General features: G+C 50.9%; 437 protein-coding genes, 8 tRNA genes, 7 rRNA genes, 1 other RNA gene, 70 pseudogenes, 1 CRISPR repeat array and 2 other annotated features (1 of these 526 running past the window's edge). Of the genes and pseudogenes, 171 read left to right on the top strand and 352 right to left on the bottom strand.

Annotated features, from left to right (window positions below):
• Together KWG61_RS04910 and KWG61_RS04905 are read left to right on the top strand one after the other, a co-directional pair.
• A protein-coding gene (locus KWG61_RS04910) for a hypothetical protein (RefSeq protein WP_242743428.1) crosses the window boundary here: on the top strand, positions 1-397 show its 3' portion. Its footprint begins 47 nt before the window's first position; 397 of the gene's 444 nt are visible here — the last part of the coding sequence; its start codon lies beyond the left edge, outside the window; it ends in the stop codon at positions 395-397.
• Between the two features lie 37 nt (positions 398-434).
• Positions 435-1,793: a transposase gene (locus tag KWG61_RS04905; RefSeq protein ID WP_242745110.1), complete on the top strand. Its 1,359-nt coding sequence runs from the start codon at positions 435-437 to the stop codon at positions 1,791-1,793.
• A 298-nt stretch (positions 1,794-2,091) separates the two neighbouring features.
• On the opposite strand, the pseudogene fba reads toward KWG61_RS04905, so the two are convergent.
• From fba to radC, 14 genes and pseudogenes are all read right to left on the bottom strand, one after another.
• Positions 2,092-2,957 (bottom strand): annotated as a pseudogene (gene fba / locus KWG61_RS04900) (class II fructose-1,6-bisphosphate aldolase).
• A gap of 261 nt (positions 2,958-3,218) precedes the next feature.
• Positions 3,219-4,151, bottom strand: a complete 933-nt coding sequence (locus KWG61_RS04895; protein WP_230267234.1) for an ATP-binding protein — start codon at positions 4,149-4,151, stop codon at positions 3,219-3,221.
• Positions 4,132-4,461: a DnaD domain protein gene (locus KWG61_RS04890; protein WP_242745109.1), complete on the bottom strand. Its 330-nt coding sequence runs from the start codon at positions 4,459-4,461 to the stop codon at positions 4,132-4,134. Before KWG61_RS04890 ends, KWG61_RS04895 begins: the two co-directional genes overlap by 20 nt.
• Positions 4,446-4,619: a hypothetical protein gene (locus tag KWG61_RS04885; RefSeq protein WP_242745108.1), complete on the bottom strand. Its 174-nt coding sequence runs from the start codon at positions 4,617-4,619 to the stop codon at positions 4,446-4,448. The genes KWG61_RS04890 and KWG61_RS04885 overlap by 16 nt, the downstream gene beginning before the upstream one ends.
• Positions 4,616-5,131, bottom strand: a complete 516-nt coding sequence (locus KWG61_RS04880) for a hypothetical protein (protein ID WP_242745106.1) — start codon at positions 5,129-5,131, stop codon at positions 4,616-4,618. The genes KWG61_RS04885 and KWG61_RS04880 overlap by 4 nt, the downstream gene beginning before the upstream one ends.
• A 187-nt stretch (positions 5,132-5,318) precedes the next feature.
• Positions 5,319-6,002: a dephospho-CoA kinase gene (coaE, locus tag KWG61_RS04875; RefSeq protein ID WP_230267236.1), complete on the bottom strand. Its 684-nt coding sequence runs from the start codon at positions 6,000-6,002 to the stop codon at positions 5,319-5,321.
• Entirely contained in the window at positions 5,984-6,502 is a 519-nt protein-coding gene (locus KWG61_RS04870; RefSeq protein WP_242745104.1) for an Fpg/Nei family DNA glycosylase, read from the bottom strand. Before KWG61_RS04870 ends, coaE begins: the two co-directional genes overlap by 19 nt.
• Positions 6,418-6,735 (bottom strand): DNA-formamidopyrimidine glycosylase family protein, encoded by a 318-nt coding sequence (locus KWG61_RS17110; protein WP_367614331.1) that lies wholly within the window; start codon positions 6,733-6,735, stop codon positions 6,418-6,420. The genes KWG61_RS04870 and KWG61_RS17110 overlap by 85 nt, the downstream gene beginning before the upstream one ends.
• 94 nt (positions 6,736-6,829) lie before the next feature.
• The gene (locus tag KWG61_RS04860; RefSeq protein WP_256460790.1) at positions 6,830-7,762 is read right to left on the bottom strand and encodes a DNA polymerase; all 933 of its coding nucleotides are present in this window, start codon (positions 7,760-7,762) and stop codon (positions 6,830-6,832) included.
• Positions 7,678-8,472, bottom strand: coding sequence for a DNA polymerase (locus KWG61_RS15995; protein ID WP_256460789.1), 795 nt, complete (start codon positions 8,470-8,472; stop codon positions 7,678-7,680). Before KWG61_RS15995 ends, KWG61_RS04860 begins: the two co-directional genes overlap by 85 nt.
• Positions 8,472-9,404: a 5'-3' exonuclease H3TH domain-containing protein gene (locus tag KWG61_RS04855; RefSeq protein ID WP_242745101.1), complete on the bottom strand. Its 933-nt coding sequence runs from the start codon at positions 9,402-9,404 to the stop codon at positions 8,472-8,474. The genes KWG61_RS15995 and KWG61_RS04855 overlap by 1 nt, the downstream gene beginning before the upstream one ends.
• Before the next feature lie 269 nt (positions 9,405-9,673).
• A complete protein-coding gene (locus tag KWG61_RS04850) occupies positions 9,674-10,264 on the bottom strand; it encodes a hypothetical protein (RefSeq protein WP_242745100.1) in 591 nt (196 codons plus the stop codon).
• Entirely contained in the window at positions 10,261-11,100 is an 840-nt protein-coding gene (gene mreC / locus KWG61_RS04845; protein ID WP_230267240.1) for a rod shape-determining protein MreC, read from the bottom strand. Before mreC ends, KWG61_RS04850 begins: the two co-directional genes overlap by 4 nt.
• Before the next feature lie 54 nt (positions 11,101-11,154).
• Positions 11,155-11,853, bottom strand: coding sequence for a DNA repair protein RadC (gene radC, locus KWG61_RS04840; RefSeq protein ID WP_230267241.1), 699 nt, complete (start codon positions 11,851-11,853; stop codon positions 11,155-11,157).
• A 399-nt stretch (positions 11,854-12,252) separates the two neighbouring features.
• On the opposite strand from radC, the gene KWG61_RS04835 reads away from it, so the two are divergent.
• The 5 genes from KWG61_RS04835 (at position 12,253) to KWG61_RS04815 (ending at position 12,676) form a co-directional block, all read left to right on the top strand.
• Positions 12,253-12,343 (top strand) — tRNA-Ser (locus tag KWG61_RS04835).
• Between the two features lie 6 nt (positions 12,344-12,349).
• Positions 12,350-12,425, top strand: a tRNA-Asp gene (locus KWG61_RS04830).
• Between the two features lie 5 nt (positions 12,426-12,430).
• A tRNA-Gly gene (locus KWG61_RS04825) sits at positions 12,431-12,504 on the top strand.
• A gap of 18 nt (positions 12,505-12,522) precedes the next feature.
• Positions 12,523-12,598, top strand: a tRNA-Asp gene (locus KWG61_RS04820).
• Between the two features lie 5 nt (positions 12,599-12,603).
• A tRNA-Gly gene (locus KWG61_RS04815) sits at positions 12,604-12,676 on the top strand.
• Positions 12,677-12,917: 241 nt separating this feature from the next.
• On the opposite strand, the gene KWG61_RS04810 is transcribed toward KWG61_RS04815, so the two are convergent.
• The 5 genes and pseudogenes from KWG61_RS04810 to KWG61_RS17105 form a co-directional block, all read right to left on the bottom strand.
• Complete coding sequence (locus tag KWG61_RS04810; protein WP_242745099.1) at positions 12,918-13,415, bottom strand: transporter accessory protein; 498 nt, start codon at positions 13,413-13,415, stop codon at positions 12,918-12,920.
• A gap of 154 nt (positions 13,416-13,569) precedes the next feature.
• Positions 13,570-14,740 (bottom strand): annotated as a pseudogene (locus KWG61_RS04805) (peptidoglycan bridge formation glycyltransferase FemA/FemB family protein).
• A gap of 306 nt (positions 14,741-15,046) precedes the next feature.
• Positions 15,047-15,484, bottom strand: a complete 438-nt coding sequence (locus KWG61_RS04800) for an AAA family ATPase (RefSeq protein WP_367614330.1) — start codon at positions 15,482-15,484, stop codon at positions 15,047-15,049.
• 5 nt (positions 15,485-15,489) lie between these two features.
• Positions 15,490-15,714 (bottom strand): cytidylate kinase-like family protein, encoded by a 225-nt coding sequence (locus KWG61_RS04795; protein ID WP_242745097.1) that lies wholly within the window; start codon positions 15,712-15,714, stop codon positions 15,490-15,492.
• A gap of 2 nt (positions 15,715-15,716) precedes the next feature.
• Positions 15,717-16,806, bottom strand: a pseudogene (locus KWG61_RS17105) (SLC13 family permease).
• A gap of 724 nt (positions 16,807-17,530) precedes the next feature.
• Here KWG61_RS17105 and KWG61_RS04780 point away from each other — a divergent pair.
• The 3 genes and pseudogenes from KWG61_RS04780 to KWG61_RS04765 all read left to right on the top strand — a co-directional run bounded on the left by KWG61_RS04780 (position 17,531) and on the right by KWG61_RS04765 (position 21,548).
• A pseudogene (locus tag KWG61_RS04780) lies at positions 17,531-18,822 on the top strand (class II D-tagatose-bisphosphate aldolase, non-catalytic subunit).
• Positions 18,823-19,138: 316 nt separating this feature from the next.
• Positions 19,139-20,479, top strand: coding sequence for a phosphatase PAP2 family protein (locus tag KWG61_RS04775; RefSeq protein ID WP_242745095.1), 1,341 nt, complete (start codon positions 19,139-19,141; stop codon positions 20,477-20,479).
• A 422-nt stretch (positions 20,480-20,901) separates the two neighbouring features.
• Positions 20,902-21,548 (top strand): annotated as a pseudogene (locus tag KWG61_RS04765) (glycerol-3-phosphate acyltransferase).
• Positions 21,549-21,818: 270 nt separating this feature from the next.
• Here KWG61_RS04765 and KWG61_RS04760 read toward each other — a convergent pair.
• From KWG61_RS04760 to KWG61_RS04745, 4 genes are all read right to left on the bottom strand, one after another.
• Positions 21,819-22,439, bottom strand: coding sequence for a hypothetical protein (locus KWG61_RS04760; protein ID WP_242745093.1), 621 nt, complete (start codon positions 22,437-22,439; stop codon positions 21,819-21,821).
• 740 nt (positions 22,440-23,179) lie between these two features.
• Positions 23,180-24,529, bottom strand: coding sequence for a phosphopyruvate hydratase (eno, locus tag KWG61_RS04755; RefSeq protein ID WP_230267250.1), 1,350 nt, complete (start codon positions 24,527-24,529; stop codon positions 23,180-23,182).
• 359 nt (positions 24,530-24,888) lie between these two features.
• The gene (locus KWG61_RS04750) at positions 24,889-27,081 is read right to left on the bottom strand and encodes a U32 family peptidase (RefSeq protein WP_230267251.1); all 2,193 of its coding nucleotides are present in this window, start codon (positions 27,079-27,081) and stop codon (positions 24,889-24,891) included.
• 299 nt (positions 27,082-27,380) lie between these two features.
• The gene (locus KWG61_RS04745) at positions 27,381-27,773 is read right to left on the bottom strand and encodes a metal-dependent transcriptional regulator (protein WP_242745559.1); all 393 of its coding nucleotides are present in this window, start codon (positions 27,771-27,773) and stop codon (positions 27,381-27,383) included.
• A gap of 181 nt (positions 27,774-27,954) precedes the next feature.
• On the opposite strand from KWG61_RS04745, the gene KWG61_RS04740 reads away from it, so the two are divergent.
• On the top strand, positions 27,955-28,515 hold the full coding sequence (locus KWG61_RS04740; RefSeq protein WP_242745092.1) for an NUDIX domain-containing protein: 561 nt from the start codon (positions 27,955-27,957) through the stop codon (positions 28,513-28,515).
• 79 nt (positions 28,516-28,594) lie between these two features.
• On the opposite strand, the gene KWG61_RS04735 is transcribed toward KWG61_RS04740, so the two are convergent.
• From KWG61_RS04735 to KWG61_RS04720, 4 genes and pseudogenes are all read right to left on the bottom strand, one after another.
• Positions 28,595-28,870 carry a hypothetical protein gene (locus KWG61_RS04735; protein WP_242745091.1) on the bottom strand — a complete coding sequence of 92 codons (276 nt, stop codon included), beginning with the start codon at positions 28,868-28,870 and terminating at the stop codon, positions 28,595-28,597.
• Between the two features lie 156 nt (positions 28,871-29,026).
• On the bottom strand, positions 29,027-29,173 hold the full coding sequence (locus tag KWG61_RS04730; RefSeq protein WP_242745090.1) for a hypothetical protein: 147 nt from the start codon (positions 29,171-29,173) through the stop codon (positions 29,027-29,029).
• 235 nt (positions 29,174-29,408) lie between these two features.
• A pseudogene (gene metK, locus KWG61_RS04725) lies at positions 29,409-30,519 on the bottom strand (methionine adenosyltransferase).
• Positions 30,520-30,855: 336 nt separating this feature from the next.
• Positions 30,856-31,911: an asparaginase gene (locus KWG61_RS04720; RefSeq protein ID WP_242745089.1), complete on the bottom strand. Its 1,056-nt coding sequence runs from the start codon at positions 31,909-31,911 to the stop codon at positions 30,856-30,858.
• Between the two features lie 398 nt (positions 31,912-32,309).
• Here KWG61_RS04720 and KWG61_RS04715 point away from each other — a divergent pair, with 398 nt between their 5' ends.
• The 3 genes from KWG61_RS04715 (at position 32,310) to KWG61_RS04705 (ending at position 34,500) form a co-directional block, all read left to right on the top strand.
• A complete protein-coding gene (locus KWG61_RS04715; protein WP_242745088.1) occupies positions 32,310-32,900 on the top strand; it encodes an ECF transporter S component in 591 nt (196 codons plus the stop codon).
• Between the two features lie 112 nt (positions 32,901-33,012).
• Positions 33,013-33,531: a uridine kinase gene (locus KWG61_RS04710; protein ID WP_242745087.1), complete on the top strand. Its 519-nt coding sequence runs from the start codon at positions 33,013-33,015 to the stop codon at positions 33,529-33,531.
• 66 nt (positions 33,532-33,597) lie between these two features.
• Positions 33,598-34,500 carry a DUF362 domain-containing protein gene (locus KWG61_RS04705; protein ID WP_230267259.1) on the top strand — a complete coding sequence of 301 codons (903 nt, stop codon included), beginning with the start codon at positions 33,598-33,600 and terminating at the stop codon, positions 34,498-34,500.
• Between the two features lie 307 nt (positions 34,501-34,807).
• Here the strand turns inward: KWG61_RS04705 and KWG61_RS04700 are convergent, their stop codons facing one another.
• The 23 genes and pseudogenes from KWG61_RS04700 to KWG61_RS04595 form a co-directional block, all read right to left on the bottom strand.
• Positions 34,808-35,182, bottom strand: a complete 375-nt coding sequence (locus tag KWG61_RS04700) for an InlB B-repeat-containing protein (RefSeq protein WP_230267260.1) — start codon at positions 35,180-35,182, stop codon at positions 34,808-34,810.
• 9 nt (positions 35,183-35,191) lie between these two features.
• On the bottom strand, positions 35,192-36,151 hold the full coding sequence (locus KWG61_RS04695; RefSeq protein WP_242745086.1) for a beta-methylgalactoside transporter: 960 nt from the start codon (positions 36,149-36,151) through the stop codon (positions 35,192-35,194).
• 133 nt (positions 36,152-36,284) lie between these two features.
• Positions 36,285-37,823: a sugar ABC transporter ATP-binding protein gene (locus KWG61_RS04690; protein WP_230267262.1), complete on the bottom strand. Its 1,539-nt coding sequence runs from the start codon at positions 37,821-37,823 to the stop codon at positions 36,285-36,287.
• A 119-nt stretch (positions 37,824-37,942) separates the two neighbouring features.
• Positions 37,943-39,061: a galactose ABC transporter substrate-binding protein gene (locus KWG61_RS04685; RefSeq protein ID WP_230267263.1), complete on the bottom strand. Its 1,119-nt coding sequence runs from the start codon at positions 39,059-39,061 to the stop codon at positions 37,943-37,945.
• Positions 39,062-39,505: 444 nt separating this feature from the next.
• Entirely contained in the window at positions 39,506-39,883 is a 378-nt protein-coding gene (locus KWG61_RS04680) for a hypothetical protein (protein WP_230267264.1), read from the bottom strand.
• Entirely contained in the window at positions 39,883-40,206 is a 324-nt protein-coding gene (locus KWG61_RS04675) for a hypothetical protein (RefSeq protein ID WP_242745557.1), read from the bottom strand. The genes KWG61_RS04680 and KWG61_RS04675 overlap by 1 nt, the downstream gene beginning before the upstream one ends.
• Positions 40,193-40,759, bottom strand: a complete 567-nt coding sequence (locus KWG61_RS04670) for a class I tRNA ligase family protein (RefSeq protein WP_242745555.1) — start codon at positions 40,757-40,759, stop codon at positions 40,193-40,195. The genes KWG61_RS04675 and KWG61_RS04670 overlap by 14 nt, the downstream gene beginning before the upstream one ends.
• A gap of 66 nt (positions 40,760-40,825) precedes the next feature.
• Positions 40,826-41,895, bottom strand: a pseudogene (metG, locus tag KWG61_RS04665) (methionine--tRNA ligase); the annotation flags it as partial.
• 220 nt (positions 41,896-42,115) lie between these two features.
• Positions 42,116-42,484 (bottom strand): hypothetical protein, encoded by a 369-nt coding sequence (locus tag KWG61_RS04660; RefSeq protein ID WP_242745085.1) that lies wholly within the window; start codon positions 42,482-42,484, stop codon positions 42,116-42,118.
• On the bottom strand, positions 42,484-42,804 hold the full coding sequence (locus KWG61_RS04655; RefSeq protein WP_242745084.1) for a hypothetical protein: 321 nt from the start codon (positions 42,802-42,804) through the stop codon (positions 42,484-42,486). Before KWG61_RS04655 ends, KWG61_RS04660 begins: the two co-directional genes overlap by 1 nt.
• Positions 42,801-43,412 (bottom strand): PHP domain-containing protein, encoded by a 612-nt coding sequence (locus tag KWG61_RS04650; protein WP_242745083.1) that lies wholly within the window; start codon positions 43,410-43,412, stop codon positions 42,801-42,803. The genes KWG61_RS04655 and KWG61_RS04650 overlap by 4 nt, the downstream gene beginning before the upstream one ends.
• Complete coding sequence (locus tag KWG61_RS04645) at positions 43,409-43,552, bottom strand: hypothetical protein (protein WP_242745082.1); 144 nt, start codon at positions 43,550-43,552, stop codon at positions 43,409-43,411. The genes KWG61_RS04650 and KWG61_RS04645 overlap by 4 nt, the downstream gene beginning before the upstream one ends.
• Positions 43,552-43,887 (bottom strand): hypothetical protein, encoded by a 336-nt coding sequence (locus KWG61_RS04640; RefSeq protein WP_242745081.1) that lies wholly within the window; start codon positions 43,885-43,887, stop codon positions 43,552-43,554. Before KWG61_RS04640 ends, KWG61_RS04645 begins: the two co-directional genes overlap by 1 nt.
• Before the next feature lie 181 nt (positions 43,888-44,068).
• On the bottom strand, positions 44,069-45,106 hold the full coding sequence (locus KWG61_RS04635; RefSeq protein ID WP_242745080.1) for a hypothetical protein: 1,038 nt from the start codon (positions 45,104-45,106) through the stop codon (positions 44,069-44,071).
• A gap of 140 nt (positions 45,107-45,246) precedes the next feature.
• Positions 45,247-45,951: a hypothetical protein gene (locus KWG61_RS04630; protein WP_242745079.1), complete on the bottom strand. Its 705-nt coding sequence runs from the start codon at positions 45,949-45,951 to the stop codon at positions 45,247-45,249.
• A 118-nt stretch (positions 45,952-46,069) separates the two neighbouring features.
• Positions 46,070-47,029, bottom strand: coding sequence for a 1-deoxy-D-xylulose-5-phosphate reductoisomerase (gene dxr / locus KWG61_RS04625; protein ID WP_256460786.1), 960 nt, complete (start codon positions 47,027-47,029; stop codon positions 46,070-46,072).
• A gap of 53 nt (positions 47,030-47,082) precedes the next feature.
• Complete coding sequence (locus tag KWG61_RS15980; RefSeq protein WP_256460785.1) at positions 47,083-47,181, bottom strand: hypothetical protein; 99 nt, start codon at positions 47,179-47,181, stop codon at positions 47,083-47,085.
• 301 nt (positions 47,182-47,482) lie between these two features.
• Positions 47,483-49,946 (bottom strand): annotated as a pseudogene (locus tag KWG61_RS04620) (glycogen/starch/alpha-glucan phosphorylase).
• Between the two features lie 368 nt (positions 49,947-50,314).
• Positions 50,315-50,581, bottom strand: a complete 267-nt coding sequence (locus KWG61_RS04610) for a helix-turn-helix domain-containing protein (RefSeq protein WP_242745077.1) — start codon at positions 50,579-50,581, stop codon at positions 50,315-50,317.
• 67 nt (positions 50,582-50,648) lie between these two features.
• The gene (locus KWG61_RS15975; protein WP_256460784.1) at positions 50,649-50,780 is read right to left on the bottom strand and encodes a hypothetical protein; all 132 of its coding nucleotides are present in this window, start codon (positions 50,778-50,780) and stop codon (positions 50,649-50,651) included.
• 951 nt (positions 50,781-51,731) lie between these two features.
• Positions 51,732-52,166, bottom strand: coding sequence for a septum formation initiator family protein (locus KWG61_RS04605; RefSeq protein WP_242745076.1), 435 nt, complete (start codon positions 52,164-52,166; stop codon positions 51,732-51,734).
• A 274-nt stretch (positions 52,167-52,440) separates the two neighbouring features.
• Positions 52,441-54,315: pseudogene (gene mnmG / locus KWG61_RS04600) on the bottom strand (tRNA uridine-5-carboxymethylaminomethyl(34) synthesis enzyme MnmG).
• Between the two features lie 2 nt (positions 54,316-54,317).
• On the bottom strand, positions 54,318-55,826 hold the full coding sequence (locus KWG61_RS04595) for a polysaccharide biosynthesis C-terminal domain-containing protein (protein WP_242745553.1): 1,509 nt from the start codon (positions 55,824-55,826) through the stop codon (positions 54,318-54,320).
• Between the two features lie 210 nt (positions 55,827-56,036).
• On the opposite strand from KWG61_RS04595, the gene KWG61_RS04590 reads away from it, so the two are divergent.
• Both KWG61_RS04590 and KWG61_RS04585 read left to right on the top strand, forming a co-directional pair.
• Positions 56,037-57,050 carry an NAD(P)H-hydrate epimerase gene (locus tag KWG61_RS04590; RefSeq protein WP_242745075.1) on the top strand — a complete coding sequence of 338 codons (1,014 nt, stop codon included), beginning with the start codon at positions 56,037-56,039 and terminating at the stop codon, positions 57,048-57,050.
• Complete coding sequence (locus KWG61_RS04585; protein WP_367614329.1) at positions 56,954-57,817, top strand: NAD(P)H-hydrate dehydratase; 864 nt, start codon at positions 56,954-56,956, stop codon at positions 57,815-57,817. The genes KWG61_RS04590 and KWG61_RS04585 overlap by 97 nt, the downstream gene beginning before the upstream one ends.
• Before the next feature lie 96 nt (positions 57,818-57,913).
• Here KWG61_RS04585 and KWG61_RS04580 read toward each other — a convergent pair whose 3' ends face one another.
• From KWG61_RS04580 to KWG61_RS04570, 3 genes and pseudogenes are all read right to left on the bottom strand, one after another.
• Positions 57,914-58,258: a hypothetical protein gene (locus KWG61_RS04580; RefSeq protein WP_230267275.1), complete on the bottom strand. Its 345-nt coding sequence runs from the start codon at positions 58,256-58,258 to the stop codon at positions 57,914-57,916.
• Positions 58,236-58,520 carry a hypothetical protein gene (locus KWG61_RS04575; RefSeq protein ID WP_230267276.1) on the bottom strand — a complete coding sequence of 95 codons (285 nt, stop codon included), beginning with the start codon at positions 58,518-58,520 and terminating at the stop codon, positions 58,236-58,238. Before KWG61_RS04575 ends, KWG61_RS04580 begins: the two co-directional genes overlap by 23 nt.
• Before the next feature lie 223 nt (positions 58,521-58,743).
• Positions 58,744-60,202: pseudogene (locus KWG61_RS04570) on the bottom strand (DUF1846 domain-containing protein).
• 256 nt (positions 60,203-60,458) lie between these two features.
• Here KWG61_RS04570 and KWG61_RS04565 point away from each other — a divergent pair.
• Positions 60,459-61,784, top strand: a pseudogene (locus KWG61_RS04565) (ATP-dependent DNA helicase RecQ); the annotation flags it as partial.
• A gap of 142 nt (positions 61,785-61,926) precedes the next feature.
• Positions 61,927-62,325 carry an HRDC domain-containing protein gene (locus tag KWG61_RS04560; protein WP_242745074.1) on the top strand — a complete coding sequence of 133 codons (399 nt, stop codon included), beginning with the start codon at positions 61,927-61,929 and terminating at the stop codon, positions 62,323-62,325.
• A 262-nt stretch (positions 62,326-62,587) separates the two neighbouring features.
• On the opposite strand, the pseudogene dapD reads toward KWG61_RS04560, so the two are convergent.
• The 8 genes and pseudogenes from dapD to KWG61_RS04520 form a co-directional block, all read right to left on the bottom strand.
• Positions 62,588-63,270: pseudogene (gene dapD, locus KWG61_RS04555) on the bottom strand (2,3,4,5-tetrahydropyridine-2,6-dicarboxylate N-acetyltransferase).
• A complete protein-coding gene (gene dapB / locus KWG61_RS04550) occupies positions 63,267-63,980 on the bottom strand; it encodes a 4-hydroxy-tetrahydrodipicolinate reductase (RefSeq protein ID WP_230267280.1) in 714 nt (237 codons plus the stop codon). The pseudogene dapD and the gene dapB overlap by 4 nt, the downstream one beginning before the upstream one ends.
• Positions 63,977-64,824: pseudogene (gene dapA, locus KWG61_RS04545) on the bottom strand (4-hydroxy-tetrahydrodipicolinate synthase). The gene dapB and the pseudogene dapA overlap by 4 nt, the downstream one beginning before the upstream one ends.
• Before the next feature lie 511 nt (positions 64,825-65,335).
• Positions 65,336-65,791, bottom strand: a complete 456-nt coding sequence (locus KWG61_RS04540; RefSeq protein ID WP_242745073.1) for a hypothetical protein — start codon at positions 65,789-65,791, stop codon at positions 65,336-65,338.
• Between the two features lie 74 nt (positions 65,792-65,865).
• A 23S ribosomal RNA gene (locus KWG61_RS04535) occupies positions 65,866-68,736 on the bottom strand.
• Positions 68,737-69,262: 526 nt separating this feature from the next.
• Complete coding sequence (locus tag KWG61_RS04530) at positions 69,263-71,152, bottom strand: alpha-N-acetylglucosaminidase C-terminal domain-containing protein (RefSeq protein WP_242745072.1); 1,890 nt, start codon at positions 71,150-71,152, stop codon at positions 69,263-69,265.
• Positions 71,153-71,190: 38 nt separating this feature from the next.
• Positions 71,191-72,421 (bottom strand): annotated as a pseudogene (locus KWG61_RS04525) (alpha-N-acetylglucosaminidase TIM-barrel domain-containing protein); the annotation flags it as partial.
• A gap of 24 nt (positions 72,422-72,445) precedes the next feature.
• A complete protein-coding gene (locus tag KWG61_RS04520) occupies positions 72,446-73,108 on the bottom strand; it encodes a discoidin domain-containing protein (protein WP_230268411.1) in 663 nt (220 codons plus the stop codon).
• Here KWG61_RS04520 and KWG61_RS04515 point away from each other — a divergent pair.
• Entirely contained in the window at positions 73,032-73,259 is a 228-nt protein-coding gene (locus KWG61_RS04515; protein ID WP_242745071.1) for a hypothetical protein, read from the top strand. The two genes, KWG61_RS04520 and KWG61_RS04515, sit on opposite strands and share 77 nt — an antisense overlap.
• A gap of 124 nt (positions 73,260-73,383) precedes the next feature.
• On the opposite strand, the gene KWG61_RS04510 is transcribed toward KWG61_RS04515, so the two are convergent.
• From KWG61_RS04510 to KWG61_RS04475, 8 genes are all read right to left on the bottom strand, one after another.
• Positions 73,384-73,761, bottom strand: a complete 378-nt coding sequence (locus KWG61_RS04510; RefSeq protein ID WP_242745070.1) for a discoidin domain-containing protein — start codon at positions 73,759-73,761, stop codon at positions 73,384-73,386.
• 430 nt (positions 73,762-74,191) lie between these two features.
• Positions 74,192-74,773, bottom strand: a complete 582-nt coding sequence (locus tag KWG61_RS04505; RefSeq protein WP_242745069.1) for a hypothetical protein — start codon at positions 74,771-74,773, stop codon at positions 74,192-74,194.
• Positions 74,752-75,441 (bottom strand): DEAD/DEAH box helicase, encoded by a 690-nt coding sequence (locus KWG61_RS04500; protein ID WP_242745068.1) that lies wholly within the window; start codon positions 75,439-75,441, stop codon positions 74,752-74,754. Before KWG61_RS04500 ends, KWG61_RS04505 begins: the two co-directional genes overlap by 22 nt.
• Positions 75,442-75,485: 44 nt before the next feature.
• A complete protein-coding gene (locus tag KWG61_RS04495; RefSeq protein WP_242745067.1) occupies positions 75,486-76,067 on the bottom strand; it encodes a DEAD/DEAH box helicase family protein in 582 nt (193 codons plus the stop codon).
• A 427-nt stretch (positions 76,068-76,494) separates the two neighbouring features.
• Positions 76,495-76,875: a hypothetical protein gene (locus KWG61_RS04490; protein ID WP_242745066.1), complete on the bottom strand. Its 381-nt coding sequence runs from the start codon at positions 76,873-76,875 to the stop codon at positions 76,495-76,497.
• A gap of 28 nt (positions 76,876-76,903) precedes the next feature.
• A complete protein-coding gene (locus KWG61_RS04485; protein ID WP_242745065.1) occupies positions 76,904-77,266 on the bottom strand; it encodes a class I SAM-dependent methyltransferase in 363 nt (120 codons plus the stop codon).
• Positions 77,267-77,754: 488 nt separating this feature from the next.
• Positions 77,755-80,626 (bottom strand): 23S ribosomal RNA (locus KWG61_RS04480).
• 268 nt (positions 80,627-80,894) lie between these two features.
• Positions 80,895-82,420 (bottom strand): 16S ribosomal RNA (locus tag KWG61_RS04475).
• Together the 16S and 23S rRNA genes form the textbook arrangement of a ribosomal RNA operon.
• 923 nt (positions 82,421-83,343) lie before the next feature.
• Here KWG61_RS04475 and KWG61_RS04470 point away from each other — a divergent pair.
• The 4 genes from KWG61_RS04470 (at position 83,344) to KWG61_RS04455 (ending at position 85,303) form a co-directional block, all read left to right on the top strand.
• Positions 83,344-83,514 carry a hypothetical protein gene (locus KWG61_RS04470; RefSeq protein WP_242745021.1) on the top strand — a complete coding sequence of 57 codons (171 nt, stop codon included), beginning with the start codon at positions 83,344-83,346 and terminating at the stop codon, positions 83,512-83,514.
• Positions 83,441-83,728, top strand: a complete 288-nt coding sequence (gene tnpB / locus KWG61_RS04465; protein WP_242745020.1) for a transposase — start codon at positions 83,441-83,443, stop codon at positions 83,726-83,728. Before KWG61_RS04470 ends, tnpB (KWG61_RS04465) begins: the two co-directional genes overlap by 74 nt.
• A 92-nt stretch (positions 83,729-83,820) precedes the next feature.
• Positions 83,821-84,264: a hypothetical protein gene (locus tag KWG61_RS04460; protein WP_242743428.1), complete on the top strand. Its 444-nt coding sequence runs from the start codon at positions 83,821-83,823 to the stop codon at positions 84,262-84,264.
• Between the two features lie 37 nt (positions 84,265-84,301).
• A complete protein-coding gene (locus KWG61_RS04455) occupies positions 84,302-85,303 on the top strand; it encodes a transposase (protein ID WP_242745064.1) in 1,002 nt (333 codons plus the stop codon).
• Between the two features lie 138 nt (positions 85,304-85,441).
• Here the strand turns inward: KWG61_RS04455 and KWG61_RS04450 are convergent, their stop codons facing one another.
• On the bottom strand, positions 85,442-86,731 hold the full coding sequence (locus KWG61_RS04450; protein ID WP_242744598.1) for an IS256 family transposase: 1,290 nt from the start codon (positions 86,729-86,731) through the stop codon (positions 85,442-85,444).
• 65 nt (positions 86,732-86,796) lie between these two features.
• Here KWG61_RS04450 and KWG61_RS04445 point away from each other — a divergent pair, with 65 nt between their 5' ends.
• On the top strand, positions 86,797-87,276 hold the full coding sequence (locus tag KWG61_RS04445) for a transposase (RefSeq protein WP_256460833.1): 480 nt from the start codon (positions 86,797-86,799) through the stop codon (positions 87,274-87,276).
• A gap of 377 nt (positions 87,277-87,653) precedes the next feature.
• On the opposite strand, the gene KWG61_RS15970 is transcribed toward KWG61_RS04445, so the two are convergent.
• The 15 genes and pseudogenes from KWG61_RS15970 to rpiB form a co-directional block, all read right to left on the bottom strand.
• Positions 87,654-90,671: a beta-N-acetylglucosaminidase domain-containing protein gene (locus KWG61_RS15970; RefSeq protein ID WP_256460832.1), complete on the bottom strand. Its 3,018-nt coding sequence runs from the start codon at positions 90,669-90,671 to the stop codon at positions 87,654-87,656.
• Positions 90,668-91,003 carry a glycoside hydrolase family 20 zincin-like fold domain-containing protein gene (locus KWG61_RS15965; protein WP_256460783.1) on the bottom strand — a complete coding sequence of 112 codons (336 nt, stop codon included), beginning with the start codon at positions 91,001-91,003 and terminating at the stop codon, positions 90,668-90,670. The genes KWG61_RS15970 and KWG61_RS15965 overlap by 4 nt, the downstream gene beginning before the upstream one ends.
• Positions 91,004-91,888: 885 nt before the next feature.
• Entirely contained in the window at positions 91,889-92,191 is a 303-nt protein-coding gene (locus KWG61_RS04430; protein ID WP_242745062.1) for a hypothetical protein, read from the bottom strand.
• A 464-nt stretch (positions 92,192-92,655) separates the two neighbouring features.
• Positions 92,656-93,834, bottom strand: a pseudogene (locus KWG61_RS04425) (trehalase family glycosidase); the annotation flags it as partial.
• Between the two features lie 98 nt (positions 93,835-93,932).
• Positions 93,933-94,955, bottom strand: a complete 1,023-nt coding sequence (locus KWG61_RS04420) for a hypothetical protein (RefSeq protein WP_242745060.1) — start codon at positions 94,953-94,955, stop codon at positions 93,933-93,935.
• 574 nt (positions 94,956-95,529) lie between these two features.
• Positions 95,530-95,706: a hypothetical protein gene (locus tag KWG61_RS04415; RefSeq protein WP_242745059.1), complete on the bottom strand. Its 177-nt coding sequence runs from the start codon at positions 95,704-95,706 to the stop codon at positions 95,530-95,532.
• 181 nt (positions 95,707-95,887) lie between these two features.
• Complete coding sequence (locus KWG61_RS04410; RefSeq protein WP_242745058.1) at positions 95,888-96,241, bottom strand: hypothetical protein; 354 nt, start codon at positions 96,239-96,241, stop codon at positions 95,888-95,890.
• Positions 96,242-96,252: 11 nt separating this feature from the next.
• Positions 96,253-96,624, bottom strand: a complete 372-nt coding sequence (locus KWG61_RS04405) for an iron-containing alcohol dehydrogenase (RefSeq protein ID WP_242745057.1) — start codon at positions 96,622-96,624, stop codon at positions 96,253-96,255.
• A gap of 1,123 nt (positions 96,625-97,747) precedes the next feature.
• Positions 97,748-101,026 (bottom strand): glycoside hydrolase family 95-like protein, encoded by a 3,279-nt coding sequence (locus tag KWG61_RS04400; protein ID WP_367614262.1) that lies wholly within the window; start codon positions 101,024-101,026, stop codon positions 97,748-97,750.
• Positions 101,027-101,040: 14 nt separating this feature from the next.
• Entirely contained in the window at positions 101,041-101,403 is a 363-nt protein-coding gene (locus KWG61_RS04395) for a glycoside hydrolase N-terminal domain-containing protein (protein WP_242745056.1), read from the bottom strand.
• A gap of 32 nt (positions 101,404-101,435) precedes the next feature.
• A pseudogene (locus KWG61_RS04390) lies at positions 101,436-102,524 on the bottom strand (glycoside hydrolase N-terminal domain-containing protein); the annotation flags it as partial.
• Positions 102,525-103,135: 611 nt separating this feature from the next.
• Positions 103,136-104,314, bottom strand: coding sequence for an iron-containing alcohol dehydrogenase (locus tag KWG61_RS04385; RefSeq protein ID WP_230268231.1), 1,179 nt, complete (start codon positions 104,312-104,314; stop codon positions 103,136-103,138).
• Positions 104,315-104,849: 535 nt separating this feature from the next.
• Positions 104,850-107,721 (bottom strand): 23S ribosomal RNA (locus tag KWG61_RS04380).
• 269 nt (positions 107,722-107,990) lie between these two features.
• A 16S ribosomal RNA gene (locus KWG61_RS04375) occupies positions 107,991-109,517 on the bottom strand.
• Positions 109,518-110,141: 624 nt separating this feature from the next.
• The gene (rpiB, locus tag KWG61_RS04370; protein ID WP_230268297.1) at positions 110,142-110,594 is read right to left on the bottom strand and encodes a ribose 5-phosphate isomerase B; all 453 of its coding nucleotides are present in this window, start codon (positions 110,592-110,594) and stop codon (positions 110,142-110,144) included.
• A gap of 515 nt (positions 110,595-111,109) precedes the next feature.
• Between rpiB and KWG61_RS04365 the strand changes: the two are divergent.
• The 3 genes and pseudogenes from KWG61_RS04365 (at position 111,110) to KWG61_RS04355 (ending at position 113,895) form a co-directional block, all read left to right on the top strand.
• Positions 111,110-111,869: pseudogene (locus tag KWG61_RS04365) on the top strand (ABC transporter ATP-binding protein).
• Complete coding sequence (locus tag KWG61_RS04360) at positions 111,869-112,297, top strand: FtsX-like permease family protein (protein WP_242745054.1); 429 nt, start codon at positions 111,869-111,871, stop codon at positions 112,295-112,297. Before KWG61_RS04365 ends, KWG61_RS04360 begins: the two are co-directional and overlap by 1 nt.
• Before the next feature lie 62 nt (positions 112,298-112,359).
• Positions 112,360-113,895, top strand: a complete 1,536-nt coding sequence (locus KWG61_RS04355) for an ABC transporter permease (RefSeq protein WP_242745053.1) — start codon at positions 112,360-112,362, stop codon at positions 113,893-113,895.
• A gap of 303 nt (positions 113,896-114,198) precedes the next feature.
• Here KWG61_RS04355 and KWG61_RS04350 read toward each other — a convergent pair whose 3' ends face one another.
• A complete protein-coding gene (locus KWG61_RS04350; protein WP_242745052.1) occupies positions 114,199-114,552 on the bottom strand; it encodes a hypothetical protein in 354 nt (117 codons plus the stop codon).
• A gap of 80 nt (positions 114,553-114,632) precedes the next feature.
• Here KWG61_RS04350 and gdhA point away from each other — a divergent pair.
• Positions 114,633-115,962, top strand: a pseudogene (gene gdhA, locus KWG61_RS04345) (NADP-specific glutamate dehydrogenase).
• 310 nt (positions 115,963-116,272) lie between these two features.
• Here gdhA and KWG61_RS04340 read toward each other — a convergent pair.
• The 4 genes from KWG61_RS04340 to KWG61_RS04325 form a co-directional block, all read right to left on the bottom strand.
• Positions 116,273-116,614 (bottom strand): hypothetical protein, encoded by a 342-nt coding sequence (locus KWG61_RS04340; RefSeq protein WP_230268302.1) that lies wholly within the window; start codon positions 116,612-116,614, stop codon positions 116,273-116,275.
• Between the two features lie 323 nt (positions 116,615-116,937).
• Positions 116,938-117,606 (bottom strand): HAD family phosphatase, encoded by a 669-nt coding sequence (locus tag KWG61_RS04335; RefSeq protein WP_242745051.1) that lies wholly within the window; start codon positions 117,604-117,606, stop codon positions 116,938-116,940.
• Between the two features lie 257 nt (positions 117,607-117,863).
• Positions 117,864-118,925, bottom strand: coding sequence for a radical SAM protein (locus KWG61_RS04330; protein WP_242745545.1), 1,062 nt, complete (start codon positions 118,923-118,925; stop codon positions 117,864-117,866).
• Between the two features lie 146 nt (positions 118,926-119,071).
• The gene (locus KWG61_RS04325) at positions 119,072-119,329 is read right to left on the bottom strand and encodes a hypothetical protein (protein WP_242745050.1); all 258 of its coding nucleotides are present in this window, start codon (positions 119,327-119,329) and stop codon (positions 119,072-119,074) included.
• A gap of 408 nt (positions 119,330-119,737) precedes the next feature.
• On the opposite strand from KWG61_RS04325, the gene KWG61_RS04320 reads away from it, so the two are divergent.
• Complete coding sequence (locus KWG61_RS04320) at positions 119,738-119,914, top strand: DUF362 domain-containing protein (protein ID WP_230268306.1); 177 nt, start codon at positions 119,738-119,740, stop codon at positions 119,912-119,914.
• A 194-nt stretch (positions 119,915-120,108) separates the two neighbouring features.
• Here KWG61_RS04320 and KWG61_RS04315 read toward each other — a convergent pair whose 3' ends face one another.
• The 4 genes from KWG61_RS04315 to KWG61_RS17100 all read right to left on the bottom strand — a co-directional run bounded on the left by KWG61_RS04315 (position 120,109) and on the right by KWG61_RS17100 (position 123,041).
• Positions 120,109-120,426 (bottom strand): hypothetical protein, encoded by a 318-nt coding sequence (locus tag KWG61_RS04315; protein WP_242745049.1) that lies wholly within the window; start codon positions 120,424-120,426, stop codon positions 120,109-120,111.
• Positions 120,345-121,028 (bottom strand): PHP domain-containing protein, encoded by a 684-nt coding sequence (locus tag KWG61_RS04310; RefSeq protein WP_242745048.1) that lies wholly within the window; start codon positions 121,026-121,028, stop codon positions 120,345-120,347. The genes KWG61_RS04315 and KWG61_RS04310 overlap by 82 nt, the downstream gene beginning before the upstream one ends.
• A 199-nt stretch (positions 121,029-121,227) precedes the next feature.
• Complete coding sequence (locus KWG61_RS04305; RefSeq protein WP_242745047.1) at positions 121,228-121,431, bottom strand: hypothetical protein; 204 nt, start codon at positions 121,429-121,431, stop codon at positions 121,228-121,230.
• Between the two features lie 5 nt (positions 121,432-121,436).
• Complete coding sequence (locus KWG61_RS17100; RefSeq protein ID WP_353887484.1) at positions 121,437-123,041, bottom strand: transglutaminase domain-containing protein; 1,605 nt, start codon at positions 123,039-123,041, stop codon at positions 121,437-121,439.
• 297 nt (positions 123,042-123,338) lie between these two features.
• Here KWG61_RS17100 and KWG61_RS04290 point away from each other — a divergent pair, with 297 nt between their 5' ends.
• Both KWG61_RS04290 and KWG61_RS04285 read left to right on the top strand, forming a co-directional pair.
• Positions 123,339-123,584 (top strand): helix-turn-helix transcriptional regulator, encoded by a 246-nt coding sequence (locus KWG61_RS04290; RefSeq protein ID WP_242745046.1) that lies wholly within the window; start codon positions 123,339-123,341, stop codon positions 123,582-123,584.
• Positions 123,485-123,805, top strand: coding sequence for a hypothetical protein (locus KWG61_RS04285; protein WP_242745045.1), 321 nt, complete (start codon positions 123,485-123,487; stop codon positions 123,803-123,805). Before KWG61_RS04290 ends, KWG61_RS04285 begins: the two co-directional genes overlap by 100 nt.
• A 314-nt stretch (positions 123,806-124,119) precedes the next feature.
• Here the strand turns inward: KWG61_RS04285 and KWG61_RS04280 are convergent.
• Positions 124,120-126,986: ribosomal RNA gene (locus tag KWG61_RS04280) — 23S ribosomal RNA — on the bottom strand.
• A 310-nt stretch (positions 126,987-127,296) separates the two neighbouring features.
• Positions 127,297-128,822, bottom strand: a 16S ribosomal RNA gene (locus KWG61_RS04275).
• 773 nt (positions 128,823-129,595) lie between these two features.
• Between KWG61_RS04275 and KWG61_RS04265 the strand changes: the two are divergent.
• Positions 129,596-130,347 (top strand): annotated as a pseudogene (locus tag KWG61_RS04265) (copper homeostasis protein CutC).
• Between the two features lie 113 nt (positions 130,348-130,460).
• Here KWG61_RS04265 and KWG61_RS04260 read toward each other — a convergent pair.
• From KWG61_RS04260 to KWG61_RS04235, 7 genes are all read right to left on the bottom strand, one after another.
• The gene (locus KWG61_RS04260; protein WP_230267777.1) at positions 130,461-130,652 is read right to left on the bottom strand and encodes a hypothetical protein; all 192 of its coding nucleotides are present in this window, start codon (positions 130,650-130,652) and stop codon (positions 130,461-130,463) included.
• 558 nt (positions 130,653-131,210) lie between these two features.
• Entirely contained in the window at positions 131,211-131,525 is a 315-nt protein-coding gene (locus KWG61_RS04255; protein ID WP_230267776.1) for a PTS sugar transporter subunit IIB, read from the bottom strand.
• A 93-nt stretch (positions 131,526-131,618) separates the two neighbouring features.
• Positions 131,619-131,801 (bottom strand): PTS lactose/cellobiose transporter subunit IIA, encoded by a 183-nt coding sequence (locus tag KWG61_RS15960; RefSeq protein ID WP_256460782.1) that lies wholly within the window; start codon positions 131,799-131,801, stop codon positions 131,619-131,621.
• Positions 131,798-131,989, bottom strand: coding sequence for a PTS lactose/cellobiose transporter subunit IIA (locus KWG61_RS15955; RefSeq protein ID WP_256460781.1), 192 nt, complete (start codon positions 131,987-131,989; stop codon positions 131,798-131,800). The genes KWG61_RS15960 and KWG61_RS15955 overlap by 4 nt, the downstream gene beginning before the upstream one ends.
• Positions 131,990-131,991: 2 nt before the next feature.
• The gene (locus KWG61_RS04245; protein ID WP_230267774.1) at positions 131,992-132,789 is read right to left on the bottom strand and encodes an alpha/beta hydrolase; all 798 of its coding nucleotides are present in this window, start codon (positions 132,787-132,789) and stop codon (positions 131,992-131,994) included.
• Positions 132,790-133,310: 521 nt separating this feature from the next.
• Positions 133,311-133,387, bottom strand: a tRNA-Arg gene (locus KWG61_RS04240).
• Positions 133,388-133,450: 63 nt separating this feature from the next.
• Positions 133,451-133,526 (bottom strand) — tRNA-Arg (locus tag KWG61_RS04235).
• A gap of 376 nt (positions 133,527-133,902) precedes the next feature.
• Between KWG61_RS04235 and KWG61_RS04230 the strand changes: the two genes are divergently transcribed.
• Positions 133,903-134,751 carry a patatin family protein gene (locus tag KWG61_RS04230; RefSeq protein ID WP_230267773.1) on the top strand — a complete coding sequence of 283 codons (849 nt, stop codon included), beginning with the start codon at positions 133,903-133,905 and terminating at the stop codon, positions 134,749-134,751.
• A 164-nt stretch (positions 134,752-134,915) separates the two neighbouring features.
• Here the strand turns inward: KWG61_RS04230 and KWG61_RS04225 are convergent, their stop codons facing one another.
• Genes KWG61_RS04225 through KWG61_RS04210 form a run of 5 tightly spaced genes read right to left on the bottom strand, consistent with a single transcriptional unit; the run spans position 134,916 to position 136,808 of the window.
• A complete protein-coding gene (locus tag KWG61_RS04225) occupies positions 134,916-135,500 on the bottom strand; it encodes a hypothetical protein (RefSeq protein ID WP_242745043.1) in 585 nt (194 codons plus the stop codon).
• Entirely contained in the window at positions 135,497-135,832 is a 336-nt protein-coding gene (locus tag KWG61_RS04220; RefSeq protein WP_242745042.1) for a hypothetical protein, read from the bottom strand. Before KWG61_RS04220 ends, KWG61_RS04225 begins: the two co-directional genes overlap by 4 nt.
• Complete coding sequence (locus KWG61_RS04215; protein WP_242745041.1) at positions 135,814-136,275, bottom strand: hypothetical protein; 462 nt, start codon at positions 136,273-136,275, stop codon at positions 135,814-135,816. The genes KWG61_RS04220 and KWG61_RS04215 overlap by 19 nt, the downstream gene beginning before the upstream one ends.
• Before the next feature lie 9 nt (positions 136,276-136,284).
• Entirely contained in the window at positions 136,285-136,539 is a 255-nt protein-coding gene (locus KWG61_RS17095) for a DJ-1/PfpI family protein (RefSeq protein ID WP_367614328.1), read from the bottom strand.
• Positions 136,452-136,808: a DJ-1/PfpI family protein gene (locus KWG61_RS04210; RefSeq protein WP_367614261.1), complete on the bottom strand. Its 357-nt coding sequence runs from the start codon at positions 136,806-136,808 to the stop codon at positions 136,452-136,454. Before KWG61_RS04210 ends, KWG61_RS17095 begins: the two co-directional genes overlap by 88 nt.
• Positions 136,809-137,197: 389 nt before the next feature.
• Here KWG61_RS04210 and KWG61_RS04205 point away from each other — a divergent pair.
• Both KWG61_RS04205 and KWG61_RS17090 read left to right on the top strand, forming a co-directional pair.
• Positions 137,198-137,530: pseudogene (locus tag KWG61_RS04205) on the top strand (DUF308 domain-containing protein); the annotation flags it as partial.
• A 31-nt stretch (positions 137,531-137,561) separates the two neighbouring features.
• Positions 137,562-137,729 (top strand): DUF308 domain-containing protein, encoded by a 168-nt coding sequence (locus KWG61_RS17090; protein WP_367614327.1) that lies wholly within the window; start codon positions 137,562-137,564, stop codon positions 137,727-137,729.
• 114 nt (positions 137,730-137,843) lie between these two features.
• On the opposite strand, the gene KWG61_RS04200 is transcribed toward KWG61_RS17090, so the two are convergent.
• From KWG61_RS04200 to secA, 5 genes and pseudogenes are all read right to left on the bottom strand, one after another.
• Complete coding sequence (locus KWG61_RS04200; protein ID WP_230267770.1) at positions 137,844-138,785, bottom strand: hypothetical protein; 942 nt, start codon at positions 138,783-138,785, stop codon at positions 137,844-137,846.
• A gap of 286 nt (positions 138,786-139,071) precedes the next feature.
• A pseudogene (gene fucO / locus KWG61_RS04195) lies at positions 139,072-140,211 on the bottom strand (lactaldehyde reductase).
• A 226-nt stretch (positions 140,212-140,437) separates the two neighbouring features.
• Positions 140,438-141,364 (bottom strand): annotated as a pseudogene (gene cysK, locus KWG61_RS04190) (cysteine synthase A).
• A 323-nt stretch (positions 141,365-141,687) separates the two neighbouring features.
• Positions 141,688-142,763 (bottom strand): annotated as a pseudogene (gene prfB, locus KWG61_RS04185) (peptide chain release factor 2).
• 22 nt (positions 142,764-142,785) lie between these two features.
• Positions 142,786-145,181: pseudogene (gene secA, locus KWG61_RS16690) on the bottom strand (preprotein translocase subunit SecA).
• Positions 145,182-146,103: 922 nt separating this feature from the next.
• Between secA and KWG61_RS04170 the strand changes: the two are divergent.
• Positions 146,104-147,423 (top strand): CAP domain-containing protein, encoded by a 1,320-nt coding sequence (locus KWG61_RS04170; RefSeq protein WP_242745038.1) that lies wholly within the window; start codon positions 146,104-146,106, stop codon positions 147,421-147,423.
• 221 nt (positions 147,424-147,644) lie between these two features.
• Here the strand turns inward: KWG61_RS04170 and KWG61_RS04165 are convergent.
• The 7 genes and pseudogenes from KWG61_RS04165 to KWG61_RS04140 all read right to left on the bottom strand — a co-directional run bounded on the left by KWG61_RS04165 (position 147,645) and on the right by KWG61_RS04140 (position 151,181).
• Positions 147,645-148,123: pseudogene (locus KWG61_RS04165) on the bottom strand (S-ribosylhomocysteine lyase).
• 121 nt (positions 148,124-148,244) lie between these two features.
• The gene (locus KWG61_RS04160) at positions 148,245-148,973 is read right to left on the bottom strand and encodes an HAD hydrolase family protein (RefSeq protein ID WP_242745037.1); all 729 of its coding nucleotides are present in this window, start codon (positions 148,971-148,973) and stop codon (positions 148,245-148,247) included.
• Complete coding sequence (locus KWG61_RS15940; RefSeq protein WP_256460780.1) at positions 148,970-149,095, bottom strand: hypothetical protein; 126 nt, start codon at positions 149,093-149,095, stop codon at positions 148,970-148,972. Before KWG61_RS15940 ends, KWG61_RS04160 begins: the two co-directional genes overlap by 4 nt.
• Positions 149,079-149,624, bottom strand: coding sequence for an NUDIX domain-containing protein (locus tag KWG61_RS04155; RefSeq protein ID WP_242745036.1), 546 nt, complete (start codon positions 149,622-149,624; stop codon positions 149,079-149,081). The genes KWG61_RS15940 and KWG61_RS04155 overlap by 17 nt, the downstream gene beginning before the upstream one ends.
• A 197-nt stretch (positions 149,625-149,821) precedes the next feature.
• A complete protein-coding gene (locus tag KWG61_RS04150) occupies positions 149,822-150,148 on the bottom strand; it encodes a hypothetical protein (protein ID WP_242745035.1) in 327 nt (108 codons plus the stop codon).
• A gap of 188 nt (positions 150,149-150,336) precedes the next feature.
• Positions 150,337-150,837 (bottom strand): hypothetical protein, encoded by a 501-nt coding sequence (locus KWG61_RS04145; RefSeq protein ID WP_242745034.1) that lies wholly within the window; start codon positions 150,835-150,837, stop codon positions 150,337-150,339.
• A complete protein-coding gene (locus KWG61_RS04140; protein WP_242745033.1) occupies positions 150,834-151,181 on the bottom strand; it encodes a hypothetical protein in 348 nt (115 codons plus the stop codon). The genes KWG61_RS04145 and KWG61_RS04140 overlap by 4 nt, the downstream gene beginning before the upstream one ends.
• Positions 151,182-151,764: 583 nt before the next feature.
• Between KWG61_RS04140 and KWG61_RS04135 the strand changes: the two genes are divergently transcribed.
• From KWG61_RS04135 to KWG61_RS17080, 7 genes and pseudogenes are all read left to right on the top strand, one after another.
• Positions 151,765-152,433: an HAD hydrolase family protein gene (locus KWG61_RS04135; RefSeq protein WP_242745032.1), complete on the top strand. Its 669-nt coding sequence runs from the start codon at positions 151,765-151,767 to the stop codon at positions 152,431-152,433.
• A gap of 133 nt (positions 152,434-152,566) precedes the next feature.
• Positions 152,567-153,052, top strand: a complete 486-nt coding sequence (locus tag KWG61_RS04130) for a nitrilase-related carbon-nitrogen hydrolase (protein ID WP_367614326.1) — start codon at positions 152,567-152,569, stop codon at positions 153,050-153,052.
• A pseudogene (locus KWG61_RS04125) lies at positions 152,997-153,344 on the top strand (carbon-nitrogen hydrolase family protein); the annotation flags it as partial. The gene KWG61_RS04130 and the pseudogene KWG61_RS04125, both read left to right, overlap by 56 nt.
• 165 nt (positions 153,345-153,509) lie before the next feature.
• The gene (gene yaaA / locus KWG61_RS04120; protein WP_230267759.1) at positions 153,510-154,259 is read left to right on the top strand and encodes a peroxide stress protein YaaA; all 750 of its coding nucleotides are present in this window, start codon (positions 153,510-153,512) and stop codon (positions 154,257-154,259) included.
• A 42-nt stretch (positions 154,260-154,301) separates the two neighbouring features.
• Entirely contained in the window at positions 154,302-154,985 is a 684-nt protein-coding gene (locus KWG61_RS04115; protein WP_242745029.1) for a GTP pyrophosphokinase family protein, read from the top strand.
• Positions 154,986-155,152: 167 nt separating this feature from the next.
• Positions 155,153-155,503 (top strand): LOG family protein, encoded by a 351-nt coding sequence (locus tag KWG61_RS17085; RefSeq protein WP_367614260.1) that lies wholly within the window; start codon positions 155,153-155,155, stop codon positions 155,501-155,503.
• Positions 155,416-155,705, top strand: a pseudogene (locus KWG61_RS17080) (LOG family protein). Before KWG61_RS17085 ends, KWG61_RS17080 begins: the two are co-directional and overlap by 88 nt.
• A 310-nt stretch (positions 155,706-156,015) precedes the next feature.
• Here the strand turns inward: KWG61_RS17080 and KWG61_RS04105 are convergent.
• Entirely contained in the window at positions 156,016-156,762 is a 747-nt protein-coding gene (locus KWG61_RS04105) for a hypothetical protein (RefSeq protein ID WP_242745027.1), read from the bottom strand.
• Between the two features lie 503 nt (positions 156,763-157,265).
• On the opposite strand from KWG61_RS04105, the gene KWG61_RS04100 reads away from it, so the two are divergent.
• Entirely contained in the window at positions 157,266-157,463 is a 198-nt protein-coding gene (locus KWG61_RS04100; RefSeq protein WP_242745026.1) for a hypothetical protein, read from the top strand.
• A gap of 685 nt (positions 157,464-158,148) precedes the next feature.
• Here KWG61_RS04100 and KWG61_RS04095 read toward each other — a convergent pair.
• The 7 genes and pseudogenes from KWG61_RS04095 to KWG61_RS17070 form a co-directional block, all read right to left on the bottom strand.
• Positions 158,149-159,153 (bottom strand): SPFH domain-containing protein, encoded by a 1,005-nt coding sequence (locus tag KWG61_RS04095; protein ID WP_242745025.1) that lies wholly within the window; start codon positions 159,151-159,153, stop codon positions 158,149-158,151.
• Between the two features lie 114 nt (positions 159,154-159,267).
• The gene (locus KWG61_RS04090) at positions 159,268-159,723 is read right to left on the bottom strand and encodes an NfeD family protein (RefSeq protein ID WP_230267753.1); all 456 of its coding nucleotides are present in this window, start codon (positions 159,721-159,723) and stop codon (positions 159,268-159,270) included.
• Positions 159,724-160,113: 390 nt separating this feature from the next.
• Positions 160,114-161,126: pseudogene (gene leuB, locus KWG61_RS04085) on the bottom strand (3-isopropylmalate dehydrogenase).
• 283 nt (positions 161,127-161,409) lie between these two features.
• Positions 161,410-161,906: pseudogene (gene leuD, locus KWG61_RS04080) on the bottom strand (3-isopropylmalate dehydratase small subunit).
• Positions 161,899-163,200 (bottom strand): 3-isopropylmalate dehydratase large subunit, encoded by a 1,302-nt coding sequence (gene leuC, locus KWG61_RS04075; RefSeq protein WP_230267750.1) that lies wholly within the window; start codon positions 163,198-163,200, stop codon positions 161,899-161,901. The pseudogene leuD and the gene leuC overlap by 8 nt, the downstream one beginning before the upstream one ends.
• 5 nt (positions 163,201-163,205) lie before the next feature.
• Positions 163,206-164,108: an alpha-isopropylmalate synthase regulatory domain-containing protein gene (locus KWG61_RS17075; RefSeq protein ID WP_367614259.1), complete on the bottom strand. Its 903-nt coding sequence runs from the start codon at positions 164,106-164,108 to the stop codon at positions 163,206-163,208.
• Positions 164,048-164,764, bottom strand: a complete 717-nt coding sequence (locus KWG61_RS17070) for a hypothetical protein (protein ID WP_367614258.1) — start codon at positions 164,762-164,764, stop codon at positions 164,048-164,050. Before KWG61_RS17070 ends, KWG61_RS17075 begins: the two co-directional genes overlap by 61 nt.
• Positions 164,765-165,021: 257 nt before the next feature.
• Positions 165,022-165,245, bottom strand: a binding site (T-box leader).
• 120 nt (positions 165,246-165,365) lie between these two features.
• On the opposite strand from KWG61_RS17070, the gene KWG61_RS17065 reads away from it, so the two are divergent.
• The gene (locus tag KWG61_RS17065) at positions 165,366-165,644 is read left to right on the top strand and encodes a YigZ family protein (RefSeq protein ID WP_367614257.1); all 279 of its coding nucleotides are present in this window, start codon (positions 165,366-165,368) and stop codon (positions 165,642-165,644) included.
• Between the two features lie 616 nt (positions 165,645-166,260).
• Here the strand turns inward: KWG61_RS17065 and KWG61_RS04060 are convergent.
• Positions 166,261-166,470 carry a hypothetical protein gene (locus tag KWG61_RS04060; protein ID WP_242745023.1) on the bottom strand — a complete coding sequence of 70 codons (210 nt, stop codon included), beginning with the start codon at positions 166,468-166,470 and terminating at the stop codon, positions 166,261-166,263.
• A 138-nt stretch (positions 166,471-166,608) separates the two neighbouring features.
• Between KWG61_RS04060 and KWG61_RS04055 the strand changes: the two genes are divergently transcribed.
• From KWG61_RS04055 to KWG61_RS04030, 6 genes are all read left to right on the top strand, one after another.
• On the top strand, positions 166,609-167,103 hold the full coding sequence (locus KWG61_RS04055; RefSeq protein WP_242745022.1) for an HAD family hydrolase: 495 nt from the start codon (positions 166,609-166,611) through the stop codon (positions 167,101-167,103).
• 337 nt (positions 167,104-167,440) lie between these two features.
• Positions 167,441-167,611, top strand: a complete 171-nt coding sequence (locus KWG61_RS04050; RefSeq protein ID WP_242745021.1) for a hypothetical protein — start codon at positions 167,441-167,443, stop codon at positions 167,609-167,611.
• Complete coding sequence (gene tnpB, locus KWG61_RS04045; RefSeq protein ID WP_242745020.1) at positions 167,538-167,825, top strand: transposase; 288 nt, start codon at positions 167,538-167,540, stop codon at positions 167,823-167,825. Before KWG61_RS04050 ends, tnpB (KWG61_RS04045) begins: the two co-directional genes overlap by 74 nt.
• Positions 167,826-167,917: 92 nt before the next feature.
• The gene (locus KWG61_RS04040; RefSeq protein WP_242743428.1) at positions 167,918-168,361 is read left to right on the top strand and encodes a hypothetical protein; all 444 of its coding nucleotides are present in this window, start codon (positions 167,918-167,920) and stop codon (positions 168,359-168,361) included.
• Between the two features lie 38 nt (positions 168,362-168,399).
• Positions 168,400-169,551, top strand: a complete 1,152-nt coding sequence (locus KWG61_RS04035) for a transposase (protein WP_242745019.1) — start codon at positions 168,400-168,402, stop codon at positions 169,549-169,551.
• A complete protein-coding gene (locus KWG61_RS04030; protein ID WP_242744064.1) occupies positions 169,548-169,757 on the top strand; it encodes a transposase domain-containing protein in 210 nt (69 codons plus the stop codon). The genes KWG61_RS04035 and KWG61_RS04030 overlap by 4 nt, the downstream gene beginning before the upstream one ends.
• Positions 169,758-170,003: 246 nt before the next feature.
• On the opposite strand, the gene KWG61_RS04025 is transcribed toward KWG61_RS04030, so the two are convergent.
• From KWG61_RS04025 to KWG61_RS03975, 13 genes and pseudogenes are all read right to left on the bottom strand, one after another.
• Positions 170,004-170,933: a serpin family protein gene (locus KWG61_RS04025; RefSeq protein WP_256460779.1), complete on the bottom strand. Its 930-nt coding sequence runs from the start codon at positions 170,931-170,933 to the stop codon at positions 170,004-170,006.
• Between the two features lie 5 nt (positions 170,934-170,938).
• Positions 170,939-171,256: a serpin family protein gene (locus KWG61_RS15935; RefSeq protein ID WP_256460778.1), complete on the bottom strand. Its 318-nt coding sequence runs from the start codon at positions 171,254-171,256 to the stop codon at positions 170,939-170,941.
• A 270-nt stretch (positions 171,257-171,526) separates the two neighbouring features.
• Complete coding sequence (locus KWG61_RS04020; protein WP_242745018.1) at positions 171,527-171,955, bottom strand: hypothetical protein; 429 nt, start codon at positions 171,953-171,955, stop codon at positions 171,527-171,529.
• 413 nt (positions 171,956-172,368) lie between these two features.
• A CRISPR array of direct repeats spans positions 172,369-175,175; the repeat unit is 36 nt; unit sequence GGCGATCAGCCTTCTGAAATTACAAAGCTCTCAGAC.
• A gap of 150 nt (positions 175,176-175,325) precedes the next feature.
• Entirely contained in the window at positions 175,326-175,922 is a 597-nt protein-coding gene (gene csn2, locus KWG61_RS04015; protein ID WP_242745544.1) for a type II-A CRISPR-associated protein Csn2, read from the bottom strand.
• 130 nt (positions 175,923-176,052) lie between these two features.
• The gene (gene cas2, locus KWG61_RS04010; protein ID WP_242745017.1) at positions 176,053-176,247 is read right to left on the bottom strand and encodes a CRISPR-associated endonuclease Cas2; all 195 of its coding nucleotides are present in this window, start codon (positions 176,245-176,247) and stop codon (positions 176,053-176,055) included.
• Entirely contained in the window at positions 176,240-177,133 is an 894-nt protein-coding gene (gene cas1 / locus KWG61_RS04005; protein ID WP_230266612.1) for a type II CRISPR-associated endonuclease Cas1, read from the bottom strand. Before cas1 ends, cas2 begins: the two co-directional genes overlap by 8 nt.
• The gene (locus KWG61_RS04000) at positions 177,130-177,807 is read right to left on the bottom strand and encodes a Cas9 endonuclease PAM-interacting domain-containing protein (protein ID WP_242745015.1); all 678 of its coding nucleotides are present in this window, start codon (positions 177,805-177,807) and stop codon (positions 177,130-177,132) included. Before KWG61_RS04000 ends, cas1 begins: the two co-directional genes overlap by 4 nt.
• Positions 177,804-178,718, bottom strand: a complete 915-nt coding sequence (gene cas9, locus KWG61_RS03995) for a type II CRISPR RNA-guided endonuclease Cas9 (protein WP_242745543.1) — start codon at positions 178,716-178,718, stop codon at positions 177,804-177,806. Before cas9 (KWG61_RS03995) ends, KWG61_RS04000 begins: the two co-directional genes overlap by 4 nt.
• Positions 178,675-179,337: a CRISPR-associated endonuclease Cas9 REC1/REC2 domain-containing protein gene (locus KWG61_RS03990; protein ID WP_242745014.1), complete on the bottom strand. Its 663-nt coding sequence runs from the start codon at positions 179,335-179,337 to the stop codon at positions 178,675-178,677. The genes cas9 (KWG61_RS03995) and KWG61_RS03990 overlap by 44 nt, the downstream gene beginning before the upstream one ends.
• A gap of 111 nt (positions 179,338-179,448) precedes the next feature.
• Positions 179,449-180,078, bottom strand: a complete 630-nt coding sequence (cas9, locus tag KWG61_RS03985; RefSeq protein WP_367614325.1) for a type II CRISPR RNA-guided endonuclease Cas9 — start codon at positions 180,076-180,078, stop codon at positions 179,449-179,451.
• Between the two features lie 82 nt (positions 180,079-180,160).
• Positions 180,161-180,532 carry a CRISPR-associated endonuclease Cas9 REC1/REC2 domain-containing protein gene (locus KWG61_RS03980; RefSeq protein WP_242745012.1) on the bottom strand — a complete coding sequence of 124 codons (372 nt, stop codon included), beginning with the start codon at positions 180,530-180,532 and terminating at the stop codon, positions 180,161-180,163.
• Positions 180,533-180,615: 83 nt separating this feature from the next.
• Positions 180,616-181,305: pseudogene (cas9, locus tag KWG61_RS17060) on the bottom strand (type II CRISPR RNA-guided endonuclease Cas9); the annotation flags it as partial.
• A gap of 508 nt (positions 181,306-181,813) precedes the next feature.
• Positions 181,814-182,104, bottom strand: a complete 291-nt coding sequence (locus KWG61_RS03975; protein WP_242745011.1) for a hypothetical protein — start codon at positions 182,102-182,104, stop codon at positions 181,814-181,816.
• 580 nt (positions 182,105-182,684) lie between these two features.
• Between KWG61_RS03975 and mraZ the strand changes: the two genes are divergently transcribed.
• The 3 genes and pseudogenes from mraZ to KWG61_RS03960 all read left to right on the top strand — a co-directional run bounded on the left by mraZ (position 182,685) and on the right by KWG61_RS03960 (position 187,201).
• On the top strand, positions 182,685-183,116 hold the full coding sequence (mraZ, locus tag KWG61_RS03970) for a division/cell wall cluster transcriptional repressor MraZ (RefSeq protein WP_230266608.1): 432 nt from the start codon (positions 182,685-182,687) through the stop codon (positions 183,114-183,116).
• Positions 183,117-183,131: 15 nt separating this feature from the next.
• Positions 183,132-184,053, top strand: a pseudogene (rsmH, locus tag KWG61_RS03965) (16S rRNA (cytosine(1402)-N(4))-methyltransferase RsmH); the annotation flags it as partial.
• An 823-nt stretch (positions 184,054-184,876) separates the two neighbouring features.
• A complete protein-coding gene (locus KWG61_RS03960) occupies positions 184,877-187,201 on the top strand; it encodes a penicillin-binding protein (RefSeq protein ID WP_242745010.1) in 2,325 nt (774 codons plus the stop codon).
• 143 nt (positions 187,202-187,344) lie between these two features.
• Here the strand turns inward: KWG61_RS03960 and proC are convergent, their stop codons facing one another.
• From proC to KWG61_RS03945, 3 genes are all read right to left on the bottom strand, one after another.
• A complete protein-coding gene (proC, locus tag KWG61_RS03955) occupies positions 187,345-188,127 on the bottom strand; it encodes a pyrroline-5-carboxylate reductase (protein WP_230266604.1) in 783 nt (260 codons plus the stop codon).
• Between the two features lie 54 nt (positions 188,128-188,181).
• Positions 188,182-189,081 (bottom strand): alpha/beta fold hydrolase, encoded by a 900-nt coding sequence (locus KWG61_RS03950; protein WP_242745009.1) that lies wholly within the window; start codon positions 189,079-189,081, stop codon positions 188,182-188,184.
• A 303-nt stretch (positions 189,082-189,384) separates the two neighbouring features.
• Positions 189,385-189,735 carry a hypothetical protein gene (locus tag KWG61_RS03945; RefSeq protein WP_230266602.1) on the bottom strand — a complete coding sequence of 117 codons (351 nt, stop codon included), beginning with the start codon at positions 189,733-189,735 and terminating at the stop codon, positions 189,385-189,387.
• A 359-nt stretch (positions 189,736-190,094) separates the two neighbouring features.
• On the opposite strand from KWG61_RS03945, the pseudogene rsmD reads away from it, so the two are divergent.
• The 7 genes and pseudogenes from rsmD to KWG61_RS03905 all read left to right on the top strand — a co-directional run bounded on the left by rsmD (position 190,095) and on the right by KWG61_RS03905 (position 195,952).
• Positions 190,095-190,678: pseudogene (rsmD, locus tag KWG61_RS17055) on the top strand (16S rRNA (guanine(966)-N(2))-methyltransferase RsmD).
• Between the two features lie 128 nt (positions 190,679-190,806).
• Positions 190,807-191,244 (top strand): hypothetical protein, encoded by a 438-nt coding sequence (locus tag KWG61_RS03930; RefSeq protein WP_230266600.1) that lies wholly within the window; start codon positions 190,807-190,809, stop codon positions 191,242-191,244.
• A gap of 419 nt (positions 191,245-191,663) precedes the next feature.
• Positions 191,664-193,703 carry an ATP-binding protein gene (locus tag KWG61_RS03925; protein WP_242745007.1) on the top strand — a complete coding sequence of 680 codons (2,040 nt, stop codon included), beginning with the start codon at positions 191,664-191,666 and terminating at the stop codon, positions 193,701-193,703.
• Between the two features lie 278 nt (positions 193,704-193,981).
• Positions 193,982-194,671, top strand: coding sequence for a response regulator (locus tag KWG61_RS03920; RefSeq protein WP_367614256.1), 690 nt, complete (start codon positions 193,982-193,984; stop codon positions 194,669-194,671).
• Between the two features lie 161 nt (positions 194,672-194,832).
• On the top strand, positions 194,833-195,063 hold the full coding sequence (locus KWG61_RS03915; RefSeq protein ID WP_242745006.1) for a hypothetical protein: 231 nt from the start codon (positions 194,833-194,835) through the stop codon (positions 195,061-195,063).
• A gap of 398 nt (positions 195,064-195,461) precedes the next feature.
• Positions 195,462-195,764, top strand: a complete 303-nt coding sequence (locus KWG61_RS03910; RefSeq protein ID WP_242745005.1) for a hypothetical protein — start codon at positions 195,462-195,464, stop codon at positions 195,762-195,764.
• The gene (locus tag KWG61_RS03905) at positions 195,752-195,952 is read left to right on the top strand and encodes a hypothetical protein (RefSeq protein ID WP_242745004.1); all 201 of its coding nucleotides are present in this window, start codon (positions 195,752-195,754) and stop codon (positions 195,950-195,952) included. The genes KWG61_RS03910 and KWG61_RS03905 overlap by 13 nt, the downstream gene beginning before the upstream one ends.
• A 791-nt stretch (positions 195,953-196,743) precedes the next feature.
• On the opposite strand, the gene KWG61_RS03900 is transcribed toward KWG61_RS03905, so the two are convergent.
• Together KWG61_RS03900 and KWG61_RS03895 are read right to left on the bottom strand one after the other, a co-directional pair.
• Entirely contained in the window at positions 196,744-197,244 is a 501-nt protein-coding gene (locus tag KWG61_RS03900; protein ID WP_230266596.1) for a hypothetical protein, read from the bottom strand.
• 483 nt (positions 197,245-197,727) lie between these two features.
• Positions 197,728-197,898 (bottom strand): hypothetical protein, encoded by a 171-nt coding sequence (locus KWG61_RS03895; protein ID WP_242745003.1) that lies wholly within the window; start codon positions 197,896-197,898, stop codon positions 197,728-197,730.
• 33 nt (positions 197,899-197,931) lie between these two features.
• On the opposite strand from KWG61_RS03895, the gene KWG61_RS03890 reads away from it, so the two are divergent.
• The 3 genes from KWG61_RS03890 to KWG61_RS03880 all read left to right on the top strand — a co-directional run bounded on the left by KWG61_RS03890 (position 197,932) and on the right by KWG61_RS03880 (position 200,346).
• The gene (locus tag KWG61_RS03890; protein ID WP_242745002.1) at positions 197,932-198,561 is read left to right on the top strand and encodes a hypothetical protein; all 630 of its coding nucleotides are present in this window, start codon (positions 197,932-197,934) and stop codon (positions 198,559-198,561) included.
• An 85-nt stretch (positions 198,562-198,646) separates the two neighbouring features.
• Positions 198,647-199,729 carry a BMP family ABC transporter substrate-binding protein gene (locus KWG61_RS03885; RefSeq protein WP_242745001.1) on the top strand — a complete coding sequence of 361 codons (1,083 nt, stop codon included), beginning with the start codon at positions 198,647-198,649 and terminating at the stop codon, positions 199,727-199,729.
• Positions 199,726-200,346, top strand: coding sequence for a metallophosphoesterase (locus tag KWG61_RS03880; RefSeq protein WP_230266594.1), 621 nt, complete (start codon positions 199,726-199,728; stop codon positions 200,344-200,346). The genes KWG61_RS03885 and KWG61_RS03880 overlap by 4 nt, the downstream gene beginning before the upstream one ends.
• A 228-nt stretch (positions 200,347-200,574) precedes the next feature.
• Here KWG61_RS03880 and KWG61_RS03875 read toward each other — a convergent pair whose 3' ends face one another.
• Positions 200,575-200,799 (bottom strand): hypothetical protein, encoded by a 225-nt coding sequence (locus KWG61_RS03875; protein WP_242745000.1) that lies wholly within the window; start codon positions 200,797-200,799, stop codon positions 200,575-200,577.
• Positions 200,796-202,247, bottom strand: a complete 1,452-nt coding sequence (locus KWG61_RS03870; RefSeq protein ID WP_242744999.1) for an MFS transporter — start codon at positions 202,245-202,247, stop codon at positions 200,796-200,798. The genes KWG61_RS03875 and KWG61_RS03870 overlap by 4 nt, the downstream gene beginning before the upstream one ends.
• A gap of 255 nt (positions 202,248-202,502) precedes the next feature.
• Here KWG61_RS03870 and KWG61_RS03865 point away from each other — a divergent pair, with 255 nt between their 5' ends.
• Together KWG61_RS03865 and KWG61_RS03860 are read left to right on the top strand one after the other, a co-directional pair.
• Entirely contained in the window at positions 202,503-203,285 is a 783-nt protein-coding gene (locus tag KWG61_RS03865; protein WP_242744998.1) for a hypothetical protein, read from the top strand.
• Positions 203,236-203,646, top strand: a complete 411-nt coding sequence (locus KWG61_RS03860) for an FUSC family protein (RefSeq protein WP_242744997.1) — start codon at positions 203,236-203,238, stop codon at positions 203,644-203,646. Before KWG61_RS03865 ends, KWG61_RS03860 begins: the two co-directional genes overlap by 50 nt.
• A 198-nt stretch (positions 203,647-203,844) precedes the next feature.
• Here the strand turns inward: KWG61_RS03860 and KWG61_RS03855 are convergent, their stop codons facing one another.
• The 5 genes and pseudogenes from KWG61_RS03855 to KWG61_RS03835 all read right to left on the bottom strand — a co-directional run bounded on the left by KWG61_RS03855 (position 203,845) and on the right by KWG61_RS03835 (position 205,617).
• The gene (locus KWG61_RS03855) at positions 203,845-204,159 is read right to left on the bottom strand and encodes an AzlD domain-containing protein (protein ID WP_230266591.1); all 315 of its coding nucleotides are present in this window, start codon (positions 204,157-204,159) and stop codon (positions 203,845-203,847) included.
• Positions 204,156-204,317 (bottom strand): hypothetical protein, encoded by a 162-nt coding sequence (locus tag KWG61_RS03850; RefSeq protein ID WP_242744996.1) that lies wholly within the window; start codon positions 204,315-204,317, stop codon positions 204,156-204,158. The genes KWG61_RS03855 and KWG61_RS03850 overlap by 4 nt, the downstream gene beginning before the upstream one ends.
• A gap of 244 nt (positions 204,318-204,561) precedes the next feature.
• Positions 204,562-204,776, bottom strand: a pseudogene (locus tag KWG61_RS17050) (AzlC family ABC transporter permease); the annotation flags it as partial.
• A 311-nt stretch (positions 204,777-205,087) separates the two neighbouring features.
• The gene (locus KWG61_RS03840; RefSeq protein WP_242744994.1) at positions 205,088-205,435 is read right to left on the bottom strand and encodes a hypothetical protein; all 348 of its coding nucleotides are present in this window, start codon (positions 205,433-205,435) and stop codon (positions 205,088-205,090) included.
• Positions 205,432-205,617, bottom strand: coding sequence for a hypothetical protein (locus tag KWG61_RS03835; protein ID WP_242744993.1), 186 nt, complete (start codon positions 205,615-205,617; stop codon positions 205,432-205,434). Before KWG61_RS03835 ends, KWG61_RS03840 begins: the two co-directional genes overlap by 4 nt.
• A gap of 221 nt (positions 205,618-205,838) precedes the next feature.
• On the opposite strand from KWG61_RS03835, the gene KWG61_RS03830 reads away from it, so the two are divergent.
• The gene (locus KWG61_RS03830) at positions 205,839-206,417 is read left to right on the top strand and encodes a hypothetical protein (protein ID WP_242744992.1); all 579 of its coding nucleotides are present in this window, start codon (positions 205,839-205,841) and stop codon (positions 206,415-206,417) included.
• Positions 206,418-206,566: 149 nt separating this feature from the next.
• On the opposite strand, the gene KWG61_RS03825 is transcribed toward KWG61_RS03830, so the two are convergent.
• The 5 genes from KWG61_RS03825 to KWG61_RS03805 form a co-directional block, all read right to left on the bottom strand.
• Positions 206,567-207,436 (bottom strand): UPF0158 family protein, encoded by an 870-nt coding sequence (locus KWG61_RS03825; RefSeq protein WP_230266587.1) that lies wholly within the window; start codon positions 207,434-207,436, stop codon positions 206,567-206,569.
• A 228-nt stretch (positions 207,437-207,664) separates the two neighbouring features.
• Positions 207,665-207,832 carry a hypothetical protein gene (locus KWG61_RS03820; protein WP_242744991.1) on the bottom strand — a complete coding sequence of 56 codons (168 nt, stop codon included), beginning with the start codon at positions 207,830-207,832 and terminating at the stop codon, positions 207,665-207,667.
• Between the two features lie 2 nt (positions 207,833-207,834).
• The gene (locus tag KWG61_RS03815; RefSeq protein ID WP_242744990.1) at positions 207,835-208,011 is read right to left on the bottom strand and encodes a hypothetical protein; all 177 of its coding nucleotides are present in this window, start codon (positions 208,009-208,011) and stop codon (positions 207,835-207,837) included.
• A complete protein-coding gene (locus tag KWG61_RS03810; RefSeq protein ID WP_242744989.1) occupies positions 207,975-210,965 on the bottom strand; it encodes a DEAD/DEAH box helicase in 2,991 nt (996 codons plus the stop codon). Before KWG61_RS03810 ends, KWG61_RS03815 begins: the two co-directional genes overlap by 37 nt.
• A 95-nt stretch (positions 210,966-211,060) precedes the next feature.
• Positions 211,061-211,939: a DUF1848 domain-containing protein gene (locus KWG61_RS03805; RefSeq protein WP_230266585.1), complete on the bottom strand. Its 879-nt coding sequence runs from the start codon at positions 211,937-211,939 to the stop codon at positions 211,061-211,063.
• Between the two features lie 268 nt (positions 211,940-212,207).
• Between KWG61_RS03805 and KWG61_RS03800 the strand changes: the two genes are divergently transcribed.
• From KWG61_RS03800 to KWG61_RS03765, 9 genes are all read left to right on the top strand, one after another.
• Entirely contained in the window at positions 212,208-212,981 is a 774-nt protein-coding gene (locus KWG61_RS03800) for an MATE family efflux transporter (RefSeq protein WP_242744988.1), read from the top strand.
• A gap of 20 nt (positions 212,982-213,001) precedes the next feature.
• Complete coding sequence (locus tag KWG61_RS03795; RefSeq protein ID WP_242744987.1) at positions 213,002-213,568, top strand: MATE family efflux transporter; 567 nt, start codon at positions 213,002-213,004, stop codon at positions 213,566-213,568.
• Between the two features lie 314 nt (positions 213,569-213,882).
• A complete protein-coding gene (locus KWG61_RS03790) occupies positions 213,883-214,581 on the top strand; it encodes a hypothetical protein (RefSeq protein WP_242744986.1) in 699 nt (232 codons plus the stop codon).
• Positions 214,582-214,591: 10 nt separating this feature from the next.
• Positions 214,592-215,272 (top strand): tetratricopeptide repeat protein, encoded by a 681-nt coding sequence (locus KWG61_RS17045; RefSeq protein ID WP_367614324.1) that lies wholly within the window; start codon positions 214,592-214,594, stop codon positions 215,270-215,272.
• A gap of 141 nt (positions 215,273-215,413) precedes the next feature.
• Entirely contained in the window at positions 215,414-216,295 is an 882-nt protein-coding gene (locus KWG61_RS03785; protein WP_242744985.1) for a hypothetical protein, read from the top strand.
• A 103-nt stretch (positions 216,296-216,398) separates the two neighbouring features.
• Complete coding sequence (locus KWG61_RS03780) at positions 216,399-216,554, top strand: hypothetical protein (RefSeq protein ID WP_242744984.1); 156 nt, start codon at positions 216,399-216,401, stop codon at positions 216,552-216,554.
• Entirely contained in the window at positions 216,539-216,829 is a 291-nt protein-coding gene (locus KWG61_RS03775; RefSeq protein ID WP_242744983.1) for a hypothetical protein, read from the top strand. Before KWG61_RS03780 ends, KWG61_RS03775 begins: the two co-directional genes overlap by 16 nt.
• Positions 216,830-216,882: 53 nt before the next feature.
• On the top strand, positions 216,883-217,659 hold the full coding sequence (locus KWG61_RS03770) for a hypothetical protein (RefSeq protein ID WP_242744982.1): 777 nt from the start codon (positions 216,883-216,885) through the stop codon (positions 217,657-217,659).
• A complete protein-coding gene (locus KWG61_RS03765) occupies positions 217,656-218,021 on the top strand; it encodes a hypothetical protein (protein WP_242744981.1) in 366 nt (121 codons plus the stop codon). Before KWG61_RS03770 ends, KWG61_RS03765 begins: the two co-directional genes overlap by 4 nt.
• 135 nt (positions 218,022-218,156) lie before the next feature.
• Here KWG61_RS03765 and KWG61_RS03760 read toward each other — a convergent pair whose 3' ends face one another.
• From KWG61_RS03760 to KWG61_RS03725, 8 genes and pseudogenes are all read right to left on the bottom strand, one after another.
• Positions 218,157-219,161: a LacI family DNA-binding transcriptional regulator gene (locus KWG61_RS03760; protein ID WP_230266581.1), complete on the bottom strand. Its 1,005-nt coding sequence runs from the start codon at positions 219,159-219,161 to the stop codon at positions 218,157-218,159.
• A 214-nt stretch (positions 219,162-219,375) separates the two neighbouring features.
• Positions 219,376-220,304, bottom strand: a pseudogene (locus KWG61_RS03755) (carbohydrate kinase).
• A 165-nt stretch (positions 220,305-220,469) separates the two neighbouring features.
• Positions 220,470-221,072 (bottom strand): GH32 C-terminal domain-containing protein, encoded by a 603-nt coding sequence (locus KWG61_RS03750; RefSeq protein ID WP_256460831.1) that lies wholly within the window; start codon positions 221,070-221,072, stop codon positions 220,470-220,472.
• Complete coding sequence (locus KWG61_RS03745) at positions 221,006-221,908, bottom strand: glycoside hydrolase family 32 protein (protein ID WP_256460777.1); 903 nt, start codon at positions 221,906-221,908, stop codon at positions 221,006-221,008. Before KWG61_RS03745 ends, KWG61_RS03750 begins: the two co-directional genes overlap by 67 nt.
• Positions 221,905-222,354 carry a PTS glucose transporter subunit IIA gene (locus KWG61_RS03740; RefSeq protein ID WP_242745538.1) on the bottom strand — a complete coding sequence of 150 codons (450 nt, stop codon included), beginning with the start codon at positions 222,352-222,354 and terminating at the stop codon, positions 221,905-221,907. Before KWG61_RS03740 ends, KWG61_RS03745 begins: the two co-directional genes overlap by 4 nt.
• Positions 222,264-223,922: a sucrose-specific PTS transporter subunit IIBC gene (locus tag KWG61_RS03735; RefSeq protein WP_242744980.1), complete on the bottom strand. Its 1,659-nt coding sequence runs from the start codon at positions 223,920-223,922 to the stop codon at positions 222,264-222,266. The genes KWG61_RS03740 and KWG61_RS03735 overlap by 91 nt, the downstream gene beginning before the upstream one ends.
• Positions 223,923-224,266: 344 nt before the next feature.
• The gene (locus KWG61_RS03730) at positions 224,267-224,524 is read right to left on the bottom strand and encodes a SemiSWEET family transporter (RefSeq protein ID WP_230266577.1); all 258 of its coding nucleotides are present in this window, start codon (positions 224,522-224,524) and stop codon (positions 224,267-224,269) included.
• A gap of 308 nt (positions 224,525-224,832) precedes the next feature.
• On the bottom strand, positions 224,833-225,507 hold the full coding sequence (locus KWG61_RS03725) for an InlB B-repeat-containing protein (RefSeq protein ID WP_242744979.1): 675 nt from the start codon (positions 225,505-225,507) through the stop codon (positions 224,833-224,835).
• A 135-nt stretch (positions 225,508-225,642) separates the two neighbouring features.
• Between KWG61_RS03725 and KWG61_RS03720 the strand changes: the two genes are divergently transcribed.
• Together KWG61_RS03720 and KWG61_RS03715 are read left to right on the top strand one after the other, a co-directional pair.
• A complete protein-coding gene (locus tag KWG61_RS03720) occupies positions 225,643-225,930 on the top strand; it encodes a hypothetical protein (protein ID WP_242744978.1) in 288 nt (95 codons plus the stop codon).
• Positions 225,931-226,061: 131 nt separating this feature from the next.
• Positions 226,062-226,688, top strand: a complete 627-nt coding sequence (locus tag KWG61_RS03715) for a YdcF family protein (protein ID WP_242744977.1) — start codon at positions 226,062-226,064, stop codon at positions 226,686-226,688.
• 217 nt (positions 226,689-226,905) lie between these two features.
• Here the strand turns inward: KWG61_RS03715 and KWG61_RS15930 are convergent.
• From KWG61_RS15930 to KWG61_RS03705, 3 genes and pseudogenes are all read right to left on the bottom strand, one after another.
• A pseudogene (locus tag KWG61_RS15930) lies at positions 226,906-227,439 on the bottom strand (P1 family peptidase); the annotation flags it as partial.
• The gene (locus KWG61_RS15925) at positions 227,406-227,885 is read right to left on the bottom strand and encodes a P1 family peptidase (RefSeq protein WP_256460830.1); all 480 of its coding nucleotides are present in this window, start codon (positions 227,883-227,885) and stop codon (positions 227,406-227,408) included. The pseudogene KWG61_RS15930 and the gene KWG61_RS15925, both read right to left, overlap by 34 nt.
• Positions 227,886-228,158: 273 nt before the next feature.
• Entirely contained in the window at positions 228,159-228,584 is a 426-nt protein-coding gene (locus KWG61_RS03705) for a serine acetyltransferase (protein WP_230266574.1), read from the bottom strand.
• A 938-nt stretch (positions 228,585-229,522) separates the two neighbouring features.
• Between KWG61_RS03705 and KWG61_RS03700 the strand changes: the two genes are divergently transcribed.
• From KWG61_RS03700 to KWG61_RS03685, 4 genes are all read left to right on the top strand, one after another.
• A complete protein-coding gene (locus tag KWG61_RS03700) occupies positions 229,523-229,930 on the top strand; it encodes a hypothetical protein (RefSeq protein WP_242744976.1) in 408 nt (135 codons plus the stop codon).
• A 65-nt stretch (positions 229,931-229,995) separates the two neighbouring features.
• Positions 229,996-231,567, top strand: a complete 1,572-nt coding sequence (locus tag KWG61_RS03695; RefSeq protein ID WP_242744975.1) for a hypothetical protein — start codon at positions 229,996-229,998, stop codon at positions 231,565-231,567.
• Between the two features lie 290 nt (positions 231,568-231,857).
• A complete protein-coding gene (locus KWG61_RS03690; RefSeq protein ID WP_242744974.1) occupies positions 231,858-232,991 on the top strand; it encodes a hypothetical protein in 1,134 nt (377 codons plus the stop codon).
• A gap of 17 nt (positions 232,992-233,008) precedes the next feature.
• The gene (locus tag KWG61_RS03685) at positions 233,009-235,165 is read left to right on the top strand and encodes a GDSL-type esterase/lipase family protein (protein WP_242744973.1); all 2,157 of its coding nucleotides are present in this window, start codon (positions 233,009-233,011) and stop codon (positions 235,163-235,165) included.
• A 1,103-nt stretch (positions 235,166-236,268) separates the two neighbouring features.
• On the opposite strand, the pseudogene KWG61_RS16685 reads toward KWG61_RS03685, so the two are convergent.
• Together KWG61_RS16685 and KWG61_RS16680 are read right to left on the bottom strand one after the other, a co-directional pair.
• A pseudogene (locus KWG61_RS16685) lies at positions 236,269-236,738 on the bottom strand (aldo/keto reductase).
• Positions 236,739-236,745: 7 nt separating this feature from the next.
• Positions 236,746-237,291 (bottom strand): aldo/keto reductase, encoded by a 546-nt coding sequence (locus tag KWG61_RS16680; protein ID WP_242744971.1) that lies wholly within the window; start codon positions 237,289-237,291, stop codon positions 236,746-236,748.
• Positions 237,292-237,315: 24 nt separating this feature from the next.
• On the opposite strand from KWG61_RS16680, the gene KWG61_RS03670 reads away from it, so the two are divergent.
• The 16 genes and pseudogenes from KWG61_RS03670 (at position 237,316) to KWG61_RS03595 (ending at position 247,882) form a co-directional block, all read left to right on the top strand.
• The gene (locus KWG61_RS03670) at positions 237,316-237,822 is read left to right on the top strand and encodes a hypothetical protein (RefSeq protein WP_242744970.1); all 507 of its coding nucleotides are present in this window, start codon (positions 237,316-237,318) and stop codon (positions 237,820-237,822) included.
• A gap of 28 nt (positions 237,823-237,850) precedes the next feature.
• Positions 237,851-239,530 carry a peptide ABC transporter substrate-binding protein gene (locus KWG61_RS03665; RefSeq protein WP_230266570.1) on the top strand — a complete coding sequence of 560 codons (1,680 nt, stop codon included), beginning with the start codon at positions 237,851-237,853 and terminating at the stop codon, positions 239,528-239,530.
• A gap of 69 nt (positions 239,531-239,599) precedes the next feature.
• Positions 239,600-240,547 (top strand): ABC transporter permease, encoded by a 948-nt coding sequence (locus tag KWG61_RS03660; RefSeq protein WP_230266569.1) that lies wholly within the window; start codon positions 239,600-239,602, stop codon positions 240,545-240,547.
• A 1-nt stretch (position 240,548) separates the two neighbouring features.
• Positions 240,549-241,049: a hypothetical protein gene (locus tag KWG61_RS03655; RefSeq protein WP_242744969.1), complete on the top strand. Its 501-nt coding sequence runs from the start codon at positions 240,549-240,551 to the stop codon at positions 241,047-241,049.
• A pseudogene (locus KWG61_RS03650) lies at positions 241,046-241,590 on the top strand (ABC transporter permease). The gene KWG61_RS03655 and the pseudogene KWG61_RS03650 overlap by 4 nt, the downstream one beginning before the upstream one ends.
• Positions 241,591-241,592: 2 nt before the next feature.
• Positions 241,593-241,997 carry an ATP-binding cassette domain-containing protein gene (locus KWG61_RS17040; protein WP_367614255.1) on the top strand — a complete coding sequence of 135 codons (405 nt, stop codon included), beginning with the start codon at positions 241,593-241,595 and terminating at the stop codon, positions 241,995-241,997.
• Positions 241,976-242,827: an ABC transporter ATP-binding protein gene (locus KWG61_RS17035; RefSeq protein WP_367614254.1), complete on the top strand. Its 852-nt coding sequence runs from the start codon at positions 241,976-241,978 to the stop codon at positions 242,825-242,827. The genes KWG61_RS17040 and KWG61_RS17035 overlap by 22 nt, the downstream gene beginning before the upstream one ends.
• Positions 242,827-243,786 (top strand): ABC transporter ATP-binding protein, encoded by a 960-nt coding sequence (locus KWG61_RS03635; RefSeq protein WP_230266567.1) that lies wholly within the window; start codon positions 242,827-242,829, stop codon positions 243,784-243,786. Before KWG61_RS17035 ends, KWG61_RS03635 begins: the two co-directional genes overlap by 1 nt.
• Positions 243,787-244,055: 269 nt before the next feature.
• The gene (locus KWG61_RS03630; RefSeq protein ID WP_242744966.1) at positions 244,056-244,598 is read left to right on the top strand and encodes an AzlC family ABC transporter permease; all 543 of its coding nucleotides are present in this window, start codon (positions 244,056-244,058) and stop codon (positions 244,596-244,598) included.
• 20 nt (positions 244,599-244,618) lie between these two features.
• Positions 244,619-244,810 (top strand): hypothetical protein, encoded by a 192-nt coding sequence (locus KWG61_RS03625; protein WP_242744965.1) that lies wholly within the window; start codon positions 244,619-244,621, stop codon positions 244,808-244,810.
• A complete protein-coding gene (locus KWG61_RS03620) occupies positions 244,807-244,953 on the top strand; it encodes a hypothetical protein (protein ID WP_242744964.1) in 147 nt (48 codons plus the stop codon). Before KWG61_RS03625 ends, KWG61_RS03620 begins: the two co-directional genes overlap by 4 nt.
• Complete coding sequence (locus KWG61_RS03615; RefSeq protein WP_242744963.1) at positions 244,941-245,111, top strand: AzlD domain-containing protein; 171 nt, start codon at positions 244,941-244,943, stop codon at positions 245,109-245,111. The genes KWG61_RS03620 and KWG61_RS03615 overlap by 13 nt, the downstream gene beginning before the upstream one ends.
• 175 nt (positions 245,112-245,286) lie before the next feature.
• The gene (locus tag KWG61_RS03610; protein ID WP_242744962.1) at positions 245,287-245,811 is read left to right on the top strand and encodes a TetR/AcrR family transcriptional regulator; all 525 of its coding nucleotides are present in this window, start codon (positions 245,287-245,289) and stop codon (positions 245,809-245,811) included.
• Positions 245,812-245,976: 165 nt separating this feature from the next.
• Positions 245,977-246,651, top strand: a complete 675-nt coding sequence (locus KWG61_RS03605; RefSeq protein ID WP_230266563.1) for a hypothetical protein — start codon at positions 245,977-245,979, stop codon at positions 246,649-246,651.
• 31 nt (positions 246,652-246,682) lie between these two features.
• The gene (locus KWG61_RS03600) at positions 246,683-247,114 is read left to right on the top strand and encodes a DUF2871 domain-containing protein (protein ID WP_230266562.1); all 432 of its coding nucleotides are present in this window, start codon (positions 246,683-246,685) and stop codon (positions 247,112-247,114) included.
• Between the two features lie 444 nt (positions 247,115-247,558).
• Entirely contained in the window at positions 247,559-247,882 is a 324-nt protein-coding gene (locus tag KWG61_RS03595; protein ID WP_242744961.1) for a helix-turn-helix domain-containing protein, read from the top strand.
• 153 nt (positions 247,883-248,035) lie between these two features.
• Here KWG61_RS03595 and KWG61_RS15915 read toward each other — a convergent pair whose 3' ends face one another.
• The 9 genes and pseudogenes from KWG61_RS15915 to KWG61_RS03560 form a co-directional block, all read right to left on the bottom strand.
• On the bottom strand, positions 248,036-248,512 hold the full coding sequence (locus KWG61_RS15915) for an HAD hydrolase family protein (protein ID WP_256460776.1): 477 nt from the start codon (positions 248,510-248,512) through the stop codon (positions 248,036-248,038).
• Positions 248,485-248,865: an HAD family hydrolase gene (locus KWG61_RS15910; RefSeq protein WP_256460775.1), complete on the bottom strand. Its 381-nt coding sequence runs from the start codon at positions 248,863-248,865 to the stop codon at positions 248,485-248,487. Before KWG61_RS15910 ends, KWG61_RS15915 begins: the two co-directional genes overlap by 28 nt.
• 501 nt (positions 248,866-249,366) lie before the next feature.
• Positions 249,367-250,215, bottom strand: coding sequence for an ornithine carbamoyltransferase (gene argF, locus KWG61_RS03585; protein ID WP_242744960.1), 849 nt, complete (start codon positions 250,213-250,215; stop codon positions 249,367-249,369).
• Positions 250,212-251,399 (bottom strand): aspartate aminotransferase family protein, encoded by a 1,188-nt coding sequence (locus KWG61_RS03580; RefSeq protein WP_230266558.1) that lies wholly within the window; start codon positions 251,397-251,399, stop codon positions 250,212-250,214. Before KWG61_RS03580 ends, argF begins: the two co-directional genes overlap by 4 nt.
• Before the next feature lie 58 nt (positions 251,400-251,457).
• A pseudogene (gene argB / locus KWG61_RS03575) lies at positions 251,458-252,155 on the bottom strand (acetylglutamate kinase).
• A 98-nt stretch (positions 252,156-252,253) separates the two neighbouring features.
• Positions 252,254-253,063, bottom strand: coding sequence for a bifunctional glutamate N-acetyltransferase/amino-acid acetyltransferase ArgJ (gene argJ / locus KWG61_RS03570; protein WP_367614253.1), 810 nt, complete (start codon positions 253,061-253,063; stop codon positions 252,254-252,256).
• Positions 253,021-253,458, bottom strand: coding sequence for a bifunctional ornithine acetyltransferase/N-acetylglutamate synthase (locus KWG61_RS17030; protein ID WP_367614252.1), 438 nt, complete (start codon positions 253,456-253,458; stop codon positions 253,021-253,023). The genes argJ and KWG61_RS17030 overlap by 43 nt, the downstream gene beginning before the upstream one ends.
• A 120-nt stretch (positions 253,459-253,578) precedes the next feature.
• Positions 253,579-254,319 carry an N-acetyl-gamma-glutamyl-phosphate reductase gene (gene argC, locus KWG61_RS03565; RefSeq protein ID WP_242744959.1) on the bottom strand — a complete coding sequence of 247 codons (741 nt, stop codon included), beginning with the start codon at positions 254,317-254,319 and terminating at the stop codon, positions 253,579-253,581.
• Entirely contained in the window at positions 254,319-254,462 is a 144-nt protein-coding gene (locus KWG61_RS03560; RefSeq protein WP_242744958.1) for a hypothetical protein, read from the bottom strand. The genes argC and KWG61_RS03560 overlap by 1 nt, the downstream gene beginning before the upstream one ends.
• 54 nt (positions 254,463-254,516) lie before the next feature.
• Here KWG61_RS03560 and KWG61_RS03555 point away from each other — a divergent pair, with 54 nt between their 5' ends.
• Positions 254,517-254,954, top strand: coding sequence for a hypothetical protein (locus KWG61_RS03555; protein WP_242744957.1), 438 nt, complete (start codon positions 254,517-254,519; stop codon positions 254,952-254,954).
• On the opposite strand, the gene KWG61_RS03550 is transcribed toward KWG61_RS03555, so the two are convergent.
• The 4 genes and pseudogenes from KWG61_RS03550 to KWG61_RS03535 form a co-directional block, all read right to left on the bottom strand.
• Entirely contained in the window at positions 254,938-255,210 is a 273-nt protein-coding gene (locus KWG61_RS03550; protein WP_242744956.1) for a hypothetical protein, read from the bottom strand. The two genes, KWG61_RS03555 and KWG61_RS03550, sit on opposite strands and share 17 nt — an antisense overlap.
• Entirely contained in the window at positions 255,183-256,343 is a 1,161-nt protein-coding gene (gene argH / locus KWG61_RS03545; RefSeq protein WP_242744955.1) for an argininosuccinate lyase, read from the bottom strand. The genes KWG61_RS03550 and argH overlap by 28 nt, the downstream gene beginning before the upstream one ends.
• Positions 256,344-257,614: pseudogene (locus KWG61_RS03540) on the bottom strand (argininosuccinate synthase).
• A 240-nt stretch (positions 257,615-257,854) separates the two neighbouring features.
• Positions 257,855-258,062, bottom strand: a binding site (T-box leader).
• Positions 258,063-258,263: 201 nt separating this feature from the next.
• On the bottom strand, positions 258,264-259,091 hold the full coding sequence (locus KWG61_RS03535; RefSeq protein ID WP_230266551.1) for a YoaK family protein: 828 nt from the start codon (positions 259,089-259,091) through the stop codon (positions 258,264-258,266).
• A gap of 419 nt (positions 259,092-259,510) precedes the next feature.
• Here KWG61_RS03535 and KWG61_RS03530 point away from each other — a divergent pair, with 419 nt between their 5' ends.
• Entirely contained in the window at positions 259,511-260,545 is a 1,035-nt protein-coding gene (locus tag KWG61_RS03530; RefSeq protein WP_230266550.1) for a LacI family DNA-binding transcriptional regulator, read from the top strand.
• Between the two features lie 332 nt (positions 260,546-260,877).
• Here the strand turns inward: KWG61_RS03530 and KWG61_RS03525 are convergent, their stop codons facing one another.
• The 3 genes from KWG61_RS03525 to KWG61_RS03515 form a co-directional block, all read right to left on the bottom strand.
• Positions 260,878-261,534: an endonuclease/exonuclease/phosphatase family protein gene (locus KWG61_RS03525; protein ID WP_242744954.1), complete on the bottom strand. Its 657-nt coding sequence runs from the start codon at positions 261,532-261,534 to the stop codon at positions 260,878-260,880.
• 360 nt (positions 261,535-261,894) lie between these two features.
• Positions 261,895-262,503: a glucose PTS transporter subunit EIIB gene (locus KWG61_RS03520; RefSeq protein WP_242744953.1), complete on the bottom strand. Its 609-nt coding sequence runs from the start codon at positions 262,501-262,503 to the stop codon at positions 261,895-261,897.
• Positions 262,470-264,155, bottom strand: coding sequence for a glucose PTS transporter subunit IIA (locus KWG61_RS03515; protein WP_242744952.1), 1,686 nt, complete (start codon positions 264,153-264,155; stop codon positions 262,470-262,472). The genes KWG61_RS03520 and KWG61_RS03515 overlap by 34 nt, the downstream gene beginning before the upstream one ends.
• Before the next feature lie 620 nt (positions 264,156-264,775).
• Between KWG61_RS03515 and KWG61_RS03510 the strand changes: the two genes are divergently transcribed.
• From KWG61_RS03510 to KWG61_RS03475, 7 genes and pseudogenes are all read left to right on the top strand, one after another.
• Positions 264,776-264,919: a hypothetical protein gene (locus KWG61_RS03510; protein ID WP_242744951.1), complete on the top strand. Its 144-nt coding sequence runs from the start codon at positions 264,776-264,778 to the stop codon at positions 264,917-264,919.
• Positions 264,916-265,776 (top strand): hypothetical protein, encoded by an 861-nt coding sequence (locus KWG61_RS03505; RefSeq protein WP_242744950.1) that lies wholly within the window; start codon positions 264,916-264,918, stop codon positions 265,774-265,776. Before KWG61_RS03510 ends, KWG61_RS03505 begins: the two co-directional genes overlap by 4 nt.
• Positions 265,752-265,994, top strand: coding sequence for a hypothetical protein (locus tag KWG61_RS03500; RefSeq protein WP_242744949.1), 243 nt, complete (start codon positions 265,752-265,754; stop codon positions 265,992-265,994). Before KWG61_RS03505 ends, KWG61_RS03500 begins: the two co-directional genes overlap by 25 nt.
• Positions 265,995-266,186: 192 nt before the next feature.
• A complete protein-coding gene (locus KWG61_RS03495; protein ID WP_242744948.1) occupies positions 266,187-267,101 on the top strand; it encodes a glycosyltransferase family 2 protein in 915 nt (304 codons plus the stop codon).
• A gap of 152 nt (positions 267,102-267,253) precedes the next feature.
• Complete coding sequence (locus KWG61_RS03490) at positions 267,254-268,009, top strand: glycosyltransferase (RefSeq protein WP_242744947.1); 756 nt, start codon at positions 267,254-267,256, stop codon at positions 268,007-268,009.
• An 11-nt stretch (positions 268,010-268,020) separates the two neighbouring features.
• Positions 268,021-268,230 carry a hypothetical protein gene (locus KWG61_RS03485; protein ID WP_242744946.1) on the top strand — a complete coding sequence of 70 codons (210 nt, stop codon included), beginning with the start codon at positions 268,021-268,023 and terminating at the stop codon, positions 268,228-268,230.
• Positions 268,227-269,071, top strand: a pseudogene (locus tag KWG61_RS03475) (DUF4422 domain-containing protein). Before KWG61_RS03485 ends, KWG61_RS03475 begins: the two are co-directional and overlap by 4 nt.
• Positions 269,072-269,113: 42 nt before the next feature.
• On the opposite strand, the gene KWG61_RS03470 reads toward KWG61_RS03475, so the two are convergent.
• The 4 genes and pseudogenes from KWG61_RS03470 to KWG61_RS03455 all read right to left on the bottom strand — a co-directional run bounded on the left by KWG61_RS03470 (position 269,114) and on the right by KWG61_RS03455 (position 271,734).
• On the bottom strand, positions 269,114-269,575 hold the full coding sequence (locus KWG61_RS03470; protein ID WP_230266543.1) for a GNAT family N-acetyltransferase: 462 nt from the start codon (positions 269,573-269,575) through the stop codon (positions 269,114-269,116).
• 96 nt (positions 269,576-269,671) lie between these two features.
• Positions 269,672-270,529: a diaminopimelate epimerase gene (gene dapF / locus KWG61_RS03465; protein ID WP_230266542.1), complete on the bottom strand. Its 858-nt coding sequence runs from the start codon at positions 270,527-270,529 to the stop codon at positions 269,672-269,674.
• A gap of 37 nt (positions 270,530-270,566) precedes the next feature.
• The gene (locus KWG61_RS03460) at positions 270,567-271,016 is read right to left on the bottom strand and encodes a hypothetical protein (protein WP_242744943.1); all 450 of its coding nucleotides are present in this window, start codon (positions 271,014-271,016) and stop codon (positions 270,567-270,569) included.
• Between the two features lie 38 nt (positions 271,017-271,054).
• Positions 271,055-271,734, bottom strand: a pseudogene (locus tag KWG61_RS03455) (hypothetical protein).
• 353 nt (positions 271,735-272,087) lie between these two features.
• Between KWG61_RS03455 and KWG61_RS03450 the strand changes: the two are divergent.
• Positions 272,088-273,239, top strand: coding sequence for a M20 family metallopeptidase (locus KWG61_RS03450; protein WP_230266540.1), 1,152 nt, complete (start codon positions 272,088-272,090; stop codon positions 273,237-273,239).
• Between the two features lie 256 nt (positions 273,240-273,495).
• Here KWG61_RS03450 and KWG61_RS03445 read toward each other — a convergent pair whose 3' ends face one another.
• Positions 273,496-273,750, bottom strand: coding sequence for a hypothetical protein (locus KWG61_RS03445; RefSeq protein WP_242744942.1), 255 nt, complete (start codon positions 273,748-273,750; stop codon positions 273,496-273,498).
• Positions 273,714-274,214 carry a hypothetical protein gene (locus KWG61_RS03440; protein ID WP_242744941.1) on the bottom strand — a complete coding sequence of 167 codons (501 nt, stop codon included), beginning with the start codon at positions 274,212-274,214 and terminating at the stop codon, positions 273,714-273,716. The genes KWG61_RS03445 and KWG61_RS03440 overlap by 37 nt, the downstream gene beginning before the upstream one ends.
• A gap of 217 nt (positions 274,215-274,431) precedes the next feature.
• Here KWG61_RS03440 and KWG61_RS15905 point away from each other — a divergent pair, with 217 nt between their 5' ends.
• The 3 genes from KWG61_RS15905 to KWG61_RS15895 are packed head-to-tail and all read left to right on the top strand — an operon-like array spanning position 274,432 to position 275,521.
• The gene (locus KWG61_RS15905) at positions 274,432-274,875 is read left to right on the top strand and encodes a branched-chain amino acid transport system II carrier protein (protein WP_256460774.1); all 444 of its coding nucleotides are present in this window, start codon (positions 274,432-274,434) and stop codon (positions 274,873-274,875) included.
• Positions 274,812-275,051, top strand: coding sequence for a branched-chain amino acid transport system II carrier protein (locus tag KWG61_RS15900; protein ID WP_256460773.1), 240 nt, complete (start codon positions 274,812-274,814; stop codon positions 275,049-275,051). Before KWG61_RS15905 ends, KWG61_RS15900 begins: the two co-directional genes overlap by 64 nt.
• Complete coding sequence (locus KWG61_RS15895; protein ID WP_256460772.1) at positions 275,048-275,521, top strand: branched-chain amino acid transport system II carrier protein; 474 nt, start codon at positions 275,048-275,050, stop codon at positions 275,519-275,521. Before KWG61_RS15900 ends, KWG61_RS15895 begins: the two co-directional genes overlap by 4 nt.
• A gap of 155 nt (positions 275,522-275,676) precedes the next feature.
• Here the strand turns inward: KWG61_RS15895 and KWG61_RS03430 are convergent, their stop codons facing one another.
• From KWG61_RS03430 to KWG61_RS03350, 19 genes and pseudogenes are all read right to left on the bottom strand, one after another.
• Positions 275,677-276,405: a hypothetical protein gene (locus KWG61_RS03430; RefSeq protein WP_242744940.1), complete on the bottom strand. Its 729-nt coding sequence runs from the start codon at positions 276,403-276,405 to the stop codon at positions 275,677-275,679.
• A gap of 859 nt (positions 276,406-277,264) precedes the next feature.
• On the bottom strand, positions 277,265-277,471 hold the full coding sequence (locus KWG61_RS03425) for a hypothetical protein (protein ID WP_242744939.1): 207 nt from the start codon (positions 277,469-277,471) through the stop codon (positions 277,265-277,267).
• Positions 277,422-277,703 (bottom strand): hypothetical protein, encoded by a 282-nt coding sequence (locus KWG61_RS17025; protein ID WP_367614251.1) that lies wholly within the window; start codon positions 277,701-277,703, stop codon positions 277,422-277,424. The genes KWG61_RS03425 and KWG61_RS17025 overlap by 50 nt, the downstream gene beginning before the upstream one ends.
• Positions 277,682-278,890: a flippase gene (locus KWG61_RS03420; protein WP_256460771.1), complete on the bottom strand. Its 1,209-nt coding sequence runs from the start codon at positions 278,888-278,890 to the stop codon at positions 277,682-277,684. The genes KWG61_RS17025 and KWG61_RS03420 overlap by 22 nt, the downstream gene beginning before the upstream one ends.
• Positions 278,859-279,611, bottom strand: a pseudogene (locus KWG61_RS03415) (glycoside hydrolase family 99-like domain-containing protein). Before KWG61_RS03415 ends, KWG61_RS03420 begins: the two are co-directional and overlap by 32 nt.
• A pseudogene (locus tag KWG61_RS15890) lies at positions 279,499-279,947 on the bottom strand (glycoside hydrolase family 99-like domain-containing protein). Before KWG61_RS15890 ends, KWG61_RS03415 begins: the two co-directional pseudogenes overlap by 113 nt.
• A 188-nt stretch (positions 279,948-280,135) precedes the next feature.
• A pseudogene (locus tag KWG61_RS03410) lies at positions 280,136-281,100 on the bottom strand (glycosyltransferase family 2 protein).
• A gap of 33 nt (positions 281,101-281,133) precedes the next feature.
• Positions 281,134-281,286, bottom strand: coding sequence for a hypothetical protein (locus KWG61_RS03405; RefSeq protein ID WP_242744937.1), 153 nt, complete (start codon positions 281,284-281,286; stop codon positions 281,134-281,136).
• The gene (locus KWG61_RS03400) at positions 281,283-281,531 is read right to left on the bottom strand and encodes a hypothetical protein (RefSeq protein WP_242744936.1); all 249 of its coding nucleotides are present in this window, start codon (positions 281,529-281,531) and stop codon (positions 281,283-281,285) included. Before KWG61_RS03400 ends, KWG61_RS03405 begins: the two co-directional genes overlap by 4 nt.
• 253 nt (positions 281,532-281,784) lie before the next feature.
• Positions 281,785-282,149, bottom strand: a pseudogene (locus KWG61_RS03395) (glycosyltransferase family 2 protein).
• A 556-nt stretch (positions 282,150-282,705) separates the two neighbouring features.
• Positions 282,706-283,080 carry a glycosyltransferase gene (locus KWG61_RS03390; RefSeq protein WP_242744934.1) on the bottom strand — a complete coding sequence of 125 codons (375 nt, stop codon included), beginning with the start codon at positions 283,078-283,080 and terminating at the stop codon, positions 282,706-282,708.
• Positions 283,067-284,068, bottom strand: a complete 1,002-nt coding sequence (locus KWG61_RS03385) for a glycosyltransferase family 2 protein (RefSeq protein ID WP_230266531.1) — start codon at positions 284,066-284,068, stop codon at positions 283,067-283,069. The genes KWG61_RS03390 and KWG61_RS03385 overlap by 14 nt, the downstream gene beginning before the upstream one ends.
• Before the next feature lie 2 nt (positions 284,069-284,070).
• Positions 284,071-284,421 carry a YegP family protein gene (locus KWG61_RS03380; RefSeq protein ID WP_242744933.1) on the bottom strand — a complete coding sequence of 117 codons (351 nt, stop codon included), beginning with the start codon at positions 284,419-284,421 and terminating at the stop codon, positions 284,071-284,073.
• Positions 284,384-285,445: a hypothetical protein gene (locus tag KWG61_RS03375; RefSeq protein WP_242744932.1), complete on the bottom strand. Its 1,062-nt coding sequence runs from the start codon at positions 285,443-285,445 to the stop codon at positions 284,384-284,386. Before KWG61_RS03375 ends, KWG61_RS03380 begins: the two co-directional genes overlap by 38 nt.
• Positions 285,446-285,560: 115 nt before the next feature.
• The gene (locus tag KWG61_RS03370; RefSeq protein WP_242744931.1) at positions 285,561-285,698 is read right to left on the bottom strand and encodes a hypothetical protein; all 138 of its coding nucleotides are present in this window, start codon (positions 285,696-285,698) and stop codon (positions 285,561-285,563) included.
• A 488-nt stretch (positions 285,699-286,186) separates the two neighbouring features.
• A pseudogene (locus KWG61_RS03365) lies at positions 286,187-287,419 on the bottom strand (nucleotide sugar dehydrogenase).
• Between the two features lie 831 nt (positions 287,420-288,250).
• A pseudogene (gene galE, locus KWG61_RS03360) lies at positions 288,251-289,275 on the bottom strand (UDP-glucose 4-epimerase GalE).
• A gap of 206 nt (positions 289,276-289,481) precedes the next feature.
• Positions 289,482-289,766, bottom strand: coding sequence for a hypothetical protein (locus KWG61_RS03355; RefSeq protein WP_242744930.1), 285 nt, complete (start codon positions 289,764-289,766; stop codon positions 289,482-289,484).
• 8 nt (positions 289,767-289,774) lie between these two features.
• The gene (locus KWG61_RS03350) at positions 289,775-290,977 is read right to left on the bottom strand and encodes a UDP-glucose--hexose-1-phosphate uridylyltransferase (RefSeq protein ID WP_242744929.1); all 1,203 of its coding nucleotides are present in this window, start codon (positions 290,975-290,977) and stop codon (positions 289,775-289,777) included.
• Positions 290,978-291,336: 359 nt separating this feature from the next.
• Between KWG61_RS03350 and KWG61_RS03345 the strand changes: the two genes are divergently transcribed.
• Positions 291,337-292,497, top strand: coding sequence for an ABC transporter ATP-binding protein (locus KWG61_RS03345; protein ID WP_230266527.1), 1,161 nt, complete (start codon positions 291,337-291,339; stop codon positions 292,495-292,497).
• Between the two features lie 503 nt (positions 292,498-293,000).
• Here KWG61_RS03345 and KWG61_RS03340 read toward each other — a convergent pair.
• From KWG61_RS03340 to KWG61_RS03320, 6 genes are all read right to left on the bottom strand, one after another.
• Complete coding sequence (locus KWG61_RS03340) at positions 293,001-293,399, bottom strand: hypothetical protein (RefSeq protein ID WP_242744928.1); 399 nt, start codon at positions 293,397-293,399, stop codon at positions 293,001-293,003.
• Positions 293,378-293,788 carry a hypothetical protein gene (locus KWG61_RS03335; protein WP_242744927.1) on the bottom strand — a complete coding sequence of 137 codons (411 nt, stop codon included), beginning with the start codon at positions 293,786-293,788 and terminating at the stop codon, positions 293,378-293,380. The genes KWG61_RS03340 and KWG61_RS03335 overlap by 22 nt, the downstream gene beginning before the upstream one ends.
• Positions 293,789-294,128: 340 nt before the next feature.
• A complete protein-coding gene (locus KWG61_RS03330; RefSeq protein ID WP_242744926.1) occupies positions 294,129-297,302 on the bottom strand; it encodes a hypothetical protein in 3,174 nt (1,057 codons plus the stop codon).
• Positions 297,303-297,709: 407 nt separating this feature from the next.
• The gene (locus KWG61_RS15885; protein ID WP_256460770.1) at positions 297,710-298,009 is read right to left on the bottom strand and encodes a glycogen/starch/alpha-glucan phosphorylase; all 300 of its coding nucleotides are present in this window, start codon (positions 298,007-298,009) and stop codon (positions 297,710-297,712) included.
• A complete protein-coding gene (gene glgP / locus KWG61_RS03325) occupies positions 297,973-299,397 on the bottom strand; it encodes a glycogen/starch/alpha-glucan family phosphorylase (RefSeq protein ID WP_256460769.1) in 1,425 nt (474 codons plus the stop codon). The genes KWG61_RS15885 and glgP overlap by 37 nt, the downstream gene beginning before the upstream one ends.
• Positions 299,387-299,980: a glycogen/starch/alpha-glucan phosphorylase gene (locus tag KWG61_RS03320; RefSeq protein WP_242744925.1), complete on the bottom strand. Its 594-nt coding sequence runs from the start codon at positions 299,978-299,980 to the stop codon at positions 299,387-299,389. Before KWG61_RS03320 ends, glgP begins: the two co-directional genes overlap by 11 nt.
• A gap of 501 nt (positions 299,981-300,481) precedes the next feature.
• Between KWG61_RS03320 and KWG61_RS03315 the strand changes: the two genes are divergently transcribed.
• Positions 300,482-300,772: a hypothetical protein gene (locus KWG61_RS03315; RefSeq protein WP_242744924.1), complete on the top strand. Its 291-nt coding sequence runs from the start codon at positions 300,482-300,484 to the stop codon at positions 300,770-300,772.
• 33 nt (positions 300,773-300,805) lie between these two features.
• Here KWG61_RS03315 and KWG61_RS03310 read toward each other — a convergent pair whose 3' ends face one another.
• The 13 genes and pseudogenes from KWG61_RS03310 to KWG61_RS03250 all read right to left on the bottom strand — a co-directional run bounded on the left by KWG61_RS03310 (position 300,806) and on the right by KWG61_RS03250 (position 312,251).
• Positions 300,806-300,955, bottom strand: a complete 150-nt coding sequence (locus KWG61_RS03310; RefSeq protein ID WP_242744923.1) for a hypothetical protein — start codon at positions 300,953-300,955, stop codon at positions 300,806-300,808.
• A gap of 183 nt (positions 300,956-301,138) precedes the next feature.
• Positions 301,139-301,339, bottom strand: coding sequence for a hypothetical protein (locus tag KWG61_RS03305; protein ID WP_242744922.1), 201 nt, complete (start codon positions 301,337-301,339; stop codon positions 301,139-301,141).
• 17 nt (positions 301,340-301,356) lie between these two features.
• Positions 301,357-302,430 carry a Na/Pi cotransporter family protein gene (locus tag KWG61_RS15880; RefSeq protein ID WP_256460768.1) on the bottom strand — a complete coding sequence of 358 codons (1,074 nt, stop codon included), beginning with the start codon at positions 302,428-302,430 and terminating at the stop codon, positions 301,357-301,359.
• Entirely contained in the window at positions 302,427-302,717 is a 291-nt protein-coding gene (locus KWG61_RS15875) for a hypothetical protein (RefSeq protein ID WP_256460767.1), read from the bottom strand. Before KWG61_RS15875 ends, KWG61_RS15880 begins: the two co-directional genes overlap by 4 nt.
• A gap of 351 nt (positions 302,718-303,068) precedes the next feature.
• A pseudogene (gene malQ, locus KWG61_RS03290) lies at positions 303,069-304,843 on the bottom strand (4-alpha-glucanotransferase).
• A 30-nt stretch (positions 304,844-304,873) separates the two neighbouring features.
• Positions 304,874-305,359 carry a substrate-binding domain-containing protein gene (locus KWG61_RS03285; RefSeq protein WP_242744921.1) on the bottom strand — a complete coding sequence of 162 codons (486 nt, stop codon included), beginning with the start codon at positions 305,357-305,359 and terminating at the stop codon, positions 304,874-304,876.
• A 17-nt stretch (positions 305,360-305,376) separates the two neighbouring features.
• Positions 305,377-306,096: a LacI family DNA-binding transcriptional regulator gene (locus tag KWG61_RS03280; RefSeq protein ID WP_242744920.1), complete on the bottom strand. Its 720-nt coding sequence runs from the start codon at positions 306,094-306,096 to the stop codon at positions 305,377-305,379.
• On the bottom strand, positions 306,080-306,877 hold the full coding sequence (locus tag KWG61_RS03275; RefSeq protein ID WP_242744919.1) for a carbohydrate ABC transporter permease: 798 nt from the start codon (positions 306,875-306,877) through the stop codon (positions 306,080-306,082). Before KWG61_RS03275 ends, KWG61_RS03280 begins: the two co-directional genes overlap by 17 nt.
• Before the next feature lie 49 nt (positions 306,878-306,926).
• A complete protein-coding gene (locus KWG61_RS03270; RefSeq protein WP_230266518.1) occupies positions 306,927-307,778 on the bottom strand; it encodes a carbohydrate ABC transporter permease in 852 nt (283 codons plus the stop codon).
• Between the two features lie 461 nt (positions 307,779-308,239).
• Positions 308,240-309,562, bottom strand: coding sequence for an ABC transporter substrate-binding protein (locus KWG61_RS03265; RefSeq protein WP_230266517.1), 1,323 nt, complete (start codon positions 309,560-309,562; stop codon positions 308,240-308,242).
• A 444-nt stretch (positions 309,563-310,006) separates the two neighbouring features.
• Complete coding sequence (locus KWG61_RS03260; protein WP_256460766.1) at positions 310,007-310,780, bottom strand: glycine betaine ABC transporter substrate-binding protein; 774 nt, start codon at positions 310,778-310,780, stop codon at positions 310,007-310,009.
• A gap of 614 nt (positions 310,781-311,394) precedes the next feature.
• Positions 311,395-311,943, bottom strand: coding sequence for a DMT family transporter (locus KWG61_RS03255; RefSeq protein WP_242744917.1), 549 nt, complete (start codon positions 311,941-311,943; stop codon positions 311,395-311,397).
• Entirely contained in the window at positions 311,916-312,251 is a 336-nt protein-coding gene (locus KWG61_RS03250) for a hypothetical protein (protein WP_242744916.1), read from the bottom strand. The genes KWG61_RS03255 and KWG61_RS03250 overlap by 28 nt, the downstream gene beginning before the upstream one ends.
• A gap of 218 nt (positions 312,252-312,469) precedes the next feature.
• On the opposite strand from KWG61_RS03250, the gene KWG61_RS03245 reads away from it, so the two are divergent.
• On the top strand, positions 312,470-313,399 hold the full coding sequence (locus tag KWG61_RS03245; RefSeq protein WP_242744915.1) for a hypothetical protein: 930 nt from the start codon (positions 312,470-312,472) through the stop codon (positions 313,397-313,399).
• Between the two features lie 46 nt (positions 313,400-313,445).
• Here the strand turns inward: KWG61_RS03245 and KWG61_RS03240 are convergent, their stop codons facing one another.
• The 6 genes and pseudogenes from KWG61_RS03240 to hrcA form a co-directional block, all read right to left on the bottom strand.
• A complete protein-coding gene (locus KWG61_RS03240; RefSeq protein WP_242744914.1) occupies positions 313,446-314,156 on the bottom strand; it encodes a hypothetical protein in 711 nt (236 codons plus the stop codon).
• 65 nt (positions 314,157-314,221) lie between these two features.
• Entirely contained in the window at positions 314,222-314,800 is a 579-nt protein-coding gene (gene idi / locus KWG61_RS03235) for an isopentenyl-diphosphate Delta-isomerase (protein WP_230266512.1), read from the bottom strand.
• 298 nt (positions 314,801-315,098) lie between these two features.
• Positions 315,099-316,004, bottom strand: coding sequence for a DnaJ C-terminal domain-containing protein (locus KWG61_RS03230; protein WP_242744913.1), 906 nt, complete (start codon positions 316,002-316,004; stop codon positions 315,099-315,101).
• Positions 316,005-316,361: 357 nt separating this feature from the next.
• The gene (gene dnaJ, locus KWG61_RS03225; RefSeq protein WP_242745535.1) at positions 316,362-317,477 is read right to left on the bottom strand and encodes a molecular chaperone DnaJ; all 1,116 of its coding nucleotides are present in this window, start codon (positions 317,475-317,477) and stop codon (positions 316,362-316,364) included.
• 305 nt (positions 317,478-317,782) lie between these two features.
• Positions 317,783-319,600, bottom strand: a pseudogene (dnaK, locus tag KWG61_RS03220) (molecular chaperone DnaK).
• A 14-nt stretch (positions 319,601-319,614) separates the two neighbouring features.
• A pseudogene (gene hrcA, locus KWG61_RS17020) lies at positions 319,615-321,233 on the bottom strand (heat-inducible transcriptional repressor HrcA).
• Positions 321,234-321,439: 206 nt separating this feature from the next.
• Here hrcA and KWG61_RS15870 point away from each other — a divergent pair.
• Complete coding sequence (locus KWG61_RS15870; RefSeq protein ID WP_256460765.1) at positions 321,440-321,904, top strand: laccase domain-containing protein; 465 nt, start codon at positions 321,440-321,442, stop codon at positions 321,902-321,904.
• On the top strand, positions 321,904-322,215 hold the full coding sequence (locus tag KWG61_RS15865; protein WP_256460764.1) for a laccase domain-containing protein: 312 nt from the start codon (positions 321,904-321,906) through the stop codon (positions 322,213-322,215). Before KWG61_RS15870 ends, KWG61_RS15865 begins: the two co-directional genes overlap by 1 nt.
• Positions 322,216-322,358: 143 nt before the next feature.
• Here KWG61_RS15865 and KWG61_RS03200 read toward each other — a convergent pair whose 3' ends face one another.
• From KWG61_RS03200 to KWG61_RS03190, 3 genes are all read right to left on the bottom strand, one after another.
• The gene (locus KWG61_RS03200; RefSeq protein ID WP_242744912.1) at positions 322,359-323,222 is read right to left on the bottom strand and encodes a GyrI-like domain-containing protein; all 864 of its coding nucleotides are present in this window, start codon (positions 323,220-323,222) and stop codon (positions 322,359-322,361) included.
• A gap of 215 nt (positions 323,223-323,437) precedes the next feature.
• The gene (locus tag KWG61_RS03195; RefSeq protein WP_242744911.1) at positions 323,438-323,674 is read right to left on the bottom strand and encodes a TetR-like C-terminal domain-containing protein; all 237 of its coding nucleotides are present in this window, start codon (positions 323,672-323,674) and stop codon (positions 323,438-323,440) included.
• A gap of 8 nt (positions 323,675-323,682) precedes the next feature.
• Complete coding sequence (locus KWG61_RS03190) at positions 323,683-324,006, bottom strand: TetR/AcrR family transcriptional regulator (RefSeq protein WP_242744910.1); 324 nt, start codon at positions 324,004-324,006, stop codon at positions 323,683-323,685.
• Positions 324,007-324,257: 251 nt separating this feature from the next.
• Between KWG61_RS03190 and KWG61_RS03185 the strand changes: the two genes are divergently transcribed.
• Positions 324,258-324,809: an EamA family transporter gene (locus tag KWG61_RS03185; RefSeq protein ID WP_242745534.1), complete on the top strand. Its 552-nt coding sequence runs from the start codon at positions 324,258-324,260 to the stop codon at positions 324,807-324,809.
• On the top strand, positions 324,806-325,420 hold the full coding sequence (locus tag KWG61_RS03180; protein ID WP_242744909.1) for an EamA family transporter: 615 nt from the start codon (positions 324,806-324,808) through the stop codon (positions 325,418-325,420). The genes KWG61_RS03185 and KWG61_RS03180 overlap by 4 nt, the downstream gene beginning before the upstream one ends.
• Here KWG61_RS03180 and KWG61_RS03175 read toward each other — a convergent pair.
• The 3 genes from KWG61_RS03175 to KWG61_RS03165 form a co-directional block, all read right to left on the bottom strand.
• Positions 325,363-325,791 carry a C39 family peptidase gene (locus KWG61_RS03175; protein WP_242744908.1) on the bottom strand — a complete coding sequence of 143 codons (429 nt, stop codon included), beginning with the start codon at positions 325,789-325,791 and terminating at the stop codon, positions 325,363-325,365. The genes KWG61_RS03180 and KWG61_RS03175 overlap by 58 nt on opposite strands.
• Positions 325,788-326,204, bottom strand: a complete 417-nt coding sequence (locus tag KWG61_RS03170; protein ID WP_242744907.1) for a hypothetical protein — start codon at positions 326,202-326,204, stop codon at positions 325,788-325,790. The genes KWG61_RS03175 and KWG61_RS03170 overlap by 4 nt, the downstream gene beginning before the upstream one ends.
• A gap of 251 nt (positions 326,205-326,455) precedes the next feature.
• Entirely contained in the window at positions 326,456-327,409 is a 954-nt protein-coding gene (locus KWG61_RS03165) for a CapA family protein (RefSeq protein WP_367614323.1), read from the bottom strand.
• 442 nt (positions 327,410-327,851) lie between these two features.
• Here KWG61_RS03165 and KWG61_RS03160 point away from each other — a divergent pair, with 442 nt between their 5' ends.
• Positions 327,852-328,085 (top strand): hypothetical protein, encoded by a 234-nt coding sequence (locus tag KWG61_RS03160; protein ID WP_242744906.1) that lies wholly within the window; start codon positions 327,852-327,854, stop codon positions 328,083-328,085.
• 9 nt (positions 328,086-328,094) lie between these two features.
• On the opposite strand, the gene KWG61_RS03155 is transcribed toward KWG61_RS03160, so the two are convergent.
• The 3 genes from KWG61_RS03155 to KWG61_RS03145 all read right to left on the bottom strand — a co-directional run bounded on the left by KWG61_RS03155 (position 328,095) and on the right by KWG61_RS03145 (position 330,581).
• Positions 328,095-328,637, bottom strand: a complete 543-nt coding sequence (locus tag KWG61_RS03155; protein WP_230266501.1) for a DUF1643 domain-containing protein — start codon at positions 328,635-328,637, stop codon at positions 328,095-328,097.
• A 303-nt stretch (positions 328,638-328,940) separates the two neighbouring features.
• Complete coding sequence (locus KWG61_RS03150; RefSeq protein WP_230266500.1) at positions 328,941-329,465, bottom strand: HdeD family acid-resistance protein; 525 nt, start codon at positions 329,463-329,465, stop codon at positions 328,941-328,943.
• Between the two features lie 756 nt (positions 329,466-330,221).
• On the bottom strand, positions 330,222-330,581 hold the full coding sequence (locus tag KWG61_RS03145) for a helix-turn-helix domain-containing protein (protein ID WP_230266499.1): 360 nt from the start codon (positions 330,579-330,581) through the stop codon (positions 330,222-330,224).
• Positions 330,582-330,777: 196 nt separating this feature from the next.
• Here KWG61_RS03145 and KWG61_RS17015 point away from each other — a divergent pair.
• The 3 genes and pseudogenes from KWG61_RS17015 to KWG61_RS03135 all read left to right on the top strand — a co-directional run.
• A pseudogene (locus KWG61_RS17015) lies at positions 330,778-331,233 on the top strand (LON peptidase substrate-binding domain-containing protein); the annotation flags it as partial.
• A gap of 227 nt (positions 331,234-331,460) precedes the next feature.
• Positions 331,461-333,065 (top strand): endopeptidase La, encoded by a 1,605-nt coding sequence (lon, locus tag KWG61_RS03140; protein ID WP_367614322.1) that lies wholly within the window; start codon positions 331,461-331,463, stop codon positions 333,063-333,065.
• Positions 333,066-333,645: 580 nt separating this feature from the next.
• Positions 333,646-333,879 carry a helix-turn-helix transcriptional regulator gene (locus tag KWG61_RS03135; protein ID WP_230266497.1) on the top strand — a complete coding sequence of 78 codons (234 nt, stop codon included), beginning with the start codon at positions 333,646-333,648 and terminating at the stop codon, positions 333,877-333,879.
• Positions 333,880-334,409: 530 nt separating this feature from the next.
• Here the strand turns inward: KWG61_RS03135 and KWG61_RS15860 are convergent.
• From KWG61_RS15860 to KWG61_RS03095, 10 genes and pseudogenes are all read right to left on the bottom strand, one after another.
• Positions 334,410-334,814 (bottom strand): annotated as a pseudogene (locus KWG61_RS15860) (hypothetical protein); the annotation flags it as partial.
• Positions 334,706-335,341: pseudogene (locus KWG61_RS15855) on the bottom strand (4-alpha-glucanotransferase); the annotation flags it as partial. The pseudogenes KWG61_RS15860 and KWG61_RS15855, both read right to left, overlap by 109 nt.
• A 10-nt stretch (positions 335,342-335,351) precedes the next feature.
• Positions 335,352-335,747 carry a 4-alpha-glucanotransferase gene (locus KWG61_RS03125; RefSeq protein WP_256460763.1) on the bottom strand — a complete coding sequence of 132 codons (396 nt, stop codon included), beginning with the start codon at positions 335,745-335,747 and terminating at the stop codon, positions 335,352-335,354.
• A gap of 514 nt (positions 335,748-336,261) precedes the next feature.
• A complete protein-coding gene (locus tag KWG61_RS03120; RefSeq protein WP_367614250.1) occupies positions 336,262-337,323 on the bottom strand; it encodes a pyridoxal phosphate-dependent aminotransferase in 1,062 nt (353 codons plus the stop codon).
• A 163-nt stretch (positions 337,324-337,486) separates the two neighbouring features.
• Positions 337,487-337,741 carry an ACT domain-containing protein gene (locus KWG61_RS03115; protein WP_242745531.1) on the bottom strand — a complete coding sequence of 85 codons (255 nt, stop codon included), beginning with the start codon at positions 337,739-337,741 and terminating at the stop codon, positions 337,487-337,489.
• Positions 337,742-337,834: 93 nt separating this feature from the next.
• Positions 337,835-338,316 (bottom strand): annotated as a pseudogene (locus KWG61_RS03110) (prephenate dehydratase domain-containing protein); the annotation flags it as partial.
• Positions 338,317-338,377: 61 nt separating this feature from the next.
• Positions 338,378-338,572: a chorismate mutase gene (locus KWG61_RS03105; protein ID WP_242744903.1), complete on the bottom strand. Its 195-nt coding sequence runs from the start codon at positions 338,570-338,572 to the stop codon at positions 338,378-338,380.
• A 336-nt stretch (positions 338,573-338,908) separates the two neighbouring features.
• Positions 338,909-339,040: a hypothetical protein gene (locus KWG61_RS15850; RefSeq protein WP_255658098.1), complete on the bottom strand. Its 132-nt coding sequence runs from the start codon at positions 339,038-339,040 to the stop codon at positions 338,909-338,911.
• Positions 339,041-339,127: 87 nt separating this feature from the next.
• Complete coding sequence (locus tag KWG61_RS03100; RefSeq protein WP_230266491.1) at positions 339,128-339,424, bottom strand: flavodoxin family protein; 297 nt, start codon at positions 339,422-339,424, stop codon at positions 339,128-339,130.
• Positions 339,425-339,435: 11 nt separating this feature from the next.
• Positions 339,436-339,969 (bottom strand): flavin reductase family protein, encoded by a 534-nt coding sequence (locus KWG61_RS03095; RefSeq protein WP_242744902.1) that lies wholly within the window; start codon positions 339,967-339,969, stop codon positions 339,436-339,438.
• A gap of 307 nt (positions 339,970-340,276) precedes the next feature.
• Between KWG61_RS03095 and KWG61_RS03090 the strand changes: the two genes are divergently transcribed.
• The 8 genes and pseudogenes from KWG61_RS03090 (at position 340,277) to KWG61_RS03055 (ending at position 345,958) form a co-directional block, all read left to right on the top strand.
• Positions 340,277-341,299 (top strand): glycosyltransferase family 2 protein, encoded by a 1,023-nt coding sequence (locus KWG61_RS03090; protein ID WP_230266489.1) that lies wholly within the window; start codon positions 340,277-340,279, stop codon positions 341,297-341,299.
• A gap of 506 nt (positions 341,300-341,805) precedes the next feature.
• Positions 341,806-342,654 carry a 3-dehydroquinate synthase family protein gene (locus KWG61_RS03085; RefSeq protein WP_242744901.1) on the top strand — a complete coding sequence of 283 codons (849 nt, stop codon included), beginning with the start codon at positions 341,806-341,808 and terminating at the stop codon, positions 342,652-342,654.
• Positions 342,655-342,669: 15 nt separating this feature from the next.
• Positions 342,670-343,839 (top strand): annotated as a pseudogene (gene aroC / locus KWG61_RS03080) (chorismate synthase).
• Positions 343,839-344,153, top strand: a complete 315-nt coding sequence (locus KWG61_RS03075; protein WP_242744900.1) for a hypothetical protein — start codon at positions 343,839-343,841, stop codon at positions 344,151-344,153. The pseudogene aroC and the gene KWG61_RS03075 overlap by 1 nt, the downstream one beginning before the upstream one ends.
• Complete coding sequence (locus tag KWG61_RS03070) at positions 344,111-344,368, top strand: hypothetical protein (RefSeq protein ID WP_242744899.1); 258 nt, start codon at positions 344,111-344,113, stop codon at positions 344,366-344,368. The genes KWG61_RS03075 and KWG61_RS03070 overlap by 43 nt, the downstream gene beginning before the upstream one ends.
• On the top strand, positions 344,365-345,129 hold the full coding sequence (locus tag KWG61_RS03065) for a 3-phosphoshikimate 1-carboxyvinyltransferase (protein WP_367614249.1): 765 nt from the start codon (positions 344,365-344,367) through the stop codon (positions 345,127-345,129). Before KWG61_RS03070 ends, KWG61_RS03065 begins: the two co-directional genes overlap by 4 nt.
• Positions 345,126-345,602 carry a prephenate dehydrogenase/arogenate dehydrogenase family protein gene (locus KWG61_RS03060; protein ID WP_242744898.1) on the top strand — a complete coding sequence of 159 codons (477 nt, stop codon included), beginning with the start codon at positions 345,126-345,128 and terminating at the stop codon, positions 345,600-345,602. The genes KWG61_RS03065 and KWG61_RS03060 overlap by 4 nt, the downstream gene beginning before the upstream one ends.
• 56 nt (positions 345,603-345,658) lie before the next feature.
• On the top strand, positions 345,659-345,958 hold the full coding sequence (locus KWG61_RS03055) for a prephenate dehydrogenase dimerization domain-containing protein (RefSeq protein ID WP_367614248.1): 300 nt from the start codon (positions 345,659-345,661) through the stop codon (positions 345,956-345,958).
• 159 nt (positions 345,959-346,117) lie between these two features.
• On the opposite strand, the gene KWG61_RS17010 is transcribed toward KWG61_RS03055, so the two are convergent.
• From KWG61_RS17010 to KWG61_RS03045, 3 genes and pseudogenes are all read right to left on the bottom strand, one after another.
• Positions 346,118-346,387, bottom strand: coding sequence for a hypothetical protein (locus tag KWG61_RS17010; protein WP_367614321.1), 270 nt, complete (start codon positions 346,385-346,387; stop codon positions 346,118-346,120).
• Between the two features lie 50 nt (positions 346,388-346,437).
• Positions 346,438-346,521, bottom strand: a pseudogene (locus KWG61_RS17005) (hypothetical protein); the annotation flags it as partial.
• A gap of 2,483 nt (positions 346,522-349,004) precedes the next feature.
• Positions 349,005-349,289: a hypothetical protein gene (locus KWG61_RS03045; protein WP_242744896.1), complete on the bottom strand. Its 285-nt coding sequence runs from the start codon at positions 349,287-349,289 to the stop codon at positions 349,005-349,007.
• A 774-nt stretch (positions 349,290-350,063) separates the two neighbouring features.
• On the opposite strand from KWG61_RS03045, the gene ftsH reads away from it, so the two are divergent.
• Positions 350,064-352,013 carry an ATP-dependent zinc metalloprotease FtsH gene (gene ftsH / locus KWG61_RS03040; RefSeq protein ID WP_230266480.1) on the top strand — a complete coding sequence of 650 codons (1,950 nt, stop codon included), beginning with the start codon at positions 350,064-350,066 and terminating at the stop codon, positions 352,011-352,013.
• Positions 352,014-352,335: 322 nt separating this feature from the next.
• Entirely contained in the window at positions 352,336-353,190 is an 855-nt protein-coding gene (locus tag KWG61_RS03035; protein ID WP_242744895.1) for a C39 family peptidase, read from the top strand.
• On the opposite strand, the gene KWG61_RS17000 is transcribed toward KWG61_RS03035, so the two are convergent.
• The 19 genes and pseudogenes from KWG61_RS17000 to KWG61_RS02945 form a co-directional block, all read right to left on the bottom strand.
• Positions 353,147-353,791: a ComEC/Rec2 family competence protein gene (locus tag KWG61_RS17000; RefSeq protein ID WP_367614320.1), complete on the bottom strand. Its 645-nt coding sequence runs from the start codon at positions 353,789-353,791 to the stop codon at positions 353,147-353,149. The two genes, KWG61_RS03035 and KWG61_RS17000, sit on opposite strands and share 44 nt — an antisense overlap.
• Before the next feature lie 106 nt (positions 353,792-353,897).
• The gene (locus tag KWG61_RS03025) at positions 353,898-354,542 is read right to left on the bottom strand and encodes a hypothetical protein (protein WP_242744893.1); all 645 of its coding nucleotides are present in this window, start codon (positions 354,540-354,542) and stop codon (positions 353,898-353,900) included.
• Positions 354,512-355,369, bottom strand: a complete 858-nt coding sequence (locus KWG61_RS03020) for a hypothetical protein (RefSeq protein WP_242744892.1) — start codon at positions 355,367-355,369, stop codon at positions 354,512-354,514. Before KWG61_RS03020 ends, KWG61_RS03025 begins: the two co-directional genes overlap by 31 nt.
• The gene (locus KWG61_RS03015; RefSeq protein WP_242744891.1) at positions 355,366-355,515 is read right to left on the bottom strand and encodes a helix-hairpin-helix domain-containing protein; all 150 of its coding nucleotides are present in this window, start codon (positions 355,513-355,515) and stop codon (positions 355,366-355,368) included. The genes KWG61_RS03020 and KWG61_RS03015 overlap by 4 nt, the downstream gene beginning before the upstream one ends.
• Positions 355,515-355,859 carry an SLBB domain-containing protein gene (locus tag KWG61_RS03010; protein WP_242744890.1) on the bottom strand — a complete coding sequence of 115 codons (345 nt, stop codon included), beginning with the start codon at positions 355,857-355,859 and terminating at the stop codon, positions 355,515-355,517. The genes KWG61_RS03015 and KWG61_RS03010 overlap by 1 nt, the downstream gene beginning before the upstream one ends.
• 184 nt (positions 355,860-356,043) lie before the next feature.
• Positions 356,044-356,811, bottom strand: coding sequence for a hypothetical protein (locus tag KWG61_RS03005; RefSeq protein ID WP_230266475.1), 768 nt, complete (start codon positions 356,809-356,811; stop codon positions 356,044-356,046).
• Between the two features lie 233 nt (positions 356,812-357,044).
• Positions 357,045-357,188: a hypothetical protein gene (locus KWG61_RS03000; protein ID WP_242744889.1), complete on the bottom strand. Its 144-nt coding sequence runs from the start codon at positions 357,186-357,188 to the stop codon at positions 357,045-357,047.
• Positions 357,189-357,541: 353 nt separating this feature from the next.
• The gene (locus KWG61_RS02995; RefSeq protein WP_242744888.1) at positions 357,542-357,826 is read right to left on the bottom strand and encodes a hypothetical protein; all 285 of its coding nucleotides are present in this window, start codon (positions 357,824-357,826) and stop codon (positions 357,542-357,544) included.
• A 25-nt stretch (positions 357,827-357,851) separates the two neighbouring features.
• Positions 357,852-358,001, bottom strand: coding sequence for an AAA family ATPase (locus KWG61_RS16995; protein ID WP_367614247.1), 150 nt, complete (start codon positions 357,999-358,001; stop codon positions 357,852-357,854).
• Complete coding sequence (locus tag KWG61_RS02990) at positions 357,947-359,041, bottom strand: AAA family ATPase (protein ID WP_242744887.1); 1,095 nt, start codon at positions 359,039-359,041, stop codon at positions 357,947-357,949. Before KWG61_RS02990 ends, KWG61_RS16995 begins: the two co-directional genes overlap by 55 nt.
• A gap of 80 nt (positions 359,042-359,121) precedes the next feature.
• Entirely contained in the window at positions 359,122-359,535 is a 414-nt protein-coding gene (locus KWG61_RS02985; RefSeq protein ID WP_242744886.1) for a hypothetical protein, read from the bottom strand.
• Between the two features lie 2 nt (positions 359,536-359,537).
• Positions 359,538-360,029 carry a zinc ribbon domain-containing protein gene (locus tag KWG61_RS02980; protein WP_230266470.1) on the bottom strand — a complete coding sequence of 164 codons (492 nt, stop codon included), beginning with the start codon at positions 360,027-360,029 and terminating at the stop codon, positions 359,538-359,540.
• A 17-nt stretch (positions 360,030-360,046) separates the two neighbouring features.
• Positions 360,047-360,457, bottom strand: a complete 411-nt coding sequence (locus KWG61_RS02975; RefSeq protein WP_242744885.1) for a hypothetical protein — start codon at positions 360,455-360,457, stop codon at positions 360,047-360,049.
• Positions 360,420-361,217, bottom strand: a complete 798-nt coding sequence (locus KWG61_RS02970) for a hypothetical protein (RefSeq protein ID WP_242744884.1) — start codon at positions 361,215-361,217, stop codon at positions 360,420-360,422. Before KWG61_RS02970 ends, KWG61_RS02975 begins: the two co-directional genes overlap by 38 nt.
• Before the next feature lie 191 nt (positions 361,218-361,408).
• Positions 361,409-361,789 (bottom strand): hypothetical protein, encoded by a 381-nt coding sequence (locus KWG61_RS02965; RefSeq protein ID WP_242744883.1) that lies wholly within the window; start codon positions 361,787-361,789, stop codon positions 361,409-361,411.
• 373 nt (positions 361,790-362,162) lie between these two features.
• On the bottom strand, positions 362,163-362,321 hold the full coding sequence (locus KWG61_RS02960; RefSeq protein ID WP_230266467.1) for an SLBB domain-containing protein: 159 nt from the start codon (positions 362,319-362,321) through the stop codon (positions 362,163-362,165).
• Positions 362,322-362,741: 420 nt separating this feature from the next.
• A pseudogene (locus KWG61_RS02955) lies at positions 362,742-363,277 on the bottom strand (recombinase family protein).
• Between the two features lie 804 nt (positions 363,278-364,081).
• Positions 364,082-364,569 (bottom strand): annotated as a pseudogene (locus KWG61_RS16990) (hypothetical protein); the annotation flags it as partial.
• A 643-nt stretch (positions 364,570-365,212) separates the two neighbouring features.
• Positions 365,213-365,653 carry a helix-hairpin-helix domain-containing protein gene (locus KWG61_RS02945; protein ID WP_242744881.1) on the bottom strand — a complete coding sequence of 147 codons (441 nt, stop codon included), beginning with the start codon at positions 365,651-365,653 and terminating at the stop codon, positions 365,213-365,215.
• Between the two features lie 662 nt (positions 365,654-366,315).
• Here KWG61_RS02945 and KWG61_RS02940 point away from each other — a divergent pair.
• From KWG61_RS02940 to KWG61_RS02925, 4 genes and pseudogenes are all read left to right on the top strand, one after another.
• A pseudogene (locus KWG61_RS02940) lies at positions 366,316-367,782 on the top strand (IS1182 family transposase); the annotation flags it as partial.
• Positions 367,783-367,947: 165 nt separating this feature from the next.
• Positions 367,948-368,169, top strand: coding sequence for a hypothetical protein (locus tag KWG61_RS02935; protein ID WP_230268117.1), 222 nt, complete (start codon positions 367,948-367,950; stop codon positions 368,167-368,169).
• 1 nt (position 368,170) lies between these two features.
• Positions 368,171-368,452 (top strand): IS66 family insertion sequence element accessory protein TnpB, encoded by a 282-nt coding sequence (gene tnpB, locus KWG61_RS02930; protein WP_242744880.1) that lies wholly within the window; start codon positions 368,171-368,173, stop codon positions 368,450-368,452.
• A 415-nt stretch (positions 368,453-368,867) separates the two neighbouring features.
• Positions 368,868-370,208: an IS66 family transposase gene (locus KWG61_RS02925; protein WP_367614319.1), complete on the top strand. Its 1,341-nt coding sequence runs from the start codon at positions 368,868-368,870 to the stop codon at positions 370,206-370,208.
• Between the two features lie 298 nt (positions 370,209-370,506).
• On the opposite strand, the gene KWG61_RS02920 is transcribed toward KWG61_RS02925, so the two are convergent.
• The 3 genes from KWG61_RS02920 to KWG61_RS02910 form a co-directional block, all read right to left on the bottom strand.
• Entirely contained in the window at positions 370,507-370,914 is a 408-nt protein-coding gene (locus KWG61_RS02920; protein ID WP_242744879.1) for a co-chaperone YbbN, read from the bottom strand.
• A gap of 113 nt (positions 370,915-371,027) precedes the next feature.
• On the bottom strand, positions 371,028-372,491 hold the full coding sequence (locus KWG61_RS02915; protein WP_256460762.1) for an aldehyde dehydrogenase family protein: 1,464 nt from the start codon (positions 372,489-372,491) through the stop codon (positions 371,028-371,030).
• 196 nt (positions 372,492-372,687) lie between these two features.
• Positions 372,688-373,029 carry a co-chaperone YbbN gene (locus tag KWG61_RS02910; RefSeq protein WP_230268519.1) on the bottom strand — a complete coding sequence of 114 codons (342 nt, stop codon included), beginning with the start codon at positions 373,027-373,029 and terminating at the stop codon, positions 372,688-372,690.
• A 419-nt stretch (positions 373,030-373,448) separates the two neighbouring features.
• Between KWG61_RS02910 and KWG61_RS02905 the strand changes: the two genes are divergently transcribed.
• A complete protein-coding gene (locus tag KWG61_RS02905; RefSeq protein ID WP_242744878.1) occupies positions 373,449-373,661 on the top strand; it encodes a hypothetical protein in 213 nt (70 codons plus the stop codon).
• A complete protein-coding gene (locus tag KWG61_RS02900; protein WP_242743677.1) occupies positions 373,658-374,527 on the top strand; it encodes a transposase in 870 nt (289 codons plus the stop codon). Before KWG61_RS02905 ends, KWG61_RS02900 begins: the two co-directional genes overlap by 4 nt.
• Before the next feature lie 573 nt (positions 374,528-375,100).
• Here the strand turns inward: KWG61_RS02900 and KWG61_RS02895 are convergent.
• A complete protein-coding gene (locus tag KWG61_RS02895) occupies positions 375,101-375,340 on the bottom strand; it encodes a hypothetical protein (protein ID WP_242744877.1) in 240 nt (79 codons plus the stop codon).
• Positions 375,341-375,488: 148 nt separating this feature from the next.
• Positions 375,489-376,538, bottom strand: coding sequence for an AI-2E family transporter (locus tag KWG61_RS02890; RefSeq protein ID WP_242744876.1), 1,050 nt, complete (start codon positions 376,536-376,538; stop codon positions 375,489-375,491).
• 657 nt (positions 376,539-377,195) lie between these two features.
• On the opposite strand from KWG61_RS02890, the gene KWG61_RS02885 reads away from it, so the two are divergent.
• A complete protein-coding gene (locus tag KWG61_RS02885; RefSeq protein WP_367614318.1) occupies positions 377,196-377,768 on the top strand; it encodes a lysozyme family protein in 573 nt (190 codons plus the stop codon).
• A 365-nt stretch (positions 377,769-378,133) separates the two neighbouring features.
• Here the strand turns inward: KWG61_RS02885 and trxA are convergent, their stop codons facing one another.
• The 6 genes from trxA to KWG61_RS15845 form a co-directional block, all read right to left on the bottom strand.
• A complete protein-coding gene (trxA, locus tag KWG61_RS02880; protein ID WP_230268440.1) occupies positions 378,134-378,460 on the bottom strand; it encodes a thioredoxin in 327 nt (108 codons plus the stop codon).
• 246 nt (positions 378,461-378,706) lie between these two features.
• On the bottom strand, positions 378,707-380,191 hold the full coding sequence (locus tag KWG61_RS02875) for an LCP family protein (RefSeq protein WP_242744875.1): 1,485 nt from the start codon (positions 380,189-380,191) through the stop codon (positions 378,707-378,709).
• Positions 380,182-380,568, bottom strand: coding sequence for a hypothetical protein (locus KWG61_RS02870; protein WP_242744874.1), 387 nt, complete (start codon positions 380,566-380,568; stop codon positions 380,182-380,184). The genes KWG61_RS02875 and KWG61_RS02870 overlap by 10 nt, the downstream gene beginning before the upstream one ends.
• A gap of 222 nt (positions 380,569-380,790) precedes the next feature.
• Positions 380,791-381,324, bottom strand: a complete 534-nt coding sequence (locus tag KWG61_RS16985; protein ID WP_367614246.1) for an FGGY-family carbohydrate kinase — start codon at positions 381,322-381,324, stop codon at positions 380,791-380,793.
• Positions 381,240-381,776, bottom strand: a complete 537-nt coding sequence (locus tag KWG61_RS16980; RefSeq protein ID WP_367614245.1) for an FGGY family carbohydrate kinase — start codon at positions 381,774-381,776, stop codon at positions 381,240-381,242. The genes KWG61_RS16985 and KWG61_RS16980 overlap by 85 nt, the downstream gene beginning before the upstream one ends.
• Complete coding sequence (locus KWG61_RS15845; protein WP_256460761.1) at positions 381,749-382,270, bottom strand: FGGY family carbohydrate kinase; 522 nt, start codon at positions 382,268-382,270, stop codon at positions 381,749-381,751. Before KWG61_RS15845 ends, KWG61_RS16980 begins: the two co-directional genes overlap by 28 nt.
• A 930-nt stretch (positions 382,271-383,200) precedes the next feature.
• On the opposite strand from KWG61_RS15845, the gene KWG61_RS02860 reads away from it, so the two are divergent.
• Genes KWG61_RS02860 through KWG61_RS02850 form a run of 3 tightly spaced genes read left to right on the top strand, consistent with a single transcriptional unit; the run spans position 383,201 to position 384,322 of the window.
• Complete coding sequence (locus KWG61_RS02860; RefSeq protein WP_242743373.1) at positions 383,201-383,416, top strand: hypothetical protein; 216 nt, start codon at positions 383,201-383,203, stop codon at positions 383,414-383,416.
• Entirely contained in the window at positions 383,400-383,633 is a 234-nt protein-coding gene (locus KWG61_RS02855) for a hypothetical protein (protein ID WP_242744873.1), read from the top strand. Before KWG61_RS02860 ends, KWG61_RS02855 begins: the two co-directional genes overlap by 17 nt.
• On the top strand, positions 383,621-384,322 hold the full coding sequence (locus KWG61_RS02850) for a transposase (protein WP_242744872.1): 702 nt from the start codon (positions 383,621-383,623) through the stop codon (positions 384,320-384,322). Before KWG61_RS02855 ends, KWG61_RS02850 begins: the two co-directional genes overlap by 13 nt.
• Before the next feature lie 306 nt (positions 384,323-384,628).
• On the opposite strand, the gene KWG61_RS02845 is transcribed toward KWG61_RS02850, so the two are convergent.
• Both KWG61_RS02845 and KWG61_RS16975 read right to left on the bottom strand, forming a co-directional pair.
• The gene (locus KWG61_RS02845) at positions 384,629-385,417 is read right to left on the bottom strand and encodes a DegV family protein (protein WP_242744871.1); all 789 of its coding nucleotides are present in this window, start codon (positions 385,415-385,417) and stop codon (positions 384,629-384,631) included.
• Positions 385,302-385,901, bottom strand: a complete 600-nt coding sequence (locus tag KWG61_RS16975) for a MarR family transcriptional regulator (protein ID WP_367614317.1) — start codon at positions 385,899-385,901, stop codon at positions 385,302-385,304. The genes KWG61_RS02845 and KWG61_RS16975 overlap by 116 nt, the downstream gene beginning before the upstream one ends.
• A gap of 337 nt (positions 385,902-386,238) precedes the next feature.
• Between KWG61_RS16975 and KWG61_RS02835 the strand changes: the two genes are divergently transcribed.
• Positions 386,239-386,712: a hypothetical protein gene (locus tag KWG61_RS02835; RefSeq protein WP_242744869.1), complete on the top strand. Its 474-nt coding sequence runs from the start codon at positions 386,239-386,241 to the stop codon at positions 386,710-386,712.
• Positions 386,713-387,202: 490 nt separating this feature from the next.
• On the top strand, positions 387,203-387,937 hold the full coding sequence (locus tag KWG61_RS02830) for an Ig-like domain-containing protein (protein WP_242744868.1): 735 nt from the start codon (positions 387,203-387,205) through the stop codon (positions 387,935-387,937).
• Between the two features lie 247 nt (positions 387,938-388,184).
• Here KWG61_RS02830 and KWG61_RS02825 read toward each other — a convergent pair whose 3' ends face one another.
• A complete protein-coding gene (locus KWG61_RS02825) occupies positions 388,185-388,676 on the bottom strand; it encodes a hypothetical protein (protein ID WP_242744867.1) in 492 nt (163 codons plus the stop codon).
• Here KWG61_RS02825 and KWG61_RS02820 point away from each other — a divergent pair.
• From KWG61_RS02820 to KWG61_RS02790, 8 genes and pseudogenes are all read left to right on the top strand, one after another.
• Positions 388,557-389,621 (top strand): DUF4091 domain-containing protein, encoded by a 1,065-nt coding sequence (locus tag KWG61_RS02820; RefSeq protein ID WP_367614316.1) that lies wholly within the window; start codon positions 388,557-388,559, stop codon positions 389,619-389,621. The genes KWG61_RS02825 and KWG61_RS02820 overlap by 120 nt on opposite strands.
• Positions 389,564-389,764: a hypothetical protein gene (locus KWG61_RS02815; protein WP_242744865.1), complete on the top strand. Its 201-nt coding sequence runs from the start codon at positions 389,564-389,566 to the stop codon at positions 389,762-389,764. The genes KWG61_RS02820 and KWG61_RS02815 overlap by 58 nt, the downstream gene beginning before the upstream one ends.
• Entirely contained in the window at positions 389,761-392,043 is a 2,283-nt protein-coding gene (locus tag KWG61_RS02810) for an Ig-like domain-containing protein (RefSeq protein ID WP_242744864.1), read from the top strand. Before KWG61_RS02815 ends, KWG61_RS02810 begins: the two co-directional genes overlap by 4 nt.
• A pseudogene (locus KWG61_RS16970) lies at positions 391,992-392,228 on the top strand (hypothetical protein); the annotation flags it as partial. The gene KWG61_RS02810 and the pseudogene KWG61_RS16970, both read left to right, overlap by 52 nt.
• 48 nt (positions 392,229-392,276) lie before the next feature.
• Positions 392,277-392,495, top strand: a complete 219-nt coding sequence (locus KWG61_RS02805) for a hypothetical protein (RefSeq protein WP_242744863.1) — start codon at positions 392,277-392,279, stop codon at positions 392,493-392,495.
• A 292-nt stretch (positions 392,496-392,787) separates the two neighbouring features.
• Positions 392,788-393,318, top strand: a complete 531-nt coding sequence (locus KWG61_RS02800) for a dihydrofolate reductase family protein (RefSeq protein ID WP_230268093.1) — start codon at positions 392,788-392,790, stop codon at positions 393,316-393,318.
• Positions 393,319-393,427: 109 nt separating this feature from the next.
• Complete coding sequence (locus KWG61_RS02795) at positions 393,428-393,646, top strand: hypothetical protein (RefSeq protein WP_242744862.1); 219 nt, start codon at positions 393,428-393,430, stop codon at positions 393,644-393,646.
• A 181-nt stretch (positions 393,647-393,827) separates the two neighbouring features.
• Positions 393,828-394,211 carry a VTT domain-containing protein gene (locus KWG61_RS02790; protein WP_242744861.1) on the top strand — a complete coding sequence of 128 codons (384 nt, stop codon included), beginning with the start codon at positions 393,828-393,830 and terminating at the stop codon, positions 394,209-394,211.
• A 226-nt stretch (positions 394,212-394,437) separates the two neighbouring features.
• Here the strand turns inward: KWG61_RS02790 and KWG61_RS02785 are convergent, their stop codons facing one another.
• Positions 394,438-395,745: an NAD(P)-dependent oxidoreductase gene (locus tag KWG61_RS02785; RefSeq protein WP_255658325.1), complete on the bottom strand. Its 1,308-nt coding sequence runs from the start codon at positions 395,743-395,745 to the stop codon at positions 394,438-394,440.
• Between the two features lie 505 nt (positions 395,746-396,250).
• Between KWG61_RS02785 and KWG61_RS16965 the strand changes: the two genes are divergently transcribed.
• Both KWG61_RS16965 and KWG61_RS02780 read left to right on the top strand, forming a co-directional pair.
• Complete coding sequence (locus tag KWG61_RS16965) at positions 396,251-396,571, top strand: NAD(P)-dependent oxidoreductase (RefSeq protein WP_367614244.1); 321 nt, start codon at positions 396,251-396,253, stop codon at positions 396,569-396,571.
• A complete protein-coding gene (locus KWG61_RS02780) occupies positions 396,529-397,092 on the top strand; it encodes an NAD(P)-dependent oxidoreductase (protein WP_256460759.1) in 564 nt (187 codons plus the stop codon). Before KWG61_RS16965 ends, KWG61_RS02780 begins: the two co-directional genes overlap by 43 nt.
• 124 nt (positions 397,093-397,216) lie before the next feature.
• On the opposite strand, the gene KWG61_RS02775 is transcribed toward KWG61_RS02780, so the two are convergent.
• The 7 genes from KWG61_RS02775 to KWG61_RS15830 form a co-directional block, all read right to left on the bottom strand.
• The gene (locus tag KWG61_RS02775; RefSeq protein WP_242744860.1) at positions 397,217-397,960 is read right to left on the bottom strand and encodes a hypothetical protein; all 744 of its coding nucleotides are present in this window, start codon (positions 397,958-397,960) and stop codon (positions 397,217-397,219) included.
• A 333-nt stretch (positions 397,961-398,293) separates the two neighbouring features.
• Positions 398,294-399,901: an ABC transporter substrate-binding protein gene (locus KWG61_RS02770; protein WP_230268088.1), complete on the bottom strand. Its 1,608-nt coding sequence runs from the start codon at positions 399,899-399,901 to the stop codon at positions 398,294-398,296.
• A complete protein-coding gene (locus tag KWG61_RS02765; RefSeq protein WP_242745520.1) occupies positions 399,898-400,233 on the bottom strand; it encodes an ABC transporter permease subunit in 336 nt (111 codons plus the stop codon). The genes KWG61_RS02770 and KWG61_RS02765 overlap by 4 nt, the downstream gene beginning before the upstream one ends.
• Before the next feature lie 244 nt (positions 400,234-400,477).
• Positions 400,478-401,599, bottom strand: a complete 1,122-nt coding sequence (locus KWG61_RS02760; protein ID WP_242744859.1) for a carbohydrate ABC transporter permease — start codon at positions 401,597-401,599, stop codon at positions 400,478-400,480.
• 173 nt (positions 401,600-401,772) lie between these two features.
• A complete protein-coding gene (locus tag KWG61_RS02755) occupies positions 401,773-402,216 on the bottom strand; it encodes a hypothetical protein (protein ID WP_242744858.1) in 444 nt (147 codons plus the stop codon).
• Entirely contained in the window at positions 402,213-402,584 is a 372-nt protein-coding gene (locus KWG61_RS15835) for an ATP-binding cassette domain-containing protein (protein WP_256460758.1), read from the bottom strand. The genes KWG61_RS02755 and KWG61_RS15835 overlap by 4 nt, the downstream gene beginning before the upstream one ends.
• A gap of 22 nt (positions 402,585-402,606) precedes the next feature.
• Positions 402,607-402,966 (bottom strand): ATP-binding cassette domain-containing protein, encoded by a 360-nt coding sequence (locus tag KWG61_RS15830; RefSeq protein ID WP_256460757.1) that lies wholly within the window; start codon positions 402,964-402,966, stop codon positions 402,607-402,609.
• Between the two features lie 312 nt (positions 402,967-403,278).
• Between KWG61_RS15830 and KWG61_RS02745 the strand changes: the two genes are divergently transcribed.
• The 3 genes from KWG61_RS02745 (at position 403,279) to KWG61_RS02735 (ending at position 405,541) form a co-directional block, all read left to right on the top strand.
• Positions 403,279-404,220, top strand: coding sequence for a helix-turn-helix domain-containing protein (locus KWG61_RS02745; RefSeq protein ID WP_242744857.1), 942 nt, complete (start codon positions 403,279-403,281; stop codon positions 404,218-404,220).
• Positions 404,221-404,543: 323 nt separating this feature from the next.
• Positions 404,544-404,855: a PadR family transcriptional regulator gene (locus KWG61_RS02740; protein WP_230268083.1), complete on the top strand. Its 312-nt coding sequence runs from the start codon at positions 404,544-404,546 to the stop codon at positions 404,853-404,855.
• Positions 404,852-405,541: a DUF2812 domain-containing protein gene (locus KWG61_RS02735; RefSeq protein ID WP_230268082.1), complete on the top strand. Its 690-nt coding sequence runs from the start codon at positions 404,852-404,854 to the stop codon at positions 405,539-405,541. Before KWG61_RS02740 ends, KWG61_RS02735 begins: the two co-directional genes overlap by 4 nt.
• A gap of 192 nt (positions 405,542-405,733) precedes the next feature.
• Here KWG61_RS02735 and KWG61_RS02730 read toward each other — a convergent pair whose 3' ends face one another.
• The 5 genes and pseudogenes from KWG61_RS02730 to KWG61_RS02710 all read right to left on the bottom strand — a co-directional run bounded on the left by KWG61_RS02730 (position 405,734) and on the right by KWG61_RS02710 (position 409,193).
• Positions 405,734-406,282: an MATE family efflux transporter gene (locus tag KWG61_RS02730; protein WP_242744856.1), complete on the bottom strand. Its 549-nt coding sequence runs from the start codon at positions 406,280-406,282 to the stop codon at positions 405,734-405,736.
• Positions 406,240-406,982, bottom strand: a pseudogene (locus KWG61_RS02725) (MATE family efflux transporter). The gene KWG61_RS02730 and the pseudogene KWG61_RS02725 overlap by 43 nt, the downstream one beginning before the upstream one ends.
• 335 nt (positions 406,983-407,317) lie before the next feature.
• Positions 407,318-407,716 (bottom strand): MarR family winged helix-turn-helix transcriptional regulator, encoded by a 399-nt coding sequence (locus KWG61_RS02720; protein ID WP_242744855.1) that lies wholly within the window; start codon positions 407,714-407,716, stop codon positions 407,318-407,320.
• Between the two features lie 377 nt (positions 407,717-408,093).
• Complete coding sequence (locus KWG61_RS02715) at positions 408,094-408,972, bottom strand: transposase (RefSeq protein ID WP_242744854.1); 879 nt, start codon at positions 408,970-408,972, stop codon at positions 408,094-408,096.
• Positions 408,973-408,977: 5 nt separating this feature from the next.
• Complete coding sequence (locus tag KWG61_RS02710) at positions 408,978-409,193, bottom strand: hypothetical protein (RefSeq protein ID WP_242744853.1); 216 nt, start codon at positions 409,191-409,193, stop codon at positions 408,978-408,980.
• Between the two features lie 546 nt (positions 409,194-409,739).
• On the opposite strand from KWG61_RS02710, the gene KWG61_RS02705 reads away from it, so the two are divergent.
• Positions 409,740-410,084, top strand: coding sequence for a hypothetical protein (locus tag KWG61_RS02705; RefSeq protein WP_230266931.1), 345 nt, complete (start codon positions 409,740-409,742; stop codon positions 410,082-410,084).
• 97 nt (positions 410,085-410,181) lie between these two features.
• Here the strand turns inward: KWG61_RS02705 and KWG61_RS02700 are convergent.
• Positions 410,182-410,265, bottom strand: a tRNA-Leu gene (locus KWG61_RS02700).
• Positions 410,266-410,577: 312 nt separating this feature from the next.
• The gene (locus KWG61_RS02695) at positions 410,578-411,813 is read right to left on the bottom strand and encodes a phosphoribosylglycinamide synthetase C domain-containing protein (protein WP_230266932.1); all 1,236 of its coding nucleotides are present in this window, start codon (positions 411,811-411,813) and stop codon (positions 410,578-410,580) included.
• A gap of 620 nt (positions 411,814-412,433) precedes the next feature.
• On the opposite strand from KWG61_RS02695, the gene KWG61_RS02690 reads away from it, so the two are divergent.
• A complete protein-coding gene (locus KWG61_RS02690) occupies positions 412,434-412,574 on the top strand; it encodes a hypothetical protein (RefSeq protein ID WP_242744852.1) in 141 nt (46 codons plus the stop codon).
• 83 nt (positions 412,575-412,657) lie between these two features.
• On the top strand, positions 412,658-413,926 hold the full coding sequence (locus KWG61_RS02685; RefSeq protein WP_242744851.1) for a polysaccharide deacetylase family protein: 1,269 nt from the start codon (positions 412,658-412,660) through the stop codon (positions 413,924-413,926).
• 153 nt (positions 413,927-414,079) lie between these two features.
• Here the strand turns inward: KWG61_RS02685 and trxB are convergent, their stop codons facing one another.
• From trxB to tmk, 12 genes and pseudogenes are all read right to left on the bottom strand, one after another.
• A complete protein-coding gene (gene trxB / locus KWG61_RS02680) occupies positions 414,080-414,994 on the bottom strand; it encodes a thioredoxin-disulfide reductase (protein ID WP_230266934.1) in 915 nt (304 codons plus the stop codon).
• Complete coding sequence (locus KWG61_RS02675; RefSeq protein WP_230266935.1) at positions 414,970-415,704, bottom strand: HAD family hydrolase; 735 nt, start codon at positions 415,702-415,704, stop codon at positions 414,970-414,972. The genes trxB and KWG61_RS02675 overlap by 25 nt, the downstream gene beginning before the upstream one ends.
• Positions 415,705-415,933: 229 nt before the next feature.
• On the bottom strand, positions 415,934-416,614 hold the full coding sequence (locus tag KWG61_RS02670; RefSeq protein ID WP_256460828.1) for a hypothetical protein: 681 nt from the start codon (positions 416,612-416,614) through the stop codon (positions 415,934-415,936).
• Positions 416,615-416,678: 64 nt separating this feature from the next.
• Entirely contained in the window at positions 416,679-416,918 is a 240-nt protein-coding gene (locus tag KWG61_RS15825) for a hypothetical protein (protein WP_256460756.1), read from the bottom strand.
• A 410-nt stretch (positions 416,919-417,328) separates the two neighbouring features.
• The gene (locus tag KWG61_RS02665) at positions 417,329-417,793 is read right to left on the bottom strand and encodes a zinc ribbon domain-containing protein (protein ID WP_230266937.1); all 465 of its coding nucleotides are present in this window, start codon (positions 417,791-417,793) and stop codon (positions 417,329-417,331) included.
• Between the two features lie 224 nt (positions 417,794-418,017).
• Positions 418,018-420,905, bottom strand: a pseudogene (uvrA, locus tag KWG61_RS02660) (excinuclease ABC subunit UvrA).
• A gap of 602 nt (positions 420,906-421,507) precedes the next feature.
• Positions 421,508-421,840 carry a hypothetical protein gene (locus KWG61_RS16960; RefSeq protein WP_367614243.1) on the bottom strand — a complete coding sequence of 111 codons (333 nt, stop codon included), beginning with the start codon at positions 421,838-421,840 and terminating at the stop codon, positions 421,508-421,510.
• Positions 421,825-422,373, bottom strand: coding sequence for a 16S rRNA (cytidine(1402)-2'-O)-methyltransferase (rsmI, locus tag KWG61_RS16955; protein ID WP_367614242.1), 549 nt, complete (start codon positions 422,371-422,373; stop codon positions 421,825-421,827). Before rsmI ends, KWG61_RS16960 begins: the two co-directional genes overlap by 16 nt.
• The gene (gene ricT, locus KWG61_RS02650; protein ID WP_242745518.1) at positions 422,345-422,965 is read right to left on the bottom strand and encodes a regulatory iron-sulfur-containing complex subunit RicT; all 621 of its coding nucleotides are present in this window, start codon (positions 422,963-422,965) and stop codon (positions 422,345-422,347) included. Before ricT ends, rsmI begins: the two co-directional genes overlap by 29 nt.
• Positions 422,872-423,222: a hypothetical protein gene (locus KWG61_RS02645; protein WP_242744850.1), complete on the bottom strand. Its 351-nt coding sequence runs from the start codon at positions 423,220-423,222 to the stop codon at positions 422,872-422,874. The genes ricT and KWG61_RS02645 overlap by 94 nt, the downstream gene beginning before the upstream one ends.
• 141 nt (positions 423,223-423,363) lie before the next feature.
• The gene (locus KWG61_RS02640) at positions 423,364-424,422 is read right to left on the bottom strand and encodes a DNA polymerase III subunit (protein WP_230266942.1); all 1,059 of its coding nucleotides are present in this window, start codon (positions 424,420-424,422) and stop codon (positions 423,364-423,366) included.
• Positions 424,412-424,986: pseudogene (gene tmk, locus KWG61_RS02635) on the bottom strand (dTMP kinase). Before tmk ends, KWG61_RS02640 begins: the two are co-directional and overlap by 11 nt.
• 43 nt (positions 424,987-425,029) lie before the next feature.
• On the opposite strand from tmk, the pseudogene KWG61_RS16950 reads away from it, so the two are divergent.
• Both KWG61_RS16950 and KWG61_RS16945 read left to right on the top strand, forming a co-directional pair.
• Positions 425,030-425,686: pseudogene (locus KWG61_RS16950) on the top strand (SOS response-associated peptidase family protein); the annotation flags it as partial.
• Between the two features lie 98 nt (positions 425,687-425,784).
• Positions 425,785-425,937, top strand: coding sequence for a hypothetical protein (locus KWG61_RS16945; RefSeq protein WP_367614241.1), 153 nt, complete (start codon positions 425,785-425,787; stop codon positions 425,935-425,937).
• 280 nt (positions 425,938-426,217) lie between these two features.
• Here KWG61_RS16945 and KWG61_RS02625 read toward each other — a convergent pair whose 3' ends face one another.
• Positions 426,218-426,538, bottom strand: coding sequence for a TIGR04076 family protein (locus tag KWG61_RS02625; RefSeq protein WP_242744848.1), 321 nt, complete (start codon positions 426,536-426,538; stop codon positions 426,218-426,220).
• A gap of 316 nt (positions 426,539-426,854) precedes the next feature.
• Between KWG61_RS02625 and KWG61_RS02620 the strand changes: the two genes are divergently transcribed.
• The 5 genes from KWG61_RS02620 to gpmA all read left to right on the top strand — a co-directional run bounded on the left by KWG61_RS02620 (position 426,855) and on the right by gpmA (position 430,686).
• Positions 426,855-427,526, top strand: a complete 672-nt coding sequence (locus KWG61_RS02620) for a YggS family pyridoxal phosphate-dependent enzyme (protein ID WP_242744847.1) — start codon at positions 426,855-426,857, stop codon at positions 427,524-427,526.
• A gap of 184 nt (positions 427,527-427,710) precedes the next feature.
• Positions 427,711-428,385: an N-acetylmuramoyl-L-alanine amidase gene (locus tag KWG61_RS02615; protein ID WP_242744846.1), complete on the top strand. Its 675-nt coding sequence runs from the start codon at positions 427,711-427,713 to the stop codon at positions 428,383-428,385.
• Positions 428,339-428,737: an N-acetylmuramoyl-L-alanine amidase gene (locus KWG61_RS02610; protein ID WP_242744845.1), complete on the top strand. Its 399-nt coding sequence runs from the start codon at positions 428,339-428,341 to the stop codon at positions 428,735-428,737. The genes KWG61_RS02615 and KWG61_RS02610 overlap by 47 nt, the downstream gene beginning before the upstream one ends.
• A gap of 119 nt (positions 428,738-428,856) precedes the next feature.
• Positions 428,857-429,795: an N-acetylmuramoyl-L-alanine amidase gene (locus KWG61_RS02605; RefSeq protein ID WP_242744844.1), complete on the top strand. Its 939-nt coding sequence runs from the start codon at positions 428,857-428,859 to the stop codon at positions 429,793-429,795.
• A 156-nt stretch (positions 429,796-429,951) separates the two neighbouring features.
• The gene (gpmA, locus tag KWG61_RS02600; protein WP_242744843.1) at positions 429,952-430,686 is read left to right on the top strand and encodes a 2,3-diphosphoglycerate-dependent phosphoglycerate mutase; all 735 of its coding nucleotides are present in this window, start codon (positions 429,952-429,954) and stop codon (positions 430,684-430,686) included.
• 98 nt (positions 430,687-430,784) lie between these two features.
• Here the strand turns inward: gpmA and KWG61_RS02595 are convergent, their stop codons facing one another.
• The 10 genes and pseudogenes from KWG61_RS02595 to KWG61_RS02555 form a co-directional block, all read right to left on the bottom strand.
• Positions 430,785-432,041 (bottom strand): hemolysin family protein, encoded by a 1,257-nt coding sequence (locus KWG61_RS02595; protein ID WP_242745516.1) that lies wholly within the window; start codon positions 432,039-432,041, stop codon positions 430,785-430,787.
• Positions 432,042-432,327: 286 nt separating this feature from the next.
• On the bottom strand, positions 432,328-432,624 hold the full coding sequence (locus KWG61_RS02590; protein WP_242744842.1) for a hypothetical protein: 297 nt from the start codon (positions 432,622-432,624) through the stop codon (positions 432,328-432,330).
• 46 nt (positions 432,625-432,670) lie between these two features.
• Positions 432,671-433,066, bottom strand: a complete 396-nt coding sequence (locus tag KWG61_RS02585) for a ThiF family adenylyltransferase (RefSeq protein ID WP_242744841.1) — start codon at positions 433,064-433,066, stop codon at positions 432,671-432,673.
• Positions 433,044-433,211 carry a hypothetical protein gene (locus KWG61_RS15820; RefSeq protein WP_256460755.1) on the bottom strand — a complete coding sequence of 56 codons (168 nt, stop codon included), beginning with the start codon at positions 433,209-433,211 and terminating at the stop codon, positions 433,044-433,046. Before KWG61_RS15820 ends, KWG61_RS02585 begins: the two co-directional genes overlap by 23 nt.
• Positions 433,212-433,231: 20 nt before the next feature.
• A pseudogene (miaA, locus tag KWG61_RS02580) lies at positions 433,232-434,006 on the bottom strand (tRNA (adenosine(37)-N6)-dimethylallyltransferase MiaA).
• A 96-nt stretch (positions 434,007-434,102) separates the two neighbouring features.
• A complete protein-coding gene (locus tag KWG61_RS02575) occupies positions 434,103-434,669 on the bottom strand; it encodes a hypothetical protein (RefSeq protein WP_242744840.1) in 567 nt (188 codons plus the stop codon).
• A 71-nt stretch (positions 434,670-434,740) separates the two neighbouring features.
• Positions 434,741-436,204 carry a DNA mismatch repair endonuclease MutL gene (gene mutL / locus KWG61_RS02570; RefSeq protein ID WP_242744839.1) on the bottom strand — a complete coding sequence of 488 codons (1,464 nt, stop codon included), beginning with the start codon at positions 436,202-436,204 and terminating at the stop codon, positions 434,741-434,743.
• A 182-nt stretch (positions 436,205-436,386) separates the two neighbouring features.
• Positions 436,387-438,075 carry a DNA mismatch repair protein MutS gene (mutS, locus tag KWG61_RS02565; protein ID WP_242744838.1) on the bottom strand — a complete coding sequence of 563 codons (1,689 nt, stop codon included), beginning with the start codon at positions 438,073-438,075 and terminating at the stop codon, positions 436,387-436,389.
• A 73-nt stretch (positions 438,076-438,148) separates the two neighbouring features.
• Positions 438,149-438,481 carry a hypothetical protein gene (locus tag KWG61_RS02560; RefSeq protein ID WP_242745759.1) on the bottom strand — a complete coding sequence of 111 codons (333 nt, stop codon included), beginning with the start codon at positions 438,479-438,481 and terminating at the stop codon, positions 438,149-438,151.
• A 128-nt stretch (positions 438,482-438,609) separates the two neighbouring features.
• A pseudogene (locus tag KWG61_RS02555) lies at positions 438,610-438,826 on the bottom strand (hypothetical protein); the annotation flags it as partial.
• Positions 438,827-439,448: 622 nt separating this feature from the next.
• Here KWG61_RS02555 and KWG61_RS02550 point away from each other — a divergent pair.
• Positions 439,449-440,591, top strand: a complete 1,143-nt coding sequence (locus KWG61_RS02550; RefSeq protein WP_242744837.1) for an FtsW/RodA/SpoVE family cell cycle protein — start codon at positions 439,449-439,451, stop codon at positions 440,589-440,591.
• 127 nt (positions 440,592-440,718) lie between these two features.
• Here the strand turns inward: KWG61_RS02550 and KWG61_RS02545 are convergent, their stop codons facing one another.
• Positions 440,719-441,054 carry a hypothetical protein gene (locus KWG61_RS02545; RefSeq protein ID WP_242745514.1) on the bottom strand — a complete coding sequence of 112 codons (336 nt, stop codon included), beginning with the start codon at positions 441,052-441,054 and terminating at the stop codon, positions 440,719-440,721.
• Positions 441,055-441,116: 62 nt separating this feature from the next.
• The gene (locus KWG61_RS02540) at positions 441,117-441,503 is read right to left on the bottom strand and encodes an NAD(+)/NADH kinase (protein ID WP_242744836.1); all 387 of its coding nucleotides are present in this window, start codon (positions 441,501-441,503) and stop codon (positions 441,117-441,119) included.
• Between the two features lie 52 nt (positions 441,504-441,555).
• Here KWG61_RS02540 and KWG61_RS02535 point away from each other — a divergent pair, with 52 nt between their 5' ends.
• Both KWG61_RS02535 and KWG61_RS16940 read left to right on the top strand, forming a co-directional pair.
• Positions 441,556-441,888: a CYTH domain-containing protein gene (locus KWG61_RS02535; RefSeq protein WP_242744835.1), complete on the top strand. Its 333-nt coding sequence runs from the start codon at positions 441,556-441,558 to the stop codon at positions 441,886-441,888.
• The gene (locus KWG61_RS16940) at positions 441,837-442,106 is read left to right on the top strand and encodes a CYTH domain-containing protein (RefSeq protein ID WP_367614315.1); all 270 of its coding nucleotides are present in this window, start codon (positions 441,837-441,839) and stop codon (positions 442,104-442,106) included. Before KWG61_RS02535 ends, KWG61_RS16940 begins: the two co-directional genes overlap by 52 nt.
• Positions 442,107-442,120: 14 nt before the next feature.
• Here the strand turns inward: KWG61_RS16940 and KWG61_RS02530 are convergent, their stop codons facing one another.
• The 9 genes from KWG61_RS02530 to ffs all read right to left on the bottom strand — a co-directional run bounded on the left by KWG61_RS02530 (position 442,121) and on the right by ffs (position 447,713).
• A complete protein-coding gene (locus KWG61_RS02530) occupies positions 442,121-442,516 on the bottom strand; it encodes a hypothetical protein (protein WP_242744834.1) in 396 nt (131 codons plus the stop codon).
• A 65-nt stretch (positions 442,517-442,581) separates the two neighbouring features.
• A complete protein-coding gene (locus KWG61_RS02525) occupies positions 442,582-442,770 on the bottom strand; it encodes a hypothetical protein (protein WP_242744833.1) in 189 nt (62 codons plus the stop codon).
• Positions 442,771-443,783: 1,013 nt separating this feature from the next.
• Positions 443,784-444,563, bottom strand: a complete 780-nt coding sequence (recR, locus tag KWG61_RS02520; RefSeq protein ID WP_242744832.1) for a recombination mediator RecR — start codon at positions 444,561-444,563, stop codon at positions 443,784-443,786.
• A 466-nt stretch (positions 444,564-445,029) separates the two neighbouring features.
• Entirely contained in the window at positions 445,030-445,185 is a 156-nt protein-coding gene (locus KWG61_RS02515; RefSeq protein WP_242744831.1) for a hypothetical protein, read from the bottom strand.
• Positions 445,182-445,415 carry a hypothetical protein gene (locus KWG61_RS02510; RefSeq protein WP_242744830.1) on the bottom strand — a complete coding sequence of 78 codons (234 nt, stop codon included), beginning with the start codon at positions 445,413-445,415 and terminating at the stop codon, positions 445,182-445,184. The genes KWG61_RS02515 and KWG61_RS02510 overlap by 4 nt, the downstream gene beginning before the upstream one ends.
• 79 nt (positions 445,416-445,494) lie before the next feature.
• Complete coding sequence (locus KWG61_RS02505) at positions 445,495-445,803, bottom strand: hypothetical protein (RefSeq protein ID WP_242744829.1); 309 nt, start codon at positions 445,801-445,803, stop codon at positions 445,495-445,497.
• 40 nt (positions 445,804-445,843) lie between these two features.
• On the bottom strand, positions 445,844-446,773 hold the full coding sequence (gene dnaX / locus KWG61_RS02500) for a DNA polymerase III subunit gamma/tau (RefSeq protein WP_242744828.1): 930 nt from the start codon (positions 446,771-446,773) through the stop codon (positions 445,844-445,846).
• Positions 446,774-447,007: 234 nt separating this feature from the next.
• Positions 447,008-447,490: a nucleoside deaminase gene (locus tag KWG61_RS02495; protein ID WP_367614240.1), complete on the bottom strand. Its 483-nt coding sequence runs from the start codon at positions 447,488-447,490 to the stop codon at positions 447,008-447,010.
• Between the two features lie 125 nt (positions 447,491-447,615).
• An RNA gene (gene ffs / locus KWG61_RS02490) (signal recognition particle sRNA small type) lies at positions 447,616-447,713 on the bottom strand.
• Positions 447,714-448,301: 588 nt separating this feature from the next.
• On the opposite strand from ffs, the gene KWG61_RS02485 reads away from it, so the two are divergent.
• Complete coding sequence (locus tag KWG61_RS02485; RefSeq protein ID WP_230266960.1) at positions 448,302-449,057, top strand: hypothetical protein; 756 nt, start codon at positions 448,302-448,304, stop codon at positions 449,055-449,057.
• Between the two features lie 129 nt (positions 449,058-449,186).
• Here KWG61_RS02485 and serS read toward each other — a convergent pair.
• The 10 genes and pseudogenes from serS to KWG61_RS15810 all read right to left on the bottom strand — a co-directional run.
• Positions 449,187-450,463 (bottom strand): annotated as a pseudogene (gene serS, locus KWG61_RS02480) (serine--tRNA ligase); the annotation flags it as partial.
• Between the two features lie 1,263 nt (positions 450,464-451,726).
• A pseudogene (gene gyrA / locus KWG61_RS02475) lies at positions 451,727-454,260 on the bottom strand (DNA gyrase subunit A).
• Positions 454,261-454,400: 140 nt separating this feature from the next.
• A pseudogene (gyrB, locus tag KWG61_RS02470) lies at positions 454,401-456,376 on the bottom strand (DNA topoisomerase (ATP-hydrolyzing) subunit B).
• The gene (locus tag KWG61_RS02465; protein ID WP_242744827.1) at positions 456,369-457,067 is read right to left on the bottom strand and encodes a DNA replication/repair protein RecF; all 699 of its coding nucleotides are present in this window, start codon (positions 457,065-457,067) and stop codon (positions 456,369-456,371) included. The pseudogene gyrB and the gene KWG61_RS02465 overlap by 8 nt, the downstream one beginning before the upstream one ends.
• A 392-nt stretch (positions 457,068-457,459) precedes the next feature.
• Entirely contained in the window at positions 457,460-457,663 is a 204-nt protein-coding gene (gene yaaA, locus KWG61_RS02460) for a S4 domain-containing protein YaaA (RefSeq protein WP_230266964.1), read from the bottom strand.
• Positions 457,664-457,906: 243 nt separating this feature from the next.
• Positions 457,907-459,223 carry a DNA polymerase III subunit beta gene (gene dnaN, locus KWG61_RS02455; RefSeq protein WP_242744826.1) on the bottom strand — a complete coding sequence of 439 codons (1,317 nt, stop codon included), beginning with the start codon at positions 459,221-459,223 and terminating at the stop codon, positions 457,907-457,909.
• 170 nt (positions 459,224-459,393) lie between these two features.
• Positions 459,394-459,558, bottom strand: a complete 165-nt coding sequence (locus tag KWG61_RS02450; protein ID WP_242745513.1) for a helix-turn-helix domain-containing protein — start codon at positions 459,556-459,558, stop codon at positions 459,394-459,396.
• Entirely contained in the window at positions 459,558-459,734 is a 177-nt protein-coding gene (locus tag KWG61_RS02445) for a hypothetical protein (protein ID WP_242745757.1), read from the bottom strand. Before KWG61_RS02445 ends, KWG61_RS02450 begins: the two co-directional genes overlap by 1 nt.
• A gap of 86 nt (positions 459,735-459,820) precedes the next feature.
• Positions 459,821-460,233: pseudogene (locus KWG61_RS15815) on the bottom strand (DnaA/Hda family protein); the annotation flags it as partial.
• Positions 460,125-460,733 carry a DnaA/Hda family protein gene (locus KWG61_RS15810; protein WP_256460754.1) on the bottom strand — a complete coding sequence of 203 codons (609 nt, stop codon included), beginning with the start codon at positions 460,731-460,733 and terminating at the stop codon, positions 460,125-460,127. The gene KWG61_RS15810 and the pseudogene KWG61_RS15815, both read right to left, overlap by 109 nt.
• Positions 460,734-461,373 lie beyond the last annotated feature (640 nt).

Raw genomic sequence — 461,373 nt, 5'->3', positions numbered from 1 at the left:
AGATCTTCATCATCAGATCAGCACCATGACGGAAGAAGAGAAAGACAAATTTATTGAGGATATGTACCTGGATCTCTATTTCGCTAAAGAAATCAATAAAGCCGTGAAAAGCGGCCGCTTTGGTCCTTCTACGGAAAAGATGGTTCCCTTGAAACTGGATTACTCTGAAAACGAGGACGGCGGCCCAGATATCAATATTCTGAATAAACAGCTGGCTCAGCTTGATCTGAAAGCCGATGTTTGTTTTAACCGGGCTGCGAAATATCAGGAAGAGGGAGACCGCTATCGTAAAGAAGCTGAAGATTTAAAGCTCAGTTCTGTTGAAGGAAGCAAGAAAAACCTTCCACCAAGTGCAGAAAGCAGGAAGCGGTCAAAGAAACCACTACCTTCAGTGTAGAAGGGAAAAGCGCATTTGCCCAGTTTGCGGCTGTGAGATGAAAACTGTTGGAATGAAACGTCACTATAGGATTCATCGGATTCCCGCTCGCTATAGGCTGGAAGAAGTGCTGCGTGAGACAGTCGCGTGCCCAAACAAGTGTACGGATGAAAACGGGAAAGCCATCATCCGCACCGCCGAACCTGACGAGCCTGCACTGATCGACAAGAGTGTCGCAACTTCCTCTATGGTCGCGGGAATTGCCTACGATAAGTTCGTAATGGGAACCCCGGCCTATCGTCAGGAAAAGCACCTGAGTCTCACGGGACTGCCGATCAGCCGTCAGACCATGGGCAACATCCTGGAAAAAACTTACGATCTTTATCTGAAGCCCCTCGTAAAACAAATGATTGAGGATCTCCCAAACTGTAACGTCGTCCATATGGATGAGACGGTTTTAAAGTGCACGGAGGTTAAAGATCGAAAACAGTCTTCTATGGTTGTCGCCGTCAGCGGAATCTATGAAGAGAACCAGATGGCTGTCTATAAGTTTTTCCCTTACAAGAAACAGGAGTTCGTAATCGCCCTCCTTGGCGGTTCTTTTCGTCATGCCCTTATGACAGACGGGCTTTATGCATATGCCAGCTACTATGGCCCCTGCAGAAAGCTCAACTGTATGGCCCATGCGAGAAGAAAGATCTTCGAAGCCATCAAAGTCCGGTCAGACTTCGCGCAGTATCAGGCAGACGTCCTGAAGTGGGAAAAGACCACACTGGAGAACGACGAAGAGGCCGCAGAAGCGGCAGCCCAGCTGGACGAAACAGAGAGACCCGAACCAAGTCCGGGTCTCCAGATTCTGCTCACAGCCCTGTCTCTGTTCGGGAAGCTCTACCACATCGAATCCCACGTTGCTTCTTACTCGCACGAGGCGAGAACCGAAGTTCGGCAGGAACTTTCAAAGCCCTGCTTTGAAAGACTCACAAGAGTCATGATGGAAATTCAGAGTGGATTCGAGGAAAGAAGCACCGCCTACAGAGCAGCCAAGTACTTCATGGATCGAGCGAACTCGTTGGGAAGGTACCTGGAAGACGGTGATTATCCGATCGACAATAATGTGGCAGAAAGAGCCGTAAAGCCATTCGTGATCAATCGCAAAAACTTCCAGACTACGAAGAGTATCAAAGGTGCGGAAGTCGTCGCAGCGTTTATGACTTTGTTTCGATCGGCTGAAATGAACGACTTAAATCCAGAGCGCTACATGGAGTACGTTCTGGATGAACTCAAATGGTTCAAAGACGATGAAATCGCGGTAGATGTATTGAAGTCACTTCTGCCGTATTCAAAGGATTTACCTGAATATCTTCGAATTGGATACCGTGGACCGGATCCGAAGTATGAAGAAAACGATGAAGAATAAAAAATACGCCAAGCGGGATCTCGAAAGGGATCCCGTTTAGCGTATCTAATATTCAGTCTCGCGTATACCCGTCGATTGTTTGACACTTACGAAACGAACCGCTCGCAAATCGTATCGAAATTCGTCGCAGGCCATCGAACCAGTCTGGATTCCATCGCCTGATGGCAGGATGGTCTCCAGGAATTCATAGCGGATCAGGACCATCAGAAAAGATGACTGCGAAAAACGGTGCCCGTCCGTGAGGAAGAGCACCGTTTTGTTCTGGGATTGTGCGGCCCGAAGGCCTTAGAGTGTTGATTTACGCTTTGTATGCGGAACCAAGGAAGTCAGTTACGTAGTCTTCAACCAGTTTCTGGATTGCTTCAGCACCTGGTTTGAGCAGTTTTCTCGGATCCCATCCTTTGTTGGTGAGGTCTTTGCCTTCTTCGATGTATTTACGTGTAGCGTCCGCAAATACGAGCTGGCATTCAGTGTTGATGTTTACTTTGGAAACGCCGAGGACGATGGCTTCTTTAACCATTTCCTGTGGGATTCCGCTTCCGCCGTGGAGTACGAGAGGTTTGCCCTCAGTTACTTTCTGGATTTCAGCCAGAACGTCGAAGTTCAGGCCAGCCCAGTTTGCAGGATATTTACCGTGGATGTTACCGATGCCGGCAGCCAGGAAATCTACACCCAGATCAGCTACCGCTTTGCATTCTGCAGGATCAGCTACTTCGCCGGAAGAGATAACGCCGTCTTCTTCGCCGCCGATACCGCCGACTTCGCACTCAATGGAGATTCCTTTGGAGTGAGCCAGTTCGATGAGTTCCTTGGATTTTTCGATGTTCTCTTCGATTGGATAGTGGCTTCCGTCGAACATTACAGAAGTGAATCCAGCTTCGATGGCTTTTTAGCGCCTTCGTAGGATCCGTGGTCGAGATGAATAGCTACAGGTACAGTGATGTTGTAGAATTCCATGATGTTTTTAACCATGTCTACAGCATTTTTGTATCCGCACATGTATTTAGCAGCACCTTCGGAAACGCCGAGGATGACAGGAGACTGTTTTGCTTCACAGCCAAGCAGAATGGCTTTGATCCATTCCATATTGTTGATGTTGAAGGCACCAATAGCGTAATGGCCTTCATGAGCTTTGTTGATCATTTCAGTAGCAGAAACTAACATAACTCAAATCCTCCTTGTGATTAACGTCTTTAGTTTACCGCACTCCAAAATATAATTAAAGACAATTCCCTTTTGGCGAATCGGGCAGAAGGACGAAAATGGCCGAAAACTCATATCGTCCAATTCTTTTCCATCTGTACAGAAGCCAGGCGATCTGTACGGATCACCTGGCTTGATTTGTCCTTAAAAGTATGGGCAGAGAAAGCACATTCCGTATTGCGACACCTGGCTTTTCTTCTGTTCAGCAGCGTTGCAGAACGCTTATAGCGTACCGCCGGTCGGACGGCGCGAACTGCCCATCAGCTGGACGGGTCTGGCCAGCGTATTGACGCGTTCCATCAGGCGTTTGGCCGCAACGAGGGTATACTCGCCGGCGTTGGAAACGGCGTAGCGCTCTTCGAGTTCCTGCGGGGAAATGTTGCTGGCGAAGTACGTTTTTCGCTTCGCGTTCATGCGCTCATCGAGCACCGGGAAGAGAATTTCGTCCCGGGTCCACTGGGTCACGGATTCACTGCCAAAATCATCGAGAAACAGAACGTCCGCAAAGCGCATGCGGCCAAGGATCGTCCGCCGCCACTCTTCGTCGCTGAGGTTGTCCTTGAGTTCGCTCATGAGCAGCGGCACGCGCACAAACACGACTTTCTTTCCGTTCTGCGCATACTGATTGGCCAGCGCCATCATCATCGTGCTCTTGCCCGTTCCCGGCTGCCCGAAAAACAGGCAGCCCATGGGGGCGTTAAAGGAACGCAGCGCCGACGTGTACGCGTTGATATAGTGCTGCGGCTCCCGGTCCATCGTCTCTTCCAGTTTTTCCAGCGTGACCAGATAGTCGTCATCCTGCAGGTGCGAAACCGTAAAGTTCGAACGATGCGCCAGTTTTGCCGTCTTCTGGTTCTGATAGCGGCAGGGACCGTAGTATTCCACAAGCATCCCCTGATCATCCACTTCCATCAGCGCCGACTGTCCAGGCACTTTCATGCGGCAAAACTGCAGGCCCTTGCAGGAGCGGCAAATCTGCGTATTGCGCGCGTAGCGGTCCAGACGGCTCGACTGCGTTTCGAGAATGGAGGGGTCGAGATGATAGCGGCTCAGAAAATTCTGAACATCGCCATTTTGTAAAAGCAAACGGATGCGTTCAGCCCGGGCGGCCTTCTGCTTTTCGTTCAGCTCCACTTCAAGTTTCATTTTCTTCATGGCTTCCTCCTTCGAGCAGCTGGCGGCGCAGATCCTTGGCGGCCTGTACGCTTTCCGCCGTGCTCTTTTCGGTTGGAATCGTATCGTACCAGTCCGGCAGAGCTTTCTTCGGGGCGCCCCGACGGCCTTTGCCTTTGGCCAAACTGGTTCGGCTGTCAAAGTTTTCGAGATACGCTAAAGCGTCTTTTCGCGTATTGATTTTCGCACGCAGCAGGTTATTGGCCATGGTGCGCACGTAGCCAGTCGAAAACGCGCCGGATTTCTGGTTCATGCAGTATTCGGTGAGCGTGTTGATCACTTCAAACGGCATGTGCTTGTCTTCGGCCAGCGAAGTGAGCAGCTTCTTTCCGAAGGCAGAATATCCACGTTTTCGGGCTGTCTGGCTTTCAGGAAGGATACCGGCGACTGCATAAAGTCATCCGGATCCGTTTCCATAATCTTGCGGCTCTTATTGAGTTCTTCGATCACCGCATCAAAATCGATCCACGTTTTCCGATCCTTGAGATGCCGGCTGATAAAGGGCGGATATCGAGTTCGCCCATTCCGTACAAAGTCGCCAGATGCGCGATCCGGGCCATATTTTCCCGGCTGCGCAGGCGCTGGGGAAAGACGTTTTGCATACCCTGGAAAAAGACGCCCCAGTCAAAAGGATAAGCATTGATGTCGTGGTAGTCGCTGACTGCCGATTTCAGTTCTTCTTCCTTTTTCTGATTCCAGCTCGTTTCCAGATTTTGTACGGAAACGTTGCCTTCGAGCGGCTTGAACGTGCCTTTGACCTGTCTTGGCGGACGCAGGCGCTCGAGCCGTTCAATGGCTTCCTTTCCCGCCTGTTCAAAAAACACGCGGCTGAAATACGGATCTTCCAGAAACGCGGCCTGATCCTTCGGCGCTTCCACGAGCAGACCGCAAAGCGCATCGTTTTCGACATACTGACGAACGAGCGCACTTTCTTCCAGCTTTTTCAGACTGCTTTCCAGCATCGACGAACTGCATCCGCTTAACGCTTCCAGATCGTCCAGATCGAGCGTGGAAGACAGCTGGCCGGCAATGATCAGAAACTCATAGACCAGCGACGCCTGCGCGCCGAGAATCGGGCGATAGAGCAGCTGCAGATCCGCGAGCCAGTGCTGCGAAAGCGTATAGGGATGGAAATTTCAATGCTGCGGCTCATTTTATCTCGCCCGCTTTCGCATTCGTTTTCCCCGGATTCGCCGGCTTTGCCAAATTCGGCGCCGAAGCTGGCTGATCCTGCGTAAAGCTGCAAGCCAGGCGAACGCTGTCCGGCAGCAGCGCCTCAATTTGCGCGGCAAGTTCTTCCTTTGTTCCGTCGTTTGGAAGCACATGCGTACTCTGCGCCATTTTCTTTTCGGCTGGAAACTGAAGAGCCAGACGGCGCCGGGCTTCTTCAGCCGGAATATGACGGTATTTTTCCACACGATCGAGAGCCGTCTGGTCGCTGCACGTAATCGTCCAGACTTCGTCGAACAGATTTTGCAGGGAACATTCGAAAAGCAGAGGCACTTCCGCTGCGCAAAGCGAAGTCTGTGCATCAATCCACTGTTTCAGCTCTTCGATAATGAGCGGATGCAAAATGGCTTCCATTTTCTTTCGCTGCCCGGGATGGTCAAACATCTGATCGGCCATTGCCTTGCGATCGACATTTCCCTCTTCATCCGTGCAAAGAAGCCCTGCATCGTTCAGGGCGGCATAGCCGGCCTGATCTTTCTCAAGCAGTCTGGCGTTGATCTGATCGCAGTCAGTTACAGGAATCCAGGCAGAGAGAATTTCCTTGGCCATGCTTTTTCCGGATCCCATCGTTCCGGTAATTCCGATTACTTTTCTTTCTGACATGTTGGACAGTACCAGGTGCTGCGCTGGCCGACGCGCGTATGCACAATCGGCGTATCGCAAAGGGCGCAGTCACCTTCCTTTCCGTGAACCATCAGACTATCCTGATAGCTTCCTGCATGGTTTTTCCCATAGGAAAAGCTTCGAATGGTCGTTCCGCCCGCTTCGATGGACGAGCTTAAAATGCGGCGCGTCGCATCGATAATCGCCTGCCAGTCTTCTTTGGACAGGTGACTTGTGACGCTGAACGGCGAAATCCGGCTTTCAAACAGGATTTCATCCGCGTAAATGTTGCCGATGCCCGCGATGACGGACTGATCCAGCAAAACGGATTTGATGGGCGCTTTCCGTTTGCGGGTCATTTCCAGCAGCTCTTCGGCATTCAGATCGGGATCGAGCGCGTCTTTGCCCACCCCGACTAAAACCGGCAGATCCTTCCAGTTTTCCGGCCGGTCATACACGTACATACGGCCAAACTTGCGGGTATCCCGATAGCACAGCACCCGCCCGTCCTGCAAAAGGAACTGCGCGTGAATGTGCTTAGCCTCCTTTCGTCGAGGTCATCGACGTCTTTTGGCGACGGATAAATCTGAAACTTGCCTTCCATGCGCAGATGGCTGACCAGATCCAGATTGTCGAGTTCAAAGACGAGATACTTGCCCAGCCTGTGAAAGCCGCGAAAGCGCTGACCGGCCAGCCGGCTTTCAAACTGTTCGACCGGCAGATTGGCGGCCAGTTTCGGATGCGTGACTTTGACGCGCTCGATCTGGCTGCCTTTAATTCTTCTTCGAGGTACTGCAGAACGTTCTGCACTTCTGGTGCTTCCGGCATTATTTGGCCTCGTACCAGCTGCGGCCGGTGCTGACGCTCGCTTCGAGCGGAACGCGCAGTTCCATCGCGTGATCCATGACTTCCGGAATCAGATGTTCCATCAGCTCTTTTTCCTCATCAGGAACGAGGAAAATGAGTTCGTCATGAATCTGAAGAAGCATCTGCGACTTCAGATTTCGTTTCTGGATTTCTTCATTCATGTGCAGCATGGCGATCTTGATCAGATCGGCAGCCGATCCCTGAATCGGCGCGTTCATGGCGGCGCGCTTTCCAAATTCACGGGTCATGAAGTTCTTATCGAGAATTTCCGGAATTTCGCGGCGGCGATGCAGGAGCGTTTCCACATAGCCGTGCTCTTCGCAAAACGCAATCAGGCCGTCCATGAACCGGTGGATATTCGGGTAGTTGGCAAAGTAGGCCTTAATGAAGTTTTTCGCCTGAAGACGCGAAATTTTCAGCTCCTGCGAAAGGCCGAATTCCGTCTGGCCGTAAATGATGGCGAAGTTGACGGTCTTGGCGATGCGGCGCTGGTCTTCCGTAACGTCTTCCGGCTTTTCATCGAAAATGACGGAAGCGGTCCGCTTATGAATATCGATGCCTTCTTCAAACGCCTGAATCATGTATTCTTCGTTGGCCATATGCGCCAGCATCCGCAGTTCAACCTGCGAATAGTCTGCGGAAATGAGCCAGTGGCCAGATGGCGCGACGAACGCCTTGCGGATTTCCTTGCCTTCCTCATTGCGAATGGAAATGTTCTGCAGGTTCGGGCTGGAGGAAGACAGACGGCCGGTCTGCGTCATTGTCTGGTTGAACGTCGTAAAGATCTTGCCGTCGATAATGTTTTTGGTCAGACCGTCCACGTACGTGCTGACGATTTTGGCGTATTTGCGGTATTCGAGCACTTCATCCACGATCGGATGGAGCGGACGCATTTTTCAAGAACTTCAGCTGCGGTGGACCGCTTGGTTCCGCCGCCTTTTAATTTCAGCTCATCAAAGAGAACGGTACCGAGCTGCTTGGGCGATGTGATCTTGAATTCATGGCCGGCGTATTTATAAATGCGCGCAGCGATTTCGTCCATGCGCTTTTCGTATTCTTCGCCGATCTGCGCCAGAATCGAAGCGTCGCAGTCAATGCCGCGGCATTCCATTTCAAACAGAACGCGTGCCAGCGGAAACTCGATGTCCTGATACAGCTTCATCTGGTTTTCTTCTTCAAGTTCCCTGAAAATGCCGTCGTGCTGCTGCTTCATGCCAAGCAGCCACGCGCCAAAGACGGGCACCGCCCGTTCGGCGGTAAAGCCGCCTTTGGTTTTCTTTTCCAGATCTTTCAGAGGCATAGGCAGAATGATGCCGCTTGCCTGAATGAGGCTTTCGGTATTGATCGCCTGCGAGTGCAGCAGGAACGACGCCAGATGCACATCCTGCGCAAAGTCAGGAAGCGAGAAACCATACCGGTCGAGCAGATGCCAGAATTCCTTGACGTCCCACGTAATGAGGGTGGAATCGTGTTCGAGCAGCGAGCGGAACGCGGCGTCTTCTTTTGCCTTTTCCAAAGGAAGGTAATGAATGGTATTGTCCACGAGATAGACGAAGCCAAAAAGCGTCTGTGTCTTAAACGGGGCAAAATCGGCGACCGGCATCAAATAGAGCGATGCATTTTCCTGCCCGGCAAACTGTTCGTCGGTAATAATTTCGAGTTTTTCTGGACGCCCGAAGCAGCTTTCATGCGCGAGAGCAGCGACTGCATTTCGTATTTCTGATAGAAATCTTCCGCGCTGTCGGCATCGCCGTTCCAGGCGAGCGACGCCAGATCAAACGGCAGTTTCATCTCCGTAAAGATGGTTGCCATTTCCTTGGAAAGAAACGCCGAATCGCGGCCTTCTTCCAGATATTCGTGACGCTTGCCTTTAATCTCATCGAGATGGTCATACACGCCTTCTACGCTGGCATACTTATGGAGCAGGGTCAGCGCGGTCTTTTCGCCGATGTGGAACACGCCGGGAATGTTATCGGACGGGTCGCCCATCAGCCCTTTCAGATCGATGATCTGTTTCGGTGCGAGTCCATAGCGCTCCCAGACTTTGGCCTTGTCGTAAACGTCAAAGTCATTGAGTCCCTTTTTCATCATGTAGACCGTCGTGGAATCGTCGACGAGCTGCAGAAGGTCCTTATCGCTTGTCAGAATGACGGTATCCATGCCGGCGTTGCCTTTGGCGGCACTGCCGATGATGTCGTCGGCTTCATAGCCTTCTTCTTCATAGCGGGGAATGCCGGCGGCATCGAGATATTCGCGCACGATCGGCATCTGCACTTTCAGTTCTTCATCAAGCTCTTTACGGGTGCCTTTGTAGTCCGGCATCTTTTCATGCCGGAACGTCGGCTTGCCCGCGTCCCAGGCGACCAGAACGGCGTCCGGCTGAACGAGCGAAATGGCTTTGTGAAAAAGCGAAATGAATCCGAAGACCGCATTGGTCGGCACGCCGCCCGACGTGCTCATCGGATTCGAATTAATTGTGGAATAGTAGGTACGAAAGAGAACGGAATTTCCGTCCACCAGAAGCAGTTTTTTCATAGAAACACCTCATATTCGATTTTATCATGATCCGCCCATGACCTTGTTCTCATCCTGTCCGTACAGAACGTATCCGAACAGGATACCTTTCCTCAGGTTTTCTCCGTTTCCAAAGATCGGACCATTATCCGATCTCTTTTCCGATCTCTTTTCCAGTCTCTCCCTGAAAAAGCAAACCGCCCCCTGAAAAAACAAACAGAAAAGCCATCCGGCAAAGGAGAAATTTCCTTAGCCCGATGGCTTTTGCATTTTCTAATTACAGCTTTTTCCTAATTACAGCTTTCTGGGATGGTTGCGGTTTGGCGTTCTGACTTTCGAGGCCAGCGAAGGCACTTTGTTGCGGGGACAAAGCGGGACTGAAACAGGGCCCAGCGTACGATAACCAGATCGATGTAAAACACCAGAATGACGGACAGAGACGAAAAAATCAGCGTCAGCAGTTCGAAATGGTAAAACCAGGAAAGCAGGGACACTGAAAGACGTCCGGTGCTTTCCATCAGGAAATACGTAAACAGATCCCCCATAAACAGCAGGAAAATGAGCCAGACTGTTCTTCGTTCGCTCGATTTGAGCCAGACCGGAAAAAGACCGCCAAGCCAGGCCATGATCGGAAAGGAAAACGTGCAGGCCGGAAACGTACCGGTAACGAGTCCGTCGTAACAAAGTCCTGCTAACATCCCGACCAGAATACGGGTCAGCCACGGCTTGTCATGGGTGTACACCATCACGCCGATCAGATAGAAATGCCAGATGACGGAGAGCGACTGAAAGGTAAAGTCGAGGGGCAGCGTATAGGCGAGCATGGAATCGAGCATCCCCAGAATAAAGAAGCCGCCGACAATTGCGTAGGGCTTCTTCATTGTTCCGGCGTTCCTTCCGTAAAGATGCTGACGTAGGTGAAGCCGTTCATGTTGTCGACCGGTTCGACATAAATCGTGGAAACGATCGCGTCGTCATTCACGACCGAAGACGTAACGGTCCCGATCATCAGACCCGCCGCGTATTGGCCGCCTTTCTGGGAGGTAGCCACTTTCTGTCCGGGCAGAACGATGGCTTCGTGATCAAAGAGAAGCACTTCGTAGCGGTTCTGGCTGGCGTCATAGCCGCGCAGAACGCCTTCGACCGTCGTTCCGTCGTCCATCGAAATCTGCACCGTAATGTCGTTGGGCAGTTCGTTTCCGGTCAGCAGGGCCACAACCGATGTCGTATCCTGTACGCTTTCGACCAGGCCGACGACGCCCTGGCTCGATACAACGAGCATGCCCTTTTCGACGCCGCTTGCGCTGCCGGCGGAAACGGTCACGCTCTGATTCCAGGCCTGAACGGGACGGCTGATCACTTCGCAGCTGATCTGCTTCGCGTCTGGCATCGCGTTTTTCAGCTCCAGCAGGCCCTGCAGTTCCAGATTGCGGTTGCGTTCCTGGGCATACAGCGTCTGGTAGGAGCGCTGGTTGGCCAGTTCGTCATTAAGATACGTATTGTCCTGGTACACATGCCAGAGATTGGAAAAATCGCTGACCGCGTTCGCCGCGGAAGTCAGCGGCTTATCAAACAGGCCATAGCGCAAATACGTCCACGCGCTGTAGCCGATATTGGAAATGGAATTCTGACGTACGGAAAGCATCAGGCATCCGAACAGAAAGAAAACAGAAATAAAAAGAATGAGAATTCTCTGCAGTTTGGTAAATCGTCGCATACGTTCGCCCTCCGGATTTGTCTCATTATACCGGATTTTGAAAGCGTACGGCGGCTAAGCCAGATCTGTGTACTCACTTTCCGGCTCGTCGAGCAGACCGTGCGATCGAAAGCTGAAACAGCCGTTTCGCGTGGCGATGACGTGATCGAGCAGACTGATTTTGTGAAGTCTTGCGGCTTCGAGAAGCATCTGTGTACTTTCCAGATCCGCCAGCGAAGGAATCGGATCGCCGGACGGATGATTGTGGACGAGGACGATGGAACTCGCGGACGTCATGAGCGCGTCCCGAAAAATTTCCCGCGGGTGGATCAGCGACTGATCGAGCGTGCCCACAAACAGATCCTTGTGCCGGATGATCCGCCGTTTGACATCGAGATAGAGCACCGCGAAGTGTTCCTGACTTTTGGTTCCGTATTCCGCCTGCAGCCACGTTTCAATATCGTCCAGGCTTCGAATGGAAACGCTCATCGTCCGTGCCTGCAGGGAGCGGGCGTACAGTTCTCTGGCCGCGCAGATCTGGAGCGCCTTGGCCTGACCGATCCCTTCAATTTCCATCAGTTCTTCGGGCGCAATGGAATAGAGACGGCGCAGATTGTCTGTCTTCTGCAAAATGGACTGCGCCAGAGATTCCACCGCGTGCGTTTTCGTCCCGGATCCGAGGACCAGACAAAGCAGATCCTGATTTTCCAGACGCTCAATTCCCTGCAGCATCGCTTTTTCCCGGGGCCGGTCCATCTGTGTTCGTTCTTTCATTTTCATATCCTTTTATACGGACAGAACCGGCTTCGGTACGAACCGGAGCGGATCCGTTGAAAAGCAGCAGGCGGGTCTATTTCCTTCGTTCCGCTTATCCCTTGTCCGGCTTATCCCGCTCTTGTCTTCCGCTCTGCTCTTCCTCTCGGGTCTGGATCGGGTCTGGGGTTTCTTTTTCCCTTTGGCCAAAGATGGTGTATCCTCATTCATGCGGCCGGATTTTCCGGTCCGACGAAGGTTTTGCCGGTTCTCGTAAACCGCTTCTTCTTCAGGCGCTTCTCGCGGCGTTGCTGGACGGAATCAAAAAATTCATTTTTTGAGATTACAGGGTTGCTCCTTTCCGGGGACCATGCTAATATAGTCAAGCAATCGCACGAAGCAAATAAATAAAACATCCTTGGAGAAGTACTCAAGTGGTTGAAGAGGCGCCCCTGCTAAGGGTGTAGGTCGGGAAACTGGCGCGAGAGTTCAAATCTCTCCTTCTCCGCCATCTTTTGGTCCAATGGCGCAATTGGTTAGCGTACCTCCCTGTCACGGAGGGGTTGCGGGTTCGAGTCCCGTTTGGACCGCCATTTATGCAGATGTAGTTCAATGGTAGAACACGACCTTGCCATGGTCGATACGGGGGTTCGATTCCCCTCATCTGCTCCATTTCTTTTATTTATTTCAGGTCCAATGGCGCAATTGGTTAGCGTACCTCCCTGTCACGGAGGGGTTGCGGGTTCGAGTCCCGTTTGGACCGCCACTTATGCAGATGTAGTTCAATGGTAGAACACGACCTTGCCATGGTCGATACGGGGTTCGATTCCCCTCATCTGCTCCACTTGAATACGCACTCGCGAGAAATCGCGAGTTTTTATAGCTTCTCTTTCCCCTTCACACAAAAAAAGCGGTCCTCGTCTGGATGATTTCCTTTCGGAATGATCCGGATCCAGAGGACCGCCTTTATTTTCAATTGGGATCTGGCGAAGAAATGCGGCAGATCTATTTCTGTAAAACGGATTTCTGCCAAGCTAAGTTTCCATTTCTGCGATTTTATGCGGGTTCAGGTGCTGCGTTCGGTTTTACGATTGGGACGCGTTATGACTTTCGATCAGTTTTTGCAGGGCGTCTTTCAGCTCCGCCTTTTCCTCGTCGGTCATTTCCCGCTCCTTGGCATCGTGATCTTCCGTCGTTCCCTGATGGCCGTCTGCGACTTTGCCATTGACGACCGATACGACTAACGGCACGTAAAGCGTCGGTTCGCCTTTGAGGTTGTTTCGAATGTAGTCGGGAAGATACGGTTCAATCCGATCGCGCTGTTCATCGGTGTACAGCCGCTCTTTCTGATCGTCGCGCGTCTGTACGTAGAGCACTTCGATATCGTTCTTTTCGGCTTCTTCTTTCAGAATCGGTACGAGCTCATCGCACCAGGGACAGGCGGGAAAACCGAAGTAGAGAACGCCGGATTTTCCCTCTTCAAAAAACGCGATGGCATCTTCAAAGGAAATCGGCGTAAAATCCGCCACGTCTTTCTTATACGCTTCCGCTTTGGCATCGCTCTGCTCTTCTTTTGTGTCCACTGGGCAGCCGAAGCCTTCCCTTCACAGGCGGATAGAGCCGAAGACGATGTCGTCGAAGAAGAACTCGATGAAGCGCTCGCATTAGGGGCAGACGTGCATCCGGCTAAAAGCAGGGTTCCGGCCAGCAGGGTGATAAATGTCTTGAAGGGTTTCATTACGCCTCCTTGAGCGAGTGCCGCTTTTTCTCGTAGGCAATTTTGCTGGGCTTATACAGCAGGCGGTTGACCGGCAGATCGAACTCGCCGATGTATTCGTGAATTTCCGGAGCGAAGTTGTCCTTGAAATGGGTCAGTCCATCATCCAGGGAGCCTTCTACGCCGCCCATCGAAAATTCGGTACAGCCTTTATCGAACGCCCACTGGAAGTTTTCCACGTACGTTTTGTACTGCGGCATGAAGCGGCGGAAGCGCTCATCCATGCCCGCATATAACATTTCCGCGCTCTTTCCGTATTTCACGCTCAGAACGCCGGCGATCGGCCGTGCCTTGTCGTCGCCGACCGTTTCGATCAGTTCTTCAATGATCCGGATATCCTTCGCGGCGGATTCTTTCTGCTCTTCCAGGGTAAAACGCTTTTTCTTCTGGTTTTCCGGAAGGGCCGCGATCTGTTCTTCGAGCGCGTCGTAGCGTGCCTGGCATTCCTGACGGATTTTTGCCGGATCGCAAACCGCTAACATGATAATCGCGTCATCGCCGTAATTATCGAGAAGCTTTTGAAGTACTCCTTATTGCGCAGCGAAACGTGCTTGCGCTCTTCCGTCATTTCGACCATCGCCGCAAAGTCGTCGAGAAGCTCATGTCGACCGCTGACGATCTGCAGGTGACGCTTTTCGGCTTCCTTGATCAGCTTGCGGGTCTTTTTCGGCATCGCCGCCAGCACATCTTCGGGCTTGTCGAGAATGGAGTGAAAACGCGCCTGAATGGCTTCTTCAATTTTCATGGAGTAGCCCTGGAAAATCGCGCCGGCGTTTTCGAGCGGCTGCACGTATTTTTCGTTGCCGTTTCTTGGTCGGGACGTATCGGAAGACGGATACTTTCCGATTTCAATGCCCGGATCCATTTTGATAAACAGCGTTTTATGGCTGCGTCCGATTTTTTCAAACCATCGAAAAACTGTTTAATCACTTCGGGATCGTCGTAGTCGAGAATCGGTCCGCGCGGAATGTACATCATGGTAAAGCCAAACGGCAGCGCCTTGATCAGCACCAGGGCGGTAGCACAAAGCGTGTCGTTTTTATACAGACCGCAGTGCAGATGATCCCAGTTGGATTTCACCGCGGCCCAGTTATAGCTCTGAAGCAGATTGCATAGCGGCGAACTCTGCACGAAGGCATCGTATTCGCTTTTGCAAGATTCGTTGCAAAACGATAAGTCGTCATAAAGCCTGTGTCCTTTCCTTCCCCATCCTCCGGCTAGAATTCGGATTTCTGCATCTTTAAGACGGGTCTGAACATCTACGGAAAATTACCGGATACAGATCCGGCAGTTTCGGGTTTAAAATGCCTGTCTATTATACAGGCTGAACGTTTCTTCTGGCCCAATTTGGGCCATTCGTCCAGATTGAGCCTGCCCAAAGAAACCGCCACCCCGATCCGGGATGGCGGTTTTCGATCATAAAGCTGGGTGTCTGTTCTACTTCTTTTCGGGAAGCGGAACCAGTTCTTCGGCCCGTTCGCGGTTCTTGATTTCCGGAATACGGGCTTCCAGATAATCCACGAGAAATTTCGCGGTTTCAAACGGACCCATCTTGTCAGAGCGAATGGTCATGTCGTAGTTTCTGGCATCGCCCCATTTGTGTTCGCAATAGCTGTTGTGATACGTTTTGCGCTTGCGGTTATGGCGTTTCATTTTCGCGTACGCTTCTTCGCGGTCCACGTGATGTTCCTTCATGATGCGAGGAATCTTGAACGCTTCATCCGCGGAAATGAACAGCGTGACAAGCGACGGATATTCCGCAAGAACTTCTTCGGCGCAATGGCCGAGGACAATGAAGGATTTTCCTTCCGACGCGATTTTGCGCAGGAAGTCAAACTCCATGGCCGCCAGCGCGTATTCATTGGAGTTGGTCAGTCCTTTTACCGTGCGGCTTGCGAATTTCCAGCGCGGCGATTCATCCCGGTAATACAGGTCTTCGACGTCTTTCTGATGCCGGATGCCAAGATTTTGCAGGATGTTTTTTCATAGACCGGCAGTCCAAAATAATGGCCAAGCAGATCGGCGATTTCACGGCCGCCGCTTCCAAACTCACGGTCAATGGCCAGGATAATCTGGCCCTCCGTCTGTTTCTGGTCAGTAGTCATAATCAGCCTCCCAAAACGACGTACCGCAGGATAATGACGACTGTAGAAATGGTCAGGACGATAATCGTCGCCGGCACATTATACTTGCAGTATTTCTTCCATCCGATCGGGTAGCCGTTTTTCATTGCCACCGCGGTTCCGACAACGTTGGCGCTCGCGCCGATCGGCGTGGCACTGCCGCCGATATCCGTACCGATGCTCAGTGCCCAGGCCAGGGTGTTGATTGGAATGCCCTGCGCGCTGGCCAGCGTCGTGATGACTGGAATCATCGTAGCCGAGAACGGAATATTGTCGACGAAGGCACTCGCAAATGCCGAAATCCACAAAATAATGACAATGACTAAAATAATATTACCACCCGAGATATCGCTGATGAAGTACGCGATGCGTTCGAGTACGCCCGTCTGTTCCAGACCGCCGACGACCACAAACAGACCGATGAAAAACAGAAGTGTCTTGTAGTCGACCTTTTGAGAATCTTGCCGGCGTATTTCGCGTTGGCGATCAGCGTAATCAGCGCGATGAACGTACCGATAAACGCGACCGTCAGACCCGTCGAGGAATGCGAAACGAGCAGAACGATGGCAATCAGGAAAATGCCGATCGAAAGAATAAAGGCCGTCTGATTTTTGATGGCTTCCTTTGGCTGCGGCAGCGTTTTCGGATCAATCGTCTGCTTGTCAGCTTCCTTGAATTCTTTACGGAAGCAGAGCCAGAAGAAGAAAATCGTCGCGATCAGCGAAACCCCGGCGATCAGACCGGTATTCGTCAGAAAGTCGCCAAACGTCAGGCCTAAGGACGTACCAATAATAATGTTTGGGGATCCCCGCACATGGTCGCCGATCCGCCCAGATTGGAGCAGAACACTTCGGCAAGAATCATCGGTACCGGATTGAACTTCAGTACTTTGGCGAGTTCAACCGTTACGGCCGCCAGAAAGAGGATAACCGTAATCGAGTCAATGAACATCGACAGGAACGCCGACATTAACATGAACACCACAAAGATCTTGCTGGCCTTGTAGTGAACCAGTTTTGCCAGCCGCAGGCAGAGCCACTGAAAGAAACCGGCTTCCGCCATGCCTTCGACCATAACCATCATGCCGGCGATAAAAATAATCGTCGACCAGTTGATGCCGCCTGTTCCGCCGCCTTCCCCTGTGGTATGCCAGAATCCCGGAGTGAAAATCGCCCCGAGATTCAGCGTCTGCCAGATGGCATCCCAGGAATGCAGGCAGAGTGCGAACACAAGAACGAGCGTCGCGAGACCGCATCCGAGGGTGATGTAATGGTGAGGCCACTTATCCAGGATTACCAGAAGGAACATGACAAGAAAAATTCCAACCGCAATCCAGGGTGCTAGAACCTCCATAAAAACCTCCCTGTATCAAAAATTTGAAAAACGTTCGAACCGAATCTGTTCAAACATCATGAACGTTTTGCCGCGCGTTCCCGCGGATCCGGACAGGAAAATCTACAGAACGCCTATAAATCTTCTATCTAGGTAAAGGAATTGTAATCTTTCCGCAAATTAAGGACAGGCGGTTGACCGAGGGAATTTCCGGCAAGCCCTTTCACTTTGAACGTGCTCTTATCACTTGCTGAAATGTACACAGAACTGGTTATTTTCGGCACGAAACAGACCGTTCTTCCCCTCTTCAAACCGAGCGAAGAAAACCTTCAATTTGCACTTTTTATTCAAGTTGTGGCTTCTTGTCAACAAAAATCCAAACGCCATTTTTGGTGATTTCATCCGCTTTTGAATCGTCTACAATAGAGCCAAGGAGGTCTTTTATGGCTGAAAACACTTTAAAAATATTGTGAAAAAGCAGAAGAGCGGCCAGTCGGTCGGCATCTATTCTGCCTGCTCGTCCAACCCCTTCGTTATCGAAGCGGTTCTCGAGAAAGCCCGCGATGACAACGCGGTCTGCCTGATCGAATCCACCGCCAACCAGGTGGACCAGAACGGCGGCTACTCCGGCATGACACCGAAGGATTTCAAGGAATTCGTTCTTGCCAAAGCTGCTGAAATTGGAACCGATCCGAAACTGATCTATCTTGGCGGCGACCATCTCGGCCCGCTGACCGTGCAGAACCTGCCGGAAAAAGAAGCAATGGCTTACGCGCGTCAGCTCGTTCACGACTACGTAAAAGCCGGCTTCACCAAAATCCACATTGATACCAGCATGAAAGTCGCTGACGACGATCCAAACGTTCGTCTGAGCGACGAAACGATCGCACGCCGCGGCGCCGAACTCGCGCAGGTTTGCGAAGAAGCCTACCAGGAACTGAAAAAGGAAAACCCGGATGCGGTTCGTCCGGTTTACATTGTCGGCAGTGAAGTACCGATTCCTGGCGGCGCTACCGGCGACAACTCCGGCATGCAGGTAACGAAAGTCGAAGACTTCAAAAACACCGTCGCTACTTTTGAAAAAGCGTTCAAGGACAAAGGTCTCGATAACACCTGGGCCGATGTTATCGGTGTCGTTGTACAGCCTGGCGTAGAAGAAAAGATGCCGGCTGCACCGAATACGACCGTGCGAAAGCCAAAGAGCTCATGGCCAGCATCAAGGACTTCGACAACCTCGTATTCGAAGGCCATTCCACTGACTACCAGACCAAGTACAAACTGAGAGAACTCGTTGAAGACGGCGTCGGCATCCTGAAAGTCGGACCGGCTCTGACTTACGCCGCCCGCGAAGCGCTGTTCGCACTGGCCTATATGGAAGAAATGATGTTCCACGGGCGCGAAGACGAAGCCAGCCACTTCATTGACACCCTTGAAAAAGCCATGCTCAAAAACCCGAAAAACTGGGCGAAGCATTATCACGGAAACGAAGACGAACTCTGGTTCAAACGGAAATTCTCCTTCTCCGATCGTTCCCGCTACTACATGCCGGATCCAGACGTTCAGGCAGCCATGAAGAAACTGTTCGCCAACCTCGAAAAGGAAGGCGTAAACCTGGCCGTTCTCTCCCAGTTCATGCCGATCCAGTACACCAAGGTACGCGAAGGCAAACTCGAAGCGAAACCAGAAGAACTGATCAAGGACCGCGTAAAGAACACGATCGACGAATACCTCTACGCCTCCCATCAGGACGAACTCTAAGTTTTATCCATTCAAAGACTGGCCCATTGAAATCCCAGATCGCCAGTCTGAACACACTCACTTGCCGGAGATGTCGCACGATGTCTCCGGCTTTTTGCGCTTTGGAGCGCGTGTCTTTTCTATTTCGTTTTACCGACAAAGATTCAGTTCGGTTTGTCCTTTTCAGGCAGCTGTACGCAGAGTCATTTTCAATCGTAGACTCGCCTCCTTCGTTAAAAGCGCCGGGATTGCTTACAGCGCTCTTTCGACATCCAGACAGTCGTCGCAGGTTTGGAAAAATGCGAACATTCCGGGTCGTTTTTGATACCATTTATTCATGACTACCTATAAACACAAACGAATATCCAACGGCTGGCTGGTTTTTGGCCTGCTGCTTGGTGCGGCAGGTCTCGCCATTGGTACTTTTGGCGATCTGCCTCTGGATCAGATGATTTACGATCCTTTCAACGTCTGGGCCAGAATTCTGGCCGCCTGCGGTCCCGCTCCTGCATTCTGGGGCATCGGTGCCGCCGGTCTGCTGACTCTGGACATCTGGAAAGGAAAGAAGACCATGACTCTGGGCTGGCTGTTCGCGTTTGCGACCAACGTTATCGGCCCGGTTTACATGGCTCAGTCCATTAACGAAGAACTCGGACTGACCTGGTGGATGTGCTGGCTTAGCGGCCTGCTCATTTCCCTTCTTCCCGCGCTTCTCTTCTGGTATCTGATGCGCAAGGCCGATCGCAAGGACAAAATCAGGGCGATCTGGATTCTGCTCATCGTCTGCGGCGGTTCGACAGCCGTGATTCAGGTTGTGAAACGCATCTGGTTCCGTCCACGCTATTTCGCGCTTCTGGAAAATCCGGAACTGACGTTCCGTACTTGGTACGACTTTGGTAAATCCGGCGTTTCCCAGTTCATGGCTCTGTATGAAACGAACCACGATCTGTTCCGCTCCTTTCCTTCCGCCCACGCAGCTTCGGCTGCCTGCCTGTTTGTCTGGGCCATTATTCCCTGCTTCACCAAACGCGGCAGCGTTTCTCTGGCGATGATCGTCGCCTACCTCGGTTCGCTCGCTGTCATGGGCAGCCGCATGGTACGGGGCGCGCATTTTCTTTCGGATATCAGCGTCGGCTTCCTGATTACCTTTGTTCTCTTCTGCATCTGCGCCTGGGCCTTCGGTCTCACGCGCTATGACGACAGTCAGTACGAATATGAAGACGAAGACGATTTTGAAGAAAGAACGTCCCGTCCATCCAAATCGTCCCGCTCCAGAAAAGCGGCACGTCACGACGACTTCGATGAAGAGGAAGCAGAAGACGAGGATGTCGATTTCGAAGAAGACTTTGAACCGCGTCCCCGCAAAAAGCGAACGCAGAAAAAGTGCCCGCTGAAAATGAAGAAAGCGAAGCAAGTGAAGAAACACCTGCAGCCTCTGCTTCGGATCCAGCTAAAGCACCTGCTTCTTCGAAAGACGATCGCAAAGCCAAAGCGGAAGAGCCGGATGCCCCAGGAGAGCATCGCCGTCTTTCCCGCCGTGAACGTTCTGCACACCGCCGCAAAACGGTCGAAGAACTCTTTGACGATTCCATTTTTGAAGATTAATTGTACGGATTTTTCGGGAACGAAGCGCAAAGCTTCGTTCCTTTTTCATGACCCTTGTTTTCATAGCCGCTAACATACGGACAATGGCGAACGCCATTTTCCAGCGACTGCTGGGAAAATCCAAGTCCATCTCTTTGTCTGGGCTGGATTTCTCCGATGCACCGGCATGGCGCTAGCGGTTTTCCCTTCGTGCCATACAGGTATAATAAAATCGGTTCAGGAAAGACACGTTCCTGATTCTTCCGTATCCTGCAGAGCGCCGATCGATCGACGCCACGCGATTCGATTTGGTCTGTCTGTGTGCCTGGAAGAAAGCCCACTGGAAAGAAGGCTGTTTTATGTTGGCAATTGATTCCGCACTGGATTCTCTGATTACGCTTGGAGGATCCATTCTCGCTTTGTTAATTATCCTCGGGGTGTTTTATCTGATCGTAAAATCTTCCGGCAAGTAAAAGCTCCCCAGACAGAGCACTTATTCACAGAAACGAGGACGATATGGAACTGGATTTATTGTGGTGTGTCCTGATCGGATACGCCTTTGGCAACATTCTCACGGCTTCACTGGTCGGCCGCCTCTTTGAAAAAGACCTGTTTAAAAGCGGCTCCGGGAATCCGGGCATGACCAACACGATCAAGGTTCTCGGCAAAAAGCCGGAATCTTCGTTCTGCTTGGCGACATTCTCAAAACCTGCGCCGCGGTTTATATATGTGTACTGCTCTTTCCCGCGTATACGAAGCTGATCCCGCTGTATACCGGATGCGGCACGCTGCTCGGCCACTGCTTTCCTATATGGCATCATTTTCAGGGCGGCAAGGGCGTAGCCGTTACCGCCGCATCGTTTGTCCTGTACTGGCCGCTGGCCGGTTTCAGTGCGCTGGCCGCGGGAGCGCTTGGTGTCCTGATGAAATTTGGCGTAAAAATCGCCGCGCTTCTGATCGACGTCGTCTTCATGATTTTCATGGCGTTTCGCTTTTCGTGGATCACGTTTCTTCCCGCCCTGTTCATGGCCGTGCTGATGGCGTGGCTTAACCTTCGCCCAAACCGCCTCAAGGATGGAAAACCGCTCGCAGAATCTTCTAGCGCTGCCCAGAGCTCTGCATCGACTTTGAAAAGCAAAAAGAGCGAAAAGAAGAGCGTATAGAAAAAGAAGAGGAAGAACTTCTTGAAGCGCTCGATGCCGACATAGAGCCCGCAATTCAGGAAGCAGAATCCAGGACGGCACAGTCGATTACCGAAGGCGCGAACAGCACAGAAAAGTAATCTGCGCTCAAGCTCCTTTGAACAAAATAAAAATCGCACATCCATCGTCCGACGCGTTTTTCGAAACTGCGTTTGGCGGGAATGTGCGATTTTTGTTTTCTGCATTGGTTTATGGCTTGGAATCCGGGAGACTGGCTTCGCGAAAGGCAGATTACCAGTTGACCGCGATATCGAGCTGCGTGTGATTGTTGAGCGCAAAGGTTCCGGTGTCGCAGACGATGCCCATGCCAAGGGACGTCTGGATCAGAGAGCCACGAGGACGGGTGGGCAGATGGGCGGCGACCATGACATAATCGCCTAACATTTTTACGCCGTCTTCTCGCACCCAGTATTTGTCATTGTTGCCGATCGAACGCATGATGCGAACGACGCCGTCCATCGGAAGATTGTAGTACGTCTCTTTTCCGGAAGGACCCATAATGGTTCCGGCACTGCGGTTAAGAACCGCTCCATTCCACTGGGGCGTATCGAGCTTGATTTCCAGATCTTCTTCTTCGAGATCGGCCATCGTTCCGGCGGGCTGTGACGCGTTTTTAGCCTGGCTGACTTTCATCTCCGCATCCAGACGCCGCTTTTCGCGATCCGCTTCCTTTTTCTGGTAGTCTTTCAGCGCGTCTTTTTCTTCCTGACTGACTGCTACGCAAGTGGGATGAACGTGATACGTCTGTCCATCGATTTCCATGAGCAGGGTGTCATCGAGCGAATAGCCGATCAGCGTACCCTGCGAATACGGTTTGGGGCTCTGAAACAGACTGATCTGGCGCGTTTTCATATTTTCTTTTTGCACTGCTCAAGGCACGGTGCGGTCACAGCGGGAATCTGCATCGTTCCCAGTGCCGCGCTTTTTCAAAGCCGTTTGCCGGCTTTTCGCCCTCTTTCGCGTAAAGCGAGAGCGCAGGTATCATCAGGCCGGATAAGACGACGGCCAGTAAAGAGGCAATCCATTTTTCATAATTTCTTTCACTCCTGTGCGCGTTCTCTAAATCATCCTTTCCTCCATAATCCAGAAAAGGACATCCTGAAAAGCCGATCCTCTCTTCAAAAGACATCCCTTACCCGCTCCTGAAAAGCGGGCGGCAAGAGGGCAAAGAAGGATGACTTTGCGTAAGGCGTGCGCATGAAAACTCCGTTCTGGAATTTTTCTGCGTTTCAGTCTAACAAATCCGCAACGATCGGCTCAACCCGAAATCCATGCCGGCCAGAAACCGTGCATTTTTAACCAACACACTGTTACAGAGTTATTACTATCCGTATTCCATTTTGTTTTAGATCTTTCCTGTTTTCGATCTCTTCCGATTTCATCCAGCGAAATCCTACAATTTCCGTTATTTATTCCGTATCTCTCCCCTATTTCTAACGCTTTTTGACACATTCATCTACCGCAAAAAGTCTGAAAAAGACGATTTTATCAACCTGTACAAAGCCTTTACAAAAAGCGCATCCGCCGTATTCGCGCCGTTTTCCCACAAAAAAGCCGGGTGTTCACCCGGCTCTGGTTCAGAGGAAATGCAATTAGTTGGACTGTTTATCCATGTCGGCTTCTACAGCTGCCATGTCGAGCTGATAGAAAGCGTCAACGCCTGGATACTGAGCTACGGATACGGTTCCGCGTTTGTTCAGTTCGTCTTCAATGCGCATCAGGCGGTTGTACTTCGCGATACGGTCAGTTCTGGAGAGAGATCCAGTCTTGATCTGGCCAGCGTTTGTACCAACAGCGATGTCAGCGATTGTGGAGTCTTCGGTTTCGCCGGAACGGTGGGAAACAACTGTGGTGTAGTTGTGTTTCTGAGCGAGTTCGATGGCGTCGAATGTTTCAGTCAGAGTACCGATCTGGTTAACCTTGATCAGGATTGCGTTGGCGATGCCTTTAGCGATACCTTCTGCAAGGATTTTCGGGTTTGTAACGAACAGGTCGTCACCAACCAGCTGGATGCGTTTGCCGAGTGTATCGGTCAGTTTCTTCCAGCCGTCCCAGTCGCGTTCGCCAAGACCGTCTTCGATGGAGATGATCGGATATTTTTCTACCCATTCCTGGTACATAGCGATCATTTCTTCGGAAGTCTTGTTTCCGCCGCCGGATTTCTTCAGTTCGTACAGACCAGTTTCGTGGTTGTGGAACTCAGAAGCAGCAACGTCCATGGCGATCATGATGTCTTTGCCAGGAACATAGCCGGCTTTCTTAGTAGCTTCAACGAGCAGTTTCAGAGGTTCTTCGTTTCCGTCTTTGCAGGAAGGAGCGAAACCGCCTTCGTCACCAACGTTGGTGTTGTAGCCTTTTGCTTTCAGAACGGACTTCAGGTTGTGGAAGACTTCAGCAGCCATGCGAACAGCTTCTTTTTCAGAAGTTGCACCAACAGGCATGATCATGTATTCCTGGAAGTCTACGGTGGAGTCAGCGTGGCTTCCGCCGTTGATAACATTGCACATTGGTACAGGCATAACGTGTGCGTTGCAGCCGCCTACATAGTTGTAGAAAGGAATTCCGTAGTAGTCAGCAGCAGCCCATGCAGCAGCCATGGATACAGCCAGTGTAGCGTTGGCACCGAGATTGGATTTGAAATCTGTGCCGTCGAGTTCAAGCATGGTCTTGTCGATCAGGATCTGATCTGTAACATCCATACCGATGATAGCAGGAGCGATTTTTGTGTTTACATTGGCAACAGCCTGTGTTGTTCCTTTTCCGAGGTAACGAGATTTGTCGCCATCACGCAGTTCGAGGGCTTCACGTTCACCAGTAGAAGCACCGCTTGGTACCATTGCGCGACCATATGCGCCGGATTCAGTTGTGATTTCGCACTCTACAGTCGGGTTTCCACGGGAATCCAGGACTTCGCGTGCATAGACATCCGTAATAATAGGCATATTGAAATATTTCCTCCTTTGCCTTGATACAGGCAAATTATAGCACAGCGGCCGCTTGATTCGATAAAGACCTTAGCCGGATGCACCGTTTTCTGCCTTTTCAAAAAGGGGTTCAGTCCGCCCGTTCAAAGCCCGCTTTCAAAAAGTTCATTTTTGGACAAATTCAAGGATTTCCCTAATCTTAAGCCGATTGGATACACATATCACTCAGGAAAATTCCACTGTACCGATTTGATCATCTGCAGACAACCCGGATGATTTTTCGGACTGAAATCGGCTTGCAAAGCCTGAATCCCGCAAAAAGCCAGACGCTGCAAGCGCCTGGCTCTGCTCTTTATTTTCTGGATGAAATCCTCTAATTATTTGTTTCCGCTGATGGCTTCGAGGTTTTCTAACATCTGCTTTTCAAGCTGTTCTGTCTCATCATGGCTTTCGTCGCTCATGACCATACGGAATGCGTGCACACCTTCGCGAGCGTAGCCCGGGATCTGGTCGATGGTGTCGATGGCCTTTTCATCAAACACCTGCATGCGGCAGTCCGGGTTTCCATACAGGAATGCACGGCGTCCGTCTTTGCCCAGCAGCGTATAGCGGTTGGTCCGGCAAAGCGAGCAGTTCTGACGCTTGCCGTCTTTTAAAGCCGTATTGACCGGGCAGTGTTTCATGACCATCAGTCTTGGCTTTTCGTAAACCGTCAGAATGACTGGAGCTTCAAAGCCATAGCGGTCTTTAAACGCCTTTAAAAGCGCCTGCCGATCTTCATCGCTCAGTTCGCCGGCCAGAACGCCGCCCTGATAGCCCATTTCAAGCAACGCCGCAGCCGCGTAGGAGTTGGTAATGTTCAGGTTTTCCACGATTTCGCCTTTGCCCAGCGAATCGGTAATATAGCCTTCATCCTTATAAATCGGAGATTTGCGCTCCGTTCCCGGAATCGGGAATTCGCTGACCTGCAGCAGAGGCAGATCCGTCTTCTGGTTTTTGTTCTGTATCTGCACAAAGGAAGGCAGCGGCTTGGGCGCTTTGGGCTGGTACGTAGACTCGACTTCGACGAGCGGTCCGCGCTGCAGACGCAGCGCGCCGAGCTGATCAATTGCCTCACGGCGCATCGTATTCAGAATCGATACCGGAATAAAGGCGTTGTCCGGCAGATCCACATCAATCGTTGCCGGATTGGCCCAGGTATCTTTCGTCTTCTTCAGAGAACGGACAATCTGTTCCGTTTTGCTTGGGGCTTTCTGTGCCGCTTCGAGAAGACCGCCTTCAATAGCCACGGTATGGGTTCCATCCGTCGCTTCGAGAATCAACGGATCCCCGATTTTGGCCGCCTTAAGCGTAAAGGCGATATCCGCCTGCGGATGCGAAGTTCGAATGGCTTCTTCCACATCTTTCTGCAGAAGATAGCTTGTCGTCTTGCGGACTTCCATGCCGTTAAACACGCCGCCGGGAACGCGTACTTCAACCGTTTCCCCTTTGGCGGCTTTGGCGATCAGCTTGCCGCGGGTATCGAAAATGAAGTTGGCATTGCATCCGGTGGAACGATTCCTCTGCACAAAGCGAAGACCGTCATTTTGATGCAGATCTTCATCAAGAACAATGCGGGCGCGGTCATGGCTGACTTTAATGACCTTGCCAAGATGGATGCCCTGATGGTTGGACGTTTCCGTATTCATCAGCACAGTGCCTTTCGCCTTCCAGCCATGACCGGTCGTATAGCCGCGGTTAAACGCGGTTTCCATGCCGACTTTCAGTTCTTTGCCTACGCGAAGACCGTCTGCTGCAGCACGGGCGGCTGCGGCGCTTTCGTAGACGTATTCTGGCGATTTCATACGGCCTTCAATTTTCAGCGAGAATACCCCGGCTTTGGCGAGCTGGCTGATCTGATCGATCGCGGAAAGATCTTTAGGAGAAAGCAGATACTTGCCGGGAAGCGGAATCGGCATTCCGTTTTCTTCAAGCGTGTATTCCATGCGGCATGCCTGCGCGCATTTTCCTTTATTGGCTGAACGATCGTAGCGCACCTGAGAAAACCGGCACTGTCCCGAATACGAAATGCACAGAGCGCCATGGATAAAGACTTCCAGTTCCATTCCCGTCGCCGCGCACGCTTTGATTTCGTCAAGCGTAGCTTCTCTGGCCAGCACGCAGCGCTTTACGCCGAGCTTGCGCAGCTGTTCGATCTGATACGGTGTGGAAACAGAAAGCTGTGTAGAAGCGTGCAGTTCGAGATTGGGCAGGCGATGATGCAGAAGATGGATCAGACCGAGGTCCTGAATGATGAGCGCGTCGACGCCCAGTTCATGAAGGGCTTTGGCCTGCTGATACGCCTCTTCCATATGGTCTTCTTCAATGAGCGTATTCATCGTGACGTAAATGCGCTTGCCCGCGAGATGCGCGTCTTCAATGGCTTTGGCGACCTGATCGAGTGTGAAATTGGCCGCGTACGCCCGCGCGCCAAACTGCGGCAACGCCAGATAAACCGCATCGGCGCCGCCCGCAAAGGCGGCTTTGAGCGCCTGCTCATTTCCGGCTGGGGAAAGGACTTCAAGATTCATAGCTATCGCTCCCGTTCTATATCGATCTGAATCCGGCAGAAGAGAAAGCAGTCGCTCTTGTCGATTCAGAATTTCTGGTTTTATGAAAAACTTTTTCACAGGGTTTGGACGGCCGCTCTGGCGAATCCCAAAAGTCGCCGTCCGTTTCATCGTTTTCATTATGGCCAGCCCCGCGGAAACGTTCAAACGAAACGGCCGCTCTTCTCCGGTCTGCCCGTCCTGGCTTTGCGAAACGGATCCAAAGAAAAAGGACTGGATTTCTCATTTGAAAAATCTCAGTCCGAAAATTCAATTATCGTTTACGCAGCTTCTTCTTCCGCGGTTTCTGGGGCAGACGAATTATAGTACGTCTTGATGGCGTCGAACGTTTCCTGCGAAATCACGTGTTCAATCCGGCAGGCATCGTCTTCGGCGATCTGCGGATCGACGCCGATGTTCGTAAGCATCTGCGTGAAAAATTCATGGCGCTGGTACGTATGCTGCGCCGCTTCTCTTCCCTTGTCCGAAAGGATCAGATGTTTATTGGGATCTGCGAGAAGATAGCCCTGTTCGGTAAGCATTTTGACGGCATGAGAGACCGAAGGCTTGGAAAAGCCGAGATGGCTGGCTACATCCACACTCCGTACATACGGCAGTTTGGTGGACAGTACAAGAATGGATTCGAGATAGTCTTCAACCGATTCCGTCAGGATCGGGTCTTTTTATCGATCATCATGCCATTAGTTTAAACAAACTCACATAGGGAGTCAACGAAGCCGGCCTTTTGGCAAAACGCGCAGACGAAACGGCTTCAATCGGAGCACGCCGGCTTTCTGTCAGACACCGGCTGTTCTCAATGCGGGTAAAATAGAAACAAATTTAAACGTGCAGAAATTGGCTATAGAAACAGATCAGACGAAAAGGAGACACCATGTTAGTGACAACGCTTGGCTACATTCAAAGCAAAGACAAAGTACTCATGCTTCATCGCACAAAAAGGAAAACGACATCAACAAGGAAAAATGGATTGGGATCGGCGGAAAGCTTGAAGACGGCGAAACGGTCCTGGGCTGCATGCAGCGCGAATGCCGGGAAGAAACCGGCCTACACTGGAATGATCCCAGACTCTGCGGCATCATCACCTTTAACTTTCGAAAACACGAAGAAGATCCGCTCTTTTCAGAACTTATGTTTCTGTACACGGGAGAACTCGATCCGCAGGAAGAAAAGCGCCTGCAGGAGTGCAGCGAAGGCGATCTGGTCTGGATGGACTGGAGCGCTATCGCCTCGCTCAATCTCTGGAAAGGCGATCGAATCTTTCTAAAGCTGCTCAAGGAACATGTCCCATTATTTTATATGGAACTGAACTATCTGGGCGACACGCTCACGCACGCGACACTGAATGAAAAAGAGCTGGATCTGAAGGATTCGTCCATCTATCTGGGGACAGACTGATCGGCTGCTCCTTCCCGTCGCCAGCTTCAAATGAGAAGGATGGAACGCGACGGAATCCATGTCGAGATGCCTCCAGACTTCATTCGTTTACGGTGCGCTTTTCTTCCTTCTGGAAATCCAGAAAGCGGACCTGTTCGTAGGAGAAAACCAGATTCTGGCTGGAATCAAACGCACAGATGTATTTTTGATCCGGTGAAACTTTATACCGGTATTTGAAGGGATAGGTTTTCAGTGCAGTCAGCGGATCCATGCCAATATACCAGTCGCCGAATTCATCCAGTTCATCATTTCGCATGGCCACATACTCTTCCCAGTCATCAAAGCCCTTATCGCCCGGTTCGTACAGTTTTTCCATTTTCACGAAATCGTAACGGTGGTCAAGGCGGTAATTGTCGTCGTCAAAAAGACAGTCAGGCTTTCGCAATCCTCACAAAGCCAGCAGTCCGGTTCTCTGGACGGTGCCCAGTCATAGCAGTCGTAAATATACTCAAAATGTCAGGAGCTTTGTAGTCTATTCCCGGGTAGTCCGTCCCCACGAGGAATACTCCTGGATGCGCCTCCATAAATTCTTCAAAAACGAAATGGAAAACGCGTTGATTTCCGGTTTTCCATCGCCATTCCACATATCGTATCCATTTATACAAAGGCAGTGTGCCATGTTCTTTCCCTCCTTTTCCTGTCCTTAATCTGATTCCTGTCCTTAGTCTGATTCCTGTCCTTAGTCTGATTCCTGTCCTTAGTCTGATTCCTGTCCTTAGTCTGATTCCTGTCCTTAGTCTGATTTTAACGGATCCGATTCTGGAAAAACGACCTGTTTTCCTGCCTGCAGAAAAAGTCTCCAGAACCTGCTGATGCGTTCTGGAGACTTTGAATTTTGAAAACAGAATTTCTATTTAGCGCTTGAGCTCAATTACTTTTTCCCACGGAAGTTTGGGGTCGCCGAAATGACCGTAGTTGGTTGTACGGGTATAAATTGGTTTGCGCAGATCGAGTTCTTCAAGAATATTGCCGACTTCGAAATTGAAGTTCTTCTTGACGATATCCATGATTTCTTCGTCGCTGACTTTGCCGGTGCCGAAGGTGTCCACGAGAATCGAAACAGGTTCCTTGCGTCCGATGGCGTAAGCCACTTCGACTTCGCACTTGTCTGCCAGTCCATTGGCAACGATGTTCTTGGCTACCCAGCGGGCATAGTAAGCTGCCGAACGGTCTACTTTGGTCGGGTCTTTTGAAGAGAAGCATCCGCCGCCGATATGGCCCATTCCGCCATAGGTATCGCAGACAATCTTACGGCCTGTGGTGCCGGAGTCGCCGAAGGATCCGCCGACTACGAACGATCCGCTTGGGTTGATGAAGTATTTTGTATTTTCATCGAGAAGTTCAGACGGGATGACCGCATCGATGACTTCCTTGCGGATGAGCTTGCTGAGGTCTTCCTGGCTGATTTCTGGAGAATGCTGGGTGGAAACGACAATCGTATCAATGCGTACGGGCTTGTCATCCTTATATTCTACGGAAACCTGTGTCTTTCCGTCCGGACGCAGCAGATCCGGATGCTCGCGGCGAACTTTGGTCAGCTGACGGGACAGCTTGTGCGCATAGTAAATTGGGGCCGGCATGAATTCATCCGTTCTCGTTGGATGCGTAGCCGAACATGATGCCCTGGTCGCCGGCCGCAACCTCGAGCTTGCCGTCCTTGTTCTTGTTGACCGCGTTATGGATTTCCGGGGACTGCTTATTTACAACGGTGTGTACGTGATATTCTTCCGGATAGCCGATTTTCTTCAGAACGTCTTTGGCGATCTGTTCGAAATCGATGACGGCTTTCGTGTTGGCTTCGCCGTAAACCAGAATGAAATCATCCTTGATGGTGGCTTCTACCGCCATGTTGGAATTAGGATCCTGGCGAAGAGCTTCATCAACGATCGAGTCCGCAATCAGGTCACAGACTTTGTCTGGATGTCCTTCTGTTACCGACTCACTGGTAAAAATATAGTTTTTCATCAAATTTCCTCCTTATACATTCAGTTACGGGATACTTCATGAGAATGTGAAATACTTCCTGGAGATATTCGAAGTCCTTAACCAGAAAAAAGCATACCGAAGCATGCTTATGTTATTCATCAGCGCCTTCGTTATCGATGTCAGCTGGGCCACCAGTTACGAGGTTGGCGCGGGATCATAGAGCTGACTCTCTCCCCGACTCTTGATAAGAGTATTTCAGTGCTTTTCATTATAGTGCAGGTATGAATTCTGGACCCGGTCAATGCCTTTGTTTTGCCCAAAAACCCGTTAGTTCAGTATAGCGAATTTTGTGTCCACGTGCTGTCGTTTTGATTTTTATCCCTGGTTTCGATGATCCGGTTCGTTAATAAGGACAAATTTCTTTTCCTGAAACGATGAAAAAGCGCCGCAAAGACGTTGCCGGCGCTTTTGTACGTTTTCTCTTATGATCTTCAGGGCGCGGTTTCGATCAGTATTCTCGGAAGAGCGCGAGCATTTCTTCGCGCGGCACGCCGTAACTGAGCGCGAGCTGGGTAAGAATTCTCGCTTTATGCGGAGAGAGGCGATGGGCCGGAATGGTTTTCTTGAGCGGATCAAAACCGGAGATTCAAAGGCTGCGCCTTCGAGCAGCCGGCTGGTGCGGACGATGAGCGCGGGTCCGGTGTAGTTTTCGATGACTTCCCGGATTTCCTGCGAATAGTTGCCCGAGCCGGATCCGGCGATAATGACGCCGTCATACGTTTCCAGCATGTACGCAAGCAGATCCGGATCGCTCTGCGCATGGACATAATAAATTTCCACGCGTGCAAGCCGCGGAATCTGCTCAATCGCAAAGCGCGAATAAATGGTATGGCGGCGATACGGGGCGTGAATGAGATACGCCTTGTCATCCTGCATGTAGCCGATCGGACCTGGATCGCCGACTTCAAACGCGTCGGTCTTGATCGAATTGACTTTCGTCAGATCGCGGCCGGAATAAATCGTATCCGACAGAACGGCGAGCACGCCCATTTTTTCCGCTTTGGGATTGGCGGCCAGAGCGACCGCCTGATACAGGTTCATCGGGCCGTCCGCACTCGTCGCGGTTGCCGGGCGCATGGCGCCGGTCATGACAATCGGCTTGGAGACATTCAGAACCAGGTTGAGGAAAAAGGCGGTTTCTTCGAGCGTGTCCGTTCCATGGGTAATGACAATGCCATCGAACCGGTCGTCCTGTTCGAGTTCTTCCGCTTTGACCTTAATGCGAAACAGATCTTCTTCCGTAATGTCATTAGAATCCTTGGAGCAGACGGAAAAGACTTCCAGATCGGCGAGTTCCTGAATGGAGCTGACGCTGGAAAGAATCGACTCAACCGACAGGGTTCCCGCGCGATACGTCGCCGCTTCGCCCATCCGGCCGGATCCGGCAATCGTTCCGCCAGTCGAAATAATGGCGATGCGCTTTTGGGTTTTGTTTCCATAGCTTCACTTTGAACAGGGCTGCAATTTGGGCTCCTGTTTGTCTCCTTTCTCTGTATCTCTGTACGGCTTCGAGTGTATCACGAATTGAAGCCGTACACGGTTTGCACACAGGCGGATCGGGCGGGCGGCGATCCGGACAAAGAAAGCCTCTTTTCCTTTTTCTGCTTTACCTGCATGATTTTCAGGTACGGCCGTAAGGAAAATTTATTCATAATTCAAATAAGAACCTTTCTATTATTTTCTAAGAGAATAAGAATATTGTGCTCTTCACGCTTTGTATCGCTCTTTTATGGAATATATACTGAAAGAGATCAAGAGAAAGAAAGGAGATGCTGTATTTGAAACCTGTACAGAAACTGACCCTGTCGGCACTGTTTCTGGCCGCCGGTCTGGTTCTGCCCTTCCTTACCGGTCAGATTCAGTTCATTGGAAACATGCTCTGTCCCATGCATGTGCCGGTTCTGCTTTGCGGACTGATCTGCGGCTGGAAATACGGTCTGGTCGTCGGCGCAATTATGCCGCTGCTTCGAAGCGCTATGTTCTCGATGCCGCCGATGATGCCACAGGCTGTGGCCATGGCTTTTGAACTGGCCGCATACGGTGCCATTTCCGGATGGCTGTATCAGATCCAGAAAAAGCAGTCGATTGTAAGTGTCTATACGTCCCTGCTTGGCGCCATGATTGGCGGACGCATCATCTGGGGTGTCGTAATGGCTGTGCTGATGGGGCTCTCTGGTTCCGCCTTTACACTCAGCGCCTTCATTGCCGGCGCCTTCTCAAATGCCATCCCGGGAATTATCCTGCAGCTGACCGCAATCCCGCTTCTGATGGTAGTTCTCGACAAAACCGGCGTGCTTCGCTTTGAACGTCCCGCCGCATCCCAGAAAGCCGCCGTCTCGGCAGCCAAGGCGGAGGCATGAGTTCTTCAAACGAAAACCCAATACAGAACGGATCTGTTCCGTCCTCTCGGGCTGACCGATTGGATGCGATCGTAAAAACGCTCGAAGAAAAAGGAGCCAGAGCGACAAGCCAATGTTCGTCGTCGCGATTGACGGTCGATGCGGATCAGGAAAGACGACTCTGGCCTCTCTGTTAGTGGACCGGCTGGACGACTGCTCCATCCTGCATATGGATGACTTTTTCCTTCGGCCAGAAGATCGAACGCCCGAACGTCTCAAGACTCCAGGTGCCAACGTCGATTACGAACGCATTCTCGATGAAGTCCTGCTTCCTTTGCAGAAAAAGGAAGAAACGATCTATTGTCCCTTTTCCTGCAGAACCATGACTTTACAGTCGGCCCGCGCTTTGAAGCGTCCGCGCATTCTGCTTCTCGAAGGCACATACAGTGCCAGCGCTCACCTGCTCCCTTTTGTTGATTTTCTGCTCTTCCTGACGTGTTCTAAGGAAGAGCAGAAAGAACGGCTTTTGAAACGGGAAGGTGCAGAGAAGTACGCAAACTTCGAAGCGAAATGGATTCCGCTCGAAGAAAACTATTTCGAAAACGGACTCGACACGAACGCGATCGATCAGATTGTGGACACCAGCTTCTGAGGCCACCCGGTTTTAGACGTCTCTGTTTGAATGAACGATTTTTGGATCAATGAAAGGAATATTATCGTGGAAAAATCCAAAGTGTATTTTACCCGCAACACTGGACGCGACTCCTTAGTCCGTCTGTACAAAGCTTTAGGCAAGGAACTGAAAGGCAATGTAGCCGTTAAGCTGCATACCGGTGAAGCCGGCAACCAGAACTTCCTGCGTCCGGAATTCGTAAAACCGATCGTAGACGAAGTCAACGGTACGGTCGTTGAATGCAACACCGCTTACGGTCACGACATGGGCGGCCATCGTTTCAACACCCTCGAACACGAAAAAGTACTTCGCGATCATGGCTGGACCGAAAACTTCGATGTAGAAATCCTCGATGCGGCTGGACCAGATAAAGTCCTCGAAATTCCAAACGGAAAAATCATCAAGAAAAACTTCGTCGGCAAGGACATTGAGAAATACAACTCCATGCTCGTGCTTTCGCACTTTAAAGGCCATCCGATGGGCGGCTTTGGCGGTGCCCTCAAACAGCTCTCCATCGGCTGCGCATCCACAGCCGGCAAGTGCTGGATCCACTCCACCGGTCAGTCCGATTCGATGAAAGACTGCTGGGAAAAAGAAGTGAATCACGATGAATTCCTCGAAGCTATGGCCGATGCCGCGGAAAGCGTAAACACCTTCTTCAAGGACAGCATTGTGTACATCAACTGCCTGGTCAACCTGTCCGTTGACTGCGACTGCTGCCATGTCGCTGAAGATCCGTGCATGAAAGATATCGGCATCATGATCTCCACCGACCCGGTTGCGATCGATCAGGCCTGCCTTGATATGGTCTACAGCTCCGATGACCCAGGACGTGATCACTTCCTTGAACGTGTAGAGAGCCGTCATGGCGTTCACACGGTTGAAGCTGCCGCAGCTCTTGGCTTTGGAAATCGTGAATACGAACTGATCGACATCGACGAGAAGTAAGTCCGATTCAATCTCTATACCATCCAGTACTGAACTCCAGTACTGAGCACTGAACAGCAGAAGTCCTCTGCCCTTCCCAGAATTCTGGGTGGCAGAGGACTTTTACGTTTTGGCGTCTGAAGTATCCGGCCGTTTGAAAACCTGGGCCGGGCCCCGTTGCGGGTCGTTCTGGCCGCAGCCGGATCAACAGGACACCTGCCCGTTTCTTCGCGCCTTTTTCCAAACAAAAACCCCGTGTTCGATCGAGAGAACACGGGGTGTATTGCCTGAAGCTTAAGGGGGAAAATGAATGATCAAATGAACTGAGTCAATCGGTTTCCGGTTCCCAGCCGGCAAAGAGCTGCATATCGCCTTCGACTAGAAGAGAGCTATCCGCAGGCATTGTGCAGTTTTCGTCCGTATACCAGCCTGTAAAGCGGTAGCCTTCACGGACAGGGGCATCAGCTAAACTCAGAGCGTCCTGGAACTGGTAGACCTGAGAGGGTACATCGCTTCCGCCCTTGGAATTATAGGAAACTGCGTAACCATCTTTTCGCGTACCGAGGTACATCAACAAACACAAGAGAATGCATCCCGCAATGATTACAATTCCCAGAGTGCGCGTGGAGACGTTCAGATTCTTATACAGTCCGCCATCGGGTTGGAGATCCGTTGGGGTCTCAGAATGATTTTTCTCATTCATAATGGGGTTTTATTTCTTCGTCAGGTACTTACGCATGTCGATCGCGCAGGCAACGAGGATGATAATACCCTTAATAATGTACAGGTAGTTCTGGTCAACGGACATATAGTTCAGACCAGTAAAGATAATCTGCAGCAGGAGTACGCCGATTACGATACCGGAGATACGTCCAGTACCACCGACGAAGGAAACGCCGCCAATTACGCAAGCCGCGATGGCGTCACACTCGTAGTTGAAACCAGTGTTGGCGTTTACGGAAGCGATACGGGCACCGTCAATGAAACCTGTCAGAGAGTACATGATTGCCGCGAGAACGAAAACCATGATGATTGTGCGGGAAACGTTAACACCAGAAACGGTAGCTGCTTCTTCGTTGGAACCAACTGCAAACATGTTTTTACCGAAGGTTGTCTTGTTCCAGATGATCCACATAACGACAACCATGAGGATGGCGTACAGTACGTACATTGGGATCTTAGAAGCGCCGATGGAGAAGATCGTACCCGTAACGATGTCACGGTAAGTCTGGTCGAATCCGGAAAGAGTCTGGCCGTTGTTCGTACCGAGCTTGAGGTAGATCAGGATGATACCGTAAGTGATCAGCTGTGTAGCCAGGGTTACGATAAATGGATGGAGCTTAAATTTCGCAACGGAGAAGCCGTTTACGAAACCGATCAGTCCGCAGACTGCCATAGCAGCCAGAAGCGGAACAATGATTGGAAGAGGTTCGAGACCCGGGAAAATACGGTTATTGGTGATGGACATCGACGCGATGATTACAGCGGCGAGACCAACCATACGGCCGGCCGAAATATCGGTACCGGTCAGTACGATACATCCGCCGATACCCAGAGCGATCGGCAGTTTAGCAGCGGTCAGTGTGATGATGTTGACAATCGAAGATACAGAGAAGTATTTCGGTTCGCGGATACCGATGAAGATGACCGCAATGAGGATGATGATGTACATTGCGTTGTTGAGAAGGAGGTTCGTGATGGCACGTTTTTGTCCTTCGCATCCATCTGCTTGTAATCATCCATCCACACCTGCATGCGATTCCGCTTTTTGCTTTTGTGTTTTCAGACATTTTAATATTTCCTCTTTATACGTATTTCGCAGCCAGAGTCATAATTTCTTCCTGGCTTGTGTTATCCGCATCTACCTCGCCGGCAAGACGACCGCCGGACATAACCAGAATACGGTTGCAGACGCCGAGCAGTTCCGGCATCTCAGATGAAACCATCATGACTGTCTTGCCCTGTTTCGCCAGGTTCGAGATCAGTTCGTAGATTTCATATTTGGCACCTACGTCAATACCGCGCGTCGGTTCATCCAGCAGCAGAATTTCCGGTTCGGTCAGCAGCCAGCGTCCAAGAATTACTTTCTGCTGGTTACCGCCGGACAGAGACGAGATTTTCGTCGCCTGACTCGGTGTCTTAATGCGCATGGCGCCAATGGACCAGTCCGTATCTTTCTTCATTGCCGCATCGGAAAGAAGACCGGCTTTGAGATAGCTTTTAAGGTTGGAAATAGTTGTGTTGGCACGGATGTCCAGAATACCGAAGATACCGGTGGCGCGGCGTTCTTCAGTCAGAAGAGCAAAACCGTTGGCAAGAGCCTTTTTCGGGTTTTTGTTATGGATTTCCTGACCATGCAGGAAGATCTGTCCATCCTTGCGAGTGGCGTAGCCGAAGATTGTTTCGAGCAGTTCTGTACGACCTGCACCATCCAGACCGGCAACACCAAGGATTTCACCTTTGTGTGCCTTGAAGGATACATCGTTCAGCTGGTTGTAAAGAGCGGTGAGGTTCTTTACTTCAAGAGATACTTCATCGGATACAACATTGTCCTTGGGCGGGAAGCGGTTCGTAAGTTCACGGCCGACCATCAGTTTGATGATCTTGTTCATATCCATGTTTTCCGTTACTTCCGTAGCAACCCAGGTACCATCACGCATGACGGTGATTTCGTCGGAGATGCGCAGAATTTCGTCCATCTTGTGGGAGATGTAAATAATGGCAACACCGCGATCACGCAGCATGTTGATAATCTTGAAAAGGTGTTCTACTTCTTCTTCCGTAAGGGAGGAAGTCGGTTCGTCAAATACGATTACCTTCGAATGGAAGGATACGGCTTTGGCGATTTCAACCATCTGTCGCTGAGCGACTGGCATCGTTGACATTACGGTTCGTGGATCGACATCGATTTCGAGTTCATCGAATACCGCTTTCGTATCCTTGAGCATTGTTGCTTCAGAAACGAAACCGTTTTTTGTCGGATAGCGACCCAGCCAGAGGTTGTCCATAACGTTGCGCTTAAGCGCCTGGTTCAGTTCCTGGTGAACCATGGCAACACCGTTTTCGAGCGCTTCTTTGGAGTTTTTGAAGTTAACCTCTTTGTCTTCGAGGATGATGGTTCCACTGTCTTTGTTGTAAACGCCGAAGAGGCATTTCATCAGAGTGGATTTACCGGCACCATTTTCACCCATCAGTGCGTGTACGCTTCCGGCGCGGACGTTCAGAGAAACGCCGTCGAGCGCTTTAACACCAGGGAACTGCTTGGTGATTTCCTTCATCTGGAGGACAACGGGATGTGCTTCTTTCCAAGCTGCGTCATGAACAGTTGGATTTACCTGAGACATTTCGTTTTTCCTTTCGTATTTCTATGTGATCGCCTGATTCGAAATCAGCCACGGGGAACCCGTGGCTGATTTTGGAATCATTGCGGTTTTAAACTGATTCTGTTTCCTGCAGCGGGAAATTAGTCAGCTTTGTATTCGGAATAAGGAATGTTAATACGCCATGTTCCGACTACGTTTGCAGAATCGAGGCCTTCGAATTTGTCTTTTCCAGCCATCATGTTCTGAACCATCTGGCAGATCGCAGCGGCCATACCTTCGCCATCCTGTTTGATGGTACCAGTCATTTTGCCTTCGTCGATTGCTGTCTTCGCATCGTCAAGAGCGTCTACGCCGAAGATAGGAATGGTCTTGCCTTCGCCGTCGTTGTAGCCAGCGTTCTGCAGAGCGGACAGAGCACCAAGAGCCATACCGTCATTGTTTGCGATAACGAGCTCGATCATGTCGCCGTTTTCTTCGTTGTACTGGGACAGAGCGTTCTGAACGATATCAGTACCCTGAGCAGCAGACCATGCACCGTCTTTGTCCAGTTCGTATTTTGTAGGAGCGTCAGCTTTGTAGTAAGCGAGAGCTTCGTGGCCTTCTTCAGCCAGTTTAGCGTCAGCGTTTTCTACACCGTATTGTGTACGAGCGTCAGCTTCAGCGTTGCCTTCCTGGCCTTTCAGCATGATGTAGGAGATTACACCGTCGCCGTTCAGGTCAGTAGCATCGTAGTTTGCGTTCAGGTATTCACCGATCATGTCACCCTGCATTTTGCCAGCCATTTCGTAGTCAGTACCTACGAAAGCAGCTTTGTCGTAAGCAGAGATAACTTCTTCGTCAACGGAACGGTTGAAGAAGATTACTGGGATACCAGCAGTTTCAGCCTGGGTGATGATTTCTTTCGCAGCATCCTGGGAAGCTGTGTCAACCAGGTTTACAACGAGGCACTTGGATCCTTTGGAGATCGCTGTCTGTACCTGTTCAGTCTGAGTAGTCTGGCTGTTGCCGCCATCGTAGTCAGCGTAGGTGATTCCTGCATCTTCGAGGTCTTTGTCGAGAGCTGCACGAACTGTGGAGATATAGTCGTCGCCGTATGTGTAGTAGAATACGGAAACTTCGCCTTCTCCTCCAGCAGAACCGGAGTCAGCTGTGGAGGAAGCTGTGCTGCTTGTGGAGCCGCCGTCGCTGCTGCCGCAAGCTGCCAGGGACAGGGCCATAGCACCTGCCATCATGGTTTTAAAGAGTTTGTTGAGTTCCATAGTACTTAAGTGTACCCTTTCTATTTCTCGTCTCTTACGAGAGTTCCGCGGAATTGCGGAAGAATTTACATGTGAACTATAACATAGGCATTTGTTTTAAACAACAGATTCTGAAAGGGTTTTCGCTGGTTTTCGGTAAATTTTTATTCAATATGTTCGGTTAAAGGTTTCTTCGTTTAACTAAATATCAAAGTTAATTTTACTTAACTTTTCTTTTTGAGCGTAAGAATTGCTTAACCTGTAGCTATTTTCCCTTTATGCGCCCTTTGTCCTGCAGCTTCTTCCGGTGTTTTTTATGAGATTCCTCCATAGGCACCCGTCCTTTTCCGTATTTACGCAGAAAAAGCAGGAGCACTCTATTCTCTCCTGCTTTATGTGATTTTATGGGTCGGAAATTCAGCGTCCAGACACAGGGGCGACAAGTCGGATCGAATAAGCAGACAATCATTCCGTTTTGTCTGTTTCGGCTCTCATACGGTCGCACTTTTCTTTTTGCGATGTCAGCTCTGCCGGATCGGCTGGATCCTCTGGCTTGAGATCCCCATCCTTTTGTGCTTCTTCGGCTTTGCTGCCTTTTTCGGTTTCTTTAGCCTTTTCGTCTTCTTTGGCTCTGGCGATGATCTCGTCCAGACTTTCGTCGGGCGTGACGTCTTCTTCAATCATCCTGGGAAGAATCCGTGCGCGGATGGCGCCATAGGCGCAGACGACGGCACCAAGAACAATCAGTTCCGTCCGATCCCAGACAAAGCCGAAAACCATAATCAGCACGCCGGCAAGCGCCAGCTGGATCTGGGTAAACAGCAGTTTCTGTCTTGGGGTCATCAGCGAATGGTCGTTCCGGGTTCAACGGCGTCATCCAGGAAGACAACGGCAGGCTTGCCGTCCTTGCCCACGCTGCACAGCAGCATGCCCTGACTTTCCACGCCGCGCAGTTTAGCCGGCTTCAGGTTGGCGACAACGACAACCATTTTTCCCTGAATGTCTTCCGGCGCATACGCCTGTGCAATGCCGGAAACGATCTGGCGGACATCGCCGTTTCCAAGATCGACGGTTTCCACAAGCAGGCGGTTTGCGTCTGGATGAACTTTGGCTTCAAGAACGCGGCCGGCTTTCAGAGACACTTTCGCAAAGTCATCGATCTCGATCGGCTCTGCGGGCTTCTCTTCTTTTTGGAGGCCTTCTTCTCTTTTTCTTTTCTTTCTTCGCGGCTTTTTCGGGTTCTTCCTGCGTCAGGCCGTTTTCTTTCGCAAACTTGGCGGCATCAATACGCGCAAAGAGCGGTTCGATCTTTTCGGCGACATGAATGCCCTGTTCGAGCGCACCGAAATGACGGGCGGAATCGAGCGTGCGTTCCTTTGTGTTGAGCGCATCGAGAATTTTTGCCGAAGTTTCGGGCATGAAGCTTTCGAGCAGAATGCCGGCAATGCGGATGCTTTCGAGCAGGTTGTACAGAACCGTTTTCAGACGCGGCAGATCCTCTTCGGATTTGGCCAGCTTCCACGGTTCGGTTTCATCAATGTATTTATTGGAACGGCGCAGAAGGGTGAAGATTTCGTCGAGCGCAGCGCTGACCTGGAAGTCTTCCATCTTCTCTTCGGTTTTCACCACCGCATTTTCGGCAGCTGCTTTGAGTTCGTCATCGACCGGTGCAGTCACGCCTGGATTTTCGACAAGACCGTCAAAGTACTTGTTTTCCATGGCAATCGTCCGGCTGACGAGGTTTCCAAGGACGTTGGCCAGATCGGAGTTGATGCGTTCGATCATCAGATCCCACGTAATCGTTCCGTCCTGTGCAAACGGCATTTCGTGCAGGCAGTAGTAGCGAACGGCGTCGACGCCGAAATGTTCAACGAGTTCTTCGGCGTAAATGACGTTGCCTTTGGATTTGGACATTTTGCCCTCTCCAATTAACATCCACGGATGACCGAAGACTTTTTGGGCATCGGCAGATCGAGCGCCATCAGGAAGATCGGCCAGTAAATGGTATGGAAGCGAAGAATGTCCTTGCCGATAATGTGAGTCGCCGGCCAGAACTTCTTAAAGGCTTCCGGCTGTTCTTCGCAGGGCAGATCGGCATCGTAGCCAAGCGACGTAATATAGTTTGTCAGCGCATCGAGCCATACATAGACAACGTGCTTGCTGTCGAAATCGACCGGGATGCCCCAGGAGAAGGACGTGCGGGATACGCACAGATCCTGCAGACCGGGTTTGAGGAAGTTGTTGACCATTTCGTTTTTGCGGCTTTCGGGCTGAATGAAATCCGGATGATCCTCAATATACTTCATCAGACGATCCGCGTATTTGCGCATGTTGAAGAAGTAGGCTTCTTCTCTCGCTTTGTGAACGGGTCTTCCGCAGTCCGGGCAGTTGCCGTCCACGAGCTGCGACTCGGTCCAGAACGATTCGCAGGGTGTACAGTACCAGCCTTCGTATTCGCCTTTGTAAATGTCGCCCTGTTCATACAGACGACGGAAAATTTTCTGTACCGCTTTGACGTGCTTTTCGTCGGTGGTGCGGATGAAGCAGTCGTAGGACGTATTCATCAGATCCCAGTTGGAGCGGATTTTTCCGGCAACGTCATCGACGAAGGCCTGCGGCGTAATGCCTGCCGCGGCGGCTTTTTCTTCAATTTTCTGACCGTGTTCGTCGGTTCCGGTCTGAAAGAAGACATCGTAGCCCTGCGCCCGTTTAAAGCGGGCGAGCGCATCGGAGAGAATGATCTCGTAGGTGTTTCCAATATGTGGTCTTCCTGACGTATACGCGATCGCGGTCGTCAGAAAGTAAGGCGTTTTCTCTGTCATGTACCTGTTGCTTCCTTTCTTGAGCGGCTTTCCTGAAAGCCAAAAATCGCTTTTGCAGGTTCAGCGTGGCGGCTCCGGAATCTGTCTGGCGTTCGGTCTGTCTGTGCGTAAAGTGCAGCAGACAAAGCGCCCGTTCCGGCATGCCGATTCATTGAAAAATTTTACCACAAACCGGACCAATTCCATCTTTGCCCGCGAAATCCCTGCGCTCATGGCGAAAGTATGAAAAGCTTCTCGTGTTTATTTGTCGTTTTCATGCTTTGCGCAATCTTGCGGCACCAATCGAAGCGAGCAAAAGTAAAAACAGATCCCGCCCTGAACAAACAGGGCGGGATCCTTGTGCCTTTGAACATTCTAAAGCAGTAAAGCGATCAGCCGGCACGTCTGGAAGAAGACGGTCTGGGCGGTTCGAGGGCAGCCTGCGTAAAAGCTCGACTACCGAACGGGCTTTGCCGGTCATCGTCGTTACGCCCATCTTTCGATCGGGACGTCTTGTGCCATGGTAATCCGAACCGGCGGTAATGAGCGATTTTTCCTCGCCGGCCAGTTTGAGCAGGAAGCGCTTTTCGGCTTCCGTATTGTTGGGAGCGAACACTTCAAAGCCGTCGAGTCCGCCATCCATCAGCCGAAGGAGAACTTCACTGGAAATGCGGGAAATGTGCCAGCCGGAAAGTACGGCCAGTCCCCGGCCTGATGAATGCCTTCAATGACTTTCAGGGCGTTTGGATATTTATACGTAATGTGACACGGGCCGCCTGGACCGAAATAGTCCCGCAGGAACGCCTCACGGGCTTCTTTTTCCGAACGGGCGCTGATCAGATAGCTCGATACAGCCGGCAGCTTGCGGGCTTCGGGCGTATCGAATACCAGATCGGTCAGCTCCTGCGGACGCAGCAGCTTGAAGCGCGAGTTGGAAAGCAGGGATTCCGTATCGACTTTCATGCCGGTTGCGGCTTCAAAGGCGCGGATCCGGTCGATCGACGCGTCTTTTCCCGTTTCAGGGAAAGGCGTTCAATCTGGTCGAAAAACGACGCCGTCCAGTCGATGTAGTAGCCCAGAATCCGGACGCGTTCTCCATCGAGTTCACAGTCGATTTCGACGCCCGGAATGTAGCGGATGCCATACATTTTCGCAAAGCGCACCGCCTGGGCGTTGGCTCTGGCGTTGTTATGGTCGGTAATGGAAATGACTTCCATGTTCTGTTCTTTCGCCTGACAGAAAATATCTTCCACTTCCCCGTCCGCGTCGTCGCTGAAGCTTGAGCGAATGTGCAGATCGATCGGCCAGATCTGTTTTTCTTCCTCGCTCAGTGCCGGTTTAACCTGCCCTTTGGGCTGCGGTTTTGCCGCCTGAGCCGCGGGCTTTTCCGACGGAGAAGCGGCGGAAGAATTTTCGTTTTCTTCCGTATTGGACGGAGCCGGTTTCTGGCCCTTGGCTTTCGAGCCGACGACGCGCATGGAATAGCGCGGCGTATACACCAGAGCCAGATTGAGCAGCCAGTCAAAAATGGTCTGCTGGTGAGGGGATGCGAGAACGCAAAGTCCGTTCACGCCCCACCATAAGAAGATGCCCCAGATGGAGAAGAAATATCCAAAAGCATCATCGGCGCGCCGATGCCGAGCAGTTCGCGCACGACAAGCCGCATGACGGTTGCCGGTTTTTTATCCGCCCGTACTAGACGCAGTCCCATCAGCCGTCCGCCCCACGAGTACCCGCCCTTGGAGGCGGTGTACAGGGAAGAAGGATGCAGCTCGTCAAAAAGAGCAGGGCATACATTATATAAAAAAGCAGATCGAAATAAGCCGGGGAGATGACTCCCGATAAAATCAGGATAAACTCAACGCCCCAGACGTAGACGGGGAGCAGACAGATGCTCAGATCAATCAGATACGCATACAGGTGATTCTGATAGTCCGCAAACGTCCGGTTTAAAAAGACGGCTTTCTTATAGCCTTCTTTTACATAGAGTTCCTGTTCCTTGACAAATTTCGCCCGCTCGAGATCTTTCTTGCTGTAAGTGGCCATTCGTACCTCGATTCTCGTTCGATATCTAGTATTTTCATCATACGGCAATCCCGCATAAATTCAAAAAGTCCGCCAGGACAGTCCCGGCGAACTTTGATCATACAAAGGATTGTTGAAAAAGCAAAGGATTAACCTGTCCCTTTCGCAAGGGAAAGGCGAAATGAACGGACGCTTCCTCTTTTTAAAGCGAGGCGTCGTCTTCGTCCTTGTTCGTTTTGCCAAAGGCAGCCTGGCTGAACGTTACCAGCGCGCTGGCCGCACCCGCAAAGGAAGCGAGATACATCGGCAGTTCCGCTACGGAAGCGGTATTGACCGATCCGGCTGAGGAAGGCAGATTTTCCTTTTGCAGCGGCATGCCCAGACGGTATTCATTCGCCTGACGATACAGCTGCTGGAAGCGGGAGCTTCCGTTGGCAATCAGATAGTCGTTGACGGACCGGCGCTGACTCGTGCTCAGCGCGTTCCAGGCTTTCATGCCGTTAAGGACCTGCTGGTAGTTGGACGCGTTAATCGCCTTGATCACAGCTCCGTTTTGCATGGCGTAGCGCTGAACGAAATCATTGGCCTGATTATCGAGGCTCATCAGCGTCGGCGCATTGATCAGAGCGGCACGCTGTTTTGCGATCGTCTCATCCGCGATTTCCGGGAAGACGCTCAGCTGGGCGACTTTGCCGGCTTCTTCTGAATTTTCCGAAGACGCAGCCTTGTCCACGGTCCAGACGGACTCGGTTTTGATTCCGGTGGCTTCCGCAGTATTTGCTGGCGCTGCTGCCGGATCAACTGGCTGAATTTCGTTCTGAATGCCGTCGGTTTCCGCGATCGGGTTGAGCACGGCGTAGCCGATGCGCGGCAGCTGCAGCGTGCTGGAATCCATATTGTAGGAACAGCTGCTGGCGTTATAGAGCGTTACCGCGATATGACCGTCCAGACCGATGCCGTAATCAAACAGCATTTGCAGATCTCCGGCTGCCACACGGTATAAAACCGCAGTCTGTACGGTTACCTCTTTATTCGTGTACTGGTAAATGACCGGTTCGACCGTCCAGGCGGGCCAGCCGGCATTTTCTGCCAGCGACTTGGCAATGGTACCCGTCAGATCGTCGGTTTCCGGATTCACGGGAAAGCTCAGGGTCTGTACGCTCATGCCGCCTGGCATGTGTGAAGAAGACAGATTGAGCGTTCCTTCTGTGTACTGGTAGGAAACCGGTTTGGTTTCCACAACTTCAGCGGGAGCTTCGGGAGCAGCGTCTTCCGGTTTTGCCGGATCTGTGTCATCGGCAGGTTTGTCAGACGTTTCTTCATCAGAAACGTTCGAATTTTCCTGTGCATCCGAAGTCTGCGCATTTCCGTTTTCGCCATTTACCGGCTGCTCCGTTTTGGAATCCGGCGTCTGAGAAGGTGTCTGCTCATTGGAAGTTCCTGTATCTTCACTGGATTTAACATCCTCTCCATTGGCGGGTGCTTCCTGTGAAGGATCAGCCTTTGTCGGTGCGGAAGAATCCGAAGCGGATGTTTCGTTAGTACCGTAAGGCTGTTCATCCTTTTTTCCGAAGAAGCCGAACTGTCCGCTGCGCTCTGAGCCGGATCGCTTTTCGTCTGCGAAGAAGCGTCCAAATCCGCGGAAGGCGCGGCCGGTGCAGGCGTTTGCGGTGTCTGCGCTGCGTTTTCTAAAGCAGCACAATAGTCCACTGCGCTCTGCGCAAGGGCAGGATAGTCGATGCCAAACGCAGCGGCCGCCTGAATGACGATCTGCTGGCGCTGGGCGTCCATCTGATCAAAGATGCCTTTGCCCTGCGCGAGAAGCGGTGCGTTTTCCGGGGTAAGCGTCGTATACCATACGGAATCTTTTACGCTGCTGCCGTCAGGCAGAAGACGAATGGTTTCAAATTTACAAAATCGATTCACGAACTCATCAGGAGTGATGCATGCGGGATCGACCGTTTCCCCTTCGATAACGGCGGGGAGCGTGGAATTGGAAGCCAGAACCGGCCGGATCATCGATCCTGCAGGCAGGCAGACCGCCGCCATCAGGGCGGCAAGAGAATACAAAGATGTCTTTTTCACATGACCCTCCTTCTATCTATTCACCGTTTTCAAAGCGGCAGAAAAGCCCGCTTTGAAAACAAACGTTCAAATCAGATTCAACACTTCATTGAAAACCGGCAGGCGGTTTTCAGCTTTCTCAGTCTAGGGGTCCAGACGCGTTTTGTCCACACCAGCGGGCTTTGACGTGCGCGCGGGTCCGGGCATCCGTGTCGAAGAGATCGTTCAGATCCGGGTTTTCGATAAAGGGAATCTGTTCGAGCGCGTCGGCGATCGCCTCTTCGATTTCGAGAAAGGAAATTTTCTTTTTCAAAAACAGGTCTACCGCCTGTTCATCCGCCGCATTGAAAATGCAGCCGGCGTTGCCGCCGCGCTTTCCCGCCTGAACGGCCAGTAAAAGCATCGGATAGCGATCGTAATCCATTTCCTTAAAGTTTAAAGTCAGAGTCCGGGTAAGATCAAGCGGATGATCTTCTTTTAAATACGGGCGATCCGGGCCGTACAGCGCGTACTGAATCGGCAGGCGCATATCCGCGCTGCCCAGCTGGGCAATGCTCGCGCCGTCCTGATATTCGACTATCGAATGAACGATCGACTGCGGATGGAGTACCGTGGCGATCTGTTCATACGGCATATCAAAGAGATAGTGCGCCTCAATGACTTCAAAGCCTTTGTTGACCATCGTCGCCGAATCGATTGTAATACGCGGCCCCATCGACCACGACGGATGCTTCAGCGCCCGCTCCGGTATAATGTCGGCCAGTTCCTCCCGGCCAAGATCGCGCAGCGATCCGCCCGAGGCGGTAATGATCAGTCGGGAAACGTCTTCGTGACGGTTTCCCTGCAGGCATTGCCAGATGGCGGAATGTTCGGAATCGATCGGGCGCAAAACGGCGTCATGCTTTTTCAGGGCGTCCTGAACGAGTTCGCCGCCGCAGACCAGCGATTCCTTATTGGCTAACGCGACATCCTTGTCGCGTTCAATTGCAGCCAGCGTCGGAGCGAGACCGCGAAAGCCGACAACCGCGTTGACAAGCAGATCGTAGTCGAGTTCTTCGACCATATGCACCATCTGTTTTTCGCCGCCATACCAGACCACGCCGTTTGCATCTTCCCTTATGGTCTCGTCCTGCGCGCTGAGTCCCGCCGCTTTTACAGATGGAAACTGCGCGAGAATGCTTTCAAGTGCGGCTTTATTTTTCCGGCACTGATGCCGACCAGTTCAAAATCATCCGGATGGGCTTGCAGCACATCCAGTGTCTGCGTACCGATCGAGCCGGTCGCGCCAAGAAGCAGAAGTTTTACAGGTTTTTGTTCATAGAAAAATGTCCATTCTTATCCCCTGCGGGATAAAGGCTGTCCTCGTTTTCTTCTTTCTTAATTTTTCCCTGTTCCCCGTTCCAAAACGGCAGGCCAGAGCGAAAACTCCCGCATATAAGGGAGGCTGGGCATCGTTTCTTTTGCGCCCATGAAAAAAGAGGACCGCAGTCCTCTTTATTATAAGCAAATCGTGATTTTTAAGACGAATTGAACCGAATGGGAACCGTCGCGCTTACGCGGCGTCTTCTTCGTCATCCACGGTGCAGCCGGCTTCCAGCCGTTCCTGGCGCGTGAACTTAATTTCATCCAGACCCCAGATTTCCTTCGCGTATTCGCGGATGGTGCGGTCGGAAGAGAAGTAGCCGGATTTGGCGATATTTACCAGCATGGCACGAGCCCAGGCCGGTTTGTCGGCATACCAGGCCGATACGTCCGCATGGGCCATCAGGTAGGCATCAAAGTCGGCCAGAACGAAGAATTCGTCCTTGTGCAGCATCAGGTCGTTGAAGATCAGCTGGAACTCGTTCGGATTTTCCGACCATGTGCAGTTGCGCAGAGAATCAATGACCATGCGCAGTTTCGGGTTGGAATGATAAATCCGCCAGACGTCGTAGCTGTTCTCACGGCGAATGCATTCGATGTCTTCGACTTTCAGACCGAAAATCTTCGCGTTTTCAAAGCCGACACAGTCGACGATTTCCACGTTGGCGCCATCGAGTGTACCGAGCGTCAGCGCACCGTTCATCATGTACTTCATGTTTCCGGTACCGGACGCTTCCTTGCCTGCGGTAGAAATCTGTTCCGAAACGTCTGCCGCGTTGATCAGCAGTTCGGCGATCGATACGGAGTAGTTCGGGATGAAGACGACTTTCATGTACTGGCTGACCTGCGGATCGCCGTTGATGCGGTTGGCGACCTTGACGATCAGCTTGATGATCTCCTTGGCCAGTGCGTAGCCAGGAGCAGCCTTGGCGGAGAAGAAGTACGTCGTCGGCGTAATGCGGTAATTCGGATCCTGCTTCATGCGCAGGTACAGATACATAATATGGAAGATATTCATCAGCTGACGCTTGTAGGCGTGCAGACGTTTGGACTGGCAGTCGAAAATCGTGTTGACATCGACCTCAATGCCCAGATGTTCCTTCACGTACGCAGCCAGAATTTTCTTGCGTTCGAGCTTCACTTCGAAGAACTCTTCCTGCAGTTTCGGATCGTCGACATAGGCCATCAGCTTTTCGAGATCTTCCGGATGCTTGATGAAGCTGTCGCCGATGTATTTTTCAGCAGTTCGGTCAGCTGCGGGTTGGAATATACGAGCCAGCGACGGTGGGTGACACCGTTGGTCTTGTTATTGAAGCGGCCCGGGTAGAACGACGCGAACGAAGCCATGACATCGTTGATGAGAATTTCGGAATGAATCTTGGCAACGCCGTTTACCGAATGGCTTCCGACAACCGCAAGGTTGGCCATGTTGACCTGATTGTTGGAAAGAATCGACATCGCCGGGAACATGTGTTCCTTGCCGGCATGCTGCACTTCGTAATGGAAGCGGCGTTCGATTTCTTCAATAATCATGTAGACGCGCGGCAGAAGCGAACGCATCATTTCCTGCGGCCAGCGCTCCAGCGCTTCCGCCATGATCGTGTGGTTGGTATAGGCCACAGTACGGGTAACGATATCCCACGCCTGATCCCAGTCGTAATCGTAGTCATCCATGAGTACGCGCATCAGTTCCGGAATGACGAGAACCGGATGGGTGTCGTTGAGCTGGATCGCGGTTTTCTCGGCCAGATTGTCGAGCGAGCCGTATACGCGCAGATGATTATGGATCAGCTGATCCACGCCGGCGCAGACAAAGAAGTATTCCTGTTTCAGGCGCAGTTCCTTGCCTTCGTACGTCGAATCATCCGGATACACGTTAGCGGTCAGCGCCTGTACGTCATTGAGGTACTTGTTCAGAACGCCCGCCTGTACGGATTCTTCATCCACTTCCGCGTCCCAGAGACGCAGGGTGTTGGTGGTCGGGGTGTTGTAGCCGACAATCGGTACGTCATACGGTACCGCGCGGACCACAAACGCCGGGTTGTGATGCGAATGGAAATGGCCAAACTGGTCCATGTAGGCATCGAGGGTGCCGCCGAATTTGACCTGTACGGCGTGCTGGGGTTTCCAGACTTCCCAGACGTTGCCCAGACGGAGCCAGCAGTCGGGTTTTTCCACCTGTTCATCGTTGACGATTTCCTGCTTGAACAGACCGTAGTGATAGCGGATGCAGTTTCCGTTTCCGGCCAGGTTCAGACTTGCCAGAGAATCGAGGAAGCATGCGGCCAGACGGCCAAGACCGCCGTTGCCCAGGCCGGCATCGCATTCAAGTTCCTCCAGGTTGTGAATATCCAGTCCCAGATCGGCCAGTCCATCGCGGACAACATCGTAGATTCCCATGTTCATCAGGTTGTTGACCATCAGACGGCCCATCAGAAATTCCATTGAGAAGTAGTAAAGCTGTTTCGTACCGTTTGCGCGAACGCTCTTTTTGTGAGCTTCCAGGAGTTTCCTGCATGATCGCGGATCAGAGCACCAAGGGCTAAATAACGTTCTTCATCGTAAGCATCTTCGAGATCGCGTCCGAAACGGGCGGACACTTCAGCGCGAAGGGCTTCCTTAAACGTTTCCTTACTGCTGAAAATGTTATTCATCGTTAAACCTCCACGAACTGAATTATAGATTCGGGTCTTCGAAAAGCAAGAAAGCCCCAGCCGTGCAGGCAAGTATTCTGCCCAATTTTGTGATCATTTGTGATTTTTCTGGAAGTACCCTTCTTTCTTTAAAAATTCCGGATCCCCGTAATGGATATATTCATCATCTTTCAGGCATTGCTTTTCCTACGATTTCTACACGTTTTGACACACCCGGTTCGAATCGGTCCAATTGTTGACATTCCCGGTATCTTCCTCGTTTTCAAAGCGTGAAAGGCCTTTCAAACCGCCATTTCCTGACTCGAATATCGCTAGATGCCAGGCCGTTTTGCGCTGTTCGGGCTGGGTCCGGTGCAGGCTGTCTGGTTTCAGACGAGCGTTTCCCGGGTAATAAAGCGTCGGGTTACGGGAAAGTTCCATTTATACCCTTTGGAATTCTGCGTCAGGATATAGGGCGCGATTTCATCGTCTCCGAGTTTCTTGCGCACCCGGCAGATGTGCTTGGACAGCGTGTTGTCCGAGATGCAGTGGCGCAGGCGGCTCGAGATGACATTGATCAGAACTTCTCTGGCGCAGAAGCAAGTCTGGTGTTCGACCAGATGCAGGATCAGTTCAAATTCGGTCGGAGTCGCCATTAACATTTCCCTCCCTTGAAAATAATCTGTGCGCCGCGATCGATCAGAAGATCACCCGTCTGATAAATCACGCTTTCCCGGATCGTCTGCGGATCCCACTGGCGCGGCGGCTGGTCATAAACCATCCGCTGTACGTTATCGAGCGTGACAACTCTCCCCGGCTGCCTTCTGCCGGTTTCTGTAAATTTACATAGGACATAATCCGTCTCCTTTTCCTTCCAACTCTTTTCTTCCTGTTTCGTTAAACTTCTGTTTTCCTGCTTCGCGTTCGGCCCTGAACTCCCGCTGCTTTGTTTGTGCTGTACCCGAAATTTTCTCCTGCCCGGATTGGGCCTGGCACTTCGTTTTACGCAGCGTTCCTCGAAGAAAAAGGAAGATTCCTTTCTGTCTGTGCAGGATTTCTGCTCCGTCTGGATCTCGCTTCCCGGCGCGGCAGCCGCCTTTGTTCCCTGACATGAATGCATGCCGTTTCCGTTTTGAAAAGCCGTACCGTTGCATATTTAGATTTTATTTTGATTTCGTTAAGCTTTCCGACCGTCGCTTTTGCGACCTTACCGGCTTATGCCTTCGATTGCATTATTTCTTTATTTGTTTATTTTTATGGTTTATTGTGCATATTTTCCGCCTATTTATACGACTTATTTCATTCTTTACGACCGATTACCACTTCGTTTTGCATGCGCTTTTCTTTCAAAAACAAAAAGGCAGACTGCCTTACAGTCTGCCGGTCTGTCCTTGTTTTTCGAATGAAATTTCCTGAAAAGCGAAACTTTTGTTCAGATTTCGTTCATATTTTCAAGAACGAAAATCCGTCTTCTCTTCCTGAGAGGACCCAGATCCGAAGGCCTGTGATGCGCTCTTTACAGCGGGGAAACGATTTTGGATCCGTCGATCGAAAGGAGCGGGCGGGCAGGACATGCACTCTGACTCCTGGCTTAGGGCTTAAGTTTTTCAGTTTTTCTCTGCGATCTTCTGCCCGTTTCTGCGAGAAACTGATGCATGCTTCAGGCCTGCCCCGTTCCGGTTCTCCCCGCGGACCAACCCAGACATGTTTAAGTGCATGCCGGACCATACAAAAGGAGAGGCCCGGTTAAGGACATCTCCTGTCATTTTTCTATATGCATTTAAAAACCGAGCCGGATTTTTCCGATCAGTTTCCCTCCGAATTCGAACCGGCGTCCGCAAGCCCTTCGGTTACTTTGGGCTTTACGGTTTTGTTCGAAGACTGCGAACTGGACGAATCACTCTGGTCTTCTTCCTCTTCGCCAAGCTGCGGGAAAACGAACACCTGTTCGCCGTTTTTGGAAACATGATATTTGCCCCGGGCAATCATTTCGAGGTAGTCCGGGTTCGTCAGATTTTTGCGGGTGGTTTCGAGTTCGCTCTGCTGGCTGGTGAGCTCATCAAGCAGTTTCTCATTGGCATGAACCTCCTGATTGATATGCAGCCAGGTTCCGATATCATTGGCCATCAGGACGGAACAGAAGACGCTGAAAGCGATCAGACCGATATATATAAATCCGCGCCAGCGTGCTGCGAATCTTCTCTTTTGCTTTTTCGACGCGAATCTGCCATGTTCGGACACCTCCTTCCCGCGGTCTTAGTCTATCAGATCAAATGTTTAATCTAAAGCAAACTCGAGACTTTTCTCTATCTGTGACAAAGAAGAAAGAACAAAGGCTTTAAAAGCCGAAATTATCTTTCATTTCGATGAATGTTTATAACTCTCATTCAATTTTAGACCGTGTGTACTTACACGGATTCATTGTGCCCGTACACGTGCGTTATTTTTAAAAACGTCAGATTCGAACGGTTTTCATGTACAAAGAAAGCGGTCCATGCAGACCGCTGTACTGTTTTTATTCTGTCGGTTCCGACTCGGCCTTGCGGCTTTTGAGGAAAGCCGAGAGAACCGCGATATCCGACGGGTTGATACCGGAAATGCGGCTGGCCTGTCCAAGGGTTCTTGGGCGGATCTGGCTCAGCTTGCTTCGCGCTTCGAGCGCGAGATTTTCGAGCTGATCGTAATCGATCGTTTCGGGGATGCGGACGTCTTCAAGTTTCTGCAGGCGTTCGGTATCCCGTCTGGCCTTGGCTATGTAGCCCGCGTAGCGCGTTTCGATTTCAATGCGCTTGGCAATTTTGGGCGATACCGAATAGCCAAGCCACGGTTCCAGCATATGTACGGTAACGTTTGGACGCTTGAGCAGATCGAGCGCACTGCAGCCCTGTTCAAGAGAACCGGCATCAGCCGCTTCCAGAACGGCGTTGATTTTTTCATCCGGCTTAATGCGGGTTGCGGCCAGATCTTCGAGAACCTTTTTCTCTTCGTCCTGACTCTTGAGGAACGCTTCGTAGCGTTCGTCGCTGAGGCGCCGCAGGCATGGGCGATTTCACACAGACGCCGCGGAGCGTTGTCATGGCGCAGCAGCAGACGGTATTCCGCACGCGAGGTGAGCAGACGGTACGGCTCCTTCGTGCCTTTGGTCGTCAGGTCGTCAATCATGACGCCGATGTACGCCTGATCCCGGCCGAGCACGATTGGTTCCTTCCCTGGTTTTTGAGGGCGGCGTTAATGCCGGCCATCAGACCCTGACCGGCCGCTTCTTCGTAGCCGGACGTTCCGTTGACCTGGCCGGCGGTAAACAGATTTTCAATTTTCTTGTTTTCCAGCGAAGGCTTCATCTGTAGCGGATCGACGGCATCGTATTCAATCGCGTAGGCGTATTTGAGGATTTCGACGTCTTTCATGCCAGGCAGCGAGCGAACCATCTGTCCCTGCACGTCTTCGGGCATGGATGTGGAAAATCCCTGGATGTAAAACGTATCATACGCAGCGCGCTCCGGTTCGAGAAAGAGCTGATGGCGGGGACGGTCCGCAAAGCGTACGAGCTTGTCTTCAATGCTCGGGCAGTAGCGGGGACCTGTACCGGTGACCAGACCGGAATACATGGCAGAATCCTGCAGATGGTCCCGAATGATTTCGTGCGTTTCTGGCGTGGTGTAAATCAGGTAGCAGGGCAGCTGCTGATCAAAGGGCAGCACTTCATCTGGCGTAGTCGTATCGGAGAACGTGATGAATTCATCCGTTCCCTGCTGAATGGCCGCCTGCGAGAGATCCACGCTCGAATAGACAACGCGCGGAGGGGTTCCGGTTTTCAGACGGATCAGATCGAGACCGGCGTCGGCCAGAGACTGCGAAAGCGTCGAGTTGGTCGGCATGCCATCCGCGCCGCTGACGGTCGCGGTATGGCCGCGCAAAATGGTCGAGCGCATGCCGGTACCGGCGGTCAGAATGACGGTACGCGAAAGAATCTGCGTGTCGTCTTCGCATTCGATGCCGATGACGCGATGGCCTTCGAGCAAAATGCGCGCCGCGCGCTGTTCGAGAATTTCCAGGTTATCCTGGGCTATCAGCGCTTCGCGCATCCAGCGGCGGTATTCGTCGCGGTCGGACTGTACGCGCAGGCACTGCACGCCCGGTCCTTTTTCGTGTTCAGCATTTTAAACTGCAGAGCCGTCTGGTCGGCTGCTCTTGGCATCAGACCGCCAAAGGCGTCGATTTCGCGAACGACGATGCCCTTGGCCGGACCGCCGACCGAGGGATTGCAGGGCATCGAGCCGATCATGGAAATATCGTTTGTGACCAGGATGGTTTTCTGTCCCATGCGGGCTGCCGCCGCCGCGGCTTCAATGCCGGCATGACCGCCGCCGACCACTAAAACGTCATACATGATTACACCCTCCTTGCCGGCCGTTTAAACCGGATATGAAAGAGATGCTGGGGAATGCGGAAATACAGAGACATACCGAAGAAGACGATGCAGGCGACAATGCCGCTGACACACATCGTCAGAAAGCACATCAGTTTCGAGCCGGTCGTTGCACCGCAGCCCATCAGGCTGAGAAGCCAGATCACCAGACTCGTCGCAAGCAGACAGATGGACGTCTGCACGAGCAGCTTCAGGGTGGAGCGGAAGCGAACGCCGTACGCCTTTGTCATCTGATTGAGCGAATAGAAAATAATGTAGGAAAAGCAGATCACGGACGAAATCACCGCGCCCGCGATTCCCATCAGCATGACCATCGGTACCATGATAATGCCTTTGATCACTGCGGAAATAAGCATCTGCTTCAGCAGTTTCCTGCGCATGCGGCAGGCCATCATCATCGAGGAAATGACCGGCGTGATCGTGCCGAAAAAGCCTTCGATCGCAATCCAGCGCACGCTTTGCGTCGCTAAAGGCAAGTCGCTTGTGAAATAGAGCGAGTAGAAGAGCGGGCCGGCGTAGGCGAAAATGCAGAAGCTGAGAAAGAGCGCGATATACAGAACGATATTGATGCAGTCGAGGATATCCTTGCGCACCGTCCTGTAGTCCTTCATTTCCAGAGCGGACGTGATGTGCGGAATGATCGCCGCCACGAAGCCTGGAGAAAGAATCATCGGAATCGCAGTCAGCTTGATGCCGACGTAGTTGGCCGCCGACGTCATCGTCTGAATCTGGGCAGCCGTATAGCTCGACATGCGCAGGCCCGTCGGAAGCAGAACTGCGTCGTAAATGTCGTTGGCGTAACCGATGACCGCAAAGAGCAGATACGGAATGCAGATCAGAATGAATTCCTTAAAGAGCGGGCGAAGGGGTACGGCTCTCGTATTTTCGGTTTTCGCCGAACGGCGAAGCTGGCCCTGAAGCCCTTTGGAAAAGTGCATGATCTGAATCAGACCCGCAACGGCCGCTACGGACGTCGATAAAACAGCCGCGTACAGCGCATATACGGTAGAAAAATGGAAGACGTAAACGAGCAGACAGCCGACACCAAGCAGGAAGCCGACGCGGAAGATCTGTTCAAACGCCTGGGAAAAGGCGTATTCCTCCATCTCCTTGCATCCCTGCACAAAGCCGCGATAGGCGCTGAGCAGCGGAACAAAAAATATGGCGATGGACAATATGGCCAGAACCTGAGTCATCACCTGGGCGCCGTCCTGCGTACCGTCGGCCATCAGCGGACCGAGCACGCTTGAGAGCGCAAACATGATGACCATGCCTAAAAAGCCAAGCAGAGCCATGAACAGAACGGACATGCGCTGAACCGCCAGAACGGTGCGGCTGTTCTTGCGCGTAATATATTTGGCGACCATAGTGGCAATCGCCATCGGTGCTCCTGCGGTAAAGACGTTGAGCAGGTAGCTGTAGATTCGGTAAGCCGAACCGTAGTACGACATTAAGGCGTCGCTGCCGAGGATAGTCGAAAAAGGAACGGAATAGAGCAGGCCAATCGCTTTCGCAATAAAAAGCCGCCGGTGCCGATCAGGCCGCCAGCGATGATCGATTTTTCGCCACGGAAGCGGTTGAATGTTTATTCTCTTTGGACATAGGATGTGTCTCCTTTCAGCTTGCCATTATAACATAGAGATACCGGTAGAATTTATGGAAGCTAAAGGAGGATGAGCCCTTTGATTACCCAGTATGTCGCCACGGCCAGGCAGGCCCGCGAGGCCGATCATCAGGCGATCGACGGCCTGAAAATTCCATCCCTCATTTTGATGGAAAACGCCGCCCAGAGCGTCTGTCGATCCATACAGAAGCACGATTTTTCCAAGGACGCAAAACGCATTCTGATTGTATGCGGTCCGGGAAACAACGGCGCCGACGGTCTGGCCTGCGCCCGGATTCTGCTGCTTCAAAATCGCGCGGTTCGCGTCTTCGTTAACCTCGATACACTCTCGGGCGATGGAAAAATCCAGCTGCAGGCACTCGCCGAGCTGGCCATAAGCAACGCCTGCAGTCTGACGTGTCTCTTTGTAAACAAGGCGCTCGAAAGAAAAGGCCAGCTCTGGCGCTTTGACGCCGGAGCAAAGACGGACGCAGAAAAACCAGACGACGCAGACAATTCAGACAAGGAAACTCTGGAGAATCTGAAGACTCTGGACAGGAATTCAGGCGAAAATTCAGAGGGTGCCTTTGCGGCTTATGGACTCGATCGTCTTCCCTCTCAGATCGTCCCGCTTCTCAACACGTTAAAAGAGGAAGCAGAGCATGCGGATCTTCTGGTCGATGCCCTGTTTGGAAACGGACTCAACCGGACGCTGCAGGCACCGTTTTGCGACTACGTGAATCTGCTGAACAAAGCGAAAACGCCGATCGTTTCCATCGATGTCCCCTCGGGCATCGACGGCACGACAGGCAAAGTTCTCGGCAGTGCCATTCGGGCGGATTTAACCGTTGCGCTGGACTGCCTCAAGTGGGGTCTGCTTTTAAACAACGGACCGGCCCATGCCGGATCGATCGAAATCGCCGACATCGGCATTCCCGCCTTTCTGCACGAAAAAGCCGCCGAGCCAAAGCTGTTCACCCGCAAGGACGCGCTTGAATATCTCCCCGTCGTTCCAATTTTTCCCACAAGGGTACGTTTGGCAAGCTGCTGCTCTGCGGCGGCAGTGCGCGCATGCAGGGGGCGATTTGCATGAGCGCCAAAGCCGCGTTTTCAAGCGGATGCGGTACGCTCACCCTGTTTACCCCCAAAGACGCCGCGAAAGCCATTGCCGCCAAAATGGATCTGGCCATGATTTTACGGGCCGATCAGGATGCGGAAGGCTGGTTTGCGCCCGGCTCCGCCAAGCTGCTTTCAACGGCAATCGATCGCTGCGATGTGATCGGCGCCGGCAATGGCATGGGCACCGGTCTGGGTGCGCAGGAAGTCGTCCAGGAAGTTCTCAAAGCCGACAGGCCGTGTGTTCTCGACGCGGACGCGATCAATATCCTTTCTCTGGATAACCACATTCAATGGCTGGACGCGCATGACGAACCGATTATTCTCACGCCCCATCTGATGGAATTTGCGCGTCTCGTTCACGCCCCGCTTGAACAGGTAGAAAGCGATCCGCTGACGCTCGCGCAGGACTTCTGCGCGAAGCATCCGCAAGTGACGCTCGTGCTCAAATCGGATTTCACGCTCGTCTGCTCCCAGAATTCGCACTTTGTGATTCATCGTCCCGACTCCGCACTGGCCAAGGGCGGAAGCGGCGATGCGCTCTGCGGCATCATCAGCGGTCTGCTTTCCGCCGGACTCAAGCCCGACCAGGCAGCCGTTCTTGGGGCCTGGATTCATAACGAAAGCGCCAGAGCCGCCAGATCGCCCTGGAGCTTCTCTCCGGAAAAGCTGATCGACGCGCTGGAAGATACGTTTCACTCACTCGAGTGCGAACAGCACGAAGCCGATCGATCCGTCCTTTAACAAAGACGGTTTCTCAGGCCTATCTAAAAATCAAAAACTGGATGGTTCTGCAGCGTATGCAGAGGCCATCCAGTTTTTGGTTAAAGAGATATTGCTTTATTTGTGAAGCGGGCGAAGCTCCAGTTCGAGATAGTAAAGAAGCGGATCGAACATTTTCGTATTGAAGGCGTACGCCCAGTAATTTTCGGTACCGTTTCGCTCTTCTTCGCTGTCCCAGTCGTTATCCCAGCGCGCAAGAATGCGCTCTTTCTGTTCTGATGTGACTTCGGCACTGCCCATGAACTCCAGACAGTTTTCAAGCGACGTTTCTTCACGAAACGGCGAGCAGCTAAGCTGCGGAACGTCTTCCCTGAGACAAGCGATGACACTCTGCGCCAGCTCTTCATCGCGTGTGGAGACGACGGCGCGCAGCGTGAGATTAAAGCGCGGTGTCGAGGACATAGGCGGCCAGCTTTTCAATATTGGTGTCGTTGACTTTGGAGAAAATCTTGCCCATGGAGAAGTTCAGAACCGCTACCGGAATTTCATCATTTTCTCTGGCGATGGTAAACGTACCGATCGCGTCTCCATAAAAGACGTCGAAGACGTAGACGGTTCTTTCGCCGTCTTTTTCTTCAGAGCGAAGCTCCGCCTTGAAATCTTCCTTATTTTTCAGAATATTGCGAACCGCATTGGCTGCGGTCAGAGATACTTTCTTAGCCATTTTCTTTCTCTCTTTCTTTTTCTCGTGGACGAAACGCATCAGCCGATCATACAGGTGCTCAAATTCGCTGAAAACGTCCAGATTCTGTTTTCATTTTAACTAAGCCTTTTACCCGATTCAACCAGAGGCCAAAGACAAAGCCGGTCCGGCGCAGGGACGGATCGGCTTGAGTGTGTAAAATCGGAGAACCGATCGAAATCGATTCAGAAATATCGGGATGGTTCTAGCGCTTCTGCGGTTCGTAGGTAACCTGAATGCCCAGCGAATTGTAGGTGTTCAGATCCGTATCGGCCAGATCGCCGCAGATGTGCGCCTGGGTTCCGCGCAGCTTGGGCAGCTGTTCGAGCGCCATGGCGGCTTCCGGATTGTTCTGAGCCGAGAGCGACAGGGCGATCAGCGTTTCAAACGTGTGAAGGCGCGGGTTGATGGAACCCATGTATTCGGTTTTGAGATTCTGGATTGGGCGGAAGGCTTCCGGTTCAATGAGCAGGTGGGAATCTTCAATACCGGCCAGTTTCTTAATGGCGTTCATCACCAGACCGGCGGACGGACCCATGAAATCGTTATTGGCTGAGCCGATCATTGTGCCGTCATCCAGCTCCAGAGCGCCGCAGGGCACTTTACGAACGGCAGCACGGTCACGGGCGGCTTTGACGCATTTGCGGTCTTCCGGCGTGATCTGGCATTTCTGCAGAAGCATTTCCTGACGCTGCAGTTCATCCTGACCGCATTCGTCGAGCAGGAAGCGGGTGCGGCTTGCAAAATAGCGGCGGACAATTTCCTGAATAGCGGCTTCGCGCACGGCCTGGTCATCGTAAATGCAGAAACCGACCATGTTGACGCCCATATCCGTCGGGGAATTGTAAGGAGACGAGCCGTAAATTTCTTCAAACATCTTTTTGAGAACCGGGAAAATTTCAATGTCGCGGTTGTAGTTGATGGCGACTTTGCCGTACGCCTCGAAATGGAACGGGTCGATCATGTTCTTGTCATCGAGATCGGCAGTCGCCGCTTCATACGCTTCATTGACCGGATGATTCAGCGGCAGCGACCATACCGGGAACGTTTCAAACTTGGCGTAGCCCGCTTTGATGCCGCGCTGGTTTTCATGGTAAAGCTGGGAAAGACATGTTGCCATTTTTCCCGAACCGGGACCTGGCGCCGTAACGACAACGAGCTGACGCTCGGTTTCGATGTAGTCGTTCTTGCCAAAACCGTCCTTGGAAATAATGTGGCGGGTATCCGTTGGATAGCCTTCAATTACATAGTGGTAGTACACCTTGATGTTTTTCTTGTGCAGCTGGCGTTTCAGTTTCTGGGCACTCTTCTGTCCGGAATACTGGGTAATTACGACCGAGCTGACAAAAGGCCGGCTTTCTGGAACTCTTCAATCAGACGAAGAACGTCCTGATCGTAGGAAATCTGCAGGTCCTCACGGATTTTCGCCGCTTCAATATCCTTGGCGGAAATGGCGATGACCACTTCGGCTTCATCCTTTAATTCCAGCAGCATCTGCAGCTTGGAATCCGGCTGGAATCCCGGCAGAACGCGGCTCGCGTGAAAATCATCAAAAGCTTTCCTCCGAATTCGAGGTACAGCTTGCCTCCAAAAGAATCAATCCGCTTTCGAATCTGATCGGACTGAATTTTCAAATATTCATTATTATCAAAACCCTGTTTCATGTTTTCGCCTCCCGTTTTCAGCTTGATTGTAGCACAAGAAAAGAGTGCTGATTTTCTGGAAAGTCTGTGTGCCCTTTCCTGCGTCCATCCGCTTGAATCTGCCCTTTTTTCGCCTCGTGTAAAGCCGAAGCCGTCTGTCGACGGCAGGCTTCCGGGGCCGGACTTGAAAGGTTCATCTTTCGTTGTCACAATATCGGAAGACCATGAACAACCGTACCTATCCGCCGATTCATAAGGCGCTGAAAAATATTATGGCTATGACGAATTCCGTCCGGGACAGATCGATCTGATCTGCGCGCTCTTAGACGGCCGCGATGTGCTGGGCATTATGCCGACCGGCGCAGGCAAGTCGGTGTGCTACCAGATCCCGGCGGTTTTTCTTCCGGGAATCACGCTGGTCATTTCGCCGCTGATCTCGCTGATGAAAGACCAGGTTGCCGCGCTGAACCAGGCCGGCATTCCCGCCGCGTTTCTGAACAGCTCGCTCAATTCCGGCCAGTATCGCAAAGCCCTCTATTTCGCTTCGCAGGGCCGCTACAAAATCATTTATGTGGCACCGGAACGTCTGTTAACGCCCGCCTTTTTAAACTTTGCGCAGTCGATGAACATTTCCATGATCGCGGTCGATGAAGCGCACTGCGTGTCGCAGTGGGGCCAGAACTTCCGTCCCAGCTATCTCGACATTGCCGAATTCGCGCAGAAGCTGCCGAAACGCCCGATTCTCGCGGCGTTTACCGCCACAGCCACCGGACCGGTCAAGGACGATATCCTTCACATGTTAAATCTGAAGGATCCAAAACTTCTCGTCACCGGTTTTGACCGGCCAAACCTGTATTTTGAAGTGCAGCAGCCCCGCGACAAGATGAAAGCCATCCAGTATTATCTTGAGGAGCATCCCGGCCAGAGCGGCATCATCTACTGCCAGACACGCAAGGAAACCGAAGAAGTCGCGCAGGCGCTCTGCGAAGCCGGCTTCCCATGCACCCGCTATCATGCCGGACTCGATGATACGGAACGCTCCCGCAACCAGGACGATTTCCAGTTTGACAGGGTTCCGCTCATTGCGGCGACCTCCGCGTTTGGCATGGGCATCAACAAGTCGAACGTGCGCTTTGTCATTCACTATTCCCTGCCCCAGTCGCTTGAAAACTACTATCAGGAAGCGGGCCGTGCCGGACGCGACGGCGCTCCGGCGGAATGCATTTTACTGTTCGCGCCGGCCGACATCATGGTCAGCAAGTTTCTGATTGAATGCTCCAACGAAGACAATCCCGATCAGGAGCGGCGCGATCTGCACCGTCTGAACCAGATGGTCGACTACTGCAAGACGACCGCCTGCCTGCGCGCGACCATTCTTTCCTATTTTGGCGAAACGTCTGCGGGCACCTGCGACAACTGTTCCAACTGCAAAGGCGAATGGGAAGACGAAGACATTTCCCAGGAAGCGGCGAAAATTTCCAAGGCGATCGACGCGATGCCCCGCGCCTACGGTCTCAATACCGTGCGCGATTTTCTTGCCGGCGCCAGTACGAAAAAATCCGGGAAGCGTATCTCGATCACGTCGAAGGCTACGGCAGTCTGAAAAATCTGTCGAAAGAGCAGATTGCCTCGCTTCTCGAAAGTCTGATCATGAAAGGCTATCTGCAGCGCTCATCCGATCGCTGGCAGGTCATTTACGGCAGCCGTAAACTCCGCGAAGATTTAAAAAGGGCACACTGATTACGATGCGCCGTCCCAAACGGCACTCCCTGCCGGAAGGCTCGCGGACGGGCACAAACCGTTCCGCCAGCCGGTCCGCACTTTCGAATACTTCGCGTTCAATTGCCTCTTCCCTCTCTTCCCCTGGCGATTCTGCCGACGCGTTCGATACCGCTCTCTTTGACCGGCTCCGACAGAAGCGACTGGATCTAGCCAAAGCCCGCGGTCTTCCGCCGTATATCATTTTCTCGGATGCCACGCTCATGGCGATGGCACGGGAAATGCCGCTTTCCGAAGACGAATTCATGGCCATCAACGGGGTCGGCCAGATCAAGTTCGAACGGTATGGAAAAGCCTTCCTCGGCGTCATTCAGGACTTCCTTTCCAAAGACGCGGGCGAAACCGGCACGGACACCGACAACTGATCCCAAAAAGCAGGAAGCGAATAAACAAAGAACAGAAAAACGAAGCGCTCTCGAAAGCCGGGGACAGACATCCAAGTCGTTCGCTCTTTTGAAGCCGCTTCGTTTTCTTTTGTTTTCGTAATCTTATTTCGTAATCTTACTGGTTTTTATTTGAAGATCTGGGATTTTTCCAATTCACGCAGCCAGGTCACATGACGGAAGATTTGCCTGCGACAAAACGCTCTCTATTCCGCAAACGTCCTCTAAATCTAAAGCGCTATCGCTATAAAGTGCGCAGGGCGTCGACCAGAGCCGTTTTTGCGGCGGCCTTTTCATCTTTCTGCTTGATGATTCGAGCCGGGCAGCCGGCAACGACCGCATAGGGCGGGACATCTTCAATGACGATCGCCCCGGCGGCAACAACCGCATCGTGTCCGATGCGTACGCCTTCGATCACGACCGCGTTGGCCCCGATCAAAACGTTGTCTTCCACGACAACCGGAACGGCGCTTGCCGGTTCAATTACACCGGCAAGAACGGCGCCGGCACCGATATGACAGTGCGCGCCGACGGTTGCACGCCCGCCCAGAATGGCGCCCATGTCGATCATCGTTCCTTCACCGACGATTGCGCCAATGTTCAGGATGGCACCCATCATAATGACAGCGTTTTTTCGATCGTTACCCCTTCGCGGATCAGCGCGCCCGGTTCAATGCGCGCGTCGATTTCCTTGAAGTCCAGCAGCGGGATCGCCGAATTGCGCCGGTCAAATTCCACGACGCAGTCTTCCAGCTCTTCGGCATGGGCCTCCAAAATCGGCGCGATCGTTTTCCATTCGCCAAAAACGATGTTTCCAAACGTACGGCAGCCGGGAAAATCGATTTCTCTGGCGGCTTTGTAGTAGACGCGGACCGGGGATTTCTTTTCCGAGGTCGCGATGCGTTCAATGATTTCCTGCGCGTTCACGAACGGTCTCCGATCAGCTCTTTCATCGAATACAGACCGGTCGGTTTGTTTTCCATGAATTCGGCAGCATCGAGTGCGCCATTGACAAAGATCTGACGATTTTGCGCGCTGTGGGAAATTCGAATCGTTTCCTGATCGCCCAGAAACAGAATTTCATGATCGCCGGCGGCGCTTCCGCCACGCAGCGCGTGAATGCCGATTTCCTTCTTGCGCGGACCCGGTTTTCCATGCCGGCCAAAGACATGTTCGTATTCGTTTTGCGGATCGATGGCTTCCAGTAAAGACAGCGCCGTTCCGCTGGGCGCGTCGGCTTTCTGGCTGTGATGGAGTTCAACGATTTCCTTATCCCACGAGTCCAGAATAGCGGCTGCACGCGCAGCCAGATCCTTGAGGACGGCTACACCCAGCGAATAGTTGGACGAAAAGAAGACCGGACGTGTTTTCGCTTCGTCTTCAATGCGCTCAAGCTGTTCGTCTGTATAGCCGGTCGTTCCCAGAACCAGAGCGGTACTGGGATTTGCGGCCTGTTCCAGAATGAAATCCAGATTGTTCGGATGGGAAAAATCGATGATCAGATCGAGATCCTCCCTGGCCGCCAGTACGCGATCCGGATCCAGGCAATCGCCCATGACGACGTCATGACCGCGGCGCTTGGCTTCTTCTTTTAGCAGGGAGCCCATGCGTCCCTGTCCGATAACGGCGATTTTCATAACAGACCCGCCTCTTTCATGCTTGCGGCGAGCGCTTCGCGGTTCTTTTCGTCCATCGGGCAAAGCGGCAGACGGTATCCGCCGACACCCATGCCCATCAGGTTCATAGCTTCCTTTACCGGAATCGGATTGACTTCAATAAAGAGCTTGTGGATCAGATCAAGATAGCGCAGCTGCAGATCCAGGGATTTTTCACATCGCCATCCAGGAACGCCCGGACCAGATCGTGCGTTTCTTCCGGCAAAATATCCGCGAGAACGCTGATGACGCCCGAGGCGCCCAGCGACAGCATTGGCACGATGATGTCGTCGTTTCCCGAATACATCTTGAAATCTTCACCGACGAATTTCGCGATGTTCATCGCGTAGGACAGGCTGCCGCTGGCTTCCTTAATGCCCTGAATCATCGGATGGTGCGAGAGCTCTTCCACGACATCGACCGGAATGTTCACGCCGGTACGGCCGGGAATGTTATAGAGGATGATCGGAATGTTGACGTTGTCCGCACTCAGCTTGAAGTGGTCGATCAGCCCCTGACGGTTGGCCTTATTGTAGTAGGGCGAAATGAGCAGAAGCGCATCCGCACCCATGCGTTCGTATTTCAGCGATTTTTCCAGCTGCGTATGGGAGTCGTTGCTTCCGGCGCCGACAATAATCGGAATGCGGCCGTCCGCCTGTTCGATGGCGACGCGAACGACATCATCGTCTTCCCAGTGTGTCATCGTACTGGATTCGCCTGTGGTGCCCAGAATGAGAATGCCATCGGTTTTATGCGCGATATGCCATTCAATCAGTTCTCTGAGCTTGTCAAAATTTACACTTCCGTTTTCCGAAAACGGTGTGATGAGAGCAACAATGGATCCTTCCGGCAGTTTTTAACATAACGTTCTCCTTGTGTCGGGGCCGACTCCAGTCATGCATCGAACAGAATTCTTACACTGTGCCGTCTTTCCTCCATGAAAAAACGGCGAAGAGTTCTCCGCCGGTACATGCCTATGACCGCCCGATAGCTCTCCTGCATAAGTATGCAGACAGTCTGTCCGATCTTCTCGAAACAGCCCACCTTAAGGCGTGCCCGCCTTTCAGTTCGGCAGATGTGCTCTTTTCTGTTCTCAGACGCCCGCCGGCTCGAACAGAAACGGTCAGATCTGCGACCTCTATCTATGGTCCTTACAATAGACCTTTTTTGAAACCGTTTTGTAAATGCGAAAGAGATTTCTGAAAATAGGATGAAAAATGTCTTTTTCCTCTTACGCTCCTCCAGAACCGGCCTTCAGTCTCTTCGATGCAGCTGCTCCAGAAGGGCATTTTTTCGCTCTTCGCTCACTTCCGGACTGGCGTACACAAAAGCCCAGATCAGTCGAATCGTATTCCAGTCGACCGGAAGCGCGAAAAGTCCATTTTCTCGATCCGTTTTGTGAGCTGTTCGACCGCCTCATTGGTCGGATGGGCCAGAATCCCATTGCCTGCACGCACCCCATCTGCGCGAAGCATTCTGCACTTTTTCCACTTTGTAAAACCTGTCAGCGCCGCGCAAATAATGATGGCGCCCAGACATAGTTCAAAAACAGTCTCTCCCGCACCGTTATAAACGGACAGCGAATACGGGTAGATAAAATACGGGTAGATAAAATACGGGTAGATAAAATACGGGTAGATAAAAAAGACGCCAGAATGTAAAAAGCAAATACCGCCTCTGAATTTTTCTTCTGAACTGCAGAGAAAGCCCCGAAAGATACTGAATTTTCCTTTATCTTTCGGGGGCTTGATATTTCTTAGCTTGCAGAAAATGGGTCTTTCAAAAACAAACATCAGTCTTCCAACATAACGATCTAACGCGATCGTTGGTTTCGTAGTGGCTTCTTGCGTATAGCTTTCTCGAATCTTAGATTAAGCTTTCGACCGATTAGTACTGGCCAACTCCACGAATCGCTTCGCTTCCATCTCCAGCCTATCGCCTTGTCGTCTTCAAGGGGTCTTATATACCGCAGATCTTATCTTGGGCTCGGCTTCGCGCTTAGATGCTTTCAGCGCTTATCCGATCCCTGCTTGGCTGCCCGGCTATGCTACTGGCGTAACAACCGGTGCACCATTGGCAGGTCCATCCCGGTCCTCTCGTACTAAGGACAGCTTCCCTCAGATCTCCTGCGCCCACAACAGATAGGGACCGAACTGTCTCACGACGTTCTGAACCCAGCTCGCGTACCGCTTTAATGGGCGGACAGCCCAACCCTTGGAACCGAATCCAGCTCCAGGATGCGATGAGCCGACATCGAGGTGCCAAACCCCGCCGTCGATGTGAACTCTTGGGCGGGATCAGCCTGTTATCCCCAGGGTAGCTTTTATCCGTTGAGCGACGGCCCTTCCATTCGGCACCGCCGGATCACTAATCCCGACTTTCGTCCCTGCTCGGCTTGTTGGCCTCGCAGTCAGGCGCGCTTATGCATTTACACTCTATATCTGGTTTCCATCCAGACTGAACGCACCTTTGGGCGCCTCCGTTACTCTTTGGGAGGCGACCGCCCCAGTCAAACTGCCCGCCTGGCACTGTCTATGAGTCATCTCTATGTTAGGGCTTCAAATCATCAGGGGCGGTATCCCAACGTCGGCTCCAAGAATACTGGCGTACTCTTTTCTTCGCCTCCCGCCTATCCTGTACATGATCATCCAAAACCCAATACCAGGCTGCAGTAAAGCTCCATGGGGTCTTTCCGTCTAGTTGCGGGTAACCTGCATTTTCACAGGTACTAAGATTTCACCGAGTCTGCTGCCGAGACAGCGCCCAAATCGTTTCACCTTTCGTGCGGGTCAGAACTTACCTGACAAGGAATTTCGCTACCTTAGGACCGTTATAGTTACGGCCGCCGTTCACTGGGGCTTCGGACCACTGCTTCCTCCTTGCGGACTCACAGATCCCCTTAACCTTCCAGCACCGGGCAGGTGTCACCCCATATACTTCGCCTTACGGCTTTGCATAGAGCTGTGTTTTAGTTAAACAGTCGCTTGGGCCTTTTCACTGCGGCTCTCTCGAGCGCCCCTTCTTGCGAACGTACGGGGCCATTTTGCCGAGTTCCTTGGCAACAGTTCTCTCGCTCACCTTACAATTCTCTTGCCGCCCACCTGTGTCGGTTTTGGTACGGGCCAAGATAAAGTATCGCTAGAAGCTTTTCTTGAAAGCCGCTCCATGTGCTTCGCTACTTTCCAAGGATTTCGCTTACCTCTAACGCTCTGTACCTCTCGGTCCGGATTTGCCTGGACCGGTACTGCCGCGCTTCGCCCTCAATCCATTAAGAGGGTCACACTTCCCGTCTTTGTCACTCCATCGCCTTTATCTCAGGTGCAGGAATCTTCGCCTGCTTTCCATCTGCTTCGCCTGTCGGCTGCGCATTAGGTCCCGACTGACCCGGGGCGGACGAACCTTCCCCGGAATCCTTGGGCTTTCGGTGTGCAGGATTCTCACCTGCATCTCGCTACTCACACCGGCATTCTCACTTCCATGTCCTCCACATCCCCTTACGGTAATGCTTCCACGAACATGCAACGCTCCCCTACCACTAAATACTTCAGTACTTAATCCGCGCTTTCGGCAGACAGCTTAGCCCCGGTACATTTTCGGCGCAGGGCCACTCGACTAGTGAGCTGTTACGCACTCTTTCAAGGATGGCTGCTTCTGAGCCAACCTCCTAGTTGTCCGTGCGTCCCCACATCCTTTTCCACTGAGCTGTCATTTTGGGGCCTTAAACGGCGGTCTGGGCTGTTTCCCTCTTGAGCACGGACCTTATCACCCGCACTCTGACTGCCAACGACTTCCCGCTGCGGCATTCGTAAGTTTGATTCCATTCAGTACCCCGGGATGGGGCCATCATGAATTCAGCGCTCTACCTCCGCAGCCATAACATTGACGCTAGCCCTAAAGCTATTTCGGGGAGAACCAGCTATCTCCGGGTTCGATTGGAATTTCTCCGCCAGCCACAGGTCATCCGCCAGCTTTTCAACGATGGTCGGTTCGGTCCTCCACAAAGTTTCACCTCTGCTTCAACCTGCCCATGGCTAGATCACCCGGTTTCGGGTCTGCTCCTGACTACTTGCCGCCCTCTTAAGACTCGCTTTCGCTTCGGCTTCGCGTTTTCCCGCTTAACCTTGCATTCAAAAGCAACTCGCCGGTTCATTCTACAAAGGCACGCCATCACCCTTGGTCGGGCTCTGACTTCTTGCAGGCATACGGTTTCAGGTTCTCTTTCACTCCGCTTGCGCGGTTCTTTTCACCTTTCCCTCACGGTACTCTTCTCTATCGCTCACTCTTACTTATTTAGCCTTGGCGGATGGTCCCGCCTGCTTCCAACAGGATTTCACGTGTCCCGTTGTACTCAGGATTCCGCTCCTTACTCGACTCGCTTGCCGGTACAGGGATTTCACCTTCTCTGTCCGCGCTTTCCATCGCGTTCCCGTTCGCTCGTCTTTCATTTCCAGCGGTCCTACAACCCCATATCGCTATGGTTTGGGCTCTTTCCTTTCGCTCGCCGCTACTCGGAAAATCACTTTTGTTTTCTTTTCCTCCGGCTACTTAGATGTTTCAGTTCACCGGGTTTCTCTCCATTTGCATGGATGGCTGGCTATAAAACCAGCCGGGTTCCCCCATTCGGATATCCGTGTGTCGTCGCTTCCCTGACAGCTCGGCACGGCTTTTCGCAGCCTGGCGCGTCCTTCATCATTCAAGAGTGGCAAGGCATCCTCCGTACGCCCTTCCTTGCTTGATCTAGTTCTCTAACTTTGGTTCTAGTTATGCTTGTTTCGAGATTTTTCTATTTCGTAAGAACTGTTCCACTAACTGTTTCCAACTTTCGGTTAAATCTTTATTACTCTTCAACTTTTCGTTAGACCTTCTGTTATGTCTTCTTACTGATGCTCGTTTTTCAAAGATCCATTTTTCCCTGTCCTCGATGGACAGGATTTGTCTTGTGAATATTTATTGTTCCCTCACAAGGCTCATTTAGTTTATCATGGCTTTTGATCGCGTCAACTCTTTTTGTGAATATTTTTAATATTTTCACTTTATGAATTTTATGCGATAGATAAAGTCCTTTTTCGACTTTTCAAAAGTTCTCTTTCGAAAAGCGCTCCGTTAGAATAGCATGCCCTCTCTCCGGACGCAAGTTTTATTTGTGATTTTTTCGTTCAGCTTCACATAGGATTTTTGGGACAAAACGCAGGAAAGGCGCCCGTCCTGATGTGCTCAGGATGGGCGCCTTTATTCGAAAAGATATTGTTTTTCGATTGGAAAAATCAGTCCGGATTCAGACTTGCCAGCGCTTCTTTGTCGGGGAGAAGACGCAGATCGAGAAGGCTTGAATGGAGTGCTTTGGCCGCATCGTCGATTTGCTTCTGTGAAGACGCGTGACGAATAAGAGCCTTGCCCGCGTTCAGGATAGACGTGAATTCTTCCTGACCGGCTGAAGCATAGTCTGTAAGATCAAGTGCTTCGGCTTTATCGCAGAGAGTCTCCAGGAGTGAATAGTCAAAGACAAGGGACGGATCGTCTTTTCTCTGCAGTCCATCGAGAGCGGGCTGCAGGGCTCTGGCCATCGCATCGACATCCTTCTGTCTGGAGCGTGGGAGATTTCTTACGATGGCATCCAGAGCGTTCTGAACGTCTTCAAAATTCGCGTAGTCATCCGGATCGAGAGCGTCCGCTTCCTGAACCAGAGCGTCGAGCGCGGTGTAGTCGGCAAAGATGGCTTCCAGCTGATCCAGAGCGTCTTCCAGTCGGGTGCAGGCTGCATCCACTTCTTCCTGGGACGCTTCGGGGTTGACGTAAACGACGTTGACATCGGTCAGAGCAGTGTTGAACGCAGCCCAGGCTTCGGCGTCGTAATCGGAGGCAATCAGCGACTGGGCCTGTTTCATCAGCGTATCGAGGCGGGAGAAATCTGTAGGAACAACGAGTTCGCCAATCGTGTACGTCAGCTTCGTTCCATTGGAAAGGGTGAGCAGAATCTGATCGTCCTTTTCCAGAAGATCCTCGTCGTCAAGGGTCTTCGAACCGCGGGTGATGGCAATTGTGGAACCCTCAGGCATGATCACGTTGGAAAGGAAGACTGCTTTCGTAGTCTGTACGGGAACTTTAGAAATCTTATGCGTTCCGGTATCGATCGTGTACATGTAGCTGACGAGAGAATCGACCGGCTTATTGAGCGAGCAGCTGGTAACGAAACGATTGTAGAGAGCTTTGACATCGCCGCTCGGTTCATTGGAGTAGACGGTATCGCTGCGGCAGAAATTCCAGGCGAAGCGATAGGATTCCTTGCTGCTCATATTTTCTACACTGCACGTCTGGTCGCCATGAATATCCTTGCTCAGACGGTCAATCCACGTGGTCCACCGTGCACCGTAATAGTCTTTGAGCAGACCGCCGTATTCGCGGTTGGCGTAATCGTAAACGCCCCAGGTGTAGTACGGTGCCCAGGTCGTGATCAGACCGCGCGCATTCATTTCATAAATACGCTTCGTGAAATCATCTTCGCTTTCGCCGGCTTTTCTGGACGGCTCGAGCCAGTTTCCAAGCATCGAGTTTTTGTTCGAGTTGAGCACCTGTTCCTGCAAATCCAGAAGGTCGAGGAACTCAGCAGACGCCTGATCAAACTCGGATACGTTCCTGTTTCGGTAGGCCGATGTGAATTCCTGATAAACCGGGTAGGCGCTGTTGGCGACGCACTGGCGAAGCAGCGTATTCACATCGAACTGATAGCCTTCGCTCGTTTTGAAGCGGTCATAGTCCTTCATCAGCAACGTAAGGGCGTTTTCAAACTGCGCAATATTGTAGTGACGGTCAAACGAACCGTTTGGCGCTGCCTTGGACGCATCAAAGTGCGGCATGGCGCAGAAGATGGATTCTGGCGGTGTCTTGAAGTATTCAAGATCGGAGTAGGCGGTATTCAGAAGAATTTTCCATGCCGCTTTGGCGTCCGTCGTTACCGCACCGTAGCGGCGCTCGATGTAGCTGTCGAGCCACTTTTCCACATCGATGTCTTCGCTTTCCCACATCATTTCGCCCCAGAGATCGTATTTCGCCGGATCGTTGCCCGTACCTTCCGGAGCGATGCCCATGCCGACCATGTGGCTGGTGCCCTTGCGGACACGGCCTGGAATCTGGGCGATTTTTTCAGGTTGCCGCAAAGGCCGACGCGGCCGCCATAGTTTTCCAGCATGCAATAGGTCCAGCTACTTCCGGTGAATTCGTTCGTATCGTCAAATTTGGCATTGCGGGTTCCATCCAGATCGAGCAGCAGGATATTGTTCTGTTTTTCTTCGCTGGAAATCCAGGAAAGCAGATCGGATTCAAAAGACCAGGACTGGATAACCCAGACACAGTTCGAATCGTATTTCTTCATTGCGTCGAGAACTTCCCATCCGACGGTGTCCCGGCCAATGTCGCCGGTGTTGCCGCCTTCATGGAAGGGGTCGGTCGCATAATAGTGGGCCCAGTCGCCGTACCCTTCTTTTTGCGCCTGATAAAATCTGGTTGCGTAGTCGTCATACGTGGCGGTATTGGTTTTGAGCATAGCCGGACGCTGGATGCCGTTCCACCATCCCTGATCAATGATTTCTACCGAGGAATCCTTGGACGTGATGTTCGTAGGCACCATGCCGGAATATCCCTGCAAAACCGGCGTCATGCCTAAAGCGCGCATGGAACGCTGGTTATGCCGGGCAAGTTCTGTGCTTTTTCAAACCAGTCGTGCGGAATCGGGCCGCTGATGTTTTCCACGTTGGCCATGTACATCCAGCCAAGATAGCCTGGTCCGACCAGCCAGTCGCGAACTTCCTGTTCGCTGTAGCCGAGTCCGCCTAAAAGCGTCTCCAGACTTCTTCCTGACCGGTAATATCCAGAACGGTGTTGTAGCCGTTGAGGGTCAGCCAGTCGAGTTCGTTCTGCCACTCGTCTTCGCCCCAGAAGGCCATGTTGTAGGAATGCGTGCAGTAGTTGTACGCGTAGCGGACTTCATAGGGACTTTCCTTGCGGATCGTACTGGGAACTTCCACAATTTCCGCCGGCATTTTCACCTGACGGGTCTGTCGGGCAATCTGCACGCTGCAGAAATACTTGAAGTAATAGTTCAGACCTGTCGTCAGAGACAGACCTTTATTGCCTCGAATACGCACTTTTCCGTTGTGCATGTCGATTTCATACCAGTCGAGTCCACTCGACTTTGCATCATCGAGTACAAACTCAAACCAGTCGTTATAGCTTTCGCCGACTGTTCGTCCAACAATATTGCGAACTTCACGCAGCGTTTCTTCCTGCGTTAAGGGTGCGGCATAATCGGTATCCTTAAAATCCGGAATGGAAATGGTATCCGGCGACTGCAGTTCGCTATCCGTTTCTTCGCCATAGGCACGGACTTCGCTGATCGGCAGTGTATCCTGCGTGGAGCAGTATTCCACAAGGACGCGGATGTCTCGCGCTTCTTAGGAATCGATCGCAAAGCGTTCGCCGGCAGTCGGACTCGGTTTGGTATCGTTTTTCTGACCGACCAGATCGTACGTCTCGCCATCAAGAGAGGCGTAAACCGAATACTGCGCGTATTCTTCCGATCCCATCGTTACCGGCGGAATCACCTGAATCGCCGAAAGCTTAACGTTGCGTTCCAGATCAATCTGGGCGTATGCCGGGCAGAATTTTGGAGCCCAGGCGGTGTAATTGTCGCCGTCAGTCAGATTTTCCTTATTCATGCCGTCCTGCTGACTGGACACATAAACCGGGCGGTTTAAAGCCAGGTTGTTTTCGTCTTCATCGACCGGCGGCGTTACCGACGTACTCTGTTTTCCGACAATGTGAATTTCATTGATATGAACGGAAGGGTTCTTCGTATTTGTCAGCATGGAGATCATCACATAGCGAACGCCTTCCGCATCTTTGGTAAACATTTCGCCATCCCGGGTCTGGGGTGTCTGGTCTTTCTTTTCGCCATACAGAGTGTAGTCGCGGCCATCCAGACTCGTGTACACCTCATACGTGTAAGAGCGGTCATCCGCGAAATACGGAATAACCTGAATGGAACTCAGATCGAAGACACAGTTTAAATCGACGCACAGACCCGATGCGCCTTCGGCGCCCCAATACGTATCCAGATCGCCGTCTCCGGCATTTTCGGCCGGATACCATTCTTCCGAACTGCTCGCACTGATCGAAGAATACGGAACCAGATCGTGCAGTTCATCCAGACAGATCGATCCAAAGACCTGCAGTTCCTTCAGATGGGCGTTATGGTTGTTGGGCTGAGTATCGGCATGAGTAGCCGTATATTCAATGCGAATGTAACGGGCTTTGACATCCGTAAACGAATCGCTTTCTCCTTCCGGCGTGTTCCAGGTTCGATTGGCCGTTCCTGTATGATCCGCAAGAACTATAAAGGATCCTTCTTCACCGGTCGTACTGCCAAGAATTTATATTCGTAGTAGCGGTTCGCATGACCTTCATCCGGGTTAAACCAGGCCATGAGATTGATCCGATCGATCTTGCAGATCGATTCCAGGTCAACCTGAATCCAGGCAGGCCCAACCGTCGTCCACCAGGAATTGGAATCGCCGTCGACGGCTTTCTGGGCTTCACTGCCGCTTTCACTGTCGGAAGCGGTGATCGGCCTGTTCAAAGCCAGATTCTGCGATTCAGTATCTTCCTCCGCGGCCAGCATCTGCATGGGGGACTGCAGAGGGCTCTGGGGAAGAATTCCAAGAGCAAGCACGGCGCAGGACAGCGCCGAAATGCTTTTTCTCAGTTTCATTGTTTCTCCTTCCTTTGCTCAAATTAAGCGCTTACACTAAAGAGTATACGAGTAAACTTTTACTGAAATACATGCTTCTTTTAGTCATTTGAAGGATTTTCTCCAATAGTGCGAAAACAGACGTGAAAATCCATCCGTCGCAAAGGAATAAGCCAAAGCTCTCATCCCCGGCAAAGCACAACCCGCTACGGCATAGAATGCCGGCTCTGGAATAGGGATGAACTTCCATGCCAAAAGCGCCGGCCAGCTCAAACTCGAGCAGCCGACGCTTTCTATTCTTTATTTTGAATTCTTTTTCTTTGTGGATTTGCGAACTGTATCTTCAAACCGGGATGCATAATACTCGTCGCTTCGACTGTCGAGAATATCCAGAATCTGTTTTTGAAACCAGGGGAATCCAGGTATTCATTCAGAGAGCTGTCCAGCGTGATCATATCTTCCCCGGACTTTTGATCAGCCCATCAAAAGAGAGCAGCAAATGCTTAACTGGCATTTCGCGGATCTTTTTCAAATGCGCCGCATCCGTAATCTGATCAAACGCATTGCGTGAAGCGACATCCAGATCGGACCAGCGTGTTCCCCTTGAAAAGAAGGTTTTCCATGCCTGAAGCACGTCTTCTGGCGAATAGCTGGACGCAATAGTTCCGCTTTTGAGCAGACTTTGTCGAAGAACTTCCAGTACGGCCAGCTTATATACTCGGGACATTTTGGTAGTTTCCATCAAATGTAGAAATTTCCCAGCCGGCGAACGCATAAACGCCTGCTGCTTTTCGTCTAAAAGGTGCATGGAATCGAGAAAAGGCAGGTAATTGTGGAACGGACTGATTTTGGCATCCTTCATACAGTATTCCAGATCTTCATCGCTGAGCGCCTGACGCAGTTCCATTCGAGACGGAATATGGCCAAGACTTTCCTTCGCGTCATAAAACAGCCCTTGTACAATCTGGAGGCGGGACTGTTTGCGCTTCGCCAGATTTTTCAGAAGATCAATCAGCTCCAGATCAAAATCCACGACGCAGTTTCGAGGAACTGAACTGGCTGAACCTTTATCTTTTCCCCAGTCGTTCCCGGATTCACGCCGATAAGCGATGGACCAAAGGACGCAGTTTTGTAATTTCCGATAAAGTCCAGAACCGTCAGATAGTCTTTCCCCGAAGCTTTGCGCAGGCCGCGGCCCAGCTGCTGCAGGTATACGACCGCCGACTCGGTCGGGCGAAGGAACATGACAAGATCCAGGTTTGGAATATCGGTTCCTTCGTTGAACAGATCGACGCTGAACAAAATCTTCAGATCGCCGTCTACCAGTTTTTTCAACGCGCTTTCCCGATCCATATCCGTAGATGTTTCCGAAAGGTCCGGATCAGATACGACGGAAGCGCAGGGAATGCCTTTGGACTGGAAATACTTCGCCATAAAACGGGCATGTTTTCGGGTAATGCAAAAGCCAAGTCCGCGTGAGGAAGGATGCTTTTGATAATGGCGATAAATGAGAGAAGCGCGTTCCAGATTCTGATCGTACGTATGCTCCAGAGCCGCCGCGTCAAAATGCATGCCTCGGATTTTGACATTTTCGTAATCCGTCGGATCGTAAATGCCATAGTAGCGAAACGGACTCAGATATCCCTGTGCGATCGCGTCAAACAAATTCATCTGATAGGGGACGTTATAGTCGCAAAGCATATACAGATCACGGCCGTCCAGACGATAGGGCGTAGCCGTCAGTCCTAAAAGAAATTTTGGATGGAAATAGGAAAGGATCTTTTATACTGCCTCGCTGCCGCATGATGAAACTCATCAACCACGATGTAGTCAAAAGAATCGGACGGAAGCGTTTCTTCATTCAGAAGCCAGGGTTTGGCAAGTGTCTGAACCGAAGCAAACACCAGATCCCGATCCAGTTCTTTCCGATCCCCTTCAATAAAGCCGATAGAGGCGTCAGGACGAACGGTATGGAAGGCTTTGGCGGCCTGCGCAAGAATTTCGCGGCGATGCGCGACAAAAAGTACGCGTTCAAAGGTTCGAGAATCAAAAGCAGCAAGAAAAGTTTTCCCCGTTCCCGTTGCTGCCTGAACTAAAGCGCGCTGCTGTCCTTTCTGCCGCGTTTCTTCCAGCCTGTATAAAGCTTCGGTCTGTACAGCATTCGGTTCCACCCGAATTTCGTTTCCTTCTTCCGGATTCTGATCTTCTGCTGCGAACAGATCCATCCACTGCCCGCTTTGAAACGGTTCCCGGTCCAGCTGATATTCCTCAATGGAATCTTCCGTAAGCAAAATGCTGGAAGACCAGAGATCTTCAAAACTTTTCACAATTTTCTCTGTACTTTTTCGTTTCCCTGGGAAGAGAACGCGTAGTTCCATTCGATTCCGGAAGTGAGCGCAGAACGGGAAAGGTTTGAGCTTCCAATCAGGATTTCCATATGGTCCAAACAATGAAAAATCCAGCATTTGGGGTGGAAAGAAACAATCGGATTATTGAACAGCCGCAGCTGGGCGGTATCCCCAGTTCATGCAGGAGGACGTGCAAAGCCGCGGGTTCTGTAATACCCATATACGTTCCGCATAACAGTCGGATCTTCGTCTTCTTTTCGCGCAGTTTACGAAAAAGCGGAAGCAGAAGGCGAACACCGGAAAGCCGGACAAAGGAGACAGCCAGTTCAATTTCATCTGCCTGTTCGCTTATCTGATTCAAAAGGGCAGGATCTGGTTTTTGATTACTGGACCGCCGCTGAAAAATTCAGAATTCATTTTCTCCTCCTCCTTTCCTCGTAAATCGTCTGCCTCTTCTATTTATGCCAGACTCTCTCAATATACGGTACCCAGAATGGTAAGAATCCGGCTGGCATTCCAAAGATTTCGCTGGATTCTGTTTTGCAGATAAGCCAAACGGAAAAGCAGAGGACTCTGCTTTGACGATCGTCCTCTGCTTCATGAAATCGTACTCTGTATCCGTCCGGCGAAGATTTTCTGTTGAACTCTTCCGTTCAGAAACAGGATCAGGAAGAATCAAACCGTCTTTCATTCCTCTTTCGGTATTTTCTACAGAGGTTTCTTCTGACTTAATGCGTTCAGCCAGATCTGCTCGGATCGGCCGGGTCGAACATCCCTGCTCTGCCACATTTCGGTGTCTCCAAATCCGGCGGATTTCAGAAGGGGCAAAAGTGAAGATTCTGTCTGATCACAGAAAAACGCCCGTTTCGTTCGCCTTCAAACTCTCCATATTTAAAGGAACAGTAAAACCATCCTGCGGGCTTTAACGCCTGGAAAACCTTCGGAATCACTCTGGAAAGTTCGTCCCGGGAACAGTGCAAAAGCGACGAGCAGGCCCATACGCCGTCGTACGTGTCCCGCGCCTTCAGATCTTCAAAAAGCAGCAGACGTGCATCCATTCCGGATGCGCGGCACTGATTGACCATAGCCGGGGAGCCATCCGCAGCATCCACCTCATATCCCGCCTTCGAAAACGCGAGGGAATCCCGACCGGAGCCGCATCCAAAATCCAGAATCAATCCTTTTTGGGGAGTTTTTCCAGAAAACGGCTTTGAACCTTTCCAAAGGAGACATTTTTGGTGTCCCGCACAAATTCATTCGCATGATCCTGGTAGTAAGCTAAAGTTTTTTATCCGCCATACATTCAACCCCTTATTCTCTAAACGAGTTCGATCCCGTCTGCTGAAGGCAGCTGTAAGGATCCCTCTCTATGGGATAGTTTATCCCCGGAGCGAAAAATCCCCGAACGATATCGGATTTCTCCTTTATCTTTCGGGGATTTCATTTTGTCTGGCAGCTTCCTATCTTTGCCTTGCGGCTATTGTCGGCGTTCTGCAGCTTAACTGGCCAGGTTCGATATGTTTCTGGGTGTATCCTGCAGGCTATCGTCACCATACTTAGATTTTCTGAATGGATCTTCCAAAAACAAACATCAGTCTTCTAACATAACGATCTAACGCGATCGTTGGTTTCGTAGTGGCTTCTTGCGTATAGCTTTCTCGAATCTTAGATTAAGCTTTCGACCGATTAGTACTGGCCAACTCCGCGAATCGCTTCGCTTCCATCTCCAGCCTATCGCCTTGTCGTCTTCAAGGGGTCTTATATACCGCAGATCTTATCTTGGGCTCGGCTTCGCGCTTAGATGCTTTCAGCGCTTATCCGATCCCTGCTTGGCTGCCCGGCTATGCTACTGGCGTAACAACCGGTGCACCATTGGCAGGTCCATCCCGGTCCTCTCGTACTAAGGACAGCTTCCCTCAGATCTCCTGCGCCCACAACAGATAGGGACCGAACTGTCTCACGACGTTCTGAACCCAGCTCGCGTACCGCTTTAATGGGCGGACAGCCCAACCCTTGGAACCGAATCCAGCTCCAGGATGCGATGAGCCGACATCGAGGTGCCAAACCCCGCCGTCGATGTGAACTCTTGGGCGGGATCAGCCTGTTATCCCCAGGGTAGCTTTTATCCGTTGAGCGACGGCCCTTCCATTCGGCACCGCCGGATCACTAATCCCGACTTTCGTCCCTGCTCGGCTTGTTGGCCTCGCAGTCAGGCGCGCTTATGCATTTACACTCTATATCTGGTTTCCATCCAGACTGAACGCACCTTTGGGCGCCTCCGTTACTCTTTGGGAGGCGACCGCCCCAGTCAAACTGCCCGCCTGGCACTGTCTATGAGTTTCTCTCTATGTTAGGGCTTCAAATCATCAGGGCGGTATCCCAACGTCGGCTCCAAGAATACTGGCGTACTCTTTTCTTCGCCTCCCGCCTATCCTGTACATGATCATCCAAAACCCAATACCAGGCTGCAGTAAAGCTCCATGGGGTCTTTCCGTCTAGTTGCGGGTAACCTGCATTTTCACAGGTACTAAGATTTCACCGAGTCTGCTGCCGAGACAGCGCCCAAATCGTTTCACCTTTCGTGCGGGTCAGAACTTACCTGACAAGGAATTTCGCTACCTTAGGACCGTTATAGTTACGGCCGCCGTTCACTGGGGCTTCGGACCACTGCTTCCTCCTTGCGGACTCACAGATCCCCTTAACCTTCCAGCACCGGGCAGGTGTCACCCCATATACTTCGCCTTACGGCTTTGCATAGAGCTGTGTTTTAGTTAAACAGTCGCTTGGGCCTTTTCACTGCGGCTCTCTCGAGCGCCCCTTCTTGCGAACGTACGGGGCCATTTTGCCGAGTTCCTTGGCAACAGTTCTCTCGCTCACCTTACAATTCTCTTGCCGCCCACCTGTGTCGGTTTTGGTACGGGCCAAGATAAAGTATCGCTAGAAGCTTTTCTTGAAAGCCGCTCCATGTGCTTCGCTACTTTCCAAGGATTTCGCTTACCTCTAACGCTCTGTACCTCTCGGTCCGGATTTGCCTGGACCGGTACTGCCGCGCTTCGCCCTCAATCCATTAAGAGGGTCACACTTCCCGTCTTTGTCACTCCATCGCCTTTATCTCAGGTGCAGGAATCTTCGCCTGCTTTCCATCTGCTTCGCCTGTCGGCTGCGCATTAGGTCCCGACTGACCCGGGGCGGACGAACCTTCCCCGGAATCCTTGGGCTTTCGGTGTGCAGGATTCTCACCTGCATCTCGCTACTCACACCGGCATTCTCACTTCCATGTCCTCCACATCCCCTTACGGTAATGCTTCCACGAACATGCAACGCTCCCCTACCACTAAATACTTCAGTACTTAATCCGCGCTTTCGGCAGACAGCTTAGCCCCGGTACATTTTCGGCGCAGGGCCACTCGACTAGTGAGCTGTTACGCACTCTTTCAAGGATGGCTGCTTCTGAGCCAACCTCCTAGTTGTCCGTGCGTCCCCACATCCTTTTCCACTGAGCTGTCATTTTGGGGCCTTAAACGGCGGTCTGGGCTGTTTCCCTCTTGAGCACGGACCTTATCACCCGCACTCTGACTGCCAACGACTTCCCGCTGCGGCATTCGTAAGTTTGATTCCATTCAGTACCCCGGGATGGGGCCATCATGAATTCAGCGCTCTACCTCCGCAGCCATAACATTGACGCTAGCCCTAAAGCTATTTCGGGGAGAACCAGCTATCTCCGGGTTCGATTGGAATTTCTCCGCCAGCCACAGGTCATCCGCCAGCTTTTCAACGATGGTCGGTTCGGTCCTCCACAAAGTTTCACCTCTGCTTCAACCTGCCCATGGCTAGATCACCCGGTTTCGGGTCTGCTCCTGACTACTTGCCGCCCTCTTAAGACTCGCTTTCGCTTCGGCTTCGCGTTTTCCCGCTTAACCTTGCATTCAAAAGCAACTCGCCGGTTCATTCTACAAAGGCACGCCATCACCCTTGGTCGGGCTCTGACTTCTTGCAGGCATACGGTTTCAGGTTCTCTTTCACTCCGCTTGCGCGGTTCTTTTCACCTTTCCCTCACGGTACTCTTCTCTATCGCTCACTCTTACTTATTTAGCCTTGGCGGATGGTCCCGCCTGCTTCCAACAGGATTTCACGTGTCCCGTTGTACTCAGGATTCCGCTCCTTACTTGACTCGCTTGCCGGTACAGGGATTTCACCTTCTCTGTCCGCGCTTTCCATCGCGTTCCCGTTCGCTCGTCTTTCATTTCCAGCGGTCCTACAACCCCATATCGCTATGGTTTGGGCTCTTTCCCTTTCGCTCGCCGCTACTCGGAAAATCACTTTTGTTTTCTTTTCCTCCGGCTACTTAGATGTTTCAGTTCACCGGGTTTCTCTCCATTTGCATGGATGACTGGCTATAAAACCAGCCGGGTTCCCCCATTCGGATATCCGTGTGTCGTCGCTTCCCTGACAGCTCGGCACGGCTTTTCGCAGTCTGACGCGTCCTTCATCATTCAAGAGTGGCAAGGCATCCTCCGTACGCCCTTCCTTGCTTGATCTAGTTCTCTAACTTTGGTTCTAGTTATGCTTGTTTCGAGATTTTTCTATTTCGTAAGAACTGTTCCACTAACTGTTTCCAACTTTCGGTTAAATCTTTATTACTCTTCAACTTTTCGTTAGACCTTCTGTTATGTCTTCTTACTGATGCTCGTTTTCAAAGATCCATTCTCTGGAAGATCGCTCTTCCAAAACCTCACAGACAAATCCTCACTCATTACTCTTTGCCATCGGCTTTCACCAATGGACTTCCTTGTACTTTCTCCTTAGAAAGGAGGTGATCCATCCCCACGTTCCCGTAGGGATACCTTGTTACGACTTAACCCCAGTCGTCGGCCCCGCCTTAGACGACTCACTCCCTTTAAGGGTTATGCCGTCGGCTTCGGGCGTTGCCGGCTTCCATGGTTTGACGGGCGGTGTGTACAAGGCCCGGGAACGTATTCACCGCGGCATGCTGATCCGCGATTACTAGCGATTCCAACTTCATGAAGTCGGGTTGCAGACTTCAATCCGAACTGGGACGTCTTTTATGGGGTTCGCTTCCCTTCACAGGTTCGCTTCCCTTTGTAGACGCCATTGTAGTACGTGTGTAGCCCAGGCCATAAGGGGCATGATGATTTGACGTCATCCCCGCCTTCCTCCGGTTTGTCACCGGCAGTCTGATATGAGTTCTCAACTCAATGGTAGCAACATATCACGAGGGTTGCGCTCGTTGCCAGACTTAACTGAACATCTCACGACACGAGCTGACGACAACCATGCACCACCTGTATGGACGGTAACCTCCAACTTATCTCTAAGTCTTCGCGTCCTATGTCAAGGCCTGGTAAGGTTCTTCGCGTTGCTTCGAATTAAACCACATACTCCACCGCTTGTGCGGGCCCCGTCAATTCCTTTGAGTTTCACACTTGCGTGCATACTCCCCAGGCGGAGGAGTCACTGCGTTAGCTTCGGCACCGGGGTCCTCCCTCCGACACCTGCTCCTCATCGTTTAGGGCGTGGACTACTAGGGTATCTAATCCTATTTGCTCCCCACGCTTTCGTGCCTGAGCGTCAGCAACAGTCCAGGCGGTCGCCTTCGCAACTGGTGTTCTTCCATATATCTACGCATTTTACCGCTACACATGGAGTTCCACCGCCCTCTCCTGTCCTCTAGCGTGCCAGTTTCCAAAGCCTGTACCGGTTAAGCCCGTACCTTTCACTTCAGACTTGACGCGCAGCCTGCGCACCCTTTACGCCCAATCATTCCGGATAACGCTTGCCACCTACGTATTACCGCGGCTGCTGGCACGTAGTTAGCCGTGACTTTCTGGCGGGGTACCATCAAAAGAAAAGCATTTCCTCTTCCCTTCCTTTTTCCCCCGCAACAGAGTTTTACGATCCGAAGACCTTCTTCGCTCACGCGGCATTGCTCGTTCAGGCTTGCGCCCATTGACGAAAATTCCCTACTGCTGCCTCCCGCAGGAGTCTGGGCCGTGTCTCAGTCCCAGTGTGGCCGATCGCCCTCTCAGGCCGGCTATGCATCATCGTCTTGGTGAGCTGTTACCTCGCCAACTAACTAATGCACCGCAGATCCATCCGTCCCCCAGGCAAGCGCCTGTTTCAAAAGAAGAAGATGCCTTCTTCTTTCCTATGGGGTTTTAGACTTCGTTTCCAAAGCGTATCCCCGGGTATGGGCAGGTTATCTACGTGTTACTCACCCGTTCGCCACTGATATCCGAAGATATCCGTTCGACTTGCATGTATTAGGCATGCCGCCAGCGTTCATCCTGAGCCAGGATCAAACTCTCCATTTGATATTGACTCAAACGCTTATGCGTTTAATGTTTCGTGAATAAATGATTGCTCGAGTACTTTTTGTGATTTTAAGAATCGACGTTGTGTATTTCAGAATTTCTTGATCTGTCTGTAAAGTTTTCAAAGAGCCATCTGTTTGCGAGAAACTCGATGTCTCTCACAAGGCTTGCTTATCATATCATTTGCAGAAATCTCTGTCAACAACTATTTGTGAATTTCTTTAATAATTTCACTTAAGCTGTTTTCTTCGATATCTAAAGGCGATTTGACGACTGAGAGAAGCAATTCCCTCAGCGCTCAACTATAATAACACGGGCATCGAAGCGATGCAAGCATTATTTGTGAATTTTTAAAATATTTTCACATTAGCTGAACGATCTGTTTTTCTCTCTCGCGTTTTTTGCTGGAGAAGAAAAACAGCCTTCTATTTATACCGCAGCTCCCGCTATCGTGCAAGCAATAAGGTGCGTTTGATCCCACTTTTTTCATGCTTTTTCCGCGCAGTTTTTCGCTCCGTTTTCGGGCTTTGAAAACGGCTGGAATCGGATGTTGAGAAGCTGGAATTTTTGAGGAGTGAAGCGGGTGCAGACAAGATAAACAGGAAAGAGAATCCGGACGAGCATCTGGTACAGTCTGCGAATAGCCTGTCAATGGAGACAGCGGACTGAAAATTGCGGCTGCGGATCAGGAGGCTTACGGAATCTTTGAGCCGTTCAGGCCGAAGGCAGAAGAAAAGGCAGATGAAAAAGGACAAAGAAGAAAGAGGAAGGAAAACTTTTTCTGATTCAGGCTGTCTCAGGCTGGATTTTTCTTCTGCCTCCATAGCCTTTTGGCCTGTCGTTTTTCGTAAGCGTCAAATAAAAGACGGGTATTTTCTCGACCGCCTCCTTGGGATAATTCCTTTATTCAAGGAGGCTTTTTCATGGAATCAATCATCCCTGCAATCGATCTCGGTATCGATTTCTCCAAAGTTAAAAACATCTATCTGGCTCAGATGCCTGCTGACCTTCGCAAAGGAATTGACGGTTACGTCCCCTGGTTCAAGGACCTCTCGCTCTGGATCCGCTGGATGGATCCCTCTTTTCTTCGTTAATCGACAGAAGAACAAGATCAAAGGTATCCTTCGTGACGGAAATGGATTCTGGCTTGTTTATAAGCGACTCTCCAGATCTTCCCTTCAGTGGCCTGTCAGCACTGACCAGTCCGACTTCATGCGAATTGACTGTTCGCAGCTGGCCTCTCTGCTTTCCGGTCTGTCGATTGTTCCCCAGCCGGCATTTCTGCCACGAACTTATAAGTACGTTTAAACCAATTTAAAAGGATGATTTTCTTGAAGGAATATCAAGATAAATCATCCCATTTACTTTATCTATCGCTCTAAATATGTTAAATTTAATACATGAATGTGCCGAACCCTTACCAGACAATCCGCAACGAGCTCCTCGAAGATCTTCATCATCAGATCAGCACCATGACGGAAGAAGAGAAAGACAAATTTATTGAGGATATGTACCTGGATCTCTATTTCGCTAAAGAAATCAATAAAGCCGTGAAAAGCGGCCGCTTTGGTCCTTCTACGGAAAAGATGGTTCCCTTGAAACTGGATTACTCTGAAAACGAGGACGGCGGCCCAGATATCAATATTCTGAATAAACAGCTGGCTCAGCTTGATCTGAAAGCCGATGTTTGTTTTAACCGGGCTGCGAAATATCAGGAAGAGGGAGACCGCTATCGTAAAGAAGCTGAAGATTTAAAGCTCAGTTCTGTTGAAGGAAGCAAGAAAAACCTTCCACCAAGTGCAGAAAGCAGGAAGCGGTCAAAGAAACCACTACCTTCAGTGTAGAAGGGAAAAGCGCATTTGCCCAGTTTGCGGCTGTGAGATGAAAACTGTTGGAATGAAACGTCACTATAGGATTCATCGGATTCCCGCTCGCTATAGGCTGGAAGAAGTGCTGCGTGAGACAGTCGCGTGCCCAAACAAGTGTACGGATGAAAACGGGAAAGCCATCATCCGCACCGCCGAACCTGACGAGCCTGCACTGATCGACAAGAGTGTCGCAACTTCCTCTATGGTCGCGGGAATTGCCTACGATAAGTTCGTAATGGGAACCCCGGCCTATCGTCAGGAAAAGCACCTGAGTCTCACGGGACTGCCGATCAGCCGTCAGACCATGGGCAACATCCTGGAAAAAACTTACGATCTTTATCTGAAGCCACTCGTAAAACAAATGATTGAGGATCTCCCAAACTGTAACGTCGTCCATATGGATGAGACGGTTTTAAAGTGCACGGAGGTTAAAGATCGAAAACAGTCTTCTATGGTTGTCGCCGTCAGCGGAATCTATGAAGAGAACCAGATGGCTGTCTATAAGTTTTTCCCTTACAAGAAACAGGAGTTCGTAATCGCCCTCCTTGGCGGTTCTTTTCGTCATGCCCTTATGACAGACGGGCTTTATGCATATGCCAGCTACTATGTCCCCTGCAGAAAGCTCAACTGTATGGCCCATGCGAGAAGAAAGATCTTCGAAGCCATCAAAGTCCGGTCAGACTTCGCGCAGTATCAGGCAGACGTCCTGAAGTGGGAAAAGACCACACTGGAGAACGACGAAGAGGCCGCAGAAGCGGCAGCCCAGCTGGACGAAACAGAGAGACCCGAACCAAGTCCGGGTCTCCAGATTCTGCTCACAGCCCTGTCTCTGTTCGGGAAGCTCTACCACATCGAATCCCACGTTGCTTCTTACTCGCACGAGGCGAGAACCGAAGTTCGGCAGGAACTTTCAAAGCCCTGCTTTGGGACATGTCAAAAATTTTGTGTAAATTCGTTTTTGGTGGTAAAAACATTTGGCCGTTTCGAAGGCCCGAAACACGTCGCTGGACGATGAGCGATTGAAAATTTCTGGAGCGGCCCTTTATAGCGGGCGCCCCCTGCTAGACTTGTGACGTCCCTGCCAGGGTGGCATTTTTCGACGGCGGGGACGTCTTCAGGGGGTGCAGGGGAGCGGGGACCCGCTGTAAAGGGTTTAAGCGGAAGAAAATTTCATGAGCGGATTTCGGATCTGCCGCTTATCTGGCTGAGTACTTCTCCAGCCTGGCGCCCAGTTCTTCCTCGCACAGGAGCTGATTGCGTACCATTGCCCAGTTTTGAACCGTTCGTCCCTGCCATTTCTTCTCAAGCTCCACAATGCGTAGATACAAAGCCTTATAAACTGAATCCTCATTTGGAAACGAGCCCTTTTTGTTACTTTTCGCAGGCTGGAGTTAACCGACTCAATCGCATTGGTTGTATATATTATCTTTCGGACAGCGCTGCCGTGGTTAAACAGCTGGAGTACGTGATGAAAGTTACGTTCCCAGACGCTCACGGCACCAGGATATTGGCTCCATTTCTCCTCAAATTCATCGAAAGCACCCTCTGCTTCTTTAGCGTTCAAAGCACCGTAGACTCTCTTGATATCCTTGCGGAAACCAGCTCTTTCTTTGTTTGGAATATATTTAAGCGAGTTACGAAGAATATGAACAATGCAGCGCTGCACAGTAACGTTCGGAAATACAGCCTGAGCGCCGCTTTCAAGCCCGCTTACACCGTCCATGGACAGGAAAAAGATGTCTTCTATGCCTCGTGCCTTCAGTTCGTCAAAGATCTCCATCCAAAAGTGCCTGGACTCGCTCTCGCCGATCCAGATGCCAAGGATATCTTTGCAGCCTTCCGTGTCATAGCCAAGAACCACATATACAGCCTGTTCTTTTGCACCACGATCGGTTTTGACCGATACATAAAGGCAATCGACGAATACGAAAGGATAGCACTTCTTCAGGGGACGATGACGCCACTCATCAACAACCGGATAGACACGATCAATGATGTTTGAAATCGTATCCGCAGAGACCGGGAAGCCATAGATATCCTGGATGATGTCGGAGATGTCGCGCTGCGACATGCCCTGGCCATACATACGGAGTATTTTGTCCTCGATATCTGAAATATCCCGACTGCCTTTAGGAACAGCCTGCGGTTCGAATGTACCAAGGCGATCACGAGGAATACGCAGATCCAGCTCGCCCTGAGAAGACCTTACCGTCTTCTCAGAATAGCCGTTGCGGCGGTTATCCGTCGATTTAGGGGCATGCGATCCGCTGGTATAGCCGAGATGCGAATCAAGCTCTCCCTGGAGCATCTGCTCAAGGACAGGGCAAAAGATTTCCCTGATGAGGTCTGAGGCTTCTTTAAACGTCTTAGGTTTGTATTTCTTAACGATGGTTGAAGCAATCTGTTTCTGAAGGGCTGGTGCAGCTTTAGCTTTACGTGGCATAAGTGGTCTCCTTGTATAAATTTGTCAGGCTCAAGCTGATTGTATCAGTCTGATGCCTTGATGGAATTTACACAAAAGACCTTACACTCTCCTGCTTTGAAAGACTCACAAGAGTCATGATGGAGATTCAGAGTGGATTCGAGGAAAGAAGCACCGCCTACAGAGCAGCCAAGTACTTCATGGATCGAGCGAACTCGTTGGGAAGGTACCTGGAAGACGGTGATTATCCGATCGACAATAATGTGGCAGAAAGAGCCGTAAAGCCATTCGTGATCAATCGCAAAAACTTCCAGACTACGAAGAGTATCAAAGGTGCGGAAGTCGTCGCAGCGTTTATGACTTTGTTTCGATCGGCTGAAATGAACGACTTAAATCCAGAGCGCTACATGGAGTACGTTCTGGATGAACTCAAATGGTTCAAAGACGATGAAATCGCGGTAGATGTATTGAAGTCACTTCTGCCGTATTCAAAGGATTTACCTGAATATCTTCGAATTGGATACCGTGGACCGGATCCGAAGTATGAAGAAAACGATGAAGAATAAAAAATACGCCAAGCGGGATCTCGAAAGGGATCCCGTTTAGCGTATCTAATATTCAGTCTCGCGTATACCCGTCGATTGTTTGACACTTACGTTTTTCTCCCGCTGTCCGTGGTTCCGAAAGTTTCCACAAAGAAAAGGACCGGCATCTGCTCATGGATGAGCGGATTGCCGGTCCTTATGCATTTGCAAAATCACTCTGAATCTGCACAGGGCCTGATTTCTGTGCAGTACGTCCTGAAGATTCAATTCTTTGATTCATCTGTCCGGATTGCCTGCACGGTCTGTACAAACCGAAATTGGTTTTGTGTTTCTTTTTCGGGATTTTCCTGTGTCCTTACGTGCTCTTCAGCACTCTACAGGATCAGGAGCAGCTCCGATTATTTTGGAAGCTCGCCGAGATGCAGGCGCAGATTGAGAAGCGCCTGGTTGAGCGCTTTTGCGGCTTCGTCGATTTCTTCCTGGCTGTCGTGCTGAGCAAGAACGTCTTCGCCGGCATCGACTGCTTTGGCTAAGGCATCCCAGCCTTTGGCAAAGTCGTCTTCTGTAAGTGTATCGGCTTTAGCGAGTGCGGTTTTCAGCAGGGTGGTATCGAAGAGTTCCGGTACGACTGGAGGCATGATCGTATTTTTGATCAGTTCGTCGGTCGGACGTACAACAACTTCCTGAATGGCAGCAGCTTCGCCGGCACTGAGGTCGAGACGTACGGCTTTGATTCGTTCGTTGATATCGAAGCTCTTGTTTTCTGCATCGAGCGTTCCAGCTTCTTTCCAGTTTCCGTCATACGTCTGCACGCTGACTTTGGCATTGGACACGCCGCTCTGCAGGATCTGCAGGGTTTTCACGCTGGTGATTGCGGAGAGGTTGTAAATCACATAGTCGCCCTCTGCCGGGGTTTCTACGGTAAACGCGGTATTGAGGTTGACGTCGCACAGCGATCCGATATTTCCGGCGGTGTTGGTCGAACCAATGTTCAGAGCTGTATTGCCGCCGGTCGATCCGCTCTGCTGAACGTCGATTTCATAAACCTGAATCCAGTTGGAATCGTGAGCCTGCGCCGCAACGAAGCGGACATAGCGAGCCTTTTTGCCGCCGACTTCAAAGCTGGCCTTAGCCTGAGTGTTTGATCCGCTGGTAACGGATTCGTAGCTGGCTACCGGGAGATCTTCACCGACCGTTTCCCAGACAGCGCCGTCTTCTGAAATCTGCAGGCGTGTAGAAGAGAAGCCGTCAATTCCGTTTGCGGCGCCTTTCGGGTTGCCTCCAAACAGGATGGACGCGGTTCCGACTGGAACTACAGTTCCTAAGTCAACCTGGAAATAGTCGCCGTTTGAAGCCGGAGCGTCGGACCAGTATTTTGTGGACGTATTGCCATCCACCGCATTGGCTGGTCTGTAGTTTTCATAGTACGAACCGTTGCAGACGTTGGTGGAAGCTGTCATCTGTTCGATCGGTTTGAACATGCCTTCGGCACTGATCACGAAGTTTTCGAGAACGAGCGGTGTCGTTGATTCGTTCACAATGCGGACATAGGTAACGTCCATGTTATCCATGTCTTCAGTAAAGGTTGTCCAGTCGCATCCGTTTGGCGAATATTCCAGACGGGTATTTTCCGGAAGTTCTGCAGTGAAGCTGCTGATCTTGGTCAGTTCGCCAAAGGAGAATCCGGCATAGCCGCCGTAGCCAAGGGTCGCACTGAAGGTGGCCGATGGCGAACCGGCATCATCAGAAATGGTTCCGGTAATTTCCGGATCCGAAGAAATCAGATGCGGTTCTACAGATACATTGAGCGCAGAGCGGAATGCGGCCTGCATTTTGGTGCTTACGCTTCTCAGGAACGGCTTAATGAACTTTTCGCAGATTTCTGCGGTTGTCTTTGTCATGTTTCCGTTGCGATCCATGGAATTCACTTTTAAAGCGTCGACCTCCGTAAGCAGACTGGAAACGGTTGTCTGGGCTGTGGTCATACCTTCAGCGTTCAGATCGAGAGCAGCCAGGAATCCATCCATGGCAGCCTGTCCAGCCTGTCCAAGCTTTTCGTAGCCGTCCAGATGTACAGAAATATCTCCCAGAAGGAGTTCGTCGTCCATGCCTTTCAGCTCGACGGCATCGTCTTCCATCTGTTTAAATTCGGCTTTCAGATCCATAACCGCTTCGCGGATTCCTTTGCCTGAAGCAATAGCTGTGTCAAGAGCCGTTAATTTTGGCTGAAGTTCCTTAGATTCGCCGACTTTAATGTCTTCAAAAGTATGTCCGCTGGTGTTGTCTGCGAAACGGGCAAATGCAGCGGCATGTTCTTCGCCGGCCACTTCCTTGATGGCGCGCAGCCAGGATTCATGCGACTGGAAACCCGGGGTATTCCAGGAGTAATCCGCGCCCTGATACAGGGCAACTTTGGAAGCCTGCGCCTGGTTCATCGGGTTCATATAAAAGCCGGCCAGTCCTGTGACATTCGGATCCACGAGGGAGGCATCGAGTTCGCCCATGAGCAGGCGTCCATAGCCCATATCGTTTACTGGATAGTTGAACCAGAAGGCTAACGGCTTATCGTAGCCGACATTGTTTTTTGGGCCGTTGAAGGAATTGGCTCCGCAAACACCGCCGGTATTCAGACCGGTCCACATCAGGGTAACGTCGTCATCGAGCGTATCCAGGAACGGTTTCAGGTAGGTCTGCCAGCTCGAGCCCCAGCCGTCGGTATAGCGCTTGGCTACCGTCAGCATGTTTCTTACGTCTGGATGTTTTTCCTTCATGTAGGCATTGACGCGGTTGATGATCGTCGCCTGTTCGGTACCTTCATTGTTTCCGCCCAGGTCGTCGTAGGAAATACCAAACTGTCTTACGCCAAGGGAATACAGCTGTTCCAGTTTGGCAATCAGCTTGTTGTAATCCTCGTCACCGCTGTAGTTGAATCCATTGCCTGGATGGACGCACCAGATAAAGTGCAGGTTGTTTTTCTGAGCTTCTTCTACGAGCTCATGAATCTGCTGCGCCTGATCTTCTGGATACAGATCTCTCCATCTGTCCTTGTGATACGGGTCATCTTTTGGCGCGTAGATATACGTGTTCATCTTGAACTTGGCGGTATCCTGGATGATTTTCTTTCGGTTTGCGAATGTCCATGGGATACCGTAGAAGCCTTCAATGGCTCCGCGCAGCAGCATATCCGGATAGTCGGAAATGGAGACTTCCGCGAAGCGGCCGTCTTCTGTGGTCTGCTCAAGGAGCTGACCGAGGGTCAGGACACCGTTATACACACCGTCCTGATCGTGACCGGTAATGACGATCGTGCCTTTGGAATTCACATCATTATCGGATACCAGAGCATAGCCCTGTTCTTTTGTGGTGCCTTCGAGCGTGCTGTCGCACTCGTCGCAATGGTCTGCGTCATCGCTCAGAAGAATTGTTGCATGGTCCGGGAAACCTGGTCCGTCACCTGATAGGAAACGCCAAGATCGTCAAGAATGGTTTTCAGACGGTTAAGCGTAACTTCATTCTTTGTGCCGTGGACAACGATATCGACCGTTCCCTGCAGCTTCATGCCTTCCGTTCCGTCATATTCCAGAGACTGGGGTCTTGGATAGACCGAAACTTCAGCGGGTTCCTGATCCTGCTTCTCTGCAGCTGTATTCGCCAGCACAGAGACTGGACCGCACACCGTACCGGCCGTAACGCTCAGCGCCGCAAAGGTCGTATACAGTCTGCTCCAGGATTTTTTATTCTTTTTCATTCCAATCCTTTCTTATCCGCGTCCAGATGTTCTTCCGCCTGCCCTTATTCATGGCGGAAACGCTCTGTCGGCGGATCGCCTTAGACTTGCGTCTTTTCGTACAGAAAAATGATATTCATCTCGCATTTTCTTTTTGCCCGTTGCTTCGATCGAACCGAAAATGCAAAAGGCCATAAACGATAGGAAAAGGCCATAAACAATAGAAAGAACAGTCCCCAGGACGGCACAACGATCTGCCCGATCGGCCTGCCTGCTTTCTGTTCCTGTTTTTCTCTGTATTCGCATTGAGGGAGGGGATGCGAAAATCGCATTCACGCCGGACGCCCGATGTCCGGTCTGCCCTTTTGCTTTGCTGTTTCCAGAATTTCCCTTGGGAAAATCTGTCGCTTATCGCTCCCAGAAAATTGGCCCGTCTTTGATACGGCCCCTTTTCTGGACTAGAACAGAAGAAATAGATGTTCAGCTTCCCTCAGAGTCCATCTCCAGTCTAACGATTTTCGTTTGCCTTTCCAATACGATCGGGCAAAAATGTTACCCCTTTCAGTCATATATCCAAATCCAAGCATAATAATTATAAACTCGTTGCAATTTTCGATTTACATATTCACAATTCATTCCGCAGCTTTCTTATTTATCCGGTGTATAGAAACAAACAGGACAGACCACAATTGCTGAAATGAAACTCAGCGTGTTGCAGTCTGTCCTGTTCAGCAAAACGATTCTTCGAAAATCGCGGAGAGAATTTCCGTATAATTAAGCCCTGGCTGCTGGCTTTGCGGACTAGGCTGCCAGTTTTGCGTACGCGTTTTCTATTGAAAAAGCCCGTCCAGCTTTCTGACTGAACGGGTCAGAGTTACAGAGTTTCATCCGATTTGGAAATTGGGATTATTCGGTCAGACCGTAGAACAGATCCTGATCAAGGTGTTCCCAGTTCCATCCGGCCTGAATCAGGTAATCGCGTTCTTTATCCGTGCTGGTGTAATGGTGTGCCCCTGCCTGGGTCTTCGCGGATAAGCCTGCGCTCGGGTTGTAAAGGCGGTGGATGACTACGCTGTGTTCATCATCTGCTTTAGCGGACATGAACTTGACGCCTTCATTTTTCCAGCCCAGTTTTTCGAGTGCTTCGATTTCCTTCTTGTTGGCGGTGTAGTGGTGTTCACCGGAGTTGCTGTTGTAAAGTCTTACCATTTCAGTGCCTTCTACTGGGGCAATCCAGGCAATGCCTTCTTTATTCCATCCGATGGAGCCGAGTACATCGTATTCGCGCTTGTCGGCGGTAAAGGGTGTTCCCCGTTGTTCGGGTTATAAATGCGGTAGATGTTCTGACGCAGAGAATTCATGGCTTCCTGGAGCGCATCCCTGGCGTTCAGAAGCTCTTCTTCGGTTGTCTTCTTATTGGCAACGGCATCTTTGGCTGCCTTGAGGGCATCGGAGAGTGCCTGATAGGACTTCTCGGTGTAATTGCTGCTGTTTAAAGCACCGGCTTCTTCAATCAGCTTCTGCAGATCGGTTCTGCCGTCGTATTCCGGAATTTCGAACTTTTCCTGAGACGTCGTGTTGTTTCCGGTTACCACGTTCTGATACAGCTGGTAGTAAGCGGAAGCGGACCAGGAGAAGTTTTTCGTATGGAGGCCTTCACCGGTTTCCGGGTTGTAGTTTTCGCGGATGGCGCCATCGGAAAGCAGACCTTCTACGTTTTCAAACAGCTTGCGGGTCATCTGACTGGCTTCACTTTCGTAGCCGTAGTTCTGCAGAGCTTCGACGCCGAATAATGCCTGGTCCATCCAGACCGGTCCTCTCCAGTATCTGGACGGTGCATATTTGTCGTTGTCCTTGGAAGCCGTCGGGAACGGAACATTCGTATTGAATTTTCCTGGATCCATCATATTTTCGACAACGTGCGCGGCTTTGTCGGCCGGTGCCAGTTTGGCCCAGAGAGGAATCCAGCCTTCGGTTCCTTTGCCGCGGTTTACAAGCAGCTTCTTAACGGAGCCGTCTTCGTTAGTCTGCAGATCGTAATAGAATCCGGTTTCTGCATCATACATTTTGGTATTGATGTAATCGCCAAGTTCTCTGGCTTCTTTTTCGTAAACTTCCGCATCCTGCGTATAGCCGATTTCATCAGCGATTTCCGCAAGGAAGCCTTTTTCTGCGTACAGGTAAGCGTTCAGGTCAACGGATTCCTGGTTGATCGTGTAGCCGATCTGATCGCCTTCATCGTTGCGAACGGTGTAAACCTGAATACCGATATCGTCCTTGCCGTTTCCTTCAATATCAAAACGGGTTGCGTTGTCCATTCCGCTTTCCCATGCAGCCGCTTCAAGAACCGCTTCGGGGCAGACGACTCTTTCGCCGTTCTTGTCGAGAACCTGTCCGTCTTCGCCGACAGTTCCAACGCCTTCAATAACGGTTCCTACCGGGTAGCCGTAGCCGGCCCAGTCGTAGCAGACTTCATGAACCATGCCGCCGTATTCGGCAACACCGTTCTTATCAATGTCACGGTTGGTGTACCACCAGTTGTGATAGGCTTTCAGCTTCGGATACATTTCCTTGAGGAATTCCTTGTCGCCTGTCTGACGGTAGACGTTTGCAACGGCCCATGCAGCCAGAGGCAGCTTGGAGTTGCGTTCGTTCCAGTTGCCGCCGTCTCCTCCGCGGTCTTCGTTCTGGTTATAGAAAATGCAGTCGATGATGGCGCCGGCATCCTGCGGACGGACTTTATCATCGTCCTGGATCTGGTAGTCAAAGAGGGCTCTGACGTTGTTTTCCGCAAGGTCCTTATCAAAGACAGCGGTCGATACAACCTGTTTCCAGGAATCCCACGCCCACATGCCAACGAACCATTTATAGGACATGGACGGTACAACGCCGTCATGCTTCAGAGCACCGGCAGCGGAGAATCAGTTGGTAGTCAGCGTTTCAATGCATTTTACAGCTGCGCGCTTGTAGGGGTTGTTGCATTGTTTCCGTTTTTGAAGATGGTATCGACATAGCCCTGCCAGCGATCCGTGTTGGCTTCGAAGGCAGCGTCCGGATTGGAAAGGAACGTATGACTCTGCGCTTTCTGTTCGGTTCTTTCTTCATCGGTAAATGTCCAGGACTGTGTCTGGTTAACTGTGTAGGACTGGCCGGCAGGAATAGTAACCGGTTCTTCCTTTGTAATGGTGTAGGAAAGCTGATCGTCAGAAACGGTAACATCGAGATCCTTCTGGTCGAGAACAATGTCGAAGGAGTTTTCGCTGGTCGTCATGTAGTTCCAGGTGCTTCGAATATCCTGGAAGTTCACTTTGACGCCGTCTTTCTCAGCAGAGAGGGTTGCACCTGTCTTGCAGTTGGGGTTATTCGCATACTGCCACCAGGAGAAAATGTGACCATCCCAGGACAGTTTCAGTTTCAGATCGTTTTCCGAATGGTTCTGGATTTCCGCTTTGATCAGTGCGGTTCGGTTGTTCGCAAAAATCAGATTCCGAACGAGGGAAAGATCTTCACTGATTTTGTAAACCTGTTCCAGACGCCCTGGATAATAGGCGGTTTCTGGCTGAATCTTGCTCAGATCAATATTCGTCACGGTATTGTTCTGATCGACAAGAGCAAGATCGATCTTGTTGATCGAGTCGGACAGATTGACCGGATACTCTTCGGCAACAATGACCGGTCCGGCAAATCCTCCGTGGGTCTGGGTGGCTTCTTTGTTGGGGAGATAGTAGCCGTTCCATGCCCCCTGGTCCGAAAAGTTGTTAAACCAGTTGGTGCTGTAAGAGCCATAAATCACTTCGGTCGGATTGGCATGGATGTCCAGCACGTCTTTGAAATCAGTCAGGGGCTGACTGTAGTCAGAACTGTTCTCCTGAGCAAAAACAGTCTGGAGCCGTGCGACCTGTACGCCGAAGCAGGCCATAGCGCCTGCCAGCACAGCGGACAGGCAGCGTTTCACAGTGTGTCTGTAGTTCATGTGTTTTTCCTTTCTTTCACTCTCTTTGAAAAGGCATTCCTAATCAAATATATTTTCGGCAGATATGTAATCCCTTTCCATTCGAATCTATACTTCCGTCCGTAGACATTTTCGTCAACCTGTGTTTGATGAATGTTATCTTTGTCAATTTAATGCGGTAACGAATTTTAAAGCTAGTCGAATCTGGTCAGAAAAGTTTGCTTTTTCCGGGATTGTTTACTTTGAAAGGTGCAAGATCCCCACAGCATCCGCATTCTCCCGCAAGCAATTCTCCGGCCAGAAAGAGCCGAATTTCTTTTCCTGAAACGATTCGTTTGAAAAAAGTCCAGCCGCACGCCAGAGTTCTGAATGGCGCAATTGTTCCATTAAAACAGATTGCGGTCCGATGCGAAAACGCATTCTTTTTCTGGACTGCGGCAGTCGATCTGGGTTCCAATGGTCGGAAGCCCAATCCGTTTTGCTTCCTGATTTTTCCAGACGAAAAGACGCAGTGCAAGGACTGTAAATCCTTAACACTGCGTCTTTTCGCTATTTCTTTCAAACTGGACTCAAATCAGCCGTCGACTCTTGCCGACTATCTGGCATCCAGTTCGATCGCCTGTTTCAGAATGGCTTTCTGTTCCTTGTTTTCCGCCAGAGCGAGCAGTTTCTTCCTGTGTACTTTCAGGCCGCTCTCTTTTAACGTCAGCGGAATTTTGGTCGGCTCCAGGCCGGCTTTCAGAGAAGCGAGTGCGTCTTCAAATGTCGTCACCTGCGTATCACTGCCCGTATGCTGGGCGAGCGTGTTTGCGATATGAATGACTTCGTTCTTGTCGGCATCCTCAAGCGTATTCAGCCATGCGAAGAAGAGAACGGACTGTCCGGTGCCGTTTGGAAGAGAGTCATTAAAAGCGATTTTTCGCCAATCGGCTCCACGGGGTTTTCCGGAAGCTTCAGATCTTTATGGGCATGGCAGCCGATACTGAACAGCTGGGTTCTTGCCTCAATATCGCCAATATTGCGCGAAAGCGCAGCTGCGGTATCGACCAGTTTTTCAGCAGTTCCAGAGCCTGCGTTTTCTGTTCATCTTTTAACACCAGACTGGCGAAAAAGAGGCGGGCGTACAGGATAAAAATCTGGTTCATCGTCGGATAAAACGGATACTGCGACTCACAAGGATCCAGAATCGCAAAAGTACTCTTGAAAAATGGAGAAACCATCGTATGCCGCTTTCCGCCGCGAACGAGCGTGCACTTCTGGCCTAATTCACTGCCGGAAGCTGGATCGGTCAGAACCGCACCGATCACCGCTGCTTTCTTCAGTTTCTTTTTCCATTCCAGAGGTCCTTGAGATCGCCTTTGACGCCCAGCCCGCCGGCGATGCCTTTTGCACACTGCAAAGTCGATCCGCCGCCAAGCGAAAGAATAATGTCGCACTTTTCCTTACGGGCAATTTCAACACCGCGTACTACGGAATCGTACTTAGGATTCGGCAGGATCTGTCCCATATTGGCATGAGGGAATCCCGCTTCATTCAAAAGGAGACGTACGGTCTGCAGCAGGCCGTCTTCCACAGGCCGATGGCCGTGAACCAGAAGGACTTTCGTTCCGTATTTTCTGAGTATTTCTGGCAGTTCATTTAAAGTCGACGCGCCGCTTCGAACATCGGTAGTAATTGGAGTTTTTGACATAACTGTATTCCAGCCGGCTGCTGTCCATTGGGATCCAGTTCCCCGTAGAAGAATAATAAAGACCGTTTTTCAAAAGGCAGCGAAAAACGTATACAGACACAAAAGATCGGAAAGAACCGATTCATTCGTACAGCCGACTGACCTTTCTTTATATCAATTCTGACAAATGCGTGCAGAAAAGCCCGGTTCATACCCGACTTTTCCTGACTCCATCTTTGTAAAAGAACCCGAGGAGGATTCTATTTCTGTCCTTTTCGATAAATCGAACAGGATTTGAAGCGATACAGTTTTCAGATTTTTATCGCCAGAATAAAAGCCAGAGTGAGAAAAAGCCAGAGTGAGAAAAGGAGAAGGACAAAAATTCATTTATAGGCAGGCTATAAAAAGAGCCACAGAGTGACTCCTCCAGTGCAGTCCGGAAACATGCACCTTTCTCGCTCACAATAATCCTTAGTCTCAGCTTCCGATTCCACCTTTTTGAAGTGTTCTCTCCAAAAAGAGTAAAAGATCACGAAAAACAGTTTTCTTTTCGCGCGCTTTTACCTGCATGCCATCAATTCAGACAGCCACTAAGCGGCAGAACGTTTAAAGCGGTGTACATTCTTCGTTGATCCCTTCATCCAAAAATCCCTGGTTCATGCATGAATAGAAAAATTTTGCTATTCGCTCATCCGATTTCGTTATTTTCATTCGTGAAAAGCACTCCAAACGTTTTCGCTAATCAAAACCGAGCATTTTGATTAGCGAAAACCATTCAGGCAGTCCGCAAAAATGAATTTAGCCAGAGAAGGCTGTGCACGGCTTTCCAGAACCGCTGTGACTTCCTGTGATTACGCAAAGGGACTGTCGTCCTGCTGATACGAATCATCAGCGGGATCGACAGTCCCTTCGTTTTTCTTTTAAAGCCTTATTGAAATCGAGCAGTTTTGGAGAGAGGGATTGGCATGAGCGAACGAAGCGGAAGGAAGGAACGGAAAAGAGGCGTATTTTAGATAACTCTCTTTTCCTCTTCCATTTATCCTTTATTCCTTCGAATACCCTTTATTCCTTCAAACGATCCCTACGATCGTTCCCGACTCTCCTTTCCTTTTGCTTATTCCGGCTGCTTGCTTATTCCGGCTGCCTATTCACCTTTCAAAGCGCCAAGCGCGGACGCTTTCGGTGTTTTGCGCAGAGCGAGAATCGCATCGTTTACCGCTTTGGCTTTCGCATTGACTGCTTCCTGCGTGGTCGGCGTCGTGATGAGAGCCTGTGCTTCGCCAAGCAGAGCGTTGAACGCGGTCTTTTCGGCTTCGGTCATGTGGAAATCAGCCAGATTCAGCTGGGCGCCTTTATCTTTGGCGGTCTTCAGCTGGGTGGTATCCACGGTAGCTGCGGCAGCTGGTACCAGTGCGTCTTTTGCGGCTTTCAGTTCCGCTTTGGCATCCATCAGGTTTTTCGCTGTCGCATAAATGCTGTTCATGGAAGCGGCTTTTTCTTTGGCATCCGCAAAGGCTTCCCAGCTTGCCGGGGTGTAATCCGTTTCGACGAGCTTATTGGCTTCGGTCAGATCCGCATTGAGAGCGGTGCGCGCTTCATCGGCTGGTCCTGCAAAGTCGAGCCAGAGCAGTACGTTTTCTTCTTCAAGCGTACTTGTACCATCGGCAGCAGCCTGGATTTCTGCTGGCGTCAGGGCTTTGTTCACGATCTTGATGTTGGAGAACTTCAGATCGTTCTTACGATCCGGTTTATCGGACATATGGCCAATTTCAACAGCTTTGTCTGAACTGGACAGAGTGCCGGGTGCGTCAACCTGAGCGATCTGTCTGCCGTCGATCACGGTCGTGATGGTGTGATCTTCGCTGTTATAGACAGCACTTACTTCATGCCAGGCATTGAAGAAGTCCGTTGGAAGCTGGTCTTCACTTCCCGCAGTCTTCCAGCCGGAATCCGTTTTCACGTAAGCCTGGAAGAAGGTGGTGTCATTGTTCAGATACGTATAGAAACGCATCGCGAACGCGTCATCGCCAATCGATACGATGGAGTTGTATTTTCCATCATCCGATACGCCTGCGGATTTATCGTATACATCATCTGGAACATACAGACGGGCGCTGACGGTGTAGCTGCCGCCGCTGGTCAAGGCGTTTGTCACTTTGCGTTCTGGATCGTTCAGGTCCATAGAGCCTGTGAGAACCTGTTCGCCATCCTGTGTTTCCAGTTCGCCTGTGGACGGGAGTGTTGTGACAAATTTGTGTTTGCCCAGTTCGATGATCGTCTTGGCATCGGCTGCCAGAACGGTAATGGTCTTGCTGGCAGTAAGGGATGCATTTCCATTTACATTCGCTGCTTTAACGGTGATGACGGTGCCGTTGGCTACCGATGCATCTACGCTTACGGATGCGGATGCGCCGTTGGCTGCCGGTGTAACGGTTACGCCTGCAACGGCTGCATTCTGTGCATCGACAGCACTCCAGGTCGCACTCTTAATGGCGGCGCCTTCTGGTGTCGCATTCAGAGTGAACGTAACTGGCGTGCCGGCCGTTATGGTTTCAGCAGTTGCGCTCATCGAAACGCTGGAGGCTTCCACTTCTTTTACGGTCAGGGTGTAGGTTTCATTGGCTTCGGTATCGAACTGAATGGCGTGATCTTTGCCTTCAACCGCTGTAACCTCCACATTGTTTCCTTCAGAGTCGACTACGGCTACGGTTTCCGGTCTGATCGCCGGGTTGTTGAGCTTGCAGACATTTCCGCTCTTGGAAAGAACTTCAACATCGGTAAGTTCACCGTCTTCCCAGTCGAGATCGAGTTCGAAATTGCCGCGGGCGACAATTCCGTCTACCGAGCCGTCTGCCCATTCGTCAGGAATGGCAGGGAGCAGTTCGATCGTGCTCGCATTGGACTGCATTAACATTTCAACGATACCAGAGGTATAGCCGAAGTTTCCGTCAATCTGGAACGGCGCGTGAGCATCCCAGAAGTTCACATACATGCCGTTTTTGAACAGACTCTTGATCAGAGTCATTGCATGGTTGCCGTCTTTAACACGAGCCCATGCGTTCAGGCGCTGACCCATGCCCCAGCCGGTCGCGTTATCGCCGCGGTCACGCAGAGATACTTTTGCGGCCTCGAGATAGGTCGGATTATCGCTGTTGATCAGATCGCCTGGGAACAATCCAAGCAGATGGGACATATGCCGGTGTCCGCGTTCTCCCAGAGAACCGAGCGTCGTTTCGTTATACCATTCTTTAATCTGTCCGCTGGCTCCGACTTCGATCGGATCCAGTTTTTCCATAATATCCTGCCACTTGGCAATGCGCTCTGCGCTTACTGTGTTGGGATATTTGGCGTTAATCGCTTCAGCGGCTTCGCAGCAGTCGTTAAACAGCTGCCAGTACAGTGTATTTTCGTAAACGTTGCCTGCTGTGTACGGTCCGTGTTCAGCAGAATAGGATGGCGCAGTGGCCAGGCGGGTCTTGCCGTTATCATAAGTGATTTCGGTAAGAATCTGTTCGTACAGTTTCGCCTGTTCATCCATCATTGGGAAAATCTTTTCCTTCAGATAGTCAACGTCCTGTCCGTATTCATAGTATTCATATACGTTCTGAAGCATCCAGGGTACAGCTGCCGGCGACCAGCCCCAGCTGAAGGCCCAGCCTGGGCAAGTCCAGCCAAACGGCGTGTTCTGTGTATGGGCGGTGTAGCCGTTCTGCTTGCCGTCCGAGTTATCGATACCAAAATAAGTCGATGCGGTAACGCGTCCTGGTTCACGCAGACCGTCTTCATAATCGATCATCGGAATCGCGCACTCTGCCATGTTTGCAGAATAGGTCGGCCAGTAGTTCATCTGCATGTTAACGTTCATATGGTAGTCAGCGCCCCATGGAACATTGCCCACTGCTCCGTCATAAATGCTCCATACACCCTGCAGGTTTGCCGGCAGGTCCTGATCGTCTCGTCCTTCGGCGTTTTCACGGGAAGAAGAAATCTGCAAATAGCGGCCGTACTGGAACAGCAGCTGTTCGCAGTACCGTTTTTCGCTTTCGGTCAGAGTGGAGTTGCTGGCGTTATACGCTGCGAGCAGGTCGTCGTTGGCAAGATCCGGTTTGGTCTGACCAAGATTCAGTTTTACGCGATCGTAAATGTTCTTATAGTCGGCTTCGTGATCCGCTTTGACTTTGTCATAGCCTTTGGCCGTTGCTCCATCGACATCGCGCTGGGCACGGGCCAGAACCTGCTCATCCGTTTCACGGGTTCGATAGGTTGGATAATTATCTTCGTAGTCGGTTGCCGCACTGACATAAATCACTGCTTCCGTTGCGCCGCGAATTTCCAGCCGCTCATGATCTTCGTTATAGGTTACCGTTCCGGCGTTCACGATCACGCGGGAAGAAGCGGCCAGTTTCATCTGGTTATCGCACATTTCACCCGTGGTAATCAGGTTGCCTGTCTTGCCGTCTGCCGAGATTGTTCCCGTAACGGTTTCTGTTTTTCCGTAATTGTTATCCTCGGTAGCCGAGAAAGGCAGAGAATAGTCGAAATCGAGTTTTTCGCGCCTGAGGCAGTCATCTTGATTGCGATCACGTTGTCCGGATGAGAAGCAAGGTATTCACGCGTGTAATGTGTTTCGTCACGATCGTATTCCACACCGGCGATCGAATCATCGATATTCAGCCAGCGCCGATAGTTCGTCGCTTCCGTATGGGTTTCCGGTTCTGTGGAAGGTTTCTGCGGTCCAGTGTCTTCGCCTGTTGCCACACTTGTGACAACCAGACGGTCCAAAGACAGTTTTCCGGACACGCCGGTAATCGTTACGGTATGCTCGCCATTCGTCAGATTCTGGTCAGAGAAGAGTTCAACAATTTCAATATTTCCAGAGTCTTTTTCGTGTTCACCGTATTCGCTTCGCCGTCATCAATTTTCCACGTAAAAGAACCCATATTGTCTGCACTGTGTTTACCGCCGTACAGGGCAATACCAGTTCCAGTAAAGGTGTATTCAATGGATGCGCCAGAACTGTTTTCGATGAACATCTCATCTTTGTTCAGCCAGCCAACACCGTTTCCCGTATCCTTTGTACGATCCCAGGTACCCCAGCCGCCAGTATATTGAATACCGGTTTCGGAAGCGTTGCCTGGATTGAGATCGAGTTCCTGTGTCTGTGTTGAAGAGGCGCTCGAAGATTTCACTTCAAAATAGTCGTAGGAAATCTTCTTTGCGGTGCCGGAAAGAGGTTCTTTATTGACGATCTTAATCGTGTGTTCGCCTTCTTCAAGATCCGCAATCGAGAAGAGAGTCTGCCCGTCTCCGCCGCCAATGGCTTTCAGGTCGACATTTTCAGCAACTGTTTTACCGTCAATGGAAACATCCATGTAGCCCATGGTGTTGTTAGAGCAGCCGATCATTCGAATGGCAACACCGGTAAACTTCATTTCCAGCGTGGCCCCTACCGTTTCCGTATATTTTTCCGTGCCCTCATACCAGGATTCGCCTTTGGCCCAGTCATTCCATCCTGTATAGGTAATGGATGTGTTGCGGTCGTCAATTTTCTCTGTACCGGTCGCCCAGTACTGTCTCCAGTACTCTTCCCATTCTTCGCTGAGGTAATCGCGGTCCATATTAATATAAATATCGCCAAGGCGCTGATAGGAACCATATCCATTGGAAGAACCAACCAGCTTGTTAGCCCAGGCGTCGCGATCACTTGCATTGGTTTTAAACTTTTCTACCGCTTCCTTATAAATCTCTGACATCGAGGTTCCGTCTACGGAAGCGATATTGCCGCCGTTGTAGTCTGGACGTGTGCTGGAAGGTCCGCCGTTCCATACAGTTTTCTGGTTGAGCACAATGCGCTCGCAATCGTATTCGCCATAGACGCTGCCGCCCATCAGGGAGTTGCCGATTGGCAGAATCCGCTGCTGCCAGCGGTTCGCACCCTCATAGCTTCCTGCCCATGCACCTGCTCCCCAGGAAGATTGCCCTGGCTTGCCGGTTCATCAAAAAGATCTCATTTTTCGGAAGGCTTGCTGCTTCAGAGTTTCCCTGTGAAGGTTCTTCCGGAGTCTGAGGATCTGCCGCAAGGGCAGGAGTAATCAAGCCCGCAGACATAGCAGCCGCAAGAAGGGATGCTGAGCAGCGTTTAAAAACTTTTTACTCATAGAATTTCCTTTCCGTTTGTCATTTTTCTCATAAAAACGTATGGCTACCTCCGTCTTCCGAAATTTCGCCCGAATGAGAAGACAGATTTGCCTTGATAACAGTATAGGGGATGTAAGCGTTTGAATTAAGCCTGTTTTTGAAACTCTCCGCCTTCCAAATCAGTTTTTCTGAGCTATGGTTTGTTTTCTTTACCTTCCGTCTGCTCTCCGTCAGAAAAAGAAACAGTGTCAATGAAATTTTGCCCGCACAATAAAAGCTCCCCATCGCCAATTCTTACAGAACTGATGGATAGTTTTAACACGTCTTATACAGTGATTTTTATTTACGGGATAGCGTTAATCCCGGTTTGAATGATCCGATGGTTTACGCAGCTTCAGGCATGCGGTTCCATGCAGGCCTGATAAATGGCCTTGATGTCTTCTTTGCCCAGATCGAAAAATCCATGGATAATCCCCTTCTTGCAGGCTTTCTCTGCCATGGCATCAAAGCGGTCTTCACTGACGCCAAACCCCTTCAGATTGTCGGTCAGCTTCAGCTGATCAAACAGGAAGTTTTCTGTTTTCGCGATCGCCTGATCCACAATTTCGTCATCGCTCAGCGCTGGATCAATGCCCCATACCCGAACGCCAAACTCCACCAGACGCGGCATGGTCTTTTCATTTCGAACGTACTGCAGATAGCGCGGGGTGACGATGGCCAGACCATGACCGTGGGTAATGCCGTAGTTGGCTGTCAGCTGATGTTCAATGGGATGCATCGACCAGACTTTCGGATTGGCACCGCGGTTGAAGCCGTTAATGGCCCACGAAGACGCCCACATCAGATTGGCTCTGGCTTCGTAGTTTTCGGGATCTTCCATAGCGATCGGTGCGTAGCGGATCACCGTCTGCATCAGTCCTTCCATGAACCGGTCCAGCATGAAGAGATTCGGACGCGGTGCGAAATAGTCTTCCATAATATGGTTCAGAATATCTGCACTGCCCGCTGCCGTCTGATAGGCCGGAACAGAGAAGGTAACGGCTGGATCCATGAAGGAAACCTTCGGGATCAGAGCCGGAGACGCCGCACCCATTTTATCCACCGTTTCAGGGTTGGAAATCACGGCGCAGTCATCCATTTCCGTTCCGGTGGCTGCCAGAGTGAGCACATCAATTACCGGAAGTGCTTTTTCAATTGGAGTTTTCTTCGAGAAAAATTCCCAGGGATCAAAATCCACACAGGCGGCAGCCGCGATAATTTTGGCGCAGTCAATGACTGATCCGCCCCCGACCGCAACGACGCAGTCGATGTGGTTTTCCTTGCATAATTCAGCCCCTTTGTACACGGACTCAATTTTCGGGTTTGGCTCAATCCCGCTGAGTTCGGTTACGTGAAGACCCGCTTCGTTCAGGGAAGCCATGGCTTTGTCATACAGACCGTTCTTCTTGATCGAACCGCCTCCATAACAGAACAGTACGTTCTTGCCGTACTTTGCAGCCTCCTCGCCAAGATGCTGGAGCTGATCGGGACCAAAATATACTTTGGTCGGCAGATTATAAATAAAATTATCCATTTCGTATTTTCCTTTTTGGGGATGGAGAGAATCCATAGATTCCTCCGTTTTTCATATCCCCTGAAATTCAGAATAGCAGTTCCCTTTCCGGGACACAACGAACCGCTTTGCCTCAAACGCGCATCCATCCCCGCTTCCGGGCCTTCTGGATTTCTTCCACAAAGAAGACGTTCTTGCCTTTTGATCCGCTTCCCGTCAATTCTCGCTGCTCCTTTTTCAAACCGTCGATTTCAATTTGAAACGCATACGGCCCCGAAAACAGAAAAATCCCCGAACGATATCGGATTTCTCCTTTATCTTTCGGGGATTTCATTTTGTCTGGCAGCTTCCTATCTTTGCCTTGCGGCTATTGTCGGCGTTCTGCAGCTTAACTGGCCAGGTTCGATATGTTTCTGGGTGTATCCTGCAGGCTATCGTCACCATACTTAGATTTTCTGAATGGATCTTCCAAAAACAAACATCAGTCTTCTAACATAACGATCTAACGCGATCGTTGGTTTCGTAGTGGCTTCTTGCGTATAGCTTTCTCGAATCTTAGATTAAGCTTTCGACCGATTAGTACTGGCCAACTCCGCGAATCGCTTCGCTTCCATCTCCAGCCTATCGCCTTGTCGTCTTCAAGGGGTCTTATATACCGCAGATCTTATCTTGGGCTCGGCTTCGCGCTTAGATGCTTTCAGCGCTTATCCGATCCCTGCTTGGCTGCCCGGCTATGCTACTGGCGTAACAACCGGTGCACCATTGGCAGGTCCATCCCGGTCCTCTCGTACTAAGGACAGCTTCCCTCAGATCTCCTGCGCCCACAACAGATAGGGACCGAACTGTCTCACGACGTTCTGAACCCAGCTCGCGTACCGCTTTAATGGGCGGACAGCCCAACCCTTGGAACCGAATCCAGCTCCAGGATGCGATGAGCCGACATCGAGGTGCCAAACCCCGCCGTCGATGTGAACTCTTGGGCGGGATCAGCCTGTTATCCCCAGGGTAGCTTTTATCCGTTGAGCGACGGCCCTTCCATTCGGCACCGCCGGATCACTAATCCCGACTTTCGTCCCTGCTCGGCTTGTTGGCCTCGCAGTCAGGCGCGCTTATGCATTTACACTCTATATCTGGTTTCCATCCAGACTGAACGCACCTTTGGGCGCCTCCGTTACTCTTTGGGAGGCGACCGCCCCAGTCAAACTGCCCGCCTGGCACTGTCTATGAGTTTCTCTCTATGTTAGGGCTTCAAATCATCAGGGCGGTATCCCAACGTCGGCTCCAAGAATACTGGCGTACTCTTTTCTTCGCCTCCCGCCTATCCTGTACATGATCATCCAAAACCCAATACCAGGCTGCAGTAAAGCTCCATGGGGTCTTTCCGTCTAGTTGCGGGTAACCTGCATTTTCACAGGTACTAAGATTTCACCGAGTCTGCTGCCGAGACAGCGCCCAAATCGTTTCACCTTTCGTGCGGGTCAGAACTTACCTGACAAGGAATTTCGCTACCTTAGGACCGTTATAGTTACGGCCGCCGTTCACTGGGGCTTCGGACCACTGCTTCCTCCTTGCGGACTCACAGATCCCCTTAACCTTCCAGCACCGGGCAGGTGTCACCCCATATACTTCGCCTTACGGCTTTGCATAGAGCTGTGTTTTAGTTAAACAGTCGCTTGGGCCTTTTCACTGCGGCTCTCTCGAGCGCCCCTTCTTGCGAACGTACGGGGCCATTTTGCCGAGTTCCTTGGCAACAGTTCTCTCGCTCACCTTACAATTCTCTTGCCGCCCACCTGTGTCGGTTTTGGTACGGGCCAAGATAAAGTATCGCTAGAAGCTTTTCTTGAAAGCCGCTCCATGTGCTTCGCTACTTTCCAAGGATTTCGCTTACCTCTAACGCTCTGTACCTCTCGGTCCGGATTTGCCTGGACCGGTACTGCCGCGCTTCGCCCTCAATCCATTAAGAGGGTCACACTTCCCGTCTTTGTCACTCCATCGCCTTTATCTCAGGTGCAGGAATCTTCGCCTGCTTTCCATCTGCTTCGCCTGTCGGCTGCGCATTAGGTCCCGACTGACCCGGGGCGGACGAACCTTCCCCGGAATCCTTGGGCTTTCGGTGTGCAGGATTCTCACCTGCATCTCGCTACTCACACCGGCATTCTCACTTCCATGTCCTCCACATCCCCTTACGGTAATGCTTCCACGAACATGCAACGCTCCCCTACCACTAAATACTTCAGTACTTAATCCGCGCTTTCGGCAGACAGCTTAGCCCCGGTACATTTTCGGCGCAGGGCCACTCGACTAGTGAGCTGTTACGCACTCTTTCAAGGATGGCTGCTTCTGAGCCAACCTCCTAGTTGTCCGTGCGTCCCCACATCCTTTTCCACTGAGCTGTCATTTTGGGGCCTTAAACGGCGGTCTGGGCTGTTTCCCTCTTGAGCACGGACCTTATCACCCGCACTCTGACTGCCAACGACTTCCCGCTGCGGCATTCGTAAGTTTGATTCCATTCAGTACCCCGGGATGGGGCCATCATGAATTCAGCGCTCTACCTCCGCAGCCATAACATTGACGCTAGCCCTAAAGCTATTTCGGGGAGAACCAGCTATCTCCGGGTTCGATTGGAATTTCTCCGCCAGCCACAGGTCATCCGCCAGCTTTTCAACGATGGTCGGTTCGGTCCTCCACAAAGTTTCACCTCTGCTTCAACCTGCCCATGGCTAGATCACCCGGTTTCGGGTCTGCTCCTGACTACTTGCCGCCCTCTTAAGACTCGCTTTCGCTTCGGCTTCGCGTTTTCCCGCTTAACCTTGCATTCAAAAGCAACTCGCCGGTTCATTCTACAAAGGCACGCCATCACCCTTGGTCGGGCTCTGACTTCTTGCAGGCATACGGTTTCAGGTTCTCTTTCACTCCGCTTGCGCGGTTCTTTTCACCTTTCCCTCACGGTACTCTTCTCTATCGCTCACTCTTACTTATTTAGCCTTGGCGGATGGTCCCGCCTGCTTCCAACAGGATTTCACGTGTCCCGTTGTACTCAGGATTCCGCTCCTTACTTGACTCGCTTGCCGGTACAGGGATTTCACCTTCTCTGTCCGCGCTTTCCATCGCGTTCCCGTTCGCTCGTCTTTCATTTCCAGCGGTCCTACAACCCCATATCGCTATGGTTTGGGCTCTTTCCCTTTCGCTCGCCGCTACTCGGAAAATCACTTTTGTTTTCTTTTCCTCCGGCTACTTAGATGTTTCAGTTCACCGGGTTTCTCTCCATTTGCATGGATGACTGGCTATAAAACCAGCCGGGTTCCCCCATTCGGATATCCGTGTGTCGTCGCTTCCCTGACAGCTCGGCACGGCTTTTCGCAGTCTGACGCGTCCTTCATCATTCAAGAGTGGCAAGGCATCCTCCGTACGCCCTTCCTTGCTTGATCTAGTTCTCTAACTTTGGTTCTAGTTATGCTTGTTTCGAGATTTTTCTATTTCGTAAGAACTGTTCCACTAACTGTTTCCAACTTTCGGTTAAATCTTTATTACTCTTCAACTTTTCGTTAGACCTTCTGTTATGTCTTCTTACTGATGCTCGTTTTTCAAAGATCCATTCTCTGGAAGATCGCTCTTCCAAAACCTCACAGACAAATCCTCACTCATTACTCTTTGCCATCGGCTTTCACCAATGGACTTCCTTGTACTTTCTCCTTAGAAAGGAGGTGATCCATCCCCACGTTCCCGTAGGGATACCTTGTTACGACTTAACCCCAGTCGTCGGCCCCGCCTTAGACGACTCACTCCCTTTAAGGGTTATGCCGTCGGCTTCGGGCGTTGCCGGCTTCCATGGTTTGACGGGCGGTGTGTACAAGGCCCGGGAACGTATTCACCGCGGCATGCTGATCCGCGATTACTAGCGATTCCAACTTCATGAAGTCGGGTTGCAGACTTCAATCCGAACTGGGACGTCTTTTATGGGGTTCGCTTCCCTTCACAGGTTCGCTTCCCTTTGTAGACGCCATTGTAGTACGTGTGTAGCCCAGGCCATAAGGGGCATGATGATTTGACGTCATCCCCGCCTTCCTCCGGTTTGTCACCGGCAGTCTGATATGAGTTCTCAACTCAATGGTAGCAACATATCACGAGGGTTGCGCTCGTTGCCAGACTTAACTGAACATCTCACGACACGAGCTGACGACAACCATGCACCACCTGTATGGACGGTAACCTCCAACTTATCTCTAAGTCTTCGCGTCCTATGTCAAGGCCTGGTAAGGTTCTTCGCGTTGCTTCGAATTAAACCACATACTCCACCGCTTGTGCGGGCCCCCGTCAATTCCTTTGAGTTTCACACTTGCGTGCATACTCCCCAGGCGGAGGAGTCACTGCGTTAGCTTCGGCACCGGGGTCCTCCCTCCGACACCTGCTCCTCATCGTTTAGGGCGTGGACTACTAGGGTATCTAATCCTATTTGCTCCCCACGCTTTCGTGCCTGAGCGTCAGCAACAGTCCAGGCGGTCGCCTTCGCAACTGGTGTTCTTCCATATATCTACGCATTTTACCGCTACACATGGAGTTCCACCGCCCTCTCCTGTCCTCTAGCGTGCCAGTTTCCAAAGCCTGTACCGGTTAAGCCCGTACCTTTCACTTCAGACTTGACGCGCAGCCTGCGCACCCTTTACGCCCAATCATTCCGGATAACGCTTGCCACCTACGTATTACCGCGGCTGCTGGCACGTAGTTAGCCGTGACTTTCTGGCGGGGTACCATCAAAAGAAAAGCATTTCCTCTTCCCTTCCTTTTTCCCCCGCAACAGAGTTTTACGATCCGAAGACCTTCTTCGCTCACGCGGCATTGCTCGTTCAGGCTTGCGCCCATTGACGAAAATTCCCTACTGCTGCCTCCCGCAGGAGTCTGGGCCGTGTCTCAGTCCCAGTGTGGCCGATCGCCCTCTCAGGCCGGCTATGCATCATCGTCTTGGTGAGCTGTTACCTCGCCAACTAACTAATGCACCGCAGATCCATCCGTCCCCCAGGCAAACGCCTGTTTCAAAAGAAGAAGATGCCTTCTTCTTTCCTATGGGGTTTTAGACTTCGTTTCCAAAGCGTATCCCCGGGTATGGGCAGGTTATCTACGTGTTACTCACCCGTTCGCCACTGATATCCGAAGATATCCGTTCGACTTGCATGTATTAGGCATGCCGCCAGCGTTCATCCTGAGCCAGGATCAAACTCTCCATTTGATATTGACTCAAACGCTTATGCGTTTAATGTTTCGTGAATAAATGATTGTTCGAGTACTTTTTGTGATTTTAAGAATCGACGTTGTGTATTTCGAATTTCTTGATCTGTCTGTAAAGTTTTCAAAGAGCCATCTGTTTGTGAGAAACTCGATGTCTCTCACAAGGCTTGTTTATCATATCATCGTCAAACATCTCTGTCAACATGTTTTGTGAAATATTTTATTTATTTCACTTAATGCATTTTCGTTGATATTTAAAGGGATATGCAGTGCTGGGAAAATATATTTTCACAGTGCTCCGTTATCTTATCATCGCTTTGAAAAGAAAGCAAGCATAAGATTTTCGGCTCATCGAGCGCACAGAGGCTCCAGGCGGCTGCTTATCGCTTCGTTTCTTCTTTTTCTGCTCCAGATACGTTTCCGGCTGAGCAGGCGGAAAACAGTGAAAACAGCGATGTCGTTTTTAGAAATAGAAAAGCGCTGTCTGCAGCGGATTCGTTCCGCCCGGACAGCGCTGTTTTGACTTTGATGAAGAGACTCAGACCGGCTGTGCACCCGTGCCTTTCTCTGCTTCCTTTTCTTTATTATCGGGTCTTTTATCGGATCTTCGTTTTCTTTATTTCTTTTATTCCTTTGCCGATCCGTCGAGTACAGCCAGTTTGTGAATGCGGCGGATATGGTTGGCTCCGTTGGAGAACGGTGTGGTCATGAAGGTGTTGACGATATCTTTTGCGGTTTCCATTCCTGTTGTACGTGCACCCATGCTCATCATGTTGGCGTCGTTATGTTCACGGATCAGTCTGGCGTCCGTCACGTCCTTGCAGCGTCCGCAGCGAATGCCCGGGACTTTGTTTGCGGCGATTTCAATTCCTACACCGGTACCGCACATCACGATGCCGCGATCGGCTTCCCCGTTTACGACCGCTCTGGCGCATTTGGCTCCATAGTCTGGATAGTCAACGCTGTCGTTTGTATCGGTTCCCAGATTGATGACTTCGCAGCCTTCGTCTTCCAGCATCTTCATGATTTCGTTTTTCATGGCCACTGCGGCATGATCGTTCGCAAGTGCGATTTTCATATTCAGTTCCTCCTACTAAATCTTTCGATATTCCTGTCTTCTATTTTGTCACAAATCCAGTTCTTTTCGACAATCTGGACTCACTCTCTGCCAAATCGGGGATCCCGCGTTTCTGTTTGGAAAATCCAAACGGTTTGTCACTCCGTTCTCCGCCGTTTTGCCCGGCATCATCTTTCAAGTCCTCAAAGGAGACAAACCCGTCTTTCCTCGCGTCGGATTTTTGTTTCTCGCGGCTGTTCTTAAGCGGATTTGATCGCCTGTGCCGTCGATCCCGTTCATTTTCTCTTTATCTAAAGCGAATTACGGTTGCCCCTCCTGAATTCTATTGCCGGATGGGTGAACTTCCCGGATTCTTTTTATTTTATAGCCCTTCCCGATCGTGTCTCGATCACGGGATTTTCTCACTGCCTTTTTTAGATGAGTTTTCCGTGTCATGCCCGTAAGGAAAGGGTAAGAAGGATCGATAGGACAAATAGGATTCTTTTTCTATCCTTGAAGGCAAGGAGGACGAAATCATGTCTGTACTGGAAGTTGCTAATCTTCAGAAAGTTTATAAATCCCGCTTCTCCTCGGTCGTTGTAGAAGCGCTCAGCGATGTTACCTTCTCGGTGGAAGCCGGGGAATATGTCGCCATCATGGGGAGAGCGGATCGGGCAAATCCACTCTGCTCAATATTCTGGCGGTTCTCGATCAGCCGACGCGCGGCTCCGTCAAAATTAACGGCCGGGAAGCTTCCTCGATTCCCGCCCGGGAACTCAGTCTTTTTCGACGCAATCATCTTGGGTTCCTGTTTCAGGATTACTCCCTGCTCGACACGTTTACCCTCAAGGACAACATTCTGCTCCCGCTCGTTTTAAACAAGGCACGTTATTCCGAAATGGAAGCCCATCTCAAGCCGCTGGCCAGACAGCTTGGCCTGACGCCTTTGCTGAAAAAGTACCCATACGAAGTATCCGGCGGTCAGAAGCAGCGCGCTGCAGCAGCAGAGCGCTGATTACCGAACCGGAACTGATGCTGGCCGATGAACCGACGGGCGCCCTGGATTCCCGCAGTTCGCAGGAACTGCTCGAGCTATTTGAAACGCTCAACAAGCAGGGCCAGACCATTGTCATGGTTACCCATTCCGTCATGGCGGCCAGCTACGCGAGCCGCATTCTGTTCATTCGCGACGGAAAGATTTTTCATCAGCTGATCCGCGGATCCCAGAGCCGGGAACAGTTTTACGAGAAGATCACTAATACGCTGACGGTGATGTCTTCCAGGGAGAACGCCTGATGCATCGCTTCCTTTACTGGTCTCTGGCGTGGCAGTCGATTCAGAAAAGCCGCCGGATTACCGTTCCGTTCATCGCGGGCAGTTCGCTGATGGTCATGATGCTTTACTCGCTGCTTTCCCTCAGCGTCTCTTCGGTCTTTGGTGGAACGTTTGGCGAAACGACTATGCTCACGACCCTGAATCTGGGCGTTCACGTCGTTGAGTTCTTTACCGTTCTCATCTTTCTATATATCAACAGCGTCTGGATGAAAAACCGGGCACAGGAAAACGGTCTGTATTCCATTCTGGGGATGGAAAAGCGCCATCTCATGCGCATCATCTTTTACGAACTGCTGATCAGCTATGCCAGTTCGCTGGTCATCGGCATTCTGCTGGGCATCGTTCTGGATAAGATTCTCCTTCTGGTTCTGGGACTGATGCTTCCCTGAACATTCCAAAGGGATTTTCTCTGACCTGGTCTGCCGTCTGGGGAACCGCGCTCTGGATCGGGGTGTGCTATCTGATTCTTCTTGCGGTTACGCTTTTCTCCTTGCTTCGCCACAATCCGCTCGAAGAGATGAAAACTAAATCGACTTCGGAAAAGCCGGTAAAAAGCCGCTGGATTCTTGCGGTGCTTGGCGTATGCAGTCTGGGGTCAGGCTACTGGATGGCGGTAACGATCGAAGATCCCGTACAGGCTCTCTTCCTGTTTTTCGCCGCTGTCGTCTGCGTCATTATCGGCACGTATCTTCTGTTTATTTTCGGCTCGACGGTAATCCTCAACAGCCTGCAGAAAAACAAGTCGTTTTATTATCAGCCTAGCCATTTCATTTCCATTTCCACAATGAAGTATCGCCTGAAAGCCAATGCAGCGTCTCTGGCGAGTCTGGCCATTCTTTCCACGATGGTTCTCGTTACCCTCTCTACTGTCATCACACTCTTTGCGGGGATGAATTCGGCGCTTGATGCCAAGTATTCCGGAACGGCCATGCTCAATATGGATCTGAACATTCCGTACGCAAGCCGCGTCCCTTCTCGGGATTCTCTCGAACTGCAGGCGATCACGATGCATGCAGCGGCGAAAGCCGGCCTGCATCCGCAAAATCCAGTGACGTATCAGGAAGCCTTTGCTTCTTATCACGATGAACAGAACAAACTGGTCACAGCCGAAATTATCGATCTCGCCGATTTGAACCGGCTAAGCGGTCAGAATATTTCTCTGGGCGATCATCAGATTCTTGCGTTCGATTCCCGTTTTTCGAACGGTCAGAAACTGACGAACGAAGATACGAAAGAAACGTTCGAAGTCGTTCGTGCCGATTTCGCGCTGCCGGACTCGATTACGCATCGCTTTTTAAGCGACACGCAAAGCCGCTGGTTTGCGCTCGAACTGAACGCTTCGCAGGATGCTTCAATCTATCCTTCCTGGACCGTCCAGTTTGAGGACGGAATCACCCGTTCCGCCGCTTCTCCGGAATCGGTCAGCGACGATATGTTTATGGAAGCTTCGGATGCCTTCACCAACAATTTGAATCTGGATGCCTTTCTGACTGCGCATGGAACGGATCCGAATGCTGATTTGGCAGGTCTGCAGTATTCCCTGTCTTTTCGAGAAGTGGATCGCCGACAAGGACTGAGCGTTTATGCTGCCTTCCTGTTTGCGGGTCTGTATCTGAGTGCGCTCTTTACGCTGGTTGTGATTCTGATCATGTACTACAAGCAGATTTCCGAAGGATTCGACGATCAGAAGCGCTTTGCGATCATGCAGAAAGTCGGGCTGGAGCGAAAACAGATCAAGCATATGATTAACGAACAGGTTCTCGTCATGTTCTTCCTGCCGCTTGTCACCGCGATCGTTCATATGGGCTTTGCCTACACGATGCTTTCCAAAATCATCGACATTCTGAGTCCGAGCGCGATGTCGATCTACTTCTTGGCAACAGCTGGCGTCATTGCGGTGTTCGCCCTGCTCTATATCATCATTTATCGGCTGACGGCCAACGTCTATTACCGGCTGGTCGGTCTGCCGACGCAGTCCAATGCATAAGCAAAAGGAAAAGGCGGCCGCCGCAAAAGACAAATTCAATTTTCGTGCTTCGCTGGCTGATTCTTTTCGCTCTGCTTATTCGCATTCTCTTTTATGAACTGCCGCGAATGGCCGTACTGCTTGGGCTCAACTTCGTCAGTCATCGTCGGGCGCCAAAGCGCTGAGTTCTCATCGCAAAAATACTGGCCGTCCTTACTGCAGGACGGCCTTCTGTTTTTCATTCTGCTTTTCTCATCTGGCATCGACCTGGTCCGCTGTATTTCCAGCGGAAGCCTGACGAATCCGATTTTCTACTCCTTTGTTCTATTCCCTTTCGCTTTGTTCGTTGCCTTCTGCTTTATGCTGTTTTGTTCTATCGGACTCTGTTGCTAAAGCTGCAGCTGGAACAGTCAGGAAGCGGTGCCGGTTTGAAAGATTTGGAGCCCAACGATGCAAATCGATCATTTTCGAACAGTTTTCGCTCTTTTGGACGATTTGATGAATTTGGCTAAATTTTCGATATAGCGTTCGTCGATCAAAAAACAAAAGATCATTTTTTGAAGAAATCAACGTTTTTCCCGGCGCAATTTCCCGAATACAGGGTATCTTCCAGACTGCTTTTTCACTTTTGGCCAGAAAAATGGCTGTGTTTGTGTAAATTCGCAAAAATTTTTCCAAGATTCTGAAAATATTTTCACAAGTTATCTTGCATGTTTTTCAGAATGCTATAATGTCAAAGTCAATTTTTAGGAGGATTTATGGCTGATCTCAAAGCTTTATACGAAACCGTAAAAAGAGAAATCCCAACGATCCCGAATTCCTTCAGGCTGTCGAAGAAGTCTTCGAATCCCTCCAGGTTATTCAGGACAAAAACCTGAACTTCTCGATGACGGAGTTCTCGAACGCATGCTTGAACCGGATCGTCAGATCATGTTCCGCGTACCATGGGTAGATGACCAGGGCAAAACCCAGGTAAACCGCGGCTACCGCGTACAGTTCAACAACGCCATCGGCCCTTACAAAGGCGGTCTGCGTTTCCACCCGAGCGTAAATATTTCCATCATCAAATTCCTTGGATTTGAACAGGTCTTCAAAAACTCCCTGACTACTCTGCCCATGGGCGGCGGTAAAGGCGGAGCAGACTTCAACCCGAAAGGAAAGAGCGATGGAGAAATCATGCGTTTCTGCCAGTCGTTCATGACTGAACTTTATAAATACATCGGTCCGAACACCGACGTTCCTGCCGGCGACATTGGCGTTGGCGCACGCGAAATCGGCTACATGTTCGGCCAGTACAAGAAAATCACCAACGAATGGTCCGGCGTTCTGACTGGTAAAGGTCTGAGCTACGGCGGATCCCTCGTTCGTACCGAGGCTACCGGCTACGGCCTCTGCTACTTCACACAGGCTCTGCTCCAGAACAAGGGCATGAGCTTCGAAGGCAAAACCGTGGATATTTCCGGTTCCGGAAACGTTGCGATCTACGCTACGCAGAAAGCTCAGCAGCTTGGCGCGAAAGTCGTTACGCTCTCCGATTCCAACGGCTCGATCTACGATCCTAACGGCATCGATCTGGCCAGCGTTAAGGAAATCAAGGAAGTTCGCCGCGGACGCATTAAAGAATACTGTGAAACCCATCCCGATGCGGTTTACATGGAAGGTCAGCGTCCATGGTCTATTCCCTGCGACATTGCTCTGCCTTGCGCAACCCAGAACGAACTCGATCTCGAAGATGCGAAAGCGCTCGTTAAAAACGGTGTCTTCTGCGTATGCGAAGGCGCGAACATGCCAACCACTCCAGAAGCCATCCACTATCTGATGTCCAACGGCGTTTACTACGCTCCAGGTAAAGCATCCAACGCCGGCGGCGTTGCCTGCTCCGGTCTGGAAATGAGCCAGAACGCAGAACATCTGAGCTGGTCTGCAGAAGAAGTCGACAAAATGCTCCAGGGCATCATGGTCGGCATCTTCGAAAACTGCCGAGACACCGCTGCAGAATTCGGTCATCCTGATGAATACGTAATCGGCGCCAACATTGCCGGCTTCCTCAAAGTCTCTCAGGCAATGAAAGCCCAGGGCTGCGTATAAGCCGATAACAAGCCGTCGGAATTTCATTTTCTGCAGCACACATTCAAAATGAAAAACAGCGAAGGTCAGTCAAGGCCTTCGCTTTTCTATGCCCGAATCCGAATGAATCCGTGTTCCTCTATTTCTCAGTTTTTCATTTCTCAGCTTTTCGATTTGCCTATTTCCTGAATGGATCGCTCTGTATCCGTCACGGAGCTCGACAATGGACTCCATTTCAGTGTCTTTCTTTTCACTGCAAGAAGAATCTCCCAGACGGCTCGACTCGAATCGCTACAGAGACGTTCGGCACGACGCTGTTGCGTGAGCCGGTTTATCTCGCCTTTGCGATCGATTCTTCATTAGACGTTTTTGTCCAGCAAATCCGACCCAGACCAATGATCATAACCGCCGCGCTGCAGATATTCTCGTACGGATACGGATTATCGACGACAAAAGCCAGACAGACCAGAACGACGCCGATCAGAGCAGCGACCGCGATGGATACGGTTTTGACGGATTTTGAAGGAAGCGGACGCAGAGAAATCATTGTACAGGCCGCACCATAAAACAGGCTGGCTGCAAAGACATACTGCTTCTGTATCGCAAACATCACGACAAGAACCAGCAGCAGTACAAAAAGCAAGGTGTTCCAAAGACCAGAAGACTTTTGCATAACGACCCTCCTCACAAAGTGTTTAATGGATTCCGATCCCTTTCCGCTTAATGTTCAGGCCAGGAAAGCTGAATTGAATACGGCTGGACGTATTCCTTTTCTGGCTCAGTTATGAAGCGAATGGGTCCCTGATTCAATTGTATAGAGGAATGAACGTGTTTCGCTGTTCTTTTTATTCATTTTCATTCGTTGGCAAAAATGCAGAGGCGAAAATCCCTCTGCATTTTCCTTTTCGAATCTGGATCGTCCAGGGCTGGTCCGAACGCAAGGATCTTCTGTTGTACGCAGGAACGCCCGGCTTTGCACTGGCTTTTCTGTTTGGTTTATCGGGTGGACCTATCTTCTTCCGGTTCTTCGCAAAGCTTCCAGAAGCGGTCCATATCTTTATAATCGGGCATTGTCCAGAGCGCACAGGCGCTCTTTTCTTCGTATTCCGGATCGTATTCTGAACAGATGGCGATACACGGATAGCCGTTTTCGCTGGCGCACTGCAGGGCGTACAGCGCATCTTCAAAAACCATGACCTCTTCCTTTGTCAGATGCATATTTCTTCTGGCCAGATCGTAAATAGCCGGATCCGTCTTGCCGATGCGCACGCTGGTGCAGTCAAACACACCATCGCACGTCGGTTCCAGTCCATAGCGGCGCAGCACCGATCGAACACACACTTCGTCGCCTGCTGTAGCAATCATGCACGGAATCTTTCGTTCTTCCAGCTCAGCCAGAAACTTAGCGGCCCCGGGAAGAAGCTCTACACTATGGGCATAAATCCAGCGCAGCCGTTCCTGAAAAAATTCCAGCATTTCCTCAACGCTTTGATCGAGCCGGTAGTGATCGATAAAAATCTGCGCGGCTTCTTTGAGCGACGCATCCTCAATCTGCTCCTGCGGAAAGTCCGGATCTTCGATTTTCAGCTCCTTCAGGCAGTCTCTGGCAAAGTTTTTCCAAATCCCCATGGAGTCCAGAATCGTTCCGTCTCCATCCAGAATCACCCTCGAATCATCTCACGCTCCCCTTTCTGTTTTCTCCAAAGTTTTCTCTTTCTCTATGGTTTCCGTTTTTCTATTGCTTTGTGGTGCGTATTTCGTATTTCCGATTGGACGATTCCATTTTACCGAATCCGCCGAAAAATGGCAGTGCCCGGGCATTCGCGCCTGGCACTGCCATAACAGATTCCATGAATCAAAGTCTGCGTTTTGTTCTGCAATGGATTTTCGTATGAGATACCATTCTCCGCTTAGAAGGCAGGTTATTTTATCGAAGAACGCAAGGAATCCGGCGTATACTCGTCGATCTGGCGGTTCAGTTTTGGAACGACAGTCTGTTCATACTCCTCACGGGACATGATGTATTCATGCGTTTCCTTGTACGGAGTATGGTGAGAAATCTTCCACAGACGGTCTGCTTCCGGTTTCCAGTTTTTCGCATATTCCTCGGTCTTTTCCATCAGGTGTTCTACCGATTCCGGAGATTCCAGGTCTGTGGAATGTGCGCCGGAAGCATGAACCATTTCACCGATCGCATGCGGGTTTTCCAGCATTGGGCACGGTCTTAAATGGTTGCCGTTGAACGGCTGATGGTTTTTATACTGCATGAACATTGGCGAGCAGAGTCCTTCGAGGATGGTCTTTTCGCGAATGTTGGAATCCGAGTAGTGGATAAATACGCATGGATCCATATCGCCGTTGGCGTTGATATGGAAGTAGCGGCGTCCGCTGGCGATGCAGCCCTGGAGGTATTCACCGTCGTTCTGGAAGTCCATTGGCCAGATTTCCTTAGTCTCACGGATTTCACGAATACGGTGGTACATGTATTCACGCTGTTCAGGAGACGGCAGCAGTTCGACTGCAGCATCGTTGCCGACTGGCATGTAGTGGAAGAACCAGGCGTATTTTACGCCGCGGCTGATCATTTCATCGATGAATTCATCCGAAACAATGGACGGAATATTCTTCGATGTGTAGCAGCAGCTGATACCGATTGGCAGCTTGTGGGAATGGAGGATATCCATGGCTTTCAGAACTTTGCCATAAACGCCTTCTCCGCGACGGAAGTCGGTGGCTTCTTCGAGGCCTTCAACCGAAATAACCGGGAAGAAGTTTTTCACTTCCAGCATTTCTTCCGCGAACGCGTCATCGATCAGCGTACCGTTGGTGAAGGACATGAAGACGCAGTCGTTATGACGACGGCAGATTTCCATCAGGTCTTTCTTACGAACCAGCGGTTCACCGCCTGTATAAATATAGAAGTAAACGCCCATTTCCTTGCCCTGGCGGATGATGTCATCGATTTCATCCAGGGACAGGTTCAGCTTGTTTCCATATTCGGCTGCCCAGCATCCGGTGCAGTGCAGATTGCAGGCGCTTGTCGGGTCAAGAAGGATCGTCCAGGGGACATTGCATCCATATTCTTCACGGACTTTCTGCTGTCTTTCCCAGCCAATAAAGTTGGCGTTGATTACGAAGTTTGTGAAGGCTTTTTGATGACGCCGGTATCCACATCTTCAAAAATATTGCACAGCAGTTTGTTCAGATTGTTGTCGGGATCGTTGACAACTTTTGTGATCGCTGCCCGGGGGCCCGGAAATGAAGTATCGTTTTTCATTACCGTGTTGATCAGAGCCATCAGACGGGGCAGGTTTTTCTGCGGATTTCCGTTAATATAGTTGACCATCGTATGAATCGATGTCTGCGTAGCTGCTTCTTTAAAACCCATATTCATCACTCCTGTTTATCTTGCATGCCCGTGCGGGTATGCCTGTTATATGCTTTTGATCTTAGTCTTTCTATTCCTCATTTCCATAGGCAAACCGGGGAAAGTGTCGTTTTGACGAAATTGTCCGCATCTGTCCGGACTAAGGATCCGAAAGCGCTTCCGACGCGCTAAAGCGATTCGGATAATGCTGTCCTAAGCGTACCATTCTTCATTTTTTGCCTGCCGGCGATGCCCGCCCTTTCCCGATTTCGTCCTTTGAAGTTTCCTTAAACTCGACTGGTATCCCTTACATGGAATTTCCAGAGCTTTGCGACTGTATGTTAGGGCTAACTAAAACGGGGATAAAAACGTTTCTCGATCCCCGGATTTTTCTATAATGGAGAGGACCAAACGAAAGGAGACTTTACAATGGCTGCTGTAGTTAATGATGATCTCTGCATCGGTTGCGGTGCTTGCGAAGGCGCTTGCCCTACTGGTGCTATCACCCTTCCAGACGGCAAAGCAGTAGTTGATGCTGATGTATGCATCGATTGCGGCGCTTGCGTTGGCGTTTGCCCAACTGGTGCTGTTACCCTTGGTGACTAATTAGAGTAAAATTATCGATCAAAACAAATTAGGCGGGAGCAATCCCGCCTTTTTGTACACAAAAAGCCCTGCCGGCTTCCGTCCAGTGTTCTGGATCCATGTCCGCAGGGCTTTGCTTATTCACGTTTATCTTATGGCAATCCGCTTTGCGTCAACCAGCCAGTTCGTTTGTTATCATACTGCCTTACTGCGATCTATTTCGCGCTGTTCTTGTGCTGGCTGAGCGTTCTGGAAAAGCGTTCAAAATACGGGGTTCCGTCCCGATCCAGGTGATAGTCGCCCATGACAATATCGGGTTTCTTTTCGCCGTGGAAATCAGATCCGCATGTAATCATCAGATCGTGATTTTCCGCAAACGTGCGGTAGTAATCGATCTGTTCGGGAGAATGGTAGTTGGAATAGGCTTCAATGCCGTCCAGTCCGCTTTCGATCAGCTTCTCAAGTTCTTCATCCTTGTGATCAAACGTACGGAACGGATGGGCAAGAACGGCGATGCCGCCGGCCTGATGCACGCGATCGATGGCTTCAAAAGATCGGGCGCATCTACACGTACATACAGATCGCTGTCCGGTGTGGCGCAGCGGTCCCAGTAGAAATTGACAGGCGCCGGGGAGCAGCGTTTGCCGCCAGGCAGGTAATCCTGAAAGTCTTCAATGTTCTGCGCTTCCGGCATTTGAAAAACGACATCCATCAGCGTAAACCATGGGTTTTTATCCCCAGCCTGGCGCAAAACTTCTTCTTCGTCGACCGTCAGATTGTATTTGCGGCAAAGTTTTTCCACGCGGGTATGAAAGGTCGTTCGGCGAATTTCGTCCTGCATGGCTTCCAGAGAATTCAGCCATGAATCTTCGGGATCTACGTTATAGCCAAGTAGATGGACGGAATATTCCCCTTTATACAGCGTCGAAACTTCGATTCCAATAATTGTATCGATTCCGGCTTTCTTCGCTTCCTTTGCAAATTCGTCTGTGTTTCTGAGCGTATCGTGATCGGTCAGTGCAATCGCGTTCATGCCGTTTTCTCTGGCGATATCGATCAGTTCCTTCGGGGTAAACTGGCCATCGCTCGATGCGTCTGAATGCATGTGAAGATCAAATCGAAATGGTTTCTGCATAGTCTGCTCTATTCCTCCTGGGCGTTCTGCCTGTTCTGTTCAGCCGCGTTTCTGTTCTGTTTTGAAACGTTTGCCTTCTGCCTTTTGGCGAGCTGTTTAATTTGTTCAGAATTATATTAATCATTCTTTTGCACTTCGCGCAGTTTGACCACCCCACTGGAATAAAAAACAAACCGCTCGCCGTTTTAAGCGTTTTCACTCACCAAGCATTTCGATACGGTATCCAGACGGATTGTTCAAACCTCTTCCCGGCTTTGGAAAACCGCCTTCCTTTAAAGACCGGAACAGAAAAGGCCAACGGGCAAAAAAGCGAAGCCGCCCAGATTTTCTCAATCCAGACGATTTCGCCTGCAGAACTAAATATTTTTTCAAAACGGATCTTCTGTCTGTGAAGATCCTTCACTCGGCTTATTCCTGAACGAAGCCTTCTTTGTACTGATATTTCGGACGTTCGGCGTTCTGCATCCAGCAGAGATTGCCATCGCCTTTCAGTGCACGTTCGAGCATCGGGTCAAAGATGTATTCGTTTCCGTCCAGCTTGATTTTTACCCAGCTGTGATCGGACCAGCCGCTCTGCGTGCGGAGTTCGCCGCTGATGACCTGTACATCGTAGCCGAGGTTTTTGGCCAGCGTGCCGAAAGTCGCCGCAAAGACGGCTGCACTTCCGGAACGATCCGTAAAGCCAAGCGTAGCCAGATGCTGGAGAGCCGTCATATCGGACGGCACATCCTTTTCCTTATCGGAAGGAATGTAGCGAATGGTGTTCCATGTCCAGTCGTAAATATCGCGCAGTTCACGTCCTGCATCGCGGTATACCGCCAGGCACTCAAGCATGAGGCTTTCGTCTGGGGTCAAGGTCAGCTTCGTACCGTCCTGGTCGTACTTGATGCCGTTGACGGTTACGCCCTTGAGCATGCGTCCTTCTTCATCAAATGTCACATAGCGCGGGTTTTCGCCGTTTTCATCCATGAGGTAATCGCCGACGGTTGCCTTTCCGGTATCGATATCAAAGAGATACGTATCGCCGCCGTATTCTTTCAGACCGTAGGACTGAAAGCCGTTTTCGTCATAGAGGTAAACGCTGTCCTCGGTTTTATACAGACCGATTACGGATTTTCCGTCGTTTTTCGGATCGAGGATCATTACCTGTCCGCCGACTTTCTGCTCGCCTTCCAGCTGTTCCATCGTCTTGTTGTCATAGACTTTGAACGTGTGGTCGGACTGTTCCACAACGGAAACCGGAGAAATAGCATACCAGCCGATATTTTCATCGTTCCAGCCCAGTTTCTGCGTCAGCATCCGGTGTTCCCGGGCATCCGTGGAATAGTTATGGTTATTCATGAACTGATTCGGGTTGTACTGACGATAAACCGGAAGAGTGTTCGGCGCGTCTTCTTCATCGGCAGAAAACCAGCCGATGCCTTCATCATTCCATCCTGCCGAAACGAGGAAATCGCGTTCGTTGGCATCCATGGTGTAATGGTGGTCCCCGTTAGGGTTGTACAGACGATAGACTTCCTTACCGCCGCTGAGCGGAGCAAGCCAGCCGATGCCTTCATCGTTCCAGCCCGCCTGGACAAGGTAGCTGAATTCGTCTTCATCAGACGTATAAAAGTGTTCGCCGCTGTTCGGGTTGTAGAGGCGGTGCATTTCCACATATTCATGATCTTCCAGGAATTTTGCGGCGCGTACCTGTTCCTGTCGGATCGCCTGCTGTTCCGTTTCATCCTTGCTGGTCAGTTTCGCCAGGTCATCCTGATACAGCTTGACTTCATAAACGGTTTTCGGATCTTTGTACCAGTCGTAAACCGTCGCATCGACTTCGTTTCCGGGTTTGTCTTCGGAATCGGTATCGGAAGAGGAATCATCTCCCTCATCCGGTGTTTCCACACTGTCCGTCGGAAGGTCTGTAAGGGAATCGGTCTGTTCCTGAGCAAACATGGATACCGTGCTCACAGGCATCATGCAGCTGGCACAGAGAACGAGAGAAAGCATACGTTTCCAGTTCTTCATATCATGGTTCCTTTCTGCACTTTCGTTTGAACAAACGAAATATGAACTTCCATATTATAACTTATGAGCGCACGCGATCCTACGAACAGCCAGCCAAATCCGTGAACCGCGACGGCGTTCTTCAAAAACAGGGGCTTTCCTTTTGGGCGCTTCCGGGCAGCAAGAATGTTCTGGCTGTCCGGAAGAAACCGCAAATAAACCAGCTCGTTACGTTTTCGGACGCAACAGCTCTCTCTGGACGGTGGAGAGGATCCCGGCATCTTCTATACTTTGTTCAGACAAAACAGGAGGAAAGACATGACGTTAGGCAGCAGTTTATTTCAGGCCAGAAAGAAGCAGGGCCTTTCTCAGGAAGACGTTGCGGAAAAACTGGGCGTCAGCCGCCAGACCGTATCCAAATGGGAAACGGACGAAACCGTTCCGGATCTTCGCCAGGCCAAAAGATGGCCGCTCTCTATCATCTCAGTCTTGACGAACTCATCCAGTTCGATCTGGACAAAGAAGAAATCGAGCAGGCGATCGAACGCTCCAGCGATTCACTAACAGATAAAATCGACTGGACGAGCGTCTGGGCGAAAAAGTATCCCATTCTGGCCGAGTACTCGAATCAGGTCCACATATCGTGGTATGCCCATGAGATCAAGCGTCTGCTGGACGCACTCAAAATCGATTACGGATTTTGCGAACAGGACGCCATGCTGGTGCTGAAGGACATTCTCTATCAGGTGTGGAAGGCGCACAAACAATCCAGGCGCCGATCGTAAGCCGGATTTTTGCTTCTTCATCAAAGACCGCTTCAAACGTAGAAAAATCCCCGAACGATACCGGATTTCTCCTTTATCTTTCGGGGATTTCGTTTTGTCTGGCAGCTTCCTATCTTTGCCTTGCGGCTATTGTCGGCGTTCTGCAGCTTAACTGGCCAGGTTCGATATGTTTCTGGGTGTATCCTGCAGGCTATCGCCACCATACTTAGATTTTTGAATGGATCTTCCAAAAACAAACATCAGTCTTCTAACATAACGATCTAACGCGATCGTTGGTTCAGCAGTGGCTTCTTGCGTATAGCTTTCTCGAATCTTAGATTAAGCTTTCGACCGATTAGTACTGGCCAACTCCACGAATCGCTTCGCTTCCATCTCCAGCCTATCGCCTTGTCGTCTTCAAGGGGTCTTATATACCGCAGATCTTATCTTGGGCTCGGCTTCGCGCTTAGATGCTTTCAGCGCTTATCCGATCCCTGCTTGGCTGCCCGGCTATGCTACTGGCGTAACAACCGGTGCACCATTGGCAGGTCCATCCCGGTCCTCTCGTACTAAGGACAGCTTCCCTCAGATCTCCTGCGCCCACAACAGATAGGGACCGAACTGTCTCACGACGTTCTGAACCCAGCTCGCGTACCGCTTTAATGGGCGGACAGCCCAACCCTTGGAACCGAATCCAGCTCCAGGATGCGATGAGCCGACATCGAGGTGCCAAACCCCGCCGTCGATGTGAACTCTTGGGCGGGATCAGCCTGTTATCCCCAGGGTAGCTTTTATCCGTTGAGCGACGGCCCTTCCATTCGGCACCGCCGGATCACTAATCCCGACTTTCGTCCCTGCTCGGCTTGTCGGCCTCGCAGTCAGGCGCGCTTATGCATTTACACTCTATATCTGGTTTCCATCCAGACTGAACGCACCTTTGGGCGCCTCCGTTACTCTTTGGGAGGCGACCGCCCCAGTCAAACTGCCCGCCTGGCACTGTCTATGAGTTTCTCTCTATGTTAGGGCTTCAAATCATCAGGGCGGTATCCCAACGTCGGCTCCAAGAATACTGGCGTACTCTTTTCTTCGCCTCCCGCCTATCCTGTACATGATCATCCAAAACCCAATACCAGGCTGCAGTAAAGCTCCATGGGGTCTTTCCGTCTAGTTGCGGGTAACCTGCATTTTCACAGGTACTAAGATTTCACCGAGTCTGCTGCCGAGACAGCGCCCAAATCGTTTCACCTTTCGTGCGGGTCAGAACTTACCTGACAAGGAATTTCGCTACCTTAGGACCGTTATAGTTACGGCCGCCGTTCACTGGGGCTTCGGACCACTGCTTCCTCCTTGCGGACTCACAGATCCCCTTAACCTTCCAGCACCGGGCAGGTGTCACCCCATATACTTCGCCTTACGGCTTTGCATAGAGCTGTGTTTTAGTTAAACAGTCGCTTGGGCCTTTTCACTGCGGCTCTCTCGAGCGCCCCTTCTTGCGAACGTACGGGGCCATTTTGCCGAGTTCCTTGGCAACAGTTCTCTCGCTCACCTTACAATTCTCTTGCCGCCCACCTGTGTCGGTTTTGGTACGGGCCAAGATAAAGTATCGCTAGAAGCTTTTCTTGAAAGCCGCTCCATGTGCTTCGCTACTTTCCAAGGATTTCGCTTACCTCTAACGCTCTGTACCTCCGGTCCGGATTTGCCTGGACCGGTACTGCCGCGCTTCGCCCTCAATCCATTAAGAGGGTCACACTTCCCGTCTTTGTCACTCCATCGCCTTTATCTCAGGTGCAGGAATCTTCGCCTGCTTTCCATCTGCTTCGCCTGTCGGCTGCGCATTAGGTCCCGACTGACCCGGGCGGACGAACCTTCCCCGGAATCCTTGGGCTTTCGGTGTGCAGGATTCTCACCTGCATCTCGCTACTCACACCGGCATTCTCACTTCCATGTCCTCCACATCCCCTTACGGTAATGCTTCAATGAACATGCAACGCTCCCCTACCACTAAATACTCTAGTACTTAATCCGCGCTTTCGGCAGACAGCTTAGCCCCGGTACATTTTCGGCGCAGGGCCACTCGACTAGTGAGCTGTTACGCACTCTTTCAAGGATGGCTGCTTCTGAGCCAACCTCCTAGTTGTCCGTGCGTCCCCACATCCTTTTCCACTGAGCTGTCATTTTGGGGCCTTAAACGGCGGTCTGGGCTGTTTCCTCTTGAGCACGGACCTTATCACCCGCACTCTGACTGCCAACGACTTCCCGCTGCGGCATTCGTAAGTTTGATTCCATTCAGTACCCCGGATGGGGCCATCATGAATTCAGCGCTCTACCTCCGCAGCCATAACATTGACGCTAGCCCTAAAGCTATTTCGGGGAGAACCAGCTATCTCCGGGTTCGATTGGAATTTCTCCGCCAGCCACAGGTCATCCGCCAGCTTTTCAACGATGGTCGGTTCGGTCCTCCACAAAGTTTCACCTCTGCTTCAACCTGCCCATGGCTAGATCACCCGGTTTCGGGTCTGCTCCTGACTACTTGCCGCCCTCTTAAGACTCGCTTTCGCTTCGGCTTCGCGTTTTCCCGCTTAACCTTGCATTCAAAAGCAACTCGCCGGTTCATTCTACAAAGGCACGCCATCACCCTTGGTCGGGCTCTGACTTCTTGCAGGCATACGGTTTCAGGTTCTCTTTCACTCCGCTTGCGCGGTTCTTTTCACCTTTCCCTCACGGTACTCTTCTCTATCGCTCACTCTTACTTATTTAGCCTTGGCGGATGGTCCCGCCTGCTTCCAACAGGATTTCACGTGTCCCGTTGTACTCAGGATTCCGCTCCTTACTCGACTCGCTTGCCGGTACAGGGATTTCACCTTCTCTGTCCGCGCTTTCCATCGCGTTCCCGTTCGCTCGTCTTTCATTTCCAGCGGTCCTACAACCCCATATCGCTATGGTTTGGGCTCTTTCCCTTTCGCTCGCCGCTACTCGGAAAATCACTTTTGTTTTCTTTTCCTCCGGCTACTTAGATGTTTCAGTTCACCGGGTTTCTCTCCATTTGCATGGATGGCTGGCTATAAAACCAGCCGGGTTCCCCATTCGGATATCCGTGTGTCGTCGCTTCCCTGACAGCTCGGCACGGCTTTTCGCAGCCTGGCGCGTCCTTCATCATTCAAGAGTGGCAAGGCATCCTCCGTACGCCCTTCCTTGCTTGATCTAGTTCTCTAACTTTGGTTCTAGTTATGCTTGTTTCGAGATTTTTCTATTTCGTAAGAACTGTTCCACTAACTGTTTCCAACTTTCGGTTAAATCTTTATTACTCTTCAACTTTTCGTTAGACCTTCTGTTATGTCTTCTTACTGATGCTCGTTTTTCAAAGATCCATTCTTTGAACAAAAGGAAAGATAACTATTTATCCTTCTTTCTGTCCTGGAAGATCGCTCTTCCAAAACCTCACAGACAAATCCTCACTCATTACTCTTTGCCATCGGCTTTCACCAATGGACTTCCTTGTACTTTCTCCTTAGAAAGGAGGTGATCCATCCCCACGTTCCCGTAGGGATACCTTGTTACGACTTAACCCCAGTCGTCGGCCCCGCCTTAGACGACTCACTCCCTTTAAGGGTTATGCCGTCGGCTTCGGGCGTTGCCGGCTTCCATGGTTTGACGGGCGGTGTGTACAAGGCCCGGGAACGTATTCACCGCGGCATGCTGATCCGCGATTACTAGCGATTCCAACTTCATGAAGTCGGGTTGCAGACTTCAATCCGAACTGGGACGTCTTTTATGGGGTTCGCTTCCCTTCACAGGTTCGCTTCCCTTTGTAGACGCCATTGTAGTACGTGTGTAGCCCAGGCCATAAGGGGCATGATGATTTGACGTCATCCCCGCCTTCCTCCGGTTTGTCACCGGCAGTCTGATATGAGTTCTCAACTCAATGGTAGCAACATATCACGAGGGTTGCGCTCGTTGCCAGACTTAACTGAACATCTCACGACACGAGCTGACGACAACCATGCACCACCTGTATGGACGGTAACCTCCAACTTATCTCTAAGTCTTCGCGTCCTATGTCAAGGCCTGGTAAGGTTCTTCGCGTTGCTTCGAATTAAACCACATACTCCACCGCTTGTGCGGGCCCCCGTCAATTCCTTTGAGTTTCACACTTGCGTGCATACTCCCCAGGCGGAGGAGTCACTGCGTTAGCTTCGGCACCGGGGTCCTCCCTCCGACACCTGCTCCTCATCGTTTAGGGCGTGGACTACTAGGGTATCTAATCCTATTTGCTCCCCACGCTTTCGTGCCTGAGCGTCAGCAACAGTCCAGGCGGTCGCCTTCGCAACTGGTGTTCTTCCATATATCTACGCATTTTACCGCTACACATGGAGTTCCACCGCCCTCTCCTGTCCTCTAGCGTGCCAGTTTCCAAAGCCTGTACCGGTTAAGCCCGTACCTTTCACTTCAGACTTGACGCGCAGCCTGCGCACCCTTTACGCCCAATCATTCCGGATAACGCTTGCCACCTACGTATTACCGCGGCTGCTGGCACGTAGTTAGCCGTGACTTTCTGGCGGGGTACCATCAAAAGAAAAGCATTTCCTCTTCCCTTCCTTTTTCCCCGCAACAGAGTTTTACGATCCGAAGACCTTCTTCGCTCACGCGGCATTGCTCGTTCAGGCTTGCGCCCATTGACGAAAATTCCCTACTGCTGCCTCCCGCAGGAGTCTGGGCCGTGTCTCAGTCCCAGTGTGGCCGATCGCCCTCTCAGGCCGGCTATGCATCATCGTCTTGGTGAGCTGTTACCTCGCCAACTAACTAATGCACCGCAGATCCATCCGTCCCCCAGGCAAACGCCTGTTTCAAAAGAAGAAGATGCCTTCTTCTTTCCTATGGGGTTTTAGACTTCGTTTCCAAAGCGTATCCCCGGGTATGGGCAGGTTATCTACGTGTTACTCACCCGTTCGCCACTGATATCCGAAGATATCCGTTCGACTTGCATGTATTAGGCATGCCGCCAGCGTTCATCCTGAGCCAGGATCAAACTCTCCATTTGATATTGACTCAAACGCTTATGCGTTTATGTTTCGTGAATAAATGATTGTTCGAGTACTTATTGTGATTTTAAGAATCGACGTTGTGTATTTCGAATTTCTTGATCTGTCTGTAAAGTTTTCAAAGAGCCATCTGTTTGTGAGAAACTCAATGTCTCTCACAAGGCTTGTTTATCATATCATCGTCAGAAATCTCTGTCAACAACTATTTGTGAATTTCTTTAATGATTTCACTTAAGTTGCTTTCTTCGATATCTAAAGGTGATTTGACGCGTCGTGGAAGTGATTCCCTTAACGCTCACTTAGAATACCACGGCCTTTTCGTCTCCGCAAGCCTTGTTTGTGAATTTTTAAAATACTTTCACATCTAGGGATTACGAGAGGTTTAACTGTGTCCTTCCAGCGGCTGTCTGCTTTCAAACATCTTTGTTAAGATACTCCATCTTTACGGAGTCTGTCAAATTAAAGCACTCGCGGCGAGCCTTCAGAAAATTGAAATAGTAAATTCCAGTCCTGGGGAAATACGGAAATTGAAACGGTAAATTCCAGTTCGGATCTTACCTTTCCCAAAGGCCCCGTCTTCTTTCCAGCCCCTGCTCTAACCCCCGCTGTTAAAATGGAGGGAGATTGCAGAACGTTCCTGCGACGGACGCTCAAAATGCAGAATTTCCATTCTGCGGTTTTGAGCCGTGCCCGCAGCGAGAACGTTCGATTCCCATACATTCGATTTTCATACATATAAGAAGAGAAAGAAGAAAAGGAAACCGAAACTTTTATGAAAACGACATTTGAAGTGTGTGCCGGCTCCCTCGCGGACTGCCTGGCTGCGCAAAATGGCGGAGCGGATCGAATTGAGCTGAACAGCGCGCTTGCTCTTGGCGGTCTGTCTCCTTCCTGCGCGTGCTCAAGGAAGCCAAAGCGCAGTGTTCCATTCCCATCATCTGCATGGTTCGGCCCCGTGAAGCGGGATTTCATTACAGCCCCGAAGAATTTTCGCTCATGCTTCTGGAAGCCAGAGACTTTCTGGACTCTGGAGCCGACGGAATTGCCTTTGGCTTTTTGCGGGCGGATGGAACGATCGATCCGGACCAGACCCTGCAGATGGTTACGCTGATCCACACGTATCCAGACAAAGAGGCGGTCTTTCATCGGGCGATCGATGTCGTTCCGGACTACAGCCAGGCCATTCAGACACTGATCGATCTGAACGTGGATCGCATTTTGACCAGCGGTACACAGTCATCTGCACCAAAAGGCGCTCTGGTATTCAAGGAAATCCAGCAGCGCTATGGTGATCAGATTCAGATCCTGGCCGGTGCTGGGCTCAATCCAGAAAACGTTGGAGACTTCCTTCGTCAAAGCGGAGTACACCAGGTCCATTCTTCCGCAAAATCCTGGAAAAGAGACCCGACGACTCAGAGAGGCGAAGTCAGCTATTCCGCCTATCCAGGCGAACATGCGATGGATTATCCATGCGCCAGTGTGGAGGTCATCCGCGTCTTTCGCCAAGCCTGCGATACGATCTGATCTTTTCGAATGCACTGAATTCACTCTGTCTTTTCAAAGCAAAAGGGATGCAGCGGCATCCCTTTTTAAGCGCCTGATCAAACAGGGCTGTATTTATTCTTTGAAGTTCTGGACTAGAGGGTTGTAGATTCGAGCTCGCTCTCAGTCTCGTTCTGAAGATCTTCATCCTGACGCCAGAGCATTTCCAGAAGCTGTCCGAACCGTCTATCCTGATCAGCCGGAGTCTTCTGGATCTTATCCTCATCGACAAGTACTTTTACGTCACCAAGTTCTTTCATCTGTAAATTCTCGACTTCTTTAGACATGTGTGCTTCCTCCTTACTCATTGGACTGTCCAGTCGATTGGAGCAGTGAACGGATATATTGAAAACTATCTAAATCGTACTTTTTATTTTCAAGGATTTTCAATGGACTTTCTAAAGTTTTCTTTAACAGATTTCAATCATTTTTATTATGAATAGATTGCTTTATCTATATTTTGGGTCCTCTGCCTCAGTCGAGTTTTCCAAGGTCCATTTTGGATTTTCCCAATTTATGAAAATTCTCTCAAATCTAACGCTCTTATTTTTACATTTTTTCAGTAAATTTACGGGGTGTTTTCTTGCAATCGTCCTCTTTTATGATGTTTCGCATGTTTTGGATAATTTATTGCACAGAAAACGTTTTTGACGACTGTTTCCTTTCGTTCGTTATCTTTTCTTTTCTGGCTTCTTAGCAATTCGGCAAAATTTCGCTTGGGATCCGATTCGTTTCTTCCTCCCGTTCACGAAAAAGAGGTGCGACAGCACCCTTCTGGTTTCGTGAATTCATTTCATTATTCGTGTTTGCGCAGACAGATCGGCTGTCGACGCGGATGGGTTTCATCAGGCCTTGCGGGCCTTTTTCTCTTTGGCGACGGTTTCTGCCAGCGCGAGAATTTCCTTGGCGTTAGCCAGCGCATAGTCCCGGGAAGAAATGACGCCTACAGGTACGCCCAGACGTTTTTCCACTTCCTCTTTGTAGTAGCCGATCTGCGGACCAAGCAGAACCGCGTCCGCATGACGGGAAACCGGATAATAATCTCCCAGACCGCGGGAAGTCAGTTCATACGGCAGTTTCCGGCTCGAAATGTACTCCTCTACTTTTTTGACGATCCAGCTTGAGGTAAGTCCGCCGGAACAAATTAGATCAATTCTCATTTCCTCTCCTTTTTCCCTTTACAGGTTTGCGGATCTGGCTTTGGACAGACTGCTTGGTGACGTGCAGTCCGCCTGATTTTGAAGCAGAGGGATTCAATGCCGATCTTCAAGTTCGTTCAGACGTTTTTCGAGTCTGGACGTACGCTCTTCCAGTCGGGTCTGCGTTTTAATCAGGCTGATCATCTGTTCCGCAAGTTCAAGAACGACCGAAGCCGAGCTCAGATGGTCCTGGGAATGCACCAGCAGGACGTTGACCTGCCGTGTTTTTCCGTTCATTTCCTCAAAAGGACATCCGTCTGCGCCCGATGGGCTTTGTCATACGCCTTGCGGCTTTTCGCCAGACATTCTTCGCATCGGGTGTAGTCCCCTTTTCTGGCTGCTGAAACGGCTTCGAGAGCCAGAGAGCGGGATTCCGATGCATCCGCAATCATTCCAAAAGATATCATATCAAGATCGGTATTCATGTTCATACTCCTGTCAGTGAATTGACTGCGATGGATGTATTTTCCGGTTCATCCCAGAGGAAATGGAAAACCGCTTCATTCTGAGCACCCCATGAGGCTTCATCATGCCGTCCGTCCTCCGCGATCACGACTTTTCCCAGTCCGCCGCGATCGATCAGAGAATTCCGGTATTCATCCAGCAGCATCTGTGCTTCCATTCTCTGCCTCGGCGAAAGCTCCTGGGAACCAAACGACCAGTAAATCCGGGTATCTGGATCGAGAACGGTCTGTTCGTATTCTCTGGAAATCTCCTCTTCACATACCGCAAAGGACGGGGAAAGGCATGCAGCTTTTGAAAACACTTCATTATGGTGGATCACCGCATAAAAAGCCATCAGGCCGCCCATGGAGCTGCCTGCGATCGCGGTTGCTTCTCTTTGCGGCCAGGTTCGATAGGTGGAATCAATTTCAGGTTTCAGTTTCTGAATAATCCATTCCATCAGCACGGCACCCTTTCCTGCCGTTTCCCCGTAAAACGTCTGGGCAAGCGCATACGGCGTGTATTCGTGAAGCCGGTTCTGTCCCCGGATATCGCATTCAATGCCCACAACAATGACTTTGCGCTGCGCGGCATCGAGATAGTCCTTCAGTTTCCAGGACGTTCCAAACGTTGCCTGTTCATCGTAGAAGAGATTCTGACCGTCAAACATATAGAGGACGGGATAGCGTTCCTCGCTCTGGTAATAGTCATCTGGAAGGTAGACATCCACAAAGCCAAGCCGGTTGAGCGGAGTGATTCGGACAGGTACTTTACTGATCATAAAAGAGTTCCTTTCTTCGAAAGATCTGTTCTTTCTCATTGTACCGTATCGAATCCAGCGATAATTTAAGGATTAAAAACCCGTAAAAATATTCACACGAACATCTGTTTACTAGCTTTATTTTTAATTTGGATGACTTATTTTAATTGTATTCGTCTTTTTATCAAACTTCGCTTTTATTCCACTACCACAATTGAGCCTGATTTGTTATTATCAAAATGTTCGTTCCGGTTGAAATTTCCACCAGAATCTCCCTTCCGGGACGAACAAAGAAGCCGCTCTGCGGCTTTTTTAATGCTCGGGCAATTATTCACTTGTTTATACTGCACGATCATATTTTTAAACTTTCATTCTTCCCGGCGATTCTCAAAAGAATGTGAAATTTTACCTTTCCGAGAAAGAATTTATCTTTTCAAAGTGGCCGTAAAAATCATTTTCGGTGCCTTGCCTAAGCGGCGAATTATGATGTTCGTCCAAACAGAAAAAGCGGAAGCCTGAGATCAGACTTCCGGGACTGGCGATGGCGTCCACGAGAGGATTTGAACCTCCGACCCCACGCTTAGGAGGCGTGTGCTCTATCCAGCTGAGCTACGTGGACAATGCAGATCGCAAAGCAGACATATAAAGAGAAAGTCAGCTTTCGCTGACTCGAATTTTCTAATGGCGCACCCGAGAGGACTCGAACCTCCAACCACCAGAATCGGAATCTGTTACTCTATCCATTGAGCTACGGGCACATGTACAGCTATTATAAAACCTCACTCCTCTCTTTTCAAGCGGGCCAAAAACAGGTCTGGACAAAGAGCGAATCCGGCCTGCCGCACCAACGAAATCTTAATATTCTTTTTGCTGCGTTTGTTTTTCCTCTTATCGCACGTTCTGTTATGCGCTGCATCGCGCACAGTCCCGCGTATTTCGCCTTGCAATTTGCCCTTCTATTCCTTTATCCCATCTGCTTTTGTACATTCCGGCCGTTCTGTTGAAGAAAGAACGGCCGTTTCTCTTGAAAACACAAACGTCCCGGTCAAATATGAAATCTGTCTGAAACTCTATTTTTCTTTTTCCGAAAACTTTTCCGAAAACTTTTTCAGACATCAGGAGGTTAATTCAAGAATGAAAACTGCAGTAATTGATGTTGGCGGCGGCATGCGCGGCATGTATGCGGCGGGCGTTCTCGATGCCTGCCTCGAAGAACACGTTCATTTTGATATCGCAATCGGCGTGAGCGCCGGCAGCGCCAACCTGGCCAGCTTTATCGCCGGGCAGATCGGACGGACGTACAAATTTTACCGGGACTATTCCGGACGTCCGGAATACATGTCGGCCTCGAACTTTCTGCGCAGCGGCTCCTATATCGACATGGACTACATTTACAGTTTCCTTTCGAACACAGACGGTGAATATCCCCTCGCCTACAAAGCCATGAAAGAAAATCCTGCGGAGCTGATCGTTGTAGCGACCAACGCCATCACCGGCAAGCCTGCCTATTTCGACAGTTCCTGGATGGACGAAGACCAGTATGACATTTTCAAGGCCAGCTGTTCGATTCCCGTTGTAAACAAACCGTATCCAGTCGGAGGCATTCCGTTTTTTGACGGTGCGCTTTCCGATCCCGTTCCCATCGACAAAGCCATTGAACTCGGTGCGGATAAAATTGTTCTGATTCTCACCAAGCCCTCGGATCTGGTGCGCTCAAGCCGCAAGGATGTAACATTAGCTTCCTTCATGGGCCATTATCCCCTCGCCGCGCAGGGCCTTCGCGAACGCGCTGCCCGCTACAACAAAGACGTAGAGCGGGCTTTGCAGATGGAAAAGGAAGGCAAGGTTCTCGTCATCGCGCCAAACGATACATGCGGCGTCGATACGCTCAACCGCAATCCGGAACAGCTTCATCATCTTTATCTCAAAGGCTTCAAGGACGGTTTGAAAATTGCCGAATTCATAAAGCCCGAAGAGAAATAGATCTCCGTTTTTTCGATCCAGCTCTATATACATGCATACCCCGTCCGGGATAAGGCCAGAAGGCAGAATCCCGGACGGGGTATTTCTGTACTGGATTTTTGTTGGGAAACTTTCTGTCCGTATTGTGCCAGACAGAACCAGACGTTCTGGCCAAAGGGACGGACTTACTGAGAATCTCTATCCTCGTCTGCAAAGAAGGTCGGGACCATCCGTTCGTTATACTGCGTGGAAACGATACCGGCATCGGACAGGCGGGAATACACGCCCGCAAAATGGCCGTTATACACATACAGACCGGTCAGGTTGGCGTAGCCGATAAAGCCGTGATCGCTCAGCAGGTCAATGTTTTCGCTGCGATAATGCGGCACGTATTCCTGGACAATGAACGGCTGTCCTGTCAGATCTTCGAGCAGCTGCTTCCAGCGCTCCTGGGAAAGATCGACCCTCGCGTACACGCCTTTGGCGCCATAGCCTTCCTTCGGTTTAATAATCCACTGATCCTTATGTTCGAGAAGCCGGGTAAGATCGGCATCACTCAGATCCATGGACTGCGGCAGGTGCGCATCGAGAAACGCGCATTCCTGCGGCGTGAAATACTGGCGAAGCACCGGCGAAAACAGAGCTTCGCTGATCGCCTTGGAGTGAATGACCTGCGTCTGGAAATTGCCGACCAGAACGACGGCCTGTTTGCGAACGGCTTCCAGAAAATCCGTCGATTCATCGTATTTTTCCAGCACGTCGCTCGTCACCGCCCGACGGTAAATCGCGTCAAACGCGGTATTCGTCTTTTGCTTCGAAGTGCCTTTCCATCGAACACAAAATCGCGGACATCCACGACTTCGCAGACATAGCCTTTGGCTTCAAACAAGTCGCGAAACGCGTACAGCTCGGGCAGATAGGCGTTTTCCAGATAATCGCTGATCGCAATGGCAGGCTTGTCTTCCACTCCGGCTTCCTTCACGTCCTGCAGAAAACTTTCGGCCCAGCTGTCCATCAGTTCCTGATGACGCACAGCCGGTTTCAGATCGTTCCATACATTGTTCAGCGCCATGAATTCGTCCATCATCTGGTTTTCATACATGGCGGACGTTCCGTCGGTGTTGAATTCGCAGACTTTGAACGAGCCGTCGTCTTCGTTATAAAAATGTCGATGCGAAGCATGGGAATCGCGCTCGAATAGCGGTTATCGATCTGAATCAGTTCTTCGAGTTTCGCATCAAAACCGAACAGTTTTCGCACCTCGGGATTTGCTTTGTAGGCGGCAATCGTCTTTTCAAAAATGCCATAAAACTGATCGCAAAGATGCGCAAACGCTTTTTCATCCGCATCGGAAAAGAACTTTGGCATGTGCAGCGTCCGCGTGTAAATGGCCACCGGATTCACCGCGCCGGGTACTTCGTATTCGAGCGGCGAGTTCTGAATGGCGCGCGACGTTTTCAGGGCGCTCAGATGACTTTGCGTCGGATTCTGCCGAATATGCCCCAGCCAGCTTTGTTCCAGTTTCGTAACTGCTTTAGACTTCATTACTCACGCTCACTTCACGTAAATCGAAGCCTTCAGCTGATCAAGCTTTTCCTTGCCTAGCAGGGCTTCGATCAGAGCATAGGCAAAGTCGATCGAGTAGCCCGCGGAACGGCCGGTAATCAGTTTTCCGTCCGTTACGGTTCCCTGCTCTTTATAGCTGCCTTTAAAGTCTTCGTTCATGGACGTAAAGCAGGTGTAGTTCTTGCCTTCCAGCAGGCCCATATGGCCAAGGATCGTCGGAGCGGCACAAATCGCGCCGACAATCTGGTTTGGATTGTTCCAGGCTTCCCGGATGACTTCGAGCGCTTTTGGATTTTTTCAAGCAGCGCATAGTGCGGACCGCCTGGGATAATCAGGGCATCCGCCTGTGAAAAGTCATAGAGATCCATAGGGATCATTGGAGAATAGATGATTCCAAAGCGGCCGGTTCCTTCGCGCAGGTTGGCCGCGCTGACCAGGTCCACCGCAATGCCGGCTCGTTTGAGCAGAGCAATCGGGCCCATGGCCTCAAGTTCTTCAAATCCGTTGTCCATCAGTACAGCGGCTTTTTCATAATTACCATCTCTCTTTCTGCAGTTTCATCTTACCTTTTTCGGCGCTCAGGACGGATGCGTTTGCCATAGGGAAATCGCTGTAAGCAAGAAAAATGACATGCTGTCGAGTTTGTTCCTTTCCTTCCCTTCCGCATTCACTTTCTTCTTTTCTTCCTCTGAACCGTTCTGGTTTGTCGAGCCAGCACCGGTCCATCCGTTTTGAGCGTCTGTTTCTTCGATCCGCTTCTTACGTTCTGCTTCAGAAAGGCAGTCTTTGCGTTTAGACAGTACGGTCGTTCTATCTATCTCTTTCGACTCTTTCGGGCCTGCCTGCTTTTATTGCCTTTCAATTCGGCGATAATGGAGACAGAAGATCTGGAGGTTTTCAAATGAAAAGGTATATGTTTAATTTCAACGTAAAGGATACGCTCGTTCTGGCGCTTCTTTATCTGCTTTGCGGACTGGCGCTCTGCTTCTTCCAGGGCAGCATTCTGACGACCGTCGTCCGCATCATCGGCATTGTTCTGATCGCCTATGGCGCCTACATGCTTTACGTCTATTTCGGCGTCCACAAATCCGCCGATACAGCTCCGATGTTTTCCGGCGTTCCGTCTTTGGTTCTCGGTCTGATCATGGTGTGCTGGCCGCATACGATCATCAACTTCATCCCGATCATCGTCGGCGTTCTGCTCGTGATCAACTCGATTGTTCAGATTCAGTCTTCGCTCGTCTTAAAAGCTATGGCGCTTCGAGCTGGGTATTCTCCTGGTTGTTGCCCTCTGCCTTCTGGCTCTTGGCATTTTCCTCGTCATCAAACCCGGATCCATCATCGATACGATTATGACGATTGCCGGCGTTGCGCTGATCGTTCAGGCAGTTGTTCTCTGCTTTGACGCCTTTGCGACACGCAAGAGCCGCTAAGCGCCATTTATTGCAATTCACATTTCTTCGGTTTAAAAGCACCGGCTGTTCGATCCCGATCAGCCGGTGCTTTCGTCTAGTATGGAAGCTTCATTTGAATCGCATCGGAATGAATCAGGCGTTTTCCAGCAAAACCAGCTTTTCGAGAAGACCTTCTTCTTCCAGCTGCGCTTTGAGTTCCTGAAGCGTCTTTTGATCGATGCGATCGTTTTGTGCGCTGTAAAGGGCTTCTGCCAGAGCGCACAGTGCGGTGGAATGCAGGATTTCATTCATGAGACTTCCTGCCAGAACGCGCTGCTTTCTGTCGTTGAGAATGGAAAAGTCAAATGAAGTATCCGAGGCAAAGCGTGTGTAGTCTTCCAGCCGGGTATCGTCGGGACGATTAAAGCCGGGCACGCCAAGTTCCGCCAGATACGGACAGACACCTTCACGAAGCAGGCTGAGAAGCGCCTTGGCTAAAAACAGAACGGACGCGCTCAGATCCGGATTTTCCATGTCTTCATAGTAAATTTCCAGATCCATCGCCGCTTCCAGAAACTCTCTGGTCTGCGCATCCATCGCCGTGCACAGAATCGGACGGAAACCAAAGAAGGCATCAATTGTCGGCTCTTCTTCATCCTCTTCAGTTTCATCCTCTTCGCCTTCGGCTTCTTCTTCGCTTTCCTCTTCTGCGGTCTCTTCTTCTGCGGTCTCTTCTTCTGCGGTCTCTTCTTTTTCAGCTTCCTGTTCTTCGCTTACGAATCCAGCCGGCTCCTCTTCCAACGGATCAGCGCTCTGGTTTACGGAATCTGGATCGGCATTTTCTTCCATACGCTCTTCTTCAACGCCGCTTTGCGCGCCGTTTTTCTGTTCAGAATCGGTCTCTGTCTCCGGCTGTCCTGTACTCTCGGTATTAAACATGTCCGAGAGATCGGACATCTGCCTTGCAAGCGTCTGCATATCCATGTTCTGGGCAAGATTGTGCGCCTGCTCCAGAATCTGTTTCTTTTCTTCGTCGCTCATCGCATTCAGCATTTCCTCAATTGCGCCGGACGTTAAAAAATCAAACATACCCATATTCTGTATTCTCCTTTCTTCCAGAGCGTTAACGGACTGGATTCTTCTTTATCGCTTCCATTTTAGGACAGACGCCCTGCCGCACCAAGAAATCCGAAATTCTCTTCAGACGCCCACAGGCAGACACAACCGGTCGACAAGGAATAAAGAAACAGGACAAAAGAAATGCGGCTCTGATCGTTCAGGTCCTTGATCGGATCTTTGCATCAGAGCCGCAAATCGGTTCAGAACAGCGTATGTTCCCAGATCCGCTTCGCCATGCCGGGTAAAAGCGGATCGCGTCAGATTACATCAGTTTACGGGACAGGTCCTTCATGTCCGCAACGGAGGTTTCTCTCGGATTTCCCGGACGGCACGCATCTGCATAGGCGGATTCGGCAAGGAAATCGAGATCTTCTTCGCGCAGCGCATCCAGCTTTTCTGGAATGCCTACGTCGGCGGAAAGTTTCTTCACCGCGTCAATGGTAGCTTTGCGGTATTCCTTTTCGCTCATGCCCGTCGTATCGACGTCCATGGCTTCCGCAATTTTTCTGAACTTATCGCCGGTTGCTTTCTGGTTGTATTCCATCACGATGGGCGGCAGGATTGCGCACGCTACGCCATGGGGCGCGTTGTAGAACGCACCGAGTGTGTGCGCCATGGAGTGGGCAATGCCCAGGCCGACGTTCGAGAACGCCATGCCGGTTACAAACTGACCAAGCGCCATGCCTTCACGGCCTTCGGGGTCGTTTTCGACCGTCTTGCGCAGATTCTGGCTGATCAGGTGAATGGCTTCCAGGTTGAGGCAGTCGGCCAGTTCCCAGGCCGCTGCGGTCGTGCAGCCTTCAATTGCGTGCGTCAGCGTATCCATTCCGGTTGCAGCTCTGAGCCCTTTAGGCATGGAACTCATCATGTCGGGGTCAACGATCGCCACGTTAGGAATGTCGTTCGTATCGACACAGACGAATTTACGCTTGCGTTCTGGATCGATGATCACGTAGTTGATCGTCGCTTCGGCAGCGGTTCCTGCTGTCGTCGGGACAGCAATGGTGAAGACAGTCGGATTTTTCGTGTCGGCAACGCCTTCGAGCGAGCGAACGTCCGCAAACTCAGGGTTGTTGATGATAATGCCGATGGCTTTGCCGGTATCCATGCGCTTCCTTCGCCGACGGTAATCATGGAGTCTGCACCGGATTCCTTATACGCTTTGACGCCGTGCTGCACATTTTCGATGGTCGGGTTGGGCTGGATGTCGAAATTGACTGTGTAGTCCATGCCGTTCGCGTCGAGCAGATCGGTAATTTTCTTCGTTACGCCAAATTTCACCAGATCCGGGTCGGTCGCGATAAACGCTTTTTTGAAGCCTTTGCTTCGGACGATTCCAGGAATTTCCTGAATCCCCTTTGCCGTGATAGGAAACGGCATTGGGAACAAAACGATTTACCATTTTCTTTTTCTCCTGTTTTTGATGTAACCCTTTACATTTCTTGGCATAAAACATATATCGCAATTTTTATGCCGTATGGGGGAGAAAAGCGGTATATATCGTCAAAACCAGCGAGTTGTGCCTGCAGCGCTTCTTTTAAACCATGTGTCCCCTATACGGCAAACGGCAGGCCCTTTGCGGCCTGCCGTTTTCTCATATTCTTTTTCGATTGTGTATCTGTATTCGATCAGTCTGTAAACATTTCGCTGGAAAGATAGCGATCGCCGGTATCGGGAAGGAGCGCCACAATGAGCTTGCCTTCGTTTTCCAGACGGGAAGCCAGTTCTAAAGCCGCGGCTGCCGCCGCGCCGGAGGAAATGCCGGCCAGAATACCTTCCTTGCGCGCCAGATCCCGGCCCGTTTTCAGCGCGTCTTCGTCGCTGACTTCGATCACTTCGTCATAAATCGAGCGATCGAGCGTATCCGGAATGAAGTTGGCGCCAATGCCCTGCAGCTTGTGTGGACCGGCTTTGCCGCCCGAAAGCAGCGGAGAGCCGGCGGGTTCGACCGCCACGATTTTCACGTTCGGATTTTTTCCCTGAGGTATTTTCCGACACCGCTGAGCGTTCCGCCCGTGCCGACGCCGGCAACAAAAATGTCGACCTTGCCGTCCGTATCTTCCCAGATTTCCGGACCGGTCGTCAGATAGTGCGTTTCAGGGTTGTCCGGATTTTCAAACTGACCCGGTACAAAGACATCGCCGATTTCTTTTCCGATTTCTTCGGCTTTGGCTACCGCGCCGGCCATGCCTTCTCTGCCTTTGGTCAAAACGACTTCCGCGCCGAAGGCCTTAAGCAGATTGCGGCGTTCTATCGACATAGAATCCGGCATAACAATAATCGTGCGATAGCCTTTGCGTGCGCCCACGAGCGCTTCGCCGATGCCGGTATTTCCGGAAGTGGCTTCAATAATGGTCATGCCTTTTTCAGGCGCCCTTCTTTTCGGCTTTTTCAATCATGTGCAGCGCAATGCGGTCTTTTGCGGATCCGCCCGGATTGAGCGCTTCCAGCTTGAAGACCACGCGGGCTTTCGAATCGTTTTCCTGTTCCAGTACACCGGCTTCCACCAGGGGCGTATTGCCGATCACATCCAGAATCGTCTCATGAATTTTCATTGGAAATCCTTTCTTGCCATCCTGAACTGGCTTTTACTTTTGGGATCGGCCTGGGAGCACTCCCGCATGACGATCGGACCCCGTCGTCAGCCGCAGTCCGCTCAAAAGCCGTCCGTTTTTATCGTCCTGTTTCCATCCTATCGCTCTTCATCGAGAGTGAGAGCGCGGTGTCTGGAAAATGTCCCGTTTCCCGGCTTTCCTGAGCGATTTTGAAAAAGTCTGTTTCTGCCGAATCTTTTTCTTTCCGCTTTGCAGCATACAAAAACCAGTCGGCATCTCGTTTTGAGCGCCGGCCGGTTTACAGCCTTGTACAAAATTCGCGATCAGCTGACCTGGGAGTTCAGCCAAGCGAAGATGAATCCGTCCAGATCCCCGTCGAGCACGCTCTGGGCCTGACTGGTTTCGCAGCCGGTTCTTGCGTCCTTGACCATCGTGTAGGGATGCAGAACGTACGAACGGATCTGGGATCCCCATTCGTTAGCTTTGACTTCACCGCGCAGTTCGGCGATTTTCTTCTGCTGGTTTTCGATTTCCAGCTGAAGCAGCCGGGATTTCAAAATGCGCAGGGCTTCTTCACGGTTCTGAATCTGACTTCGTCCAGACTGGCAGGTCGCCACGATGCCCGTCGGCAGGTGGACCATGCGAATCGCGGAGTCGGTCTTGTTAATGTGCTGACCGCCCGCGCCGGACGCGCGTTTGGTTTCCACAAGAAGATCTTCCGGCTTGATCTCGATTTCGATGTCGTCGTTAAACTGCGGCATGACTTCCACCGACGCAAACGAAGTGTGACGGCGAGCACCCGCATCGAAGGGCGAAATGCGCACCAGACGATGCACGCCTTTTTCGCCTTTGAGATAGCCGTAGGCTTTTTCGCCCTCAATCAGGATGGTCGCCGATTTCAGACCGGCTTCCTGTTCTTCCTGATAGTCGAGCACGGTTACTTTCCAGCCCTTATTCTGTGCGTAGCGGGTGTACATGCGATAGAGCATGGACGCCCAGTCGCACGCTTCCGTTCCGCCGGCTCCCGGATGGAATTCCAGAATGGCGTTGGAATCGTCGTATTCCCCGACAGCAGAACCTTCACCTGGAAGGTTTCCATTTTCTTTGCGGCCTCTTCCATTTCTTCCGAGGCCATTTCCAGCAGATCCTCGTCCATCTCTTCCTTGAGCACGTCATACGCTTCCGAAACGGAATCCATGTCGGCGCGCAGTTCGTTATAGGAGGTGACAATGTCCTTTAAGGAGTTCTGCTTGCGGATTACGCTCTGGGCTTTTTCTGATCGCTCCAGAAATCTTCCGCCAGCATCTGCCGGTCGTAGTCTTCAATCTGCTTTTCCTTGGATGGCAGGTCAAAGCGACTCACCCAGAGAGTCCAACTTCTCCAGGTGAGTAGCAAGCATTTGTTTCAGTTCAAAAGTTCCATTACTTCTGCACTCTTTCTTTAGCGGCTTCCCGAACCTGCTCGACCTTGTTCGTCGGCTGCGGTTTCGGCGCGCGGAATTTCAGAAGGTTCGAAACGATTTCGCGGTCGATTCGACGGTTCATTTCCTCGAACATGTCAAAGCCTTCCTGCACGTACTGCTGCAGCGGGTTGTTCTGGGCGTAGCTGCGCAGACCGATGCCGGCGCGCAGTTTTTCCATCAGGTCGATGTGCGCAACCCAGTTGCGGTCGATGGTGGCCAGAACGATGTCCTTTTCGTAGCGTTTGAACGGTTCACGGACGAGATCGATTTCTTCGTCGAATTCTTTCCATACCCGGTTGAAAATGTAGTCCTTGAGTTCGTTGAAGTTCTTGCCTTCGAGCTCCTCGACATGGAAGCCGCGATCGCCTTTCAGGCCGAGCACTTCGAGGGAACGGACGAGTTCCGGCAGGTCGACTTCGCCTTTGCGCTCATCCGACAGGTCCGCCTGGAGCGTCTGCTCGATGACTTTTTCCATCATCAGTCTGACCATATCCGATACGTCGTCGGATTCGAGAACTTTGTTTCTCTGGTCGTAAATGATTTCACGCTGTCTTCGCAGAACGTCATCGTAGTCCAGAACGTTTTTACGGGTATCGAAGTTCGAGCCTTCGACCTTCTTCTGAGCCATTGTAATCGAACGGGTAACCTGTTTGGACTCAATCTGCCCTTCGCCCAGCGAAGAGAACAGGTTTTGAGCTTGTCGGTACCAAAGCGAACCATCAGATCGTCTTCGAGAGAAACGTAGAAGCGGGAGAATCCGGGGTCGCCCTGACGGCCGGAACGGCCGCGCAGCTGGTTGTCGATACGACGGGATTCGTGACGCTCGGAACCGAGAACAGCCAGACCGCCGAGTTCGCGGCTTTCCTTAGTCAGCTTGATGTCGGTACCGCGGCCAGCCATGTTGGTGGCGATCGTTACGGATTTTGGACGGCCGGCCTTGGCGATGATTTCCGCCTCGCGCGCGTGGTTTTTGGCGTTCAGCACTTCGTGCGGAATGCCTTCGTCATTGAGCATCTTGTCAAGCAGTTCGGAAACTTCTACGGCGATGGTGCCGACCAGAACCGGCTGGCCCTTTTCGTAAAGTTCCTTGACTTTGGCAACGAGCGCTTTGTATTTATCGCTCTTGTGCACGTAGATTTCGTCCGGAAGGTCCTGACGGGCGATCGGACGGTTTGTCGGGATGACGATAACGCGCATGTTATACGTGCTTAAGAATTCCTCTTCCTCGGTCTTGGCGGTACCGGTCATGCCGGCCAGCTTGTCGTACAGACGGAACAGGTTCTGGTAGGTAATCGTAGCCAGGGTAGACGTTTCTTCCTTAATCGGCACGTTTTCCTTCGCTTCGATGGCCTGGTGCAGACCTTCGGAGAATACGCGTCCCGGCATGGTACGTCCGGTGAACTGGTCGACGATGACGATTTCGGAATCATCGCTGACTACGTATTCCACGTCCTTGGTCATGATGTAGTTGGCACGCAGCGCCTGGTTGATGTGGTGTACGAGCTGGGTATTGTTCAGGTCGTACAGGTTCGGTACATTGAAGAACTTTTCGGCTTTTTCTACACCGCTGTCGGTCAGAATGCACTGACGGATTTTTTCATCGATGTCGTAGTCGCCGGAAAGCAGTTCCTTTTCCTTCGTTTTCTTGTCGTATTCATACTCCGGAGCGGTCAGAGTCTTTACGAAGCGGTCGGCCGCAATGTAGAGGTTTGCGGTATCTTTCGAACCCCGGAAATAATCAGCGGGGTTCTCGCTTCATCGACCAGAACGGAGTCGACCTCATCGACGATGGCGACGTGCAGGCCGCGCTGTACGCGGTCTTCGACGCGGCGGGCCATGTTGTCGCGCAGGTAGTCAAATCCAAGTTCGGAGTTGGTGGTGTACGTAATGTCGCAGTTGTACGCTTCTCGTTTCTGCGCTTCGCTCATTTCATGCTTGTTTACGCCGACGGTCAGACCCAGGAAACGGTAAATTTCGCCCATCCAGGCCGCATCTCGTCCGGCGAGGTATTCATTGACGGTAATAACATGAACGCCTTTGCCTTCGAGGGCATTCAGGTAAACCGCCATAGTGGCTGTCAGCGTTTTACCTTCACCCGTTTTCATCTCGGCAATGTCGCCGCGATGCATCGCAATGGAACCTTCAACCTGCACTTTGAACGGCTTTTCACCGATCACGCGGCTGGCGGCTTCGCGGGCTGTCGCGAAGGCTTCCGGCAGAAGATCATCAAGCGTTTCGCCTTTGGCAAGACGTTCACGGTATTCATCGGTTTTATGTCTCAGTTCATCATCAGACAGATTCTTCATTTCCTGCTCGCGGGCAAGAACGAGATCTGCTGTTTTTCCAGTTTTTCAGTTCTCTAGCGTCCTCAGAGAACAGACCTCCAAAAGAGCCATGTGTTTCTCCTCTCAAATCTCATACGAATTCATTTCATTCTATCATAGCCGCTCATGAACCTCTATGGCTTATTGAAAGCGGATACGGCCGGAAAACCCGATCCGTACGGGTTTTCCCTGCCGGCTTTTCCCCGAAATTTTCGCATTTTTCCTAGAAAGTCTACAGGAAAAGCACGGCTTGCAGGAATGAAAAGTATCATACGCTATTCAGCATAAATACACCGTTAAATATTGGAAATCTTCTTTACGGATCATTATTTTTGCGTATTTAAAAAGCCTGCATGCGCTTTTTAATACATCCGTTTCTTCTTTTTCCATTTTTCTATACCGCCATTCGGCCCGTTTCATCTCAAAGGGATGAGAACGTCATACCAGTCTGAATGCTTCCTTCTCAAAAGAGCGGCCGGTTCTGCCCGGACCCCTTCGATTCCGACTGTTTTTTCAGTCGTCGAAAGGGATCCGGACAGCCTGTCGTTTTCACAGAGCTTTTGAAGATTTTTTCGAGAAAGCTTTCCATCGTCTTTGCGGAAAGCGGACCCGATTTTCCAAATGTACACGGAAAACGTTTTACATCGGAAAAATCCTTTATCCGAATGGATCGGTCTGAAGGGAATTTTCACATGCGCCAGGAGCGTGATCCGATTCCTGTTTTTCTCTTCTGTCTGCCTTTAAACCGGTGGAGTGTTTTTCGTCGGTTCTGACGAGAAATGCTTTTCTCTAATGCGAAGCCGCGATGCCACGCGGTTTTCGATTTGGCGCGATCCGTGTCAGAATAGGCTGGTCAGTCTGCACAGAAGAAACCGTGTATGGCATGAGGCTGGCGTAATGCGGCCGCATGTGCTTTTCCGGTCTCGCCGCATGGCAGAAGCGTCGGATTTACTGTGCAGAAACAAGGAGGAAAAGATGAAGAAAAAATCCAGTCTGCTCTGGTCCTTGCGCTTGTCGGGCTTCTTGGCGCGAGCACGCCCGTCAGCGTGATGGCTAAGGAAAGCGAAGAGTCTGCATCCGCAGAACTTCAGCCGATGCAGCAGGAAAGCAGCGAGACATACATCCTGGACAGCAGCGACGCGTATACCCCGTATGATGAAGACATTCTCCCGGAAATCGCACACGTCAATATCGCGGTTCCCTACGATTCAAAAACGGTCGCCCAGTGGCTGGCACCATACCGGCATCAGGACCCGATGGCCCTGGACGTTCTTGGCTTTTTCATGACGCAGTCGCCGGCAGCCGCCTCGATTCTGGCTTTCGGTCTCGAAAACACGCTTGGCTCGCTGGATGATCCCAACGACACCATCACGCTTCCGCATTTCTGGATGGCGCTCGACTATATTGATCAGTGCAACCAGATTCGGGCTTCGGAAGGTCTTCCAGCTCTTGGCGTAACGTATTCCCTGATGGCCATTTCCATGGTGCAGGCCGACGCGTCCAGCAGTCTCGAAGATCATACCGGTCTTTTTAGTGTGGGCGAAAACCTGAGCTGGGGACAGATCCCCGGCGTTCCGCTTGGCCAGTTCATGAATCCGTTTTACGGCTGGTACACGCTGGAAAAGCCATCCAATGGCGGCCACTATCAGAACATCGTAAACAAGGACTATACCGTCACCGGTTTTGCGGTCGGCACAAACAACCGTACCGGATACCGGTCCGTTTTTGGTCAGGTCTTCCAGTACAGCCCGAACGGCGAACCCGTCTATACGACCGATCAGATCCGCGCGCAGCTGCAGCAGTATGCGCAGAACGCTGTAGAGGGTGCCTATCTTCCAAAGACCCCGGAAAACACGCAGATCATGTTTCGCATGTACAATCCAAACTCCGGCGAACACTTCTATACCGCCGTGCTCAGAGAGCGCAACGCGCTGATTGAAGCCGGCTGGTGGTATGAAGGCATCGGCTGGCTGGCCGCCAGCAGCGGCAAGCCGGTTTATCGTCTCTACAACGAAAACGCGGGCGATCATCACTACACGATGAGCGAAAAGGAAAGAAATTTCCTCATCACGCAGGGATGGAAAGACGAAAAGATCGGCTGGTATTCTCCGGAAAATACGGAAAACGCGCAGCCGCTTTACCGGGCCTACAATCCAAACGCGAAAGCCGGCTCCCATAACTACACCGCCAGCAGGCGCGAACAGGACTTCCTGACTGCTAACGGCTGGAAAGACGAAGGCATTGCCTGGTACGGCATTCCGTTCGCGGACTAAACGGTCTTTCGCTTTTCCGTATTCTCGATAAACCTCTCGCCTGCCCGTTTCGAGCGCTCGAAACGGACAGGCTTTTCCTGCTTAAAACTTACGTCATCCAATGGGCCATACAAAACAAAAAGGAAACGACGGACCCGCTTTGCCTGTACACGGCTGTGCGAGGGAATCGTTTCCTTTTCTCTGTTCGATTTTCCTTATTCGTTTTTCCGGAAAGCCGGGGTCTAGACTTCTTCGCGCTCGAAGGCGTTGCTGGAAATGCCCTGTGCGAGAATGCGGGTCGCCCAGGCTTTGGCGCCCTCAAGCGAATGTTCCCTATAGTTGCCGCACTCCTTGCGGTGCAGACCCGGAACCTGATCGATGGTCGTTTCCGTCACCTGTTCGAGCGCTTTTTCAGCGCCCTGGCCGCTTCTTCGCTCGTCGGTTCGCCCCAGACGAGCAGATGGAAGCCGGTGCGGCATCCGTAAGGCGAGCAGTCGATATAGCCGTCGAACTGAGGACGGAGGTATTTGGCGAGCAGATGCTCAAGCGTGTGGAGCGACGCGTTGTCGATAAAATCGAGGTTTGGCTGCGTAAGACGAACGTCAAAATTGGAAATGACATCGCCTTTCGGACCGGTTTCGGTGCCGATCAGCCGAACGTAAGGCGCGATCACCTTGTCGTGATCGAGCGTAAAGCTTTCAATGGTATCTTCCTTTTTCATAACAGTAATCCTTATTCCTTTGTGTATGTCCAATGTGTATGTCCAAATCTTCAGGAAAGAAGTCCTGCATGGGCAATTCAGAATTGTGCAGTCTGCTTCCGTGTTTCGATCCAGACGGGGTTTATTTCGATGACTCCGGCTTGTCCGGCTGCAGGGGAGGCTGGGTGAGAATGTACTTTTCCATGAACACCGCCGTACCGTCGTGCCGGTTGGAGGCGGTGACGTATTTCGCGGCTTCTTTTATGGCCGGCAGCGCATTGGCCATGGCCACGCCGACCGTTCCCGCTAACATTTCCAGATCGTTATTGTCATTGCCAAACGTCACGACTTCATCCAGCGAACAGCCAAAGCGCTCGCACGCCTTTTTGACGCCTTCCAGCTTGGAAAGCTGCGGATGAACAAATTCCAGCAAAAACGGTCCGGAGCGAAATACGCGGGCGGTTTTCAGGCGGGCCGGCTCGCCGCTTTTCAAATAGCGGGAAATGGTCCAGGGCATGCCGACGGCCATGAATTTCAGACTGTTTCGCAGCAGCCAGTCGGGTCTGACTTTGTGAAAGCTCAGCCGGTTGCGTCTGGCCATCTGGCGTACGATCGGATTGTCGGCTGTTGAATACAGCCCGTCTCCATGATATTCCGCCATCGCCAGACGATAGCCTTTTAAAGATTCCATGACCGGCGCGATCGCTTCGGGCGTCAGCCAGTCGGTTTCTTCGATGCTTCCGGTCGCCGAATCCATATACATCGCGCCGTTAAAGCCGATCACAAAATCCACATCCTGATCGATCCCCCACAAAGCGAGCATCGTTTTGAGCGCCACCGCCGAACGGCCGGAGCAGATGCCAAATTTCACGCCGCGATTTCGCAGCGCGCATATGGCGTCCTTGTTTCGATCCGTAATTTTTTCGTGCTGTAGAGCAGCGTGCCATCCAGATCGCAGACGACCATTCGGATCGGCTTATTCAGTTTTTCCATGTATGACCTCCTGAGATCTGTGCATTCCGAAATGAAGCGGGATATCTTCCTTTTTCAGAATTTTGAGCGTGCGTTTTAAAAACGGAAGAAAAGCGGAAGGAATTGAGCAGTTTGCGCAGGCGCTTTCCAGCCGCAGAAAATCCGTCTGTTTTTCCGTTTCGACAAGCACGCCTTCCATGCACCATTCGCGGTGGCTGAACAGATGGCGGTGTTCGCCAAGCGGCTGTTCAGACAAAACGGGATCCGGCTTTTCTTCGTCAAACTGATACAGTCCCGCAAGCAGGCCCGACGCCGGACGCTTGCGCAGATGAATCCAGATCGACCCGTCCGCGTCTTTCGCATACCATACGTACACTGTAAATTTTTCCTGCGGCCTTGCAGCTTTCTGCTTGGGAACGGGAAGACGCAGAGGATTTTCGCTGCGGCCGCTTACGCAGTCCGGATAAAGCGGACAGTCCGCACAGCGCGCGGCTTTCGGCGTACAGATCAGAGCGCCCAGTTCCATCAGCGCCTGATTCCATAAGGGCATCCATTTTTCTTCGGGCAGATCGGCCTGGACGCGCTTTTCGAGTCCTTTGCGGTTTCTGGCGATCGAAAAATCGTCTTCAAGGCCGTAATAACGGGCGTAGACGCGGATGACGTTTCCATCGATGGCACTGACGCGCTCGCCATAGGCAATCGATGCGATGGCGCCGGCGGTATAGTCGCCGATGCCCGGCAGAGCTTTCAGTTCCGCCTTCGTTTTTGGAAGCTTTCCGTCATAGCAGTCGACGCAAAGCCGCGCCGCTTTTTCAGATTGCGAGCTCTCGAATAGTAGCCCAGGCCCTGCCAGAGCTTCATCAATTCATCGTCATCGGCGTCGGCAAGCTTTTCGATGGAGTCGTAGGCGTTCATAAAGCGCTCGTACGCGCCAAGTATGGCCTCAATGCGGGTCTGCTGCGCCATGATTTCGGAAACCCAGATTCGATACGGGTCCCGGTTGCAGCGAAACGGAAGTTCGCGGTGATTGTTTTTGTACCATTCCAGCAGGGCATTCTGATTCATGGCTCCCATTATAGAAAATCCGCCGTATCTCCTCAAACGGCTCCCCATAGGACTCCTGCCCGATCGTACGCATCGGAATATGTCCGCTGCTTTCGGCCTTCGTCCTGTGAAAAAGGAACCGCGCGGGTTCCTTTTCTTTTCATCGGTTTTCCAGTGTTGCCGTCTTTGGCGTCTCGTCTTGCCTGTACGCTTTTGTCTTAGAGCAGCTGCAGGCTGACAAACTGCGCGTTTCCGGTCACAACCACATTTTCTTCGTTGGCCGGAATCAGAACGGCTGTGCCAGCCTGGGCGTGAATGACTTCGTCTTTCTGGCTGATCACGGCTTCGCCGCCGATCAGAAGCAGAATCTGATAGCTCTCATCCGTTGTGGAAAGAACGATCGAGCCGTCGAGTTCGCATTTATCGATTTTAAAAACGGACGTGTAGCCGATCAGCGAATTTTTCGCCTGACCGTCCTTCACGTAAAACGTCTTGCCCTCATCGGCGATTTTCGGCTGGGTGCCGTCGCCTTTAAGCAGCGAACTGAACATGAGCACAAACGCCGGTGCGGTCAGGACCAGAGTCAGACCCGGATTAAACGCGAACACGCTGCCCGGCTCGGTCGGCCACGCCAGAAAATCGTTCTGAAGGGAAGCCGGTTCAAAACCCGCGTGATCGCCCGGAAGACTCAGGGCTTCTGTCTTATTGAAATAGATCACTTGTTCAGCCGGCGCTTCCATCGTATAGACGATCGCTTCGTTTTCTTCGTTGTTGATGATGACCGAGCCGTCCTGGGGCGCGCTGATTTTTCGATTTCAAACGGGACATACAAATACGGTCTGGACTTCTTGCCCAGCGTCTTTTCGTCCTGGCGGGAATACCAGTCGTAAACGGAAAGACCCGCCAGCTCGGTATTCACGAGAATCGAAGACGTTTCCGGCGTACCGGAAAACAGGAAAAAGGCCTGTTCATCCAGATTCTGACGGCTGACGCTCAGCAGTCTTGCGTCCTTGGCTGCACTCGATTCCACAACCGACTGCGGGGCACACTTATAAATTGCCATTGTGAATTTTCTTCCTTCCTCCGGCTATAGCCTTCTCTCTTGCGCAGGTCACGCTGCCGGACTTTGTTTCGGGAATCCGCTCGGATCGCGTGTTTCACTTCCCGATTTTTCTTACTGGTTTCAGTTTAATCCGCTCCCTGCCCCACTCTGGCGCCATTGCCTGTTCAATCGCAGAGTTTTTCCTCGAAAGGCCTCGTTTGAAAGATCCTGTCTGGGAATGCGTCGGTTTCTGGATTCTTTTGAACCCAAGCGTTTTGGTTTGCGTGCGTATTCCGGTACGCTTTTTCTATCGTTAGATCGGCTTGTCGAAACGCAGGCGGCCTGCCGCCTTTTTCGGCCACAGCCATCTATACAAAAATCAGAATCGAATCATCCATTCGAATCCATGAAAAAGGAGGTCCTCGTTTATGACCCGTCCAAATCCCGATTTCAATTCTCTGTCTGTACCCGATTCTTCCCAGCGCAAAATTCCCGCAGATGTGCGCGCCGTCTTCTTTGATATTGACGACACGTTTTTCAGCCATCGTCTGGGCCGTATTCCCGAAGGCTATCTGGAGATGGTCCAGAAACTGAGAAAACAGGGGTGTTCTGCGCGCTGTGCACCGCCCGCTCGCTTGAGCTTTCCGAAATCCTGCTCGGGCCCCAGAACGGACTGTGGGACGGGGTTGTCGCTGGAAACGGCGCCTGCGTCTATGACGAAAATCAGAACGTTCTCTTCTGCAAGACGCTTGATCCGCATACGATCGAAGCGCTGATCGAGACCGGGCGAAAACATGATGCCGGATTTTTCGTTTCCGGAAGCCAGGCGTTCGTCTTTGATAACGCAAAGTATTATCAGCCAAAACTCGACTCCATCCATACGCCCGTACTGCCGCGTCACGCGTGGACTCCCGAGCAGTCCCTGAGCGTAATTTCCATGTGCGTGCCCGATCCGCTTGCCCTGCGAAAGGAGCTGGACGCTCTGGATGGTCTGTTCGTGCACTATACGAAATATTCCGCAGACATTTCCCGCGACGATCTATCCAAGTTTGAAGGCATTTCCCGGCTCATGAAGCACTGGAATCTGCCCGAGCACGCCTATGCGGCCTTTGGCGATTCCTTCAACGATCTCGACATGCTCGACAACGCCGCCTGTCCGGTGGCCATGGCCGAAGGCGAACAGACCGCGCTCGATCGCTATCCGGCCCATACCCCGCCCGTCGAAGAAGGCGGCATTGCCACCTGGATGAAAGCGCAGGGGTGGATCGAATGAAAGCCGCCATTGCGCAGATCGAAGTCACCGACGATCTCGAAACCAATCTTTCTAAAGCGCTCGTTCAGATCGAACAGGCGGCCGCTTTGGGCGCCGATCTGATTCTTTTGGTGAACTCTGGAATACGCCCTTTATTCACGAAAACATCCGGGCCCACGCCCACGACAGCAAAGTCATTCTTCCTGCCTTTTCCAGAGCGGCCAGAGAAAACGGCATCTGGATTCTTGCGGGCACCATTCCGCTTTTTCATGAAGACAAAAACAGAAGCGGCGGCGAAAAATCGCTCTACAACACGTGTCTGGTCTTTAACGATCAGGGCGAAATCGTCGCCCAAGCCGACAAGCTGCATCTTCTGGAAGTGCATACCCGAAAAAACGACTACAGAGAATCGGAAGTTTTACTCCCGGCGATGCGCTCGTTCGCTTTGCGAGCCCGTGGGGAAATATCGCTATTGCGATCTGTTTTGACGTCCGCTTTCCGGAAGTCTGCCGCCTGCTTTGCGAAGACTGCTTTTTACTGGCGGTGTGCGCCGGCTTTAACGTCCATGCCGGCAAAAGCACTGGGCGCCGCTGATCCAGACGCGGGCGATGGAAAACGAAGTGTTCGTGCTGGCTGCTAATCCGGCCCACGCGGACTATGGATCGTACCAGAGCTACGGCCATTCCATGGCCGTGTCGCCCGACGGTCAGATTCTCGCTGCTCTCAATGGCGAAGAAGGTCTGCTTCTGGTCGACATCGATCCAGACCAGGTCCAGAAAATCCGGCACCGCTCCCCGTTCTGGTCTTTGCGACGGCTGGATCTCTACGATCTGCAGGCTAAGGGAAATGTCCTGCAGACCATAGGATTCAAGTCGGAAAAACGCCAGCGGACCACTGAGCGTCCGGCCTGTTCTGCCCGGCAAAAAGCGTAAAACAAAAGGAGCTGTCCCAAGAGCGAAGCAAATGCCGCGCCAGAGACAGCCCCTTTGTCCTATCCTGATCTTTTCGGGTCTGTACGCGCAGCCTGCACTTCTTTTGCGGTCCTGGCCTTTCGGGATTGAGGCATACAGCCTGCCGATTTTCCCTATAATAGAGACGTGAAAATTATTCTCTCTCCCGCGAAAAAGATGAAAGTTCGCGACGACCACGAATTTGAATTAACAAGACCTGCGTTTCTGCCCGAACACGATCAGCTCAGTCGCCTTTTGCAGGCGATGAGCCGCGACGAGCTGCAGGCGCTCTACGGCTGTTCCGAGCGCACGCTTGAACCCGTCTATCAGGCGCTTCTGCAGGAAAAAGAAGGCATTGTCCCTTTGAAAACGCCCGCGCTGCTTGCCTATGACGGCATCGCCTTTACGTACATGGCTCCCGGCGTCTTTGAAGACGCGCAATGGACTTACGTGCAGGCGCATGTGCGCATTCTCAGCGCGCTGTATGGCGTACTTCGCCCGCTCGATGGCATTACGCCCTATCGTCTGGAAATGGCCCAGCAGATTCCGGCCCTTGGCCAGAGTCTTTACGCCTTCTGGGGCGATCGGCTGGCCAGTGCGCTGGAAGACGAGACCGTGATCAACCTGGCATCCAAGGAATATTCCCGCGCCGTCAGTCCGTATATTCGTCTGATTGACGTTCACTTTTATGAAGAAGACGAAAAGGGAAAGCGGCGCGAAAAAGGCGTCTATGCCAAAATAGCCCGCGGCCAGATGGTCCGCTTTCTCGCCGACCGACAGGCAGAAGAGCCGGATGTCATGAAAGACTTTGACGAAATGGGCTACGCGTATGACGCGGCCTCTTCCGATGCGAACTGTTTTAATTTTGTCCGAAAGGAGGACAGTCATGGAAAGTGAAAACGAAAAGAGGAATGGAACGACAGAAGCTGGAAACAGCTGATGGAAACCTGCCTCAAGACGCACGACTACATTCTCCGCTCTGTCCTGAACCTCAAATACGATCTCGAACGCAACCGCAATCACTCGCTGATCCGCTCGATCAGCGGCCGCTTGAAAACGATGGACAGCCTGTCCGCCAAACTGCAGCGGCTAGGCTATGAAGTCACGGTAAAAGACGCGGCCGAAGTGCTGCACGATATTGTGGGCATTCGAATCGTCTGTTCCTATCTCAACGATATTTACTCCGCGATTGAGCGCCTGCAGACGCTCGACCGCATCCAGATCACGGAAATCAAGGATTACGTCGCGCATCCAAAACCTTCGGGCTATCGCTCGGTCCATGTGATCGGACTGTGCGATATTACCGGAGAGAACATTCAGTTTGAAATCCAGCTGCGCACGACCGCCATGGATTCCTGGGCAGCGCTCGAACACCAGATGCGCTATAAGAAGGATCTTCCCGAAAGCACCTTCGTCAACCAGGAACTTTACGAATGCGCGCAGATGCTTTTTGAAACGGACTGCCGCATGCAGACGATTCACAGCTATCTGCACGACCGGCGCGCCGCGCAAAATCTCGAAATGGAAGCGGCGATTGAAGACGAGGAAACCGAAACGGACATCGTGACCGACGGCCATCTGGCTGCAGACACCGATCCCGTTTCTTCTACCTCCAAAGCCTGAGCCCCTTTCGACGTTTCAAACTTTCAAATTTCCGGCAGAGTTGTCGATTTGTCACCGGATTTGCGGCGGACTGTTCTTTTGAAGGCTTTGCATTTTGCAGCAAAGCCGGATTATTTATTTATTCATTTCAAACAAAACCATTCTCATTCAGACAGGAGGGATACGTTATGCGTACTCCAGGAATTTGCGTATACGGCGGCTCGAGCAACGCCGTCGATCAGAAATATTTAGATGCAGCTTTTGAAATTGGTGCGGGCATTGCTTCGCGCGGCTGGATGTTAGTCAACGGAGCCGGCGATACCGGCATGATGGGCGCGGCGACCCGCGGCTGTCTCAGCAAAAACGGCCAGACGATTGGTATTGCCCCGTATTTTTCCAGCAGCCCGGCGTTCTTTTTGAAGAAGGCAAGGATACCGTCTTTACGCGCACGATGCGTGAGCGCAAGGCGTTCATGGAATCGCTGTCGACCGCCTTTATCGTTACGCCAGGCGGCATCGGCACGCTCGAAGAATTTTTGAAATCATCACGCTCAAGCAGCTTGGCCAGCTTAACGCGCCGCTGATCATTCTCAACCTTGATCACTACTACGATTCCCTGTTTGCGGCTATGCACGACATGGAAAAAGCCGGTTTCATTCACGAATCGGTTTTCTCGCTCTGTGAAATCGCCGACAGCGTCGAACAGACGTTCGAAATTCTCGACCGCGATCTTGCCCGCTAGTTCGAATTTAAAAATTTTATATGCATCAGCCGCTTTCCTTGCGGCTGATTTTTTATTTTCAGGCCATCCAGAATCCGTAACGGGAAAGAAAACGGGCATCGAGCCCGCCTTTTCGGATGTCTTTTTGCGGACGATTCTTCGACCGCTCTGTCCGACGCTTCGCTTGGAGCGTCTTCTGCTGGAGAAGCGGAATAAGAAAAGCACAGAGAACTTCGTGACTGTTGTGAAGTTCTCTGTGCAAAAGTCTGTTTCATGAGCTGTTTTTGTTTTCCTCTCCAGCTGCAAAGACCGTAAGAGCGCAGTTCAAAACCTATTCGGGTAAAGCGGGTAAAGGCAGATCGTCTTTTGGAAGACGGTCCGCAGAAGACGTATAAAACGCGATGCCTTCCTCTTTCCATCCCTGCGCTGCGAGCCACGCATATTCCGCTTTGTCCGTGGTGAAATGATGCGCTCCGCTTTTGGCATTCGGATTATAGAGACGATATACCGGAATCTGATCTTCACTATCCGCGTTCAGCACCGTGCCGTCCAGCAGCCAGCCCTGTTTTTCCAGGTAGTCTGCCTCTTTCTTTTCCTGCGTATAGTGATGATCGCCCGCATTTGGATTGTACAGGCGGTAGATCGGAGCGCTCGAATCGGCCGCATTCAGCCAGCTGATCGACTCATAACTCCAGCCCGCCTGCGCGAGTACCGTCTTTTCGTTGAGATCGGATGTGTACAGATGTTCCCCTGTATTTGGGTTGTACAGGCGGTAGACCGAACCGATTCCAGAAATATAGATGGCTACGCTCTCCACGGTCTCGGGGCGGATATCTTTCCAGTCGGGATCCTGCTTCTTCAGCGCTTCAATCGATTCCGCGGAATACTGCCAGTCCGCCGTAACATAGGCAACGCCTTCCTTTTTGCGCTCCAGTTGCCTTCTTCGCTGACATCCAGTAAATCCGGCGTCAGCGAGCGAAGTTCGATTTTTCCGGTCGGCTGAACATTGCCGATCTTCAAAAATCGGTCTGAAACGTCCCGGTCTGCCCTGGCTGGACATAGCGAAAATCATCCGCATTCCGAAACTCCACCTTGCCTATACTGGTCTGCGTTTTTGCATAGAGGCTTGCGGGCAAGAACGCGGCTGTGACAGCGCTGAGCAGTACGGCTTTTCCCAGGCTTTTCGTTTTGTGATTCATGACATTTTCCTCCAGATGAACGACAAAAACAGACAGCGTTTTCTGCCTTTTCGCCTGCAGGAATCGGATCGTCCTGTTTCTGAGCGGATCCGTCCTGTTTCTGAGCGGATCCGTCCTGAAAAAGACGAGCTTTGACTGCCGTTTTTCATTCGGTAAGCGATCGTCTAAATCTGTATCGCTAGTTTGAGAATACTATGCGTCTTTTGTAACTGCCAGTTTTTTTGTCGTATTTGTCCGGTAAGGATACAAACCTCTGCGACGGATGCAGATTCGATCGGAAGGAATTCTCCAGAAAGAGAGAGCCGTTTCTCTTTCCTGTCTGCCCCTCTTTCTCACATCCTCTTCCTTGCATCGATCTGTTTTTTGAGGAGAAGGCAATGCCTTGGGCGCATCCTTCTTTGTCTCGATTGCTGATCTGGTTTGTGCGGGAAAAGAGCGTTTTCCTGGCAAAGCATCCGGATGGTTTTCTCGAACCGAATCCCTTTTCGAGCAAAAACGCGAATACGAAACCGTCCAGGGAGTCTTTCGGATCGTGTTTTCCGGTATTTTACCGGGCACTTTTTGTTTGATTTTCCAATGATTTTCCATTTACCTTTCCCATTTTCCGCTTTGTTTCCCTCTTGTTTTCACCGTGTTTTCCTAGTTTTACTTTTATTTTACCTTTTAGTTGTCTTTTTAAAATCGGTACTAATTCTCACAATTCCGGATAGTCATTTGCACTTTTTAAAATATTTTTAAGAAATCGAACTAGTTTGTACTGTTTTTTATCCCGGGGAAACGGTAACATTGTTAAAATGTGCAAACTTTTTAGTTTTCTTTTGTTGTGTGCATTGATTATATCTTGTGCTGAACGTAATCTATAACCGTAAAGATTTTAGTAAACAACTGCCCACGTTTACTAAATGACATTACCTGTTTTTGGCTCCGATCGAACAAAAGCAGCAGCCGGATTCATGTACCGTTCATAATCCCTTCATACCGTCATGAAACGGCTTCTAAACATCACGTCACGCTTTACAGCCGCACTCTGCATCTTCCCTTCATTTTCCCCTATCATTCCCAATTATTCTTTCTCATCCGGGCTTTCCCCCTTCGCCCGACGGCAGCCCGATTCCTCTTTTGGGAAGCGTGCAGAAAATCCGCTCTCATTTCCCCCTCTTTTCGGAGCGCGGATTTATTGAATTTAGACAGAAAAGCACAGACAGCCTCGTCACCTGTCTGTGCTTTTCTGTTTCTTCCTTTTCCCTTTCGTTTCGCTTTAGACATTAGAAAGACCGTCGTCTTTGCGGGACGACGGTCTGCTGGATTTGTGAATGAAATGCGGCTTTACGCTTTGGCGCTGTCGCTTCCCTCTGGATCCGGTTTGGATACGGCGGAAACGATGCCCTGAGCCAGAGCTGCTGCTCCTGAATTTCGGAAGGAATGATAATTTTGGTGGCTTTGCCGTCGGCAGCTTTTTCAAACGCTTCGAGCGCCTTGAGGCGAAGCACTTCATCGGTAATGCCGCTTTCGGCTAAGTAGCGCAGACCTTCTGCGGTCGCTTTCTGTACCGCCTTGATGGCTTCGGCTTTACCCAGCGCTTCTTCTACCATCGCCTTGCGGGAAGCCTGCGCTTCAAGAATGGCCGCTTCCTGGCGTCCCTGGGCAACGAGAATCGTCGATTCCTTTTCCCCTTCGGCACGCAAAATCTTTTCACGGCGTTCCCGCTCGGCTTTCATCTGCTTTTCCATGGCTTCCTGAATCGACTGCGGCGGCATGATGTTTTTCAGCTCGACGCGGTTGATTTTGATGCCCCACGGATCGGTAGCTTCATCCAGCGTAGCGCGCATTTTGGTATTGATATCATCACGGGAAGTGAGTGTCCGGTCGAGATCCATTTCACCGATAATGTTTCGCAGCGTTGTCGCAGTCAGATTTTCGATCGCGCTCATCGGGTTTTCCACCCCGTACGTAAACAGTTTTGGATCCGTAATCTGGAAGTAGATCACGGTATCGATGTGCATCGTGACGTTGTCTTTCGTAATGACAGCCTGCGGCGGGAAGTCCGCTACCTGTTCCTTGAGATCGACTTTGTTTGCGATTTTATCGATCACCGGAATCTTGAAGTGAAGACCGACGTCCCAGGTTTCGAGATACGTTCCCAGCCGCTGAATGACATAGGCATGGGCCTGCGGAACGATCCGCACGATGCTCTGGACCAGACCGGTCAGCACGAGCAGAGCGACGATGACGAGAATGACAATTGTGATCAGTTTAAAAATTGCGGGCATACAGCGATTTCCTTTCGTATACGAGAATTCCTTACAGTCTCTTTTTCACTGCCCTTTCGGGATCAGCTTTATTTCTGTTTTTCGATATCCTTTGCGTCTTTAGACAGCCTGGACTCATTCTTTCGTGCCCGGCGGTGTCTGCAGCGGCTCGACTTCAAGCGTAACGCCATGAAGACGCAGCGTTCGAACCAGACTTCCGGCTTCGACGGCGGAAGAACACGATGCTTTCCAGTCCCGGCCTTCCACAAGTACGCGTCCATCCTGGCTGGGACGAATCGTCTCGGTTACCCGTCCCGTCTTGCCCAGATACACCTGCGCGCCGTCCGGTTCGGGCTGAAAGTGAAATGCACGGATCAGCCGGCGATGAATCAGAACAAAGGAAAGAACGGAAACCAGCGCAAACAGAAGAATCTGCAGCCAGAGAGCGGCGTGAAGCAGAGCAGCAAGTGCGGCGACGCCAGCGCCGATCGCAAACCAGCAGCTGACCATGGAAACGGTCATGGCTTCTACAATTCCGAAGAGAACCGCCAGAGCGCCCCAGATCCAGGGCATCATTTCCAGAAAATCCATGCATCCTTCCTCCTTTTTGATCTCGATAGTTCGATTATATCGACGGGCTATCTTTCCAGAAGGACTTAAGAATAATTTCATCGCTTCTTAGTGATTCCTTTTTCCTTTGACAAAAAGAATCCCGCATTTATTCCTTGTTTTTCCCGTTCCTTAAACCGGTGCACAAAGAAGCGCAGGCTGTGCAGAAAAGCGGTCTTCAGCCGGCACTTTCCCAGCAGGGAAAAGGCCGAGTGAAAACCGCTTCTGACTGTTCTATATAGTTTTGATAGTTTTGGAATTTTTGGCTATATCCCTGGGGATGGATTTGCGATTTGACTGGGATATCCTTTCCCTCCCAAATCCGGCCTGGCGACCGACTGACCGGTAAAGCCGCTGAGTACAGTAAAAAATTCAGTCAGCGAGTTCTTCGAGCAGCGCATCTGTCATTTCGCGGGTGCCGACCTGCGTCATACCCTCGCTCATCATATCGGCTGTACGCAGCCCTTTATTGAGCACCGCTTCGACGCCCTTTTCGATGGCGGACGCTTCTTCTTCCATGCCAAAGGAATAGCGAAGCATCATGGCGGCGGAGAGAATGCACGCCAGCGGATTCACGAGGTTCTTTCCCGCAATGTCGGGAGCCGACCCGTGGATCGGCTCATAAAGGCCCCGTGTGCCTTCGCCAAGCGAGGACGAGGGGATCATGCCGATCGAGCCGGTAATTTCGGACGCTTCATCGGAAAGGATGTCGCCAAACATGTTTTCGGTGACGATCGTATCGAACTGCGCGGGATTTTTGCAGATCTGCATGGCCGCGTTGTCCACAAACATCACATCGAAATCCACTTCCGGATAGTCTTTTGCCAGATCGTACAGAACGGCTCTCCAGAGCCGGGACGTATCGAGGACATTGGCTTTATCGACCAGGGTAAGCTTTTTGTTTCGCTTCATGGCCGTTTCAAAACCGACTTTGCCGATGCGGCGGATTTCGTTTTCATCGTATGGCATGAGATCGAGCGCCTGACGGACGCCGTTCACTTCTTTTGTGGTGTGTTCGCCAAAGTAGACACCGCCGGTCAGTTCGCGCACGATGACAAAATCGATGCCCTGATCAGTAATTTCCTTTTGAGCGGGGACGCGTCGGCCAGCTGCGGCCAGATTTTCGCCGGGCGCAGGTTTGAGAACAGGCCCATGCCCTTGCGCAGAGCCAGCAGGCCTTTTTCCGGCCGTTTGTCTCCCGGCAGACCTTCCCACTTTGGACCTCCGACGGCACCGAGCAGGACTGCATCCGCCGCAAGGCATTTGTCGAGTTCGCTTTGCGGGAGCGGTTCGCCAAACTGGTCAATGGCGTCGCCGCCCATGGCGATTGGCACATACGTCCATTCGTGATTGTATTTTTCGGCAATTCGATCGAGTACGCGCAGCGTCTGTTCGACGATTTCGCGCGACGAACAGTCGCCGCGAATGACACCGATGGTTTTTTCATGGTTTTTCTCTCCGTATTTCGGTTTTTCTCTTTTAACGCTTTGTTTTATATTGCTTTGTTTTTAACGGTTCGTTTTCAGCGTTTTGTCTTTCTGTGACTTCGCAGATTCAGAATTCTGTATCTCTGAACGTTTCTTTTGCCGCGTGAAATCCAGAGATGCATATTTCTCTATTTTCTGAGTTTCTGATCGCTTCGATGGACGGCTGAACCGATCTTTCCAATCAGTCTTTTTCCATCTGCCGCAAATAGTTCATCCAGCCGCCCTGACTGATGATGGCCTGAATGAATTCTGGAAACGGCTGGGCTTTCCAGCTTTTGTTCTGCGTTTTGTCGGTAATCGTTCCCGTCGCGAAATCGACTTCGATTTCATCGCCGGCCTGGATCTGGTTCGCAGCTTCTTCACACTCAAGAATCGGCAGCCCGATATTGATGGCGTTGCGGTAAAAATGCGCGCGAAGGATTTCGCGATGACGCAGGAGATGCCGGCCGTTTTAATCGCCAGCGGCGCGTGTTCACGGCTCGAACCGCAGCCAAAGTTCCATCCCGCGGTAATCAGATCGCCGGCTTTTACCTTTTGCGTAAAGCTGGGATCAATATCTTCCATGCAGTGTTCAGCAAGCGCCTGTGCATCCGGAGTATTGAGATAGCGGGCGGGAATGATGACGTCCGTATCGACGTTGTCAGGATAAAGAAAGGTTTTTCCGCAGGCATTATTCATGAGCGTTGTCCTCCATATCGTCATTCGAATTCAGATCCGGATTTCTCGGATCGGTAATAGATCCAGTCAGGGCGCTGGCGGCGGCGGTGTAGGGCGAAGCGAGGTACACCTCGGAAGTGACATCGCCCATGCGGCCGACAAAGTTTCGGTTGGTGGTGGAAATGCAGCGTTCACCTGGAGCAAGAATGCCCATGTAGCCGCCCAGACACGGACCGCAGGTCGGCGTTGAAACGACAGCGCCGGCTTCAATGAACGCCATCAGATAGCCGTTGGCGATGCACTGCTTGTAAATGTCCATGGTCGCCGGAATGATGATGCAGCGAACACCGTTCGCAACATGACGGCCCTTGAGAATTTCATACGCCGCGTCCATATCTTCCATGCGGCCGTTGGTGCAGCTGCCGATGACAACCTGATCGATCTGAACTTCCCCAGACTCGCTTGCCGGCCGGGTATTTTCCGGCAGGTGCGGCCAGGCCACAACCGGAACGAGCTGATCGAGATCGATTTCGATCGTCTGCTCATAGACGGCATCCGGATCGGCTTCAAAAATAACGGGATTCGCGGCGCCGTGTTCTTTGAGATAGGCGATCGTTTTTTCATCCACGGGGAAAATGCCGTTTTTGGCGCCGGCTTCAATGGCCATATTGCAGATGCAGAGGCGATCGTCCATGGAAAGCGACTGCACGCCCTCGCCCGTGAATTCGAGCGATTTGTAGAGCGCGCCGTCTACACCGATCTGGCCGATCAGCGAAAGGATTACATCCTTGCCGGATACGTACCGGGGCAGCTTTCCCTTCAGGACGACCTGAATAGCGGAAGGCACTTTAAACCACGCCTTACCAGTGGCCATGCCGGCGGCCATATCGGTTGAACCGACGCCGGTCGAAAACGCGCCGAGCGCACCGTATGTACACGTATGGGAATCGGCACCGATCAGGCAGTCGCCCGCGGTTACTCGTCCCTGTTCCGGAAGCAGGGCGTGTTCAATACCCATCTTGCCGACATCGTAAAAGTGGGAAATTTCATGTTTTTTACAAAAGGAACGGCACGCAGCGGACTGCTTGGCAGCCTTGATGTCCTTATTGGGGACGAAATGATCGAGTACAATGTTGATTTTTTCCGGATCGTATACAGAATCAAATCCGGCTTTTTCAAATTCGGCAATAGCTACCGGGGTCGTAATGTCGTTGCCCAGCACGCCTGTCAGATCCGCTAAAATCAGCTGGCCGGCTTCAACGGAATCGAGACGGGCATGGCTGGCCAGAATTTTCTGGGTCATGGTCATGGCCATAAAGTTCAGTCTCCTCTTCTTCGCTCATGCGAGCGCTTCTTTTCCTCTTGAATAAAGCGATTGTTCAGCGCAGAGGCGAGGGCGAGAATTCCGGCGAAAATGATATCGGAATCCGTGCCCGCGCCCCATGTGCGGCTGCCGTCCGGCCAGAGCAGACCGACATAGCAGGCAGCGCTGGCGGAAGAATTATTGGAAAGGGAATGTTCGGTATACGTTTCGAGCGTGTATTCCAGACTCGTTCCGCCCTTGATGGCGTTGTTGACCGCGTTCAGGCGGCCGTTTCCGGAGGCGTACCATTCGACTTCCTCGCCCTGATAAATGGCCGAGACGATCGCCTTGAGCGTCTTGCCCTGAATGAAGTGCGCTTCGTGAATATCGAAAGCCGGAGCAGCAAGATTGAGATACGCCGACTGGAAAATTTCGAAAATTTCATCCGGCTTCAGTTCGGAATGGTGGCGGTCCGAAATATCCTTCACTTTATAGCCGAAGTCTTCGCGCATTTTCGGCGGCAGATTGTAGCCGTAGCGCGTTTCGAGAATATAGCCGATGCCGCCTTTTCCGGACTGCGAATTCACACGGATGACATCCGCGTCGTATGTGCGGGAAAGATCCTGCGGATCGATCGGCAAGTAAGGAACGGTCCAGCGGCCTTCGGGATCTTCTTCCTTGCATTTCATGCCTTTGGCAATTGCATCCTGATGGCTTCCCGAGAACGCTGCGAAGACGAGCGAACCCGCATAAGGCTGCCGGTCATGCACATGCATGCGCGTCAGGCGTTCATACGTTTCGACGATTTCCGGCATATTGGAAAAATCGAGGCCCGGATCCACGCCCAGAACGAGCATGTTCATCGCCAGCGTAATCGCATCGACGTTTCCGGTGCGTTCCCCGTTTCCAAAAGGCAGCATTCCACGCGCTGAGCACCGGCGAGCAGGGCCAGTTCCGTATCGGCGACGCCGGTTCCGCGGTCGTTATGCGGATGCGTGGAAAGAATAATGGACTGACGGTTATGGAGGCGGTCGGAGCAGTACTCAATCTGGTTGGCGTATACGTGCGGAAGCGACATTTCGACTGTAACGGGCAGATTGATGATCATCGGCCGATCGGGTGTCGGCTCCATAATGTCGATTACGGCATTGCAGACGTCGAGCGCAAAGTCCGGTTCGGTTCCGGTAAAGGATTCCGGCGAATATTCAAACAGGAAATTGCCGTCGTATTCCTGGGAAAGCTGCTTGACCAGACGGGCACCGTCCAGCGCGATTTCCTTAATTTCCTCCATGGACTTTTTGAAGACCTGTTCGCGCTGCGCTTTCGAAGTCGAATTATAAAAATGAACCACCGCTTTCGGAGCACCCTGAATGGCTTCAAACGTCTTTCGAATTATGTGTTCCCGGCACTGGGTGAGCACCTGAATGGTGACATCGTCCGGAATGAGATCCTGCTCGATCAGCGTGCGCAGAAATTCATATTCGGTCTGACTTGCGGCCGGAAAGCCGACTTCGATTTCCTTGAAGCCGATGTCGCAGAGCAGCTTGAAAAATTCCAGTTTTTCTTCCAGGGACATGGGCACGATCAGCGCCTGGTTGCCGTCGCGCAGATCGACGGAGCACCAGAACGGCGCCTTGTCCGGATGATCTTTTCTGACCCAGCGGTATTCGCTGGTCTTTGGGGAAAGTACCCCGGTGAATACTTGTTCGCGTTCATGTAATATCCTCTTTTCTGTTCAGTACGATGAAAATGCAGCCTCTGAGCGTGTGCAAAACGGACAGTCTGTGGTCGCAGAAACGGCGAATATCGAAAAAAACGTCTCCTTTCCCAGGGAAAAGAGACGGAATGATCCGCGGTACCACTCTTCTTGCTGCCAGTGCGGCAGCCGCTTAGCGATCCATCAATCGCTTTCTTCTGTAACGGGAATACCCGGAAAGAATTACTGCATTCACTCTTTCAGCTCGAAGGGAGTATGCCATCATTGTTCTGCGGTCTTTCATCAGCCGGCCGCTTTCTGCAAGAATTCCTGATGGTTTGGTCCTTGTCAGTGCTTTTTGAACGTGTTTTCATTCTAAAAGAGGGGCAAAAAGCCTGTCAACGACTTATGAAAATTGATGAAAATCCATGAAAATAATGTGTGAATTATTCAGAAAGGAAGCTTATGGTCCTCAAAGAAGATGTTGAATTCCGCGAAGAAATCAAAAAAGCCGTTTTATTACCCTCCTTCACCGGGTAAAAACGATGCCGGAAGCCCGGGAGTTCATCGCGCAGATCAAAAGGAATACCCGGATGCGACGCACTGCTGCAGCGCCGTAAAAATCGGCGCGCTCACCCATTCCAGCGACGACGGCGAACCCGCTGGAACAGCCGGAAGACCAATGCTGGATGTGCTGCGAAACAGCGAAGCCGATGAAATCTGCGCCGTGGTCATCCGCTATTTTGGCGGTACGCTTTAGGGCAAAGGCGGCCTGGTCCGCGCCTATTCGGGAGGCGTTGCCAATGGGCTCAAAGAAGCTTCCTTTCTGGAAGCGAAAACCTTTACGCTCTACGAACTGCAGACCGGCTACGATCTGGCCGGAAAAGTCGAATCCTGGCTGCATCAGAGCGGCGTTCTCGAACTGCAGGCGGATTACGGCTCAATGGCTGTATTTACCTTTTAAGCGACCAGAATATGGAAAAGGAAGCTGCGGACCGTTTTTCCGGATCCATCACGATCCAGAAGCGCTGCAGCGTAACGCGCGAGTGCTGAGATTCAGGTCTCCAAACGCGAAAAATGTCAAAAACGCGCCTTATTTTGTCAAGACGCGATTAGAAAAGAAGTGTCTTGCGAACCCGGTTGTGTAAGCGGTTCGCCCCGACACGGAAATTGCACATATTTTGTCTGCTTTTGACAGAACCTCACTGGTATTCTGTATGCATGAACGGAAAGGAGCATCTCTATGTCATTTGTACTTACCACTCTTCTGATCACACTTGCTTTAGTCTTTTTGGAAGTATCCTGCTTCCGCTGCTGCCCTTCCTGCTGATTTTTGGATTCCTCAGCCTGCTGTTCCGTCGGCCGACCGTTCGCGTCTATACCCGTTCATTCCAGATGCCGACCGACAGTACATTTAACAGCTTCAGCCGCGAAAGAATCCGCGCATCGAATCGGGCGCCGACTCCATCCACTCGGATTCCAACGGCGATATCATCGATGCGGAATATACAGAAACCGATCTTTAATCCAATCCAATTTAAAAACTGAACCGGGCCGTCTTCTTTACGAAGACGGCCCTTTTTCATACGCTGCTGCGCTATATGTTCATGCGCTAAATATGGATCTTTTTCGCCAAAATTCTTTCCTTATCTCAAAAGTATCGGCCGGCCAGTAAGAATATCCATAATAACGAAAAGGCCGTCGGCGGACGGCAGGAGGACTTCATGAACGAAAACAATCCATCCAATCGGATTCTCACCTTCGACTGCTATGGGACGCTTCTCAATCTGGACAGCGTCGATCAGGCGCTTGCTCAAATTGCCCGCGCAAATCAGCTGGATCCCCAAAAAGCCTGCGACTATTACAGCCGCTATGAAGATCGGCTCATGTATGGCGAAACTTTTCGCCCATTTGAGTCGCTCGTACGCGAAATTCTCAGCTATGTCGATTTTGAACTGAGCGCGCAAGTCTTTCAGACACAGGCGGAACGGATCCTGCAGGCGTATCGTGAAGCGGAGCCTTTTGAAGAGGTAAAAGAGAGTCTGGCTAAACTTCATGCGCAGGGATGGACCATCGTCCTGATGTCCAATACTTACGATTCTTTAATGCGTCATCATCTGCAAAAGCTTGGCAGTTCGATTGACCACGTGCTTCTGGCGGATCAGGTACACGCATATAAACCGCAGCTCGTCTTTTTGAAGAAGCCGAAAAGGCTTTGAATCTCAAAAGCAACACGCACATTCACATTGCCGCCGGCTACTGGTGGGATATGATTCCCGCTGGAAAAATGCGCTGGCCCGCCATTTGGGTCGATCGCAAAAATCATGCACTGTACGCTCGCAGGAAGATGGCCTTAAAAAGTTTGCTCCCTTCGTGAGCTTCCCAGCCTTCTGGAAACCTTCAGTTAGAACACAGCAATTTGCGCGCCGACAGCGATTCGAATTCATTTCGTTCGAACACAGCTCCTGTCCATTTTGAATGTAAGCGTCAAATAAAAGACGGGTATTTTCTCGACCGCCTCCTTGGGATAATTCCTTTATTCAAGGAGGCTTTTTCATGGAATCAATCATCCCTGCAATCGATCTCGGTATCGATTTCTCCAAAGTTAAAAACATCTATCTGGCTCAGATGCCTGCTGACCTTCGCAAAGGAATTGACGGTTACGTCCCCTGGTTCAAGGACCTCTCGCTCTGGATCCGCTGGATGGATCCCTCTTTTCTTCGTTAATCGACAGAAGAACAAGATCAAAGGTATCCTTCGTGACGGAAATGGATTCTGGCTTGTTTATAAGCGACTCTCCAGATCTTCCCTTCAGTGGCCTGTCAGCACTGACCAGTCCGACTTCATGCGAATTGACTGTTCGCAGCTGGCCTCTCTGCTTTCCGGTCTGTCGATTGTTCCCCAGCCGGCATTTCTGCCACGAACTTATAAGTACGTTTAAACCAATTTAAAAGGATGATTTTCTTGAAGGAATATCAAGATAAATCATCCCATTTACTTTATCTATCGCTCTAAATATGTTAAATTTAATACATGAATGTGCCGAACCCTTACCAGACAATCCGCAACGAGCTCCTCGAAGATCTTCATCATCAGATCAGCACCATGACGGAAGAAGAGAAAGACAAATTTATTGAGGATATGTACCTGGATCTCTATTTCGCTAAAGAAATCAATAAAGCCGTGAAAAGCGGCCGCTTTGGTCCTTCTACGGAAAAGATGGTTCCCTTGAAACTGGATTACTCTGAAAACGAGGACGGCGGCCCAGATATCAATATTCTGAATAAACAGCTGGCTCAGCTTGATCTGAAAGCCGATGTTTGTTTTAACCGGGCTGCGAAATATCAGGAAGAGGGAGACCGCTATCGTAAAGAAGCTGAAGATTTAAAGCTCAGTTCTGTTGAAGGAAGCAAGAAAAACCTTCCACCAAGTGCAGAAAGCAGGAAGCGGTCAAAGAAACCACTACCTTCAGTGTAGAAGGGGAAAAGCGCATTTGCCCAGTTTGCGGCTGTGAGATGAAAACTGTTGGAATGAAACGTCACTATAGGATTCATCGGATTCCCGCTCGCTATAGGCTGGAAGAAGTGCTGCGTGAGACAGTCGCGTGCCCAAACAAGTGTACGGATGAAAACGGGAAAGCCATCATCCGCACCGCCGAACCTGACGAGCCTGCACTGATCGACAAGAGTGTCGCAACTTCCTCTATGGTCGCGGGAATTGCCTACGATAAGTTCGTAATGGGAACCCCGGCCTATCGTCAGGAAAAGCACCTGAGTCTCACGGGACTGCCGATCAGCCGTCAGACCATGGGCAACATCCTGGAAAAAACTTACGATCTTTATCTGAAGCCACTCGTAAAACAAATGATTGAGGATCTCCCAAACTGTAACGTCGTCCATATGGATGAGACGGTTTTAAAGTGCACGGAGGTTAAAGATCGAAAACAGTCTTCTATGGTTGTCGCCGTCAGCGGAATCTATGAAGAGAACCAGATGGCTGTCTATAAGTTTTTCCCTTACAAGAAACAGGAGTTCGTAATCGCCCTCCTTGGCGGTTCTTTTCGTCATGCCCTTATGACAGACGGGCTTTATGCATATGCCAGCTACTATGTCCCCTGCAGAAAGCTCAACTGTATGGCCCATGCGAGAAGAAAGATCTTCGAAGCCATCAAAGTCCGGTCAGACTTCGCGCAGTATCAGGCAGACGTCCTGAAGTGGGAAAAGACCACACTGGAGAACGACGAAGAGGCCGCAGAAGCGGCAGCCCAGCTGGACGAAACAGAGAGACCCGAACCAAGTCCGGGTCTCCAGATTCTGCTCACAGCCCTGTCTCTGTTCGGGAAGCTCTACCACATCGAATCCCACGTTGCTTCTTACTCGCACGAGGCGAGAACCGAAGTTCGGCAGGAACTTTCAAAGCCCTGCTTTGAAAGACTCACAAGAGTCATGATGGAGATTCAGAGTGGATTCGAGGAAAGAAGCACCGCCTACAGAGCAGCCAAGTACTTCATGGATCGAGCGAACTCGTTGGGAAGGTACCTGGAAGACGGTGATTATCCGATCGACAATAATGTGGCAGAAAGAGCCGTAAAGCCATTCGTGATCAATCGCAAAACTTCCAGACTACGAAGAGTATCAAAGGTGCGGAAGTCGTCGCAGCGTTTATGACTTTGTTTCGATCGGCTGAAATGAACGACTTAAATCCAGAGCGCTACATGGAGTACGTTCTGGATGAACTCAAATGGTTCAAAGACGATGAAATCGCGGTAGATGTATTGAAGTCACTTCTGCCGTATTCAAAGGATTTACCTGAATATCTTCGAATTGGATACCGTGGACCGGATCCGAAGTATGAAGAAAACGATGAAGAATAAAAAATACGCCAAGCGGGATCTCGAAAGGGATCCCGTTTAGCGTATCTAATATTCAGTCTCGCGTATACCCGTCGATTGTTTGACACTTACTTTTGAATGACGAGAAATGTTCAGAGTGCGCAGCGCCTAAACGATACGAAAAAGGCGGTTTCATCGAATTTCAGAAACGTTCGACGAAGCCGTCTTTTCGCAGTTTGAAGAATACAGAGGAACGTCTGAGAATCGCTCTCCCCTTTTTACCGTTTTCTACTTCAAGCCTGCAGATTCAGTTGGTATTGAATTCTGAATGCCTATGAAAACGGGGGTTCCGGTTTCGATATCCACAATCAAATAGAGGAACGGCCGGTTGCAGGCAATATAAATTGGATCTTCCTCGACACGAGCCGACTCTTCAACCATCCCGACATCGGTCGCCGCGGCCGCTTTTGTTCCCTGGGCATTCAGCAAAAGGCGGCTTTTCTGATTTACAGCGCCGATCTTCAATTTCGTGGATTTAGACATCCCTGAGAAATCCGCGAGATCGCTGAAAGGCAGATCCATACCCAGCTTCTGGAGGGCGTCCTTTAAAGAAAAGGCGCTTTCCACTTCAAATGGCGGCATTGTGGCGTGCACATCCCGCTGCTGCGGAGTCTGAATCGCCTTTTCGAGTCCACTGCTGTCGATTTTCTGAAGGGCTTCATCGATCGTCTTCTGCTCATCTTTGGGAATGAGCGCGCAAAGCGCATAGCGTCCGCCTTCATAAGGGCGCATAAATCCGTGGACGCTGCCCGCATCCACATACTGATCTTCGATGCTTAGCATTGCGTCGCATTCCTGACTTTCGCCACTGGCGGCCGTGAAAGTGAAGCGCGTAATATCTTCCGACTCGTATGAGGTTTGCCATTTTGCGTCAAAATTTATGGCGTTCAGCAAAAGCAGACTGAGCGATTCAATCTCGCTGGAATCGACCATCTTAGAAATCTGTCCATCCGTTTTCTGACTGACCCAGTCATTAATCTGATCCGCCGCTTTTGAATCGAACGCCGACTCGAAGCCTTCCGCATCATAGTCCTCTTTCAGAACATCCAGATAGGAAGAATCGAGCTCTGTATCTTTGACCCAGATCGAATTGGCTATTTGCAATTGTCTGTTTTCGCCTTCTGCGGACTGAATCGCGCTCGCCGATAATTCGCGCATCGTCTTTACGTCTGTTCCCAGCGTTTTTCGATTTCTTCAAGCGTCTTCCCATCAGCACCCTGCGCCGCCATGCCCAGCGCGAAATAGGCGGAAAGCGGGGAGACTAGCGCGTCTTTTCCATCCTCATAAAGCTCGTTAAATAAATTCCAGGAAAAGGTGAAAAGCGAAGCTTTCTGCTGATCCGAAAGCTGAACAACTGCGGCTGGCTGCTGTGCAGAATTTTCATTTTGTAAAGATTCAGAACTGCCCTTCTGAGGTGCAGTTGTGCATCCGACACACGCCAGGCAGGCTGAAAGCAGAATAAAAGCGGATTTCTTTTTCATGCTGAAAATCTCCTTTCCAAGTTTATGCGAATTGAGAATTTGGATTGTTCCTGTATTCGTAAAATGTATTTTTAAGCAGATCCCTATTCCTGATTCCATTGTATCGGGCGCTTTGTGCCGCCTTTTAACATTCCCTGAAAATTTTCAAAACTTTATTCGCCATTCTCCAATCCAACTGGCTTCCGCTGTGTGAAGGCTCGCAAATGGAAAAAGCCCTGGATCATCCAAGGCTCTTCTTCCATTTATTACAAATCTGCCTTTCCATAACGGCTATCTGAATAGCGCGACTGCCCGTCCTAGCAGATTTCCTGCATAGGAATCCATCGGCCACGCCGGAAAAACTGTAATCATCCGAAAAATATAAATTCCAATCGTGATTGCGGTGACAAATCCAAATAAAACTAAAAACCAGTTCTCTTTCAATCTGCCGGTCCACCAGGCAAAAATTGTGCACAGGACAAATGGAATCCAGATCCAGATCGCCGGATTATAAATTGTCGCTTCATAAAAATGAAATGTCAGCAGAGAGAAAATGCGTGGAGCATTCCGCAGCCTGGACACGGCATGCCAAAGGCAATCTGAAAAATGCAAGTTCTTCCAAACATAAGGTAGCCGAGCGCACATGCTGCACACAGAGCAACTAATATCAAAAGCATCTGCTGAATCTGTCGTCGCGTTGGTCGGCTTTGCTTTTTTCATCGTGCATGGGTTCCAAAACCTCTGCAGTTGTGAGCTCAGGGATTTTTCTCATGAATTCTGACGTCAATGGCGGTGGATAGAGCTTAGTTTGATGTGAACAGTCTGACGTTTTTCCGTTCGATTTAAATGGCATATTCAGAACAAGCCCTCCCTTATATTTATCTACCAGTTTCTACTTATCATCTAGTTCTGTTCCAAATCTGCATTTTTAACTTGCTAACTGTCGAGCACACCCAATTGATATCTGTCTTAATAAACAACTTATCATCGTGCATAGCGTAAAGGAATAATTCTATTCGGTATGATCAAAACAGTTCTAAGGCAAAAAGCCATTGGAAAATATTCTGTCTATTTTGTTTAGAAACAATTACTCAAAATACTTCTTAGAAATTTCCAGGCAAGTGAATTGGTTTGATTACTGTCCTCCTGAAATCCCAATGCTCTCAGACTTACGCTCAGCTTCCACCGATTTCTCCCGTGGCGACCAGCCTTCTGAAATTACAAAGCTCTCAGACAAGGCACTCTTACCGGAACGATTTACGTGCGGCGATCAGCCTTCTGAAATTACAAAGCTCTCAGACGAATCTGCGTCCATAGAAATCGACACAGAGGGCGATCAGCCTTCTGAAATTACAAAGCTCTCAGACAGTGAAACGGGCAGATCCGAAAGTTACAACGGCGATCAGCCTTCTGAAATTACAAAGCTCTCAGACCAGTACATACAGAAGACTGAGTACCGGGAAGGCGATCAGCCTTCTGAAATTACAAAGCTCTCAGACAGACGAAACGCCGGACGACGAAAAGAGAAGGCGATCAGCCTTCTGAAATTACAAAGCTCTCAGACTCGTGCGAGCGCACGATTCCAGAAGTCAAGGGCGATCAGCCTTCTGAAATTACAAAGCTCTCAGACAGAGGAACGGAAAGCCCGAACCGCTGGCGTGGCGATCAGCCTTCTGAAATTACAAAGCTCTCAGACACGACCGCAGTTGCCGTCATGATGAGTTTTGGCGATCAGCCTTCTGAAATTACAAAGCTCTCAGACACTTAAGCCAGGTTATCCTCAAGCGAGACTGGCGATCAGCCTTCTGAAATTACAAAGCTCTCAGACAAGCTCTGCGATCTGCTGCGTCTGAACTGCGGCGATCAGCCTTCTGAAATTACAAAGCTCTCAGACACCGCGTATTGGGAGGGGAACTCAGTGACTGGCGATCAGCCTTCTGAAATTACAAAGCTCTCAGACACCATCGATCAGTTTAACCTGGCGTTTAAAGGCGATCAGCCTTCTGAAATTACAAAGCTCTCAGACCTGCAAAGCTCCAGTATGTTCTGTACCCAAGGCGATCAGCCTTCTGAAATTACAAAGCTCTCAGACAGTCGGAACTGCTGACCGTTGACGGTCATCGGCGATCAGCCTTCTGAAATTACAAAGCTCTCAGACATACAAATGTTTCGCGTTTGGCAGCACTGCGGCGATCAGCCTTCTGAAATTACAAAGCTCTCAGACTTGGCGGCTTCCAGCGCGCTCATACTTTCTGGCGATCAGCCTTCTGAAATTACAAAGCTCTCAGACCAAATGCGCGCGGTGCCGGCTATTCTCCGGGGCGATCAGCCTTCTGAAATTACAAAGCTCTCAGACTGGATCGACGATTCACAGGTAGTGATCGAAGGCGATCAGCCTTCTGAAATTACAAAGCTCTCAGACCAAATGCGCGCGGTGCCGGCTATTCTCCGGGGCGATCAGCCTTCTGAAATTACAAAGCTCTCAGACTGGATCGACGATTCACAGGTAGTGATCGAAGGCGATCAGCCTTCTGAAATTACAAAGCTCTCAGACACGATCGAAGAGAGGGAATGAGAATGACAAGGCGATCAGCCTTCTGAAATTACAAAGCTCTCAGACCAGAGGGGAACGACTGCACGGGATGCTTTTGGCGATCAGCCTTCTGAAATTACAAAGCTCTCAGACCAGAGGGGAACGACTGCACGGGATGCTTTTGGCGATCAGCCTTCTGAAATTACAAAGCTCTCAGACCAGCACCACCCTTCACAGAGTCATGAACGAGGCGATCAGCCTTCTGAAATTACAAAGCTCTCAGACCGCCAGGCTGGTATCGGTATGCCCGTAATAGGCGATCAGCCTTCTGAAATTACAAAGCTCTCAGACAATTATTAAGAACTGGGGCGCGGAAACAACGGCGATCAGCCTTCTGAAATTACAAAGCTCTCAGACTGACCTACAGACCGCCACGACATGGATTCGGGCGATCAGCCTTCTGAAATTACAAAGCTCTCAGACAAGGGTCTGTCGGCGACTGGCTGATGGTGGGGCGATCAGCCTTCTGAAATTACAAAGCTCTCAGACCTGAGGATGTGGCAAAAGGCTACGTCCTTGGGCGATCAGCCTTCTGAAATTACAAAGCTCTCAGACCTTGCTAACGGCACGCCAGCGGTTCGGGCTGGCGATCAGCCTTCTGAAATTACAAAGCTCTCAGACGCCTGCTTGAGCATGGCGCCCATGCCTTTGGGCGATCAGCCTTCTGAAATTACAAAGCTCTCAGACTACACCGTCTCGAACCCGTCAAAATCAAAGGGCGATCAGCCTTCTGAAATTACAAAGCTCTCAGACCGCGGGAAGTGCCTATCCATTTCTCTCTCAGGCGATCAGCCTTCTGAAATTACAAAGCTCTCAGACCCAAGAGGTACCCGGTCGGCGGGTATTTCGGGCGATCAGCCTTCTGAAATTACAAAGCTCTCAGACATGAATTCCTTTCTGTTAAAATTTGAATGAGGCGATCAGCCTTCTGAAATTACAAAGCTCTCAGACTGAATGAGCAGGCCATCCGGGCATTGAAATGGCGATCAGCCTTCTGAAATTACAAAGCTCTCAGACCTTGCTAACGGCACGCCAGCGGTTCGGGCTGGCGATCAGCCTTCTGAAATTACAAAGCTCTCAGACGCCTGCTTGAGCATGGCGCCCATGCCTTTGGGCGATCAGCCTTCTGAAATTACAAAGCTCTCAGACAGATTCGACAGTTTCCCAGCCGCGTCTTTGGGCGATCAGCCTTCTGAAATTACAAAGCTCTCAGACGGGACATCCCGCAACCCAGCTTCCGTTTTCGGCGATCAGCCTTCTGAAATTACAAAGCTCTCAGACGTGGTCTACGACAATAAGCAGGCTTTCAGCGGCGATCAGCCTTCTGAAATTACAAAGCTCTCAGACCTCAAAAAGAATATTTTGTTTGATAAAACAATCTTTTTAGAGCATCTTCACCGAGCTTCTATCTTATTATCCTGCTTTTCTTGATCAGGCAAAGGTCGGAATCAATAGTTAAAACATTTTCGTTGGGATACGCTTTTTCATCTGCTGATTCTATAAAGAGCAGGACGATCTTTGTCTGTATGGAGGTTTTAACAATCTCGTCCAATTCTGTCTCTGTGTAAAAGAACTGGGATGGAGAAATACCATCAGCCGGTCGCGAAGAAGCTGCGAACTGATTTTAATCCATTCCTGGATTACGCTCACATCATCTTCGCCGGCTAAATTTGGGGAAAAATGGAAGTTGCAGAGCTTCAAAAAGCCATTAATATCCCCGTTAAAATCTGAAGCGATTGTCAGATATGGCAGTTTTTCCATCACAGCTTCCGAGAACCGCCCAAAAGTGGCCAGCATCTCTGTTGTGACTAATTCATAAACCTGACATATCTGACGTGCTTCTTTTATAACTGCATTGGAAACCTGTCGAGAGTTAAAATCGACAGAGCTCGGATTGCTGATTATTTGGATTTCAGATGGAGAAATCCATTTGGATCCTTCTCCATCCAAAAACGCAAATTCCTCAGATATTCCGTCGCAAAAATCGTTAAGATCTTTTACAAACTTTCTGAAGTGAGCTGGATTCTCCAAGCAAATCGTTAAAGGCTGATTTTCAGAAAGCTGTTCAGATATTCCGAAGGGCGAGTAAGCCATTAAACTCACAGAATCACCACGCTCTCGATTGACGAAACTGTATCCGAAACTGATTCTCCAAGAATGTATATGATTCTCGCATACTGCTTTTCAGTAATTACGAGCGCTTGGACCAATCCATCAGGAGGCTTTACTTTTTGACATAGGAAATTGCTGCATCAGCCGCTTGCTGATTTTGCACCAGTTTCACATAAATGCTTTCCTGCATCATAAAGAAACCTCCTTTCAACAAGTTCGTACGAAATATCCGATAATCTTTGCGATTCTTTGGAGAGACCATGGGCAGATCGTACATAACAAGCACTCTCATATAACGGTTAATCATCCATTCCCAACTCCAGATCGAATTCGCAGAAGCGGATACGGCTGCAGTCTGCTGTTTGTAACGCTTCGAAAACGCTTCGGATATAGATTCCTAACCCGTTAATCAGTTTTTCAGAACGATTTGCTACCCGAACTGGCAGTGATAGTAAGCTTAAAAGGATCTGCTTTTCGCGGCTGCCAAAGCTAATGATCCGATTTTTCACGACTAAATAATCTATCAGCACTCGCAGCGGCTCCATCAGATCACATCCCAGATTATATGCATTCACTGAACTGCAATGTGATATGCCTAGCTGTGTTAGATAGCCATTTGCCGATATTTCTCGATCGACTGCCGCTAATAATATTGCGTATCCATAATTTAAAGCCGCATTTCTGCCCGTATCTTCTCTCCGTGAGAAATCTGTGCCAAACAAACCGTTGAAATACACTTTTGCCGCTTGTCCTTCTCGATTTGTCGGATCACCAGGCTCTATTTCCTGAGCCAGAGTTTCCAGCTGAAGCTGCCTGTCTTTCAATTCCAGTCTGGCCAGTAATTTTGCCTGATTCAGTATCTTTTCTTTAATAATTTCTCGCCATACATCATCCATGACATATTCGTTGAAATTGATTTGCTCATAGATTTTTCGGCTCGAATCATGCGATCCGTAATAGGGGATGAGTTCTCCAGCCGGCTGCCTCTTCTCATTACAGAAAATCACTTTGATTTTTCTTTTCATAAGTTCATTCAGAAGGTAAGCAGTCATAGATACGGCAGTACTCTCAATCATCAGCACCGCTATCTCATCCAGGAACACCTTCTGAATCTCATTGCTTCGAACAACGAGATAATTCATCTGGAAATCCAGTTTTGAATTTGAACTGATGACTACTGTTCTCCAGCTCATACTTTCATCAAGTCAATTTCTCTGGAGAACAGCCCTGTTACCGATTGCAGCACAAGAACACATTCGCCCGCGTTTTTATTCTTATCGCCTGTCTGTTTTCGCCAAGTGGACAAGTTTCGGCCCAGACGAGGATCAGGCAAAAATCTGAATTCACTATGGTCTTTTGCAAACTCATCATTCCAAGAGTTAAAAGACTTTAGAATCTTATAAAGCACTTCAATTTGCTCTTTTTCCGAGAGACTTACAAAGGCAGGGCGTGCGCTTTCCAGTTTTTTAGAAATGGTGTTTTCGGCAAAAGCTCGAGGGATTTTCTCAAAAATCGGTGAAGAAAATTTTGCAATCAGTGAATCATAGAGCTCAATATTTCTTCTTTTGGAAACCGACTTTAAATAGAATTTATATTCCCCATTATTGTCTGGCCAAATTGCTTTTGAAAGATAGATCTGATCCTTTGCCGGCAAAATCAGTTCAACTGCATTTTGGAAGATGAGGCGCACATCAGATCTTCCTGTCAGCATCAATGGATACCCATTGATACGAAGGAGACTTTTGGGATGGATATTCATCAATCTCACAGAAGGAGCTTCCAGATGCAGAATGTCGCGACAATAGATATCCAATTCTTCCTTTGTTGTGTATCTCTGTTTATCCACGAGAGTCAGCGGCAAAATCATTCGTTCCCTTTTATTTTTATTTGACATTCGACCAGGAAGAACGTTGCCCCTCGGACCTTGTCATAGTATCCATACTTGCCTGGATCCGCTGCATCTCGTTTTCTGGAAATATAGTAGGTTCCTTCTTTTCTCTCTTCGGCTGGGCAAAGCTGCACATCGCTAAGCGATCCGCGATTAGAAACCGTTCGGCGGGTAACCAGCGGAGTTCCTTTAAAGGCGACTCTTTTTACTGTGGCGATTGTTCCTGCTTCTCCTGGAACCCATGCAGATTCTGATCCGCGCGTTACCGGGTAGTCATAGAGCTTTTTCAAATTATATTTTTGCGTACCGTCTCTGAATTCTTTAACAAAGCGAACGGGGCTATCGGTAAAGCGAACAGAGAATACATTTCCGACTACGATATTGAGATAAGCATCGACCGCATGATGGAGATTGTTCAAATCTCTGATCTTAGGAATCTCAAACTGTTTTCGGAAGGCGCTGACATTCGACGCTTTCGAATACACGATCTGAGTATCTGGAGATGTCTGTTTAAGAATCGCAGCGAGAACTTTCGTACCCTGACGGGTTTCTACCAGCTGACGATTGATAAAACCTGCCAGTTCATCATCTGTGAATCCGGTTCTTCTTGTTAAGCGATTGAATTTTTCCTGCGTAATCAGACCCGCCTTCAGCCACTGTTTCCACAGAGGCGTCATTTTCGCCTGAATTTCCAGAGGCAAAGGATATCGATCTTTCTTCAGATCGCTGTTCGTTTGTTTGTTGGTGAGCACAAGATTGTTTTCGAGAGAATCATCTTTTACCCAGCGCTGTGCGTAGATATGGTCAATATCATATTCGCTGTTTGTCTGGAGCAGTTTTTCAAAATCAATTGGCTGACCAGTGTAGGCATCGCGTCCCTGCTGAGTCAGATAAAGATAGACCTTTTTCTTTGAAGCAGACTCTCTTCCATGTTTTCAATTTCTGAAAGCCAGTGATGGGTATCATCTTTAATCGACTTATACAGCTCTTTGAATCGATTCTTTCGGGATACTGTCCGCTTTCCTTTTTCCTGACTCTCCCTCGCCATTTCGACAAACACTTTTTAGGCGCCTTTCCCATCAGACCTGTGATTTCGCGGAGAATTCTGATCGTTTGCCAGATCATCCGTTTAACAGGTCCAGACAGGTAAAGTCCATCCAGATCCTCATGGCTGATTTCAAAAAGCGATTTCTGTTCTTTAGCAGCGTTTTCGGCAATTGTCTTCCGGAATGAATACTTATCGCTCAGAACCTGCATTAGATTATCGTTTGTCGACCAGAGGAATCCCATTACTGTCGATTCGTTTCCTTGAGAATCCGTTCCTTCCATTTCGAGGAATTCTCTTGAGCATCTTCCCCAGCCGTTGAATCGATTTCCAAGAATCCGCTTAATCTGTTTAGGGGTTAATTCCGGGAATTCTGAGCAGATTGCTTTTTCAAAAGGAACCGCCCTCTTCGTAAATAGTGGACCAGTAGACAATTTTTTCCGCCATTGCTCTTTGGGAGTCATTAAGCCGTTCCGTTCCCAGCACTTCGCAAAAGAATCGTTCTGTTCCCAGTTTATTTATGAAGTCTCCATCGATTCCAGAAATCACAGCTTCGGCAGCCTGTTCGTGATCCATTAGCTGGGCTTCAACGAGGAATTTTCGAATTTTCTTCTGGGTAACTTTTTCCCTTTCAGGAATTCACTCTCGTACAGTCGCTGCTTAAGCTCAGGCGTGAGAGGATTTCCATCGATCTTCAGATTATTCAGCTCATTGAGAACCTTGAATTTTTCGTACAGCAAAGAATGATCCGGCAGCACCTGGTATTCAGGAAGATACGTACACGTCCGAAGCATTCGGTGAATGAACGCTCGCGAGGTTGCTTCCTGATTAATCTTCTGTTCCATATTCCATGGATACACTGGTCCAGCGGTCTGATTTTCATTCCAGACTACCCATGACGTGCCAGACTCTTTTCCCTGACCAAGCGGTCCAATATAGTACGGAATGCGAAATGAAAAGAGCATGGAAAGACGTTCGGCAAGTGTGTACCCGGATTCATCTTTTTCACGAAATTCGGGGAAGATCATCGAAGCGTTCTCAAGAATCTTATTCAGTTCCTTCAGATGAACCTGATTTGGGATAACCCCGTTTTTGCTGGTCATCTGCTTTGGCATGAACTGATTGAGTTCAATTTTATGAAGGATATCCTGCTTCATCTCTTCCAGTTCCGCTTTATTAGATTCTGATAATTCTTTGAAATCCAGCTTTTTCAGAACTTTCTTTACCCCTGGTAAAAATCATCCTGCGTGATCTTGGCTCCTCTTTTCTTGCCTGCGCTCGATGAATTCACAGAGCCGACATAGCCAGAATAGTTATCCGGCTTGGCGGGATATTCACGGAAAAACGCATTAAACGCTTTTTATCCGCAGCCTTAAGAAGCTTTTTCAGCTGTTGTAAATCCTCGCGATGCTGCTCATACTGGCTGACTCTCGCCTCCGCAAGATACGAACAAGTCTGACCGCTTCGATCTTTCAAAATCGATTCCAGCTGCTGCCAGTCAAAAATCTGCGCAATGGATTCGAGCAGTTCTATTTCGGGTTCGGTGAGACGATCCGCAATTTCCTGGATTGACTCTTCAAGATCTTTTTCGCGTAAGGAAATCGAAAAGCTCTTCTGTTCTTCTGTCCGCAGCGGATGTTCAGGCCAGATTTTAAACAAATCTTCCTTTTACCGCAGAGAAGTCCAAGAATTGCTTTTATTCGATTTTTCTCTTCTTTGGTCCATTTTCTGGAGGAAGAGTCCTTCATGAATAAGTCAATGAGCTTGCTGGATTTTTCGCTGATCGACTTGTTCTTGTCGGTAAGAATCTCTTTTACGGACTCAGAAGCTGGGAAATCAACGTGCGAGGAGACTCCATCCTCTGTGTCCTGCCACGTTTCATTTACACAGTCTGCAAACTGCTTATACATTTCATCGAAATCGGCAGATGTATCATCGAATTTTCCATTGAGCAGGAAATTGCCTCTGTGCTTGAATTTCTGTTCGATCACAATCGCATATTCTCGTGGATCCGTATGCTTTTCCGGATGACGAATCATATCGACAATGAGGTGGGAAACTGTCGGATATTTTTTATAGAATTCGGAATCAGACATCCCATTTTTCCCAAAGATCGAGTACTTTTCTTTCGACGTTTTATCTTCTTCCCAGAGCATGCTTTCCTCTCTGCGAAGATAGAAATCAGGGTCTACGCGGTCGATCAAAGGAGACAGCGATCTGCGCACATACTTAATCCGTGCCTGCATCCGGTCTGTTCGACGTCTGGCTCCTCGGCTCAGCCTTCGATCCGCAGCTGTTTTTCCTTCTTCGAACAGCCGAACACCTGCAGCATCGTGACCCCGAATTCGCAGCAAATGATAATCCGGATCTGTTACCGCCCAGCCAACGGAACTTGTTCCCAGGTCAAGCCCAATGTAATAATCTCCATTCATACTTCATTTCCTTTCTTGACGGACAAATGGTGTTGCGTTACAGTAAACCTACAAAGCGAGTTCAGATAAGGATCCTTAACCGGAGCCGTATTCACATTTGAGAGCATCGTGCTCTTTTTTTTGCGCTTTTTCGAATAGCTCGCTTTGCGTGATGCATTACTTTTACAGTGTACATCCTCATAACGGCTTTCAAGAATGAATTTCGACATTTTAACTGTTTGAATAACTGATTAACCTATTATTTCAAATACTTCGCCACGAGGATTCTTTCTTTTATACGTTTCGTTCCGGAGCAGCTGCTTCTCTGATAGGCCTCTGAATATTTCCGGCATCTGAATATCTATTGAGAAATAAAATTCGCCTTCTTCCAGACTTCGGGATTCCTGTCCTTTCGACAGAAAGCACTTTGTCTTTGGAAAAAGGCGATTATTTTTGGATTGATCAAACTGGTCCTGCAAGCGAAATTTCTCCGCTTTCCTATGCAGCTCTTATTGAATGAAGAGAGTATCTATTTTCGATTTGGCTGTTCTTTTTCCAGTCTTCCCAGGCTTTGCGCAGACTGGTTTCCTTTCAAAAGACGATTGATTCCGTGCATCAGTTCGGGAGTCATGCCTTCCTTTGCTTTCGCATTCAGACTCTGGCGTTCTTCCTCGAGTTCCTGCATCGTCCAGACGTAAATGTCATCTGGATTTTCATTCATCTGGATCGCCGTCTGAACAGGATCTCCCTGCGCATCGAGTACTTTCTGAACTTTTTCTTTCTGCTGATCGCTTAATGGTTTTGAAAAATCGATTTTCATATTCAGTCTTCCATCCTTTCTGCTTCTGCTCGTTATCCGCGGGCAGAACAATTCTGTATGGCTTATCTGAATTGTACGACTCGAGGAAAAATACAGTCTGGTCATATTGAGCAAAATGCCAAAAGGAAAACAGAGCCTTTTGGCCGCATCAGCAGGCATTGCGCGTCAATCCTTAATCCGGCGCTCCCAAAAACGATCCGTTTCTGAGGAAAAGCTGTTTTGATCCGCTTCCACTTTCCTTCTGCTCTGTCGTTTTCTGGCTTTCGTCCGCTTCGTTCAATTTGGAAAAAGCGGGTCTTTTTCTGCCTTTTTGCGCCCGTTTTGGAACCGTTTCTGCCTTGCGGTGGGAAAGTGTGGTCAAAAGCGGCTCTTTCCCGCCATTTTGTCCCACTTTCCCTTTTTCTAAATTTGTCAAGCACTTTTTCAGGCTTTATTTAAAGCCAATTTTAAAGGTCTTTAATTTTTGACTCTTTCTTTTAATCTTGTCCCGTTTTGGGATTTGAATTGAGAAAAGAGGGTGCAGGGGGTATAATGCACCTACAAAGTAGGAAGTTGTGTCAGAAAGTGGGGGTGATGACACATGTTCATGGGCGAATACACGCACAACATCGACCGTAAGGGGCGGTTGATCATGCCCGCTAAATTCCGTGAAGAACTTGGCGAGCGCGTTTACGTCACTCGCGGCATGGACGGCTGCCTCAATGTCTACACGCTTGAAGAATGGACCAGCGTGTACACAAAATATTCCTCCCTCCCTTCTACCAATCCGGACGCACGCATGTTCATGCGTTTTTTCATGGCCAAAGCGACCGAAGTGGAACCCGATGCACAGGGACGCATCCTGATTCCCGCTTCTCTGATCGCCGAAGCTGGACTGGTGAAGGAATGTTACGTTATCGGTGTTGCTAACCACGTGGAGATCTGGGCCAAGGAACGCTGGCTTGCTCTTCAGGACGAAATGCTTCCGTCCTATGAGAAGTTTGCAGAAAATCTGACCGGACTTCTCGATTAGTCCGGAGGTTTTGGAATGGAACATATCAGCGTGCTTCTTAAAGAATCGATCGATTTGCTGGAAATCCGTGAAGACGGCATTTATATCGACTGCACCCTTGGACGCGGCGGTCATTCGAGCGAAATTCTCAAGCGAATTCCGCACGGTCACCTCTACGCCTTCGATCTGGATCAGCAGGCGATTGATGAAAGCCGGCCTCGGCTGGAAGCCATCTCCGATCGGTTCACGCTGATTCACGCGCCTTTTGAAGATCTGGACCGCGAACTTGACCGGCTGCACGTCGGAAAAGTAGACGGAATTCTCATGGATCTTGGCGTATCGTCTCCGCAGTTTGACGATCCCGAACGCGGCTTTTCCTATCGATTCGATGCCCGTCTGGACATGCGAATGGACCAGAGCCAGACTCTGGACGCCGCCTGTATCGTCAATACCTATTCCCGCGAAGAACTTCTTCGTGTTTTGCGGGAATACGGCGAAGAGCCCAATGCGAATCGCATTGTCAACGCGATTCTTCAGGCTCGAGAAGTAGCGCCGATCGAAACAACCTTTCAGCTCAGCGATCTCATTCGGCAGGCTCTGCCCGCCGCTGTTCTGAAGAAAAAGGCCATCCGGCCAAACAGACCTTCCAGGCGCTTCGCATGGAGGTCAACCGCGAACTTCCGCAGCTGCGCAGTGCGCTTGAACAGGGACTGCGAAGACTGAAAGTCGGCGGCCGAATGGCTGTGATTACCTTCCATTCTCTTGAAGACCGCATAGTCAAGCAGGCGTTCGCGGCGGCTGCACTGCCCAAAAAGTGAATCGGCGCATTCCAATCGCAGGGGATGAAGAACTGGAATATCGCTTAATCAATAGAAAACCGATTCAGTCTACGGCAGAAGAGCTTGAAGAAAACAATCGCGCGCACAGCGCAAAATTAAGGGAGTTGAACGAATTGCAGACAAGGAAGAAAACGCATAAACGCGCTCTGCGATCGAAGAACAAGTATGGGTTCTGGAAAAAGCTCATCATCGCATGTGCTGTGATCACCGGTATCGGTGCTTTAACCACCCGTCTTTTCGTTCGTCAGATGAGTACGACAAAATCGGTGGAAAACCAGGCACTCGTTTCGCAGATTAATGAAAAAATACGGCGATTTCCGATCTGCAGACCGAAATCGCTCAGCTCGAAGAAAAGTCCCGAGTACTTGGAATGCTTGAAGGTCAGGTTTCAGACAACCAGGCCAACGTTTACTACTATTCCAAGTAACCGGAACTGCTTTAGCTTCAATTTCTGTTTTGTACCTTGCAGAGCAGCTGACAATTCTCTGTCACTCAGAGCGTTCCAGCTGCTCTTTCCTTTTTTCTTCTGCTATTTATCTTCCTTGCACGTATTCATCTTCCCTGTACGCATACTGCTCTGCCGCTTGCGCAGAGCGCTCCAAAAATCACCCTGCAGATCCTGCACGTTTTGTAAGATTTAAGGTCGTTTTGAAAAATCGGTTTATTCTGTAGGGCGGAATATTTTATTCACGAAAACATCTCCTCTCTTTCCTTTGGAAAGCCCCATATCGGCGTACTGAAAAAGAAAAGAGAGTATCCATCTACCATACGAAAGGAGGCTGCCATGGCCCGCAATAAAAAGAAAACAAACCTGCAGCCAGAAAAAGCCTGAGGCATCCCCAAAGAAAAACGGGGAATCTTAACCTTTGACTCGCGCATTCGCCTGATGGGCGTTGTGTTTTTCTCTGTATTGCCGTATCCGTCAGTGCTGTCGGCATGACCATGATCAGCAAGCAGCATCTGTGGACCGGATACAGCGTGCTGAACCCCGCCGTTCGAAATTCGGTAATCACCCAGACGATTTCCGGATCGCGCGGCGACATCGTCGATCGAAACAATCAGATCATCGCCACGTCCGCCAAGGCCTACACCATCGCAGCCAACTTCGACAACCGTACTCCGGACGAAAAAGAACGCGATGACCAGATTATCCAGGGCCAGCGCGATAACCTGATCAGTCAGGGCAAGGCCAGCGGGCAGAGCGAACAGGTACAGGCCGCTCTGGAAGCAGCGGACGCCAAGCTCGTCGACGCGTACGTCGAAGATCCCGAAGCGTTCGCCAAGGCGCTCAAGGATGTCCTTGGCGACGTCATTGACGAAGACGATATTCTCAAGCGTCTGAAAAACGCGCAGGAAAACGGCTACTCGCAGATTGAGCTGGGTACCGGCACAAAACGCATTACGGAAGAACAGAAACTCCGCCTCGAATCCATGAAAATTCCCGGCATGAGCTTTATCGAAGACGTTCGCCGTACCTATCCGACCACGCCGCTTTCTTCGCAGGCCATCGGCTTTGCGACCAACGATGACAACACCGGTACGATCACCGGCCGCTTCGGGCTCGAACAGACGATGAACGCCTATCTGAGCGGCAAGAACGGGCTGCGTCAGTACACTGCTACGCAGGCTGACCAGATCCTGCCAGGAAGCGAAACGATTTTGCGCGAAAGCGAAAACGGCGACAAAGTCAAGCTGACCCTTGATCTGAACCTCCAGGAAACGATCGAATCGGTTCTTTCCAGAACCATGAATGAATCCAATGCTTCCCAGGCGTGGGCCATTGTCGTCGAGGTAAAAACCGGCAAGATTCTCGGCTGGGGTTCCTATCCGACCTATGACCAGAACACACACCTCGTTCTGCCGGAAACCGCCGACAACATTTCGCAGGCTCTCTTCGAGCCAGGTTCCGTTGTAAAGCCGCTCGTCTACGCAGCTGCCATCGACTCCGGCGTCTATCCCTCAGAAGATACTTACTATCGCGCCGGATCGTTTTACTACACCGTCGATCCGGTCACAAACAAGATCACCCGCGTCGGCAGTCAGGCCGAAACGCAGTATCCGCCGATTAACGATGCGCTGGGCACAGACTACGGTACGCTGACCTTTGCGGATGGTCTTGCACACTCCTCTAACATCGCGATTTGCGAATTGCTGACCAATTACCTCGATCAGCAGACGTTTGCCAGCTATCTCGACGCCTTCGGTCTGTATAAGCCCGTCGGCTCTCCGTTCATTAACGAACTGACCGGGGTCGGCAACTATTCGCAGGCCACCGACTACCTTTCGACTGGTTTTGGTCAGGCCTCTTCGCTGACCGCCCTGGAACTTTGTCAGGCGTATACCGCGATCTTCAACGATGGAAAAATGATGAAGCCCTATCTTGTGGACTCCATCCTCGACAGCGATACCGGCGAGGTCATCGAACAGTTTTCTCCGGAATGCACCGGCCATCCGATTTCAGCCCAAACGGCACAGAAAGTCCGTCAGCTCATGGTCCATGTCGGCGATGCCGGCATGACCGGTGAGCGATTCACCATTGACGGCATCGACATTGCAATCAAGACCGGTACGGGTGAAATTTACAATCCGAATATTGGCGGCTATGACAAAACCAACTACACATCGACCGTCATGGGCGCCGCTCCTGCCGACGATCCGCAGGTGATGGTTTTCTGGGGCATGCAGGGGCCGAACTATCTGAACTATTCGGGAAGCTACTTCCAGGACATCATGAAAGCCGCACTGAAGACTGCCGGCGTCAACTATGACAATGAGCAGTCCGATTCGGCAGATCAGAGTACCTGGACGTCCTGGACCATGCCGACGCTGACCAGCCACACGCGCAGCTATGCCGAACAGAAACTGGGCGAAATGAGTCTGAAATCCCTGATTCTGGGCAATGGCGATACCGTTATTGGTCAGTATCCGGCAGCGGATTCCACGGTCAATTCGCAGGACCGCGTTCTCTTAATGACGAACGGCGATGAAATTGTCATGCCGGATATGACCGGCTGGACGCTCAAGGATGTGACTGCCTTCTGGCAGCTGACCAACATTCAGGTCAAAGTCAGCGGATCCGGCAAAGTTGCCTCCCAGTCCGTCCCGGAAGGCACGGCACTGCATAAGGGCGACACGATCAGCGTCGAGCTCTGGCAGCAGGAAAATCCGCTCAAAGAGCCGGATTCCCAGACGGATTCCGCAGATTCTTCCAGTTCCACCCAATCGTCCTCTTTGCCAAAAGAAATCGGCGGAACGTCCAATGGATAGAGCGGAAAGCAGATCACGTAAATCCGAAAACCAGACGCTTACAATTCGATACACTGAACTAGAAAAGCCAGCGCAGCTTCGTCGTTTCCCGACGACAGATCTGCGCTGGCTTTCGTTTGTATTTGTTTTTCGGCTTCGATTTCCTACTTCTTTTCCTCGATGGCTTCGATCGCCTCGATCACCGCTTTGCGGAATCCGTCTTTTTCCAGAGTGACGATACCGCGAATGGTCGTTCCGCCCGGCGAGCAGATTTCATTTTTAAAGACAGCCGGTTCCATTTCATTCAGACTCAGCATAGCTCCGGCTCCATACACGGTGCGGGCAGCCAGAGACGCTGCTGTTGCGCGCGGCAGACCGTACTTCACACCGGCATCCGCGAGGGCTTCCGCAAAGAGACCGAGAAAGGCCGGGCCGCATCCGGAAATAGTTCCGGCAATGCCAAAGAGGGCTGCCGGAACCGGAACGATCGAGCCGAGCGGCTCGAACAGGTCTTCAAGAACCTTTGTATCTCGTTCGCTCATCGTGTTCGGTTCTTCCACGATCAGGCAGCCGACCTGAACCATCATGGCGGTGTTCGGCATTACCGATACGTGCGCCGCATACGGCAGCCAGGCGTCCAGCTTTTCGTGATTGATTCCAGCGGCCAGACAGATGACGAGCTTGCCGTCGACCCAGTCGCGGCATTCGCTCAGGACGCCTTCGACCTGCGCGGGCTTGCAGGCAAGGATAATCACATGGCTTGCCTCGCAAAGCTCGTGGAGCGTCTTCATCGGCGTTACGTCGTATGTTTTGCAGTTGCGGCAGAGCTTGTCATAATGCGGCGCATACGCCTGCACATGAATTCGATCGAGCAGGCCGGCATTTTGCCATCCGGCTGCGATCGCCTGCGCCATTTTTCCAAAACCAATCATTCCAACTTCAATCATTGCTCTTCTCCTTTTCTGCCCCGGCAGCTTTTTTCTTTTCTTCCAGAATGCGATTTAAAAATGATAAAAATCTTCGTAAACCTGCGTGCGGTTGATTTCATTGAGAATTTCATGCCGCATCTGCGGATACAGCTTTGAGCGGACATGCGTATATCCGCGCGCCATCAGATCCTTTTTCTGTTCTTCAAACGCCTTTGGCGATCCGATCACCGGATCGTTTTCTCCGGCCGCAAACAGAATCGGCAGGCTTTTGTTTTTCATCTGCCAGCCTTTGGGTGAGTACACTTCTTCGATCATGACAAGAAGATTTCGATAGCCGTTCAGCGTAAAGGGATTGCCGCAGAGCGGGTCGTTATTAAACATTTCCACTTCATCGGTATCCGTACTGAGCCAGCGGTTGGTCTGATTGCCTTCAATTCCCTGATCAAACGCGCCTTCGACCATTCCGGCGACACGTTTGGAAATGTGTCGATCCCCGTACAGACGGCTGAGCACATCCACCAGCATCCGCCCGGCTTTTGCTTTCGGATTTCTCCAGACTGGTCCAGACAGAATCAGTCCGTCCAGTTCTTCGTCATGCGTCTTGAGATACTTTCTGGCGCAGAGGGTTCCCATGGAATGGGCGATCATGAAAAAGGGAACGTCTGGATAGCGCTCGCGAAGATCGGCATTGACCGCATCCAGATCTTCAACAATCGCCGTCGCCGTACTGTCATAAAAATAGCCCAGGTCGAGCTCAGCGCGAATGGATTTTCCATGGCCGCGATGATCGGCGGCTACGCAGGCGATATGATTGGACGCCAGAAATTCCATGAAATGCAGGTAGCGTTCCTTGTGTTCCTGCATGCCGTGAACGATCTGAACAATGGCTTTTACCCCGTTTTCCGGAATGACTTCGACCACATCGAGCGGAAGCTGATCATACCGGGAACGAACGGTTCTGTACTGTTCCATATTTATTTACCCCTCTTTCGTCTTAACGCGTAGTTTCGTTTTACTCGCATGTTCCCCGATTCTTTGTATGAATTCGGGACTTTCCTGCCTTGTCTATTGTATCCGCTCTTCGCGTCAATGCGAAAGCCGCTCCCTTTGCGCAAAGAAAAGCAGATCGGATCTTCTTTCCAGAAAAGGTGAACTGTTCTTACCGTCTGGAAAAAGACCAAATCTGCCTGTGAAGCGTTTCATTATTCATGGGTGATTCATGGGTGATTCATGGGTGATTCATGGATGCTGCCCGAGTGAGCCGGACGCTGCGTTTCAGCTTAAGGCTTTCGCGATTTTCTGGCACGTCAGACAGTCAAGTCCGTGTTCATCGCCCTTGGTCGAGATGGCGATGGCGCGCACCTGCTGCCAGGCGGTGTCGCTTTCTTCGCTTTCTTCTGCGTAGCGGGAGTTCAGGCTCCATTCGTTTTTGCAGGGCATGAGCCGGATCTGCGGCAGCCGGCATTCGATCTGCGCAATGTAGTTCAGACGGCTCTGATCGTCCATATGGGTATCGGTCAGAATTTCATAGATCAGTCCGTCATCCTGCTTCTGATTTGCGGCGCAGACATTTACAAGAATGATCAGCCTGCTTTCGAGATGTTTCTGAAGGATCCTTGAATTCATGTCATCGCCTCCTTTATGCGGCATTATTTCTGGCAATCCTTTGATACTTCCATTGTGATCGCGGATTTTCAATTCCACTAGTCGTAGAAAAAATATAAGAATTTTATAACGAGAATCATCAGAACAGGACAATTTTCTATCCAAACTGGCCGCCTGGATGGAAGCGTTTTCGCAATTGGGATAGACTAAGCGGACCTTTCCGGCCGGAAAAAGCCCTATTCCTTTTATACGGGCACGTGTGATACGATACAAAGAGGAAAGGCGACAGGAATTTCAAGCGTTCCCTGCGCCGGCTTGCCTTTTCTTTTATACGATCGCAAGCCGTGAAAAAGCAGGAGAGAGAAAGCAGGTGATAGCTTATGCGCATAATTTCCGGTTCGGCGCGCGGCAAAATCATTGAAGCGCCCGAAGGTCTGGATACCCGGCCCGTTACGGATAAAATTCGTCAGGCTCTTTTCAACATCTGGCAGTTTGATATTCCCGGCAGTTCCTTTCTCGATCTGTTTTCCGGCTCCGGCTCCATGGGGCTCGAAGCCCTCTCGAGAGGCGCCGATCGGGTCGTCATGGTCGAAAAAGGAAAAAGGCCGCCGATGTCATTCGACGGAATCTGAAAGCCTGCCATTTCGAAAACAAAAACTGTACGCTTCTGGAAAAAGACGTCTTTCTGGCGATTGAACAGCTCAAAAGGAAAGGCGAAAAATTCGACCGGATTTATCTGGACCCGCCCTATACCGTCGATTCCATTTTCCACCCCGTTATGGAAGCCCTTGGCGATGCAGAACTTCTGAATGAAGATGGAGAAGTGGTGATCCGTACGCTTCACACGAAGGAAATGCGCGATGACTACGTAAAGCTGCACCGTTACCGCACGAAAAATGGGGAATTTCCACCGCCCACTTTTATAAAATTCGATAAGAAAAAAAGAAACCAAAAGGACAAATAAAACGCAGGAAAGCCGCGGCCTCTTTACTTGAAAGCCTTTCTCGAAAGGTTTACCCTAATCGTCGCGGGGGCGATAAAGACAGAACAATCCGTCTTTACAGGTCCTGCCTGGAAGTTGAGGTTAATGCGATGCGCCGCTATATTCCGAAGGAACAGCTGATCTTGACGCTTCATCAGATCATCGATTCCGAAAACCCGGAACTGCATTCAATTTATAAGCAGATCATTCTGCTTCGTACTACCAAAGACACAAAAACGTATTCCCATGCCGTAAACATGCTGATCTGTCCAAGACTGATCACGCTCAGCATTCTGAACATTCTCGCGCTCAGTTTCGCCGGCATTTATTTCAATTCGGCTTTGCAGACGAGCCTTCCCGCCGGTTTTTCCGGTGTATGTCTGCTTCTGATCATCGCCTTCACGTTCGCGGAAGGTTTCCGCCTGATTCGGCTTCTCGGCCAGATCCGGCAGGCTATGCGCTACGTCCTGGTCGATGAACTCTTTGCCAGGAAAATTCTGGTGCTTCAGAAACCGCAGGAAGCCCAGACGGCGAAAGCAGCCAAATAAGACTGCTTTCGCTTTTTCTTTACGCAAAAGCCATGCGGCTGACCGATGCTTAACGGCACCTTTATGTCAATTCGCCTATACTGGACTCATACCATCACACTATTCAAATATTCATAACCGTTTTGGACCGATACTGGTCCGGTTTCTTCCCGCTTTTACAGACGGCTTCGTTCGTTTTTTCATTTTGTTTGCACCAAATCTTATTCGAAATGCCTCTATGGCGTTAAGGATGGATAATCATCTTTTACAAATACCTTTTCGATGCATCTTTTTGAAAAGCCCGCGAATGCCCTGTAGACAGCGCGGACTCTTTTCGCATCCAGGGCCTGTTTTCCTTTCTCTTTGGCTTCTTTATAAAAAGCAGGGGAACGGGAAAAAGGCGGAAGAGGAAAAAGAAAGTTTAGAAAGGCGGTGATTTCATGGCCCTTTCGCAGTCTGTGATCGGACAGACGCCTTTGCCAAAGCATGTGCATGTGGTTGTTGTTCTGACAGCGGACGATGCCTGCAGCCAGGCAATCGACAGCGCAGCCCTGCTCGCCCAAAAACAGGACGCCCTGTTTTCGGCCGTGTATGTAGACACGCCGTATTATCGATCCGTTTCGGAAGCGCGCAAAACCAAGCTGCACGACGCGATTATTTACGCCGCGCAGGCCGGCGCCAAAATCGAAATTTTATCCGGAACCGACCCGGTGTATCAGATCGTCGAATTTTGCAAGTCCAAGCGCGTCAGCCAGCTGGTCATTACCAGGCCAGTCCGGCAGACGGGACTGAATCGCTTTCGCAAGTCGATTGCGGTTTCGCTGATGGACAGTCTTCCGGACGTGCATATCGTGACCGTGCCAAGTGCAGAGCGCACGCACATTCAGACGCAGGGACTGGTCAAGCTTTCCACCAGCCAGTTTTTCCGTCAGCTCGCGATCACCGTGCTCGTTCTTTTTGCGGCGACGGTCGTCGCTTTCCTGGTCGATTCCACGGGTGCGGACGAAGCGCTCCTGGCGCCGATTTACATGCTTGGCGTTCTGATCTGTTCCGTATCGTCCACTTCGCTGTTCTGGCCGATTTTCTCGTCGACCGCAGTGATTATTCTGTTCAACATTTTGTTTGCGTCGCCTCGCGGAAGCATCGTCTACTACCAGACTGATCTGACCCTGGTGTTCGCGATTACCTTTGTCGCCTCGGTCATCGCCGGCGCGATGGGCATGCGCCTGCATCAGGAATCCGATCAGGCCAACAAATCGTCCTGGCGCACCCAGGTGCTGCTCGAAAACAGCCAGCTGCTTCAGGAAACGGAACAGACCAGCGAGCTGATCCCCGCGGTATGTACGCATCTCGCCGGACGCATTCACCGCGATATTCTCTTCATCCCGTATGACGGTCTCGATTTTCAGGAAGCAGCCGCCTATCCGTCGAGTTCGATGTATCCCGTCCATCTGCCGATCGGCCAGGCGGACCGGGACGCGCAAAACGAAGCGGTAAAAATCAAGGACGCCGCCGGCAATCACACCCTCTATTTCAGCGATGCAGCCTATCTGTATTTTCCCTGGAAAATGGACGGGGACGTCATCGGACTGGTCGGCATCAACGGCGGTTCGGATGTGATCGAAGGCTATGAATACATGATCCTCGATTCCATCATTCAGGAAAGCGCCCAGGCGCTGGAAAACCGCATCCGCTCCGAAGAGTTCGAACAGATCCAGCGCGAAGCCGAATCCAACCGGCTGCGCTCCAATATTCTTAAAGGCATCTCGCACGATCTGCGTACGCCGCTGACGTCCATTATCGGCAACGTCACCGCGGCGGAAGAAGGCAAGGATTTCCTGACGCGGGAAGACCTTTCCGACATCTGGCGTACGATCAAAGCCGATTCGCAGCTTCTGTCGAGCATGGTGGAAAACCTGCTGACCGCAGCGCGTCTGGACAACGGCACGATGCCGGTGCATCCGCAGCTGGAAGTGATCAGCGAAATTATTGACGCCAGCCTCGACTTCCCGAAAATTTCCAACGAAACTCATCCGCTTCAGGTGGATATCGATGACGATCTGCTTCTGGTCAATGCCGATCACGGTCTGATCTCACAGGCGATCACGAACATGGTGCTCAACGCCATCTACCACACGCCAGCCGGCACGCAAGTCCGTCTGCACGCCTATGAACAGGACGGCTGGGCCATCGTGGACGTCGAAGACCAGGGCCCGGGCATTCCCGATGCGGAAAAGCCGGCGATCTTCGATCTGTTTTATACCGGAAGCAAGGGAAATGTGGACTCCAACCATTATCTGGGACTTGGCCTGTTCCTGTGCAAGTCGATTGTCGATGCCCATCAGGGCAAGCTGACTGTCCGCGACAATACACCAGAAGGTTCGATCTTTACTCTGGCGCTCCCCTGGCCGAAATGCCCTCGGGCGATGTGCCGGATCTGGGATAAAGCAAGCCTGTTTCTAACAAGCCGTTTGTTCTGAATGAAAAGCCGCTGCTTACGGCGGCTTTTTCATCACTGCCGTATACCCGCTTCGACTGGGTCTGAACCCGGATCATTCCGGCCGTTTTGCGAAAACAAACACGCCGGCAGCCTTGCCCCTCATTCAGCGGCGCCGGTCAATCTGTTATACTTATGTAGGCATATCTGCGTGGATTCATACGAAATTTCCATATCCCAAAGACGGAAATTTTCCCCGTCGCGCAGATCGTGCAAATCTGTATCTTTATCCCATTCGCTGGAAGGAGACGTAATTCTCTTATGAATACAACAACTGTTCTGGTCGTCGAAGATGACAATTCCATTCGCAACCTGATTGGTACCACTTTAAAGTCGCATAACTATAAGTATCTGATGGCTCCCGACGGCAAAACCGCTATTCTGGAAGCCTCCACACACAATCCCGATGCTATTTTCCTGGATCTGGGTCTTCCGGATATGGACGGCGTCGATATTATCCGCAAAGTTCGTACCTGGTCGAATGTCCCGATCGTTGTCATTTCCGCACGTACCGATGACGAAGATAAAATCGCCGCGCTCGATGCGGGCGCAGACGATTATCTGACCAAACCGTTTTCCATTGTGGAACTGCTGGCTAGACTGCGCGTTGTTGAACGCCATCTTTCCAACCAGCCGCAGTCTTCCGTATCGACCTCGGTATTCACCAACGGTCCGCTTCGCATTGACTACGCATCCAATCAGGTCACGATCAACGGCAACGAAGTGCACCTGACCCCGATCGAATTCAAGCTCCTGACGCTGCTTTCCAAAAACGTCGGCCGCGTTCTGACCCACAACTACATCACGCAGCAGATCTGGGGTTCGAATTCCGATAACGAAATCGCCTCCCTGCGCGTCTTCATGGCCACCCTGCGCAAGAAGCTCGATTCCAAATCCGGATCCGGGGTCCGCATTTCATCCAGACCCACATCGGCGTCGGCTACCGCATGATGAAAGTGGAATAAGACGATCCAATTTTCTTTCCCGTTTCCAGCTCAGGCTTGAAACGGATAGATCCCATTCAAAACTTCATACCCCCGAAGCGTCCATACAGAGCGCTTCGGGGTTTTGCGTTTCCCGTTTTGGGAAGATCCTGGTCTGGATCGGATTTTGTGACCATTTTGATCCAGATCAGATGTCTGGTTTTAAAAACAGTACGTTTCTTTGGCAGGTCGGACACCTGGTATACACTGATAAAAACCGGGATCGATAAATATAACCGCAGCTGTGAACAAAATAAACTCGAGAGCGCGCAGGATGCTGCTGTAAAAATGCCGGTGAAGGGAAAAGGCTTCTTAACAGAACGGAAAAATCCGTATTCAGAAACACTCCGCATCCTCTGAACCTTCAGAAGATGAAAAAGAGACTGGAACTCCAGATGTCTGGTTACAGCGATCCCCAATCCACGAAATAAAAACAATTGAATAAAAAGGAGAAAAGCAGAGCGAGAATCCCTGGAAATCGAAGGGATACTCCCTATGATGGGATGCGATCATGCAGATCCATACTGAGGAGTATCCGCGCAAAGCGTGAATCGTACATCTGGATTTCCATACTTGCCGCTGCAAAAAGAAAATGAAAAATCCAAGCTGCTCTTCCTGTTCACTGCCGTTTCCATCGGGATGAGTTCTCTCACCCTGACAGGATGCGCTAAACCGAGCGGGAGTGAATCATCCAATGCGCCGGCGACCGCTCAAGGGAAGAAAGAAAAACCGTATACGGGCATTTCAACAAGGACGGTTTGTATCGATTTGAATACGCAAATCGGGATATCGAAGACATTTTGAACACGGAGTTTTCCGAATACATCACCAGCGCCGATGGAAAAGTCAGAGTCATGAAGTCCGCTCTGGGAGATGAAACCTGCTATGTTTTAAACAAAAATCTCGTTGTCGAATTTTCGGATGATGCTTACCGTTCCTCGACATCCATATCCGCTCAAGAAACGGAATCGATGACAGTTCTGAAACCACGGAGCTGGGCGGAAAGATTATGGGATCGCTGGTTTCCGCTTACGGAGGATATCCTTCCATGGATGAGCTGACGCAGGATACTTTCAACCGGTATGAGACGTACCTGGCCAATTTAAGCTCCGATAACGGAACAACCGCGTATGGCGCAAAAGCAAACGATGGACTGCTTATGACCATGCTGTACGAATACACTCCGTCCACCCTCTATGTAACCCTTGGCGTTAATGAAACCACGTTCAAAAACGATGAAGCCTTTTAAAGGCAGAATCTCAGGTTGCAAAAGCTACGGTATTGCCGAAGACGGCACGGTCGTTTATCCAGCTATCGATGCGCCCAGCGTTCAGCCTCTGTTTTTCCATGAGAATGGAGATATATCCGATCTGTGGGATGTCGTCGACGGGAAAGTCAGCGAGTAGCTGCCTGTTCAGCCGCTGCGGCAGAAACGAATGAATAGTTTTCAGATTTCAGACCAGAGGAAAACCGTTCCGTTTTAAACGAGCGATCTCTGGTTTTCTTTTATGCGGCGGACTGGATGATGTCTTTCCATTTTTCGGCGTCTTGTGGTGACGGGCTCTTAGAGCCGTCTGTCCGGAAAACGGAATTCCTGTCCAAAGGCTTCTTTCCTGCGTCATCGTTTTCGAAACTCAGAGTTTCTGAAGATACCTGGAATGGCTCGCTTTTATCGATGTATAAAAAATGGAGCCCGAAGGCTCCACGTTCACTTTTTTATGCAGGCAGAGAACAGCCTGTTTTACAAGGACGGTATGTATGGTTTGGAACATCAGAAGGTATTAGAGTTGAAAATTATAGAACACATCGATCGAACAAAAGCAATTATGGTCACGTCTCGCCCTTATAAACACCGTACCCTGCACCGCGTCCCCCAACGCAGACCCAAAGTACACTGAAAGTATAAGAAAATGCGGGTTTTAAGTCAATGTTTTATTATAAGCGCTTTCAACTTTCTGGTAGTTTATTTTACCTTTTAGATTGAAAGCCCTTTATAAACTGACTAAAACCCGCTATTTTATTTCTTCTTATTGATTTTTATCAGAAACTGTGGACAGTCGTTGTGATGCTCGCGTTCGGTTCATAATTGAATGCCGGCTCGCGGCGCTCTTCGTAAACGTCCAGCGAAGGAGTCCGGTAAGTTTCCCGCGTAATCGTCACTTCGCGCTGTCCGGTAAATTCGATGTGAACTGCCTTCGTATACGTGGCCTGCTCCGTCGAGGTCAGCACGTTTTCACTGGTCACCTCAATCGAAGCGATAATTTCCCCGCCAAACTCAGACAGTTCGATGGTGTCGCCGTTCACATACTCTGGAATTTTATTAATCATTCTCACCCTCATCTGCGGATAGCCCTCCGGCGTTTCCACAGCCCTTTGTGTTCGGTAGCAGGAGTCAATCAGGACTCCCCGGTTGCGTGACAGAACCAGCACGATTTCAACCGGCTTGGTCAGCGAATCCTTCGGCGTCGGCATGATGATGCGCTCCGCCTTACGGCCGATCAGCTTCCCAAGCAGATCCATTTCCTCTCGTGAAAGATTCATGGTTTCCAACCTCTTTTCTTTTAGATTTTCAAGTGTTCCCGTATCGGGCAGGCCGCGCGAAATTGTTCTGGTTTTGACCCTTTCAGCCTATTGGATTTGGATGAATAAAAATGAAACGCGATGCGATTGTCTGGCTTTTTGATGGTCAAAGCGTGCGCGGAAAATGGACCGGCAGTTTCCGGTACTAAAAATGGTCGGACAGGAAGCGTTGGGCTGATCTCGTCATGTGCAGCCGCCGGCTTCTATCCTTCTTTGCACCCCTTATTTTAGAAGGTTTGCCCTGGAATATGAACAAGGCGTCCAGAGTGGATGCTTGTCTGTCCCCTTTGGTCAGATTCCTAGTCCTAAAGTCCATAATCGGGACCCGCCTGTTCTGGAAGGGATATCGACCGGCAGAAGTTTCGCTCAGGCGTCCGCTTCGGGCGGCCGGAAAAACACGGTACGATTTAAACGAGGTGATTTTATGTCCGCTGCATCCGAAGCCTATGCCCGCACCCGCAAGTCTGCGCTGGCCGAAACCGCCCGGCGCGAAGAAGCCGGTCTGGATCCGACGCTGCCCGTACTCGATCCGTATCTCAAAATTTCCAGGTCGTCTCGCGCCAGGTACTGCACGAGCACGAAATTCAGGTCAGCCATATCGTCGGTACCGTCCATGCCAGCCGTACCGAAGCGTTCGCGTTTAATTTCATGCCGCTTCTGGCAGAAAACAGCGAATTTGCGGCGAAGTGGATGAATCTGTATACGAGCGCCATGGAAGAAGGCCTTCGCGATCCCATTACGGTTTACGAAGTGTACGGCCGCTTTTTTGTCGAAGAAGGCAACAAGCGCGTTTCCGTCACAAAAGCCCTGGGCAATCCGCTGATCCGGGCGCGCATTACCGAGCTGATTCTCGATCCCAAAGGGATGGAAGACGGCGACCTGTATGAGGCGTATCTTCAGTTTCGAAAACTGACCGGGATTTCCACGCTGCTCATGAGCCGCAAGCGCAACTATCGAAAGCTGCTCAAGCTGCTCGATGTCAGCGAGTCCCACCCGCTTTCCGCTCAGCGCCGGGACGATCTGCTTGCCCTGTACGCGCAGTTTGAAGGTATTTTTGTTCAACGGGCTCCTGAGCGGACCAAAGCGACCGCCTCGGATGCCTTCCTGCTCTTTCTCGAAGTATTTGGAAGCGACGTCTCCCGCGTTCAGACGCACGCGGAAATGGAAAAGGAATTTGACGTACTGCTTCCCGCCATCGAGTTATATCCGCACGGCCTGAAAGCCGCCCTGCTCACCGCCAGCGATGTATCGGAGCGAAAGCCGATTCTTTCCTTTTAAGCGAGCCGGTCAAAGCCGCGCTCATTCAGCCCGGCGATCCGCAAAACAGCGTCTGGGCCAGAGCCCACGAAGAAGCCTTTGAAAAATGGCGCGAACGCTGGGCGACAAAGTCATCATCCGCATATGGAACGACGTCAATACGGCTTATGAAATCGAAGACGCGCTGAGCGAAGCGGTCAGCTGGGGTGCGAACGTCGTCTTTACGAGCCATCCGATTGAACTTCCGGAAACCAACGCGTTTGCGGCCCGCTATCCCCAGATCAAGTTCCTGAACTGCTCGCTCAATCCGGAAAACACAGCCGTTCGGTCGTACTACACCCGCGGCTATGAAATCCAGTACTTGCAAGGAATGGCCGCCGGCGCCCTTTCCACATACGGCCGTCTGGGCTACATTGCCGACTACCCGATTTTCGGCGCCATCGCCGACATCAACGCCTTCGCGCTCGGAGCCAGAGCGGTGCGCAGCGATGCAAAAGTGTATCTCGACTGGTCCACCACCCATTCGGCGACCAACCGGGAATTTCCGATGGATATCGACCTGATCTTCATCGGCGGTCAGGATTTCGATCTGCGCAGCCGCTCCGGCCGTCAGTTTGGCCTGTTCGACGTGCGCAGCGGCCAGTTCTGCAAAATTTCTTCAGTCGCTCAGAAGTGGGACGTCTTTTACACCCGCATCATTTATTCCATTCTCAACCGCACGTACCGCAGCGACGAGATTCATCACAACACCCCGTCCATCAACTACTGGCTCGGCCTTTCCAACGGCCTGATGGACATTCAGTTTTCCGATCATCTGCCTCTGCAGACGCGAAGACTGATCAGCCAGATCCGCGACGATATTGCCGATCAGCGCTTCTTCGTCTTTGAAGATCTCGCCTGCGTGCCCTCCGAGCGCGATCGCCTCCAGTCGCTAAGCATGGAAGAAATCGCGCATATGGACTGGTTTGTGGACGGCGTTATCGGCTATCTGCCCGATGAAGACAATCTGATGCCCGAAGCCGAAAAGCTCGTCACCCTGCACGGCCTGGATCTGGAGGAAGCCGACAGTTCTGAAAGCAAGGCGCAGGCCCATCCGGAAGCGGCTGAAAACAGAGAGGATGTCCAGAATCCGGATCGTTCGAACGACGCCAGGAAGAGCTCCCTTCAGGAAAGCCCGGATCGCTCATGAAATCCGCCAAGATTCTTCTGCTTTCCGATGAAGTCGTTCCCCAGTATTTCCGCCTGTGGACGCCGAAAACGTTTGAGGGAATCGATCTGATCATTTCCTGCGGTGATCTGCCCGCCAGCTACCTTGAATTCATCGCCGACCGCTTTGACGGCTATGTTCTTTACGTGCCAGGCAACCACGATCTCGGCTACGCCTCCCATCCGCCTTTAGGCTGCGTGGATATTGACGAGAAAATCTTTGTCTGGAAAGGCCTGCGCATTTTAGGCCTTGGCGGATCGATGTTTTACAACGGCGGCCCGCATCAGTATTCCAATAAGGAAATGGACCGGCGTATCCGCAAGCTCTGGCCGCTCTTCTGGAAACATGGCGGATTTGATATTCTCGTCACCCACGCCCCGGCTGCCGGCCATTACGACGGCAAGGATCCGTGTCATACCGGCTTTGAAGGCTTTGGCCGGCTGATCGAACGCTACCATCCGCAGTTTTTCTTTCACGGCCACATCCATCTCAATTACGGCGACTATCCCCGCCGCTATGTGATCGATCAGACTGCGGTCATCAACGCCTATGAAAGCTGCATCGTCACCGTTCCTCTTCCCGAAGAGGGCGAGAAATAATACGCAAAATAACAAAGCGATCCGCATGTCCGGGCAAACGTATCCCGGAAGCGGATCGCTTTTCCTCTGCCGAAGGGGTTTACCTCGCGTAACCCGAACTGCAGAAATTGAAAACGCCCTGGCTTTGCGGCAAGCCAGGGCGTTGTTGTTTTTCTAAAACGTTTTGCTTGGTAAAGAAGAACGAAAAGTCGCTTCGTCTTCGCTTACCCCACTAAAAACGGAGAAATCTTAGTCTTTCTTTTCGTCTTCGGATCTGGAAGCGTCAGCAGGCGCTGCGTTTTCCTCTGTAGCGGGATCCGAAGCGTTTTCGTCTGCCGGTTTGGCGGACGGTTTGGATTTTTCCTCGTCTTCCGTATGCGAATGTTCGTCCGGCGCTGCGCCTTCGTGTTCCACGTATTCGGCATCGACCGGTTCGTTTTCTTTGGCGTCGGCCGGTTCTTCAAACGGGTTCACTTCAGCAGCTTCTTTCGCTTCGTGCTCGGCTTCGAGGGCGTTTTCTTTTCCGTTTCCTTTTCGGACGGTACGACAATGGAAGAAGCCACGACATGCGCGCGCATGGCGGATGGCGTATCCTGACGCTTCATTTCTTCGTCATACGCTTTCTGTTCTTCTTCCTTGCGGCGGCGTTCCTGCGCTTTGCGGGAACGTTCGCTGCGGTATTTGTTTTCCCAGTCACGCAGCTTCAGAACGAGCGAGCGGGTTGTCGCATTGGTGACCAGATCGTCGCTTTTCGCGCTGCGGATGAGCAGCCAGAGCAGGAAGAGAATCAGGACTTCCGCTGCAATGGCCAGAACGTACATCCATACGTAGCTGTGCAGGCCGTCATACATGTAGCCGATCACCATGATCGACAGAGCCGTCGTCATCGTCGAAAGGCAGTTGAGCACGGCGTAAAACGCGGAGAAGTGACGGCGTGCCGCATTGGCGGAAACGAGCAGCGGCAGAGAAAGTTCACTTAACGCAAAGACGCTTCCAAGGAAGAACGCCAGCCAGGACAGGGCGTCGCTTGCGCCGCTGAGAATGCAGATCAGAATGCCGATCGAAGCGATCAGCGAGCAGAGATCGAGAATGGCGATCGTCCATACCGGCTGCAGACGGTTGGACAGCCAGCCGCCGACCAGCTTGAAAACGAGGTTTCCAAGCATCGCATACGTCAGCATCGATGCCCCCAGCAAAGTGGTGCGGCCAATGGAGGCGGCCAGCGAAGAGAAGTGCATCGGCAGACCGATCAGAATGGCGGACAGAATCGCGATCAGCGCGAATGTCCACAAAACCGAGTTGGACAGCTTGCGCGCATCCGGTTCTGCGGGAATGCCTTGTTCATGTCCATACGGCTGCATGCCCGCCTGCGCCGGCGTCAGATCAATTTTCCAGAGCAGCGCCGGAAGCATAAGCACCAGAATGAGGACAGCTTCCAGAACGAAGCCCATGCGCCAGCCAAACATGGAAATGGAAAAGCTGAACACGGAAGAAAACAGCGCCGCCACGAGTGCCGATCCCGCCAGCGCGATCGATGTCGCTCCGGCGCGATGCTTCACAAACCAGTTCTGGACGATCGTACTTGCCGGAACCATGCCGATCAGCGCGGCGCCGATTCCGGTAATGGCGCTGAAAATGTAAACCCAGGCCACGTTCACGGAAAAGGCAATCATCAGAACCGATCCGGCACAAAGCGCGGTACCGATCAAAAGCAGGTCCAGAAGCCGCAGCTTGCGCAGCAGAAACGGGACGGCCAGGGCGCTGAGCGCCATGAATACGAGCATCCAGGTCGTCGAGGCCGAAGCCTGACCCAGGGAAATGCCCAGGCCGCCGGAAAGCGGGCTGTAAAACGCACCGGCGGAATAAAAGCACAGACCGATGCTCGCACCGACCATCAGACACGTGCTGATCAGTACTTTCAAATATGCTAGGTGGTCTTTTTTACCATAAATAAAAGCTCCTTTGTTTCCTCCATTATACGGGGAGGGCTGTCGATTGGAATGACCAAGCCCGATTTGACCCGTTTCCACTCGCCCCCTTTACGCCGTCCATTCTCGTTCGGGTATCCCTTTCGATTTTTATTACCGTGGTTTTACAATGAAACGGAACGATGAACGTATCGAGAATGTACATTCTTTTCATACCGATTCCATACCTTTGTATTCAACGTGTATTCAATGGCTGCCTTCTGGAACGTTCTCGATGCCCTTTTGAGAAAAGGAGGCTTCCATGACCTTTATCAGATGATTCAATATAATCCGGCCGCGATCCGCGCCATGATCGCGAAAACGGACGCGCCCGAAGAGAAGCGCCGATGGCGTCTGGCTATGTTTGTCCGTTCGCTTCTGATCGTTGTCTTTGCGATCGCCTTTATCGGTCTTATGACGGCACTCTTCGGTTCGGCCAACAGTTCCATGGCGGTCTCCATTTTCTGCATTTTACTGGCGAGCCGGTTTGTCGGCTTCGGCTACCGGATCAAGGATTCCCTGTTTGCGATGTTTGTCGCGTTCGCCCTGCTTTTTGGCGCGCCGATTCTCGCTTCGCTCCGCCCCAGTCCTCTGCTGACGTTTGTCATTCATTTTTGCGCCCTGCTTCTGATCATCGCCCTGACGTGCGAAAATCCGTCGCTTGGAAACGGCGGCCTGTATTCCTTTGCCTACATTTTTCTTTGCGGCAATCCGGTGTATGGACAAGATCTGATCGGCCGTCTGGAAATGACGGTTGTGGGCTATGTCCTTTGTGCAATCGTGCTGTGGCGCAATCATCGAAACGCCAATCCGGACCGGACGCTTGGCATGGTCTTTCATGAATTCACTTTGTACAACTACAAGTGCCAGTGGCAGCTGCGTTCTGACGCTGGGTGTCAGCCTGCTTCTGACAATCTTTTCGCTCTTTGTCGTTCCGCGCTACATGTGGGCCGGCTTTGCGTGCGGCTCCCTGCTTTCGGATGCGCAGATTGAAAACCGCATTCACGAAAAGAAGCGCGACCGGATTCTTGGCGTCATCGCCGGTTCCCTGCTGTTTTATGTCGTCTATAAAATTCTTCCGCCCCAGCTGTATCCGCTGCTCGGTCCGGTCGGCGGTCTGTGTCTGGGCCTGTGTTCAGAATACCGGCACAAGACGATGCTCAACTGCTTTGGTGCCCTGTCGCTGGCGGCCGGACTGTACGGTCTGAAAGACGCGGTCATTCTGCGCATTGGACTGACGATTGCCGGCGTTCTGTTCGCGATGCTGTTTTACTGGCTGTATGACCGCTTCATCATGGTCCATTTCCTTCCCGAGACGCAGAAGCGCACCATGAACCGGGCGCAAAACCAGTAAGAACTTCAAAATATTCTCCAGAACAGCCCAGAACAAAACACATAAAGGCGAAGGACCTTACGCCAGATGCCTCTTCCCACAGGGAAGAAGCCGCGTAAGCCTTCGCCTTTTCTGTCTCAATTTCGATCGCTTTTCAGCATCCATTTCTGCAGGCGATTCCATCCAGATCCGGCAGTCTGGATCTCTCCAGCTGAATTATTAAAGACCGGGAACGAGTCCCGCAATCCAGGCTGCGCCCGCTGCGGCGCAGGCCACCTGAAGCAGGCTGCCGCCAAACCAGGCGCTGATGACTGCGGCCAGTACACCGATCGAGCAGACGGCAGTCGAAAGCGAACCCGCAAAAACGCCGGGAAAGGTCATCGCCGAAAGGACGGCGTACGGTACGTAGTAGAGAAAGGACTGAAAGAAGCGCGATCGAATCGGCCTGGAAAACAGGGCCATCGGAATCATGCGAATGACATACGTCACCAGTGCCATGACCGCGATGCCGGTATACATCTCGGCCGTTCTCATTGCGGTTCGTCCTCCTTCCTTGGAAATTTCCAGGCACAGAATGCGGAAGCCAGAACGGTCACAATTACGATCACATAGCCGTTGGACAGTTCTTTCAGACCTGGCGTCCAGGCAAACAGACAGCTGAGCGCAATGGAAAGCAGGACACAGATCGCCACGGCTTTTTCCTGCGGGCCGCCGGTACAAAAATGGCGATAAACATGCCATACATGGCCAGTCCCAGCGCGTTGACCAGATTTTGAGGGAGCAGACTGCTCGCCAGTCCGCCGGCAATCGTTCCCGCGGTCCAGCCAATGACCGGCAAGACGACCAGCCCCATGAACCAGACAAAGGACAGCTTTCCTTTTTGGAAACGGCCGCCGCGTAAATTTCATCGGTAATCCCGTACGCCATGAGCAGACGCTTGCCAAGAGGCACCGATCCGCCGCATTTTTGCGCCAGCGAAATCGCCATCAGAAAGTAGCGCGCGTTAATGATCAGCTCGGTGAGAATGAGCTCAAAAGGCTGGCGCCCGCGCAGATCAGCGTCGTTCCCGCAAACTGTCCGGCGCTCGTCAGATTGATCAGCGAAGTGATCGCCGCCTCGGTTACAGTCATGCCCTGTATAATGGCTGCCATGCCGTAGGCGCAGCTGACGGCGAAGTAGCCAAGTGCAATGGGAATCGAAGTTTTCATACCGTCCAGAAAAAGACGGCGCGATTCATTTTCGTTCATGGTTTGAAGTATAGCACCAGAAAAGAGTCGTCCGAACCGTCCCTTTTTCTCGTCTGCACCTTCGTCTGCGGATTGTATGGAACCATCGTTCTGAACGCGCTCTCAACAACATTCAATCCCCTTATGTCGGCGCCTTTTTCCCAAAACAAAAGCCGAAAAGCCGACTTAAAAATCAAGTCTCGCTTTTCGGGGTTCAGACGGTATTCACTGCTTTTTCAGTTGAGCGCGCCACTGACGGCCTGCATGTCTTCGAGCATGCGTGCGGCCAGCCGGCTTTTGGCCTTTGCGGCTTTTTCCATCCAGTAGCGGGCAAGATACTTGTTGCGGCTTACCCATTTTCCGAGATAAAAACATTTTCCCAGAACAATCTGTGCATCCGGACATCCGCCGTTCGCGGCCTGATAGAGATAATCAAGCCCGAGCTCCAGATCAATGACCGTATGGCTGATTCCGTGAATGTTTCCCAGGTAGTACATCGCCAGGACATTCATGGCGTCGGTATTGCGGTTAAAAGCGGCCAGCTTCAAAAACTGTACGCCGTGCGCAATTTCGCCGACTTTCATCGAATACACGCCTTCGAGAAACTGGGCTCTCGGCTCATCGTAATCGAGAGCGAGATCCAGCCACTTTCTGGCGGTTTTTCATCCCGGGTGTTGTTGGAATACTCCTGGTACAAGGCCAGACAGGCTTTTCCGTCCCCGGTGCGCGCCTGTGCTTCAAGCTGTCTGAGGGTGATCAGTTTCATATAGATTACCTCGCACCTTCATCTTAACCGTCCAGACCCCCTTCTGAACCCCATTTGCCTGTATTTCCCCTTATTTCGTAAGAATATTCCACATTCCCATAATAATATTTCTTGACACTCATTCTGTTTTATGACTTATAAACATTTCAAACAGACAGGGCTAAACCGAGCGCCTGAACCGAAACTCTTTTAAAATAGAGGAGAAATGGAGGCAGAAACATATGTTAACAATTACAGATGCAGCCGCTAACGTGCTGAAACCCATGCTGGAAGAAAACCATGCAGACGGACTGATGGCTACCCTTCATCAGACCTGCTGCTCCGCAGCACCCGTTTTCCAGATGGTTCGCTACGAAGAAGGCGACAAGCCGGTGGAAATCAACGGCATCAAAGTGCTGATGGATGAAGATACCGCCAAATACTGCGATGACGCTTTTGTCGATCTGCAGAACGGCGAACTGATGGTATTCGCGCCAGCCGAAGGCGGCGGATGCGGATGCGGCGGCCATCACGACCACGAAGGCGGATGCTGCCACGGTGACGATCACGACCATGAAGGCGGATGCTGCCACGGCGACGATCATGACCACGAAGGCGGATGCTGCCACGGCGACGATCATGACCACGAAGGCGGATGCTGCCACGGCGACGATCATGACCACGAAGGCGGATGCTGCCACGGCGACGATCATGACCACGAAGGCGGATGCTGCCACGGCGACGATCATGACCACGAAGGCGGATGCTGCCACGGCGACGATCATGACCACGAAGGCGGATGCTGCAACTCTCACGAATAATCCCAGACCGAAGATTCCTATGCAAAACCGGGCCTGAAAAATCCGGCTCGAAGATCGAATCGAAATTTTGAAACGATAAACGCCGCAGGCGGAAACAGCAGTTTCCGCCTGCGGCGTTTTATTTTTATGGATCGTTAAAAATCTCGTTTCTATTTCAGTTTCAGAACGGCTTTGCGAACATCGTCTTCGGGCTTAAAGCCAAAGGATTCAACGAGTTCTGCATCCAGTCCATAGGAGCGGACAACCGGCAGCTTGCGGCGTTTTGCCTCTTCGAGCAGACGGGAAAGAATTTCCTTTTCGTAGCCGTTTCCCTTTACTTCTTCATCGCACCAGAAGTTGCACAGATAGCCATTGCGGCCATCGGGCAGTTCGGGTGTTGGCGGCGTGAAGACCCAGGCGATGGCGCCGCACGCGACGATACGGTTTTTCCACCAGGCGAAAATTTCATACAACGCGCCGTTTCGCATCTGCGCTGCAAAGTAGCGGTCGAGTTCGAAATCGAACGAATCGTCCTCCGGCGCAAGACCGAGTTCTTTCTTGCGCAGTTCAACCATCGTTTTCACATCGCTGCGCACCGCACGGCGATAGACAATTTTCGGGACTTCTTCAAAAGCGACTTCGTTGTCGCGGCACCAGTTGCGTGCAAATTCCATGTAGCGGTCGTCTTCGTATTCATACCAGTCGTTGAGCAGGTTGAAACTGTTCAGCGCGTTGCGAAAACGCTGGAAAATGCCTTTGCGGTTGCCTAAAGCGGTCGTCAGCGCGTCCTTGGCCTGACCGTCCGGGAGTGTCCACGTAAATTCACGCATCATGCGGATGTCGCCCGCATCGCGGGATGTCGGGATCAGCAAAATGGAATCGTAGACTTTGTCGAGTTCATCATCGATGTCGTTGAGCTCTCTTACGGAAAGACGATCATCACGCATGATGATTTCTCCCGTACGGGTATTGAGATAATACTCAACCGAATTGCTTCCGCCCTGAATGGCATCCACAATATCGTCAAGATCAATAACCATTAGTTTTATTTCCTCCACTTAATCTGTCCAGGGCTCTTATGAACACGGTTTTCTCTTTGCTTGCCTGCGTGCTCGGACTCTGGACAGGACGCTTTCATTATACCAAGCGGGTACGCTCAAGAAAAAGAAGGGAAGACAAAGGTCACGCCGTCAAAATCGACCGGCAAACGTGCCTTTCGTACTTCCCTTCTGTTGCGTTTTCGTATTTGGAGCGCCTGCTTTTTACGCTCAGGACTGGGAAGCCTGAGCATGCTGGAGACTGAGCTGCCGGATTTCTTCGCGGCGTCTGGCTTCGAGCAGCTCGTTGGCATCCTTTCTCGACACCATCCGCACAATGCCGGAAGAGGCCGCCTGCGAAGAAAACACGTTGCCGTACCAGACAATTTCCTGATCCACGATCAGACAGCACGCGACGATGCGGTCGTGAAAATGAACATGGAAACCCGCATTGCGCATGCGGCGTACCTGTTCATCGGAGGCGTTTTCGACAAAAGATCAAAGCGAACGCCTTCGAGCGCTTTCTGACCGGCCACATCGATCAGCGTCTGCAGCTGCTCATCCTCAAAGGCGCGCATACAGAGCGCCACCCGTTTTTCGCCTGGCGGATATCGCGCACACAGGCTGAAATGTAGTCTTCTGTCCGGTACACCTTTCCCGAAGACGTGCCTTTTCGCTCATCGAGTACTTCGCCGATCTGATAGCCCTGATTGACGTACTCTTTCAGTCTTGCCTGATACATGCTTTCCAGCATGCGGTTCTGCACGTCGGCATAGTCGTAGACGATGGCAATCTGCTTGTTTCGCGTCTGGCGGTGAATTCGACCGATCGACTGTGAAATGGTGATCTGCGAACGAATCGGCAGCGCAAGCATGAGTGTATCGAGCAGCGGAAAGTCAAAGCCTTCACTGATGCTCGCATACGTGCCGATCAGCACGACTTTCTTATCTTTTCGTACTTTGGGATCTTCGAGTTCGCGCAGGCGTCTTGTATTTTCCTGCTTGCGTTTGGGATCACCCGCGTAGACGAACAGTTCGGTATCGTCTCCGGGGGCCAGCAGACGAGCGAGCGTATGGGCATGTTCAATAAAGCGCGTCAGCACCAGAACGGTTCGCCCGTTATCGAGCGCTTCGCGGATATCCTGCACGATCATTTCATTGCGCAGCGGATGCGAAGCCGCTTCCTGCACCAGACGGGTAAAGTCATTGTTTTCCGCGTCGCTTCCCGCAAAGGGTGTCAAGCGCGGACAGATCAGACGGTGGAACGTCTGACTGGCCATCTGATCTTTCGAACTGAACGAAGCCGCGATTTCACCCAGTTGCCAGAACATGCTTGTCGAAAGGCCGTCAGTCCGCTTTGGCGTCGCGCTCAGACCGTATACGCGTTTGGCCTGCAGCGCGTCGAGTACTTTCTGATAGGACGGCGAGCCGGCATGATGGCATTCATCCACAAAGACGACGCCATAGCCGGAAAGCAGTTCTTCGAGATTTTCCTTCTGGACCAGCGAAGGCACCATGGCCACATCCACGCGCCCAGAAAGCGAACGCGTAGCGCCCTGCAGCACCCCGATTTTTCCTGGATAGTTTTTCGAAGGCGCCTTCCAGTTTTCCCATTCCGGACTGGAAAAATGCAGGAAGCGGTTCAGCGAACTGACCCAGCCCTGCAAGATTTCCTTGGAATTGACCAGAATCAGCGTGCTTCTCGAAATCTGCGCGATCAGCGCTGCGCCGATGACCGTTTTTCCGGTCCCCGTTGCCGCTTCCAGAATGCCGCTCCCTTTCTGATACAGAGCGGAAGCCAGCGACACCTGTTCCGGACGAAGTTCGCCGTTAAATTCCATCGGAACCGACTGCCCTTCGCTTTCCCAGTCCTGCAGATCCACTGTCGCTCCAGCCTGAGAAAGCCGATAAAGAAGCGGCGCTTTTAAATGACGGGGCAGCGAAATCCAGCGCGTGCCCAGTCCCGTATTGTTTTTGTTTTCAGTATTTTCAGAATCGGCATTTTGTGAACCGGATTGCGGTCCATGCGCTTCGCGTCTAGCCAGCGAAACGATGCGCGGTCCGGTCGCAAACTTGTTTTTCTGCGAGCGATACGCCGGATTCCAGTAGCTGCCCATCGCCAGAATCTGATTTTGTACAGAAGCGGGCAGCGCATCCGCGCACACCCAGATCCGTCCTTTTTCGATCACTTCGATCACGCCGGATTCCTGCAAAGGCGCAAATACAAACGGATCGTCGTCCGCGGCGATCAGGCGCATGGACTCCATCGTGTCCGGCTCGCTTTTCGGATCGCCCGCAAACAGTTCTTCCCGCTTGCGCGAGGTGCATTCGCGAATCTGCGCCTCCATCTGGGCCGGTTCCACACGGGTAATCGACTGTATCTGCGCAAACGGATCGGCAATTTCTTCGCCTTTTTCATCGATCAGAATGGAATACCGATCGGCGTCTCTTCCCTGTTTTCGCAGCGCTTCATCGAGCCAGCCAAACAGCGGAAGCGGCAACGCCATTCCCCGCTCCTTGGGCTGTTCCTTGACAAAAATACGCGGGAACGTCTGATCGAGAAAGCGCAGATCCCTGAGCTCACCTTTGGCAAACCCGTTGATCAGAAACGCGCGCAAAAAGCGGGAAACCCGGGAGGCGTCCACCGGCATCGCGAGTAAAAACCAGATGCGCCACGACAAAACACCGTCTTCCTTGCGTTCTTCGCAAAGAACATCGAGTCCAATCGCTTTAGCTGCCCTCTGAACTTCAAGCGCAGCCTTCTGCCCCTGGCCGCTTTCGATCGTGATACAGGCGTAGGCAATGTGACCATCCTGGCTTAACGGCGAAAGCCCGATTTCACTTTGTCCGTGAAGATGATTGAGCACTTCTCTTCGTCCAAGCGAAATAGCGGGCCGAACGGTACAGGTTTTGCATTCCGGCTTGGCGTTTTTCTGAAAGTACGGGCAGCCCGGCCGCAGACGGATCGGACAGGGCTGATAAAAGAAGCCTTTCTGGGAACGGACAAAATACGTTTCTCCATTGGAAGGAAACGCGATGCCAAGCAGATCCGCATACGCCAGCGGATTTTTCGGTGAAGCGGAAGGGGAAGAAACGGAAGGTTTTCCTCGTTTTACGGGCGATTCGACCGGCTCATCGGATCTGGAAGCAGCCGTCTCCGACTGTGTCTGCGAATCGGACGGCTTTGAAAATTCCGCCCGGGGCTGAAAAGCAGCCCGTTTGTGCTCAACAGCCTGTTCATTGTGGACCGGCGGCTGCGGTTCACGCTGGGCGAAAAACGCTTCTTCCGATTGTGGTTTTGGGGAAACTGGCCGCGTCGGATGCGTTTGAGGCGGTTCCGGAGCGGCGGCTCGCCGCGTACGCTCCGGCGTTCTGGAAGAAACAGCAGCTGCATCCTTGCGGCGTTTTGTTCTCTGGTCAATCTCAAGCTGCAGGTCGGCGGCAATCTGAGAAGGCAGATGATGGTCTTCTAACAGTTTCTGAAGACGTTCGAGTTCGTCGAGTGCCTGTTCAAAAAGTGGGCTGGATGACATGCTTCTCTCCTTTCCGCCGGTCTGGCTAAGGATCGACCGGAATCGGATTTCGAAAATCCGATTTGGATTCGATCTGGTTTAATTTTACGTGCAGTTTATCGTTTGCGGCGAATGATTTCATCGTCGGCTTCCAGATGTCCCACCAGCATCGTCGAACTGGGATCATGAAGACGCCGGTTTTGGGCGATCTGCTTTTCATCAAAGTTGGCATAGCAGTAGCGGCAAAGGTGCGCACACGTGTTGTAGACGCCAAGATCCGCCATTTCGACGCAGCCGCAGTCGCGCGCTTTCCACTTTCGAAACTTGCGGCCGGTCCAGGCCAGCGCGAGTTCCATAGGAAAGCAGGCGCCGGAAGGCACGCCGAACGGGGCTAGAATCTGCTTTTCGTTGCAGGTGAAAACGGGAATGCCATGATCCGCAGCGCATTTTGCGAACGCTTCGCCAATAGCTTTTAATTCGGCTTCACTCGGTTCGTGCGCATTCAGTTCGCCGGCATGACGGCGGACGTTTTTGTAGTCGTCGAGAAAGGAAATGGAAATCGTCTCCACCGCGCCTTCGAGCAGAGAACAGAGCCGCTCAAAAGCCCGAATGTGATAGTCCACCGTATACGTTGGATTCAGCAAAATCGGATCGTAGCGAACCGACACATGATCCTTTCCCAGCTTTTCGCCCATGAAGCGGACCGCTTCAATAATTTTCGTTTTATCGGGTACCGCCGGTTCCAGATCCTTTTTATACGGCGTAATCGTCACATCCATTAAGATCGGCTGCTTGAACCGGTCCAGATACGGAATAAGCGGCAGCGGATTTTTCGTACAGAACATCCAGGCATCCGCGTCTTCAAAGTAAATGCGCGAAACCCGTTTGGGATAAAACGGATTGCGCACGTCCACAAAGCCCTCCTCCAGGCGGTTGAGCAGCCAGGGCGTGTAAAACGCGGGAATATCGGTTCGGCAGCTTGCGGAAACAATCATGACATCCTCCTTTCTTTTTCCTTTTTCCGGATGACAAATTCCAATTCAGGATGGCGAATCTGAAAAGCCACATTCGAGTCCGCTTTGAAACGGCGCGTTTGCGGATCTGCCGGTTCGTTTCTCCCGCGGATAAAAAGCCATATCTCATCAAAAGGAAAAAGCAGAACCCGAGGAGAAAATGGAAAGGATAGTAAATTTCTCGAACAGACTTGGCAGAACGTTTTCTTTGGTCAGGCATTCCGGAACAATTCGATGGATAATAGCGGATATGACAGACTCCTCTCAATTATTATCCGCACTGCGCGCGGACAAACCGCTCAACGCCTCCATGCAGCGAAAACTCATTTTATCGCTTTCCTGGCCTGCCATTCTGGCGCAGGTTTCCGTCACCATCATGCAGATGATCGACGCCTCGATGGTCGGCCATCTCGGGGTACAGGCCGGCGCGTCCATCGGTCTGGTCTCTTCGAGCACCTGGCTGATCAACGGCATCTGTTCCGGCTCCGTCTACGGCTTTTCGGTGCAGACCGCGCAGGCGATCGGCGCAAGAAACAATGAAGAAGCCCGCAACTGCAGCCGGCAGGGTCTGCTCGTCATTTTAGGCGTGGCGTTTCTGATCGGCAGCATCGGCTTTGGCCTTTCAGGAATGGTTCCCGTCTGGCTGGGCGGCGAAGACGCCATTCTGGCGGATGCGAGCGCCTATCTCGGCATTTTCTGTCTGTGTCTGCCGTTTTCTCTGTTAAACACCTGGGCGATCGCGACCTTGCAGGCGGCCGGCGATACCCGGCTGCCGGGCATGACGCAAATTGTCATGTGCATGCTCGACGTCCTGTTCAACTACCTGTTCATCTTCGCGATGAATCTGGGCGTAGCCGGATCCGCTTTAGGAACCGGCGCCGCCATGGCGTGCGCGTCCCTGTTTCTCACGTGGCGCGTCCTGTTTAAAAACGAATTTCTCAAAGGAAATGCCGGATTCACTTTACCCGTCATTCCCTTTCCAAAGCCGTACGCATCGGCGTTCCAATCAGTCTGGAACAGCTGATTTCCGGCTCTTCCTATGTCATGTTTACCCGCATCGTCTCTTCTCTCGGTTCGGTTTCCATTGCGGCCAACAGCTTTGCGATCACCGCGGAAAGTCTCTGTTACATGCCCGGCTACGGCTGCGGATCCGCCGCAACCGCCATCATCGGGCAGTGTACCGGCGCCAACCGGCACGATCTGGCCCGGGAAATCAGCTGGCGCATCGTACGCATCGGCATGGGCATGATGGCTCTTTCGGGCGTCGTCATGTTCGTCTTTGCCCCGTGGCTGATGAACATTCTCACCCCGGATCCAGCCGTCATTGAACTCGGAACTTCCATGCTTCGGCTCGAAGCGTTTGCGGAACCGCTTTATGGCGCTTCCATCGTCTGCTCCGGCATTTTGCGCGGAAAAGGCGATACGATCTGGCCTGCCTGCCTCAACTTCCTCTCCATCTGGTGCATCCGTATTCCGCTGGCCGCCTGGCTTTCCTGCTCCTTTGGACTGGCCGGTGCCTGGGTTGCGATGGGCGTGGAACTCGACGCGCGCGGTCTGCTTTTCCTGTGGCGCCTTCATCATTCGTTCGCCCCGTCGAAAAAGAAAGCCTGATCCATATTCCAATACTCCCGTTTCTTTAATGGGAATTCATCTTTTCTTCCTTAGAAAGATGTTTAAAGTCCGCCCGATGGTCAAAGACCGTCCGGCGGACTTTTATACGTTCGAATGTCCGATTTGGCCGTTTTGGGAAATACACACCCCGCAAAGAAAGCCGCTGGATACGATAGGTATAAATCGCTGGATACGATAGGTATAAATAAAGAAGAAAAGTAAAAAGTATTCTGCATCCGATTCTGCCTGCGCATGCACGCAGAAGAAATGCACGGACGAAATCCCACGGACGAAAGACATGGAAAGGAGACGGCATGAAATTCAAATATTATCCAGAAAATACCGTTCAGGAAAGCGGACTCAGCAAAGTTCTGTTTATCCCCTCAGGGGATCGTTCGACAGATTCACAGATTATTCAAACCATCCGCGACCAGGTCAACTGCCTGATTCTTGCGCCGGATCCAGAAAATGCCCTCTGGAGTGAAGAGGATCTGCGCCTGCTGCAGGAATTCACGCTGGCCGTCATTGCGGTTTCTTCCCGACTGCTTCGCTCTGAACAGGAAAATACGCTTAAACTGATCTGGGCGCTGCGCGAAAGTAAAGTTCTTCTTCTTCCCATCCTTCTGGACAGTATCGATCTGTCTGCCTATTCCCAGCTGTTCGGAGATCTTCAGTATCTGGATTTTCAGCCGGATTTTCTGAAACGACAGAATTTTGAAAGCCGTATGCGGTCATATCTTCAGTCCGTGATTCTGGAACCCCCGCTGATCGAGAAAATAAGAAGCTCGTTTCATTCGTATATTTTTGTCAGCTACCGTAAGAAAGACTGGGCTTATGCGCAGGATTTTCTGGATTTCGTTCAGTCTCTGGAATGCACATGGGATGTCGGGGTCTGGTACGACGACTTTCTGATGCCGGGAGAAGATTTCAGCCAGCAGATTTTCGATCAGATGAAACGAAGCGAGCTGATCACGCTGCTCGTAACGCCAAAACTCGAAGAAAAAATTATATAAGCGAATATGAATATCCGGCTGCCGTCCAGTACCGCAAAAAAATCATTCCTGTCCAGATGGAACCAGCGAATACAGATGTCCTGAAGCTGCTGTATGCCGGCTTTCCGCCGGTTTTTCCCTCCAGTCGGATGATCTTCGTGAATCTTTACAGTCCCTTTTCGAAAATCCGAAAACACAGAGCCAAGAACCGCAGAATCCCCAGAAGCTTTTCTATCTGGGCCTTGCCTATCTGAGAGGCGTCGACACGAAACGCAATCCCGCTCGCGCCATTCCGCTTCTGAATCAGGCGGCCGAAAAGGGAGTAGACCAGGCGCTTCTCGTTCTTTCCGATATTTACCTGTACGGAGACGGCGTTCCGGTCGATCCGCGCAAAGGCGTTGAGTTTTTAAAACGTTATTTTGCAAAGACGATCCAATCCTTCAAAGACCAGCCCTCCACGGAAACGATTGAGCGTCTGCTTGACATCACAATCCGCTATCTGAACACGCTGACCCGTCTGGGCTGGTTTGAAGAACTCAACACGACGTGTGCCAGCGTGCTGCATCCGATTCTTCTTCTCCTGGAAGATATTCCGTACGATCTCAGCCCATACGACAGTACTCCGTTCAAAATCCTTTTTATGCGTCCATGGCAAACTGCTGCCTTCATGCCGGCCAGAAGGAAGGCGCGATGCTTGTCCTGGACGATCTGATTCAGATGGCCAGTCCCCTGAAGGGGATCAACGAGGCGCTTTTATCGACCGTTCTTTTCAGCTTTTTTATCTTGCCAATCTTCAGATCAACGACAGCCGTCCAGAGGATGCAAAAAGACGATTGCGCAGTTCTGGAGCTGGATGAAAAAGGTTCCCAGGGAACTGACCGATCTTGCCTGCGGCTGGAAATACCAGATTCTGGAGCTGGAAGTCCGGCTGGCCCAGGAACAGCAGGACTTCAGAAAAGAAAGCGAGCTTTGCAAGCAGATGGAGAAACTGGCGGACAAAAGCGGCTTTCTTTCTCAGACGCAGGCGCGTTCCATCGAAAATCAGAGGCTGTTAAATCAGGCAGACCAGGAATATGCGGCCGGTCAGTACCGTCTTTGCATCGAAACGTATTCGCGCTTTCTCGAAGCGGATGCAGTTACTCTGGAGCAGGATATTCTGCAGGCCGCTGTTCGCAGAACCATGGCCGAGGCGTACCGTAAACTGAACCGGACGGATGAAGCCATAAAATGCGTGGATGCAGCTATGCATTCTCTTCTTGTCCGGCTCAAGGAATCCCAGGAAGCCAGAAAGGAGATGATCGCCTGCCTGTTCTGCCGTGCAGAGATCAGCGAACAAAATAACGACTGGCTTTCGGCCGATCACTGCTATCAGAGGGCTTTAAATCATCTTCAGAAACTAACCGGGCCGAAGTATTCCGTAAAAACGGACAGATCAAAGAAGAGAGGAAGCCGCTTCGAATCCCGAAAAATGCGGTGGATATGTACAATGCCGCTCAGTTTTATGAAGAGCGGGGAAAGCTGTACACCGCGCTCTCCTGGATCGATCTGGCTCTGGATCATATTGGCGCCAGTCGAGCGCAGTCTCTTCCTGCTTCGCTTCTGGAAAGCGGTATTCCAGTTCAATTTGAGGAAGTGCTGTGGGATGCCGCCCGACGGATTCTTAAAAGCTCGAAGACTGCGACGCCGCCTGCCGAAGTCTGGAAACAGGGGTCAGTCTGACCCGCATTCATTCTGAACAGGAAATTGCAAACTATCCGGGACACCATCCGACGGCGCTTCTGGCCCATCTGGCGCTGTGCTATCTGGAAGCCGGTGCGCCCCAAAAAGCGGATCAGGCGATGGAGGAAGCCTGCCAAAGCGCCGTGAAGTACCTCTCCCATACGGATTTATTCCCCGCGCAGCTCGAAGACTGGCTGGACATGACGAATCTGCTGCGAGATGCCGTATGGGATTCCAAAATGAAGCGCTTCGACGGTCTGTGTTTCAGCTCCTGATCGATCTGCATGCGCAGGCCATCCAGATCCACCCGGATGAAACCACGTACAGAAACTATGCAGAAAGCTGGATGGATCTTGCGCGAATCGATTATTTCAGCCGTCCGGAAGACAGTCTTATTGCCTGGAAAGAAGCTCTGAACATCTGGATGCGCTTTGATCCGGAAACTCTCCATCCCCTGAAGGAAGACAAACTGTCTTTGATTCATCATGAAATAGCAAGCCTTTATCTGCAGCAGGAAAATCATTCGCAGGCCTGTGCCCACGCCTTATAGTCCATCAAACACGGTAAAACCGCGTCTTCTCTTGGTCTGCCGCTAAACAGCCAGTGCAGCTGGCCCGATTCCTTTCTCTGGCCGCCCGTGCCTGTTCTGCTTTGGAGGAGTATGAAAAAGCCCGTCAGTTCTGCGAAGACGGACTGAAATGGATGGAGAGTCTGACGTGCGGACCGTTTGATCTTAAGGACAAAGATGCCGCCGAGTTCTGGAACACCTGGCGTGTACTGGAAAAAGAATTTGCGTCCATTTGTCTGCATTTCCAAAATCCGCAGGCATTTCTCACCTCGTTTCAAAAACTCAGCACCCAGTTTTCCCGTCTGGCTGCCCCTGAGGAGGAGTATTCCGCACTCGAGCTGATGGATACGCTGGTCATCGCTCTGAAGGATTTTTCACTCACCTCGTATGAACTCGAATCGCAAAGCTGCGAAATTCTGATCTGCCTTGCTCTGTGCTGCACACCAAACGGCAAAGAGATGCGTACCGCGGCGCGTCTCTTTGAAATCTGGATGGCAGATGCAGAAGCCATCCACAATTCTCTGCCGGACAAAACATGGAAAATTCCGCTTGCCTGTCTGAAAGTCCATTTTTACGAAAGTGTCTATGCCAGAAAATCCGACAATACGATTTTTCATTATTATCTGCTGGCTCTGTTTCGCTGCGGAACAGCATATCAGGCTTGTCATCAGGACGAAGCAGCCTTCAAGGTATTCAAAACAATCGATCCGCTCTGCACGCAGTTTACGAAAAGCGGGGGCATTCTGAAAAAGACGAGTGGGACTACTGGTATGCGGCCTTCGCCCAGCTCGGTCATATCGCCAGGTACTTGAACGATCGAACCCGTGCCCTCCTGTATTACCGGCGTTCTATGCTTCTGGCCGCCCATAAGCTCAACCTCTTTCCCTGCAGCATCAACATTCTCCAAATGGTGAAAGCCAGCGAATTTACGTTAGGCATGTATTACAGCAATCGCCAGTATAAAGAGGCGAAAGCTCTGTTTGATCAAATTGAGCCGTTTTTGATGGAAACGCCCGTTCCAGAGGATGACCCAGAAGATAAGCCAGAGATTGTGCGCAAGCTTAAGCTTCTTCTTTGCGTTGGTATCGTGCTCACGAAAGCCGTAACCGAGGACAAAACGGATATTCTTCGCTATGAAAATCGCCTCAATGATCTGAAAAGCATGACGGACTAAAGCGTAAAGCCGGCTTTGTGAAATAACCGCATTCCGCCATCCTCCTCCAGACCGTTGACATACGACAAAAGGACCGGCTGAACATGCATATTCACATTTCTGCCGGCCCTTTCTCATTTTTCTTTTCTTTGGATTTCAGTTCGTTTTCGTTCGATCGAGAACCGAATCGCCATAACTCCATTCGTAGCCGATCGTCTGCATGCGGCTGACCGGCTCATTGCGAATCATGGAAATCAGCGTCTTTGCGGCAAGCACTCCGGCTTCTTCGTTTTTAAACCGAATGGACGTGAGCGCCGGCGTAAGAAGCTGACCGGCTTCATAGCCGCCAAACCCGATCAGGGAAACATCTTCCGGAACGTGAAGTCCCCGTTCACTGAGCGATTTGTACGCGGCCAGACAGATTTTATCGGTCGCGCAGATCATCATCGTCGGAACGTGTTCATCGAGAATGCGATCGCAGGCTTCTTTGGCTTCTTCATAGGAAAAGGACGTTTCCACAAAAGCAAAGCTTTTCATCTCGTCCCCTTCCTGCTTCAGGCCATCCTGTACGCCCTGTTTACGGGTAACGCCAACGGCCTGATCGTTTGGGGAGACGCCAACGTAGACGACATCGTCATGGCCCATCTTTCGGGCGTATCGGCCGGCATCCCGACCTGCGCGGTAATCGTCGTAAACGACCGAAACGCCGCTTTCAAATTCCTGGCCCATGACCAGAAACGGAACATTGCTCGATTTCTGCAGGCTTTCCAGCTTTTCATCGATGGTCGTGGCAATGAGAATGACGCCATCCAGTTTCAGCGAGCGCATGTATTCGATAGCGGAAATTTCACGTTCGCGATGATGATGGGCGGTCATGATAATGCAGCTGTAGCCTTCTGCACGCAGCGTTTCATCAATGACCGTCAGCTGACGCCCCGTGACGGTACTCGTCATCGTCGGCGCGATAATACCGATCGTATGCGACTCCTTAGAGCGCAGATTCTGGGCAGCCACGCTCGGCTCGAATCCGGTCCTGCGAACGACCGCCGAAATTTTTGAACGGGCGTCCTCGCTGACATAGCCGTGGTTGAAATAGCGCGAAACGGTACTTTTCCCGACCCCCGCCGCTTTGGCAATATCTGCCATCGTCAGTTTTTCCATATTCCTGCCTCCCGGAGCTGCTGCCTTTTCAGGTGCTTCCTGTCTTGCTTCTCTATTCGTTTCGCCGCATAAGGCGGCGATCGATTCAGGCTGTTTCTGCCTTACCTTTGCGTTTCATTTTCCTCACGCAGGCCAGTCAATGCAACTCTTCGTGCATCCATACCGCTCTGTACCGATCGATGCCAATCTATACCCGCCCATCCGAGGGAACCGCTCAGAACGCTGCTTTGCGTCCGCTGGCTTCCAGAAAGGCGTTGACTTCCGCTGCCGCAGGCATCGCGGGAATGGCGCCGGGCTTCTGAACGGTCAGGGCTGCGCAGGCGTTGGCGTTTTCCAGCATCTGTCCAAGCGTTTTCGAATCGAGCTGACCCGGTTCGATTGGACTTCTGGCAATCTGCTCCAGGAAAGATCCCCAGAACGAGTCGCCGGCTCCGTTGGTATCGGCCAGCTGACTTTTAAATCCGCCGGCGCGTACGACGAAATCTTTTGTCGCCGCCAGGGCGCCGTCCTTGCCCAGGGTGATGACCGCAATCGTTACGCCCTGCTCGACGAGCGCTCTGGCGGCTTCTTCCGGGTCGGCCTTTCCGGTAAGCAGCTCCGTTTCCTCATCGGAAATCTTCATCAGATCCGCCGAAGAAATCAGGCTGCGCATTTTTTCAATCGCTGTTTCTTCATCGGGCCACAGACTGGCGCGATAGTTTGGATCGTAGCTGATCAGGGCGCCGCATTTTTCGCAAAGTCGATTGCCTGAAGCGTTGTGCTGCAGGCAGGTTCGGCGGTCAGAGAAAGCGAGCCAACATGAAAGATTTTCGCCTGCTGCAGCTCGTTCAGATCGAGCTCTTCAAAACAGATTTGCGTATCCGCACCCGGTTTGCGGGCAAAGGAAAATTCCCGCTCGCCGTTTTCGTCTACGGATACGAAAGCGAGGGTGGTGAAATGCTCCTGATCTTCGATCAGGTTTCGTGTGGAAATGCCCTCCTGATCCAGAACCGTTTTGAGCAGACGGCCGTGCATGTCCAGACCGACTTTTCCCATGAAAGCGACCTGTCCGCCAAGACGGCTGACCTGCACGCAGACATTGCCTGGAGCTCCTCCGGGGTACTGGGCAAAGACGTTCATATTCTGGCTGTTTACACCCTGCATGGTGAAATCAATCAGAATTTCGCCCAGGGCTGTCACATCGATTGTTTTTACGGATTGAGTCATACCGGTTTCCTCTGTTTGGTTTCTCTTTCTCTTTCTTGTTCTTTTTCTTGTTCTTGTTTACTTCAGGACAGACCATCCTGCACACGCTCGCCGTCTGCAGCCTCAGGCTCTGGCGATTTCAAACGAGGCAAGGGGAGTAATTATGGCCTTCATGCGCACGTCCGCTTTCAGACTGCGATCTTCGGGCGCATCGTAAAGTCTTGTAGTAAAAGCAACCTGGCCATGATTGATGAAAATCTCCACGGATGACGTATCGGAGAAGATCGTGATTTGGCGCACGTCCGGACAGTACGCATGGCGTGTCGTGCGGCCAAGACCGCTTTGATGGAGTTCAAGTCTGACAACACCATTATGCCCCGAGAGCGTCAGATCGTGACGCAGCGAAATGGACCAGTCTTTCTGATCGTTTTCCAATTCGATCAGACAGACGCGATCATCCAGTCTGGCCGCCTTTCCCGGTTCGAGTTCAAGGCTTCTGGACGATTCGTTTTGCGCGAGCTGGAACATTTCTTCAATGGGGTACTGGTAAATCTGACCGTCTTTCCAGGTCAGTTCTCTAGGCAGCGTCAGCGCGTGCTGCCAGTTCGATTTTGCTTCCCGGTTGGTATACTCCACATCCGGAATACCCATCCAGCCAATCAGAATGCGCCGGCCGTTTTCATCGACAAACGTCTGCGGGGCGTAAAAATCAAAGCCATGATCCAGAGCCCGGAATTCGCCGGCGATCCAGCTTCCCTTTTGTCTGGGTTTTTCTCAAGCTGGAAATATCCAGAAGGGTACAGGTTTTCGTATTCGTATCCCTTTTGGGGCGCTCCCTGCAGACAGGTGAGCAGCAGCGCAGCTTTGTCGAGTTCCAGAAAATCCGGACATTCCCACATATAGCCGTAGTCTTCTTTCCCCTCGATCGTTCCGGAAAGCGTCCAGTTTTTCAGGTCTTTACTCGTATAGAGCAAAGCCATGCCCTGATCCTGACGGGTGCGGGCACCAAGAATCATCCGGTAGCCGTCCTGGTCTTTCCTGACTTTCGGATCGCGCACATGACAGCTCATGTTTTTGGGATAGTCTTCGTTTTTGAGCAGCACCTGCTTGTTTTCCAGAAGCGTTCCGTCTGTGGATTCCGTCATGCACGTCCAGTGCTGACGGCCTTCATAAATGTAGTCATGCTCGCCGGGCAGCTTTCGGTTGCCAGTATAAAAGCAGCGAATTTTTCCATCGTCGCAAACCAGCGCGCTTCCAGAGTAGGCACCGCCTTCATCGAGCAGGCTGTCCGGAAAAAGCGGCACCGGCTGTTCTGTGTAGTGAATCCAGTCTTTCGTGGTGCAGTGGCCCCAGCCTTTTGCGGTGTTTCCAGCCGCGCTTTCGGGGGCGAACTGATAGTAAATATGGTTGATGCCGTCTTTTTCGCAGAGCCCGTTGGGGTCGTTGAGCCATCCGACGGGAGGCATGATATGAAAGCAAAGGCGATCCGGGCTATTGGCGGCCTCGGATCGCTTTGTCTCTGTCATCGCCTGCGAAAAACGGTTCTGTACAGAGTAGTTCACGGATTTTTATTCTCCTTTTTCGTTTCCATCACGGCGTCGCCAGCCTGAACCTGACCGTACGGTCTGGCTTCAAAGGCGACTTTGTTTGTGAAGATGACCGGAGTCTGAATGGAAAGCCCGGCGGCGCGGATCGCATCGAGATCGGCTTCGATCATGAGATCGCCGGCTTTCAGTTTCTGACCGTTTTCCACGTGAGCGGTAAACGGCTTTCCATCCAGCGAAACGGTGTCCATGCCGATGTGAATCAGAATTTCTGCACCGTCATCGGTTTTCAGACCGATGGCATGCTTAGTCGGAAACAGCATGACGACTTCGCAGTCAGCCGGCGCGTAAAAGCGTCCGTTTTCCGGTTCAATCAGAATGCCGTCACCCATGGCTCTGGATGCGAAGACCGCATCGCTGCAGTCGCTGACCGGAGCGGTTTTGCCGGAAACCGGCGCGCACAGGATGTGCTTGGCTGCCTGGGTTTTGATCTGTGCAGGTGCTGCTTCTTTTGCGGGAGCAGCGGTTTCGATTGTTCTGGTTTCGTTTTCTTTTTCATTCTGACTTTCGATCGTTTTGGAAGCCGCTTTTTCTTTTTGAAGGAAAAGCCGCCTTTGTTTTCTCCGGTTTCGCCTTCTGGATGTTTTTTCATGAAGTAAACCGTAAGCAGGAAAGATACAGCCATGGAAATGGCGATGCCGATAAAGAAGTTCAGCCAGCTTTCCGGACGGATCGAAATGAATCCCGGAATACCCGCGGTACCTAAGGCAATGGCCAGCGTATGCGTACCGGCAATCCAGGCAGAGCCGACTGCGGAGCCGATGATGGCCGCGATGAACGGATAGCGAAGTTTCAGGGTGACACCGAACATGGCCGGTTCAGTAATGCCAAGCAGTGCGGAAATACCAGAAGCGGTGCAGAGGGATTTCATCTTTTCGTTTTTCGTCATGACCAGAACCGCAAGAACGGCTGCGCCCTGCGCAACGTTGCTCATCGAAGCGGTCGGGAAGATGAAGGAGCCGCCTGTAGTTTCCGCGGCTGCGATCAGCTGGGTTTCAATTGCGATAAAGGAATGATGCATGCCGGTCATGGTGATCGGCGCGTAAAGCAGACCGAAGATGGCGCCGCCGATAAAGCCGAGGGTGGAATAGAGCCAGCTCAGTCCGTAAGCGAGCCAGTCACCGGCTGTACGCATAACGGGTCCGACAATCGTGAATGTCAGCAGAGCGGTAATGAGAAGCGAAAGCATCGGTGTGGAAAGGTTGTCGAGCCAGCTTGGGGTGTGCTTATGCAGGAACTTTTCGATCGTGGCCAGAATCCAGGAAACGGCCAGTACGGGAAGAACGGTACCCTGATAGCCGATCGACTGCACTTCCAGGCCCAGGATGTTCCAGAACGGAAGCGTGTCTACCGAAGCGATGCTATAGGCATTGAGCAGGTCCGGATGAACCATGACCATGCCGATCGCTGCCCCCAGATACGGGTTGCCGCCAAACTTTTTCACAGCGGAGAAGCCAAGCAGAACAGGAAGGAACGTGAACGGTGCGCTTGCGCACATGTTAATGAACGAGGCGAGGCCCGCGAACTGCGGCGCCATGTCGATGAGCGACTTGCCCGGGGCGAACAGGCCGACGGCGGTCAGTACGTTGTTGATTCCCATCAGAAGACCGCCGGCGACGATCGCCGGAATGATCGGAACGAAGATATCGGAGAGACCTTTGACTGCACGGGTCAGCCAGCTGCCCTCCTTGCTCTTCGGTTCTTCGCTGACCGCCCCTCCGTTCAGACCGGTCTGTTTGAGAACTTCCGCGGTAACCAGGTTTACGGTTCCGCTTCCGAGAATGACCTGCTGCTGGTCGTTGGCAAGGAAAATGCCTTTGACCTGGTCGACGTCTTCGAGCTTTTTCTCGTCGACTTTACTGTAGTCCTTCAGGCGCAGACGCAGGCGCGTCGCGCAGTGCATTGCTGAGATGATGTTGTCTTTGCCGCCGACATTTTCAATAATGTCCGCTGCGATCTTTGCGTAATCCATTTTTCCCTTTCTCCATTTTCTCTTTTGGCCGGCCTGTCTGCCGGCTTGTTTATACTTGAAGTTTATTGTGGTATCGATTCCATGTAAACGGTTTTACAAAAATATGGAACCGATTTCACACGAATATAAAAAAATAGAGTATTTCCATATTTTTGGCTGTTTTTCGCCTTTTATTGATGCTTTCACCAGAAATCACCGATATGGTTTCGATACCATATATTGATCGAAAAAACGGGATGTCTGGGACAAAGAAAAAGCCCGCACACATCGTCAGCAGGGATGCATGCGGGCTTTTTCGCCCTGCGCTGCAGATTTCTGGTTTTTCCGCTGGAAAGTGCCAGATTCTAGAGCGCGGTAAGAAATGTGATCAGGCCAAGAAAGATTCCCGGCACGTTGGCCAGTACGAGCGGCCATTGTTTCGGCTTGATCATCAAACCGTAAACCGTCCAGATCACACAGTTAATGCAGGCGCAAAGCGGCTGGATCCAGGTGCCTTTTACGCCATGCACATTATTGAGGATCTGCGAAATGTAGGAAACATACATGAGAATCGAAAGAAAGCTTCCCACATAGCCAAGAATTTTGATCTGTTTCTGCGTCATTTCTTTTGGCGTCCTGTTCCCGTTCTCGAAACAGGATCTTCTCCTTTCCCTTTCTAAGTTCAAAGGCGAAATATTTCCCTTCCGAACAGCGTCCATCCCTTGACGAACGGCTGTTCCGTATCCGCCACGGATCCAAGTATAAAATTTCTGCCGCTTTCTTTCTTCTCATGTACTCAAAGCGCTTTCTTTTCATATAGCGCTCGAGCCCCTCTTTTGACATACCCGTAAAAGAAGGCAGCCGGATCGGATCGGCTGCCTCCTGGTTAAAGCTGTCTTTTTCTTTGGGGCGTCCTGGAAAGCCTGCGCTTTCAACGACGTCTTTTAGTTCTTGAGCGCTTCAAGGTTTTCGCTTGTGGCTTCCAGTCGAAGATCGAGTGCTGCCGCATTGAGTGCTTTTGCGGCATCATCAATTTCTTTTGCGCCTTCGCGCCATCCCGAACCGTCTTTGCCGCGCTCAGGGCATCGGTAAAGGCCTTTTTGGTCTGTGCGGAGCTGCCGAAGTCGTCAAGATGCGCATTTACGCCATTCGAATACGTAATCGCCTGATCGATCACCTGTACATAGAGCCACTTGGCAAACAGCTTGATCGAGCCGGTCACTCTGGAGCTGAAGTCATAAGCCGAAGTCAGAGCTGCATCGGTAAACCAGCCCGCAAAGCGGTGATCCGCTTTCGTTGGAGCCAGGGCCGGAGCCGTAAATACCGCATCCGGTGCGTAAGCGACCGTCTGGGCTGCAACGCTGCTGCCGCCATTGGAATCAAAGGTCAGCGTATAGCGTTTGGCCGTCCACTTCGCGTAAAGGGTAACGTTGCCCGCTGCAGCTGTGCTGAAGCTGTACGACGTCTTCAGGCCTTCATCGGCGTACCAGCCGCCAAAGTCGTAATGCGCTTTTGTCGGATCCGCCGGTTTTATAAACTTCGCATCTTCTGTATACGCAGCCGTCTGGGAAGCTGACCAGCAGGACTTTGGTTTACAAGCGCACAATTTGACTTCATGGCCTGTCATGTTTGAAAGATGAGACTGTCCTTCTTCTTCGCAAAGCGGTTCTTCGATACAATTTCGTGGAACGAAAGCGCCTGAACGTTTTAATGGAATCAGGCAAGAGAATGAGGTGATGCTTTGTTTGAACTGATCGCATGTCTTCCCTTTCTGATCGGCCTGATTTTTCTGGTCTGCGTCCTGCTCGTTGAGCCGCGCAGTGTGTGGAGCGGCATAAGTCTGCTGACGTTTGTCGGCCTGAGCGGAATCAGCGCGGCTTTGCTGGTGTTTCGCTATTCGGCGGAACTGACTGCGAAAGCGCCCTGGCTGGTGACTCTTCTCATCCTGATCGCCGTTGTGGTCATCCTCTTCCTTCTGGTCTTTCCGCTGCTGCTGGCGGGCATCCTTTTGTTGAAGGCATTCGCCTGATCCGTCGGGAAGGACTTTCACTTACCAACTGTCTTTCCATCGGTTTTTCCATCTTCATCCTGCTGGTCCTCTTTGTTTTCCCTGTACTGCTGCAGGCTGCGAACAATATCATTCTGGATTTTTTCTACGCGATGGCCACAGTCGTCGTTGGATACCTTTCCTTCCTGCTGGCGATTTACGTGCTCTCTTCCTGGATCAACCTGATTCATTTTCGAAATAAGAATCGTTTTGATCAGATCGTCGTTCTTGGCTCCGGCTTGTTCGGAACGACCGTACCGCCGCTGCTGGCGGCTCGAATCGATGCGGGAATTGCTCTTCAGCAGAAAAATCCTGGCGCGCTGCTGATTCTTTCGGGCGGTCAGGGACCGGGCGAAGACGTTCCGGAAGGTGCGGCGATGAAAATCTATGCCCTCGAACATGGCGCGGATCCGCTGCATACCGTCAGCGAAGAACGCTCCCGAAACACGCTGGAAAACCTGACGCTTTCCCGCCTGCTGTTTCAGGAAGAGGAAAAGCGCGGCAACACAGCCATTGTCACAACCCGCTACCACGTGTTCCGGGCCCTGCTGCTTGGAAAATCGATCGGTCTTCCCTGTCTGGGATACGGTTCGAAAACCAAGTGGTATTTCACGCTCAACGCCATGCTTCGCGAGTTCATCGCCTACTTGTATGAAACCCGCAAGCGGCAGATGAAAATCATTTTCTGTCTGCTTCTGCCCTTTCTGTTCGTCGTACTCATGACTCTGATTTTTGCCTGATCCTGATTATTCCAGGAAGAGCATTGCCTTTAGCGCAGAAAGAACCCGTCTCAAAGCGGGCGGCACTGGTCTTCCAATTCAAACGGAACGCTATGGAAAAAGGCGGCAGGTCTTCACGTTTTGTGAAGGTCTGCCGCCTTTGCTTATCTTCTGGTTTTAAGAATTCACGTTTTGCGCTCCGCCTGCGCTGGCGAAGCTATACATACAGAGTCGGGAGTTACGCGTTATCCTTCGCCTTTTTCTCTTCGAGCGAAGACCAGCTTTCCAGGCCAAACATCGGCTCAGCGCTCTTGATGGCGTCGACGATCGCTTCGCTGAGCGCTTTAATGGCCACAACAGACACCGCTGTCAGGTCCATCGGCACCTGATTGGTCGTCATCGTAAATACGGTATCGCCGTCGTTTGGCGTATGTACAGGACGAATGGTCCGGGCCAGCGCGTTCTGGCACATGCCGGCGAGTTTGGTCATCTCCGCCTGGTTGAGATCGGCGTTGGTGATCACAGCACAGATGGTCGTATTCATGCCTTCCATGGCCTGGGTTACCATATTCAGTACCGCATCTTCGGTATTGATTTCCATAGCGGATGCGCGATGATAAATTCCCGCAAGACGATTTTTCGAATCGGGTTCAAAAACATCCCCGCATGCATTAACGGCTGCGATGGCACCGACTTTCAGCGCGCCGATCTGACAGGCGTACGAACCGATACCCGATTTCATCGCGTTTTCAAACCCCATGAGCTTGCCGACACTCGCACCCGTTCCGGCTCCGAAGCAGCCGCTTTTCCATTCTGGGTGTTCACTGTTTTTGCGGCTTCGTAGCCCATGGCTTTATCGGGATAGGCATCCGGCGATCCGCACGGCAGATCGAACAGCGAGGCCTGACACACAATGGGAACAACCAGTCCCTTCATGCCAAAGCCTGCGCCTTTTTCTTTCAGATACTGCATGACACCCGAAGAGCTTTCGAGTCCAAAGGCGCTGCCGCCGGAAAGAACGACGGCGTTGATCTTCTGCACCATGTTTTTGGGATCGAGCAGATCCGTCTCACGGGTTGCCGGCCCGCCGCCGCGCACATCCACGGCTGCCGTTGCGCCTTCCATGGATAAAATGCAGGTTACGCCAGTTCCCTGCTGGCGATCCTGAGCCTGACCGATTTGAAAGCCGTCAAGATCCGTAATTGGAATTTTCTTCATCATATTGTCCTTACTCTATTCTGTTTTCTCAGGCAAAGCCTGATTTTGAACGGTCTGCCTCAAAAGGAGACAGACTTTCTTTCCTTCATTATAGAAAATCCCGCCGGTTTTAATGTTCACCTTTGGGATTGTCTGTGTTTTTGGTGCATCCTCTATCCGATTGCTCAAAAGCAGAATCTGGCCTGAATTGCCCTTTCCTTTTTGTGTTTCTGTATTTTCGTGATTGCGATTTTTGCTTCTTTGTACTTTTCGTTTGTTTTGAATACGTGTTCTCTACTCATGCAAAGAGGAGATATGAATGGTCGGCTTTGGCGCGAAGACGGTTGCATGGGAAGGAACATCCTCGCTCACGACCGCGCCCGCCTGAATCTTTACATGATCCCCGATCGAAATATCGCCGATCAGCACCGCTCCGGCCCCGATCAGACAGTGATCCCCGATCACCGGCGCTTTTCCCTTGCTTTCGCCGATCGTTACATTTTGATAAATCCAGCATTCTTCCCCGATCTTTGCGTAGCGGGAAATATAAATGCCATGCAGACCGTGCGGAAGTCTTGGCCGCGAAGCAAACCAGGTGTCCTTGCCAATGTAGCCGCCATGCTTTCGCGCACTTCGATTCAGAAAAAACGTATAAAAATCCCTTATCCATCCGCTTTGCGTATTCTGGCGGTGAAAGAAAACCTTCCAGTAGGTTTCCATTAAGTCCCCTTTGGACCAGGTAAGTATATCTGTACGGATTGCCACAAAGCCGTCCCCTTAGTATTTGAAAAGGCCTGATTTTGCCTTTTTGACTCTCTGTTCTGCCCTGTTCTTTTTGTCCCCTTAAGCCAGAACGCTGGCTGCCTAACCGGGCAGTCGATGCGAGTGCAATCCGATACTAACAGAGGCAAAAGATGCGGGCAAGAACCGGAATACGCACAGACAAAACGATTGTCCCCAACCCGAAGAAATACACAGATCCTCTCCGGCATCTTCCCAGAACGATCTGTGTCTCCGTTTATGAATTTCTCTGTTTTCGCTTTTGGATCTTCGAATCCATTGTTCGATATTTCTTCAATGAACACGTGCAAACCCGCTTATTTCGGCTTCGCCAGTTTATCCTCGTAAGATTTCCGATGCAGCTGCAACCGCAGCCGCAATTCGCTGTGTTTTTCACTGGCCGATCCATCGGGGTCTGCGATGGGAAAGGCATGGTCCTCCCTTTTAAAAACCTGGTTGAACTGGATTTGCAGGCGGCGTTTGCAGCCGGATTGAAGCAAATATGGGGCCAGATCTTCCCGTACAGATCCATATAAATACAGATCATAAATGCAGGTCATAAATGCAGGTCATAAATGCAGGTCCGCAATAAATAAAGATTCGTATTTGAACAGCGAAACAGGCCTATGGCGATTCAGAGCCCTGTTTTGCGCAGCCCCTGATTCAGAAAGGAGAATCGGTACCCGGCAGGGAGACGATGGCCTGGAAAATCCATTCCGTCTGAGTATCCGGATCCGATTGGATTTTATGTATACGAAAGCCGCGTTTTGTCCACGGTTTTCATTCTGGAAAACCGGTCTGCTTTTCTTACAGTAAGCGTTTTCTATTTTTGGGAAAGTGTGTATACAAAAAACAAAACAAAAAGCGTCGCAGGAAAAATGCCTAAGATTAAGCTGATTCTTCCCGTTTTACCTGTCAGAACCGCAGGCAGTGCTTCAAATTTTCGGGCGATTTCATGGAGCGACTCTGCAGATTCAGACGCAGGAAACGGAAAACTCAACAACACAGGAAAAGGAAGAAAACATGAAAAACTGAAAAACCGGTTTGCATCTGCCTTCCTGGCTGCAGCACTGACTGTAACCGGAGCGCCTCTGCAGCTTCTTGCACAGGATCAGGCTAGCCCGCTGGCCGATGAAAATGCAGTCGTACTTGACTTGAACGAGAAAACAGTTGCTCGCTACAGTTCCGTACGCATCACCTTTACTGCAGAGACCTCTCACACGTACAAGATTCAGAAAAAAATTCGTCAGGCGCGTTTGAAGATCTTGACGGAGCATCCGCTCTGACGACGGGCAGCTTTATTGATGAAAAGGCCGGAACAGGTACTGCACCGACGTATAAGATCGTCGACGTGACCAATCCGGATCAGCCGCAGGAAACGGCGGAATTTACAAGCGTAAAAACAGGCCTTGAAGCTCTGGCCGCCGTCAGTACTCTGGCATGGACCGACCCGAAGTCGGATGGACAGGCCACGGTTTTTGATGGAACCAATACGGTGCAGATGGATGCACAGACGGTTGCTAAAGTGGCAGCCCTGAATGAGGGTACAGTAATTGCCAAGGTTCAGCTCAGCTCGGATGCAGTCGCAACGCAAAGCGGAGCATTCCTTGGAATCAAATCCGGAACCAGCAACCGGTATTTCGGCTACCGGAGCAGCAGTGCTACTTCACTGCCTTTTGCTTTCGGCTACGAACTGACCGATACAAACAAGATCACCTGTCTGGGTTCCAACACGAATAACTGGAGCCTGCAGGCAGGCGAGAACGGTCACACAGTCGTTTACCGCGCGCCGGCGGATTGCGTTGCCGATCGTCTGACCTACTTCTATGACGGCGCGGACGGTCTGATCAACGCCTCTTATCCTAATATTTTCAAAGACGAGAAATTTAATGGCTTCTTAACAAAGACCACACCGATGGATGCAATTTCCATTGGAGGCGTAACGGACGCCAATGGAAGCAGCACGGCTTTCCCGTGGAAGGGAACGATCAATTACGTTCTGATTACTTCAGAACTGCTCTCTCAGTCGGAGTGTGCAGCGGTTTCGCAGGCAAATGCAGATATCCAAGCCGATCAAATTCCGGATCTGAGCGAGAAAACGGATGGAGAACAGCTGCAGATTGATGAAGCTCTGCATACGCGCTACTCGACAGTCCGCATTTCCTTTACACCAGAAGCCGGCCATACCTATCGGATTCAGAAAAAGAATGAAGACGGCACATTCTCTGATCTTGCCGATGCTGGAGCACTGACAGCCGGCAGCTTCATTGATGTGAATGCAGGTCTCGGCAAAACAGTTACGTATAAAATTATCGACAACGATACGAAACAGGAAACGGCAGAGCTTACCAGCAAAGAAACGGGCCTGAAATCTCTTGCGGAAAGCAGCACGCTTTGCTGGATCGATCCGAAAACCGGAGGAACCAGTACCGTATTTGACGGAACGAATGTTGTTTCCGTAGATGCAGCAGCAGCCGCTAAACTTGCAGCCATGACCGAAGGAACCGTGATCGCAAGAGCCAAACATTCTTCCGATCTGAGCTCAGCGGGCGGCGCATTTCTTGGCATGAAGTCCGGCAGCGCAGACCGGTTCTTCGGATATCGCAACAATAAGAATAACCAGGCAGTATTCGGCTATGAACTGACAGACAGCAACAAATGCCAGTGCATGGGAACAAATGCCAGCAACTGGGATCTTGCAGCCGGCGACAATGCGCATACGGTCATTTACCGTGCCCCGGCTGACTGTCTGAATAACCGTCTGACCTATTTCTACGATGGAGCAGACGGGCTAACCGGTGCGACAAACCCGAATACATTTAAAAACGCCAGTTTTAATGGCTTTCTGACCAAAACCACACCGATGGATACTGTAGCAATCGGCGGCGTCAAAGATGCCAGCGGAAATGTAAGCAAAGCCTGAAAGGCGAGATTGACTACGTCCTTGTCACATCCGAACTTCTGACCGAAGCAGAATGTGCAGCTCTTTCAGCAGCCAATGAAAACATTGACTCTGATAGTACGGTTGATCCGACACCGGATCCCGTAAAAGTTGAATGTACAGTCAAAGGCGGCGTCTTCAAAAATACGATTACCTGGAACGGCGGCGGAAACGCAAAGATCACCCGTGATGGCAAGGTTGTTGCCGAAGCAGCTGTTTCTCCATATAAGGACGTTCCTGAGCAATCCGGTTCCCATACGTACAGCATTGAAGTGACGACCGATGGAAAAACCGATGAATTCTCCCATACCGTCAGCACCGGACTGGAAGAAACTTCCGTCCTGTATCACGACTTCAAAAAAGACACCGGAACAAATCCAACCGTCTTTGACGGAACACGTCTGCCCTATAACTTCCTTGAAGGTGCAGATGAGGATCTGAAAACCCGTGTTGGAAATATCGGAAGCGGTGCAGTCGTCATTCGTTTCAAATCCAATACGACTGCCAATCCATACAACCTGTTCTTTGCTCATAAAGCCGGCGTTTACGCTCAGGCGGCATGGCCGGCAGACAACGCAGTCGGCGCTATTGAAGGCCGCGTGCAGGCAAGCAAGAAAGCACGCTTTGACTTAACCGGAGGCGCTAAAGCTGAGTTAGGATCGGTTGCTGATGGACAGTGGCATACGATCGCCTTCTCCAGTGCAGATGCCGATCACCTGGGCGAAGCCGATACCTTCTGCGTGACACTCGATGGATCAAAAGTCTTCAGCTATCCAAATAACTCGTCTTTTGCAGGTCTGTTTACCCGGCTTGGCGGCGCTGCAGATGAAGTTCTGATCGGCGGTGTTCGCAAAGCAGCAGGCACAGACACATCGTCTTTTGCGGGACTTTTCAATGGTGAAATCGACTATGCAGCCGTTGTGGACGAACCGCTCTCCAATGAAGAGCTCATCGAACTGACAAAAGCGGATGAAGCCCCTTTAACGAAAAATCAGCTGTTTGATACCTCCGGAAATAAGCACTGGGTAGCTGTCGGCGGCGGCCTGGCGTCCGCTGGAAACGATATCCTTGGCTACAACGAAACCTACTACAAACTGTTCCATCTGAACATCAGTCTCGACCACAATGCCAACGGCGGATACGACCTGGCCAACTTCAACCGCCAGCGCTATGTCATCAACCGTTCCATTCCAGGCAACACGATCAAAACTATCGATGAACAGTACGATTCTCTGATCAATAAATATGGCCCGCGTTCTGTCCTGCTCATGCTCGATGGCAACGAATCTCTGAGCGACCAGCAGATCAAAGACAGTCTGAAATCGATCCTGACAAAGAATATTGAAGCCAAACGCTTCACCCTGCTTCAGATTCCGCCTGTAAAGGGGACGCTTCCAGAGATCTGAAAGCTCTTGTCGATGCAGTGATTGCAGCAGACTTCTCAACATACGGCGATTCCATCGTCGTAGTGGATCACGAAGCCCTGTTCAAGGCTGCCGGCGAGGATGAAAAATCCTTCGATGCAAACGGTAACCTGAACGCCAGAGGTCATCTGCTGATCTGCAACCAGCTTGGTGCAGCTGTCGGTGTCGGCGATATGGGAACAGCCAATCTGAATACGCTCAGCAAGTATTCCTTCACACCGCTGGCTCCGCTTAAAGAAGAAACGCCGGTCTTCACCGTCACTTCCAATTCCGTGCAGGCTTCCATTCAGGCAGACGGAACCTACTATGGCGTTCTGGAAGTGAATGGTCAGAAAACGAAAAAGGCGTTTGCGAATAAGGCAGTTGTCTTCAATGGTCTGAACCCAGAGACCGCATTTGATTTCACGATCGTCAATGCGGATGGCGCTGTTGTTTACAAGAAGAAAACCGGTACGACCGGAACATCTGCAGTTACGGATGCAAAAGATTACGATCAGCTGACCGACCTGCAGAAACTGGTCAAGCAGTATACGACCCGGGAGCAGCAGACGACCTGGCTGTTTGTTGGCGACTCGATCACTCATGGTGTTTATACAGACGGCTTTACCGGCGTTCCGGATGTCTTCGAACGCTACGTCCATGACGATCTGAATCGTCCAAATGACGTTGTCATCAACGGAGCTATTTCGAATGCTGATTTTGGTTCTTACTTTACGCACAAAGATGAGCGCTACGATCGCTGGAAAGAGGAAGCGGACGTTGTCATCTGCATGCTCGGTACCAACGATGGAGCCTATGGTCCATCAGAAGGAAACCACTGGCTCTACACGGACTACAAACAACATCTCTCGGATGCCGTAAAAGAGTGGAAAGCAGACGGTAAAGTTGTCGTTCTGCGCGTTCCGCCGAAAATTGTCAACCAGGCGCATGCCGGACATATCGGACGCAATGACGATATCCACAGGTGGGTAAAAGAAGTTGCCGAAGAACAGGGATGCATTCTGGTCGACCACTTCGATCTGTTTGATGAAAAACAGAAATCCGATGAAAAATCGATTACCTCCACCGGCTTCTGGTTCAACCATTCCGGCGGAAAAGACGGCATTCACCCCGTAGGTCCTGGTCAGATTGCCATGGCTAAACAGGTGATTCAGGAAATGGGTATCTTCGACAGCAATTCCCGGATTGCCCGTCAGGATATGGTCGAACCTATTACATCCTCTGAATCGATCAAGAACACGAAACTGGTTCTGGATACCGAACACAAGACCGTCAGCTATAACCTCAGCGCACTCGAAACAGAACTTGGCAAGACTGTAGGTGAAGCGGAACTGACCATTACAAAAGGCTCAACAACAATCTCGAAGAAGCTGATCCGCAAAGACGCATCGTCTTTAGGCACGATTTCTGTTGATCTGCAGGATCTTTCCGGAAATGTACAGGCTTCTGTTACGATTCGGACCACGGATTCCTGGAACGGAAGCACCTATACCGACCAGACTGTCGCAAAACAAACGCTGACTCTGAGTGAAGAACCTGTCGTAACGTTCGATCTGAAAGCCCTCCAAAAAGCTTACGATGATGCACTCGCACTGGCTGCCAAACAGGATACCCTCCTGCCGCAGCAGTGGAAGACGTATCTCACGCAGAAAGCCAGTGCAGGCAAAGCAGCACTCGACAATCCCGCAGATACCTTCAGTTCGCAGGCGGAAGTAGATGATTCTGCCGAGCGTCTTGCGTATGCGGTATCCTTGGCGACAAGCGCATCGAATGCCTATAAAACACTGGATGCGAACAAAGCTCTTGACCTCTCCGGCTATACCGATGAAACAGCTTCCGCCTATACGGCCGCCAGAAAAGCTCTGGAAGACTGCATGGCTGCCTCCATTACTGGTCAGGGACCGGACTATGCCTCAAAGGCGCAGATCGACAGCCTGCTCACGAGCTATACCGAAGCAAAAGCAGCTCTTGAAGAAAAACCGGCTCAACCGACAGTGGATACAACCGCTTTGCGTATGCTGCTTTCGGATATTGGAGAGATTGATCTGAGCGAGTACCGCAATCCGAACGAGATCCACACCCGCTTTAATACGGCCCTGCAAACCGCAAAAATGCGCTCACCTCGAACTCGCAGACCGTCATTGATAATGCGGTGAAAAACCTCCACACGCTCTGGCTTGAAATGCGTCTGAACCCTGAAGCTGAAAAACTGAAATCGTCTTCCATCTGAAAATGCGTATGTTCTGTTCCGTTTCAAATCTGAAAATGGCAGATTCCCGTAAAAATGCAGGGATAAGTCCAGGTAAAAGCTTCAGGAAACAGACAGAGGATACAGCACCCTTCAGCTGAACTGAAGCTGTGCAAAGAGCGGATCTGTACTGGAAAAATCCAGCAGATCCGCTCTTTTTCAGACGTTCTAAATTTTTAAGGGTTTAATCTCGGCGAGTTTTCCAAAAGCTTGCAGGGATTAAACCCTCATTTTCGTTTCAAGGCAACCTGGACTGTCCTTTCGCTCCTTTGTATCCTTTCTCAAAGGGATCCTGTCTCAACGCGAGCCGGTTTCATGCGGGCACGGTGCGATTTCAAAGTCGCCGCCGGATCGGGTATTCCTTCGCGCTGTTCTTAATCTGCTGCACAATTTCGTTTCAATTCTCGATTCTCGATTTTCGAATACGTCAGGCAGCGATCGTTTGTTCGCACTTTTCCGTTCTTCACGTCTGCGTCATCGGCCGTCTTAGCGATTTGGCAAAAATTACCGATTTTCTAAACCCGCTGACGGCACTTCTGGCGAACGCATTCTGCTCCTTAACCTGGCAGGGGTAAGCGGCGGGAGAAGGCCAGACACCCCACCGGCGGCATCCGCCTTAGTCCTCTTAAAAAACAGACGAAAACTCGCTCATGATAGTTCGCATTTCAAGGGCATCCATAAGATCGCCGCGGATCCGCAGCAGAAACGGACGGAATTTCTGCTCCTTTCTCCACGTTTTGAAGCGGGAATTACCACTTTGTTCACCGTCTGGATCCAGTCCATCTGCCTCGATTTCTTTTTCCTTCGACCCCTTTCATTTCGCAAGTATACCCGCGTAAAAAACAGCTGCTTTAAAAGAATGAAGCACGCATTCGTTCCGCTCCAGTCGAAGTTTTCTCATCTCGCAAAAGCCGCCTGGGCTTTCGAAATTCTCTGGGAACTTGCTAAATACAGGCGGCTTTTAGACTTTGACTTTTTTCGGATTCTGAGCGATATCCTCTGGAACTGGCTTTATTTGGATTGATTCTGTTTTTCAATCGCGTGGATTTCGGCGGCAATTTTGTCGACCTGCTCCATTTCCTCTGGAGTAAGCGAGGGCGTTTCCAGCGCCTTGAGATTTTTGAGAATCTGTTCGGGCTTGCTGGCGCCGATCAGAACGGACGTAACGCCTTCCTTGTCGAGCAGCCAGCGCAGCGCGAGCGCGGAAAGCTCACAGCCTTTTTCTTCGCCAGTTCGTTGAGCTCGCGAAGCTTTTCGACTTTGGCTTCGGGCAGATCGGACTCATGCAGAAAGCGGCCGTCGGTACGAATGCGGCTGTCAGCGGGAATGCCGTTGAGATAGCGGTCGGTCAGCTGACCTTTCGCCAGCGGGGAGAACGTAATCATGCCTTTGTTCAGTTCGTTGCTGGCTGCGAGCGCGCCGTTGGTTTCCACGGTGCGGTCAAGAATCGAGTAGCGGTTCTGGTTGATGACGTAGGGCACTTTCAGCTCATCGAGAATGGCGCATGCCTTTTGAGCGTTTCGCCATCGTAGTTGGACAAGCCAGCGTACAGCGCCTTGCCGGCGCGAACAGCCTGGGCGAGGGCCCCATCGTTTCTTCAAGCGGGGTATTCGGGTCCATGCGGTGATGGTAGAAAATGTCGACGTAGTTGAGACCCATGCGGGCCAGCGACTGATCGAGACTGGCCAGCAGGTATTTGCGGGAACCCCAGTTTCCGTACGGGCCGTCCCACATTTCGTAGCCGGCTTTTGTCGAAATGATCAGCTCATCGCGATAGGGCATGAGTTCTTCCTTGAGAATGCGGCCAAAATACTTTTCAGCGGCACCAGGTTCGGGTCCGTAGTTGTTGGCCAGATCGAAATGGGTAATGCCGTGATCAAAGGCGGTAAGGATCATCTTCTTCATGTTTTCATACGAAGAATGGTCGGAAAAGTTCTGCCATAGGCCCAGCGAGAGGGTGGGAAGCAGAAGACCGGAATTGCCGCAGCGGCGGTATTCCATTTGTTTATAACGGTCTGGATTCGCGATGTACATATACGTTTTTCCTTTCAATATATTATGGGCGGTATAGTTACGATCCGGATTTTGATCCGGATCGGCGAAACGAAGCGGGAAACCGGGCCTTTGCCTCTTTTCCGGCTTCGATCTGCCTTTCGTACACAAGCTGCGGTGCATTTTTATCACCGGCAATCTTCTGTACGTTCCGGTTTCAGAATAGCATTTCACCACACTCTGCGCCGGATATATCTTTTGGCTTGCGGGCAGCAGGCGGATGCGTCCATCCGCCTGTCGGGCACGTTTGGAGGCGTATCGGATCCGAATAGTTTTTCATCTTTGATCAGCATAGGACTTTCTAAAGTCCTGATCTTTTATTTTCACGCAGACAGCTTGCCTTACGAATGGGTCTGCTTTTTTACAGGCGGTCTGTTCACAGGCTGTAAGCACCGCACCGACTATATAAACAAAGAAAAAGTTCAGCAGATGCAAGCGGTTTCAGCCTATTTTTTGCGGAAATTTGTGAAAGTTGTTTCCGTGAGATTGGAAATTATTTTCATCTATCTATAATTGAAATAAATTTTTATGGAGGAGAACAATGAAAAAATTTCTCACAGTTCTTACCGCCGGTGCAATGGGTCTTTCCCTTGCTGCCTGCTCCTCTCAGCCAGCGCCATCCGCTTCTGAGACGTCGGGCACAAAGACTTCCGCTTCTGAGACGTCGGGTACAAAGACTTCCGCTACCGGTGAGCGGGTGACTCTGGCCAAGGAAAATGATGCGATCTCCCTGGACAGCAGCTACGCAACAGACGGCATGTCTTTTGAGATGATCGCTGCTTCCGTTGAAGGCCTCGAAACGATGGACAAAGACGGAAATGCCGTTCCTGGCATTGCGGAATCTTATGAGCTTTCCGATGACGGTCTGACCTACACGTTCCATCTGCGCGACGCAAACTGGGATAACGGAACACCGGTTACGGCCAACGATTTTGTATTTGCATGGAATTACACCGCAGCAAACCCGAAAGCCGAATACGCTTACCTGTTTACTGCAGACGGTGCCTGCGTAGAAAATGCAGAAGCCATTGTCTATGACGGCGAAACCGACAAGAAGCTCGGCATTAAGGCCGTTGACGACAAGACCTTTGAAGTCAAGCTTTCCACGAAGTGCCCGTACTTCCTTTCGCTGATGACATTCCCGGTATTCTACCCGATCAACCAGGAATTCTTTGAAGCGCAGGGCGACAATTACGGTCTGACCGCGGACAACCTGCTGGCCAACGGTCCATACAAGCTGACGCAGTGGACCAAGGGTTCTTCCCTCTCCTTTGACAAGAACGAATCCTACTGGGATGCCGAAAACGTCAAAGTTGCCGGAATCGACGTCAACATCGTTCCGGAAGCGTCTACTTCCGCACTGAGCTTTGAAAACGGACAGACCGACTTCACCAAGCTCAACTCCACGCTCGTTGACAAATACAAGGATTCCCCAAGCTACACCACGTACCTCGAAGGCTACCTCTGGTACCTCCAGTACAACCTCAACAATGAATACCTGAAAAACGAAAACCTGCGCAAAGCCATCGCTACCGTCATCGACCGTACCGACCTTTGCGACAACGTCCTCAAGGACGGTTCCATTGCGATCGGCGGCTTCGTTCCGGAAGCCTTCGCCGCTGGACCTGACGGCAAGGACTACACCGATGGTGCCAAGAAGTTCTACGAAGAAGTCGGCGATGACGGTCTGAAAGCCGCAGAAGAATACTGGAACAAAGCCAAGGAAGAACTCGGCGTTGATTCCATCAGCCTGCGTCTGCTCTACGAGCCATCCGATCCCGCCAAACCGGCTGCTGAATTCATTCAGTCCGAAATTCAGAAACTCCCGGGTCTGACGATCGAAATGGTCAGCCAGGAAAAAGAAAACCGCATTGAACTCCAGAAAGCCCGCGACTTTGACATCGTTCTGACTCGCTGGGGTCCGGACTATGCCGACCCGACCACGTATCTTAACCTGATGGTTACAGGCAATTCCTACAACTACGGCGATTACTCGAGCCCGGAATACGATGCGATGATTCAGGATGCAGCCAACGCAGCAACTCCTGAAGAACGCTGGGAACTTCTCCACAAGGCAGAAGAACTGCTGATGGAAGATTCCCCAGTTGTTGGTATCTTCCAGGTCGGTGGTGCAAGCCTTGTAAACCAGAAAGTTACCGGCATTGAAGCCCATTCCTTCGGCGTTCCTTATATTTATAAGAACCTTGCCAAAACGGAATAACCGCTTTCCTGCCAAAGACATGTTTTGAACGGGTCCCGGCCAGGGGCCCGTTTTTAGGAAGGATTCATTATGGACAAATCAACAATCCGATATATCCTGCGTCGGGTTCTGATTTCCATCGTTACGTTATTTGTGATTGTTTTCGTACTCTTCTTGATGCTTAAGCTGATGCCGGGTACGCCGTTCAACGATGAGAAACTGACCGAGGCGCAGAGAGCACAGATTTACGCAGCCTACGGACTCGACAAGCCCGTGCTGCAGCAGTTCTTTATTTACGTTGCCAACATGATTAAAGGCGACTTTGGCATTTCCTACGCGATTCAGCGCAACATGCCGGTTTCCGCACTCGTCGGACCCCGTATCGGCGTTTCGTTCGGTCTGGGTATCGGCGCCTGCGTCATCGGTACGATTTTCGGTCTGATTCTCGGGATCGTGGCTGCGCTCAACCGCAACCATTTCTGGGACACCTTTGCGACGATCCTGTCTGTTATCGGCGTTTCCATCCCGTCCTTTGTCATCTGTCTTCTGCTGCTGATCCTCTTCGGCGTACAGATGCCCGTTCTGCCTGTCATTTACAACAACGCCCGGCCGGTCGCTTCTTCGATCATTCCGATGGTCGCCATGTCCTTTGGCGTTGTCGCCAACGTCGCGCGTTTTACCCGTTCGGAAATGATTGAAGTGCTGGGCAGCGAATACATTCTGCTCGCGCAGGCCAAAGGCATTTCGCAGCGCCGTCTGATCTGGATGCACGCAATCCGCAACTGTCTGATTCCGGTAATCACCGTTCTCGGTCCGATTATCGTTGGCCTGATGACCGGAAGTATGGTTATCGAAAAAATCTGCGCGATTCCAGGTCTTGGCTCGCTTCTCGTCAAGGCGATTGAAGTGCGCGACTATAACGTCATTCTGGCGATCAGTTTCCTGTACTCCGCTTTATACATCTTTGTCATGCTGCTGATCGATGTGCTGTACGGCATCATCGACCCGCGTATTCGCCTTGGAAAGGGGGACGCTTAAGATGCGTGCTGAAATTTCCAGTCAGAAACAGCTCGATGAATTTCTCGAGGGCTATCGCGTTCTCGATCAGGACTACGAGCTGATCGACATCCCGACGCGTCTGGATCATGACGAGGTCACGCCAAGTTCCTCCTTCATGCACGACGTATGGGTTCGTTTTAAATCCAACAAGGGCGCGCTCATCGGCGGTGCCATCATTGTTGTTTTCCTTATTCTTTCGTTTGCCTGCCCGATGCTTTCGCATTACAGCTTTGACGCCGTAAATACCGCGGAACAGTCCATGGCCCCGCGCATTCCGGGTCTGGAATGGATCGGCTGGTTCAACGGCCAGGGCGGCATTCGACAGTACGTCGGCGAATACGCCAACGTCTACCACTATTTTGGTACCGACGTTCTCGGCCGCGACCTGTGGGTTCGCTGCTGGGAAGGCTGCCGCATTTCCTGTTCGTTGCCGGAACCGCGGTTCTCGTCAACGTCTTCATCGGCATTATTTACGGTATGATTTCCGGCTACTTTGGCGGTCTGGTCGATTCGATCATGCAGCGCTTCCAGGAAATCGTGAACTCCATTCCGACGCTCGTTATTCTGACGCTGCTTCTGCTCATCATGAAGCCGGGTCTGTATACGATCATCGTCGCCCTGATTCTGACCGAGTGGATCGGCATGGCCCGTGTCACCCGTGCGCAGGTGCTTAAGATCAAGGAAGAAGAATTCATTCTGGCTTCCAAGACGCTGGGCGCGAGCGGATTCTTCATTATTTTCAAAAAATTCTGCCGAACATCTTTGGCCAGATCATCATCATGGCGATGTTCTCCATTCCTAACGCGATCTTCTACGAAGCGTTCCTCGCCATGGTCGGTCTTGGCGTTCCTGCCCCGCAGGCTTCGCTGGGTTCGCTGATCAACGACGGCTTCAAATCCATTCTGGTTACGCCGTACATGGTCATTATTCCTGTTGTTATCCTCGGTATTCTGATGCTTTCCTTCAACCTGCTGGCTGACGGTCTGCGCGATGCCTTCGACCCGAAAATGAAGGAGATGTAGAGATGAAAGAGAAAGAACGCATTCTTAAAATCCGCGATCTCGATATCGCCTTTACTACCGACAACGGTACCGTCAACGCGGTACGCGGCGTAAATCTCGATCTGCACCGCGGCGAAACGATCGCCATCGTCGGCGAATCCGGTTCCGGAAAGAGTGTTACGACCAAAGCCGTCATGGGCATTCTGGCCGGCAACGGAAAAATCCAGAACGGATCGATTGAATACACGTACTACGAATTCCCGCCTGAGAGAATCGCGGAAATTCAGACCAAATACAATGGCCGCATTCCGGACGGCTACCCCAGACCGGAAGAAAGAAAACGGTCGATATCGTTCAGTCTTCCCCGAAATTCATTCAGTCGCAGATCCGCGGCCGCCGCATTGCGATGGTGTTCCAGGATCCGCTGACTTCGCTCGACCCGACGATGACCATCGGCAAGCAGGTCATGGAAGCCATGCGCTACCATTACAATATGCCGAAAAAACAGGCGTGGGACCGTGCGGTCGAACTGCTGCGTCTGGTCGGCATCAACGATCCGGAAAAGCGCATGAAAAACTATCCGCACCAGCTGTCCGGCGGCATGCGTCAGCGTGTGGTTATCGCTATCGCGCTCTCCTGTGACCCGGAAGTTCTGATCTGCGATGAACCGACGACCGCGCTGGACGTTACGATTCAGGCCAAGATTCTGGAGCTGATCAAGGACATCCAGAAAAAGAAGGATCTGTCCGTTATTTACATCACCCACGACCTCGGCGTTGTCGCCAAAGTTGCCGACTACGTCAACGTCATGTACGCCGGCAAGATCGTCGAAAAAGGTACGATCAACGAGATCTTCTACGATCCGCGTCATCCGTACACATGGGGCCTTCTGGCGTCCATGCCGGATATGGATACATCCGGCGACGAGCTGTACACCATTCCGGGTACGCCGCCCAACCTGCTGTACGAAATCAAGGGCGACGCATTCGCCCCGCGCAACCGCTTCGCACTCAAAATCGACGAAGAAATCGATCCGCCGATGTTCCGCATTACCAATACCCACTCCGCCGCCACCTGGCTTCTGGCCCCGAAGGCGCCGGACGTACAGATGCCGCCTGAACTCAGGGAACGTCTTGAGCGCATGCGCAAAGCTGCTGGCTATACCGTAACCGCGCCGAAAAAACCGTTCGGAACGAAAGAGGAACCTGTAGCTGAAAACAAAGAAACAGAACGTAAAGAAGAGGAGGTTTCTGCATAATGGCCAATCGAATTCTTGAAGTAGAAAACCTCAAGCAGCACTTCAAAGTCAGCCGTTCCTTTACCGTCAAGGCGGTAGACGGCATCGACTTCTGGATCGATGAGGGCGAAACGTACGGTCTGGTGGGCGAATCCGGTTCCGGAAAATCCACAACCGGCCGTTCGATCATTCGCCTGTATCGTCCGACGTCCGGAAAAATCACGTTCTGCGGCCGCGACGTATCCGGCAAGATGTCGCATGAAGATGAGAAATTTCTCCATACGAACATGCAGATGATTTTCCAGGACCCAATGGCCTGCCTCAACCCGCGTGAAAAAGTTCTCGATATCATCGCGGAAGGCCTCGATATCCATCATCTGTACAACACGAAGGAAGAGCGCGACCAGAAAGTCTACGACATTCTCGAGCTCGTCGGCCTGTCCAAGGAACACGCTAACCGCTATCCGCACCAGTTCTCCGGCGGACAGCGTCAGCGTATCGGGATTGCCCGCGCGCTGATCATGGACCCGAAGCTGATCATCGCCGACGAAGCGATTTCCGCGCTCGATGTATCCATTCAGGCGCAGGTCGTCAACCTGATGAAAAAAATTCAGAAGGAAACCAACACGGCGTTCCTGTTCATCGCCCACGACCTGAGCATGGTCAAATACATTTCCGACCGCATCGGCGTTATGCATAAGGGCCATCTGGTCGAAACCGGTACAACGGATGAAATCTTCACGCATCCAGTTCATCCGTACACCCGCTCCCTTCTTTCCGCCAACCCGGAACCAAACCCGGTCATCGAAAAGAAACGCGTGGCGCTCACCTACGATGCCGACGCGATGGGCGTCGACTACACCAAAGGCAAGAAGCAGCACATCGACGGAACGCATTACGTTCTGGCGACCGATGAAGAGCTGGCCAAATGGGTAGAAGAAGCCAAAGAAGACGCGCGTCAGAGTGCCCGATTGAATTAAAAAGGCTTTAGAACCAGACAATCTCAAATCAAAATTCTTCCAAAGGAAAAGATATGACGCCTCCCAATTGAGCAGGTCGGGAAACATGTCATATCTTTTTCTATTCCACAAATTTTTCATTTTTTCCGCGCTTTCATACGGTTTTCAAGCTGGCGTGACATCGGAAAGAATAAGCGAAATGAATAAGAAAGAAAACCGGATCGCCAGATCAAGACAAGCCCAGACGGCGCTCGATAAAAGGCGATCGATTGGAAAGAAAGGATAGTTTCATGAAGGAATCCAAAGAGGCTGAACAGCTCCAGAGGACATCTGCATGCCAGAACCAGCCGGCATCGGCCGCGAAGTCCAAAGGCGCGTTTCGAGCGGGCTTTCTGGCCAGCGTGCCGATTATGCTGGGGTATATTCCAGTTGCCATCGCCTACGCGGGCATGGCGCAGACGGCAGGCATGAATTTCTGGCAGACGCTGTCACTGTCCCTGTTCGTCTATACGGGCGCGGGACAGATGACGACGGCGTCGATGCTGGCACAGAACGCGGGGCTCTGGACGATTGTCATTTCCGTTTTCGTCATGAATCTGCGCCATATCATCATGAGCATGGTCGTCATGGAAGATCTGAAAACAGCGCCGCTGTGGCTGCGCTGTGTGCTTTCGCTCGGTGTGACCGACGAAGTGTTCGCCATGTTTACAACGCAGGATCATTCGAAAATCACGCCGGCCTTTTTGGCGGTCTGGCCTTTGGCGCCTGGTTTTCCTGGTGGGTCGGAACCGCGCTGGGCGCCGTACTCTGCGCCTTTTTCCCGCCCGTCTTAACCGCGGCGTTCGCCATCGCCATGCCGGCGATGTTTCTGGCGCTGCTGACGCCTTCCTTGCAAAAGCATGCCCGTCTCTGGATTCCGGTTCTTGCGGCGGCGCTCTTTTCCTGGCTGGCGAGCGTCTATATTGAGGGCAGATGGAATATTGTCATCGGTTCGCTGGCCGGCGCGCTGATCGGTCTGCTCTTTGTAAAGGAGGAAGACGTATGAATTTCTTCCTGCTGACCGTTCTGCTTTCGCTCTCCACGATGATTCCGCGTCTCGTGCCGGCTCTGCTCGTCTCGAAAATTCATTTTTCTTCCAAAGGCAAAATCTTTTGCAGCTGCTGCCGTATACGGTCATGGCTTCGCTGATCTTTCCCGGAATTTTGGAGACAGATCCAAAGCACATTCTGATCGGGGTGGGCGGCGGCGCGATCGCCGTGCTCTGCGCCTATCGTAAAAAGCCCGTTATCGTCAGCGTACTGGCGGCCGTTCTGCTCGATCTGCTTCTGTATCTTTTCGTGTATTGAAAAAGCCAGAGCGAAGCGTGTCTCGATCGAGATGCGTTTCGCTTTTTCCTGTTTTATAATCACAGTAACTGGAGATCTCCCGCCTGACTGGCTTACGCCAGGGATACGACCGCGAATGAGATCCGAGAGAGACCAGAAACGAGATCCGAAAAGCAAAAGGAAAGGAGAGAGTGCAATGAAACCCGCTGCAACGTCCAAGGAAGAAATTCTGAAAACGTGTCGTCGTATGGCTTCGACACAGGGCTGGAACGATTTAAACATTCGGAACGTTTCGAGCGCCTGCCAGGTTTCGGTCGGCTGTCTTTACCATTACTTTCCTTCGAAAAGCGATCTGGTCAGCGCCACCGTCATCAGCATATGGAAGGAAATTTTCCATTTACCTGAAGGCTTTCTGAAACAGAACGACTTGAAGGCCCTGCTGAAGCAATGGTATGCGCAGATGGAAGACGTCTTTCATACGTATCCAGGCTTTGCGACCATGCACGCCCGCCTGATCGCCAGCAACGAACGGCAGGAAAGCTCCGTCTTCATGCGAAGGACCTGGAAGCAGATCGTCCGTACGATCACGCAGACGATCGAAAAGGACCCTCTATTTCCGCAAACCGATTCGACCCTGCGTTCTCGTCGGAACAGGCAGCGCAGATTCTGTTTTCCCTGCTTCTGGCTTCCATTGTTGAGGAAAACTACGATCCTTCCCTGATTCTGACCGCCGCCGACCGGCTTCTGTTCTGAGGCCTTCCTGCCTCAGAACAATTTTTTGTCAAAAGTGAACATTGTTCACATTATCTGGGCGCATCGATCTTCTCTGCCGCTTACATAGCGTACATTTAGTTCTGGAAAGTCTGATCGTGAAAGGAGTCTTACTATGCAGGCTATTCTGGAAACCCTGTTTGATGTGGTTTATCTGTTTACCGTCATCACCCTCGGCATTTTAATGATTCGCGATTGCAAGGGTGTGAAACAATACCGTCTCTTTGGATGGATGGCCGTTATTCTGGGATGCGGCGACGCGTTCCATCTCGTTCCGCGTATGGTCGCTCTCTGTACCACCGGTCTGGATCACTACACCGCCGCGCTGGGCATCGGAAAGCTCATCACATCCATTACGATGACCATTTTTTACGTATTGCTTTATTCCGTCTGGAAGGAGCGCTATCACCCAAAACATACGCAGAACCTGACGATTATCGTCTGGTGTCTGGCCATCATTCGGATTGCGCTCTGCCTCTTCCCCCAAAACGCGTGGACATCCACGCATGAGCCGCTCTCCTGGGGCATTTACCGCAACATCCCGTTCGCGCTGCTCGGTCTGCTCATGATCGTTCTGTTTTATCGCAGTGCCAAAGCCGCCAAGGACAAGGCGTTTAAATGGATGTGGCTGACGATCGTTCTGAGTTTTGCCTTCTACATTCCCGTTGTACTGTTCGCCTCGAAAGTTCCAGCGATCGGCATGTTAATGATCCCGAAGACATGCGCGTATGTCTGGACCGTTCTGATCGGCTATAGCGCGATGAAGAAATCCCAGAAAGCCTCGGCTTAAACGCGTAAAGCGAAGAAAGGAAAACGCGAGTATGAAACAATCCATGAAAAAGTACATGAATACCGCTCTGGTCTATGCGCTTCTGGCCATGGTCGGCGGTGTCTATTTCCGCGAACTGCCCAAGTTTGTCGGCTATACCGGCAAGACGATGCTTTCCGTCGTCCATCCCCATTTCTTTATGTTAGGGATGGCGATGTTCCTGTTTCTCGTCCTGCTGGAAAAGAACTTCGCCTTTACGACAAAGAAGACCGATCACATCATTCTTGCCTACAACCTCGGTCTGATTCTGACCGAAATTATGATGCTGGTGCGCGGCACACTCCAGGTGTTCAGCACGCCGCTCTCACACGGCGCAAGCGCCGCCATTTCCGGCATTGCCGGTATCGGCCACATTGTTCTGGGCGTCAGCCTGGTTCTCCTTCTTCTGGAAATTCGCAAGGCGATTTTTGCGGCCAAAGACTGAAGCGAAGCTTCGATTTCAAACACCGACCTTCTCTCCCCATCGCTTTTGCCCCTTTTCCAGGAAAATCCCCAGCATTACAAAGCCGGATCCTCTTTGTTTTTCAATGAAGAGAATCCGGCTTTTTCTGAATTCTGAATTCACGCTTTTCAGCAGCCGGACTGCTGTTCCGTCCGGGAACCTGCCAGCGGACACAGAACCATCCAAAAAGGTTGAAAACGCAACGCATTAAAGGAGAATCTAATTCTTATAGTTCTAGTTTTTATCCACTTCTGGGTTGTGTTTTATTCATCTTATGCTAATTACAATGGAATCATCATGCGCTTCCAGTTAATCGAGACGGCTATGCGATCCTTCATCTGTTCGGCTCGGCGCGGTTTATACGGGTTGATTTTATGAAAAAGAAAAAGATGAACTCAGCATTGAAATTGGCAAAAGGATCTACGAGTGTCGAAAGAAAAAGGCTATACCCAGGAAGCTCTGGGGGATATTATCGGCGTCAATACCCAGTATATTTCCAATCTGGAGCGGGGGCTCTCTTCCCCTTCGCTGAAAACGCTGATTAAACTCAGCGAGGCTTTTGGCGTCTCCTGTGATTTTCTGCTGACCGGCGCGGGTAAATCCGGACGCAGTCAGACGCTTCTGCTGCTGATCAGCCGGCTCGACGAAGACCAGCAGCATCTGATGGAATACATCCTGGAAGGCGTTCTTCGTTTTGACCAGGAGAAAGCCGCCCTCCAGAGCCTGCAGGATCGCGAAATCGACGTATAGGACGGATCCAAATCTGACTTTTTCTTACTTCAGGGGATCTGTTTCTTCTTCACCACGGAAAGAACGACGCATCCAGATTTTTACAATCCGGATGCGTTTTGGTTTTTCTTCGTCTGTTCTTAATAACGCAGAGTGAAAACAGAGCCGGTCGGATCAGACTTTGGCATCCCCGGTTTCCGGATGGATCCAGCCCTGTGCGACGCAGTACTGGTAAATGCCGTCTTCTTCCACGCTCGGACAGATATCCTCCGCAATCACTTTAAGCGAGGGAGAGCCGTTAGCCATGGCGACGCCAAGTCCTACGGCTTCCAGCATCAGCCGGTCATTGTCCCCGTCGCCAAAGGCAGCCGCCTGTTCTCTGGTCAGACCGTAATGATCGAGCGCCTTCTGGACGCCGACGCCTTTTCCGCCGCTTGCCGGAATGATGTCGATCGCCCGGTCCCACCACGCCATCACTCTGGCGTTTTTCGTGTTTTTCATAATGGAGTCGTATTCGTCCTTGCGTCCGCCCGTCATGATCTGATAGACACACTTGCCTTTACGGTGTTTGTCAAAGTCCGGATCGGGAATCAGACGGGCTTTGCTGATGGCGTAGTAATCGCTCAGATCCTGGTCGGTGCCGTTGGCCATAATTTCTTCGGTTGTCGCCAGCGCAGCGGGCGTCCAATAGCCTGCGTATTGGCCAGAATTGTTTCCACATCATCGGGATCGAGCGGCGAGGAACAGATGACCTGACCGTCCCGATCGGTCGCGTAAGAGCCGTTAAAAGAAAGCAGGGCATCAAACTCTACGCCTTCAAACTTTGGAATCTGCATGGGCGAGCGGCCCCTACAGATGGCGATACGAACGCCTTCCTTTTGGAGCAGGCAAAGCGCTTCAACGGTGCGGGGGCTGATCACCTTCGTATTCATGTCGATCAGCGTGCCGTCAATATCAAAGAAAATCATTCGGATCTCGTCTGTATGCTTTTCTGCCTTCATCATTTTTTGCGCCTCCTCTTTTTTCTTCATTTTTCTTCTTTGCGCGTTTCGCGTTTCACGTCTTCACGAAATTCTCCCGCGTTCAGCGTAGTCCTGAAGCGGGCATTCTGTCCCTTTTTTCGCGTCCCTCCCTGTTTTTGCCTCGTTCTTCGGGAAAACGGATCCAGCGAAAAAGGTTTTCTGCATGTCCAGGGTAAAGACATGCGGAAAACCTTTGGGGTACCTGACTTTGTGTTTTGCCGGGAAATCCGTTTTAAAACCAAAGCGGCCAGAAAGGCGTCTGGAAAGGAGTATGGAGTCGATTCATCCGGCAAAAGCGAAAGCCTGTGGATATGGATCGCGCAGCGGCAGTACAAGTATGGGTGTTCTGCTGAAATCGCGTATCGTTTCGCGGTTTGTAAAGGAAATCTGCGGTTTGTACCGATTCGAAAGCCGGCAGCCTATTCGTCTTTCATGAGCAGAACCATGACGGCTTTCTGCGCATGGAGACGGTTTTCGGCTTCTTCAAAGATTCTCGTCCGCGTGTTCTTCGAAAACTTTTTCGGTAATTTCCTGACCGCGGTACGCCGGCAGGCAGTGCTGGATCATAACCGGACTCTTGGCGAGTTCGAGCAGTTCGTCGTTGACCTGATAGCCCTGGAACAGCTTCATGCGCTCTTCCTTTTCGGCTTCCATGCCCATCGACGCCCAGGTGTCGGTAAAGACGACATCCGCGTCCTTGACGGCTTCTTTTGGATCTTCAGTCAGCGTAAACTTGCCCGGGAATTCCTTCGCGAATTCCAGAACGGCTGGATCGGGCTGATGGCCTTTAGGCGAAGCGCACGCGACGTCCATGCCCATCTTCAGACCGCCGACGATCAGCGAGTTGGCCATGTTGTTGCCGTCGCCGATGTACGCCATTTTCAGGCCTTCAAACTTGCCGAACTTTTCGCGGATCGTCATCAGATCGGCGAGCACCTGGCAAGGATGGCAGTAGTCGGTCAGACCGTTAATAATGGGGATGGATCCATATTCAGCCAGATCTTCGACTTCTTTCTGCTCGTACGTACGAATCATGATACCGTCGAGATAGCGGGAAAGCACGCGGGCTGTATCCTGTACCGGTTCGCCGCGTCCGATCTGCAAGTCGTTGGAAGACAGGAACAGCGCCTGTCCGCCGAGCTGATGGACGCCGGTTTCAAAGGAAACGCGGGTTCTTGTGGACGATTTCTGGAAAATGAGTCCGACGGCTTTTCCTTTTAAGTAAGGATGTTCAATGCCGTGTTTCTTTTCGTATTTGAGCTGGTCGGCCAGATCGAGGATCCGAACGATTTCTTCAGCGGATAAGTCCTGGAGTTTTAACAGATGGTTCATGCGAGTACCTCTTTCATCACGTTGACGGCTTGGTCAATCTGTTCATCCGAAATAATGAGCGGCGGCAGCAGGCGGATGGTTCCTGCGCCGGCTTTTAAAGCGAGAAGGCCTTTTTCACGAAGTTTCGCAAGATCGTCGGCAATGGCTTCGGGTCCGACTTCAATGCCGATCATCAGTCCCATGCCGCGCACGTCCTGAATGTGATCGGAATCGATCGCTGAAATGGCCTGCATGAATTTATCGCCCTTGCGTTTCACATCGGCTAAAAATGCGGAATCGCCGACCTGGTCGAGGACCACGTTGGCTGCAGCCATGGCCAGTGCGTTTCCGCCAAAGGTCGTTCCATGATCGCCGGGCTGCAAAATATCGGCGGCTTTTTCGCCGGCAAGAAACGCGCCGGTCGGCACGCCGCCGCCAAGGCCTTTGGCGCACGAGACAAGATCAGGCTGAATGCCATACTGCTCATACGAGAAGAAGGTTCCCGTACGGCCGACGCCGGTCTGGATTTCATCAATGATCAGCAGGATATCTTTTTCCTTGCATAACGCTTCGACAGCTTTGACGTAGCCGGCATCGAGCGGGCGAACGCCGCTTTCGCCCTGAACGAGTTCCATCAGCACGGCGCATACCGTGTCGTCCATGGCGTCTTCCATCGCCGCCAGATCGTTGGCGTCGACGTATTTGAAGCCGGCGGTAAACGGGTAGAAGTTCTGGTGAAATTTATCCTGACCGGTCGCTTCGAGCGTGGCGATCGTGCGTCCGTGAAAGGAATTGTTCAGCGTAATGATCTGTACACGCTTTGGATCGCCGTATGTATCGATGCTGTACTTGCGGGCGGTCTTGATGACGCCTTCATTGGCTTCCGCACCGCTGTTGGCGAAGAAGACTTTCTTCAGGCCGGAAAGCTTAACGAGCTTCTGTCCGGCGTCGACGAGCGGCTTTGTATAGTACAGGTTGCTGGCCTGCATCAGGGTTCCCGCCTGATTGGCAATGGCTTTTACGAGTGCGGGATGATTGTGGCCGAGGCAGTTGACGCCGATGCCGGAATTCAGATCGAGGTACTCGTTCTGGTCAAGATCGTAGAGAAGGCAGCCTTCGCCGTGGTCGAGCACGATGGGAAAGCGGCCGTACGTATTCATGAAATGGGTCGATTCTGTTTCGATGATGGTCTGGGTATCGCTCATCTTTACACCTCTTCCTGGGAGAACATCGTTCCGATGCCTTCGTTGGTCAGCAGTTCAATCAAAATGGAATGGGGAATGCGGCCGTCGATAATGCTGGCGCGCTGAACCCCTGCCGTACGGCTTCCACGCAGCAGTCCACTTTCGGAATCATGCCGCCCGAAACCGCGCCGGTTGCCAGCATTGCCGGCACCTGCGAAACTTTCAGGGCCGGAATGAGGCTGTCCGGATCGCTGGGATCCGCCAGCAGACCGGAAATGTCGGTCAGTAAAATCAGCTTTTGGCATGGAGTGCGCCGGCCAGACAGCTGGCGGCGGTGTCCGCGTTGATGTTGTAGCTGTTGAGATCGTTCAGACCGGCAGCCACCGAGGAAATGACGGGGATGTAGCCGCCGTGAATGAGATCACGGACGATCTGACTGTTGACGGCTTTGATTTCCCCGACATAGCCGTATTCATCCCGGTCGAGCGGAACGGCCTGAAACAGATTGCCGTCCATGCCGCCAAGACCGATTCCCTTGCCTTCGAGCAGGGAAACGAGATCCTTGTTCACCTTGCCGCAAAGGACCATCTGCACGATGCCCATCGTATCTTCGCCGGTATATCGAAGCCCGTTGACAAAGCGGGATTCGATGCCGGTTTTCTTTAACATTTTTGAAATTTCCGGTCCGCCGCCATGAACGAGAACCACATGAATGCCGACCAGGTGCAGCATGAGCACATCCTGAATGACGGCCTTTTTGAGTTCTTCGTCAATCATGGCGTTGCCGCCGTATTTCACCACCACAATTTCGCCGTTGTATTCCTTTAAGTACGGCAGGGCTTCCGAAAGAATGGCGGCGCGGATCTGCGCGCTCATCATGAGCGGTAGTCTCCATTGATGTGTACGTATTCGTACGTGAGATCGCATCCCCAGCACGTCGCGCTCTCTTTTCCTTCGTGCAGATCGATCAGAATGACGATCTCATCGGGTTCAAGAATGTGAAGCGCCTTGTCTTCGTCAAAATCAAGGCCCTTGCCGTTTTCGCAGACCAGAATTTCGCCGTTTTTCGACGCGAAGGAAATGCTGACAAGAGACGGATCAAACTGCGCTTTGGAGTAGCCCATGGCACAGATCACGCGGCCCCAGTTGGCGTCCTTGCCAAACATGGCGGCTTTGAGCAGCGAACTGCAGGCCACCGAACGGGCGAGCGTTTCGGCCTGCTCTTCGGTTTTTGCGGTTCTGACTTCGACCGTAATCAGGCGGCTGGCGCCTTCGCCGTCCTTGGCGATCGCGATCGCCAGCTTCTGCATGACGTCAAAGAGCGCCTGCTTGAAGATCGCGTAGTCTTCATTTTCTTCGGTAATTTCGGCATTGCCGGCCATGCCGTTAGCCAGAACGATGCACATGTCGTTGGTGGACGTGTCGCCATCGACGCTGATCCGGTTAAACGTCTTTTTCACCACATCATGCAGCGCTTTGTCCAGCATAGGCGAAGCGATCTTTGCGTCGCTGGTCAGGAAGCATAACATCGTTCCCATATTGGGATGGATCATTCCGGATCCTTTGGCGATGCCGCCTAAATAGACGGTTTTTCCGTCGAGTTCAAATTCCACCGCGTATTCCTTCACGCGGGTATCGGTCGTCATGATCGCTTTCGCGCTGTCGGTAGAGTCATAGCCCAGCACGATTTTTCGGTACCGGCTTCAATTTTTTCGATCGGCAGTTCGACGCCGATGACGCCGGTCGAAGCGACCAGAACGTCTTCGGTTTTCAGACCGAGTTTTGCAGCAGCGGCCTGGGCCTGACGCAGCGCGTTTTCGGCACCGTTTTGCGCACAGGCGTTGGCATTGCCCGAGTTGACGGTAATGGCCTGTGCCGTTCCGCTGGCCAGATGCTGCATGTTGAGCAGCAGCGGCGCGGCTTTCACCTGATTGGTGGTGTAAACCGCCGCAGCTGTGCACGGGGTTTCGGACACGATCAGCGCGAGTTCCTTTTTCTGCGGATTATTGCGCAGCCCGCAGTGAATTGCGCCGGTCTGAAATCCCGCGGCTGCGGTAATTCCTTTGCGACTTTCCTTCATGTTTATCCCTTCTTCGCAGTTCTCCAGTATCTGGAAATATATGGAAACGAAATCCGTATCGGATTTCGCGTTTTTCTTAAAGATGCAGGCCTTTGTATTCGTCCAGGCCAAGCATGAGGTTCATGTTCTGAACCGCGGCACCGCTCGCCCCTTGCCGAGGTTGTCAAAGCGGGCGCTGAGCACATAGCCGGTTTCCGAAGATCCGTTGACAAAAATTTCCATGCCGTCTTTTCCGGCCAGCGTATTCGAGAACAGCGCGCCTTGCGGATCGCCGACCTGAATCTGGGAATCGCCGTACCAGTTTTTATACAGATCGAGCAGTTCCTGCAGACTGACAGATTTGGTCAGATCGTCCTTGCCGAGAAAGACCTGGGTGAGCATGCCTTTTTCATAGTCATCGACGATCGGTACAAAAAGCGGGGTCTGCTGCAGACCGCAGACGGCTTTCATTTCTGGAATGTGCTTATGGGCAAGTCCTAAAGCGTAGGGCTTCGGGCTGTTCATTTCGTCTTCTTTTTCGTTTTCGTAAGCGGCGATCATCGATTTTCCGCCGCCGCTGTAGCCGGTCAGCGAAAAGGACTTCAGCTGACTGTCCAGATTGAGCAGTCCGGATCTGGCGAGCGGATAAACCAGAGCGATAAAGCCGCTGGCGTGGCATCCGGGATTGGCCACTTTCTGCGCGCTCTGAATGGCTGCTTTATGCGCGGCCGAAAGTTCCGGAAAGCCGTACGCCCAGTCGGGCGAAGTGCGATGCGCGGTGGAGGCGTCAATGATTCGGGTATCGAGTCCTTCCATCAGCGAAACGGCTTCGATCGCTGCCGCATCGGGCAGGCAGAGAAAGACCAGATCGGCTTTTTCCATCAGACGCCGGCGTTCGCCGGGATCTTTCGTTTGTCTTCGGCGATGGTCAGCAGTTCCAGATCGTCGCGGTTTAAAATCCGCTCCTTAATCTGCAGCCCGGTCGTTCCGGCCTGGCCATCGATGTAAATTTTTGGTTTTTTCATACACGTACTGTTTTTTATCTTTTTCCCTGCTCAGAATACCGGCCTATGCATTTTGTGAACATCCGCTTTTTCAAAGGAGACATATATATTCCTGTTTTGCGGGATTTCACCGGTTCTGTATGGGCTGTCTTTTTCCCGTTTTTCCTGCACTTTTCAGGTGAATTTGCGGGGATGGAATCCTGCCTGTCCGGACTCTTTTCTGCCAGGCGTTCGAGCTCTTCCCTGTTCTTCCTATATATCTATATCCTTCTGTATCCTTTATATCTATATCCTTCTATATCCTTCTTTCTGCTTCCGATATATATGGAAAGATATCGAAAGACAGGCGGCACGCAGCGGTTGGATGGAGAGGAAAAATCATCGGAAACGTCGACCGCCGCGACAAGTTTCCTACTGGCGCGGCGGTCTGGCGTAAACATTTCCTTTCCAGAAGAAGCGCGTCTTTTTCCTTTGACGGCTTTCGCTCGGTCTGGAATTATTTCGAAGTTCTGACTTTGGACGTTTTGTGCGCGGCGACAAATTCCTTGGCTTTGGCGGACTGGTCGAGCACGTTTTCCTTGCACGGACCGCCGTACACTTTCCGATCGGCTACAGCCTTGTCGAGATCGATCGCCTGATAAAAGTCTTCGTCAAACAGATCGCAGAGCTTTTCGAGATCGTCGGGGCTGACCTGATCGAGGGTAAGGCCCTTGTCGATGCAGTCAGCGACGAGCGTACCGGTCAGTTTGTAGGCATCCCGGAAGGGCATGCCTTTTTGGCGAGGTAGTCAGCGCATTCCGTTGCGTTGATGAATCCGGCACTGGCGGCCTGTTTCATCTTGTCCTTGCGTACGCGCATCGTCTTTAACATGCCAGGCAGAACTTTCAGGCACATCTCGACGGTATCAACGGCGTCAAAGACGGCTTCCTTGTCTTCCTGCATGTCCTTGTTATAGGCGAGGGGCAGACCTTTCATGACCGTGAGCAGACCGATCAGATCGCCGTAAACCCGGCCGGTTTTGCCGCGGATCAGTTCGCACATGTCCGGATTTTTCTTCTGGGGCATGATCGAGCTGCCGGTGGAATAGGCGTCGTCGAGTTCGATGAATTTGAATTCCCAGGAGCTCCAGAGAATCATTTCTTCGCTCAGACGGCTCATGTGCATCATGAGGATGGAAAGATCGCTTAAAAATTCAATGCAGAAGTCCCTGTCGCTGACCGCGTCGATCGAGTTGGACATCGGCTTGGAAAAGCCAAGATGTGCGGCGGTAAATTCCCGATCGAGCGGGAACGTCGTTCCAGCCAGAGCGCCGGCGCCCAGCGGACATTCGTCCATGACGTCCAGCGCGTTTTCCAGACGGAGCGCGTCGCGGCGGAACATGTTGGCGTAGGCCATGAGCGTGTGCCCGAAGGTGATGGGCTGCGCTCTTTGAAGATGGGTATAGCCGGGTACGAGCGTATCGGCGTATTCGGCGGCCAGATCGGCCAGAACCGAAATCAGATTGAGCAGCGTGTCGTGAATTTCTTCGGCTTTGGAGACAACATACAGACGCATGTCGAGTGCGACCTGATCGTTGCGGCTGCGTCCGGTGTGGAGCTTTTTGCCGGTGTCGCCGATGGCGGCCGTCAGCAGCTGTTCCACGCATGTGTGAATGTCTTCATACTGGCTGGAAAATTCCACCTGACCGCTGTTCATTTTGTTGAGAAGATCGAGCAGGCCGTGATGAATGTCCTGCTTTTCCTCGTACGTGAGAATGCCCTGTTTTTCGAGCATGCAGCTGTGCACCAGGCTTCCAAGAATGTCCTGGGGATACAGCCGGGAATCAAAAGAAATGGAACTGTTGAAGTCGTTGGCGTCCGCGTCGGTTTCCTTGGAGATCCGACCCGCCCAGAGCTTACTCATTTATTCCACACTGGAGAAATGTTCTCCAGTTTCCTTTGCGAGCTGCTTGTCGTTGATGGCTCTTACCGCGATCGGCAGACCGAAGAGGTTGATGAAGCCGGCGGAATCGCTCTGGTCGTAGCAGTCATCTTCATCGAAGGTGGCCATGCCTGCGTTATAGAGGGAATACGGGGATGTTACTGATACCGGAATCATGTTACCTTTGTAGAGTTTGAGCGTAACGTCGCCGGTTACGGTTTCCTGCGTGGAATCGACGAAGGCGCTCAGCGCTTTGCGCAGCGGGGTGAACCAGAGGCCGTCGTAGACGAGTTCGCCGAATTTCTGCGCGACGATTTCCTTGAAATGCTTGGTGTTTTTGTCGAGGGTGATTTCCTCGAGCTTGTCGTGGGCTTTATACAGAATGGATCCGCCCGGCGTTTCGTATACGCCTCTCGATTTCATGCCGACCAGACGGTTTTCAACGATATCGAGAATGCCGATGCCGTTGGCGCCGCCGATTTCGTTGAGCTTGAGGATGATGTCCTTGGCGCTCATTTCTTCGCCATCCAGAGCGGTCGGTACGCCTTTTTCAAAATGGATGGTGACATTGGTCGGCGTATCCGGAGCCATTTCGGGGATACACCCATTTCGAGGAAGCCGGGTTTGTTGATTGGAGCTTCGTTGGCCGGATCTTCGAGGTCCAGACCTTCATGGGACAGATGCCAGAGGTTTTTATCTTTGGAGTAGTTGGTTTCCTTGCTGATTTTCAGAGGAATGTTATGCGCTTCGGCGTAGGCGATTTCCTTTTCCCGGCTGTTCAGATCCCAGAACCGCCATGGAGCGATAATATCGATTTCCGGAGCGAACGCCTTGATGGCCAGTTCAAACCGAACCTGGTCGTTTCCTTTACCGGTACAGCCGTGGCAGATGGCATCGGCGCCTTCGGCTTTGGCGATTTCCACAATCCGTTTGGCGATGATCGGTCTTGCGAAAGACGTTCCCAGCAAGTACTGTTCGTAGCTCGCGCCGGCTTTGAGGGACGGTACGATGTAGTCGTCTACAAAGGTGTCGGTCAGATCTTCAATATACAGTTTGGAGGCGCCGGTCTTGAGCGCTTTTTCTTCGAGGCCGTCGAGTTCGCCGCCCTGTCCGACGTTGCCGGATACCGCGATGACTTCGCAGTTGCCGTAATGTTCTTTCAGCCAGGGGATCAGAACGGAAGTATCCAGACCGCCGGAATAGGCGAGGACGATTTTCTTATACGTTTTGTTTTCGTTATGCAGGTTGCTCATGATTTTTCTCCTTGTTCGCTTTCGCTTTTGAATGGTCTGAGAAAGAATGAGAAGAAGATCCAGCAGATTTAAACGTTTATGTATGTATGGATTTTTCGTTTCGGATCTTGTTCTAAGCTGTGCGTATGTATGCGGCGAATGGCTGTTTCTCAGTGTGTGTCAGCCTTTCGCCGGCCTGAATTCAGGCATCGTCGGTCTTCCTGCATGAAATCGCCCCTTCCAAAAAAACGTCCTTTCGAATGAAAGGACGATAAGGATCGCGGTACCACCTGTCTTCCCTCTTTCTTGAAGAGGACACTCTCCCATAACGCCGGGTCGCGGGAACAGCTCGATTTCTGTCGCGGTTCCACTCACGGGCACGTTCGCTGCATTCCGGACGCTTCGTTTCACCAGGCCGAAGCTCTCTTTGGACCTTTCTGCAGGTACTATTTCCGATCACTGATTTGATATTCCGTATTCTACCCATTCCATTTTCGAATTCAATCCATTGAAACCGATTTGTTTCTCTTTCTGAAAAAATGCATGAAAACGAGAATATTTCCCGGCATTTTTCTGAAAATTCCTCTTGACGGCCCGAAAAAGAGGTTTTCTTGCGAAGAGTAAAACGATTCGTATTACTTACGCGATAAAAAGACACGGATTTTGAAATTCAACGCTTCCAAACCGTGTCCTCGTTTTTGAAACTTCTATTGTTCTTCGAATTTTGTCCGTTTTCTTTTTCAGGCTTTGACGCAGCCGTTCCTGCCTTGTCCGGGTTGTCGACCGATGAATCAGAGCTCTTTTCGTCCGAATCCAAATGGGCAGGCAGCGCAATAAACAGACAGATCAGCAGCAGTCCAGCGCTGATCAGCGAAACATAATGATTGAGATACGGACAGAGCAGTGCGCCGATCACGATGCCGAGAAAGTAGGAAATGACCAGAACAAAATAGAGCAGCGCGCGAAACGCGTCTTCCCTATCCTTTTTCTGCAAATACCGTGTCAGGTGCACAAACGTGTTCTGAAAGCCGCTGTTGATGACGACCGTCGCCATCGGATTGCTTCGAATCCGCTTGAAAATAATCGTCTGCAGTCCGCAGCACAAGCCGAAAATCGGATTGGCCAGTGCGTTCCAGGAATCCGGAAGAAACGTGGCGACAATGATCAGAACGATTTCGATCAGAAACTGAATTCTTCGCCATTGCCGATACCCCGGCTTGTCGTGATAATGTTCGGCAATGACAATTCCAGCCGCAAACATCAGCGGCGGAAAAAGATACTTGGTCACGTTGCCAAATTCGCCTTTGGCCAGATCGAGTCCTAAATAGAGCAGGTTGCCGCTCTGACTGCTCGCGAAAACATGCCCGCGCGTCACGTACGTGCAGGCGTTGAGAATGCCGATACCAAGCGTTAAAAGCAGGCCGACGCGCAGCGATTCTTCCCGTTCATCCTTATCGTTTTCGACCAGTTCTCCGATCAGATCCTGTGGATAGTCCATACCTGTATTATCCGACGCGAGCCGCAGGCAAGCCGGCAGATGCCCGAGGCGAACGCTGCGGATTCAGGGTCGCTGGACACAAGCCGTCCCGCTGGCGTTTTTCTCGCCGGGTTTCTTTTTGCGATTGTGTTTATCCGTTTCAGGATATTTGAACGAAGATAACGATCACTCTTTTCTTGAGAAAAAGCCGGAAAAGCGCCCTTGGTTTCGCCGGAAAACCAGACGGTCAACACTTGAAAAATGCCTGAAGAATTGGGCGGAGTCTTCCTGCCCGTCTTTTCCTTTGGCGCATTTTGTTGCATAATGATGCATATTTGCACAGCGTAAAAGGCTTTGTTTATCGCAGATCAAACGCTTTCTGTATTCGTTGTGTGCAATTGTCGTGAAACAGAAGATTTCGCTTTGGAAAGGGATTTTTCATGTCCGTAACGATACGCGATGTTGCCCGCGTCGCCGGCGTTTCCGCCTCGACCGTCAGCCGCACCATTCGAAACAATCCGGCCATTTCGGAGACCACCAAGGAAAAGGTGCGCAAAGCCATGGAAAAAGTCGGCTACTCCGCACCAGCAAGCGCTTCAACGCTGGTCCAGAACAAGCCGCTTGTCGAAGTCGGCATCATTCTTCCGCCTTCCGCTGCGGATACGTACAACAACCCGTTCTTTCTGGAAGTCATCCGCGGCATCAGCGAGTACTGCAACCAGAACGAAGCGGTCTCCTTACTGTTAACCGGCCGGGATGATCAGGAAGTCATCGAAGCGATCCTTTCCCTTTCCGCGAGCAGCCGCCTTTCCGCCTTCATTCTTCTGTTTTCCCGCGCCGATGATCCCATCGTCGACAAGCTGACCGAAGAAGGCTACGACTACGTGCTGATCGGCTCTCCGCAAAGCCGCAGTTCGCAGACCGTCAGCGTCGACAACGACAACATCGAAGCCGGCAGCAGCGCTGCACGCTATTTGTATGGGCTTGGCCATCGCCGCTTCGCGTTTATCGGCTCCCCGTTCGAGCATCTGTTTTCTGCATCGCGCAAAAACGGTGTGCTTCTCTTTCTTCAGCAGGCTGGCATCGAGGCGCAAAACATGCATTTGATCGAAATGGAACACGGCGATCCCGAAGGGCTTGAAGAAATCGGCCGCCTGCTCGCGCTTTCCAAAGACAAACGGCCAACGGCCTTTGTGACAAGCGACGACCTGCACGCGATGGCCCTTCGCCAGAAAGCCGCGGAAGCCGGCCTTTCCATTCCAGACGATCTGTCCATCGTTTCCTTTAACAATTCCATTTTCGCGACGCTCACCTCCCCGCGTCTGACGTCCATCGACGTTCATCCGCTCCAGCTTGGCCGCGAAGCCGCCGCGCAGGCGATTTTACGGGCGCGCACGCCGCAGTCCATGGCCAGCAAGACCCTCGTTCCGTTCGTGCTCGTCGAGCGCGAAAGCTGTGCTCCAGCCAAATCCTGATTTTCTCCAAAAATATAAACCGCACAAAAAGCCGTTCGAACGTCCCGCTCCCCAATTCAGGGGACGGTAAAGTTCGAACGGCTTTGATTTTGGATTTATGAATTTTCTGGTGTCTGCTTTGCGGGCGGTTTTCGCCTGTCGGCTTTATTCGTGCGCACCGCGCGAGTCGTCAATTTCAACGAGCAGGCCGTAATGGTCGGAAAGAACAGGCTCCTTCTCTCCGTTAAAGACGACGCGGCTTTCTGTGACGTTTTCCTTATGGCCTGCCCAGATCTGATCGATCCGTTTTGGACCGCTTTGCGGCTGGTTTTCCCAGCCGTCAATGACGCCGCCTACCGTATAGCCGGCATCTTTCTTTTTGCCAGCACGTACGTATCGAAATAGCCGCTCTGGCGGACGAGATCGGCCGATTCGCCCGGCAAAAACGCATCCGAATTGAAATCGCCCAGTAAATACACCGGCGAATCTTTCGAATGTTTCTCCAGCTGGGGCAGAAGACGCTGCCACTGCAGAGCGAACGGTTCATGCGGATCGTTCCACCAGGAGAGGTGGATGGAATAAAACCAGCCGTCTTCGGTCTGTACGCCCAGAATTCGGCGGGTACGAAAATCCGTATACGTATCGATTTTCGATGCCAGCAGATTTTCCGTCTTCAAAATTTTCTTACGGCTGAAAATAGCCAGCCCTTCGTCGTAGCGGTCGTAGCCGATTTTCATGGGCAGCCAGGCCCATTCGTAATGGAGGCCGGCTTTGACCAGCCGTCTGGCCAGCGCCAGACCGTGGTTGTCTTCGCGAAGAATCGCCTGTTCCGGCTTCCAGACCAGTGCGCAGACAAGATCGTCTGCCGCAGGAGCATCCATATTCTGGTTGACTTCCTGCAGGGCGATAATATCCGGCTGTTCGTTTTCAATCCAGGCGCAGAAGAGATCCTGTTTTTGCGCCATGTTTGTTTCCTGAAGCGAATGCGTATTGAGGGTGAGCAGTTTCATAGCTCTCTCCTTTCCATTTTTCAAGAGATTCAGACTGGAATTTTGCGTGGTGTGAATTCTGGACGGCTCTGGCCTTCGCATTTCCTAGTCTGTAAGGACGCTTCTTCTCTTTCGATTGTAAGAAGACGAAAGGGGAATCGAAACGCAAGGACGACAAAATTTGTCGATGCCTTTAAAAGAAACGGGCTAAAGCCGTGAAAAAGGGAGCAGCCGCAATGGATCTGCTCCCTTGATTCTTCCCTTGCCGGCCATACAGCCGGTCCTCTTTTCGTAAACTCAGACTCCTCGAGGAGGCGAGGCAGATCTGACCGCGTGTGCAGATACGGATGGAGGTTTAGAGAATGTCGTTAATATCGGATTTCAGCACGTCGGCTTTTGGTCCGTAGACCGCCTGAATGCCGTTGTCTTTTTGACCAGGCCCATGGCGCCTTCGGCTTTCCATGCCGGAAGATCCGCCACTTTTTCCACGTCTTTTACCGTAACGCGCAGACGCGTCATGCAGGCATCGACGAGAACGATGTTGTCGCGGCCGCCCAGCAGCGCAATGATTCGCTCCGGCTGCGACTGGCCGCCTTCGGACTTGGACGTCTCCGAAGAACTCGAAGAAGACGCGCTCGTATCGTCATCGTCTGTGGTGTAGTTGCCGTTGCGGCCTGGCGTAGCGTAGCTGAACTTGCCGATCATCCAGTAAGCGACAAAGTAGCCGATTCCGAAGAAGACGATGCAAGCGATGATGAAGTTGATGATATCGCCGCCAAGACCCGCCTGAATGGACATCGGGGTACGCATGAGGAATTCCAGATTTCCAAAGGAATGGAGACGCAGATGGAAGATACCCGCCAGCGCGAACGCACAGCCCTGCAAAATCGCGTAAACGATGTAGAGAGGAATAGCGCAGAACATGAACATGAATTCCAGCGGTTCGGTAACGCCGGTCAGGAAGACGGCGAGAACGATGGAAATGAACATGGAACGGTATTTTTCTTCTTGTCCGGATCGACACGGCGATACATCGCCAGAGCGATACCGAGCAGCAGACCGGTTGCACCGATCATCTGGCCGACTTTGAAACGTGCCGGGGTAACCGTCGTGAGCAGTTCATTGTAGGCTGCTATATTGCCGGCGTTTTTATAGTTGATGAGGTCATTGACCCAGGCCAGCCACAGAGGATCCTGTCCGTAAACGGCGGTTCCCGCCTGTGCGCCGGTAGCAATGACATAGGTCCCGCCAAACGACGTGTAGTTCATCGGAATCGTTAACATGTGATGCAGACCAAACGGCAGCAGCAGACGTTCGAGCGTTCCGTAAATGAACGGCGCAAGAATCGGCGAAGTTTCCGAAGACGTCGCGATCCATTCTCCGAAGCTGTTGATGCCCAGCTGAACCATCGGCCAGAAAATCGAAAGAATCAGCGCGATGATGACGGACCATACGATGACAACGAGCGGTACGAAGCGCTTGCCGTTAAAGAAGGCCAGGGCATCCGGAAGTTTGCGGTAGTTGTAGTACTTGTTGTAAATGATGGCGCCCGCGAAACCGGAAATCATACCGATGAACACACCCATGTTCAGCGCCGGCGCGCCGAGAATGTTGACGAAGTAGTTGGCGACGGGCATCGGCTGTCCAAACAGCGTATGCGTGATCGCATTCGGGTCCGCTAACATGTCGGTCGTGACACCGAAAATCTGACCGGTGATGTTGTTGATCAGGATGAAGGCGATAACCGCCGCGAACGCGCCACCGGCTCTTTCCTTCGCCCAGCTGCCGCCGATGGCGACGGCGAAAAGCAGATGCAGGTTGTTAATGATGGCCCAGCCGATGTTTTCCATGACCATACCAATCGTGGTGACGAGGGTAATATCGCCGGCCATCATGCCGACCAGCTTGCCAAGGAAATCATCAGACCGGCTGCCGGCATCACGGCGATGACGACCATCAGCGCCTTGCCGAATTTCTGAAGCAGGTCGAAGTTGATTTTGAATTTGAATTTTTCTTTTTGGACGAATCGGATTGATCCGCTTTGCCTTTGGAAGACTTGGACGTGTTTTCCGTTTTATCCCCTTTTTGTCGGCTTTTTCAGCGTCCTTTTTCTCGTCTTTTCCAGACGCCGGCTTTGTGTCGGCTTCCGGCGCTTCTTCTTTAGCCGGTTCTTCAATGGTGAGAATCGTTTCTTCTCCGCCTTTGACTTTGCCTTCCCGAACGGTGATTACCGCGTCTTTGGGGGTGCTTGTTAATACGATGGCGGTAATGGGGTTGAGGTTTTTCGACTTGAGAAGTTCAAGATCCACCTCGGCAACCGGTTCGCCTTTTCTGACCTTGGATCCGGCTTCCTTGAGAACTTTGAACGCAGCGCCGTCCAGTCCGACGGTTTCGAGTCCGACATGGACCAGAACTTCCGTTCCATCCTCCGCTTTAAATCCGTACGCATGCAGGGTCGGTGCGATCATAGTCAGTTCGCCGTCAACGGGAGCAACGATGGTTCCGTTATCCGGAATTACCGCGGCGCCGTCGCCCATCATCTTCCCGGAGAAGATGGGATCGGGCACTTCCGTAATCTGAACGGCTGTACCGCTCAGCGGCGAGACGATCTGGATCGAAACCGGCTTTTTGTTTTCGCTCATAGGGCCTCCTTTTTCTCTTTCCTGATCTGTGCAATGCCTCGTTTGCATCAATGCGTTTTCCATACCTGTTTTTATGCAACATTGTGCAATTAACAATGCAAATTATAGCGTAAATATCGGGTTTTGAAAGCGCAAAACAAGATATTTCCGGGTAAATTCCGTGATTTTAATGGTTTTGTCCCGTATTCAGAGCGATAGGTTTCGGGCTTTATGCGAATCGCGCATGTTGCACGATCTGTTTGCACAAACAAGGCAGGCGCTTTGAGCGGATCTGGGTCACAGCAGGCTTACTCTATTCTCAGAATCATTCTTTTCCTGCCCGGATGGCGAGCCTGTTTTTCTGTGCGCCCACGGACGGGTTTCCCTTTCCCCAGCCTTTTTGGCTTGCGTTCTGATCGCGCGGATTAGCGTTTTTCTGGCGCTGTCCTTTGTTTTCTTACTCCATCGACAGATGCCCTCGGGCGGTCGAAACCGGGGAATACGCAAAAAGAATGATATATTTTTTTCAACAGGCTTATGCCATCCTGCTTCCCGTTTTCGTTTCTGCCCTTTTCTTTCGAAGAAATTCATCCCCGAACTGGCGCAGAACGTTTTTCGATCTCTTCGAAAGGAGCCGCTTTATGCATACCGTTTCCCAGTCTTTTTCCCTGTTCAGAGAGCGATTGCGCGCCAATCGTCTGATCGCGTATTCTCTGCGCCATTCTTCCCTGCTTCTCGAACTGCTTCTGACTTTTTCCTTTTCACATCGTGGATGGGTTTCGTGATCGTATCGGCCCAGGGCGCCGCCTCGTATTCGCGCGGCTTTGATCTGTTCTTTACGATTTTGCGCTACGGAGGCTATGTGCTGATGCTTGGCGCGGCGCTGCTCAGTCTTACCTTGTCGAAGCGACGGCAAAATCCCATCGTCGTCTGGACGGTTCTGATCGTCAGCGTTCTGGTCTTTCTGTTTTCGCGAAGTACAGAATTTGCGATTCTGACCTTGTATCTGTTCGCGTTTCGCTCCCTCAGCCTCCGGCGCGGTCTGCGCGTGTATTTACTCGTGCTGACTACGGTATTAGGGCTCGTTCTCGCATTGAGCGTTTTGCACGTCTTTCCCGATGTGATCATGGATACGGAGCGTTCCCGTCATGCCCTCGGCTTTGCGTGGGTCAGCACAGCGCCGGTTCTCTTTCTGTTTCTTCTGATTGCGCTGCTGCTCTGCGATTTGCGCGCGCTCAACACGACGGCGCTTATGGCGCTTGCGGGCATGAGCGTTCTGTTCTATTTCCTGACCGATACGCGCTTTGCGTTTCTTCTTTCCCTGCTTCTGCTTATTCTGATTGGGCTGCTGCAGTCGCATCCGGCCTGGTTTTCGTTCATGCATAAACGCTGGTTTGGAATCTGTCTGGCGCTTTTGCCGGTCGTTCTGGCAATCGTGGCGCTGGGACTTATGCTGGCGTATACGCCCGGGCAGCCGTTCTGGGAAAGTCTGAACGGACTGCTTTCCGGCCGTCTGGCCAATGCGCGCACCGCGTTCGATCAGTACGGTCTGTCTCTTGCCGGAAAGCACATTGTCTGGCAGGAAACGGACCGGCCACGACTGCGGGCGACACGTATTTGTATGTCGACTGCTCGTATCTGAATATTTTGCTGAACTTTGGCGTTCTTGAATGGCTGCTCGTGCTGGGATGCTGCTCGTGCATCGCCTGGCAGGCGTACCGCAAGAAAAATGTTCCGCTGATGATCGCGCTCTTTATTGTGTACTGCTTCTCGTTTAATGAAGTCCGCCTGTTAAATCCGGTGTTCAACCCCTGCTTCTGTACGCCAGTCACCTGCTCAGTCAGCCGTTTTCCCATTTGAGCCGCTGGTTTGCTTCGCATTTCAAAACGCGCCTGAAAACTGCCCGAGCCGCGCATACTTCGGTTCACGAAGCGTCCGAAGACGCCTTTGAAGCGGACGGACACAGCGAGAAGATCCGCAAAGTATCTTCGAAAGCGACGCTGCGTTCATCCAGGCCGGCGGCTTCGACTGCAGGAAAAGGAGGGCCCACGTATGGCGCGTTCTCATCCTGAACAGACGATCGCCGTCGTGGTCACCTACAATCGAAAGGCGCTGCTTGTGGAATGTCTGAATGCCCTTCTCGCGCAAAGTCATCCGTGTTCGATTCTGATTGTCGATAACGCATCGACCGATGGAACCAAAGACACCGTGCATGCCTGGAAAAATGATCCGAAAACTTTAGCTTGCCAGAAAAGCCGCAATCTTCAGATCGTCTATCATCGCCTTGACGAAAATATCGGCGGTGCCGGCGGTTTTTGCGAAGGGCTGCGGCAGGCCGTTTTGATGGGCTATTCCTGCGTCTGGGGAATGGACGATGACGCCATTCCGGGCCCCGATGCGCTGGCCGCTCTGCTCGCCTTTGGCAAAGCGCACCCGGATTTTGGCTTTCTCGCCTCCAAAGTGCTCTGGAAAGACGGATCGTACTGCCGTATGAACGAACCCAAATTCATCGAGGGAAAGCAGTCCGACGAAATGGACCGGCCGATCCGGCAGGCTTCCTTCGTTTCCTTTTTCCTGCGGGCTCAGGTCATTGAAGCGATCGGTCTGCCCCTGAAAGATTTCTTCATCTGGGGCGACGATGTCGAATACACCAGACGGATCAGCGCAAGCTATCCGTGCTGGTACGTTCCCGAAAGTGTCGTCATTCATAAATGCGCCGACAATGTCGGCTCCGATATCAGCCGGGCTTCACATGACCGGCTGGATCGCTATCGCTATGCGTATCGTAATGAGGTGTATATTGCGAGACAGGAAGGCTTTTCGCGCAAGCTGTATCAGATGGCGAAAATTTGCCTGCACACTGCACGGGTTCTTCTCCATGCTCCCGATCATAAAAAGAGAGGCTGGCCATCATCTGGTCTGCCTCGAAATCCGGCCTGCATTTTTCCCCACGAAAGGAGACTGTGAATGATCCGCGTACTTGAAGTCTTTCGCGAACCGATTGCCAACGGCGGTCAGGAAAGCTATTTAATGAACATGTACCGCCACATCGACCGAAACAAAGTCCAGATGGATTTTTCACGCCCTTTACCGTCGATAATCTGGCGCTCCAGAAGGAAATGGAATCCATGGGGGCGCACGTCTTTGCGGCCGGACATCCCTTTGGCGAACACAACAACGCGGTTTTCAAATCGTCTTTAGAGACGTTTTTAAAAGAACATCACTATCCTATCGTTCACTTTCATTCCGGCAGCACGTACGCCCTGATGGAAGGCTCCAAGCTGGCCCGAAAAGCCGGCGTGCCCAACGTCTTTGTCCACTCGCACTGCGGCGGCTTTGACAATCTCAAGTACCGCGTCATCAAGACGATCTCGATTCCGTACCTGCTCAAATACCCCACCAAATATCTGGCCTGTTCGGATCTGGCGGCCCGCTGGAAATTTCCGCCGTCCATCATTCGAAACCATCAGTACACCGTGGTAAAAAACGCAGTAGACCTGAACGAATTCCACTTTGAACCCGCCTGGGGAAAGGAAATCCGCAAGGAGCTGCACATCGATCCCGGCACGCTGGTCATCGGCCACGTGGGACGGTTCAGCGTCCAGAAAAATCACCCGTTTCTGATCGAAGTGTTCGAACAGATTCATCAGCGCCGCCCCGATTCTGTCCTGCTTCTGGCCGGTCAGGGCGAAACGATGGACGAAATCCGTCAGCTTGTCTCGCAAAAAGGATTAGACGATGCCGTGAAATTTCTTGGGATTCGTAAAGACATCGCCCATCTGATGAATGCGATGGACGTTTTTGTCCTTCCCTCCTTTTTGAAGGACTTCCCGTCGTCGGCGTCGAAGCACAGTGCACCGGTCTGCCCGTCGTAACGTCCACGCTGGTGGCGCATGAGCTGCCGATCGAATCGCTGGCGCTCTATTTGTCTCTGGATGATTCGCCAGCGACATGGGCCCAGAAGATTCTCGAAGAAGCTGCCCGTCCGCGCGCCGACACCCGCGATGAAATCATCGCGTCCGGCTACGAAGTGAAGGAAGCGGCCAGAAAGCTGGAAATGATTTATTTGAACGCCGGAAAGGAAAGCCAGAAATGACAGAGGGCAGACTGCGGCAGTACATCATCATGCATAAAGCCTTTACACCCCCTGCCGATCCGTCTTTTGTTCCGCTTCAAGTCGGCTTTGGCGAATATCTTGGCTATTTGCGCGACAACACGAAAGACAACATCGCTTCCAAAAACAAAAGCTGGTGCGAACTGACGGGGCTGTACTGGATCTGGAAAAACGATACCGAAAGCGACTGGATTTCGATCAGTCACTATCGCCGCTACTTTGGAAAAACAAAGCAATGAGCGGTCCGGAAATTCTCAAGGCTCTGGACGGCTATGATGTGTGCCTGGCGGAATTCGAACCGTATCGCGAAAGCGTCTATGAACAGTACTGCATCGAATCCGGCTTTGCGCAGGATCTCGATACGCTTCGAGAAATTCTTGCCGCGAAAAGCAAAAAGGATGTGCAGGCGTGGGATGCGATCATGGCGCAGGGCGGCATCAGCCAGTACAACATGATGGCCTGCTCCAAAGCACGCTTTGACGACTATTGCGCCTGGCTTTTCCCCATTCTGGAAGAACTGGAGAAACAGATATCGCTGGACGGCCGCAATGCCTACCAGCAGCGCATTTACGGCTTTCTTTCCGAGCGGCTGCTCAATGTATACGTGCGTTCCCGCGATCTGCGCGCCCACCGTCTGCCCGTCTGGCAGCCGGAACTGAGCCGGTCGCAAAAACTGCGGCTTTCCCTGCGGCGCGTCAAAAACCGAATGATCTTTTCGCTTTCAAAAAACATTCGACCCCGGACGCGCACGCGTGAGCCAAGGCCGGAGAAGTCGAAAACGAAACGAACGAAGAATAAAGATGATGAAGACGAAAGAGGATGAAAAAACTGCGTATTTGCGGTATTTTTCATCCTCTTATTGTTTTCACTTCGTTTTCTGGGCTTCCTTTTCCATCACGAAATTCGTCAGGAGAACGCCGCGGCGTTCCACCTGCTGGGAATGGATGACGCGATAGCCCCGTTTTTCAAAGAACGGTCTGGCCGTAATGGACGCGTGAACGGTAATCGTTTTGTCGACGCTCTGTTCGAGCCGGTCGCAGATCGTGCTGGCAATGGCCTGATTCTGTCTGTCCTTATGCACGTACAGGCGGTCGAGATAGCCGCTCGAATCGATATCGCCAAACCCGACGATTTTCCCGTTTTCCACAGCCACCAGCGTGTAATGCGCCAGAAAGGACTGGCACCAGGCTTGCGGATCTTCTTTTCCAGTCGCCCAGACATCGAGCTGTTTTGGGGAATAGTCTCGGGCGTTGATCGTATGGACGGTGTCATAAAACAATTCCAGCATTTCCCTGCAGTCCGCAGGCGTGTACGCTCTCAGTTCCATGCGATGGTTTCCATCCTTTCCATTCGATCGATCCTTGCCATTTTCTCCTGGCAGTCCCGCTTTTTCTTCCCTCTTGCTTCCGGTTCCCGTTCCGCTTTATTCGATCGGGCTTTTGGCAGAAGGCATCCAGTGAAACGTGCCTTCCAGCACGCAGACGGCCGGTCCGGTCATCCAGGCGGACTCTTCTTCATCGATATCGATGTGAAGCGCTCCGCGCTTAAGTTTGACATCCACGCTTGTGCCGCAGAGGCCTTTGCGATGGGCGTCGATGACGCTTGCGCAGGCGCCCGTTCCGCAGGCCAGGGTTACCCCGCAGCCGCGCTCAAACGTCTGAATCTCGATCTGATCGGGCGAAAGGACATGAATGAAGTTGACATTCGTCTTTTCGGAAAACAGCGGATGCTCGCAAATGGCGCGGCCTTTTGCTTCGATATCGCCCATGGCGTTTTCATCAAAAACGAGGGTGTGAACGGTCGACATGAAAAAGGAATCAATCGAAACCGTCTGATCGCCAATCGACAGCGGCCAGTTGTAAATGCGGGCGTCCGGATCGGATACATGAACGCCAATGGCTTCAGGATCGTCGATTGGCTTTCCCATGGCAACGCGGGCCAGAAACGGCTTCTGGCTGATGATTTCGACAGTCTTGGTTCCAGCCAGCGTTTCGATCGTTACCGAATCGGCCTGTTCAAGCAAGCCCTGATCGCGCAGGAAACAGGTCAGGCAGCGGATTCCGTTGCCGCACATGGGGGCCCGGGAGCCGTCCTGGTTGTAGTACTCCATGAAAAACGGATGGGTACGGGCGACCATCAGGCCGTCCGCGCCGATGCCAAAGCGCCGATCGCACACCTGCACGATAAAATCGTGCAAATCGTCGATGCGTTCGGCTTCTTCTTCGCGAATCAAAATGAAATCGTTGCCGCATCCATGGTATTTCGAAACCTGTACATCCATACGCCGTTCCTTCTTTCTATCCCGTCCGACTGGGAGATTATTCGCACTCGTGGGCGATCATTTCCTCAAGACTTTGCGGTTTCAGAACATAGCGCCAGTTTCCGTCCTTGACGAAGACCACGCCGGGGAAGGGCTGCTTGTTATAGTTGCTGGCCATGGAAATGCCGTAGGCACCGGCCGTATAAATCAGAAGCAGATCGTCTTCTTTCGCTTCAGGCAGTTCAATATCGCGAATGACGATATCGCCGCTTTCGCAGCATTTTCCGGCAACCGTGACCAGGCTGGTCGGGGCATCTTCGGGTGCGCCGACGACGCTTGCTGTGTAGCGGGCATCGTAAAGCGCCGGTCGAATCAGATCGGACATGCCGCCGTCGACCAGATAGAAACGGTTTTTCAGGCCCTGTTTAATGCGGGTAATCGTATAGAGCAGATAGCCGGATTCCGCGACAATCGAGCGGCCCGGTTCAATGGTCACCCGTTCGGGCATAAAGCCGTAGCGGGTGAATGTCTTCTGACAGGCGTCAATTAAAAGGCGCAGGTTTTGGCAATGGGGTTTGGCGTATCCGCTTCGGAATACCAGACGCCAAAACCGCCGCCCAGATCGATTTCTTCGATCGCAATGCCATAGCGATCGTTCAGAACGACCATGAATTCGGCGAATTCCTCAATTTCCTTCGCGTACGGCTCCAGTTCAAAGATCTGAGAACCGATGTGCGCATGCAGACCCGCAAAATGAAGATTTTCGGCCTGCTGGACGGTGCGGATCGTTTCGACAATTCGCTCTTCCATCGTGATGGGAATGCCGAATTTCGAATCCGGTGCGGCCGTCTGAATGTGATGGTGGGTGGCGGCTTCGACAATCGGATTAATCCGCAGCAAAACGCGCATGTTCCGTTCCGGGTATTCCGACGCGATCGAAACGAGCGTCTGCGCTTCTTCCAGACCGTCAAGAATCAGCGTACCTACGCCCCATTCCAGCGCCGCGCGCAGTTCCTTTTCGTTTTGTTGTTGCCGTGAAAATAAATTGTGCTCAAATCGATGCCGGCGCTTTTCGCCGTGTAAATTTCGCCCAGCGAAACGGAGTCGATATACAGTCCGTTTTCAGCGCAGAGCTTTAAAACCGCCTTATTGGAAAACGCCTTGGAGGCGAAAACCACACGGGTCTCAAATTCATCGCTTTTAAAGTCGTTCACATACGCCTGCATCGTCTGTTCCAGGCCGGTTTCATCGAAAATATAAAGCGGCGTTCCGCATTCTTTTGCCAGAGCGGCAGCGGATACGCCCGAAATCGTCACATCGCCATCGGCGGATTCAATCCGCGCAAATACGTCTTCTTTCATAGGATTCGTTCCCTTTCCTTTTTCCATTTTGCCGGTTTGCGGTATTGCATAATCCGGCTTTTTCCTGCCGCAAACCGCCCTGCAGTTTCCCGTCTTTCGTTGTTAAAAACGGCTCGGGAATGGTTGAAGTGTAGCGAATTTGAACCGGATTCACCACAATCCGAAGCCGTTTTGTTTTTATGAAACCCATTTTCAAACAGGTTTCATACACTTGTTACATGACAATAAAACATTTCACTCGATCGGAAGAAATCGCCCAGGTCCGGACGTGGCGCCGCGATCTGCATCAGATTCCTGAACTGGGACTCGATCTTCCAAAGACATGTGCCTACATCGAAAATGCGCTGAGCGATCTGTCGTGTAAAATAACGCATCCGCTTCCCTGCGCCGTTGCAGCGTTCTTTGATGCCGGCAAGGAAAGTACCCTCGCCTTTCGCAGCGATATGGACGCGCTTCCGGTAAATGAACAGACGGGTCAGCCGTATCAAAGCCGGTATCCAGGGCGCATGCACGCCTGCGGACACGATGGCCATATGAGCAATCTGCTTCTGTTCGCGCATCGGCTGGAACGCTATTATCGCGATCTGGATCAGAACGTTCTTCTGATTTTTCAGCCCGGCGAAGAAAATCCAGGCGGCGCAAAGCCGATCGTCGAAAGCGGGCTTCTCGAGACGTATCACGTGAACCGCATTTTCGGCATGCATCTCTGGCCGCTGCTGGAAAAAGGTGCCATAGCAAGCCGTCCGGGCCCGCTGATGGCCCGCTCGTGTGAAGTCACGATTTCCATTCATGGCAAAGCCGCACACGTTGCCAGGTTTCAGGAAGGGGCCGATGCGATTGAAGCCTGCATGGATGTTTTAAATCAGGCCTACGCGCTTGTGGCGTCGATGCCGGAAGATTCGTTCTGCCTGCTGCGCTTTGGAAAAATGGAAGGCGGACGCATTCGCAATGTGGTAGCCGAAGAATGCGTGCTGGAAGGCACGCTGCGCGCCTTTGAAGAAGCAGATTATCACTTTCTGCGAAATTCCATCGAAGATCTGTGCCATAAAATCGGCCAGAAGCGCGGCGTGCAGATCGAACTTTCCTTTTCAAGCGGCTACCCGGCAGTAATCAATGACCGCACGCTTTTTCAGACAATCGAAAAGGAGATTCCCAGCCTGCAGATTCTCGAGAAGCCAGAGCTCATTACCGAAGATTTCTCCGGGTATTTACAGCAAGTTCCCGGCGTATTCTTTTTCCTCGGAACGGGAACCGGAATTGAACTGCACGATTCGCACTTTGACTTTGAGGAAGACCTTCTCCTGGCCGGAGCCGATCTGTTCGAAGCGCTCTCCCTACTGCATTTTCCGGATCGAGACAGCGCGCTCTAGGTTTCTCTGCAGAAAGCCGCCCACCGGAATCCAAACATAAATCACGCCCTTGAACCGAGCGCATACAGAAGTTGCCCGCCAGTCCATACGGTCCAGCGGGCATCCTGCTTCTTTTTAATTCCGAACGGCTTCCAGACGATCCTCTGGATCGATTGGGATATCGCACCCGCGATTGTAAATCTGTTTTTCAAGCAATACCCCAACAAAGCCAGCGGCTGCAGCATGCAGACTTTTGCGCGGTACAATCTGCGCCGTACTAATTGAGCGAGGAATCGAAGCTTTCGGGGTCCTTAAACAGATCTTCCTCGTCGTCTTCCTCTTCTTCATCCGGGTCGATGAATTCCCCTTTCAGGAACTCCCCGGTGTTCAGATCGATCGCGTAGCGAAAGGCGCGCGGGGTTTTCGGATTTCCCTCGGAATCCGTCTCGTCGGAAAGAATGAAGTCTTCCGCGGTGGCGTTATGTTCGAGGGCGTTCATGAAACTGGATACCAGATCGTGGCCCGCTTCCATGATCGCCAGAGCTTCTTCTGCCGTTGCACCCTGAAAAGGATCGCCAGAATCCCCGGCGTAATGGAATGAATTTCTCCAATGGCCATGACCAGACTCGCCAGAACGCTTTCCTTTTCCGGATTGTATGGATTGACCTTCACCCGCTCCCGGTAGCGGATCTCGCCGCGCTGCGGATGGTAGAAGAACAGGCTTCGAGGACGTTCGTAATTGACCAGACAGATGAACTCCGCCATGGTGGAAATAAGATCCAGATCGTCTCGTTCCGTTCCGACGGGGAAGCTCATGGTCGTTTCAAAATCTTTTTCTCCGGTCAGGATGAGCATGTCGTAATTCAGTCCTTGAGACGACCCGAACGTCAGGGTAAACATTCCGTTGATCTCATCAAAATCGTATTTCCAGTTTCCGCCTTCGAGTACATCCTGAATGGCGTCGGAAATTTTCTTGTTATAGGGAACTGTTTCCATACATTGCTCCTTTCTGCAAATCGTTCTCTTGTTCTGAAGGCTTATTTACAGGTTCTGGGGCCTTCAGCCTGCCTTTCTCTTTGGATTTTATTGTAGCAGAACATGGAATTCGTGAATTGGCAGGGGGCAAACGAAATATGAATACGTTTTCGTCTGGATGATGTACTTTATGCACTTATAAAAGTATGGAATTGTCTTCGAATGCTACAATTTTTCTATGACTAAAGATATTTTGATTTTGGGAATCACCTTGTTTTCCATGTTCTTCGGCGCCGGAAACCTGATCTTTGCTCCCTACCTTGGGGCGCAGGCAGGCAGTGCTCTCGTTCCGGCTTTAAGCGGCATGCTCGTCACCAGTGTGGTCATGCCGGTTGTCTCCATCTGCATCATCGCCCCGTACCGGACCGCTTCCAATATGATCAGCAAAATCTGGAAGCCGCTCGGTCCAATTTTCATGACCATCGTCTATTTACTGATCGGTCCATGCATCGCCATTCCGCGTACCGCCGGAACCGCGATGGAAATGTGGTCCTGGCTGATTCCGGCCAGACCCGTTCAGATTGCGGCAATCTGTCTCTTTTTATTGCCGCCTACTTCATGGCTGTCCATCCCGGAAAGCTTAAGGATATTCTGGGCAAGATCATGGGCCCGATTCTTCTGATTCTGATCCTCTGCGTCTGCATTCCGCTTCTGTTTGCGCCAGCCAGTGTTTCCGCTCCGGCTGCCGCATTTGCGAACAGCCCCTTCTGGACCGGCCTGAACGAAGGCTATCAGACCATGGATATTCTGGCCGCCTTCTGCTTTGGCATTCTGATTACGACCAACATCGAAAAATGAACATCAAGAAGAAAAATCAGGCGCTTGCGCTTTCCGCAGTCTGCGCCGGTATTCTTCTTGCTCTCGTGTACATTCTTCTGGCGGTTTGCTCGTCTCGCAACAGCGTGCTCTTCGGTTCCTTCACAAACGGTGCGCAGATTCTTTCTGCCGCGGCTACTCAGACCTGGGGAAGCCTTGGACGCATTCTTTCCGGTCTGATCTTCCTGATCGCCTGCCTGAACGTCTGCTCCGGTCTTCTCGCCTGCTGCGCGGAATACTTCCAGGAAACGTTCGGCAAACTTTCCTACCGTTCCTGGCTGATCACCTTTACCGTTGCCGGCGCCGTTGTCGCCTGCACCGGTCTGGATTCCATCCTTTCCTGGTCCGGAACCCTGCTCTCCTGGATCTGCCCGATCGCGATTCTGATTCTTGCGATCGGTCTGTACAATTCCGTTCGCAAAAGCCTTGCGGAAAAATCCGCTGCGAAATAAAAGCTCATTTCACCAACAAAAGCGAAGACTTTCAGACTTCCTGAGGATTTCTTTAAGAAACATCCGGGTCTTAAAGCCTTCGCTTTTTAGATTTCATTCTTTTGTAAAGCATTCAAAATCTTCTGAGCGGAGTTCTGAAAATTTTATTGGGTTGTTCATTCTTTCAGAATATAGATCTGGTAATGGTCAGTGGTATACACAGGCTCATCTAAACCTTCAATATCAGCGGCTTCTGAAGTAACAAGAAGTCCGGGAACATCTCCATTTTCGAACGTCTTAGCCAAACTCTGATCCCATTCTGAGTAGACCTCAAATTCTGCATTTGGATTTAAAAACTGCAAGCCATTGCCTGGGTTACGGCTCGGAAGCCGACCAATATCGCTATTTACAATAACTACCTGTATGTTTTCATCATGCTGATTTTCGAAATTGCGAATATATTCTGAGATTGCCACATTGTCTTCTTGATAGGCACCCCAATCACTTACGTGATCCTTGTAAGCTTGATTGCCCGTAACAATCCAGTAAATCCCCATTATCGTTAGAATGAGGCAATAGAGAATCCGTTTTCTCTCTGCCATAAAGAGCAGCACCACTCCAATCCCAGTGAGTAAGAGACAGTTTCTCAATTCAATCCAGTTTTCCTTTACGAACCATGTAACTGCACTATTGTTCACCGGTGCTCTCCATCGAAGCTCACCCTGATTGCATTGCCAGGAAACCGAAAGAACAGTTAGAGCGTAAATACCCATTAAGATCAACAACTCTGTAAAACTCATTTTTCTAAGAAACAGCTCTGCAAATCCAAGGGCCAGACCAACACTATAAAGAGGCTCCAAATATCTGCCATAAACCACATGGCTAATTGTCGTTGGAGTAATCATGGAAACCGAGCTGATTCCTGCGGATAAAAGAAAGGACAATAAGACAAATAAGTAAACCAAAGCCAACTCATCCGCGCAGGCATTTTCCCCAGTTTTTTGGTGCCGTTTTGATTTTCCCTGAATCCATTTGAACAGTCTTGTCACACTACGGAGCAAGAGAAGTGGAATCACAAAAAAGTCGCAGTAAACAGATAAAATAGCTTTCCGGAAAAAGAAAGCAGAAAATCACGTATACCTGAAATAGTAAACAGATATCGAATATTACCTGCCTGCCCGCTAATGTTATTTACATTGGAACTAGGACTGGACACCCAAAGATTATTGATCAGATCCGTCTTCAAAAGCGAAAACAAAAAGTAGATGATTCCAAAAGTAAGGAAAAAAATGAGAAGTTTTAAGATGGCATCTCTCTTTGTTTTTGAAAAAAACCGAGATAACTAATATTATAAAAACAGAGAGAACAAAGCCTATCATTCTCTGATGCACATAATAGATGTAGGCACACAAAACAGAAATACTTATAAAATAAATCAAGTTGTATGTTTTAAGCAACTTAACAAAAGCACAGTCAACATCACGACCAAGAGCGAAAGAAAACACTCAGGCCATGTGAAATGGGAATTAAGAATATTCGAAGCATAGACAACGGATATATAAGCGAAAAAAATTGCCCAACTGCTTTTAATAGTTTTAGGATAGAGCAGTTTGATAAGACGAATTAACAGCAGGAACGTTAGCGCTAACCATAGCCCGTTAACCATTTGGGCCAGGGCATAAGCATTCGTATAGGATCCAGTTAAGCTAATGAATAGCTTTAGGATCAGCGAATATCCAAAAGAATAGTACGGAATCGTCGAAATTACAGTCGACCAGTTCTGTCCGTTGAAAAAGCCGCATCTCCCCAATACCCAAATTCATCTTGATAAATCTGCGGAATGGAAACCTGTTTGTAACCAATCAAGGGAATAACTAAAAGACTTACAACGCCTAAGATGATTAACAGCCAAGGAAGATATTTACTGGTTTTTCGAATATTTGCGGGTTGAAATTCTACTTCTGATTTCATCACACACCTCTAAAATAGTCTTTTCTTTGAGCAAGTATAAGAGAATTAAGTTCACAATTAGGGCAAGTGGGAGGACCACAAGCAGCGCCATTTTCCAATTCAGAACGTTTAATTGGAGAGCATATATACCAACCACCGTAACGCCAACAGAAAGAAGAGTTTTGAGTACGGTTCTTTTCACCGAATTGAGTTTTACCATGTGCCTGCAATTTAAGAAGAGGAGAATAAACACTGAAATTTCTGCTGCAAAGGTGGCAGCAGTTGCGCCAAGTACATTAAACCGGGGATCAGAAGAAGATTAAGAAGAACGTCAATTACTGAACCGACTATCGTGGCTTTCAGCATGACGGATTCTTTATTGTTTGGCACCAGGAGCTGCCATCCCATATAACAGTCAACAATCGAAAACAGAAAATTAATAGAGAGAATTTTCATAGCGGGATCTGCAGCTAAATAAGCTTCACCGCTATACAGGGTAATCAGCTGTCTGCTGAATACTGACATATATACGCTAATTAAAATTCCGCCCAGCATAATCAGACGAGCAATCTTTGTTGCCAGTTTGCGATACTCTTCTTTGTTTCCCAAGCCTATGTAATAAGTCAAACGAGGAGTAAATACTCCGAATATTCCAGTAACAAAAGTTGAAGCAAGTCTGGTCAGTTTTGAAGCTGCTGTATAGAGCCCCACACTCATATCTCCCTGCATAGCTCCAAGCATAGAGGAGTCAAGTAATGAATATACGTTCGTCGCGACAATAACAGAAAAAATTACCGTCAAAGGCTTCAAGTGACGCATTATCGATTTCAAGGACAATTGAACACGCGTTAAATTCTTTACAATCTCTCCGCCATTCAGAATAAAGCTGACAGCATAAGGAATTACGATTGACACTGCATAAATAAGATAATTTTGAGGACTTTTGACAAAAAGAAATACAACTACTAAAGATAAAAGCGAACCAATTACAGATCGAATTGTTATATAGGTGTATTGCTCATAGATATTAAAATACCAGTCAAAGTTTAAGCCATAGACAATAATGTATACCGAAAATACCCATAGCAGTTTCGAGTAAGTATCTGGAATAAATAAAGCAGTAAACAATCCATAGGCGATTAGAGAAATCACAGTACAGATAAAATTTATTACAATCAGCTCAATAATTAGTTTGTTCAGCAATACAGGTTCATCCCTGTGTTTAGAGCCTTCACGAATTCCGTAAGTCGTCACACCAAACGAGGCAAAGAGCTGAAAATACGATGCGATTGACTGAATGTATTGGACTTTACCGATCGGTGCTACACCAAGCATTCGAGAGGCGTAAGGGAAAATCAACAAGGAAGAGCAGGTTACAACCAAAGTTCGGAGAATATAAATAATGAAGTTATATTTTAGGCTTTTCCGTTTTTTCGTCATTCGTTTTCTCTCTTTGTTTCTCCTGCTCAATGATTTCCAGATATCTGGTTCCATAAAAGTTATCTGGCTCAAGATACGTTCCTTCGGCCCATTCGTTCCATGCGTTGATGAATACAAATGGTCCTGTCGTATCTTCAGTCATGAGTTTATGCAGCGTATCCTTAAAATATTGCGGATCATTATCTACCATCACGCTGCCGTTTTTCCCTTTTCGCGCTGTATTATCCCATCCAACACAGACTGAAGGGTTATTGTTTTCAGGTTGCGAGCGATTGGCTATATTTTCAAACACACTTTTTGAGTCATACTTCGTAAGTTTATGTAAATTCATATTTACCTTCAAAAACGATCGATTTTTGCTGGAAGGCTCTGTTTTTCATCTCGTTCGAAAAAGTATATACAGGTTCGAAGGTCATTGTCCCAGCAGCATTTGGTAAAACAGGCTTTGGCTGAATATAGTTAAGCGTTTCGAGAATATAGATTCCATCAAATCCATATTCGCGCAGTCTTCTATTCCAAAATCGACCATCTCTGCACAGTTTTGAATTCGAGAAGAAGTATAAAGAAGCAGAACTGGCTTGTTATCGATTTTGATGTATCGCTCATCTTTAAAAAGGGCAGAAAATACTGCAGATGGGATTCCCAGTCTTTTTCCCCTCCATATTCTTGCTGAATAAGTATGTTTTTTCTCGACCGTCCCAGGTCCTTGCCCAGGTCTCATTAGCCCAGGAAAACATAAAAGGAATTTTTACATCCGTATTTGTCAGTAACTGTTCAACCGGTTTTTCAAGCAGAAGCTTCCCATTAAACCAGTAATGGTAAAAACAAAATCCATCAATTCCATAAGCCAGGGCTAAACTAGATTGGTCTGCAAGAACTTTGGGATCGCTTAAATCATAGTAATTGTGGTTAAGAGGAACTCTAGGCTGTAAATGCCCTTTAAATAAGGGAACAGCTTTTTTACATTCACCCAATCCGTAAATCCTGGCCCCCACCATTCATCGTTTTCAGGAATTCTATGAAACTGAGGCAAATACAAAGCGATAATCTTTTTCATATAGGGCCTTTCTAATCTAATAACAAGAGCCAGTTCAATTAGCAGCTAACCTTCAATCGTCAATAATTGAGTATCTACTTTTTCGTGAGGTATGAAATGTGTGATAAAAATTATTCTTCTGCATTTTTGATCCGGCACGATTAAAAAGTAGACCGCGGGAGGAATCAAAAAATAAAACCTCTTTCGAATCAGACTAAGAAAAACTCGGTTTTTAACCACACCTTTTCTGACCTGTAACTTTGAAATGGAGTCCGTCTGGTTTTGAACGTGCTGTATTGCTTTTTTGTCTGTTTCGTTTTTTCAAAATAACCAGCCGGATTATTCGGAGAATTAATATTCTCAATCTTTCCAATAAGATACTGACCGCAGAGAATTTGCTGCCAGGATCTGATCTCCTGCTCGCTAAGTTTTGATTTTTCGAGGATCCCAAGAATATAATCATAATAATTTTTGTATCTTTGATCATAATCTTTAATATATTTGTATGTATAACTCTCAGAGCCTAGATTTATTCTCCAGTAGTAATAGATCTTTGAAGATGTCGATACACAATTCGCATACAAATAAGCTTCCTGCATAAACGTCAAATCATCTTCAAAGTCAATAATTTTTCTGAACGTCAGCGAATTTTCATCAATAAATGCTCTACGAAAAAGGCATTTCCAAATAGATGGATAATGTCTTTTTGAATTCTCGGCCTGAGCAGGTAAAAACTGCCATAAACCATTGAGAGAAAAAATCGTGATAAATTTGCTGTTTGTTAAAACAGCCATCATCAAAAGTTTCAAAGGGGTAGTTCCATCACCCGCTAATTTTGCTGTACCACCCATTGCAAAATCGGAATCATCCTGATTCAACAGAGTCACTAAATCTTGATACATGTCCGGTGCTACTACATCATCCTGATCAACAAAACAGATGAACTCACCGACTGCCTGTCTCATTCCATAATTTCTGGCGTCCGCGATTCCGCCATTTTCTTTTGGAAGATCCTGATTCTTTTATCCTGCTTTGCCAGAGCGTCACATATGTGCTGACTTGTATCTGTACTGCCATCATTCACAAGAATAATTTCTATGTTTTCATATTTTGAGTTTTGAATTCTGCTGACAGTTTCTTTGAGGAATTTTTCTCCGTTATATACAGGGATCACTACACTTACAAGTCCATTCAAATTGTGGCCCTCCTAAAATGGGTTATTAATTTTAATCCAGCCTGCATTCTGCGCTTTCCTCAGGATCTGCATTGCACTTGGAAGCAGCACTAAACTCGCAGGAAACAATTTAGCCAGCAGACGTATTGCAGTTGAATTATTCTTGTCTTTTTGAATATTAGTCACGTAACGGCCTGCTTCTTTTTCAGCTTTCGAAGGACCTGTTTGTCTGCGTGATGAGTCCGAGCGTCAACATATAAATTCAGAGCTACAACAAACTGTTTTGATTCTGCTGCGCATAATGCTTTCGGATATTTCTCTTCAATAAATTGATGGATTTCCTTGCAAATTGGAATCTGAATCATCTTATTTTCCGAAAACTTAGAATTGACGATACTGAATGGACGCTGCAGGTAATAATAGTTTTCCACTTGTGCAAAGCCAATCGCGTTTGCTTCGGAAAAAGGTGATGCATGATGCTTAAATCCTCATACTGCTCGCCTATACGAAACGGATGCTTCGTTAAGATGCTTTTTAAATAAAGTTTTCCTGGAGCATAAATCGGAATTCCCTTCCTGTAGTACATATTGGCAAGAGCATCCGAAACAGTCATTTTTACAATATCCGGTGCAGCCAGTTTACTCAGTCCACTCTGAGAATATATATACGCTGCACTTTCTTCATTTATTTTTTTACCTGAGTGACAGAGATTTCGCTTCCTGCCTTCAAACGAATGGTGTTGAGATCTTCTACATATCTAGAGGTTACAAAATCATCCGAATCTATAAAAATCACCCAGTTAGATTCTGACTGCTGAACACCATAATTCCGGGCTGCGGACAAGCCTCTATTAGGAGTATGAAAAACTCGGATTCTATCATCTTTTTCTGATATGCATCACAGATTTCTCCTGAGGAGTCTGTAGAGCCATCATCAACCAGAATTATTTCCAAGTTGGGGTAACTTTGAGTACAGACACTCTCAATACATTTGGAGATATACTTTTCAACGTTATAGACCGGTATTACTACAGCGATTTTTTCATTCATATCTGACTCCGATTTTTAAAGGACTGTCTGTCATACGTTCCAAAGACAAAAGCATTAAAAGCTTTTAAAATCACTCCCATTTTTTAGCTTTATACTTCCCTTTAAATAAAACGTGGAAGAAATCATAGCCCAGTTTCCCCATGCACAGGAAACGGTACAATGCACCTTCATACTCCCAATATCCGATCAAGTTATTCCTGTAGTAGTAAAAAACATATTGATTCGATTCGGATTGTCTTCTTTTACAATGGACAGGGCATCTGCTGATTTTCTCTTATGAACTGCCTTGCTTTTTCCCACCATGTATGCAGGGCCAAAATCCCGAATGATTCTCTGTGTGTACTCTGAATCATCACCCCAGATGAAAAATGGAGCCCAGGGAAGTCCGCATTTTTAATTGCGTCCGCATTAATCAAAAGCGATACAAACGTAGCCTTTGATATATTTACGATTCCATCCCCTAGATACTTATACCAATCGACATATCCTGTGGTCATTCCTTTTGGGAGTTTAGGAACGTTCATCGGTTCATCTTGCAATCCTCGAATGGAGCTGGCTAAAAACTGACGGGCTGCGGAAGTTTTTCTTCTGCTTCTATTAGCTTTTCAAGACAGTCCGATGCCGGTTCAACGTCATCATCCATAATCCAAACCCAATCCGCATCGCCGATTTCATAGGACTTCTTCATTCCCGCATGAAATCCGCCTGCTCCGCCTGTGTTTTGATCTAATGCCACAAGTTCTACACGCGAATCGTTTAGAACTCTCGCTGCTTTCAAATGCTCAATTGTCCCATCTGTACTGTTGTTATCCACGAGGATCAGCCGATTAACAGGATACGTCTGGGTCAGGATGGCATGAATCGTCTCCATCAGCATTTCTTTACGGTTGAAGGTGACCACTACCGCATCAATCTTTTTATTCGCCACCATATTCTCCAGCCTTGTTCGGGTCGTCTTTTTGCTTCACTTCTTCTTCACTCAAGCCATAGTCCATTCGTCTGAGTTCAAACTGAACTTCTTCAAGCAGTCTTCGGTTTGCGGCAATTGTGTCTCCAAGCAGTCCGCAGAAGAAGCCAATTACGCCGATCGTAATCAACATGCATGCGATAACCAGAGACTGAATGTGACCGTTTCCAGCTCCCTGAAAATAAAAGACAAGAAAACGAATCAGCACGATCAGGCCAATCAGGCTGAGAATGGATCCGAGAATGGTGAAACAGTACAGCGGCTTGTACTGCATCATGGATCGCAGAATAGTAAGCATGCTTTTCTTTACATAGCCGAACATGCTGTGGAAAAGACGGCTTGGGCGCAGTTCCGGGTTGGTTCGGATTGGAACACTCGTTACAGCCATTTTTCTTCGACCGGCCTGCACGATGGTTTCCAGAGTGTAGGTGTAGTCATTCACCACGTTCATTCGCATGGCTGTATGTCTGGAGTACGCACGGAAACCGCTTGGCGCATCGGGGATATCCGTCTGACTGGCTTTGCGTACCACCCAGCTTCCAAGATGCTGGAGCTTCTTCTTCAGCGGAGAAAAATGTTCTGTATCATCAATCGGACGTTCGCCGATGACCATGCCGGCTTCCCCATTCAGGATAGGGCGTACCAGTTTTTCAATATCTTCTCCGCAGTACTGGTTATCGGCATCCGTATTGACGATAATATCTGCTCCATTGCGCAGGCAGGCATCGAGACCCGCCATAAATCCTCTGGCCAGTCCTTTGTTATTTCGAAAATTGACGACATAGTTTACGCCCCATTTTTTAGCGACTTCAACCGTGTTGTCGTGGCTTCCATCATTGATAATGAGGTACTCAATTTCATCGATTCCATCAATATGCTTTGGAAGATCATTCAGAGCGACTTCCAGGGTTTCTGCTTCGTTAAAGCAGGGGATCTGAATAATTAGCTTCATGCTTAATTCCTTTCATATATGAACCAGCCATCATTCAGGGCAGTCGGCTGAAAGCCCTGATCGAGGAGGTTTTGATCCGTATCGGTATTCGTAATAACCACCGCGTTATCTTCTTCGGGAACGGACGTATACTCCTGAACTGGAATATCAGGAAGGGCAAACTGATAAAGCCATGCCACGCCCTGGCCAGCGGAACCTGCCGGCACATTGGCTACATAAATCGTGCGGTCTGCAGCATTTTTCTTTATGTAGGCAATTCCCTCTTCAACTGCCTGTGCATTTTGCCGGGAACGATACCCTTCATGATGGATACAGTTAAATCCATATACGTAAATCATGACGAGAGCAGCCAAAGGCAGAATCCATTTTTAAAATTCTTTTAAGAAGGAGAAGATCCACTCCCTGAAGAAGGAGCATCGCAAATACGCCTGCCAGATAGGCTGCCGTACTGATGTTGTCTACAAATCCCCGGGTTCCAAAGAATGGGGCATAGCTCCAGACGGATCCATTAAAGTGATTAATATATGGAACAACCAGAATCACAAACAGCCCCTGCAGCAGGAGTGAAGTAACAATGGACGGAACCAGAATGGACTGAAGACGCTCTTTGTTCTGAAACGCACAGATTGCTGCCATCAGGAGCGGAGACGCATAAGCCCCATAGTAGCGAAGGTATGTCACCATGCGAAAAGCGTCCCAGTTTCCATTCGTGAACATCGCTTCATAAACCGCTGAAAGTTCTGTAATGGACTGACCGCCGATCGTGATGATGATGGCTGCGAAGCTGAAGACAGCTACGCAAAGAATCTGTCGGTTCTCATTGATTCTTTCCGCTTTCGAAAAAATCATCTTCATGAGGATCCAGACAGCCGGAACAGCCAGCCCGGCACTCATCATAATGCCTTCATTCAGCTGCCCAAGGATGATATAGAACCAGCTGATCCAGGATTTAGGCTCTCCAAGGAAAAGGGAGAGTGTTCCAGATTTTACGGTTACAGACGTATTTCCCACTGGGCGATTCATTCCCAGGTAATTGAGAACGAACTGAATTCCAAACTTGTAAAACAGAAGAGCTGCAACCGCCAGTACGATTGTGACTCGCCAGTCCAGCAAAGGCTTTTTAAACCAGATCTGATAAAGCACTGCCGCAGCGAGGATCGCAAAAACCAGGGTGATTCCTCGACTGTGCACGGTTATGGCATACCCGGTCACCACCCACAGAAAAATCGTCCATTTCAGACTCGCCTTCTCGGTAAGAATCAGCAAAATCCAGACAATGCTCCAGATCAGAAAGTCGTACAAAAATTCCGGATACGTGTAGACCGCTCGAAGCGCTACGCAAAACGAGCAGACAATTCCGGAAATAATTCTTCGCAAAGGGTTCGTGACATGAAAAACCGCTTCATCAAATAGCAGACAAGGGGTGCTGTCAGACTCTGAAAAAGCGCCATCAGAACAACTAATGTTTTATAAAGCACAGCCGGATCACGGATCAAAAGAAAAACGGGGTAAGCAGAGCCGTATACCCGAATCCGTAATAGCGGTAGCCTTCCATGACGCCGCTCCAGTCGTATCCAGCCAGTTTTGCAGCAGGCCAGAAAGAGAAGATTTCATCTCCGGAAATCGACATCGTCTTTATCCCCACCGTAAAAATCAGTCTTGGAATAAACACGGCCAGGAAAGCTGTCCAGTATGGATGTCTGAGCCAAAATTCCCAAAATTTCTTCATACCTAAGCTCCTATATAGATTTGTAACAGGTTTGTCTTTTTAGCATGCTTGCCAAAACCGATAATATACTACACGAAAAGCAACTAGACTGGGTAGATTTCCCTCTGACGGGAATTGCTTGAATAATCTAATAAAAATTATTTTTATGCCATTTACCTCTTATTTTGCCGATATAAGTACAGACTTTTTCAAAAATGACTGTACATTAAGCAGGAAAGAAAAAGGGTGAAGCGTTTTCACCAGCTTCTTCCCATAGCGGGAAAGTCCTGGTGTTAAGACACTTCACCTTTTTAACGCCATTATGGAAACGCTGCAATTCGTTCTGTAATTTGGCTTCTGTTTTTCAAGAGCCTGACACAGCCAGACAAAACCATACTGTGTCCGTACCATCAGTCTTTATGGAAAATATCGCGGGTGTAGATTTTATCCTGCACATCGGACAGTTCTTTGCCGTTTCGATTTGCGATGATCACATTGCTGATTCGTTTAAACTCATCCAGATCATTCACTACGAGAGAGCCAAAGAAGGTCGCTCCGTCTTCAAGAGCCGGTTCATAAATCACAATGTTCGCACCCTTAGCACGAAGACGCTTCATAACTCCCTGAATCGAACTGTGACGGAAATTATCACTGTGCGCTTTCATCGTCAGACGATAAACACCGATTGTAACCGGGTGTTTTTCTTTTCGAATAGCGATCGACTGTATCTTCCTCATAGCCTGCCATTTTCAGCACACGATCGGCTACAAAGTCTTTTCTAGTTCGATTGGCTTCTACAATCGCTCCAATCATGTTCTGTGGTACGTGTTCATAATTTGCGAGCAGCTGTTTGGTATCTTTCGGCAGACAATAGCCGCCATAGCCGAAAGACGGGTTGTTGTACTGGGAGCCGATTCTCGGATCCAGACAGACTCCATCGATAATGTCTCGGGTCGACAGACCTTTCATCTCCGCATACGTATCCAGTTCATTGAAGAACGATACGCGAAGAGCCAGGTAGGTATTGGCAAAAAGCTTTACCGCCTCTGCTTCCGTTGATCCCATGTACAGGACCTGAACATCCTTTTTCTGGGACGCATCCTTAAGAAGGTCGCCAAACCGATGGGCGGCTTCGACTTGAATCGGATCTTCTAAATCTGCTCCGACAATAATCCGGCTTGGAAACAGATTATCGTAAAGCGCATGTCCTTCCCGTAAAAATTCCGGGCTGAACAGAATATGATCCGTTTTATATTTTTCATTGATCGACTTGGTAAATCCCACAGGGATCGTCGACTTGATTACGATAAACGCTTCTGGATTTACCGTTCGAATTTCTTCAATAACGGATTCAACGGCTGACGTATCAAAATAATTCCGTTCGGAATCATAATTGGTCGGCGTAGCCACCAGAACGAGATCTGCATTCTGATACGCCGATGCAGAATCTGTAGTTGCTGTCAGGTCAAGATCTTTCGTCGCGAGGAATGATTCGATTTCATAATCCTGGATCGGAGAAATCCGTTTTGAATCATTTCCACTTTCTCCGGAATAATATCAACAGCTGTTACCTGATGCTTCTGACTCAGAAGCACAGCAAGCGAAAGACCGACATATCCTGTACCCGCAACTGCAATTTTCAGCTTTGATGTCATAGCGTTCCTTTCTGCTTTCCCAAATCGCGCAAAAGACCTCTCATTCGGAAAAATGGTCAGCAGTTCATACTTTGCAAAAGCTGCCAGCCCGTTCGGGTCAACTGGATTTAGGAGTTACACGAATAATTTAACAGATTGAAAGCTATACAAGGGCTGTTTTGGCCCCGTATTCAAGTTATGTGCACAATTTCTTTCGGTTCGTTTTTAAATTTAACAGCCGTTTGAGGCTGTTTCTGCACTTTTTCAGATGAATCTAGTCAAATTCAACTTTGCTGTTCTAGCAAAACTGGACTCCGCACGATTTTCCGGCACCCTTATTCAAGGCCATTTTCTGACAAAAGGAATCCTCGGTCTTCGTCCTCACAGGAAAATCTGATAACCGCATGCCAGCCTTCACCCTAGTATTTCCAGCAAACAGATCGACACCTTTTTACGTTTTTTGAGTTTTACGCTCGGTATTCTCACGTGTTTTTCGATTTTTCGAACCGTATTCTCACGTTTTTAGAAAAATGCTGAAATGTGACTGTCCTTGCCCAAAACCGGTGACTCGTCTTGCGTGAAGGCCGCACGCATCTTTATGGATTTGCCTATGCAGATTCCGCTCCTTTTCCCGCTTTCCTTTCTGCTTACTAACTCAAGACATTAAAAAGCAGCAGGCTTCTTCTCCTTTGTCTGACCGGTCTGTTCAGACCTGGTCTTACAGGAAATTTGCCTGCTGCTTTAATTTTATTGAGTACTGGCTGGCGATCCAGCCGTTCTGGATTTTTCTTCGCGTAGCCTTATGGGCGATTTTTCATTTAGAACGCGGGGATTATCGGCTTACTTTTCTGGTGTGTTGTAGCCGTCCGGGTTGTTGGACTGCCATTTCCAGGAGCTTTCGCACATGTCATCGAGGTCGTACTGCGCTGTCCAGCCGAGTTCTTCTTTGGCCAGATCGCATTTTGCGTAGCATGCAGCGATGTCGCCTTCACGACGCGGTTTGATGGAATATGGAATTTCATGACCACAGGCTTTTTCGAAGGCGTGGATAACGTCGAGTACGGAGCTTCCATGTCCGGTTCCGAGGTTGTAGATTTTCAGGCCGGCGCCATGCTTGATCTGATCGAGTGCCGCAACGTGGCCTTTCGCCAGGTCAACGACGTGGATGTAGTCGCGAACACCGGTTCCGTCTGGTGTTGGGTAGTCATTGCCGAATACGCCGACTTCCTTGAGTTTACCAACGGCAACCTGTGCTACATATGGGAGCAGGTTGTTTGGGATGCCCTTCGGGTCTTCGCCAATGCGGCCGGATTCATGCGCGCCGATCGGGTTGAAGTAACGCAGAAGCATAACGTTCCATTCCGGATCTGCGGTATGAACGTCCATCAGAATCTGCTCGAGCATCCATTTGGACCAGCCGTACGGGTTGGTGCAGGTGCCTTTCGGGCATTTTTCGGTAATTGGCATTTCGGCCGGGTCGCCGTAAACGGTAGCGGAAGAGGAGAAGATGATGTTTTTCACATTGTGGTTTCTCATGGCTTCCAGCAGGTTGATGGTTCCGGCGATGTTGTTGTTGTAGTACTCGATTGGCTTGCGAACACTTTCGCCTACGGCTTTCAGACCGGCGAAGTGGATGACGGCATCGATCTGTTCATTGTCGAATACGCGGTTCAGATCGTCCATGTTCAGAACGTCGCCTTTGTAGAATTTCACTTTTTGCCGGCGATTTCTTCTACGCGGTCGAGCGCTTTTTCGCTGGAGTTGTACAGGTTGTCAAGAACGACAACATCGTAGCCGTTGTTGAGCAGTTCTACGCAGGTGTGGCTTCCAATGTAGCCGGCACCGCCCGTTACTAAGATTTTCATTTCAGATTACCTTCTTTCTGATCCTCACTGGGATCCCGCTGTATATAAAGCAGGACATCCATTGCGGTTTATCCGCACCGGCGGATGCCGGCGGGAAAACGTCTTTGAGTGCTAGAGATTTAAGCCGCTTTTATTTCAGATGATTCTGTCTTTTCTTTCCAGAATAATGCGCCTGCAAACCGGGAAGAATTGAGAATGATTTTGTATTAAAGCGCGTCGATGAAGCGGCGGAACGCCTTGCGGCCTTCGGCATCGGTTTTGTAGACGCCGGCGTCTTCAAGAACGTGCGTGAAGACGATGCCGATTTCGTCATGAATGATCTGATCGATATTTTCTGCATTGATCGTATCGTATTTCTTCATGATTTCTTCGGCCCAGTCGGCGTGCTTTTCGAGTTCCGGATCGGCACGCAGATCTTCGCCGTTGAGCATGGCTTTCTTCAGATCGGACATTTCCTTTTTCAGACGAGCCGGCAGGACAGCCAGACCCATAACTTCGATCAGACCGATGTTTTCCTTTTAATGTGATGCCACTGGGCATGCGGATGGAAGACACCCATCGGATGTTCTTCGCTGGTGATGTTGCAGCGCAGAACGAGGTCGAGTTCGTATTCGCCGTCACGTTTGCGGGCAATCGGCGTAATGGTGTTGTGCGGTTCGCCGTTGGCGTTCGCCAGGATTCCGGCAGATTCATCGGAGTAGCCTCTCCAGGTATCGAGAATGTGATCGGCTGCGGTGATAACGCGCGTGCGGTCAGTTCCGCGCAGACGGATAACCGCCATTGGCCATTTCACGATGCCGGCTTTGAGATCTTCAAATCCTGGAATCGTCACTTCTTCTTCGATTTCGGCTTTTGCCATTGGGAATTCGTGGTTTCCGCCCTGGAAGTGGTCGTGGGACAGGATGCTTCCGCCTACGATCGGCAGGTCGGCGTTGCTGCCCAGGAAGTAATGGGGGAACAGATCGATGAAGTCGAACAGTTTTACGAACGTGTCGTGGTTGATCGCCATTGGCGTATGTTCGCCGTTAAAGACGATGCAGTGTTCGTTGTAGTACACGTAAGGGGAGTACTGGAAGCCCCAGCGGGAATTGTTGACGGTGATAGGAATGATGCGGTGGTTTGTACGGCCTGGATGATTGACACGACCGGCGTAGCCTTCGTTTTCCATGCACAGCTGGCATTTTGGATACGCCGACTGCGGAGCGGATTTAGCAGCAGCGATCGCTTTCGGATCTTTTTCCGGTTTGGAGAGGTTGATCGAAAGTTCGATTTCTCCATACGGCGAATCGGCACTCCAGCGCTCGTCGCGGGCAATACGATCGCGGCGAATATAGTTGGAATCCTGAGAAAGTTTGTAGAAGTAGTCCGTTGCAGCTTTCGGGCTTTCTTCATACAGTTTTTCGAACGTTTCCTGAATCTGGGCAGGGCGCGGCAGAAGAGCGTTCATCAGTTTGGCATCGAACAGATCCCGATAAGTAATCGAGTCTTCGATGATGGAACGCTCTGCAGCAGTGTCCAGTAGATTATTCAGGACTTCCGGCAGAGAAATTTCGGATCCGTCGGGGGTGTAAGCCGTTTGATCCAATGCATCCTGGTGCATCAGGTCGAGAAGCAGGTTGGCAGCATACGTCCGCTCGCTTTCCGGGAGCAGACCGGTCTGAACGCCGTATTCCACGAGCTTCAGAATGGATTGATCAGCCATTTTTTCCTCTTTCTATGGCCTCTTGGATGGCCAGTAAAGTTTTACTAAACTTAATCATAATTTACTAAATCCTGTTGCAATTGCAATATGATTTGCAAAGTTTACAAATATATTTTCTATCTTCTCCAGCTGAACTTTCAAGACCTTTCCGGCTGAACTTGGCCGTGAAGGGAATGAAACGTTTCAAGTCATCTGATTTGTTCATCGTCTTTTGAGCCCCTATTCTGAAAATGTCAGAGCTGGATGGGTATCTGCCTTGACCCAGATGAGATCCCCATTTATATTTTGAGATTTCTTAGAAAGCATTTTGCGGGCGTGAGGCCGGCGATACTTTCCCAGCCGTATATAAAGGAGAAGCTATGTCAGAGCTCAATCTCAAACATATTAAGAAAGTGTATCCAAACGGTTTTGAAGCCGTTAAGGACTTCAACCTGGATGTTAAAGACGGCGAGTTTGTTATTTTCGTAGGTCCTTCGGGCTGCGGAAAATCCACCACGCTGCGCATGATTGCCGGTCTGGAAGAAATTTCCGGCGGCGATCTGATCATCGACGGCAACCGCGTAAACGATCTCGATCCAAAAGACCGCAAGATCGCGATGGTTTTCCAGTCCTACGCCCTGTATCCGTTCTTAACGGTTCGCGAAAACATGGAATTCCCGCTGAAGATTGCCAAACTGCCAAAAGAAGAAATCGACAAGCGTGTCGCACAGACCAGCCGTACGCTCGGTCTGGACAGCCTGCTCGACCGTAAGCCAAAAGCGCTTTCCGGCGGTCAGAGACAGCGTGTTGCCATGGGACGTGCCATTGTCCGTCATCCAAAGGTTCTGCTGATGGATGAACCGCTGTCCAACCTGGATGCCAAGCTGCGCGGCCAGATGCGTGTAGAAATTTCCAAACTGCATGAAAAACTGGGCGCTACCATTATTTACGTAACCCACGACCAGACCGAAGCCATGACCCTGGGCGATCGTATCGTTGTCATGAGCGACGGTGAAGTGCAGCAGATCGATACCCCGGCCCACCTGTACGACTATCCGATCAACAAGTTCGTTGCCGGCTTCATCGGTTCTCCGCAGATGAACTTCATGGACGTTGTCATCAATGAAAAAGACGGCAAGACGTACCTCACGATCGGCGACGACAATATCCTGATTCCAGAAAAATTCGCAGCCCGCGTTCGCGAAAAAGGCTACAAGGACGGCGACACCGTTACCCTCGGTATCCGTCCGGAAGATCTTTCCGACGATCCGGAAGAAGTAGCAAGCCACCCGGAAGCCAAGGCGAAAGGCAAAGTGGAAGTCTATGAAATGCTCGGCGCTGACAGCAACCTCTACGTAGACTGCAACGGAACCCAGATCATCGCGGCAGTGGATCCTTCTTCCAAGACCAAAGCCGGCGATGTCGTTGAACTCGCTGTAAACACCGACCGGATCCACCTCTTCGACAAGGACACTGGACGCAATATCCTGGTTGAAGTTGACCCGGATACCGGCATCGTAATCGAAGAGCGCAGCGCTTAATCGCGTTTTCGCCAAATGGACAGTCCCGAAGCTTTCGGGTCATTCCTTTCCATCGTTATTCCTGCGGCAGAGCACTCTGTGTTCTGCCGCTTTTCTCTGTTTTCGAATAGCAGATTCCCCATTTCGAACCCTGTTGTGCAAAAAATGCATGATTCTGGAAAAATTGTATTCTGGTACAATTTTTCCACGGAATTATTGTATTGAAATACCATTTTTCCAGAACCGGCGAAACATCTGCGCACAGAAGCTGAACCCTGATCCTTTCTTTGCGTCTGAGGGCAGGAGGGTTTTCCCAGCGAGATTGTATTAAACGATACAGAAGCGATACAGAAGAAAAAACGCGCTCGTCCACTATCTTATGGATGAGCGCGCGAATGAAACAGAAATCGGAAAGGAAAAACCAGACGAGATCGATTGCCGGGCGTTTAAGCCGGCTTTCTATTCCTCGATTTTTATGGGACAGAAGAACATTCTGTCCTTTTCTTTTCGGTTTTGATCGGGCTTTATTTGTAGAGTTTCATGCCCGGCAGACGATACCATTGACGGCTGCCGTCTTCTTTGAATTCGTACAGGGAAATCAGCGAATTTTTCAGATGGAGAATGTCTTCGGTAAACAGAAGCGTATCTTCCTTGCGAATCAGACTGCGTTCTTTTAACGCCTGATACACCTGTTCGGCATCCGCCGGACTTTCTGTGCAGATTACCAGCTGCGGCAAGCAGGCATAGATATTGGTCTTATCCGTCATATTGCGGCTTTCCAGCATCGTCCACTGGCTGTCGAGAATCGAATAATAACGACTCACCTTTTCACAGAGCTGTTCGAGCGATTCGTCCGTATTGCGGACGACTTCAAAGAACAGCCGGCTTCCGTCATTGAGGGTTAAATTGACCGGCGTACGCATGATGGCACCGTTTTTACGTCCTGCGGATTGACGGAAGCGAACACTTCCTGAACACCGAAGCGCTTCATGCTGACGCCGCTTTTGAGCATCCCCACCAGAATCTGGTTGCCGACGAGGATACGGAAAATGTCCAGCGGCTTTTCCGGCTTGTTGAGTTCACGGCGTCTGGAATAGGAAAGATAGACATTCCCGCCGTGCATATGGACGGACTGCTTGGCAATCTGCGATCCAAACAGATCGAGCGAGAAGCAGGTCAGTTTGGTTCCTCCCTTGCGAAGAATCGCCTTTTCCTGCAGCACATGGTACTTGCTGAGTTTGGTCAGGTGATTGAAGATCGCCTTGCGGGAGTAGTTGGCCAGCCTGAGGCTGACCAGCTCCGCGCACTGCAAAGGGTAAGGTAGCAGGAGCGGGCGATCTCCTCGACCAGGACATAGTCCACTTCCTGCATAACATCTTTCGCGGCTTCGAGCGTCGTACGCGTACGGCTTCCCTCAGGATGGAGACGCTCGAGCGTCTCATCTCCCGTGGTGAAGAAGGTCGTGGACGTGATTTTGTCAGCCGCAATAAATTCTGTATTGTTTCTAGCGTATTTTTCGGGTTATTCACCGTCGATTTGTCTTTATTTACCGTTGTCTCCGCCACTAGCTATTTCCTCCTTCCTGCTCTGCAGATTCCTCTGCGGTCTTTTTCTTTCGACCGGGTCTGCGCTTTGGCTTCTCCTCGCTGTTTTCAGCTGGAGCGGCCGGCGTTTCGCTGGATTCTGCGGTTTTCTTTGCGGGGTTCTCCGTTTGCGTTTCGGTTTTTCCCCGCTGGAGGAATTTTCGGATGCAGCAGTGTTTTCCGCAGCAGCTGTCGTGGTTCCTTCCTTGGCGGCTGCGGTTTTTCTTCTGCGCTTTGGCTTTGCTTCCGCAGCCTGGGCTTCTTGGCTCGCTGCGGTTTCTGCTGCCGGTTTTGTCGCCGTTTCGGCGGCTGCATCTTTCGTTTTGCGCGTCGTGCGGCGGCGTTTCGGTGCTGCTTTTTCCGTTTCGGCGGTTTCTGCAGTCTGGGTGCTTTCGGCTTTAGGCTTGCGTCCCCTGCGCGCTGGAGCGGCTTTCTTTCGCCTTCGGCTTTTGTCGTGCGACGGCGTTTGGCTGGTGCCGGTTTTGCCTCGGACTCGAGCGCTTTTTCGGCTTTTTCGACCTCTTCGAGCAGCTGCTTCGTCTCTTCGGACGGATTGCTCAGTACGTCCTGTACGAATTTTTCTTCTTCGGCTTCCGCCTGGGCAGAAACCTCAGTTTCGGTTTCGGTAAGCGTAAAGGCAATCACCGGTGCCGGCAGATGATTCGGACGAACGGTCAGGACATGGTGACCTTCCGCTTTTTCATCCGCAGCCTTGGACGTATTGTCTTCGCTCTTTGCGGACGTCTCTTCAGAAACGACCGCCGGTTCAGCAGCTTCTTCCGATGCTTCTGCCGTTTTCGCGGTTTCAGACGCTTCAGAAGGGTGTACTGTCTGTTCGTCTTCTGAAGCAGATTCGGCTTTTGCCGGGTTTTCGAGAGATTCAGCCGGTTCTGCACTGGATACGGCAGGTGCGGCTGGACGTTCTTCGTTGGAAGCGTCAGCAATCATTTTGACTTCTTCTTTGGATGGAACCGTCGAAACGGATTCTTCCCTGGAAGCTTCCGCAGAGTCTTCTTCCGTTTCTGCTTTTTCTTCCGCTTCCGGTTCTGGCGTTTCCGCTGCTTCAGAACTCGACACTCCCGTTTCAACAGTCAGAGTTTCTGTCTGCGTTTCGGTCGTCGTCTGTGCTTTGGCCGGTGCGGCAGGCATTTCTTCCTGAACCTGTTCAGTGTTTTCGATCGCTCCAGCGAGATCCGTCGAGGTTTCGACTGGTGTTTCCGCTGATTCAGATTCTTTTTCAGCGGACAGCTCTGTCGGACTGATCGGTTCTTCTGCCGTATTGCTGCCTTCGGGTTCAGCTTCCATAACAGGTTCGCTGGAATTCTCCGCATTGGATGGCTCAGCAGTTTCGACGGTTTCTTCCGCTTTTTCACTGTTTGCGGGTTCCGGCCGTTCAGCTTTTTCTTCGGCTCCAGTTTCTGGGTTTACTGGGACTTCAGGAGCTTCTGGCGTTTCTGCTGGTTTGGGTGTCTTTACCGGCTCCGCTTTCGGCTCTTTTTCCGCCGTTTTTAAAACGGATTTGGCAGTCGCGGTTTGTGCCGGTTTGGCGACAGTGAGATTCAACACGTCTGCGGATTCTGCTGCAGGTTTGGCGGATTCTGCTGCAGGTTTGGCTGCTTCCGCGTTCTGGCTTGCCTCAGAGGCCGATCTGGCCGTCTGACTGGCAGGGGTCTGGGAAGCGTCGTCCCGTTTGGCTGCGGATTTGTTCGCTTTGGCTTCTTCTTCCGCCTTTTTGGCACGCTCTTTTTCCAGACGATCTTCTTCCATGCGCTCTAAGGCAAGGCGTTCCTTTTCCAGGCGCTCTTTCTCACGGCATTCCGCTTTCTGGCGTTCTCGTTCGAGACGTTCCTTCTCGCGGCGCTGGGCTTCCTGGCGTTCTTTTCCCAGACGTTCCCGTTCGAGACGGGCGGCTTCCTGCGCTTTGGCTTTACGCATGGCACTTTCGGCTTTGGATTTCTCGATAGCCGCCTTGCGCTGGGCTTCAAACTCTGCCTGGCGCGCTTGTCTGGCTTCTTCTTCACGTGCTGCCGCTTCCCGGGAGGCTTTCAGACCGCTTTTGAAAAGCGTGGCGAGCGTGTCGTAAAGGAAATTGGGCTGCAAAGTGCAGACCGCATAGCCGCAGAAGTAGCGGACATACTCCGCCTGGTTTTTCGTCAGGCTGTTTCCGATCAGCAGGAAATGGTCTTCCAGAGAGTAGTTCTTAATGACGGCCATGTACTTGTCATAATCCGAGAACTGATGGCCGCTCTTCACCTCAACAACGTAAAGGTCTTCGTCGAAGACAATGACCATGTCGAATTCATTGACCGCAAGTCCATTCTGCTTGTCGGTTACAACGACGTTGGGATACACGCCCCAGCTGACTTTTTCCTGCGCTGCCAGACGTTCCACGATTTTTCTGACTTTCTGGTAGCACGCCATTTCAAGGAAACTTCCGCTCACAAATTTTATGCCTCGCTGTGTTGGGATCAGGCGTCCGGAAACGGATACGCCATTTTTGCCGGTTTCGGCTACGCCGGCCATCAGCCCCGCCATGCCGGAAAGCATGGACACCAGTTTCTTTCGTTCCACACCGTTTCTTGCAGTGACGGAAAAGGAATAATCCTTGCTGATAAGGGATGTGCGAAGCGCATCGAACACAGGTTCGAGAAGATCCCAGTTGTCGGTAATCTGGACCGCCAGATCATAAATGGCCGGCGGAATCTCGGTTGGATCGTCAAGCGGATTGAGCTTCATGACGATCGGATCGATCACCAGTTTTTCGAGAACCTGTTCCGGTTTCAGCGGCTGTTTTGGCGCAGGGGCTGCAGGCTGGAAAGAAGGCTTTGTTTCTGCGGCTTTCATTGCCGGTGCGCTCGATTCTTTCGATTGTGCCGTGCTGACAGATTCGGATTTAGCTGCTTGTGGCGCACTGGCAGGCTGCACGCTCTGCGCGCTCTTTTCCGGCGCTTTGGGCGCGTCTGCATCGGCGGATGCCGGCTGCAGATCTTCAGGGATAGCGGCCGTTAATTCGGCATGAGAAAGGGACTCCGTACTGGACAGAGCCTTTTCCTGTCCCGCTTCCAGGTTAGCGGGCGAATGATCGTTTTGCGGGGAATTGGTCGTGATGAGAGAAGCCTGTGCAGGGGCTGCAGATTCTGTTTCGAGGGCGGTTTCAGGCGCAAAAACAGAATCGGTTTCTCTGGGTTCCTCTTCGATTTCTACGGGAATCAAAGAAGGAATTTTGATTCTAGGTCGGTTCATATCTGCCCGTTCATTCTCCTTTTTATTTTTGGATGGTATTTCGAATACGTAAATTGTTTTCGGATCCCTTTGCGGATGCTCGGGTGAATCCTGAGTGGGGGTAAAACAAGTCCTGCGCGCCCTGAAAGAGCGCTTCATAAAAGCGGACAACTTTGTCCAGGAACCGTGCAGCCGGATTGGTACGCAAAGAAACTCCCCGGTCATTTTTGCGTACGCCCGACGCGAAGCGGGTCGCTGGCTGATTCTATATTTTTCCTCTTCCCGGATCTACGGGTGTAAAAAATCCTGTTTTTGCAATTTGAAGCAGAATCGTAAGGTTTACGGGCAAAACGAACAATGCGCAGAAGCCGACGGCCCTGCGCACTGCGTATTTCTGTTTCGGATTTCTATTGCCGGATGGGGATATCTTATTTCAGTTTCCAGATATCCTTGTTGTACTGTTCGATGGTGCGGTCGCTGGAGAAGTAGCCGGCCATTGCGATGTTGGTGAGGGCCATGGCATACCATTTATCCTTGTCGGCGTAAGCCGCATACGCTTTCTTGCGCTCAGCCATGTAGGCTTCCAGATCGCGCAGAGCCATGAACCAGTCCTTAGTCGTCATGTCATGGTGCAGACGATGCAGGCATTCCGGATCGCCCAGAGCCATCATTTCTTCGCCGACCAGGAAGTTCACAATGTCGTTGACCTCAGGTTCTGCTTCGAGCACGGCCTGCGGATGGTAGTCCCCTTTGCGTAGCTTTCGATGACGTCTTCACTCTTTGTTCCGAAAATGAAGATGTTGTCGTCGCCGACGAGGTCGTGAATTTCGACGTTGGCGCCGTCATCGGTTCCGAGGGTTACCGCGCCGTTCAGCATGAATTTCATATTGCTGGTACCGGACGCTTCCTTGGAAGCCAGCGAAATCTGTTCGGAAATATCCGCAGCCGGAATCAGTTTTTCGGCACAGGTGACATCATAGTTTTCCACCATGACAACCTGCATATATTTCGAAACTTCCGGATCGCTGTCGACAATCTGCGAGAAGACGAGAATGGCATGAATAATATCCTTGGCCAGAATGTAAGCCGGGGCGGCCTTGGCACCGAAAATAATGGTGACTTTCTGTTCCGGCTTGTAGCCGTTCCTGATCTCCTGATACAGGTGAATGGCCGAAAGCAGGTTCATCTGCTGGCGCTTGTATTCATGGAGACGCTTTACCTGAATATCAAAGATGGAATGGGTATCGAGTTCGATGCCCTGACGGTTTTTGAGGAATACCGCGAGCTCTTCCTTCTTTTCCTGCTTGATCGCAGCCAGCTGCTTCAGCGCTTGGGGCTGTTTCACAAACGGGAGAAGTTTCGCCAGCTCATCGGCGTTTTTCAAAAAGCCGGTTCCGATCTTGGAAATAATCCAGTCGGTCAGCTGCGGGTTGCACGCCTGGAGCCAGCGGCGGAAGGTGATGCCGTTTGTCTTGTTGTTGAACTTTTCCGGATAGAGTTCATAAAAATCATGAAGTTCGGTATCTTTCAGAATGTCTGTGTGGATTTTGGCTACGCCGTTGGTCGACTTGGAGAAATGGATATCCATGTTTGCCATGTGAACGACGCCGTTTTCGTCGATAATCGCAGTTTTCGGGTTGTCCGAACGTTCTTTGGCGCGCTTGTCAAGTTCTTCGATAATCGGCAGCAGCTGCGGCGCTACCTGTTCGAGGAATCCCATCGGCCATTTTTCCAGCGCTTCCGCCAGAATGGTGTGGTTGGTGTAGGCGCAGGTCTGTTTGGTCTGTTCGATGGCTTCATCGAGCGTCAGACCGTTTTCCATGAGCAGACGGATCAGTTCCGGGATAACCATGGAAGGATGGGTGTCGTTGATCTGAATGACGGCATGCCTGGAGATTTCCTGTAAAGGATAGCCGGCAGCCTTCATGTCCTCGATAATCATCTGCGCACCGGCGCTGACGAGGAAATACTGCTGGTAAACGCGAAGCAGACGGCCTGCGTCGTCGCTGTCATCCGGGTAAAGGAACAGTGTCAGGTTTTTGCGGATATCGTCTTTATCAAAGCCGATGCCGCTTTGTACGATGCTTTCGTCTACCGTGTCGAGATCAAACAGCATAAGGGGTTTTTCTTTTCGTGTAGCCGCACACATCAATGGAATACAGATGCGCATCTACGCTGAAATCGCCGAACTGTACCGGGAAGTACTTGCCCGTATCCGTAAGCCAGGAATTGTCGCTCAGCCATGGATCCGGATATTCTTTCTGCTTGTAGTCTTCAAAAGCCTGGTGGAACAGGCCCAGATGATAATTCAGGCCGACACCGTCGCCTGGCAGTTCGAGGGTTGCGATAGAATCCAGGAAGCACGCAGCCAGACGGCCGAGACCGCCGTTGCCCAGCGAAGGTTCTGGTTCGTATTCTTCTACTGCTGCAAGAGATTTTCCATTCTTTTTCAGGATGTCCCGTACCTCGGCATACAGGCCCAGGTTAAGAAGGTTATTGGAAAGAAGCTTCCCAATGAGGAACTCTGCTGAAATGTAATAAAGACGGCGATCGCCCTTGATTTCTTCAACGCCTTTTAAAAGATCTTTTGTCAGATCCAGGAGAATGTAGTAAAGTTCGCGGTCTGTGCAGTCTTTCAGACGTTTTCCATAATAGAACTCTGCAATATTCTCGAGAGTTTGGTTCAAATCAATGTCCATAGGTCTTGAATTACCTCCTGCCTGTATGATACAAACCCGACCGTTGAAAAGCATTTTAGACGAATCAAAAGAGATACTTCCTTTTTCAAAGCGTTTTCAGTTTATTCGCGAACAGACAGTTTATTTAGCAGCAGGGAAAATGGTAAAATAGTTGTCAAGCGTTCTGAAAGGAGCTGTACATATGGCCTTTTACGCAATCTGGTTTCTCGGCTTCGCCCTGTGCATTCTGGCCGTCTATTTCCTTTACAAAAATGTCGTGTCGCTTCGGGATTCGATGACAGCACAGAAGCAGTTTCGAAAGCTTCACGAAGGTTCCGTTCTGGCCACATTCGATCAGGGCTGGATCTGGATCGACATCATTCTGGCCTTCGTTTCCTCTCCTTCGCTACGCAGGCGTCCACCCTGGCCGGCTCGACGCAGTTCGCGCCCGAAACGCTCTGCTTTATCGGCATCGCCATTTTCTGTGCCGGCAAGGCGGTTTCCCGCTGGAACGCCGGACGTATGGTTTTCTATCGCCAGGGCATCTTCTACAAAACCGAAGAAATCCCTATTCTTCCATCAAGGAACTTCCCGCCTACGGCAAGCAGTATGAACTTTCCGGCAAAAGGAAAAGTACATGATTTCCCGTCGTCAGGAACAGGAAATCCTCAAGCAGAAAGAAGAATGGCGAAACGCACGCCGCAGCAAGAAGCAAAAATAAGCGGCTGCCCGATCCTTTTCCCATTGCACGACAGGCCTCTGTCAGGGCGCGATTCCTGCGCGAACAGAGGCCTTTTATTTTTGTCTGTATGAAGCTTAAGGTTCTGGATTTGCATCACGCAAAGGTCAGCTTAGCGCGCAGGACGGTTTGTATGCGGACAGTTTGAACGTTCTGCTCATACAGCCGTATACAGCCGGCTCATTGCTCGCATATTCCGCCTGTCCTGCGAACAGACAGCTTTGCCACCACATCCATCGGCATCCGTAGGCGTTCATCGATCTGCCGTATCTCAAAACAAAGAACGCCCGATCGGTTCCAGAATAAGGGAAAGATCGGGCGTTCTGCTTTTCTAAATTTGGAAAACAAATGCCATAGGAGCGGTTCAAGCGAATTGGAAATGCAATCCTGCCTGCAGAGAAAGACAGGAACTTTGCAAAACGTACCGCCGATTTTGCGAACTAGATCGAGTACTTTGTTTCGTACTGACGAAGCATTTCCTGATAATCCGGACGCATTTCGGTGGTGTAGGCACGCAGGTAACGGTGTACCGAGAAGTCCTTTTCCGCTTCCTTGACCACGTCCAGAGCGATCGCCGCGCAATGGTCTACGATGCGCTGGAAATCCGAAATAATGTCCGCCTGCAGGAAGCCTGCTTCCATCGAGCAGGTGCCGGCTTTCAGTCGGCTGATGTGGCGTTTTTAATCTGCGAAGCGGAAAGCGAAACGAGCTGAGAAAGGGCGAAGACGCGCTTGATCTCATCCACGTTGCTGGACATGAAGTTGTCCACCGTAATCGTTACCGCTTCTTCTGCAGCCGCTGCGATGACGTTCAGTTCATCGAGCGCGGGCATGGAAAATTTCTGTTTCTTTTCCTTCATGCTCTTGGTGATGTCCGCAATGGACAGGGCGTAGTCGCCGATCGCTTCAAAGTCCGCAATGGCCTGCAGCGACTTCGAAATGTTCTGCGATTCGCGATACGTAACGCCGGTAGCCGTCAGTTTAACAAGATACTTGCCGAGTTTTTCTTCGTATTTATTCAGTGTCTGCTCGAGGTCGGAAACCTTGCGGTAGCCCTCGGGCGTATAGTCATTGATCAGCGTTACTGCACGCAGCACGTTTTTGCGTGCCTTGCGGCCCATGCCTTCCATGACATCCATGGCGGCCTGGTACGCGAGATCCGGGTTGGCGAGAAGACGGCCTTCCAGTTTGTCGAAGTCGCCGAGATCTTCTTCGTCCGCAGGATCTGCCGGCACGATCAGGAAGACGAGCTTCTTAATCTGCTTTACAAACGGCAGCATCGCCGTCATCGTCAGCGCGCGGAAAATCGTATTCGTCGCCGCGATCGAGAACGGGTTCATGACATCTGAAGCCATGTTCAGAATGCCGGCCGCTTCAAGCGGATAGTACACAACGGAGGCGAGCAGCGTCGAAAGCACCGCGGTCAATAGATAAACCAGCGAGGTTCGGACACCGTCCTTGTTGGCGCCTACGGCAGCCAGAAGTACAGGACAGGACGCGCCGATGCCGATGCCCATTACGAGCGGGAACGTCGACTGGAACGTCAGCGCGCCGGTAACGCTTAACGACTGCACAACGCCGACGGCAGCCGAGGACGACTGCAGAACCGCAGCAGCCAGGATACCGAACAGCAGGGCGATCATGGGGTTATTGAGCGTGGCCATCGCATTGATGAACGTCGGGTCGGTTTTCAAAGGCGCAACCGCACCGGACATCATGCTCATGCCGGTCATGAGAACCGCAAAGCCGAGCAGAATGTTGCCGAAAGATTTCGTCGTGTCTTTTTGGAAAACATCTGCAGGAGCATGCCTGCAATCGCCATGACGGCGGTAATTGTTGTCGAGGAAAAGTAGGAAGCCCATCCGGCTCCGTCGAGAAAGGACATGCAGACGATCCATCCGGTAATACTGGTGCCAATGTTGGCGCCAAGGATTACGCCGATCGCCTGTGTGACCTTCATCATTCCGGAATTGACAAAGCCAATGACCATCACGGTCGCAGCGGATGAAGACTGAATCACGCAGGTTACTGCTGTTCCGAGCAGAAAACCTTTCAGGGGAGTTCGTCAGCCGGTAGAGGATCATTTCCATTTTGTTACCGGCAACCTTCTTCAGGCCGTCCGACATGGAACTCATTCCAAACAGAAAGAGAGCTACGCCAGTCAGCAGGCCGAGAATCATCGAAACTGTATCGTTCATTCTTTTCTCCATGCCCTTCTTGGGCTGAACATATTCAATCTATCCTATTCTTTCATGTTCTTGAAATTCAGACAACACAACAGTGCCTGCGAACCGCTGAAAATTTTCTGAAAATTAAAAACTTCCGGACGAAAGCCCGCAGGAGCTGTCCGGAAGTTATCTTTGGATAAAAATCAAATGCGATAAAGCTTATTTCTTGACCAATCCCGCTTTTTCGATAAGCCAGCGCAAACGGTCTGTCCGTAATTTCCTGCCTTTTTACCGTTCCTTCCAGATGAATTTTCCAAGAATTTTTCATCCTTTTTTTCGGCTATGGACAGAATTTCGATCGGTTTAAGCGAAGGCCTGTTCGGCTTCAGCAGAGGTTTCGCTGCTTTCCGTTGTTTCGGCTTCTTCTTTTTCGGCTTTGGCGCACGGCCGTACAGTTTGGTCAGCCAGGTCAGGGCGCCTTCGATATCGTCAGTCAGCCAGCCCGGTGTCAGACGCCAGGTCCAGTTGCCGGAAGGCTTGCCCGGGGTGTTCATGCGCGCGGAAGAGTCAAGGTTGAGCAGATCCTGCGCCTGCAGAATGGAGGTATCGCTTGGCGAAGCGATGACGGTGCGCATCATTTCCCAGTTGTATTCATCCGGGTTGTAGGCATCCATGAAATCACAGGCGTACTTTTTGTCTTCCGGCGAAATCGAATGGAACCAGCCCTGGATCGTTTCATTGTCGTGCGTTCCCGCATAGGCAATGGAGTTTTTCGGATAATTGTACGGCAGGTATTCCGATCCGGAGTCGTCGCGGGAATCAAACGCGAACTCGAGAATCTTCATGCCCGGGAAACCGGATTCTGCCAGCATTTCCTTAACGGAGTCTGTAAGGAAGCCCAGGTCTTCGGCAACGATGTTGCGCTTGCCGATTTTCTTTTCCATGACCTTGAACAGATCGATGCCCGGCCCTTTGAGCCATTCGCCTTTCTTGGCAGTTTTGGCGCCGTAAGGAATGGCATAGAACGAATCAAAGCCGCGGAAGTGGTCGATGCGCAGAATATCAAAGACTTTGGTCAGATGATCGATCCGGCGAATCCACCAGTCGTAGCCGGTTTTCTTATGGTAGTCCCAGTCGTAGAGCGGGTTGCCCCAGAGCTGGCCGTCCGCGGAAAATCCGTCAGGCGGGCAGCCGGCAACGGCGCTTGGACGGCCGTCCTTGTCGAGCAGGAACAGTTCCGGATGGCTCCAGGCGTCTACGGAATCGAGCGCGACATAAATCGGCAGGTCGCCGAGAATTTCTACCCCGTTTTCGTTCGCATAGGCGCGCAGCGCGTCCCACTGCTTGAAAAACAGATACTGCATGACTTTGTAGTAGTCCATGCGATCCTTGTTTTCCTGCGCCCATTTCGCAGTCTTTTTCGCATCGTAAAGACGATGTTCTTCGTCCCAGTCGAGCCACGCCTTGCCTTCGTTGGCATCTTTTAACGCCATGAACAGCGCGTAGTCATCGAGCCAGTGGGCGTTCTTCTTGCAGAACGTCTCATACTCGGCATCCGGATTTTCCAGGAAGCGATTGACCGCTTTGGCCAGAACCGGATAACGGTTGTTGTACATCTTTCCAAAATCGACCTGATCGGCTTTTTCGCCCCAGTCGATATATTTGTAGTCTTCTTCATTGAGCAGGCCGTCTTTAGCGAGCAGATCCAGATCGATGAAATAGGGGTTGCCCGCAAACGTCGAGTAGGAAGCGTAGGGAGAATCGCCGTAGCCGGTCGGGCACAGGGGAGTACCTGCCAGACGGACTGTCCGCTGCGTTTCAGGAAATCGACGAAGTCATAGGCTTCTTTGCCCAGCGTTCCGATTCCATAAGGAGAAGGAAGACTGGAAATGTGAAGAAGGATTCCATTTTTCGCATAGTTCACTCTTTCTAAAGCTTGTATAAGCTCTATTCCATTCCGTTTCAAAGACTGTCCCATCCCCGTTCAGAGGGGATTTCTGGGATTGTATCAATAGGTCTGAAGCTTTTCCTGGAGCCTTTCCAAAAGCGTTTCGTCACGATCCCGCGTATTCTTCTTTTTCCGATTGATCTTTCTGAGATTCGTCATTCTCAGACTGGTCTGTCTTCGATTCGTCTTTTGAGCGTTTTCCGGAGGAACAGAATCTTCATTTGGAAAAACCGGGATCCCGTCTGCGCCCGGCTTTGGACAGCTTGGCGCAAAGGACATGCTCCAGGAGACGGGAATATGGCAGTCTCTGTCGGTCCGGAAAAATCCTAACATTTTCAATGCCGTTTTTGAAAGCTGTCCCGCCTCCGTCTCCAGATCCCGTCTTGCCGCGCTAAGCCTTGGACAGGCATAGTCGCAAAGATCGCTCTGCGCCAGGGTGATCACCTTCAGCTTTTCTCCTGGAACATAGCCAAGATCCTGCGCGGCGCGAAGCGCGCCAAGCGCCATGTTTTCTTCAAAAACGAGCAGGCCGTCCAGATCCGGCATCTGCCAGACGAGTTCTTTCAGGCCGGCATAGCCCGCATTTTTCGAACACGTGCAGCAGACGCCCTGCTTTTGCAGGAAAAGACCTGATTCCGTGAATAGAAGGCGTACTGCACACCGAGAATGAAATCCGCGCTTTCGATCGAATTTTCGCGGTCGGCGTACAAAATGCCGATCCTGCGGCATCCGTTTTCGAAAAGAAGCTCCGTGCACTGCTGGGCGATTTCGGTAATCGGCAAAAAGAAGCAGGCGGTTCTGCTGGCGTCCAGAGAGGAAAGATCCCCGCTGAAATAAATGGCCGGAATTTTAATCCGGCCATGAATATGCATCAGCATCTGTCGAGAGGCACCGATCACAATGACCAATTCGCAGCTGGTCTGCTCGATGCGCGTAAGAATTTCATCTTCCCCTGCCTGTGCGGAAAGCTCCATCAGAGTCAGGGGCTTGCGTTCCATTTCCTTATGGCCTTCCAGCCGGCTTTTCACACGCTCAGCGAGCGTCTGATAATACGGGAACGGCTGGCTGTGCACCAGAATGAGAACGCCGGATTTTTCCTTGCGGCGCAGGGCCGAAGCCCGGTCATTGCGAACAAAGCCGCTGACGGCAATCGCTCTTTCTACATCCGCGACGGCCTTTTCACTGACGCCCGGAGCGCGGTTGAGCACCCGGGAGACTGTGCCTAAAGACCAGCCGGAAAGACGGGCGAGATCTTTGACGGTCGCTTTAGCCTTTGACGGCACCGGCGGCTACACCCTTGATGATGTGTTTCTGACCAAGAATGTAAACGATGATAATCGGGATGATCGTCATGATGATGGAGGCCATCATCGGACCCATCGATACTTTTCCGTAGCTTCCGCGGAAGTACTGAATCAGCATCGGGATGGTTTTGTATTTCGTGATATCCAGAACCAGAGTCGGCAGAAGGTAGTCGTTCCAGATCCACATCGCCTGCAGAATCGTAACGGAAACCATCGTCGGTTTCAGAATCGGCATAACGACTTTGAAGAACGTCTGGAGCGGGGTACAGCCGTCGATCATGGCCGCTTCTTCAATTTCCACCGGAATGGATTTTACGAAGCCGGCGAACATGAAGACCGCCAGACCGGCACCAAAGCCAAGATAGATGACCCAGATGTTGAACGGGTTGTTCAGTTTGAGCATGTCCGCCGTCTGCGAAAGGGTGAACATAACCATCTGAAACGGTACAACCATCGAGAATACGAACAGGTAGTACAGGAAGTTGTTGAACTTGGTATGAACGCGGGTGATATACCAGGCACACATCGAACAGCAGATAATAATTGCGAGAACCGAGGTGATGGTAATCAGCGTGGAATAGCCAAGCGAAACGAGGAATCCCTGCGAATTGATTGCTTCGGAATAGTTGGCGAAGCCCGCAAACTGCGCGGCGTTCGGCAGGTCAAAGACGCTGCTTGTCGTAATGGCACTCTCCACTTTCAGAGAGTTGACGAGAATCATGAAAACCGGGTAAATCCACAGAACGGCCAGTACGACCATGAGAATAAAGAGGCAGACCTCTTTTGCGGAACTTTACGTTTTGCGTCACTCATGCCTGTACCTCCTTGCTTCTTGTGGCTTTCAGCTGCCAGAAGCCGATCAGAATAACAGCAATCGAGAAGATAACCGACTTAGCCTGGCCGATACCTTTCCACTGCGGGCCGGAACGGCCGTAGAAGGTGCGGTAAATGTTCAGCGCGAGCATTTCGGTTAAATGGTTTGGATCGCCGTTGGTCAGAGCCAGGTTCTGGTCGAACAGTTTCAGCGAGTTGGTCAGTGTCAGGAAGACACAGATCGTAATGGACGGCATCATCATCGGAATTTTGACTTTCCAGAGAATCTGCCAGTCGGTCGCGCCGTCAATCCTGGCGGCTTCGACGAGGTCATCGGGGACGTTCTGCAGTCCGGCGATGTAAATGATCATCATGTAGCCGATCTGCTGCCAGCACATCAGGATGATGATGCCCCAGTAGCCGGCTGTGCCGTTCAGTTTCAGCAAAGGCTGAACCGCGATGGAGAGGACACCGTTGATCAGAATCTGCCAGATGTAGCCAAGAACGATACCGCCGATCAGGTTTGGCATGAAGAAGACGGTACGGAAGAAGTTCGTACCTTTAAGCTTCTGGGTCAGTGCCATAGCCAGAGCGAAGGCGAGAATGTTGATGGCGAGGATGTTGACCACCGTCACGGCGATGGTAAATCCGGCAGAGCGAAGGAACTGGGCGTCCGTCAGGGCGCTGACGTAGTTGCCAAAACCGATGAATTTCGCATTGCCTACGGTCGTGAATTTACAGAAGGAAAGATAGAGACCTTCAAAGAAGGGGACGATAAATCCAATCGTAAATGCGATCAGGGTAGGCAGCACGAAGATCCAGCCGTATTTCTTTAACGCTTTTTCCATAAGCTGCTCCTATTCTTTACTGCAAGTCCTCTATGTAAACGTTTCAAACGCTTGCCATAAAAGGACAGAATTCGTTTCCTGTACGGAAACCATCCTTCCCTGCCTTCTCCTTATCCCGGCTAAGCGGAATGAGAATGAGAAGCGTTCAGGGAGCGGATGGATCCGACAGAAAAGCAAAGCGTTTCTTTTTAATTTTGTTGATTTTGTTTTATGCACAGCTTCTTCTGCGTCCCGTTTCGAGCGAAACAGGCCAGAGAGAAGCGGGTATTTCAATAATTTTATTTTCTGAAGCACGCTGCTCTTTTTGAACAGGGTGAACAGAAAGCAAAAACAGCGCAGACGGTAAAAACAGGTTTTCCGGCTGCGCTGCTCAGGTGCCCGGATCAGCAGGCACCTGGATTTTCCTGAAGCCTGTGCAAGAGGTCTTCAGGCACTGCTGAATCGCCAATCCGGATCAGCGGCTATTTGGCAAGTTCTTTTTCGTTTTTCCAGTCAACAGTGAAGGCTTCTTTTACCTTCTCCCAGTTGGCATCGGTTGGATCTGCTGCGTAAGCGGTCAGAGCAGAACCCAGAGTGTTCTTCCATTCTTCGGAAGGCATGGTTGTGAAGTTCCAGGATACTGGTGTCTTGCCTTCTTCCGTCAGCTTAATGTCTTCCTGAACGAAGATGTTCGGGCTTGGTTTTGCATCCTTGAACGGGATGGTCAGGCCAAGATCGTCCGCCATGAATGTGGTTCCTTCGTCAGTAGTAACCAGCCAGTTCATGAAGTCGAGCGTAGCCTGGATATCGTCAGCGGAAGCTTCCTTGTTGACTACCCAGTAGTTTTCCGTACCTGTGGACAGGCCCTGGTTGGCTTCGTCGCCGGCACCGATATAAATTGGGATCATCGTCAGCTGATCGTCAGTCATGCCGCCGTCAATCAGGTTTGTGTATTCCCAGGAACCGTTCTGGAAGAATACGGCTTCGCCGTTCAGAAATTCACGTTCGGAATCGTCCATCGTCTTGGAAGCGAGGTCTTTTCCTTCGGTTGTGGAATCTGTGATGTACAGATCGAAGATATCGCGGTAATTATCGAGATAAGTGCCCTTCAGTTCGTCCTTGTCCGTTACGCCGTCATCTTTGTATTCGAAGTAGATCGGCATGTTGGCCAGGTGCGTTTTGAAACGCCAGTCGGAAGATCCGTCCATGCCTGCAGAGGAGAAGGCGGAGAATCCGAGTTCGTCCTTGCGGGACTGGATATCGTCTGCAACGTTTTTCAGAGTTTCGAAGCTTGTGATTTCGTCAACGGAGTGGCCTGCCTTTTCGAGCAGTTCAGTGTTGACGATAATGCCGTAGGATTCAATCGCATAGGCGATCGCAGCTACATCGTTGTCTGCTTTGTCGCCGATGTACAGAGCGTAGCTGTCGCTGGTCAGCTGATCGAATACTGGAGTGTCATACAGGTTGTATGCATAGTCTTCCCAGTTTTTCAGGCCGACTGGACCATTGACCTGGAACAGCGTTGGAGCGCCGCTCTTGCCCATTTCCGACATCAAGGTTGTTTCGTAGTTGCCGCTGGCTGCAGTAACTACTTTTACGTCTACACCCGTTTCGTCAGTATACTTCTTAGCGAGTTCCTGCCAGGCTTTGTCTGCTTCTGGTTTGAAGTTCAGATAATACACGGAACCTTTGGATCCGTCGCCAGAAGCTTTGGAAGCATCAGCAGTTTCTCCGCCGTCGCCGCATCCAGCCAGGAGCATGGAGCCTGCAAGCGCAGCAGCAGCAAATTTCTGCCAGTTTTTCATGAAATGTCCTCCTTAAGTGTGCAGCAAATACAGTCCTGATCCGATATTTTTACCGTATTCGTCACAAACTTTGTTCAACACTTTGATTATAGGTAGGCAAATCTTTCAATTCGCCTGTAATGACCGAACAACCGATTGCCCGAACAAAAGGGTAAGGGGTTACCACTGTGTCGGAACCAAACCTTTTTATTTTTGCACGCAGGAAAGTGTACCGTTTTTACACACAATTACAAAAAATTAGTACTTGCCAAGGCTCAGTAAAAAAGCAGGCGCGAACGCCTGCTGATTTGTCCGTAAATGCTTACTGTTCCTTTTGACATTTTCCTGAAATAGTTTGCGTCAGAAAAATTTTTTGAAACGGATTTCTGAATTACTCTGGCTGGATTGAAGATTAGGAAACGCTTTCCACTGCGGCGGGATCTTCAACGATCAGATCTCTGGCTTTCAGAAACTGCAGCGCCGCCTCTTCTTCACTGGCCAGACCATACACCGCCAGACGGCCGTAAAGGTCAGCTTTTCGCCGGTCAGCTCGCGGCTGAGCTTCTGACAGATTTCGGAAAGCTCTGGATACTGTTCGAGCGCGGACTGTGTGATGACCACGCCAAGCTGCGACTGCGGGCAGCTGTTGAGATCGTCTTCAAGAACGTACAGTTCATCCTTGCGCAAAAGACCGTCGAGGGTATGAATCGGGATCGCGTCGACTTTGCCTTTTCGCAGAGCGTCCGCGGTCAGATCGGTCGGCAGATTGACGGCCGTCTTGAAGGAAATGCCGTACTGCGCATTCAGCCAGGGATAGCCGTCGGCATCCTGGAAATACTGCGTCGGCGCGCCAAGAACGAGGCTGTCGCTGTATTTGGCCAGATTGCTGAGCGTCTGGATGTTTTTCTCTTTAGCCAGCGATTTGGAAATGGCGATCGTGTATTTATCGTCGGCGTGATCGAGGGCGAACCAGTCGAGACCGCGCTTGTCGTACGCCTGTTCCAGCGTGCTCAGATCCTGAATCGTATACACGCCGCGCTCATTGAGCACGGATTTCCAGGCCGACTGCGCCAGCTCGACGCCGATCTGCAGCTTGTCGCTCTCTAATGGCGGCTGCAGGTTGGAAATGCCTCCGGGCACTTCTTCCATGATGCATTCGATGCCTTCGTGTTCCGCCATGGCCGCGACCATCCAGCCGACCAGACGGGTGGAAATGCTGTCAGTCATCCCGATGCGCACCGGCTTTTTCTTTCGCACAGCCGGCAGTCATCGTCGCCGTAAGCATCAGGCAGATCAGAAGAGAAACGCTTCGATGGACAAAGCGCGAAAATGAAAGCCGGCTCGATTGGCCCGCTTTCGCCTTTCTTTTGGATTTGCGTCTGGTTTATGAAGATTCCAATGCATAAAGATTCTCCTTTCCGCCTGAAGCCGCAGTTCGCAGCCCTGCGCTCTGCGCTTTGGATTCGTTACGGATCTGTAGTTCTTATATATCCTTTTATATATAGTTTTTCTCTTTTTACACCGTAAGAGACCCGTCCCGTCTTTCTTATATCATTACGGTATCTTTTATCTTTATGGTATCTTTGCGCTTTTCTTATATTCCCAAAAACATTCCTAAAAGCCGGGCGCAGAAAAATCGGTTTGTGAGACTCTCCAGAAAACAGGCACCTGCCGCTTTTTCGTACGCAGTTTTTCGCATGGCTTCACGTTTCGATTCTCGTTGTGCTTCCTGTATTGCTTCTTGTATTGCTTCTCGCGTCGCTTCTCGTATCGATTTTATTATCGCTTCTTCTTCTGCGGCAGACGGGCATTGACCATGTAAATGCCAAAGCTGGTGACCAGAGCGGCCAGAATCAGCCTTGCGCTGAGACTCTCTTTAAAATCAGCGCCGAAAACAGCACGCCAAACAGACCGATCGTGCAGCCAAATACGCTGACCGAAGAGACCAGATAGCGTGAGAGCAGGACGCCCCACAGACTGTAGGCGCCAGCGGAGACGAGCGCCAGAATCAGAAGAATGAGCAGGCCCTGCGCATTCCAGCTCACGCCATGATCCGGCAGACAAAGGCCCAGTGCCATCAGAGCCGAACCGCCCAGAACGAACTGACAGCCCGAAAGCACAACGGGCGAATTTTTCCGGGAGAAGATTTGAATGAAGACCGCCGAGAGGGCACTTGAAACCTGCGAAAGAAAAATCATGCCTTCGCCCTGCAGGGAAAACTGAAAGCCGGAAGGTGAAAGGTTCATGAGCAGAATGCCCAGAAAGCCGACAATGCATCCCGCCGCTTTCATCCAGGTCATCTTTTCCAGACGAAAGACGAGGGCGGAAAACAACAGCGCCAGCAGAGCGCTCATGCCGGAAAGAACCGAAACCATCATGCCGGACGCGTGAGCGGCTCCCATGTAATAAAGAAGTACTGGCCAAACGTCTGAAACAGAGCGAGAACACAAATCGGTCCGAGGGCTTCTTTTCGAAGTTTTGGCAGGGAGCGATTTTGCATCGAATAAAACGCGAGGACGAGCAGCCCCGCCAGAAAAAAGCGGGCACCCGCAAACAGAACGATGGTTCCTGTCGTTTCAATATGCAGCGTCTGATAGCCCATTTTAATGAGGGCCGGGGCAAGACCCCACAGTCCGCAGCAAAGCAGCGCACCGGCCCACAGACGGCCGCGCGCATTCGATTCCGTTTTCCCTTTTGCCTCTTCGCTCATGATACAATCCCCTTTCGACCGGCTGTTTAAAAAGCGGCTCTGTCCATTGTATCCGATTTCGATTTTTCCAAAAGGATCTGCCGGACAGAGGCGCTTCTTTCGGTCAGCTTTGTCTTTTGCGCTTTTTCCCGCAGGTATACTACGGGCAGAATACTGCGGCCGCGAGACAGTTTTCAAAAACTGGACAAGAAAGATCCGGCCGAAGATTGGGGATTTCCATGACTGCATTCACTTTACTCGTTTCCTGCCTGGTTCTTCTGCTCATCCCGTTAATCGTGCTTTGCGTCTACGGCTACACCCACGAAACCGCATGGCGTCCAATGGTGTATGGCGCCTTATACCAGGTGCTCTACCTGATTCTGTTTCGGCTGATCATGCCGATGCTCTTCGCTTCGCAAAGCTGGTTTATCGAGCTGACGAAATCGCCGGCTGCGGTCGCCATGCTCTATACCGTTTTGCAGGCGGTCTACCTTTGCGCGGTGTTCCTTCTGTACGATCGTCACCTTCTGAAAAAGGGCGGACCGCAAAGCTTCGCGCTGTTGTTTGGACTGACGTACGGCGTGATGGAAGGCGCTATTTTCAGCGGCTTCGATTCGCTCAACGCGCTGATGAGCGCCCAGTCGGTCATTGATGCCGTAAACGTTTCGGCTGTATGGCTCCATCTTGGCGAAGCGCTCTGCATGATCGTTCTGTATGCCTGGCTGGCCTGGGCGTTTTACATCCAGCTTCAGGCAAAAAGACGATGCTGTGGATCGGACTTTGCGCCGCCGTTCTCGTCTTCCTGTTTTTCGCCTATGGCTGGTCGGCCATCTTTGGATGGGACAACGCGTTCCGTATTCTGCTTCTGCTTGTCGCCGCTCTGCTTTGCGGCAGTGCCCTCTATCCAGCGTATAAAGCTGCCCGTAAAAACGGCAGCGCAGATTCTAAGTCAAACGCTGCAGGCGTCTGAATCGCAGAAACATTCCTGTTTTCCAGATTTACAAGCCGCATCTGCTCGGGGCTGCGGCTTTTTTCGTGTCGTCTTTTCCGTACTTTTCGTCTATTCAAAAAAGCGGCTTTGTCTGTCCCCTGATCGGTTTGGGAGAATCTGGACAAAGCCGCTTTCGTGTTTTTATCGTGTGTTTTTAGTTTTTTGTTTTTCGCTCTAGCGCAGGCCAAGCAGTTTCTGAAGAACCGACATGATCTGCTGCTCGCTTAATACGACGATTTTTCCATCTGGATCTTTCCAGCCAGATCGTTTACGGGAAGATCGGCGGAATAGAAGAAAATCGGGCTGTCCGCATTGGCTTCGGCCAGAATGGCTTCAATTTGCGGGCGAACGCTTTCTTCACCGACGACGGCGATGCCATATGGCGAAACGACAATGTTTTCCACATCCGTATCCCCGAGTTTCACGTGGTCGAGAACGGTGTATTCCTTTGGCAGTTCGTTCAGCGATTTTACATCAGTCACGATGGCTTCATCGCTGCGGTCCGTACCGATTTCCAGTCCGTTTCCATCGGCTGTGCTCTGTGCAGGCTGCGGATTTTCCAGAGACTTTTTGAGTTTGGCGCGTTTGGCAGCGGCTTTCTGTACGCGTCGGGAATAGCGGGTATTCATGACCGCCGCGATAATCATGAGAATGCAGACGATGAGTACGCCGGTCTTGAATACGAACAGGCAAAGCAGATACAGGCCGACGAGAATGCCGACCGCCCAGAGGGAGGCTTTATACAGCTTCATGTCCTTGGCAATCGCCTGATCGAGCTGATCGATTTCCGCCAGTGTCTGCGAATGATCGACGCTTTCCCCTTCGATCGTTCCGGTCTGCGGGTCTTCTACAATCGTAACTTCAACGGTTTCTGTTGCTTCGTTTTCCGGCTCTTTTTCGACAGGTGTCTGTGCCGGTTCCTTATTTTCTTTCATTCTTTTACCTCGTTTTGGTTATTATAGCGTTCCTGCATTCTTTGGCTTCTTTTTAGCCGACAAAGTCATTTTTCAGCCGTTTCCTTTTTGCACCCTGGATGGCCGGTTTCTTCTTTGGCTCCTTCTGGATTTTTCTGCATTTCCAGAACCCGTGGCGCCGCAATCTGAAACCAGACCGAATAGCGTTCGGGATGGTGCGTCAGGTCTTCTTTCAGTTCTTCAAAATCGATCCACTTCAACTCGGCAATTTCCTCTGGATCGGGAGCGAAGTCTCCGGCATAGTCCGCGATAAATACATGATCGAATTCATATTCGATCCGTCCGTTTTCAAACACGCTGCGATACACAAAATGAAACAGTTCTTCTACCGGAAAGGAAACGCCGAGTTCTTCCTGAAGGCGCTCTTCCACGGACTGTTCCAGTGTTTTTCCGGCACGCGGATGGGAGCAGCAGGCGTTGGTCCACAGGCCTCCGGAATGGTATTTGTTCGGATTTCTTCGATGCACTAACATTTTTCCGTCATGACAGACGAAAACCGAAAAGGCCCGGTGCAGCAGTCCTTTCTGGTGGACAGCTTCCTTTTCGCCCGTTCCGATCGGCTGATCGAAAATATCGACAAGAATCAGTTCGTTTTCATTGGCCATGGTCTTCTTCTCCTTTTGTGCGCCGGCTGTATCTTCACCATATCAGACATCTTCTTTCCCGCTGCATTCTTTTCGCTGATTGGATTTCTCTGCGCTTCTTTTGCATTTGCCCCTGTGCCGGATTTTTTCGGACAGGCAAAAACGGGAGGCCCCGAACGGTTTTCAGAAGAGCCCCGAAAGAGGATGCCGAATTGACCTGTTAAAAAGACGCCCGAACTGGACGCCTTTTTGCAGAGAAAACTGAAGAAATGAAGGAAAATGCAATAGAAATCGAAAAGGGATAAAGCCCGAATTTCGTTTAGCCGCGCAGCTGCTGGAATTTTTCGAGCAGTTCGCGTTCGGCATCGGTGAGATCTTTTGGAACGGTGATTTTGATTTTGACGTGTTCATCACCCGTACCCGATCCTGTCTTGACGCCTTTGCCGCGCAGACGAAGCTTCTGACCCGACTGAATGCCGGCAGGCACTTTCATCGTTACCGAGCCGTCAAGGGTCGGTACATCGACCTGCGTACCGAGCGCAGCCGCGATGGCATCGACAGCCACTTCGACTTCGATATCGTTGCCGTTCCGGCTGAACGTTTTGTCCGGACGAACTTTGACTTCCAGATAGAGATCGCCTGGCGCACCGCCGTAAATGCCCGGTTCGCCTTTGCCCGGAATACGAATCTTCTGGCCGTCTCGAATGCCAGCAGGAATCTTAACATCGAGCGTAATCGGATGGGTCGTATAATTGCCCGATACATCCGGCTCGGTCACATTGAACGTAATGCTTGAAGGGGTACCGCGAATCGAATCCATGAAATCGACCGTAATCGATCCATGACGGTCTTCGCCTTTTGCCGGATATTCTCTTTGCCGGCCGCCGCCGCCAAATCCGCCAAACGCGCCGCCAAACAGATCGGAGAAATCGCCGCCAAAGGAGCTGTAGCCGCCCTGACTGCCGCCAAATCCGCCGGAAGAAGAACCGCCGGCCTGCCGGAAGAGATCTTCAAAACTGAAGCCTCCTCCGCCGCCTGGTCCAAAGCCGTTGCCGGCGTAGGCGTTGTAAACGTCCTCATTGAAGTTTGGATCGAGGGCCGCTTCGCCGTATTTATCATAAAGCGCACGCCGTTCCGGTTTGGAAAGCGTCTCATGCGCCAGGTTAATTTCCTTGAATCGCTCTTCGGCATCCGGATCCTTATTGACGTCCGGATGGTATTTCATCGCCAGTTTGCGATAGGCCTTTTAATTTCCTTATCTGAGGCATCCGGGAGACACCCAGAATGTCATACAGTCTTTTATTATCCGCCATAGTCCGTCCTTTCCAAAAGCCATCGGCTTTTCTGGACACTTTGCATTGATGTTTCTGTCCTCTTTTATTTTTGATTATTTCGCGCAAAAGGCACTCTCATTTGACCATGATTCCCCGCACGCCAGATTCTTTTTTCTGTAGCCTGAAACGCCAAAGCCAAAAGCCGTCCGCACCGGCACGAGGCAGGCAGGGACGGCTGGCGTTCCTTTTTCAAAGGGAAATTATGGTCTGCGACCGTTTCGATTTGCGCGAATGTGCAGAGCTTTGAATTAATCCTGATTCTTTCCGCTGAAGAAATCCTTGATCTTCTCAAAGGGTTTCGGTTCGGATTTGGAACCGCGGATTTCCTCGTAGAGCTGACGGTCGTGCTCGCTGAGACGGCGCGGGATTTCGATCTGAACGGTAACGAGCTGGTCGCCGGTGTGCCGGTCAGTTTCCACGCCCTTGCCTTTCATGCGGTAGCGCTGATCGGGCTGCGTCCCGGCCTGAATGGTGAGATCTTCCTCGCCGTTGACGGTCGGAACCTTGCGGGTGCAGCCGAGAATGGCGTCAAGTGCATCGATTTTAATGGCGGTGTAAATATCATCGCCGACGCGCTTGAACGTCGGATCAGGCAGAACGCTGACGTTCAGATACAGGTCGCCGTTGGGGCCGCCATTATAGCCGCGTCCGCCTTTTTCGGGGATGCGGACCTGCGTTCCGGTCTTGATGCCTTTTGGAATCTTGACGTTCAGACGAATCTTGCGGTATTCGTAGCCGTTGCCGTGGCATTCATGACAGTTTTCTTCTGGAATCTGTCCAGTGCCCTGGCAGGTGCTGCATCCGGTTTCCTGCTGCATGCGTCCAAAGAATGTGTCGACCACTTCCACGCGCCGGCCTGTCCCGTTGCAGCCCGGGCACGTTTTCATCTTGCCGTTTTCCGCACCGGTTCCATGGCAGTGTTCGCATGGCGCTTCGTATTCAATCGGCACTTCGATCGTCGCGCCATGGATGGCGTCCATGAAGCTGATGTCGATGTTGCGGACGAAGTCTTCGCCTTTCTGCGGGCGCGGTTTTGCGCGGCTTCCGCTGCTGTAGCCGCTATATCCAGAGGCGGCTCCGCCGCCGAACATCTGACGAAGCATTTCGGAAATCGGATCGCCGCCGGCTCCCGCAAAGGAGCTGAAGCTGTCAAACGGATTTCCGTCGGTCGTTCCGTAGCGGTCGTATGCTGCTCGTTTCTGTTCATCGCTGAGCACTTCATAAGCCGCGTTGATTTCCTTGAAGCGTTCTTCGGCGTCGTCTCCTTTATAAATATCCGGATGGTATTTCTTGGCTAGACGACGGTAGCTTTTCTTGATTTCTTCCTGCGTGGCGGTGCGGGAAACTTCAAGAATGTCATACAGGTCCTTTTTTCACCTGCCATATACTTCCCTCTTTCTGTCGCAGCCAGAATACGGCGTGTTCTTCCCTTCGGTCTGCGATTTTGGTTTCGTTCTGGTTTGCAGTCTGATTTTAACGGGCGTGTGCATCGTCCGCGATTCATTGTGCCTGCCGCAGACGATTCGCTTTCAAATCCTCTGCATTTGTAAGAAAAAGCGACAGCCAGCGTGTGCGCGCTGTTTTTCGACTTGAAAGACTGTCTCTCTTTCTCTTGAAAAAGGCTGCAGGAAAATCCTGCAGTCTTTGAATACTAACGAAGCTTAACAGCTTATTTCTTTTCCGTAAACTCAGCGTCTACGACATCATCATCGGAGCTGCCGGTGTTTCCGTCAGAAGACTGGGTGTTCTGGGAAGCGCTGGCCTGCTGCTGATACATCGCCTGGCTGGCTGCCTGAGCTGCCTTTTCGAGCTGACTGAGCAGAGTTTCGACTTTGGTCATGTCGTTTTCGTCGAGGGCTTTCTGCAGGTCGTCGCGCAGGTTCTTCAGTTCGCCGGCTTCTTTTTCCGGGATCTTATCCTTGTCGTCTTCGAGCATGGCGTCGATCTGGGCAATGAAGCCGTCGGCTTTGTTACGGGTTTCGACTTCCGCTTTACGCTTTTCGTCGGCTGCCTTGTTGGCTTCCGCATCCTTAACCATGCGGTCGATTTCTTCTTCACTCAGACCATTGGAGTTCTGGATGACGATCTTCTGTTCCTTGCCGGACGCTTTATCCTTTGCGGTTACGTTAACGATACCGTTGGAGTCGATATCGAAGGAAACTTCGATCTGAGGTACGCCGCGGCGAGCCGGAGCGATTCCGCTCAGTTGGAAGTTGCCGAGTTCCTTGTTGTCGGCAGCCATTGGACGTTCACCCTGGAGGACTTTGATGTCAACAGCAGGCTGGTTGTCCGCAGCGGTCGAGAAGATCTGGGATTTGTGTGTAGGAATGGTAGTGTTGCGGGTGATCAGCGGAGTCATAACGCCGCCGGCCGTTTCAATACCCAGCGTCAGCGGAGTAACGTCGAGCAGTACAACGTCTTTCAGATCGCCGGCGATAACGGAACCCTGAATAGCGGCACCGATGGCAACGGCTTCATCCGGGTTAACGGACTTGTTCGGTTCTTTGCCAGTAGCTTTCTTAACGGCTTCCTGAACAGCCGGGATACGTGTGGATCCGCCAATCAACAGAACTTCATCGATTTCGGATGTAGTCAGGTCAGCGTCTTTCAGCGCGTTGTTAATCGGGGTGATTGTGCGTTCAACGAGGTCTTTAGTCATTTCGTTGAATTTTGCGCGGGTCAGCGTAGCGTCAAAGTGGATTGGGCCGGCAGGACCAGCGGACAGGAACGGCAGAGAAATGGCTGCCTGCATTGTGGAGGACAGGTCTTTCTTCGCTTTTTCTGCGGCATCTTTAATACGCTGCATAGCCAGTTTGTCCTGACGCAGGTCAATGCCGTTGTCTTTCTTGAACTGTTCAACCATCCAGTCAGCGATTACGTTATCGAAGTCATCGCCGCCCAGGTGGGTATCCCCGTTGGTAGCCAGAACCTGGAATGCACCTTCGAAGATGTTCAGGATGGAGACATCGAATGTACCGCCGCCGAGGTCGTATACGAGGATGTTGCGTTCTTTTTATCTTTGTCGATACCGTAGGCAAGAGCTGCTGCGGTCGGTTCGTTGATAATACGTTCAACTTCCAGACCGGCGATGGTGCCGGCATCTTTGGTTGCCTGACGCTGTGCGTCGTTAAAGTAAGCCGGAACGGTAATGACAGCCTGTTTTACCGGTTCGCCAAGGTATTCTTCTGCATACGTTTTCAGGTACTGCAGGATCATGGCGGAAACTTCCTGAGGGTGTATTCCTTGCCGTCGATATTTACTTTTCGGAAGTACCCATTTTACGTTTAATCGAAGCGATAACGTTCGGGTTGGTGATCGCCTGACGTTTTGCGGAATCACCGATGATACGTTCGTCGTCCTTAAAGGCAACGACAGACGGAGTTGTGCGGTTTCCTTCCGGGTTTGGAATTACTTTTGGCTCGCCGCCTTCCATGACTGCTACGCAGCTGTTGGTTGTACCAAGGTCAATACCAATAATCTTGCTCATATATATGTTCCTCCTTATTCGCTCACTTTAACGAGCGCGGGCCGCAGCAGGCGGTCCTTGAGTTTGTAGCCTTTCTGAAGTACTTCAATAACCTGGCCCGGTTCGACGCCTTCTTTTTCTCTGTCTGCAGAGCCTGCATCAGGTTCGGGTCAAAGGGCTGGCTCTCGGCGTTAATTTCCGTAACACCTTCATTGGTCAGGGCGTTGATAAACTGCGTCCGGATCATGTCAAATCCCTTGAGGAAGTTTTCCATTTCGGGGTTTGAAGGTTCTACGTCCAGAGCCCGGTTCAGGTTATCGAGAATCGGGAGCAGCTCGAGAGCTGCCGACTGGAATCGGTATTTCTTTGCCTGTTCGGTTTCCCGAAGCAGACGCTTGCGGGTATTGTCGGTATCCGCGTATGCACGAAGCAGAGCGTTTTTACTGTCGACAAGTTCCTGCTGAAGCGAATCGATTTCCTTGTTCAGGCTATCGATCGGATCGTCCGAAACCGCTTCGGCTTCCACATCGGGCTGGGCGGATTCAGTCGGTTCCAGGTCTTTTTCTTCCTGGACTTCAGGCTGTACCGGCTTGTTCTGCGGTTTCTTTGACTGATTTTTACTCATCCTGTCCTCCTCCTTTTGTCCGGGTCCGAATCGTTTTTCAATGAATTCGGACAGACAGTCCATCAGAGCGATTACTTTTGAATACGGCATTCGGTTCGGGCCGATGACCATCAGCTGTCCCTGCTCGTCCTTGCCCGCGTCAAAGGCGGACGTGACGATGGAACAGTCTCCAATCTGAATCAGCTTGTTTCTTGGCGAGATGACCGTCTGCACATTGTCCGGATCGCCGGCCCATTCATGAAACAGATGCTCATTTTCCAGAATCCGCATCAGCTCTTCGAGCTTTGGCATATTCTGGAATTCCGGCTGGGCGAGCATGTTCGCTCTTCCGCAGACGGTGGAGTTTGAATGGGTAAATCCCATGACGGCGGAAGCAAATGCCTCGAAGAGGACTTCGCTTCTTCCGACCATGGCGGAAAACTCCGGTCGAATCGATTCAAAGCGTTTTGTCAGTTCACTGATTGGCGTACCGGTCAGCCTCTCATTGAGAAGCGCGGTACACCGCTTGAGATCTTCAAGCGATACGTCGCCATCGAAATGAAAAATCCGATGTTCAGTATGGCCGGTGTTCGTGATGACCACGGCTACGGCCTGTTTTTCGCTGATTGGGATCAGAGACAGCTGGATGAGCGTCTGCTCATGGGCAGCCGGTTCGATGACCATCGACGTCAGATGGGTCATGTCCGCGAGGATCGATGCGCTGATGCGCGTTACATCTTCGAGGGACCCCTGCCGCTTCGAAAAGACTTTTCGTAAAGCTTCTTCCATCTGCGGATCGAGCGAAATTTCCATCAGGTTTTCTACATAATAGCGATAACCTTTCGGTGCCGGAATTCTGCCGCTTGAAAGATGTGTTTTCTCAAGAAGACCCTCTTTTTCAAGCAGCGCGAGTTCATTTCGAATCGTAGCTGAGGAGACCGAGAAATCGAGAAGAGACATCAGAGTCTTGGAACCGACCGGTTCAGCGGTGTACGTGAACTGTTCGACCAGCGCTTTGAGAATGGCTTTCTGTCGTTGTGTCAGATCCATGATTCCCACTCCAATCTCATATTTGGCACTCAATCTGTTCAACTGCTAATAATGATAACACAGGTTTTGGCAGATGCAAGCCTCAAGTGCTATCTATGAATATTCTGACAGTACCGTTACCCTTTGCCTATTCAGATGCCTGTCGGATTACCGACGCTATATACTGAATTCATGAACAGAAATCATCTGAATCTTGAACCATTTTCATGTTCCGCCATCCATGGCGGTTATACACTCAAACGCCCGAAGTCCCGGAGCGCGGCAGTCTCGCCCTCCATATTTGCGACAATCCCGAAGACGTTTTAAATGCGAGAGCGCTGCTCGCTCAGGATACCCTTCCTCTTGATCACTGGGTGCTCGCCTGGCAGAAACATACAGGCCGAGTTGTTCGCGTTTCTGCGCAGGATCGCGGCCGCGGTGCGCTGGAAGCAGAAAGTTCCATTCTGGAAACCGACGGTCTGTATACGACCGATCCAGACGTGCTCATCGGCGTCTTTACGGCCGACTGCCTTGGCATTCTTCTTTACGATCCCGCCGTGCCCTTCGTCGCAGCTGTCCATTCCGGCTGGCGCGGAACGGCTCAGGCGATTCTGATTCACCTTCTCGAGGCGTTAAAAAGGATGGACTGCTCCATCCCGCTACGCTTCAGGTTCGCTTTTCGCCTTCGCTGATGAAAGATTCCTTTGAAGTGCAGGAAGATGTCGTCGAAGCGTTTGAAAAAATGGCGAAAGAATACGATCTCGATTTAAGCGATGTCATCTTTCCGCAGGAAAACGGCCGTTTTCTGATCGATCATCAGGCGCTGCAGATCCACATGCTTCAGAAATACGGAATTCCCGCAGAGAACATTCACCTCAGTTCGACCGATACGAAAACGTCCCCAGAATGTTTTTCCTATCGGCGCGACGGTCGAAACTGCGGCGAACATTTTTCCTGGATTTACATCGACTCCTCAAAGGAAAAACCGTCAACTGCGAAGTAAATCCTTTGCTGCTTTTGGAAAACAGAAATTTGTTAAACGCAAAAGAGGCTTTGCGAAAGCCGGATATGCGATCGGACATGGGTCCGATCGTTCTGGATGCATTTCGCAAAGACCTCTTCTTTTTCATTCTATGACGTGTAATTCTATAGATTTCTGGAAGATTGCTTTTCCGACTTTGTCATAGCCGGCTGAGTTGCCCGGCAAAATCCCGTTGAGCGTCCGCTTACGACTTTGGAGTGACCGGAAAAAATTTCGGTTTTCCAGTCTGCAGGATCTGGATCCGTGCGAGGATCGCTCAAATACAGTTCATAGGGAGCATTGACGATCGCATAGCCGTTTTCTTCGATCCATTTCAGCGCCGCTCCATACGATTCGCTGAGCGTACTGTAGTTTCCCGTATGGAGAACGCGAACGCACAAATCACCGCCGATCTCCCCGTTTGCCTGCCCGGCAGGGCAGACGGGAAGAAGACTTCCAGTTCCGTTTTTCCGGATTAAAGTCCTGATCGAGATACCGGGTTCCCGGCGCGCCGCACAGACGGAGCTGTTTTTGTCCGCTTCTTCAAAAAGGCGGCTCATCAGTCCGCCGTATTCAGCAATCGACGTAACGGCATGGAGTGCATAGACCGGTGTCTTTTCGGTTTTTACCAGTTCAGTTGTACGGTTCATAAAAATCCTTTCCGGCCTGTCCGAAAGAATCTGTCGAATTTCTTCCTGTCTCTGGCGCTGGCTTTCGATCTGGATCTGCATCTCTTCAAGCTTATGGGCAGGCGCCTTTTGAATCTGTGTTTGAGACGCCTGCAGAAGTTCGCCGATTTCCTGCAGCGAAAAGCCGAAGCGCTTATAGCGCCGTATGAGCAGAATCTGCTCAATCTGTTCGGGCGCACAGTAGCGAAACCCAGTTTTCTCATCAACATATTCCGGGTGAAGCGGGCCAATCTGGTCATACCAGCGCAGCGTTTTGACGCTCATCGGACAAGCCTGTGGCATTTTTCCAATCGAGATCATGCATCGCTCCTTTGCGTAAGCGTCTTCAGTGTAATCCCTCCCCAGACGGGAGAGGCAAGCGCAGCAGGCGAAAAGCTCTGAATTTTTCTTTCACCGAAAAACGGACTGGGCAGATCTGCAGCTTTTTGCCCACCAGTATGACAAAGGAGGTGGCAGCCTGTCACTGGCTGCCGCCTCCTGGATTTCTTATGGAGGACGCGATTTCTTTTTGTGGATCAGTGCGCGCAGCGGCCGGAGCGGTCGGCGCGCCGGGCCATCATTTCCGCGGTCCCGCGGCGCAGTTCAAATACGCGGCGATAGCGGGTGGGCAGATCGTATTTCATGCCTTCCTGAAGCCAGCCAAACAGCAGCCCCAGCATTTCCATACGGTAAACGGAAGTGATGATTTCCTGATCTTCCTCGCTGATATCGTAATGCACGAACAGGCTGTGGTTCAGAAGCCGTCCAAGCATTTCATCGATCAGACAGCGGATCTGATAATCGAGCACTTCACGGTTTTGGAGTAGTAGACATTCCGGTAAAAGGCGATATTGTCCTGAAAACACTGCGCGCAGCGCAGAAATCCTTCCTGAAGACTTTCCACCTCCGGCGCATACATAGCCTGGCGGATCTGGTCTTCCATGATAGACACGGTCAGACTGGGAAGATCTTCAAAATGGTAATAAAAAGAGTTCCGGTTAATTCCGCAGATTTCCACGATTTCCTTGACCGTGATCTTATCTGCAGGCTTCTTTTCACACAGTGCGATATACGCGTCCTGAATTGCTTTTCGAGTCTGCTTCATACTCTTTTCCCCTTGAGGCCGACAGGTTTCTGCGGCACTCTCCCTTCTTCTGGCTATGAAGATGATTGTACAGGAAGCTTGTCCCAGACGCTTTATTTTTAGACAGCTTCGTACCTCCTCATTAACAGAATAATCCTTTCTTCTCATTCGGCCAGAGCTCCTCGGTCAAAATCCAGGAGTTTGGCCGGATTCCGGTTTGTCGGACGTCACCGCAAAGGAAACAGACCTAAAATGGAGCCGAGGTGATCATCATGTGGGTTCTTTACGCGTTTGGCTCCGCCTTCTTTGCGGGCGTAACGGCTATTCTGGCCAAGCTCGGCATTCGACGGACGGACTCCACTACGGCTACGGCCATACGCACCATTGTTGTTTTACTGTTTACCTGGCTGATCGTCTGGATCACGCATGTCGGCGGCCAGATTTCTTCGATCAGCCCGAAAAGCCTGCTGTTTCTTGTCCTTTCCGGTCTGGCGACCGGCGCCAGCTGGCTCTGCTACTTTAAGGCGCTGTCCACCGGACCGGTTTCTCAGGTTGCCGCAGTCGATAAGCTGAGCGTCGTTCTGACCATTCTTCTTTCGTTTCTGCTCCTTCACGAAACGGTTTCCGGCTATAAGATTCTCGGTACAGTTCTGATTATGGCGGGAACGTGGATGATGCTCGATCTCGATCCGCTCGCCCAGTATCTGGCGCGTCGAAAAAAGCCAGAGCTTCCCCGCAGAAAAACACCGCAAACAAGAAAGAGAGCAGTACGTCCAAAAGCTGGCTGCTTTACGCGATCGCCTCGGCGGTTTTCGCCTCTTTGACATCGATTCTAGGCAAGGTCGGCATTGAAAACGTAGATTCCAATCTTGGTACCGCCATTCGAACGATTGTCGTTCTGATCATGGCATGGGTCATGGTCTTCGTGACGAAAAAGCAGAACACCCTGCGCCATATTTCCAGAAAGGAACTGTTTTTCATCTGCCTTTCCGGCGTGGCCACCGGCGCAAGCTGGCTGTGCTTTTACGCCGCTTTGCAGCAGGGACAGGCCAGCGTTGTCATTCAATCGACAAGCTGTCCATTCTCGTTACCGTCCTCTTTTCGTGGATTGTCTTTCATGAGCGGCTTTCCAAAAAGCGCTGGCCGGTCTGCTTCTTCTGACCGTCGGTACGCTCGTCATGCTTCTTTAGGCAGACTTCCCTGTTTTCTAATTTCCATCCGAAGTCATTTTTACGAAAAGCGCTTTAAAGTTTTTCGTTTCGTCACACCGCATTTCAAAAGAGAAACGGTCCCTGCAGGCCATGGCGATCACTCGCCCGGGCTCTGCAGAGACCGTTTTCGTTTATCTTTGTGCTGCCGCTCTGTCTTTCGTTGTGTCTACTCCGCTTTGGAATACGCCCAGATTGCCGCCGTTTCCGGAAGTACCTGGCTGTAATCCCAGAGGTGGGAAGAGCGTTCGATGGAATTGGGATCGTTGATTTTCAGCCGTCCGTTTTCGACGCCCGGTACGACCACAAAATGTCCAAACGTGGTAAACGTTCCGGGAAGCAGATGGAAAATCATGATTTTTCCCTGCGCCGCTGCGTCTTCAATGGAAGCCGAATCCACCGGAATGGATTCTACGTTCAGTCCATACTCGGCAGCCGCATCGGTAAAGAACGTGTACAGCGTGCCCTGACCGGGCGAATACTGACCGCTCGCATCCGCCCAGTCCGCAATTTTTCTTGGGGTCAGCGTCTCGTCCTGATTGAGATAGGAAGCGACCATCGACATCGTCGTCGGCGCGCAGCCGGCCGCATAAATCATGGAATCGCCATACGGCTGATAGCCCCAGCGCAGATCCCACTGTAAAGGGCGGGAACCGTCTCAAGGCTTTCTTCAAGGGATGCCACAGGAGTCTGCAGGTTTTCCCGGTCTGGCCACTGGCTTACGAATTCATAGCGGTCATCATCGCGCAAATAGAAGGCGAGAATGTCTTCGTCGTATTCCTCAATATGACCCAGCAGATTTGCGGCATGGCGGGAAGGCAGGGACTCAGGATCCGATAGCGCCTGCGTTTTGAGCGCATCAAACGTTTCCTGAGAAATGGCTTCTGGCTTTTGAATCGCTTCAATTTCTTCCGCAGAAACCGCAGGGAGCTGCTGTTCGGTTTCCTGGTCCTGTCCAGAGAACGTTCTGGTCAGGGCATAAATTCCCCAGCCGCAAAGGCCGACAAGCACGCAGGCGGCCAGTACGAGAATCAGAATGCGATCCGTTCTGAGTTTTTCTTCTTTTGTGTCTTTTTCGCTTTAGGTGCTCCGGCAGCTTTTGCAGGAGAAGGAGAAGCGTTCTTTTAGCGGGAGTTGGTCGGGTTTCGGGCATAGCGGCTTTCTCACTTTCTAAGGGTTGTGCGTTTTAAATGGTTTGGATTTTCCTTTGATGGATTCATCAATAGCAGCAGGTTTGGCCTGCAGAGAGTGAAAAGCCGGGCTTATTGCCCGGAACTTTTCTGTTCGGAACTCCATGCAGGATCCGTATCGATGCAGATGGTATAGTCTTCAGTCGATTCGCCCATTACCGAGTGAACGTAGTCCGTAATCCAGGCTTTGGACATATCCAGACCTTTCTGAGTCGTGATGTAATGCGTTGCACCCTGCTCATCGGTGTAATCGTCGTAGACGGTAACACCAAATTCATCGGCAGCGTCGTTGATGAGGGTAACGGTCGGAATAAAGCGAACGTCTTCAAACGAAGCTTTCTGGGTTTCTGGATCGTAATTGAGCTGGAAACTGGCCATGCCGCCGACCATTCGGTCATTGGTATCCTGACCGGAAAGCAGGTTGCCCAGCGAATAGTAGACGAGGGTTTCCTGATTTTCGTCATGAATCATTTCCACAGGCTGAATCACATGGGGATGAGTTCCGATGACCGCTTCTACACCTTTGGAATGGAAGTAAGCCGCCAGCGTTTTCTGTTCTTCATTCGGAACGGTTTCGTATTCCGTTCCCCAGTGAACGGAAATAATCTGAACGTCGCTGGCTGCGTTGAGCGCGTCCAGCCGCGCATCAAGCAGATCGTAGTTAATGGAATAATCCGGATTCCGATAGGCGTCGATCAGCCAGCCGTCTGCCGGCCACGCGTTGGCGTTCTGACCGAAGGTAAATGTAGCCAGACCGACTTTGATCCCGTTAATTTCGCGTACAACCGGGGTGTCCGCGTTTTCCTGCGAATCGTGAATGCCGGTGACGCTGACATTGGGGACATGTTCTCTGGCGTAGGCGAGTTCATCCTTTACCGCCTGATCGCCCATGTCGAGGGTGTGGTTGGACGCAGCGGAAATCCAGTTGAAACCGGCTTTCGCCAGCGCGTCAAAGTATTCGCTTGGACCGTTAAACGCTGGATACCCGCTGAACCCGTAGGCGTCGCCGGCCAGAAGCGTCTCCAGATTGATGTAGTTGAGATTGCTTTTTCCAGATACGGAACGAGCGCATCGTACTGTTTCAGAAATTGGCGGTTTCCGTATTTTTCTTCAAATGTGGTGTACAGACGATCGTGCAGAAGATTGTCCCCTACGCCGGTAAACACGAGAGAATTTTTGTGGTCGGCGCATGGTTTTCAAAAGGAAGAATGGCCCCGTTGACATCGGTACTTCGTGTTTCGCTCTGAAAAGAAGAAAAATCAGACGTCCAAGCCCATATACGCCGGCACCAGCTGCGGCGATTACCAGAGCAAACGCAGCAATGAGAATCGCCAGACGGCCTTTATGAATTTTGCTTTTTCTTTTTCTTTCCCGGCTTGCGGGTCGTTTTTCTTGGATCTGCCATGCGTCTTTTTCTCCTGTCTGTACATTTTCTGTCTGCTCTTTCGTGCGGATTCATCAACAAAAAATGGATGCGCTGAAAAATTATAAAGATCTCTGCTCTGGAATTCTATTCTCACTGTCTTACGGTGCGCTTACAGATTCCCGGTTCAAAGACGATCCCTCGACAGAACGGTCGGAATCGGTTCAGGCGCGCCGGAAACAGAAAACGGATGCCGCTTTGCGTTTGTGCGGCATCCGTTTTTCATGCGAAATATTTGGTGTTTTTAATTTGGTTTCTGAATCTGGTACTGGCGTTTAGAGCCTGATTTTAGAATGTGCGGTTCAGGAACGCCTGTGCATCAAAGGGCGCCCAGCCTTCTCCGTTTTCCAGATAGAGGCAATAGCGCGGAGTTCCGTCTTCATCGAGCGTTCCATAATGCATCCAGCTCATGCCGTACTGATCGGCGATCTTAAGAATGTTGGAGAGGCATTCCGGGAAATAGCTTCTCATTTTGTAGTGTGTGCCCCAGGCTGCCCAGATCCTGTGATTGGGATACTGCGAGAAAATGTCGGCGATAACTTTATCGTTTTCGGCGATCCACTGCGGATTGGCAACTTCGTCCAGTTCGTCAAGATGCGTTGCGCGCTGCGGATACAGGCAGAGAACAATCCAGCCGTCATAGCCGTACGCCTGAGCGATGTGACGGATGGTGCCAAGTGTCGGGGTCGTGCGTTCTGGCGTTCCGTGCGACGGGTTGATGCTCATTACAATCAGAGGGTTGTCCCCTTTTTCTCCAATGACATAACGGGCTGTATTGTCCGCATTTGTCTGATAAATGACTCGAGAAGGGTCCATCATGGCTTCTTCCATATTCGTGCTTCCTTTCTGCTTCGGCGTTCGAACAGATCGCGGCGGGAATTCTTTTGAAACACCTTGAGTAAGAAGAAATTCTCTTCGATCCGCTTTTCCGGCTTTACATACCGGCTTGCCGAAGCCTGTAACTGATTCTGTCTTCAGACTAGCATTGGCCATTTTTTCTGCGGGCTGTGGTGCCCGAACTATAAAAGGCAGCCGGTCTGCACATACCGGCTGCCCAAGAGAAAGGAGGAAACGCCTCAAACTACTGGAGAGGAGAAAATATAGAAAGGGGTAAAACGGGTATAACGAACGGAACTAGAAAGCCATGATGCCAAGCATCAGGTCGGATACGCCGTTGACTAACAGGTTGGTACCAATCAGAACGGTGATCAGAGTTCCGGAATCGTTCAAATTGAAAATCAGAATCAGACCGATGATCAGGTTGCAGATACCGAGAAGCAGAATGGACCACCAGCTGGAAATGCCGATGTTCTTAACAAATACGGCCTGATAAATCTTAAAGGCGCCGACAACCATGAAACCGATGGCGGCGATAACGCCTAACGCGATCGACGCTTCAAACAGATTGCAGCAAATCAGAATGCCAAGCAGAATCAGAACGCCGCCGGCAATGAGCGTAAAGGGAAGCTTGAAATTGACGGCCATGAAATAGGAAGCGATCAGAATGCATCCATACAGGATGGCCAGGAAACCGATCATGTAAATCATGGATCCAGCAAACATTCCCGGATAGGTGATGAGCATCATGCCCGCAAACATGTAAAGAATGGAAAGAATAATATAGAGCACGCGATACCATCCAAAAGAAGACTTGTTCATACGAAACTCCTTTCATCCCGGTCTGGCGAAATCTGGAAAAAGCGGTGTTCATCGGTGTCTGTCACGCTTTTCCATAATTCCGTTCTTTTATGGGATCTTTATACTTGGATTATATCGGCTTCTTTCTTTCCCCCGGCGGAATGCCGGACTTTTTCAATATGACAGCGGCTCGCGGGGTTTTCCCACCAGACTCCGGTGAACAAAAGAAATGATTTCAGTAAAGAATCCGATCGGATGTATACAGGCTTTATATCCGTTATATATATTTTTTGGAATTCTTGCCCGCGTGCAGATCCGAACAGTCACGGACCTTCCAAAGCACCTTCTGGCGAGTGCCCTTTTTCTGATTCTTCAGATTTCTTAATTTTTCTCTTTCTATCAGGATTTCTGCGTCTGAGATTGTTCCGGTTCGTACAGCAGAGGGTTTGTGCTCATCGTATCCTCTATTCTGGCCCGGACTGTCCATCCCTCTGGATGCGCGCATGCCGTGAATCGACCTTTGGATTCACGGTTTTTCTATGAGCCGTCTGAAGGGAGTACCTTCCTTTTCCTTTTCCTCTGCCGTTCTGGATTTCTCGCTTTTTGAATTTTTTGTTTTTTGAGATTTCTGTCTCTCTGACCGGTCGCTTTTTTGAAATTTCAGCAGCCCGCTCCGTTCATCTTTCCATGAAAAAAGACGTCCGTTCGAGACGTCCAGAGTATTCGACCCCTTTGGAATACAGGCAAGTTGAACAAAAAGGAATGGCTGGGCAGGCTTTAGAGAAGATCGCACTCGTCCTCGGAATCCAGATCGCATTCCATCAGCTTCTGTCCCCAGTGGGAGAAAGAAAGAAGGACGGGAACGAGCTCGCGAGAAAGTTCGCTCAGAGAATAATCAACACGGGGCGGGATTTCGTTGTAGGCATTGCGTTCGATCAGGCCTTCCTCTTCCAGATCTTTCAGGGTATTGGAAAGCATGACGTTGGTTATGCCTAACGCCTGGCGAAGCTGACTGTAGCGCAGGGTTCCGTTGACACACAGAACGTAGATCACAGGGATTTTCCATTTTCCCTCCAGCGCCTTGCATGCCCGTTTCATCGAACATTCATCATCTTTATAAATAATCAGTTTCTGCATCGTGCACCCCTTTCGTGGGCTATCTTACCATGAACGGCGGCTCCTATGGTATACATAACTTTGTTAGTATGTTTTTTGATAGTATTTACATTTTCCGTACCAGTTATATATACTGTCTACTCATTAGAAAGTGAGGATTTACAAATTGAACGACAAAAGAACAGAATCACCTTTTCTGCGAGTTGCCGGCACGTTTATGCTGCCTGATACAATCCTCCGGCTGAAAAATCTGCCGCAAAACGAAATCGAACGACTCCTGCAGGAGCCCTTCGCAGTTTTCAGCGGTGAGGACGATCTCGCTCGACCGGGAAATGACAATCTCCGCGCGTACGGTCTGCTTTGCGAAGCGACCGGGATCGAAAAGGAAGAAGACGAAAACGTCCTGATGGTCAAGGCGCTCAAGCGTATCTGCATTGTTTCGCGCAGCGCAGACGGACCCCTCTGCGAGTGGACCGAAGCTCCGGCCATCGATGATCTTGACGACAAATCCAGGAAACAGATGGTTTCCTATATCAAAGAACTTGTTAAGGAAGTCTCCTCGGGCTTCCAGGGCGGAAGACATCTGGCCCGCCGGGTGAATGAATACTCTTCTCTCAACCAGCTGATCGCCTTCCTGTCCCAGTACATCAACATGTCGACGGCGGAATGCTACGGGCTGATCTGCATGGATTCCGATAAGGAACGCGCGCTTCGCTTCATCGACTATCTCCTTCGCCAGAAAGAGGAAATTACCCTCAACATGGAAATGAACGAGAAGCTGTCCAGAGAAGCGAGCGAGTTTTATCGCCGTCAGGCTCTGCTCCGTCAGCTGAACGCCATCCAGAGCGAGCTCGATGAAAGCGACGAAGCCGGCGAGACCTCTCCAGATTCCGACTACAAATCCCGCATTGCCGCTTCCGGCATGTCCGAGGAAAACCAGAAGGCGCTTCTCGAAGATGCTGCGCGCCTGAAAGCACCAACCCGCAGTCCGCAGAAGCCGAACTGCTCAAGAACTACCTCGAGTTTGCACTCTCTCTTCCCTGGAAAAAGGAAGAAATCTTCGAACCCGATCTGCAGAAAGCCCGCGAAATTCTCGATGAGCGTCATGCAGGCATGGAAAAAGTCAAACAGCGCATTATCGAGCACCTTGCGGTCATGAAACTGCGCAAGACCAACCGCGGCAGCGCCATTCTGCTCGTTGGTCCTCCCGGAACCGGCAAAACGTCTCTGGGAAAATCCATCGCCAAGGCGCTCCATCGTCCGTACACCCGTCTGTCCTTAGGCGGCATCCGTGACGAATCCGAAATCCGCGGTCATCGACGTACGTACGTCGGCGCCATGAGCGGCCGCGTGCTCAAGGCGATGAAAAACGCCAAAGCCACCAACCCGGTAATGATTCTCGACGAGCTCGACAAGATGATGGCCGGCGGCTTTGCGGGCGATCCTTCGGCAGCCATGCTGGAAGTACTCGACCCGGAACAGAACGACACCTTTACCGATCACTACCTGGATCTGCCTTACGATCTGAGCGATGTCATGTTCATTGCCACCGCCAACTCGCTCGACACGATCCCCGGACCGCTGCTCGACCGTATGGAAGTCATTTCCCTTTCGAGCTACACGCCTTCGGAAAAATTCGTGATTGCCAAAGACCATCTGCTTGGCGAAGTGATGGAAGAACACGGCATCGACGCGTCTCAGCTTCAGATTGAAGACGATGCGATCCGTGAAATCATCAATTCCTACACGATGGAAGCCGGATGCCGCGGTCTGAAAAAGCAGCTGGCGAAAATCTGCCGGGTCAAAGCGGTCGATATGGTGGAAAACGCCGGACCGGTACGCGTAACGAAAGACGATCTGGCGGACATTTTCGGTCCGATCGCTGTCCGTCACGAAAAAGTGAAGGAAAGCAATCCAGTCGGCGTCGTTACGGGTCTGGCCTGGACGGCTGTAGGCGGCAAAGTGCTCTACATTGAAGCGGCTTCGATGCCCGGCAGCGGCCAGATGATCCTGACGGGTCAGCTGGGCGATGTCATGAAGGAATCGGCACGGATTTCCTATTCCGTACTGAAATCCCATCTGCCGCTCGATACGCTCGAATTTGCCAAACAGGATATCCATATCCACTTCCCGGCTGGCGCCACGCCAAAAGACGGACCGAGTGCCGGCATCACGATCATGACGGCTCTGGCTTCTCTGGCGTTAGGCAAACCGGTCGATTCCCACATCGCGATGACGGGCGAACTTTCGCTTTCCGGCGAAGTGCTTCCGATCGGCGGTCTGAAGGAAAAACTGTTCGGGGCCATGCGTGCAGGCATTCGCAAAGTGCTGATTCCGGCTGACAACGAACGCGACCTGGCTGAGGTGGACGAAGAAGTCAAAAACGCTCTGGAAATCATCCCGGTTTCCCGCGTGGAAGAAGTCCTCGCTCATACCCTTGGCGTGCACCTGCAGACACCAAAACTGCCGGCGCTCGCTGCCGTAAACGCCACCGTTTCGATCTAGGCACAGATTTAAGACTTGACAGAGGCATATTGTCTCTTTGAAGACCATCCGATTTTTGAAAACTGCAGTTTTTCAGGAAAAGGCGGCCTGTCCTGACGGGGATATCCCAATCTTTCTTAATTTCTGAAAATATGAAAGCGCATGTGTTTCTGCGAATTTCGCAGGTTTCATGCGCTTTTTCATGGCTTTACGTTTATCTTTTTAGGATTGGTTTCCAATCGCATTTTGTTGATTTATCTACTCCATTGTTCATGAGAAAACTATATCTAAATAAATTATCTTTATCTTTGCAAAATTGATGACTCCTGTAATGACACTGCTATCTTTATACGGTTTTATCATTGGGATCGTATATTTTTAAAGTTTCTACTGTAAATGCAAATGTTAATATTTATATCTTATTTTGTGTTTTCTTTCATCTTAATCAACTGATTCTTTCAGAAACAGGTTTAAAAGTTGGACTGGATGCTGTTTTTTTGATTATTTCGAACATTTTTAAAAGGGATTCTTGGTTTTGTTTACAAAATAATCCAATCCCTCTAAGATTGCATTGTAACTCAATTGAAAGGAGACGAATGGAATGCTGAAAAATAACCTTGAGCTGGATATTAAAGTGAAGGCTGTACAGGCTCAGATGACGCAGGCCAAACTGGCCCAGGCGATTGGAATCACCCCTTCCTACGCCAACCGAATCATCAAAAACAACGAGAACCTGATCAACAAGACGTTCATCAAAATTCTTGAAACTCTTGGCTATGATATTCTACTGACCTACGTCAAACGCGACGATTCCGCTGACTCCACAACCGCCTGACCCCCGTCGGGTCTCGGCTGAATCTGTAATCCTGTAACATGGCCGGAGTCCCTTTCAAAATCCGCTCTGCCGCTTCCCTGACCGGAAGCGGTTTTCTTTTGTTTGCAAGATCCGCGAAAAGGCACTCGTGCGGTCTGCTCAAAAGCTCTGCTTCTTCGGGCAGCCGCGGACGCTGAGAAAATGTCCGTCCCCTTCTGCCCCATTCCGTCCAGATCCAGTTCAGCCCCGTTTGGTCCCATTCTCTTCTATTTTGTCCAGTCCTGTTCTGTTTCATTTCGACATAGAAAAAACACCGGTTTTCGGCGCGAATCGTTCGCTGTGAAAACCGGTGGGACGGATTTGTGTTCCTGTTTTGTTCCGCTCTGCGGTTTAGAAAATCAGGCTTCTTCGGCCGATTCTGCCGGAATGCGTCCAGCGGCTTCGAGCCAGCCTTTTACTTTCTGGAGCTCATCCGGGAACGTCTTGAAGTCTTTCAGCTTCCACGTCCAGTTGGGCACGTCTTCGTTTTCCGGATCGTTAATGCGTCCCTGTTCCTTGATGCCGAGAATATCCTGCATGGCAAGAAGAACGAGAACGGCTTCGCTGTTGATCGCAAAGTGGCACACGAGGTCGTGGAACGAACGGTGCTCGTATTCGCGCTTTTTAAAGAAGCGGCGAAGGGCGATCTTGCGGTTATTGGTAAAGGAAGCGTAGTCCTGTTCAATGGTCGGGGTGTCATAAAACGAGGTGTAGACCGCGGAAAGCGGGGCCGCTGCCTTTTGAGCAGTTTGGTTTCCATACGGTACTGCAGAACATCCATGACCGGAATGGAAAATTCCTTTTCCATTTCCTTGAGCGTCGGACGCATCAGACCCTGATCTTCGGCAGTAAAGAGCACGTTGGGAAGATCGTTCTTGATCATTTCGAGCAGCGGACGGCCTGGTCCGGCGGACCATGCGCCGTGTTCCGGGTTGCGGTCTTCTGGGACTTTCCAGATAAAGTCAAAGCCCTTGAAATGAACGATCCGCATCGCGTCGAAGTTCCTGGCGGTCCAGATGAATCGATTGCGGAAGTTCACGTACTGCTCTTCCTTGATGTAGTCAAAGTTATACATCGGCTTGTCCCACACCTGACCGTGTTCGTGGTAGTGATCAGGCGGGCAGCCGGCCAGCTGAATGGGTCTGCCGTCAGGCTGTACCATGAATTCCCGCTTGTGCGACCAGACTTCCATGCTGTTCATGTTCACGTAAAACGGAACATCCTGCATGAGCCGGAGGCCTTTCTTGCGCGCGTACGCGGTAATTTCGTCAAGCTGCTTATAAAAAATAAACTGCAAAAACTGAATATAGAACACTTCTTCGACGTAAGGACGAAGGTTGATGCCCTGCTTTTCCGGCCATACCTGGTAATCGAGTTCCCACTCGGTCCAGCCTTTGCCGTCGTTCAGATTGCGGAACAGTTCATAAACGGTCCAGTTGTTCAGCCAGAACGCTTCACGCTTGAACTGTTCGAATTCTTCTTTCCATTTTTATAGTTTTTGCGGAAAGCCTTAAAGGCTCTCTGAAAAAGGGTTCTTTAAACTGACGGACTGTATCGTAGTCCACAGCGTTTTTAAACTTGTTGCAGTTGATGACGCTGCTCTGGGTCAGAAGTCCCATCTCCGCCAGGCGATCAATATTGATGTAAATCGGATCCCCGGCATAGGCAGTTACAGCACTGTACGGCGAATTGTGTTCGTGTACAGGATTGATGGGAAGCATAGACCAGATCTTGAATCCGGCATCTGTCAGTTCATCGATCATCATCTGAGTTTTCTGTCCGAGGTCTCCTATTCCCTGGTTTCCAGGAACTGAAAAAAGAGGAAGAAGGACTCCAGCTTGTCTTTCCATTAGTTTCACCTGCCAAATCTATTTCGTTTTCATTATTTCTTTTCTGTATAATCACGGATATTTTATCATAAAGCGTATTTTTTAACGCATTTATTTTAGTTTTTCTGTTCTGTCCGGCATAATAATTGACAATGAATTGATAATTATTTCGAATTCGATTTTGTTTACCATCCATTAAAATTCGCGATACCTCTCGTAATTTTCAGCTCATTTTGTCTTCGCGCAGAGTGAGGATTTTTCTCACTTTTATCTGCTTGCTTTTATTGTGCATAAAAATTGTCTTTATATGATGTTAAATCTCTCAAAACCTGTTAATTTCTCACATTTTGTCCCGGAGCGGATTCTGAAGGGATTCGGCCGCGCCTTCAGCCGGACAGAAATGCGCGGCTTTCGGCAGTAAAAAGCCCGCAGGCCTTGCGGCTTTGCGGACTTGAAGAAAAACAGGAAAAGGGAAATACTGATGCGGCTGGAAAATCGAAAACGGTTTTCCGCCGTTTTTTCTGTTTGGAACGATCTAGTCGAGCTGGTCTTCGACCGCTTTAATGCGGGCGGCCAGACCGTCGATGACGTGAAGCGGCATGGAGCAGACGGCGATGCGAATGCCCTTGTTGACCTTGACGGTGTAAATCTGGTTTTCCATCAGGGCCGCATGCAGGCGGTCGCACTTGTCATTGTCCATTGCGAGCGTGACGAAGAAGCCTTCCTTGTACGGGTAGTGAACCAGACCGGCTTCTTCGGCCTGTTTTACAAACAGATCCGAACGGGCTTTAAGCAGATCCACATACTTCTGTTTTTCTGCCAGGTATTCATCCTTTTTCGTACGCATGATCGTCGAGAACGTTTCCATGGCGCCATTGTTGACGTTCGACCAGGTCGCGCGGGCGGTCTTTTCGAAGACGACTTTCAGTTCGTCCACGCCTTCCTGCGTTTTCGCCATCAGAATGGCTGCACCGCAGCGCAGACCGTAAGAGGTCAGCGATTTGGAAATGGAGAAGGCAACGATTACAGCAACGTCGTCCGAAATCTTGTCGAAGCAGCGGAAATATTCCTTGGCTTTCGCACCTTCATAGGCAAAGTCGATGTAGGCAATATCATTGATCAGAACGACCGAATGGGTTTTGGAGCATTCGTTCAGGAATTCGATCACGTCTTCCCATTCTTTTCTGGTCATCGAATAGCCGGTCGGATTCTGGCACGGGTCATTGATGATCAGAACCAGACGGTCCTGCTCTTCCATGACGGCTTTGCATGTCGCCTTCAGGGAGTCGAGATTGAAATGATCGCCTTCAAAGAGCGAATACGATTTCGTTTTCAGATTGTGCATCTGCGCCATGAGGGAGTAAGAGCCCCAGGCGATTTCCGGAATGATCAGCGTCTGACCGGCTTCGAGGCAGTTTTCAATCGACATGCCGACCGCACCGGTTCCGCCTGGCGTGGCGATGACTTCCTTATACAAATCGGAATTGCCGTCGAGCACCCAGTCCAGAACATCTTCCTGGAAATCCGGGTTTCCGGTAAAGCTGACCGCATATTTGGCCAGTTTCTTATTGTCGAGCGACTTCAGCGTCGAAAACACAGTATCAAACGCGCACAGAACGCCGTCTTCGGTATATAGCGAACCGATAACCGCGTCGGTTACGTTTTCCGCGCCCAGTTCTTCCTTGGCCTTTTGGCCTGATCCACGATCGCAAATACTGTGTCCACAATCGGTTTGCGGTTTACGCTGTCTTTTACAAAACTCATAACTGATCGTCCTTTCTGATGGAATAGCTGCCCAGTGAACGGACAGACGTACAGACGGCACTTAACGCCTGCAGACAGGCTTCCACATTCTGTCTGGACGTATGACCGGCCAGCTGTACGAAGAAATAATATTCAAACGGCCGGCTCTTGACCGGGCGCGACTGCAGATTGTCCATGTTGAGATCAAAAGCGGCAATGACGTTAATGGCTTTCGCCAGAGCGCCCGCGCTGTCCGGTACCGTCAGAAGCAAAGAGGAAACCTCATTTTCCTGCGCATTCGGAACGGCTGAAATGACCAGAAAGCGGGTGGTATTCGAGGCGCTGCCTTCGATGTTTTCGGCAAGAATGTCCAGATCGTAGAGGCTCGCGTTGTCTCTGGCTCCAATCGCGGCTTTTGCCGGATCGGCCTGCTGCGCGATATACTGGGCAGCCATGGCGGTATTCGGATAACAGATCGTCTCCACGCCCAGCGCGTCCAGGAACGTCTTGGACTGCCAGAGCGCCTGATCTTTCGAATACACCCAGCGCACCTCCTTGAGCTGCGCCCCTTTACGCCAAGCAGGCACTGGCGTATGCGGATGTCCGCGGCCTCAACAATGTACAGGCCGGATTCGAAAAGCAGATCGAGCACTTCGCCGACCAGACCGGAATTCGAATTTTCCAGAGGCACAACGCCATAGCGGACTTCGTTTTCCTGCACTTTCTTAAACACGTCCGCAAAGCTCGCGCAGGATACGGCTTCCGCCTGCGGAAACAGCGTACGGGTGGCCGAGCAGGCAAACGCGCCTTCCACGCCGCAGTAAGCCACTTTGTTGGCGTTGAGCATCTGCCGCTGCTGTTTTTGGATAGATCCATCAGCGTCTGCATCCATTGGGCAAAATCGCCCTTCAGATCCGGCTTGCTGATTCTCTGTTTTGCTTTTTCGAGAACCTGCGCTTCACGGCTTTCATCAAAGACCGCCATGTCGTGCTTTTTTTATAGGCAGCAACGATTTCCGTGAGTTTCATACGCGCTTCAAAAAGCGAAGCCAGCTGCTCGTCAATCTTATCAATTGTGTTTCTTGCTTTTTCAAGCGAATTCATAGACATCACCGTGCCTATTCTATCATCGCGTCTTCTGGCGATTCGATTGTTTTCCTTTTCCGGCATGGTACGCGGGAGAACTCAGGCGGATTCCGTCGGATTCTCTGCGCTTTTACACGTTCTCTTACGCGTTCTTTTCCCGTTCTTTTTCAGATTCTCTCGATGGGGATTCTTTTCGCTCTGGAGGGCCAGATTCGGACAGAAAAGCAGGAGGCTGCCCCGATGAAACGCCTCCTGCTTTTTGCCGTTCTTTCGATTCACTTTGCCTGCGGATAATAGAATTTGTAAAAGTTACTGAATCGATGCGACCAGTCTGCGGACTTCTTCCAGTTCCGGCTAGCCGGCAGCATCGCCATCTCTGTCGTTTCCTCCAGCCAGAACATGGCCGATATTTTTCCAGCGGAGATGTTCGGCCAGATGATTGTAATAGTCCAGGACATCTTCAAACTCATCGCCGGCGGCAGACATCAGCAGCGCGCAGGCCCGACCATGACCGCGCAGAAGATTTTCCCTGCCTTCTTCGAGCGCGACCAGCCGGTCAAACGCCGCACGAAGCTAACCGCTGAGCGTCCAGTAATAGAGCGGCGAAGCGAGGACGACGACATTGCTTTCCTTAATGGCCGGATAAATTTTAGCCATATCGTCGTGCTGTACGCACGGCATTTCCAGCGCGCTGTTTGCGCAGAAGCAGCCGCGCCAGCCGTGGATGTTCATATCGTCCGGGATCGTCCGGGAAAAACTCCGTGACCGTATGGGCCGCGCTTTTGCCCCTTCGCTGAAGGCTTTCGTCAGCGCCGCGGTATTTCCTTTTCTTTGCGGACTTCCATTGAGAATCACAATGCGTTTTGCCATGGCAAGACCTTCTATTTCTTCAGCAGGCCGGCTCCGGAATGCCAGGCCTGACCGACTGGTTCGCCGCTGGCGTAATAACCGTTTCGCATCGAATCGAAGACAAAGCTGTTCAGCTTGCCTGCATCGATGCGTCCCTGCTCATCGAGAACGTCCTCACTGGCGAGGATGTTGACGATTCGTCCAAGAATGCGCAGACCGTACGGCTGTTCCTGCATTTCCACAGCTTCACATTCGAGCGTCATGGGATACTCCGTGATAACCGGTGCGTCGACATGTTCGCTCTTCACAGAATGCAGGCCCGTACGCTCGAACTTATCCGGAACGCGATTCCCGGACACCGTGCCCAGATAATCGGATTCGCGAAGCGTCTTTACTGACGGTACAGCCAGGGTAAAGGCGCCTTTCGCCTTAAGATTGGCGACCGTTTTGTGCTCTTCAGCCAGATTCAGCGCCACCATGTCTTCGGCGCAGATGCCGCCCCAGGCCATCATCATGATGTCGGTAGTTCTGTCCTCGTTATAAGTGCCGATCATATAGGCAGGCATCGGAAACAGCCAGGGGTTTACATTAAAGCTTTTGCCATATCAAATCCTCTTTTTGTCTGTATGAACTTTGCCCTCAAGCAGAGTGTTCTCTGCTGCAAAGGGCGTAAAGGAAAGAGGCAGGGCAGCGCTTCCGGTTTCGCCGGTTCCTGGCCAGGACGGCGGTTTGGAAAGAACCCAGACCGCGTTTGGGGCTGTTTCTTCCCTCCATGGCCTTTGGCAAAAACATCCGAATGGGGGCCCATCCTATTTTCTTTATGCCCTCTGTTTTTCTTTATGCCCTCTGTTTTTTCTTTATAATGGACTCATTATGAAAAAGACTGCAATTCTTATCCCCTGCTATAACGAATCGGCCACAATCGAAAAAGTCGTCCGCGATTACGCCGAAGCGTTCCCGCACGCAGAGATTTACGTATACGATAACAACTCCTCCGACCACACCGATGAAATCGCCAGAAACGCCGGCGCCATCGTCCGCTACGAACACAAACAGGGCAAAGGCAACGTTGTCCGCAGCATGTTCCGCGACATCGATGCCGACTGCTACATCATTGTGGACGGCGACGACACGTACCCGGCCGAAGATGCCAGGAAACTGGAAAAAGCCGTTCTGGAGCACGGCGCAGACATGGCCATCGGCGACCGCCTTTCTTCCACGTACTTCACCGAAAACAAACGCCTGTTCCACAACACCGGAAACCGTCTGGTGCGCGGCCTGATCAACACGTTTTTTGATTCCAACGTCCGCGACATCATGACAGGTCTTCGCGCATTTTCCTGGGACTTTGTAAAATCCTTCCCCGTTACGTCCAAAGGCTTTGAAATCGAAACCGAAATGACGATTTTCGCCCTCGACCACAACATGAAGCTCGAAGAGCTGCCGATCCGCTACCGCGACCGTCCGGCAGGCAGCGTTTCCAAACTGAACACGATTTCCGATGGAACGAAAGTTCTGTACACCATCGGCCGTCTTCTTCGCGATACGCGTCCGTTCGCGTTTTTCAATACCATCGCCATTATTCTGATGATCATCGCCCTCGCGCTGTTCATCCCGATCTGGATTGAATTCCTCAACACCGGTCTGGTGCTCAAAATGCCGACACTGATGATCATCACGATGATCGCCCTGTTCGCCTTCCTGAACTTCTTTACCGGCGTAATTCTTACGTCTCTGCGCAAATCGCAGAAAACGCAGTTTGAGCACGCGCTGACGATGATGCGTCTGGAACACGACCAGGACCGCCGTCTGGAAAAAGCCATTCACGATCAGAAAAAGTTCGACAAGAAGCTTTCCGGTGAAACCGAAGAATTGATTCTCGAAAATACGCTTTAAGCATCGAATGAAGCAATCGGTCCGCTGACGCACGCTCGCCTGCACTTGATCGCCGCTTTCCATCCCCTTTCGCCCATCGCGCCAGCTCAGGCTGGCGTTTTTTATGGGCGGATGTGCACGAATCACCCGAACCGCACGAAAGAAAGAAGCGCAGAGCCTATTCGGGCGGATTCGTTCTCGCATCTCCTTCGTTCGCCAGGCCGGTTCGACCGGAATCGAACGGATTTTCCGGTCTTCGTCTTTCTCTTTTCCAGCGGCTTTAAAATGACCGTTTGGTGCATTTAAAAATCAATTTGTCCGGGCGATCCTTCCCGATATTCGGATGTCGTGTAAAGGAATGCTAAAATAGCGTGTAAAAGGAAACCGATTATGAAACTGAATGTAAATCTTCCCGGCTCCTCGTATCCCATCTGGATTGAGCGCGGAGCTTTGCAAAACCTTTCTTCACGCCTTGAGACCAGCCGTCCGTCGATTCTGGTCTGCGATTCCGGGATCCCAAAAAATGGGTGGATCTGGCCGCAGGACAGTTTGATCATCTGGACGTTTTTTGTTTTGAGCAGGGCGAAGGTTCGAAAAATCTGCAGACTTTCGAACAGCTGCTGATCGCTATGTGCAATGCCGGTCTCAACCGCAAAAGTCAGGCCATCGCGCTGGGCGGCGGCGTCGCCGGCGACATGGCTGGCTTTGCTGCTGCCTGCTACATGCGCGGCATTGATTTCTATAACATTCCCACGACCGTTCTCTCGCAGGTCGACTCTTCCGTCGGGGGCAAGACTGCGGTCGATCTCGGACCGGTCAAAAACATCGTCGGCGCCTTCTGGCAGCCAAAAGCCGTCATCATAGATCCCGACGTTCTCTCTACGCTCGATGCGAGACAGATTTCAGCCGGTCTAGCCGAAGCGCTGAAAATGGGTTTGCTCTTTGATCCCGAACTCATCGCGATGTTTGAACAGGATACGCTCGATATCGACGCCATCATTGCCCGTTCGATCGATCTGAAGCGGATCGTCGTCGAACAGGACGAAAAGGAAGCCGGCCTGCGCAAGGCGCTGAACTTTGGTCACACCATCGGCCACGCCATTGAAGGCAGCTATCCGGACCATGACTATCTGCATGGCGAATGCGTTGCGACAGGCATGCTTTACTTTATTGAAAATCCTCAACTCAAAGAGCGCGTGCTGCGCATTTACGAGAAGCTCCATCTTCCGGAAATTCATGACTTTGACCGTCAGGAAGCGTCCCGCCTCATTCGCAGCGACAAAAAGGAAACGATACCGGCATCGCCTGCGTCATCGTCGATGAACCCGGCCATTTCCGCTTTGAGACCCGGGATGTTGGGCATCTCGATCAGATGATGGAGGAAGATCCGTATGAAAAACACATTCGGTGAACAGATTGCGCTGACCATTTTTGGAGAAAGCCACGGCGAAATGATCGGTGCCGTTCTGGACGGACTGCCTGCCGGCTTTGCAATCGATCTGGACAAGCTGAACTTTGAAATGGAAAAGCGCAAAGCCAAAGGCGCCTTATCCACAAAGCGGCAGGAAGCCGATCAGGTCCGGATCGTCTCCGGCTTTTCGAAGGCCATACGACCGGCACCCCGCTCTGCCTTCTCATTGAAAACACCAATACCCGCTCGCAGGACTATGCGAAGCTTAAAACGCGCCTGCGTCCGGGCCACGCGGATTGGAGCGCGTTTGAAAAATATAACGGCTGGCAGGACTATCGCGGCGGCGGTCACTTTTCCGGCCGGCTGACCGCGCCGGTCGTTGCCGCGGGTGCGATCTGCCGCCAGATTCTTGAATCCAAAGGCGTGCACATCGGCACCCAGATTCTCCAGCTTGGTCATGTCAACGCCGTTTCCATGGCCAGTCTGAACCCCGCCGAGCTCGAATCGCTGCTCGATAAGCTTTCCGCGCTGGAATTTCCAGCCGCGGACGATGAAGTGAGCGCGCGCATGCAGGAGGTCATCGAAAACGCTTCGGCCGAACTCGACAGCGTAGGCGGAATTTTGCAGACGGGCGTTACCGGCTTTCCCGCCGGTGTAGGCGAACCGTTTTCGACTCCGCAGAAAGCCGTCTCTCGCACGGGCTTTTCTCGATTCCCGCCATCAAAGGCGTCAGCTTCGGCGCCGGCTTTGGCTTTGCGTCCATGACGGGCTCGCAGGCCAACGACCCGATTCAGGCCGATGACTGCGGAAACCTGTATACCGAAACCAATAACAACGGGGGCATCAACGGCGGCATTACCAACGGCATGCCGATTTTGTTTCAGACGTGCATCAAGCCGACCCCTCGATTTATCTCGAACAGGACAGCGCGGACTATCAGACCCGACAGAACGTCAAGCTGGCGATCAAGGGCCGGCACGATCCGGCGATTATTCACCGGGCCAGAGCGGTCGTTGACGCCATGACCGCCTTCTGTCTGCTCGATTTGTGGATGACTAAGGAAGCGCTGCGCCCGTTTGAAGCGCCTGCTTCTGGAAAATCCGATTCGAAACCGCAGCCCTCTGCAGGGGATGGAAAGGAGACTGTGTAATGAAAGTCTGGATTGAACCCTCCGATCTTGAAGGATCGCTTCGCGTTCCGCCTTCCAAATCGCTCGGCCACCGCGCCCTGATCTGCGCCGGTCTGGCCGACGGCGAATCCGTCATTACCCATCTTGGCCATTCCAAGGACATGGAAGCCACGATCGGCTGCCTGCAGGCTTTAGGCGCGCACATTGAAGAAGACCCCGGCTCTGGCCCGCTTTTTCGTACCCTTCATATTCGCGGATGCAATCCCGCAAAAACGATCCCCAGAAGCCGGCAGTGCTGGATGCCTTTGAATCCGGCTCGACGATCCGCTTTCTGATTCCGATCGCCGCTGCCGGTCCGGAGGAAGTCCGCTTTCTGGGCAAGCCGTCCCTGCTTTCCCGGCCGATGGGCGTCTATGCGAACATCTTTGCCGAACAGAATCTGAAATTTGAACAGTCCGGCGAAGCCATCACGTTCCAGGGCCCTTTAAAAGCGGTCTGTTCACGCTCGATGGCAGCATTTCCAGCCAGTTCATTTCCGGACTGCTTATGAGTGCACCGCTTATTGGCGGCGCGGAAATCGCGGTGCTTCCGCCGTATCAGTCCCAGTCCTATGTGCGCCTGACCGCGGACATGATGAAGACGTTTGGCGTTCACATCGAAGAGCCCTCAGAAAACGGCTATCGCATCACGCCCGATCAGCACTATCAGCCGGCCAGCGTAAGCATCGAAGCCGACTGGTCGCAGGCCGCATTCTTTCTCGTAGCCGGCGCGCTGGGCGCGTCCATTGTCGTCGAAGGTCTTAATCCCGATTCCCTGCAGGGCGATGCCGTCATCACACAGGCCATCGAAAAAGCCGGCGGAACGCTCCACTGGACCAGTCAGGGCCTGCAGGCTGTCAAAGGCCGGCTGCACGGCTTTACCTTTGATCTAGCCGACTGTCCGGATCTTGGACCGATTCTTTGCGTGCTCGGCGCCTGTTGCCCGGGAAAAACCGTTCTTACTCACGCTTCCCGGCTGCGCTACAAAGAGTGTGACCGGATTGCGGCGATGGAAGACGAACTGCGCAAATGGGGCGTGGACATTACGAGTACGGAAGACGAAATTATTATTCATGGCCAGTCTTCCTACTGTCTCGATCATCCGGCTGTCATCGACAGCCATAACGATCATCGCATCGCCATGGCAATGGCCATTTTCGGTCTTTGCGCGAAAAGTCCTGAACAGATTCAGGATGCCCAGGCCGTCACGAAAAGCTATCCGCATTTCTTTAACGATCTTCTGGCTTTGAAAGGAAAGGTAGTACGTTCATGAAAACTGTCGGTGTTGTCGGTCTTGGCGTAATGGGCGGGTCCTTCTGCGGACGCATGAAGGAACTCGGCTGGCGGGTTCTCGGTTTCGATCCCAACGGACATTCCCTTCGTCAGGCTAAGGAAAGAGGCTGGATTGATGAAGGCTTTGCGGATTTCTCTTCCGGTCTGAACCAGTGTGAAATGGTCATTTTCTGCATTTATCCCACCCTGCTCAAAGACTGGATCGCCGCATGGCAGAGCCACTTTGCACCCGGCACGCTGCTGCTGGAAATCAGCGGCGTTAAGCGTGCGGTCATGGAGCCGGTTCAGGAAATTCTTCGCGACGACCTTGAGCTCATGTCCATTCACCCGATGTGCGGCCGCGAATCCAAAGGCATTGAATTCGCCAATCCGGAAATTTTCCGGCAAGCCAACTTCATCCTGATTCCGCACGAAAAAACACAGCGTCCAGCATCGTCAAGGTCAGCTCTTTAGCCAAGGACCTCGGCTGCAAGAACATTTCCGTTCTTTCCGCCGAAGAGCACGATGAAATGATCGCTTTTCTCTCCCAGCTGACGCACGTGATCGCCGTTACGCTGATGGATACCCACGAAAATGAGCATCTGGTCGAATACACCGGCGACTCGTTCCGCGATCTGACCCGCATTGCTTCCATTAATGAGGAAATGTGGAGCGAACTCTTCCTGCTCAATAAAGATCTGCTGCTCAAGGAAATCGAGCAGTTCCAGACCACGCTTGAAGACTTCAAGGAAGCGCTCAAAAATGACGATTCCCGGACGATGAAGGAAATGATGAAGCTGTCCACCAAGCGCCGAAAGAAATTCGACTAGCCCAGGACCATCCATTTCTCTGCACATAAACCAAGCCGGCCGCAGTTCAGACTGCGGCCGGCTTTTCGTGTATCTGTATCTCTGGATTTCCAGGTTTGTGTATTTCTGTATTTCTGTGTTTCTGGACTGATTTTGGGCAGGAAGCGCCTGCAGGCGGATCTACTGAGCTTTTCCGTACCAGCCGACGCCTTCATCTTTCCAGCCGATATTCTGCAAATAATCGCGTTCATGCGCGTCGGTGGTGTAGTGATGGGCGCCCGCGCCGGTCGTATTGGGATTGTACAGACGAAGCAGCGCCTGTCCTCTGGCGTCATCGGAATACCAGCCGATGCCCTCGCTTTGCCAGCCGGCGTTTTGCAGGAAAATATATTCCTGCGGATCCGGCGTGTAGTGATGATCGCCGGCGTTGGGATTGTACAGACGGTACACCGGCGTGTGCGACTGTACGGGCGCGATCCACGCCAGTCCTCGTCGTTCCAGCCGATGCTCGAAAGATAATTCCGTTCGCGCGAATCGGCGGTGTAAAAATGTTCGCCGGTGTTCGGATTGTACAGACGGTACATTGCCGTGCTGTCTTCCGGCCTGATTTCATCTTCTCTCGGTCCGCCGATATCGAAAATGAACTCCCGCGAACCCGTATAGTCCCGCTTCCCCGTCAGACGGATCACAGCGCGGTGCGTGTCGAGATTGACGGAAACGACTTCCGCGATGTAGTCGGCCGGATCGGCCGGCTGCCGGGTTTCCCGGATGAGAACGCGCATGTTGTCCTCAAGCTGCTGGGCGTTCTGAATTTCGCGTACGTGATCGACCTCGATATCCAGATTCCGTACCGTATCCGGCAAAATCTGGAAGTCAACCCGCTTTTCGCCCGCGTAGGCGCCGATGCCCGTCAGAATGACGGTTGCGGTGCCAGCATGCACATTGTGCAGAAAGCGCAGGGTGTAGTTCCAGTTTTCGCTTAACGGCACGCCGTCGAGAATCGCGGAAATTTCCGGACGGATTTCCTGCCCGGTAAACGTCTGATCGTCGATGGAAAGTGAAAGTCTGGACAGATCTTCCTTGCGGTAGACCGCATTATGCAAAATGCCGGTGCAGTTGTTTACGCCGGTAAAGGTAAAACGCCAGACGTACGCCTGCCCTTCCCACTCGACACGCGAAAGGTCCACCGTATAGTCGCTGCGGGGAATTTCCACGCCGTCACAGACCAGAATCGGATCGTCTTCGTCGATCTGCTGATCGAGATCCGCGTAATCGGGAATTCCCTCAATCTGGACGCCGTTGCTGATGGAGCGGATGGAAATGCGGAACGTCTGGGAAAGCGCTCCGGAATAGTCTCCCATGCCGATCGCGGTGATCGTCGCTTCGCCGGCGTTCACATTGTTCGTATAGTGAAGCCGGTAATCCTGGCCTTCCACGAGCAGGGTTTCGTTAAACCAGAGGTTTGGACGGGGCCGAAGCGCCTTTCCGGTATAGATCAGATCGTCCAGACTGGACATCCACGCATTTTCGAGCGTCTTCGGTCCGCCCCAGGTTCGAACCAGTTTTCCTTTGTAATTGCCTTTGCCGGTAATCGTCAGACGGAAATAATCGGTTCCCTGCGCGCTGGTCACCTGTTCGTGCGCCACCGTGTAATCCTGATTTTCGATAAGCGGCGTGAAGCCGTTCTGTACGTACGGCTGTACGTTCTGAAGTTCAGACAGACTGTTTACGGATTCGGGAAGACTGGAGACGACGGCATTGCCGATCGACTCGGGACGAATCTGGAACGTCTGGGTAATCGTTCCGCCATAACTGCCGATGCCTTCGATGACGACCGAGGCTTCCCCCGCGTTGCAGTTGTTCACATAACGCAGCGTGTAATCCTCACCTTCCTGCAAAATGCGTCCGTAGGAAAGCGTTACCGGCGGAGTGAGCGGTTCTCCCGTGTACGTGACATCCGCAATGGGATACGTATCGGCCAGCACATCGATGCGCATGGGGCCGAATACAAGCTCCTGCTTCTCGCCGCAGTAGTTACCGATCCCGCGGATCATCGCCTGATACGGCGTGTGATAATTGTCGCCCAGCGGCAGCTCTTCGCATTCCACCGTGAAGTCGACACCTTTGACCAGCTGATGGCCGTCGCATTCGACTTGCAGGTCAGCCGCTTCGAGTTCGGCCAGACTGCGCACCATTCCCGGCATTCCCGAAACGGATCCCGATTCGATGGATCTGGGCGCAATCTCAAACGTCGTTCGTACGGTTCCGGAATACTTGCCGCATCCCGTCGCGATGATTGTGGCGGTTCCCGCGTTCACATTGTTCTGATACTGCAGGGTATAGTCCTGGCCTTCGATCAGAACGGCATCGACCAGGGTGACCGTTGCTGCCGGTGTCTGCGCCTCGCCGGTATACGTGCAGTCTGGCACATTGGAAAGTACTGCATTCACAAAGAGCGGGGCGTCGGGCAGCTGGCGAATATAGTCTTCTAAAAGCCGGCGATACTGCGCGACCGTATAGCTTTGCGCGGGTGCGCTTCGATAATTCATAAAGTTCTGCAGTTCCGTACCGTATTCCTGTCCGCGGTAGTCCTCAAAGGGAATGTACGCCGCGCCGGCATACGCGTAATTTTGAATCAGGTTCGCATAGTGGCCATACGTCGGATCGTCCAGACTGGCTCCCGCTGTGCTTTCGTACCGTTCCTTTTCGTAGTAATACCAGCCGTCAAAGGAATTTCGCGGCATTGCCAGATTGCCTCGCTGAAGCATGTCGAGATCGGGCGATCCAAAATTATCGAGGTTTTCCGCCCAGCTGATCCAGCCGGCGGGCTTGGATACCCAGTCGAGGGGCGCATGATCGTAATTTTCGTTTTCGTGATACTGATCGTACGACCAGTTGGCCCGAATCTGCGAATGCGCCATCAGGGCGTCCGTGATCCTGTATTCGCTCTTGCCCAGAAAGCGGCGGATCGTGTTGGCATCCTCGAGAATATCCAGCGACTTCAGCATGTTTTTCAGACTGGTCGCGTCGTGTTCGGCGCCCATTTCGGTATACGCCGCTTTTTCGTTCAGAATCTGGAGCGCCTCGCTCTGGTTTCGATACGCAAAAAGCCGCGGGATCCGTCTGCGTAGCGATAGCTGCTCGCCTTCTTTCGCACGCTCTCCTGCGGCTGCGATGCCGCTTCAGAGTCAGCCGACAGGACCGCATCTGGATCGGCGCTTTGCGAAAGGGCTTCAATCATTGGCCGGACTTCTCCGGTTTCAGGCAGCGTTTCTTCCTGTGCATTCGGGCCGGACGTTCCATAAATGGAGTATGGCTGGCTCAGCAGCGAAAGCGAGAAGATCACCGACAAAATCTTTCGTCCTTTTTCATTTCCGTCTCCTTTCTCAAATTCCCTGTTTTTGTACACTGCCGCCTGCCCACAGCGCGCAGCCGCTTTCTCTTTTCCCCTGTTTTCGTTCGCCTGGATCCCCTTAAAATCCTTTGCCTGTCGGCGTTTCGCTTTTGGAAATCACACGGTTTTCTTTTTAAAAACAACGTCTGTTGCTGAAAATACATTGTCGTGCGTATTTGAAAGAACGAAACGTCTTTTTCTATATTCAGCATGAGCGTATCGCGAGCGTTTTGCTTTATTTTTGGTTTTCTCTTCCCGTTTTCGGGCAAAACTCCTGTCATTCTGTACGAAAAAACGATCAGATCCGCGATAGATACCGGACCTGTGTACCTTATTATTTTCGATTATTTTCGCTCTAATAAAGGGCTGCGGCAGGCTTCCTGCGCAAGGGCAAACCTTATCGGTCTGTCTTAAGAAATTGTTGAGAGGTATTCTCTATTTCTTCCATTGGCAAAGCCGTTCTGGACCTGTATCTTCAAACTGTTCTCTTCTGCAAGACAGGATTTTGTCGTTCATTTTTGAGGACTGAAACAGATGGGTACGATATTGTTACAGAGAATGGATAAATTTTTCTTCCGACCTTCTTACCCGCTTTTCGAAGAAAAATCCAAATTTTGTGAAATTGACGAAGGCTGGCACTCTTACTGTACTTGTGCTAATTCTGCGTCATAATAGGATTCATTCAAACAGCCCCCGGATCGAACCGCGTTCGAATCCTGGAATGGAGGTTCCATGAACTTTTCTCAAAACAAAAATGGCGGATCGAAAAAGCCCGCCAGAAAGAACCTGAAATATCTGATCCTCACCTTTGCGATGATCATTGTTTTCTGCCTTCTGCTTTTTCCCTCCACAGTTTTTAACCGTTCTTCTTCGGCTGTGCCTTATTCTCAGTTTGTTTCGGAAGTTACGGACAAAAAAGTGGATGAAGTTCAGATCAGCGGCGATACCGCCCGTTATACGCTGAAAGGCGACGAAAACAAAGTCTACACCACAACCCTCATCAACGATCCCGGTCTGGTGGACCGCATGATCGAAGGGGATGTGAAGTTTGAAGAAATTCCGCAGCGGGAAAACAACGTCTTCGTAAGCGTTCTGATTTCCCTGCTTCCCTGGATTCTCATCTGGGGCATGGTCTGGTGGCTCTTCCGCTCCATGCGAAAGAGAATGTCTTCCGGATCCGCGGATTTCAAGTTCACCAATCCATCGGATGACGACGGCGATGATGACGGCGGCTCCGGTGGCGGATTCCCGTTTGGCGGATTCGGCAATATGGGCATGGGCATGGGAAAATCCAATGCCAAAGTCTATAAAGGCGAAATGACCCACACGACGTTCAAGGACGTTGCCGGCCAGGATGAAGCCAAGCAGAACCTGCAGGAAATGGTCGACTTCCTGAACGAACCGAAAAAGTACACCGAAATCGGTGCGAAAATGCCAAAAGGCGCGCTGTTAGTCGGCCCTCCGGGAACTGGTAAAACGCTGCTGGCCCGTGCGGTAGCCGGTGAAGCCGGCGTTCCGTTCTACTTCATTGCCGGTTCGGAATTCGTGGAAATGTTTGTCGGCCGCGGTGCTGCCCGCGTTCGCGACCTGTTCAAGGAAGCGAGAAAGCACGCGCCCTGCATTATCTTTATCGACGAGATCGATACGATCGGTAAAAAGCGTGACGGTTCCGGATTCAACGGAAACGACGAACGCGAACAGACGCTCAACCAGCTGCTCGCGGAAATGGACGGCTTTGACGGCTCGAAGGGCATCGTCCTTCTGGCAGCCACCAACCGTCCGGAATCGCTTGACCCGGCGCTGACCCGTCCGGGACGTTTCGACCGCCGCATTCCGGTTGAACTGCCGGATCTTGAAGGCCGTCGCGAAATCCTCATGCTTCACGCCAAAAACGTCAAGACCTCCCCGAATATCGACTACAACATGATCGCCCGCGCTTCCGCCGGTACGTCCGGTGCCGACCTGGCCAACATCGTTAACGAAGGCGCTCTGCTCGCCGTCCGCGACGGACGCAAGCAGGTGACCCAGCGCGATATGGAAGAAGCCATTGAAATCGTCATTGCCGGCGAACAGAAGAAAAACAAAGTTATTTCTCCGCGCGAACGCATGATTGTCGCCTACCACGAAATCGGTCACGCGCTGGTTTCCGCCTACTGCACCGATGCCGCACCGGTTCACAAGATCACCATCATTCCGCGAACCAAAGGCGCTCTCGGCTACACGATGCAGGTGGATGAAGAAGAAAACAACCTGCTGACCAAAGACGAGCTGTATTCCCGCATCGTTACGTACTGCGGCGGCCGTGCCGCGGAAGATCTGATCTTCCACTCCATCACGTCCGGCGCCAGCAACGATATCGAAATGGCGACCAAGACGGCCCGCATGATGATCACCCGTCTGGGCATGTCCGATCAGTTTGGCATGACCGCTCTTGAAACGGTCAACAACCAGTACCTTGGCGGCGACACTTCGCTCGCCTGCTCTTCTGACACTTCCGCAGCCATTGACCGCGAAGTGATCGAACTGATCAACAAAGCCTACAAAGAGGCGTACCAGATCCTGAATGACCACGTCATGAAACTTCATGAACTGGCCAAGTATCTGTACGAAAAAGAAACGATCACCGGCGAAGAATTCACGGAAATTCTTCATAAGGACGAGGATTCCGAAAAGCAGGCTTAAACCCGAAGCCGCAAAGCTGTACTTGATTACGAACAGAGGCCGATTCGTCTGCCTCTGTTTTTTTGCAGGCTGCCATCCTGTTCTGAACCGACCGGACTCTGCAGGGAGGATCAATATGATTTGACCGAAAGACAGAAATCCTATTTAAAAACGAAAAGGAGAATTTTTATGAAGCCGGAAAACGCAGAATACAATTCTTTAAAAACCAGGCAGACGGTTTCGAAGCCTGCATCCAGAACCGGGATGACACTGGCGATGCCCCTTCTGATTGCGGCGGTCAGCCTGAGCAGTTTTGGCTTTTGCGCACTGCAGGCCAAAACAAGTGCAAAAAGCAGGCAGAGAATTCGGCCAGCCGGACCGTTCTTTCGGATACACTTTCCACGATGGCTGTACATCTGCGGGCTACCGTGGAAAAGAGCACGCAACCGGACGAAGAAAAATTAACCAGCGCGAAAAGCCGGAGCAGATTAGCGACGAAACGTTTTACGCGCTCAAGGAAGCGGCCTTAACCCCTGGGCCCGATCAGCAGAAAGCCTACGCTCTCTTTCTGGACGCCGATCAGTACACCGATGCGCTTCTCGCCTTTTTCCTTCGCGATCCGGATCGATACGATTTCATTCGAACCTGGCCGCAATCGGCAGACGCACAGTATCAGACCCCTGTCTCTTCCCTTCAGGAAAGTCTGAAGAGCGTCCCGCGCCTTTTACAGTGGGACGTACGCTGGGGCTGGCAACCGCTGGCCGATACCATGATCTGGGTGGGCGGATGCGGCCCGACGTGCCTGTCGATGGTCGCTTCCTGGCTCAAACAGGATCCGACCCTGACGCCGCGGGTTCTAGCCGATCTGGATGTTGCGCTTGGCGATTACTATCCCGGAATGGGCACCTCCTCCGCCTTCTTTCCCGAAGCCGCTGATGCGCTGGATCTGAACCGTGAAACGCTGCCGGTAGATACGAACGCGCTGCGGCAGGCGCTGGAAGCCGGCAAGCCTGTTATTTTGCACATGCTTCCGGGCACATTTACCCGAACGGGTCATTTCATCGTGGCGACCGGTCTGGGAAATGGACAGCTTCGCATCAACGACCCCAATTCCATCCGTCACAGCGATACGCTCTGGGACATCGATGCGGTTCTTAGCGAGTGTTCCGAGCTTTGGGCTTTCTCCAATCCGCAGTAAAACCGCAAACTCTAAGAATCTGTTTCTCTGGCAGTCTCCTGTTTTGGCAAGGCTGCCTTTTCTTTTTGTTCCCGATCCAGGCCGTCAGGCCATCGGCGGTTTCAATTTTCATGCAGCCGTGAAAACTCTGCAGATGGACCATGCCATGATCCGCGGTATTCAGACGATCAATGCCCAGTTCGCTCAGGCGCAAAAGTACTTCATTGGACGGATGCCCGTACCGGTTTTTATAGCCGGCGGAAATCAGAGCCAGCTGGGGATCGCATTCTTTTATGAAGTCCCAGGAAGAACTCGTCGAAGAGCCGTGATGACCAAGTTTCAGCACGTCCGAAGACAGGACATACCGATCGAGCAGCTGCTCTTCGATCGCTGTCGAAGCATCGCCCGTCCAAAGATAGAAAAAGCCGTCGAAGGCGAAGCGGCTGATCAGGCTCTGATCGTTTTCGTCGTCGGGATCGGCCTGTCGCTGCGGCAGCAGCAGTTCGAATGGATAGTCGACCGGAACGATCTGGCCGCTTTCCTCGATCTTCTTCTTTACGGAAAACTGTTCGCAAAGCGAAGCCGCCGCTCCGTTATGGTCAAAGTCGCCATGCGTTACGATCAGCGCGTCGAGCTGAGAAATCTGGCGGCTTTGAAAAACGGGATAAACAGCTCGGAGGCATTGTCATGATTAAATCGCCCGGCGGCATCGATCATAACAACGCTTTTCATGAAAGGCTCCACCAGGACAGTGGCGTCTCCCTGTCCAACGGAAAGCATATACACGTGATAAAAGGATCAAAATGCCATATTGCCGGATAAAGGCCAAAGAGCACCAGACAAAGCAGTGCTCTGCCCTTGCTCCATTTCCAGCAGATCGCCATCAGCACCATGCAGAGCAGCACGAAATACCAGAGCGGTGCCATTCCATGCAGATCGAAGGCTTCAAACGAAACATCCAGAGACGACAGGCCCTTCTCCAGAACCGTGCCCCACTCTTCCCAGAACAGACCGAGCAGACTCAGCAGGAAAAGCCACCCGAAGAGCTGCCTCAGCCACGTAAAGGCCAGCAGGAAAAACAAATTGACCTTGCCCGTAAAGGCGATCTGGCAAAGAATGCAGACACAGGAAGAAACAAAGCGCTTTGGACCGCTCCCTTCTACAAACCGCGTAAAAAACAAAATGGCGCCCGGCAAAACCAGACTCATGCTTCGTGCAGACTGCGGACAGATCAGAAGCATAGTCAGAATAGAAAAGGACAGGCGTTTAGCCCGATTTTCAAAGAGCGTTGAAGCGATCAGAAATACCGCCATGCGCATCACGGAAATCGAAACCGGAACGATCAGCGCAAATCCGCCAAGAATTCCAAACACCGCCAGACTGACCTGCGGTTTATACAGTCTTCTCGACAGCCGCTTTTTATTACCCCAGCAATCCCATCAGCGGCAGTCCGAGCGTCCCGATCCAGTCCAGTTCGTCTTTGTCGTTTATCCCGTAAATCAGCAGGCGATACAGCGACGCAGCTCGTCTCGAATTTACAAAGCGCCAGACTCTGGCTTTTATCGTTTCCGGTTCCTGTCGTCTGGCTTTTTCTGGATGAGCCAGATTCTGCGCCTGTGGAGTATTCTGATCGTCCTTTGAGGGGCTGCGCTGTAGTAAATCCCCTTTGCGCCACGTAGCGGCCAAAGCTGAACAGACCGATATTGTCCGCCGAATGGATGCGTTCAAAATCCGAAAGAAACACGGTCTGATCCAGAATGAAGGATTCCGGTTCATAAACGATTACCGAATCCCGTTTATTCGAAGCCATCGCATAGCCGGATCGAATTTCACAAATCCGGTATTCTCCCTCCTGCGGCACGCGCCGGGAAGCCGCGGCTGATCCCATGAGAACACCGATCGCGAAAGCGCCCAGTCCAATCCACACCAGGACAGGCCAGCCGTGACGAAATCGCCAGTTCAGCCATAAGGCCCCTGCCAGAATGGCAGCCACGCAGAGCCAGAATCGATCAATCCATAAAATCAGCCAGAAAGCGATCGCCAGGCATAGCCACGGCGCATCATCCTTGCCTTTTGGTGCATTCGCCCAGGCTTTCCCTTTTTCCCACCCATTTTTCCAGCGGCTCTGTCCTCGATTTGAGCGGGCCGATAAAGCCGCAGCCGCTGGATCGACTGTCTGCGCGCGTGTCCGTTTTCTCACAGCGCGATTCGATCCTTCAGCTTTTCAAACTTCTTTTCGCCAATGCCAGGCACTTCCATCAGATCTTCCAGTTTGAAAAAGCCATGTTCTTCGCGATACGCCAGAATTTTCTGCGCCGTCGATTCGCCGATCCCCGGCAAAGTCATCAGTTCTTCCTTGCTTGCCATGGTGATTCGAATCGGCTGCGCCTGGGGATCGGCTTTCTTTTGGCGATCACAATCACTTCATGCGCTTTCACTTCTTCCTGAAGGGAAACGCGGGAAAGATCCGCGCCTTCGGTTTTCCCGCCCGCTTCTGCAATCAGATCCTGAATCGTCGCCCCATTTTTGATCGTGTAAACATCCGGAGCGACGACTTCGCCTTTGATTTCCGCTTCAATCGTATCGGGCGCCTGCTTCTCTAACGGCATCAGAGAAAGTCTTCCCGAAGACGACAAGAGCAGCAGAGCACAAAGACAGAACGGTCCGCTCATTTTCTTCAGCCACTTCATATCCAGATATACGAAAGACTGTCCTTCAATATTGTTTTTTCCTCTTTGAAGCCGTTTTGTTTTGAATCCGTCGGATCCGACTATCTTTCTATACGGCAGAACGGCAGGCTGAACGCACAAAAAACGGATCCATTCCTGATGATGAATCCGTTTTTCTCGAAAGATAAAGCTCAATTGTGCTGAATTATCGGGAAATCGATTTAATCATTAAGCGAATTCCGACAATCATAAGAACGATCGTTCCGCCCAGCTCAAGAAGGGCGGGAGCAGAAGCCAGCAGTCCATTTAAGCTTCCCATCTGATTTTCAAGAACCATCAGTCCGCCCGTCAGCACTGCCGCATTCGTAACGGAAGCGGTTAATGCTTTGGATACTTTTGTTTTCGACAGATGATTTGCGATAAAGGAAGCAAAGGAATCCTCTGAACTCGTCCCCATAAAATGAGCCACCAGAGATACAGGAATATTCAGAACCGCCGTTCCGGCTATCGCGCACTGCACGGCTTTAAGCAGAATTTCCCATGTGCTGTTGCTCTTGCTCCAGGTGACCAGATAGTTATTCAGAATTACCCCGCATCCAAGCGTGAGAATTCCAACAATAATTTTGCCGCCTAAACCATTTCCTCCAGTTTTGGGGATGTACTGTGAAATGAGCGAAATTACAAACAGAAGGCAAACCAGTTCTGCACATTCTGTGAAAAACAGGGTCTTGTCATTCGCATAAATATCGTGAATCCCCGCGAAATTTTCCAGCTGATCCACGAAAGGCAATCCTTTAATATTGATGAAATCCCCAAAGCAGGCAATGATCACCAGGTAAAGAATCATCACTGCAATCAAGCCTTCAATTACTTTGTCGAACCCGTAATCATCGGAACCCGCCATTTTAAAAAACAGTGCGTTCAGAAAGACGAGTGCGAGAACCATAACGATCACAGTCAAAATAATGTCCATAATCTCCTCATTTCCAGCTGTACATTCTGGCTGACCCGGCTTTACTGCACAATCGAAACTCTGCCAGAGGCGTCCACGCAGCACATCTTATCGGTATAGACTTCGATGAATTGGTAGCCCCCGCATAGCCAGCGACCTGGCTTTTTCCATTCCATTTGGAAGAGGCTCATTTCTTTTGTAGTGGGTGATAATTCCTCCCGCATAGTCGAGAGAATGGACTTCATAAGGAACCCCTAAATAGCACTTGCTGACAATGCCCAGCATGAGCCTTCCAGCTCAATATCCGGAAGTTCGGCATTGATCTGGTTCAGAATTTCTTCTAACTGATGACGGTTATGAACATGTCCGCCGGCGTCCAGTTTGTGAATCAAATTCATATATTCACTGGAGCGCTTTTTCGCAGCAGTCTTTCCCGCTGGGCCATGTCAAACTGTGTTTTTGTTCTGCTCTTCGGTTTCGAGGCAGATAAGGTTGTTTTCGCCTGCTCCTGCGGCTTCTTCAGCATTGGAATTGGCACAGCAACTCTCCTCCATTCACCTTTTATTGCACTCTCTTCAATTGCATTCTCTGCTTCTGCATGACTTTGCATCGGCTGTCCAGGAAGGCTTACAAATTCAGCCCGATCGCAGCAGCTCCATGGATCGATCCGGGTAAAAGCGTTTCCTGTCTTTTCCGTCAGAAAATAAGCACTTAGATCAGCACTTTACGGCGGCGCTCGCCTTTTTCTCGCTCAGTACAGAGTCGCCGATTGGTTTTCCGGATGCAGGAACCGCTTTTCTTTTCCCCAGTTTCGTATAGCTTCAATTTTTTCCGGACTGGTCTGAGAAAGCGGAACTACATTTTCAAAAGCTTCTACGATATTTTTCGCATCCAGACGGAACTCGGAATTTGCGAGTTTGCGATAAGCGAGATCTCGAACTGTGGATTCCAGATCGGCTCCTGTAAATCCATCGGTGATATCCACAATCTGGTCAGCAAATTTTCCGGTAAAGTTCACTCTCAAGTACTTTCTCATGTAAAGCGTCAGGATATCACGCCGCTCATCTGCCGTAGGAAGATCCACAAAAAAGCTCGTCAAATCGGCCCCGGCGCAGAAGTTCACTGGGGAGCATACTGACGTCATTGGCTGTGGCTACTACAAATACTGGTTTCTTGCATTCCTGAAGCCAGAACAAAAACTGTCCGACCATACGCGTGGAAACCCCGCCGTCTCCAGACGGGCCTGTTGCACCGGATAATCCTTTTCGATTTCATCGATCCACAAAATGCACGGCGCTACGTTTTCTGCGGTTGTCAGCGCATCTTTTAACTGCTGTTCGGTCTGGCCGACATAGCTTCCCTGCACAGTCGCAAAATCGAGCCGGTATAAAGGCAATTCCCAGTTTGCGGAAATCGATTTTGCGGACAGTGATTTTCCGCATCCGGGTACTCCGACCAGAAGAATTCCTCTAGGCGGCTGAAGTCCCATCGCCCGTAAGAACTCCCTCTTTTCCGGAGTCATGAGGCTCTTCTTTTCATCCAGCCATTTTTGCAGACCAGCCAGACCGCCGACATTTTTTACCGATGGATCGACTACGATTTTTTCCAAACCAGAAATATCGGAGAAAAGCTTGTCTTTTGCATACCGGATTTCCACAAGATCGGATTTCAGAACTTCTCGTTTTGCGATCAGCGAAACCAGAACATTTTCTGCTTCGACCTGCGAAACGCCAGCCAGGGCCATTGCTGCTTCTTTCACGTCGCTGTCATCCCATTCGACGAAAATCGAGCTCCTGTAGTCGTTCAAAACCCGGTTGATAATTTCATACATTTCTTCTTCGTCAGGAAGGGCCACGTCAATGAGCATTCCCTGACGCTGCAAAGTATTCCAGAGCGTGTTGGTCGTCAGCAGGATAATCTGACCGCCCGTTTCATTAGCTAAATTGACCAGAGCCAGAAACGCCCTTGAATCCGAATTCTCTGTACTCAGATCCGGGAGCTCGGTGAATACTATGGTTAAATTTGAGCGTCTTGACATTTGTTCAGTAATAAATTCCAAAGCAGAATAAAGAGACTTATCGTCAGTCGCTGACTTTTTGGTTTTTAAGTCATAAACCCCTTTTGTAGACGTATGAACAAAATAAGGAATTTCTTTCTCTTCACTGACTTCTCCAAGCATGTTTAAAACTCTGGCAATTTCTATGGAATGAATAGTTACCAGCGGTATGCGAGCCGTCGCGTATTGAAGCATGCTTTTTTGCTTCCTGTAGGGCGCTCATATGATTCTTACTTCCTTTCAAGCTTTAAAATGGTTCACTTTATTATTTCGAATCAGGTATCCCAACTTTCCGGTCCTGTCGCTTTTTGCGGATTTTTCCAGCGAACTCTGGAACGTATCTGCCTGTTTTTAATCATATCCATGTACTGAATTCGATAGTTTTCCGGCACCGCTGGAATGTTCACGGCCTGATAAAGAAATTCAATCTCTTTACGTAAAGTATGTAAGGACTGGATTATGGCTCGTTCATCCGAAGCATGGGCCATGTTTCGAGAAAACGTGTCATTGGCAGCATTGAGCCGATAATTTACAGCTTCTACCAGTTTCTCGGAAAAACGCTGAGCAACTCCGCTTTGCCAGGACAGGGTCCCTCTATGAAGAATATCGATAATCTCTGCATTGCGAGAGCATCGCTTCAGTTCTTCAAAGACAGGTACCCATTCATAATATGTAGCCGGCGCTTTCATCCTTACTTATCCCTTTTCTTGCGATTGATCATCAAATGAGGCGGCTCAATATCCCAGTCTGGAAGGCCTTTAGCCAGCGCGGACTGTTTTTCCATGCTATCCAGCATCGATTGCAGGGCAAGATTCGATGCCTCGCCCACAGGCTTTTGAGGAGCGGATTCCTGCTTTGGACTTTCGGTAAAGAAATTATCAAATTCAAGTACAGCAGCGTCTTCTTCAAAGGCAGCAGGTTCTTCAATTTCTTCTGCCGGCTTCGCCTGAGCACTGCTGGAGGTATCTTCCGGGAAAGGATTTTCCGTTTCCTGAAGATCTGGTAAGGATTCGAATGTAACCTGCGGGAAAGCGTCCAGAACTTCCTCGCCGGTTACGGACGGCTCTGTCTGGTCATTCTGAGGATTTTCCGTCAGTCGATGTCCGCATTGTGTACAGAAAATACAATCCGCGTTTACCGAAGCTCCGCAGAATGGACAGATATTTACGCTATTATTCGGCATATAAATTACTGATCCTCCTAGACTAATACCGATTTTCCGTTCTCGGTAAGATTCTTTACGTATTCGCTTGGAGTGATCGCCTCCAGGAAATCCAGAACCTGAGCACTCACTGCATCCTCTTTGGCAAATTCAGCACGGAAATCTACCACTTCAGCGCAGAGGGCACGTAAAGCCTGTGTTCCCTTTTCAATACGCTCATTAATTTGCTGATTAACTGCTTCTCTGCCTTTTTCGACAGCATTCTTTTTGCTGATATGCTTTACGACCAGAATGCATCCAGCAATGACTGCGATCAGACCGAACAGCATGCTTCCGGATACGAGCATGATCAGGCCAATTACTGCAATGGCGATCCCGCCGTAAAAAGCCACGGTATCCCCAGCTGTAAGTTCATACTGGGCAAGCTGTTCCGCTCTGACCGTTTCCATATTTTTTTAAGCCCTCGATCAATTCGTTTTCATTCTCCCCGTCTCTTGTTGAGCAGGAATATCCATCGACCGATAAATTGATCTCATCAGGAACGTTCGCTCGATTTCCTGCCACAACATCCTGATATCCTTCAAGAATCCATTCTTTAGACAGCGAAATAGCGAACTTCTGGGTGGAAGGGGACGCATGGGAAATTTCCGGCTTCATTGCCGAATCGGTCAGCAGCTGAGTGAAATCCTTCTTCTCCTCGAAGGCCGTTTCCTCGATCTTCATTTTCTTCTGAGCGAGTTTTTCGTCCCCGCCATTATCGATAATCAGCTGTTCAAACTTTTCCTTCTTTCTCCAGGGCAGTTCTTCTTCATCGAACTCGGTAACCAGAGTTTCCAGAATCTGATCCAGCTGTTCCTTGAGAGATTCCGTTGATGATTGCTTTTTATAAATGCTGTCAAAATAGTTATAAATCGTTGTGTTCAGTATGGCGCCAGCCATCACATCGCTAAGCTGAGGCCAGGTGGAAGAACAGGCAGGCAGATACGTATATCCCTTTCCCGCATATTTCTTTTTCTTCAGCAAAATTGCGGATGCCCAGTTCTTACGCTGTGTTTCGACAAATCCAGGTTTATCCTTCAGGTGATTCAGCCACTTTTCCATTTGCGCTGTAACCAGACCTTTTGTATCCTGCCCAAGAAGCCCGCTCGCATAAGCATCCAGAATAATAACCGCATTACGATTCAGGTTTTCAGAATCCTGATTTTCCATGAATCGGCTTACCCACTGGAGCGTCGCCTGTTTGCGGTCAGCTCTGCGCGTTACAAGCGAGAAAAACAGTGAAGTTTTCTCATCATCTCGGTGAATCGCTTCCTTAACCGCTCTATCCGCCAGGGGTTTGTCATCCGAAATCCAGGCGGCTAAGGCAACCAGACACGGTGCCAGCCAGTAGCGGGGCGCCTCTACCAGTAAATTTTCAGAAATTGTAGAAATTGTTCCTTTTCGGACCAGATCAAGGTCGGTCGCCTGTAAAATTCCGATACAGCTGCGCCGAACTTCATCGTAATGTCCGTATTCTTTTCCAGTTCCTGACGAATGGAAATGATCGTAGTTCTTGCCTGCTGCAGGCGATTCGCCTTCAGCTGAGCATCTACGTACTTGAGAAATTCTCCCTTTAGTTTCTCTACTTCGTCGTATACCACGCGTACGTTTGAATCGACGTTCATAACGTGTTTGTTCGTCGTCACTACATCTTCATGAACGACGCGAATCCCGTCACTAAGAACCTCTAAATTCTTTCCAATGGTGGAAAGATCTGCAGTCTGAATGATTCTGTCAGCCATTATTTCCTCTCCCTTTGAAACGCGCCTGCCTTAGTAACCCTTGCAAGCCAAAGTACAACCGATTCAACACAGGTTTGAAAGCGGTTCGAATATATTTAACTTATTACCATTCATAATGAATTTCATAATATTTTTTATTTTGAAAGAGATTGCTGGATTTTTAATGAATTGAACATGTAAACGCCGCTTTTGGGTCCTTCTTCATTGCGTTTAGTCCTTCCATCAAAATCGTTGCGTTTCATTCTTCAATCAAGATAATCTACTATGGTTTTGTTTTTTAACAGGCATGGAGATCGATGAAATCCATCTTCCAAATTCTCGTTCTAAACTAGTCAGGCGAGTCTCAGACGGTATTCCAGACATTTCAATTTCCTTAAATGCGCGAAAGATCGACGCCTTCGGTTTCCCCGCCGGCGGCCACAATCAGATCCTGGATCGTCGCACCATTTTTTATCGTGTACACATCCGGGCGGGCGGCTTTGACTTTGATTTCTGCCTGAATCGTATCGGGCGCCTGCTTTTCTAACCGCATGGGAAAAAGTCCTCCCGAAGACGACAAAAGCAGCAGGGTGCAAAGACACAGCGCTCCTCACATTTTCTTCAGTCATTTCATATCCCGATATACAAGTCTCTGTCCTTCAATTTCGTTCTCTTTCTTTTCAACTTTCAGGTAATGGCTCTACCCTCGATTAAAGGCTGTTTCCTTCATAGATAAGTTCCTTCGCACTACCCTTAGAAAACAAGAAATCCGTTAAAAAAGATCAGATAGCAAAATAAAAAACGTGTCATAACTTAGACTTTTGAACTTTCTTCTTTTTCCAGAATAAGGTAATGGCAGTTGCACATTACGATTGCGATTTGGGAGTGAATTGGTAATTTTCGAGGCCGATATTGTCCCGAAAATCGAGGCGGATATAATTATTGAAAGAAAAGCGGTTCCAAAAGGTCTACCTTATGGAACCGTTTTTATATTCTCGATACCTTCTGTAGAAGGTTGTTTTTTCATTCCCGACTGCTCCAGAGCTTCATTCAGGGATAATTCTTTCTTTTCCCACTGACATACCACGTATTCAAAGTTCTGCGGAATCGGCTTTCTTGGCCACCCAAAGGCTTTTCCTCTGGCTTTGGCGGCGGCAATTCCTTCTTTCTGCCGTTCTTTGATGGCGTTTCGTTCCGTTTCTGCCACGAAGGAGAGCAGCTGGAGAACCAGATTGCTGATGAGCGATCCAATCAGATCGTTCTCTTTTCGGGTATCCAGAAGCGGCATTGTGATCACAAAGATATGAACGTGATATTCCCTGGTCAGCAGCCGCCACTGCTCCAGTATTTCTTCAAAGTTCCGGCCGAGCCGGTCAATACTGTGGATGACCAGCAAATCCCTGGCTTCAGTACGCTAAGAAGTTTCTGGTATTCGGGTCTTTCGAAGTTTTTACAGGAGGCTTTATCGAGAAATACTCGATCGATGTCCATACCCGTTAGTGCATCCATCTGTCGGTCTTCACACTGATCCTTTGTGGAAACGCGAAGATAGGCATAATTCATATTCATCACCTCAGCATGGATAATCCCATCCTGAGCGAGAAATAAGGTGTCTTATGAATCCGGTCTCCAGAAAGTTCCGTCAGATCGCAAAGTGGTCCTCCAAAGTCCCTGAGAGGGACCATAACTCTCAGAGCAAAACCAGAATCAGCTGCCCCATAATTTTCTGCACCGTCTTCTGACGAACTGATCGTCAGTTTTTATATTTAGTAGCAAGTCTGGGTAGGATAAGCCTTACCAAGGTTCACAACCAATCCAGAAACAAGAATCAGGAAGTCCGATTTACCTGACAGGTAGTAACGTAAACCACTGGCTATACTGTTACTGAATACTTATGAAATCGTGATGACCGTTTGGATGGCACTGGCCGGCTTCGCGGAAAAGATCAGCAGTATTACATTATTCGAAGCTGCAGAAGACTGTCTGCGCAAACCGACCATCTCGTCAGTTCCTTTTCAAACGCAGCAAGAAACACTTCTAGTCCCGCAAGCGAGTTGGTGCAGAAGGATCCATCTCTAACCATAAAATGAGGAGGATACGAGCTATTCATTCTATTAAGTTACGGGACAAGTGAGGACGTGAGTTTTACCACATGAAAAAACAGTCCTGTACGGACCGATTCTGGTTTTCTTCAAGGTAAATCCCCATGAAAATCAGAAAGATCCCAGGACTGGCTTTTGCCAGACGGAATGGAAGTACGCCAGTAAATCCGGCGCTTCGGAATTTTTTCAATTGGCTGTTTGTTTATTTTGGTTAGTTATGCGCCATAGGCGGAGTCTCTTCAAGCCAGTCCAGATCTATGTCCGAGTAGGCAATAACCGGTGTATACCAGACGATGCCTTCGTCCTTCCAGCCAACAGAAATCAGATACTCTTTTTCCTTCGTGTTAGAGGTGAGGTTATGACGCCCAGCTTGTGCGTTCGGGTTGTACTGCCGGTAGACTGGCGTATCTGTCTCAGGTGAGCAGTACCAGGCGGTTCCTTCCTGGGTCCAGCCAAGTTTGCCAAGCGCATCGTATTCTTTTTATCCATTGTGAAATGATGATCGCCGGCATTTGGATCATAGAGACGATAGACCGGCTGTCTGGACGTGTCCGATCCCAGCCAGCCATAGCCTTCGCCTTGCCAGCCCTGATCAATCAGAAACTGGCGTTCTTTCTTATCGGAAGTGTAAAAATGCTCGCCTGAATTCGGGTTATACAGGCGGAAAACAAACGGATCGTCCGATACCACAAAGTTCATGAAAAAGTTCATATCCACAAGTGCTGGCAGCCCATCATTTTTAAACCGTTCACAGGTTTCCTTCGAATATTCCAGTCCATAGTACATATAGTAGTTACCAGCCTTCTCGACGTGCAGCACACCGTCTGCATCGACCTCAATCACGCCCGGACGATTTACCCAGGTAACGTCATACTCTACTGGAACACCCTTGTAATACGTCTTCGTGAACTCCAGCTTCAGCTTGTCTCCAGTACGAAGGTACTTATCACCTTCGTTGAGAAGCTCAAAGTCATTATCTGCATCTTCTTCTTTAGCCGGAGTACGGCGAACGGCCTGAGGCGAATCCTCAGCCGCGTAAACAGGGGCCATGAGGCTGCCCATGTCAAGCGACAGGACCGCCAAAGATGACAACAGTTTGTTCATGCTGTTTCTCCTCCTTTGTCAAGTAATGCATATCTCCACGATAGCATGATTAGAGCTGGCTCCTGATTATGCAGGCAAGGTATGTATAGACATACGGACTCTTGTCCCCTTTTCCGCTTTTTGTGTTTCGAGTTAAGCGATTTCACTTGGTTTGCGTCCTGAAATTCCCCTCAGAAAGCCCCTGATTTTTCCGAACTTCGAGCCCCGTGTTCCTGTTTTCGACCTTTTTCCGCTTCTGTTACAGACGAATCCGATCGCGAAGCTTTTCATACTTTTTCTGACCGATACCCGGAACGTTCATCAGCTCTTCGACGCAGGTGAAAGGATGCAGTTCACGATAGGCGAGAATCCGGCTGGCGCTTGCTTCTCCAATGCCCGGCAGTTCCATGAGCTCGTTTTGATCGGCGGTATTGATGCTGATTCGATCAGGCTGGCCGGATTCCGTTTTCGCCCGTATGAAAATCACTTCCTGAGAACGCACTTCCCGTCCAAGCGGCCAGTCGTCTGGATCCGCACTGTCTTTCAGACCGCCGGCGACCGCGATCAGATCCTGGATTGAAGATCCGTTTGGGATCGAATACAGACCCGGATGGAGCACTTCGCCTTCAATCTGGACTTCTATGGTTTCCGGTTTTTGGCGTGAGAGAAAGACGGGCGTATTCCGTCCAACCAATGCCATCCCAAGCAGTCCGGCAAACAGAAAAAATCCAATGTTTTTATACAGTCTTCCCATGTCCATTTATACGATCCATCTCTTTTTCAAAACGGATGCATCGGTTTGCCGTCATAAGCATGCACTGGAATCTTTGGGCATTTTGCTTTTCCTTACCCAGTCTTTTTCAGATACTGACGAAGAAAGAGATGGCTCAAATCTGTTGAATTTTTGTATCTGGCCCATACCCGGATGGAAGATTTACACAGGTCCTTAAGCACCGGAGTCATTTTCATTCTTTCCCCTCCAGGATCATGCCTCTGCCTTTTGGGCAGACGATCCAAATGGCGTGCAGCCTTTTCAATTGCCTCTTTTTCGAACACTCTGTCCTTTTTGGTCCCCTCAGGCCGCCGCACCCATTTGGGTTTTCTGTGCTAAACAAAAACCGGATCTGCCGCTCGTAAGAGAAGATAAATCCGATTTTATATTGGTCCTGCGTTCTGGAGGTGCAAAAAATGGCCAGCTGCGAGGCTGCTGAAAAAGTCTCTTTAAATTCCGGCATACATAAGTAAATTGTATGTCGGAATTTTTATTTGCCTGGAGTATCCGCACCGATGATAGAATTTATTAATATTTAGAATTAATTTTATTATATATTATTATATAGTATTTATAGGATGGTGAAGTTTATGCTGAATAACTCGAATACTCTGACTCTTAGCTACAGCCCTTACCTTGATCTTTACGACATTTTGATTCCCAAAACGAACTTCTGGCGAATGCTTAAGGAAAATGTCGATTTTTCCTTTATTCGGGACATCGTTGGCGAGAACTATACACAGGATTATGGAAGAACGGCGGTCGATCCTGAATTTATGCTTAAGCTTTTGCTTCTTAAAGCCGCTCACTTGCTCTCCGATCGTGATTTGATCCATAAGGCAACCTTCGACCTCGAAATGAAGTTCTTTCTTGGTCTGGATCCTGAAGAGACGAAGATTATCGATCCCTCTCTTCTTTCCAAATTTCGCTCTACTCGTCTCCCACAGGACCTTGTTCTTGATGACCTCATCAAAAGATCGGTCGATCTGGCACTGGAAAAAGGGGTTATGAGCGCGAAAAATGGAATCATTGTAGATTCAACGCATTCAAACTCTCGTTTTAGACATATCTCTCCCAGAGAAGAGCTTCTCAAACGCTGCAAGGCTGTGCGAAAAACAGCTTATTCTTTTGATTCTTCCCTGACAGAACAGATGCCTTCGAAGAAGAAGGCAAATTCGGACTGGTTGAAGACGCCGTTTCCTATTGCGAAGAGGTGATTCAGGCTATTCAGAACAATCCGCAGCTGGCTCAGGTGCCGGCTGTCGCCGAAAGAATTCATTACCTTCAAGAAGCGATGGACGAAATTTCCGTTGAGCTTGAGTACTCGAAGGAACAGGATGCCAGAGTTGGACATAAAACTGCGGACTCCTCCTTCTTCGGCTTCAAAAGCCATTTGGCTATGACACCCGAAAGAATCATCACTGCAGCGGCGATCACTTCCGGAGAAAAACACGATGGAAAACAGCTGGAAGAACTCATCGCAAAAAGTCGTGAGAATGGAATTGAAGTCGAAGCGGTCGTCGGAGACGGTGCTTATGCAGAAAAAGACAACCTCGAATTCACCCAAGAGAACGGAATTAAACTCGCTGCCAGGCTCAATGCCACGGTGACTCATGGAACACGCAGAGAAGAAAACAAATTCGAATTCAACAAAGATGCCGGAATGTACGTTTGCCCAGCTGGACATCAGGCAATCCGTAAAGCGCGGGAGGTCAGAAAAAGCCAAGAATGGATCGAATACGCAGGTTGAAACATATTACTTCGATGTAGAGCGCTGTAAACACTGTCCGCTCAAAGAAGGGTGCTACAAAGAAGGAGCAAAATCAAAAAGCTACTCCGTCAAAATCAAAAGCGATATTCACCTTGAGCAGATGGCGTTCATGGAGACAAAAGAATACCAGGAACTGATGCATGAGCGTTATAAAATCGAAGCGAAAAATGCCGAGCTTAAACAGAACTATGGATACGGTAAGGCGAGCGGAGGCGGGCTGAATTCAATGAAACTGCAGGCGGCCGTTACGATCTTTCTGTCAAACATCCAGCGAATTTTTAAGCTTTCGGAAAATCCCTGGGATAAGTGCGCCCAAAATTCGGAAAAACGGACTTATCCACCGAATAATGGGGATATCTCTCCCCATTACCGGCTTTTTGTAAGCGTCAAATAGAACCCGTCTAGCGCCACCCCTCCGATCTCGGAAAATTATTCTGAATCGGAGGTTTTTATGCAACTCGAAACCCTTATGAAGTGGGAAACACTTCTCGAAGATTTCTATCTTCATCCCGAACTGACTATGAAACAGTTCTGTCGGACTCGAGATCTGGACTATACCCGTTTTCGACGCATGGTTCATTGCGTCGAATCGGTAGAAAAGCTTGAACAGAAAAAGGCGCCAGAGCTTTCAGATCTGGCGTTCTTCAAAGTCGTCATTCAGGAGGAAAAATAAGATGGAATCAAAATTCAGCTTCACCAATCGCTCAAAGGGCCGCATCAAGTGCCTGTACTATGACGGAACGGGAACCTGGCTGTTCTACAAGGTTCTCAACTCCGGACATTTCGACTGGAGAATTACAGGAGATGGGATCGTGTCGATCACATCCCAGCAGCTGAACTGGCTGCTGGACGGTCTGAACATGGATACGGGAAAGGTCTACAAGAAAACGACTCCCTGTTCCTCTGATCTGACGATTCTGCATATCCTTTCGATACAATCTGCTTATACTAAATAAGAATAATATTAATTTTATAACATTCAATATTAATTGATATAGATGGAATTATATGATATAGTTAAGGCATGAAAAATGATTTCTCCAGCCTGCTCCGTCTTATTCAAAGCCCGGATGGAGTGAAACAAGAAGATGTTTTAGAGATGTTCAAAGATGCTTCCAAAGAAGAACTTCTCAAAATAACCGCTCAGATTTCCGAGATGTTCAATTACAACTTCATCAAGAGAATCAAGAGCAGGAATGAGCGGTTTGGGACTTCTTCGGAGGGAATGCCTTCTCTGTTTGAGAACCTTCCTGAAGGGCATCTTGATGCCAATTCTAAAGCAGCGTCTGTCCTTGAGAATCTTTCTCAAGAACAGGAGGATGAGGAAATCGTTCAGACTCAAAAGGGCAAAAGAAAACTCTTCACGACAATATCAATGATCTTCCTAAGATCACCAATACCATCGAACCGACCGGTCCAGAGTTTGAAGCGGTTAAAGATAAATGTGTCCAGCTTAAGTCTGTTGTTTATGACCAGATCGTTCACGTTCCTGCACAGTGGTATGTACAGCGCGATATTTACCCTGTTTATTTGTATGAAGACGAAAACGGAGAGACACATATTTTCCAGGCTAAGCCAGAAACATCCAAGCTGTTTCCAGGAAGTTATGCTTCCCCTTCTCTGACAGGGAAAATCATTTCCGACAAAGTCGTGCTTGGCCTTCCGTTCTACCGTCAGGAGCAGGATGTCAACAGGCAGGGGCTCTATCTGACCAGACAGACAATGAGCAACTGGGGAATAGAAACTTCGGAACAGTATCTGGAGTCGATATACAACCGCATGGTAAAAGATCTGAAACACAGCGGACACATTCATATGGATGAGACGCCTTTACGCGTATTAGAAAGCTCGAAAAGCGGGGGCAACAAGATGGGGACCATTATTGTTACCCGTACCAGCTGGGCGGAAAATCACCAGCTGGTCGTTTATCACGCCACCGAGCGCAAAGATAAGCAGGCGTTTGCGGATTTCCTTTCTCCGGACTATTCCGGAACAATCATCTGTGACGCAGCGGATGTACACAGGATATATAAGGACGCCACGCTTGCCTTCTGTATGGCGCATGCCAGACGCAAGCTCACGGATCACCTCAAAACACGCAGGGATTACAAAGCGTATCTGAAACTGAGTGATGAAGAGAAAACGAAGTTTCTGGAGGAGGAAGAGAACCTGGGCCTGAGCCTGACCCTGAAAGCCCTCGCTCTGTTCCAGAAGCTTTATAAAATCGAACGGACAGCCAAAAATCTGCACGAAACCCCTGAGCAGATTCAGATCCGCAGAGATAAGGAAAGCCGTCCCGTGTTCGAAGCCCTCGAAGCCCTGATGTGGAAAATCTACGATGGCGCAGCCCCAAAGTCAGAATTGAAGAAAGCTGCAGAATACTTCGTCAAAAATCGAAAAGAATTAGCTGCTTTCTTAGAAGACAGAGCAACTCCAATCGATGACAATGCGTGCGAGCGAATGGTGAAGCCATTCGTAATGGCCAGAAAGAACTTCCTGTTTTCCAATACGTTCAGAGGAGCCAAAGCCACAGCCATCTGCTTCACGATCCTGCAGAGCGCTATTCTCAACGGCCTGGATCCAAGAAAGTATCTGGTCTATGTTCTGGATGTTTTATCCACACAGGGACTCCAGGACCATATCGTTGAGGGGCTGCTTCCATATTCGAAAACGCTGCCGGCTGATCTGTATGTGGAAAGGGAAGAAAATTAGAGAGATCCGAAAAAGCCAGAAGAAATTCTGGCCTTTTCTCGTGGCCAAACGCTTTTCGCAGACAAAAGCCTTCAAACTGCTCAACCAGCAGCCCACTGGGCAGTCGGTCGAGCAGTTTTTATAAAGAAGAGCGCAGACGTCTTCACGGAAATTGTGAAGGAGTCTGCGCTCGATTTCTAGACGGGTTCTATTTGACGCTTACGGCTTTTTCGAAAATTATCATGCACATATCAAGCACAAAACCCAACGAGGGCGTCTTTGACGCAACTTCGCTGGGTTTAATTTTATTTCACGGATTTTATACTTCAAAAAACGGGACTTTTTCAGCAGCCTCCCAGCTGCGGGCCGTTTTATTTTTGGTCGATTGCGGCGCAGGTTTACTGCTGAGCGAGAGCCGAGCGAACGAATTCAAAATTCCCTGCTCGTCACGGCTGCCGGCGGATTCGGCAACGAGTTCACCGTTGACGAAGAACGTCAGTGTCGGGATGGATTCAATTCCATAAGCCGAAGCGATCTGTTCAAACGTATCAATTTCGGTCCGGGCAACGGCGATGCCTTCCTCATTGAGGGGCTTGCTGGCGGCATCGAGCGTTGGATAGAAAGCTTTGCAGTGGGGGCACCAGCTGGCGTAAAACTCCATCAGAACTTTTTGATTGCTGTTAATAATGTCACTGAAATCTTCAGTACTTGTAACTTGCTGAATCATCGGAAATACCTCCCTTGTTCTTTTTATTATGAATAGACAAAAGGCGGTATTAGAGTCATTTGCCCGCTTGAATTCAGGGCATTTCCAGGACGTTTCAAGGCATGAATCCGGCTCTAGCGAAGCACTTTTCGAATCAGCGAAGCCATCCAGGGCTTGCGGTCGTTATAGCGCAGCGGCAGATCGAGAATTTTCACATCCGGCTTTACGGCGACGCTCTTAATATGGGAGAACGTTTCATAGCCCCATTTGCCGTGATACTGTCCCATGCCGCTCGCTCCCATGCCGCCAAACGGCACGCTGTCGGAAGCCAGCTGAATGATGGTGTCGTTGATGCAGCCGCCGCCAAAGGGCTGAACGTACTTCATGTACTGCTTCTGCAGACGGTTGCGGGTAAACAGATAGAAAGCAAGAGGCGTCGGCTTATCCGCGAGTTCCTGCATCATCTGACGGAAATTCGTGAACGTCAGCACGGGAAGAATCGGTCCGAAAATCTCTTCCTGCATAACGGGGTCGTCCCAGTCGACATCCAGAAGGACGGTCGGCTCAATCTGAAGGGTCGTTCCCCTCGCACGGCCGCCGATGGCGACCTGTTCGGGATGAATGTAGCCGATCAGGCGTTCATAATGCGCCGGTGAAATGATCTTGCCGATGCGTTCCGGACTTGGATACTGTCGACGGATTTCATGCATCAGTGCAGCCATGAACGGTTCGAGAACCGAATCGTGTACGAGAACGTAATCGGGAGCCACACACGTCTGGCCGGCATTCAGGAATTTTCCGAAGACGATGCGGCGCGCAGCCAGGGCCAGGTTGGCGCTCTCATCGACAACAGCCGGTGATTTGCCGCCCAGTTCAAGTGTCAGCGGCGTGAGATGCTTCGATGCAGCTTCCATGACCATGGATCCGAGCTTCTTGCCGCCTGTAAAGAAGATATAGTCAAAATCTTCTTCCAGCAGCGCTTCGATTTCTTCGCAGCCCTGCGTAAAGACGGTTACATAATCCGGATCGTAAATATTTTGAACGATCTCGGCAATGACTCTGGATGTTTCCGTAGCCGCATGGCCGGTTTTCAGAACGACTGTGTTGCCGGCTGCAATGGCTTCCGCCAGAGGTACCATGGCCAGATAAAACGGATAGTTCCACGGAGCCATGATCAGGACCGTGCCGTATGGAATGCGCACCGTTTCATAGAGTGCGGGCATCTGATGAAGCGGTACCGTGTGGAGATGAACCCGGGAAGCGGAACAGAGATGGCGAATCTGATAGCGGATGGCTTCGAGAACCAGGCCTATTTCGCTCATCCAGCTTTCATCTGCGGATTTCCCCAAATCCGCATAGAGCGCCTGTTCGATGTTCTTCTGCTGAAGGAGGATTTCGTCGTACAGCCGCTTCAGCTGCTTTCCTCGAAACAGCAAGTCCAGCGTTGTGCCGCTTTTGAACAGTTCCTTCTGGCTGGCTACCGCCTGTTCTACGGATTGTTCTACTGATTGGTCCATGTGGGCCTCCTTTTCGTTTGCATTTTTCTCGCCATGCCTGCGGGCGAATAACAGTATTGTATTGGAATCTATCCTTAACAATGAATCGTATTCCCGAAAAAGAAACCGGCAGATTGCCGGTTGTGTGCTGAAGTCCTGTCTTTTTGAACGGTTTATCGTCCATTGTACGAAGCGTCCTCAAAAGTGCATGTCAAAGCGGACAGGGCGCTCTTCAATTTCTCCCATCCGCATCGCGGAATACGGAATATGAAAAGAACAGCACGCAGAGCTATGCGCTCTATTCAACCACATCGAGACCGGCTTTCTTACGGGCAATCTTCAGCAGCTCTTTAAGGCTGGCGAGATCACGGTAGCCTCTGGCTTTCAAAACCGGCTTCTTGTCATAAAAGAAGATGAGTGTGGGCAGAGAATCGGCACCATACTGATCGCACAGATCGCCAAACCGGTCGCTGTCGACCTGCGCGATGGTCAGTGAATCCGAAAACTGCTGATCCGCTTCTTCCAGAACCGGATGAAACATCTGACACGGACCGCACCAGGATCCGTAAAAATCCATCAAAACCATGCCGTCTCTGGACAGAACGTCTTCAAATTCGGCTTCACTTTCAATTTGAATCAATGCCAATGTCATTAAGTTAAGATTTCTCAGACCACATCAGCGTTAAGCAGTGATGTGGTCTTTTTCTACTCTTCAAGTCAAATCTCGAATGATTCGAGTTTTTCACTTTTTCTAAAAATCTATTGACAAATTTCTGCCGCCGCGCGGCTGCTTCGCAGCCGATGGGGAGAACTTAAAGGAGTTTTCCCTATGACTGCTATCGCCAAAGAATGTTCTTTCTTCAGAAACACCTTCCTCAATATCATCAGCTCAGAAACGGCGAACCCTGCCAATTTTACTTCTCAGTCCGCCTTCACCCGTAAGCGGCAGATTGACCTGCATGAGCTTGTCCTTCTTCCGTTTCAGCTGACAGAGGAATCCTCGCTGCTTCCTTTCCCTGGATCCTGTTTAAGGGCGGATCATCTGTTTCAGCCTCTGCTGTGTCTCAGGCCCGTTCCAAAATCAACTCTTCACTTTATAAAAACGTCTTCAATCGGTTTAACAAGGCAACTTCCAGCTCTGATGTTAAAACCTTCAAGGGTTATCGCCTCCTCGCTGTAGATGGAAGCGAGATTCAAGTTCTTCCTGAACAGGACAATGACATCACCTATGGCGCTTCTAAAAAGGCAAGAAGAGGCACTTTGTTCATTTGAATGCCGAATTCGACGCCCTCAACTCCGTCTTTACTGACGCGCTGCTTCAACCCGGCTCTGAGAAGAATGAAGATTCAGCTCTTCTTGAACTCGCTCAGCGTTCTTCATTTCAGAAAGCCATCTTCATCGCTGATCGGGGATACGAAGCTCTTATGTCTTTCTATCGCCTGCAGAAGGAACATGTCCCTTTTGTCATACGTATCAAAGACGAGACATCATCTACAAGCATTCTCAAGTACTATAAGACTCCCGAGTCAGAAGAGTATGACATTCCTTTCAATGTGATTCTGACCAGTAAAAACAACAGGCATGTCAAAGACCATTGGGATGTCTATAAGTACATCTCTTCGTACAGGAAGCAGCCTGAATTTGACGGTCAAACGACTGAACTCCCTTTAAATATCAGGGTTGTGAGGTTCAAAGCTGCCTGCGAAGGGAATGAATCATTCATTACCGTCTGCACCAATCTGTCGGAAGCTGAGTTTGGGACCGAGGACATCAAGCAGATCTACCGTCTGCGCTGGCAGGTTGAAGTCGGCTTCAGGGGACTGAAACGAAACACCGATCTTGAATGGACTCATTCAAGGAAGCTTGATCTGGTCCAGGCAGAGATCTATGCCAAAATGACTCTCTACAATCTTTGTTCCCGTTTGCGCAACAAGGTAGAAAGATCTCGTCAGCACCAGAAGCGCATCGCTCAGGCCAAAAAGCACAAGCAGAAGGCAGATTTCGGATTCATCATCAAAACGATTCAACAGTGGCTGTTCAAAAAAGCCAGAATCAGCTTGAGTACACTGGAAGATCTTCTTCTGGCCAGGATATCTCCGATCAGAGAAGGAAGAGCTGATACCAGAAAGAAGAAGTGACAGATTTGAAAACCGAAAAGTCATCAGGATGATTTTTTCAACAGGTAGAAAATCATCCTTTTCGTCATGCCTGAGACGCAAAATATAAGAAATGACAACGCTCATGAACAGGGTATACGATTTTTATCCCTCCTTAACTTAATGACATTGGAATCAATGCCATAAAAACCGCCTCCAGCATCAGTGTAGCGTCTCGTAAAGATCGAGAAGCCGGCTTTTGCTCAAGACGGTTTTTCAATGGCTCTATCGAAATTTCAGATCGGAGAATTCATGCGATTTCCGTTTTTCTTCTCCGTATATGTGCTCCGGATATCCGTATATGTGTTTCGTATGCAGGAAACGTACCGATTTTTTACAGGGGCAGATTTCTATTTCCCATTCGGTTTTCCTCCGGATTTTTCAGTCCAGATTTATTTGGACGAAGAATCGTTTTAACCGTCGCCGCGTTTTGCGCGGGTTCCGGGTCTTTGGCAGGATCGGCGTCCTTCGCTGGATTCGGCTCTTTGACCGGATTGGACGGCTCGGATGGCTTTATCGATGCGGCGGGCTTTTCTGAAGAATCCGAAACCTGACTCAGCGCTTTCGAAGCGGCTTCGGCATTTTTTGAAGGTCTTCTCGTTCTTCTTTTGTCGGCGATTCGAGATTGGCCGGACTGGAAGGACGAATGTCTTCATCGGTCATGTCGTAGGCACAAAGCAGCGCGTCCAGACGGCGGCGCAGATCTTCATCATCGCGAATCATCTGTTCGACTTCCACCTGCGCTTGAGGATTTTCATCCACCGACTTGCGCAGTTCCATCATTTCGGAACGCATTTTCTGAACAACGTTCTTGCTGGCGTTTTTCTGCCCCTTTCGTTTGATTCCTTTTCGCGCTCCTGCTCCTGTTCGCGTCTGGCTTTGAGTTCGGCCAGATCGATTTTGGCAATCTTATAGACGGAAGCCATCAGAGGCACGCCGAGGATCATGCCCAGTACGCCAAAAGCGTACCGCCGACGACGATCGTCATCATGACGTAAATGCCGGGCAGACCGACTTTATTTCCGATAACACGCGGGAAGAAGACGTTGGATTCGATCTGCTGAATGATGCAGAGGAAAATCAGGAAGATCAGACACTTGGTCGGCGAAATGGTAAAGATAATGAACGCGCCGATGCCGCCGCCGATAAAGGCGCCGACCATCGGGATCATGTTGATAACGCCGACAAGAATGCCGATCATCGTCGCATACGGCAGCTGCAAAATCAGCATGCCGACTATGCACATCGTCGAAAGAATAGCCGCTTCAATAATTTCGCCCAGAATGAACGATTTGAACGAGTCATTGACAATGCGCAGGTCGCGGGTCAGATGCGTCCGTTTTGGCTTGGACACGTAGAGATCGACAAAGGTGTAATAGCCTTTGACAAAGCGTTCCTTTTCCGCCAGAACATAGGAGGCGAAAATCACAACTACAAACGTATTCACAAAAAAGCTGACAAAGGAGGACACCAGGTTCATCGTGCTGTCCATCACATTGGAGCCGCCGCTTCCGTTGGTCAGAAAGCGGACAATCACTTCAAACGTCTGATCCCAGTCAATCGGGTTGGCTTTCAGCTTTTCGAGAAGCGAAGGGTAGTTGTGCAGAAGCTTTTGCAGGAGCGTTTCCACTTCGTTGAAATACTCCGGTGCTTCGCTTGTCAGCATGCGCAGCGCGCTGATCAGGTTTGGAATAATGATCGACAGAATCAGGATGATGATCAGAAACATCACCAGAAACGAAGTCAGAATGGCCAGCGCTCTGGCATGATTCTTCACAAACGGCTTATCGGATTTTTTCAGCCGGTCTTCGACCGGGCACATGATCAGATTCAGCACGAAGGCCAGAGCAGCCCCGCCAAGCAGAGAAGTAATCGATCGAAGCAGGATATCGATGCCGGAAACAACATAGGAAAAGTTTGTAATGAACAAAATCGCCAGGACGACAATGACTCCCATCATCCAGAGCGTTCTGTACTTTTTAAAGATTTTCATGGGCTTTTTCCTCGCAAATTACAGTTTGTTTTCACACAAAAAGAGTCAGGCGATTTCCAGGTTCTGTCGTATAGATCCTGAATTCAGGACATGGATTTTTCAGAAACCACAGACCGATCCCCAGACAGATCGCGGAGACAATGAGCATCCAGAGAATTCCCCAGAACAGAGAAACCATGGACAGGGCACACGCCAGGAACAGAAATACGCAGCCAAGAATGCCGGCAGTTTTTTCGAGACAGGTCGCATACAGGACTCTCCTTTGCTTGTTGCTTATTGGTTAATCATACCATTGCATTTTTTAGAGAAGGCAGTTTTCCTGCTTTCTTCCCTTTTGCAGCGCATCCATTTTCTCTGGATCCCGTCGGAATGAATCCGGGTTATTCGAGCAGAAAAACGAACAGAAATCCGGCAATTCAGGCGAGAATCGAACCGGACCAGAACCGAAAGATTTCAGGACGGCCGGTCTTTCGAGCGGCTTTCCTTTAATGGACAATTTTGTGAGTTTTCATATCATTTTGTGAATTTTCCTCTATAATTTTGGCTCATACTGATCCAGCACGTATGGTTTTTGAACAGAAGAAAGGAGAGAGACGATGACCGCACAAAAGAAACCCCGAAAAAGACACCGCCGCCCCTCCAGGCCGTCCGCACGGACTGCGCAAGCGCGCTCTGATTTTCCCTGCGCTGCTTCTGCTGCTTTCCATCGGATGCTCCATCTTCATCCTCACCCGTCAAAGCGATATTCCCCAGACGCAGCAGGAACTTGTTGCCTTAGTCGAGCACCAGGCGGCTGCCGAAGGCATCAGCGACCATCTGCGCGAACTGAAGGCGATTGTTACGGTGGAATCCAACTGGTCTGCCGAAGATGTCTTTCAGTCCAGCGAGTCCCTTGGCCTTCCGCCCAATTCCCTTTCGACCGTTGATTCGATCGAACAGGGCGTCCATTACTACCATACCCTTCTCGAAAAAGCCGCCGAGCTCGGTGTAGACCAGGATGCCGTTTTTCAGGCGTACAACTTTGGCAGCGGCTACCTTGATTTTGTCGCCGCCAACGGCGGCGTCCATACCCGCGCACTGGCCGAAGAATTTTCCCGGATTCATTCCGAAGGAAAAGTCGTCTCCTACCCCAACCCCATCGCCATTGCGGCCAACGGAGGCTGGCGCTACGAATACGGCAACATGTTTTATGTCGACCTGATCCATCAGGCTCTGGCCACCATTACCTGATCCAGAATTTTTCCCTCTGGAAAATATTGTCAGATGCATCCGTCGCCCGGAGCGTCTGGCTTTTTTCTGGGCTGGTCCCGGCGGTTTACGGCTTTTTCCTGCCAATGCGGGCTGCGAATCTGCATGCGGCCTCTCGATTTCCGATCCGCCGTACAGTGCGGACAATACGGATTCTACGGACCGTATGGCCTGTACGTTTTCGTTTTTCAAAACAAAGCTGCTCCTGGCCTGCGTGCAGGTCCATGAGCAGCTTTATCTTTCGTATGTATGAATGGGTTAAAGGAGACAGAATCGAATCGGTCCGACCGATACGATTGGTCTCTTTAAGCGCGAGGCTTTCGATTATTGCGTTTTGCGAACCGGGCTTACTTTTCTTCAGCAGCCTGGATGAATTTCATCAGTGCGTTTTCATCCATGTAGCCGGCAGTAGCCAGAACCGGTTTGCCGTCCTTGAAGAAGACGAGCGTTGGAACGGACTGTACTTTGAAGGCAGCCGCGATTTCCTGCTGCTTGTCGATGTCGCACTGGGCTACAACAACTTTGCCTTCGAGTTTTTCAGAGACGCTTTCGAGAACAGGATGCAGCATTTTGCAGGGGCCGCACCAGGTCGCGAAGAAGTCCACGAGTACTTCAGGATGGTTTCCTACGATTTCCTTGTAGGTATCAACAGAATCAATATGACGAATAGACATGATTATTACCTCCTGTCCATGTACTGGACATTTGGCCGAATAGGAAAGGAAGCTGTATGCCGGTACAGTCACAGTTCCTTCCGGCTGATTCCTATTATACGAATATCCGCCTCTCTGCTGGGTTTTAGCGCCCGCCCTCTGTAAAACCCAAAAGAATTTGTCTAGTTTAACTCCATAAAACAAACCGCCCGGATCTTTTGCGGATCCAGGCGGAAAAATGGAGTTTTCAATGGATAAGTCTGCGATTTACTGATCGCCACTCGGAATTTCGTTGAAGGCACCTTCGCCGCCTTCGCCTGTACCCGGATCCGCCGGAGCCGGTTCAATCGGGACTTCTGTCGTACCCGGATCGATGGGCTCTTCCTGAACGGGATATGTGTAGGAAGGCGTCTGGGACGGATCGACGTAAACCCCGCCGTTTTCGTTGCCGTAATCTGGCGGAAGAATCGGGCCGATGGGCGGCTCGGTCTGGTTGGTCTGGTTGAGTACATGCTTGGAATCTTCGGAATCTTCGCTCTCTGCCGGAATCTGAGGCACACGGCCTTCCAGAACGTCTTCAATCAGGGAATGCGCGGTATTGACGTCTTCTTCGTAAACGAGCGTGACGGAAGCCGCTGCGCCAAGCGCTGCCGACATCTGCGTATCGCTTGCGCCGGTCAGGGCGTAGCTCTGGATGTTCCAGGACGGGAACGAGCTGACTTCCAGGCGAATCAGATCGCGGATCTGGCTGGACGGCATGTTCGTCGTAAACGCGGTAGAAAGCGCGGTCAGCACTTTCGGATAGTTCACCAGCATCGACGGGGACATGACGGAGCGCATGAGCGCCTTCATGACCTGCTGCTGGTTGCGGATGCGCTGGTTGTCGCCGTCGAGATAGGCATGGCGCTCACGGGCAAACGCCAGAGCCCGCTCGCCGTCGAGATGGTTGACGCCTTCGTGCACGCCTTCGGTACCGTTGGCGTAAAAGCGTTCGACTTCCAGACCCGGTTCGACTGTGATATCAATGCCGCCGACTGCGTCGACCACATTGATCAGCGAGGAGAAGTTCACCTGTACGGTGTAGTTGATTTCAATATTGAGGAAATCTTCAATGGTAGATTCGGTTGTGCCGATTCCGTAAATGCCCGAATGGGTCAGCTTGTCGTACTGACCGGCCGCATAGCCGCACGCCGTTTCGTTTTTCCGGCAGGAAAACGGCATGTAGGAATCGCGCGGCAGGGAGACGAGAAGCACTTCGTGCGTTTTCGGATTGACCACCGCAAGCATGTTCACGTCCGTACGGGACTTGGACATGAGCGTTCCATAGTTATCGGAACCGGAAATCATGACCACAAACGGATCCTGCGTAATATCCGCAACCGGATCCGCTTCGTTTTTCATATCTTCCGGAATGTCTTCGTAGTACAGATACTGATCCACCGTATTGGTCAGCGTCGTCAGCGCGCCATAGCGGTTGTAGTCGTTGGCCGCGTCGAGCAGCGAGGAATGGAACTGTTCCGGCAAAACGACCGCTACGACATTGTCTGCGTAAAGCGCGTCAACCAGCTGATACTGATCGGCGAATTCAAGAATTTCGGCGTCTTTCATGCCCTTGCTTTCGAGCTGGGCCAGCGCCGCTTTCGTTCCTTCTTCATCCAGCGTCGGAACGGTACCGATCCGCTTTCCGCTCAGGGAAGCCGGATCTTTTAAATCGTAGCCTTTGGTCGAGTACGTCGTCACCGTTACGGCCATTTTTCGCCCAGGCCAGCCGCGTCATCGAGAATGGCGTTGGTCTGCGAATCGGAATCGTCACCGTCTTTTCCGGAATGGTTCGCCGTATGGCGCGTACCAATGATGGAAAAGAAGTCCGCGGTCTGCTGGATATACCAGCCGCCAAGAACCGATACGCTGCCAAGCGCAACCGACAGAATGACCAGAAGCGATTTCGCCCAGGTCTTTGTCCGCCGGCGGAACAGTCCCCAGACAATAACGACAAGCAGAAGAAGCTGGAAGGCGCCAAGAACGCTCAGCTGAATCGTGCTGAACACGTCCAGGCTGAATGCCTCGAACATCAGATAGACAAATCCGCCAGCCAGAAAAAGCGAGGCAACCCATGCCAGAACCCGCATGGCTTTTGACGGTTTCGCGGGTTTTCGGCGCGATGGTCGTTTTTGGGCATAATCTTCTCCTCCTCAAAAATCTGTTTCTAATCTTACCATACGAAAAAGATGAATTCTCTCTTTCATTCGCTTTATGTACGGTTTCTTTAGCGCCCCAGTCCGTACACGGACCAGAAAAGAAGGTCGACTCTGCGCGCCGCAGACGCTTTTTCTGCCGCTCGATCGGAGCGATCAGAACGTCCGGCAGGTGTGCAGCGCATCAAGCCAGCGTAAGTATTCGCGCTCCATTTCCTTCTGGTTATCCTGCGGAACAAACGAACGTTCGACTTCAATATTCAGATCGTCCCAGTTCCAGAAGCCGCACGCCAGACCAGCCAGATAGGCGGCGCCAAGCGCCGTCAGCTCATTGATTTCAAAGCGGTCGACTTCCATGCGGCAAAGATCCGCCTGCTTCTGCAGCAGGAAATTGTTGGCGGCAGCGCCGCCGTCCACTTTCAGAATCTGAATGGGAATGCCCGAATCGGCTTCCATCGCATCCAGAACGTCCTTGACCTGGAATGCCATGCTTTCGAGCGCCGCCCGGACGAGTTCATCCGTTCCCGTCGAAAAGGTGAGACCGACAATGACCGCCCGTGCCCGTTCGTCCCAGCTTGGCGCGCCCAGACCGACAAAAGCCGGAACTATGTAGACGCCGGTACTGCCGGCACGCACCGCCATTTCTTCCGTCTGACTGACGGAGTAAAAGAGGTGAAGCTTGTCGCGCATCCACTTGAGAATGGATCCGGAAACAAAATCGAGCCTTCCAGCGCATACGTGACCTGATCGCCGATTTTCCAGGCGATCGTGGAAAGCAGGCCATGGCGGGAACGGACGATTTCCGATCCGGTGTTCATTAACAGGAAGCCGCCGGTTCCATACGTGTTTTTTGCCATGCCTTTTTCCAGACACAGCTGACCGAACAGCGCGGCCTGCTGGTCGCCGACGATCGAGCAGATGTCGACTTCCTGTCCAAAGAGAACGTGCGGCGAAGTCGATCCGTACACCTGCGACGTGGAAACGATTTTAGGCAAAATGGCTTTTGGAATATTGAAGCGCTCGAGAAGTTCGTCATCCCATTCGACGGTTTCGATGTTGCAGAGCATCGTTCGCGACGCGTTGGTCGCATCGGTCACATGGACTTTCCCGCCCGTCAGATTCCAGACGAGCCATGTATCCATCGTGCCAAACAGAATTTCACCAGCTTCCGCTTTTTGCGGGCGCCCGGAACATGATCGAGCATCCAGACGATTTTGGATGCGGAAAAATACGGGTCAATGCGCAGGCCGGTCTTGCGGCGGACAAACGGTTCCAGTCCTTCGTCTTTCCATATATCGCAGATCCCCGCGCTTTGCCGGGACTGCCAGACGATGGCCTTGCAGATGGGCAGGCCTGTACGCTTATCCCAGAGAATCGTCGTTTCGCGCTGATTGGAAATGCCGATTCCGCGAATCCGCGAAGGATCTGCGGACGCTTTGTTCAGTACGTCCGCCAGAACGCCCAGCGTGTCGTACCAGACTTCCATGGCGTCCTGTTCGACCCATCCGCTCTGGGGATATTCCACTTTGCATTCTTTCTGCGCCATGGCCTTCATGTGCTGTTCGTGATCAAACAGGATGGCGCGCGTCGATGTCGTGCCCTGGTCGATCGCCAGGATATACTGATTGTCATTCATATTCATTTTTCGACACCCGGACAGCCTGTTCTGGAACCGCTGCTGTAAAGATGCGGCGTTTTTGCCAGATTTTTTCGGCTTTGCCAATCGGATGTCTTTACCTCTTTCTTGATTTTATCGACTTTGGAGGGCGGCGTCGCTGAAGACTGGCTCATGCCTCAAGGCTTTTTCTTCTTTGCGGGCGCCTGTCCGATTCGACGCTCTCCGACTGGGTTTGGCCTGAGACAGGTCCCTTCTTTTTCTACAATATTTTTATGAGGCTAAAACGAAGGTTAAACGTATCGTTCCAAACTGTAAGCCGCCTCATCGTGTCGACGCGTAAAACCCTTCCATACAAAGAAAAAGAGCACGTCGGACGTGCTCCATGAACGGCGGAAAAACAATCCATATTTAATTAGAACTTTCCCAATGAGCTTAACTATACAAATCGCTCGTTTTTGAAATTTCATCCCATCAGAGAGCCTTTTTCCGAGGCTCTCTTTTAATTTTCCCTGGCTCAATGACCATAACTACGATTAACGAGCTTTATTAAGCAAAATTATAAATCAATTCGATTCTGAGAAATTTCATTTTGAATATAAAAATCCTCCCTGTATAGGTCATTTAATGGTATAATAATGATAGAATTACACTATACAAAAAGGAGCCGAAAATGTCTGTCCCAGCTGATATCCGGGCCGTCGCCCGTCCCAAAAATACGATTGTTTACGCTTATGGAAAAACAAAGATCGATACGCTGTCAAACAGCGAGTCGGCTGTATTCGCAAGAATGGCCATTGTTATCCAGTCGATGGTCCTACTATCGGCCACATCATTAATGGCAAATTCGTACCTCTTGAAGAACCGACTTCTCCAGCGGTTCATACATCTAAGACAGTTCTTAAAGACTGGGCCAATGTTGAGCTCTGTTACAGGCAGTCCGCTGAATTGATGGAAGAACTGCTTCAGGTCTATAACCGTCAGGACGCCGATAAGATTCTGTGCATGGCCATTCTTCGCGTCTGCTATCCGCATATCAAAGACTGCGAACTCAAAGAGAGTTACGATGAGTCGTTTCTGACGGAGCTGATGCCAGAAACCGCGATGAGCAAGAATACGATCAGTACATTTCAAAAGATCTTGGTAAAACATGCAACCGAATTCTGAAGTTCATGAAAACCGGGCAGCCAAAGTTGGGATTGATGATCATCTTCTGATCGATGGAACACTGAAGTCGAACGACTCCAGACAAAACACGCTCTCGGAGTTTTCCAGAAAGGCCAGACTGAAAGGAAGACGGGATATTTCCGTACTTTATGCATTTGATCTGGAAAAATGGAGCCCATCTGTTCGCAGTGCTTTCCCGGCAATATGCTCGATCTGACATCCTATGACAGTTTTGTGAAACAGAACGGTATTCAAAGCGGAATTATGGTTGGTGATAAAGGGTTTCCCGTCAAATCGATCGAAGAAGTCCTTAAAGACTGCCCGCAGCTTCATTACTTCAACCCGCTTCATCGGAATGCCAAGCTTGCCTTCGATCATGAGATGTATAACTTCGAGGGCGTGATCGAAGGCTGCTGCGGCTTTCTTGGGCAGATGGAACCGATTCAGTTTAAGAAAGAGAAGCTGTCCAATAAGGGAAAATGGCTCTACAGTTTCCGTGATCCGAGAAGAGCGGCTCAGGAGGAGACGGACTGGCTGGATAAGCATCGTAAAGATAAGTACGATTTCGAAGAATACGAAAAGAAAAAGCGTACATTTGGAACAGTGGTCTTTGAATCAGATGTCGATCTGTCTCCGGAAGATGCCTGGAAGACCTATAGTTATCGCTGGCAAATCGAGATCGTTATGCGGTACTACAAGAACGCCCTCGGCTTTGATGTAACCAGAGTCCATGATGACTACTCAGTGATCGGCAGCGAATTCATTGATTTTCTGTCGACCGTCATCACGTTCAGACTTTTGAACCTGTTCGACGAAAAAGGCCTCCTTGAGGACATGAGCTATAAGAAAATCATGCATATCCTGCAAAGAGGCAAAAGAATAAAAATGATAATGAGTGGGAACTGATCAAGATGAATCCTGGTCAGATAGAAATTCTTCAAAAACTGGATCTGATTCCACGACCAGATCCAGTAGACCAGCCCAAAAGGAAACGTGGTCGTCCACGCAAAAATCCGACCGTATAGTTTAGCTGATTGGGAAAGTTCTATTTAATCCATCGAATTTAATTTAATCCGCAAAATTTAATCCGTGTAATCCGGGAAATGTATTCCGAAAATTTCCACCCGAATAGAAATAACGTTTTGAAAGACGGCAGCTAGTCTTCTCTGGGCAGGAAGGCAATCCCGCAGGCACCGGGACCGACATGCACGCTCAGCATCTGAGAAATTGCGGCCGTCTGCGCAAGAATCTCCTGTCCGACGACTTCACGCAGAGCGCTCTGCAGGTCGCGCATCGGCTGTTCATCCAGACCGGTATAGCCCACAAACACCGGGCGATTCTCATCGATGCCGCAGTCTGCGGCGAGTTCGGCCACGCGGCGAATTCCCTTTTCGTACCTCGCGTTTTGGCACAGGCTGTGATTTCTCCGTTTTCGTCAATCGTCACCAGAGCCCGTACGCCCGCAAGATCGGCCAGAGCCGCTTTGGCTGGCGAAATCCGTCCGCCTTTCTTGAGATATTTCAGCGTGGGAAGCATCGCAAACAGACGTACCTGCTTTTTCTCTTTCTCGATTGTCTCAATAATCTCTTTCGCGCTTTTCCCCGCATTTCGCAGTTCAAGCGCGCGGGCAACGAGAACGCTTTGCGAAAGGCAGGCCTGTCCGGAATCGATCAGATGGACGTTTTCCTGCCACGCTTCGTGATCAAGCAGAGCCAGTCTGGCGGAATTGTACGTTCCGGAAAGCGAGGAAGAAAGCAGCAGAGCGATCACTTCATCTCCTCTGGATGTCAGTTCTTCAAACACCGCTTCAAAAGCGCTCGGCGAGGGCTGACTGGTGCTGAGTACATTCGACTCTTCTTCGAGAAGGGCGAAAAAGTCCTCGTTTTCAATCGGGTGATCGAGCAGCTTTTCGTTGACGCAAATGGGAAGCGAAACGACGCGAAGGCCTTCCTGTTCCTCTTCCTTTAATTCCTGAGCACTGTCGGTAACAATCCAAATCATAGTCTGTGTTCCTTTTCTTTTTGTGTTGGATATGCCTTCCTGTACGGAAAGGCTTACGCGTTTTCGTTTTTCCCTTTTCGGTACGGCGGGAAGGCTCCGTGTCGGCATGCGCGTTCAGCGCCTGTTTCTTTTCCTGAATCATTTCCTCAAGCCGGGCACTGAGCTGATTGGAAAACTGATAAAACGCTTCCCACTGCTCCATCTGAATGCAGGCGTGGGCGCCTTCAAAGATGTGCTCGCATTCTCGGGCGAGATATTCCATGCGCTCCTTGCCTTTGGGGCTCAGCCGGTAGCGGGCGCGATACTGGCTGGTATCTTCCTTTTCAATCCAGCCGCCGGCGCAGAGTTCGCGCAGAGCGCGGGAAATCTGGGCCTTGTCGGTTCGGGTGATCTGGATCAGCCCTTCCGGGTTCAGGCCTTCTTCGCTGGAATACAGGGCGATCAGCACATTGAGATCGGAGCCGCGAAGCCCTTCCTGCTGCATGTACAGCAGGCGAATCCGGTTCATCTGCTTTTCCAGAGCGCCTACCGCATTAAAAACTGAAGAATCTTATCCGTATGTGACATGCCCGTACTGTAGACGTCTTTTGTTGATAGATCAACAATTTAATTGTCCAGAGGCTCGATTTTGCGGTTTTGGATGCTTTGCGAAAGATCGAAACCGTTTGCACAAGGAAATCGACCAATGCGCTTTCCGACATCCCTTGGATTCTTTTTGATGATCCTCATGCTTTTTCATCCATTCGTCTGGCTGCCTGAAAAGGTTCTGGGCGACACCAGAGCATTCGCCTATACTGAACGGGATCAAAAGGAGAGAGCCTATGGCAGAAATCAGTACTTGTTCAAAACGAATTTTACGGAAAGCCGGCCTGGCGGATCTGGAAACGCTCTGCCGCTTTTTCCAGAACGTCTGCAACCGCCTGAATACGCGAATCAACTATCCGCTCTGGAACTGGGGGATCTATCCGGATGAATCGGTGCTTCATGAGGCAATCGTTCAGGAAGAAATGGTCGTCTTCTGCGAAAAAGAACGCATTGTGGGCGCTGCGCGCATCAGCCCGTATCTGGAAGGCATGGACGCCTTTGAATGGACCGACTCGCGTTTCAACTGCATTCATCTTTTCTGCATAGACCCGGATTTTAGCGGCCAGAAGCTGGGTGATGTCTTTCTGGGCCAGATTTTAAGTCAGCTTAAAAGAGGGCTATGCATCTGCGCGTCTCAATCTGATCGCGGGCAATGCGCCGGCCAGAGCGCTGTACGAGCGCGCCGGCTTTCATTCCAAAGGTACGAGTGAAGTTCTTCTCGAAAAAGAAGGCACATTGCCTTTTGAACTGATGGAATACATTTTTCCTGTACAAAACGGATGAATTCGACCAGTCTGCCTGCAGGCAGACTTTTCTTTTGTGAAATGGCCAGTATTTCCGGTTTTCTCGCATGGCTTTCGGATTCGATGTCACTTTTTATCATTCCTGTTTGGATAACCGAACGGATACCGGAAAGATTATTGCTCAATCCTTTCCATTTCCTTACAATAAAAGAGAACGCTTTCATTTCGTTTTCCATTAATTTTCATCACTGGAATTCATGGATGGCGAGATGATTTTTCTTTATCTAGAGTCGATCCGTCTTTCTTTTGCGATCTTCTTTGCGCAGGACCGGGCCCCTGCTGACGAAAAAATTCGAATGCCTGTCTCAAACCGACAGACGTTTTGCACTGGACGCATTTCACAAGGAAAACCGGATGGATTTCGGGCACAGATAAAGACACTGCAGAAAGGAAAACTATGAAAAGAAGAACGAATCTGCTTGCAGTCCTTCTCAGCGTGACCATGACGGCCTCCGCAGCCGCTTCCTCTTTCCCTGTTCTTGCACAGAGTGACGCCGACACGGTTATGCCGGCGGATGCGTCGCTCGTGGAAGAAACCATTTCCTTCAGGAAGACGACAGGAACGACCAATAAGTTCACCTTCTCTTCCGGAAACTGGGAAGCGGGCAGCGATGCCCATACCTGGTCAAAGACACCGGATGCGGCCAATCCGTCCGCTCTCTGGTATCAGGTTGATTTTGTCGGCAGCGAAATCACCGTCTATGCCGGCAAGAACCATCCGATGGGCAAAGTGGAATACTTCATCGATGGAGAATCCCAGGGCGTCTACGATCTGTATAACGCCTCCAATATCAATTCCACTCGGATCGCGACTTTCAGCGGCCTCAGCGAAGAAGCGCATGTGTTCAAAGCCGTCGCAACGGGCGAGAAAAACGCTTCCGCCTCCAATACGCTGATCGACTGCGCCAACGTGGTCATTAAACATGCGCCGTATACGCTCACTTCGATTTCAAGTGAAGAAACGCATTACGACCTGTACGCCGGAGCCGAACAGCAGCTGTCGATCGCGGCTGTACCGGACTATGCCACGACAGGCAATCTGACGTACACCTCGAGCGACAGCGAAATTGTGAGCGTATCGAGCACCGGTCTGGTTCAGGCGAAAAAGCCGGAACCGCCACCGTCTCGGTAACGTCCGACACTCTGCCGGCTGCCCAGCCGCTGGTCATCTCATTTACCGTAACCGAGGCTCAGGCGGAACTGTCCGGTTCCATTGTCGATACGAACCATCAGTACACCCAGAGTACGTACGATTCCGTCAAGACGATGGGTACGCTCTCCAAAACGCTGAGCGCCTGGAAAACGACAAGGCCGTCAGCCAGCTCGTTCTGGTTTCGAAAAATGCGCCGCTCACCAATCTGTCCATTACCGCTTCCGACTTAAGCGGAACCGGTTCGTCCAAAATTGCCAAAGAAAACGTAAAGCTCGATTTCATCCAGTCGACCAAAGCCTATAATGGTTCCTTCCTCGGCTACGGCAGCACTACCCGTCCTGTTCCAGCCGATAACGGCACCAACCGTTCGGAATCTTCGGACATCCTGAATGGCAATGCCCCCATTACGCTGGCCGCTTCGCGCGTCCAGCCGGTCTGGGTAGAAATTGCGATTCCAGAAGACACAGCAGCCGGAACCTATACCGGTAAACTCAGCGCCACCGCCGACGGACTGGAACATCCGATTGAATTCACCTACACCGTCGCGGTACGCGACGCCGTTCTGCCGGATGCGACTGACTTCAAAAATTCCTTTGACATCGAACTCTGGCAGTATCCGTATTCTTCCGCGGAATATTACGGCGTTACGCCATTCAGTGACGAGCATCTCGAACTGCTGCGTTCCAGCATGGAAATTTACAAGGAAATCGGCGGTCATGTCATTACCGCGACGATTTCTGAAGAAGCCTGGTCCGGTCAGACGTATTCCGCTAACGACATCCACTATCCGTCGATGGTCAAGTGGACGAAAAATGCGGACGGAACGTTTACCTACGATTTCACCGCCTTCGACAAGTGGGTTTCCTTCTGCAAATCCATGGGAATCGGAGACAAGATTGTGCTTTACTCCATCGCTCCGTGGCACGGAAGCTTTACGTACTGGGACAACGGCACGCTTGTGAAGGAAGCCTTCACCGCCGGCAGTGCACGCTACAACGAAGTCTGGGGCGATTTCCTCGAGAAAATGGGCGCCCATCTCGTTCAGAAAGGCTGGTTTAACGACGCTTATATCGGCATCGATGAGCGCGGCTTCAACACCAGCGCCTTTGATCTGATCGACAGCACGCAAATTTCCGACGGCCAGTACACCGTCACCTTCAAAACGACAGGTTCGATGGACGGCTTTACCAACGCCAGCAAGTTCGCCATGGCGCTTCGTCTGACCGAACTGAACGTCGGCGACAATGCCGCAGCTGCCCATTCGAAGGAATTTGCGGATCTCGTTGCCCAGCGCGACGCCAAAGGCCTGCGCACTGCGCTTTACTCCTGCACCGAGCACAGTCCGGGCAACTTCTCGCTTTCCGCGCCGGTAGAATCGTACTGGAGCGTCATCAACGCCTCCGAAAACACGGACGGCTTCATGCGCTGGGCATACGATGCCTGGGTTGCCGATCCGCTGCGCGACACGACCCACAACGCCTTTGAACCGGGAGACTGCTTCCTTATTTATCCGGATGAAAAAGAGGCAAAAACCCGACGTCCAAACGTTCGCTGCGTCTGGCCCGCATGGCCGAAGGCGTACACGACGCCAACAAGCTGCGCCAGATGGCTGAGGAAGTACCGGATCTCGAAGGCGCGATCCAGTCGCTCTACGATTCCCTGACGACCGTCGCCGGAACTGCGCATTCCTATCTTGGCGAAGCCAAAGTCAATACGATGGGATCGGAAATGGACGCCTTCAAGGAAGGCATCGACACTCTTACAACGCAATACATCGGCAAAAAGCGAACGCCACGGATACTGTGACTTCCGTAACCATTACCCCGCCGCAGTCGACTGCACTGCAAATCGGCCAATCGCTGCAGCTGGAAGCCGTCGTAGCCCCGGATACGCTGACCGATCATCGCGTTACCTGGTCTTCTTCGGAAAGCAGCGTGGCTTCCGTAAATGCAGACGGTCTGGTCACCGCAGCAGGTACCGGTACAGTGACCATTACCGCAGCTTCCGTCAAGGATCCGACCAAGACCGCGACGATCACCCTGAGCGTTTCGCGCGGCGGCATCGAGGAATCCAAACGCTATTCCGCCTATTCCTTTGAAAACAGTGCCAATGACCTGTGGGGAAACCGCAACGGAACCCCGATTGTCGAAAGCGGTCTGTCCTATGTGGACGGCTATTCCGGCAAAGGCCTGCACATGAATGCAGGAAGCGGCTTAAGCTTTACGAAATCGGAAATTGGAAACAGCGATCCCTGGACAATTACGTACTGGGTCAAAGCCGATACGATCACCGGCAAATCCCTGATCACGCAGGACAGCGAAGAAAAATTTGCGACCGCGCTCAAGATGGCCGACGATCGATACTCCGGTTTCCGTGTCGGTACCAGCAGCGCCGATGTGCTCACCTTTGCCTACGGCTTTGAAGCCGGCCAGTGGTATCACGTGGCCTGGACCCAGTCGAAGACAAACGGCCTGAAGCTGTACGTCAACGGCGAAGAAGTCGCCACAAACACCTGGACCACGAACAACACGACCGTCATTCCTTCCGATATTCTCGGTAAGAGCGACTTCGCGGGCACGGTCGATGAACTGCGCATTTACGATGCCGAACTGACCAAAGCGGAAATCGGCATCGATCAGCTCAAACCGGGTCTGAACATCACCGTCCGCAATAAGACGCTCCAGATTTCCAAGGACAGTACACCGACCTGGCAGATTCCCGTTACGCTCAACAGCGACGAAGAACTCGAAATTACCTATACTTCGAAAAATCCGGAAGTAGCCACGGTCAGCAGTACCGGCGTGGTTACCCCAGTCAAGGCAGGAACAGCCCAGATTGAAGTCAAAGCCGGCACGTACACGGAAACCGTCACGATTACCGTAGAACGGCAGATCACGCTGATGAAGACGGTTCCGTACTACGATCTTCCGGAAAAATTTGTGACCGACGTCCATAAACCGGCCGACGGCGATGCCAATCAGTACTTTGGCCAGCCGGATATGATCCGTACAAATACCGGCCGTCTGATCACCGCCTTCCCGCAGGGACACGGCCATGGTCCGCTCATCATGAAATACTCCGACGATGACGGCGAAACGTGGATTCAGAAAGACGACATTCCGACAAGCTGGGCAACGTCCATGGAAACGCCGACGATGTACGTTCTGAATCTGGCCGACGGAACTGAGCGCATCATGCTCATTACCGCGATGCCGAACTGGTCTGGAAACCAGAACGGCGGCTGGCGCACCTCCTATTCCGACGACAACGGCGAAACCTGGACTGAATACCAGCTGTTCCATCCGAAAAATGATGACGGCAGCAACCGCTGGACGATTGTCGGCATGTCGAGCCTCATTCAGCTCAAGGATGGAAACGGAAACGACCGCCAGGCGTGGATGGGCATTTACCACGATTACAGCTACACCAACTACAAATCGATTCTGACGTTCGATGAAGACGGAAACGAACAGTGGAGCGATCCCGAACCGATTCTGACTCCGTATCGAAACATCGAATCCGCCAATCAGCTTTGCGAACTCGGCCTGTTCCGCTCCCCGGACGGCAAGCGCATCGTCGCCCTCGCCCGCAATCAGACGCACCAGGGCTACGCCATGATGACGTACTCCGATGACGAAGGCGAAACCTGGAGCAAGCCGGCGAACCTGCCCGGAAACCTGGCTGGCGAACGCCATAAAGTCGTTTACGATCCAATCAGCGACCGCCTCGTCATTACGTACCGCGACATTGTCTACGACAAGGACGGCAACGGCATCCACGACAACTCCAACGACTGGGTAGCCGGCGAATGGGTAATGTGGGTTGGAAGCTACGAAGACCTCATGACACAGGGCGACGGCGATTACATGGTAACCATCGCCTACGACTATGCGCCGAATGAAAAATCCGGTGATACCGGCTATGCGGGTCTGCTCGTTCTCGATGACGGCACCCTCATGATGGACAGCTACGGTCACTTCGACGAAGAGTATTCCAAAACCATGGAAGCAACGTCCGTACCGACCGCTGCTACATTAAGTTCGCGAAGTTCAAGCTCGGCGACATTGAAGAAACGTACGGTCTGACCGATAAGAGCGCTCTGCGCACGTACGTAAACGGTTCAGCGATTTCTTCCGTTCGCGAAGCCGACTTTACAGCGGAAAGCTTTGCGCCGTTTAAGGGTGCGCTCGAACAGGCGAATACGATTCTTTCCGGTTCTTCCTACCAGCAGATCGAAGTCGATCGCGCACTGAAAGCTTTACAGGATGCGTATGCCGGACTCGTTCCCGCCGATGGACTGAACCGAAAGCCGCTTGAGATGGTCTGCGCCAAAGCCGATCGTCTCAACCTGTCCAGATTCCGTCTGACCAGCGCGCAGAAAGACGCGTTCAATCAGGCGCTCGCGCAGGCACATGAAGTTCTGAGCAGTTCCTCGACAACACAATCCGCGCTCGACGCGCAGGCCCTGGCGATGCAGAACCGTCTGCTGGCCCTGCGTCTTAATCCAGGCAAGGAAGCGCTCAATACGCTGAAATAGTCTTTGCCTGCACGCTTTTCCCAGAACTGTAAATTCATGCAGACATTCCTGTCTGTTTGAAAATGAACGTTTTCTCGCCTCCGGACCTTCTGGCGTCCGGAGGCGTTTTTTCTGGAGCAGGCAGACACCCCCTTTGCGATATGCCATACTGGACACAGCTTTTCCAGACCGGAAATTTTAAAACCATTCGGCCAAAACGTATACGCCGGCCAAAAAGAAGAAGGCGCCTGAAAGAATAAGCCGATCGAATAGATATGCAGAAGAAGATAAAGCGGAAAAAGGAGATTTGGCTATGCGAAAAACCACACTGTTTATTGCGATGAGCCTGGACGGCTATATTGCCGATGCAAAGGGCGGCGCAGACTGGCTGGACGGACAGGACCCAGATGCAGTCGCCGAGGATTTTTATGCCGAATTCATCAAAACGGCGGATACGGTTCTGATGGGCTGGAACACGTTCGATCAGATCGTGCGGGAACTTTCGCCTGACGAGTGGCCTTATTCCGGTCTGAGCACGTACGTCTTTACCCATCGAACGCTTCCCGATTCAAAAGACATTCACTTTACGAAAGAAGATCCATGCACCCTTCTGAAGCGTCTGAAACAAGGCGAAGGAAAAGACATCTGGATTTGCGGGGGCGCCCGTCTGATTGAGGGCATCGTACAGGAAGAGGCGATCAATCCGTTCTGGATTACAGTTATTCCTGTGCTGCTTGGCGGGGGCATCCGGCTGTTTCCGACGCTTAAAGCGCCGCAGGAACTGGCCCTGGTTCATGTACGCCATTCCAACGGAATGGTCGATCTGCTCTATCGAAAACGATAAGTTTTCCTTTGGCGTTACTGCGCATTTGGCTCGTTCTGTCTAGCCGTTTTCGGCAATCCTTCTGGCATATCGGAAGAATCCTCGATTCGAACCGCTTAAGATAATGAGTATGGATACTAAACCCGTTACGAATTTTTCTGCAGACTCCGCTCAGAACCCTTCCGCGCAGGCAAAAGAGGCGCTTGCCGAAAAAGACGCCGCTATCAAGTCCCCGGATCATTCCCAGGACCATTCCGCGAAAGCATCCGTCGGGACGGCAAGTACGCCCGAGACGGCCAAAGATCAGGAAGCCATGAAAAAGGCGCTGCGGTGCGCCGGCGCAATCTGATCATTTCGATCGTCTTTGGCATTCTTTTCTTTGTCGTTCTGATCTGGCTGCTGCGTTCGTCCTCCTCGGCGACCACGCAAAAATTCAGCACGCGATTGAATCCGCCGGAATTTTCGGTCCGATTCTCTTTGTTCTGCTCAGCGTCTTCACCTCGTACATTCCAATCGTTCCTTTAGGATCGATGGGATCAATCGGCATCGTTCTCTTTCATCCGCTGCCGGCTTTCTTTCTGAACACGCTCGTTTCCTACATCAACTGCATTCTCGCCTTCTGGCTGGCCAGAAAATGGGGCACCCGCTTCATTTACCAGATCGCCTCGCCAGAAACGGTCGACAAATACGAGAAGCGCCTGAAAAACAGCCGTCACTTTGAACTCATCTTCTTTCTCTGGATGATGATGCCTGTCTCGCCGGACTTGCTGCTGTGCATGCTGGCGGGGCTGTCGAGCATGAAAGTCAGCCATTTTCTCGCGATCATCCTGGTCAGCCGCCCGTTCTCCTCGTGGTGCTATTCCACCGGCATGCTCAAGGTGTTCGAATGGATCCGAAAAGCAGTCCATCTCTAAAGCGTTCTGCAAAAAATCGTGCAAAAAAATGGAGTCCTTTTTCCAGAGGCAGTTCTGGAAAGGGGCTCCTTTTGACGTGTACTTTGGGTTTTGTAATTTCGTTTTGAACTGTTTCTTCTGTCCACGTTTCTGGATTCTGCTCTGGATTTTCCAGAAACGCGAATCCGAAAGCGGTCAGAGCGGTCAGATCCTGCTGGGGAGACAGGATCCACCGGTTTTATCGTTTTTACGCCGCTGTTTCGTCGCTGCTCGCAGCATCCTGGGCGGCATGGCCGTTCGGACCTTTCATGTAGCGGTCCATCTCTTCGGCAATCTGTCGGGAGAGCGCTACGGCGTGCACAACGGTTTTCGCGCCGGTTACGACGTCGCCGCTTGCGAATACGCCCGGCATGGTCGTTGCGCCGATCTCGTCAATTTTCAGGTTGCCGCGGTCGTTGAGCTTAAGATCCGGATCGCGGGAAACGAGACGGGTCTGCGGAACCTGCGAAATGGCTACGAGAATCGTGTCGGCTTTTTCCAGCTTCGCGGAGTCTTCGATCAGCGTGATGTCTCCGTTTTCTTCGACTTTTGTGTCGACGAGCACGACGCCTTCATCAGTAATGCGGATCGGCGCCTTGTTGAAAACGAACTGAACGCCGTCGATTTTTGCGTATTCCACTTCTTCATTCGAAGCGGTCGGCGAATCGGTACGGACGTAAACCACGACTTCGCGGCTGCCTTTCCGAATGGCGGTACGGGCCGCATCCATCGCCGCATTGCCGGCGCCGATGACCGCGACTTTATCGCCTAAATCGTAAACGTTCGGATTGTTCAGGTAGTTCACCGCGTACTGCACGTTGCCGAACGTTTCGCCGGGAATGTTCAGGCGGCGCGGCTTCCATGCGCCGGTGCCGACAAAGACGGACGCGTAGCCGTCATCGAGCAGATCCTGAATGGAAACAGAACCACCGATCGCCATGTTCGGACGGAACTGAATGCCAAGCGCCTTCAGCTTCTTGTAGTAGCGGTCCAGAATCGAATGCGGCAGACGGTATTCCGGAATGCCGTAGCGCATGATGCCTCCGATTTTTTCACGGACTTCAAAAATGGTGACTTTGTAGCCTTTCTGACGCAGCGAAACCGCGATCGTCAGGCCGGCTGGACCGGCACCGATGACAGCGACGCGCTTGCCGTTTTCCGGTTCCATGGACAGCTGAATGCGTTCAAAGCAGGAGTTGGAAATGTACTGTTCGATATCGCTGATGGCTACAGGATTGCCTTTAATGCCGCGCACGCACGCGCCTTCACACTGCTTTTCGTGGTTGCATACGAGGGAGCAGACGATGGACAGCGGGTTGTTTTCAAAAAGCATCTGCGCCGCATCGAGCACTTCATGGTTTTTGAGCTTGCGGATCATTTCGGGGATATTGGTATGAATCGGGCAGGCCTGACGGCATCTTGGATTCTTGCACTGCAGACAAGCCGATGCTTCGGTAAGAATATTGTTCATGTCTAAGTTTCCTTTCTTGTTCTCTGAGGATTGAAAATCCGCCATTCTGCCTCAGGCAGGGCACAAAGCGGATCGGTGATGAAGGAAATATAGAGGCGTACAATACAGGTGTAAAGCTTTACAACGGCGGCATCACACGATTTTCAATGTATTCCCACCTTTCTAACGTGTGTCTTTACACGAAGAAAGATCCTTTCCTGTTTTGCCGCGCATATTGGCTCATCCCTGAGTGCAAAGAAAAGCCGGTCGCTCGGACCGGTCTGTACTGCCTGCTCAGAATAACCTGCACAGGATAAGGAGAAAGAAACATGAAAACCGTTCTCGTTTTTGAAGCGTTAAAAGAAGAAGACCGCCGGGCGCTGGAACAGGAATTTGGCGGCCTCCATTTTGTCTATGGCGACAATCCAAACTGGCCCGGCTATCTCGACACCGCCAGTGCCATCGTGGGCTTTCTTCCTGAAGAATACCGTTTTCGACTGAAATCTCTGCCCGCGCTTGAACTCGTTCAGCTTCCGTTTGCGGGCTATGAAGGCTGGCCGGAACGCGTGACGTGTCCATTAGCCAACGCTTCAGGCAGCTTTGGTCTGGCGATTTCCGAATATCTGATCAGCGCCATCCTGTTTTTTATCGCCGCTATCCGTTCCTGCTCGAAAACCGGAAGAAGAAGGAATGGAACCGGAATATCGGCACGATCGATTCCATTTACGGCAAGACGATTCTCGTTCTGGGCTGCGGCGATCTGGGTTCGACGTTCGCCCGCTCCGTCAAGGCGCTGGGTGCCCATACCATTGACTGGCCCGCAGACGCCGAACAGTTCCGGGCTTTGATGTGGTCGATACGCTCGATCATCTGCACCGCTACCTGCCGTTAAGCGATATCGTAGTGGGTACGCTGCCTTCCAGTCCGGCTACCCATCATCTTCTGACGCTGGACGATTTTTCGCGCATGAAGCCAGACGCGCTGTTTGCGAATGTGGGACGCGGCGATCTGGTCGCCCTCGATGTCCTGGAAAAGGTCATGGCGCAGCATCGGATTCGCGGCATGATTCTCGATGTCTGCGAAATCGAGCCGCTTCCCGCAGACTGCCCGCTTTGGGAAGACGAAAATGTATTCATCACGCCGCACATTTCCGGCGATGAATCGCTGCCGGAAACGAAAAACGTCTCTGGCAGATTATCCGCACCAACCTGCACGCCCTCGAACAGGGAGAACCGTTCATTCACATCGTCAACCGTCCGCAGTCCGATCGCTCCTGAGCGGACGCTCGACAGGATCCAGTCTGGACGTTCTGACTCTCCTGGACGCTTTGGCCCTCTGCGCCTTGCTGAATCTGGCCATTTCTGCTTATCACCAGATTTTTCCAATCTCGAAAAGGCTCTGCATCTTCCTTAACCAAAAGGAGATACAGAGCCTTTTATGTACTTTTAAATATTTTGAAACACTTTGAAATGCGGCGCATCTCCTCCCTGTATGTACAGGAAGAAAATGTGCGCGGTCCTGTCGATTACGGACGGACTTATTTTACCGTTACCGAGATGATGTGCGGGTTGGCGCCTTCATACCAGTAGAGGAAGCCTTCGCAGTCGATCACATCGCCGACTTTGAGTTCCTGTACGGTTTTGTACACTTCGCTTTCCTCGCCGGTCAGATAGGACTCAACAACGAAGGTGTACGTCTTGCCGTCTTTGGAAACGTTGAAGTACAGGTCATCGCCTTCGCTTCCGGATCCGTCGTAGTTATACAGGAACGCTTCTTCGCTGCCTTCCTGTGCGGGTTCTACAGTAAGATCCTTGAAATCCACCAGCTGGTTCTGATGCTTGATCAGTTCTTCTTCATTGCCCAGCAGATCGGTCACATCGACCGGTTCGGCTTTCCAGGTTTCGCCTTCGATCAGTTCTACTTCAGCGCCTTCTGCGATTTCCACTTCGCCGGACCATTCGGTCTTGTAGCCTTTGACTTTGATTTTGGCGCCGTCGGTCAGCTCGTCATACAGATCCTGAGATACAGCAGCGTTGTAAATGAAGTAAGCGCCGTCTGGATCCTGCGCGTAAATCGTTGCCTTGTCTTCCCACCAGGCCTGTTTTGCCTGTACGAACGCTTCGATCGTTACTTCGCTTTCGAGTTCAGCATCCGCGTATTCCTGATACGTCATGACGCCTTCCGATTTTGCGGAGGGATTTGCAGCAGCGGCACTGTCCGCTGTGCTCGAAGCACTGCTCGAGGCTGCCGGGGTCGAGTTCGAGCAGCCGGCAAAGACCATGCCTGCGCAGACAAGCAGAGAAGCCAGAGCTGTTTTTTCATTCTTTTTCTCCTTGGGACAGAATCTTCTGTCTCTTTTCTAATGGGGATTCCATCCAGACACCACTACGAAGCGATCAGGAACGGTTCGTCATCCCGCTCCTTGAGGATCGTCCGGTCAGCGCCCTGAATGGTTTTTCCACGGATAGTGTACTTGGTTTTTTCATGCGGTGAAATCTTTCCCGATCGAATCGCTGTTTTTTCCGCTGCGTTTGAAGATCAGAAAAATCGTGCGAAAGGAAACGGGATGAAACCGTTATCTCCTCGATCCCTTCAAGCTGAAATTTCAGGAGCTTCAGGCGTTTTTCGCTTTTCTTCGTTTCTGAAACAGCCAGACTGCACCGAGAATGACCCACGTCAGTGCAAGCAGAGAAAGAAACCAGACCGAAGAGGCGGGCATCGGGCCCAGATCATGAATCGTCCCGGATCCGGAAGAAATCTGATCCAGACGGTAGAGGGAGGAAACCTTTTCGTACAGTTCGTCGATATAGGCATCATCGACGGTCTGCTTGCGTCTCGTCGAGCGGACGACATCTTCAATGAGCTCGCCGGCCGCGTTGCGCAGCGAAGCCGAGCCGTTAAACACCGGGGTGGTAAACGTATCGTCCAGATGATCCATGAGCAGTTTCGCCGCTTCGATTTTGATCGCGTAATGCTCCTCATTATCCGTGCCAGCCTTCGCCAGATAGTCCTGATACGCCGGATCTTCTAAAGCCTTATGCGTAACGGGAAGATAGCCTTCCGTCTTCGCGTAGCCGATCTGCGGTTCGTTGGAAAGCATGTACTGCACGAACAGCCAGGAGGCGAGTACTTCCTGCGGATCTTCCTTGCCAAAGACGGCCATGGACGGTCCCTGCGAAATCATGAGACTCTGGTTTTCGCTCATCTGCGGCACCGGACGAACGACGGTTTCAAATTCCGTGAAGGCATCCGGGCTGATGTCCGAAAGCGGAGCCTCCGCGCCCATCCACGTGGATCCGGCTGTGGAGTCTACCGCAAACAGCGTCTGCGAGGCATTGAGCAGATTGGCGGGATAGCCGGACACTTTAAAGGTTGAAAACGCGCCGTCCCTGGTTTCCTGCGCAATTTTCTTCAAGTCTTCGCGCGTCATGTCGTTAAAAATTTCAATTTCGCCCTGCTCGGTGCTGTAGCCGGCGTCCTGCTGCTTCAGCATCTGGATCATCATATTGTCGGTGGACTTGTAAATAAAGGGGATCAGCGTTTTCTGGCTGTTGAGGGCGTACGTTCCGTCCGGATTTTTCTGTTCGACCGCTTTATTGGACACTTCCCAGATCCAGTCCCACGTCACGACATCCGGGACGGAATAGCCAAGCTTTTCGACCAGCGTCTTATTGATGTAGAGCGCTTCGGTCGAACGCATGAAGGGCATCGCGTACTGCGTTCCGTCAATGACGCCTTCCTGTACAAACGAATCGACCATTTCATCGGCCGTCGCCCCGTCAAATTTGAGGGCGCTGCCGCCCAGACCGTATTTTTCGTCCGCCATCAGCGCATCGAGACCGACGACGGTCCCGTTCTGCTGGATGTAGGACGCGATATGGTCGGGATAGGTAATCGCCACATTGGGCGTGGTATCCGTCGCAATGTTGGTGATGACGTCGTTGTAAATCTTCCCGTAGTCCGTATACAGCTTCAGATTGACCTTGATGTTTGGATAGAGCGCTTCAAAGTCTTCGATCGCCTTTTTGTAGACATTCGTCTGGTTTTTGTTCGTATCGTTTTTCGCCCAGAAGGAAATCTCAATCGGACGGCTTTCGTCGAGCGCTTCGGGAATCACAAAGGCGCTTTTCGCTTTGGCGCCATGGCAGCCGGAAAGCAGCAGACTCATGCCCGCTGCGGCCGCGCAAAGCAGCCGGGGCAGCCGTTTTCGAAGGCGCTTCATCCTTTGGTTCCTCCTTTGACGACGCCGGACATGATCTGGTTTCGATACACCAGGAACAGAACGATCAGGGGAATGCTGATGACGACGACCGCCGCCATCATCGCCGGAATGTTCGCCCGGCCAAAGCCGCTTTCGCGGATTTGCTGGATGCCGTTGGAAACCAGAAAGTATTTCGGATCATCGGTGACAAGGCTTGGCCAGATGTAGCTGTTCCAGCATTCGATCACCTTGAGAATCGTAATCGTAACGACCGTCGGACGGCACATGGGAACCATGATTTTCCACAGGTATTTCCAGTCCGAAGCCCCGTCGATTTTCGCCGCATAGTACAGCGAATCCGGAATCTGCGCAAAGCTTTCCCGCAGCAGATAAATGTAAAAATGGAAGTGACCGAAGGCAGAATCAGACCCAGAAAAGTATTGCGCAGATTCAGCTCGGTCATCGTCTGAAAATTGGTAATGATGACCAGTTCATTGGGAATCATCATCAGCGCCAGAAAGCCGGTAAAAACCAGGTTCTTCCCTGGAAAGTCCAGCCGGGCGAACGCAAAGGCCGCCAGAATGGTGACAAAGACCATCAGAACCGTAGTAACGATGGTGAAAATGACCGTATTGAGCAGATACCGTCCCAAATCGACTTCCGTAAACGCGTAAAAATAGTTTTCCAGTGTCGGCGACAGCGTAAACAGCTGGGGAATGTATTCCGCGTTGTAGGCGCCGTATCCTTTAAGGACGTCAGCACCATCCAGTAAAACGGAAAGAGAACCGCGATCGCCCACAAAATCAGAAACAGCCAGGTGAGTGGTTTGAATTTTTTCATAGTGTGTCTCTCCGTTTTCTCAGCTGTAGTGGGTATATTTTTCGAAACCATCAGGTTGATGACCGTAATCGTCAAAATAACCAGAAAGAGCAGAATGGCCGCCGCGGACGCATAGGACGGATAGCCCCCGCCATCGCGGTAAAGCATGTCAAAGACGTAGCCGACCAGCGTGTTCATTCCCGCCGCATTCAGATTCGTGCCAAACAGGGCAACCGCATCTGAATACGCCTTGAACGCGCCGATAAAGCCGGTAATGACCAGATAGAACACCGATGGGGAAATCAGCGGCAGCGTGATTTTGTAAAACATGCGCCAGGAGCTGGTGCCGTCTACGCGGGCCGCGTCGTAATACATTGGATTCACGCTGGCCAGTGCGCTGGTCAGAATCAGGATTTTAAAGGGCATGACGATCCAGATCGTGTAAAAGCAGAGCACAAACATCTTGGCCCAGTACGGACCTTCGATAAAGTCGACGGAAGAGCCGCCGCACATATGGATCAGCATGTTCACAAAGCCTTCGGAATACGGCGTCTGCTTGAACAGCACCATGAAGACCATGCCGACTGCGAGGGTATTGGTCACGTACGGCAGAAAGTAAATCGTCTGAAACAGCGAACGCAGCTTTTGAATGCGGGTCAGCAGAAAGGCGATTGCCAGCGACAGACCGGTGGAAATCGGCACCGTAATGATGACGAGCAGAAACGTATTGACGAGCGCCTGCGTGAAATAGGGATCGTGCAAAACGTAGTCGTAGTTGTACCAGCCAATGCCCGCGTACGTCTGCGCGGCGGAACTGTAGCCTTCTTCAAAGGAATAAATCAGCACGTCGATGAGCGGATAAATCAGAAAGACAGCCAGAAACACAAGCGCCGGCAGCAAATACAGAAAACCCTTGTATTTTTGCCAGCCTTTTTCAGGCGCCCTTTTCCCTCTGTGCGCCCGTTTGCGCTTTTCATGCCGCTTCCTCCAGAACGATCGCGGCTTCTACAACTTCTTCAGCCGCTTTTTGAAGAGGCTGAAGATCGGCCACAATCCGGTTTCCGCTTTCGGGTTCAAAAGAAAGACTTTTTCAGCTTGAGATCAAAATGCACCTCCTGCTGATTTTCGGCGAGAATCTGCAGATCTTCCGCCGAAAGAATCGAGCGAACGACCGGATTCATGGACGCCTCGTTTTCGGAAACGATGCTCATGTCCCGGCCGGTAATTTCGGTACGGATCATGCGATCGCAAAGGGCGCCTTCTTCCTTGAGAAGAAAGCCCTCCGGGCGGACGCCGACATGCACCGGCTGATCGGACGCGCTGAGCACACGCGCCACAGGATTTTCGCCGATGTACAAAATCTGATTTTCAATTTTGCCGTGAAACATGTTGATGGGCGGCAGGCCGAGAAACTGCGCGACAAACTGATTGGCCGGATTGTCGTAAACCTTCTGCGGGGTGTCGATCTGCTGCACCCGGCCTTCCTTCATGACGACAATGAAATCCGAAATGCTCATGGCTTCATCCTGGTCATGCGTAACAAAAACGGTCGTAATGCCTGTTTCCTGCTGGATGCGGCGGATTTCTTCCCGGTCTGCAGGCGCAGACGGGCATCCAGATTGGAAAGCGGTTCGTCTAGAAGAAGAACTTTAGGCAGTTTGACCAGAGCACGGGCAATCGCCACGCGCTGCTGCTGTCCGCCCGAGAGTTCCTTAGGCTTGCGTTCGAGCAGATCTTCGATGTGAACAAGCCGTGCCACTTCTTCGACGCGGGCTTTTCGTTCTTCTTCGCTGAGTTTCTGATCGCCCTTGAGGTTTTCCAGCGGGAAGCAGATGTTGTCAAAGACGCTCATATGGGGATAGAGGGCATAGTTCTGAAAAACCATGCCGACCCCGCGTTCCTGCGGTTCAAGTTCCGTGACGTTCTGATCGCCGAAAAATCTCGCCGGAAGTCGGCTTGAGCAGGCCGCTGATCATGTTGAGCGCCGTGCTTTTTCCGCATCCGGAAGGGCCGAGCAGCCCGCAGAGTTTTCCGTTGGAAATGGTGAAATTCAAATCGTCGGCAGCGACGACTTCTCTGCTGTTCTTTTTCTTCCCCGTGCGGGAAAGATTTTGGTGATGTGGTCCAGTACGATATCCATCCTGGCTGATCCTTTCTCTGGGTTGGGATTCCATGCAAGTGCGTTTCAGCCATTTGTTCTGGCTGATGTCTTCAGAATACCATCCCCGTTTTCCCGGACAGGTTTTCGAGAAAATTGAATTTTCCATGAATGTCGATTTCTGTACACCCGGCTTTGCGTGCCGGGCTTTCTTTGCCTGTCCGTTTCTCTTTTCGCTTCGTTTTGAAGCGTATGCACTTTTTATACAGGCTCAAAATCGGTCTGTAAATATATGACTTTTCCCGTGATTTTCCTATTTTCTGGTATTTTTCTCGAAAGTTCGGGCGGAAATCCGCTCAAACCGTCATGCTTTTTACAAATGCAACCGGTAGTTGACGGATTTCCAGCTGACAGGTTCTGTCTGGAACAAATGTCCTTCGATACAATGCAGGCACACAAGTCCACAAGGAGGAAATATCTGATGATTTTCGCAGACAAACTGATTGAACTGCGCAGGCGAAACGGATGGTCCCAGGAAGATCTGGCGAGCCGGCTGAACGTTTCCCGCCAGGCGGTCGCCAAATGGGAAGGCGCCCAGACCGTTCCCTCGCTCGATAAGATTTTGCAGCTTTCCGAAATTTTTGAAGTGTCCACAGACTATCTGCTCAAGGACAACGCCCCGCTGGTCACCATTGAGGAAGAAGAGTCTTCCCTTCCGACTCTGAGTCTGGAAGACGCCAACCGTTTTCTGGATCTGAACCGCCTGAACGCCTGGCGCGTCGCCATTGGTGTGGTTCTCTGTATCCTGTCTCCCGCCGTGCTGATCGGGCTCAGCGCTTTTACGGCTCTCCCTTCTTCCCTGATTTCCGAAAATATGGTTGCCGCGCTTGGCGTCTCCGTACTTCTGGTTCTGGTCGCCATCGCCGTGACGCTCTTCATCTGGTCGGATCAGATCATGAAGCCGTGGAAAACGCTGGAAACCGGAGACTTCAGCCTTGGATACGGCGTTAAAGGCCTGGCCGCACAGAAAAAGAAAGCTTTTGCCAGAACACACACGCTTTCGACCATTATCGGGATTGTCTTCTGCATTCTTTCTCCGATTCCGCCGATTTTCTCTACGCTCTTTATTCATCAGGAATTCTCTGCCGTTCTTTCCGTCACTGCCCTGCTGCTTCTGGTTTCCATCGGCGTCTTCTTTCTCGTCTGGTCGTCCATCACGCAGTCCGGATTTGAAAAATTCTCTCCGAAGGCGACTATTCTTCAGAAAACCGGAAAATGGAAAAACGGATGGATCCTGTTGCCTCGATTTACTGGTGTCTGGCCACAGCCATTTATCTGGGCTGGAGCTTTGCGACCGGAAACTGGGATCAGACCTGGATCATCTGGCCTGTCACCGGCGTGCTGTTTGGAGTGGTTGCGGTAATCGTCCGTCTGGTCACGCAGAGAGAGGATACAGACAGCTGAGACGTCAGACATTTAAAATCACTTTGCTTTTCTGGCGGGCTGCCTCCTTTTTCAGGAGCGGCTCGCTTTTTATTTGTATCGGTTTTCTTTCCGTCGATTTTCCGGATTGGGTGCCCTCCTTTTTCCTTTTCGTGTATCGATTGCGGACATTGATTTCTCCTGTCGATCGTATCTTTGAAAAGCGCCAAAAAGATATCGTTGACCGATATATCGTCTCCTGATATAGTCAAATCAGATATAACGTGTCACGATACATCGAGCGACGACAGGAGGTACAATGCTATGGGACAGGATCTGCCGTTAACGGAAACGCTGTTTTACATGCTTCTGGTTCTTCATCACCCGCTGCATGGATATGGAATTTCCAAGGAAGTGGAACAGATGACGCATGGACGCGTCGTACTGGGCGCCGGAACGCTCTATGGCGCGATTAAGAATCTGCAGAAGAAAGACTGGATCCGGGTGTACCGGGAAGAACCCGACAGTCGAAACAAAAAGGAATACATCATCACCGATCTGGGAAAAGAAGTCTTTGATCAGGAAATTCATCGACTGGAGGGCATGCTCAGAGACGCCAAGGAGAATAAAGAATGAAACAGTTCAGGCTCATGTTCGACAAAGACCGCGAAATCGAATATCTCAACGAAATGTGCGCGAAAGGATGGGCCCTGAAGCGCTTTAAGTACGGTCTCTATACCTTTGAACCGTGTAAACCGGGCGAATGGCAGTTCGACTGCGATCTCAACGACCGCGGGTTTGGCGTATCCCGGGAATATCGTCAGATTCTGAAAGATATGGACATTGAATTTCTCTGTACTTCCGGCTTCTGGTTCCTGGTGCGCCGAAAAAGCGAGTACGGTCCTCTGCATCTGTATACCGATCCCGATTCCCAGCTGGAGCAGCTCAAGCGGATTCGTAAGATGTTCAAAGCCGTCTGCGTGATCGAACTGGCTGCTTCCATGATGGAATTTTATGCGGCGGTGGAAACCAGACAGATGTTTTACTGGATCCTTACCCTCCTGCTGGGACTCATGACGATTGTTCTGATGAATGCGCTGCGCGCCTATAACCAGAAGATCTGGACTCTGGAAGGGCGGAGCCCTGAAGAAAAGGAAAGAAGGCCCAGTCTTGTTCTTGTCTGCGGAATGCTTCTGTACGCCATTTCTCTTCTGCTTCCGGCTTCCATCCTTTCTTTTCGGTACTTTCTGATGGGAGGATCCATTACCCTGGAACTTATTGGCATTTATAGGATGGTGGCAGATCGTAAATCGTCGCTCTGAAACCCGTTAAACTGCGAAACGCAAAATAAAAAGTAAAAAAGTAAATAGGAAAAGACCCGTCCTCTGACTTTTTCCTTTCGAAAAAGCCATAAGGACGGGCTTTTGTGTGTCTGGCTGATGGCGTTGATGCAAGGCGGATCAATCTCAGTCTGTCTGAGGACTGGTTTTATCTTTCACATACCGCACTGTGTTTTACTCGCAGACCGCGCTCATTTTTTCGGCAGCGGCGGCTGGAGCTGTCGTTTCCGTTTTGGACTGACTGAGTTTTCTCCAGGTATGAACATAAAGAATCAGCGCCAGACCAAAGGACAGTACGTCGGCAGCCGGCTGTGCCCAGACCAGTCCGGTAATTCCCATAGCGGCTTCAAGAAGATACATTGCGGGAATGAAGATCAGGCCCTGGCGGCTCACGTTAATTACAAAGGATGCCGCTGCAGCCCCCATCGCCTGCAGCGCGTTGGTAAGAACGTAGTAGACGCCGAACAGAAAGCTTGTGGTTAACAGGATGTGAACAAAATGAACCGCATACGTATAGGCTGTCGGATCGGTCAGGAACACACTGACAATCTGGCCGGAAAAACGAAGCAGATAACGGTCAGCGCCAGTCCTAAAGACAGGGAAAACAAAATGGAGAAGCGGCTGAATGCCCTGCCCGAGTCCCATGCAGATCATGCCGGTAATGGTAATGACTTTCATGGCTACGCCCATGGCCGCCACCGCCATATCCCCGTACTGTGCCATAGGCTGTTGATCAGAATCTGAGAAACGCTCATCAGCAGCGAACCGAGCGCCGCAGGAATGCCGATGATCAGAACACTGCTGCAGACTTTTTCTTTTACTGTGAACTCTCTGGGGTGAATGCTGAGACTGGATTTGCCGCTCAGGAAATAAAAGATGTAATACGCCGCCCCAATGACATTTCCGATCACTGTCGCGATCGCAGCACCAGCTACGTTCCAGCCAAAGCCTAAAATCATAATCGGATCCAGAACCACGTTAATCAGGTTGCCGAGAAGCTGACCCATCATGGCTTTTCCGGATTCGCCTTCCGCACGGATCACATTCGCGTAGCAGTTGGAAACCAGAACAAACGGTCCGCTCCAGGCGACGATCCACAAATAGGTTTTCGTCATTTCCCACGTTTCGGCGCTTGCGCCGATCAGAGTAAGAATCGGATCCATAAAAATCAGAAAGACAGGGCTCATCGCCACACCAAGAACAACGCAGCTCCACATGCAGAAAGAGCAGACCTTTCTGGCATGATCCTTTCTTCCTCGCCAAGGGCACGGGAAATTACGGACGTACCGCCAATGCCGAAAATCGTTCCCGCTGCCATGAACAGCAGGAAAAACGGCGTCGCCAGCGATACTGCCGCGACCTGCAATGCGTCGTGGGTCTGTCCGATAAAGAAAGTATCAGCCAGGTTATAGACGAGTACCATCAGCATCCCCGCCATAGCCGGCAATGCGTTTTTGAATACAGCCTGCGCGACAGGCATGGATTCAAATATTTCCATCGATTTATCTTTCATAACTCTCTCCATTCCATTTTTCGATCTACGTTTCCGCCATTTTCAAAAGCAAGCGATTGATTTGAACATACCGATCCATGCGCCTGGCTGCCTGCGAAGGGAGCCGGCATCGTTTTCTCATTTGTGTATGTCCGGTTTCCGTTTTAACTGTGATATTTCAAAAGCAAGCGATCGATTTCCGCGTTAGTATCGCCCGTCAGGGCGAAAGCCCGCGGGCGTTTATTTTACATTTTCGTAAACTCTTTTCAGCAGTCCGTGGAAGACAGCCTGCTCTTCCTCTGAAAATCCGGTAAACAGAGTCTGTTCCAGTTCCTGGATATCCTTCTTCGCTTTTTCACAGCGTTTTTCCCGTCTTCGCTCAGACGAACCAGCTTCATCCTTCGATCCTTTTGATCGGTAAAGCTTTCCACCAGTTTCTTAGCGACGAGCCGGCTGACAATTCCGACACAGGTAGACTGCGCAACACCTAGAATTCGTTCGAGTTCCTTAAAGGAGTACGTATGATTTTCTTTCTCATCCAGGGAAAGAAGAACCCAGACCTGAACCATGGTCAGATCATCCGCGCGCAGGGAATTGTTTACCCGCCGCTCAATCGCATCATTCAGCATTTTGATCAGCTGTCCGCTGTTTTCCTTATCACTCACAAGAACACCTCCGCTCTTAACAGAAGCTATCATACCGTTCAACAGCATACTGTCAATAGTAAGCTATGTATTTGCTTAAAGCCAGCCGGCTTCCCTCGTGTTCAGGACTGGATTGCCGAATTCCCAGAGTCCGTTTGCGCAGATGAGGAAATTGCTCTCTTTGTGTCCAGTTTTCGGGGAAGAGTTTAGTCAGTGCTTATCAAAAAGAGGAATAGAACTTTCCCAATCAGCTAAACTATACGGTCGGATTTTTGCGTGGACGACCACGTTTCCTTTGGGTTTATCTACCGAATCTGGTCGTGGAATCAGATCAAGTTTTTGAAGAATTGCAATCTGGCTTGGATTCATTTTGATCAGTTCCCACTCATTATCATTTTTTATTCTTTTGCCTCTTTGCAGGATGTGCATGATTTTTTATAGCTCATGTCCTCAAGGAGGCCTTTTTCGTCGAACAGGTTCAGAAGTCTGAACGTAATGACGGTCGACAGGAAATCAATGAATTCGCTGCCGATCACTGAGTAGTCATCATGGACTCTGGTTCCATCAAAGCCGAGGGCGTTCATGTAATACCGCATAACGATCTCGATTTGCCAGCGGTAACTATAGGGCTTCCAGGCATCTTCCGGAGCCAGATCGACATCTGATTCAAAGACCACTGTTCCAAATGTACGTTTTTTCTTTTCGTATTCTTCGAAACTGTACTTATCTTTACGATGCTTATCCAGCCAGTCCGTCTCCTCCTGGGCTGCTCTTCTTGGGTCACGGAAACTGTAGAGCCACTTTTCCTTATTGGACAGCTTCACTTTCTTAAACTGAATTGGCTCCATCTGCCCTAGAAAGCCGCAGCAGCCTTCGATCACTCCCTCGAAGTTATACATCTCATGATCGAAGGCAAGCTTGGCATTCCGATGAAGCGGGTTGAAATAATGAAGCTGCGGGCAGTCTTTAAGGATTTCTTCGATCGATTTGACGGGAAATCCCTTATCTCCAACCATTATTCCGCTTTGAATGCCATTCTGTTTCACAAAACTGTCATAGAAAGTCAGGTCGAGCATATTGCCGGGAAAGCACTGCGAACAGATGGGTTCCATTTTTTCCAGATCAAAAGCATAGAGTACGGAAATATCCCGTCTTCCTTTCAGTCTGGCTTTTCTGGAAAATTCCGAAAGCGTGTTTTGCCTGGAATCGTTCGACTTCAGTGTTCCATCGATCAGAAGATGATCATCAATCCCAACTTTAGCTGCCCGGTTTTTCATGAACTTCAGAATTCGGTTACACGTTTTTCCAAGATCTTTTGAAATATGCTGATCGTATTCTTGCTCATTGCGGTTTCAGGCATCAGTTCTGTCAGAAATGATTCATCGCAACTCTCTTTGAGTTCGCAGTCTTTGATATGCGGATAGCAGACGCGAAGAATGGCCATGCACAGAATCTTATCTGCATCCTGACGATTATAGACCTGAAGCAGTTCATCCAACAGGTCAGCGGACAGCCTGAAACAGAGTTCAACATTGGCCCAGTCCCTGAGAACCGTCTCAGATGTATGAACAGCAGAGGAAGACGGTTCTTCAAGAGGTACGAACTTACCGTTAATAATGTGGCCGATGGTAGGGCCATCGACCGGATAACAATGGCCGTTCTTGCGGACACAGCCGACTCGCTGCTTGACAGCGTATCGATCCTTGTTTTTCCATAGGCATAGACAATCGAATTTTTGGGACGTGGGACGGCACGAATCTCAGCTGGGACAGACATTTTTGGCTCCTTTTCGTATAGTGTATTTATATCTGTCTTATATCATTAAATAATCTATACAGGGAGGATTTTTATAATAAAAATGAAATTTCAAAGAATCAAATTGATTTACGATTTTTGCTTAATAATGCTTGTTAATCGCATGTCTGGTCATGAAGCCAGGCAGAATTAAAAGAGAGCCTCGAAAAAGGCTCTCTAATGAGATAAAATTTCAAAAACGAGCGATTTGTATAGTTAAGCTCGTTGGGAAAGTTCTAGAGGAATAAAAATGAATTTCAAAGATCCATATAGAAATCTTTTAAGAAAAAGAATAGCTGTTTCCGATGAAGCCATTACCTTCAGCGAGCTTTTCATCAAGGATACAGTACATTTATTTGCGGCTAACATTCCCGACGCCATGCACTTCTTAAAAAACAATTGCACGGAAGACGAGTATTCATGGATCAGCGAAATCATTGACGATAGTGCAGAACAGTCGAAAAGTGTTGAACTCATTGAGGCATATAAGAATCTGGCTGAAAAATATCCAGAAGAAACGAAGAGCTACAATATAAAATCATTCATTAATTCCGCTATGGCCATTGCTGAGTCCTGGCAGGAGGATGAAGACTAGTCTTCTAAACTCAATCTAGTATAAAAATCGCACGTAAATCGCACATCAAAACAAAATAAAAACCCGATAGGCTTTACCTACCGGGATATTTGTTAAGTGGTGCGGACGATGCGAGTCGAACGCACACGGGTTGCCCCACTGCCGCCTGAAGACAGCGTGTCTGCCATTTCACCACGTCCGCATATGCGCTTTGTTTCAACGCTTTGATATTATAGCATGCGAAATCAGAACTGGAAGACCAAAGTACATTTAAATTCTAAAGATTTTCTAAACAAAATGCCCGGTTCACTTGTTCTGTTCCCTGAACGGAACGAGAAAACGGGCTTGTGCCTCTATGTGGACGTCTGGATCTGGATTTTTCTTTTGCTTTTTCCTTTGGCCAAGAGCGGATAACAGAAAAGAGACGGCATAGATCGACGAAAAGGTCGATGCCGTCTCTTTTATTTATTCAGGGATTTCGAAGATTCGTCTTTTCTTTTGCAACGGAATCCAGCTAGTCGAGATCCTGTCCAATGTCGGAACGATGAATCAGATCGGAGCAGTGAATGGCGTCTGCGGATTCCTGTACTTTTGCACAGGCTCCGGCAAGCGTTTCGTCTACGCGGGTAAGAATAAGTACGCGTCCGCCGTCCGTAAGGATCCGGCCGTTTTCTCCGACTTTTGCGTGGTTGTAGTTGATGATGCCTTCAAAGTCTTCATCCATCACAATCGGCGCATCGTGGGAATCGGTCTGCGGATAGTCCTTGCCGGCCAGAACAACGGAAACTGCTACTTTCGGCCGCCATTCGAGATTTACCGGTTTGCCTTCCTGCAGATCGAACCAGGCTTTGGCCAGATCGCTGCGCAGAAGCTGCAGATAGGAAACCGCACCGGTTTCTGAAAGACCCGGTTTCATGTTTACGCAGACCAGACCGTGATCGGTCAGCACAAATTCACCGGTCAGAAGACCGTTGTAGTCCACGCCACGTTTCTGGATCACCTTGAAGAACGGAACCATAATTCGCTCAACGGCTTCCTGGGCGTGTTCATGACTGATCGGACCTCTGGCGCTGCATACCGCGCCCATTCCTTTGGCCTGCGGATCGTCTTCATGTTCATAAATACCGCGCATCACAATATAAGGAAGAAGCGGAACCACACGGGCCTTATAAACCATAACCGGCAGATTAAAGCGGCGGCCTTCTTTAAATTCAGAAACCATGACGCGGGTACGTCCATTTCCAAACCATTCTTCCAGCAGATCCAGCGCTTCGTCTTCGTTATACGGAATGGCGAACCGTTTTTCGCCTTCCACTTCCTTCAGTACGAACGGGCATGGAAATTCTTCCACAAACTTTCGTGCTTCTTCAATCGTATTCAGCATGCGGAAATCCGCTACCGGAATATCGTTTTCCTGCATAATCTTGGCCCAGAGCGGCTTGTCATCAATCATATGACAGGCTTTGATATCCGGGGCCAGAACATTCCATCCACGGCTGGAGAGACTGTCTCCCCATCCCTTGCGGATGAGATCCTCATCACAGAGAATGACCAGATCTGGTTCAAACTCCACCAGCGTTCCAAAAATGTCTTCAGGATTATAGTTATCCGGGAGCTCTTCTACCGACTGCTCAAACTGAACCGTTCCCGGATTTCCGGGGACGACGAGTACTTCATTACTGCCGCGGCATTCCAGAAGCGAACCCAGAGCTTGTTCTTTCGCATTTTCACCAATAACAATTATTTTCATACACCAATCTCCTCTGTTCAGGTTTGCCATTTCTGCAATTCATATTACCATGTGCATTTTCCCTGACCGCAGATCCTGCTAACTCCTGTTCAGTTTGTCATATTTGAGGAAAGATATTTTTAACTGATGCAAAGGAATTTTAGGAAGGGCAATCTGTCCACAGTATGCGCCGTCCTTTTTGTCTATTCTTTCCTACGCTCACGTTTCATCTTATCCGTATACTTTCATCCAGCTTTTCTTACTTTTCAAAAAGGCCGGTTCATAAAGTCTTTTCTTCGGGTATCCGAAGAAGACGAACTTTAAACAGCCTTAAGATTGTACGACAGATCGTCATAATCTTTGTGATTTTTAGTGCATCCGTTTTCAAACCGCCTGTTTTGTCCTGCCGAACGCCTGAATCGTTTCCGATCGCACCCCTGAACGTACACGGGGAAAACGTTCAGTTCTGTCATTTTGTCAGAAAAGAGCGTGCGCGGCTCAGAATTCTGTTACATTGATATATACCTTTTCCTGTCCGGACGATGCGTTTCCTTCACTTTGAAAAACGATCGCCGGCCGTTTAAAAAGCAGGCAGACCGCAAACCTTTCCGCAAAATCTGCGCTGCCAGAAAGGAGAACCTGTGAATTCTGAACCGTCCAAATCCAGCCCTTCTTTACAGGAGCCGGCTGCCCAGAAGAAGGCTTCGAAAAAGCTTCCAGAAAACAATCCCGGCCGGCAAACCGGAACAGAAACCGGCGTAGAAATCGGATTCTGCTTCTGATTGCGCTGATTGCCGCCGCCGTTGCGGGTTTCTATCTGCTTTTCAAGGCGCTGAACCCGATCAGCCTGGCTTCCGAAGTCTATGTGGCTGAATATACCGAGTCGTTTAACTCCAAAGGAAACCTGAAATCGGTCTTCCTGGATTCCGAAGACAAAGTCACATTTAAAGGCTCAGTAGATAAAGATAAAATCGGCACTTACGATGCCGCCTATGTGTATAAAGGAAAAGAATATCCGTTTCTCGTTGAAGTAAAGGATACGAAAGGCCCTGAGCTCGAAGTCCACGATCTGACCATTACGACCAATGAGAATCTGACGCCGCGCATGTTCGTGACATCGTGTTCCGATCCGTCCAACTATTCCCTGAAAATGACCGGCGATGACCCCAAGCGCCGCGAAGGGTCCTATGAAATCACCATTACAGCCCGGGATGACTACGAAAACGAAACCAGCAAGACCGTCAAGCTGACCCGCGTCAACGATACCCATCCTCCGGTCATTGAAAACTTCACCGAAAGCATTGAGCTGCTCCAGGGAAAACCGTATCCCGCCGAACAGCTGATCATCACGGATGACTATGACGAAAAGCCTTCCGTACACATCGATACTTCGGCGCTGAATACGGAAGCCCCGGGTTCCTATCCGGTTACCATTCGTCTCATTGACCATTCCGGCAACGAACAGACGTATTCGCAGACGGTTACCGTAAAGGAAAATCCAAACTACGGAAAGAAACTGGTGTATCTGACCTTCGAAGAAGGTCCGTCCAGCCAGACCGATGCCATTCTGGACGCTCTGGAGCGCAATAACGTCAAAGCGACCTTCTTTGTTACGGCGGAGCATCCAGAATCCGCCGATAAGATCCGCAAAATTGCGGATGCGGGCCATTCGCTGGGCCTGATGTCCTATTCCAACAATCCTTCCGCCATCTACAAATCCGAAGACGCGTATTTCAAGGATCTGGACAAAATTTCCAGTCTGGTCCGTGAAGAAACCGGTCAGGATGTCAAACTGATCCGCTTCCCGGAAGGATCCGGCAACACGGTCGTTCCCGGCACGGGAATCATGTCCGATCTCGTTCGTGCCATCAGCCAGAAAGGCTACATGTACTGCGACTGGAACGCGGATTCCAACGACTGGTATGACGTGAACATCGATCCAAACACGCTGATCAACACCTGTCTCCAGCATATGACAGCCGATCAGCTGGTCGTCCGCTTCCACGACTCGCCCGACCAGTCCACGACTGCCCAGGCGCTCGATGCGATCATTCAGAACTATCGGGACAACGGCTATTCTTTTGAAGTCATTGATGAAACGACGATCCTTCCGCATCAGGTTGTCATGAACTGATACGAATTTTCTGAGCTGCTCTGTGATTTTTCGCAGAGCGAAGACCATAGACAAAAGGCGATACGCTCGTGATTCTGCGCGCGTATCGCCTTTTTCTGTTTCTGACTCTGAATTTCTGTATGAATTTTCGTCTGCCGAAATCGATGAATGATCCTAGATTCCGGTGACGTAGTGGAAGGCTTCTTCCGCTGCGATAGCACCGTCTCCGCAGGCGGTAACGATCTGACGAAGTTCCTTGTCGATGCAGTCGCCGCATCCGAAAATTCCAGGAACGGCGGTTCTCATGCGGCGGTCAACGACCAGATAGCCGCGCTCATCGAGTACGCCAAGATCCTTCACAAAGCTGGTTTCCGGAATGTGACCGATGTAAGGGAAGATGCCCTGACATTTCAGATGTACTTCGAGGCCGTCTTCGAGGTTTTTGAGGGTAAGTCCGCTGACTTTGCCGTCTTCCATCTGAATGGAAACCGGGATGTGATGACGGATTACGCGAATCTTGTCGTTGGCGGCGATGTCCTGCTGCACTTTGGTTGCTGCACGGAATTCATCGCGGCGGATGACAATCGTTACCGAAGACGCGAAGCGCGCCAGGAACTGCGCTTCTTCCAGAGCGGAGTTGCCGCCGCCGATGACAACGACTTCCTTTTCACGGAAGAAGGCGCCGTCGCATACGGCGCAGAAGCTTTCGCCGTGACCGATGGCTTCCTGTTCGCCAGGGATATCGAGATGACGTTCTGCCGCACCCGTGGCGACAATAACGGCTTTCGCATTGATGATGGTGCCGTCTTTCAGGATGACCTGATGACCGGCGGATACGGATTCAACTTCGCCAAACATGTACTGGGCGCCGAACTCGATGGACTGCTGATACATCTGCATGGCCAGATCCGGTCCGGAAACGGAAGGTACGCCAGGATAGTTATCGACCTGGTACGTTTTGAGAAGTTTTCCGCCTGGAGCCGTACCGTCAATCATGACTGTCGTCAGTCCGGCACGGGAAGCATACAGTGCGGCGGTCATTCCAGCTGGGCCGGCGCCGATAATCACAAGATCATATTCTTGTTCCATTTTGATTCCTCCTTGAGAAGAAAAGGAAGCTGGCGAAGATCATCGATCAGATAATCCGGACCTTCCTTTTCGAGTGCTGTTCTTTGTACTGTATCTAAAGTATAGCCGATGGACACAAAACCGGCTCTGTGTGCCGCCTGAATGTCTGCGTCGTTGTCTCCGACGTAGACCGCTTTTTCCTTTGGATAGCCCATGACTTTCGCCGCATGCAGCAGTCCTGCCGGATCCGGCTTGCAGGCCGGCTGATCTTCCTTCGCGAATACCGCCTCAAAATATGGACGCAGATGACAGATTTCCATCCCCAGCAAAACCGGTTCGCGCCGCTTGTTGGAAAGGATTCCCATCGCATACCCTTCGTCATACAGCTTCTGAACGGTTTCGAGCGCATGCGGCATTTCACGCAGCAACATGTAATGCAGATCCTTGTTAATTTTCTGATAGAGGTCGATCACGTCTTCCACTTCTTCCGGCGGAAAATAGCGAAGAAAGGTCGTTTCGAGCGTTGGGCCGAAAAAGGAATACAGCTCTTCGGGGCTCAGCTGGTAATCGGGAAGCTTCTGGGCAAACACCTGCCGGAACGTCTCGAACACAAGATTCTGCGAATCGATCAGCGTGCCGTCCAGGTCAAACAGCACCAGCGGCTTTTGCGGATCGACAGTATGTTTTGAGGATGGGGTCTGTCCTGCATTGGAATTTGGCAATTTTTCCATGTTCGCTCTCCTTAAAAATGCCTTGCGGCATTCTCGTCGTTTTCGTTTCGGGGTACTTCGGGTATCCCCGGTCTATTTTGCGTACATCGGGTTCATTCCATCACGTGCATATCGCGTACATATGGAAACAGAGCGCCGGGAGCGCTCTGTTTTTCGATGTCTGATTTTTGTATTCGTTCATTCTTTCGGCAGTGTCTGTGATTCACGCCGTTTTTACGCTTTGGCCATCTTAATTGAGCGGCTCTGCGTTTTGCATGGCTGCGGCTTTGACTTCTTCCTCTTCTTCACTGCGGTTCTTTTCAATTTCTTCGAGAACCAGCTCTTCGAAAACTTCTGCGGAATCGAAGCCGTCCTGCTGAAGCAGATAGTTGGTTACCGCCGTTTCAATAACGGTCGCCATCGGCCGGCCGTACGTAACCGGGATGACCATTTTCAAAACCGGGATGCCAAGGTAGTTGGAATACTGCTTGTCTCCCAGACCGACACGGTCATACGCCACGCTCGGATTATACGTTTCGAGACGAATTTCAAAACTGATTTCCGCGGAATTGGCAACCGAGGTAATGCCGTACAGGCGCTTGATATCGATAATGCCGACGCCGCGCAGTTCCATGAATCCGGAAATGACCTGAGCGGTTTTGCCGACGAGCGTGTTGTGAATTCGATACAGATCCACCCGGTCATCGGCAACCAGCTGATGGCCCCGCTTGACGAGGTCCAGTACGATTTCACTTTTGCCGGAGCCGCTGGTTCCGGTAATCAGAACGCCTACGCCGTAAATGCGGACGAGTTCGCCGTGCAGCAGTGTCGCCGGGGCGAGCAGTTCGTCGAGATAGTTGGTGACATTGACGACGACCTGGCTCGTTTTTGTCTTCGTTTCAAAGACAGGAAAGTCCTTCCGATCGGAAATCTCCTTGAGAATCGGCGGGCAGACGTGGCCGCCGGTCAGAAGAATGCAGGGGTATCCGCATGCGTCACGAATTCAAAACACGGCGCTGCTGGATTTCGTCCATCTGTTCGGTAATGTAGCGGTATTCTTTACCGCCGATCACGATCAGACGCTTCGTCTGCGAATGGGACAGGTAGCCGGCGAGTTCAAGACCCGGACGGTTAATATCCGGCAGGGTGATCGGGCGCTTGAGGGCTTTGCTGGTGCCGGCCACCTGGTTCCAGTGAAATTTCACAACCAGATCCCGGACTGTTGCTTTCGCCATGTGTTCTGCCCCCTTTCCCTGCTCTGCGGATTTCGCAGTTTTTGCGGCCGCTGTTCAGAGCTTTATCATATCTTATCCAGCGGTTTTTCTGCGTACAGAAATGACCGGCATAGAGTATCCCATCACAAATTTCTGTGTTCCCGCTGTATTTCCTTAACATTAGACAGTTCGAAATGTCAAACGGATTCAAAATGCCCGAATGTTTCTTCCAGACGATTTTTCGACCTTGTGCAAGACGTACAGTCTCTCAGTTTACATGTATCCCCGGGAAACGGGGAAAGCCAGCACACAGGAAAATGCCGGATTCTGACCTGACTGTTTAAACAGCGGCCCGAATCCGGCCTGATGCGGTGAATTGGCGGTGAATTCGCAGTGAAGTATTGGCTGGAATGGGTGTAAAGCAGCTTTTCTTATTCGTTGGAATCGGAAGTCATTTTTCCCTTCCAGTACGGAAGCTTTTTGAGATGTGATGCGTAAAACGCCCGGCATTCTTTTTCGCTCAGGCCATTCTGCGGCATCGAAGCGACGAGAAAATCCAGCATCTGATCCGGTTCGGTATACACAAAGGATCCGTCTTCCAGACACCACTTGCAGTAGCCGGGATCGATTTCTCCTTCCTTATTTTTCCCCATGATCGACGGCTCAAGAGGCATTCCGCAGCATTCGCAATAGCGAATCACCGGTGACTCCAGTAAAGCGTCGATCGATACGCCAAACACTTCGGACAGCTTCACCAGCAAATCCGCTCCCGGTATAGTTTCGCCATTTTCCCATCGGGATACCGCCTGACGGGTGACGTGAACTTTGTCCGCCAGCTGGGCCTGCGTCATCATCGATGCATCTCGAAGCTGTTTGAGAATCGTTCCTGTACTCATTTGCGTACCTCTTTTCCTGCATTCAGTATGCGGGAAGCCCGTATGAGGCTCAAGCAACCGTCCGTTGCCTTTTCTTCCTCGTTGAAAGGCAGAAAAAGCAGCAGCTCGAGGAACTTTTTCCTTAAGCTGTTGCTCTGGATTCGAATTTCTTCTGCTATTTTGGATTTTTCGTTTTTCGGTATTTAAGCTCTTCGGATGATTTTTCCGATTTGCGTTTTGGTTCTTTATTCTTCGGTTTTGCTTTCCTTCTCGTCTTCAAAGCCTTTCCATTTCGTATAGGCTTCGGCTTCGCCGCCGGTAAGCAGCGGGGCGAGATACTGACCGGTAAAGCTGTTCGGGCAGGCCGCAATTTCTTCCGGGGTTCCCTTGGCGATAATCGTACCGCCGCCGGCACCGCCTTCCGGACCGAGATCAAGAATATAGTCCGCGTTTTTAATGACGTCGAGATTGTGTTCGATGACGATGACCGTATTGCCGCCGTCGACCAGACGCTGCAGCACTTCGATCAGCTTGCGGACATCGCTCGAATGCAGACCGGTCGTCGGCTCATCGAGAACAAAGACCGTCTTGCCGGTCGGCTTTTTCTGCAGTTCGCTCGCCAGCTTGACACGCTGTGCTTCCCCGCCGGACAGGGTGGTCGCCGACTGGCCGAGCTTGACGTAGGACAGACCGACATCCGCCAGCGTCTGCAGCTTGTGACGGATGCGGGAAATCGGCTGGAAAAATTCAATGGCTTCTTCCACCGTCATTTCCAGAACGTCGGAAATCGTTTTGTCCTTGTACTTTACCTGAAGCGTTTCTTCGTTATAGCGCTTGCCGTGACAAATGTCGCATTCGACATAGACGTCGGGCAGGAAGTGCATCGAAATCTTGCGGGTACCGTCGCCCTGACACGCTTCGCAGCGTCCGCCTTTGACGTTGAAGGAAAACTGCGATTTGGTGAAACCGAGCAGTTTGGCTTCGCGCGTCTGTGCGAACAGGTCGCGGATATCGTCAAAGACGCCGACATACGTCGCCGGATTGGAACGCGGGGTACGGCCGATCGGCTCCTGCGAAATCTCGATCAGCTTGTCGATTTCCTCAAGACCGCGTATTTCCTTTGCCTGACCGGGTTTTACACGGACTTTTCCTAAATGATGCTGGATGCCGTGGGTGAGAACTTCAGTTACGAGCGACGATTTGCCGGAACCCGAAACGCCGGTGACAACCGTAAATGTTCCGAGCGGGAACGAGGCGTTCACGTGCTGGAGGTTGTTATGGGTGGCATCGATGACATCCAGCGATTTGCCGCTGCCTTTGCGGCGCACAGCCGGATACGGAATTTTCTCCTTGCCGGACAGATAGCGGCCGGTAATGGAGTTTTCGTTGGCCATGACCTGTTCCGGCGTACCGCAGGCGACGACTTCCCCACCGTGCACGCCGGCGCCTGGGCCGATGTCCACGATATAGTCGCTGGCGCGCATCGTATCTTCATCGTGTTCGACAACGATCAGGGTGTTGCCCAGATCGCGCATTTCCTTCATCGACTGAATCAGACGGTCGTTGTCGCGCTGGTGCAGACCGATCGACGGTTCGTCGAGAACGTACATGACACCGGTCAGACGGGAACCAATCTGGGTGGCCAGACGAATACGCTGGCTTTCGCCGCCGGAAAGAGTCGACGCCAGACGGTCGAGCGTCAGATACGTCAGACCGACATTTTTCAGAAACGTCAGACGGTTTTTGATTTCATTCAGACCGAGTTCCGCAATTTTGCGCTGCGCCGGGGTCAGTTCGAGATGTTCGATGAAGTCGATGGCTTCCACAACCGACATCTGGGTCCATTCGTAAATGTTCTTGCCGCCGATGCGTACCGCCAGAACCTGATCGTTCAGACGGGCGCCGTGGCAGGTCGGGCACACCGCTTCGCCCAGGAACGTTTCGTACCAGTCTCTCGACCAGGCCGATCCCGTTTCGAGATAGCGGCGTTCAATCAGATCCGCTACGCCCTCGATCGGCTCGTTGTATTCGCGGGTCAGGCCTTTATTGTTGACGATAGTGTAGGACACCGGTTCGTCCGAACCGTGGAGAACGATGTCGAGTTCCTTTTTCGTCAGCTTGCTGATCGGCTTGTCCATATTGATGCCGAAATGGTCGCACAGCGCCACAAAGCGCTGCCATTCCTGGTTGGACGAGCCGGCAATGTTTTTAAAGTAGGCGACGCCGCCTTCATTCAGCGTCTTTTTCTTATCCGGAATCAGAAGATCCAGATCGACTTTCTGGATGACGCCGATGCCCTTGCATTCCGGGCACGCGCCCATCGGCGCGTTGAAGGAAAACAGACGCGGTTCGAGTTTCGGTACGGTAAAACCGCAGATTTTGCACGCGTAGCTCGAGGAAAAGAGCAGCGTATCGTCCGGCGTCATGACCGCCGCCATGCCTTCGCCGAGATTGAGCGCCGTATTGATGGAATCGTAGTAGCGGCCGCGGTTATTGCCTTTAATGATTCGGTCGACAACAACTTCAATCGTGTGCTTCTTATTTTTCCCAGCGGTTCGAGTTCTTCGATCAGACGGATTTCCCCATCAACTCGGGCACGCAGAAAACCGTCTTTCATCAGTTTGGCAAATGTGTCCTTGAACGTGCCCTTCTTGTCGCGGGCAATCGGAGCGAGAACGGTCGTGCGGGTGCCGTCGGGCAGAAGCATAACCTGGTCTACCATCTCGGTAACCGTCTGGCCGGTAATCGGTTCGCCGTGTTCCGGGCAGTACGGCACGCCGATGCGCGCGTACAGCAGACGCAGGTAGTCGTAAATTTCCGTTACCGTGCCTACGGTCGAACGCGGGTTGTGCGAAGTCGTTTTCTGATCGATAGCAATAGCAGGAGAAAGACCGTCAATCTGATCGACATCCGGCTTTTCAGAATTGCCGAGAAACTGGCGGGCATAAGAGGACAGGGATTCCATATAGCGGCGCTGGCCCTCCGCATAAATCGTATCGAAAGCCAGCGAAGTCTTACCGCTTCCGGAAACGCCGGTCATGATAATGAGCTTGTTTTTGGGAAGATCGAGAGAAATGTTTTTCAGGTTGTTTTCTCTGGCTCCCTGAATGTGAATAACAGAGTCCATGTTGATCCCTTCTTTCTGTTTTTCTGTTCGGTTTGTGTATGTATTTCGATTTTGTATTTCTGTCTGAAACTGGAGTGTAGCGCCCGGCTCTGGATTTGGAAAAGCACAAAGCCTGCGCCTTTTAAACTTTTCATGATTTTGGCACGGACAAAATGTCGTGCCGATAAATGATTTCAAAAAGGATCTCTGGACGCTGCCCCAAAGCGGGTATGGTCTGGCGGATCCGCATACGGCGTCTTTTCTGTTTTGGAGAATGGTTAAGAGGGCCGGCTTCTTTATTTTGTATCGTCTGGTTTCGTTTTCGTAATTTCTGGATTCTTCCTTGAGCAAAAACGCAGAATTTCCTGCGATCTGCCTGCAGCCTGTAAAAGCGTATAATCCAGCTTTTCATTATTCCATTTTTCACGCAAATGTCAATTTGAATGTGCTCATATTGTGCACAACAAATCCTTTAGACAAGCCCAAAATTCCGCTTTTTCCAGACCGGATTGAGCTGTATGAACATCGCCTTGCGCGTCGGAATTTTCTTCGAACCGGCCGGTATGCCGGTATATAGAAAAGGCTGATTTCTGGTTTTGAAATCAGCCTCGTTTGTTTAAGAATGGGTTTTACTGCTCTTCCTGTTCCTTTTTCTGGCGCATCATTTCCTGATACACCTCGTTTTTGGAAAAGCCGCTTTCTTCGCTGGCTTTAGCGGCTGCCTGTTTGGGCTTGATGCCCGAGGCCGCCAGTTCAGACGCCATGCGAACCGTTTCTTCAAAAGAACGGTCAGTCTGCTGCGGGCAGCCCTGTACGACTACGACCATTTCTCCTTTCAGCTGGGAAACCAGCGGGAGAATTTCGGAAATCGTGCCGCGCAGGAACTCTTCGTGCAGCTTGGTCAGTTCTCTGGCCAGACAGATCTGCCGGTCGCCAAAGACTTCCTTTACGTCTTCCAGCATTTTTTCAATGCGGTGCGGCGCTTCGTAAAAATTACCGTATACGGCAGGGACTTCAGACTTTCGAGTTCCTTTTTCCGGCGAACGCTTTTCGCATCCAGAAATCCGTAAAAGAGGAAATGAGAGGTTTCCAGGCCGGAGGCCACCAGCGCGTTTAACGCCGCATTGCTTCCGGAAACGGGAATGACCGGATAGCCGGCCTGGGAAGCGAGCCGGACGAGTTCACTGCCCGGATCCGAAATGAGCGGATAGCCGGCATCGGAAATGACGGCGACTTTCTTTCCTTCTTCAAGCAGCTTTAAAATGCCGGTCGAACTCGTATGCGCGTTGTATTCATGATGCGCGATCAGCGGTTTGTGAATTCCGATCGATTTCAGAAGAAGGCCGGAATTGCGCGTATCTTCACACGCGATCACATCGGCGTTTTCCAGCGCCTCTTTCTGGCGAGGAGAAATTTCCGAAAGATTGCCGATCGGGGTCGGGACCAGATAGACGGCTGGTCCATTTTCATTCTGGAAGCTTTTCTGTCGATTCATGTTCTGCCTTTCTTGCCGGGAACAGTTCGTCAAAGGAGACAAACAGCGTTTCTTCCCGGTTTTCAAGCTTGGCTTGTTTCTGAAGCACGTTCATCGAGCTGATCCGATAGCGATTTCCGTTGTATTCGATCTGGGAATTCAGCTTCGGCAGGTTTTTGCGCAGCTCGCAATAGGCTTCGTTTTCAAAACGCAGACAGCACTTCAGCTTGCCGCACTGTCCAGACAGTTTGGAAATATTGAGCGCGAGCAGCTGGTTTTTCGCCATGTTGATGGACACAGTATCAAAGTCGCTCATGAACCGGCTGCAGCAGCATTCCATGCCGCAACTGCCGATGCCGCCGACCAGTTTGGCTTTGTTGCGGGGGCCGACCTGGCGCAGTTCAATCCGGCCGCTGATGCATCCGGCGAGCTCTTTGAGCAGACCGCGGAAATCGACGCGATCTTCGCTGACGTACGTAAAAATCACTTTGGAGCGATCAAGGGTATACTCGCAGGAAATCAGATGCATGTCGAGCTTGAGGCGCTCGATGGCTTTGGCACAGATCTCAAAGGATTTGCGTGCTTCTTCTTCATTTTCAGCTTTCTGGTGCAGGTCTTCCGGCGTGGCGCGGCGGACGATGCCTTTAAGTCGCCCTGGACTTTGGACGCGTCAAAGGGCATCGACGGTACATAGACCGTACCGATTTCCTGACCGCGAACCGTTTCCACAACGACCGCTTCACCAGTTCGATGTTCCATTGTCGTTCCGAAGGTATACACCTTCTTGGATCCGTCAAACTGGATATACACCATGAAAGGGTAAGTTTTCGTATTCGATGCCGGCTTGGCGGCACTGGATGGTTTCGACATAATTCGTCTTGCCTTTCTAAGGAAGCAGACGGGTTTCGATCGATTTTGATTTTCTCTCAAAGAAAGATCGACAGCGTCCGTTCCAATCTATGGAGAAGCCGCCCGGTTTTGCGTGAACATGCAAAACGGCGGCTGAAATTTCTAAGGATATGCATCCTGCTGCAGGATGCCGGTTGAGCGTCTTTGTTTTCTGAGCGCTTCTTTGCGCAGATCGCGGGCAACGCGTTCGATCAGAAGAACAGGGTCGAGCGGCTGACGCAGGGCGTCGAGCGCTTCGACAAGCGTTGAGCGCTCTTCGAGACGATCCGCCTGTTCCGTCTGCTCCTGCTCCAGAAAGTAAAGCAGGCCGTGCAGGAAAAAGGCGGCCGCTTCCCGGGTGGGAAATCCGCTTTTGGAAAAGACGCCGCATTCCAGACGCACAATGGCGGAATGCGAAGTTCGCTGCGGCCAGTATTCCTTCGCCGCATCGCGCAGTTCAAACAGCGCTTCGTTTTCCAGGAGCGCTTCCAGACTGTCCGGACCGTAGCCGGCCCGGGCGAGAATCGCCACAATTTCGGGATCGTCGATTATTTCGGCAATTTCCGCTTCGAGTGCCGCTCGTGCAGGCGGCCGCATGGGGATCAGCTGACAGCGGGAAACGATCGTCGGCAGTACGGTATTGATCGCGCTTGTACACAGGATGCCGGTCAGCCCGTCCTTGGGCTCTTCAAGAAATTTCAGAAGCGTATTGGACGCGGAAGCGGTCGCCTGTTCGTACTGTTCAATAATATAAACCTGTCGTCGGGCGTCCGTCCCGCTCGAGGTGGCAAATGTATCCTGCAGACGCAGAATGTCTTCTTTGCGCAGTCTCCAGCTCGTTTTCTGTTCGCTGGGAACCGCGTTGGTTTTCCACCAGGCGTCGAGTTCCTTTCGCGTCAGCGGCTTGCGCGCCTGCAGACCGCCGGGATGCAGCCAGAAAAAGTCCGGATACATGTCTCGGGCGATCAGCTGACAGGTTTCGCAGTTCTGGCAGGCAATCCCGTCTTCATCAGGATGTTCGCAGTTCATCGACTGCGCAAACAGCAGAGCCAGCCGGCTCTGATCCGGGTTTTTCTGTCCATAAAACATGTAGGCGTGCGAAATGCGTCCGCTTTTCAGGGCATTGGAAAGAATTTTCCATGCGACCGGCTGGCGTTCCTTCAGCTTTTTCTTATCGACCATAGCCGGCCTCTTCGAGAAGACGGTCTACCTGCTTCATCGTCTGATTTGCTACGTCTTCGATCGACCCCGACGCGTCAATGCGGCAATATTCGGGATGCGTTTTGAGAATGGCTTCAAATCCGTCGGCTACCCGGGAGAAAAACGCTTCCTTTTCCTGATCGAGACGGTTCAGATTGCCGCGCAGGTTAATCCGCTTTGCGGATGTTTCCCGATCGAGTTCAAAAAGAGCGTCGCGTCCGGCCGGAAGCCTTCCAGACCAAAATCATTGAGATGTTCAATCGTCTTCGCATTCAGATCGCGTCCAAAGCCCTGATAGGCGATCGACGAATCCAGAAACCGGTCGCAAAGCACGATTTTGCCTTCTTCCAAAGCTGGCAAAATGGTGGAAACCAGATGCTGGCGGCGGCTGGCGGCGTACAGAAGCGCTTCGGTTTTCGGATCCACTTCATTTTCGGGATCGAGCAGAATGTTCCGGATTTGTTCCGAGAGCGGCGATCCGCCCGGCTCGCGGGTAGTGATGACGGGAAGGCCGCGTTTCAAAAGTTCTTCATAGACATGCGCCATCGCAGTGCTTTTCCCCGCTCCGTCGCTGCCTTCAAAGGCGATCATGATGCCTTTGCTTCCTTCTGGCTTTTTCATCCTCTTTCCTCCCCGAGCGCTGCTTTCCTTTTTCGCTCTGTTTTCTATATGGTTTTCTCTACATATTCTTGATTTCGCATCTTTGCTTTTGCAGATACAAAACGCTCTGCAGTCGAAATCCGCTTTTCCTATTGTATCAAGCGGCGCAAGCTCTGACGATCGGCCAAAACGCAGGCCCGGCTTTACAAAGGAAATCCGGGGTTTGCTACAATCAGGACAGGAAGCCATTCTGCCCGTTTTGCCGCAGACAGAGCGCTGTTTTGCCTGGCGGGCAGAAGGACAGAAAAAGAAAAGAGGAATGTGTATGTGCGGTCAGTTTCTAGTCAGCGAAGAAATCGTAGATTCTCTGCGTCATCTGGTGCCCAGGGAACACTGGGAGGAGATCGAGCTCGATCTGCATCCGCATGTGATTTATCCTTCCGCCCGAACGATCGCCGTCTGCGCCAGAGACCAGGCGCTGAATCTTTCCGTAATGACGTTTGGCTTTGCCTCGTCTTCCATGAATCGCCGTATTTTCAATGCGCGTCTGGAAACCGCGTCGTCCAAGCCCCTGTTTGCGCGCGCCTGGAGATCGAATCGCGTTGCCGTTCCGGCCACTGCGTTTTACGAATGGACACCGGATAAGGAAAAATCACCTTTGATGAACCCGGGCGCGTTCTGTATCTGGCCGCGCTGGCCCTCGATGATCAGTTCATCATTCTCACACAGGATGCCAATGAAAGCGTGGCACCCTATCACCATCGCATGCCGGTCATTCTGCAGGAAGATCAGGTGCCCGCCTGGGTCCTCGATTCCGCACAAAGCGCCATTCTGGGCCAGAACGCTTCGCCCGCTCTGCATGCAATTCTTCCAGAAGAGCCGCTTACGCTTTTTTAAATTTTCTCGTTTAGAACATTCTGACGCCGCAGACCGGCGTCTTTTTGAACCGCTTTTCAACCGATCTTTTCAGCCGCTTCTTTCAACCGTTCTTACCCCAGGAAAAGAATCGTTTCATCTTTCCTTAATCCCGGTCTGGAAGGATAAGAGCGGCAGCTGCTCTCCGGAAAAGAAAAAGAGATCCGGTCGCGCTGGCAAAACCTTCCGCCAGAACTCCAGATCTCAAACCATTCCGACTGTATGGACGCACCGATCGGCTTGAAAACGGATGATTCGAAACTCAGCCGGTATAGGCGTCCTGGGCGCGGTTGGAAAAGTCCTGCTTTTCCAGCCATTCTTTTTCTTCTTCTGTTTCCGGAATATCGATCCGTTCAATCTTGAAAATCACCGGCCGCGTGCCGTCGTTGCAGCAGGCGATCATCATCCGCTCATCGTTCGTCCATTTATACATGATCGATCCGCCCTGCAAAGCCGCGGAAATGTAGCGGCTGATGGCATCCCACGCTTCTCCGCAAAACCTGCCGTTCATGAGATGGTAAAAATCGTCCTGTTTTTCCGTCCGCTTGAGAACAAACGTATCGCCGGGCTTAAAAACGGACACGGTCCGGACTTTGGATTGGCCAGATACTGCTGCTGAAGCTCTGGAAACACTTTGGTTTCCAGTACGGTCACTTTACATTCGTGCTGCATCTGCGCACCTCCTTTTTCTTCTATTATCTTCTCGTATTCTGACGGTACTGTCGCCTTTTTGGCAGAAGGTCTGCCGCCTGCATGCTCTGCAATCTGGGCCGGTCTTTCCCTGCTCTGCCGGTTCTGCAATTCGGTATACAATAAGGGACGCAGGTACTCCAGACGATTTGAAAACAACGATTTGATTTTTCGCCGTTCTGGATACCGTTTAAAGAAGGACTCTCGTTATGAATGAAAAACTGATTAAAGAACGTCTGAACGATCCAAAGGTCACGCTCGTTGCGGTGACGAAAAAGCATTCCAAAGAAGAAGTCGATGAACAGTACCGTCTCGGGGTTCGCACGTTCGGCGAAAACCGCGTACAGGAATTTCTTGAAAAATACGATCCGAACTATACCTGGCACATCATTGGCCATCTGCAGACGAACAAAGTGAAATACGTTGTCGGCAAAGTCGCCATGATCGAATCCGTGGATTCGAAAAAGCTGGCCGCGCAGATTGAAAAGGAAGCCGCCAAGCAGAATCTGGTCCAGGACATTCTGATCGAAGTGAAAGTGTCGAAAACGGATGAAACCAAAACCGGCCTTCCGCCCGAAGAACTGGACGATCTGCTCGCGTACTGCGATACGCTTGAGCACGTTCGCGTACGCGGTCTGATGACGATCGCCTCGCTCAATCAGCCCGAGGAAGTCAACCGGGAAGAGTTCACGCTGCTTCATTCCCTGTTTGAAAAACATAAGGCAAACCGCCCCGATTTTGAGTATCTGTCCATGGGCATGAGCCATGACTACAAGCTGGCTATCGCCTGCGGAAGCAATATGGTCCGCATTGGAACGGCCCTTTTGAGAACGCCTGATCACGGCGTTCTTTTCTGTGAACGCACGTCTCTGATTTTATAAAATGTCTATCATCCTTTACGTATCGGTTTTTTCCAATTCTGGTAAATTTTGTTTTCAAATCGGAATCTGTCGGACGATGTGATAGAATTACGTATCGCGCGGCGGACGTCGACGGACGCCATCCATTGATATCCGCCATGAATAACGATCGTCTGCGCAAAGACCGGGAAAGGAGGAAGGCCGTATGGCAAAACAGAAACTGAAACTCAAACGTTCCGCGGCCGCCGTCCTGTACGGACTCGGTCTGCTTGCGGTAACGACCGCTTTATACGCGCTGTTCCCTTCCGCCTTTGAAAACGGCAAGAATGCACAGACGTCTTTCACAACTGCCGCCCTCGCCCAGAGTCCGCAAAACGCAGACGCGGCTTCTTCCAGTTCCTCGAGCGATCGTTCGAGCGCTCAGGCGTTGGAAGGTTTATCCTCTGCAGAGACGGAAGTCTCCGCTTCATCGGATTCTGCCGATGCGGCTTCGACGCAGACGGGAAGCGAAACGAGCGAGACCCTCGAAGAAACCGCCAGAAAAGCGGCCGCTTCTTCCAAAGACGATTACGGCTTTGCGATTCGTGAAGCCGACGGTCAGAATGCGAAAACCATTCTGATTGACGCCGGTCACGGCGGATCGGATCTTGGCGACGGCGCCAAAGACGGCAGTCAGGAAAATAATATCGTTCTCGACTACGCGAAAAAGCTCAAAGCCCATCTTGAAAAGCAGAATCCCGATCTTCACGTTGTCCTCACCCGTGAAGACGATACCCGTTTAGGGCAGCAACGACTGGAACGATACGGCCGCCCGCATCCAGAAGCAGGAAGACGTGCAGGCCGATTACGTAATTTCTCTGCATGCGCACGCCAGCGATGACCCTTCCGCCAGCGGCTTTCAGATCATCCTCAACGATGACGATGACATGGCTAAGGATCTCGCCAGCCGGATCGTCGAAAACTTCGCGACGGTTTCCTGGCTCCCCGATCGCGGTATTGTCTTTACCCGCGACTATCCCCTGCAGATGATTTCCATGTCCAATGCGCACGCGATTGAACTCGATCTCGGACTGTTAAGCTCGGATACCGATCTTTCGTATCTTAAGGATTCCGCCCGCCTGGAACAGTCCGCCGCAGCAGCCGCTGCTGCCATTTCCGATACGATTCTCTACAACCCGGGCGCACCGGGCTACGCATCCAGACAGAAGCAGAATGCGGCCTCTCGATCCTGAACCCGACAGGATCGGTGATCAATTTTTGTTTTTTCCTGTCTTTCATCTTTTCTTTTGAACTCTTCAGAATCCCGCTTCCTGCGCGGATTTCTGTCTTTTGATTTTTAAAGGAGGTATACATGCCATCCCCTTCCCCAAAAAAGCAGCGCAAAGGCAAAAATAAGGCCGCGCATGCTGGACTGTATTTCGCGCTCCTGCTCTGCCTTTCCATCGTTCTTTATTCCACGCTGTTTACCCGGGCCTATTCCCCCGTCCAGCAGCCTCCTGAACCGAAAACTTCCAAGACTTCCCAGTCGCAGACATCCAGCACCCAGACGTCGGTCGCGTCGACCGAACCGACCCCGCCGACGTATAAAACGTATCCGGATACCGGAGAAAAAGTGGCTACCGTTCTCATCGATGCCGGTCATGGCGGCGTAGACGGCGGCAAAACGACCGATAACGGCACGCTGGAAAAAGATCTGAACCTGGCGATCGCCATGAAAATGGGTCAGTATCTCGAACAGCTGAATCCTCAGATCGAAGTTAAATACATCCGTCAGGACGACAATGTGTTCTGGGGCGATGTCGAATCCGATGACCTCAATTACCGTCTTGCCCAGCAATGGGAACAGGACGCGGATTATTACATCTCCCTTCACTGCAATTCCTTTGCGGATCCTTCCGTCGAAGGCACGATCTTCTTCATCAACCCCGACGACTCGATTACCCGCGCGCTGACGGATAAAATGCACGAATATCTCAGCGCGATCGGCTGGGCGCAGAACTACCAGACGATCGACGATCAGCTTTTGCAGCTGGTGACCATGTCCGATATTCATTCGATGCTGATCGAGCTGGCGTACATGTCCAATCCGGACGATCTTGCCAAGCTCAACAGCGAAGAAAAGCAGGACGAAGTGGCCGAAGCGCTCGCCGCTGCCGTTTCGGATTACATCATGGAAAATCCGGACGCCCCGCAGTACCAGAACCAGCGCTACCATCACGGTCAGCTCATTGAAAAAAGGATTCTGCCAGCTCTTCTTCCGCCGCGGCTCAGTAAACCGTTCTGCTTCTGATCTTTCCGTCTTTCCATCTTGTCTTTTCCAGACTCTGTCCGCTCGACAGAGTCTGTTTTTTCTGGCATCCGATTGGATTGGATCGATCCAATCTGCTACTCTTCGATTAGACTAAACTAACAATCAAAGAAAGGAGAGTCTGGATATGAAAAACTTGTGCTGCTTCGCCATGGCGAAAGCGAATGGAACCGGAAAAACCGCTTTACCGGATGGACGGATGTGGATCTGTCCGAAAAAGGGCATGAAGAGGCAAAAGAAGCCGGCCGTCTGCTCAAAGAGGAAGGCATCGTTCTCGACCGGGCCTACACCTCGTATTTGAAACGGGCCATTCACACGCTCAATCACGTGCTCGATGAACTGGATGAAAACTATATTCCCGTCGAAAAGACGTGGAAACTCAACGAACGGCATTATGGGGCACTCCAGGGACTGAACAAAGCCGGCACCGCCCGCAAATACGGAGACGAACAGGTTCTCATATGGCGGCGTTCTTTTGACGGGCTGCCGCCCGTTCTGGATCCAGAAGATCCAAGAGCGCCGCAAAACCAGCCCCACTACGCCAAAATTCCGGCCGATGAACTGCCGCTGGCTGAATCGCTCAAGACGACCATTGAACGCGTCGTTCCGTACTATCTGGAACATATTGAACCGAAAATTCGCGACGGAGAGACCGTCATCATAGCCGCCCATGGCAATTCCCTTCGCGCGCTCGTGAAGTATCTGGACGGAATCGGCGATGAAGAAATCGTCAAGCTAAACATTCCGACCGGCGTACCGCTCGTCTATGAATTCGACGACGATATGAACGTCCTGCGCCATTACTATCTGGGCGACGCGAAACAAATCAAAGCCAAAATGCAGGCGGTAGCCAATCAGGGAAAAGCGCACTGATTTTCGGTCGGATTCCGCTTTGGAATCCGACCATGAAAAAAGACCATTTGTATGATATATAAAGTTCAGATGGTCTTTTTATTCTTGGAAAAATACGCTTAATCGCCAGTCGGATTATTTCTGCTTTTTCCGATCCGTTTCGCCGGATTTTTCCTGGGAAGGTTCGGGTTTGGCTTCTTCTTTGAAGCGCTCTTTTCTTCGGTCTGCGCGTTGGGATCCTGAATCATGAGCATGACTTCTTCGATTCGGTTTTTGTGCAGGGACGTTACGCGGACACTGAGTCCGTCATCAAGCTGGACGAGTTCGCCAAGCGTCGGGAAACGGCCGAGCTTTTCAATGAGCAGGCCGCCGATCGAATCGTAGTCTTCACTGTCCAGATGCAGCGACAGCGCATCGTTAAGATCGTGCAGGGAAAGATAGCCGCGCACTTTGTAGCGGCCAGGACCGACCTGAATGATGTTTTCATTTTCCGAAGCGTCGAATTCGTCCTGCACTTCGCCGACGATTTCCTCAATGATGTCTTCGACCGTCAGAATGCCGGCCAGTTCGCCGTACTCGTCGAGCACGATCGTCATGTTGTACTGGTCTTTCTGCATTTCTTCAAGAAGCTCGTTAATGCCCTTGTTTTCAATCGTGAAATACGGCTTGCGAAGCATTTTCTTGAGATCAAACGGTTCATCGGGATCGTGGAAAATAAGATCTTTCATGTTGAGGATGCCGATAATGTTGTCCGGATTGTCCTCATACACCGGGATTCGCGTAAAGTGGTCGCGATCGTAAATCTGCTTGAGCTCCTGGCTGGTGATGCTCGAAGGAACGGACGTCACATGGACGCGGGGGACCATGATTTCGCGCGCCTTGGCATCAGTAAACTCAAACACGTTGCGGATCATATCGCGCTCGTCTGCTTCAATAACGCCTTCTTCATGCGATACATCCAGAATGGTGTGGAGTTCGCTTTCGGTAATCTGGGCGTTTTTCTGACTGCCCTTTACGCCGAACATGCGCAGGATCAGACCGGAGAAAATGTTGATGAACCAGATGACCGGCGTGAGAATCTGCATGAGAAAGCGGATAATCGGCGCGTACATCAGCGCGAACTTTTCCGAGCTGATCGTCGCCAGCGTTTTCGGGGTGATCTCGCCAAAGACCAGGATCAGAAACGTGATCAGAAAGGTCGCGATCGACACGGCGTAGCCGCCGAATCGATAGGCGATCATGGACGACAGAGAGGCCAGGAACGTATTGACGAGGTTGTTTCCGATCAGAATTGCCGACAGCATTTTCGGCTCGTTTTCAAAAATCTGAAGCAGTATTTTCGCCCGTCGGTTGCCCTGATCCGCAAGCGTACGGATGCGGATGCGTGAAACAGCGACTAGCGAGGTTTCCGCCGAGGAGAAAAAGCGGACAGAAGCAGGAGAACAACTAGCAGAATAATTTGGATTGTCAGTTCGTTCATTCAGTTTTAGGTTTCCTTTCCTTCCTTTGGGGAAGTCATTTTTATCTGGGGATGAAGCAAAGAAGATGAAACGATTGTATTGGTTTGATCTTGTTTTTTGAATTTACTTTTTGTGCGTTTGCCTGTTTATGGCCATGCACACGTACGATCTCTCAGACCGGGAAATCCATGGATAATCGGATTTACTCGCCCATCGAAGCGGCAGGTTCTTTTTCTGCCTTCGGGAGCGCCTTTTTCTGCAGATCGCTGACGCAGCGCGACGCCATGAGAATGCCGGCGGTTGACGGTACAAAAATCGAAGAAGGCAGCGGTTCGCCTTCTGGCATGGCCATCGGAATTTCCTTCGAGCAGACGGTCATGATCTTGCCGCGAATCCGGCTCTTGCGCTTCCACAGGCGAAGAATTTTCGCCATGGGATCGCCGGCCGTCTTTTCCAGTTCCACGAGTTCCACTTTGGACGGGTCAAGACGTCTGGCCATGCCCATGCTGGAAATGAGCGGAATTTTTCGCGCAGGCAGAAACGGATCAGGTCCTTTTGGAGCCGATGGAATCAATGCAGTCGAGCACATAGTCCGGGTTCTGTTCGAGGAGCTGTTCGTCCATGTTTTCGTCGTACCAGCCAGTAAAGAGAACGACCTCGCAGCCCGGATTGATCTGCGCGATCCGCGCTTTCCAGACGTCGGTCTTATACTGGCCGATCGTGCTTTGCAGGGCGCAGAGCTGGCGGTTGATGTTCGTTTCTTCCACTACGTCCTTATCGATGAGCACAAGTCTGCCCACGCCGCTGCGCGCGAGCGATTCAATCGCAAAGGAACCGACTCCGCCGCATCCGGCGACGATCACGCAGGCGTTTTTCAGGGCGTCCAGCCCTTCTTTTCCGTAAAGCAGGGATGCCCGCTTAAATGGATTTGTCTTTTCCATACCAGTCCTCCAGCGCATCGAAGATTGCCTGCTTATTGGCCGGATCAAACCAGTGCACCGGCATCTGGTGATTAAACCAGGTCATCTGCCGTCTCGCGTACTGCCGCGTATGCACCTTGATCTGCTCTCGAATGGACTGAAGCATCGTTTCGCTTTCCGCTTCGGTCAGCTTTTTGTACTCTGTCCGTTTTCATCGTCTTCCAGACGCTTGAGCCACGGCGCAAATTCCTTGTACCCGATGGCCTGAAAGCTGTTATACGTGCGGCTTTTCTCGGAAAGAAAGAGTGCACGTACTTCGTCTGCAAGTCCGGCATCAAACATCTGATCGACGCGGCGGTCGATGCGTTCAATTTCCAGGGCGCGGTCCGCTTTGAGACCGACCATATATACATCATAAATCGGCTCATGTTTCTGCCCGTTTTCACGCATGGATTTTGTTTTTCCCGAGCGGGCCATGAAAGCGGCGCGAAGCAGACGCTTGCGATTGTTGATGTGAATTTTTCCAGGGCCTGCGGATCGAGTTCCTGCAAAAGCGCGTACAGTTCTTCGTTCGTTTTCGTCTCGAGCTCAGCCGTCAGTTTCTGATCTTCTTCGCTTTCCGATTCGTCTTCAAATTCGTAGTCGTAAAGCGCGGCTTTGACGTACAGTCCCGTTCCCCGCAAAGAATCGGAACTTTGCCTTTTGCGCAGATTTCTTCAATTTTCTGACGGCAGAGCGTCTGGAACTTGCGGACATTCCAGGGCGTATCGATGTCTTCGATATCGATCAGAGAATGGGGAATGCCTTCCATTTCCTGAGGCGTAATTTTTGCGGTGCCGATATCCATGCCTTTGTACACCTGCATCGAATCCGCCGAAATGATTTCTCCATTGAGCCGTCGGGCCGCTTCAATCGCAATGGAGCTTTTTCCGGAAGCCGTCGGGCCGACGATTGCGATCACCTTATGCACGTTCAAACTCCCTGGCCAGCTGCTTCAGTGTCAGCCGGATAATCGTCGGGCGGCCATGCGGGCAATGATACGGCTGGCGGCAGTGTTTCATGTCTTCAATGACTTTTTCATTTCCTCCATCGAAAGCCGGTGGTTAAAGCGGATGGAAGAATGGCAGGCGATCGTCGCGATCATATGACGACGGAGTTCCTGCATGTTCACATCCTTGTGGGAGGCAAACCAGACGAGCAGATCATCGACAAATTTTTCCGCGTTCATGTTCGTCATCCAGCCCGGAATTTCGCGCAGAACCAGCGACCTATTGAGCACGTCGAAGTGCAGTCCGTAACGGCCGACGCTTTCGTTGAGCGTATCGACCATTGCGATCAGCGACGCCGGAACGGTTTTGGAAATGGGAAGAATCAGCGGCTGCATGTAGGGAGAAGGCTGTTCAAAGGAGTTGGCAATCTTTTCAAAGTTGGCGCGCTCCTGGGCCGCATGCTGGTCGATAATGACGAGTCCTTCGTCGTCTTCGCAGACGATGTAGGAATCCTTAAGCTGGCCGATAATACGCAGCGTATCCAGATAGCCAATGCCGCGGGCGTCCTGACGGGCTGCCCATTCGGCAGGATCCGCAGTTCCCTGCGGATAGTCAGGCGTCGTACGCTCCTGCACAGGACGGCCTGAAGCCGCACTTTCTTCCGGACGATTGGCAGAGGCGTTTTCGGCTCTTTCCTCCCCAGAATTCAAAAGTGTTTTTCACCAGCAGAGACCGAAGTCTGTGAAACGGGATTTTGCACAGGAGAAAGATCTTCTCCGGCTGGATTCTGGGGATTCACCGGAGCGGTCTGAGCGGGCGTGTCGCTGGCGGTCAGATCGGAAAGTTTTTCTGCGCCTGATTGAGAAAGGACGAATTGAGAAAGGCAAGCTCTGCATCTGCCGATGCTTTGGTGCCGGAGCGCTGCGGGGCTTCTTCTCTGGAAGCTGCCGTGGCGGCTGATTGGCCCTTTGAATCGGTGCGCGGCGGAACCGCTCCGGCCGGATAGCCAAACGGTGCGGAAGGCTTTCGATCCATACGGGGCGCACCGGATCCGGCGGGATACGCAGATGCAGCCGGCTTTCCGTAGTCGCGCACGCGGTTTTCCTGGACTACCATCGTTCCGGGAAGGGCTCCATGGAATACGTTTCCTTTTGGTGCACAGCCGGATTCTGAATCTCGGGCGCCTGAATTTTTCTTCAAACAGCGACTGAATCGTCGTTTTGATCAGATCAGCCAGATATTCTTCCTTGGAAATCCGCACTTCCAGCTTGTTTGGATGCACGTTGACATCGACGAGCTGAAAATCCGTTTCGATATTCAGGAAGCAGACCGGATAGCGCTCCCTGGGCAGGAATTCGCGATAGCCTTCGACAATCGCGTTGACAATCGGCCAGGAACGAATCGTACGGCCGTTCAGGCAAAGGTAAATATAGGATTTGGACGCACGGTTGACGGACGGCTGGAGCGCGTAGCCGCTGATTTTGAAGTCGGGACTGGATGCTTCAAACGCTTCGGCTTTGCTGGCAGCGTCGCGGCCAAACATCTGAAAGAGAATTTCAAGACGGTTGGATTTGCCGGTCGTCTGAAAAATCAGACGATTGTCATGGCGCAGCGTAAAGCGGACTTCCGGATGGGCGAGCGCGATTTTATTGACCGCATCCGCAATGACCGCGAATTCATAGTTCGGCTTTTTCAAATATTTAAAACGGGCTGGCGTATGCAAAAACAGACCGCGCACTTCGATTCGCGTTCCCTGCGGTACGTCCGCGTGTTCATGCAAAATCAGTTCGCCGTAGTCAAAGACAATGCGCGTACCGCCATGGACATCGGCGGTCGTCATGCTGACGCGGGCAACCGAAGCGATCGAAGGGAGCGCCTCGCCGCGAAAGCCCATAGTGGAGATGGAAAACAGTTCATCTTCGCTCTGGATCTTGGACGTGGCATGTCTCTCAAACGCCATGCGGGCATCATCAAAGCTCATGCCGCAGCCGTTATCGGTCACGATGACGCCATCGATGCCGCCCTGGAAGACTTCAATATCAATGGAGTCCGCACCGGCATCGAGCGCGTTTTCCACGCATTCCTTGACGATATTCACCGGCCGGTCGACGACTTCGCCAGCCGCAATCATATTGGTCAGCTGCTCATCGAGTACATGAATAATTCCCATGTCCCTTCCCTCCTTCTCGGGTTTCTGTCTGTATTTCTATTGGTTTCGATTTATAAAATCGTGTGTTTCTCCATTTCAGGTAAAAAGCAGCCGGTCCGGAATCGCAGACCGGCTTGCGTAAATTGTAAGGCCAGAACAGCGGATCAAATTTCCCTGTCTGAAGCGGAAAATTGGAAATCAGCTCAGCTTGTCGGCTTCCTGCTTGAGGCGATACAAAATGTCGAGCGCTTCTTTGGCCGAGAGACTGTCGGGATCGATTTTCTGAATTTTTCGATCAGCGCCATGCGGTCCAGATCTTCCGGATCCATCACAAAGAGACTGGATGGAATATTGGAGGCCGGCGAATCGGCTTCAAATTCGTGGAGCAGATCGTCCGCCCGGTTGATGACAATTTTCGGCAGACCGGCCAGCTTCGCGACATGAATACCATAGGATTTGTCCGCTTTGCCCTCGACAATGCGGTACAGGAATTCGATTTTGCCTTTGTTTTCGCGCACGTCAACGTGGACATTGCGCAGATTATCGATCGTTTCTTCGAGTTCCGTCAGTTCGTGATAATGGGTGGAAAACAGCGTTTTCGCGCCGATGGCGCCGCTGAGATATTCCAGCATCGCCCGGGCAAGCGCCATGCCATCGTACGTGGCGGTACCGCGGCCGATTTCGTCAAACAGAATCAGCGAGTTTTTCGTGGCGTGGCGCAGTGCGTTATTGGCTTCCATCATTTCCGTCATGAACGTCGACTTGCCCTGAAGCAGGTCGTCGCTGGCGCCAATGCGGGTAAAGATGCGGTCAAAAACCGGCAGCTTGGCTTTTCTGGCCGGAACGAAACTTCCGATCTGCGCCATGATCACAATCAGCGCGTTCTGGCGCAGCCAGGTCGATTTACCGCCCATGTTCGGACCGGTAATCAGGCAGATGTCGCAGTTTTCATCCATAGTCCAGTTGTTGGAGACAAAGGAAGGCATGCGCTCATCGAGAATCGGATGACGGCCCTCGACGATTTCCACGCTGCGCGTCTGGGTAAATTCCGGACGTTCATAGCCTTGCATCGCCGCCAGATCAGCCAGCGAGACGAGAACATCGATCAGACTGAGCGCCTTGGACAGCTGATGCAGATCCGCCAGTCTGGATTTGATCGTTTCCAGCAGGCGGGAAAACAGTTCTTCTTCCAGAACGATTTTCCGCTCCTGCGCGTTCAGAATCTTATCTTCGAGCTGTTTCAGTTCATCAAAGGTAAAACGGGCACTGTTGGCCAGTGTCTGTTTCTGGGTATAGCCAAGATCCGGCGTAATCTGCGAAAGCTGGCTGTTTCGAACTTCGACATAATAGCCGAATACCCGGTTGTAGCCGATTTTCAGATTTTTAATGCCTGTCCGCTCGCGTTCTCTCGCTTCGAGTTCCATTAACGCCTCGTCACTGGACGTGACCAGACGGCGCACCTCATCGAGTTCGGCGTCGTAGCCGTCCGCAATATAGTTGCCGTCCTTGGTGGACAGAGGCGGTTCGGCCACAATGGCGTCCTTGATCTGCATGTAGAGATCCTGACAGTTGTCGACTTCCTGAATCATCGGAAAGCTGTCGAGGCACGAAGCCAGATCGAGAATCGGCGCCGCGTGTTCAAGCGAGGCACTCAGCTGCAAAACGTCTCGAGGCGAAGCGCTGCGATAGCTAATGCGCGCTGCCAGACGTTCGAGGTCGTAAATGGAGGAAAGATGATCCTGTAAAGACGCGCGGATCAGAAACTGATCGAGCAGCGTCTGTACGGCATCCTGACGGGCCGTAATTTCTCCGACCGAAAGGAGCGGGGCTTCAATCCATTCGCGCAGCAGGCGGCCGCCCTGCGCGCTTTTGTATGATCCATGAATTCCCATAAGGAAGTGGCTTTGGAAGAGGAAGAACTCGAACGGGTCAGTTCGAGATGCATGCGGGTTTCTGAATCGAGAATCATGCAGGCTTCCGGAAAGAGAGGGTCATCTTCATCAGATGGTCCGCGTGCTGCATGGACGTCGCCTGCAGGTAGCCGGTCAGCAGGGAGAGCGCCTGTTCGATCAGCTTGTCCGGATACGGAATCAGGCTTTCATCAAACGGTGTGAGCGGCGCCGGCGATCCGATGGAAAACGTCAGATCCTCATCGGCTTTCAGCGCGGCCTGCCACGTTTTATCGAGCTTTCGGGAGGCGACGACTTCCTTGACCTGCAGTTCATTGAGAAGGAGCGAACGGCGGTAATGGATTTTTCCATTTGCGTAAAGCGCAGCTCGCCTGTCGACAGTTCGCAAAGCAGAACGAGAATATGAAGGTGATCGGAAGCGAGAACCGCCAGATAGTTCAGAGAGCGCTTGGAGTTTTCTTCTTCGAGCAGCGTTCCCGGCGTCACAATCTGAATGATTCCACGTTCCACAAGGCCCTTGGCTTCTTTTGGATCTTCGAGCTGTTCGCAGATCGCGACTTTATAGCCCTTTTTACCAGACGGGTAATATAGGATTTTGCTGCGCGAAACGGCACGCCGCACATCGGTGCCTTTTCCGCGCCGGCGGAGCGTCCGGTTAAAACGAGATCCAGTTCCCGGGAAACCGTTTTGGCATCGTCAAAAACATTTCATAAAAATCGCCGAGACGATACATCAGGATCGCATCGGGATTTTCTTCTTTGAGCTGCAGGTAATGCTGCATCATGGGGGTATATTTTGATTTATCGATCTTATCCATATTCGTTATCTGTCTTCTCTGTTCCTTGCACTCGAATCATCGACGGCTTTCCTGTCGGTTCTGACCTGGCCGGATGGAAGGATCAGGTCCTTTTCTTTAAAGCGTTCGAGTATTTTTCCATGCGCGAAATGTTTCGCATTCATTTTTAGGTTTCGCGTTTTTGGTCTTTCGCATTATTATAGCAAACCGTACAAGTCCCCTGCAGGCTCCCACTTCCAGCCCGGTTTTGTCTCTTTTGGAGGGGCCATGCGATCGGTGCGGGTATGGTATACTGAATCACAACTTAAGGAAGGAGGAGATTTTTGAAACAGAATATTCAAATTGGAAAACGAACGTTTTCTCTGGATTTCGGCTTTATTTTCATCCTTCTCGTCCTGTTCTTTACGAGCTGCTTTGCACTGTATAACGCCTTCAACCTGATCCGGACCGGATCTGGCGAATCCTATTTGCGCCGGCAGATTCTGTGGTACACAGTCGGGTTTGCGACGATGTATCTGATCACCCGCATTACCAATAAAAGGTCATGGAATATTTGCCCATGGCTTACAAAATACTGCTTGGCATTCTGTTTTATCTGCTGGCTTCCAAGCTTCTGTTTCGCTTTACCTCGCATTCCCTGCCCTTTGCGAGTGCCGTCAACGGCGCCTATTCCTGGCTCCAGCTGCCGGGCATCGGTTCCTTTCAGGCTTCGGAGTTCATGAAAGTCGTTCTGATTCTGAAAACCTCGCAAATCATATCTTCCTTTCAGGCGGAACATCCAAATCCAACGGTGAAGGATGATATGAAAATGTTCATGGAAATTCTTCACTGGGCTCTGCTTCCGATGATTCTGATTCTTCTCGAACCGGATACCGGCGTCTTCATCATTATCGGCTTCACTCTGCTCGTTCTTCTGCTCTGCTCTGGCATTCGGAAAATGTACATCTGGATCGCGCTGGGCTTTGTAGCCGTTCTTCTTGGCGGCTTTTTCCTGCTTTATTTCTTTAATCCGGATTTCCTTTCCTCGGTCTTCTCTTCCTATCAGATTCGAAGAATTGACGCGTGGCTGTATCCGGAACGCAATATGCTGGGATCGAGCAACCAGCTATATACCGCCCTGCTCTCTTTAGGCTCCGCCGGTCTGACCGGGCATGGTCTGCAGGCTTCCATCATTTCGATTCCGGAAGCGCACACCGACTTTATTTTCGCAGCATTCGGCCAGTGCTTCGGCCTGGCGGGAACGACGTATATCCTGTTCGTCTGCATGTGGCTCGATCTGTACCTTTGCAAAATGGCCTACAATTCCAAAGTGCCGTTTAACCGGCTCGTCATGATTGGCGCGATTGCCATGCTGCTGTATCAGCAGATCCAGAATCTGGGCATGATCGTCGGCCTTGTTCCGATTACCGGCATTACCCTGCCGCTCATTTCCTACGGCGGATCGTCCACGCTTTCCTACTTCATTCTGTTTGGCGTCATTCTCAATATGTCGCCGCGATCGAAGAAGACCATTCGCTTCCGCCGCTATTCCTGGAAGACAATCAGCCAGAAAATTCAGAAAGGAACGCGCCGTTTTATCGACCAACTTCGTCAGCCGGATCCCGAACATCCGCACGCCGCTGAAAAAGATCGAAAGAACCGTAACGATTCCGATCGCCAACAGCGCCGTTACCGCGCGCATGAATCCGAAATTCGTGTCTGAACTTCTTCATCGGACTGTCCGAATGAACAATTGGAACGAACAGCCGGAATGAATAGCTGAAATGAAAAGCTGAAACAAGAAAAGAAAGACTGAGAATCTCAGCCGGTCTGCGAAAACCATTTGCAGATCAGAAGAGGTTTCTCAGTCTTTTTAAATACGAATAAGGACGAAGTCTGGCAAATCGGACGCTTTGCACAGAAAGCCGGATTTCTACCCAGTCGATATCGGTGAGTTTGGGCGTTTCGAAATAGTCGCAGCAAAGAATGGATTCTTCCAGCGACTTCCCTTTCAGCGTGACAACCCGGTTTTTATTCATGATGTAAGGAGAGACAAAGGAATGGTGATTGGCATGACTGACGGGCATGATCTGCGTAATTTCCAGAACATCCAGTCCGTTTTCTACAACCGCACCGCCAAGAGAGCGGTTGGCGCCGCTGCTTCCCGCCTGCGTCGATACGCAGATGCCGCAGCTGTTGGTCGTTTCAAAAAACTCTCCGTCGATCAGAACATCAAAGCGAACGGTACTTAAAAAGAGCCGATTCGAATTTCATTGAGCCCTCGAAAGATGCGCCCATCCGAAAGGCAGGCTTCGATCATCGGATACTTTTCAATGACAGAACCGTTTTGATCGAGTTCGCGCAGATCGGCAAGAAAACTGTCGATCTCATCTTTTGTGTAATCGGTAAAAAAGCCTAATGTACCGGTATGAATGGCGGTAAACAGAAGATGATCAAGCTGTTCCTTATACTTCTGAATCGCGCGCAGGATCGTTCCGTCTCCGCCGATGCAAATGCAAAGATCGGGATGGTCCGCGTCGAGAATCCAGTGGAGATCTTCCAGTATTATCTGTTCAAGATCCGCTTTAAGTTTTCTGGAATACCCGTCAAAACGGGAAAAAACAGTGAACTTCAATTCAATATCTCCTTGGGTTCTTTGATTGTATCATGGTGAAAGGAGGCTCCTTATGTCCGATCAAGAACGAGAACTGAAAGTGCTTTTAACAAAAGATAATTATGAAAAGCTTTGTACTCTGATTCCCTGCGATGAGCAGAGACTTCAGATCAATACGTATTACGACACACCCGATCAGGCGCTCAAGGCGCACGGATTTGCCTGCCGAATCCGTGAAACGCAAGGAAAATACAATCTGACGATCAAAAAACCGCTGGACTCCATTACGAAATATGAATATGAAAAGGAAGTCAGCGCGCCGACTGTCAGTGAGCTCGATCCGGAAGATCGCAGCTGGATGCTGGAAAAATCGGTCTGGGCGATATTGAGCTGCATCCCTTTGTAACTTTTGAAACCATTCGCCGGATTACCCAGCTGGAAAATGCAGAACTTTCTCTGGATGAAACCCATTTTCCAAAGCATACGGATTATGAAATTGAATATGAATACAGAAAAGACCATGATGGGATTTCCGTTTTCAATCAGATTCTTGAAAGAGCTGGTCTCCAGTATGAAAAAAACTGCATGAGCAAGCTCGCCCGTGCAGTTCAGGATTTATTTTAAAGAAAATTTATGTGTCAAACGATAGAAGAAGGATTTCGAATTGTATTCTTCTTCTTTTTTCTGTAGTCTTCTTTCGTCTTTTCGAGTTCTTCCTTCGATTTTCGAAGATCTTCCATTTCGGATTTCAGCTGCCGCTCGGCTTCTTCTGTTTTCGACTTCGTTTCCTGTAATTTCTGATTTTCAGATTCCAGATCCGAAATTTTTGTTTCATGTTCTTCAATCAGTTTTGCCTGATCATCGAGCATGGTCTTCTGTTCGGAAATCGTATCTTCGTTTGATTTCTGTTCGAGAAGGTAGGTCTGCCTCGCTTTATCCATTTCGAGCTTCAGCCGTTCCTGATAAAGCATTTCCAGATTGGCGATTGTTTTATCTTTTTCGTCCAGAATCGCATTCAGTTTTTCAATTTCCATACGGAGTTCCGATTCTACGGCCGAAACTTCGTGCTTTTCCTTTCGAAAATACGTGGAAAGGACTTCTACGCCGTCCGCTTTAATCGTAATTCGCCTGGTTTTGGATTTTTATACTTCCATCCAGCATCTGGATAGTTACGAACTAGTTTAGCGACGGCTTTATCCACTGTATTTCTCGATTTTCCGAAATGCGCGCAGATCTGAGCAATATCCATATCGTAATAGACGTCAATTGGGGAATGATCATCTGCCATGGGGTTCACCGCCTTTCCAGAGTTCGCAAAAACTTTTTCTTTACGATCTCTGGTTCAGATAGTGCAGAAGACCGTACGCATGGGCGATTATAGCACAATCATTTTGAAAACAAGAAGAAATATGAAATACGGATGAATTTCATATCCATGTCCATTTTACACGCTACAATGCGTATCGGAAATTGAAGAACTCTTCTAAAGTAAAAGAGATTGAATGAAAACAAACTCAATTTTCATCAACCAATTTATAGGAAATCCTATTGTGAAAAAATAAGATAGAGGAATGAGAATATGATAATCGTATCAAGACATATTCCAGGGAAAACTTGCACGACAGGAAAGTTTTTGTTTCGTATGAATATTCATAAATTCAAATTCTTTGGAAAAAAGTCCAAGCGAGTACACGGAATTGAAAACCTCCGTTTTCATATGAATGAGAAATATTGTTATTTTGGTCTCCGCTAAAATCCATAAAATTCATATTGAAATCAGATATCATCGTATTCCAATAATAGGAATTTCAGAAATAGATTTCATATGGGATGGGATCGATCTGATTTTTGGATAACTGTTCAGATATTTTGTGAAATATCAAAGAAGAAACAATTTGGAAAGAAATAGGATATTCAGATTTGCTCTTCCGTTCCTTTCTTTCTTTTTATGAATTTCCGATATTTGATTTCGCTCATTCCTACTTTCTATCCTATTCTCTTTTTCCAATTTCAGATTTTCATATTCTCTGGAAAATTTCTTTTCTCCCTCTGATCTGCCTTTTCATATTTCTGGAATTCTTTGATCTGCAAGAATTTCTGATATTCATAAATTCTGATTTTCTGTCTTTCATCTGCTTTTTTCATTTATATCCTTCTCATATGATTGCTCAGGTTTAATGAAATATGGCTTTTTTGCTTTATTTCCGATCGTATGATCATTCAGATTTGATACCAGCTGCATGGAATCCTTCATTTTCCTCTATTTCCCTGTTCCTATGAAAAAGCAGGGATTCACTCTGGTTAGTCCAGGTGATCCCCTGCTTTTCTTATCTTAGATATGAATTGACCAATTTCGCTGAAATTCCCGTTTCTTTTCCTTCTTCTAGAATATGAATTTCCCAAAACGTAAGTTTTATGAATAGGATTATTCCTATTTATGTAGGAATTCCATATGAATAATGTTTTTAATCGGATTTTCGTATAGGAATGATCAGATATCGTCCTTTTACGTCCATCAAAGGCTTTTGCGATCGTTTTTGCATCCGCATAGTCGAGTTTTCCGCCAAATGGAATGCCGGAGGCCAGTTTGGTGACCAGAACTCGATCTGAAAGCAGACGGCTCAAATAAAGCGAAGTCGTTTCTCCATCCTGCGTAGGATCAAGTGCGAGGATGACTTCTTCCGTTTCATCAGTGATCCGATCTTCCAGCGCATCAATATTCAGCTGATCGGGCAGAATTCCTTTCTGAATATTTATGGTTCCGTGTAAAACGTGGTACACGCCGTTGTATTCGTTAATACTTTCGATTGCGTACAGATCTTTCTCATTCTGAACGACGCAGATCTGGTGATGATTGCGATCTGAATTTTTACAGATTTCGCAGATTTCTCCTTCTGTAAGATTTCCGCAGATTTTGCAGTGCTTCAGATTGGCTGCATTCTTAAATGCCTGAATCATCTGTTCTTTCTGGTCTTCATCCCAGCCAAGAATCGCAAACGCCATTCTCTCGGCACTTTTCATACCAACACCGGGCAGTTTATGAAGTTCCAGAATCAGATTCTCAAAGCTGACTGGATACATAGTTCCTCCTTGTTCCTGTTTATCTGATTTTCGGATGATCGTAAGAAATCGGCTGGGAAACTGATTTTTAGCCGCGTTCTTCGATCGGTCTGTTATTTCTCGTCGATCGGATTTTCCGATACACCAGACTATTTGTTCTTTTCATTTCTGTTGCTGTTGCAGACGGATTCCTAACGGATCCCATCGGCTTGTCGTTTTGTTTTTTGTTACTAACAGAGCAGGGAACAGCGACCTGATTTTTCTCAGCTGCTGTGCCGGTTTTTCTCTCTGTTTTGATCCAAACGTTCCGCATTTATGATTTTCCGATCTGATTTCTTCTTTTCAAGGTCCAGAAAAGGCTGTGTTATGTCTTTTCAAAGCTTTTAGAAGAGCAGATCGGATCATAATCTGATTTTTACAGTGTGCTCAGACGCTCTATAAGGCGTTATGCGCCATTTGAGGCGATTTATGACCACTCAGCAGGGAATTAGTCATCCTGGACAACCAGGTCCGGGAAACGGGCCTTTAAAGATTCCTCAAGGGATTCTTCCGGTTCGGAACTGGCCAGGGAGACTTCGATTTTCGCCGGTTCTGGCAGCGTCTTCTCCTTGGATCGCTTAACGAATGTCTGCAGAAGAGTCACTCGATCGTTTTCTGCGAGCGAAAACAGCTTTTCGGATGGCCCAGCCACTGATTGGTAAATTCTTCAAAGCCATCTTCATTCTGAAGAGCATTGATATGATCTCGTTCCAGCATATGCGGTGCACTTACCAGCATGTACGTCTCGGCTGAGGCAACGATCTTAGAACCCTTCAGTGCGTTCGCAAATTTGCCCCAATCCACGTCTTCAAAGTATTTCGGAAGATCATTCATATGACCTTCATCTTCCGATCGGATCGTTTTCGAAGCGCCGACGAGCAGAGAAAGAAGAAAATCTTCCTCTAATCTGAATTCAGATTTCGGATTTTCTCTTTTCCCATTGTTTCACGTGAAACATCAGAATTCCAAAAAGCATGGCCAGGTCGGATTTCTTACTTACCTTAGGGCTTTTTGCAGGTTTCACCGGAGCAGGAATGGGATTTTCCGTTTTTTGTAAGATTTGGCCTGCAGCCATATGTGGCTGATCATGTGATTGACGATTGGATACTGCAGAAGCGGACTGTACGGAAAATGCGGATTTCAGCAGGGCCGTCTCAATGTAGTCGAGCATATTGGATGCATAGCCGAGCTTGTTATAGACGTTCATCAGCTCGTTAAGCATCTGAATTCGTTTCCAACTGGGAACTGGGGAAAGCGACTTCTTAATGACTTCTTTTTCGTTCCGAAAGAAGGGAAGTCCCGCTAGCCAGATCATAGATCAGGGAATCCTTGAGCAGACCGATCAGATCGGCTGTGAAACGCTTAAGATTAAAGCCGCGTGCTTCAATATCTTCCACGAAGGCAATCGTTTCTGAAGCCTGTTCCGGATTGAGCTGTTCAATGATCTTGCCGAGTTCTTCGGTCTGAACAACACCATAAATCTCGCGGACAGCTTCCAGTGTCAGATGATCAGGTTCATAGGCAACGCACTGGTCGAGAATCGACAGAGCGTCACGCATACCGCCGCTCGCCAGTTCGGAAATCAGTTCCAGAGCATCCTCATCCGCTTCAATCTGTTCGGATTTGCAGACATCCTGGAGTCGATGCAGGATATCTTTCTCGCTGACCTGGGAAAAATCATATCGCTGGCAGCGGGAGAGAATTGTAGCCAGAACCTTATTCGGTTCGGTTGTCGCAAAGATGAAAATCACATGTTCAGGCGGTTCTTCGATGGTTTTAAGCAGAGCGTTAAAAGCTGCTGCGGTCATCATATGAACCTCGTCAATAATGTAGACTTTGTATTTTCCTAAAAGCGGGGCATAGCCGACACGTTCAATCAGATCGCGGACATCATCAACGCCGTTGTTGGAGGCGGCATCAATTTCCACAATATCGGGATGGGAACCGTTCAGAGATTCCCGGCAGTTTTCGCATTCCATGCAGGGTTTGTGTTCTCCCGTACAGTTCAGCGTACGTGCGAAGATTTTCGCGATCGACGTTTTACCGGTTCCGCGCGGTCCGCAGAACAGATAGGCGTGAGCGATACGATCTTTCTCCACCGCGTTTTTCAGCGTCTGGACTATGTGTTTCTGGCCTACCACTTCGTCAAAAGAAGCCGGTCTGTATTTTCGATATAGAGCCTGATAGGACATTCAGATCACTCCTTTCCTTGACGATCGGCCATCGGCCATTGATCGGACTGTGATTTGGGATTTTCAGATTTCGTATGCATATCCATTTCTGCCTTGAGATCCGGATCGGATTTTAAAATCGGATCGATCCGTTTTCTGTCCTCGGCAGAATTCAGGACAGGCAAATAAACAAAGATGGAAGAGTCTCCATCCAGGACGTTCTCTGACCTACTTTCATCTCTTCGAACGTCTGGCTCAGAAGGCAGTGCATTTTGTCTGGCCAGAGCCTTCAGTTTCTTCTTTTCCTCTCTTCGTCTGCGAAAGAAATTCTTGAGGATCGTCGAACATTCTTCTTCCAGAATACCCCGGTCCATTCGGGATGGTGATTCCACTGAGGGACTTCAAAGAGGAAACGACCGAATCCACGGCGCCGGCTTTCGGATCTTTCGCACCGTAATATACGTGAGCGATTCTGGACTGAATGATGGCCCCGGAACACATCACGCACGGCTCGAGGGTGACATACAGCGAACAGTTTTCCAGCCGCCAGGAATGAAGCTTTCGACACGCAGAGGCAATCGCCATGAGTTCGGCGTGTTCGGTCACACTCTGTCTTTTCTCACGTCGATTGTATCCGCGGCCAATGATCGTACCGTTCTCATCGACGACGATGGCTCCGACAGGTACTTCATTTTCCGTTTCCGCTTTACGGGCAAGCCGTAAAGCTTTTTTCATCATCTTTTCTTCTGGGCTCAATCTGTTCATGTGTTCATGATACCAAAAGGACTCCATGCCAAAGGAATGACTTTCCCAAAGAGGGGCAGACAAAAAGGCAGACCCCAATGAAACTGGGATCCGCCAAACGAACACAAAAAACTACTGCACATAACAGAGCCAGCACGGTGCTGCTTCGTTCCCGACCTGACACGGTTAGCAGGATGCTATTGCAGTAGCTCAATAAGAATAGCAAATTCAAAGGCGATTTGGCAACTGAATTGTTTATCAATCTCCTAGGACCAGACGCTGGCTGGGCGTGACGATCTGCCGGATGCCGCCAGGTTTTAAGGACAGCCCTTTGGCTTCCGGGCGGCAAGTTTGATCCTCTGAAAATACGTTTGAAATTCCTTTCTTTGTTTGAAGCGGGAGTAAGCCTGACGCGATCGGAAATTCAGATTTCACGTGAAATTCGTCTGGGGGCTTTCCGGATCTGAGGATTATCTCGAATCCTTCCAAAAGGAAATACCGGCAATCCAGCGGTAGAGAATAAACAATTCCGATCAAAGGAATCCGTGATTCACCGCACATACGAGACAATAGAAATAGACAATTTCAATGACGACAACCGATTGACCGCAAATGGGCAAGCCGAATGAAGGCAGCGGGAAATCCGGTCACCGTCATTTTCTGGCAATCTGAATTTCTGATCGAAGAAGGCGGCAAACGCAGATCCCCAAGCCGTAAGAGACAATCCAGTCCGAACGCGGATCTGAGCGCACCCATTTCGACACGAAGGAAAAGAAGAAAAAGAAACTGAAGAAAGGGAACACCCATGGTAAACAAACTGAAGCATGTCCTGCTGATCGCAGCCGCCGCGCTCGTTCTGGGCGCCTGCTCGAATCTGATCAGCGTGATTCATCTGAACGTGGAAGACGGACAGAATATGATCACCGGTCAGACGGTTCTGATCGATTACCAGACGGAACCGATCCAGACCCGGATCGATCCGAACGCCGTCCAGATCTCCGGCGGAGAATCCTGGATCGAAGATGGAAAACTGAAATTCCAGGCAATGAAACCGGGAACGTATACGATCTCTGTTACGCAAAACGGAGTCACCTCCAATACCGTCACGGTCGACATCAAGGCATCTCCACTGGCTGATGCGTCTTCGTCTCACGACGATTCCAAAGACTCGTCCGCGCAGGATCAATCGTCGGAAAACTCGTCTTCTTCATCCGAAGACGATCCGCTTGCGGATGCTAAAGCCACCGTTCAGGACCATATTATTTCGGTGGATCAGGCGTGGGAAGACGCAGATTCTCTGGCAGGATCGGGCAAGCTCATCACCGTCGACGGCAAGCTTCCGCAGTCGACCATTCAGGATAAAGCGGGAAATAATGTCGTCGTGTTGTGGAATTCCGACATCAGCAAATACATCATTCTGGAAGGCTTCCCGATTCCTTTTGGCAACTGCGACGCCAATGTAACCGGACGGCTGCGTCGAAATGATAACGGTGAACTGGTGATGGATATGACGTACGTCGAAGCGACGAACATGGAGCCCTCTGCCACTCCAGCCCAGTAAAATGGAGCTCGAAAATACGCATCTTCATTCTTGCTGTGCTCCGTATGGGGTACGGCTTTTCTTTTGAACCGGCACCTGAAAATGAAAAAAATCCTTCTTTCGAAGGATTTCAAATTTATTTCTTTTGTTTGGAACGAGTACTTTCTTGCCACCCATGTAAGGCTGCAGAGCCTCTGGAATGAGGACAGTTCCGTCTTCCTGCAGATTGTTTTCCAGGAAGGCGATCAGCATACGCGGAGGCGCTACGCAAGTGTTGTTCAGCGTATGGGCGAAGTACTTCTTGCCGTTTTCGTCTTTGACACGGATTTTCAGTCGACGAGCCTGCGCATCAGTGAGGTTGGAGCAGGAGCCGACTTCGAAGTATTTCTTCTGGCGCGGAGACCAGGCTTCAACGTCTACGGATTTGCATTTCAGATCCGCGAGGTCGCCGGAGCAGCATTCAAGCGTACGTACGGGAATGTCGAGCGTACGGAAGAAATCTACGGTGTTCATGTACAGGCGAACGAACCAGTCAGCCGATTCTTCCGGTTTGCAGACGATGATCATTTCCTGTTTTTCGAACTGGTGAATACGGTATACGCCGCGCTCTTCAATACCGTGCGCGCCTTTTTCCTTACGGAAGCAAGGGAGTAGGAAGTGAGCGTATAAGGCAGTTCTTTCTCGTCGATGATCTGGTCGATGAAGCGGCCGATCATGGAGTGTTCGGAAGTTCCGATCAGATACAGATCTTCGCCTTCAATCTTGTACATCATACCGTCCATTTCAGCAAAGGACATAACGCCGGTTACGACGTTGGAACGAATCATGTAAGGCGGGATGACATACGTAAATCCGCGGTCGATCATGAAGTCGCGGGCATAAGAGAGGATAGCGGAATGGAGTCTGGCAATATCGCCAACCAGATAATAGAAACCGTTGCCAGCTACACGGCGTGCAGCATCGAGGTCAATTCCCCAAAAGATTCCATGATGTCGGTATGGTAGGGGATTTCGTAATCCGGTACAACCGGTTCACCGAAGCGTTCGAGTTCAACGTTTTCACTGTCGTCCTTACCAATTGGGACAGTGGGATCAATCATATTTGGAATCTGCATCATGGCGTCGGTAACGGCCTGGCGCAGTTCTTCTTCTTTTGGACAGTTCTTCAATCTGATCGCCAAGTGCTGCCGTTTCGAGTTTTGCAGCTTCGGCTTCTTCTTTCTTGCCCTGTCCCATCAGCATGCCGATCTTCTTCGAATTGCTTTTGCGCTTCGAGCGAAGTTCGTCAGCCTGCTGCTGCGTCCGACGCAATGCTGCGTCGTTGCAGATCACTTCATCTACAAGATGCAGTTTATGATGCTGAAATTTCTTTTCCATGTTCTCTTTAACGAGATCCGGGTTTTCACGGACAAATTTCAAGTCAAGCATTCAGGATTCTCCTTTTCATATCTTCATTACGATATCACGCCAAAATATCTCATTCAAACATCCCTCTTTTTCCACAGGCTCTAAACATCAAATCCGCGAAAAAGACAGCGGAAACAAACCAGAGCGGGCCGTAGAAATCCTAAGACAAAGGGAAATCCAAACGGAAAAAATCCGCAGGACTGCCTGGGCTGTTTTGCAAAGTCTGTATGGTTTCGTCCCGAAAAATACAGTCCAGATTCAGGCGATATAATCGTGCAGAATCGCTAGATCCAGCCGTTCAAAAACAGGACATCTTTTCCAAGAACAGCACTTAGAAAAGAGTCTCTAAAACATCTTTCGACTCGGGTGTCATCCGATCGGTCTGATCCCCGACGGGTATCCTCGCCTTCGTTCGAACAGAAAACCGCCAGCTGTTTGCACGGAGGAAAAGGGGATGAAGCGATCGGTCCGATTCAGAATCCAGCAGCTGCTCCAGAACCGCCAGATCATTCAGCCCGGATTTCCTGACAGGAATGAACAGACGAATGAAGACAGACAGAACAGGCAGAGAGGAAAGCTCCAAATACGACAAAGGCAAACACAAAGTCAGGAAAGAAGCTTGCCCAAACAAACCGAATTGCAGATTTTTCCCTGCTGGATCCGATTTCTGTCCTTCCTATGGCTGGTCAGAGATCGAACAGTCCAGCCTCCTTCCAAAGACGGATATGGGCTCAAAATAGCCATTAAGTTTCAGTACGGCGAATGTTATAGGCTGTTTAGATCGGAATTCCGATATTTTGATCGGAATCGCATACGAATTTTCCGATATTGGATCGAGGATCAGCTTTTTAGAAATCGGAATACGATTTTCTATTCCTATCGTCTTTTCTTATTCCTATAGGATAGGTAAAGGAAATCTTCGCTGCTTCTGATTAAGAGACCCAGATCTTCCAGACACCGATTTTGAAAAAGGGAAAATCAGACGCTTCTCCTCTCCCATTTCTGAAGCAGGAAACTTTTCCGATTTTCCCAGTCTCTTCTGGAGCTGAGCGATCCAAATTGGGGAATCCTTTTCGTATTAATGCGATCTGCTTACCGGATTTAGAGGAAAACTGGATCGAAAAACGGACAGCCATCTAATGAAAAAACGATCCATGCCTTTTCGCTGGCAGAAAAAATCCGATATCCTGCGCCCTCAAAAGACTGGATATCGGATTTCATTTTCTTCATTCAGGAATTCAGATCCATCTGCCTATTTCTGAAAATCAGATTTCAGAAGCGGGATCAGACCGTTTCTGGTTCCTTGCCTGCTGCGTCTTCTGATGCCGATTCCGATTCGTTTTCTGGAAGCGGGCTTCCGTCTTCCGTGGTCTTGTAATCGAAATCGCCGACCGGCTGATTCAGCTCATCCAGAACGTAGTTGTTCTCGTTGTCATCCTCTTCTTCCTGGTGCCCGGTGAAGGTCATGCGGTTAACCTTATCGTTTTCCGAAAGACGGATGATATGAACGCCCTTGGTGTTGCGTCCCTGAATTTTGATGTTGTGCAGATGAACACGAATCATCTGGCCGTAGTCTGTTACGATCATCGCATCTTCGTTTCCGTTAACGGCCTTGAAGGCGATGACGTTGCCCGTAGCCGGGCTGATAGAAAGCGTCTTAACTCCTTTTGTACCGCGGTTGGTCAGTCGGTATTCATCCACCGGTGAACGCTTGCCGAATCCGTTTTCGGAAAGGACAAGAATCGTATCGCCTTCGCTGGCGAGCGTAGCGCCAATGACATGACCGCCTTCGAGATTGATGCCTCGAACGCCGGCGGCTGTACGTCCCATCAGACGAACGGTTTCTTCAGGGAAGCGAACCGCGTAGCCGGTATCGCCGGCGATCAGAATTTCATCATCGCCATGGGTCGGCAGGATGTAGGCAAGGAGTCGCCCTCGTTGAGGGTGATCGCAATTTTACCGGTACGGTTGATGTTCTTGAATTCGGCTACCGGAGTCCGCTTAACGATACCCTGGCGGGTGACGAACAGAAGGTTCTTCGCGGTGTGTTCCTGATCATACGGCAGGATCGCCTGAACCTGTTCGCCGTCCTGAAGCTGGATGAAGTTTACGATCGGCGTGCCCTTGGCGGTTCTCGAACTCATCGGGAACTGGAAGCCGCGCATACGGTAAACGCGTCCGGCGTTGGTGAAGAACAGAACGTAGTCATGGTTGGACATGGTCGCCATGAAATCGATCGTGTCTTCGTCGTTGAGCGAAATCGAGCGGATACCCTTACCGCCGCGCAGCTGGGTATGGTAGTTCGAAATGGCGGTTGCCTTGATGTAGCCGGAATGGGTCAGCGTCATCAGGATGTCTTCCTGCGGAATCAGATCTTCGTCGATCACATCAAAGCTGCCTTCGAGAATTTCCGTGCGGCGTTCATCGCCGTACTTGGCTTCGATATCGTCGAGGTTGCTGCGAATGATATCGAGAACGCGGGAGTGGTTGGCCAGGATATCCTTGAAGTCCGCGATTGCGGCCAGCAGCTGTTCGTATTCGTTTTCAATCTTCTCGCGTTCCAGTCCGGACAGACGGCGAATCTGCATGGCGAGGATCGCCTTGGACTGCAGATCGTCCAGACCGAACTGCGCGTTCATATCTTCAATCAGACCGGCTTCTTCCTTGTGGGAGGAACGGATCAGGTTGATCAGTTCATCGAGATGGTCGAGCGCAATACGCAGACCTTCGACAATGTGCGAGACGCTCCTGCGCTTTCTTCAGGTCGAAACGGGTCCGACGGACGATGACATCCGTCTGATGCTTGACGTAGTCAATGATCATCTCGCGGATCGTCAGCTGTTTTGGTCTTCCGTTTTCAAGCGCCAGCATGTTGATGCCAAACGTAGACTGCAATGGCGTTTCTCGGAACATCTGGTTGATGACAACATCTTCCTGAACGTCCTTTTTCAGATCCATGACGATACGGATACCTTCACGGTTGGATTCATCGTTCAGATAGGTAACGCCCTGGACTTTCTTTTCGCGGATGACCTGCGCCATCTTCTCGTACAGCTTCATCTTGTTGATGCCGTATGGAATTTCGTAGTAGATGACACGCTTCTTGCCGTTGGGCAGATCTTCGATGCGGTACTTCGAACGGATCGTGATCGAGCCGCGTCCGGTTTCATACGCTTCGCGAATGCCTTTGCGGCCAAGAATGATGCCGCCGGTCGGGAAGTCCGGTCCGGGCAGATATTCCATCAGTTCCGGTACGGAAATTTCCGGATCGTCCATGACCGCCTTAATGGCGCGGACGACTTCGGTGAGGTTGTGCGTCGGAATGTTGGTGGCCATGCCGACCGCAATACCGACTGCACCGTTGAGCAGCAGGTTCGGAATGCGGGACGGCAGAACCGTCGGTTCTTTACCGTCGCCGTCATACGTTTCAATGAAGTCGACGGTTTCCTTGTTCAGATCCGCAACCATTTCAGTTGAAATCTTGGACATGCGGGCTTCGGTGTATCGCATAGCCGCAGCGCCGTCGCCGTCCAGGGAACCGAAGTTTCCGTGACCGTCAACGAGCGGGTAGCGATAAGAGAGTCCTGCGCCATGCGGACCATGGCGTCATAAACGGCGGTATCGCCGTGCGGGTGGTATTTACCAATAACATCACCGACGATACGGGCACTTTTCTTGTGGGCGCTGCCCGGGGTAATGCCCAGGGTTGCCAGCGCATAGAGAATCCGGCGGTGAACCGGCTTCATGCCGTCGCGTACATCCGGCAAAGCGCGCTGTACGATAACCGACATGGAGTAGTCCAGAAACGAATCTTTCATCTCTTTCGAGATTTCAATATCTTCAATCGCGTCCCTGGCTTTCTGGCTTTCCTCATCAGAAAAGGAATCGTCCAGAATATCTTCTTCGGGAGTTTTATTTGCGTTATCTTCCATAAATGGATATTTCCTTTATTTCCTTTCTAGAGATCCAGAGTCGCGTATTCCGCATTGTTCTGAATAAATTCTTTACGGGGTTCGACGTCTTCGCCCATGAGCATGGCAAAGGTATCGTCCGCCATCATCGCGTCTTCAATCGTGACACGCTTGAGGATACGGCGTTCCGGGTCCATAGTCGTTTCCCAGAGCTGTTCGGCATCCATTTCACCAAGACCCTTATAGCGCTGTACTTTGTAGCCGTCCTTGTACTCGGCACGCAGAGCATCCATTTCCTGTTCCTTGTAGGCGTAGTCCATGCGCTTGCCTTTCTGAATCTTGTACAGAGGCGGCTGGGCAAGATAGACGTAGCCGTGTTCAATAACTGGCTTCATGAAGCGGTAGAGGAACGTCAGCATGAGGGTGGCGATGTGCGAACCGTCGACATCGGCATCGGTCATGATGATGATCTTGTGATAGCGAAGCTTGGAGAGGTCCGTATTTTCCTTAAATCCGCATCCGAACGCCGTGATCATCGAGTTGATTTCCGCGTTGGCGAAAATCCGGTTTTCTCTGGCTTTTTCCACGTTGAGGATTTTTCCGCGCAGCGGCAGGATGGCCTGGGTACGGGCATTTCGGCCCATCTTGGCCGAGCCGCCGGCAGAGTTACCTTCGACGATAAAGATTTCGCATTCACTCGCATCGCGGCTCGAGCAGTCCATCAGCTTTCCAGGAAGGGAAGTGATGCCGTCGAGTCCCGATTTGCGCTGTACGGCTTCACGGGCCTTGGCTGCCGCAATGCGCGCGCGGCCGGCTGTGAGACCTTTTTCAACGATCGCCTTGGCTTCGGTCGGGTTTTCCATCAGGAAGCGGTAAAGAGCGTCGCCGAAAATGCTGGAAACGATTTTGCGGACTTCGCTGTTTCCGAGCTTCGTCTTCGTCTGTCCTTCGAACTGCGGGTCCGGATGCTTGATCGAAATGATCGCTGCCAGACCTTCCTTGACATCGTCCTGCGTGAGGGATTCGTCTTTTTCAGAAGGTTGTTTTCCCGCCCGTACTTGTTCAGAACACGGGTCAGGGCCAGACGGAAGCCGTCTTCATGGAAGCCGCCTTCAGGGGTATTGATGTTGTTGACGAAGGAGTAAATCTGGTTCTGGTAATCCCGGTTGTACTGCACCGCGACTTCGACCAGAATGTGGTCCTGTCCGCCCTCGGCGTAAATTACCTTGTCGGAGATGACTTCCTTGCCTTTGTTCAGATGGCGGACATATTCGATAATGCCGCCTTCGTACTGATACTCCTTGCAGACAGGATGTTCGCCGCGCTCGTCGCAGAGAGTCATTTTCAGATCCTTGTTCAGATAGGCGAGCTGACGAATACGGGAATCGAGCACATCGAAATTGAACTCAGTCGTTTCGGTAAAGATTTTCGGATCCGGTTTGAAGCGTACGGTCGTACCGGTACGCTCGGTCGTTCCGATCTGCTTGAGCGGCGCAACGGTATGGCCGCCGTTTTCAAAGCGGATGTAGTAGCGTTTGCCGTCCTGGTCAACGGTGACTTCGAGCCACTCGGAAAGGGCGTTTACAACGGAAGCACCGACACCGTGCAGACCGCCGGAAACTTTATAGGCGCCGCCGCCGAATTTTCCGCCGGCGTGCAGTACGGTCATAATGGTTTCTACCGCACTGATTTTTGTTTTCTGGTGAATGCCTACCGGCATGCCTCGTCCGTTATCCCGAACGAGAATGGAATTGTCTTTTTCAATGACAACATCAATCTGGCTGGCGTAGCCGGCCAGGGATTCGTCAATGCCGTTATCGACAATTTCCCAGACGAGATGATGAAGACCTCGCGAAGACGTTGAGCCGATATACATGCCAGGACGCAGACGAACCGCTTCCAGACCTTCCAGAACCTGGATATCGTTGGCGGTATAGGCATGATCGACATGAATTGCTTCATCTTCAAGCTTGTCGAACTCAAGAACAGAAGCCTCGAGCGACTTGTTTTCAGTTTCAGACATCAAATATTCCCTCCTTCATCTTGCCGTGATCAACTGTATAAAACTTGACCGGCCGCTTGAACCAGCCTGGGGAGACGGGTTCGGCCGTGGTAATAAAAATCTGAATTTCTTCCGGAAAAGAGGCGATGAGCCCCTGCCGGCGAGATTCGTCGAGCTCCGAAAATACATCATCGAGAAGCAGGACGGGGTTCTGTCCGGTCTTTTCCCGGATCACCTGACAAAGTCCGATTTTCAGCGCCAGCATGACCGATCGTTTCTGGCCCTGGCTGGCGGTCTGCGTAATCAGCTTTCCGTTAAGATAAAATTCAAGATCATCCTTGTGGATGCCCGCGGACGTTGTTTTCATGCGGCGATCCCGCTCAAGCGTCGAGTCATAAATCTGCCTGAGCTGTTCGCGGATATCCTGATCGGGATCCACACAGGTTTTGTAGCGAATGCTGAGCTGTTCCTTCCCCTGCGAAAAACGAGGAAAGATTTCAGAGGCTTTCTGTTCCAGAAGCGTGATAAAGGCGCGCCGCTGCACAATGAGCACGGCCTGCGCCTCAATCATCTGGGCTGTCACGGTCGACAGCAGAATTTCATCGGGTTTCCACGATTTAAGAATCGCGGAACGTTCCTTGAGCAGTTTCTGAAACTGGGAAAGAAGCGACGTGTAGGAACGGGAAAGCTTCACCAGTTCCATATCGATCATTTTCTTCTTTCCTTTGGCGAATCTGAAAAAGGGTCAGATCGTCCGGTGAAAAGAGAACCGCATTGAGAATGCCGACAAACTCCGAAAAAGAGCGGACCGGCTTGTCATTGCGGTACAGAAATTTTTCCCCTGTGAAAACACCGTTTTCAGCTTTTCGAGGCGGCCTTTGTTTTCGATGGTTCCTTCGAGCACAAATGAATCCTGGCTGTGCCGGATTAAGGACGGTGTCTTTGATGTTCGCCACGAGCGCAGGTGGCTTAAAAAGTAAATGGATTCGAGAAGATTGGTTTTCCCTGCGCGTTTTTCCCCAAAAGATATGAATCGTATCCGGATCAAAAGAAAAGAAGCCGTTTCGAAGTTTCTGTAGTCAGAAAGCTTCAGCTTCTGTATGTTCATTCAATCTCAATCCGAATATTGCCGGTTTCTACGACATCACCCGAACGAAGCTTCTTTCCGCGTCGGTTTTCTGGCTCTGCGTTTACGAGCACTTCGTTCTGTGCCAGCCACGCTTTGATCTGCCCGCCGGAGTCAATGACATTGCAGGCTTTCAGCAGCTGCTGGAGGGTAATATATTCATCTTTCAGGTTAAACTTCATATTTGAACCTCACTTCAAGCTCAATTATATCAAAAAAGCCTTTATTTTCCACAGGACAGAGATCACCGCCGGAACATAGGGAAATACGATGAATCAAAAATTCAGCGTTACGGCCCTTTAAACGGCTTTTTGAGAAAGAATCCTTCGCATGGGGCACATATTGTGACTTTGAAGGGTGCAAATCGCTTCTCAAATTCGACAAGGCGGCGACGGGCCGCCTCGTTTTCTGGAAAAAGGCCTTTTCTAAGCCTTTTGAGCGCCTTCCAGGTCTGCATGCGAACGGATGACGTTCGGCTTAGCGGACGCTTTCGATTTTCCTGTGAAAAAAAACGAGCCGGTGCTCTGCAGCATGCAGCATCGGCTCGTTTTTTGTATGGACAGAAATAAATCGTCGTATGAAAAATGCAGGAAACAGGAAACGCTAGACGTTGCTGCGCATGGCGACAAAGAGCAGTTCGAGGAAGGGTCATCCGGGAGGGTGATGTAGAGCGGTTTGAGTTCGCCGCTTAGTCCGAGATTGAATTTTTCATGATCCTTAATCGCCCGCAGACCATTGATCATCAAACTCGCGTTAAACGCGATATTTCCCGACTCTCCATCCATCTCCATCTTTTCAATATTCTGGCGGCAGGATCCGAGCGTACTGGAAAGAACTTCGACAAACGTCTGATCCGGAGTATAGGTCATGCGTACTGGAATGACGGAAGAATCCGAAGTCTGCGCGCCCGTATAAATGATCGAACGGCTCATCATGCCTTCGAACTCATTCGTATCGAGAATCATATGGGTTGTCGGATGCGTCTGCAAAATCCGGTCGCAGTCGGGGAATACGCCGTCGTAGAGCGTCGTCTGCAAAAGCAGATCGTCCTTGACGAACTGAATGCGCTGACGGTCGAGATATACATCGCATTCGCCTTCGCTTCCAAAAAGCGAAGCCACGAGACTGATGGCTTTGACCGGGATGTTCGCCTGGGCGGACGCATCGGTCTGTACCGGTACAATTTTGCGGGCCATCGCCAGCGTATTGGTCGCCGTCGCGATCAGTTTATGGTCATTGATGCGCAGGTTGACGCCGTTGAGATAGACACGCGGGCTGTTGGTTGCCGCCGCAAAGGCTACCTGACGGGAAATATCCTGCAGCGCATGAATCGGCAGCGTCAGATGCTTCGCCGGCTGCGTGAGATTGGGATCCGGGTATTCGCTGGGGGCGCGCCCAAACAGTTCGAATTTGGAATCGGAAGGCCCATTAAAGCGAATCAGCGTATCGTCGATCGATTCGACGTGCAGGATATCGCCGTTCATGCGGCGGGTCAGTTCGATCAGAGCGGAGCAGCGAATGATAATGGATCCGCGCTCTTCAATGACGAGCTGGTTTTTCTCATCGGGAGAAATGACGACCTGAATAGCCAGATTGGAATCGGATCCGGTCAGAACAATATAGTCCGGAAACACCTGGATCAGAACGCCGGTCAGCGCGATGGTCGGGGAAACCGAAGGAATGGCGTGTGCAACCGTCGCGAGCTTGTCGGCAAAGTATGAACGATTAATGGAAAAACGCATGAGAAAGTTCCTTTCTTCTTCTCTTATTAAAGAATAATAACAATAAGGAATGCCCCAGACGGGGATAACTCAAAGCTTTATACGAAAGATAAAGGAAAAAACGGAAAATCGGGGCGGGGATTGTCTGTGGATAACCCGCAAAGGCCGGGGATAACCCCAAAAACGGTGGATTACCCGCTGATTTTCTTTCGGAGCGTATCTACAGCCTCTTTCCAGGCTGGATCGGAATCGATCAGCTTGCGAACGCGGGAACAGGACGAAGAAATCGTCGTATGATCGCGTCCGCCGATTTCCTTGCCGATGGCGGAATAGGAAATCCCCAGCAGATCGCGCATCAGATAAATGCAGATCTGTCTGGCCTGCACAATTTTTTCTGGCGGCTTTTGCCCTCGAGATCCTGGTACGAAAGACCGTAATGACGGATGACCGCTTTCTTGACGGTTTTCGGACTGAGCTCTTCGGTCGGGGCCACAGCCGGCTCATCGCGCAGAACGCCCATCGTGAATTCCATCGTAATGGAAGGCGGATCAAAAGGGTCGCGTTGAATAAAAGACGGTTGAGCACGCCCTCCAGTGCGCGGACGTCATGCGAATAGCTGACGGCCAGAAAATCCAGAACATCTTCATCGATGGGCTGCACCTGTTCGTGCCCGTCGAGTTTCTTTTTCAGAATCAGTTTGGCCGTTTCCGTGCCCGGTTTTTGATGCTTACGGTAAGACCGGACTGAAAGCGGCTGATCAGACGCTTCGTCAGCGTCGGAATTTCCGAAGGATGCACGTCGGATGTCAGAATAATCTGCTTATTTAAACGTATTAATTCATTGAAGACGGTAAAGAACACTTCCTGGCAGGACGCACTGCGCAGGTTCTGGATGTCATCCACCAGAAAAAAGTCGCAGTCGATCAGCTGAGCCTTGACCACATCCACCGCATTGGAAGAGGGGTTTTGGAGCGCATCGCTTCCAGCATGAGGCTGACCAGATCGCCCGCATAAAAATAATTGACCTTGCATTCCGGCCGGTGAACGGCGAGGTAGTTGCCCACCGCATTCAGCATGTGCGTTTTGCCCAGACCGGAACTGCCGTAAATCAGCAGGGGGTTGAAGCGGTTTTCCCGTGTGACCAGCCGGCAGGCAGCCAGCGCTTCCTGGTTGCTGGGGCCGGAGACAAAGGAATCAAAAGTATACGCCTTGTCAAAAGGGCGGTCTACCAGCTTATTGGTTCGAATTTTCAGCGCTTCGTCCGGCATCATCTGCTCCATCTCCCGCTGGGAAATGAGTTCGATCTGAAGCGTCGATCCCCAGATCTGGGAAAGAGTATCTTCAAACAGCGACAGATTATCCTTGATCAGATTGGAAGCAATGATATTTCGATAGGTCAGGTAGGCCTTTCCGTTCTCGATTTTAAATAGCGAAGTCTTTGAGATCCATGTAAGTGTGCTTTCGTCGAAATACTGGCTGGTGCGAATCATCGAAAGCGTCTGATCCCAGTACTGATTGATCGAGGAATCCATATTGAATCCATCCTTTCCACCTGGATGTTTATCATAACCGATTTTATTCCATTCGGGACGTGTGGCTATTCGCATTATCCCCTGTTTTTGGGGGATAACTCTTTGGCACACCTAGAAACGGAAAATTATCCCCAATGGGGACAATGGTGGATAACTTCAGCAAATTGTGCAGAGCCCGCAGGCTGTATCCCCGCCCAGGCTGAATCCAATCCTCCATAGCTAAAGGAGAAATCCGAGTTATCCCCATGGGGATTGTGCGCAACATTCCCTTTCCGGGGATATCTTTTCGGGGACAGCGCGGGGATAACCAAAATGCACAGGGGAAAGCACGCAAAGAATCTCCCAGTTTCGGGGAATTGTCCTCATTGCTTTGAAACGCGGGGAAAAGGGATGGGGACAGGATGTGGATAACCTGTGGATAACTGGGGGATAACGCGCATATCCCCGAAAAGCGGGGATTTTCCCTGGATTTACGGAAAAAAGCCGCTTTTCCAAAGGCAGTCCCCGTTTTTGACGAAATCCTGCACAATCCCCGCAAACGGTGGATAACGGGGATAACCCGAAGAAGGCCCCAACCGGAAGATGCGGGTATGAAAACAGAGGGAGAACTGCCATACGCTCCCAGTCCGTAATCGAACCG

This window comes from Allobaculum sp. Allo2, assembly GCF_022701175.1.
GTDB classification, from domain to species: domain Bacteria; phylum Bacillota_I; class Bacilli_A; order Erysipelotrichales; family Erysipelotrichaceae; genus Allobaculum; species Allobaculum fili.
Note: the sequence above shows the minus strand (reverse complement) of the source record. Positions and strands in the feature narration are given on the sequence as shown.

Bases quoted from the DNA above. Each gene is read 5' to 3' on its own strand.
- KWG61_RS04905 (WP_242745110.1), top strand. From the start codon at position 435: ATGAAAACTGTTGGAATGAAACGTCACTATAGGATTCATCGGATTCCC.
- KWG61_RS04895 (WP_230267234.1), bottom strand. From the start codon at position 4,151: ATGAAGAAAATGAAACTTGAAGTGGAGCTGAACGAAAAGCAGAAGGCC.
- KWG61_RS04890 (WP_242745109.1), bottom strand. From the start codon at position 4,461: ATGCCGTTTGAAGTGATCAACACGCTCACCGAATACTGCATGAACCAG.
- KWG61_RS04880 (WP_242745106.1), bottom strand. From the start codon at position 5,131: ATGCTGGAAAGCAGTCTGAAAAAGCTGGAAGAAAGTGCGCTCGTTCGT.
- coaE (WP_230267236.1), bottom strand. From the start codon at position 6,002: ATGTCAGAAAGAAAAGTAATCGGAATTACCGGAACGATGGGATCCGGA.
- KWG61_RS04860 (WP_256460790.1), bottom strand. From the start codon at position 7,762: ATGCGTCCGCTCCATCCGATCGTGGATGAAGTGCTCGAATACCGCAAA.
- KWG61_RS15995 (WP_256460789.1), bottom strand. From the start codon at position 8,472: ATGCCGGTCGCCGATTTTGCCCCGTTTAAGACACAGACGCTTTTTGGC.
- KWG61_RS04855 (WP_242745101.1), bottom strand. From the start codon at position 9,404: ATGAAAAAACTGCTTCTGGTGGACGGAAATTCCGTTCTCTTTCGTACC.
- KWG61_RS04850 (WP_242745100.1), bottom strand. From the start codon at position 10,264: ATGAAGAAGCCCTACGCAATTGTCGGCGGCTTCTTTATTCTGGGGATG.
- mreC (WP_230267240.1), bottom strand. From the start codon at position 11,100: ATGCGACGATTTACCAAACTGCAGAGAATTCTCATTCTTTTTATTTCT.
- radC (WP_230267241.1), bottom strand. From the start codon at position 11,853: ATGAAAGAACGAACACAGATGGACCGGCCCCGGGAAAAAGCGATGCTG.
- KWG61_RS04795 (WP_242745097.1), bottom strand. From the start codon at position 15,714: ATGACTACTGACCAGAAACAGACGGAGGGCCAGATTATCCTGGCCATT.
- KWG61_RS04775 (WP_242745095.1), top strand. From the start codon at position 19,139: ATGACTACCTATAAACACAAACGAATATCCAACGGCTGGCTGGTTTTT.
- KWG61_RS04760 (WP_242745093.1), bottom strand. From the start codon at position 22,439: ATGAAAACGCGCCAGATCAGTCTGTTTCAGAGCCCCAAACCGTATTCG.
- eno (WP_230267250.1), bottom strand. From the start codon at position 24,529: ATGCCTATTATTACGGATGTCTATGCACGCGAAGTCCTGGATTCCCGT.
- KWG61_RS04750 (WP_230267251.1), bottom strand. From the start codon at position 27,081: ATGAATCTTGAAGTCCTTTCCCCAGCCGGAAATGAGCAGGCGCTCAAA.
- KWG61_RS04735 (WP_242745091.1), bottom strand. From the start codon at position 28,870: ATGGAAAAACTGTACGAACCGGGCGATAAGGGCTTTGATGACTGGGAA.
- KWG61_RS04730 (WP_242745090.1), bottom strand. From the start codon at position 29,173: ATGGCACACTGCCTTTGTATAAATGGATACGATATGTGGAATGGCGAT.
- KWG61_RS04720 (WP_242745089.1), bottom strand. From the start codon at position 31,911: ATGGGCGAAGCGGCGACGTATCGCGCGGGAACCCTGTCGGTTGAGTCG.
- KWG61_RS04715 (WP_242745088.1), top strand. From the start codon at position 32,310: ATGCTGTATTTGAAACCTGTACAGAAACTGACCCTGTCGGCACTGTTT.
- KWG61_RS04710 (WP_242745087.1), top strand. From the start codon at position 33,013: ATGTTCGTCGTCGCGATTGACGGTCGATGCGGATCAGGAAAGACGACT.
- KWG61_RS04700 (WP_230267260.1), bottom strand. From the start codon at position 35,182: ATGAATGAGAAAAATCATTCTGAGACCCCAACGGATCTCCAACCCGAT.
- KWG61_RS04695 (WP_242745086.1), bottom strand. From the start codon at position 36,151: ATGTACATCATCATCCTCATTGCGGTCATCTTCATCGGTATCCGCGAA.
- KWG61_RS04690 (WP_230267262.1), bottom strand. From the start codon at position 37,823: ATGTCTCAGGTAAATCCAACTGTTCATGACGCAGCTTGGAAAGAAGCA.
- KWG61_RS04685 (WP_230267263.1), bottom strand. From the start codon at position 39,061: ATGGAACTCAACAAACTCTTTAAAACCATGATGGCAGGTGCTATGGCC.
- KWG61_RS04680 (WP_230267264.1), bottom strand. From the start codon at position 39,883: ATGACCCCAAGACAGAAACTGCTGTTTACCCAGATCCAGCTGGCGCTT.
- KWG61_RS04670 (WP_242745555.1), bottom strand. From the start codon at position 40,759: ATGGAAAACAAGTACTTTGACGGTCTTGTCGAAAATCCAGGCGTGACT.
- KWG61_RS04660 (WP_242745085.1), bottom strand. From the start codon at position 42,484: ATGGATGGCGGACTCGACGGCTTTGAAGTGTTCGCTCCCAACAATACG.
- KWG61_RS04655 (WP_242745084.1), bottom strand. From the start codon at position 42,804: ATGAAAGTCGATACGGAATCCCTGCTTTCCAACTCGCGCTTCAAGCTG.
- KWG61_RS04645 (WP_242745082.1), bottom strand. From the start codon at position 43,552: ATGGGACTGCGTCTAGTACGGGCGGATAAAAAACCGGCAACCGTCATG.
- KWG61_RS04640 (WP_242745081.1), bottom strand. From the start codon at position 43,887: ATGGCCACTTACAGCAAGAAAGATCTCGAGCGGGCGAAATTTGTCAAG.
- KWG61_RS04610 (WP_242745077.1), bottom strand. From the start codon at position 50,581: ATGGCGACTCCGACCGAATTTGAACTGATCCTGCATCTGGTCGAACAC.
- KWG61_RS15975 (WP_256460784.1), bottom strand. From the start codon at position 50,780: ATGTCCTATGTAAATTTACAGAAACCGGCAGAAGGCAGCCGGGGAGAG.
- KWG61_RS04580 (WP_230267275.1), bottom strand. From the start codon at position 58,258: ATGTCCTCGACACCGCGCTTTAATCTCACGCTGCGCGCCGTCGTCTCC.
- KWG61_RS04575 (WP_230267276.1), bottom strand. From the start codon at position 58,520: ATGGCTAAGAAAGTATCTCTGACCGCAGCCAATGCGGTTCGCAATATT.
- KWG61_RS04560 (WP_242745074.1), top strand. From the start codon at position 61,927: ATGCGCCGTCCCAAACGGCACTCCCTGCCGGAAGGCTCGCGGACGGGC.
- dapB (WP_230267280.1), bottom strand. From the start codon at position 63,980: ATGAAAATCGCCGTTATCGGACAGGGACGCATGGGCTCCCTGCTAAAA.
- KWG61_RS04540 (WP_242745073.1), bottom strand. From the start codon at position 65,791: ATGTTTGTTTTTGAAAGACCCATTTTCTGCAAGCTAAGAAATATCAAG.
- KWG61_RS04515 (WP_242745071.1), top strand. From the start codon at position 73,032: ATGGAACTCAGATCGAAGACACAGTTTAAATCGACGCACAGACCCGAT.
- KWG61_RS04510 (WP_242745070.1), bottom strand. From the start codon at position 73,761: ATGAAACTGAGAAAAAGCATTTCGGCGCTGTCCTGCGCCGTGCTTGCT.
- KWG61_RS04500 (WP_242745068.1), bottom strand. From the start codon at position 75,441: ATGCTTTGCGACTATAACGTCCCCTATCAGATGAATTTGTTTGACGCG.
- KWG61_RS04470 (WP_242745021.1), top strand. From the start codon at position 83,344: ATGGAATCAATCATCCCTGCAATCGATCTCGGTATCGATTTCTCCAAA.
- KWG61_RS04460 (WP_242743428.1), top strand. From the start codon at position 83,821: ATGAATGTGCCGAACCCTTACCAGACAATCCGCAACGAGCTCCTCGAA.
- KWG61_RS04455 (WP_242745064.1), top strand. From the start codon at position 84,302: ATGAAAACTGTTGGAATGAAACGTCACTATAGGATTCATCGGATTCCC.
- KWG61_RS04450 (WP_242744598.1), bottom strand. From the start codon at position 86,731: ATGCCACGTAAAGCTAAAGCTGCACCAGCCCTTCAGAAACAGATTGCT.
- KWG61_RS15965 (WP_256460783.1), bottom strand. From the start codon at position 91,003: ATGAAAAAGAATAAAAAATCCTGGAGCAGACTGTATACGACCTTTGCG.
- KWG61_RS04430 (WP_242745062.1), bottom strand. From the start codon at position 92,191: ATGGTAAGACTTTACAACAGCAACTCCGGTGAACACCACTACACCGCC.
- KWG61_RS04420 (WP_242745060.1), bottom strand. From the start codon at position 94,955: ATGAACTACAGACACACTGTGAAACGCTGCCTGTCCGCTGTGCTGGCA.
- KWG61_RS04405 (WP_242745057.1), bottom strand. From the start codon at position 96,624: ATGTCAAAAACTCCAATTACTACCGATGTTCGAAGCGGCGCGTCGACT.
- KWG61_RS04400 (WP_367614262.1), bottom strand. From the start codon at position 101,026: ATGTGCGATAACCAGATGAAACTGGCCGCTTCTTCCCGCGTGATCGTG.
- KWG61_RS04385 (WP_230268231.1), bottom strand. From the start codon at position 104,314: ATGGATAATTTTATTTATAATCTGCCGACCAAAGTATATTTTGGTCCC.
- rpiB (WP_230268297.1), bottom strand. From the start codon at position 110,594: ATGAAAATCGCACTTGCGAACGATCATGCCGCAGTGGCCATGAAAAAC.
- KWG61_RS04360 (WP_242745054.1), top strand. From the start codon at position 111,869: ATGCATCGCTTCCTTTACTGGTCTCTGGCGTGGCAGTCGATTCAGAAA.
- KWG61_RS04340 (WP_230268302.1), bottom strand. From the start codon at position 116,614: ATGCAAAAGTCTTCTGGTCTTTGGAACACCTTGCTTTTTGTACTGCTG.
- KWG61_RS04325 (WP_242745050.1), bottom strand. From the start codon at position 119,329: ATGGGTTTTAAAGAAGCAGCTACGCAGACATCGATTCATACGATGGTC.
- KWG61_RS04320 (WP_230268306.1), top strand. From the start codon at position 119,738: ATGGCTGCTGTAGTTAATGATGATCTCTGCATCGGTTGCGGTGCTTGC.
- KWG61_RS04310 (WP_242745048.1), bottom strand. From the start codon at position 121,028: ATGCAGAAACCATTTCGATTTGATCTTCACATGCATTCAGACGCATCG.
- KWG61_RS17100 (WP_353887484.1), bottom strand. From the start codon at position 123,041: ATGAAGAACTGGAAACGTATGCTTTCTCTCGTTCTCTGTGCCAGCTGC.
- KWG61_RS04290 (WP_242745046.1), top strand. From the start codon at position 123,339: ATGACGTTAGGCAGCAGTTTATTTCAGGCCAGAAAGAAGCAGGGCCTT.
- KWG61_RS04285 (WP_242745045.1), top strand. From the start codon at position 123,485: ATGGCCGCTCTCTATCATCTCAGTCTTGACGAACTCATCCAGTTCGAT.
- KWG61_RS04260 (WP_230267777.1), bottom strand. From the start codon at position 130,652: ATGTCTAAAGAAGTCGAGAATTTACAGATGAAAGAACTTGGTGACGTA.
- KWG61_RS04255 (WP_230267776.1), bottom strand. From the start codon at position 131,525: ATGAGAATTGATCTAATTTGTTCCGGCGGACTTACCTCAAGCTGGATC.
- KWG61_RS15960 (WP_256460782.1), bottom strand. From the start codon at position 131,801: ATGAACGGAAAAACACGGCAGGTCAACGTCCTGCTGGTGCATTCCCAG.
- KWG61_RS15955 (WP_256460781.1), bottom strand. From the start codon at position 131,989: ATGAATACCGATCTTGATATGATATCTTTTGGAATGATTGCGGATGCA.
- KWG61_RS04245 (WP_230267774.1), bottom strand. From the start codon at position 132,789: ATGATCAGTAAAGTACCTGTCCGAATCACTCCGCTCAACCGGCTTGGC.
- KWG61_RS04230 (WP_230267773.1), top strand. From the start codon at position 133,903: ATGAAAACTGCAGTAATTGATGTTGGCGGCGGCATGCGCGGCATGTAT.
- KWG61_RS04220 (WP_242745042.1), bottom strand. From the start codon at position 135,832: ATGTATGAAAACCAGATGATGGACGAATTCATGGCGCTGAACAATGTA.
- KWG61_RS04215 (WP_242745041.1), bottom strand. From the start codon at position 136,275: ATGAAGTCTAAAGCAGTTACGAAACTGGAACAAAGCTGGCTGGGGCAT.
- KWG61_RS04210 (WP_367614261.1), bottom strand. From the start codon at position 136,808: ATGGACAACGGATTTGAAGAACTTGAGGCCATGGGCCCGATTGCTCTG.
- KWG61_RS04200 (WP_230267770.1), bottom strand. From the start codon at position 138,785: ATGGGTATGTTTGATTTTTTAACGTCCGGCGCAATTGAGGAAATGCTG.
- KWG61_RS15940 (WP_256460780.1), bottom strand. From the start codon at position 149,095: ATGGAAAAACTGAATAAGCCGATCCGAATGGTCGTCTGCGATCTGGAT.
- KWG61_RS04155 (WP_242745036.1), bottom strand. From the start codon at position 149,624: ATGCCCTTATGGAATCAGGCGCTGATGGAACTGGGCGCTCTGATCTGT.
- KWG61_RS04150 (WP_242745035.1), bottom strand. From the start codon at position 150,148: ATGGGAGCCATGAATCAGAATGCCCTGCTGGAATGGTACAAAAACAAT.
- KWG61_RS04140 (WP_242745033.1), bottom strand. From the start codon at position 151,181: ATGGCAATTTATAAGTGTGCCCCGCAGTCGGTTGTGGAATCGAGTGCA.
- KWG61_RS04115 (WP_242745029.1), top strand. From the start codon at position 154,302: ATGGAAACCTGCCTCAAGACGCACGACTACATTCTCCGCTCTGTCCTG.
- KWG61_RS17085 (WP_367614260.1), top strand. From the start codon at position 155,153: ATGCGTACTCCAGGAATTTGCGTATACGGCGGCTCGAGCAACGCCGTC.
- KWG61_RS04105 (WP_242745027.1), bottom strand. From the start codon at position 156,762: ATGCGGATGATTTTCGCTATGTCCAGCCAGGGCAGACCGGGACGTTTC.
- KWG61_RS04095 (WP_242745025.1), bottom strand. From the start codon at position 159,153: ATGCCCGCAATTTTTAAACTGATCACAATTGTCATTCTCGTCATCGTC.
- KWG61_RS04090 (WP_230267753.1), bottom strand. From the start codon at position 159,723: ATGGATTTTCTGGAAATGATGCCCTGGATCTGGGGCGCTCTGGCGGTT.
- leuC (WP_230267750.1), bottom strand. From the start codon at position 163,200: ATGGCCATGACCATGACCCAGAAAATTCTGGCCAGCCATGCCCGTCTC.
- KWG61_RS17075 (WP_367614259.1), bottom strand. From the start codon at position 164,108: ATGCTGCCTTTTGGAAACGGGGAACGCACCGGAAACGTCGATGCGATT.
- KWG61_RS17070 (WP_367614258.1), bottom strand. From the start codon at position 164,764: ATGTCCCTGGAAGAAAAACTGGAATTTTTCAAGCTGCTCTGCGACATC.
- KWG61_RS17065 (WP_367614257.1), top strand. From the start codon at position 165,366: ATGTTGAATTCCGCGAAGAAATCAAAAAAGCCGTTTTATTACCCTCCT.
- KWG61_RS04060 (WP_242745023.1), bottom strand. From the start codon at position 166,470: ATGAAAAAGGGCCGTCTTCGTAAAGAAGACGGCCCGGTTCAGTTTTTA.
- KWG61_RS04055 (WP_242745022.1), top strand. From the start codon at position 166,609: ATGAACGAAAACAATCCATCCAATCGGATTCTCACCTTCGACTGCTAT.
- KWG61_RS04050 (WP_242745021.1), top strand. From the start codon at position 167,441: ATGGAATCAATCATCCCTGCAATCGATCTCGGTATCGATTTCTCCAAA.
- KWG61_RS04040 (WP_242743428.1), top strand. From the start codon at position 167,918: ATGAATGTGCCGAACCCTTACCAGACAATCCGCAACGAGCTCCTCGAA.
- KWG61_RS04035 (WP_242745019.1), top strand. From the start codon at position 168,400: ATGAAAACTGTTGGAATGAAACGTCACTATAGGATTCATCGGATTCCC.
- KWG61_RS04030 (WP_242744064.1), top strand. From the start codon at position 169,548: ATGACTTTGTTTCGATCGGCTGAAATGAACGACTTAAATCCAGAGCGC.
- KWG61_RS04025 (WP_256460779.1), bottom strand. From the start codon at position 170,933: ATGCGCGAATTATCGGCGAGCGCGATTCAGTCCGCAGAAGGCGAAAAC.
- KWG61_RS15935 (WP_256460778.1), bottom strand. From the start codon at position 171,256: ATGAAAAAGAAATCCGCTTTTATTCTGCTTTCAGCCTGCCTGGCGTGT.
- KWG61_RS04020 (WP_242745018.1), bottom strand. From the start codon at position 171,955: ATGAAAAAAGCAAAGCCGACCAACGCGACGACAGATTCAGCAGATGCT.
- csn2 (WP_242745544.1), bottom strand. From the start codon at position 175,922: ATGGCTTACTCGCCCTTCGGAATATCTGAACAGCTTTCTGAAAATCAG.
- cas2 (WP_242745017.1), bottom strand. From the start codon at position 176,247: ATGATTAACCGTTATATGAGAGTGCTTGTTATGTACGATCTGCCCATG.
- cas1 (WP_230266612.1), bottom strand. From the start codon at position 177,133: ATGAGCTGGAGAACAGTAGTCATCAGTTCAAATTCAAAACTGGATTTC.
- KWG61_RS04000 (WP_242745015.1), bottom strand. From the start codon at position 177,807: ATGATTTTGCCGCTGACTCTCGTGGATAAACAGAGATACACAACAAAG.
- KWG61_RS03990 (WP_242745014.1), bottom strand. From the start codon at position 179,337: ATGACTCCCAAAGAGCAATGGCGGAAAAAATTGTCTACTGGTCCACTA.
- KWG61_RS03975 (WP_242745011.1), bottom strand. From the start codon at position 182,104: ATGAAAATCGATTTTTCAAAACCATTAAGCGATCAGCAGAAAGAAAAA.
- mraZ (WP_230266608.1), top strand. From the start codon at position 182,685: ATGTTCATGGGCGAATACACGCACAACATCGACCGTAAGGGGCGGTTG.
- KWG61_RS03960 (WP_242745010.1), top strand. From the start codon at position 184,877: ATGATCAGCAAGCAGCATCTGTGGACCGGATACAGCGTGCTGAACCCC.
- proC (WP_230266604.1), bottom strand. From the start codon at position 188,127: ATGATTGAAGTTGGAATGATTGGTTTTGGAAAAATGGCGCAGGCGATC.
- KWG61_RS03950 (WP_242745009.1), bottom strand. From the start codon at position 189,081: ATGGAACAGTACAGAACCGTTCGTTCCCGGTATGATCAGCTTCCGCTC.
- KWG61_RS03945 (WP_230266602.1), bottom strand. From the start codon at position 189,735: ATGAATTCAAGGATCCTTCAGAAACATCTCGAAAGCAGGCTGATCATT.
- KWG61_RS03930 (WP_230266600.1), top strand. From the start codon at position 190,807: ATGCGCCGCTATATTCCGAAGGAACAGCTGATCTTGACGCTTCATCAG.
- KWG61_RS03925 (WP_242745007.1), top strand. From the start codon at position 191,664: ATGGCCCTTTCGCAGTCTGTGATCGGACAGACGCCTTTGCCAAAGCAT.
- KWG61_RS03920 (WP_367614256.1), top strand. From the start codon at position 193,982: ATGAATACAACAACTGTTCTGGTCGTCGAAGATGACAATTCCATTCGC.
- KWG61_RS03905 (WP_242745004.1), top strand. From the start codon at position 195,752: ATGGATGAGCTGACGCAGGATACTTTCAACCGGTATGAGACGTACCTG.
- KWG61_RS03900 (WP_230266596.1), bottom strand. From the start codon at position 197,244: ATGAATCTTTCACGAGAGGAAATGGATCTGCTTGGGAAGCTGATCGGC.
- KWG61_RS03895 (WP_242745003.1), bottom strand. From the start codon at position 197,898: ATGGACGGTACCGACGATATGGCTGACCTGAATTTCGTGCTCGTGCAG.
- KWG61_RS03890 (WP_242745002.1), top strand. From the start codon at position 197,932: ATGCCGCTTCTGGCAGAAAACAGCGAATTTGCGGCGAAGTGGATGAAT.
- KWG61_RS03885 (WP_242745001.1), top strand. From the start codon at position 198,647: ATGGCGCGAACGCTGGGCGACAAAGTCATCATCCGCATATGGAACGAC.
- KWG61_RS03880 (WP_230266594.1), top strand. From the start codon at position 199,726: ATGAAATCCGCCAAGATTCTTCTGCTTTCCGATGAAGTCGTTCCCCAG.
- KWG61_RS03865 (WP_242744998.1), top strand. From the start codon at position 202,503: ATGGCTGCCTTCTGGAACGTTCTCGATGCCCTTTTGAGAAAAGGAGGC.
- KWG61_RS03860 (WP_242744997.1), top strand. From the start codon at position 203,236: ATGTGGGCCGGCTTTGCGTGCGGCTCCCTGCTTTCGGATGCGCAGATT.
- KWG61_RS03855 (WP_230266591.1), bottom strand. From the start codon at position 204,159: ATGAGAACGGCCGAGATGTATACCGGCATCGCGGTCATGGCACTGGTG.
- KWG61_RS03840 (WP_242744994.1), bottom strand. From the start codon at position 205,435: ATGAAAGTCGGCGAAATTGCGCACGGCGTACAGTTTTTGAAGCTGGCC.
- KWG61_RS03835 (WP_242744993.1), bottom strand. From the start codon at position 205,617: ATGAAACTGATCACCCTCAGACAGCTTGAAGCACAGGCGCGCACCGGG.
- KWG61_RS03830 (WP_242744992.1), top strand. From the start codon at position 205,839: ATGTTAACAATTACAGATGCAGCCGCTAACGTGCTGAAACCCATGCTG.
- KWG61_RS03825 (WP_230266587.1), bottom strand. From the start codon at position 207,436: ATGGTTATTGATCTTGACGATATTGTGGATGCCATTCAGGGCGGAAGC.
- KWG61_RS03815 (WP_242744990.1), bottom strand. From the start codon at position 208,011: ATGCGCGCCTTTGAGGATGAGCAGCTGCAGACGCTGATCGATGTGGCC.
- KWG61_RS03810 (WP_242744989.1), bottom strand. From the start codon at position 210,965: ATGTCATCCAGCCCACTTTTTGAACAGGCACTCGACGAACTCGAACGT.
- KWG61_RS03805 (WP_230266585.1), bottom strand. From the start codon at position 211,939: ATGATTGTTTCCGCAAGCTGCCGAACCGATATTCCCGCGTTTTACACG.
- KWG61_RS03800 (WP_242744988.1), top strand. From the start codon at position 212,208: ATGACAGACTCCTCTCAATTATTATCCGCACTGCGCGCGGACAAACCG.
- KWG61_RS03795 (WP_242744987.1), top strand. From the start codon at position 213,002: ATGTTTACCCGCATCGTCTCTTCTCTCGGTTCGGTTTCCATTGCGGCC.
- KWG61_RS03790 (WP_242744986.1), top strand. From the start codon at position 213,883: ATGAAATTCAAATATTATCCAGAAAATACCGTTCAGGAAAGCGGACTC.
- KWG61_RS03785 (WP_242744985.1), top strand. From the start codon at position 215,414: ATGAAAAAGGTTCCCAGGGAACTGACCGATCTTGCCTGCGGCTGGAAA.
- KWG61_RS03780 (WP_242744984.1), top strand. From the start codon at position 216,399: ATGGAGGAAGCCTGCCAAAGCGCCGTGAAGTACCTCTCCCATACGGAT.
- KWG61_RS03760 (WP_230266581.1), bottom strand. From the start codon at position 219,161: ATGGAAAAACTGACGATGGCAGATATTGCCAAAGCGGCGGGGGTCGGG.
- KWG61_RS03735 (WP_242744980.1), bottom strand. From the start codon at position 223,922: ATGGATTACGCAAAGATCGCAGCGGACATTATTGAAAATGTCGGCGGC.
- KWG61_RS03730 (WP_230266577.1), bottom strand. From the start codon at position 224,524: ATGACGCAGAAACAGATCAAAATTCTTGGCTATGTGGGAAGCTTTCTT.
- KWG61_RS03715 (WP_242744977.1), top strand. From the start codon at position 226,062: ATGGCCACAGTCGTCGTTGGATACCTTTCCTTCCTGCTGGCGATTTAC.
- KWG61_RS15925 (WP_256460830.1), bottom strand. From the start codon at position 227,885: ATGAAGAAAATTCCAATTACGGATCTTGACGGCTTTCAAATCGGTCAG.
- KWG61_RS03705 (WP_230266574.1), bottom strand. From the start codon at position 228,584: ATGGAAACCTACTGGAAGGTTTTCTTTCACCGCCAGAATACGCAAAGC.
- KWG61_RS03700 (WP_242744976.1), top strand. From the start codon at position 229,523: ATGCCTAAGATTAAGCTGATTCTTCCCGTTTTACCTGTCAGAACCGCA.
- KWG61_RS16680 (WP_242744971.1), bottom strand. From the start codon at position 237,291: ATGTACATCGCGAATCCAGACCGTTATAAACAAATGGAATACCGCCGC.
- KWG61_RS03670 (WP_242744970.1), top strand. From the start codon at position 237,316: ATGGGCGGTATAGTTACGATCCGGATTTTGATCCGGATCGGCGAAACG.
- KWG61_RS03665 (WP_230266570.1), top strand. From the start codon at position 237,851: ATGAAAAAATTTCTCACAGTTCTTACCGCCGGTGCAATGGGTCTTTCC.
- KWG61_RS03660 (WP_230266569.1), top strand. From the start codon at position 239,600: ATGGACAAATCAACAATCCGATATATCCTGCGTCGGGTTCTGATTTCC.
- KWG61_RS03655 (WP_242744969.1), top strand. From the start codon at position 240,549: ATGCGTGCTGAAATTTCCAGTCAGAAACAGCTCGATGAATTTCTCGAG.
- KWG61_RS17040 (WP_367614255.1), top strand. From the start codon at position 241,593: ATGAAAGAGAAAGAACGCATTCTTAAAATCCGCGATCTCGATATCGCC.
- KWG61_RS17035 (WP_367614254.1), top strand. From the start codon at position 241,976: ATGGTGTTCCAGGATCCGCTGACTTCGCTCGACCCGACGATGACCATC.
- KWG61_RS03635 (WP_230266567.1), top strand. From the start codon at position 242,827: ATGGCCAATCGAATTCTTGAAGTAGAAAACCTCAAGCAGCACTTCAAA.
- KWG61_RS03630 (WP_242744966.1), top strand. From the start codon at position 244,056: ATGAAGGAATCCAAAGAGGCTGAACAGCTCCAGAGGACATCTGCATGC.
- KWG61_RS03625 (WP_242744965.1), top strand. From the start codon at position 244,619: ATGCCGGCGATGTTTCTGGCGCTGCTGACGCCTTCCTTGCAAAAGCAT.
- KWG61_RS03620 (WP_242744964.1), top strand. From the start codon at position 244,807: ATGAATTTCTTCCTGCTGACCGTTCTGCTTTCGCTCTCCACGATGATT.
- KWG61_RS03615 (WP_242744963.1), top strand. From the start codon at position 244,941: ATGGCTTCGCTGATCTTTCCCGGAATTTTGGAGACAGATCCAAAGCAC.
- KWG61_RS03610 (WP_242744962.1), top strand. From the start codon at position 245,287: ATGAAACCCGCTGCAACGTCCAAGGAAGAAATTCTGAAAACGTGTCGT.
- KWG61_RS03605 (WP_230266563.1), top strand. From the start codon at position 245,977: ATGCAGGCTATTCTGGAAACCCTGTTTGATGTGGTTTATCTGTTTACC.
- KWG61_RS03600 (WP_230266562.1), top strand. From the start codon at position 246,683: ATGAAACAATCCATGAAAAAGTACATGAATACCGCTCTGGTCTATGCG.
- KWG61_RS15915 (WP_256460776.1), bottom strand. From the start codon at position 248,512: ATGGCCAACGGCACCGACCAGGATCTGAGCGATTACTACGCCATCAGC.
- KWG61_RS15910 (WP_256460775.1), bottom strand. From the start codon at position 248,865: ATGATGAAGGCAGAAAAGCATACAGACGAGATCCGAATGATTTTCTTT.
- argF (WP_242744960.1), bottom strand. From the start codon at position 250,215: ATGAACCATCTGTTAAAACTCCAGGACTTATCCGCTGAAGAAATCGTT.
- KWG61_RS03580 (WP_230266558.1), bottom strand. From the start codon at position 251,399: ATGAGCGATACCCAGACCATCATCGAAACAGAATCGACCCATTTCATG.
- KWG61_RS17030 (WP_367614252.1), bottom strand. From the start codon at position 253,458: ATGAAGGAAAGTCGCAAAGGAATTACCGCAGCCGCGGGATTTCAGACC.
- argC (WP_242744959.1), bottom strand. From the start codon at position 254,319: ATGGAAAAAGCCGATCTGGTCTTTCTCTGCCTGCCCGATGCGGCAGCG.
- KWG61_RS03560 (WP_242744958.1), bottom strand. From the start codon at position 254,462: ATGAAAAAACCAAAAATTTACATCGATGGCCAGGCCGGAACGACCGGG.
- KWG61_RS03550 (WP_242744956.1), bottom strand. From the start codon at position 255,210: ATGCCCTTCCGGGATGCCTACAAACTGACCGGTACGCTCGTCGCTGAC.
- argH (WP_242744955.1), bottom strand. From the start codon at position 256,343: ATGAGTAAGCTCTGGGCGGGTCGGATCTCCAAGGAAACCGACGCGGAC.
- KWG61_RS03535 (WP_230266551.1), bottom strand. From the start codon at position 259,091: ATGGACTATCCACAGGATCTGATCGGAGAACTGGTCGAAAACGATAAG.
- KWG61_RS03530 (WP_230266550.1), top strand. From the start codon at position 259,511: ATGTCCGTAACGATACGCGATGTTGCCCGCGTCGCCGGCGTTTCCGCC.
- KWG61_RS03525 (WP_242744954.1), bottom strand. From the start codon at position 261,534: ATGAAACTGCTCACCCTCAATACGCATTCGCTTCAGGAAACAAACATG.
- KWG61_RS03520 (WP_242744953.1), bottom strand. From the start codon at position 262,503: ATGTTCATTTCCATCGTTCTCGCCGTCTTCCTGACCGGCGTTACCGAA.
- KWG61_RS03515 (WP_242744952.1), bottom strand. From the start codon at position 264,155: ATGAGCGAAAACAAAAAGCCGGTTTCGATCCAGATCGTCTCGCCGCTG.
- KWG61_RS03510 (WP_242744951.1), top strand. From the start codon at position 264,776: ATGCATACCGTTTCCCAGTCTTTTTCCCTGTTCAGAGAGCGATTGCGC.
- KWG61_RS03495 (WP_242744948.1), top strand. From the start codon at position 266,187: ATGGCGCGTTCTCATCCTGAACAGACGATCGCCGTCGTGGTCACCTAC.
- KWG61_RS03490 (WP_242744947.1), top strand. From the start codon at position 267,254: ATGGAATCCATGGGGGCGCACGTCTTTGCGGCCGGACATCCCTTTGGC.
- KWG61_RS03470 (WP_230266543.1), bottom strand. From the start codon at position 269,575: ATGGAACTGAGAGCGTACACGCCTGCGGACTGCAGGGAAATGCTGGAA.
- dapF (WP_230266542.1), bottom strand. From the start codon at position 270,529: ATGGATGTACAGGTTTCGAAATACCATGGATGCGGCAACGATTTCATT.
- KWG61_RS03460 (WP_242744943.1), bottom strand. From the start codon at position 271,016: ATGCCCGAACGGGTGACCATTGAACCGGGCCGCTCGATTGTCGCGGAA.
- KWG61_RS03450 (WP_230266540.1), top strand. From the start codon at position 272,088: ATGACAATAAAACATTTCACTCGATCGGAAGAAATCGCCCAGGTCCGG.
- KWG61_RS03445 (WP_242744942.1), bottom strand. From the start codon at position 273,750: ATGGAAGCGGGCCACGATCTGGTATCCAGTTTCATGAACGCCCTCGAA.
- KWG61_RS03440 (WP_242744941.1), bottom strand. From the start codon at position 274,214: ATGGAAACAGTTCCCTATAACAAGAAAATTTCCGACGCCATTCAGGAT.
- KWG61_RS15905 (WP_256460774.1), top strand. From the start codon at position 274,432: ATGACTAAAGATATTTTGATTTTGGGAATCACCTTGTTTTCCATGTTC.
- KWG61_RS15900 (WP_256460773.1), top strand. From the start codon at position 274,812: ATGGCTGTCCATCCCGGAAAGCTTAAGGATATTCTGGGCAAGATCATG.
- KWG61_RS15895 (WP_256460772.1), top strand. From the start codon at position 275,048: ATGAACATCAAGAAGAAAAATCAGGCGCTTGCGCTTTCCGCAGTCTGC.
- KWG61_RS03430 (WP_242744940.1), bottom strand. From the start codon at position 276,405: ATGATTACTCCAACGACAATTAGCCATGTGGTTTATGGCAGATATTTG.
- KWG61_RS03425 (WP_242744939.1), bottom strand. From the start codon at position 277,471: ATGAAATCAGAAGTAGAATTTCAACCCGCAAATATTCGAAAAACCAGT.
- KWG61_RS03420 (WP_256460771.1), bottom strand. From the start codon at position 278,890: ATGACGAAAAAACGGAAAAGCCTAAAATATAACTTCATTATTTATATT.
- KWG61_RS03390 (WP_242744934.1), bottom strand. From the start codon at position 283,080: ATGGTGGCGAATAAAAAGATTGATGCGGTAGTGGTCACCTTCAACCGT.
- KWG61_RS03385 (WP_230266531.1), bottom strand. From the start codon at position 284,068: ATGAAGCTAATTATTCAGATCCCCTGCTTTAACGAAGCAGAAACCCTG.
- KWG61_RS03370 (WP_242744931.1), bottom strand. From the start codon at position 285,698: ATGTCGATTTCCGGAGATGAAATCTTCTCTTTCTGGCCTGCTGCAAAA.
- KWG61_RS03355 (WP_242744930.1), bottom strand. From the start codon at position 289,766: ATGGGTCTGGCTGTCCTGCCGGCTCGTCTGAAAAAGGAAATGTCCGAT.
- KWG61_RS03350 (WP_242744929.1), bottom strand. From the start codon at position 290,977: ATGGCTGATCAATCCATTCTGAAGCTCGTGGAATACGGCGTTCAGACC.
- KWG61_RS03345 (WP_230266527.1), top strand. From the start codon at position 291,337: ATGTCAGAGCTCAATCTCAAACATATTAAGAAAGTGTATCCAAACGGT.
- KWG61_RS03340 (WP_242744928.1), bottom strand. From the start codon at position 293,399: ATGCGTACGCCGGTCAATTTAACCCTCAATGACGGAAGCCGGCTGTTC.
- KWG61_RS03330 (WP_242744926.1), bottom strand. From the start codon at position 297,302: ATGAACCGACCTAGAATCAAAATTCCTTCTTTGATTCCCGTAGAAATC.
- glgP (WP_256460769.1), bottom strand. From the start codon at position 299,397: ATGCTGTTTGATCTCGACACGGTAGACGAAAGCATCGTACAAAGCGGC.
- KWG61_RS03320 (WP_242744925.1), bottom strand. From the start codon at position 299,980: ATGGACATTGATTTGAACCAAACTCTCGAGAATATTGCAGAGTTCTAT.
- KWG61_RS03315 (WP_242744924.1), top strand. From the start codon at position 300,482: ATGGTTTTCTATCGCCAGGGCATCTTCTACAAAACCGAAGAAATCCCT.
- KWG61_RS03310 (WP_242744923.1), bottom strand. From the start codon at position 300,955: ATGAACGCCTACGGATGCCGATGGATGTGGTGGCAAAGCTGTCTGTTC.
- KWG61_RS03305 (WP_242744922.1), bottom strand. From the start codon at position 301,339: ATGGAAGCAGGCTTCCTGCAGGCGGACATTATTTCGGATTTCCAGCGC.
- KWG61_RS15880 (WP_256460768.1), bottom strand. From the start codon at position 302,430: ATGACCGGCATGAGCATGATGTCCGGTGCGGTTGCGCCTTTGAAAACC.
- KWG61_RS03285 (WP_242744921.1), bottom strand. From the start codon at position 305,359: ATGCCGGATCTGGACGGCCTGCTCGTTTTTGAAGAAAACATGGCGCTT.
- KWG61_RS03275 (WP_242744919.1), bottom strand. From the start codon at position 306,877: ATGGTCGTACTGGCCGTTCTGTGGATTTACCCGGTTTTCATGATTCTC.
- KWG61_RS03270 (WP_230266518.1), bottom strand. From the start codon at position 307,778: ATGGAAAAAGCGTTAAAGAAATACGGCTGGATCTTCGTGCTGCCTACC.
- KWG61_RS03265 (WP_230266517.1), bottom strand. From the start codon at position 309,562: ATGAAAAACTGGCAGAAATTTGCTGCTGCTGCGCTTGCAGGCTCCATG.
- KWG61_RS03255 (WP_242744917.1), bottom strand. From the start codon at position 311,943: ATGGGAGCCGCTCACGCGTCCGGCATGATGGTTTCGGTTCTTTCCGGC.
- KWG61_RS03250 (WP_242744916.1), bottom strand. From the start codon at position 312,251: ATGAGCGAAGAGGCAAAAGGGAAAACGGAATCGAATGCGCGCGGCCGT.
- KWG61_RS03245 (WP_242744915.1), top strand. From the start codon at position 312,470: ATGACTGCATTCACTTTACTCGTTTCCTGCCTGGTTCTTCTGCTCATC.
- KWG61_RS03240 (WP_242744914.1), bottom strand. From the start codon at position 314,156: ATGAAAGAAAATAAGGAACCGGCACAGACACCTGTCGAAAAAGAGCCG.
- idi (WP_230266512.1), bottom strand. From the start codon at position 314,800: ATGGCCAATGAAAACGAACTGATTCTTGTCGATATTTTCGATCAGCCG.
- KWG61_RS03230 (WP_242744913.1), bottom strand. From the start codon at position 316,004: ATGAAATACCATCCGGACGTCAATAAGGATCCGGATGCCGAAGAGCGA.
- KWG61_RS15870 (WP_256460765.1), top strand. From the start codon at position 321,440: ATGTTCCGCCATCCATGGCGGTTATACACTCAAACGCCCGAAGTCCCG.
- KWG61_RS15865 (WP_256460764.1), top strand. From the start codon at position 321,904: ATGAAAGATTCCTTTGAAGTGCAGGAAGATGTCGTCGAAGCGTTTGAA.
- KWG61_RS03200 (WP_242744912.1), bottom strand. From the start codon at position 323,222: ATGATCTCGATTGGAAAAATGCCACAGGCTTGTCCGATGAGCGTCAAA.
- KWG61_RS03195 (WP_242744911.1), bottom strand. From the start codon at position 323,674: ATGCTTGGACGGCTTCTGAACCACAGCCTGTTCGTGCATTACGATATC.
- KWG61_RS03190 (WP_242744910.1), bottom strand. From the start codon at position 324,006: ATGAAGCAGACTCGAAAAGCAATTCAGGACGCGTATATCGCACTGTGT.
- KWG61_RS03185 (WP_242745534.1), top strand. From the start codon at position 324,258: ATGTGGGTTCTTTACGCGTTTGGCTCCGCCTTCTTTGCGGGCGTAACG.
- KWG61_RS03175 (WP_242744908.1), bottom strand. From the start codon at position 325,791: ATGATTTATGCGGCCGGCTGCGCGCCGACGACGATGTCGATGGTCGCT.
- KWG61_RS03160 (WP_242744906.1), top strand. From the start codon at position 327,852: ATGGATGCGCTGAAAAATTATAAAGATCTCTGCTCTGGAATTCTATTC.
- KWG61_RS03155 (WP_230266501.1), bottom strand. From the start codon at position 328,637: ATGGAAGAAGCCATGATGGACCCTTCTCGAGTCATTTATCAGACAAAT.
- KWG61_RS03150 (WP_230266500.1), bottom strand. From the start codon at position 329,465: ATGAACAAGTCTTCTTTTGGATGGTATCGCGTGCTCTATATTATTCTT.
- KWG61_RS03145 (WP_230266499.1), bottom strand. From the start codon at position 330,581: ATGCAGAAACTGATTATTTATAAAGATGATGAATGTTCGATGAAACGG.
- KWG61_RS03135 (WP_230266497.1), top strand. From the start codon at position 333,646: ATGCTGAAAAATAACCTTGAGCTGGATATTAAAGTGAAGGCTGTACAG.
- KWG61_RS03125 (WP_256460763.1), bottom strand. From the start codon at position 335,747: ATGGAAAGACAAGCTGGAGTCCTTCTTCCTCTTTTTTCAGTTCCTGGA.
- KWG61_RS03105 (WP_242744903.1), bottom strand. From the start codon at position 338,572: ATGAATTCGCTTGAAAAAGCAAGAAACACAATTGATAAGATTGACGAG.
- KWG61_RS15850 (WP_255658098.1), bottom strand. From the start codon at position 339,040: ATGTCTGCCGCCGGCGATGAGTTTGAAGATGTCCTGGACTATTACAAT.
- KWG61_RS03100 (WP_230266491.1), bottom strand. From the start codon at position 339,424: ATGGCAAAACGCATTGTGATTCTCAATGGAAGTCCGCAAAGAAAAGGA.
- KWG61_RS03095 (WP_242744902.1), bottom strand. From the start codon at position 339,969: ATGCCTGCCTATATGATCGGCACTTATAACGAGGACAGAACTACCGAC.
- KWG61_RS03090 (WP_230266489.1), top strand. From the start codon at position 340,277: ATGAAAAAGACTGCAATTCTTATCCCCTGCTATAACGAATCGGCCACA.
- KWG61_RS03075 (WP_242744900.1), top strand. From the start codon at position 343,839: ATGAAAGTCTGGATTGAACCCTCCGATCTTGAAGGATCGCTTCGCGTT.
- KWG61_RS03065 (WP_367614249.1), top strand. From the start codon at position 344,365: ATGAGTGCACCGCTTATTGGCGGCGCGGAAATCGCGGTGCTTCCGCCG.
- KWG61_RS03060 (WP_242744898.1), top strand. From the start codon at position 345,126: ATGAAAACTGTCGGTGTTGTCGGTCTTGGCGTAATGGGCGGGTCCTTC.
- KWG61_RS03055 (WP_367614248.1), top strand. From the start codon at position 345,659: ATGATCGCTTTTCTCTCCCAGCTGACGCACGTGATCGCCGTTACGCTG.
- ftsH (WP_230266480.1), top strand. From the start codon at position 350,064: ATGAACTTTTCTCAAAACAAAAATGGCGGATCGAAAAAGCCCGCCAGA.
- KWG61_RS03015 (WP_242744891.1), bottom strand. From the start codon at position 355,515: ATGACTTTGCCGGGGATCGGCGAATCGACGGCGCAGAAAATTCTGGCG.
- KWG61_RS03010 (WP_242744890.1), bottom strand. From the start codon at position 355,859: ATGAAGTGGCTGAAGAAAATGAGCGGACCGTTCTGTCTTTGTGCTCTG.
- KWG61_RS03005 (WP_230266475.1), bottom strand. From the start codon at position 356,811: ATGGACATTATTTTGACTGTGATCGTTATGGTTCTCGCACTCGTCTTT.
- KWG61_RS03000 (WP_242744889.1), bottom strand. From the start codon at position 357,188: ATGAATTTGATTCACAAACTGGACGCCGGCGGACATGTTCATAACCGT.
- KWG61_RS02995 (WP_242744888.1), bottom strand. From the start codon at position 357,826: ATGAGAAAGTACTTGAGAGTGAACTTTACCGGAAAATTTGCTGACCAG.
- KWG61_RS16995 (WP_367614247.1), bottom strand. From the start codon at position 358,001: ATGGTCGGACAGTTTTTGTTCTGGCTTCAGGAATGCAAGAAACCAGTA.
- KWG61_RS02990 (WP_242744887.1), bottom strand. From the start codon at position 359,041: ATGCTTCAATACGCGACGGCTCGCATACCGCTGGTAACTATTCATTCC.
- KWG61_RS02985 (WP_242744886.1), bottom strand. From the start codon at position 359,535: ATGAAAGCGCCGGCTACATATTATGAATGGGTACCTGTCTTTGAAGAA.
- KWG61_RS02980 (WP_230266470.1), bottom strand. From the start codon at position 360,029: ATGCCGAATAATAGCGTAAATATCTGTCCATTCTGCGGAGCTTCGGTA.
- KWG61_RS02975 (WP_242744885.1), bottom strand. From the start codon at position 360,457: ATGGAAACGGTCAGAGCGGAACAGCTTGCCCAGTATGAACTTACAGCT.
- KWG61_RS02970 (WP_242744884.1), bottom strand. From the start codon at position 361,217: ATGGAAAATCAGGATTCTGAAAACCTGAATCGTAATGCGGTTATTATT.
- KWG61_RS02965 (WP_242744883.1), bottom strand. From the start codon at position 361,789: ATGGCTGACAGAATCATTCAGACTGCAGATCTTTCCACCATTGGAAAG.
- KWG61_RS02960 (WP_230266467.1), bottom strand. From the start codon at position 362,321: ATGCGGTTAGAAAAGCAGGCGCCCGATACGATTCAGGCAGAAATCAAA.
- KWG61_RS02945 (WP_242744881.1), bottom strand. From the start codon at position 365,653: ATGGCATTGGTTGGACGGAATACGCCCGTCTTTCTCTCACGCCAAAAA.
- KWG61_RS02935 (WP_230268117.1), top strand. From the start codon at position 367,948: ATGCAACTCGAAACCCTTATGAAGTGGGAAACACTTCTCGAAGATTTC.
- tnpB (WP_242744880.1), top strand. From the start codon at position 368,171: ATGGAATCAAAATTCAGCTTCACCAATCGCTCAAAGGGCCGCATCAAG.
- KWG61_RS02920 (WP_242744879.1), bottom strand. From the start codon at position 370,914: ATGATTCAGCAAGTTACAAGTACTGAAGATTTCAGTGACATTATTAAC.
- KWG61_RS02895 (WP_242744877.1), bottom strand. From the start codon at position 375,340: ATGCGTTCCGAAATGATGGAACTGCGCAAGTCGGTGGATGAAAATCCT.
- KWG61_RS02890 (WP_242744876.1), bottom strand. From the start codon at position 376,538: ATGAAAATCTTTAAAAAGTACAGAACGCTCTGGATGATGGGAGTCATT.
- trxA (WP_230268440.1), bottom strand. From the start codon at position 378,460: ATGTCTATTCGTCATATTGATTCTGTTGATACCTACAAGGAAATCGTA.
- KWG61_RS02875 (WP_242744875.1), bottom strand. From the start codon at position 380,191: ATGGCCGTAACGGTGACGACGTACTCGACCAAAGGCTACGATTTAAAA.
- KWG61_RS02870 (WP_242744874.1), bottom strand. From the start codon at position 380,568: ATGCGGGTTCTGGCATGGGTTGCCTCGCTTTTTCTGGCTGGCGGATTT.
- KWG61_RS16985 (WP_367614246.1), bottom strand. From the start codon at position 381,324: ATGCGCGACAAGCTTCACCTCTTTTACTCCGTCAGTCAGACGGAAGAA.
- KWG61_RS16980 (WP_367614245.1), bottom strand. From the start codon at position 381,776: ATGGATACATGGCTCGTCTGGAATCTGACGGGCGGGAAAGTCCATGTG.
- KWG61_RS15845 (WP_256460761.1), bottom strand. From the start codon at position 382,270: ATGAATGACAATCAGTATATCCTGGCGATCGACCAGGGCACGACATCG.
- KWG61_RS02860 (WP_242743373.1), top strand. From the start codon at position 383,201: ATGGAAGAACTGCTTCAGGTCTATAACCGTCAGGACGCCGATAAGATT.
- KWG61_RS02855 (WP_242744873.1), top strand. From the start codon at position 383,400: ATGCAACCGAATTCTGAAGTTCATGAAAACCGGGCAGCCAAAGTTGGG.
- KWG61_RS02850 (WP_242744872.1), top strand. From the start codon at position 383,621: ATGCTCGATCTGACATCCTATGACAGTTTTGTGAAACAGAACGGTATT.
- KWG61_RS02845 (WP_242744871.1), bottom strand. From the start codon at position 385,417: ATGATTTGGATTGTTACCGACAGTGCTCAGGAATTAAAGGAAGAGGAA.
- KWG61_RS16975 (WP_367614317.1), bottom strand. From the start codon at position 385,901: ATGCAGCAGGAAGGGCTTCGCGGCTCCGATCTCAATGTGCTGATCGCC.
- KWG61_RS02835 (WP_242744869.1), top strand. From the start codon at position 386,239: ATGGCAGAAATCAGTACTTGTTCAAAACGAATTTTACGGAAAGCCGGC.
- KWG61_RS02830 (WP_242744868.1), top strand. From the start codon at position 387,203: ATGAAAAGAAGAACGAATCTGCTTGCAGTCCTTCTCAGCGTGACCATG.
- KWG61_RS02825 (WP_242744867.1), bottom strand. From the start codon at position 388,676: ATGACCGCCGATTTCCTTGTAAATTTCCATGCTGGAACGCAGCAGTTC.
- KWG61_RS02815 (WP_242744865.1), top strand. From the start codon at position 389,564: ATGGCTGAGGAAGTACCGGATCTCGAAGGCGCGATCCAGTCGCTCTAC.
- KWG61_RS02805 (WP_242744863.1), top strand. From the start codon at position 392,277: ATGGTCTGCGCCAAAGCCGATCGTCTCAACCTGTCCAGATTCCGTCTG.
- KWG61_RS02800 (WP_230268093.1), top strand. From the start codon at position 392,788: ATGCGAAAAACCACACTGTTTATTGCGATGAGCCTGGACGGCTATATT.
- KWG61_RS02795 (WP_242744862.1), top strand. From the start codon at position 393,428: ATGGATACTAAACCCGTTACGAATTTTTCTGCAGACTCCGCTCAGAAC.
- KWG61_RS02790 (WP_242744861.1), top strand. From the start codon at position 393,828: ATGGGATCAATCGGCATCGTTCTCTTTCATCCGCTGCCGGCTTTCTTT.
- KWG61_RS02785 (WP_255658325.1), bottom strand. From the start codon at position 395,745: ATGGCGGATTTTCAATCCTCAGAGAACAAGAAAGGAAACTTAGACATG.
- KWG61_RS02775 (WP_242744860.1), bottom strand. From the start codon at position 397,960: ATGGTCTTTGCCGGCTGCTCGAACTCGACCCCGGCAGCCTCGAGCAGT.
- KWG61_RS02770 (WP_230268088.1), bottom strand. From the start codon at position 399,901: ATGAAGCGCCTTCGAAAACGGCTGCCCCGGCTGCTTTGCGCGGCCGCA.
- KWG61_RS02755 (WP_242744858.1), bottom strand. From the start codon at position 402,216: ATGAGCATTTCGGATTTCATTGTCGTCATGAAGGAAGGCCGGGTGCAG.
- KWG61_RS15835 (WP_256460758.1), bottom strand. From the start codon at position 402,584: ATGGTTTTTCAGAACTATGCCCTCTATCCCCATATGAGCGTCTTTGAC.
- KWG61_RS15830 (WP_256460757.1), bottom strand. From the start codon at position 402,966: ATGGAAAATTCAATTTTCTCGAAAACCTGTCCGGGAAAACGGGGATGG.
- KWG61_RS02745 (WP_242744857.1), top strand. From the start codon at position 403,279: ATGATTTTCGCAGACAAACTGATTGAACTGCGCAGGCGAAACGGATGG.
- KWG61_RS02740 (WP_230268083.1), top strand. From the start codon at position 404,544: ATGGGACAGGATCTGCCGTTAACGGAAACGCTGTTTTACATGCTTCTG.
- KWG61_RS02735 (WP_230268082.1), top strand. From the start codon at position 404,852: ATGAAACAGTTCAGGCTCATGTTCGACAAAGACCGCGAAATCGAATAT.
- KWG61_RS02730 (WP_242744856.1), bottom strand. From the start codon at position 406,282: ATGGCACAGTACGGGGATATGGCGGTGGCGGCCATGGGCGTAGCCATG.
- KWG61_RS02715 (WP_242744854.1), bottom strand. From the start codon at position 408,972: ATGAAAAACCGGGCAGCTAAAGTTGGGATTGATGATCATCTTCTGATC.
- KWG61_RS02705 (WP_230266931.1), top strand. From the start codon at position 409,740: ATGAATTTCAAAGATCCATATAGAAATCTTTTAAGAAAAAGAATAGCT.
- KWG61_RS02695 (WP_230266932.1), bottom strand. From the start codon at position 411,813: ATGAAAATAATTGTTATTGGTGAAAATGCGAAAGAACAAGCTCTGGGT.
- trxB (WP_230266934.1), bottom strand. From the start codon at position 414,994: ATGGAACAAGAATATGATCTTGTGATTATCGGCGCCGGCCCAGCTGGA.
- KWG61_RS02675 (WP_230266935.1), bottom strand. From the start codon at position 415,704: ATGGAAAAATTGCCAAATTCCAATGCAGGACAGACCCCATCCTCAAAA.
- KWG61_RS15825 (WP_256460756.1), bottom strand. From the start codon at position 416,918: ATGGCGAAAGCAACAGTCCGGGATCTGGTTGTGAAATTTCACTGGAAC.
- KWG61_RS02665 (WP_230266937.1), bottom strand. From the start codon at position 417,793: ATGAGTACAGGAACGATTCTCAAACAGCTTCGAGATGCATCGATGATG.
- KWG61_RS16960 (WP_367614243.1), bottom strand. From the start codon at position 421,840: ATGCTGGAAGACGTAAAGGAAGTCTTTGGCGACCGGCAGATCTGTCTG.
- rsmI (WP_367614242.1), bottom strand. From the start codon at position 422,373: ATGAATCGACAGAAAAGCTTCCAGAATGAAAATGGACCAGCCGTCTAT.
- KWG61_RS02645 (WP_242744850.1), bottom strand. From the start codon at position 423,222: ATGTCGAAACCATCCAGTGCCGCCAAGCCGGCATCGAATACGAAAACT.
- KWG61_RS02640 (WP_230266942.1), bottom strand. From the start codon at position 424,422: ATGGTCGATAAGAAAAAGCTGAAGGAACGCCAGCCGGTCGCATGGAAA.
- KWG61_RS02620 (WP_242744847.1), top strand. From the start codon at position 426,855: ATGAATGAAAAACTGATTAAAGAACGTCTGAACGATCCAAAGGTCACG.
- KWG61_RS02615 (WP_242744846.1), top strand. From the start codon at position 427,711: ATGGCAAAACAGAAACTGAAACTCAAACGTTCCGCGGCCGCCGTCCTG.
- KWG61_RS02605 (WP_242744844.1), top strand. From the start codon at position 428,857: ATGCCATCCCCTTCCCCAAAAAAGCAGCGCAAAGGCAAAAATAAGGCC.
- KWG61_RS02590 (WP_242744842.1), bottom strand. From the start codon at position 432,624: ATGGCCAGACGTCTTGACCCGTCCAAAGTGGAACTCGTGGAACTGGAA.
- KWG61_RS02585 (WP_242744841.1), bottom strand. From the start codon at position 433,066: ATGGAAAAGACAAATCCATTTAAGCGGGCATCCCTGCTTTACGGAAAA.
- KWG61_RS15820 (WP_256460755.1), bottom strand. From the start codon at position 433,211: ATGCTTCAGTCCATTCGAGAGCAGATCAAGGTGCATACGCGGCAGTAC.
- mutL (WP_242744839.1), bottom strand. From the start codon at position 436,204: ATGGGAATTATTCATGTACTCGATGAGCAGCTGACCAATATGATTGCG.
- mutS (WP_242744838.1), bottom strand. From the start codon at position 438,075: ATGGGAATTCATGGATCATACAAAAGCGCGCAGGGCGGCCGCCTGCTG.
- KWG61_RS02550 (WP_242744837.1), top strand. From the start codon at position 439,449: ATGGCTTACAAAATACTGCTTGGCATTCTGTTTTATCTGCTGGCTTCC.
- KWG61_RS02535 (WP_242744835.1), top strand. From the start codon at position 441,556: ATGTCCGATCAAGAACGAGAACTGAAAGTGCTTTTAACAAAAGATAAT.
- KWG61_RS02530 (WP_242744834.1), bottom strand. From the start codon at position 442,516: ATGGAAATTGAAAAACTGAATGCGATTCTGGACGAAAAAGATAAAACA.
- KWG61_RS02525 (WP_242744833.1), bottom strand. From the start codon at position 442,770: ATGGCAGATGATCATTCCCCAATTGACGTCTATTACGATATGGATATT.
- recR (WP_242744832.1), bottom strand. From the start codon at position 444,563: ATGTATCCAGTCAGCTTTGAGAATCTGATTCTGGAACTTCATAAACTG.
- KWG61_RS02510 (WP_242744830.1), bottom strand. From the start codon at position 445,415: ATGAATGATCTTCCGAAATACTTTGAAGACGTGGATTGGGGCAAATTT.
- KWG61_RS02505 (WP_242744829.1), bottom strand. From the start codon at position 445,803: ATGCTTAACGAGCTGATGAACGTCTATAACAAGCTCGGCTATGCATCC.
- dnaX (WP_242744828.1), bottom strand. From the start codon at position 446,773: ATGTCCTATCAGGCTCTATATCGAAAATACAGACCGGCTTCTTTTGAC.
- KWG61_RS02495 (WP_367614240.1), bottom strand. From the start codon at position 447,490: ATGATGAAAAAAGCTTTACGGCTTGCCCGTAAAGCGGAAACGGAAAAT.
- KWG61_RS02485 (WP_230266960.1), top strand. From the start codon at position 448,302: ATGGTAAACAAACTGAAGCATGTCCTGCTGATCGCAGCCGCCGCGCTC.
- KWG61_RS02465 (WP_242744827.1), bottom strand. From the start codon at position 457,067: ATGATCGATATGGAACTGGTGAAGCTTTCCCGTTCCTACACGTCGCTT.
- yaaA (WP_230266964.1), bottom strand. From the start codon at position 457,663: ATGAAGTTTAACCTGAAAGATGAATATATTACCCTCCAGCAGCTGCTG.
- dnaN (WP_242744826.1), bottom strand. From the start codon at position 459,223: ATGCGTTTTTCCATTAATCGTTCATACTTTGCCGACAAGCTCGCGACG.
- KWG61_RS02450 (WP_242745513.1), bottom strand. From the start codon at position 459,558: ATGCGCGATCTGCTGGGGATTTCCTATTCCGCCATCGGCAAGGAAATC.
- KWG61_RS02445 (WP_242745757.1), bottom strand. From the start codon at position 459,734: ATGGAATTCACGATGGGCGTTCTGCGCGATGAGCCGGCTGTGGCCCCG.
- KWG61_RS15810 (WP_256460754.1), bottom strand. From the start codon at position 460,733: ATGGATTCCTCGATCAATCAGTACTGGGATCAGACGCTTTCGATGATT.